Below are 461,373 nucleotides of genomic sequence, written 5' to 3' on the forward strand. Positions count from 1 at the left end.
CTCTGCTCATTTTGAGCAGAGTTTTTTTTGTTTCTGTTATTTGTTTCTTTTTCAATTAAAAAAGAGGAAAATCTTTTTTAATTAAGGACAAAAAAATTACCTTTGCAATCTGAAAAAAGAGGCTGAAATCTCTGAAATAAAATAATAACTTTAATTAGATACATAATGTCTACAATAACAGGTAAAGTTTCACAAATTATTGGGCCAGTAATTGATGTTGAATTCAATACTGAAAATGAACTTCCTAAAATTTACGATTCGTTAGAAATCAAAAAAGCTGACGGCTCTATTTTAGTATTAGAGGTACAACAGCATATTGGAGAAGATACAGTTAGAACTATCTCAATGGATGCTACTGATGGATTAAGTAGAGGAACTGAGGTTGTGGCTACAGGTAATCCTATTCAAATGCCTATCGGAAACGATATTTATGGCCGTTTGTTTAATGTAACTGGAGATGCTATTGATGGTTTAGGTAACTTGAAAAAAGAAGGTAAAGATGGTTTGCCAATTCACAGATCTGCACCTAAATTTGAAGATTTATCAGTATCTACTGAAGTTTTATTTACAGGTATAAAAGTAATCGATTTAATTGAGCCTTATGCAAAAGGAGGTAAAATTGGATTATTTGGAGGAGCAGGAGTAGGTAAGACAGTATTAATTCAAGAGTTAATTAACAACATTGCAAAAGGACATGGTGGTTTATCAGTCTTTGCAGGTGTTGGAGAAAGAACTCGTGAAGGAAACGATTTACTTCGTGAAATGTTAGAATCTGGAATTATAAAATACGGAGACGATTTTATGCATTCTATGGAAGCAGGAGGATGGGATTTATCTAAGGTAGATAAACCTGGAATGAAAGGTTCTAAAGCTACTTTCGTATTCGGTCAAATGAACGAGCCACCTGGAGCACGTGCACGTGTTGCGTTATCTGGTTTAACAATTGCAGAATACTTTAGAGATGGAGCTGGAGAAGCAGAAGGTAAAGATGTTCTTTTCTTTGTTGATAATATTTTCCGTTTTACACAAGCAGGTTCTGAGGTGTCAGCACTTTTAGGACGTATGCCATCAGCGGTAGGTTACCAACCAACATTAGCAACAGAAATGGGTGCAATGCAAGAGCGTATTACATCAACTAAAAAAGGTTCTATTACATCTGTACAAGCAGTATATGTACCTGCAGATGATTTAACAGATCCAGCACCAGCAACAACGTTTGCGCATTTAGATGCAACAACAGTATTGTCTCGTAAGATTGCAGAATTAGGTATTTACCCAGCGGTAGATCCTTTAGATTCAACTTCAAGAATTTTATCTGCAGAAATTTTAGGTGATGAGCATTATAATACTGCAACAGCTGTAAAAGAAATTTTACAACGTTATAAAGAATTACAAGATATTATTGCAATTTTAGGTATGGAAGAATTATCTGAAGAAGATAAATTAGTAGTTCATAGAGCTAGACGTGTACAACGTTTCTTATCTCAACCTTTCCACGTAGCTGAACAATTTACAGGTATACCAGGAGTTTTAGTTGATATTAAAGACACTATTAAAGGTTTTAATATGATTATGGATGGTGAGTTAGATAAATACCCTGAAGCAGCATTTAACTTAAGAGGATCAATTCAAGATGCAATTGATGCTGGAGAGAAAATGTTAGCAGAAGCATAAAATTAGTCAGCGGTTTGCAGTTTTCAATCTTAAAAAAGAAAGTAAACTGCAAATTGAAGACTGTAAACTATAAGAGATATGTTTTTAGAAATTGTAACACCAGAAGCTATATTATTTTCAGCAAGAATTGATTCATTATCAGTTCCTGGAGAAAATGGTGAGTTTCAAATGTTAAATAATCACGCACCAATTGTTGCTAACTTAAAGGAAGGAATAGTTAAAATTCATGTTCATAGTAAAGAACATTTAGAATTTGATCAATTTAAAGGACATTATGAAATTCATATAGATGATGATAATATTCTAACAATTGCTATTAAATCTGGAACTTTAGAATTAAAAGATAATAAAGCAATTATTTTAGCAGATTAAATTTCTAAAATAATTATAAAAATTAAAAGTCTCAAAACAACAGTTTTGAGACTTTTTTAATTTAAACACTTTCTATAAAGTATCAAGTGTATTTTTTGCAATTTCCCCTTTTACTTTTCTTTTTATTTCATACTTCAAAATTGGTAAATAATTAGGAATAAACGGTTAGTGTAAATCATTGAATTTATACAGGAAAAACCCCTTTTTAAGCAAGTTTGATATAAGTAGTGTTTCGATTAAGTATTTGATATATAGTGCTTAATGTTGTTTTTTACTTTTACTCTTCTTAGATTATAATTTAATTTGTATTTTCAAGCGTATTAATCCAACTACTATATTATGAAAACAGTTTTTAAATTTTATCAAATATTTTTTTTAGCATTATTTATAATTAGTTGTAAGTCTGAAACAATATCTCAGGTTACTGAAGTTGATAGTTCTAGGCCTTCTAATACGATCACTTATAAAGAAATGGCTAGTATGTTTCATCAATATGATGTAGGACAGAAACCTGTTTTAGACAAGTATAGGAAAGAACTTACAGGTGATGCTAATGAAATTGAGAGTATTTCTCATTTTTACGATATTAATCAATTAAAGCAATATATTGCTTATGTAGAAAGGTTATCAAAAGAAAAAGATATTGAGCTTACTGGTGTTAGAATTTTTACTGCTGCATATCCTAAAGATTATCCAGAAGAGATTTTAAGAGGTAGACAGACTTTAATTTTTATGCCAACTGCAGATATTAAAGAAAAGAAAAATGTTGCTTATGAACCTTTGTATTCTAATAAAGGAGAAGCAATCCCTTTTACAAAATTTTTAGATCAATTTAGTAGTAAAGAAACCAAGCAGGTAGTTAGAGCTTCTTTTTTACCTTTTATTGGTGCTCAAGAAGATCTTAAAAGTTCTGGGGCTAATAGATTGAAACCAACACCACCAATGTAATATTTTGGATAAATTAATTTACATATTATATTTTGTAGCCATAGTAGTCTATGCTATTTTCTATTTTAAAAAATCTTTTGATGTTGATTTAAAATACTTTTTGGGGTACTTGATTGCTATGTTTGCTTGTGAGATGATTGCAAGCTATGTAAAATATAGTTTAGAGCTAGACAATTTATGGGTATACAATACCCTTACTTTTGTCGAATTTAATTTCTTATTTTTATTTGCAAAACAAATATTATTTTTAGCAAAAACTCGAAAAACAGTTACGGGTCTTATAATTCTTTTTAATGTAGTTTATTTCTTAACTACGCTCTATTATATGTATCAAGGAACTTATTTTGAAGTTTACAATAGTATTGCCTCCATTTCTGGTAGTTTATTAATAGCTATTGTTTTATTTTTATTTTATAAGGATTTTTTATCTTCTAATGAAATTCTTAATTATAAGCGATCTCTTACTTTTTGGATTGCTTTTGGACTATTGTGCTATTATTTAGGTACCATACCAATCACTTCTATTTTAAATAATATGAAAGGTACTTCTAGGGCTGTAATAGACTATTTGTATAATATTCAGTTAGTGTTAGTGATATTTATGTATAGTTGTTTTATATTGGGAGCACTATGGAGTCAGAAGCGAGTCAAATAATATTAATTGTAACCACTATAATAATCATCACATTTGTTATTTTTATTATTTTATTGTTTACTGTTTTTCAAAAAAGAAAGAATAGCCTTCTAGAACTGCAAGCGGAAAATAAAAAAAGGTTTGAAAGAGAAATTGCCGAAACACAAATAGAAATTAGAGAAGAAACTTTAAGGAATATTAGTTGGGAATTGCACGATAATATTGGGCAGTTATTAACTTTAGCTAAAATTCAATTGCAGAATGCTTCTCCAGAAAATATTCACGAAGTTTCAGAAACGATTACTAAAGGTTTAACAGAGGTAAGAGCATTATCAAAATTAATTAACCCTGAAGCGATAAAGAATATAAAATTAAGAGAAGCCGTACAATTAGAAATAGATCGTTTTAATAGATTAAACTTTATAAATGCTAGCTTGATAATTTTAGGGAATGAACATATAATTAATGAAAAATCTAGCATCATTATTTTTCGAATTTTGCAGGAGTTCTTTTCTAATACCATAAAACATTCTAAGGCATCCAAATTAACCGTTGAATTAAAGTTTGGTGCCATTAATTTAGAAATTACTGCAAAAGATAACGGAGTTGGTTTTTCATCATTAGAAAATAAACGAAACGGTATAGGACTTGAAAATATTAAAAATAGAGCAAAATTAATTGGAGCTACAGCAGTTTTTACTTCTGAAGTAAATAAAGGTACTTCCTTAAATATAGTATATAGGTTATGATGAAATATTCAGTTGTTATTGTAGATGATCACACATTGCTTTCACAAGCAATTGCTGCTATGGTAAATACTTTTAATAAATTTAAAGTTTTATATACGTGCAAAAATGGACAAGAATTAGTTGATAAATTCTCTTCTTCACCAGAATTTATTCCAGATGTTGTTTTAATGGATATCAATATGCCTATAATGAATGGAATTGAAACAACTGAATGGATCTCTAAAAACCATAATGAAGTACATGTAATGGCACTTTCTGTGGAAGATGAAGACGCTACTATTTTAAAAATGTTAAAAGTTGGTGCTATTGGTTACTTATTAAAAGATACCGAAAAAGTAGTTTTAGAAAAAGCTTTGGTGGAAATAGCAGAAAATGGATTTTATCATACCAAAAATGTAACCAATTTATTAATGAAATCTCTTTCTGGAAATGGAGAGGCAGAAATAAAATTTAAAGAAAGAGAAATTACTTTTATGAAACATGCTTGTTCTGAATTAACCTATAAGGAAATTGCAGAAATTATGTGTTTAAGTCCAAAAACAATTGATGGGTATAGAGATGTTTTGTTTACTAAATTACATGTAAAGAATAGAGTTGGTTTGGTTATGTATGCAATCAAAAATAAAATTTACACTCCATAAAAAAAGTGTAAATTTGCAGCATGGAAGAAACGAACAGACAACGTAAAATTGCAGGAGTATTGCAAAAGGATTTGGTAGATGTTTTACAGAAAGCAGCGCAAGATGGAATGAAAGGAATAATTATTTCTGTTTCTAAGGTTCATGTAACATCAGATTTAGGAGTCGCTAAAGTTTATTTAAGTGTATTTCCTTCTAGCAATAGAGAAGAAATTATTAAAGGTGTACAATCTAATACGGTTTTAATTCGCCATGAAATGGCAAAAAGAACAAAACACCAATTACGTAGAATGCCAGAATTATTATTTTTTGGAGATGATACGTTAGATTATATTGAGGAAATTGATAAATCTTTAAAAGGTGAAGATGACAATCCTATTAAAGATCCTAGCGTTTTGCCAAGACGTAAAAGAAGTTAAATTCATTCTCGCATTTGAACTTTCCCTTATACATAGCCAAAAGATATTTATTTACAAAAACAAGTAATAATGCCATCAATATTATTACAATTATTGCTTCTTTTGGTGTAATTGTAGGCTCTTTAGCCTTGTTTATTATCCTTTCTGGTTTTTCTGGCTTGCGTACATTTAGTTACAGCTTGTTAGATGTATCTGATCCTGATATTAAAATTACTTCTAATAAAGGGAAAACTTTTTTCTATTCGGATGATGTCCATCAAGCATTAATAAATAATACTTCTATTAAAGCAACATCTAAAATTATAGAAGAACGCGTTTTTTTAGAGTACAATGATAAGAATGAAATTGCTTATATAAAGGGTGTTGAAGAGAGTTATACTTCTATTACAGACATAGATTCTGTAATCAGTTTAGGAGGTTGGTTAGATTTAGATCAGCCAAATACTGCAGTTGTTGGTAATGGAATTTCAAGAAAGTTATCATTAGGAGTTTTAAATTATGGATCTCCTTTAACAATTATGGTTCCTAAACCAGGAGTAGGTTTTATCAACCCTAATAATGCTTTTTATAAAAAAGATGTACAAATTGTTGGTTTGTATTCTGGTACGGAAGAGTTTGAAAGTAAATTTGTTTTTGTTTCTATAAATGAAGCAAAGAATTTATTGAATTTTGATGATAACCAAATAACAGGTGTTGAAATTAAATTAAAAGACAATTTAGACGCCGATTTGTTTTCGGAAGAACTACAACAGCAATTAGGAAATCAATTTAAAGTACAGACTAAACAACAATTAAATGAGGTTTTCTATAAGGTAATTAATACAGAGAATTTTGTGTCGTATCTTATTTTTACATTAATTGTAATTATAGCATTATTTAATGTTATTGGTGCAATTATAATGATGATTATTGATAAAAAATCGAACTTAAAAACTCTTTTTAGTTTAGGTGCATCTATTAAAGAAATTAAAAAAGTTTTTATTTTACAAGGTTTCCTATTAACCTTTTTAGGAATGATTATCGGGTTAACTCTGGGTATTATAATTGTTTTTATTCAGAAAGAATTTGGCATATTTATGATTACCCAAAACTTTGCTTATCCGGTAGAATTTAGATTCTCGAATCTTTTTATTGTAATAGCTACCATTACAATTTTGGGCTTTATAGCCTCTAAAATTGCTAGTAGTAGAATTTCTAAAGAGTTTGTAGAAAAGTAATTTTCATGAAAAATTCGTTTAATTTATTAATACTATTTCTTTTGCTTGCATTCGTTTCTTGTGCTTCACTAAATCAGAAAAGGAAATGTAAAACGCAACCTTTTCAAGAGTTAGACAGTCTTCAAAGAGCTGAAAAGGTTTTAAACTATACAATTGACTTACCTGATAATTGGGAGAAATCTAAATATAGTAGCGGAGATTGGTATTATATTAAAGGAGAGTTTGTTGATTCTTTAAATTATAATCGAAGACTTGCTGATGTATACATAAGTAGTGATAAAATTGATAATGAATGTAAATTAGAGTATACCTTAGAAGATTATTTAGATCTTTTTTTAAGCAGAAAGAAACGAATGTGGGGTAAGGGTTTTAGTTATCAATTAGTTGAGTCTAAACATAAAAAATATGAAAGGATGTATCTTTTAAAATTTAAAGAGAAGTTTCCTCATGCAATTTATGAAAGTGTTGTCTTTATAATTTATTATAAACAAAATGGTTATACTGTTGAATATAAAAATGAAGAAAAAAACTTTAAGAACTATATAAAAGATATAGATAAAATAATTAACTCTTTCTCAATCGTAGAATAACGGTCTAATATTGAGGGATAATCGTGTTCCCAAACTTAGCTTCCACTTCATCAAACGTCGCAAAAACATCTTTTGCATCATCAGAAGTTACCATTTTCATTCTGTATTCTTTAAAATGCGGAATCCCTTTAAAGTAATTGGTATAATGTCTTCTAGTTTCAAAAACACCTAATACAGGTCCTTTCCAATCAATGGCCATTTGTAAGTGCCTTCTTGCCATTTCTACACGTTGTGCAATTGTTGGTTTTGTTAAATGTTCGCCAGTTTTAAAGAAGTGTTTTATTTCATTAAAAAACCAAGGATAGCCAATAGCAGCTCTACCAATCATACAACCATCTAAACCATAAGAATCTCTCATTTCCATGGCTTTTTCAGGAGAAGTTACATCACCATTTCCAAAAACAGGTATGTGCATTCTTTGGTTGTTTTTTACGTCTGCAATCGGTTTCCAATCTGCCTCACCTTTATACATTTGGGCACGCGTTCTGCCGTGAATTGAAATTGCTTTACAACCTACATCTTGCAAGCGTTCTGCAACTTCTACAATTCTAATAGAATCATGATCCCAACCTAAACGCGTTTTAACTGTAATAGGTAAATTAGTGTGTTTTACCATCGCTTCTGTTAATGAAACCATTAAATCTATGTCTTTTAAAATTCCTGCTCCTGCACCTTTAGAAACGACTTTCTTTACGGGGCAACCAAAGTTGATATCAATAATATCTGGCTTTGATTTTTCAACAATCTCCACTGTTCTTAACATCGATTCTAAGTTGGCTCCAAAAATCTGAATTCCTACCGGACGTTCTTTTTCATAGATGTCTAGTTTCATAATGCTTTTTGCTGCATCACGAATCAAGCCTTCAGAAGAAATAAACTCTGTATATACCACATCTGCTCCTTGTTCTTTACATAAAGCTCTAAATGGTGGATCAGAGACATCTTCCATTGGTGCTAATAAAAGAGGAAAGTCTGGTAATTCTATGTTGCCGATTTTAATCAAAACGATATAATTTTTTGCAAATTTAGTGTTTTTTTAAACCTTTAAGGTGAAAAATATTTTTTGCTGTTTTTTCAGTTGGAATATTTCTAAATTCATTTTTTAAATCATCTCTTAGAAATATGAAAAGCTTTGTATTTTAAAAATAAAATTATATCTTACAGTATAAAAGAATCAAATTATATTATGGGAGCAAAAGAAGATATTTTAAAAAAAATCAATTTTTTAATCACTAGTAAATTTCAAAGTCCGGCAGAAGCTTTTCTTTTTTTTGATAAAGATAAAGACGGTAAATTAAATAAAGATGAAGTAAAAGACCTATTAAAAGATGCAGATATCAGTGGCTTTTTTAGAGGAATTGTAGCTGGTGAATTGATAAAAGGATATGATAAATCGGGTGATGAATGTATCAATTTAGAAGAATTTAAAGTAGCAATTGCAGAATTAGAAAGAGATTTGTAAATCTCTTTCTAATTTAAAATTTATATCACCAAAAAGCACACTTAGCAAGGTTTTAAAAATGCTTTTCTTCTAGACTGCAAAAAATAGCTGTCAACTGCAAAAATTAAGATACTTTTAGTTATTTAATTCACAAACTTATTTACCTATCTTTGTCAGTTGAACGCAGTTAGAAAACGAAGTATGAAAAACATTAGAAACTTTTGCATTATCGCACATATAGATCATGGTAAAAGTACGTTAGCAGATAGGTTATTAGAGTACACAGGTGCTGTAACAGATCGTGAAAAGAAGGATCAATTATTAGATAATATGGATTTAGAGCGAGAACGTGGTATTACCATAAAATCGCATGCTATCCAAATGGATTTCGAGCACAAAGGAGAACACTATATCCTTAATTTAATAGACACTCCTGGTCACGTAGATTTCTCATACGAAGTTTCTCGTTCAATTGCCGCTTGTGAAGGCGCATTGCTAATTGTAGATGCCGCACAAAGTATACAGGCACAAACAATTTCTAACCTATATCTAGCTTTAGAGAATGATTTAGAAATTATTCCTATTTTAAATAAAGTAGATTTACCTTCTGCAAATCCAGAAGAAGTAACAGATGATATTGTAGATTTATTAGGTTGTGACCCAGAAGATGTAATTCACGCAAGTGGAAAAACAGGTTTTGGAGTCGATAATATTTTAGCTGCCATTATTGATAGAGTTCCTGCTCCAAAAGGAGATCCAGATGCTCCGTTACAAGCCTTAATTTTCGATTCTGTTTACAATTCTTATCGTGGAATTGAAACGTATTTCCGTGTTTTAAACGGAGAAATAAAAAAAGGACAAGAGATTAAGTTTATGGCAACTGGTAAAAATTATTTTGCCGATGAAGTTGGTACTTTAAAGCTGACTCAAGTTGTAAGAAAATCTGTAAAAACAGGAGATGTTGGATATTTAATTACAGGAATTAAAACAGCAAAAGAAGTAAAGGTAGGAGATACTATTACAGATGCATACAAGCCAACTACAGAAATAATTGATGGTTTCGAAGATGTAAAACCAATGGTTTTTGCGGGTATTTATCCAGTGGATACAGAAGATTACGAAGAGTTGCGTTACTCTATGGAAAAGCTGCAATTAAATGATGCTTCTTTGGTGTTTCAACCAGAAAGTTCTGCCGCTTTAGGTTTTGGTTTCCGTTGTGGGTTTTTAGGAATGTTACACATGGAAATTATTCAAGAACGTTTAGAGCGTGAGTTTAATATGACTGTTATTACAACGGTTCCCAACGTTTCTTACCATGCGTACACAAAGAAAAATCCGAACGAAATATTACTTTTAAATAATCCTACAGATTTACCAGATCCATCTAGATTAGATAGAGTAGAAGAACCTTTTATCAAAGCAAGTATAATTACCAAGTCTGATTTTGTTGGGCAAGTAATGAGTTTGTGTATCGAAAAACGTGGAGAAATTACCAATCAAACATACTTAACTACAGAAAGAGTAGAGTTAACGTTTGATATGCCTTTGGCAGAAATTGTTTTCGATTTTTACGATCGTTTAAAAACGGTTTCTAAAGGGTATGCTTCTTTCGATTATTCTCCGATAGGAATGAGAGAATCTAAATTAGTAAGAGTAGATATTCTTTTAAACGCACAACCTGTAGATGCGCTTTCTGCCCTTTTACACGCTGATAATGCCTATACGATTGGTAAGAAAATTGTAGAGAAGTTAAAAGAATTAATTCCTCGTCAACAGTTCGATATTCCTATTCAGGCAGCAATTGGTGCAAAAATTATTGCCCGTGAAACTACCAAAGCATTGCGTAAAGATGTTACTGCAAAATGTTATGGTGGAGATATTTCTAGAAAACGTAAGTTATTAGAGAAGCAGAAAAAAGGGAAGAAAAGAATGCGTCAGGTTGGTAATGTAGAAATTCCTCAAGAAGCATTTATGGCGGTCTTAAAGTTGAATGACTAAGTAAATATTAAGATTTTTAGAACTAAGAATCAAGATGAAATAAATAGAATAGAAACCTTTTTGAGAAATCAAGAAGGTTTTTTTATACACGTCATTTCAGAGTTTACTTTTATGTAAGCTGTCGATCTGTTAATCTTTTTGAAGCTACCTCCAGCTTTCACTACTCGCTTTTTTTATCCTTAAAAAGGAATAAAAAAGAGCTCAAACAGACCGTTAAATCTGGGCTAAACTAGTTTGTCAGCTTAACTTTTATCCTGCGAAAGCAGTATTAATAAAACTATTTTTACATCAAGTTTCCAATCAATATAAATCAAAAAAACACTTTCGAAATAAATCAAAAGTGTTTAAATATAATTTATTACTTAAAAAGTAAATACAAAAAGCATCTGCGATGCTAATCTCTTCCTCCTAAAATTTGCATTCCCCAGTATAATAAGGTTGCTAATGAACCCAAGGCAGCAACTAAATACGTTCTTGCAGCCCATGTTAAAGCATCCGTTGCTCCTGCTAATTCTTCTTGAGAAACCATGTTTTTGTTTTTTAACCAAGCCAATGCTCTATTACTAGCATCATATTCTACAGGTAAAGTAACAAAACTAAAAAGGGTTGCAAAGCCCATAAAAACCAAACCTGCAACGGCAATGTAAAAACCAATTCCAGTAGCTCCAGAAGCTGCTCCCATAATTAACCCACCAATTACCAACCATTGAGAAAACTTAGAAGTTACACTAACAACGGGTACTAATTTAGATCGCATTGTTAAATAACTATATGCTTGTGCGTGTTGCACTGCGTGACCGCATTCATGCGCAGCAACAGCAGCTGCAGCTGCATTTCTTTGGTTGTAAACAGATTCACTTAAATTTACTGTTTTATCTGCAGGGTTGTAATGGTCTGTTAATCTACCAGGAGTAGAAATTACTTTTACATCAAAAATACCGTTATCAGCTAACATTTTTTCTGCAATTTCTGCACCACTCATCCCGTTTCTAAGCTGAATTTTAGAGTATTTTTTAAATTTATTCTTCAGCGTATTACTCACTAACCAACTAGCTAAAGCAATTGCACCAATTAAAATATAGAATCCTATCATAATTTATATTGTTTAAAAATTGTATTTCATTTTTGTTTGATAAATTTACAACATAAAGTATTCCAATTTATTGTTTGGAAGATAAAAATGACAAAATGACAAGAAAACCTAACATATTACTTATATATACAGGAGGAACGATTGGTATGATGAAAGACTATAAGACAAATGCCTTAAAAGCATTTGATTTTAGTCAGATTGTAGAAAAGATTCCAGAATTGCAACAGTTAAATTGTAAGATAGAAAGTGTTTCTTTTGAAGATGCAATAGATTCATCAAATATGAATACCAAATACTATATAAGTATTGTGGAAATTATTGAAGAAAATTATAAAAAATTTGATGGTTTTGTTGTGTTAACAGGTTCCGATACCATGGCGTACACTTCTTCTGCGATTAGTTTTATGTTAGAAAACTTGCAAAAACCAATCATTTTTACAGGATCTCAACTGCCAATTGGAGATTTAAGAACAGATGCTAAAGAGAATTTAATTACTTCTATAGAGGTAGCGTGTGCATATAAGAATGGAAAACCAATTGTGTCTGAAGTTTGTTTGTATTTTGAATATAAGTTATATAGAGCGAATAGAACCACTAAAATAAGTTCAGAGTTATTTGAGGCATTTACGTCTATGAATTTTCCGCCATTAGCAGAAAGTGGTGTGCATCTTAAATTTAATGAGCATTTAATTCATCAAGAAGAACAAAAGGAAGCATTAATTGTTAGAAAGCATTTGGTTGATGAAGTTGTTATTTTAAAATTATTTCCAGGGATATCAAATCGGGTAGTAGAAAGTATATTAAATATTCCTAATTTAAAAGGAGTTGTGCTAGAAACGTATGGATCTGGTAATGCACCCAATTCCGAAAGCTTTATTTGTTTGTTAAAAACGGCAATTGATAAAGGAATTAAAATTATAAACGTAACCCAATGTAAAAGTGGTAGAGTAATGATGGGGCATTATGATACAAGTTTGCTGCTTTTAGAAATAGGGGTGATTAATGGTAGAGATATTACTACCGAGTCTGCGATAGCTAAGTTAATGTACTTATTAGATAAAAACCTATCAGATGATGACTTTAAACATTTCTTTGAAAAATCTTTAAGAGGTGAATTAACTGATAATTATCATTTTTAAACATATTATTGAGTTAATTGAAGTTTTTAATATCAAATAGATTGATTTTTTTTTTAAATGCTCAATATTTTTTTGTTACTTGGCACTCTCAAAAGTAATAGAGGGATGATTTTTTAAATATTTTAGTTAAATTATCTTTCATATTATTTTTTTGAGATGAAAATTAATATCTTTAACCCGTTAACTATTAAAAATTAATTATAACAAAGATGAAAAAAGTAGTAAATGTCCTATCCGTAACAGGATTTATGTTTTTTGGAGCTATTCAATCAACTTTCGCACAAGAAGCAGCTGAAGAGTCAAAAACTTTCCACCAAGAATTAAAACAACGTTTTATTGAGGGTGGCCCAGAATTTATGGGAATTGTATTAGTAGCCTTAATTTTAGGTTTAGCAATTGCAATTGAAAGAATTATTTATTTAAACATGGCAACAACGAATACTAAGAAATTAGTAGCAAGTGTAGATGATGCTTTAAGTTCTGGTGGTATAGAAGCTGCTAAAGAAGTTTGTAGAAACTCTAAAGGACCAGTTGCATCTATCTTTTACCAAGGTTTAGATAGAGTAGATGAAGGAGTAGATGCTGCAGAAAAAGCTGTAGTTTCTTATGGAGGAGTTCAAATGGGACTTTTAGAGAAAAACATCTCTTGGTTATCTTTATTTATTGCTTTAGCACCGATGCTTGGGTTTATGGGTACAGTAATTGGTATGATTCAGGCTTTTGATATGATTGCAGTAGCAAATGATATTTCTCCTGGAGTTGTAGCTGTTGGTATTAAAGTAGCATTATTAACAACTGTATTTGGTTTAATAGTAGCAATTATTTTACAGATTTTTTATAATTACATCGTATCTAAAATCGATAGTATTGTAAACAACATGGAAGATGCATCTATTCAATTAATAGATTTATTAGTGAAATATAAAAAATAAGATATATTATGAAAAATAATTTATCAAAAATTTTAAACATATTTATAGCTGTAATAGCTGTAATTGGAGCCTTTCTCTTTATCAACATCTTTATGTCAGATGAGGGAGATACAGCAGCCTTAAGTGGTTCTGTTGGTAGTATAGTTACTTTTTCTACTATATTACTTTACTTTGCAGTAGGTGCAACATTGTTGCTTTCTTTATTTAGCCTTTTTACAAATCCAGAAAATTTGAAAAAGACTTTGTTAGGAGTTGCTGCTTTAGGTGTAGTATTAGTTTTTGCTTACTTTTTAGCAGATAGTAATGCTGTACTTGATACACAAGGAAAAGTACTTGTAGGTGGTGAAGCAGGATCTTCTAGTAACCAATGGGTAGGAACAGGTATATGGTATAGCGTTTGTCTAGGCCTAGTAGCTAGTTTATTCTTTGTATACGATTTAGTAAAAGGATTAATAAAATCATAATAATATGGCAAGAAGAGAGAATCCAGAAATTAATGCAGGTTCTATGGCAGATATTGCCTTCTTGCTGTTAATCTTTTTCTTAGTAACAACAACAATGAATGTGGATTCAGGAGTTTCTAAAAAACTATCTGAAAAACCACCAGCAGATTATGTGCCACCTGTTATTAAGGAAAAAAACATTTTTGAGGTAAGTATTAATAGAAATAATGAGCTTTTAGTTGAAGGCGAAAGAATGGATATTAAAGACCTAAAAGAAGCCGCTATCTCATTTGTAGATAATGGTGGAGGAGAAGGTAAAGTTGAAAATGGCGTTGCTACCGGACCATGTAGTTATTGTAAAGGTGATAGAAGTGATGAATCTTCAGATCACCCTAATAAAGCTATTATATCGGTACAAAGTGATAGGTTAACAGAATATGGAACTTATTTAACTGTTCAAGATGAATTGTTAAAAGCTTATAGTTTTTTAAGAAATAGACTAAGTGTTGAAAAATACAAGATTCCATTTGAAGAACTTGAAGAAAGTTATAAGGACGATAGAGCTAATGATAATTTGAAAAATAAAGTTGAGTTTATCAAAACAGCTTATCCTCAAATTATTTCAGATCAAGAACCTACAAATTAATTTTTAAAATTTAACAGTATGTCTAAATTTAGAAAAAAGAAGAAAGGAATGCCAGCAGTAAATACTGCAGCTTTACCAGATATTGTATTTATGTTGTTATTCTTTTTTATGGTTACTACTACCATGAGAGAAACTTCTTTACAAATTGATGCTCCAAGGTTACCTTCGGCAACAGAAGTAAAGAAATTAGAGCATAAAAGTTTGGTAACTACTATTTATGTAGGTAAAGCTAAAGATGCTAAGTATGGTACAAGTTATAATAGAATTCAATTGAATGATAAAATTGCTACTGCGGATGAAGTTCCTGCATTTATAATAAATGCAAGATCTAAAGTTTCTGAAGCAGAAGTTCCATTTATGACAACTTCTATTAAGGCAGATACTGAATCTAGTGTTGGTACAATTACAGATATTAGATTAAAATTAAGAGATGTAAATGCTCTTAAGATTAGTTATTCTGCTTCAAAAAAGACTGAGTAATCTAAATAATATAATTTTTAAAAAAAGGATAATTCATTGAATTATCCTTTTTTTTATGTTTTTTTTAGAAATTAAAATTCTAATAAAATATTCTCACTTTATAAAACGTTTAATTTGTATATGAAAACAGCCTTAACTCTCTTTATAATTTTGATTAATGTAATTGGGTCTTTTGCACAGAAAGATTCCTTAAACCTAGGAGATAGGTATGCGGAAGATCAAATTTATGTGGCAGTTTCTTATGCTCAGTTTGTAGATCAACCTCAAGAAATATTTAAAAGTAACTTTTCATATGGACTTTCAGTTGGTTTTTTAAAAGATGTAATTTTAAATAAACAAGGTAATTTCTCTATTGCAGCTGGTGTAGGATATGGATTTGATTTTTTTAATCATGAGCTTAAAGTCGAAGAAATAAACAATGCAACTGATTTTAGTAGTGATGCAACTATTAGTGCTAATCTATTTAAATCTCATAACTTAGAATTTCCATTAGAATTTAGATGGAGAACTTCAACAGCGAATAAATATAGTTTCTGGAGGATATATGGTGGTATTAAGTTTTCGTACAACCTCTCTAATAAATTTCAGTTTGATGATGAAAATGGGAACACCTTTAAGTATAAGGATGTTTCTAATTACAATAAATTGCAGTATGGCTTAACTTTATCTACGGGGTATGATGAGTTTAATATCAACCTTTATTACGGTTTAACACCTGTTTTTGAAAATAGTACTATAAACGGAGAAGTTATAAATACTAAAATCTTAAAATTTGGACTTATTTTCTATCTTTTATAAAAAGTAGAAAACAATACTTGGAGATACAAAGCCTAGTATAAAGCCTAAATATACTTCTTTATGTGTGTGTGCTTTTAAGTGCAACCTTGCGCTAGCTAAAATTCCGGAGAGAAGTAAACCACAGATAAGTACTGCCGTTAGGTTTTGCTGATACATAAAACTCAACACGTAAAAGAAGCCAATTGTAATCCCTATGGATATTAAATGGATGCTTGTTTTTATTTTAAAAGCAAACAATATGTATATAAATACCAATCCTAATGAGGTGGCGTAAAAAAGCATTCCTAAATCTCTTAAGTTAGCTATTCCATATAGTGTATTACCTAGTAAATAAAACAATACAATCATCATAGCAACAGGAACTTTTCTTTCCTTTATACTTTCTGCTTTAAATGATTTTATAAGCTTAAACCTCCTAAAAAGAATGAGTATGAGTAAAGGTACTAAGTAAGTTGTTACAAAAATCAGACCTAGTACGGCAAACTTTTGATTCTTGCTAAAACTATTTTGAATTAATATAAAATATAAGGTTATTCCAATTGTAGGTATTACAATTGGGTGCAGCATAACGGATATAAATTTATAAAACTTCATTAAATCTCTTTACGTAAACGTGCTACCGGTAAATCTAATTGTTCCCTATATTTTGCCACCGTTCTTCTAGCAATAGGATATCCTTTTTCCTTTAAGATTGCTGCCAGTTTTTCGTCAGTTAGAGGTTTCTTTTTATTCTCTTCTAAAATTACGGTCTCTAATATTTTCTTTATTTCTTTGGTAGATACATCTTCTCCTTGGTCGTTTTTCATAGATTCAGAAAAGAATTCCTTTATCAATTTTGTACCATAAGGAGTAGACACATACTTACTATTTGCAACCCTAGAAACCGTAGAAACATCCATATTAATTTTGTCTGCAATATCTTTTAAAATCATTGGTTTTAGCTTGCGCTCATCACCTGTTAAAAAATAATCATATTGATAGTGCATAATCGTATTCATTGTTACTAAAAGTGTTTGTTGACGCTGTTTAATTGCATCAATAAACCATTTTGCAGAATCTAATTTTTGCTTGATAAAGAATACAGCATCCTTTTGTGACTTACTTTTTACAGTAGCTTCTTGGTAGCCTTTAAGCATATTGTTATATTCTCTAGAAATATGTAATTCGGGAGCATTTCTTGAGTTTAAAACTAAATCTAATTCACCATCAACCAACTTAATAGAAAAGTCAGGAACAATTTGTTCTGCTATTTTATTATTACCAGCATAAGAACTTCCTGGTTTAGGGTTTAGTTTAGAAATTTCTTTATTTACTTCTTTTAATTCTTCTTCAGAAATGGTAAACTTTTCTTGTAATTTTTTATAATGTTTTTTTACAAAATGATCAAAAGCAGTTTCTAGAATTTCAATTGCTAAACTTCTAATTTTGTTGCTTTCTTTTCTCTTTAATTGAATAATTAAACATTCTTTTAAATCTCTTGCTCCAACACCAATGGGATCTAAAGTATGCACCACTTTTTTTAGAATAGAGATAACTTTTTCTTCAGTAGTAAAAACATTTTCTGTAAAAGCTAAATCGTCTACTACATCTATAATATCTCTTCTTATATAACCACTGTCATCTATACTACCCACTAAAAATTCAGCTATAGAAAGTTCTTCATCGGTAAAAGTATAGGTGCTTAATTGATTTTTTAAGGATTGATGAAAACTAGTACCACTAGCATAAGGTACGTTTTTCTCTTCATCATCAGCAGAGTAATTATTAGCTTGTGTTTTATAATTTGGTATTTCGTCATCACTTAGATAATCATCTATATTGATGTCTTCTGCTTCTATTTTCTCCGTTCCAGCATCATCATATTCATTCGATAAATCATCATCTATAGAATCTGCATCATCCTTTCCAGTATCTAATGCAGGATTTTCTTCAATTTCTTGTTTTAGACGTTCCTCAAAAGCTTGCGTAGGCAATTGAATTAACTTCATCAACTGTATCTGTTGAGGAGATAATTTCTGTAATAGCTTGTATTGTAAACTTTGTTTTAGCATATATACAAATATATGAAATAGGTTAAAATAAAAAACGTCATTCTGATAGGAATGACGTTTTAGTGCTTTAATTTTTTATTTACTTTTAAAAATCTGCATTTTGTGGCGTTCTTGGGAACGGAATTACGTCTCTAATATTACTCATTCCTGTGGTAAATTGTACGAGTCTTTCAAAACCTAACCCAAAACCAGAATGAACTGCTGTACCAAATTTTCTTAAATCTAAATACCACCAAAGTTCTTCTTCAATACCGAGTGTTTTCATTTTATCAGCTAAAACATCATAACGTTCTTCTCTTTGTGACCCTCCAACTATTTCTCCAATTCCAGGGAATAAAACATCCATAGCTCTAACTGTCTTTCCATCATCATTTAAACGCATGTAAAATGCTTTGATGTCTGCTGGATAATCAAATAAAATAACCGGACATTTAAAGTGTTTTTCAACTAAAAAGCGTTCGTGTTCAGATTGTAAATCTGCTCCCCATTCATTAATTGGGAATTGAAATTTTTTCTTTTTATTTGGTTTAGAATTACGTAAAATATCGATTGCTTCTGTATAAGAAACTCTCTTAAAGTTGTTATCTACAACAAACTTTAGTTTGTTTAACAAACTCATTTCACTTCTTTGTGCTTGTGGTTTGCTTTTTTCTTCTTGTGTTAAACGTTGGTCTAGAAAAGCTAAATCATCTGCACATTTATCTAAAACATAGTTTATCACATACTTAATAAAGTCTTCTGCTAAATCCATATTACCATCTAGATCCATAAAGGCAACCTCTGGTTCTATCATCCAAAACTCTGCTAAATGTCGCGTAGTATTAGAGTTTTCGGCTCTAAATGTTGGTCCAAAAGTATAGGCTTTTCCTAAAGCCATTGCAAAAGTTTCAGCTTCTAATTGGCCAGAAACAGTTAAATTGGTTTCCTTACCAAAGAAATCTTTAGAATGGTCAATTTTACCATCCTCGTTTACTGGAGCTTCGTTGTCTTTAAAGGTAGTTACTTTAAAGATTTCTCCTGCACCCTCTGCATCAGAACTAGTAACTATTGGTGTGTTCACATAATTAAAATCTCTTTCCTGAAAATACTGATGTACCGCAAAAGATAATTTAGAACGTACACGCATTACAGCACTAAAAGTATTTGTTCTTACACGTAAATGTGCATTTTCTCTTAAAAATTCGAAACTGTGTTTTTTTGGTTGAATAGGATATTCATCTGGATTAGAGTCTCCCAAAATTTCAATTTCTGAAACTTGAATTTCTACAGATTGTCCTTTTCCTTGGCTTGCAGCCAAAGTACCTTTTATGCAAATAGCTGCACCAGTTGTAATTCTTTTTAATGTGGTTTCATCTGTGTTTTCAAAATCGATAACACATTGTATGTTGTTAATAGTAGTACCATCATTTAAAGCAATAAAACGATTGCTTCTAAATGTTCTAACCCATCCTTTTAGGGTTACTTCTTGTAATAATAATCCTTCCGATTTTAAAAGTTCGGCTACGTTGCTGTTTATCATATTCTTATAATATTGATATAAATATATGTTATTAATAGGTTGTATTATTCTGATGTTTTTTTCTAGAAAACTCTTTTTTTAGGAAGAATTATATAGAAACCTAATTTTTTGATTGTCACAGATCTTTAAAAAAAAGAAATATTTTTTATCAAAAAAAGTTAAGTATAATATACAAAAAATGTTTTTTTATTAAGGAGTAAAGATACTTTTTTGTGAGAAGATGAGCAATGATATTTACAGTAGTTTTAGGTGATGTTTGCTTAAAATACTGTTAATTTCTATCGTTAAAACATTGTTCATTCTTCTATTAAAAAATCGGATGTTAAATAATAACATCTGATTTTTTTAGTAAATATTTATATATCAGCTAAATATTTATTCTTCTAATTTATCTTCTTCCGGAGGAATAATTCTTATAGAAGGTTCCTTAAATACTTTCTTGTTTGCTATTTTCTTTTCAAAAGTTAATAATAATGATGGTAATAATAGTAAGTTAGAAACCATTGCTAATAATAAAGTTACAGAGACTAAGCCTCCTAATGCAATGGTACCTCCAAAACTAGAAAGTGTAAAGGTTAAAAAGCCAAAAAAGAGTACAATAGAAGTATAGAACATACTTACTCCTGTTTCTCTAAGTGCTCCATAAACCGATGGTTTTACACGCCAATTATTAGCCATTAATTCTTGTCTGTATTTTGCTAAAAAGTGAATAGTATCGTCTACAGAAATACCGAACGCAATACTAAATACAAGTATTGTTGATGGTTTTATAGGAATACCAAAGTAGCCCATTAAACCAGCTGTAATTAGTAATGGCAATATGTTAGGCAGTAATGAAATAAAAATCATTGGTGGAGATCTAAACATCCAAGCCATAAAAATGGCAATTAAGAAAATTGCCAATGATAAAGAAATAACTAAATTCTTAATTAAATAATTGGTTCCTTTTATAAAAACTAATGCTTTTCCTGTAACTGAAACTGTATATTTATCTGATGGAAATTCTTTAGCAATTACCTCTCTTAAACGTTCTTGAATTACATTCATCTTTTCAGTACCAATGTCTTTCATAAAAGTAGTTATTCTTGCATAGCGTCCTGTAGAATCTACAAAGTTTTTAAGCATGCTAGCATCACTATTTGAGTTTTTGGTATATGCAAAAATGTAACTCTGTTCTTGACTTGTTGGTAATTGATAATATTTAGGATTCCCTTTGTAATAAGCCTGTTTAGAGTATTTTACTACATTGGTAATAGAGATTGGTTTAGAAAGTTCTGGAAAAGCTTCTATGGCTTCATTTATTTTTTCCATCTTTTTTAAAGTGGATAAACTCATGACTCCTTTTTCCTTTTTAGTATCAACTAAAATCTCTAAGGGCATTATACCACCAAACTCACTTTCAAAGAATTTTATATCTTGATAAAATTCTAAACTTTTAGGCATGTCTTCTATTAAACTACCCGAAACTTTTATTTTATATACCCCTATAATTGCCGCAACTATTACAATAACTGTGGTAAAATAGATAGTTATTCTCCTGTTTCGTACCATTTTTTCCATCCAATTCACAACATTTTCAATCCACTTTGTTTCTAAGTGGTTTAAATGCTTCTTTTTTGGAAGTGGCATAAAACTATATAAAATAGGTATAATTAATAAAGCTAGTATAAAAATACTAATGATGTTTACGGAGGCTAAAATACCAAACTCTCTTAGTAAACTACTTTTTACAAAGACAAATGTTGCGAAACCAGATGCAGTTGTAATGTTCGTCATTAAAGTAGCATTACCTACCTTAGAAATTACACGTTGTAAGGCTTTAGCTTGCTGACCATGTTTCTTTATTTCTTGCTGATATTTATTAATTAGAAAAACAGCATTGGGTACTCCAATAACAATAATTAAAGGAGGTATTAATGCCGATAAAACTGTTATCTCATAACCGAACCATCCTATAAAACCAAAGGCCCAAATAACACCAGTCATAACTACTAAAAGTGTAATAAAGGTTGCTCTAAAAGATCGAAAGAAAAAGAAGAAAATAACTGCTGTAATTCCTAATGCACCTGCTACAAAAAGTAATATTTCATCTTGAATATTTTGTGCATTTAACGTTCTAATATATGGCATCCCAGAAACCCGAATGTCTACATTATTTTCTTTTTCAAATTTAGTTATAGTTGGTATTAATGTATTAAAAATGAAATCTCTACGTTTTGGCGTATTTATAATTTCTTTTTTAATATAAATGGCTGTTTGTAATGTACCTGTTTCTTTATTGAATAGTAAATTATCGTAGAAAGGGAGTTTTTCAAATAACTGTTTTTTGATGTCTAGAACCTCTTGTGTTGTTGTTGGTTCTTTTTCATACAAAGGTTCTAGTACAAATTTTCGTTGTTTTCTATCTGCCTTTAATTTTTGCACATCTGCAATAGAAATTGTAAAATCTACTTCCTCTAAGCTATCAAATTTTTGTACTAAATTATTCCAAGCATTAAACTTTTTAGGTGTAAAAACTGTAGAATCTTTAATTCCTAAAATAACTAAGTTACCTTCTTCACCAAAAATTTCTAAAAATTGATTGTATTCTAGATTTGCTATGTGATCTTCAGGTAATAAATTGGCTTCTGTATATGAGAATTTCATATATTTCATTTGTGAAGCTAATAAACCTGTAATGATGGCAATACCTAATAAAACCAAATAACGGTTTCTTAAGATAAGACCAGCAACTTTTGTCCAGAAATTCATTAAGTTAAATTTTAGAAATTGTAATTAATTGTACATTGTTGTAAATAAAAAGAGAGTGTTAAGAAACACCCTCTTTTTTTTATTGTGTCGGTTTTTTTAAACCTTCATGATTTCAACTTCTTTTACAGCTAGTTTTTCTTCTATCTGCTTTATAAAAGTATCTGTTAATTTTTGCACATCAGCTTCTGATATTTTCTTAAGATCATCTGACACATCTGTTTTTTTGATATCATTATTTGCGTCCTTACGAGCATTTCTAATACCTACTTTTGCGTGTTCTGCTTCTGCTTTTGCTTGTTTTGCTAAACCGATTCTTCTTTCTTCTGTTAATGGCGGAACGTTTATCATAATAATATCGCCATTGTTCATTGGGTTAAAACCTAAGTTGGCAACCATTATAGCTTTTTCTATAGGTTGTAACATGTTTTTCTCCCAAGGTTGCACAGATATTGTTCTTGGGTCTGGTGTAGTAACATTTGCAATTTGGCCTAACGGAGTTTGAGACCCGTAATAATCTACCATTACATTTGCTAACATTGCAGGGGTTGCTTTACCAGCTCTAATAGTTCTTAGTTCTTTAATTAAATGCTCAATAGCATTATTCATCGCTTCTTTAGCGGAATCAAGAATAAATTCAATTTCTTCGTTCATCGTCAGTAAATATTTTTATAAAACCTAATTATTGAGTATTAACAATAGTACCAATTTTTTCACCAGAAACCAACTTCATTAAGTTTCCATTTGTATTCATGTCAAAAACAATAATTGGCAATTTGTTTTCTTCACTTAATGTAAATGCAGTCATATCCATCACTTTAAGACCTTTTTTAATTACGTCTTTAAAAGTTATGTTTTCAAATTTGATGGCACCTTTATTCTTTTCTGGATCTACATCATAGATTCCATCAACTCTAGTTCCTTTTAAAATAGCATCTGCATCTATTTCTATTGCTCTAAGAACTGCAGCTGTATCTGTTGTAAAATACGGATTTCCCGTACCTGCACCAAATATAACAACTCTTCCTTTTTCTAAGTGACGAATTGCTTTTCTTTTAATATATGGCTCTGCCACTTCTTTAATTTCTAAAGCTGTTTGCAAACGCGTATGCACATCTTCATCTTCTAAAGCACTTTGCAGTGCTAGACCGTTAATACAGGTTGCTAACATACCCATATGGTCTCCTTGTACACGATCCATACCATTTGCAGCACCAGCAACACCTCTAAAGATATTTCCACCACCAATTACAATGGCAACTTCTATTCCTTTTTGTACTACTTCTTTAATTTCTTTTGCGTATTCAGCTAAACGTTTAGGATCAATTCCGTATTGTCTTTCGCCCATTAAAGCTTCTCCACTTAATTTTAAAAGAATTCTCTTGTATTGCATAGTTTATTTTGAAAGTTGTGCAAAATTAAGCTTTTTTTTTGAGTTTCCTTTTTTTGGGATACAAAAAAACCTCGCAATTCTAAAATTATAGAATGCGAGGTTTTAAATATTTAAATTCTTGTATTTACAAGAATAGAAGATAAATGTTTATCCTAAAGTAACTCTTTTGAAACCACTTACAGAAACATCACCAAATGTACTTACATATTGTGCAACATTTTTCTTTTCATCTTTAATAAAAGCTTGGTCTAAAAGACATTGCTCTAAATCTAAAGTTGTGTTGTCTGCAATAAATCTTTCCATTTTTCCTGGTAAAATTCTATCCCAGATTTTTTCTGGTTTTCCTTCTGCAGCTAATTCAGCTTTTGCAGCTTCTTCAGCTTTTGCTAAAACTTCGTCAGATAATTGAGACATAGAGATAAATTGAGGTACGTTTTTCAACGTTTTCCCTAATCTTCCTAATTCAATATTATCTTTTTCAATTACAGCAATTCTTGCTTCAGTTTCAGCAGCAACAAATGCAGGATCAAAATCTTTGTAAGATAAAGAAGATGCACCCATAGAAGCTACTTGCATAGCTACGTCTTTAGCTAAAACGTCTGCATTGTCTACTACAGCAGTTAAACCTACTAAAGCAGCAATTTTACCAATGTGAGTATAAGCACCAACATAAGCAGCTTCGATTTTCTCAAAAGCAGTTATCTCTAACTTTTCTCCAATAACACCAGTTTGCTCAATTAATTTATCAGCAACAGTCATTCCTCCAAAATCAGCAGCTAAGAAAGATTCCTTATCAGCATGATTTAAAGCAATTTCTGCAAATTGACTTCCTAATTCAACGAAAGCATCGTTTTTACCAACAAAATCAGTCTCACAAGCTAATACGATTGCTACACCAGCAGTATTATCAGCATTGATTTTTGTTACTGCAACTCCTTCTGTAGATTCTCTATCAGCTCTTTTTGCAGCAATTTTTTGACCTTTTTTACGTAAAATATCAATTGCTTTATCAAAATCACCAACAGCCTCAACTAATGCCTTTTTACAGTCCATCATTCCAGCTCCAGTTGCTTCTCTTAATTTTTTAACATCAGCAGCACTAATCTTTACTGTTTCCATGTTATGTATGTTTTTTAGTTAGAATTATTTTTTTTCTTCAGCAGGTGCTTCAGTAACTTCTGTCTTAGGAGCTGCTGCTTCAGCTTTTGGAGCTGCAACTTCTTTAGTTTCTTTTACTTTTTCTTTGTCTGCTTTTCTATCAGATAAACCTTCTGCAATTGCATCAGTAACATAAGATAATACTTTGTCTATAGACTTAGAAGCATCATCATTTGCTGGAATGATAAAATCTACTAATCTAGGATCAGAGTTTGTATCAACCATTGCAAAAATAGGAATGCTTAATTTTTGAGCTTCTGCAACAGCAATGTGCTCTTTTTTAATATCTACTACAAATAATGCACCAGGTAAACGAGTCATATCTGAAATAGAACCTAAATTCTTTTCTAATTTTTCTCTCTGACGATTGATTTGTAATTTTTCTCTTTTAGATAATGCATCAAAAGAACCATCTTGCTTCATTCTATCAATATGAGCCATTTTCTTAACAGCTTTTCTAATAGTTACAAAGTTAGTTAACATACCACCTGGCCATCTTTCTGTAATGAAAGGCATGTTTACTGCTTTTGCTTTTTCTGCAACGATATCTTTTGCTTGCTTTTTAGTAGCTACAAATAAAATTTTACGTCCAGAGTTAGCGATCTTTTTTAAAGCTTCTGAAGTTTCTTCTATTTTTGCTGCTGTTTTATACAAATCGATGATGTGAACACCATTACGTTCTGTATAAATGTATGGAGCCATGTTTGGGTTCCATTTTCTAGTTAAGTGTCCAAAGTGTACACCACTATCTAATAATTCTTGAATGTTTACGTTTGCCATTTTCTTAAATGTGTTTACTTTCTGTTTTGAAATCAATAGTTAGGTAGTCTTTCGAGTCCTAACTATTTAGATGCTAAACTGTTTAATATTAAAATATAATAACAGTTCTCGATATAATAAATTGCAGAATAAATTCTGACAAATATTAACGTTTCGAGAATTGGAATTTTTTACGTGCTTTTTTCTGACCGAATTTCTTACGTTCAACCATTCTTGGGTCACGAGTTAATAAACCTTCTGGTTTTAACACCAATCTGTGCTCTTCGTTGATAGCAACTAAAGCTCTTGTAATAGCTAAACGGATCGCTTCTGCTTGTCCTGTTACACCACCACCGTAAACATTAACTTTAATATCGTAAGATTCTAAGTTTTCTGTTAACATTAAAGGTTGTTGTACTTTATACTGTAAAGTTCCAGTAGTAAAGTAGTTTTTGTAATCTTTTTTGTTTACTGTAATGTTTCCTGTTCCTTCAGAAAGATAAATACGAGCTACAGCTGTTTTTCTTCTACCGATTTTATGTACTATATCCATTATTTAAGATCGTTAAGGTTAATAGCTTTAGGTTCTTGACCTGCATGTTTGTGCTCTGTACCTGCATATACATACAAGTTTCTGTAAAGTGCCGCTCCTAAAATATTTTTAGGTAACATTCCTTTTACTGCTTTTTCGATTAATCTTGTAGGATCTTTCTCAAACATTTCTGTTGCAGTTAACGATCTTTGTCCTCCTGGATAACCTGTGTGACGGATGTAAGATTTCTCTTTCCATTTGTTACCAGTTAAAACAATTTTTTCTGCGTTGATGATAACCACGTTATCTCCACAATCTACGTGAGGAGTAAAATTAGGTTTGTTTTTACCTCTAATTAGCTTTGCTACTTTAGAAGCTAGACGACCCAACGTTTGCCCGTCTGCATCAACTAAAACCCACTCCTTGTTTACGGTAGCTTTGTTTGCTGATACTGTTTTGTAACTTAATGTGTTCATAATTACACTATTAGTTTTTGTTTATTAATGATTGAATTTTCCTTAAAAAAGGAGTGCAAATGTACTGTATTTTATTTGATTGACAAATAGTGTTTTGTATTTATTTTACGCTTAATCCATTAATTACTTATTCATTACCTTAATAAAATAGAAATTTATTTTTAAGGGATAAAATATTGGTTTAGCGTACTCTTTTTATAATAACAATTCACAATAGAGATAATTGGAACTTAATTAGAATTCTAGTTTGGCATAAAAAAGCTAAATTAAATTGAGGAGAGTAGCCTACTCAAGTGAAAAATGCCCTTAGATGGTTACATTTTTTAAAATGTAGATTAAAAATCTATTTTTTAGAACTTAAACTTAATTTTCCTGTTTTTAATCCTTTGCCGGTAACAGTTAATTCTATATCTCCTTCTTTTTTTGAAGCTTGGACAATGACTACTAATTTACCACTAAAAAGCTTCATTGTTGGTAGGTGAAATAATTCTAATGAAGTAGCATCTCCATTACAAGCTGCTCTATAGCTAGCATTTCCTTCTACTTTAAATTTAAGTTGATTAGTTGCTGTTGGACATTCAATTCCGTTTTTATCTACTACAGAAACTGTAACAAAAGATAAATCTTTCCTATCTGCTTTTATAATTTTTCTGTCTGGGCTAAGAATTATTTTTGCAGGTTTGCCAGCAGTATGAATTTCTTTTTCAGAAACAGGGTTTCCTTTTTCATCAAAAGCAACAACTTTTAAAGTTCCGGGTTCGTATTTTACATTCATCCACATTAAGCGATATCTATTTTGTGGACTAGAATGATCTTTCTTTTGAATCCCCATACTTTTTCCATTTACAAATAGTTCTGCGCTATTGTAATTTGTATACGCAAAAACGGGTGTTTTTTCACCTTCTCTTCCTTCCCAATTCCAATGTGGTAAAATATGTAAGGTTTCTTCTTTGGTATTCCATCTACTTCTGTATAAGTAATATCTGTCTTTTGGCAGACCTGCTAAATCATTAATTCCGAAATATGAACTTCTAGAAGGCCAGCTTTCATCATACGGAGTTGGTTCTCCTAAATAATCAAAACCAGTCCAAACAAACTCACCAATAACCCAAGGTTTATCATCTTGTAAGATAAAATCATCTTCTGGTAAGTTAGACCAACTACAATATTCTAAGTCATAAGAAGAACTTTGAAAATCATCATATTTTTTCATAGCTGCTTTTTCTACAGGAAATTTATAGATGCCTCTAGAGCTAACTGTTGATGCTGTTTCTGAACCTAATAAAAATCCTTGAGGAAATTTTTTATAAGCTTCATCATATAAATGTACTCTGTAATTTAATCCAGGGATGTCCATAATTGCTCCAAACCCAGAAGCCATAACTGCTTTTACTTGATCCATGCCAACTGTAACGGGTCTTGTAGGGTCTTCTCTATGAAAAATATCTTGCAACCATTTTGCGCGTTTTACACCTTCCGCTCCCCATTGATCTGGTACTTCATTTCCAGAACTCCACATTACAATTGAAGGATGATTTCTGGTAGCTCTAACTAAATTAACAATATCTTTTTCTGCATATTCATCAAAAAAACGGTTGTAGCCATTTTTTACTTTTGGTTTTGCCCATTCATCAAAACTTTCTGCTAAAAAAAGAAACCCCATTTCGTCACAAAGTTCAAGTTGCTCAAAAGAAGGCATATTGTGCGAACTTCTAATTGCATTAACTCCCATGTCTTTTAAAATTGTTAGTTGTCTTTTTAAAGCTGCGGTATTTACCGCTGTCCCTAAAGGACCTAAATCATGATGTAAACAAACTCCTTTAAATTTAGTTATTTTACCGTTTAAACTAAATCCTTTTTTAGGTTCATATTTTATTTCTCTTATCCCAAATTTTGTTGTGATTTCATCTTTTAATTGATTTTTTACATAAAGCTTTGTGACTGCTTTGTATAAATATGGATTTTCTGGACTCCATAAAATAGGTTTTTTTACTTTTATGTTTTGATCGAATTCATTGTTAAAATGAATATCAGATTTGAGTTGATTTACTACATTTCCATTTGCGTCAAAAATTGTAGTTGTTAATACACCAGACTCATTAGATATTTTTGTTTTTATATTAACTTTAGCTTCACTTTTACTAACAAAAGGAGTTGTAATAAAAGTTCCCCATTGATTAATGCTTTCTTTTTCTTTTATGATTAAACTTACTTTTCTATATAAACCTGCTCCTGGGTACCAACGTGAAGCATACTCTTTGTTGGTTAATTTTACAGCTAAAGTGTTTTCTCCTGAAATTAAATTTTTAGAAATATTAAAATAAAAGTAACTATAGCCGTAAGCCCATTCGCCAATTTTTTTTCCATTTAAAAATACTTGAGGCTCACTCATTGCGCCTTCAAATAATAAAATTATTTTTTTGTTGATATTGGTTTCAGAAATATTAAATTTATTTCTGTACCAAGCAGTTCCTGTGTGTGGTAAAGAACCAGTTCTACCTGTTTTTTCTGTAGCATCTTTTTCTCCGTTTTGAGTAATTGCGATAACTTGTTTGTCTATTTCTTTATCAAAGGGGCCATAAATTGCCCAATCATGAGGAACTGTTACTTTTTGCCAATTTTTATCATTAAAATTTATTTTTTCTGCATTTTTATTTTCACCTTTTTTAAAAGTCCAGTTTTCTGAAAGCTCTATAGTTTTTCTTGTTTGACTAATAATATTAGAGGAAATTAATAATATCAGTAAAAATATTTGAGACGTTTTTTTAAAGTTCATTTTATTGTTTTATAATTTTGAATAGCAAAACGGAAATCTAATTTTTCAATTTACTTTCGCTCTTTCATGGTAGTTGTGTTGGCGTGGTTAATATAAATAAAAAATACTTTATTTTTAATTGTGAACGTTTCGTTTTTGATAAGTCTATGGTTTGTTTTTTAAGAAGATGTGAAGTTTCTGTTATTACCTGTTTTACTTAATTCTGATTTAAGTACAAAAAAAAAGCATCAAAATTAATTGATGCTTTTATATAATATATTTTAACTGTAAATTGTTTACTTAATAATTACTCTCCATCCGTAAGGATCTTCAGCTTGGTTTGTTTGTATATCAGTAATTGCTTTCTTTAGAATTCCAGCAAAAGGAACTTCTAATTCGGGTAAATCATAATCAGAACCTTGGTATCCAAAACCTGCAATAGGAGAAATCACTGCAGCAGTTCCTGCTCCAAACATTTCTTTTAAACTACCGCTTTGCGCAGCAGCAATTACTTCAGAAACTGTAATTTTTCTAACTTCTACATCAATATTCATGTCCTCTGCAATCTGAATAACACTTTTACGTGTAATTCCGTCTAAGATTCTATCACTTGTAGGGCTTGTGATTAAAGTATCATTAATTCTAATGAAAATATTCATTGCTCCAGCTTCCTCAATATACTCGTGCGTATTATCATCCGTCCAAATAACTTGATTATAACCTTTGTCTATGGCTAATTGTGTAGGGTAAAACTGAGCAGCATAATTACCACCAGCTTTCGCAAAACCAACACCGCCATTTGCTGCACGAGCATATTTTTCTTCTATTAAAACTTTTACTTTACCAGAAAAATACGCACCAGAAGGAGCAGTACAAATAATAAATTTATATGCATTTGCAGGAGAAGCGTGAAAACCTATTCCAGAAGCAAACATAAAAGGTCTTATGTATAAAGAGCTTCCTTCATTTGTAGGAATCCATTTGTTATCAACTTCTAATAATTTTTTTAAACCTTCCATAAAAACATCTTCAGGAACAGCTGGAATAACCAAACGTTCTGCAGATTTATTTAAGCGCTTCCAGTTTTCTAAAGGTCTAAATAACATGGTGTTATCGTCTGCGTCTTTGTAGGCTTTCATACCTTCAAAAATAGATTGTCCGTAGTGGAAAATCTTTGCAGCTGGGTCTAATGAGATAGGTGCATAAGGTTTAATAACAGGTGTTTGCCACTCGCCATCTATAAAATCACACTCTAACATGTGGTCAGAATATACACTACCAAATGGTAGATTGTTAAAATCTACAGAATCTATCTTCGATTTTTCTATACGTTGAATTTCTATATCAGATTTCATTCTTTTTGATTGAATTATTAGACAAATGTACATAAAATATTCATCGGACGATATAACTAATCATTGCTTTTACTCATTAAAATATGTACTTTTGTTCGATACTCAATAAATTTAGAAAATATGAAATATGTAATATCCTTTTGTTTGGTTATTTTACTTGGTTTTACGGCATGTAAAGAGGGCAAGAAAGCAAACAATGAAACATCAGAACCAAAACAAGAAGTGGTTTATGAATCTTTCGGAGAGAAAATTGAATTAGATAATGCAATTACTTCAGAAGAGTTATTAGCTAAATTTATAACCATGAAAGCTGGTGATACTATTAATGTGAAATTTGCATCTAGTATTAAAGAAGTTTGTTCTAAAAAAGGATGTTGGATGAAGTTGCCTTTAAGCGAAGAAACAGAAACAATGGTTCGTTTTAAAGATTATGGTTTTTTTATGCCTTTAGATTCTCAAGGAAAAGAAGTCGTTTTAAATGGTAAAGCATTTGTACAAGAAACATCTGTAGAAGAATTGCAACATTACGCAGAAGATGCAGGGAAAACTAAAGAAGAAATAGCACAAATTACCGAGCCTAAAAAAGAATTTACTTTTGAGGCTGATGGTGTTTTAATGAAAAAATAAGAAATTAGTTTCAATAAGTAATAAGTCTACATATTTTGAAAAGAGAAATTCTAATAACTTCCGATGGTTCTACAACCATTAATCTACCTGATTTAAATGAACAATATCATTCTAAAAACGGTTCCATTAATGAGTCTTACCATGTTTTTATTAATAGCGGATTAAAGTTAGTTGCAGCAGAAGAAGTATCTATCTTAGAGATTGGTTTTGGTACAGGTTTAAACTGTTTTATTACTTATTTAGAAGCAAAAAGAAATATAAACTATGTTGGTGTAGAGGCATATCCTGTTACTGCAGAAGAGGTAGAGAATATGAATTTTATTTCTGTTTTAAAAGCAGAAAAAGAAAGTGCTTTGTTCGATAAAATGCACGCTGTTTCTTGGGAAGAAAAGCATCAGATTTCAGATCGTTTTTCGCTAACAAAAAGAAAACAATTTTTTGAAGATATCGAAGATAAAGATGCGTTTAATTTAATTTATTTTGATGCTTTTGGTGCTCGTGTTCAGCCTCAATTATGGACAGTAGAGATTTTTCGTAAAATGTTTGAAGCATTAAAAGAAAACGGAGTTTTAGTAACTTATTCGGCAAAAGGAAGCGTTAGAAGAGCTATGCAAGAAGTTGGTTTAACAGTAGAGCGTTTGCCTGGACCTCCAGGAAAAAGGGAAATGTTAAGAGCAACTAAAATAACTACAAAAAATAACGATTAAAAAAAATAAGATGGAATTCAAAAGAAAATTTGGAAGACAAAAGCAATCAAAACCTACAAAAGGACTTTTTTTAATTGCTGTTTTAGCTTTCGTTTTAATTCTTTGGTTCAAAGCCGAAGATATTATGAATGCATTATTTTAATTTTTTAGAAGCTATTTCCTGCTTTTCGCACTCGCTTTTTTTATCCTGAAAAAGGATAAAAAAGAGCTCAGACAATTGCTGCAATCAGGGCTAAACCTGTTTGCAGACTATATTCATTTACCTAAAGTAGAAATTATTTTTTAAAACGTCTTCCTTTCCAATTGTATTTAAAAAAGAGAGATTTAAAAATAACCAGAAGGCTAAAAAAAGGATATAAAAAACTCGCAAAAAGATACCATTTATAAAAATGTTTTTCCTGTTTAAAAAACTGAATTGTTGGTAAGAATAAAAACAAATCAATAATTAATTTTAAGACAAAAGGGATAAAAAGTATTTCTAAGCTTCCAAGCAATAAATAGTAAACTATAATAAAGTTGGTCAGTAAAACTAGCAAACCAATTAACTTTACTTTTAAAGAACTAAAATTACCCGTTTTTGCAGCCCATCGTGTTCTTTGGTTCACTAAACCACTCCATGTTTTTACAGGAAAAGTAGTAACAATTGCTTCTTTAGATTTTAAATAAAACACACTTTTTTTATCAGCAATTATAAATTTTTCAAACAGAAAAACATCATCTCCGCTGGCAATATTGTTGTTACCTTCAAAACCGTTTAGTTGCAGAAAAGTATCTTTTCTGTAAGCAAAGTTTGCTCCATTACACAAAAAAGGAAAATTCATTCCAAAACCACCCATAGTAGTTCCTTGCATACTCATAAAATCTAATAATTGAAACTGTTCTAAAAAGTTGTTTTTAGCTTTGTAGTTTACAGGAGCAACTATCATTTTTGCATTATTATTCTGAATAAAGCTATCTAAGCTTTTTAACCAATTTTTAGGTAAAATACAATCTGCGTCTGTGGTAACAATCCAATTGTTTTTTGAAAGAGAAATTGCGGTAGTAATAGCGTCTTTTTTTGGTGAGTTGGAAGTTCTATTGTTTTTTATGATGCGAATGTCAGTTCTAGTGATTTCACTTTTTTGCGAAATTGTATCGAGAACTTGTTGGTCTCCTGAGGTTTCTCCTTGTTCTTCGTTTGAAATGATAAATTGTTGAATTATTTTAACAGAGTTATCCGTAGAAGCATCGTCAACCAAAATAAACTCTACCAATTCTTTTGGGTAATTCAACTCTGCGATTGATTTTAATAAAATAGGTAGGTTTTCAGCTTCATTTCTAAAAGGAATAATTACTGAAAATAAGGCTTTATTTACTGATGCTGATTTTTTAAATTCTTTAACTTTTTTAAAGCCAATTGCCAACCAAAGAATTAGAATAACATAAAAAGTAAATATGAAAATTAGTAGCCAAATCATTTTGTAAAACTAGGTTTAAAAGTTAACACAAAATAACTACCAATAATTGCAGGTAAAACAAAATTTAAAATCCACATTAAAGTGGTTGTAGATAGAATGATAAGAGGTTCTATGTTGAAAAATGAAAATATCCAAATAGCTACAGATCCTTTTAAAACAACATCAAATAAAGATAACATTGGTATTGTAGAAGCAATTAAGTATACAGAGGTAATTGACGAAATTGCATCAACATAAGAAATATCAACATTAAAAATGAGTAATAAATAGTAAAACTGATGTGAGAAAACCAAGAATCTAAACATTGATAAAACAGCAACTTTTATATTTAGTGCTAAAGGTATGTTTTTTATAAAACTTCTTGCTTTTTCAAAAGTAAAACCCTTAAAATTAAGTCTTTTGAGTAGAAATAATAAGAAATATATTACAATAAATACTAAGAGTAAAACTTTTAAAATTTGATAAAGATCAACATCAATTTTATGGCTAAGAACAAAATAACAGAAACCTATACTTCCAAAAAATAAGGTCATAAGCATTTGATAAAAGTTACCTACTAAATTTAAACCTAATATTTGCTTTCTATGTTGCTTTTTAAAATACAGTGCTTTTGCTCCGTATTCCCCAATTCTGTTGGGTGTAATTAAAGAAGTTGTTAATGAAGCTAAGGATTGCTTTGTGGCTTCAATAAAAGAGATTTGTTTTACATGATCGACAAGTGATCTCCATTTCAAGATTTCTAAAAACCAATTCAATAATGGGAAAACAGATAGAAAAAATATGTTTTTGATGGAGAAAATATCATTTTCTATTAATTTTTTATAAAAAACAACAAATTTTAGCTGCTCGTTATCAATTAGTTTTGTGTAAATAAAATATCCGCAACCAATTACAATCGATAGTTTTATTATCAACCAAAAGAATTGTTTAGATTTGTATGAAAGCGAATTATACATGGTTTGCAAAGTAACAAATAATCATCAGTAAGTTTGGTGATAAAAACAAAAACAATCTACCACTTTGGCGATAGAAAAAATTATTTTAGGTATTGACCCTGGGACTACAATTATGGGGTTTGGTGTGATAAAAATTGTAGGTAAAAAGATGGAATTTATTCAAATGAATGAATTAATCTTAAAAAAATACGATGACCATTACCTGAAATTAAAGCTTATTTTTGAACGTACAATTGAACTGATCGACACATATCATCCAGATGAAATTGCAATTGAAGCACCTTTTTTTGGGAAGAATGTACAATCCATGTTAAAATTGGGTAGAGCACAAGGTGTTGCGATGGCTGCAGGTTTATCTCGTGAAATTCCGATTACAGAATATTTGCCGAAGAAAATAAAAATGGCAGTTACGGGAAGTGGAAGTGCTAGTAAAGAACAAGTTGCTTTGATGTTAAAATCACTTTTAAACTTAAAAACATTGCCAAAAAACTTAGATGCAACGGATGGTTTGGCAGCTGCAGTTTGCCATTTCTATAATTCAGGAAAGGTAGTTGGAGGAAAGAATTATACAGGTTGGGCTAGTTTTGTGAAACAGAATGAAAAGAGAGTTAAAAAATAATGTCCGGAATCTACATTCACATACCGTTCTGTAAACAAGCATGTTTTTATTGCGACTTTCATTTTTCTACTTCATTGAAGAAAAAAGAAGATATGATTTTGTCTTTAATTAAAGAGATTGAAATTAGAAAAGACGAGTTAAAAAATACCATTATAGAAAGCATTTATTTTGGAGGCGGAACTCCGTCTGTTTTAAATACAGATGAAATTCAAGTACTGATTGATGCGGTTTATAGAAATCATACAATAATTGAGAACCCAGAAATTACGTTAGAAGCAAATCCGGATGATTTATCCGAAGAAAAAATAATAGAACTTTCTAAAACACCAATAAATAGATTAAGTATTGGCGTGCAATCGTTTTTTGAAAAAGATTTAAAACTCATGAACCGTGCGCATAATTCTGACGAAGCTAAAAAATGTCTTGAAATTGCAACACAATATTTTAGTAATATTTCTGTCGATTTAATTTATGGAATTCCAGATTGTACAAATGATGAGTGGAGAGATAATATACGAACTGCATTGAGTTTCGGAATTCCACATATATCTAGTTACGCCTTAACGGTCGAGCCAAAAACGGCACTAGCAACATTAATTAAAAAGGGAGAAATTAAAAATGTGGATGATGAAAAAGCAGAGGAACAATTCCATATTTTAATTGAAGAATTAAAGAAAGTAGATTTTGTGCATTACGAGTTGTCTAACTTCGGAAAAGAAGGCTTTTTTAGTCAGAATAATTCTTCTTATTGGCTAGGGAAACCATATTTAGGTATTGGTCCTTCGGCACATTCGTTTAATGGAATCCAACGAAGTTGGAATGTAAGAAATAATGCAAAATATATAAAAGCTATTCAAGAAAATACACTTCCTATAGAAAGAGAAACACTTACAAAAACGGATGGTTATAATGAATATATTATGACAGGTTTAAGGACCATTTGGGGAGTTTCTATAGAGAAAATAGAAAAAGATTTTGGCGGTAAATATGTAAAGTATTTAGAAAAACAAGCCAAAAAACATTTAGAACAAGAATTATTGATTATTGAAAACCGAGTTTTAAGAACCACTCCAAAAGGGAAGTTTTTATCAGACGGAATTTCTTCAGATTTATTTATGGTCAATTAGTTTTTTATTAATGTTAAATGTTTAGATTATATCTAACATAAAGAAAGAAAACTTATATTTGAGTTTGAAGTAAAAACTAAAAATTACGCAAATAAGGTCGGCAAAATATGAAAGCGGTAATAGAGTACAATTCAAGAAAAATAGAAATAAACGTTTCGGAACCTTTAGATATTTCAATTCCTATTGATATGAATAAAGGAAAAGTAAATGCTTGGGGAATTGATGACCCTAAAATTGAAGTAGAAAAATTTGATGATTATGAAGTAAGTGTAGCAAATGGTGCTGTGGTTAACTTTAATAGCATCCAGTTTAATCCGCATTCTCACATAACTCATACAGAATGTGTTGGGCATATTACCAAAGAAGTACACTCTGTGAATCAACATTTAAAATATTTTATTTTTTTAGCAGAAGTAGTTACTATTGCTCCTCTGTTTCATAATGGAGATTTTTTAATTGGAGTGAAGCAATTAAAACATGCTTTACGAAATAAGAAAAGAGATGCTATTGTAATTCGTACTTTACCTAATTTAGATGAAAAAAAGAGTATGAAATACTTTAATACGAATCCAACTTATTTATCTGAAAAAGCTGCAATTTATTTAAAAGAAAAAGGAATAAAACACTTGTTAATTGATTTACCTTCTGTAGATAAGGAAAAAGATGATGGTAAGCTTTTATCGCACAATGCTTTTTGGAATACTAGTGGTAAATTAAGAATGGATGCAACCATTACAGAATTTATATATGTGCCAAATACTATAGAAGACGGTGAGTATTTATTAAACTTAATGATTGCACCATTCGAAAATGATGCAACGCCTAGTAAGCCTATTTTGTATAAAATTATAAAGTAGATTAAGAAAAAACCAAGATGTTATTAAATGAAAAAAGTTAATTTAAAACTTGTTAAGGTTTTAGGATTATCTGTGTTGTCTTTTGGTTTTTATTTTATGATATCGAATTCCGACAAGATAAATTCTATTATAAATACACTGCTAAAAAGTAATTCCAGCAAAGGATTTGGAGTTTATATAGTCATTTATTTAGTGAAATGGTTTTTGTTGATTTTCGGTGTAATATCTTTAATTGTAGTTGTTTCTAGATTTTTTATTAAAAAAGAGCATTAAAACCACTTTTTACGTTTAAAATACCAAACAGAAACTATGGTAACTATTGCCATAACACCCAATAAAATAAAATAACCATATTTAGTTTTTAATTCTGGAATGTTTTCAAAGTTCATTCCGTAAATTCCTGCTAAAAAAGTTAAAGGTATAAAGATTACAGACAAAATAGTAAGCGTTTTCATTACCTCATTTAAACGGTGTCCTTGAATACTAAAAATTAGGTTTATTTTACTTTCTAATTCTTGCAATTCAAAATCGATATTAGAAATTAGGTTATTGGTTTGTTCTTTTAACTCATTAAAGTATTTTACATTAAAATCTTTAATTTCTATTTTTTCTAATTTTATAATGGTATCTCTTAAACTTAAGGTTGCTTTTTTAAAATTGAATAATTCTTGCTTCCTTTTTTCTACTAAAGAAGTAAATTCTGGAGTTGGTTTTATGTGCGTAGAATTTAGTTTATCTGCGCTTAAATCTGCATTTGCTTCATAGGTGTCTTGGTAGTTATCAATTATAGACTCTAATATTAAATATAGTAAATAATCTGTTTTTTTCTTTCTAACAATACCTTTGTTACCTTCTAAACGCTCGCGGATCCAACCAAAATAATCTCCATGTTTTTCTTGAATAGACCATAAAAAGTCTGAAGAAACAATAAAAATCATTTGTTCTGAATCTAATTTCTGACTTTGGGTAATTAAAACTCTGGTGGTTATAAATAGCAAATTATCTAATAAAATTACCTTATTAGGGTGTTCTTCATCGCTTAATAATTTTATTAAAAAATCGTCTAATTTATTTTGATAAATTACTTTTTTATAGGCATCATGAAACTGTATTCCATACGTATTTAACCATTTAGTGGTAGCTGTATTTTCTGAAAAAACAATTTCTGAAATTCCATTATAAGTTGTTTTTTCGTAGTTCTTTGCAGAATAACTAATTATGGAGGTGTTGTCTAAAAAATCATTTTCAGTCATAAAAAAGTTGTAATTTTGGTTTATAAAGATACTTTTTAAATCTTAATAATAAAGGTTATTTTAATAATTGAGCGAATGCATATAGAGCAATTAAGAGATTTTTGCATTTCTAAAAAAGGAGTAACAGAACATTTTCCTTTTGATGAGGTAACGTTAGTTTTTAAAGTGATGGATAAAATGTTTTTATTAACAAGTTTAACTTCTTGGGAGAAAGTAGAAGCTAAAATCAATCTAAAATGCAATCCAGAAAAAGCAATAGAATTAAGAGAGGAGTTTGAAGGGGTTACTGCAGGGTATCATATGAGTAAAAAACACTGGAACACTGTTTTATTAAATTCTAGTGATGTTTCAGATGATTTGGCAAAAGAACTCATCAATCATTCTTACGATTTGGTGGTAAAAGGATTGACAAAAAAACTTCAAAAAGAATTAGAAGAATTATAGCTTTCTGAAATGATGGAAAACAATAAAAACGAAATTTTAGAAAAACATTGTTACACCGAATTGGTATATCAACGGATAAATAAAAAGTTAAAAATAGCTTTATCTAAGGATGAAACTGAGAATTTCATCAGAAAGGTTTTAGAAGAAACAGTTATAGAAAACTACCTTAAAAAAGGAAAGAATTTTTATATTTCTAATAAAGATTATAATGTTAGGATTACTGTAAATTCTAATACTTTTAGAATTATCACGGTAGATAGAATTTAAAATATAGAATTTTTCAATAATGAAAAAGCAAGAACTTAGAAAGATTTACAAACAGAAACGAAACGATTTAACTGAAAGTCAAATTCAAGAATTTCAAGAAAATATCTACGAACAAATTTACGATTTAGAAATTGTTGGTATTAGAAATGTACACATGTTTTTGTCTCTCACAAAGTTTAAAGAAATAGAAACACAACCAATTATTAATTACTTCAGAAGCATAAAAAAACGAATTGTGGTTAGTAAATCTAACTTAAAAAACAACACACTTTCTCATTTCTATTTAGAAGAAGATACGGTTTTAGAACAAAATAAATACGGAGTTCCAGAACCTGTAAATGCAGAACAAGTAGATGAAAAGGAACTAGATCTTATTTTTGTTCCGTTGTTAATTTCTGATGAATTAAATTACAGAGTTGGTTACGGAAAAGGATTTTACGATCGTTTTTTATCCAACTGTAAAGAGGATGCAAAATTTATTGGGCTCAATTATTTTAAGCCCATTTATCAAATTGAAGATTCTAACGATTTTGATATTCCGCTACATCAAGTAATCTATCCTAAATAAACTTTAAATCGCCTGTAATTCTTTGTAAATTTGTTTTAGAAACAGAAAGCAAATGATTGTACAAGGAAACATAGTTGATATACAGAACAAAAGAATTTACAAAGGAGAAATTGAACTTGTGAACGGAAAAATTTCGTTTGTAAAAGAAGTAAATCACAACCAAGAAAACTACATTTTACCCGGTTTTATAGATGCACATATTCACATAGAAAGTTCTATGTTGGTTCCTTCGGAATTTGCTAAAATTGCTGTAAAACACGGTACAGTTGCAACAGTTTCTGACCCGCATGAAATTGCCAATGTTTTAGGTGTAAAAGGTGTTGAGTTTATGATTGAAAACGGAAAGAAAGTTCCGTTAAAATTCAATTTTGGTGCGCCAAGTTGTGTGCCAGCAACGTCTTTTGAAAGTGCCGGAGCAATAATAGATGCTGATGATATTAAATTGATGATGGAAAACCCAGATATTAAATATCTGGCGGAAATGATGAATTATCCCGGTGTTTTATTTGATGATGCTGAGGTTTTAGCTAAGATTCAACATGCTAAAAATAACAACAAACCCATTGATGGTCATGCGCCAGGTTTAAGAGGTGATGATGCTACCAAATATATTGCAGCCGGAATTTCTACAGATCATGAGTGTTTTTCTTTTGATGAAGCTTTAGAGAAGTTACAGAAAGGAATGAAAGTAATTATTAGAGAAGGTTCTGCTGCCAAAAACTTCGAAGCTTTAATCGATTTATTACCAGAGCATTTCGAAAATATGATGTTTTGTTCAGATGATAAACACCCAGATGATTTATTGCTGGGGCATATCAATCAACTTTGTGAAAGAGCCGTTGCAAAAGGAATTGATGTTTTTAAAGTCTTGCAAGCAGCATGTGTAAATCCTGTAAAACATTATAAGTTAGATGTTGGACTTTTAGAAGAAGGAGACGATGCAGATTTTGTGGTGGTAGATAGTTTAGAAAAATTCAATGTTTTAGAAACCTATATAAACGGAGAATTAGTTGCTAAAAATGGTAAATCTTTTGTAAAACAGGTAGATTTTGAAGTATTGAATAACTTTAATACGGATAAAAAAGAAGTTACTGATTTTAGATTTGAATCTTCATCAGAAAAAATTAGAGTAATTGAAGCTTTAGATGGCGAATTGGTTACCAATCAAATTGAAGCAGATGCTTTAATTGTTGATGGGAATTTAGTTTCAAACACAGAAACTGATATTTTAAAAATGACAGTTGTTAATCGTTATCAGAATGATGCACCTGCAATCGCTTTTATTAAAAACTTCGGAATAAAAGAAGGTGCCATTGCAAGTTCTGTTGGGCACGATTCTCATAATATTATTGCAATCGGAGTTTCTGACGAAGCAATTTGCAAAGCGGTAAATTTAATTATCGAAAATAGCGGTGGAGTTTGTGCTGTAACTGATACGGAAGAAAAAATAGTTTCTTTGCCAGTCGCAGGAATAATGTCTGATAAGCCAGCTGAGGTTATCGGTAAAGCGTATGCAGAACTAGATACAATGGCAAAAGAAATGGGTAGTAAATTAAGAGCGCCTTATATGAGTTTGTCTTTTATGGCATTGTTGGTAATTCCTGCTTTAAAGTTGTCTGACAAAGGTTTGTTTGATGGAAGTACTTTTAAATTTACTTCTTTAGAGGTTTTTTAGGGGTTTCAAAATAACAAGTTTTAAAGTAATAAAGTTTTTAAGCCTAATATGTAATTTCGACTATAGGAGAAATCTCATAAGGTTGCTCAGTTTTGGGTTGTCAATGTTATGTCACTTCTCATTCTTAGAAGTGACAATTTGTTTGGTTATAGCAATACGTATGCAAACAAGTCTAGCCCTGATTGAAGCAATTGTTTAAGCTCTTTTTTATTCCTTTTTAGGATAAAAAAGCGAGTGCGAAAAGCAGGAAATAGCTTCACGTTAAAATTTTATCAAATTCTTAATTTAATGCTCACTTCTTTGGTTTTTAATTAGCTTTTTTCGTTAAAATATGTACATTTGTACAACAAAAATAAATTATGAGTTTACAAGAAGATTTAGAAAATAGAAGTGGAAATAAATGCGAATTATGTACATCAACAACCAATTTATCAATTTATGATGTAAAGCCAACAATTACTGGTGGAGGTGGAGTAGATGGTAGCGTATTGGCTTGTGAAACTTGTATTACTCAAATAGAGAATCCAGAAGAAACAGATGCAAATCACTGGCGTTGCTTAAACGATTCTATGTGGAGTGAATATAGAGGTGTAAAAGTGGTTGCGTGGAGAATGTTGTCTCGTTTAAGAGCAGAAGGTTGGCCACAAGACTTGTTAGACATGATGTATTTAGAAGATGATGATTTACGTTTTGCTAAAGAATCTGGAGATCATTTAGATGATAGTGAAAAGATTATTCACAGAGATGCAAACGGTGCAATCTTAGAGGCTGGAGATTCTGTAGTTTTAATTAAAGATTTAAAGGTAAAAGGATCTAGTATGGTTGCTAAACAAGGTACTGCAGTGCGTAGAATATCTTTAGATCATGAAAATGCTAAGTTTATAGAAGGTAAAGTAGGACCAACTCAAATTGTAATTATTACAGATTACGTTAAAAAGATGGCAGAAAAAGAGTAATCTTCTGTTATTTTTAGCGCAGTAGAGTAGTTGGGCGTTTCCTTTCAGGTCGCGCTTTTCACTGTATCTTTTTTCTAAAAAGAAAAAAGGATGCCGTTTCAATCGCTAACGCGCATATTTGCTAATAAATTGAGTTTAAATTTTCTTATTTACAATTTTTAAGAAATTAGACCTTTACATAAAAAAACCTCGATGTATCGAGGTTTTTTTATGTCTATATTATGCTAACTTTAGTTCTTTTTACTAATTATATATACAGCACCAGAACCCTCTTTATTCTTTTTTATTTTTACAAAAAAAGCGAGTGTGAAAAGCCTGACGCAATTATTTTTTCAAATAATTGGGGAATGCCTAAAAAAAATCCGCTCATTGCTGAACGGATTAATTATTTTATTTAGACATCTCTGTAAAATATTTATAGAAATAAGGAATCGTTTCAATCCCTTTTAGGTAATTCCACACTCCAAAATGTTCGTTAGGTGAGTGAATGGCATCAGAATCTAAACCGAAGCCCATTAAAATAGTCTTGCTTTTTAAATGTTGCTCAAATAGGGCAACAATAGGGATACTACCACCGCTTCTTTGAGGAATAGGTGTTTTTCCAAAGCTGGTTTCGTATGCCTTACTTGCAGCTTTATACGCAATATTGTCTATTGGAGTTACATATCCTTGTCCGCCATGATGGGGTTTTACAAGAACTGTTACCGATTTAGGAGCAATGCTTTCGAAATGTTTTTTGAAGAGTTCTGTAATTTCTTTCCAATCTTGATTTGGCACTAATCTCATAGATATTTTAGCAAATGCTTTGCTTGCAATTACTGTTTTTGCACCTTCGCCAGTATAACCACCCCAAATTCCGTTTACGTCTAAAGTTGGTCTAATTGCGTTGCGCTCGTTGGTAGAATAACCTGCTTCCCCATGAACATCGTCAATTTTTAAAGCATCCTTATATTTCTCTAAAGAAAAAGGAGCTTTTGCCATTTCTGCTCTTTCTTCGGTAGATAATTCTTCTACCTTATCGTAAAAACCAGGAATGGTAATGTGGTTGTTTTCATCATGTAAAGAGGCAATCATTTTGGTTAAAATATTGATAGGATTTGCAACTGCACCTCCGTATAAACCAGAATGTAAATCTCTGTTTGGTCCTGTAACTTCTACTTCTACATAACTTAAACCACGTAAACCTGTTGTAATTGAAGGAATGTCATTCGCAATCATTCCGGTATCTGAAATTAAGATTACATCATTGGCTAGTTTTTCTGTATTTCTTGGTACAAACCAAGCCAAACTTTCAGACCCCACTTCTTCTTCACCTTCAATCATAAACTTTACGTTACAAGGTAGGTTTCCGGTAGAGGTCATGTATTCTAATGCTTTTACATGCATATACATCTGTCCTTTATCGTCACAAGCACCTCTTGCAAAAATGGCTCCTTCTGGATGAATTTCTGTATTTTTAATCACTGGCTCAAATGGAGGAGAGGTCCAAAGTTCTATAGGATCTGCTGGTTGAACATCATAATGACCATAAACTAATACGGTTGGTAAGTTCTTATCGATGATTTTTTCTCCGTAAATAATAGGATATCCTGGAGTTTCGCACATTTCTACGTTGTCGCAACCTGCTTTTTTTAAACTATCTAAAACAAAGTCAGCTGTTAATAGAACATCTTTTTTATATGCCGAATCTGCACTTACAGAAGGGATTTTAAGCAGTTCTATGAGTTCGTTTAAGAAGCGTTGTTTGTTGTCTTTTATGTAAGATTGAATAGTATTCATAAAATATATTTTTATTTCTTCATCAAAAGTAGAAAAATTATTATGAACTGCTTTGCAGTTTGCAAGGAATGTTTATATTTGCAGCCCAATTAAATTGGAAAAGTTGCAGGCGTGGTGGAATTGGTAGACACGCTAGACTTAGGATCTAGTGCCGCGAGGTGTGAGAGTTCGAGTCTCTCCGCCTGTACAATTAACCCTCTAATCGTTTGATTTAGAGGGTTTTATTTTTTCAGGTGTCAATATAGGTGTTAATTGCATGTGTAATAAAGTGGTTTTGATTTACTGTATTTAAAACTAATTTCTTGAATTTTAAAAATGTTTTTACACTTATTTCTTCTTGTTTATATTCTTTAAAAGAATAATTTTAAGAATATAGTTCAGTCAAATTGATAATAAATTTTACTTATTCAATCGATTATAAACTTTTTTCAACATTTAACACGTCTCTAATTTGTGGTTTTTCCAAAAGTGTTATTGCATCAGATTCTAAATATGAAAATTTCAAATAAAGTAGAATCAAAATTTAATTAATCTTTCATTTCAAATAATTTTGTTCTTATTTCAAGAGTCTTTTTATCTTTTGGGTTTATAAAAACGATGTAGTTTGCAATTCCAAGTAAATGACTAACATAATTAGCTTTAGTACATTTTATTCTAGCCAAATGATTTTCTAAACCGAATTTCTCTATATAATACATTGCTTGTTTCAATTCATCACGCTTTTTTCTAGGTACTTGAATTTTTTGATTTACAATAATACCAGAAATTATTTGTTGTTGATTACGTTTTTTTTCTATTGTTTTGTCTTCATTTAGACTAAGGTCTAACTTTTGAAGCTCATTTGAAACTAACTCAACAAATTCTGCTTTATTAATTTCACCTGAAAAAGCTATATCATCTGCATATCTTGTATACTTTACTTGTACTTTCTTTCCTCCTATAAATTTAGGTTTACAATATTTCGCAATTTCATTATCAAAAGGAAGCATTAATATATTTGAAATTCTAGGACTAGTAGGCGCTCCTTGTGGTAGACTATTATTTAAAGTACATATTCTAGACAATAAATTAGAAACTAAAGGAGAATAACCTTTATCAATAAATAACCTTTCAACTTTATCTGATGTGATATTATTGAAAAAGTTTTCAATATCCATGGTAAGAACAACATTCTGATTTTCATGATACTTTACGTGGTCTTTAATGCTCCTATTGAATGTATATGCCTTTGCATAAGCACTAATTGGCATGTTATTAAGAATATTATCTAAAACCCACTTTTGAATCTCTTTTAAACTTGGTAAAGGTTCATTAATAACTCTTGAACTACCATTCTTTTTAGGAATAGAATATTTTCTGTAAAAAAATTCAGTACCATTAGTTTTTATAGCCCTTCTAATAAATTTAGTGCTATAACCAACATGAGCTGCAAAATGCGAAAGATTATATATAATAGGAAGCCTCTTATTAAAAAGAGGTTCTGCATAAACTAAACATTTATTTAATTCATCAGCAGAATAACCAGATTCTAGAGCTTTTTTAGTAAACTCTTTTTTGTAAATATTAAATGTATTCATAATATTATTTTCCTTATGAACAGGGGACTTTTAATAGCCCCCGTTCGGAATAAACAAGGATTTGCGAAGATTTATATCTTTGATTAAATCTTTGTGAAGCCTTGTTTAGCTTGAAAGAATGTTCTCTAATTGGGTAGGTAACTAACCATCCTTATTCTTTATCAAAAATGAAGTTCATTTCTATCAGGTAAATATACTTCATTTTCTTTTAATTTCTCTATTCTACTTTTATTTTCTGGAACAATCCATTTTTCTGAACCAACTAACTTATTTTCCTTAAAATTAGATTCTAACCATTCCTGTCCTTTCTCACTTACTTTTAAAGCATCTTCTTTTTCCTCAATAAAACCCATTTTTACCAAATCAGTTGTCATATTTGCTACTTGACCATACGTGTACCCATCTTTTATTAGTTCGGTTATACTGCCATTATTCTGAATAATAAGAAGCATCTTAATTATTGTTGTTACATCCATATCTTTAATTATCTAGGAAAAGGCGCTTTCCATTTGTTAGTTTTATCTAATTGAGCCTGAAACCAATATAATGGAAATGTATTATTTGGAGTTCTGGTCATCGTTACTAAACCTTCTGAAGATTTATAACCAAATTTATATTTAGCTTTAAATTTATGGTCTAATTCTAATATTTTCTCTATACTTTCCATTAATTTAATATTTCTATCCAATTCTTCTCCTTTATATTTATCTGAAATACCTCTTTTTCTGATAATATCAGCTAAAACTTTATAACCTCTATCGTTTATAACGTTAAGCCCCATTTCTTGGCAAACTAAAGACGCAACAAAAAGTGTTTCATTATCATATCCTTTTATATTTAAAACTTCATTTAACGCTTCTAAAGCTGTATCTCCAGAACCAATAAAGTCATCGATTAATAAAATAGGATTTTTACGACCCTTTAACTTATTTACATCGGGCAATCTCTCTAAGTCATCAATTATCCTAAAATTAGTATTTACAAACAAGTCAGAATATTTTAACAGTGGATTCTGACATGCATAAGCTACAGTTCCAGAACTTTTAGTTTTATTTGCATCTCTATCCGATTTTGCCAAAAGAGGAACTACATAAACAGTATCCAAATTTAAATATGAGTAATCCTCTAATTTTAATAGCGTTCTCTTTAGATGCTTGTAGTAGTCCGAACTTCGGAGCCATAAAAAATCAGCTGTCAAATCTCTTACTAGTTTATGTTGATGAGAGTCTAAACGTTCCATGAACAAACAATAATTTTCAAAGAAATTATTAAATTCATCCATTCCAGACCATCCTTTTTCAATAAACAACTTTTTTAAGTTAAGAGTATCAAGAAAACTATATTTTGATTCTATTTTTTTTCTCATTTATTCAATCGTTCGTAAACTTTTTTCAACATATAGTTTTTAACCAATCCACCAAAATCTTTATCATCCATCATTTTGGAAAATATATCTTGGTTCTGTTCCATTCTTCCAATTAACTTATCCATAAAGGCATCTTCAAAACCAAATTTAAAATTGGATAATGTATTATTCTTAGCTTGTTCAGATAATTTATCATCCAAAATTAATTCTTCTTCTATCTGGTCGAAAAACAATTTATCAGCATCATTAAACTCTGTTCCGAATCTATTATTTAATACGTTTATTATTTCAGATAAGGCTTCTTGTTCTTCCTTGCTCATTCGGATTCCAGCACCATCCAGACCTTCTAAACCATATTCTCCTTTATCTTCTAACGCTAAATTTTGTTCTGCTACTCGTTGTAATCTGTAATATTCTAAAGAAACCTCATCACCAAGTTGAAACCTATCTTGCTGGTTTTTTCTTGGTAATTTCTTCAATAAAAATCTAGAATACGTAAATAACTTTTCTAACTCAACATCACTAAATGGCATAATCTGAGTTAAAAAAGAATATAATCTGGTAAATGTTTGTAATGCATGTTTAAAATTATCTTGTGTAATTTCTGCTCCAATAACATCGTCTTTACCATTTTCTTCTGGTAATTGTTTAAATCTTTCTACCGCTGGGTCTATAAAAGCGTTTAGTTTACCTTGTTCTTTTACGTTTAAAGCTCTTGAAGATTTAAAAAATATATTACAAAAATTATCAATTTCAGATTCCCAGATAATTTGTCCTTTTTCAATTTCGGTTTTTAAATCGTATAACTGGTTTGGGTCTGTAGCTTCCTGTATAGTCGTTAACTCGTAATACGGTTGAAACGAATTTAGAACGTCTTCCGTATCGTTTGTGAAATCTAAAATGAAGGTGTCTTCTTTTCCAGCGTGCATACGGTTTAACCTAGATAACGTTTGTACGCATTTTACTCCAGATAATTTTTTATCTACATACATGGTATGCAATAACGGTTGGTCAAATCCAGTTTGGTATTTATCGGCTACCAATAATAACTGGTATTCGTCCGAACCAAACTTTTTTGGTAATTCCTTTTCTTTAAATCCGTTTAGTTCTACTTCGGTTACACCATCTGGATACGCATCATAAATAACTTTTCCAGAGAATGCTACAACCGTTTTAATATCTGTATATCCTTTTTCTTTTATGTATTTATCAAATTCTTCTTTATAACGTACCGCATGTAATCTAGAACCAGTTACCAGCATTGCTTTTGCTTTACCTCCAATTTTTTTAGAAACAACTTGTCTAAAATGCTCAATAATAACTTCCGTTTTTTGTGCTAAATTATGCGGATGTAAAGACATAAAACGTCCTATTGCTCTGGATGCTTGTTTTTTATTGACCTTTGGGTCGTCTTCAATTTCTTTTGATAATTTAAAATATGTTTTATACGTTGTATAATTTTTTAGTACATCTAAAATAAAACCCTCTTGTATTGCTTGTTTCATGCTATATAAATGAAACGGTTTTGGTATACCTTCTTTGTTTGGTGTACCAAATACTTCTATCGTTTTTGCTTTTGGCGTTGCTGTAAATGCAAAAAAGCTGAGGTTCTCTTGTTTTCCTCTGGCTTCCATAGATTTCCGAATCTGGTCTTCTGCATCTTCATCTAATCCAGAATAAACCTCCTCTAAAACTGCATCTTCTAACGATTTAGCAGATAATACTTCTTTTAGCTTCTTTGTTCCTTCTCCTCCTTGGCTAGAGTGTGCTTCATCTACAATAATTGCATATTTTTTAGCTTCCAGTTCTCCTATCTTTTCAATAATAAACGGAAACTTCTGTAATGTGGTAATTATAATATTAGAACCAGTGGTGATTGCATCGGCTAATTGTTGCGAATTTTTATCAATTTTCTGAACAACTCCTTGTTTGTGTTCAAATTGATAAATGGTATTTTGTAACTGGCTGTCTAGTATTTTTCGGTCTGTAATAACAATTACAGAATCAAAAACTCGTTCGTTATGTTTATTGTGTAAACTGGATAATCTATAAGATAACCATGCTATAGAATTAGATTTACCAGAACCAGCGGAATGCTGAACCAGATAATTTTGTCCAGCTCCTTTTGCCTTCGCATCTTTTGTTAATTTTCTGACTACTTCCATCTGGTGAAACCTTGGAAAAATCATCGTTTCCTTCTTCTTTTTTATGCCATTTAGCTCGTAAAATTCCACGTTTAAATGTAGAAATTTACCAATAACGTCCATAAAACTATCTTTAGCCAAAACATACTCCCATAAATATGCGGTTCTATAACCATTTGGGTTTACAGGATTTCCAGCTCCGTTATTAGCCCCTAAATTAAATGGTAGGTAACGTGTGTTTTTACCAGCTAATTTAGTAGTCATTTCGCATTCGTCTGCATCTACAGCAAAATGTACTAACGAACGTTTTTTAAATTGAAATATAGGTTCACTGGCTTCTCTATCAAATTTATATTGCTTTTTAGCATTGCTAACATCTTGACCAGAAAACTGATTTTTAAGCTCAATGGTTGAAATAGGTAAGCCATTTAAACTAATTACCATATCTAATGAGTTTTTGCCTTTACGCTGGTAGTATAATTGTCTGGTAATGGCTAAATGATTCTTACTATATAAAATCTCGGCTTCTGGATTTAACGTACTCTCTGGTCTGAAAAACGCCATATTGAACTTTACGCCATAATCTGTAAAACCATTACGCAATACATGTAGCGTACCATGACTATCTAAATCTTTAAGTAAGCGTTGAATGACTTTAGTATCAACTGCATCTTTATGAATGTTTAATAGTTTTTCCCATTGTTTGGGTTGCGAGTTTATAAGAAAGGTTATAACGTATTTGGGGAAAATTCCTAAGTCTGTATCAAAATCTGCGGAATGCCCTTTTACATAACCACCATCTTCTAACAATGAGATTTCTATTGCAGTTTCAAACGTTAATTCTGTATGTATTCCTTTTGCCATAAGTTTACTTTTTATTGTGCTAACACTTCTTCTCTCACATCTACTTTACCAGTAACCACTTCGCTAATTAATGTGGTTTTATATTCTTTTAGAAGTTCTATTTCTTTTTGAAATTTTTCAATTAGTTCATAAATTGAATTTTCTTCTTTAGCTATTTGTTTTATAATAATAACTTGTTCTTCAACTGGTGGCACGCCTAATTTAAGTTGATTATATTTATTAGCACCAATATTTTGTATTGTTGCTTGTTGAAATATCGAATCTTTCCAATTATCATAACCACTCGCATTTGTAAAAGAGTAAAGAAATTCTGGAAGCATAATGTTTTTATCACAAGTAGCTTTAATTAGATATCCAGCGAAACATGCTAATCCAGAATAATTGTTAAACATAAAAGTTTTTCCAACTGTAGCACCACTTCTCGCAAATAATATATCACCTTCATCTAGTAAGAAATTTTCAGCTTTTTCAATTGGCAAAGATTTAAAAGTATTCTCTTTAAGTTTACCATCAAAACCAAAATCTGTTATTCTAATGTATCTTGGGGCGTCTTTATTTTCTTGCTCAGCTGACTCATTTGCTCCGTATTTTAAAGGTGATTTTACAATATGTTTTAATCTTTTCACCTCCCAATGCTCTGGGATTTCTCCCAGCCACTCAATTCCAGAATCTTTCATTGGTGCATTTGGGTCTAGACCTTTGGTAACTGCTTGATTAATCATTGCAGTACGTTCTTCTTGTAATAAGTTGATTAACTGCTGTTTTTTCCCAATTAAGGTATCTAATTGTGCTGTTTTGTGGTTGAGATAATTTGCTATTTGGGTTTGTTCTTCTTTGCTTGGGACTGGAATTGGGATTCCTCCAATCATAACTAAATTTAATCCATCTCTTTTATCACCACCACCTAAGTTTCTAATGTTTTGATAGTTATTTTTAAGCCAATAATACAAAAATCTATTAATTATTTTCTCGTTAGGGACTATTACGCCGAGGGATTGATTACAAGTTGTTTCAAATTGAACTTGTCCAACCATTCCTTTAGTTTTTCCTTGACCAGCTAAAGCTATTATTAGTGATTGATTAGGAATCCATTTAGCACTAGAATTTTGAAATGCTTCTTCTGTTATATAGTTTGAAGCTTTAGTTATATCACCTTGATTAACAGTACCCGAATTTAACCAAGGAATAGTTCCGTTAATCCAATAATCTTCCTCAACTTTAGATGGTGTTCCACCAGAATAAATAGTAGAATACCATTTTAATGAAGATTTTTTCCAATGTTTTGGGATTTCACCAAGCCACTCTATTCCAGAATCTTTGTATGTTTTGTATTGTTTTAACTCCATAGCGGTTGATTTTGCCAATCTATTAATATATTCGCCTCATCTGTATTATCAGCATCATCAGTATCATTTGGAATGCTTGGTATCCCCATATATTCAATAGGTGTATCTGGATATTTAGACATTAAATCTTGCAGATGCTTTTTTAAGTTATGAGTTGGGTTTGCTGTTTTTAATAAATATTTTATTACACAAAAGACATAAAACGTACGGTTAGTTACACCTTCAAAATCATTACTTAACCATGGTTTACGTGGCTTTAATAGCCATTGTGGTTCAATAGCAATATCTCTATTCCAAAGTCTACCATGATGCCCACAAATATTACGAACGTAGGTAAGAGTATGTAGCCACGATTTAAATACGCTATAATGCACTCCAAAGGCGTTAGCAATAAGAGTTTTATCAGAATTTTCTTTAAGTCCATTATATAACTTAGAAAGTTGTCCTAGTGTTAATACTTCTAAACACATCCAAGACGGAGGGTTAACTGGTTTGCTATAATTATTTTTATAGTGTTTAATAAAAGTTTCTGGATGTTTTTCTCGTGCTGTTTTACTTATCATATCTTGTACTTCGCTAAATACATCAATAGTAAAATAATTACCCGTTTTTCTATTCTTTAAACGGTGAGGTGCTTTAAAAATCCTAGCATCATCTTGCCAATGTGAACCGTATTTATGTGCTAATTCATATATCATTTTGGCACGTATAGATACTTCTAACCTTTCTATAGCATTAAACGTCAATAGGCGTAGTTCTCTATCAAATAAATATAAGTTTAATACTTGTTCAAAATTAGTATCAGCATTAAAAAAATCTTTCTTAGTTTGAAATGGTAAAGCATAAGCACTTAATCTGTAGTAGCTAATATTAGATAGGTAACGAATAGCACGTTGCTCATCTTCAATCACTAAGCCTCTGCTTTTCCAAAGCTCAACTTGTCCTTGATAAGTTAATGGTAGCTTAGTATACTTCATGAGCCTACCTTATTACAAAGAAAAAACCTCCTAAGTGTGCTGCCATGTGGCAAGCCTAGAAGGTATATTATTGTATATTCTAATGAATGTCTCTTATAAAGATAAGCATTTACTGCTAATCGGGGTGCAAATATAGTATAATATATTGTCATTACGCAATAATTTGTTGTGTTAAACCTAAAGTTTCTTTTTCTAGTGCTAAAATATCTGCTTTAATATCAGTTAAAGACCTTAGCGGTTTGTATTGGTAGAAGTATTTGGTAAAGTTAATTTCGTAACCTATATTCGTTTTCTTTTCGTCTACCCAAGCATCTGGAACATGTGGTAATACTTCACGTTTCATGTAACTTTGAATGTCTTCTTTTAATGGGATATTTTCGGTGTCACGTAACTTAGCATCTGGTTTAGGGTTGCCTTTAGTATCGGTAACTACTTTACCGTTTTTCATCAAAGGACGTTCTACAGTTACTTTAGAGTATCCAAAATCTTTATTATCAAATATTTTACAATGTTCGTTTGCTTCGAAATCACCATATAATTTGGTAATATCTTGTAAATGCTGGTCGGATAATTCGTTACGTTTACTTCCTAAAGATTTACTCATTTTTTTGAAGTAATCTACAGCATTTATTAACTGTACTTTTCCTTTACGTTCCTTAGCTTTATTGTTGCTAATTATCCAGATATAAGTATTTATGCCAGTATTGTAAAACAATTGATTAGGCAAGGCTATAACGGCTTCTAGTAAGTCGTTTTCAATTATCCATTGGCGTATACTACTTTCGTTTTTCTTGCTACTTGGTGAACCAGAAAATAATGGTGAACCATTAAACACAATGGCTAAACGAGAACCACCTTGGTCTTTAGGTTTCATTTTAGACATTAAACTCATTAGGAATAAAAACGAACCATCACTTACAGATGGTAAACCAGCACCAAAACGACCACCATGACCAAGTGATTGGTGTTCTTCGGTAACTTCCTTTTGTACTTTTCCCCATTTTACTCCAAATGGCGGGTTGGTAATTAGGTAATCGAATTTATGATTTATAAACTGGTCGCCTTTTAGCTTTACATCGTCTTTACTTTTTAAACTGTTTCCTTTAGCAATGTTATCTGGTTTTTGACCTTTGATTAACATATCACTTTTACAGATAGCATACGACTCTGGATTTAATTCCTGTCCGAATACTTCTAATCTAGCATCGGGATTTAATTCGTTGAGGTATTCTTCTGCAACGGATAACATTCCCCCAGTACCAGCGCAACAATCAAAAATTGTTTTTACAATTCCTTTTTGAGTTAGAATTTCTCTATCATTCATAAACAATAGATTTACCATCAATCGGATTACCTCACGAGGTGTAAAGTGTTCTCCAGCGGTTTCGTTGGATATTTCGGCAAACTTTCTAATCAGTTCTTCAAACATATACCCCATTTCCATACTAGAAATTTGCTCTGGATGTAAGTCTATTTCTTGAAAACGTTTTAGCACCATAAATAACAAATTAGCTTCGTCTAACTTTGTAATTTGGTTATCAAATTCAAACTGTTCTATAATCTCTCTGGCTTCTTCTGAAAAACCATTGATATAGTTTCTTAAATTGGATGCTATGTTATTTGGGTCTGCAATTAATTTATCAAAATCAAATAAACTGGCGTTATGAAAATTATATCCAGCAACCTTATTTAAAATAGGGTCTAAATTCTGGATATTCATACTTTTAACTTGTTCGTGCTTTTTTAAAACCTCTGCTTTAGTAGCTTTTAAAACGCAATCTAAGCGTCTTAATACTGTAAAAGGTAATACTACTTTACCATAATCACTTTGCTTGTAATCGCCACGTAATAAGTCGGCTATTGACCATATAAAATTTGCAGATTCTTTAACGTTTGTCATGTAATTTTTTTTCTGAATTTTTAAAAAATAAATATAGGGTATAAATGTCGTTTAATAAACGAAAAATCAACAAGATTATAGGCTGCTTTAAGGGAGGGAATTAAAATGCAATTCTTTCCATCATCATACTTTTTTATATGTTAAAAAAGTATTGCTCATAATTATTTATATAACCATAGTTATGAGTGCTTATAAAATGTTGATTCTTGCAATTTATTTAAGTATTTTTATAAAACGTACTACGTCTATTTTACAAAAGTATTGATGTTGATAATTGGTGTGTTACAATAAGAATAGGCTGCTTTTGGTGTATTATATTGAAATCTTTTAGTAATAAAAATAATTGTAATACTTTTTAAAAACAATTGCTTTGTTATAATGTCGGGTGAAAATATAATTTTAGTTGTAACACATTGTTTATGCAGATCTCAATACATTAAATTACGCTAAAAAAAGATTGATGTTTGTGGTTGATTGTATTACAATAAGAATAGGCTCCTTTTTATTTGTTATATTGATGTTTTATGAAAAATAAAAATAATTGCAATACTTTTTAAAAACAATTGCTTTGTTATAATATCGGGTGAAAATGCAACTTTAGTTGTAACACATTGTTTTTTGTGTAGGTCTCAATACATTAATTGCCCTAAAAAAAACAATTGATGTTTGTTATTGATTGTATTACAATTAGAATAGGCTGCTCTCTATGTATTATATTGATGTTTTATGAAAATAAAAATAATTGCAATACTTTTTAAAAACAATTGCTTTGTTATAATATCGGGTGAAAATGCAACTTTAGTTGTAACACATTGTTTTTTGTATAGGTCTCAATACATTAATTGCCCTAAAAAAAACAATTGATGTTTGTGATTGGTTGTATTACAATAAGAATAGGTTTCTTTTTATGTATTTAATTGATGTTTTATGAAAATAAAAATAATTGCAATATTTTTTTAAAAACAATTGCTTTGTTATAATATCGGGTGAAAATGCAACTTTAGTTGTAACACATTGTTTTTTGTGTAGGTCTCAATACATTAATTGCTCTAAAAAAAAACAATTGCTCATTAGATGATATAACTATAGTTACCTATAATTTAATAACTTATTTTTTTGCAGTCTATTGTAAAGTATGCAGAGGTTTTTAATCTGTTCCTGTTATTGTGATTTATTATTTACAATAAAAAATGAAAACAAGTAATTTTCTGTTGCGAAGTTGATAATTACTCTAAAGCCTTTGGTTGAAAGAGGTAGAGAGGTAACAAAGATTCAACATACTGTCAACAATAAAAACTAGATTTATTTATGTTGACAGTCTGTTGAACTACTGTTGCAATCTTAATCCTTTTGTGTTGTTGAGTTTTTTGCTTGTTCATCAACAGTCAACGCAGATTCTATAAAATCACTTTTTATAAACTTGTAGTATCTTCCTTTTTTAGTTTCGTAATCAATTAAAGTTTTTCTATCTAGACTATATGAAGGATAGTATTTTTTATAACTTCCATTAATCGATTTTAAACCGTAGTCTAATTTTAAACTATGGCCAATCTTAATTATTGATGATCTAACACTTCTTTTTAACAGCTTTTCTAATAAATCCGTTGCTGAATATTTTAGTGTTGCTACATCAAAAGCTATAAAATCATCAATAATAATTTCTTTAATTTCTTGACTTAAATACGATTTGTTACCCTTTACAACTTTATCTAAAGCAGGTGTGTAAATTTGTTGTTTTGTAAACCACATTCTTGTTTTTCTTTCCGAAGTGATTTTTCTATTCTTTATAAAATAGATAAACATCGGAATTTCACTTTGTAGTTTTTTTAGCATATCTACATCTTCCATTTTAAAGGGGTTCACCTTAATTACCCAATAACGAATTTCTTTATCATCAATCTGAATAAAATTTTCTTCGTTATTAGAACATAAAATAAACTTTCCAAAAAAGTTAGATTCCACTTTGTCTTTTCCTTTAGATTCTGTTTTATAGGAATTGGCGGTAGAAAGGTTTTTAATTCGCTCACTGTCCTCTCTTCTATCTAGCAATACTTCATCAATTGCAATTATTAATTTAGAAGACCAATCGCTATTAAACCTACTTCTAAAATCTTCATTTTTATTGATAGTCATATTACCTTGAAACAATAATTTCATCCAATTTAAAAAAGAGGTTTTACCTGTGTTTCTTTGGTCACTAACTAAACATAAAATTGGTAAAATTTGAGTTGGATATTTCCAAAGAATAGATAAATAATCTAAACCCAATATATATTGCTCACCGAAAATATGTTTTAAAAATTCTTCGGTTTTGTTAAAACTGCCTTTTTGAAGTTTATGTTCAACCTTTTCGTACTCATTATAAAAAGAATTAATTTCTTGCTGATAATTATTGTGTTCTGGAATTGTTATAAAACCATCGTACTTTTTTATCGATTGTAAAAAATCTTTTCCATTGTCTGTAATAACTTCTCCTTTAGACCATTTTATTAAGGATTTTACAGTATCCCCACTTAAAAGTGGGATATTGCAAATTTTAAAATAATCTGTACCTATTCTTAAGTAGTCCATAATTATTTTCCTCTATGAATTTCTAATTTATAAAAAGCTCTATTTCCTCCCTGTTTCCAATCTAATTGAACAGTTATACCTGTAATACTTTTGTCTAAAGCGTAAAGTCTATCTATTTCTTCTTGAATTTGTACCCATATAAATCTTGGGTTGTTTTCAATAGCAATTTTTACTTTATCAAGTTCAGATAATACATAGTCTAAAAATTTTAGCAAAAATTTATCGGTAATTCTATCAATTTTAAACCTTGATATTTCAGTAGATAAACTTTGGATAATAACAAGTCCGTTCTGAACGAACTTGTTATTTAGTGCGTTATAATCTTTCATACTATCTTTTGTATTTTAAAGATTTAACTTCATTTAAAGATTTCTCTAAAGTCTCTAAATTAATGACAATTCTTCTACCAATTTTAGAGGCTGAAATTGTACCTTTCTTAATGTAGCTCTTAATTGTTTGCTCGGAAACATTAAGCATCTTTGCAGCTTCTTTAACTGTTACATTTTTCTTTTTAGGGTTTAACTTACTATTTATAAGTTCCTGTAAAGGATTGATTCTTTTATATATTGCAGAATCAATCATCATTGCCAATTCTTCGTGGCTTGTTATTATAATTTTACTCATTTGTTTTCTATTAAAAATTAATAATAGATAACGGCCATTATCTTTATGGTAAAATTAGTGTCATAGTGAAGAAAAAAAACAAAGTAAAAAAGAAGTATTTAATAATAAAAAACATTGCTGTAAAATTTAGTTAACTCGTATTCAGTGTTTTATATTTTTTTAAAAAGAGGGTTTAAGAAGTGAAAAAAAGTAAAAGATAACTTATTATGTTTTAATATAGCTTTTTTTAAGACTATCGTATAAATCATCCATTAGTTTAACCCTTATTAGGTTGGTTAAATCAACTTTAGAGTTACGGATGTAATCGGAATAGAATTTTTTTAATATTTTATTGTTATTAATTGTGATTTTTTTTGATAACCAATCAAAATAATTTAAAGAAATACTATTATTAAAAAATATTTGAATTTTAAAAAGGAGATATCCTGTTTCCGCTTTATTAAAGCTACCTTTTATTAGTCCTAAATTCATAACATCTTTACTCTCATTTGTCATAATGTAAGCGAAAAAACTCCAATTAAAACCTATACTATAATACTCAAACAAAAACTTGTATAATATTTTTAAGGCAGGGTAATTGTCGCCCCAAACTGTATTGTCAAATTGCATAACGTAAACTGGTTCTCTTTTTAAGTTATACTCTATAAGCTCTTTATTCTGTTTTTTTAAAAAATCTAAATCGAATTTATGGTTTGATAAAACATCTTTAAGTTCGCAAACTTCATCTTCTAATACATTTATTTCTTTTATATATTTTTTATTAGCATTATCTAATAATAATGTTATTCTTTTTGCTTCTGCTTTATAATGTTCTTCAATTATAGCTTCTCTTTTTGTGCATTTATTATTTAATTCTAGTAATTGTTTAAAGCTATCCAATTCAAAATTTTCTATTGGAGGCAGTTTAATAATGTTAGATGCATCTCTGTTAGCTGCCTCAATTAAATTTAAACCAAATTCATATTGTAATTCACATTTTTTATAAATGTAAATTTCTTCACATAAATTCTTTTGAAATTCTTCGAACGTATAGAATGTGTTTTCTTTAAAGACGGTAAAAAAAACAAGTGCTATTTTTGATAATCGTTCTTCTTCCGAAGTACTAAAGAACTTATTAAAGTATTTAGAAAATAAAAAATAGTCTGATGACTTAGCCTTTAAAAAATTAGTTTTCCATAATAGAATTCTCTTATTTATTAATGATATATCATTTTCTTCTTTTATTTTTTCTATTGCTAAGTAATTATCTTTCTCTGCATCTTCTTTTGCTTTGTCTGTAGCTTTATAAATAGATTCTTTAAGTGCAGTAACTTGGTAAGGGTCTAAATTATTGCTGATATTTTCAAATTGATTATATACTTTCATTTTTGGAGATGTTATTTAAAAGGTGGTTAAGTAATTAAGAAGGTATATTCAAATCAAAAGTATCATCAATAGCTTCTTTTACATCTTCATTTGTAACTTGGTAATAATGGTTTAATGTTTTCATGTCCCTATGTCCAGAGATTTCTGCAATTAATTTATCACTTTTCCCTTTTCTTTTCATCATAGTAATAAAGGTTCTTCTTGCAGTGTGGCTAGAGATCCTTTTGTAGAAGGGTTTGTCTTCTCTAATAACTTCTTTACCTCTTGTAGATGTTTTTTCTACCATATGGGTGTAGCCAGCATCTTGAAAAACAGTTTTTATGTATTCGTTGTGTTTTTGGTTGGCTATTAATGGTAGTTTGTAATTGTATTTTTCTAAAATATGTATTGCAATACCACTTAACGGAATTTCTCTACTTTTTTTACCAGAGCTTTTTTCTTCTTTTAGTAACAATGTTTTTCCATCAACATTTTTTTTTGAAACAAATTTTAGTTCTCCAAATCTCATACCTGTAACACAAGAAAAAATAAAAACATCTCTTACTTTTTCTAGTTTTTTAGATTTCATTTTTGTTTTTAGTAAAGTTTCTAAGTCTTCCTTTTTAAGTGCAATTTGACTTGTAATTACTTTGTTTTTTTTCTTGAAATTAATAAAATCTGCTTTGTAAGTGTAATTGTTTTTTAAAGCCCAAAATAGGAATGTTTTTAATAATCCTACATTTCTAGAAAAAGTATTGTTTATGTGACCTCTAGTGACCATACAAAAATCTGTAAATTCTGTATAAAATTTTTCATTTATAGTGTCAAACGTGATTTTATATTTTTTTGTTTTCTCAAAATCTTCTAACATTTTTTTTATGTTATCATATTTACTTATTGTTGAGCCAGTCCATTCTTGATTTTTCTTTTTAAACGTTGTAAATTCATCATAAGCATCGTAAAATTTATTTTTACCAACTGATACTCTTTTGAATTCTTTATCAAATTCTTGCCTTACTATTTCGGCTGTTAATTCTCTGTTTGTGTTTTTATAGAGTTCAGTTACCAAAGTGAAGTGGTTGGAGTATCGATCTAGCTGTCTTTTAATAGTTCTATGGCTTTCTGCTTTAGCGGTTCTACCGTTTAAATTATTAGGTTGTCTATTTGTGTAATCCCATTCATTTGGATGAATAGATTCACCTGTAGAATAAACAAACCTTTTTCCTTCTTTTTTGAAATAGGCTTTTAAATAGATTAAGGTTAATCCGTCTTTCTTTTTGTCTTTTAGATTAAAGGTTGTTGTCATAACAAAAATAGGTGTCAATTTAGGTGTCAGTAAAGGTACTATTTAATAGGTAAATGATAATATAACTAATGCTAATAAATATTAAAAACCCCTATTTATAGTAGTTGTAGTAGGGTTTAAGCTATGGTTGTGTTTGAAAGGTGCAAGACTCTCCGCCTGTACAATTAACCCTCTAATCGTTTGATTTAGAGGGTTTTCTTTTTTTAGGTGTCAAACAGATGAAGTTGAGGATTTGGAGATAAGTTTAAAACCTGATAATAATTTTAAAGATTTATCTTTTGAAAAAAAGATCTATGAAAAAAAGGTGAAAATTTTCCTTTTCAAAACCTTTGCGTATTTTTTTAAATGCAATACTCATTTGTGATTCCACTGTTTTTATAGAAATTCCCTTAATTTTTGCTATTTCTTGATATTTAATGCCTTTAATCTTATTCATTTCAAGAATTTGTCTGCATTTAGGGGGTAAGGACTCTATAATTAAATTCATCTTTTTTACCCGATCTTCAAGGGCTTCATTATCTTGATCAATCCGATCTCTTAAAGCATTTTCGTATACGAGATCTAATAAGTTATTCTGTTTTTTATCTTTATTAATACTATCAATAAATCGATTGTAAGCAATGCTATATAAATAGTTTCTTGGAGATTTGTTTATGTCTAATTTCTCTTTATTATTCCATAAATCTATAAAGGCTTGCTGTACAATGTCTTCAGAGTTCATTTTATCATGAGAATAAGTGCAGATGTATGCTACTAACCTGTCATAATATAGGTTAAATATATATTTAAAGGCGTTTTCGTCACCATCTTTTACCCTTTCTGTTGCTTCTAATTCATTCATACTATAAATCTTAGTAATATTGATGAAATCATGAATTATTTTAGGCTTTTTATTGAAAATATTAACAATAATATAAACAAAAGCTTTAATAAGCAATAAAAATTTATAAATATTCAATTTGTAATTTTAGTTTTCAATTCTAAAGTTGCAAGTATCTTACTGTAATAGATGTTGTTACTCTTTAAAAGACTAGGTGAAATAGTTTGAAAAAACGTTTTAATAAATATAAATTTTGTTATTTTTTTTGAATTAATCTCAATGAAATTAAAAAAACATTATTTTTTTTTAGGGGTTTTACTTAAATAGCAAGTAATAATGTATGTAAACCCGTAATTAGGTATTAAATCGTGAAAAAAATTATAACGAAATTTATTGCAAATACGATAACAAAAGATGAATTGAATCTTTTGTATAAGTGGTTAGAAAATGTAGATAATCAATCTAAGTTTGAAAAATACATTTTAGATTATCATGATTTAAATATGGCTACACTTAAGAATGATGTATACAGAGCTTATGAAAATGTAAAAAAGGGTATCGACAAAGAAAAAAATACTGTAAAGGTGCTTCCGTTATATAGAAGAAATTTTGTGAAATATGCAGCAGCAATCTTAGTGTTAATTTCTTTTAGTTTTTTCTATTTAACCAAAAATACTTTTAATAAAAGTAATGAAGTGTCTATAAGCCCTGGTACAGATAAAGCAACGTTAACGTTAGCAGATGGTTCTCAAATTATTTTAGATAGTGTAGTAAATTATCAAGATATAAAAATTAGTAGTACTGCTAAAGAAATTATATACAAAGCTGCTGAAACTAAAGCAAAAATAATTGAATATAATTATTTAACCATACCAAGTGGTGGGCAATACCATGTTGTACTTTCAGATGAAACAGAGGTTTGGTTAAATTCAGAATCTCAATTAAAATACCCTGTAAACTTTTTAAAAGACAAGCCTAGAGTTGTAGAGTTGGTTTATGGGGAAGCTTATTTTGAGGTATCACCAAGTACAAATCACCAAGGAACTAAATTTAATGTAGTTAATAGAAGTCAAACTATAGAGGTTTTAGGTACAAAGTTTAATATTAAAGCGTATAAAGATGAGGCTAATGTTTCTACTACATTAGTTGAGGGAAGTGTTTCTGTAACTACTAAATTTGATCGTAAATTATTAACTCCAAATCAAAAATCTATTTTTAGTAAAGAAGATAATCAATTAGTTATTCACCAAGTAGAAGCTAATAGTGAAATAGCTTGGATACATGGTGAATTTGTTTTTAAGAAAAAAACATTAAAAGAAATTTCAAAAGTATTATCTCGTTGGTATGATGTAGATTTTGAGTTTTCAAATGATGATATAGCTAACCAAAAATTTAATGGAGATTTAAATAAAAATCAAAACCTAGAATCTATTTTATTGTTAATACAAAATACAAATAAAATAAAGTCTTATGAAATTAAAAATAAATCAGTTTTACTGAAATAAAAAAGAGGGAAAAAATAGAAACATTGGACCGTGAATATTTTCCCCTCCTAAATTCAATTCAATCAATTAAATGTTTAACTAATCAAACTTATGCAAATTTATGAAAATTAATCCAACTAACAACCGTCCCATTTTTGGTAAGCGGCTATTAAAAATGATGATGAGAACACTAATCTTTACTTGTTGTTTTACAGTATTCAGTTTGTCTCCAGGAGATTTGTTGTCTCAGGATATCAAGATTACTATTAATACAGATAAAATTGTTTCTGTTGATGAAGTTTTTAAGTTGATAAGTGATCAAACTGATTACAATTTTATTTATTCTGAAGATTGCTTTGAGCAAATCTCAAAAGTATATCTGAAAAAAGGAAAAGTTAAGGTATCCAAACTTTTAGAAGATTGTATGACTTCAAACAATCTGAGTTTTATGATATCTGAGCAACACACTATTATAATTAAACAAGCCATTTCCGAAAAACAGCAAAACATTATTGTTTCTGGTTTTGTTACCGATGAGCAAGGTGTTCCTCTTGTTGGTGTCACTGTAAAGGTGAAAAATAAAAACCTTGGTACTTCTACCGATTTTGACGGGAACTATAGAATAGCTGTAAGTACAGGAAATATATTAGTTTTTACTTCTTTAGGATACATTAAACAAGAAATTACTGTTGGATCTAAAAACAAAATCAATGTAGCTTTAAAAGAAGCTACAAATGAATTAAATGAGGTAGTAATAAACGCAGGATACTATAAAACCTCTAGAAAATTAGCTACAGGTAATATTGGTACTGTAAAAGCTAAAGATATTGGTCAACAACCTACAACAGACCCTATAGAAGGTTTAAAAGGTAAAATTGCTGGTTTACAAATTACACAAAATGATGGTTTACCTGGAGCAGCTGCTACAGTAAGAATTAGAGGTATTAACAGTTTAAATTCAAGTGCTAACTTACCAATGTACATTTTAAACGGTGTACCTATTCCATCTTCAAATGTTGGTAGTTTAGGTGGTGTTGCAATAAGCCCTTTAGAATATTTAAATCCTGCTGATATAGAAAGTATTGATGTATTAAAAGATGCTGATGCTACGTCTATTTACGGATCTCGTGGAGCCAATGGTATTATTTTAATTACAACTAAACAAGGGCAAGCAGGTGAAACAAGAGTTGTTGCAGAATATTCTCATGGATTTTTAAAAATGCCAAATTTAAATCGCATAGATTTAATGAATACAGAAGAGTATTTAGCAATGCGTAGGCAAACTGCTGAGAACGAGGGTATTTGGCCTATAGAGGAATCTGATCTAAGTAATAATGTAGATTTAGTTAATTGGGATCCAACTAGAGATGTAAATTGGAGAGAAGAACTATTAGGAGATATAGGGATACAAAGAACAGCTCGTTTAGCTGTTTCAGGTGGGTCAGAAACGACTAGTTATTTATTCTCTTTCAATTTATCTGACCAAACTAATATTTATAATTATGATGATTCTTCGCATAAACAAGCCTCGTCTTCGCTTAGTTTAAATCACCGATCTATAAACGATAAGTTTAATGTTGCTTTTACTTCTAGATATTCAATTACGGCAAATAATCAAAATACAGCAGCTTCTTCTGAATATTTTAGATCTGCATTTACTTTAGCGCCTAACGCACCAGAGTTGTTAGATGCAAACGGAAATATTAATTACGAAGGTCAAGAAGATGATTTGTACTTTCAAAATCCTTTAGCTGCCTTAGAAAACTCTTTAGAAAGAGTTAGTCGTAATTATACAGGAAGTGCTATTGTGTCATATAAAAATTTGATTCCTAATCTTGAAGCAAAGGTGATATTGGGGTATTCAAACACCTTAGTTAATTATATTGAATTAAATCCATTATCTGGTTTAAACCCAAGAGATCAAGTTGCAAATGCCGCTGTTTATGGTAGAAATTCAGAAACCATGTCTACAACCAATAGTTGGAATGTTGAGCCTGAATTAGCGTATACTAAAAGTTTTGGAGATCATCATTTCATAATGCAAGTAGGTGCGGCTTTTCAAAGCGTTACCTCAAAAAGAATAGGCGTATTAGGTTATGGGTATACTTCTGATTTATTGCTAAGTGATATAAGAGCTGCTCCAGAACAACAAATAACAAGCAACAGTATTTCTCAATATAAATACAATGCCTTGTATACAAGACTTAATTATAATTACAAGTCTAAGTATTTACTAAATTTAACTGGACGTAGAGATGGTTCTTCTCGTTTTGGACCTAATAAAAAGTTTGGAAATTTTGGAGCAGTAGGTGCTTCATGGGTGTTTTCTAGTGAAGATTTTGTAAAAGATAATTTATCATTTTTAAGTCTTGGTAAATTTAGAGGAAGTTACGGTATTACTGGGAATGATCAAATAGGTGATTATCAATATCTTTCTACCTATTCAAAATCAAATCTTATTGGATATAATGATATTCTTGGTATCACCCCTTCAAGAGCCGAAAATCCTTTTTATTCATGGGAAGAAAACACCAAATTAGAATTGGCTTTGGATTTAGCACTGTTTAATAATCGCGTAAATTTAGAAACGGTTTGGTATAAAAATCACTCGTCTAATCAATTAATAGGACTTCCATTGTCTAGAGTTACTGGTTTTGTAACACAGCAATTTAATTTACCTGCTTTGGTAGAGAACAGAGGGGTAGAGCTTACTTTAAATACAACTAATATTAGCAACACTAATTTTACTTGGAATACGTCATTCAATATTTCTTTTGAAAAAAATGAATTAAAAAAATTCTTTGATATAGAAAGTTTTCCTGCTTTTGACAACCTTTATGTAGTAGGAGAATCTTTATATGGTCGTAAACAATATGATGGTACAGGAGTTGATCCTGAAACCGGAATCTACTTGATTACAGATGTGAATGAAGATGGAAGAGTTAATGTACTTGATAGACAGTTTTTTGTAGATTTAATGCCTGATTTTTACGGTGGATTTGGAAATAATTTCACCTATAAAAATTGGCAATTAGATATCTCTATGAGCTTTAAACAAACAAAAGGGTTTGATTTTTTAAGCAGTTTTAGGAGACCTGGAGCTTATGAGGGAGGACATGGGAATTTACCTGTCGACTTCTTAGATGCTTGGGCAAACCCAGGTGATATTGCTAAAATTCAGCAATTGAATAACAGTAGTACTACATATACTAGTCCATTAGCTCTAGATAGTAGTACAGGAAGACATGTTGTAGACAAGTCGTTTATAAAATTACAGAATGTATCATTAACTTATAATATTCCTAAAACAGTACTAGACCGTTTAAAATTTAAGGCTGCTAAACTTTATGTGCGCGGACAAAACTTAGGAACGCTTACTTCATATGAAGGAATAGACCCAGAAACAGGAGGTTTAGGATTACCAGCATTACTTACAATTATAACAGGAATTCAATTAACACTTTAAGAATATGAAACTTATAAACATAAAAATTAAAAAATTGAAGGTAGCTTCTGCAGTTTTAATTATTGCTTGTTTAAGCAGCTTATTTGTAAGCTGTGAAAAATTTGTAGAAATAGATGCTCCCCAAGGAGAACTGAGTTCAGATAATGTATTTTTATATGAAGAAACAACTGAATCAGCGATAATAGGCTTGTATCAGCTACTTGGATATAGTTATAATGGTACCTTTACTGAGGCAAGAATTGAGCAATATACCGGTATATCTGGAGATGAGATAACTACCAACCATAGAAATACTGATGTAGGTGCGATTGGAGATAACAATATTGAGATAGATAATCTGATTGTGTTCAATGATTTATGGACGGATTCTTACAATAAATTAATCTTGGTAAATCCAATTATAGAAGGATTAGGAGATAATAATGTGCTTTCTGAAGATTTCAGAAATCAAGTTTTAGGTGAAGCCTTATTTTTTAGAGCCTTTTTCCATTTTCATTTAGTAAATATATTTGGAGATATACCGTATGCTAATACTAGTGTTATAGCAACATTAAATACGTTAAGCAGAATGCCTACAACAGAGGTATACGAGCATATTATTGCAGACTTAAAAGAAGCACAGTCTTTAATGGCAGATAATTATGATCATGCAGATGGTAAAAGAAATCGCGCAAACAAAAGCGCAGCAACTGCATTGTTGGCCAGGGCTTATTTATATACAGAAGATTGGGCCAATGCAGAAATAGAAGCCACTAAGGTTATCGAAAACCCTACATATATATTAGAGCCTAATTTAGATGATGTATTTTTAAAACCTACAAGAGAATCTATTCTTCAAATATCAATTAATGAAACACGAAACCAGAACGGTTATGCTCAAACCTTTGTAATTGGTAGATTTGGTTCTCCGTTTGGTGGCGGTTCATGGAGCGCATATGAATTAACCGACCAGTTATTTAATTCTTTTGAAACTGGAGATGCACGATTCGATCATTGGGTTGGTATAGAAGATAACTCTAGAGGAATATTTCATTATGCCCATAAATACAAGAAAAATTCATTTTTTAATAGAGATGCACCTGTAGAAGAATTAGTATTTTTAAGATTTGCAGAACTGTTTTTAATTAGAGCTGAAGCAAGAGCTCAATTAGAAGATATTTCTGGCTCTCAAGAGGATGTTAATATGATTCGTAATCGAGCTGGTTTAGAAAATACTACAGCCAACACTAAAGCAACCCTACTTGATGCTATTGCTCATGAAAGACGCATAGAATTAATGGTTGAAGGAGGGCACCGTTGGTACGATTTAAAGCGCACGGGTAAAGTTGATGCTGTTGTTGCGCCTCTTAAGTCAATGTGGGAACCTACAGATGTTTTATTCCCTATACCTATTCAAGAAATATTAAACAACACTAATTTAACTCAAAACCCTGGATATTAAAAATTGTACTTCCAAAAGTAGGAGTAACTAAAACTTTACAGTTTATTTTAATTGTTGAGATCTCTTTCTAAATTTTATTTTTAATAAGTTAGAAAGAGGTAATAATGATACTTTAGAAATAACATATAGGAATACAGCTTTTGTATAGCTTAGTTTTCTTACATGTATGTTCTAGGTATAAAACCATTAATTACAATTATATTTTATTCAAACTAGATAAAAATAAAATTTTATATAAATAATAATGAATCTTATGAAAAAACAACTTTTTATTATCGGAATGGCTGTATTAGCCTTTTCTTGCAAGCAAGACCCTGCTATAGATTATGCTCTTATCTCTGGTAAATTATTAAATAAGACTGATAACCAAGTATTATTGTCAGGTGTTAATGATCGCTCATTTAGAAAAAAAATAGAAATATCTAGTGATGGTACATTTAAAGATACCATTAGAGGATTAAAAGGATTGTATCAAATAAATTACAATAAAAAGCGAACCCAAATATATCTAGAAAGTGGCTACGATTTAACTATTAATGCAGATTTAGAAGAATTGGGTAAAACCATTGAAATAAATGGCAAAGGTGCTGTAGAAAACAACTTTCTTAAAGCTAGAGCTAAAAAAGCTAAAGAACTAGAAGGTGCCGAAAATATCTACATTTTAGAACAAGATGTATTTACAGAAAAAATAGATACAATCACTTCTTCTCTAAATCAATTATTAGAAAACACAAAAGAGATTTCAGAAAGCTTTAAACTAGCACAACAAAAAGATATAAAATACACTTACCTTATTAAGCTAACAAACTATGAATTTTACCATGGACATTATGCTAAAAAAAGAGGCTTTAAAGTTACTCCAGATTTTTTAAATGATTTGCAAAATGTTGATTACAATAATGAAGAAGATTATGCTAATTCTACAGCTTATAAAACTTTATTAGGAATACATTATAAAAATAAAGCTAATGAATTGGGAAGATCTGAAAACATTAGTAAAGATATTGCTAATTTAAGAACGTTTTCAGCAATTAAAAGCGAAACGATAAAAAATGCATTATTAAACTCAACTATAGCTAATATTACTAGAACAAAAAACCTTGAAGAATATTACACGCTCTTTATGGCTACTTCTACAGATGAAAAACAAAAGAAAAAAGTAGAAAAACTATATGAAAGTTTAAAGAATGTTCAAGAAGGGAAAGTATCTCCTAAATTTGAAAACTATATTAATTATGCTGGAGGAACGACGTCTTTAGAAGATTTAAAAGGTAAATTTGTTTATATAGATGTTTGGGCAACATGGTGCGGACCTTGTACAAGAGAAATTCCTTTTTTAAAGGAAGTTGAAAAACAATATCATGGAAAAAATATAGAATTTGTAAGTATTTCAGTAGACAAACAAAAAGACTATGAGAAATGGAGAACGATGGTCAAAGAAAAAGAACTTGGAGGTATTCAATTATTTGCGGACAACGATTTTAAATCCAAGTTTATTAAGGATTATGCAATTAATGGTATTCCTAAATTTATTTTAATAGATCCTTCAGGAAACATCGTTGATGCTAATGCCCCAAGACCATCAAACGCAAGGTTAATCACATTGTTTGACAAACATGAGATTTAGTTTTTATTAACTATTTTGTATTCAAATAAAACATATTTAATCTCAATCCTTCTTAGTATTACTTTGAGTTAGTCGCAATAAAAATTTAGAAAGATTGCAAAAAGGGTTATTTGAAAAAGTAATCCTTTTTAATTTTGTTAAGAATTTTTAAACCTTTTCTTCCTCTTAACTATTTTTAAATAAAAACATAATTTAATTTTTAGTACAATATATATATGAAATATTTTCTTTCAGTATTAATAATGCTATCAACTGGTTTTTTAGCCATTAGCCAAACCATTGATTTAAATCAACCTTTAGCCGTCGATAACAGTATCAAAAAAGGTGTTTTACCAAATGGATTAACTTATTACATTAAGAGTACAGATGTTGTAAAAGATGCTGCGAGCTATTACATCATTCAAAATGTAGGTTCTGTTTTAGAGAACGATGATCAACAAGGATTAGCTCACTTTTTAGAGCATATGGCCTTTAATGGTACTCGTAATTTTCCAGGAAAAAGTATGTTAAATACACTGCAGGCACATGGAGCTGTTTTTGGAAAAGACATAAATGCATATACTTCATTTGATGAAACTGTGTATAATATGAATAACATTCCAACCAAAGATGGTTTGGTAGATACTTGTTTAACGGTGTTAAGCGATTGGTCTAATTTCTTATTATTAACCGATGAAGAAATAGATGCAGAACGTGGTGTAATAAAAGAAGAATGGAGAACTAGACAGAATGGGCAAATGCGTTTGTTTAGTAAATCTTTACCTATTACATTTAATCACTCCAAATATGCGGATAGACTTCCTATTGGCCTGATGTCTATTATTGAAGGTTTTGATTATAAAATGCTTCGCGATTTTTATCACGATTGGTACAGAACAGATTTACAAGCTATAGCTGTAATTGGTAATTTTGATGCTGAAACAATCGAACAAAAAATTATTGAAAAGTTTTCAAAAATTCCAGATGTTGAAAATCCTAGAGAACGCTTTGTGGTTGATATTCCAGAAAGTAAGGGCCTGATGTACAGTTTAGGTATGGATCCAGAAATTTCTACAGCAAAAATCTCATTTGGAATACGTCACAAAAAATCTTTAAAAACTGAAACTGTAGCGGATTTAAAACGTTCAATTTTAGAGTCTATGTCAGTGAGTATGCTAAATGCTAGAATTTATGAACAAGCACAAAAACCAGAAGTAACTTTCTTAGGCGCTGGGATGGGGTATGGTGGACTTTCTAGAACATTTAACAGCTTAAGTATAGGTGTGTCTCCAAAACCAAATAAGCAAAAAGAAGCGTTTTATGAAGTGTTAACAGAAGTTGAAAGAGCTGTTAAATTTGGTTTTACTCAATCTGAAATAAACAGAGGCATTGTTAAATACAAAACAGCATATGAAAACAGAATAGCAAAGAAGGAAAGTGTTAGTCACAAAAATATCATTAAAGCTATTCAGAACAACTATCTTAAAAATGAAACAATTTCAGATATAGAAAATGAGTATGAAGTTGTATTGCAGATTTTTAAGAATCTAACGAAGGAAGAGTTACATACTACAATTAAAAATCTGTATGCTAAAAATAACAGATATTTAAATGTTACAGGAGTAGAGGGGCAAGATAATTTAACTAAAGGCGAAGCTTTAAATATTCTTAATTCGGTTAAAAAAGATGAAACTATTGAACCATATCAGGAAGCAATGGGTGGTAAAACCTTAGTGTCAGGTATTAATTTTGAGTCTGGTGAAATTGTAGAAACAGTTGTAAATAAAGACCTGAATTCAACAACTTATATGTTGAATAATAACATTAAAGTACATTATAAATTTGTTGATAAAGAAAAAGATAAGGTTGCTTTAAAAGCTTTCAGTTATGGAGGAACATCTTTGTTGCCTATAGAAGATTTACCTTCAGGGAATTTCGTAAAGAGCTTAATTCAAAAGTCGGGATTAGGAGATTTTAGCGCAACCGATTTAAGAAAAGTGTTAGCCGGAAAAACAGCCAATGTAAGCATCGGTTTAGGCGCAATTAACGAAAGTGTTTCAGGGGAATCAAATACAAAAGATGTAGAAACCATGTTGCAAATGGTGTATTTATATTTTGTAAAACCCCGATTTGAAGAGCCAGCTTTTAAAGTGCTTAAAAATAGCTTAGATAACTACCTTATTAGAAAATCTAATAGTGTTGGAGATAAAATGAAGGATAGCTTGACAGTGGCTATTTATGGCGAAAATAATCCTAAAGCACGCCTTTTTGATAAAACATATATTTCTGAAATTAAATTTGATAAAATAAAATCAATTTATGAATCACGATTTCATGATGCTTCAGATTTTGAATTTTTTATTGTAGGCGATTTGAAAGCAGAACAATTAAAGCCATTATTAGAAAAATACGTTGCTGGTATTCCTACATATAATACCAAAGAAACTTATAAGGATAACAGGCCGGAATGGATTTCAAATAAAATTAATGATGATATTTATTTAGCTATGGAAGATCCAAAAGCGACAGTAAATATAATCTATAAAAAGGAAGTGCCATACGCTATTAATAGTGCTATTTATGCTAATGTCTTGGGCGATATTCTTCAGTTAAGAGTAACAGAAAGTATTAGAGAGTCCGAAGGAGGCGCATATAGTCCTAGAGCAAATGCATACTTATCAAGAGAGCCAAAATCTGAATTAAGTGTGTCTTTTAAATTTGATTGTAATCCTGAATTGGCCGACAAATTAGTCGATATCGTAAATGCTGAACTACAAAATATAGTAGCAGGAAATGTAAGGGAAGAGGATTTAAATAAAACAAGAACAAATTTTTTAAAGGAACGCTTGCAATCAAAAGATAAAAATGGTTACGATATGAGTTTATTAACCAATTTTTATCGTTTTAACTTAAACTTAAATGATCCCAAGAATTTTGAAGATATTGTAAACAAGATGTCAATTAAGGATATTCAAGATATCGCAAGTCAAGTTCTACAAGATGGAAAATCCTATCATGTCGTTTTTAAGCCAAAGGAATAATTAAAAGATTTTTTAATGAAAAATATATTATTAGCAATAGCCTTACTTACAATTAGTTTTGTAAAAGGCCAAGTCTTAGATCCCGTAAAATGGATTACTTCAGTAGAAAAAATTTCAGAAACGGAATATAATTTAATTTCCACAGCTACTATAGAAGAAGGTTGGCATTTATATTCTCAAACCGTTCCAGAAGATGGTCCAATACCAACAACTTTCGTTTATGACGATAGTGAGAGTGGGTTTAATATTATAGGAAATACCGAAGAGGAAGAAGGACATATTGTTGATGATCCCGTCTTCGGAATGGAAATTAAATTTTTTGAAAACAAAGCAACGTTTAAGCAAAAAGTTGAAGTGGAATCTGAAAAATCTAACATTTCTGGATTTGTTGAATTTATGGTTTGCGACGATGCCCGCTGTTTAGCTCCAATAGAAGTTGATTTGACGTTTCAATTAAACAGAGATTTAGTAAATAGAATTGAGGCCGTAAAAAATGATGTTATTGATAATAGCATGCGTCTTGAAGAAATTCAGGAAGAAAACAAAGGGCTATTTGCTATTTTTATTATAGCTTTTTTCTCTGGTTTTGCAGCATTGTTAACTCCCTGTGTGTTTCCAATGATTCCTATGACGGTGAGTTTTTTTACCAAGCAAAGTAAAAGTAAGGCTGCAGGTGTTAAAAATGCTCTAATTTATGGTGCATCCATCGTTATTATATATGTACTACTAGGTATTCTTGTTAGTGCTATTTTTGGTGCAGATGCCTTAAATGCCTTATCAACAAATGTGTGGTTTAATATTATTTTCTTCGTATTATTAATCGTTTTTGCTGTATCCTTTTTAGGTGCTTTCGAAATAGTATTACCAAGTAGTTGGGGAACAAAAGTTGATGCGCAAGCTGATAGAGGAGGTATAATAGGTATCTTTTTTATGGCACTTGCCTTAGCTATTGTTTCTTTTTCTTGTACAGGTCCTATTGTAGGTACTTTACTTGTAGAGGCTGCTGCAGGAGGTAGTCAAATAGGTCCTATTGTAGGAATGTTAGGTTTTTCATTAGCCTTAGCAATTCCGTTTGCCTTATTTGCCGCTTTTCCTGGTTGGTTAAATTCATTACCTAAATCTGGTGGATGGTTAAATACTGTTAAAGTTGTATTAGGGTTTTTAGAATTAGCATTGGCATTTAAATTTTTATCAAATGCAGATTTAGTATTGCAATTACATTGGTTAGAACGTGAAGTGTTTTTAGCTATTTGGATTGCTATTTTTGGAGTGTTAGCTTTCTACTTATTTGGTAAAATACAATTATCACATGATTCTCCTTTAACACATATTTCTGTAGGAAGACTTAGTTTAGGGATACTTTCTTTAACATTTACAATTTACATGATCCCTGGATTATGGGGTGCACCATTGAATTTGATTAGTGCATTTCCACCGTCACAAAGTTACAGTGAATCACCTTACGGAGTCGGGTTTTCTAAAACAGGAAGTTCACAAAGTAATACAAATCACTCAGGAATACCCGATGGCGCACATTTAATGGCTCCACATGATATTATGGCTTTTAAGGATTATGATAAAGGGTTGGCGTATGCTAAAAAAGTAGGAAAACCAGTACTCTTAGATTTTACAGGATATGCATGTGTAAATTGCCGTAAGATGGAACAAAATGTTTGGCCAAAAGATAGAATACTTTCAATTTTAAAAAATGAAGTGGTCTTGATTTCTTTATATGTAGATGATAAGAGACCTTTACCTGTAGGAGAAGAAATGGAATCAAAATTAAGACCAGGGAAAAAGTTAAAATATATTGGTCAGAAATGGAGTGAATTTCAAACGATCAAATACCGAGCAAATGCACAACCTTTTTATGTTTTAATGAATCATGAAGAAGAAAATTTAACAAACCCAACAGCTTACACACCAGATGTTGAAGAATATTATGTATGGCTTCAAAAAGGAATTAAAAGTTTTGAAAAATAATATTTTGAATATGAAATAGTTTTGATGTTGTAGTCAAAACTATTTTTTAGTATTATTAGAAATTTAATGCTATAAACCAATTTATTTATTCATGATAAAAAAGTGAAATTAATGCGGTAACACTTGTTAGTTGTTTATAAATTTAATTTTATTGAAAAAATAATATTTATAAACCTAAAACGGGTAAGAATTTTAAAGGCATAATTTTTATTTACTTAACCTAATATTTATATTAAGGTAATCTTAAAAGTATATTCTTGTGGGTTTAAATATACACTATGACAAGAGTAGTATTATTCATTTTTTTTATAACATTACAAACTTTTGGTCAACAAATTAAATTTGATAATTTTTCGATAAACGAGGGTTTATCTAATAATTCTGTAAAAGATATCGAAAATGATATTAATGGAGGTTTATGGATTGCAACTTGGGATGGTTTAAATTATTTTGATGGATATATATTTACTTCCTTTAAACATGACATTAACAACAGTAATTCCATCGCTGGTAACTACATCAGCAAAGTTAAACAAGATATAAAAGGTACAATTTGGATTATTACAGAAGATGCGAAAATAAGTAGATACTTAGGTAATAAAAAATTTAAAAATTACACTTTTAAGAACAAACCAAATGATATCTCTGTTACAAAAGATGGTAATATTTTAGTTCACACTCAAAATAGCTGTTACGAATTTGTTGCTGGTCAATTTAAAGAAACCAATAGACAAACATCAAAAATAAACAACAACGCTTTAAGTAGCATTCTTTTAACAAAATACCCAAACCTTATTATTAATGATGTTTTAAAAGATAAAACAGGTAATATTTGGTATGCCACTCGTAAAAATGGTTTATTCATCATTAAAAATATATTAGACAAAGCCAATAAATATCATATAGAAAATTACACAAAAGACCCTTATTCTAAAGAAAGTTTTAAAAGTAATGAAGTAGAAACTTTACACGAAGATTATTTTGGAAACATTTGGCTTGGCTTAAAAGATGGTGGAATTAGTATGGCGTATTCTAATTCTGACAAGATAGCATCTATTGCACCTCACCCAATAAAATCTCCTAACATTCCTAATGAAACTTTACGTGCAATAACCAAAGATCTACAAGGTAAACTTTGGTTAGGTTATTACACAAAAGGACTATATAATTACAATTCTACTTCTAAAAACTACAAAGAATTTATAATTAAAGAAGCTATCAATGAGCCAGATTGGAAACGTATAAGGTCTTTGTTTACCGCTTCTGATGGAACTATTTGGGCAGGAACTTATGCTGGAATTATTAGAATAGAAAAAAATGGAAATTATAATTTATATAATTCTAAGAACAATAAAAACATACCTAACAATAGAAATTATTCTATTTACGAAGATAGTGATAAACAATTATGGGTTGCTTGCTGGGGTGGAGTTGCTAAATTTAATCTAAACACAAATAATTTTGAGTCTTTTATTGGACAAGAATTAATTCGTAAATATCATATTAGAAATTTAAAATTGATAGATAACGAGCTTATTCTTGCTACAGAAAATAATGGACTACAATTATTAGATATTAGCAAAGGAAAATTAAAAACAATAGAAACCCAAAATAACCTTTCTGATTATCATAAAGAGCAAAAAAACACTTTAAAATCTAATAATTATAATAATAAAGGTTTAAAATTAATTGATATTAAAAATGGCGAATTACAATCTATAAATACTAATAAAGGTCTTTTAAGTAATAGTATTTATGCTGTTTATAAAGATGAAAAAACAAATTATTATTGGATTGCATCGCTTGGTGGATTAAGTGTTTTTAGTAAAGAAAAAGGTATTATTAAGAATATTACAGAAAAAGAAGGTTTACCTAGCCAATTAATTTACGGTATTTTAGATCATAAAGAGCAAGTTTGGTTAAGTACTACTAAAGGAATTGTTGTGATTGATAAAAAAAGTTTTGAAGTAAAAACTTTTCATCCAAAAGGAGGTTGGCAAGTTTCTGAATTTTCTGAAGGCGCTTATTATCAGGATGCTAAAGGTGATTTGTTTTTTGGTGGAATTAATGGTTTAAATTATTTTAATCCTAGTAATATTCAGTTTAATAACACTAAGTCAAAAATTAAATTACTGGTTGATGATAGTGAAAACTTCTCTCCAAATATTATAAAAAGTCATAATGAAAATCAGATTAGTATTGATTTAATTCCGATTAGATTCCCTAAAAAAACAGAGAAAAATATCTATTATAAATTAGAAGGCTTAGATAGTAATTGGACTTTATTAGATATCAATAACAACATAAAATATCAAAATTTAACTTCTGGAAGTTATAATTTTTTACTTAAAGAAGGAAAAGAAAATGAAGAAGAATTACTTTTCTCCTTACAAATAAAAAAGGCTTTTTATAAAACGAACTTATTTTATGTGCTCTTATCAGTATTAATATTAATTACAGCAATAATACTTATCTACCTTAAGAATTTAAGAACAAAATCACTTCAAAAAAACCTAGAAAAAAAGATTTTAATTCGTACAAATGTCATCGAAAATCAAAAAAAAGATTTAGAGGTTATTAACAATCAATTAGATGAAAAAAATAAAGAAATTTTACGTCAAAAAGAGACACTTTTAAAACTTCATAACAATCTTAAAAATGAAGATTTTGAAGTCGAAAAATTTAAAACATTTGTTTTATCAGAGTTTCAAGAACCTGTTTCTAAAATTTTAAAAACAGCAAATTGTTTGTCAGAAAATTCTGATGATAAAAAAACTATTTTAGAAGAGTCTAACAAAATGGTAAACCTAATTTCTGAATGGAATTATCTAAGCCACGTAAAAGAAATTGGAGCTATTAAGACTTCTGTAATTAATTTATTTCCGGTTTTAAAAAACAGTATTAATAAGTTAGAGGAATCTTTACAAACCAATAAAGTAGATTTTAATTTTAATATAGACACTTCTATTAATTGGGTAGAAATAGATGTTTTACGTTTTCGTTTAATGCTACAATACTTTTTTAATGACATTAATAAATACTCAGATAATAGCAGTAAGTTAAACTTAAAAATCAATTATAAGAATTCTTTTGTAATTATAGAAATTTCATCTAATAGTGATCTTTTAAAAAATAATTGGTACAGTGTTTTACATTACAGTCCTTATTTTAAAGCGTTACAAACTCTTTTGGTTGATTTAAAAGGAAAACTTATTAATTATAATTTAGACCAAGAATTTAAGGTAGCATTACAAATACCAATTACTAAAATAAACCCGAAGGATAAATCTATAGAAACTATTTCGTGGAAACATTTTAATCAACAAGAAAATTTATCTGCAGACAAAAAAAATGTATTAATCTTTAGTGATGAAGAAAATTTTGCAGCTGCAAATCAAATTTTAGAACATAATAATTATAATTTAATTTTTGAAAACTCTGCAAATAATTTAAACTCGATTACCAAACAAATTCAGATACATATTGTTGTAATCTATCAAGTTTCTTTCTCTAAAGATCTTTTATATTTTATCAATAATTCTGATGCAACAAAAAACAAGAAAATCGCTATAATTTATATATCAGAAGATATTAATTACGAACTAAGAGAACAATCGATTGAGTTTGGTGTAGACACTCTTATTCAGCTTCCGGTAAGTGAATCTTTTATTCAAAAAAAAATAGACTCTTTAATAAATAGAAAATACGTTTCTACTGAAGAAAATAAATTTCAAGAAAAAATATTCGATATTTTAACAGGTAAAGATCTTGTTTTAACGGCTAATGATAAATTATTAAAAAAGAGTTTAGAAGTTATAAAGAAAGAATTACATAACTCTTCTTTTAATGTAGAAATGTTGGTAGACTTATTAGATGTTTCTAGGGTAAAGTGTTATAGATTATTTAAAGAGCGGTTAAAACAATCTCCTTCAGATGTTATTATGTCTCTTAGACTACAAAAAGCAGAAGCTTTGTTAAAAACTAAAAAATTAAACATCTCTGAAATAAGTTTTGAGTGCGGTTATAACGATCCAAAATATTTTGGAAAAGCATTTAAAAAGCATTTTGGAAAAAGCCCTAAAGAGTTTAAAGATCAATTTAGTTAAATCGTTTGTTGCTGTAGGATTTTCTTAACGTTAGGGAATTGTTACTGTAACGAAAACACACCTAATCTGCTTCTTTTCTATGCTGATTTGAACGATTAATACTCTTTGATGAAACAAAAACACCCCAACCAACACTTTCTGTAAATTAGTTTTACCACAATTTAAAAATCAAACTAGATGAAAAAAATTTATTTAATTTTAATACTTGCATTAGGTTTTACTTCCTATTCTATTGCGCAAGTTAACGTGTCTGGAACCGTAGTTTCTGATGCAGATGGAATACGAATACCTAATGTTTCTGTTGTTTTAAAAGGACAGCTTAATACAGGAACTATAACAGATTTTGATGGAGTTTTCTCTATCAATTTAAATGATGAAAATGGCGTTTTAATATTTTCATATTTAGGTTATGAGACTAAAGAAGTTCTTTATGCTGGAAACCAAAAATTAAATATCATTTTAAAAGAAGAAGCAAATTCTTTGGATGAGGTGGTTATAGTAGGTTATGGATCTCAAAAAAGATCTGATGTAACTGGAGCAATTTCTTCTGTAAAAAGTGAAGATTTTAACCAAGGAGTTGTTGCAAACGCGGGTCAACTTTTACAAGGTAAAGTTGCTGGTGTAAACGTATCTTCTTCTAGTGGTGAGCCTGGTGCTACACAAGATATTGTTATTAGAGGTGTTGGTAGTTTACGTTCTGGTACTACTCCGCTGTATATTGTAGATGGTTTTGCATTAGATAATTCTGGTAATGGTATTGCTACTAATCCTTTAAACTTTATAAATCCACAAGATATAGAAAGTATAGAGGTTTTAAAAGATGCTTCTTCAACTGCAATTTACGGTTCTAGAGCAGCCAATGGTGTTATTGTAATTACTACTAAGAAAGGAAAAAAAGGAAGAAACAAAGTAAACATAAACGTATCTAGTGGTTTTTCTACGCTAGCAAATAAAGTAGATGTTTTTACTGCTGATGAATTTAGAGCTAATGTAACTGCCGTAAATGGTACTTTAATTGATGGAGGAGCATCTACAAATTGGCAAGATGAATTAACAAGAACTGCGGTGTCAAAAAACATTAACCTTTCTATGAGTGGAGGTACAGAAAATTCTTCTTATGCAGCTTCTGTAGGTGTCGATGATCAAGAGGGTATTTTAAGAAACAGTAACTTAAAACGTTACTCTGGTCGTTTAAACTTAACTCAAAAAGCAATTGACGATAAATTTAATGTTACTTTTAATTTAACAGCGACTAAATTAGACAATACAAGGCCTAATTCTGGTAGTGTTGTAAGTGACATGCTAAGCCTTAACCCAACAGACTCCCCTTATGAAAATGGTGAATTAAAAGGAAACTTAAGTAACGATATTTTAAATCCTTTTATTGGAGAAACAATTTATGGCGATTACACAAACAACAACCGTATTTTGGCTAATATTTCTCCTTCTTATAAAATTGCAAAAGGTTTAACTTATAAATTAAATCTTGGTGTAGATTATTCTATTACAGAAAGAGATGTGCAATACATGCCTTACGCTACAGAAACAAATACAACTTTAGGAAGCTTAAATACAGCGACTACTAAAAATAGCAATACTCTTATAGAGAATACTTTAACGTATAGTTTTCATAAGAAATTAAGTAGTTTTACTTTTCTATTGGGACATACCTACCAACAAACTGAAGTAAATCAAAAACAATTTTATTTAGAAGGTTTTCCAGATAATGGAGTAGAGCCAAGATATCAAATAGAAACGGCAAACCAGCAAACAACTCAGTCTGCTTATGCTACTAAAAATGAGTTGCAATCTTTCTTTGGTAGAGTAAATTATACTTTTAATGATAAATATTTAATGACTGCAACAATGCGTGCAGATGGTTCTTCTAAATTTGGTGAGAATAATAAATATGGATATTTTCCTTCTGTTGCCTTAGGATGGAACATCAATAAAGAAAATTTCTTGATGGATTCTGATAATATCAACAACTTAAAATTAAGAGCAAGTTGGGGGCAAACGGGTAGTCAAGAAATTCCTTCTAAAATAACACAAGCTAGTTATACAGAAAGTAATACGGACAACAACACATACCCATTAGATTCTAGCGCATCAGATTTAGGCGGATATCCTTATGGTTCTATCTTTACTCGTTTAGCAAACCCAAATATTCAATGGGAAGTTTCTACACAAGCAAATATTGGTTTAGACTTTGGTTTATTTGGTAACAAGTTAACAGGTACAATCGATTATTTTAGTAAAATTACAGACAACATTTTATTACAAGTTACTCCTACAGATCCTATTGTTCCGGTTTCTAGTTATTGGACTAACATTCCTAATATGGAAATTAGAAACAACGGGGTTGAAATTGCCTTAGATTACAACAATACTATTAATAAAGACTTCACTTATAATATTGGTGGTAACATTTCTATCACTAAAAACGAAGTTGTAAACTCTCCTTATCAAATATTAACAACTGGTGCCGCACAAGGTTCAGGGCAAACAGGAGCTACAATTAATGGTGTTTTAAACGGAGAAGCTATTGGTACTTTTTATGTTCAAGAATTTACCGGAATTGGAGAAGATGGTTTAAATCAATTTGCAGACATTAATAATGATGGTGAAATTTTAGATGATGACCGTATTGTAGCAGGTAATGCTTTACCAGATTATATTTATGCATTCTACTTAAATTTTAACTACAAAAAATTCGATTTAGGGTTAAATTTTAATGGAGCTGGTGGTAATAAAATTTACAACCACGTTGCTATGTCTTCTTTTAACAAAGGAAATTTAGCCAATTCTTTTAACACGACAGATAGAGCTGTAGAATATTTAGATGAATCTGCAACAAATTCTAACTTAGTTTCTACAAGATATTTAGAGGACGGAGATTTTTTAAGATTAAACAATGCAACTTTAGCTTACAATTTTACGCCAGAAGCATTAGGTCTTGGAAATAGCATCAAAAATCTTCGCTTATCAATTACAGGTCAAAACTTATTTGTGATAACAGATTACAGTGGTTTCGATCCAGAGATTAATACAGGAAGTCCTGTTGGAGGTATTCAAACTTTTGGTATCGACTATTACAGTTATCCAAAAAGTAGAACAATCCTTTTAAGTCTAAATGTAGAATTTTAATAAGACAAAAATGAAAAACATAATAAAAAATACAGTATTTGCAATTAGCATTCTATTAATGTCTAGCTGTAGTGATTTAAAAGAAGAAGTTTTAGATGAATCTTTAACTGGTGCAGGACAAGCAGAAGCAATTAGTGGAGCAATTGCACCTGCGTACGGTCAGGTTGCTTGGACTTGGAGACACACAAACTATTACGGTTTGCAATTAATACCAAGTGATGAGGCAATTTTACCTTACAGAGGAGGTACAGATTGGTATGATGGTGGTAAATTTTTAGCGGCTCATTCTCATTCTATAACTTCTACAAATGATTTGGTAAAAAGTGCTTGGACAGAACTTACAATAAATATTTCTAGAACATTAACTGCTATAGAAGTTCTTACGCCAATGGCTGAAGAAGGAAATACAGAAGCAGAAAGTGCTCTTTATGAAATGAAAGCGCTTAGAGCTTATTTAAATATGTTAACTTTAGATAGTTGGGGACTTGCATTTAAAAAAGAATCTTCTAATGAAAACTCAGAAATTCTTAGAGGGCAAGATGCAGTAGATTATATAGAAAGCGAATTGTTATCTGTTGTTGATGTGATAAATACTGATAAAGGTTCTGGTAGAATGACACAATCTGCCGTTTGGGGATTTTTAGCAAGATTAAATCTAAATGCTGCTGTTTATAGAAATCCTTACGGAACTCCTAATTTTACAACAGAAGACATGGATAAAGTTATTGAATATACAGATAATATTATCAATTCAGGTAAGTTTTCTTTATCTCCAGAATATTTCGATTTATTTAATGATAGTAATAGCAATAATGCAGAATTAATTTTCGCATTAGATCAACGTGGAGTTTTAAAGAATGAACATAGCCGTTGGGCATATTGGTCTTTACCAGGTTCTATGTTTCCTAGGCCAGAATTTACAAATGCAGATGGTACAGATGGTCCTGCAATTACATCAGACTTTTACCAAACTTGGGTAGATGCTTATGGTAGTGTAGATCCTGCAGACGCAGATCCTAGATTTCTTCAGAAAAATACCCAAGAAGTTACTTATGGTTTAGATGATCTTACAGGTCTTTCTCCTTTAAATGACGAAGATCATTATTACTGTGTAGGAGCAGAAGATTTTGAAATAGACAGAGGTATTTTAAGAGGAGTAACTTGGGCTGTTAGAAAAGATGAAAATGGTGCTTTTTATACTTGTGATGAAGGTTATAGAATTTATCCAGTAAAGCAAATTAAAGGAAACGGTACAGATAAAAATGTAGATTACGTAAACCTTACTCAACAAGCAGATTTTACAAACGAAGGTAGAGCACACCATACAGGTTATCGAGTTTCTAAATATCAATTTAGCCACACTTCTAATAATGGAAATAACTACAGTAGTGTAGACTTAGTGTTAATGCGTTATGCAGAAATTTACATGATGCGCGCAGAAGCTAAATTAAGAAAAGGAGATGTTGCTAGTGCTTTAGCAGATGTAAATACAGTAAAAACATCAAGAAATGCACGAGAACCAATAGCAACCGCTCTTTCATCAATAGATTTAGATGTATTATATAGAGAACTTGGTTTTGAGTTTTATTGGGAGGGTTTAAGAAGAACAAATCAAATCCGTTTTAGTCACTACGAAGATTCATGGACAGAAAAAACAGATACAGATGTAAATAATAGGTTATTTCCTATTCCACAAGTGGCTATAGATGGAGCTTCTAACACGCCAGGGTATTTAGAACAAAATAAAGGATATTAGTTGTTTATTGTTTTATTTTAAGGGAGCTCTTTTATAAAAATAGCTCCCTTTTTCTATTATAATATTAATAAAAATATACTTTCAAATTTTTTGAAAAATGAAGAAAATTATAATACTGAGTTTAATTTCTATGTTTTACATAGGATGTGAAAAAAAATCAGAAACAAGAACCCAAGAAGAACCGTTAAATATCATTTTTATGATTGGTGATGGTATGGGACTTACCCAAATTTCTACTGCTTTTTATTTTGGAAAAGAAACGCCTAATTTTGAGCAATTTAAAAATATTGGTTTTATAAAAACACCAAGTACAAGTCATACAATTACAGATTCTGCGGCAGGTGCTACTGCTTTTTCAACAGGAGAAAAAACATATAAAAGAGCCATTGGCATGTCTAAAGATAGTTTGCCTTTGCCTACAATTTTAGAAACTTTACAAAAAGAAGACTATCAGACTGGTTTTGTAACTTTAACACCAGTTACACATGCAACTCCTGCTTCTTTTTATGCACATGTAAAGGATAGAGACTTACATGAAGAAATCGCTTTAGATTTAGTAAAATCTAATGTAGATTTTTTTGTTGGTGGAGGTTTAAAATACTTAAAACGTAGAACTGATAAAAAAGATTTATATACAGCGTTAATTGCAAAAAACTACCAATTAGATTCTGTGAGTTTATCAAAGTTTGATGTAAACAAAAAGAACGGATATTTACTAGCCGAAGAAGGTTTGCCTTCTAAAACAGAGGGTAGAAAAAGTTTTTTACAAGATGCAACTCAATTAGGTTTAGATTATTTTACTAAGAAAGGAAAACCATTCTTTTTTATGATAGAAGGTTCTTATATAGATTGGGGAGGACATGCAATGGATGCAGAGTTATTAAAACAAGAAGTCTTAGATTTTGACAAAACAATTGGTGTGGTTTTAAGATACATAAAAGAACATCCAAATACACTTTTAGTGGTTACTGCAGATCATGAAACAGGAGGTGTTAGTATTGGTAAATCTTATATGATAGATGAAGAAACCGGAGAAAAATCTGAAGAAGTAGATAATGTTTCTATCAATTTTAACAACGATCAACATAGTGGAACTTTAATTCCGGTTTTTGCAGAAGGGGAAGGTTCAGAAAATTTTCAGGGTATTTATGAAAATAATGAAATTTACCATAAAATGTTTAAAGCAATCAATAATAAATAAGATTAAAATGAAACAAAAAACAAATATATTTTTAATAGTATTGGTTTTCTTTTTAGGATTAAACAATACAGTTATTGCACAAGAAGAAGTGATGGTTCATTCTCACAACGATTACAATCAATCAGTACCTTTTTGGAATGCTTTTGCAAACGGAGCAACTTCTTTTGAAGCTGACATTTTTCTAAAAGACAACAATTTGTTTGTTGCTCATAATTATGAAGATATTTCCCCATCAAAAACATTAGAAGCTTTATATCTAAAGCCATTAGAAACTGTTTTTAATATGGAGTACAAAAAGGAAGAACAATTAATCCTTTTGATTGATATTAAATCTGATGCTTTTAAAACCTTAGAAAAACTTATAGAAGTTCTAAAAAAACATACTTCTATAATTAACAATAAGCAGATTAAAATTGTTGTTTCTGGAAACAGACCAAAAGCTAAAGATTATGTCAATTATCCTGATTTTATCTTTTTTGATTATCAAGAATTAGAAACTTCGGTTTCATCAGAAATTTGGGGAAAAATTGCTATGGTTAGTTTAGATTTTAAACAATTTTCGGAATGGAATGGAAAAGGAAGGTTAACACATGATGATGAAAATCGAATTGTAGAGGTTTTAGAAAGAGCAAATAAAACGAATAAACCTTTTCGTTTTTGGGGAAGTCCAGATTCTAAAAGAGCATGGAGAACTTTATCTGAAATGGGAGTTGCAATCATAAATACAGATCATCCTTTTAAGTGTGTTAATTATTTTAAATCTTTACCAAGCAGACTGGTAACTTCAACTAATTTTTCTGAAGTTTACAAGCCAAGTTTTAACAACGATCAAAAAGACTTACCTGTTAAAAACATTATTTTATTAATTGGAGATGGAAATGGTTTGGCTCAAATTTCGTCTACAGCACTTGCAAATAATGGCGAATTAACTTTAACTCAATTAAAAAGTATTGGCTTTATAAAAACACAAGCTGCAGACGATTTTACAACAGATTCTGCTGCTGCAGGTACTGCTTTAGCAACCGGAGTTAAAACAAATAACAGAGCAATTGGTACAGGAGTAAATGGAGAGCCTTTAAAAAATATTACAGAAATTTTAAGCGAACAAGGTTTTTCTACAGCATGTATTACTACAGATAATATTTTAGGAGCAACACCCGCTTCATTTTACGCACATGCAAAAGATAGGTCTGATGATTCTATAATTTCTAAAGATTTAATTAATAGTAGACTTAATCTTTTTATTGGAGGGGGAGCTTCTACTTTTAAAAAGACAAACCTTACGGATAATTTTAAAATAGTTTCATCAATTAATGATTTAAAAAATACTACGGATGACAAAGTAGGTTTTTTTATGTCTGAACATGGTATGAAATGGATTACAGAAGGAAGAGGTAGTGTTTTAGCTGATGCAACCAAAACGGGGTTAGATTTTTTAAGGAAAAAACAAAAACCTTTCTTTTTGATGATTGAAGCTGCAAAGATAGATCACGCAGGTCATTCTAATGATACCGCAGGAATTTTAGCAGAATCGATAGATTTTGATAAAGCAATTACAGAAGCTTTAATATTTGCAGATAATAACCCAGAAACTTTGGTTATTATAACAGCAGATCATGAAACATCTGGTTTTAGCATTCCGCAAGGCGATGTAAAAACACACCAAATAGAAGGTTATTTTGCTTCTTATGATCATACTGCAATTATGGTTCCTATTTTTGCATATGGAGCTAAGTCAAACGAGTTTCAGGGAGTTTATGATAATAATGAAGTGTTTTCTAAAATACTTAAAGTTTTAAAATAGATAAAAATAATAGCAAATATTTTGTATAAGTTGCTTAATAATATTCTTTATACAAAATCGGTTGTATATAATTATGTAAAGCTATAGGTGCACAAAAAAAATACATTTATAGCTTTATACATGATCCATTTTTTTAATCAAAAAGTATATTTTTTCTTCCAATGAATCAGTCCTTTTGATAACCAACCTTTTTATCATAATCTTTATAGATATCAATCCAATTTTGAATGTTTAATTTTCTAAATTCCTTGATTAATGCGTAAAGTTTGTTATCTTAGGCAGAGCGAAAGATTATTTAAGGTTTGTCAGTTGTTATTTTAGAAAGACTATGAGAGTTTATTTATGAGATTGCTTCGTGCGATATAATTACAGTTTATAAATAATGGGTGTGTAACATATTAAAAATAAAAAATCATCTAAAAATTGCTTTTTAGATGATTTCCTTTATTTCTAAAAGTTTGTAATTCCTACAAACAATCTTTAATCATTTTTACTGCTTGTTCTGCAGTTATATCTCTTTGAGGAGTTCCAAACATTTCGTAACCAACCATAAATTTCTTTACAGAAGCACTTCTTAATAAAGGTGGATAAAAACTCATGTGGAAATGCCAATGTTTGTTGTCATTACCATCTGTTGGTGCTTGATGAATTCCGCTAGAATATGGAAAAGAAGTATTAAAAATCTTGTCGTATGCTTTTGTCAATACAGAAATTGCTTCTCCGTATTGTAACGTTTCAGCTTCTGTCATTTCTAAGATGTTAGCCAAAGGTCTTTTTGGAACAATCATTGCTTCGAAAGGCCAAATAGCCCAAAACGGAACTAAAACTACAAAACCATCATTTTCAAAAATAATACGTTCTTGCTTTTCTAATTCTTGTGCTAAATAATCACCCAATAAACTACTATTGTTGTTATTATAGTAGTTTAATTGTTGTGTGTTTTTTTTATCAACTTCGTTTGGTAAAGAAGATTGACTCCAAATTTGTCCGTGAGGATGCGGATTACTACAACCCATTACTGCACCTTTGTTCTCAAATATTTGAACGTAATTTATGTTTGGGTTTTCAGACAATTCTTTAAACTCTCTTTGCCATGCAAAAACAACTTTCTGAATTTCTGTAGCCGACATGTCTGCCAAACTTTTTGAGTGATCTGGGCTAAAGCAAATTACCTTACAAATACCAGTTTCACTCTGTGCTTTTAAAAGTCCGTCGTTTACGTTAAAAGTTGGCGAATCATTTTGTAAAGCAGCAAAATCATTTGTAAAAACAAAAACGTCTTTATAATCTGGGTTTACTTCTCCGTTAATTCTTGTGTTTCCTGCACATAAATAACAAGATTCATCATGTGTTGGTCTTTTTTCATTATTTACTTCTTCATTTTGTCCTTGCCAAGGTCTTTTTGCTCTATGAGGTGAAACTAACACCCATTCTCCCGTAAGAATATTAAATCGCTTGTGCGAATAGTCTTGTAAATTTGTATTGCTCATTTTCTTGTGTTGTAATTATTGTTTTACGATATGTGTACCTTCAGAAAGTTCAATAAAATACACTGAACATTCATTATTAAATTCATTTTTATAGGCTTCAGAAGCCGTTTCGGCAAAAGCTTTTGCTTCGCTTTTATCAATTAAATTAATGGTGCAACCACCAAAACCACCGCCCATCATTCTTGCGCCTAAAACGTGTTTGTTTTTCTTAGCTTGTGCTACTAAAAAGTCTAATTCATCGCAACTTACTTTGTATTGATTCGATAGACCTTCGTGAGATTGGTAAATTAAAGCACCTAACAATTCTAAATCATTGTCTTCAATTGCCTTTGCTGCTTCTATGGTTCTATTATTTTCTTGAATTACAAATAAGGCTTTTTGATAATTTGCAGGTGTCACTTTATCAGCAACAGTTTCTAAATCTGCTTCAGTAGCATCTCTTAATGCCTTTATGTTTAACAATTCAGATACACTTTCGCAAGCAGAACGTCTGTCATTATAAGCACTGTCTGATAAACTATGCTTAACGTTGGTGTTTATCAACATTAATTGATGATTTTCGAAATCAATTTTATAAGGATTCGATTCTACAGTTCTACAATCTAAATGCAATGCATGGTCTTTAATACCAAACATACTAGCATATTGATCCATAATACCGCAGTTTACACCCACATAATTATGCTCTGCTTTTTGAGATATTAAAATCATTTCGTGTTTGGTTAAACCTAAATCAAACAATTCATTTAAACCAAAAACAACACTATTTTCTAAAGCAGCAGAAGAAGACATACCTGCACCTCCAGGAATATTTCCTTTAAAGATGATGTTGAAATTGCCAATCACTTTGTTTTTATTCTGTATTTCTGCAACAACACCAAAAACGTAGTTTTCCCAACTTCCTTCTTTAGAAGGTTTTATTTTATCTAATTCAAATTTTATGGTACTGTCTAAATCTAAAGCGATTGCTGTAGAGTTATTAGCGTCAGTTTTTTGAATAGCAGCAGCAATACCTTTATTTACAGCTGCTGGAAATACAAAACCATCATTATAATCTGTATGTTCTCCAATAATATTAATTCTTCCAGGAGAAAAAATTAATAAAGGTTCCGTTTTAAATTCTTTGATAAATGTCTCTTTAACATCTTTAATTAGTGTTGCACTCATAATTTGCTTCGTTAATTGTTGATTATGTTTATTTTCCAAACAATGGAATATTTTTCATTAGGGTCTAGTGTTTGTAATCCTATTTTATTATTAAAACTATTAGAAACACCTGTGGTTGGCTCAATGGCTATGGTATTTAATCTAGGTGGCGTATATGCTTGTAAATAATTATTGGTACCTGAAGATTGAAAGTTTAATTGATATTTAGGAGTGTTAAACGCTACTTTGTCAGAATTTAAACCCCAACAATCATCCAATTGTTTTTCCTCGATATCTAAATGTATCATAGAATTTACAGTCTCAGAGCCAGTAGTAATATTACGGTCACCAATAATTAATTGTTGATCACAATCAAAATTTAGAGAACTTTTTGCTAAATTATCACTGATGAAATACGGGTGCCACCCTAAAGTAAACGGAAAAGGTTTAGCGTCGGTATTTCTTACACTAACAGATAAATCTAGCCCATCATTTGTAAAAATATAAGTAACTACAATTGTGTATGTATACGGAAAACCATCATTTCGTATGTTTTCATTATACTCTACAGTTATTTTAGCATTATCTGCAGATGCTTCTTTTGCAATTACTTTAAACGTTTTATTGTACACAAAACCATGCAATGCATTTTGCTCTTCTTCTTGATTTTTTTCTAATTGAAAATCTTCACCATTAAAAGAATATTTTCCATCTTTAATTCTATTTGCAAACGGAAATAAAATAGAAGAGGCAAATGTAGAATCGTATGTCAATGGAGCTAAATCTTGAATAATGGCATTTCCTCCCAAAGTTAGTTCTTGTAAACTAGCTCCTTCATTTAGATGAATTTTACCAAAAACCGTGTTTTCAGTATTTTTTACTTCTAAAATATTTGTTTCTGTGTTATGGTTTATGGTATACAATGTGTTGTTATATTGAGTTTCTAATAATTAATTTATTCGGATTTTCTACTTTGTCTTGTTCTTTGTTCAAAATCATTTTGGCTAACCTTTTTCCCATTTCGTTAAAATCTGTAGTAATGGTGGTAATGCCTCCTTCAACTATTTCCTTTAATAATGTATCGTTATAAGAAATAACGCCAATATCATTTACTAAAGTCATATTCTGACTTTTCATTTTCTTGATAATTCTTAGTAAACTTATATCATCTAGCAATACGTAAAGTTCACCTTTTATTAAAGGAGTTTCTTTTACAGTGCTTAAAATTTCAAAAGGCATTGTGCTTTGTTCGCAGAATTGTGTAAACCCTTTAAGAATGCCTTTAGGTTGTTTTTCTTCTGAGAAGATTAGATTAATTTTATTATATTTTGAAACAAATCCTGAAGCCTTAGTTAGGTTTTCATAGATGGATTTTTCAAAATTTTGATAGATGGATGGATATGCTACCAAATCTTCTGGCACCTGATCTAAAATATAGACTTTATCATCTGGTAATAATTGAATGCTCTTGCTGGTGTTTTCTAAATTAGCAGGCATAATTACATAATAATTATAACTACCAGCATTGTCTTTTATTAGTTTTTTAAAAATAGCTTCATTAAAATGATGAAAGAAAATATCTACCTGAATAGTGTCTTCTAAGTTTTCTAAAAAGGAATTATATAAATCTTCTTTAAATGAATTAAGTTCATCAAAAAGTAAAAATATCTTTTGATGCACATTAATATCTTCACTTATAACATAATACCCTTTTCCTACAATAGATTCTATGATACCTCGGTTCTTTAATTCATTAAAGGCCATTAAAACGGTATCTCTAGAAAGTTTATTGTTGTTTTTAATAGTATTAATAGAAGGCAATTGATCTCCTTTTTTTAACAAACCATTTTCTATAGCATTTTCTATAGCATTAATGATTTGCTTATATTTAGGAATGCCTATTTCTTTTTTAACTTCTATCATAATTAATTACAAATATATAATTTTTTCAACAAAAAACCTACCTGACCCTACTAGTTTGATAAAAATGTACTCAGAGGTACATTTCTTTGGGCTTACAGATACATTTTCTGAAATTATATACATATATTTGACTTGTATAAATAATTAACTAAAACAAAAATAATAATTATGAAAGCAGGTTTTGAAATGTGGGACTATATAGTCTTCATTGCGTATGCCATTTTAATTTTAGGTGTAGGTTTATGGGTTTCTCGAGATAAAAAAGGACACCAAAAAAATGCAGAAGATTACTTCTTGGCAAGTAAATCTTTGCCTTGGTGGGCAATTGGTACTTCTTTAATTGCTGCAAATATTTCTGCAGAACAATTTATAGGGATGTCTGGTTCTGGTTTTGCCTTGGGTATTGCAATTGCTTCTTATGAATGGATGGCAGCATTAACTTTAATAATTGTTGGTAAATATTTCTTACCTATTTTTATAGAAAAAGGATTGTATACAATTCCTGAATTTGTTGAAAAACGTTTTTCTACCAATCTTAAAACAATCTTAGCTGTATTTTGGTTAGGTTTATACATATTTGTTAATCTTGCTTCTGTTTTATATTTAGGAGGATTGGCTATTGAAACCATTATGGGAGTAGATATGATGTATGCAATTATTGGTTTGGCATTATTTGCAGCTGCATACTCTTTGTACGGAGGTTTATCTGCGGTAGCATGGACAGATGTTATACAAGTAGTATTTTTAGTGTTAGGTGGTTTGGTTACTACTTATTTAGCTTTAAATACGGTTTCTGGAGGAGAAGGAGTGTTAGCAGGTTTTTCTAAAGTATTAGATGCTGCTCCAGAAAAATTTCATATGATATTGGATGAATCTAATGATAACTATGTAAACTTACCTGGTATTTGGGTATTGGTTGGTGGTTTATGGGTTGCAAACTTATATTATTGGGGATTCAACCAATATATTATTCAAAGAACTTTAGCTGCTAAATCTTTAAAAGAATCTCAAAAAGGGATTTTATTAGCAGCATTTTTAAAATTGATTATTCCTTTAATTGTTGTAATTCCTGGTATTGCAGCGTATGTAATGGTAAACGACCCAGCTATTATGGCTAATTTAGGTGAAGTAGGTATGTTAAATGTGCCTTCTGCCGAACAAGCTGATAAAGCATATCCTTGGTTACTACAATTTTTACCTACAGGATTAAAAGGTGTTGCTTTTGCTGCTTTAGCTGCTGCTATTGTTTCTTCTTTAGCTTCGATGTTGAATTCTACATCTACCATTTTTACAATGGATATTTATAAGCAATACATCAACAAAAATGCAGATGATAAAACTACGGTAAATGTGGGGAGAATTTCTGCTGCAGTTGCTTTAATAATTGCTGTTATTGTAGCGCCACTTTTAGGGGGTATCGATCAAGCATTTCAATTTATTCAAGAGTACACAGGTATTGTAAGTCCAGGTATTTTAGCTGTATTTATTTTAGGTTTGTTTTATAAGAAAACAACTAATAATGCAGCGATTTGGGGAGCTATTTTATCTATTCCAATTGCATTAACATTGAAATTCATTCCAATAGCAGTATTTGAGCCTTGGATGCATCAAATGGGAATTACAGCTGTCTTAACGCTTATTATCATTATGGTTATGAGTAATATTCAAAACAAAGGGAAAGATGATCCTAAAGGGATTGATTTTGGCTCAGATTTATTTAAAACAACTCCGTTGTTTAACTTAGGTTCTATTGCCGTTTGTATTTTAGTAACTGTACTATATTGTTTATTCTGGTAGGAATTACCAAATAGTTTATATAAAAAATCGTCTAAAGAAATTTAGACGATTTTTTTTTACCAATTTTTAGGTTTTAGAATTGATAGCTTGTAAAGAAAATAAGACGCTGAAACATGTTTAGCGTGACAAGCTTGAATCCTTTTATTAAGTATTTTTATGTTCTTAACTTTTTTTAAGAGCTATCTCTTCAAAGTCGTCACTTTTTTCGGAAGCGTCAAACAAATGTTGGGCTTCTTTTGGTGGTACGGTTAGTTTTCGTTTAGTTAAATCTATCCAAGCTCCATATACTTTTATAATTGCTGATAATTGACCAGCTTCATTAAAAACTTGATGTGTGATTTTCCAACGTTCACCATTTTTAGATAAACCAGAAATCTTAAAGTCTACAGAGATATTTTCTCCCAAATGGATTTCTTTTCTAAAAGAAGTTTCTTCGGTAAATAAAATAGGACCAAGGTTGTGTTTTGTAAATTCTGCTATAGAGAAATTTTGATCTCTAAAATATCGTACTCTTACTTCTGCGGCATAATCATTATATGCTGTGTGACGCATGTGTCTGTTTGGGTCAAAGTCAGACCATTTTGTGTGAAATGTTACTTTAAAACTCATGTTAGCTCTTTTTTGAAACAAAAAACCTGATAACATTAGACAATATTATCAGGCTTGTTGTTATTTAATATTTGGTAATTATTGTTTTACTATTTCGTTTTTGGTATTCATTTTTAACTCACTTAAAACGTTTATAGCTTCAAAAACATAGACATCTTTCGATAAATTTTTATGCCATGCCAATCGTTTGTCAGCTAGTGCTGTATCCTTTTTAATTAATGAAAGTTCGTAAGTTGGAGAGTTAAACGTTAAATCTGATTTATAATCAAAAACAGATTTAAATTTTTCTGCATCTTTTTCATTGGCTACATTTACTTCTTCAAATTGTTTATAGTTTAAAGAGTAAGAATTATCGTCTTGCTTCTTTTTTAACCATTTAGCATATTCGTTTATCAACTTAAATTTAGAATCTGTAGCAATTCTTTGTTTACTGTTATTAACAACATCATTAAAATTTTGGTACGAATTTGTTTGCACATAATCTGCTTGTTTTACTTTGTCCCAAACCAATGCGCCATCCAAATCTCTTTCGCCAAATTTCATATAACTATATCTGTCTGGCATTGCAATGTCTGAATACACTCCTTCAATTTGAGTAGAACCACCATTAACTCTATAGAATTTTTGAATAGTCATTTTTAGAGCTCCTAAGTCTTTATCGTATTTTGTAAATTGATTAATAGGTAAAACACTTTGCACGGTTCCTTTACCATAGGTTTGGTTACCGCCCATAATTACTGCTCTTTTATAATCTTGCATTGCTGCAGCAAAAATTTCTGAAGCTGAGGCAGAAAACTCATTTACAAGAACAACTACTGCTCCTTCCCATTGAATTTTTGGATCAATATCTTTTTTAATAATTGGATCTTCACCTCTATATTTTACTTGTACAATTGGACCTTCATTAATAAACAATCCACTAATTTCAATGGCTGTTTTTAGAGAACCACCTCCATTATTTCTTAGATCTACAATTAAGCCAGTAACACCTTCACTTTTTAAGCGTTCTATTTCTTGCTCCATATCTTTTGCAGAATCTCTATAACTTTCCTCATTAAAATCGATATAAAACTTAGGTAAATCTATAATTCCGAATTTTTTACCATCTTTTTCTACAATACTAGATTTTACAAAAGTTTCTTCTAGTTCTACAACGTCTCTAGTAATAGAAATTACTTTGTTGGTACCGTCTAATTTTTTCTTAACGGTTAATTTAACTTCTGTACCTTTTTTTCCTTTGATAAATTTTATAGCATCATCTAAACGCATCCCAACAATATCTAATGGCTCTTCATCTCCTTGAGCAACTTCTAGAATAATATCACCAGGTTCTAAGCTACCTTCTTTCCATGCAGGACCTCCAGAAACCAATTCAAAAATTTCGGTATAAATTCCCTTTTTTACTAAACGCGCTCCAATTCCTTCTAGTTTACCAGACATGTCTTGGTCAAAACGTTCTTTTATACTTGGCGCCATATAGGTTGTGTGAGGGTCAAAAGCACCCACAACACTGTTTAGAAAAGTAGAAAACCAATCTTCATGTTCTAGCTCTTCAATTCTAACATATAAATCGTCCATATTTTTAAGAACTTCTGCACGTGCCTCTTTTTCAAGTTCATCAAAACTTTTTGTTTTGTGATTTTTGTTTTTTAGTACGTCCGCTTTTTGTTTGTCTAACTTATCTTGAATTCTAATAAGAGTACTTAATTTTAATTGCTTACGCCAGTAGTCTATCAGCTCGTTTTCATTTTTAGCGAAAGGAACTTTTTCATAATCTACATCAATGGTTTCCGTTTTGTTAAAGTTAAAAGGTTGTTTTAACAAATCACCATAATATGATTTTGCATTTTTAATTTTACTAGTAAATCGTTCATAAACCAAATTATAGAAAGAGACATCTTCTTTTAAAAGTTGATTGTCGATTTCATATTTGAATTTAGAAAAATCTTTCATATCCTTTTGAGTAAAATACCTTTTGCTTGGGTCTAAACCATCAATGAATTCGGTATACACATATTCAGAAAAATCATCATTCATGTCTTTTACAACAAAATGACTTCTGGTAAGTATATTTCTAAGAATGTAAACTAAAATTTTATCTTTTTCAGGGTCTGAATTGGTATCCGTATTAGCGGCTTGAGTTTGCAAGCTAGTTGCAAATAGAAGTATTGCTAATAAAAATGTGGTGATTTTATATTTTGTCTTCATATTTAGGTATGTCGTTTTTTTAATTCTAAAATTACTAGTTGTGCTTTGCTAAACTACTAAAATAATGCCAAAATTATTTAGGAACTACTAGTCTTATTCGTTTTTGTGAATGGATTAAACACTATTTCTTCTTTTAGTTCAATTTTTAAATATCAAAATAGCTTTCGTTTCTACAATATTACGTAAAAAAGAGAAATTGTATTCTTTACAAAATGTTAAAAAGGAATCGTATAAAATCAATTATATTTGCTTAAAATAATTTAGAATTTAAAGTTCAATTTTTTAATTGAAAACTACCTTTAATTCTAAATTTTGAACTTTAAACAATGATGATGCAAAACAAACCATTAATTTTAATTACGAATGATGATGGAATTACAGCTCCTGGTTTAAGAGCTTTAATTAGAATAATGAATAAAATTGGTGAAGTTGTTGTGGTGGCTCCTGATAGTCCGCAAAGCGGAATGGGGCATGCAATTACGGTTGATAATGTTTTAACTTGTAATGCCATAACGATAGATGATGGTCCGCAATTAGAATACACTTGTTCTGGTACGCCTGCAGATTGTGTAAAAATGGCAGTGAACGAAATTTTAAATAGAAAACCAGACTTATGTGTTTCAGGAATTAATCATGGTTCTAATGCATCTATTAGTGTTATTTATTCTGGTACTATGAGTGCAGCTATTGAAGCAGGTATAGAAGGAATCCCTGCTATTGGTTTTTCTTTATTAGATTTTAAATGGCATGCAGATTTTAAACAATCTGAAGAATATATAAAAAAGATTACTTTAAATGCGTTGCTAAACGGAATTCCAGAAGGCGTTGTCTTAAACGTAAATATTCCGAAGTTAAAAAAGGAAGAAATAAAAGGGATTAAAATTTGTAGACAAGCTAATGGAGTTTGGAAAGAGATTTTTGATAAACGAAAAAACCCTATGGGAAAAGAATATTACTGGCTTTCTGGTGAGTTTATTAATAAAGATAAAGGTCAAGATACAGATCTTTATGCATTAGAAAGTGGCTATATTTCTGTAGTACCTGTACAATTCGATATGACTGCACATCACATGATTCAAAAATTAAACGCTTGGGAACTGTAAAAAAACATATTTTAATAGGCGTATTGGTTTCCTTATTTGCCACTTTTGGAGGTATATTTTTATATTTAGAATATATTTCGAAATTTGGTTTTTACGAAACCATCGATTTAATTAAAGAAGGAGAATTGTATGGTAAAGTATTGTCTTTAGCTGCAATTCCTAATTTATTTGTGTTCTTTATTTTTATCAAAAAGAAACAAGACAACAAAGCAAAAGGAGTTTTATTGGCAACTATTTTAATTGCACTAACTACTTTAGTTTTAAAGTTTTTCTAACAGAAATAATGTCTCCTCGAGCGCAGTCGAGAGGTTTAATTAGGTCTCGACTGCGCTCGACCAAACAAGTAAAAACTTATGAAATATTACATAATTGCTGGTGAAGCTTCAGGAGATTTACATGGCTCTAACCTAATGAAAGCATTGTATAAAGAAGATGCAAATGCAGACATTCGGTTTTGGGGTGGAGATCTAATGCAAAATGTTGGCGGAACTTTGGTTAGTCATTATAAAGAAAGAGCTTTTATGGGCTTTTTTGAAGTTATAATGAATCTTTCTAAAGTATTGGGTTTTATTAAAATTTGCAAAAAAGATATTGCCCAATTTAAGCCAGATGTACTTATTTTAATCGATAACTCTGGGTTTAATTTACGTGTTGCTAAATGGGCAAAAGAGCAAGGTTTTAAAACCAATTATTATATTTCTCCACAAGTTTGGGCAAGTAGAGCAAGTAGAGTAAAAGATATTAAAAGAGATATCGATAAAATGTTTGTAATCCTTCCTTTCGAAAAAGAATTTTATGAAAAATACGACTATAATGTAACTTTTGTTGGGCATCCTTTAATTGACGGAATTGCAGGTAGAAAACAAGTAAAAGAAGCTGCTTTTAGAAAAGAATATAACTTAACAGACAAGCCTATTATTGCTTTGTTACCCGGAAGTAGAAAGCAAGAAATAACCAAAATGCTCTCTGTAATGTTGTCTTTAATTGATGATTTTTCTGAGTATCAGTTTGTAATTGGTGGGGCTCCAAGTCAAGATTTTAGTTTTTATCAAAGTATTATTGGTGATCGTAAAGTTTCTTTTATCAACAATAAAACGTACGATTTATTAAGTATTTCTTATGCAGCAATTGTTGGGTCTGGCACTGCAACTTTAGAAACCGCTTTGTTTAAAGTGCCGCAAGTGGTTTGTTATAAAGGCGGAACAATCTCTTATCAGATTGCAAAAAGAATAATCACTTTAAAATTTATTTCTTTGGTAAATTTAATTATGGATAGAGAAGTGGTAAAAGAATTAATTCAGAATGATTTTAATAAGCAGAATTTAAAAATTGAATTGACCAAGATTTTAGATGATACCTATCGAGAAAAATTGTTTTTAGAATACTTTGAATTAGAAAAGAAATTGGGAGGTAAAGGTGCTTCAGAAAAAGTAGCGAAACAAATTGTAAGTGATTTAAGAAAAGGAGATAACTAATTCTAAATTGTATGAACTATAATAATAAAAAGTTTAGAGTTGTTCAAAATGCTGATAATGGTGAAACTTCAAAAGAAACCATTTTTACATACAAGCAAAAAGGTACTATTTTAACGTCTGAATATAAAGGCGGACAAATAGTTAAAGGTCATTTAATCGGTCTTGTAGATGAGCATGGGAATATAGAAATGCGTTATCATCAAGTAAATCTTAAAGGGGAATTAATGACAGGTATTTGTTATTCTAAACCTGAAATAGAGGTTAACGGAAAAATTACTCTTTATGAAAATTGGACGTGGACTTCTGGTGATAAAACAAGTGGAATGTCCGTTTTAGAAGAAGTTTAATGAAGGTACAAATGATACGTAAAAGAATATTAATATGAAGAAATGGAGTTTTTTAATAGTTGTATTTTCTTTATTATTAAGTTCTTGTTCATCCACTAAAACGGTTGTTAAAAATACACCAAAACCAATTACTAAAGCAGATAAAATAGTAGCAAATGCCTTAGAATATACAGGTGTTCGTTACAAATTTGGAGGAACTACCAATAGAGGGATGGATTGCTCTGGAGTGGTATATGTTGCCTTTGGAAACGAAAACGTACAATTGCCAAGAATCTCTAGAGATATGGCAAAAAGAGGTGATAAAATTGCTTTAAGTAAAGTTAAAAAAGGTGATTTATTGTTCTTTAAAACAAGTAAAAACAGACGAGGAAATATCAATCATGTTGGCTTGGTGGTTTCCCATTTAAAAGGACAAATTAAGTTTGTACACGCCACTACTTCTAGAGGTGTAATTGTTTCTGCACTATCAGAAAAATATTGGAAAAATGCCTTCGTAAAAGCAATAACAATCTTGTAATTAATAGTTAACGTTTTTTTTAGTAACTTTAACTTGCTATGAAAAGGTTGTACAATTACATACCCTTGCACTTTGTTGTGCTTGTAATTATTGGAATTTGTTTCCAGTTTTTCACTCAATTTTGGACTTTTAGTTTTCTTAGGACCACTATTTTTTTGGTAGGTTTATCTGTTTTATTTTTTCTGATAAAACATAAGGTTTTAAGAACATGTACTGCTTTTATTTTATTCTTTTGTATCGGTGTTTCGACTGTTTATGTAAGTGATGACAAGAATTATGATTCATATTATCAGTATCATTTTAAAGACAATTCTAAGGTTGTTTTACAGATTCATAAAATATTAAAACCTGGTAATTATTACCAAAAATATGAGGCTACTATTATTAATGTTGATGATCTGAAAACTACAGGAACAATACTTCTAAATGTAAAGAATGATAGTAGTGTAAATTCGTTACAAATTGATGATCAGTTATTCTTAAAACCTACTTTAAAAGAGTTAATTCCGCCTTTAAATCCGCATCAATTTAACTATAAGTCTTATTTAGCAAAACAAGGTATTCATCATCAATTATTTGTGGATACAAATCAGTTTTTAAAGCTTCGTACTCAGTCAACCACTTTATTTGGTTTGTCGGCGAAATTTAGAAATCAAATTCAGGAAGCATTACAGAAATACCATTTTAAGAAAAATGAATTAGCGATTATTAATGCACTTTTGTTGGGGCAACGACAAGATATTTCTAAAGAATTGATTGTAGATTATCAAAGAGCAGGAGCAATCCATATTTTGGCAGTTTCTGGTTTACACATTGGTGTTATTCTATTGATTTTATCTTTCATTTTTAAACCTGTTGAAAGAATTAAGTACGGAAAGTTTATAAAAACACTTATTATTGTTTCTTTACTTTGGATGTTCGCATTTATCGCAGGTCTTTCTGCGTCAGTAGTTAGAGCGGTTACCATGTTTACTTTTTTAGCTATTGGGTTGTCTTTTCAAAGAAAAAAGGTAGTAGAGTTTTCCTTTATTTCTTCCATGCTTTTTTTACTATTAATAAAACCTATGTTTCTTTTTGATGTTGGTTTTCAACTCAGTTATTTAGCAGTTTTTGGTATTCTTTGGACACATCCTAAATTGTATGCAATATGGAAACCTAAGTTTAAATTTGTCGATTTTTTCTGGCAATTGTTTACCGTTTCAATAGCAGCCCAAATAGGAATATTGCCTTTAAGTATTTATTATTTTCAACAATTTCCAGGGTTATTTTTGGCCTCAAACTTAGTTGTAATTCCTTTTTTAGGGGCAATTTTAATCGGAGGGATTTTAGTCATTATTACATCACTTTTAAATATTCTACCTCAGGTTTTGGCAAATATCTATGGAATGATTATTTCTTGGATGAATGGTTTTGTAAGTTGGGTTTCTCTTCAAGAAGAATTCTTATTTAAAGAAATTTTAATTTCATTTGTTACGATGTTGTTTTGGTATGTATTCTTGTTTTTAGGAGTTTCATTCTTAATCAAAAAATCATCTAAAAATTTGATTTACTTTTTAGTTTCAATAGTACTTTTACAAACTGTTTTTCTATTTGAAACGAAAGAAAATAAATCGAAAGAAGAATTGATTGTGTTTCATAAAAGTAGATTTTCTGTGATTGGAAAGAGAGTAGGAAAACAACTCTTTTTGCAACACGACATAGATAGTGTGAGGTTTAAAAATGAAAATAGTATTAAAACGTACCGAGTTTCAGAAGGTATTGATAAGGTTAAGGAATTCAATTTTAAGAACTTTCTTCAATTTTCTAAAAAGGATATTTTACTGATTGATAGTTTGGGGATTTATACGATTTCTGGAATGAGGGAACCAATTGTAGTTTTGCAATATTCGCCAAAAATAAATTTATCAAGATTGATAAAAACAATAAAACCATCACAAATTATTGCTGATGGTTCTAATTATAAGAGTAGTGTAAATCGTTGGGAAGAGACTTGTTTAAAACATCAAATCCCATTTCATTATACAGGTCAAAATGGAGCGTTTATCATTGATTAAAATAAACGTGTAGGTGTTTATGTCTATAATAGTATTATTTTAAACTGCTTTTAAAATCGGTATTAAAGTCTTCCCATTTTTTAGTTTTGTATACTTCTTCAGAAAAATAGACTAATATTTTTTCCATAATTTCTTTGTCTAAATAACCAGGGATTTTATCTAATAACTGTACATCTTCCGACAAAAAGAGGGTAGTTGGATACGATAATTTTCCATCCATTAAAGAAGCTGCTAATTGGTGATAGCCACGTCTACCTTCTTTTTGAAATTTAAATGTATGATCATTAAAAACAATGTCTTTTTTACCTTCTCCGTCTAGTTTAACAGCGTAAAAGTTTTTATTTATATAATCACCAATGGTTTTGTTAGAGTAAGTGTTTAAATCCATTTTTTTACAATAGCCACACCAATCTGTATATATATCAACTAAAATAGGTTTAGGATTTGCTTTGTTTAATTCGATAGCTTCTTCAAAATCAAGCCATTTAATATTTTCTTGTCCATTTGTATTTATACAAAATAGGCAAACAGCAATAAGTAATATCAGTTTTTTCATAATTATTGAGTCGTAATATTTATGTCTAATTTACAAAAAAAAAGAGCCTTTAAAAAAGCTCTTTTTTTCATTTATTTTGATGAAGTTTATTTTACTCCGTGCATTAGTTTTTTTAATAAAGGCGTTAAGCTCATAATTAAAAGACCTGCAATGATAGGTACAAAAGTGAAAATTAAAAAGAAGGTACTCATAGAGTATTTCGTTGTTATTTCATCAATCATTCCTCCCATCAAACCAGCTAATTTATTTCCCATACCAACAGCTATATACCATAGACCAAACATCATAGCAATCATTTTTCCTGGTACTAGTTTAGAAACGTAAGACAAGCCTACAGGAGATAAACTTAATTCACCTAAAGTGTGAAGTAAATAGGCTAAAATAAGCCAAATAACACTTACTGATGCTGTTTGTGCACCTTGAGGTATACTTGCAGAACCATAGGCCAAAACTAAGAACCCTAGTCCTAATAATATTAATCCGACACCAAATTTTACGGTTGCAGGTGGATTGAATTTACTTTCCCATATTTTAGAAAATAATGGCGCAAATGTTATAATAAAGAATGAATTTAAGATACCAAACCAAGAAGCAGGTATTTCCGTAGAAACTTCACTAAACTGGTTTTTTAACATGATGATTACTATGATCCAAATTATTGCAAAACTGATTCCTAAGAAAAGATTAGATAATGCATATTTTTTAAAAGTAATTTTAAATAAACTAATTAAAACATAGGTAATAATCATTAAAGGAACAACAGTAAGTAGTGTATTTGCGATTCTAAAAATATTTGCAGCGCTACCTTCTAATACTCTATTGGTATAATCTTTAGCAAAAATAGTCATAGAACCACCGGCTTGCTCAAATGCAGCCCAAAAGAAAATAGTAAAGAATGCTAAAATACCAACAACAATATATCTGTCTCTCTGTACATTGCTTGGTACATCGTCATAACTCTTTTCATCTTTACTAGCAACTGCATCAGATAAATCAACAATTTTACTTGGCTTTGTACCAACATTACCAAAAATGCTTTGAGCGAAATAGAATTGTAACATTCCGAAAAACATAAAAATACCAGCTAAACCAAAACCAAAATGCCAACCATAAGTTTCACCTACATAACCACAAAGCATAATACCTAAAAAAGCACCAGCATTTACACCCATATAAAAAATAGTAAATGCACCATCCTTTTTTTCTTGAGCGTTTTTATAAACACCATTAATAATTGAAGTAATATTAGGTTTAAAGAAACCATTTCCTGCAATTAGTAAACCAATACCTACATATAATGCCCAAGGAGTATCGAATGCCATCGCTGCGTGTCCAAGTGTCATTAATAAAGCACCTATAACAACTGCATTTCTGTATCCTAAAAATCTATCGGCTAAAATACCTCCAATAATAGGAGTAAAGTAAACTAACATTGTGTATGTACCGTATAAACTTAAAGCATCTTCACGACTCCAAGCCCAACCGCCATCAGTTAATGATGATATTAAAAAAATAACTAATAATGCACGCATTCCATAATATGAAAAACGCTCCCACATTTCTGTGAAAAATAAAATAAATAAACCTGCTGGGTGTCCTAGCAATAATTTATTGTTCATTTCTGAACCTTCAAATCTGTATTTGGCTGTATTCATGTAAAATAAAATTATATAAGTATAACAAACCTCATTAAGATATCATTTATGAGGTTTATTATTTTGTTTCATTAATTATCAGCTAGTTCGAAACCTTCTGTTTCTTCATTTTTAATTGCTTGCCTATCTTCAGCTCCATGTGTTAGCCTCTTTAGAGGTTTTAGAATTGCAATTAATAATAAACCAAAAATAGTACATGTTATTGCGATTCCTGTAAATACTTCAAAATCTCCAGCATCTTCAGAAAGTCCACCAATAAAACCTGCGACTTTATTACCTAAACCAGTTGCAGCAAAATATGCTCCCATCATTAGAGAAGCGTATTTTAACGGTGCTAACTTAGTGATAAAAGACAATGCAACCGGAGAAGCACAAAGCTCACCAATAGTATGAAAAAGGTATGCTAATATTAACCAAATCATTGCAGATTTTTCTGCTACTTCATCTCCATTCATAACTACTTCAGAAGCAGCTTTACTCATAAAGAAAAAACCAAAAGCCATAATAATTACACCTATCGCCATCTTAAATAAAGAAGAAGATTCTCTTCCTTTCTTTTTCCAATTATACCAAAACCCACCAACTGCAGTACCTAAAACAATAATAAAAAAGGCATTAACAGATTGAAAAACAGCTGCAGGAATTTCATTTCCAATTAAAGGTAAAGAGAAAGATAAAATTCTATTTGTTTTTTGTTCTGTATATAAACTCATTAACCCACCGGCTTGTTCAAAAGCACCCCAAAAAACAATAATAATTAAGAAAGATAAGAACATTACTAACATTCTATCTTTTTCAATTTTTGTTAAAGGTTTTTTTAGTAATTCTTTATCAGGTGAATCTGCATTACCGATAAAATTTCCAACACTACCTAAATATTTTAAGCCATACATATATACAATTTGTCCTAGTGCCATACCGATACCTGCTAAACCAAAACCATAATGCCAGCCATATTTAGCGGCTACTGCACCAACTAAAATAGCTCCTAAGAAAGCTCCTAAGTTAATTCCTATATAGAAAACATAAAAACCTTTATCTCTTCTTTCATCTCCTTGTTTGTACAAACCACCAACCATTGTAGAGATGTTTGGTTTTAAAAAACCTACACCAATAACAATAAAAAGAAGTCCTGTAAAGAATGCCCATTGTGCTTCTACTGCTAAAATTCCATGACCAATACATAGTAAAATTCCTCCCAGCATTACTGCTTTTTTCTGTCCTATAAATTTATCTGCAATCCAGCCTCCAGGAATGGAAGTTAAATACACAAACATGGTATATGTTCCGTAAAAAGATAAAGTTTCTCCATTAGACCAACCAAAACCAGATTGAGGATCTCCTATAATAATTGGAGCAGCAAGATATAAGGTTAAAATTGCACGCATTCCATAATATGAAAAACGTTCCCACATTTCAACAAAAAATAATACGTACAATCCTACAGGATGCTCAAATAATTCTTTTTCGTGTGGTTCTTTTATTAAATTACTCATAGTTTATCCTTTTATTTAGTTGATTCTGTATTTAAATTTTCGTCGATAAAGTTAGTCATTTTTGTGAACAAATTTAAACGAGTATTTCTTCCTTTATAAATTCCGTGTGCTCGGTCTGGTACAATAAACATATCAAATTGTTTATTAGCTTCAATTAAAGAATTTATCATTCTGTAAGAGTTTTGTACATGTACATTATCATCACCAGTTCCGTGAACTAATAAGTAGTTTCCTTTTAATTTATTTGCATAATTAAATGGCGAATTATCATCATAACCACTTGCGTTTTCTTGCGGAGTTTGCATATAACGTTCTGTATAAACAGAATCGTAAAAACGCCAAGAAGTAACCGGAGCTACTGCTATTGCTGTGGTAAAAATATCATTTCCTTTTAAAATACAATTGGTGCTCATAAAACCACCATAAGACCATCCCCAAATACCAACATTATTATTGTCTATATAAGAACGTTCTACTAATTTTTTTGCTGCTGCTATTTGATCTTCAACTTCATATTTACCCAATTCTTTTTGAGTTACTTTTTTAAAATTGGCACCTTTAAAACCAGTACCACGTCCATCAACACAAACTACAATCATTCCCTTTTGGGCTAACATATTGTGCCAATAATCATTGCTACCGTTCCAAGTATTTCCAACTTGTTGAGAACCTGGTCCAGAATATTGAAACATTAAAAGTGGATATTTCTTGTTTTCATCAAAATCTAAAGGCTTAATCATCCACATGTTTAAGTCGTTTCCGTTAATGTTGATTGTAGAAAACTCTTTAGGACTCATTTTATATGCCGATAATCTTTCTTTTAAAGCATCATTATTTTTGATCACCTTTAACATTTGTCCTTTAGCAGTGTATAAAGAATAAATAGGTGGTGTTTCTGCTGATGAATATGTGTTGATAAAGAAGTTTAAGTTTTTACTGAATGACGCAGTATTTTGTCCGCTTTCATTACTTAATAACTGTTTCTTTTTTCCTTTTATGTTGATAGAATACACACCTCTATTGATAGATCCGTTTTCTACAGATTGATAATAGATGGTTTTCTTTTTTTCGTTAAAACCGTAGTAGTTGGTTACTTCCCAATCTCCTTTTGTAATTTGATTGATTAATTTACCATTAAAATCATAATGATAAATATGGTTGTAACCATCCTTTTCGCTTGTCCAAATAAAACTGTTATCAGCTAAAAAAGTAAGATTGTCTGTAATATCTACATACGCTTTATCAGTTTCATTTAATAATAAAGAAGCAGTAGCATTTTGAGAATTAACTTTGTGTAGGTTTAAGTTATTTTGATGACGGTTTAAAGTCGTTGCAACTAAAATATCTGAATCATTAGACCATTTAATTCTAGGAATATATTCATAATCTCCTAAAGAAATTGTTTCTGTATTTTTAGATGAAAGCGTATACATGTGTAAAGTAACATCTGCATTTTTTTCACCTGCTTTAGGATACTTAAAAACTTGTTGTGTTGGGTATAATTCTGTACCAACAACATCCATAGAAAAAGTAGGAACGTTGGTTTCATCAAAACGTAAAAAAGCTAAATGAGTTCCTGTTTTATTCCATTCAAAAGCTCTTACAAAAGCAAATTCTTCTTCATAGACCCAGTCTGTAATTCCGTTGATGATTTCATTTATTTTACCATCCATTGTTACCTGAGTAATTTGGTTTGAAGCTACATTTTTAATAAAAATGTTATTGTCCTTAGCATACGCTACATTTTTATTGTCCGGAGAAAAAACGGGTTCTTGAATTGCCTCACCAATCAACGTCAATTCTTTAGAAGCAATATCATAGGCATAATAGGTTCCTTTTTTAGAATGACGATAAATTTGTTGGAAGTTGGTTCCTAAAATCAGTTTGGTTTCATCATTATTAAAACTATAAGAAGAGAAACTATTTAAACCTTTTAAATCGGCACTATTTACAATTGTTTCAACTTTTTCTAAAGTTTTGTAACTGTATTTATCCACAGTAACCGATCTAGATGATCTATTAAAATCTAAAACAGCATAATAATCGCCATTCATAGAATTTAAAGAATTCATTCTATCTGCAGAAAATGTTCCGTTCCAGATTTCTTCTAATGTTATGTTTTTTTTGTTTGATGTTTTACTTGCATTTACTTGTGCAAATGTTATACAGTTAATTAATAGTAAAATAACTGTAAGGGAGACTCCTTTTCTCATTGTAGACCTTGTATTTGATAAAAGTTTGCCAAGTTTACGCAAAAATCCATAAAAAATATCTTAAAAATCCATAAATGTTGATTATCTATTAATGTTTTAACAGTTTGACTTATCTTTGTTGTTGATAGTTTTATACCCAAATTAATGAGCAAACTTATTTCTGGTTTTTCTAAGTTAACGAAAGATGAAAAAATTACGTGGTTAACAGAGAATTATTTCCACAATCATTCCCATACAAAAGATATAATTAAACAATATTGGAATGATGATGCTGAATTGCAACAACTTCATGATGACTTTATTGAGAATACAATTTCTAACTTTTACATGCCTTTTGGTATTGCACCAAATTTTGTAATTAATGATAGAACTTATGTAATTCCTATGGTGGTAGAAGAAAGTTCTGTAGTAGCAGCTGCTTCTTTAGTTGGTAAATTTTGGAGTACAAGAGGAGGTTTTAAAACCAAGGTAATTGGTACAACAAAAATTGGGCAAGTCCATTTTATGTATGCTGGAGATAAAACCAATCTTGAAGACTATTTTAATAAAAATAAAACAGAATTATTTGCTGCAACGGCTTCCATCACTAAAAATATGGAAAAACGTGGTGGTGGAATTTTAGATATAAAATTAGTTGATAAAACTGATAAATTAGAAAACTATTATCAACTGCACGCAACCTTTGAAACGAAAGATTCAATGGGTGCAAATTTTATAAACTCATGTTTAGAAGCAATTGCTAAAAAGTTTGAAAAAGACGATATAGAAATTGTAATGAGCATACTTTCTAACTACGTTCCAGAATGTTTGGTTAGGGCAGAAGTGAGTTGTAAGATAGAAGAATTAGGAGGTGAGAATCCTCAGAGATTTGCAGAGAAATTTTACCAAGCAGTAAAAATTGCAGAAATAGAACCTTATAGAGCGGTAACGCATAATAAAGGAATTATGAATGGAATTGATGCTGTTGTTTTAGCTACTGGTAACGATTTTAGAGCAGTAGAAGCTGGTGCGCACGCGTACGCTTCTAAATCCGGACAATACTCTAGCTTGTCTCATTGTACTATTGATGATGGAATTTTTAAATTCTGGATTGATATTCCGTTGGCTTTAGGAACCGTTGGTGGCTTAACAGGTTTACATCCTCTAGCAAAGTTATCTTTAGAAATGTTGCAAAAACCATCTGCAAGAACTTTAATGCAAATTATGGCAGCAGCAGGTTTGGCTCAAAATTTTGCAGCTTTAAGAGCTTTAACGACTATGGGAATTCAGCATGGACACATGAAAATGCATTTACAGAATATCTTAAATCAGTTTAATGCTACCGAAGAAGAAAAAGAAATAGTTACAGCTTTTTTTGATAAAAAGACAGTGACACATTCTGCAGTTGTAGAAAAAATAGATGCTTTAAGAAAACCTTCTATCAATTGGATTGATTTTTTTAATAAGAACTTGGTAAGTTATAAACTGGCTAAGATTGATGAAAAGACAAAGCCGCTTTTTGGGAAGATGAATGGGCAACAAATGATAGAACATTTAAGTTTTTTATTACAAATTTCTAATGGAAAAATAGCTGCTGATTATTATGTTTCTGATGAAAAATCAGCAAGAAGAAAACCTTTTTTAAATACAGAAGGGGAGTTGCAAGTTGGGTTTAAAGCAAGTATGTTGTCTGAAGAACCAAATGCCTTAAAATTTAATTCTGTAGGTGAAGCAATTCATGATTTATTCATTCAAATTGATGCTTTTAAAGTTCATTTTGAAATAGCCAAAGCTGAAAATCATCCGTTTTTTGGAGAGTTAGATTATGAGTATTGGCAGAAATTTCATGTAAAACATTTTACACATCATTTTAAACAATTTGGATTGGTATAATGAATTTTTATTCTAACGGAAAACTTTTATTAACAGGAGAATATCTTGTTTTAGATGGCGCAAAATCTTTGGCAATTCCAACTAAATTTGGACAAAATTTAAGTGTTGAGAAAATAAAAGAACCTCAAATTATTTGGGGAAGTTTTACACACACCGGAGAATGTTGGTTTGAGGCTGTTTTCGATTTAAAAAAACTACGTTTGATAAATTGTACTTTCAATTCCGATAAAGAAGGAAGTGGAGAGGTTATTGCAGAAACGTTGTTAGATATTTTAAAAGAAGCTAAAAACTTAAATCCAGATTTTTTAGCATCAGAAAACGGATTTGTTGTAAAAACAAACCTTACATTTCCAAGAAATTGGGGATTAGGAACTTCATCTACATTAATAAATTCTGTAGCATCTTGGGCAAAAGTAGATGCTTTTCAATTGCTTTGGAATTCCTTTAAAGGAAGTGGTTATGATATTGCTTGTGCACAAAACGATACGCCAGTTTTTTATCAAATAGAAAATAAAGAACCTGTTGTTGAGCAAGTAACATTCAACCCGAATTTTAAAGAGAATTTGTTTTTTGTTCATTTAAATCAGAAGCAAGATTCTAAAGAAGGAATTGCAAAGTTCAGGGAGAGTAACATCAATTTTGATAAAGAAATAAAGAGAATTTCAGAAATTTCTGAGGAATTTTTAACTACAAAATCATTACAAGAATTTGAGGAATTAATAGTTGAACATGAACAAATTATCAGTTCAATTATAAAACTAAAAACAGTTAAAGAGAAGTTGTTTTCAGACTATTTTGGATCGGTAAAAAGTTTAGGTGCTTGGGGAGGAGATTTTGTTTTAGTTACAGGAGACGCATCAACACCAAGCTATTTTAAAAATAAAGGATTTGAAACCATATTGACTTACAGTCATATGGTTTTATAATAAAATATTAGGTCTCGACTGCGCTCGACCTGACAATTAATATTCTAAATGTCTCCTCGAGCGCAGTCGAGAGGTTTTATATAAGATAAACAAATGAGTAAAGTAATAATTATTGGAGGAGGAGCAGCAGGATATTTTACAGCGATAAACGCTAAAGAAAATAACCCTGAATTAGATATTACAATTCTCGAAAAAGGAAAAGACGTTTTACAAAAGGTGAAAATTTCTGGAGGTGGAAGATGTAATGTTACACACGCATGTTTTATTCCAAAGGACTTAACAGAATTCTATCCAAGAGGAAAAAAAGAATTGTTAGGGCCTTTTCACCAGTTTATGACAGGCGATACTTTTGAATGGTTCGAAAACAGAGGAGTTCCTTTAAAAATAGAAGACGATAATCGTGTTTTTCCAGAAGCAAATACAAGTCAGGCAATTATAGATTGTTTTCAAAATGCTGTTGATAACTTAGGAATTAAAGTGTTAACAAACTGTGGTGTAAATTCGGTTTCTCAACAAGATAATAAATGGATTATCAACACAAAAGAACAAGTTTTTGAAGCTGATAAATTAGTGATTGCTGCAGGAAGTTCTAAAAAAGTATGGGAATTATGCCAAACATTAGATCATAGCGTTGTAGAACCAGTTCCGTCTTTATTTACCTTTAATATTAACGATAAAAGATTGGTAGATTTATTAGGAACTTCTGTGCCAAATGCTACAGTTACCATTTCTGGAACAAAATTAGAAGCATCCGGACCTTTGTTAATTACACATTGGGGAATGAGTGGTCCCGCGGTTTTAAAATTATCCGCCTTTGGCGCAAGAATTTTGGCTGATAAAAATTATCAATATAACGTAGAGGTAAACTGGTTGTCTAGACCAACCGATAAAGTTTTAAATGTTCTTTTAAATTTAAAAAAGAAAGAACCTAGAAAAACGGCTATTTTAAAATCTCCTTTTGCTGAGGTTTCTAAAAGATTGTGGGAGCGTTTTGTGCTTGCAGCAGGAATTAGTGCAACTCAGAATTGGGCAGATTTAAATAATAATCAATTAGAAGGTTTAGCAAACCAATTGACAAAAGGTGTTTTTAATGCCAACGGAAGAACTACTTTTAAAGATGAATTTGTAACTGCTGGAGGAATCGATTTAAAAGAAATTAACTTTAAACGCTTTGAAAGTAAGAAACACCAAAATCTATTTTTTGTTGGTGAAGTTTTAAATATTGATGCTGTTACTGGAGGTTTCAATTTCCAAAATGCGTGGACAAGTGGTTTTATTTGTGCAAATGCTTTGGCAGAAGATTAAAATATTAAAAATATCATTGCGAGGAACGAAGTAATCTGTTTTTTAACGGAGAGGTTGCTTCGTTCCTTGCAATGACGAGTGGTGAAAAAATAATAAAAGAGAATATAATTATGGCAAGAGCAGAATCGAACGAGTTTAAAAACGGAACAATAGCACCTGATTTTACTTTATTAAATACAGTTGATAACTCTTTTGTTTCTTTAAACGAAGCAAAAGGAGAAAAAGGAACAGTAATTATGTTTATTTGTAATCATTGTCCGTTTGTAATTCATGTAAATAGTGAGTTGGTAAAAATGGCAAACAAGTATCAACAAAAAGGAATTAACTTTATTGCGATAAGTGCTAATGATGTTGAGAATTATCCACAAGATTCGCCTGAATTGATGAAGCAACTTGCTAACGATGAAAACTATCCTTTTCCGTATTTATACGATGAAACGCAGGAGGTAGCAAAAGCGTATGATGCTGCATGTACCCCCGATTTTTATGTTTTTGATAAAGATTTAAAAGCTGTTTATCACGGACAATTAGACAATTCTAGACCAGGAAACGGAAAACCGGTAACAGGAATTGATTTACGTAATTCTCTGGATAATTTATTAGAAAATAAACCCGCTTTAGAAAACCAAAAACCAAGTATGGGATGTGGTATTAAATGGAAATAGTATCTATTAGACATCATTATTTACTTCAATCCAATATCCGTTTGGGTCTTGAAAATACACTTGTAGAATACCGTCATTTCTAACATAATCTTTGTTTGGTGTACCGATCCAATCGGAATACTCAATTTTTAATTCTTTTAAATGGAGTATAAATGTTGCAATATCCTTGGTTGATAAAGCAAAGTGCACAGCTTTATTCGTTTTAATGATCGCATCAGGACGAGGAATTATATGAAGTTGTTTTCCTTCACCAAGAGATAACCATCTTGTTTTTGAATTAGAGGCAGTATTTTTAATCTCTTTTAGTTGTAGTACTTTTTGATAAAACGCTATAGATGTATCTACATCTTTTACAGAAAGGGCAATATGATTAAATATAAAAGGTTGCATTTATAAAGTTTTGTTAGGAGTTTACTTTTCCTAACAACAAAACTAATAAAGAATATCTAACTTCAAATGACGTACCTCTTTTATTTTAATCAAATTCAATATAGTTTTTTATATCAATTTTAGGAAAACATCAATGACCTATTTGGTGTTGAGTGCTATATAAATAATAACGAATCTTATTTTGTGTATATAAATTAGTAAGATTCGTTATTATTTTAAGGGTATTATGCAGCTTTATTTTGTTGCTGATTTTGAAGTAATGAATTAATTATTTTGTTCCATTTTTCTATAGAATCAAACTCATTGCCAGGTTGAAAATTAATATCTGAATTATAAAATTCAAGAACAATACTAGGTTTGTTTTTACCGATAACGTTCAGTTTTAAGTTTAACTTGTCTAGTGTTGTTTCGTTCTTACCTATAGATTTACTTATGTTATTTATCTCGCTGTTTTTAATAGTGTTAAGATCTATAAACTGAAGATTAACTTGCTCTTTTGTTTTTTGTAAAAATGAAATTGCATGTTTATTTTCATCTAAACCAATTGCATAACATTCACTAATTTCGTGCTCTGTAATTTCAGAATTATGCTGTTTTGCAAACTCTTTCAATGAGTTTAATACTTTTTTTTCTTTATTTTTTTTGTTTTTATTTGTTAATACAAAAGGTAGTGCACATAATGCAATACATATTACTCCTATTATTATTGTACCTAAATCCATTTTATGTTTTTTAATTTTTTTTGATATACTGATTTTTATATGAAACGGGTATCCGCAACATATCAATGTTTTATTTTAACTACGTAAAAGGTAGTTGTTAGTAAATAAAATAAAGGGTTACCAAAAATTATGGAAAGGAAAAATAAGATCAGACTTTCGTTGTCTAATTAGGGTGTTTTCTAAGTAGTTTTTATACTGTTTAAACTTAGAATTGAACTCTAGTTTAGTTGTATAAGAAATTGCTAATAAATCGTCTGAAGACAATTTAAAATTGGGTAATGAAAAATCTATTGTTTCAGAAACTAAGTTTTCTGATTGTTGTGTATGCGCATGAAATACTTTAGAAGCTGTAACTAAATAGGTAAGCTGTTCTGTATCTTGGTTCGCATTTTGTGCGTTAAAATAAGAAGTTGTATTTGCAGAAAGATACATACCAGAACAATAAATTGAAATGAGTAATAGTACTTTTAGTATTTGGTGTTTCTGCTTCATTATTTTTTGCCATACAAGTTATGACATTGCAAAATTAGTTAATTTTATATTAGGAAAAATAAAAAAGTGTATTTGTTGTATAATAATTAACAATCTTATCCAACTTCACCTCGATGAGGTTTTAATGCATCTCTATAAACTTTCATATCTTTTTCATCTACTGTAATGAAGGCAGAAAATAACATTGGATTTTTTTCTTCAATATTAATTTCATGAAAAGTTAAGTTTTCCATTTCTGCAAATTCTTTTAAATGAATGGTATGATGTTTTGCTGTTTCTTGTGCATCAGGACCTCTAAAATCCCACAATAATTTTATTTTTCTACTCAATGTATTCGTTTTTAATGGTTGATGAAAATGAATAATTCTCCGCTTTCAAAAGTAATTTTTATATCGTTTGTAATTGCTTTATTTCTTGTGCCAATTCTTTCTCCGAAAACTAAATCTTCCTTATCTAAAGGATATTGCAATCCTAAAGTGCAAATGTTTTTTGCTTTTGGGAAAGGAACTAATGAAATTGTTTTATCAACAGAATTTAAGATTTCAGTATTTTTATCCGCTAAAAAATAACGACTATGATTATCGAAAAAAGTAAGGTTTAATTTGTTTTTCCACTGAATGGCGGTGTGCAAATTTCCTAAAAAATGGTCTTGTTCTTTTCCGCTGGCACCAAAAACATCAACGTTTTTAAAACTTTTATCAAATAGAATCTGAAGGATTTTATCAAAATCTGTAAAATCTTGATTCGGAGTATGAATTACTTCAATATCTTTTGGTAGGTTTTTTATTGAATCAAAATCGCCGCTAATAAAATCGGGTTTTATTTTATTTTTTTCTAAAAATTGATAAGCGCCATCTGTAGCACAAATAATTTCGTATTCCTCCAAATTAGGAATTGCTATTGGAGGTTCTCCGTTTAGAAGTAGAAAAACTTTTTTTGTATGCATAGAATGCAAAAATACCCATTTCAGAATTAATGAAATGGGTATTTTTATCAAGTAATTTTTTACTTATTCTTTTTTAATCCACGTAAGTGCAATTACACCTAATCTACCAATAAGAAAAATGATAAAACCAAATAAAGTTGCTGTAATTGCACATTTTAACCCCACAGCTAAAACACCGTGAGATACACTGTTTGCTATTGCAATCACAGTAAACATTTGGTATAATCCGAGAAAAAGACCAAAAAAACCAAAAACAAGCGCAAATAAACTTACAGATTTAATAAGTTCTCTGTTTTTATCTGAATTTACTTTAAAACTTTTTGCAATTAAAAAAAGTGTTAAAAAGAATAGAATTAATAAAGGGATCATAAATTGAGTACCTCCTTCGGTTATGTAAGTCATAATATAAGTTTTTAAATTCGTTTCAAAAATATTGGTAATGTTTGTTCTTAAAATATATTTGAGATGAATGAATCCTTTTTACTTGGTTTCTACAAAAAACAGGTAGTTTTAGTATAAAAAGTGTCAAATTTGTTTTTTAGAGATTAAAATAAGTAATCCGTCGCTAATTATCCTAAAAATTAAATCTTTATTTTTATTTTGTAACATATGCAAAAAGAACTGATATTAGTCTTAAAAAAAATACCAATACATTTTTTATGTTGGATGATTGTTTGGTTTTTCTTCAAAAGTTTTTTTAGTGTAGGTTCATCAAACAAAGCTTTTTTATTTTGGTTTTCTTCTCTTTTAAGTATTGTAACATTAATTATTGCGTATGTTTTTGTATATGATTTAATTCCTAAATATTTATTAAAAAAACAATATAAGAAATTTGTTCTTTATACTATTTATTCAGGTGTTTTTGTCGCTACAACTATTTTAATGATAGAAGTAGTGGGGTTTGTGTTTTATTTTTATTTAACTCTTTAAACACAATTTATGGTTTTGCAATCGCTAAAGCGGATGAAGCACCAGAAATGATTTTAAAATTATCTAATTTATTAGATTATATTCTATATCAAGTAGAAAAGCCAAAAGTGCCGTTAGTAGAAGAGATACATCATTTGGAAGATTATATTTCATTAGAGAAAATGCGTTTTCATGATACTTTAAAAGTGAATTTCAGTAAAGATAAACTGAACGATTCTCTTCAAATTCCGCCAATGTTATTAATTCCTTTTGTAGAAAATAGTTTTAAGCATGGTGTAATTATTGACGGAGTTTTAAATGTTGATATTCGTCTAAAAACAGCAAATAATTGTTTGTTTTTTGAGATTGAAAATTCATCCAAAAGAAAAGAAGAAACGAATACTGGAATTGGACTTCCGAACATTAGAAAACGTTTAGAAATGTTGTATCCAGGCAAATATCAATTAGAAATAATTGAAAATAATGATACTTTTAAAGTACATTTAAAAATTGAGTTTTAATTAAAATTGTCATTTCGACAGAAAGAGGTACGAATGACGAGAAATCTCAAGGTACTTACAATATGAAAACAAATTGCTGAAAAATGAATACCATTAATTGTGTTATTGTTGATGACGAGCCAGTTGCTAGAAATATTTTAGAAACTTTTGTGGCTAAAATTCCGAATTTAAATTTGGTAAAAAGTTGCAAAAATGCCATGGAAGCTTTCGAAATAGCAAATTCTAATAATATAGATTTATTCTTTTTAGATATTAATATGCCAGACATTTCTGGTTTGTCTTTGGCAAAATCAATAAACAAGAAGTCTAAAATTATTTTTACAACAGCTTACAGAGAATATGCTGTTGATGGTTTCGATTTGCAAGCCGTAGATTATTTGTTAAAACCTATAGCTTTTGATCGTTTTTTACAAGCCGTTAATAAGTTTTTTGAAACGCAAACTGTTATTGTGAGTCAGGTTGATGTTGAAGAACCCTCTGTTAAAAGCGATTATATTTTTGTGCGTTCAGAACGTAAAATGGTAAAGATTAATTTTGATGATATTCTATATGTTGAGAGTTTATCTGATTATATCAAAATTCATACAAAAGACACCGTTTTAGTAACTAGAGAAACGATTAGTAATTTGGAAATGAAATTGCCTTCTCAACAATTTTTAAGAATTCATAGGTCTTATATTATCAATTTAAATAAGACAGATTCTTATACGAATGAATTTATTGAAATTGAAAAAAATGCAATTCCTATAAGTAGAACGTACAAAGAAAATGTACTTAAAAAGTTAACTGAAAATTCTTTGAAATAGTTTTATCTTTGGTGCAAAATCAAGACGTTTGGATACAGCACAATTTATTTCGAAATCAAATAACAATTCGGTAGAAAAAGCAAGCTTTACTTGGCAAACACCAAGTAATATTGCGTTGGTAAAATATTGGGGAAAGAGCAATCCGCAAATACCAAAAAACGCTTCTATTAGTTTTACATTAAACAATTGTCATACAATTACTACGATTGATTTTGAGAAAAAAGTAAAGTCGGAAATAGTAGATTTCGATTTGTTTTTCGAAGGAAAACAAAAAGATGCATTCAAACCAAAAATTGCAGAATTTTTCACAAGAATACAAGAATATTGTCCTTATATTTTTGATTATAAAATGATAATTAATTCGGAAAATTCTTTTCCACACTCTAGCGGAATCGCATCATCTGCAAGCGGATTAAGTGCCATTGCTATGTGTTTAATGAGTTTAGAGGCTGAATTAAATCCTGATTTATCAGTAGAAGAAATTAATAAAAAAGCTTCTTTTTTAGCACGTTTAGGATCTGGAAGTGCCAGTAGAAGTATAGAAGGGCCAATGGTTGTTTGGGGAAATCACCCAGAAATAGAAGGAAGTTCAGATTTGTATGGCGTACAATTTCCATACAAATTACATACTGTTTTTCATAATTATCAAGATGCTATTTTGTTAGTAGACAAAGGCGAAAAACAAGTTTCTAGTACAGTTGGTCATAATTTAATGCATGAGCATCCGTATGCAGAAAGTCGTTTTACACAAGCAAATGATAACTTGAGTAAGATATCAGAAATTTTACAAAACGGAGATATAAAAGCATTCGTCAGTTTGGTAGAAAGTGAAGCATTAACGTTGCATGCAATGATGATGACAAGCAATCCGTATTTTATTTTGATGAAACCAAATACCTTAGAAATTATCAATAAAATTTGGGAATATAGAACCGAAAATGATAGCAATATCTGTTTTACCTTAGATGCTGGTGCAAATGTGCATGTGTTGTATCCTGAGGTAGAAAAAGAAAAAGTGAATCAATTTATAGATAAAGAACTTTCTAAATACTGCCAAAAAAATCAGTATATTTATGACTCTGTGGGGTTTGGAGCTAATAAGAAATAGAATGTCTGAATAAAAAATAATTTAAATGAAAGCTTTTATAAAGTTACTATCAATTTTAATTTTCTTTTTAACAATAACCATTTCTGCTCAAAAAACTACGTGGTTAGATGCAGACTTAAAGGAAACAAATAAAGTTAAATCATATTATTACAAAGTAGTTCCTACTGATGGTAACGAAGTAAAGTATTACTACAAAAGCGGTAATATTTTTAGAAAAATAGGCTATTCTGAAGGGAAGTATGATGGCGTTTTTTCTGAGTTTTATGAATCTGGCGAATTAAGAACTTCTGGAACCTATGTGGATGGTTTAGAGGAAGGTGTTTGGAAAACGTATTATAAAAACGGAAAGAATAAGGAAAAAGGAAAATATACAAAAGGAGAAAAAGTTGGTGTCTGGAAAACTTTTTACAAGAATTTTTAATAAGGTTTTGTTAATTTATTAATTCGTATTTTTGCAACACTATAAAAAAGAAAAATGAAAGGACCATTGTTTTATGCTAAAATTCTTCTCTTCGGAGAATATGGAATCATCAAAGATTCTAAAGGGTTGGCTATTCCGTTTAATGCTTATAGAGGAGCGTTAAAAACGTCATCAGATTTATCTGGAAAACCTAAAGTTTCCAACCAAAATTTAGAACGTTTTTATAAATATTTATCTTCTCTAGAAACAGAGTTAGTTTCGTTTAATTTATCTAGTCTTAAAACAGATATTGAAAACGGAATGTATTTCGATTCTTCAATTCCACAAGGTTATGGAGTTGGTAGTTCTGGCGCTTTAGTGGCGTCTATTTATGATAAATATGCGGATAATAAAATAACAGTTTTAGAAAATTTAACAAGAGAAAAATTGTTAAGATTAAAAGGAGTTTTTTCTTTAATGGAATCTTTTTTTCATGGTAAAAGTTCTGGTTTAGATCCTTTAAATAGTTACTTAAGTTTGCCAATTTTAATCAACTCTAAAGACAATGTAGAGCCAGCGGGTATTCCTTCTCAAAAACAAGGAAAAGGTGCTGTTTTCTTGTTAGATTCTGAGCAAATAGGAGAAACGGAGCCTATGGTTAACATCTTTATGAATAAGATGAAAAACGAAGGTTTTAGAAAAATGATCAGCGAAGAATTTGCAACTACTACAGACGCTTGTATCGAGGATTTCTTAGGAGGAAACGTGAAATCTTTATTTGGAAATGTAAAATCATTATCCAAGATAGTTTTAAAGAACTTTAAACCGATGATTCCTGATGCTTTTCATAAAGTTTGGGAAAATGGAATTAAAACAAATGATTATTACCTGAAACTTTGTGGTTCTGGTGGTGGTGGTTATATTTTAGGTTTTACTGAAGATTATGAAAAAGCTCAAAAAAGTCTTAAAGATTATAAGTTAGAGTTGGTTTATAGATTCTAAATATATGCCTAGTTTTAAAGTCAAAAGAATTATTTTTAAACTTTTAAGCTTAGTTTCTGTAATCAGGGGGTATAATATTCTTGTTTTAGTTTTAGCGCAATACTTAGCGGCTATTTTTGTTTTTTCGCCTACAAAATCTCTCAGAACAATTGTTTTTGATGCAGACTTGTTATACATTGTTTTAGCAAGTATATGTGTGGTGGCGTCTGGTTATATTATTAATAATTTTTATGATGCAAAGGTAGATCGCATAAATAGACCATTAAAAACGGGCTTAGATAATTATGTAAAACAGTCTACGAAGTTAAAGCTTTATTTTGCTTTAAATTTTTTAGGTTTTATTTTTGGTTACCTAATATCTGTTAGAGCAGCTTTGTTTTTTGCTATTTATATATTTGCTATTTGGTTTTACTCTCACAAGCTTAAGAAGTATCCTTTTACAGGTTTAGTTTCTGCTACTATACTTACCATTTTGCCTTTTTTTGCTGTATTTGTGTATTTTCAGAACTTTTCTAAAATCATTTTTGTTCATGCAATTTTCTTGTTTCTAGTAATAATGGTTAGAGAGTTGTTGAAAGATTTGCAGAGTATGAAGGGAGCAATTGTGAATGATTACGATACTTTTCCTGTTTTTTATGGAGAGGTAAGAACAAAGAAATTATCAATATTCTTATTGTTTTTAACGTTGTTTCCTATTGTAGTTTTGTTTAGTTATCCAGCTTTAAGCTACATGAGATATTATTTTTACTTTGCTTTATTTGTTCTTGTTTTTTTAGGCTTTTATTTATGGAATTCTTCCGAAACGAAACATTATAGATTAATGCATAACGTTTTGAAAGTGTTGCTTTTAATAGGAGTTTTCTCTTTAATTTTTATAAAGCCTGAACTAATTGTAGAAAAAGTAATAGACCGATTGAATTAAGGTTTTTTTGCGTATTTTTGCAAAAATTTTTAAGTAATGAATTCAAATAAAAACTCGTCGAGAGGACGACAAGAAGGTAAAAAAAGTACTCCTTTAAGTAGAAAAAGCAAACCTGTAGCTAGAAAAACTCCAAAGAAAACTTTTACCAAAATTAAAGAAACTCCAAAGGCAAGTAATGACGCCTCAGGGATCCGTTTAAACAAATATATTGCAAATTCTGGAGTATGTTCTCGTAGAGAAGCAGATACGTATATAGAGCACGGTAGTGTAGAGGTAAATGGAAAGTTGGTGACAGAAATGGGATATAAAGTTCAGCCAGACGATATTGTTCGTTTTGATGGAACTTCTATTACACCAGAACAAAAAAGATATATTTTACTGAATAAGCCTAAGAACTACATTACCACAATGGATGATGATAGAGGTAGAAAAACAGTAATGGAATTGATTGCAAATGCATCTAAAGAAAGAATTTACCCTGTAGGTAGGTTAGATAGAAACACAACTGGTTTGTTGCTGTTTACAAATGATGGTGATTTAGCAAAGAAATTAACACACCCAAAACATAATGTTCGTAAACTATATCATGCATCTCTAGATAGAAAATTAGAGTTAAGAGATTTAGAGAAATTACGAGGGGAGGTTATTATTGAAGGTAGAAAAGTGTTTATCGATGCTGTTTCTTATGTAGATGGTCAACCGAAATCTGAAATTGGTATCGAAATCCATTCTGGTAGAAATAGAATTGTTCGTAAGATATTTGAACATGTTGGTTATAAAGTAAGCAAGCTAGATAGAGTTGTTTTTGCTGAATTAACTAAGAAAAACTTACCGAGAGGTAGGTGGAGAGAGTTAACTAATTTAGAGGTTACTAATCTTCAGATAATGAAATAGAATAATTAAGAATCCAGCTTTTAGCTGGATTTTTTTTTACATATAATCTTATGTTTATAGATAGTTGATCTGAGTGCTTTAATTCAGTTTAGGTTCATAAGGTGTTTGTTTACAATATATACTTTTACGAAACAATATTCAGGTATAATAATCAAAGGGTGTAATTAGCTGTGAGTTGGGCGGAAAGTTTATAAAAGCAAAAAAAACCGTTGAAAATCTAAAAGATTAACAACGGTTATTGTACTGAAGGCGGGACTTGAACCCGCACGGCCATTACTGACCACTGGATTTTAAGTCCAGCGTGTCTACCAATTCCACCACTTCAGCATGGTATTTTATTTATAAAGTAAAGATGGTAATTAAATCAAATTTTACTTTTTTATTTTTAATGAACTTTTTTATAGTTGTCCTTATTTCTAAGGAGTGCAAATATATTATCTTTATTAGTAGTACGCAATGTTTAAATGGAGAAATAATTAATTATTTTTATATTTTTACATAAAGTGTTAATAGTCTATTGTTTAATGTTTTTTTTATTTGATATAGAGCTGTTATTATTGATGATTGTTTAAGTATGAAATTAAATAAACTTAATAAAAAGTGAGGAGTAGGCGAGTGCCTAAGTTTGTAAAAGCAAAAAACCGTTGAAAATCTAAAAGATTAACAACGGTTATTGTACTGAAGGCGGGACTTGAACCCGCACGGCCATTACTGACCACTGGATTTTAAGTCCAGCGTGTCTACCAATTCCACCACTTCAGCATGGTAATTGAATAGAGCGAAAGACGGGATTTGAACCCGCGACCCCCACCTTGGCAAGGTGATGCTCTACCCCTGAGCTACTTTCGCAGTCATAATTTCAAAAGAACTTTTCTTTTTAATTACCCTTATTCCTAAGAGCGGTGCAAATATAATATCTTTTATTATTCTGACAAGTTTTTTATTTATTTTTTTCACTTTTTTATTGATAGCGATTTTTACATGATTAATTGGTTCTTGATACTGTAATTACATGATGTAGGAGTTCAGTAATTTAGCTTTTATAAATTATGCGTAGATTTACGTGATAACAATTAATGTGTTTAAATATGAAATTAATAAAATATGTAGCTTTTACTTTTTTAGTGCTTCTTGCAATATCATCTTGTAAAAAAACATCAGAAAAAGTGGTTATAAATGATGTTAAGAGTCAGCAACCTAATATTATTTGGTTAATGGCAGAAGATATGAGTACCGATTTGGAAATCTATGGAATGCCAAACGTAAAAACGCCATATTTAAATAAAATGGCATCAGAAGGTATTCGTTTTGATAATGCTTTTGTAACCAATCCAATATGTTCGCCAAGTAGATCTGCAATGATGATTGGTACACATCAAGTTAAAACAAACTCACAACATCATAGAAGTAATAGAAGGGTGCCTCTAGATTCTATATATAAACCGTTTACAAAATTGTTAAGAGATGTAGGTTATACTACAATATTAGGTCATCATGGAGTGATGAAAAAAGGAAGGAAGACAGATGTTAATTTTAAAAGTAAGCCTATTGGGAAATGGGATGGAAAAACGGAGTTTGGTTTGTTTGATAAATATGATACGTTTACAAAAGAAGATCAACCTTTTTTTGCTCAGATACAATTAGATGTTACACATAGGGGAGATTGGTGGGATGACGTTAGAGAGAAGTCTAAACATCCTGTAGATGCTAAAACAGTAACGTTACCTCCATATATGGCAGATGATCCTGCAATACGATTGGATTGGGCTAAGTATTTAGACCAAATCGAATATATGGATAATGAAGTTGGAATGATTTTTAATGAATTAGAAGACAAGGGAATGGCGAACAACACAATTGTAATCTTTATTGGAGATAATGGTCGTTGTAATATCCGGGGAAAGGGGTATTTACAAGATACTGGGTTAAGAATTCCTTTTATACTGTATTATCCGAAGCATTTTAAAGGTGGTCAAGTTAGAAAAGACGTGGTTTCATCAACAGATATTACTGCTACAATTGTAGATTTTGCAGGGATTGAAGTTCCTGATTATATGACCGGAAAACCAATTTTTAAGAAAGACTTTGAGAGGGAATTTGTTTATGGTACAAGAGATTTATGGGACGAAATTGAAGAAAAGTCTAAAGCTGTAATTTCTGAAGATTGGTCTTATATTAAAAATGAGAAACCAGAGATTCCTTATGATGCACAACAAGCTTATTTAGAGTTTTACAGACCTGCTGTACATGTGATGAGAAAACTGTATAAAGAAGGTAAATTAAATGACGCTCAAAAACCATTTTTTGAAGCAACAAAACCTAAAGAGGAGTTGTATAATTTAAAAGAAGATCCACATCAGTTAAATAACTTAGCTTCTAATAAAAAATACAAAGAGATATTAGAAAAGCTACGTGTAAAAACATTAGAATTTGAGAAAGCTATGACTCCGGATAATATTGTTTATAATCCGGCTCCTGTTCCAGGTTTAGCTTTTGTTAAATGGTTTGAAAAAGAACATCCAAAAGTACATCAGCAAATGAAAGAAGGTGTTGAGGTTGGTTATAAAAAATATAGTAAAGCTTATAAAGAATATTTAAAAAAGAGCAACAGTAAGTAAAATAAAAAAGCATCCTAAATTTAGGATGCTTTTTTTATGAAAATTAGTAATCTTACTCTTCAGTTAATTCACTTTATGAGTGCGATATCTAAAAGCAACTGTGTTGCTTATTTTGCTGCTGCGTAACGTTTTTCAACTTCGTTCCAGTTAATTACATCAAAAAATGCATTGATATAATCTGGTCTTCTGTTTTGGTAGTTTAAGTAGTAAGCATGTTCCCAAACGTCTAATCCTAAGATTGGAGTTCCTCCACAAGTTACACCTGGCATTAATGGATTGTCTTGGTTTGGTGTAGAACAAACTTCTACTTTACCTCCTGGTAAAACACATAACCAAGCCCAACCAGAACCAAACTGAGTAGCTGCTGCTTTAGAAAAAGCGGCAATAAAATCATCTTTAGTACCAAAAGCAGCTTCAATAGCATCTTTTAATTCACCAGATAAATATCCTCTATCATTTGGGTTTAAAACTGACCAGAATAATGAATGATTGTAAAAACCACCACCATTATTTCTAACAGCTCCATTGCTCATATCTAAATTAGTAAGAATATCTTCAATAGATTTTCCTTCTAAGTCCGTATCTGCAATTGCATTGTTTAAGTTATTTGTATATCCTTGGTGATGTTTACTATGGTGAATCTCCATAGTTCTTGCATCAATATTTGGTTCTAACGCATCATAAGCGTATCCTAATTCCGGTAATTGAAAAGCCATTTTTTTATGTTTTTTTAAAGTTAGTATACTATTTACGCTTGTAAAATTAACCATAAATGGATGGTTTTACAAGTATTTTATGTTTTGATAATTGATTACAGTATAAATAAGATTTATTCTCCGTGTATTTGCATAAATTCCTCTAACTGATTTACCATATTTTTACTTCCACAAATAAAAGGAACTCTTTGGTGTAGCTCAGTAGGCTCCACATCCATAGTCCTTATATAACCATCAGAAGATTTTCCGTTAGCTTGTTCTGCAATAAAAGCCATTGGGTTACATTCATAGAGTAAACGTAGTTTTCCGTTTGGGTTTCTAGAACCTTTTGGATACATATAAATACCTCCTTTTATCATGTTTCTATGAAAGTCAGAAACCAAAGAACCAATATATCTACTGGTATAAGGTCTGTTTCCTTCTTCTTCCTGGCAGTATTTAATATATTTTTTTACACCTAAAGGAAAGTCTAAATAATTTCCTTCGTTTACAGAATACATGGTTCCGTCTTCTGGGAACTCCATATTTGGGTGAGATAAGTAAAAAGAACCAATTGCAGGGTTTAATGTAAAGCCATTAACACCATCTCCAGTGGTGTAAACAATCATCGTAGAAGTTCCGTACACTACATAACCAGCAGCAACTTGTGCACTTCCTTTTTGTAAAAAATCTTTTAATTCTACAGGAGTACCTGTAGGAGTAATACGTCTATAAATAGAGAAGATCGTTCCTACCGAGACATTTACATCAATATTAGACGAGCCATCTAAAGGATCAATTAAAACAACATATTTATTTTGATGATTCTCATCGTTACTATTAATAGAAATAAAACTATCTTCTTCTTCACTAGCAATACCACAAACAATATTCCTTCTTGTTAAAGTCTGTATAAACTTATCATTAGCATACACGTCTAATTTTTGTTGATCTTCACCTTGAATATTTGTGTCTCCAGCTGCACCAATAATATCTACCAAACCAGCTTTGTTAACTTCGTGATTTACTACTTTTGCTGCTAATCTTATAGAATTTAAAAGACTAGAAAGTTCTCCAGAACTATATTTAAAAGCATGTTGATGTTCAATAATAAATTCACCTAAAGTTTGTTTTTTTCCTGTCATTTTGCGTGTTGTGTTGTTAATTTTAACAAATATCTATATTTTTTAAAGTTACTACAACGTTTTAGTTATTTAATTTTCCTTCAGAAATTTAAACAATTCAAAAATAATTGTCTAAAATCTTCAAATATTTTTGGTAGATATGTAAATAACTATCTTTGATTAAAATTTATAAAAAGATGGACTTTACTGTAAGATTAGGAGAAGAAAAAGACATGCAATCTGTGCTGAATTTAATCACAGAATTAGCAGTTTTTGAGAAAGAACCAGATGCTGTAGAAGTAACAGTAGATGATTTAATAAAAGATGGTTTTTCTAAGAATCCTAAGTTTAAAGTTTTTGTAGCAGAGCAAGAAAATAATATTATTGGTATTGCTTTGTTTTACGAACGTTATTCTACCTGGAAAGGAAGAACTATTCATTTAGAAGACTTAATAGTAACCCAAAGTAAACAGAAAGTAGGTGCCGGAAAAGCATTGTATACAGCTGTTTTAAAATATGCTCATGACAATAATTTTAAGAGAGTTGCGTGGGAAGTAATAGATTGGAATACCAATGCAGTAGAATTTTATAAAAGTACAGGAGCCACGTATTTAAATGATTGGTCTGTGGTACAAATGGACAAAGAAAACTTATCAAAATTTATTCAAAATAATTAAAATGAAGATTTTTAAATTTGGAGGAGCGTCTGTAAAAGATGCAGCAAGTGTAAAAAATGTAACACAGATTTTACAAAGCGAAGGAACAGAAAATACAGTAGTTGTTATTTCTGCAATGGGTAAAATAACCAATGCTTTTGAAGAGGTTATAGACGCATATTATAATAAGACAGATAAGTTGTCTGAAAACTTAGGTATTATAGAAGACTTCCATAAAAATTTAATGAATGATTTGTTTGATAAGGATGATGAAATTTATAAAGAAATTGATATCCTTTTAGGAGAATTAAGCTGGTTTTTAGCTAGAAATACTTCGCAGAGATATAATTATGTATATGATCAAATTATCTGTTTTGGAGAGCTTTTATCAACAAAAATAGTAAGTGCATATTTAACTAAAATTGGTGTAGAAAATAACTGGTTCGATGTTAGAAATTACATAAAAACAGATAGTAATTATAGAGATGCAAAAGTAGATTGGGATTTAACCCAAGAACTAATTAATAAAAAATTAGATGCTTCTAAATTAAATATTACTCAAGGTTTTATTGCAGCAAATGATACAGAAAACACCACTACTTTAGGTAGAGAAGGTTCGGATTATACGGCAGGTATTTTTGCGTATTGTCTAGATGCAGAGAGTGTTACAATCTGGAAAGATGTTCCTGGGGTTTTAAATGCAGACCCAAGAGTCTTTGAAGATACTACTTTATTAGAGCAAATTTCTTATGAAGAAGCTATAGAAATGGCATTTTACGGAGCTTCTGTAATTCACCCAAAAACATTACAGCCCCTAGAAAGAAAAGATATTCCGTTATTGGTGCGTTCTTTTGTAAATCCAAAGGAAACAGGAACAAGAGTTTCTAAAGGAAAAATGTTAGAACCTTTTATACCTTGTTTTATTGTTAAAAAAGATCAGATTTTGGTTTCTATTTCTGCATTAGATTTTTCTTTTATGGTAGAAAATAATATCAGTTATATCTTTCAAAAATTACATGATTATCAATTAAAAGTAAACTTAATTCAGAATTCTGCCATTAGCTTTTCTGTTTGTATTGATAATAAATTTAACAAGTTCGATGAATTTTATAATGAGTTAAAAACGCAGTTTAAAATTGATGTTCAGAAAGGTGTAGACTTGTTTACTGTACGTCATTTTGATGATAAGGCTGTAGCGAGTATAGAAGCTAAGGGAACTCCTTTATTAACACAAGTAAATAAAGAAACAATTCAAATTGTTTTAGTAACAAAATAACTTCACAATATAAAAAAGTCACTAATTTTACACGTTTTCATGGAAGTAAAAGCTTTAAGTTTTAATAGCTAGTAAATCTTTGATGCATGTAAAACTGGTGTCTTTATTCTGTTTTAGTAACTAAATAGTAATTCAATATTTATTTTTAGTAAGTTTGCAGTTCCGTCTAATTATAATATATGGCATTAGTAACAGCTAAAGAGATTGCGCAAGTAATTGGTTTACATAAGTTTGGTTTTTTAGGAACTTTTATTGGGTGGATTCTATTAAGGATACTTCGTATTTCTGCAATCAATAGAATCTACGCTAAGAATAAAAATAAAAAAGATTTAAATTTTTTAAACAGTATTTTAGATGATTGCGATATCAAATTTGAAATTCCGGAAGAAGATTTAAAGAGAATTCCAAAAGAGGGCCCTTTTATTACGGTATCTAACCATCCTTTAGGCGGTATAGATGGTGTTTTATTACTAAAACTACTCATCGAGAAAAGAGCAGATTATAAAATTATAGCCAATTTTTTACTACACAGAGTTGAGCCTTTAAAGCCTTTTGTAATGCCTGTAAATCCTTTTGAATCAAGAAAGGATGCTAAATCTAGTGTAGCTGGTATTAAAAATGCATTATTACATTTAAGAGAAGGAAATCCTTTAGGTATTTTTCCTGCAGGAGAAGTGTCTACTTATAAAGATGGAAAGCTAAATGTAGATAAACCTTGGGAAGAAGGTGCGGTTAGGTTTATTAAAAAGGCAAATGTGCCTGTAATTCCTATTTATTTTCATGCAAAAAACAGTCGTCTATTTTATTTTTTATCAAAAATATCAGACACTTTAAGAACTGCAAAATTACCATCTGAAGTAATATCTCAAGGAGGTAAAGTCATAAAAGTAAGAATAGGGAAGCCAATTTCTGTAAAAGACCAAGAAGAATATAAAGAGATTTCTGCTTATTCCGAATTTATCAGAAAGAAAACATATATGTTGGCTAATCCTTTTGAAAAAGCACATAAGTTAATATCTGCCCAAGCTTTAAAGATTCCTAAAAAGGCTGCTAAAAAAATAACACCTCAAAGAAATACAGATTTATTTATTAAAGAAGTAGATGCTTTAAGAAAAGGAGATGGTAGGTTGTTAGAAAGTAAGAACTACGAAGTGTTTTTTGCCAGTGCAAAAGAGATTCCTAATTTATTACATGAAATTGGTAGATTACGAGAAGTTACTTTTAGGGCTGTAGGTGAAGGAACCAATAAAGAAATAGATTTAGATAAATTCGACAAATATTATCACCATTTGTTACTGTGGGACAGAGAAGCGAACTGTTTGGCAGGAGCTTACAGAATGGGACTTGGAAAAGATATTTATAAAAAATATGGTATTAATGGTTTCTATATTCAAACTTTGTTTAGAATTGAGCCAGAATTATTTCAAATGATGGACAATACCATAGAAATGGGTAGAGCTTTCATTATTGGTGAATATCAACAAAAGCCAATGCCACTATTTTTATTATGGAAGGGAATTGTACATGTTACTTTACGTTATCCAGAATATAAATACTTAATGGGCGGAGTTTCTATTAGCAATCAGTTTTCAGACTTCTCAAAATCGTTAATGATAGAGTTTATGAAATCTCATTATTACGACCCATATATTGCGCAATACATTCATCCGAAGAAAGAATACAAAGTAAAATTAAAAGACGGTGACAAAGATTTTGTGTTTGATGCTACAAAAGCAGATATGCAAAAATTCGATAAAATTATCGATGAAATTGAACCAGGAGCACTAAGAATTCCTGTATTGATTAAAAAATACGTAAAACAAAACGCACGTTTGGTTGCGTTTAATGTAGATCCTAAATTTAATAATGCCGTAGATGGCTTAATGTACATCAAAGTATCAGACATACCAGATAGCACTGTAAAACCAGTTATGGAAGAATTTCAGGCAGAGTTAGAGCGTAAGGCTACAGAGTTACAGGATAAATAAAAAAAAAATATTTTTATTAGGGCGTTACCCAAAAGGGTCGGGCTTTACGTTTCAAGTCCTCGGTCGTTCCTCCCTGTGGGCTTTTCACTGCAATCCCTAACGCGGGCTTGTTTGTAGAAATATGTCTTCTAATTTTATATTTTACTTCTTTAAAATGAATTTCTGTCGCTAGTTTCTAGAGAATGATATATATAAATTTAGTATTTAAAAAACTTTTGGTTTTCCTGCTTTAGAACAAGAAAACCAAAAGTTAATATAGTTTGTGAAATAGGTTATGCACGCACATTTCCATCTCCAATAATATAATACTTATTGGTGACTAATTTCTTTAATCCTAACGGACCTCTGTGGTGTAATTTGTCTGTACTTATCGCTAATTCTGCACCAACACCTAACTGACCACCATCTGTAAACCTCGTTGAAGAGTTTTTGTAAACAGCAGCACAATCTACTTGTTGCATAAAATTATCAGCATTTTCATCATCAGTTGTCATTATTGCGGCAGAATGACCTCCAGAATATTTGTTAATCATTTCTGTAGCTTCATCTAAATTTTCTACGGCACCAATACAACATTTTAAAGCTAAAAATTCTTCCTTCCAAACACTTTCTTCAGGTATTAGAGCTTCGTCTGTTAATACTTCTTTTACGCTTTTATCAACTAAAATAGTAACCTTCTTTTCTTTTAAAACAGTTTGTAAATCTTTTAATTTAGACTCGTAACCTTCTATGTTTTTATTGATAAGGATTTTATCTAATGCATTACATGCAGAAATTTTAGCAGTTTTTGCATTGATGATTACCGCTAATGTTTTGTTCCAGTCGGCACTTTCATCAATATAGATAAAGTTATTACCTCGTCCGCTAATTAAAACGGCACAAGTTGCATGTTCTTTTACAAAACTAATTAAGCGTTCTCCTCCTCTTGGTACAATTAAATCTAATTGTTCTGTTGGGTTTCTTAAAAACTCTTGTGTTTCTGTTCTATCCATTTGCAAGAACTTAATATAATCTTCACTTAGATTATTTTCTGTTAATGCTTTGTGCCAGAAATCTACTAATATTTTATTACTGTATAAGGCTTCTTTACCACCTTTTAATAAAATTCTATTGTTAGATTTAAAGGCTAAAACGGCCGCTTCTACAGTAACATCTGGTCTCGATTCATAAATAATCATGATGGTACCAAATGGTGCTGTTTTGTTGGTTACTTTTAATCCATTTTCTAAAGTAATATCACTTATAATTTGATTTACGGGATCTTCTTGTGCTTTAACTTCATTGATGGCTTTTATCATTCCATCAATTTTTTGATCGTTTAAAATCAAACGGTCAAACATTGCCTGATCTTCTTTATTAAAAGTATCTAAATCTCTTTTGTTTGCTTTTAATAAGGCTTCTCGATTTTCATCAAGAATCTTGGTCATGCTTGTTAGTACGTTATTTTTAATGGTTGTTTCTAATAATTTCATCTTATAGATTTTAAAGTGCCACTTTTGTACCGACGGACTTTCCGTCAATAATATCAATAATGGTGTTATCTCTTTTTCCGTTTGCAATAAAAGTAGGGATGTTGTTAGATGCTGCTTCTTGGGCATAATCTAACTTAGAACCCATTCCGCCTCTACCTTCCCCAGGTTTTTTATTACTATCTTTTATATATTTATCTAAATCGTCATCTGGATTTACATTGGTAATTAAATTACTGCTTTCAGCTTCCGGATGTCCTGTGTACAATCCGTCTATATCTGTTAGAATAATTAATTTATCAGCATTTATTAATTGTGCAATTAAACTAGCCAGCTCATCATTGTCAGAAAACATAGACATGGTTACAGAAACAGCATCATCTTCATTGGCAATAGGAATTACGCCTTCTGCTAACAGACCTTCGCAACAATTAATCATGTTTTGTCTGTGTACGCCAGGAGAAAAATCTCTTTTTGTAGGTAAAACCTGTGCACATTTCATACCGTAATCATTAAAAAGGTTGTAATAATGACGCATCATTCTTGGTTGCCCAATAGCAGAATACACTTGCCTTCTTTGCGTATTATTTTCAATACTAGATTCTCCTAGAATTTCTTTACCTGCAATTACAGATCCAGAAGAAACTAGAATACAAATAATACCACGTTCGTATAATTCTGCAACTTGTTTTACCAAGCGTCTTAAAACAGGTCTAACAATTCTGTTATCTCTGTTTGTCATTACATTGGTACCTACTTTAATTACTATTCTTTCTTTATACATTTTAATGTTCTTTACCCATTTCTACAGCTCTATTAAAAGCGGCAAAAGCGGCGTCTTTAATTAATTCATTTACATTATTATCTTCCATAGAATCTAAAGCGGCACGAGTTGTACCTCCTTTAGAAGCTACTCTTTCCATCCAAGAATTTGGCGATAAATTAGATTGATTAAATAATTCGATAGCTCCAGTAAAAGTCTGACTTACTAAAACAGAAGAATCGTTTTTAGAGAAGCCCATTTTTAAGGCAGCCTCCATCATACTTTGCATGAAGTAGAATACGTAAGCAGGTCCACTTCCTGAAATTCCTGTAGAAGCGTCAATCAGTTTTTCGCTGCTTACTTCCATAGATTTACCAGTGGTGTCTAATAAGCTTTCTACGGTTAATTTTTCTAATCTAGATACTTCTTCTGAAGTTACATAAGATGTTAAACCTTTACCAATTTGAGCTGGTAAATTAGGCATTGCTCTTACTATTTTGTTTAATCCAGAATATTTTTTAATGTTATCTATATTAACACCAGCCATAATAGATACAATAACCTGACCCGGTTTTGTAAAGGGTTTTAATGCTTTAAAAAGTTTTTCTGCGTGGTATGGTTTTACAGCAATAAAGATGATGTCTGCTTTTGGTACGCAGTCTTCTAGTTCTTTAAAGGCATCAAAATGAGAAATTTCATTTAACTCTTCTAACTTTTCTGCAGAATTATCTAAAACCATAATGTTTTTTTTCTTTAACAATTTAGATTTAGACATTCCTTGAGCATACGTTAGCCCCATATTTCCTGCGCCAATTACTAGTATTTTCATTTTTTTATTTTAAGTTACTATTATTCTTTTTGAATTTTATTCTGAGTGTTATTTATGTAATGTCATTTGAATTTTTTGTGATACAAATCCGTTTTTCTTGAATAACTCGATAGCATTATTATTTTTATTAATGTTTAGAGATAGGTTTCCGTTGCAGTATTTGGTAGCTTCTTTTATTAGTTTTGTAGCAATTTTTTGTTCTCTATATTCTTTATGAACTGCCAGGTAGGTAATTAGGTTTTCAGATTGATATTCACTCATCCCCGTTTTATTAACTACAATTGCTCCAATTATTTTGTCTTTTTCTTCTATAACAAATGCATAGCCACCTAGATTAGATGTTTCTTTGGCAGCATATAAAAGTGATTTACGAATGGCACTTTTGTCCTCTTTACAGTCGTCTTCTAAGTGCTTGTGTAAAAATTTTGAAATTTTATTAATATTTATGTAGGACATCCTCGTAAAGGCGTCAAAAGTTTTAATCATCATCATTATTTCTATTGATTTGATTTATCTAAAACGATAAAAAATGAAAAGCTAAAAAGCTTAAAAAAGAAGTTAAACGCTAGGAGCGTTTATTTAAAAAAAGAGTGAGGAGGTATGAATTTTTTAGGTTGGTTTTTAAACACTAAAAAATTAAAGTTGAATATTCTAAAGTTACGCTGTTTGTGTATCCTTATTTTCATAATGCAAAGGTACAAAAAGCATATGCTACTATCAAATTATATAGGTTTAATACCAAAATATCTTGTTTTATAGATTTATAAAGGTAAAAAAATGTAGTTGTCTAAATATTATGTGTCAATATTGTTAGCGGGACGTAAAATTGTTTTTTTTAAAGTGATATATACATCCGAAGAAAATGCTCCCAAACAAATGATTGTGGTGTTTTTTGTTAAATCCGATATCCATAACATTTTGTAAGTGACACTGGTTTCTTTAGGGGGATGATCTCTTGTTTTATTTTCGATAAATTTAAAGATTTGATTCTTTAAAGGATTGTTGGTTTTAGTTTTCACCTATTAATGTATGATACATATTGATTGGCTTGAATTCTGTTTAGCATAGTTATTCGTTTTTATGCTTAAATACAAGCTAGCTCAAATTCAAAGCATGACAAAAAAGCAGACTTTTTCATTTGGTACAGTTTTGGCAATTATCTCTAAAAATAAACAGTATGAAAACCTTTTTAAAAATTTTATTAACGGCTTTAGCAGTAATTGTTTTAGCTAATATTTTACCAGGTATTTCTGTAGCAGGTTATGTTGCGGCAATTATTGTTGCTGTGGTTATATCGTTACTAAATATGTTTGTAAGACCACTTTTAATCTTTTTTACATTACCTGCAACTATTGTCACTTTTGGCTTATTTATTTTTGTAATTAATGCGTGCATTATATTATTGGCAGATAAGTTAGTAGATGGTTTTGCTGTTTCCGGATTTTTTGCTGCCCTATTATTCAGTGTTTTACTGTCTATTTTTAGATCGGCATTATTTTCATTATTAAAAGAGGATACCAAAACAATTCAAAACTAAATAACAATACTGAATTAGAAGTATTTAACATTTGTGCAATCAATTAAAATTATTAATTTTGCACTCGATTTTTCAAGATAAAAGAACAAGAAATGAATATTACAAAAGAAAGCATTGATGCGTTAAACGCAGTTGTAAAAGTAGATATCGTAGCAGAAGATTATCAAGCAAAAGTATCAAGTTTATTAACAGATTACCGTAAAAAGGCAGATGTTCCTGGTTTTAGAAAAGGACATGTACCAATGGGGATGATTAAAAAGCAGTATGGTAAATCTATTATGATAGATGAGGTTAACAAGCTTTTACAAGAGTCTTTAAATAAATTTATAGCAGAAGAAAAATTAGAAATGTTAGGTAATCCTTTACCTAGAATGACTGAAGATTTTAACTGGGATGCAGAAGAGTTTTCTTTTGAATTTGAATTAGGTTTAGCACCTGTTTTTGAGGTAGATTTAAAAGCTAAAGATAAAGTTACACAATACAATATTATTGCAACAGAAGAATTACTTGACGAAGAAGTTAAGAACATTCAAACACGTTACGGTAAAGTAAGTGCTATAGAATTAGCTACTGAAGAATCTAATATTACAGGTACTTTTGTAAATGAAGAAAATGAAATCAACAAAAAATCTACTTTTATCGTAAAAGACTTAAATGGTGATGAGAACATCTCTAAATTAGTTGGAGCTAAAGTTGGTGACGTAGTAGAGTTGGGTACAAAAGATTTATTTGAAGATGCTCATAGATTAGAACATGTTTTAGGTGTTTCTCATGATGTAATTCACGATTTAGATATTACTGTTTCTTTTACTGTAGAGGAAGTTACAAAAACAGAGCCAGCAGATTTAGACAAAGAATTGTTTGATAAATTATTTCCTGATGGAAGTGTAACTTCTGTAACTGAATTAAGAGAAAAAATTAAAGAAGACGCAGAAAAGCAATTTCAACAACAAGGAGATCAACAATTATTAAATGCTATTACAGAGTATTTAGTAGAAAGTACAAAGTTTGATTTACCAGCAGATTTCTTAAAGAAATGGTTAAGAACTGCAGGAGAAAAGCCTTTAACAGAAGAAGAAGCTACTGCAGAATTTGAAAAATCAGAAAAAGGTTTACGTTATCAATTAATCGAAGGAAAGGTGATGAAAGATAATGATATTAAAATAGATTATACAGAATTGGTAGACTATGCAAAAGGATTTATCCGTACGCAAATGGCTCAATTTGGTAATACAAATCCAGAAGAAAAAGAATTGGATGATATTGCTGGTAGAATTTTACAAAACCAAGAAGAAGCTCAGAAATTACAATCTCAGTTAATTAGTAACAAGTTATTAACTTTTTACAAAGAGAACATGAGTTTTAAATCTAAAGAGCTTTCTTACGAAGACTTTATTAAAGAAGTATATAAATAACAGTAAGTTATTTATAGGTCACCTCGAGCACAGTCGAGAGGTTTTAAAATTATAAATAATTAAAAACCTGAATTGTTATATTCAGGTTTTTTTAGCGACAAACTGAAACAAAATAGTAAGAAATAGTTCTTATATTTACAATATTAAACTTAAAAAAGCATCATAATAATGGATTACGGAAAAGAGTTCGAGAAATACGCAACAAAACATCACGGAATTAACAGCAACTATTATGGCAAGATTACAAGTAGTGTAACGCCATATATTATGGAAGAGCGTCAAATGAACATTACTCAAATGGATGTTTTTTCTCGTTTAATGATGGATAGAATTATCTTTTTAGGAACAGGAATTAATGACCAGGTAGCAAATATTATTCAAGCTCAGTTATTATTTTTAGAAAGTGTAGATGCTAATAAAGATATTTCAATTTATATCAATTCTCCAGGTGGAGGAGTGTATGCAGGTTTAGGTATTTATGATACTATGCAGTTCATAAAACCAGATGTAGCAACAATTTGTACAGGTATGGCAGCTTCTATGGGAGCCGTTTTAATGTGTGCAGGAGCAGCAGGTAAACGTTCTGCATTACCACATTCTAGAGTTATGATTCACCAACCTTTAGGTGGTGCACAAGGTCAGGCTTCAGATATAGAAATTACTGCAAGAGAAATTATAAAGTTAAAAGGAGAGTTGTATGATATTATTGCAAACCACTCTGGTCAAACTGTAGAAAAAGTACACAATGATTCTGATAGAGATTATTGGATGAAAGCAGATGAAGCAAAAGCGTACGGAATGATTGACGAAGTTTTAGCAAGAAAAAAGTAAATAGTTTGCTTTAAGCAATAAGTTCTATGCAGTTAGTCTGTCTAGAGCTTAAAGCCTAGAGCCTAAAGCGAGGAAAAATGTCGAAAGAAGAAAATTTAGAATGTTCGTTTTGCGGACGAAAAAAAGCAGAAACAGACTTGTTAATTGCAGGTATGGATGCTCATATTTGCGATAAATGTATAGAGCAAGCGCACGGAATTGTAGAAGAAGAAATTACTGAAGCAAAATCTAGCGACTTATCTAAAGATTTAACGCTTAGAAAGCCTTTGCAAATTAAAGAGTTTTTAGATCAATATATTATTGGTCAATTAGAAACTAAAAGAGCAATGGCAGTAGCAGTTTATAATCATTATAAAAGATTATTACAAACCAAAGACGATAAAGACGATGTAGAAATAGAAAAATCTAACATTGTTTTAGTTGGAGAAACCGGAACCGGAAAAACCTTAGTAGCAAAAACAATTGCAAGAATGTTAAACGTTCCTTTTGCTATTGTAGATGCCACTGTTTTAACGCAAGCTGGTTATGTTGGTGAAGATGTAGAAAGTATTTTAAGTAAATTATTACAAGCTGCAGATTACGACGTAGAAAAAGCGCAAAGAGGTATTATTTTTATTGATGAAATTGATAAAATTGCTCGTAAAGGAGACAATCCTTCTATTACAAGAGATGTTTCTGGAGAAGGAGTACAGCAAGCTTTATTAAAATTATTAGAAGGTACAGTTGTAAATGTAGCGCCTAAAGGAGGTAGAAAACATCCGGAGCAAAAATTTATAGAAGTAGACACTAAAGAGATTTTATTTATTGCAGGTGGTGCTTTTTCTGGAATCGAAAGATATATAAGCAAGCGTTTAAATATGCAAGCTGTTGGTTTTGGAGCTTCTTTAGATGATGATAAAGTAGATGAAGACAACTTGTTACAATACATTATTCCTTCAGATTTAAAAGCTTTTGGTTTAATTCCAGAAATTATTGGGCGTTTACCAGTATTAAGCTACATGAATCCATTAGATGCGACCACGTTAAGAGCAATCTTAACAGAACCTAAAAACGCTATTATTAAGCAATATTCTAAGTTGTTTACAATGGATGATGTGGAGTTTACGATAGAAGAAGAAGCTTTAAATTATATCGTAGAAAAAGCGGTAGAATATAAATTAGGAGCAAGAGGATTACGTTCTTTATGTGAGGCAATTTTTACAGATGCCATGTTCGATTTACCAAGTTCTGATGAAAAAGAACTAAATGTAACTAAGGAGTATGCAGAAGCAAAATTATCTAATTCAACTTTAAAGAAATTAAAGGCAGCTTCTTAATTTTCTTTGGGCGTTACCACAAGGGTCAGGCTTTTGCACTCGCTTTTTTTGTAGAAAAACAAAAAAGAGCTCAAACAATTGCGCAATCCTTAACGCGTATCGCAAACTAAAAAAGGAAGTTTGTAAAAACAATTTTTTAAAATTTATACAAACCTCAAAGGTTTTTAAAACCTTTGAGGTTTTATTTTGTTAGAACTTTTTATAATAGAAAAAATAACGTTCTAATTATTATCTTTGTCATCACTTTCCAATAAAACCAATAAATGATATTAAGAAGTACCATAGACCGCATTTTCGAAACAGCTAGAGTAGAAGAGGTTATTGGAGAATTTGTTGTGCTTAAAAAAGCAGGAAGTAACTTTAAAGGTTTGAGTCCGTTTACAGACGAAAAATCACCTTCTTTTATGGTCTCTCCAGTAAAACAAATCTGGAAAGATTTTTCTACAGGAAAAGGTGGGAACTCTGTTTCCTTTTTAATGGAGCATGAACATTACACCTACCCAGAAGCATTAAGGTGGTTAGCCAAAAAGTACAATATAGAAATTGAAGAAGCAGAGCAATCATCTGAAGAAAAAGCTCAGATGAATGAACGAGAAAGCATGTATTTGGTTTCAACCTTTGCCAAAGATTATTTTCATGAGTTAATGCTTACTTCTAATAAAGGAAAAGCCATAGGATTGTCTTATTTTAAAGAACGTGGTTTTACAGATGAAACTATTAAAAGGTTCGAGTTAGGATATTGTATGGACGAGTGGGATAATTTTACAAATGCTGCTTTAAAAAGAGGCTACGATTTAAAGTTTTTAGCATCCACAGGACTTACAATTGTAAAAGAGAACAAACAATTCGACCGTTTTAAAGGACGTGTAATGTTCCCGATACATTCTATGTCTGGACGTATTTTAGGTTTTGGAGGACGTATTTTAACAGCCGATAAGAAAGCTGCTAAATATTTAAATTCACCAGAAAGTGATATTTACCATAAAAGTAAAATTCTATACGGATTATACCAAGCTAAGAAAGAAATAGCCAAACAAGACAATTGCTTTTTGGTAGAAGGCTATACGGATGTAATTTCTTTTAATCAATCTGGAGTAGAGAATGTAGTAGCGTCTTCTGGTACTGCTTTAACACCAGATCAAATTAGGTTAATAAATAGATTAACAAAAAATATTACTGTACTTTTTGATGGAGATGCAGCCGGAATTAGAGCTTCCATTCGTGGTATCGATTTAATTCTAGAGCAAGGAATGAACGTAAAAGTAGTTCAGTTTCCTGATGGCGAAGATCCAGATAGTTTTGCAAAAGCCAATTCAAATGCAGAATTAGCAGCTTATTTAGAGGATTCTGCACAAGATTTTATCAATTTTAAAGTATCCCTTTTACTAAAAGATTCTAATAACGACCCTATAAAAAAAGCGGGTGTAATTAGAGATATTGTAACAAGTATAGCTAAAATTCCAGATGGTATTCAGCGAGAAGTTTACGTACAAGAATGTTCTAGAATCATGGATATTTCAGAACGCGTATTGTTTAGTGAGTTAGCGCAGTTGTTAAAAAAGGGATTACAAGAAAAAAGTAAATCTAACAGACAGCTAAACACCCCACAACAAAACCCAAACGAGCCTCCACCAGATTATGCTAGTGGACAAGAACAAACTAAAATGGGCCTGGTTAAAGGTGGTGTAGTTGCTAACCAGAAAATAGATCAACTTTCTATTTTAGAAAATGAGATTATTAAAATTTTACTTTTATATGGAAATGAAGAAGTAGAGTTTACGGAAGAAGTTATAAATGTAGATGATGCAGGTAGAGAGAAAATAGATACAAGGAAATATGAAAATACGGTTTCAGCAGAAATTTATGTGCATTTACATGAAGATGAAATAGAATTTTCTAACGTACTTTTTCAAGAAATTTATACCGAAATTATTCATCAGTTAAATCAGTTAGAAAAATTAGATATTGATGGTTTAATTAATCATAAGAATTCAGAAATATCTACCATTGTAACTTCTATTTTAATGGAAAAAGAAAATCCTAATAGACAGCTAAGTAATTGGGAAGGGCAAAACATAGAGGTAAAGTCTGCTTTAGAAGTTTTGGCCAAAGATGTGAATGATGTGGTGTATAATTTAAGACGCGTTTTAATAGGAGAAAAGATAGATGAATTGATGAGTGAGGCTGTAGCAAACCAAGGTTCACCAATAGATTTAGAGGTTATTAGGAATTATACAAACCTGAAAATGAGGCTCTTTGAAAAGCTGAATAGAGTTGTTTAATATTATTAAATTGTAAAATCGGGTGTTTATCCCTATAGCATTAATTTATAATCAAATAGATTTTTTGTATATTGCACTCGCAAAAAGAAAACCCTCAGTATTATGAAAAGATCATTACAATTTTTAAAAATTATTCAATTATTCCTATTGTTACCATTTGAAATTTCATCAGGTTCTAAGAAAAAAGCATATTTAAAGATTAAAAAGATGATGGTTGCAGCAAATTTGTTGTAATAATAAAATTATAAATAGAAAAGCCTTAATTTAATAGAATTAAGGCTTTTTTTATGTTTCTATTTTATTTCATTTGGAATTTCACAAATAGGAATTGGTAACATTTTATGTTGGTTAATTCTATTTAATCTTGTGTAAATTTTAAAAACTTCTAGATCTCTTCCAGAAAAATCATTTTCAGATTTTCCTTTTTCTTGCATCACCATGGCCCATTCTAATTCATCATAAGAAGCACCTATTTGATCTTCATCAGTTCTGCTATCCCCAAATAACCCATCTGTTGGTTGTGCTTTTTGTATGGAGTTTGGTACTTCTAAAAACTCAGATAATGCATATACTTCAGATTTCATTAAATCTGCAATAGGACTTAAGTCAACACCACCATCACCATATTTGGTGTAAAATCCAACGCCAAAATCTTCTACTTTATTACCTGTTCCAGCTACTAAATAGCTATGTAGACCTGCTAAATAGTATAAAGTTGTCATTCTAAGTCTAGCTCTTGTATTTGCTAAAGACAAATCTACTTTTGCAGAAGGTTCTACATTGGGCACTACATTTTTAAAATCATCAAAAGTAGAAGTTAAATCTACGCAAACATCAGAAACATTATCAAAATTATTTTTTAATTGTGTAATATGCTCTTGTGCTCTACTAACCTGAATTGGAGATTGATGAATTGGCATTTCTACACATAAAGTAGGTAAACCAGTTTTAGCACATAAAGTAGAGGTAAGGGCAGAGTCTATACCGCCAGAAACTCCAACTACAAAACCTTTTACTTTTGCATTCTCAGCATAATCTTTTAGCCATTTTATAATGTATTCGGCAACCTTTTCAGTCTTCATTGATAAACTATTTTAGTATTTTTAGCGTTCTTAAATTTAATGACTAAGGTACAAAGAATATGAGATTTTATTTTATGATTTTAATGGTTTTATGTGTGTTTTTTTCGTGTTCTGATAAAAAAAACACTCAAATTGATGTTTCTACAGTAAATATTGATTTTACCACAAAAAGATACGAAGTTGATTTTTATAATTCAACAGTAAATACATTACCTGCGCTTAAAAATAAATATCCTTATTTATTTCCAAAATCATTTTCAGATAGTTTGGCTATTTTAAAAATAGCCGATAAAGATGAGCAAGAATTATTTTTAGAGACTCAAAAGTTATATGCAGATATTTCTCCCTTAGAATCTCAATTAACCTCTCTTTTTAAGCATGTTAAATATTATAATACCAAATTTAAAGCTCCCGATGTGGTTACTATGATTTCTAATATAGATTATAATAGTAGAGTGATTTATGCAGATAGTTTATTGTTTATTTCTTTGGATGTGTACTTAGGGAAAACACACAGATTTTATGCAGATTATCCAAAATACATCAAAGAAAACAATACCAAAGAAAATATAGTCGTTGATGTAGCAAATTCTATGATAGAAAAGCAATTTGTAGCATTACCTAATAGAAGTTTTTTATCAAAAATGATTCATGAAGGAAAGAAATTGTATGCGTTAGATTTATATTTGCCTACCATTTCAGATCAATTTAAAGTTGGGTATTCAAGTGAAAAGTTAGACTGGGCTATTGCCAATGAAGAAAATATTTGGAAATATTTTGTAGAAAGAAAGTTGCTATTTAGCACAGAAACAGCCTTAAATAAGAGGTTTTTAGACAATGCTCCCTTTTCTAAATTTTATTTACAGAATGATAATGATTCTCCAGGAAGAATTGGTGCGTGGTTAGGGTGGCAGATTGTGAAGTCTTTTATGCAAAATAATGATGTATCTTTGCAAGAATTATTAATTATTGATTTTGAGGAATTATTCCAAAAATCAAATTACAAGCCTAAAAAATAATGTCAATAAAACATAATTCACAAATTAATTTTGAAATTGGTTTAGATGAAAACAAAGTCCCAGAAGAAATTTACTGGACAGCAAAAGATGGTGGTATAGATAATGAAGAATCCAAAGCGATTATGATTTCTGTTTGGGATCATAAGAAAAAAGATACTTTGCGTATGGACTTATGGACAAAAGAGATGCCTGTAGATGAAATGAAACAGTTTTATCATCAGACATTAGTGTCTATGGCAGATTCATTTGAACGTGCAACTGATGATCAGAAAATGAGTGCTACTATGCGTGACTTTTGTGATTATTTTGCAGAGAAATTAGAGCTGAAATAAAAGCACATTTATTTTTATAAAAAAGGTTGTCCAATTATTTTGGATAACCTTTTTCTGTTTATTACAATTAGTAAGAACTTTAATTTGTGTTTTAAGTAAATATAGAATATTGTCTAAATGTTTTGTGAGATTCTGAACAAAGTAAAATTAATTATGTATTTCATTTTTTATTACTTTAAAAAAGACAGTTATATTTTTAATAAAAGCCATTACTCTTTTTAGGAGTAATGGCTTTTTGTGTTAATAATAAAATTCGGTTTTGTGAAATTCCATTCAATATTGTTTGATACTGCAAAAAAAAAGAGGCTACATCAGTAGCCTCTTTTTTATAAAATAATGTGGTAATTATTCTTGAAGTACTTCTACTGGTACTTTCGCATTTATTGGTTTAATTTCAACCCTTCTGTTTAATTGTCTACCTCCAGCATTCTCGTTAGAGAATTTAGGTCTAGATTCACCATAACCTTTAGGTTCTAATCTTTCGTTAGCAATACCTTGTTTGATCATGTATTTTCTTACACTTTCTGCTCTTCTTTGAGATAAATATAAGTTGTATCTATCACTATTTCTATCATCTGTATGACCTTCAATAACAAATCTTACATCTGGTACTTGTTTCATTAGTCCTACGATTTCATCAATAGTACTATAAGACACTAACTTAATTACATCTTTATTGGTGTCAAAGTAAATACTAGTTGCTAATAATCCAATTTGTTGTGTAATGTTAACAGGAGCTACTGCTTCTTGTTTAGGACAACCTCTATTTTCTACTGGACCTGGAGTATTAGGACATAAATCTTTTGCATCCATTACACCGTCTCCGTCTGTATCTATATTTAAAGGACAACCTTCATTTGATAGTGGTCCATATTCTAAAGGACATTTATCTTTGTAATCTGGTAAACCATCTCCGTCTGTGTCTACAGCCTGACCGTTACCATATACCATTGCACCTTTTGGAGTGTTTGGCTCTACATCTAATTCATCCATTACACCATCGTTATCTGTATCAACAATTTTAAATTGTGCTCCAGGAGCTTCTTCAGCAGCCCATATAATGTATTCTTTTTTCTTTCCTAATTTAAAAACAACTCCTAAACTAGTCACAAAAAAGCTTTCCCAAGTTTGTTTATCAGAAACAGCTGCGTCTAAATGATCTTCATTATTAAAGTACATACCTGTTCTAAATTCTAGATCTAATCTTCTACTTATTTTTCTTTTTACCCCTAGTTGTGCAGATAAAAAGATAGAACTTGCTTCATTTACACTATTTCTATCACGGTTGTAACCAAAGTCAACTAAAAGTTCATCTGGTGTTGCTCCTGTTGGATCCGTTTTATAAAGAGCAGAATCATATTGATGATATCCAACTCCAAAATATCCTGCAGCATGCCATTTAGTAGATTCTCTTTTAAACATATTTGTAAAACTTACGATTAAATTTAACTCAGCACCGTAAGATCTACCTTCAAAGCGAAAATCAGCATCACTAATAACATTATTTGGTACATATCTAAGAGAATATCCATTTGAGAATGATTGTACTCCTCCAGACATTTTAGTATATGTAGCTTTAAGTTCTAAACCTAAGATTGGGTTGAACATTTTATCTACATATATATAACCACCGAAATTCCAATAATTAGAATCATCAGCAACGCTTATAGAACGTAAATCTCCATGCATGATAAAATTACTAAAACCACCACCAATTGCCCAGGTGTTATTGTCTTTAATAATGTCCTTACCTTTTACTTCGGTACTGTCTGTGTTTATGATGTTTTTTTCGGTAGATTGACCGAATGATTGAGCTATAATAGTACTGCTCAATAAAATAAATAGTATAATTCTCCTCATTTTAATTTGATTTTTTGTTTTAAATAATATAGGGGAATGATTCCCGCAAAAATATATATTTTTTTTTAGAATTGCTTTATTTTGTTAACAATGTTCTTGTAATCATCCTGATTGTTAAGAAAATCCATATCTGAAACGTCTATTACTTGTAAATTTAAACTTTTTTCAGTCTTAATAAAATTTTTATATCCATTATGAATCCTTTTTAGGTATTCTGGTTCTATGTTTTGTTCATAAGATCTTCCTCGGTTTTTAATGTTTTCTAAAAGACGTTCTGTATTTTGAAATAGATAAATGTACAAGTCTGGTTTTGTTATTTCTTTGTACATTAAATCAAACATTTTTCTATATAATAGATATTCTTCTTTTTGTAATGTTACTTGGGCAAAAATTAAAGATTTAAAAATATAGTAATCTGATATAATGAAGCTCTTAAATAAGTCGAACTGCGCTAAATCATCGGTTAATTGTTGATATCTATCTGCCAAAAAACTCATTTCTAAAGGAAATGCATATCGTTCTTTATCTTCGTAAAATTTAGGAAGAAAAGGGTTGTCTGCAAAACGTTCTAGTACCATTTTAGCATTAAAATCATTTGAGAGTAAGTTGGCTAAAGTTGTTTTACCAGCTCCAATGTTCCCCTCAATAGCAATATAATTATACTTTTCAGAAATAGGAATAGGTCTTTCTAAAACTTCATTTAATTTCTCAATTTCTGATGGGTCATCGCAACCCTGTAAACATACTGCAATGTCTTTTTTTTCTAAGGGATGAATCGTTGATGCAGCTATTTCTGCTAGAGGCAGCATTACAAATTTTCGTTGTAACATTTTAGGATGAGGTACTATCAATGCTTGAGATAAAATTATTTCGGCATCATATAGTAAAATATCGATATCTATCTTTCTGTTTTGGTACCCTTCTAGTGAAGAGCGTTGCCTGCCTAATTCTTCCTCTATTTCTAAAAGGAAATTTATTAAGGTTTCTGGTTCTAAATTAGTGGCTACTTTTATACAAATGTTTAAAAAATCGTCTCCATCAAATCCCCAGGCTGGAGTTTTGTAGATAGAGGATATTTTTTGAATACCACCAATGCGATCATCAATAGAGTGAATAGCATTTTGCAGGTTTTCAAGTTTGTTACCTTGGTTTGTTCCTAAAGATAAATATGTAATATGTTGTAATTTCATTATTGGCTGCAAAGAAAATAAAAGCAATCTACAAATACCCTATAAACTAAAAAAATCGCCAAAATTAATTGGCGATTTTTAATATCAATTAAAAAAAGAAATTATTCTTCTTTTCTTGGTGCTCTAGGTTTTCTGTCATCACGTCCGCGATTATCTCTACTTCTGTTATCACGTCCTCCAGAACGTTTATCATCTCTAGGTGGTCTTTCTACAAAACCTTCTGGTTTTGGTAAAATAGCTTTTCTAGAAACTTTTTCTTTACGTGTTCTTGGGTCTAAACCAAAGTATTTTACATCTAAAATATCTCCCATTTTAACAACATCAGATACATTATCTGTACGTTCCCAAGCTAATTCGCTTACGTGTAATAAAACTTCGTTACCAGGAGCTTCAGTATATTCTACAACAGCACCAAAATCTAACATTTTGATAACTTTTACTTCGTATACAGAACCTTTTTCTGGTTTAAATAACATAGACTCAATCTTAGCAATAACTGCTTCGATTCCTTCTGGTTTAGTACCTAAAATTTCAATGATACCTTCTTCTGTTACAGGATCTTCAGTAATTACAATTGTAGTTTCTGTTTCTTTCTGTAATTCTTGAATGTTTTTACCTCCTGGTCCAATAAATGCACCAATTAATTCATTAGGTATTCTTCTGTTAACCATTTTAGGAGCGTGCGCTTTTACATCTTCATTTGCAGCTGCAATAGTATCTGTAATTTTACCTAAAATATGAAAACGACCATCTCTTGCTTGTTTTAGGGCATTCACTAAAATTTCATAAGAAAGACCTTTTACTTTAATATCCATTTGACATGCAGTAATTCCTTCTGAAGTACCAGTAACTTTAAAGTCCATATCTCCTAAGTGATCTTCATCACCTAAAATATCAGATAAAACTGCGTAACGATCTCCATCAGAAATTAATCCCATAGCAATACCAGAAACTGGTCTTATCATTTTAACACCTGCATCCATTAATGCCATTGTACCAGCACAAACAGTTGCCATAGAAGAAGAACCGTTAGATTCTAATACTTCAGAAACAACTCTTACTGTATAAGGGCAATCTGCTGGAATCATTCCTTTTAAACCACGTTGTGCTAAGTTACCATGACCAACTTCTCTACGAGATGTTCCTCTTAATGGTCTAGCTTCACCTGTACAAAAAGGAGGAAAGTTATAGTGTAAATAGAAATTTTCTTCACCTTCATAAGATGGCATATCTATTTTCATTGCATCTCTAGAAGTTCCTAAAGTTACCGTTGCTAATGCTTGAGTTTCTCCACGCGTAAAGATAGAAGAACCATGTACAGATGGTAAGTAATCTACTTCACACCAAATTGGTCTAATATCTGTAGTTTTACGTCCATCTAAACGTAAACCTTCTGCTAAAGTTAATTCTCTAACTGCTGCTTTTTGAGATTTGTTGAAATATTTACCTACTAAATCTCCATAATCTGCTAACTCTTCTTCTGTAAAAGATGCTTTAACTTCTTCTTTAATTTCAGCAAAAGCATTTGTACGCTCTACTTTAGAAGTTCCTTTTTTAGCTATAGCATAACACTTATCGTAAGTAAGTTCGTTAATTTTTGCAGCTAACTCTTCATCTTCTCTTTCTCCTTCGTAAATTCTAGTTTCTTTCTTACCGAAAGCTTCAGCTAATGCAACTTGAGCAGCACACTGAACTTTAATAGCTTCATGTGCAAATTTAATTGCATCTGCCATTTCTTCTTCAGAAATTTCATCCATTTCACCTTCAACCATCATTACAGAATCTGCAGATGCTCCAATCATCATATCGATGTCTGATTCTGCTAATTGTGCTCTTGTTGGGTTTATTACAAATTCTCCGTTTACTCTACCTACTCTTGCTTCAGAGATTGGGCATTCGAAAGGGAAATCTGATAACTGAATAGCTGCTGATGCTGCTAAACCTGCTAATGCATCTGGCATAACGTCATCATCATGAGACATTAATTGGATCATTACCTGTACTTCTGCGTGATAATCTTTTGGGAATAAAGGACGTAAAACACGGTCTACAAGACGCATTGTTAATACTTCTCCATCACTTGGTCTTGCTTCTCTTTTAAAGAAACCACCTGGATATCTACCTGCAGCTGCAAATTTTTCTCTATAATCTACTGTAAGTGGTAAAAAATCAACGTCAGATTGTTTGTAGTTAGAAACTACCGTACATAATAACATTGCTTTACCCATTTGAACAACAACAGAACCGTGTGCTTGTTTTGCTAATTTACCGGTTTCTAATGAGATAGTTCTTCCATCTCCAAGGTCTATAACCTCTCTAAATACTTTTGGAATCATAAATTTTAATTCTAAATTTTTAATTTGTTTGTTGTTGTGTTGTTGTACGTTGTTGCAATGGAAATTCAAAAATGCTGTTACTATTTTTGATTTTTTTTCCTGCCTTTGCAGGAATGAGGTTAACTAATTTAACCTTTTTTATATAGATTCTGTTTGTTAGTCAGAATTTAATACCTTTTTCTATCTCGGTTTAGTGAGAATAATTTTTACTATTCTAAAGGAATGCTTTAAAATTTAAAAACAAAAAAGAGGAACGTTTATAGCCCCTCTTTTCTATAAGAATTATTTTCTAATTCCTAATTCTGCAATAATTGCACGATATCTTAAAATATCAGATTTCTTTAGATAATCTAATAAACTTCTACGCTTACCAACTAACATTACTAATGAACGCTCTGTGTTATAATCTTTACGATTATTTTTTAAGTGCCCAGTTAAATGGTTAATTCTGTGTGTAAACAATGCAATTTGACCTTCTGAAGAACCAGTATCGTTTTTTCCTTTACCGTGTTTCTCGAAGATGCTTTCTTTTACTTCTTTAGTTAAATACATTCCAATATTATTTAAATGATTATTATGTATATCAATGATATTTTCATTGAAGCTGCAAAGGTATGATTATTTTTTTAATTTGAGATAGTAAAATATATAGATTATTTAGCTCTTTGTAATATGTTTAATAATCTGTTTAAAGGTTTAAAACTAAGAGGTTACTTGGTTTTAAACCTTTAATAAAGAAGTTTTAAATTATGCTCTAACAGGTATGTTTTGTATTAAATCGATATACAGATTAATCTGTTTTTTTAAGTTCTTACGTTCGTAGATAGCATCTAAGAAACCATGTTCTAAAACAAATTCTGATCTTTGGAAACCTTCTGGTAAATCTTTACCTGTAGTATCTTTTACAACTCTTGGTCCTGCAAATGCAATTAATGCATTTGGTTCTGCAATGTTAATATCTCCTAACATTGCATAAGAAGCTGTGGTACCACCTGTTGTTGGATCTGTACATAAAGAAATATATGGGATATTTACTTCTGCTAATTGTGCTAATTTTGCTGATGTTTTTACCAATTGCATTAATGAAAGAGAAGCTTCCATCATTCTTGCTCCTCCAGATTTAGAAATCATTAAAAAAGGAATCTTGTTTTTAATAGAGTAATCGATAGCTCTTGCTATTTTTTCTCCAACTACAGATCCCATAGATCCACCAATAAAAGCAAAATCCATGGCTGCAATTACAATCTCTTTTCCTAAAGACAAACCTACGGCTGTTCTAACAGCATCGTTCAATTTTGTTTTCTCTTGAGCAGCTTTTAATCTATCTGGATATTTTTTTGTGTCTTCAAATTTTAAAGGATCTTTAGAGGTAAGGTTAGCGTCTAATTCTTTAAATTTATTTTCATCAAAAAATAATTCGAAATATTCCTTACTACCTATTCTTACATGGTACCCATCTTCTGGACTTACATATAAGTTTCTTTTTAATTCTTCTGTATCTATTATTTTTCCACTAGGTGTTTTGTACCATAACCCTTTTGGAGTGTCTTTTTTATCTTCTGTAGAAGTTTGTATTCCTTTATCCGTTCTTTTAAACCAAGCCATACTAGTTGTTGTGTTTTAGGTTATTTCTAAATTTATGTAAACAAAATTAGAACCGCAAATGTAAAAGTTTTTTCTTAAAAGTATCCTTTTTGATGTCTAAACTCATAAAAAAAGCACTTTGATTTTAATCAAAGTGCTTTTTAAAAGTATTTTATAGATTGCTTTTATAAAGTATCTACGTTGTTTAAGTCAGAAAATGCTTGTTTTAAACGTGTAATGAAAGTTGCTTCACCTTCACGTAACCATTTTCTTGGATCGTAATATTTTTTGTTTGGAGATTCAGGTCCATCAGGGCTTCCAATTTGAGATTTTAAATAATCTGCTTTTTCTCCCATATAGTCTCTAATTCCGCTCATAAAAGCATATTGCATATCTGTATCAATGTTCATTTTAATAACACCGTAACCAATAGCTTCTCTAATTTCTTCTAATGTAGAACCAGATCCTCCGTGAAATACAAAATCGATATGATTTTCTTCAACACCATATTTCTTAGTAATAAATTCTTGAGAATTTTTTAAGATTTTTGGAGTTAATTTAACGTTTCCTGGTTTGTAAACACCATGAACGTTACCAAAAGCTGCAGCAATTGTAAATTTATCACTTACTTTAGAAAGCTCTTCATAAGCATAAGCAACTTCTTCTGGTTGTGTGTATAATTTAGACTCATCAACATCACTGTTGTCAACACCGTCTTCTTCACCACCTGTAATACCTAATTCAATTTCTAAAGTCATACCCATTTTACTCATACGAGCTAAATATGTTTTACAAATCTCAATGTTTTCTTCTAAAGGCTCTTCAGATAAATCGATCATGTGAGAGCTATAAAGAGGTTTACCAGTTTCTTCGAAATGTTTTTCTGAAGCATCTAATAATCCGTCTATCCAAGGTAATAATTTTTTAGCACAGTGGTCTGTATGTAAAATAACAGGTACTCCGTAAGCAACTGCTAATTCATGTACATGTTTTGCACCAGCTATACCACCAGCAATGGCAGCTTTTTCACCTTCGTTAGATAAACCTTTTCCTGCATTAAATTGTGCACCACCATTAGAAAACTGAATAATTACAGGAGCATTTAAATCTCTTGCTGTTTCTAAAACACCGTTAATAGTGTTAGATCCAATAACGTTTACTGCCGGTAAAGCAAAACCTTTTTCTTTTGCAAAATTAAAAATAGCTTGAACTTCTGATCCAGTTGCAACACCTGGCTTTATATTATGACTCATGTTTGTATATTTTAATCATTAATTACTTATCAAAAGTACTAAAAATACAGTTGAATGTAAGCATAAAATAACGAAAACGTTATAGGTTTTATTTCTAATTTAGAAGGGATAGTTAATACCTATATTATAAACAGCATTAGAAAAGTTGTAGTTTTTAAGCCATTTATTACCAGTTAAATAAGGTTCATAAGTTTTAAAGCCAACATCTAAACGTAAAATTAAAAAACTAAAATCTAATCTAGCTCCAAATCCAGTACCTACGGCAATATCTTTTAGAGATGATACATTATTGAATTTAGATTCTTCATCAACAAATTCAGAACCGGTAATGTCCCAAATATTACCTGCATCAATAAATAAAGCTCCTTTTAATTTGCTAACCACATCAAACCTGTATTCTGCACTGGTTAAAAATTTAAGGCTTCCTACATTAAATTCTAGTCCTGTATTTCTACTTCCAGGACCCAATTCATAAGTTTGCCAAGCTCTAATATCATTAGAACCTCCTGCAAAATAACTTTTTGTAAAAGGGATATCTGAATTGTCATAAGGTATAATTGCACCTAAAAAAGTTCTAATTCCAAATACTGAGTTACCACCAACATCCCAAAATTTCTTATATTCTAAATCAGTTTTAAAGTATTGTGCTAGTGGTATGTTTGCAAGTGTTTTTTTGTTATTTACATTTGTTTTGTTTGATAGTAACCCTAAGGCATTTCCAGAATTTGCAAGTCTTACTTTAAAGAATGAGAAATTGTTATCATTAAAATTTGTTTGACTATTATACGTAAATGAATAGGCTAGCACAGGGATTAAGAAATCGGATGTTATAATATTATATCTATTTAAAATATTTAAAGCATCGTTGTATTCGTCAGAATTTGTTGTTTTAAAACCAGTATCATTGGCAACCTTTCTCATAAAAGCTAATGCTTCTGGTACCTGATCATTTATATCCGTAGAAAGCGGATAGTTAGTATTGGTAGTAATATTATTAGCGGTATCATAAGCTTCAGCAACATCATCTAGATTCGAAAATTCCGAACTATAAATATCAAAATAACTACTAATGTTTAAGTTTTGAATATATTGTGTGTTTAAGATTTCTAATTGAATTGTTTTTTTTGCATTATACTGCCACTTATAATCAGATAAAAAGGTAAATGTTTGTCTGTCTAAGCCTATATTTTTCTGAAAACTAGTTCCAATAGAAAACAAGGTTCTTGGTGACATTTCTTTAGGAACTAATTTATTTAATCCAAAAGGAGCAATAAGTCTTGGTATTTCTAAAGAAGCATCGGCACCAAATTCCCAACCAGGACCACTGTTTGAGTTAAAATAAGATCCTAAAAAAGATAACTTTAGTAACTCTGCACCTCTAAATGCATTTCTATTTGTAATTGAAAACTTTGCAGAAGAACCAATTTCTCTAATGTTAGAATGTGTTATTTCTGTTTCTAGGCCTAAAGTAAATTTTTCTATAGGTGCTAAAAAGATATCCATTTTTAATTCATTATCAGTTCCTGAAATTGGAGTGAATTTTATATTGGTAGATTTAAAGTTTTTAAGTGATTTTAAATGATTTCTTGTTAAGTTTCTTAAGGTGTCTTTGTAAATACTTCCTGGTTTTAAGAATATTGATTGAGATAAGTATTTTGGATTGTATTTAATTTTTCTGTGAGCTAAAAAGTTAATTCCATCGTACTTTAATGAGTCTATTAGAGGTTCCCCTTTTTTTGTAAATGAATAATCTGTAGTAACGTTTACCTCTGTTACTTTTTGTACTTTGTAAGGGGTGTTAATATAGGCGCCGTCTGTTTCTTGCAGTCTGTTTCCAGAAATTAAGAAATCTACATTTGTTTTGTTATCCGTTCTTGTAGAATCTACATAAAACCCTAAAGCAGATTCCGTAAAATTATAAATTCCATTATTTCTAAATAGCTTTAAAACTCTACTTGCTTCATTTCTAAATACTTTGTCGTTATATTGGTTTCCCTTTTTTAACAGAGATGGTGTACTTGTATTTCTGTAAATGGAATCTAACACTAAAGACTCTATTTTAAAATTTATAGTATCTAAAAGCGTAGGTTTTCCTTTGCTTACTCTATATGCTACTGTAGCTTTTTTACTGATTGAATCCCTAGTAATGTCTGATGTTACTTTCGATTTAAAATAACCTTGGTTTTTGTAATAGGTTAATAAGTTATTTTCGGTATTTTTTACTTTTCTCTCACTAACAATAACGGGCCCCTGATAATTTAAAAACCATCTATTTAACCCGATAAAAGTTTTTGCGTATGCAATACTTTGTTTTTCAGAAAAAACATTTTTAATAAAATTATAAGAACGTAGGTTTTTTTCTCCCCATGTAGCAGGCGTTTTAGGTTTGTTTGGATCTCCTATATTATAAAAATACAAACCAACAGGTAAGTTTAAAAACTTTGGATTGGGTTTTTGTAGAATGTATTTTTGAATATCACTACTATTATTTTTTACACTATCTACATATATATAATTTTGAGTAAGCATGTGTTTTCCTTCCGCAACATTCTTTGTAGAATTACATGAAACAAAAAGGAGTAATAATAAAAGGGATAAAGAAAGTTTTTTCATTAATTTAGCAGTGCTATCAAATTCAAAAATAGTATTTTTCGGCGGTTTATTTCCAATTACAATCAATTAATGAGTATCTCAAAAAATCAATTTAAATTAATAACAAGTTTATCTCAAAAAAAGTATAGACAAAAGCATAAATTATTTATAGCGGAAGGTATAAAGGTTGTGCAAGAAATCTTAAACTCTACATTTGAACTTGAAACACTTTTTTGTACGGATGATTTTTCTTCAGATGTTTTAGAAGAAAAAATAGTTCGTGTTTCTGAAGTTGATTTGAAGAAAATTAGCAATTTAAAAACACCAAATAAGGCTTTAGGTATATTTAAAATACCTGACGAAAAACTTGATTCAGATAGAGGTTTAACGGTAGCTTTAGATGCTATAAATGATCCAGGGAATTTAGGTACTATTATTCGCTTATGCGATTGGTTTGGTGTGGCTGAATTAATTTGCTCTAAAGACACTGTAGACTGTTATAATCAAAAAGTAGTGCAAGCAAGTATGGGGTCTTTAACTAGAATATCTATTCGTTATGTAGATTTAACTGAATATTTGTCTGAAACCCAAAAACCAACTTTTATAGCAGATATGGATGGTGAAAATGTATACAAAACAAGTTTGCCAAAAGAAGGGGTTTTAATAATGGGAAATGAAGCAAATGGTGTTTCAGATACCATTAAAAAACTAATTACTCATAAGATTTCTATTCCAAGATTTGGAGATATTCAAGAAACGGAAAGTTTAAATGTAGCCACTGCAACAGCTATTCTGTTGAGTGAATTTAAAAGAAGTTATTAATTGTAGGTTTTTTAGCAAAGGAGCTAAGTTTGCTCCTTTCTTTTTAATTTACAACTAAATACTTACTTATTCAAAAGCTAAGGTAAGAAAGACGCCACGTGTTCCCATATAGTTTATTGGAGCTGTCCAAGCACTATTAGGGTCATTGTCATATTTAACTTCACTAGGTAGCGCAAAAACACCACGTATAGAAGGAGAAAATTTAAAATAATATAAGTAAATATCTATACCAACTCCAACCTCGTACATAAAGTTACTAGTTTTTGTTCTAAATTGTCCTCCAGAATTATCTTCACCTTCCTCATTACTAGAAAAATTATAGTCGTAAGAAACTCCCGCTAATACATAAGGTCTAATGTTTTTATATCGATCGGTACTAAATTTGAAGATTAATGGAACATGTAGGTATGTAGAACTTACCTCTCTAACACTATCTTGTGGGGTAGGTAAGTGGTTAAAGTATATTTTCTTTGAGTTGGTCATTAAACCTGGTTCTAAGCGTAAGTTTATATTTTTATGCAAACGTAAATCTGCAATTAAACCTACGTTAAACCCAACTGAAGGTTCTACTGTAATGTCTGCATCTGGTACGCCAGAATTGTTATTGTAACTAAATTTAAAATCATTCTGATTTAAACCAAGGTAAAAACCATAATGTATTTTTCTTTGATCAAAAGTAGGTAGGTATTCCACTTTTTCTCTCTGCGCAAAAAAAGCGATAGAAGTTAAAAGGAAAAAACTGAATATTATAAATTTCTTACTCATCATTATTTACTTGCAGTATAAATTGTAGCAACTCCAAAAGTTACTGGTGTATCTTCTGTATGTCTAAACCCATTTTTTTGTAAAATATTGTTGAAAGCTTCTCCAAAAGGAAAAGAATTTGCAGATTCTGATAAATATGAATAGGCAACTTTATCTTTAGAAAATAATTTACCAACAACAGGTAAAAATAAATTAGTATATAATTTGTAGCCTTGTTTAAAAGGGAATTTTGTTGGGTTAGAAGTTTCTAGAATAACCAAAACACCGGTTGGTTTTAAAACCCTAACAATCTCTTTAATTCCTTTATCTAAATTAGCAAAATTACGAACGCCAAAAGAAACTGTAATCGCATCAAAAGTATTGTCTGCAAATGGCATTTCTTCAGAATCACCAACAACCATTTCTATTTTATCAGAAAGGTTCGCTTTTGCAATTTTTTGTTTTCCTACTTCTAACATTCCTTCAGAAATATCTAAACCTACAATTCTATCTGGGTTTAAAGCAGCCATCATTATAGCTAAATCTCCTGTACCTGTAGCAATGTCTAAAATTTGTTTCGGATTGTTTTGTCCAACAATTTTTACTACTTTTTTACGCCATTTAACATCAATTCCTAAAGAAATTACTCTGTTTAAGCCATCGTAGTTTTCAGAAATATTATCAAACATTTGAGCAACTTGCTCTTTTTTGCCAAGTTTAGAATCTTTGTAAGGGTTTATTTTTTCTGCTGACATTATTTTTTCTTTAAGCTTTTGGCACTATACTTTAAGAGTTTTTAAAGCATAGTGCGTATTGCAAGTTTATCCGTTAATTGCTACTACTTCGTTAATCTGATTTGGTAACATTTCTTTTAATAAGCTTTCTATTCCGTTTTTTAAAGTAGCGGTAGAAGAAGGGCAACCACTACAGGCTCCTTGTAAAACTACACGTACTATTTTGTTTTCTTCATCATAAGAACGGAAAGCAATATTACCACCATCACTTGCAACTGCAGGCTTAATATATTCATCTAAAATATCTGAAATTTGTGCAGGAATTCCTTCTAATGCTACTTGTGGTTCAGGTATTTTGTTTTCTGATGTTGATTTTTCTTCGGTAGGTAGTTCTTTAATAATCGTTTTTCCAGAAACTAAATATTCACGAATAAAAGTTCTTACTTCTGCATAAACATCATTCCATTCTACCATATCGTATTTGGTAACAGAAACATAATTGTCAGAAATAAATACTTCCTTTACAAATGGGAAATTAAAAATTGCTTGTGCTAGGGGAGATGATTTGCTAGCTTCATCTATATTTTTATACTCAACATCTGTTTGTGTTAAAGATTTACTACTTCCAAATTTCATTACAGATGGGTTTGGAGTTGCTTCTGCATAAACCTCTATAGCTTCTTTTTTAGAAGTTGGAGATTCGTTTACAACAACGCCATTGTCATTTAAATACGCTTCAATTTGTTCTTTAACTTCTTCTTGTACGTCTATCCATTCTAAAATGTCATAGCGTTGTACAGCAATAAAATTTGCGGTAATAAAAATCTTTTTTACAAAAGGTAAGTAGAATAACTCTTGCGCTAAAGGTGAGTTTTTAGCTTCATCTATATTATTATACTCATAACTTCCTCCATTGATTAAAATTTGATTAGTGTTAAATTTTATAATGGTATTATTTGTCGTTTCTTGAACTGTTATTTTTACGTCTTGCATGGTGCTAAATATTGATTTGCAAAATTAAGGGAAAAAAGGGAGATAGAATTGTTTTTGATATGTTAAATAAAAATCCGCTTGCGGATACTAGTTGTATCTACAAGCGGATTTTTTATAAGATGTTGTTATCGTTTACAAATTAAAACTAATCGATGCTGTAATCGTTTTATTGTCTATTTTTAATTCTGATGGATTTACTGCAGTATTAAGGTTTGAGTATAAATTATAAACACCAGTTCTATTATTATCGCTAAAAGAAAAGTCTAATTTCATATTCCCAAAGTTGTAACCTGCACCTAAAGAATATCCTTTTAAATTATCTGAGGCTATAGATGATTTGCTAGGATCTTGCTCAAATTTATAACCACCTCTTAAACTAAATCTATCCATACGCCATTCTGTACCAATATTAAGAGAATGTGTGTTTCTTAAGTCGTTTTCAAAAAACTCATTTTCAACATTAAAATCACCGTTGGATAATTTTATGTTTTTATAATTTTTGTTGATGTAGTCTAAACTAATTAAACCATCTTTCCCAAAAATAAAAGCGGCACTTGCGGTTATTTTACTCGGTGTTTTTAATTTATAAGATATAAATTGACGAGGATTGTTCTCAGAAAAGGAGTAAACTTCATCCGGGAAAAAAGCTGTTTCTCCAATATCAATATTACTGTCTTGGTTGTAATTTGTGTCTTGTAAGATTTCGGTATACCAAGTTGGTGTTTGGTAAGCTAAACCAAATCTGAAGTTTTGATTGGCTTTATAAATAAATCCTGCGTTTGCAGAGAAACCTGTTCCTGTTGTAAGGTTTTCTTGATATAATTCTACGTCAAGGATATTGCCGTCTTCATCACTATTTAACTCTGTTAAAACAGATTGTTGTGTGAAGTTTAAATCATAAAAATTAAGTCCTAAACCTACATGTAGTTTGTTTCGATGAACTGATGAGAAAGCGATGTTTAACTCTGTTGTTTCTCCGTTGTAATTTGTGTCGTAAAGTTGACCATCTGTGAAATTGTATATGGTACCTGGATTACGAGGGTTTGTGTCAAATCTAGTAACAGCTTCATTTCCTTGTGCAGAAAAACTGTCTTCAAAATCGTTAGTAATTCTATAGTTAAAACCAATTGCAAATTTATTCCAGTCAGATTTGTAAGCACTGTCAAAAACTAATACAGCACCGGCGTGAGAAAGGTTGAAATATTTATTATCAGTTGTTGTTTTTCTTCTATCGTTAAAGTTAGCGTCTCCAAATTTTGCAGAAATATCTGTATTTCTAGAATTTATAGTTCCTGTAAAATAGCTATTTGTAAATACAGAAATACCGGCAGGGTTAACACTCATTGCAGAAACATCTCCTCCTAATGCGCCAAAAGCGCCGCTCATTGCTGTAAATCGGGCTGAGCCATTATCATCATTCTTAGAAAATAAAACTCCCAAATCTTGGTATCTTAAAGATTGAGAATAAGACGTAACTGTTGCTGCGAATAAGATAGCTATCGTTATAATTTTTTTCATACTAGTATTTGTTTGTTACCTTTTAAAGATTGTAAAACTTTTCTTATCCTCTTCTTCTAGATGAGGATGAAGAAGATCTACTAGAGCTACTACTTCTGGTAGAAGAACTTCTAGTTGGTGTGCTTCTTGTTGATGAAGATCTAGATGGAGTACTTCTTGTAGATGATGATCTAGTTGAAGACGAACTTCTTGTAGATGGTGTATATGTATTGTTACTTCTACTAGAAGTATTGGTTCTACTTCTAGTTGATGTATTTCTTGTAGAATTTGAGCTTCTAGTTGTTGCAGCTCTGCTAGTATTTCTATTTGTTGATGAATTAGAACTTCTAGTAGTAGAAGGTGATGATGCTCTTCTTACAACTACAACTTGCCTATTGTTTCTATTATTTGTATTGTTATTTACGCTTGCGCTATTATTTCTTCTTGTTGTTGTAGATCGACTTCTAGTCCCGCTGCTTCTTGTGCTACTACTTCTTGTTCCGCTGCTTCGTGTAGAAGTACTACTTCTAGTACTTCTTGTAGGAGTTGTGCTTCTTTTTGTTGTTGTACTAGTTCTTCTACTTGTAGTGTTTGTAGGTCGTCTACTTACGGTGCTACTTCTTCTACTTGTTGTATTTCTGTTTCTAGAATTAATGGTACTACTTCTCCTATATGTACTATTGTTAGTTGCTCTTCTTCTGTAAGTATTGTTTCTGTAGGTATTATTAGTATACCTATTATTGTAATTTCTGTATCTGTTAGTATACCCATAATGATAAGGTTGGTAATAATAAGGAGAATAAAAACCTATATTCCAAGCATAATAATTATGGTAAGGATGCCAATAAGGATTATGATTCCAAGCATATCCTCTATAATTCCAGTTTCTATAACCCCAAGTATCGTAGTAATTATAACCGTAATAATTATTCCAATATGGACTTTCAATTACATTTATATTTACAGCTACATCGTTGTTGCTGTTTTGCCCCCAAGGTTGGTTAGATTTATAGTTTAATGTTTCATCTATATCGGCTTCATCAATATAAATGGTATCTGCAGAATTGTAGTTGTCAACATCTGTAAAAACATCGTTATTATCTACATTTTCTAAACTATTTAATTTGTTTAAAAAATAATTATCATTGTAATCATCATATTCATCTTGGTCAACATAGATTACATTTCTATTTTCATTATTTGCTGTATCGCTACCATAAATACCATCATTATTATACGCACTTTGGTAAGTACCGCAAGAAACCAATACTAAACTAGTTGTTAGTATAGTTAATAGTTGGCTTAGGTTAAGATTTGTATATTTTAGTTTCATAATGAATATATTTAGATGAATACTTATTTTATTAATTAAATGTAGTTAAAACTCTTTAATTTATAGTAGTTTTGTGTTGTTTTCGTATATTATAACTAATTTTTAACAAACATTTACACAATAAAGGTTACAATATTTGTGCCAAACTTTTGATTATGAGTAAACATTTAACAAAAAGAGCCGACGATTATTCTAAGTGGTATAACGAGTTAGTAGTGAAAGCGGATTTAGCTGAAAACTCTGCCGTTAGAGGTTGTATGGTTATTAAACCTTATGGTTATGCCATCTGGGAAAAAATGCAAGCAGAACTAGATAGAATGTTTAAAGAAACTGGGCATGAAAATGCTTATTTTCCTTTACTTGTGCCTAAAAGTCTATTTGAAGCAGAAGAAAAAAATGCAGAAGGTTTTGCTAAAGAGTGTGCTGTTGTTACACATTATCGTTTACAAAACGACCCTGAAAATCCAGGTAAATTAAGAGTAGACCCAGAAGCTAAATTAGAAGAAGAATTAGTGGTAAGACCAACTTCTGAAGCAATTATATGGAATACTTATAAAGGGTGGATTGAATCTTATAGAGATTTACCTTTACTTATAAATCAATGGGCAAATGTAGTTCGTTGGGAAATGCGTACACGTTTGTTTTTACGTACAGCAGAATTTTTATGGCAAGAAGGGCATACTGCTCATGCAACAGAAGCAGAAGCTATAACAGAATCTAAGCAGATGCAAGATGTTTATGCTGAGTTTGCAGAAAACTTTATGGCTATGCCAGTGGTAAAAGGTGTAAAATCTGATAGCGAACGTTTTGCTGGAGCAGTAGATACATATACTATTGAGGCTTTAATGCAAGACGGAAAAGCTTTACAAGCAGGAACAAGTCATTTCTTAGGTCAGAATTTTGCAAAGGCATTTGATGTGAAGTTTACTTCTAAAGAAGGAAAACAAGAACATGTTTGGGCTACTTCTTGGGGAGTTTCTACACGTTTAATTGGTGGGTTAATTATGACACATTCCGATGATTTAGGTTTGGTATTACCTCCTAAATTAGCGCCTATTCAAGTTGTAATTGTTCCAATTTACAAAGGAGATGATCAATTAGAGGCTATTTCCGAAAAAATGAATGTAATTGTAAAAGAATTACGTTCAAAAGGAATTTCTGTAAAGTTTGATACTAGAGACACATATAGACCAGGAGCTAAGTTTGCTGAATACGAATTAAAAGGAGTGCCTGTAAGAATTGCAATAGGAAATAGAGATTTAGAAAATGGTACTTTAGAGATTGCTAGAAGAGATACTTTAGAAAAACAAATCGTAGCACAAGATGATGCTGTTTCTTTTATTGAGAACCTTTTAGAAGAGATACAAGAGAACTTGTTTAATAAGGCAATCGACTTTAGAAAAGAACATACAACTGTAGTAGACGATTTTAAAGAGTTTAAAAAAGCGATTAAAAATACTGGTGGTTTTGTATCTGCCCATTGGGATGGTACAGAGGAAACAGAAGATAGAATAAAAGAATATACCAAGGCTACAATTAGATGTATACCTAATGATGCTAAGGAAGAGGCTGGTGTTTGTGTTTTAACAGGAAAACCGTCTTCTAAACGAGTTCTTTTTGCAAAAGCATATTAATTTAGAAAAAAAATCATTTTTTTTTCTAAAACTATTGTGAGAATTAAAAAACATTGTATATTTGCAGCCGCAATTAGGATATACTTAATTGTTCTGGTCCGTTCGTCTAGGGGTTAGGACGCATGGTTTTCATCCATGTAACACGGGTTCGATTCCCGTACGGACTACAATGTTTTATTAAAAAAAACAAATTAAAGTATTATGGCAAATCACAAGTCAGCATTAAAGAGAATTAGAAGTAACGAAGCTAAAAGGTTACGTAATAAATATCAGCATAAAACTACTCGTAATGCTGTAAGAGATTTACGTGTTGTAGAAGATAAAAAAGATGCTGAAGAGAAATTAGTTAAAGTTATTTCTATGTTAGATAAATTAGCGAAAACTAATATTATCCATAAAAATAAAGCGGCTAACTTAAAATCTAAATTAACAAAGCACGTAGCTGCATTGTAAGATTTACGCCTAAAAACATTTAAAACTCTGAATATTATTATTCAGAGTTTTTTTTTGCCCTTATTTTAAGTTTTAATACTTATCTATCTAATTTTTTCGGAAAATGCTGTGTAGGTTTTCTTTAATATCTACTACTCGTATGATATTTATTTAAAATTCATAATTTTCTTATTTTCTGAAAAAGCAGAAATGTAATTTAGTTGATTGATAATAAGGGAGTTATTTCGTGTTTGATTTGTGTTAGTTCGATGTTGATCAGTTATTTTATAAAAAAAATGTATATTTTATAAAATTTACTTGCAGGAATTAAAAAACATTGTATATTTGCAGCCGCAATTAATGCATTGTTAATTGTTATGGTCCGTTCGTCTAGGGGTTAGGACGCATGGTTTTCATCCATGTAACACGGGTTCGATTCCCGTACGGACTACAAGTTTTAATATAAAAAACTAATAAATTAAGTATTATGGCAAATCATCAGTCAGCATTAAAGAGAATTAGAAGTAACGAAGCTAAAAGGTTACGTAACAAATATCAGCATAAAACTACACGTAATGCTGTAAGAGATTTACGTGCTGCAGAAGATAAAACAGATGCAGAAACAAAATTAGGTAAAGTTATTTCTATGTTAGATAAGTTAGCTAAGAATAACATTATCCATAAAAATAAAGCTGCTAATTTAAAATCTAAATTAACAAAGCAGGTTGCTGCATTGTAAGGTTTTAAAAGCATATAAAATTTAAAAGCTCTGAATGAAAATTCAGAGCTTTTTTTTGTTCTAAATTTAAATAATTATTTTGATCTAGCTTAAAGGTGGTTTTTAACTTTAGTGTTAGGAGAGATCTGTAAGCTTAAGGTGTATAATTTATCTTCTAAGGGCTTTTTATTCTTTCATGAGAAACACTCAACAAAAAAAGAGGAATCATTTCTGATTCCTCTTTTTTATGCACTAACTTTATATGATGTAGAATTATTTTATATCTAAGAATATTCCTCCAGAAAAAGAAGGGTTTGCTGCTATTATTTTACCAGAAAAAGCAGAGTCGAAGCCTAGTGAAATACCTAGTTTCTTAGTAATATAGTAAGCCGTTTCAAAACCAAAACTACTGTATTCAATATCGTTTGCAAAAATACTTCCATTACTATTGGTAGCATTTAATGATCCATTTTTTAAAGATTTTACAACATTTAACCTTGTAATTAACCAAAGCTTATTGTTTATTAAGTTGATTCCTGCTTCTAAGCCAGTCCTAAATTCATCAGAAAAACCTTCACTTCTATTGTTGTAACCTAAATAAGATTTTAAATAAACAGGTTTGTCTTTATAAGATGTGGAGTAACCTAGAGATGATGATAGAATTTGATTAAATTCTCCATCTCCGTTTTGAAAACTACCATCGCTACCACCATTATTATCACCTGTTGGTAATCCTAATGTAAGTTTTATATCTGCAGCCCAATTTCCCCTTTTGTATAAACCATACCTAAAACCTAAATCTACATCTCCAAAAGAATTTACTGTTTCTCCTTGGCTAATAGTTCCTCCTGTAGTGCCTGAAATTTGATTATTTTGAGAAGAGCTAGCAAAGAATGGTACGTATGCAATAACATCAAATTTATTACTTAGCCCATATTCGGCATAGATACTAGTGTTAAACAAAGTTCTAGTTCTATTAGGGTCTTTTGCTCCAGTATCTGTATAATGCTCATCATACTGTAATTGCCAACCTGCAAGTTTGTAATACCCTTTTCCTTTTCCTTTAGTCCATTGTGCAAAACTAATGTTACTTGCTAATACTATTAAAACGAATGTAATTATATGTTTTTTCATGTTTCTTTTATTTAGTTTCTCCATTTCCTACGTCTACACCAAATGGTTTACACCAATATAATAAATGTGTAAAATCATTAATACCTGTGTTTTTTATAATATATGTGTGGGCTCCTTCAAACACAGTAATTTTTTGTATTTCTTTAGCATTTGCAACTGTATTTATATTATTTGTAAAGTATAAGTATAAACCAGGTAGTCTGTCTGATGCTTTGTAGTTTTCGTCAATTGTTAACTCTAAATCATTTGTGTTTGGTATTTCTTTTAAAGTAAAATCACCTCTAAGTTCATAACTGCTTGATGTTTTTAAAGTTCCTGTTTTTTCTTGAGTGGTGTTGCCAATAACAATTACTGTATCTTGGGTTGTTAGCGTGTTATTAGAAGAGTTTACTGTTGCTGTAACTACAGCTTCTCCCGGTGCAATTGCGGTTATTAAGCCCGTATTAGAAACTGTTAATACGTTTGTGTTAGAACTTTGCCAAGTAATAGCAGTGTTCTCTGTTTCTCCACTACTGTTTGTGTATGTTGTGGTATATTGGTGGGTATTGTTAATGTTTAAGTCTTCTATTGGGTTGTTAATACTTATACGTTCATCAATAGTTACTACCGTTACTGTATCTTCCGTGTTAATTATATTTCCGTCTGCTGTTGTGGTACTTGCTGTAATGGTTGCTAAACCTTCACTAATAGCTGTAATTAAGCCTTCGCTAGAAACCGTAATAATAGAGGAGTTAGAGCTATTCCAAGATACTTTTAAATTGTCTATCTCTCCCAGTTCATTTGTAAAAGTTGTAGTGTATTGGTGTGTTTTAGAGATGATTATATCTTCAATAACATTATCTATTGTTAGTTTTTTATCAACAGCTATAACTTCTATATTGTTTTCGTTTGTAATAATACTTCCACTTTCAGTTGTTACAGAAGCTTTAATTACAGATGTTCCTATAGATAGTGCTTTAAGTAAGCCTGTATTAGAAACAGATATAATGTCCGCATTGCTGCTGTTCCAATTAATTTTAGGAGTTGTTATTTCTCCTATATTATTAGTGTATTTTGTGTTGTATAGATGCGTGTTTTTTATACCAAGTTCTGTAATGGTGTTGTTAAAACTTAATATTTCTGGTTGATTATCTGCGATAATATCATCTTCAATACAGCTATTAAAAATGAGTGAAAGGAATAGAATAAATTGTAAAGATCTCATTGGTGTTATTTTAAAAATTCTAAAAATTTTGTCGTAGAAAAAAGCAATTGTTTACAATATTTATTATAATAGTTAACTTTTTTTTAAGAAAATCCTTAAAATTAAGGAAACACGTATTAAAACTATAAAATGAAAAATTTAATTTGATATTAAATTAGTGAGGAACTTAAAAGGAACTTTTCATTTTAAAAGATAAAAAATGTTTCAAAAAGTTTTAATCCTAGAAGATTTAGATGTAATTAATAGAGGAATTAAAATCAGGAGAAGAGTTAATAAATAAAATCAGAAAAGAGTTTTTAGATTTAAAGATTATAGTTTTTTCTGTTGAAGATAAATCTTATAAAATTCAGCACTTGTATAAGAAACTAAAGATAGATGGATATGTTTGGAAGAATAGAAAAGAACTAAGGAACGCTATGCACGCAATTTTTATTACAAATCAGTTTTATATTTCGCCAGAATTAAATACTACGGTTCATCCAAAGAAAGTTCTAGAGATTACCGATTTTGATGTTTTTTTAATAGCTTCACTTTCTATGGGATCTCTGCAAGAAGAAATAAGTTAAAGCCTGAAAAAAAAAGCTGTTTTTCCCTCAAGTATAAGTGCTATGTAAAAAAAGATTAAAATTTTTAAAGGAACATTTTAATGCAAGTAATCCAACGCATTTGGTTGCTATTGCTAAAGATTTTGGGTTAGTGTATTCAGTGTGAATTAATACTCCTTTTATATCATAAATTTCCACTTTAGTATTTTCTGAAAAAGTAGATTTTTCGCTATATTTTGTTGCCTGGTTTAGTAGGTAAATTACCAAATGAAAACCGAATAGAAATAACTTAGATAATAGGCTAAAACTAGCAATAAATTAGATACAGTTTAAATCTGTTTCTTAATTTTTAATAACATTATTTTTATGAATATTAAACTTGTAAAAATGGATAATGAAATAAAACACATTGGTATGCCTGTAGAAGTCTTTGGGCATTGTGTAATTTCTAATAGTTGTGTTGTTGTGCCATATAAAGCAATAGAAAAAGCAAGTCCTGTTCCTATAAAATAGATATACTTATTCCATTTTAAAAGGTGTGCGAATAAAGGTATTATAAAGCAACCCATTATAATATAACAAGCCGGTATGTTAAATATTTTAGGGCAAATAGATTCGTTTATATATTCATTGTAAACTAAACTACTTGCACCTAAAATACTTAAAACAAAAATCAGTATTAAAATAATATGTAATACTTTTTTAAGTTTCATTACTCTTGAGTTAAATCAGTTACTGTAACCGTTTCTGAAATTTTAGGAATTGTTAATAGTGAATTTATTTTAGGGTTTTGGAAGGTATATTCTTTTCCGCTAATATATTTTACACTAACACTTTTTATAGCATCTTTTCCTAAACCAAAATGTAAAGTGGCAGATTGATCACTAGTTAACCCTTCTCCAACTATAAAATCTTCGGTTATTTTTTTACCGCTTGATGTTATTACTTCAACTTTTGCTCCTAAATTTTCAGCATTATCATCTAATTTTACTTTAATAAAATTATTATCACCTCCATCGTTAATGTATGCTAAAACGGGTGTTCCTATGTTTACCCAAATCATGTCTAAATACCCATCTTTATTAAAGTCACTTACCAAAGGAGTAATTGCATAATTAGGGTTTACAACACCACTTTTTTCTTCTGTAGCAACAAAAGTGTGGTCTTCTTTTTGGGTTAAAAATCTACTTGGTAATTTAAATATTTTATGTGGTGGAAAATCAATGTAGTTTTCTGCCACAATAAGTTCTTGTAAGCCATCGTTGTTCATATCTGCAAATACGGCTCCCCATGAAAATTCAAAATCTTTAGTTTGCGTTTTTTCGGCTACATCTTCAAATACGAAATTTCCTTTGTTTTCGAAAAATATCCAATTAGGATTAAAAAGACTTTTGTCTTCAATATTTCCACTAGCAACAAAACTAGGAACTGTAGATCCTGTATTTGAAAACATAAAATCTACTAAGCCATCATTATTATAATCTCCCACAGCTATTCCCATTGGATATCCATATTTATTGGTAGATGGGTTTTCTTTCATTTCAAAAGTTCCATCGCCTTTGTTTTTATAAGTTCTAATTTCGCCTGTATCATAAGCAATCACAAGATCCAGCCAAGTATCGTTATCAATATCAATCAAAATCCCCATAAAAGTATTATGAATGTATTCTAAACCAGCTTCAATAGTTGTGTTTTTAAAGGTATTGTCTCCATTATTGATTAGTAAAAGACTTTGAGGACCATAATTTTTGCTAAAATTATTCTGCCCAACCATTTGTTTTTTTCTAATGTAATTAGCAACAAAAATATCGGTAAAACCATCTTTATTTACATCACCTAAAGTTAAACCTAATGGTGTTGCGTTGTCAGCCAAATTATATTCTAACTTCTTTGGTGTAAATTTTCCGTTGTTATTATAATAAATGACAATGCCATCTTCCCTAGAAAGAATTAAGTCAGTAAAACCATTGTTGTCAAAATCGGTGGAAGCTCCACTTAAAGTTGTCTTATTTTCTTTCTTAGGAAGCCCTGCTTTTTCTGATATAGAAATAAATTTCCCTTCCTTATAACTAAAAATTTCATCTTGCTGATTGTATCCTCCTCCTAAAAATAATTCATCAACACCATCATTATCAATATCAATTAATACAGATGCGGTAACAGGTAAAGATTCAGTTCCGTTAAATTGATGTGTAAAATCGATGGAAATTTCCTTGAATGTAGGAATTAAATTGTCTGCTATTGCATTGTTGTATGGGTTATTTCTATCAGTGCTAAATTTAACAGCTACAATAATTACTAATAATACTATTAGTGTTAATATAATCCCTGCAATTCTTTTTATTATTTTCATATTGATAATTGGTTGATTTTTTTGAGTTGATATAATGATAAACTAAATAGAATAAAATGAACAACATTCATTGCTATTGGTGCTATGTATTTTCCTATTTGTGGAGAAATAAAGTACAATGTAAATACAGAAATTAATAAAACGATAGGGTTAAAAATAGCCATCCATTTCCTATAATAGGTTCCTCCTTTTAGTATTGTAATACTAAAAAATACAGAAAGTAAAAGAATGATTACTCTTAATACCTGAACAAGAGATTCACTAATTAAGGTGTAATTGTCTAATATTTCTTGATAAATATTAGTATCAATATCATTTTGAAGATGAACAATTGTTCCTAAAAAAGCTCTAGAAGTAATCCAAAAACCGCCAATTGTAAAAGCTAAAATACCTAATCCAAAAACGATAGAAGCTAGTTTTTTATTCCCTTTTTCTAGCATTTTATAAATATGATAATAGCCTAAAAAATAAAAAGGAACACCAAGTACAGCTAAAAAATGCCCTGTTATCAAACTATTTTTTGGTACAAATTGGAAAAACTGATAGTTGTCTGCATTACCAATAATATGTGGACTAAAATGAAGAAGAAACTCTCCAATACCAACAAGAACACTTCCTAATATTCCAAGAATTCCTGTTATAAATATTTTATTTTTATCTAATAGCATTTATTTTACGTAATTTTTAATTCTATAACTTACCTCGTTAGGATAGTAATTTAAGGTTTTTTCCTTTAATACATATTGAATATCAATTGTATCCGTACAATTTTGCTATTTTATTCGAATATTTCTTTGATATAGTCATCTGTCGATCAAGTTGACAATAACTAACAAAATAATCTTAACATTATTTTAAGAAGGTGGTGAAGCAGACTGTTTTTGTGTTATAAAGTGCAACTTACTGTAATGTTTAATTTTTTACATTGATAAGAATGGTAGTCTTCAATACCTATTCAACCACCATTTTAAAGTACTTTTAGTTTGAAAACTTCCTTTATCTAATTCTTTCAGCATGGTAGTCATTTTTTTTTGGTCTTGTAACCATTTTCCGAATGCTTCTTTTCCCTCTTTACGTTTACAATATCCACAGCCCCATTGCTCGTTATGGGTTACAATTTGTATAAAATGATTTCCTATAGAAGGGCAATTTGCAACCCAACTATTTTTATTAAAACCAGAAGGGATTGGGTTTAATTGGTGTTGTTTTAATAATGAAATTAATGGTGTAATTTTTTGAGAGGTTTTTCTTTTTCAGTTGATTTTGATTTTTTTATATCAACAATAATTTGCTGAAGCTCTTGTTGAGTAAAAATAACACTGTCTCTTCACGTAGGGAATCCATCGTAGAGGTAGTTCGCCTCAATTAATTGATGAACAGTGAATATATAAGTAACCCTTTATTTGAAAATGATGGAACTCCGCAAGAATTAAAATCAGGAGAAGAGTTTTCAGATTTAAAGATTATAATTTTTTCTGTTGAAGATAAACCTTATAAAATTCAGCATTTATATAAGAATATAAAGGTAGATGGCTATGTTTGGAAGAATAGAGACGGATTAAAAGAAATAATGAATGCTATGCATGCAGTTTCTACAACAAATCAGTTTTATATTTCGCCAGAATTAAATACTACGGTTCATCCAAAGAAAGTTCTAGAGATTACCGATTTTGATGTTTTTTTAATAGCATCACTTTCTACGGAATCACTGCAAGAAGAAATAAGTAAAAGCCTGAAAAAAAAAGGGTGTTTTACCTCTAGTGTAAATGCTATAGAAAAAAGATTAAAATTTTTGAAGGAACATTTTAATGCAAGTAATCCTACGCATTTGGTTGCTATTGCTAAAGATTTTGGGTTAGTGTAATTTTTTTTAAAATAAAAAGGTGCTAATTATGGGAACCCGTAAAATTTATATGTTTTATTGGAATATCTTTGAATAGAAATTAGAAAAAGAAACTATTGAAAAGGAAAGAGTGCTCATTACAAGCCTTACGGAAACCCGTGAGGCTTTTTTAAGTCTTTGTTTTAACTCTAGTTTATTAAAAAATAATGCTATTTAGAAATATGTCATTATATAAATAAATTTGTTACAACTTCATTTATTATAATTTTTGTGTATTTTAATATTGTTGGGGGACAGTGTTTTCAGTCATTAAGTTATTTTATTTGAAGTTGTTTTTTTCTATACAATCTTTATAAAGCTTTTTAATTTTAAAACTAATGATCTTTATCATAGTTTATTTTTAAGTATTTTATTTTTTAAAGCACATATTCTACCTTTCAAATTAGTCATTTTTTTTACTTCAATAAAGTAGTATTATTGCTGCTTTTTATTCAAATTATTTGTGCTTTTTTTAGGTTTTAAGGAATAGTGAGGTTGTTTAGAAATAAACAATAAAAGCGTGTTGTTTATTCCTGAAAAGTAGATAAATTTGTACTTTATTTTTTAACTAAGAATGGTTATCAAGTTTAAAAACTTGATATTAAAATGGGAATCTAGTTTAATTCTAGAACTGTCCCGCAGCTGTAAGCTCTAAAGTTGAAATCCGAATAGTCACTTTTCGAAAGAATGGGAAGACCGGGTGGAAGGAGTAAGTCAGAAGACCTGCCATTTTTTTATTAATTCATTAAGCTTTCGAGGATTGAAGCTAGAATTAGGAATCTGCCTATCTAAAATTTTAGATATGTAGCACTTCTCTTATTCTATCCTCGTACGCAAAATTTAAGTATGAGGAATTCTTTTTTACATTCTTTTTGGGGCATATTTTTGATTATAGGGTGCTGTAATTCGAGTTTTTTACATGCCCAAAAATTAGATTCTACAAAGGCAGTTCAGCTTAAAGAAATCTTTTTAGTAACCAATAAAGAGAAGCTTAAAAAACACTTTTCACCAGTTACTGTTCAGACTTTAAGTGGGAAAACTTTAAGTCGTTTAAGTAATTCGAGTGTTGCAGATGCTATTCGTTTTTTTAGTGGAGTTCAATTAAAAGATTATGGCGGAATTGGTGGTATAAAAACCATAAATGTAAGAGGAATGGGCTCGCAACATACCGGTATTTTTTATGATGGTGTTCAGCTTGGAAATGCACAAAACGGACAAATAGATTTAGGGAAATATTCTGTACAAAACATGGAGGCTGTTTCCTTGTATCAAGGGCAGCGTTCAGATTTAGATCAATCTGCAAAATCGTACGCTTCTTCCAATAGTATTTATCTAAAGTCTAAAACACCTCAATTTTCAGAAGGAAAAAATAGCAATACTAATGTCAGTTTAAAAACAGGTTCTTTTGGACTGGTGAATCCTTCTGTAAATTTAGACTTCAAAATTAATGAACACTTAAGTGCACGTCTTAGTACCGAATATCTAAATGCAAATGGTAAGTATAAGTTTAGATATACCAATGGAAGTTACGATACGATAGCAACACGTAATAATGCAGATATTGAATCTTTTAGGGCAGAAGCGTCTTTGCATGGTTCGAACGGAATTAAGAATAATTGGAATGTAAAACTATATCATTATGATTCTGAACGAGGATTGCCAGGAGCTATCGTTGCCAATCGTTTTAAGCGTCCGCAACGTTTATGGGATCGAAATAATTTTCTGCAAGGTGCATTTACAAACCATGTAAACGACTTCTATTTTTTTGTATTAAGAGGTAAATATGCGCATAATTATTCTCGTTATGTAGATCCTGAAATTATAAAAGTGGATGGTGAGTTAGATAACCGATATACACAAGAAGAATATTATCTATCAATGGTAAATACGTTTCAAGTTTTACCGTTTTGGAAATTATCCTTGGCAACAGATTTACAAAAAAACACGATGGATGCAAATTTGTATCGATTTTCATATCCTAAAAGAATCACGCTTTTATCAGCTTTAGCTGCCGATTTTAACTTTGATAAAATTCACATTCAAGCAAGTTTATTAAGTACAACAGTAGATGAAACGGTACTATATTATGAAGCTGCAGAAGATTTACAAAAGTATTCGCCTACAATTATGATGAATTGGCAACCTTTTAATTCTAATAAATTTAGAATAAGGAGTTTTTATAAAGAAATTTTTAGACAACCCACTTTTAATGATTTGTACTATACGTTTATCGGAAATACTTTTTTAGATCCGGAAGATGCTACTCAGGTAAATCTTGGGTTTTCTTATCAAACTGACTTTAAAAAAACAGCATTTGATGTACAAGCTGATGTGTATAAAATTTGGATAGATAACAAAATCGTTGCGGTACCAGGAGCTAATTTATTCCGTTGGTCTATGTTTAATTTAGGTAAAGTAGAAACAACCGGAATAGAAACAAATGTAAAAGCGAGTGGAAGTATAGGTAAAAAATTTAAGTACAATACCAACCTAAGTTATACGTACCAAGAATCTATAGATGTTACTGATGGCGCTAGTAATTACGGAGATCAAATTCCGTATATACCAGTGCATAGCGGTAGTATAAGTGCTATGATAGATTACAAAAAAATAGAATTTAATTACAGTTTTATTTATACAGGAGAAAGATATAGCCAAAAGGCAAACATCAGTTCTAATTATTTAGATCCGTGGTTTACACACGATTTAAGTTTGGGAAAAATGCTCTTATTTAATCAAAAGAAATTAAAAGTTTTAGTAGCAGTAAACAATGTCTTTAATCAACAATATGCGGTAGTAAAAAACTTCCCGATGCCTGGGAGATCCTATCGTTTTACTTTAAATTTTTTATTATGAACAAAAGAAAATTAAGTGTACAGATTGCATCAGCTTTAGCTGTTGTATTTTTTTTCAATGCATGTAGCAGCAATGAGAATTTTGATGACTCAGTAAATCCAGAAGTTCCCACAGAACCTATTGTAGAATTAAAGGGGTTTTATTTACTGAATGAGGGTAATATGTCTATGAATAAAGCGGCTTTAGATTATATGGATTTTGAGACCGGACTTTATGAAAAAGAAGTTTTTAGAACAGCAAATCCAGAAGAAGTTGGTGGCTTGGGAGATGTTGGTAACGATATGGGGATTTATGGTTCTAAATTATATGTGGTTGTAAATGCATCTAATAAAGTAGAGGTTTTAGATGTAAATACTCGTAAAAAAATTAAGCAAATAAATGTTGATAATTGCAGGTACATTAAGTTTTACAACGGAAAAGCATATTTAACAACTTACTTAGGTAGTATTGGAGATCCGAATGCTGTAAACGGAAAAATCATGGAAATTGATACTACAAGTCTTAGCGTTACGCGTTCTGTGGATGTAGGTAGACAACCCGAAGAATTGGTGATACATAACGATAAAATCTACGTGGCAAATTCAGGAGGATATAGTCCGCCAGAGTATGAGTCTACAGTTTCTGTAGTTGATATTGCTAGTTTTGAAGAAACAAAACGTATAGAAGTAGACATCAATCTTCATCGTATGCAAATTGATAGTGAAGGGGATATTTATGTTTCTTCTAGAGGAGATTATTATCAAACACCTTCTAAACTTTTTGTAATTGATACAGAGTTAGATGAAGTAAAACAAACGTTTGATTTGGCCGTAAGTAACATGACTATTTTTGATGATATTATGTATATCTATAGCACAGAATTTAGTTATCTAACAGGAGAAAATACAATTTCTTATAACAGGTTAGATACAAAAACAGAAACCATTCTTACTGATTCTTTTATTGCAGATGAAGATAAAGAGCTTATAAAGATTCCTTATGGCATTACGATAAATCCAGAAACTAAAGACATTTTAATTACCGATGCTAAAGATTATGTAACTCCAGGAACATTGTATTGTTTTTCATCTGAAGGTGCTTTTAAGTGGTCTGTAGAAACAGGAGATATTCCTAACAAAGTAGTATTTAAATATTAATAATTATCATTCAATAACCAACTTTTTAAATTAAAATTATGAACAAATTTAGTCAACTTTTAAAACCACATGTAGTTTTCTTAACCTCTTGCTTTTTAGTAATAATGGCATCGTCTTGTACTTCAGAAATAGAACTTTTTGGTGTTCCTCCTGTAATTGAATTATCAGAAAAAAATAATGATATAGAAATATTAATGGGTGAAACCATTAATTTTTCGGCAACAAAAATGAATGATGCAGAATATACAGAAGAATGGTCTTTAGAAGGTAACGTTACATCTTCTACAGCTACTTATGATTTTATTCCAGAAAAAACTGGAACTTATACCGTAACGTATAAATCATCTAATAATGCAGGTGTATTTAGAAATGAGTATACTATTGTGGTAAATGCAGTAATCCGTCCTATAACAGAGGAAAGTAATTTGTATGTAACAACTTTACTAGATTATTTACCAGCTCCAGGTCAAAGAATTAATAGTTCAATTGGTACTTTAGAAGGAGCTAAAACTCTTGAAGGCAAAAAAGGAATGGTTACTTTAGGAGCATGGGGAGGTACTGTTTCTTATACTTTTGATCATACAGTTATAAATACAGAAGATGCAGCTGATATAATGATGTATGGAAATGCATTTTCTGGTTTTGCAGAACCTGGTGTTGTTTGGGTAATGCAAGATGAAAATGCAAATGGAATTGCAGATGATACTTGGTATGAAATTAAAGGAAGTGCAGATGCTTTAGAAGGAACCATAAAAAACTATAGTGTAACTTACTCTAGACCTAATGAAGCTTCAGAAGTTGTAACTTGGACAGATAGTGAAGGAGAAAGTGGTGTTATATCAACAAAATTTTACCCAGAATTTATTACAGAAGATTCTTATACAATTACAGGGACTCTTTTGACAGATAATAATATTGACATGAGCAACCCTAGCTGGATTAAAAGTAACGCTTTTGAATATGGATATGCTGATAATACTCCAGGAGGTGATAAATTAGATATTTCAGACGCTGTTGATAACGAAGGAAATACGGTAAACTTAACAGGAATTGACTTTATTAAAGTTCAAACAGGAATCTTAGCAAATATGGGGTGGTTAGGAGAACTTTCTACAGAGGTAACAGGAATAGCAGATTTAAATATGTTAGACAATTAAATAATTTGTTTTAGTATAGGGTGAATGTTAGTATTCATTTCTATTTTTAATTGAAACCTAAAAACCTCTTCTTAATCATTAAGAAGAGGTTTTTTTTAATTATTATCTTTATTGTGTAATGTATATGAGTGAAAAAATAGAGATAAATATCCACAAGCTTAATGCAAGTATAATAGGTTTTATTCCTGTTGATTTTAAGTCTTTTATAGAGATTGTAGTTCCTACAAGAAACAAGGTTACTACCAAGGTTCTTTTAGAATAAAAAACAATTTCAGAAGTAATTGCTGTAGGAATTAAATGATAACTATTTATAAAAATAGCTACCACAAAAAGTAAAATAAAATAAGGAATTGAAATTTTTTCTCCTTTTGTTTTAAAAATAAACATAGATAAAATAGCCAAAGGTATTATCCAAAGTGTTCTTGATAGTTTTACTGTTGTAGCAATTTTTAGTGCTTCATCTCCATAACTTAAGGCAGCACCCACAACAGAACTAGTGTCATGTATAGCAATAGCACACCACAATCCAAATTGTTCTTGAGATAAATGTAAAAAATGTCCTATAGCAGGGAAAACAAACAAGGCTATAGAATTTAATAAAAAAACAAGACCTAAAGCAATACTTATCGTTTTGCTATTTGCTTTAATTACTGGTGAAATAGCTGCAATTGCACTTCCGCCACAAATAGAAGTTCCTGAGGTAACTAAATGCCCTAGTTTTTTATCTAATTTTAATAACTTGGTAAGTATTAAACCCAAGCTTACAGTTAAAAAGATAGAGAAGAAGGTAAGACTAAAAGCTTGTTTACTTGTTGCTAATGTTTCTTTAAGTAGCATTCCAAAACCCAAACCTACTACCGCTACTTTTAAAAGGATATGAATTGCTTTATAGCTTTTAGATTTAAATGGGCTTTTAAAGATAATAGCAAATACAAAACCAAGTAATAAAGCCGTTGGACTATTCATTGGACTAAATAGTGCAAAAATTATAATTAAGAAAAAGATAATTTTAGGGAATGTAGTTTTCATATCGAGATTTATTTATCGATACAAAACTAAGGACTAAGAATAACTATTAAGCAAACTAATTTATTGTTTAATATAACTAAAAGTTATAGTTGTTTAGTGTGTATTTTTCAAAGTAGCTCATTAGGTTAGATTGATACCCTGTTCTAGAAACAAAATAAAACCATCTATCAATAGAAAAGTCTTTTACATCTATTATTTTAAGCTTGTTATTTGTGAGTTCTTCAGAAATAGCATGAATAGAAATAAAGGCAAAATTATCAGAATTTAAAAGATAATTTTTAATTGCCTCTGTACTGTTTAGTGTTACCACTGTATTTAGTTTTTTAATGTGGTATTTATTTAAATGTTCTATAACTATTTCTTTAGTACCAGAACCTAGTTCACGCATAATAAACGGAATTTTTTGTAAAACTTCTAAACTAATAACTCCTTTCTTAAAAGTGTTGTTTTTAGCATTTGTAACTAACACAATTTCATCTTTCATAAACTTACTAAACTGTAATTTACGATTGGTGTTTTTACCTTCTATAATTCCGAAGTTTAATGTTTGGTTTAGTATGAGTTCTTCAATATCGTCTGAGTTTCCAGCAGTTATTTCAAATTTAGTATTGGGAAATTGTACTCTAAATTTTGCAATTACTTTAGGCATAATATAATTTGCCAAAGTGGTACTCACACCAAAGTTGATTAAATCTGGATGATTTTCATTTTTTTGCAAGAATTGATTTTCCATTTCTGCATAAATTTCTAAAATTTTATTGGTGTAAATTAAAAACGCCTTCCCTTCATTTGTTAATTCTATGGAGTTTCTTTTTCTTAAAAATAAAGTAGTTTTATAAGATTCTTCTAAATTTCTAATAGACTTAGAAATAGCAGGCTGAGAAATAAATAATTGTTCAGCAGCTTTTGTAAAACTTAAATATGTTGCAACGGTTTTAAAAATAAGAAGTTTTGTTTTCATCAGCAGTTTAGTCTAAAATAGAATTATCAGTAAAATGAATCTATTATTTCTTTGATAGCCTAAAGGTACGTGTAATCTTATTATTCTATAGTTTGTAAACTGATAATTTTATAACACTGTTTGTAGAATTTATAATAATAAAAAACTCGATACTATATTAGTATCGAGTTTTTAAAAAATTATTAAAATCCGTTTCCAAGATTCTCTGGAGCTGATGAAGCTTGAGCTTTTTGAGGGCTTAAGATCATATAGGTACCTAAGGCTGTTAAAGCAGCATATTTACCATATTTACCTATTTCTTTTAAAGCTTCTTTTCTATCTATTTTTTTGTTGTCTTTAATATTCATGTGTTCGTTATTAAGAGGTTAGTCTATAATTATTTTTTTAGAAACCGATTTTCCTTGAGATGTAACTTTTACAAGGTAAACTCCCTTAGAAAAGCTATTTAAATCTACAGGGCTAAAGGTGTCTGTTGTTTGTGTTTGATTAAAAATACTTTTACCATTAATATCAAATAAATCAATTTTTAAACTTCCGGTTACTCCGTTGATTTGTAAGAAATTATTCTGATTATAAATATGAACTTTAGTTGCATCTATTTCAGAAACACTTAATGTAGATTCTGTAGAAAAATGAACATAAAAACGACCGAAACCATTAGCATCGCTACTTAATGTTACTGTATAGTTTTCTGTGTCACTTAATTCTGTATACTTAGCAGTTTCTTTATCTTCTAAAAAGACTTTTATCCCTTCTGGTAAATTATTAGCTAAAGCAGAAAACGTTATTTGTTCACTTGCTTTTCCTTTAAGGTTTAAAGAAACTATTTGATTTTTGTAATCATCATTTGGTATTGACTGGATGGTATAATCTTTATCACTAGAGTTGTCTAATAATTTAGTTGTTAAGTCAAATGCCGATGAATTAAAATTGATAATATCTTTTCCAGCATCAAAGCCTGTAGTTGCATCTTCAGAAAAGATAATATCTGTATTTACTTTTATAGCTCCTTTTGCAACATATAGTTTTACAAAAGGTGTTGTTTTAGTAATTTTACTAAAAGTATGATTACCTGTTAATGATGTTTTAGTACCTAAATAAGCATTGTTAAAAGTAACTATTTCATCAGTTCCAGATGGTTTCATTTTTATAAAGAATCCTTGCCCTGGAGCCAATACTTTTAAATCTGCAGAAGCATCATTTGTAAAAGCAACATATTTTTCTTGGCTATTTTCCCAAACATATACTGCTGGCGCATCAACTGCAAGTTTTGTTGTGTTTTCTAAAATAAAGTTTCCTGTAGCTTCTTTATTTGCTGGGTAATATGCTGTAAAAGGATTACCAACTGCAACCCATTTGTTATGCGTGGCATCTATATTTAAAGAACTTGTTTGTATAGTACCTGTAAAAGTAACTTCACCATCTGTTCCTTTAGACATAGAATATCCAATACCTTTTTCGAACTCTACATCTGCATCAATGTTTACATCAAAATATTCCCATTTTTCATTGGTTGCATTTGCATCATTATATTTAGCAATTGCATATCTGTTTGGATCTGTGCCAGTATCTGTATTCTTTCTGATATCATTATTTGCATCTAAAGCAAAATCTTTTACTTTTTGTCCTGTAACGGGTGGTGTAACAAGACTCCATTTAGAAGCTAATAAACCACCTCTAACATAGGTTACTTTACCTGTGCTATTTCCTTTTGCAATTAATACACCACTATTATCTGTATCAGAATATATGTATATACCGCTATTTGTAGAATGAGAATCAACATCATTTTCAACTGTTAAGTCAGCATTTTTTTCAATATTTAAATAACCACCATCTGCAATTTCTAAAGATTTTGCAATGGCACCATTAGAATCTAAAGTTACCTCTTCGGATGTTTTTATAAAAACATCATCTGCAGTTGTTGGTAAAGTTTTACCTTCCCAACTAGAAGTGTCTGACCAATATACGTTTGCAGGAGTTGTATTATCAAAATATTTTTGGTCATTATATACCCACATACCTCTACCAAATGTACCAACATAAATGTTTCCGTTATTCGGACTTATCTTAATATCACTAATTCTTACATTTGGTAAATCGGTACCTAATTTAGACCAGTTGTTAGTAGAATTGTCGGTAAAATAAACACCTATTTCTGTAGCTAAATAAATAGTTTCATTATTTTTATTTGGATCTAAAATAACTTTAAACATGATGATATTAGGTAGGTCACCACTAATATTTGTCCAAGTATCTCCGTTATTTATACTTTTATACACTTTATTTCCTGCACTGTAACTTTTTACTGTTGCATATACTGTGTTTGTATTAGGTACAGCGTATACGCTATTAATCTTAACACCACTTGGGCTTGCTATGGTAGACCAAGTTGCACCGTCATCTACACTTCTTTTAAGTGTTGAAATTTCTGCAATTTCTCCAATTGCGAATATTCTAACAACAGCATTATTAAGAGAAACGTCTAAAAATTCTGTTTTTGTTAACCCTGAGCCAAGTGCTGTAAAAGTATCCGAAGCTCCATCATTATAATCAAGGTCCACATCACCACCTTTATCTGTAGTTCTTTTTACATCTCCATGACCTACATAAATGATGTTGGCATCTGTTGGATGCGTAGCTATAGGAGAAATAAATGCCGCATTTGCTGCATCTGACTTAAGAATTTTGATAGCTGAAGCGTAACCATTTGCATAGCCATCATCAGTTCTACTTAATTGGCCATTAGTACCCCCTAAATATCTAATATTAGGTTCAGCTATATCAATAGCAGTTCCTGTTCCGTCTCCTGCAACAGCTGCAACCCATTTTTGTTCTCCGCCTTGTAAAACTTTAGAAAAACCATCGTTATCTTGGTTTGCCATCATATAATCATCACCATTTAAACCATGAGTAATTGCAATATTATAAGATTGTGTTATAATTAATCCGCTAGAAATATCAGGGAATTGTGCATCTGAAGTTGGTGAAAAAGACCCCATTCTAAGTCCTGCATCATTTCCATTGATAATATGAGAATTATCTGTAAATAATAAAAAGTGATGATCTGCATGTACATGAATTTGACCTGTTGGTACAGGATTAGAATATGCATTTAAAACAGGAGTAAAAGTATCTCCATTATCTGTAGATTTCCATCCTTGTACACCACCCACCATTAAATTATTTGGGTCTGTTGGAGAAACGGCAATACATTGTATATAACCACTTTGAGAATCAAATGGGGTAGCTTCTTCATTAATAAGAGCTGTAACGTTAGTAGCTTTTTTTAAATCTGCCGCAGTATCATCAAAGTCAAAATAATATTTTCTAAAAACTCCGTCTTGATTAATACCATAAAAATATTCGGTATCTCCAGGAGAAGCAGCGAGTCTTAATATTTTTGAGCTATCACCACCTGGAAAAGCAGGATGTACTTTAAAGTTATTTCCACCATCTATAGAATAATAAATTGCATCCCAATAATCTGATACCACAATTTTGTTTGCATCATTTGGGTCAAAAACCATTGATTGGAATTTGGCTTCGTAAGCAATTGGGGTAGAACCATTACTTGTAACAGTCATGTTAGTCCAAGTTGCCCCACTATCTGTAGATTTTTTTATCTCAGAGTTTGTTAATGCAAATATTGTGGAGGTGGAACCAGGTGCAAAGGCTATATCTCTTATATATTCATTTTCAGATAAAGAAAAAGTAAGTCCGGTTGGTAGCCAAGTTTCTCCTGCATCTGTAGACTTAAATAAACCTATAGAACTAACATGTTGGCTATCTCTATCTCCGGTTGCCATATAGAGAATATTTGTATTATTTGGATCTATTAAAATATCTGTAACCCCCATACCAGCAAGATTATCCGTTTTTGGAGACCAAGTAGCACCACCATCTGTAGTTTTCCATAACCCACCAGAAGGAGTACCTACATACATAATCATAGGATTATTAGGGTCTAAAGCGTTTGGGTCTACAGCTACAACATCAACTCTACCAGGACCAGGGTAATCGAAATTACCATTTTTTTCTACAATTGCTGTTGGACCAATTTGTGTCCAAGGTTTTATAGTAGAAGAAGATCTTGCTAGTGTGTTAGCCTTGTTTTCTAATAAATTTAAATAGTCTTGTTTGTTTACTGCTTCTTTAGGAAAAGTACCGTCTGCATTTACTCTATCTTTCCAAATCCAAACCCAACGTTCAAATTGTTTTTTTTCTTTTTTCTCTAATCGAGTTTCGGCTTTTTTAGCGTATTTACTTTTTTCTATAAACTGCTTTCTTGTTTTATTTACAATTTCAAAGAAATTACTATTTTCTTTTAAAGCTTCTTTTTTATAATTTATTGTTTGTGCTTTTACCTGAAAGCAACCAATAAAAAATAAAGTAAAATAAACGATGTGTAATGTATTTTTCATGTTTTATTTAATGTTAAAAGTATGTTAATACAAATATCATATTTTTTTAATTTAAAAACATTCAGGGTCAATAAATAAAACTACGCACAAGCTACGCACTTTGGTATCATGCCCTTTAGTTGTTATTAATTAGAGGGTATTTAAGTTGGGGGTTCCTTTTTTTCTTGAAGTGTGTTGTGCTAGTTAGTATTAATAATTGGGATATTTTTTATATCGTTAATTGTAACAATAGCACTATATTTTATTTAAAAGCACTTAAATTAGATAAAACCAGTAGTAGTAATTGTTAATGTGTTTCCCTCGATCAAAAGGAACACATTAGCCAAACATAGTCCCCCAACTAATTTCAGCTACAATAATTGTAAAATTACTTACTACTGGTAAAATTTTATTAGATAGAGTTAATTTTGCTTTATTAGAAATTTGTATTACCTAACTCATCAATATTTATTTACATCATACATTTCTGTACTTGTTAAAATAATGTCTTCATGAATTCAGTTTTGATGTGCTCTACGTTTTGGTAGATGTATATCGAATCAACTATTTTTAGATAAACTATTGGGTAAAAAAGTTAAACGTTTATTTGCGATCACAAATTATTCTCTAAAAGTATTTTTGTCTCATTAAAGAATCAATCATGTTTTTAAAATAGAGAATTAATTAAAAGTACAAATATGGGTAAGTTTAAAAGAAGAGTTCTTATTTTATACTACTCACTAACTACGCACATTAATAATAAAATTAACGTTGGTTTTATAGCATTTTTATAAAATATTGCCATAGAACTTCTTATCTTTCTTTTTTAGGTTAAAGTTATTAATTGCTATGGTTGTTAATGAAACTTTACTATTTTTGTTTATTATCCTAACAAATTTTAAAGTCTCCGCTTATTTTGATTAAAAATAATAATAACAGCATTTTTAAGCTGATAATCTTTTTTCTAAGCATAAATTTTTATGCACAGGAATCTGGGGACATTTATTTAAAATATATAGATTCTGCGAGTAATAGAATCGATAATTACCCAAGAATAGCTGAGCAATTTTTAGATTCTATCCCTAATCCTTTAGAAAAAAATATTAAGGGTAAACTTGCAGATTATTATCATCTTAAAGCAGTTTTAAGTAGTTACTTAAATAGGAGTGCCGAAGTTTATCATTATAATATTCTTGGACTAAAATATGCAGAATTAGAGAAGAATTATAAGTTAGCAGGTACAGCTAGTATAGAGTTGTTCTATAATTTGTATATCGTAAAAAAAGATACTACAGCTCTAAACTATCTTAAAAAAGCAGAAAAATTCTATACAATTGTTAAGGATAAATATGGTTTGATAGATGTGATGCAAATGAAAGCATATACTGAACTGTATAATAACAATTATAAAAAAAGTAACGATTTAATTCTTGCCAAGTTAGATTATTATAAGTCGATAAAAGAGGATTCTTTTTATCAATTATATGCTTTATTTATGCTTATAACTAATTTTGTAGATTTAAATGATGACGCAAATATTAAAAAATATTATACAGATTTTAAAACTTTAGAGAACGATACTACCCTTACAAAATATCTTTATAACATACATGATGTTACCTTAAATATAAGTTTTTCTGATCTATTTTTGAGAAGAAAACAGTTAGATTCTGCTGCTATTTATTTAAAAAAGGTGGATGGTATGCGATCTTATATGAATAATTTTGATAAAGAAAATCAGTTTAAAAACTATATAGCCTATTACGATGAATTAGAGGATACACAAAATAAAAACAATTATATAGATTCCCTTAAAAATCATAATCAGAATTTAATAAGTGAAAATATCGACGCCAGTTTTAATATCAATGAATCTTTTTTAGAAAATTCTAGAATTTTAGAAGTAGAAACCAAGAAAAACTTTTTAAATAGAAATTGGATTGCATTTTTAGTTACTCTTTTAGTAGTAGGTGTTGTTTTTGTTTTTGTAAAATATAAGAGTCTAAAAAGAGTTTTAAAAGATTTTTCTAAACGGAGAAGAGAATATTCTCTAATTGAGAATAATCATGATAAATTAAAGTTGAAAGTTAAAGGCTTAGAAAACTATATCGTAGATTTAAAGAAGGAAATTAAAAGCATTTCTTCAATTACAAATATAGATGACCAAAGAAATAAAATAAAAAGCCTTCATAAAGATATTCATCATAGTTCTTCTGTTCTTTTAGTAAAAGGCGAAGATCATTTAGATTTAATAAATAACCTTAATGCAGAGTTTTTTAATCAAATGTCTATAAAACACCCAGAGTTAAACCCTTCTGAAGTGATTATATGTTACTATCTATTTATGGGCTTTAAAACGAAAGAGATTAGTGTTTTCTTAAACACTTCTGTTAGATCTGTAGAGAGTAAAAGATATCGAATTACAAATAAGTTAGGTGTTAAAAAAGAAGATTTTAAATTAGTAGATTATTTAAAAGAAACCTTTAAGGACACTACTTCTTTTTCCTCATAAAAATAAGAGTATTAACATCTAATTAGAGTTGGTTTTTCTATTGATATAAGCTAACTGTATGGAAATAGCTATTATATACTTATCTTTTTAATTAAATTCTTTAAATTATAATAATATATTGTCAGATTACATCTCTATATCGTATAACTTTGTAGATAATTTATAATAGTAGAGGTTGGGTTACATTCTAAAAAAAATAGCCTAGAATTTTATAATGTGTAGGATTACGATTCAGAAAGAACTTTTATAGTTGGGGTTAATAGAAACTTATATTACCATTAAAAACTTCCTCATAATAAAAAACTCTAAAGATTATTATCTTTAGAGTTTTTTATTAAATCTATACCTCATTTTTTAACTAGAGGCATGGGGTGTTTATTATTCAATTACTACTTTCTTATTGACTGCTCCTTTATCTGTGTTCATTTTAACAATGTAAATACCAGTTGGTATTTGTTTTTTGATGTCTAATTGGTAAGTAGGTTTTTGTTCGTTAATATTCCATGTACTTACTTTTTTACCAAGAATATCAAATAACTCTACTTTTTGAATATTCACTTCTTGATTTTTAGAGATTACAATTTTGTTATTGTCGTTATCTGCATAAATACTGGTTTGTCCAGCAAGTAGATCTTCTTCTACACCAAGTACACTGTCTTCTGCCGCTTCAAAAGCCAAAACAAACCTGTCTGTGTATGTACCTGCTTCTAATTGATATGCTGCACTAACATCATTTATTAGCTGTGTTTTACCTGTTAATTTGTCTTTGATGTATACATTTTGATTGATGTTGTTTATTTCATCAATACCAATTGTAATAATACTGTTTTCGCTTACAATAACTTCTAGTGGTACTTCTAGTGCATTCGATATTTCTTGTACTCCAGAAATTACATAACTATTTGTATCATTTGGAAACTTCCAATAGAAATCTGTAGGGTTCACATCATACATTTCAGAGTCATACCCTTTTTCATATTCAAAAGAATTTGCTTGATTAAAAGAAATTCCAATTTGACGATGTAAATTGCTTCCTTCATCATTAGAATAGCTCATTCCTAATTTTAATATAGATAGGTTGTTATTAACTGCTTTTAAAGTTGTTTTCTGATCGCTTTTTAAGAATATAGATTCACCAGTTCCTTCTGTTTTATATTCTCTTTGACTATTATTAAATTTAATTTGTCCGGTACCAATACCTTCTACAAAGAATCCTTGACCTATTGCAACATAAGGTTCTGGAGATTTGTATAAATTTTCATATTCATTGCCACCAGAGTTCGCAACACAAGATATAAGGCCGTCATCATCTTTAAAGTTTAAACTATTCATATGTAAAGTACCGGTGTCGTTGGTTCCTGTAAAAATAATATCGCTACCAGCAGGTATGCATAATTCAAATGTTATATTTCTGTAAAATAGACCAGTAGAAGGGAAAGTAAACTCTCCTTTATCTACGTTATTAATTTTTATGTTAAAAGTTTTAGTAAAGGATGATGCGTAATTTATTTTTAATGATTCTACTCCTCTAGGAATGTTAGAGAATTTGATATAATCATGATCATTTAAAGAAACGACTGTACCTATAATATCTAGAAGTGATAATTTAAAACCATCTGTATCTGCATCAGGCACATGTTCAGCTTCTAACGTGTAGTCAACAGGACCTACTTCACCTGTTTTTACTGCTGTTGCCATACTTACGTTTTGAGCAGCATAACCACCTATATATCCTCCAAAATTATGACCAGCAGTTCCTGAAGCATTCGTTTCTGCTACATGTTGCCAAAAATAAAGTGTTGATATTAAATCGTTATTGTCATCTAAAAATTTTCTTGCATTTAAAGCAGAAGGGAAGGGGTTTCCAATTAAATAAGATTGTCCTTCAGTTATCTGTTTTGTTTTAAACTCACCATCATTAGGGGTACCCACAAATGTATAGTTTTGTTCTCTTCCAGGTCCTTTAAAAGTATAACCATCACCTCTATCTATTGTTCCGCTTTTATATTTATGAGACCAATTTGCTCTTCCGTTACTAGCTGGAGCATACGTGTATACCCAGTAATCTGCTAAGGAAATACCAGATTCAGTAAAAGAACCATCATATCCACCAACAAAAGTAATTTCTTTAGGTGTATTTGCTGTTGTACCGTCTCTAAGAACAGATTCTAAAGAATAGGTTGCCTTATTTAAAGTAGTAACCGGAGAACTCATATAATTATAACGGTATTTACTTGGTACTTCTGAGTTTTGATCTACAAACAATCTTCCATCACCAGAAACAGTACTAGCATTTTCATGCGTCTGTATCAATTGAGCAGAAGAACCAGATAAACGAATGTCTCCGTCTAACTCTATATCATTTGTAACTACTAATAATTGATCTGTTACTTTTAACTCATTTGTGTTAAGAACCTTTAATTTTCTAGCACTTAATCGATTATTTTGATGGTTGTAAGACTCATCAACTATCACATAACGAGATCTGTCTGGATAACCGTTGTCCCAAGTACCATCCGTATTCGTAGTGGTTTCTTCAATTCTATGTAAACCTAACAAAGTGTTAGCTTCAGAATTAGAATTCTCTATTTCTGAGATTAATGGATCTAAAGAGTGTCTTTTTGTACTATTGTCTCCAGTTTCATAACCAGATTGATATGAGTTTATTGCATCATCTATAAAAACTACCCATTCACTAGAATCATAATTTTTATTAGGTGCTGTTACTTCATCTATTCGAACAAATGAAGTTTTGTCGGTAATATCAGAAATTATATCATATCTATTTGCCCATGCATAATTTCCTGTAGCAGAAGAAAGTGTTATAATATCATTTGCTCCGCTGATATCAGTTAATGCGCTGTTTTCTATAATTGTTGCATCACCTAAATTTGTTATTTCAGAAGTTGTATTGTTTTTAAATAGGACAGATTTACCTACTTTTAACTCAGAATCAACCACAACTTCTTCAGTTGGTGTTGCTATTGCTAGTGCATCAACCTGAGCTATTGTTTGATTCTTATACAATTGAATTTTAATTGTATTCGCAGGAATATCTTCTGAACCGATATTTGTTATTTCAATCCATCTTTCAGTGCCAAATTGATATACTTGCGTAATCATAACGTCTGCAGCTTCTGGTATGTCCCTATAATCTAGGTTACCACTAGTTGGGTTATTTGGATCGAAATTACCATCTGTATCTCCAAAAGAGTTTTCTAAAATAGCTAATGTTGTTACTATGTTATTAGGTGCTATTCCTCCATCATTTACTGTAAATCCGTTATTTAGAATGTCTAGGTTATCATCAAATGCATCATTTAAACCATCACCATCTGTATCTAATAATTTACCGCTTGCATCTGTTGCTAGCTCATTTTGTAAATCTCCATTTTCAGCAATATCAAGTACACCATCATTATCTGAATCTGCATCTAAGTAATCTGGAGTATCCGTTCCATCAGTATTTTCTGGAATAAAGCCAATATTAGCGCTAAATTCATATTGGTCATCTACACCATTATTGTTGTTGTCTATTATTCCGTTGCCTACTCCAGAAGGTTTTTTATAACCACTTGTAGATTGTCCTTCAATATTATCCGGAATACCATCATCATCAGCATCAATATCTATAAAGTTTGGTTTACCATCTGTATCTGCATCTCCTTTTAGGTAAGAGTTTGGTTTCCCATCTGCTGTTGTATTTGTTGCATCTGTATCTGGTCCGGTAATTATTAACGGATCGGTTTGAACATTATCATCAAAACCATCGTTATTAGTATCAGTTGTTAATTTACCGTTGTTGTTAATGTTATCTACTTTACCATCTCTGTTAGCATCTGTACCACCAGCTTCAATAATATCTACAATACCATCGTTGTCTGAATCTAGGTCTATATGATTTGGGATACCATCCTTATCAGAATCTCCTGTAATATAAGAGTCTGGTTTACCATCGTTATTATTATCTGCTACTGTAACTACTAAGGCATTGTTGCTATTATTGATAGTACCAACTTTTCCATCTACAGCATCATCAAAACCATCGTTATCAGTATCGTTAATTAATGTTCCATTACTGTTGATGTTGTCTACTAAACCGTTTCCGTCTTCATCTACTCCGCCAGCTTCTATTAAATCTGGAATTCCATCATTATCGGCATCTAAGTCTAACATGTCTAATATACCATCTTGGTCTGTATCTCCGTTAGGGTAACTATTAGGTTTACCATTGTTATTTGAATCTGCTCCGGTAACTATTAATGCTTTTGCAACATTATTAGTTCCGTTAACATTTCCTTCTACAGCATCATCAAAACCATCGTTATCAACGTCATTTCTTAAAGAACCATCAGAGTTAATAGTATCTACTAATCCATTACCATCAGTATCTATTCCGCCTGCTTCTACTAAATCTGAAATTCCGTCGTTATCAGAATCTAAATCTAAGTAGTTAGGAATACCATCGTTATCTGTATCACCAGTATCATATGTATCTGGCTTACCATCGTTGTTTGCGTCTGTGCTAGCTGTAAGTATTAAAGCGTTATTACTGTTGATAGCACCGTTTACATCACCATCTACATAGTCATTAAAACCATCATTGTCTGTATCGTTAAAGTTGTCTGCAATACCATCTCCATTGGCATCTGTACCACCAGCTTCTACAACATCTGGAATACCATCGTTATCTGAATCTAAATCTTGTGTGTCTTTAATACCATCACCATCTGTATCTGGGTTTGTAATAGCATTACCATCTGTACCACCTGTTACATTAGCGTCGTAACGATCATCTAAACCATCACTATCTGCATCGTTTATTAAAGTTCCGTTTGCATTAATATCATCTACTTTTCCGTTTCCGTCACCATCAATACCACCAGCTTCTACAATATCTGCGATACCATCGTTGTCTGAGTCTAAGTCTAGAAAATCTAATACACCGTCTTTGTCTGTATCTCCATTAGGGTAACTATTAGGTTTACCATTACCATCTGTGTCTACTCCTGTAACAATTAATGCATTATTTTTATTATCTGTACCATTTACATTACCATCTACAGCATCGTCAAAACCATCGTTATCTACATCATTTATTAGCGTACCATTACTTCTTATGTTATCTATTTTTCCATCTCCGTCGGCATCAATACCTCCAGCTTCTGTAATATCAGTAATTCCGTCGTTGTCTGAATCTAAATCTATGTGATTAGGGATACCATCTCCGTCTGTATCTCCTGTTGTATAAGAATCAGGTTTTCCATCATTATTAGTATCACTTCCGGTAATAACTAGAGCATTGTCTTTGTTGTTAGGTGTACCAAGTTGGCCAACATCACCATCAACTAGATCATCAAAACCGTCTTCATCTACATCATTTTTTAGCGTACCATCAGAATTTATATTGTCTACTTTACCGTCTCCACTAATGTCTGTACCACCAGCTTCTACTATATCTGGAATACCATCGTTGTCTGAGTCTAAATCTCGTGTATCAGGAATACCATCTCCGTCTGAATCTGGGTTTGAAATATTATTTCCATTAGCTCCACCTGTAACATTAGCGTCATAACGATCATCTAAACCGTCTTTGTCTATATCCTTTACAAGAGTTCCATCAGTATTAATATCATCTACTTTTCCATTTCCATCTGTGTCAATACCACCAGCTTCTACGATATCTGGAATACCATCGTTGTCTGAATCTAAATCGAAGTGATTAGGAATACCATCTCCGTCGTTATCATATACATCAGGTATACCGTCATTGTTAGAGTCTGTGTAATCTGTAGTACTTCCGTCTCCTCCATTACCGTCATCATGGTTGTCTAAATAATTAGGAATACCATCTCCATCTTCATCACCTTCGGCTAAGTTTCCTCCATTTTCAATAGTATCTGGTATACCGTCGTTATCATCATCTAAATCGATGCTGTCTGGAATACCATCATTATCATTATCCTTAATATCTCTATAATCTAAATTACCTGTATTTGGGTTATTAGGGTTGAAGTCATTATCTTCATCTCCAAAAGAGTTTTCTAGGGTAGTTAAGTTTGTTACTTTGTTGTTTGGGCTTACACCATCATTTACTGTAAATCCAGTATTAGGGTTGTCTGTGTTGTCATCAAAAGCATCATCTAAACCATCACCATCAGTATCTTTTCCTGTAAGAACATTTTGTGAGTCTCCATTTTCTGCAATATCAAGAATACCATCATTGTCTGAATCTGGGTCTAAGTAATCTGGTATTTTATCGTCATCAGTATCTACTGGGATAAAAACGTTACCACCAACTTCATAATTATCATCAATACCATTGTTATTACTATCTGCCATACTAGTACCAACTCCACTTGGAGCGATATAATCTGCAGTAGTTTGTACTTCTATATTATCTGGAATACCATCATTGTCTGCATCTATGTCTAGATAATCTGGTATGCCATCTCCGTCTGTAGATGTTGGTGTATTACCTGTACCTGCACTTTGTGGAATTCCTTTAGTTGATGGTGTTGTACCAACTACACCATCTGCCATTCCATCATTGTTGTCGTCTTTACCACCAGCTTCTATAACATCTGGAATACCATCGTTATCTGAGTCTAAATCTAAACGATTAGGGATCCCATCTCCATCTGAATCTGTATTACATAATTGTCTTACTAGAATATCATCAATAGCTAAATCGTTTCCATATTCTGCTTTCGTGTTGTTTCTAATAACAACGGTTATATTGCTGCTATTTAATGTAGTTAAAGGTGCTTTTGTACCATAATATTTCCATGCATCTTTACTGCCTGCTTCTTCTCTAACAATGTTTCCTGTATTTACAGGAGGACCTAAAAGTACTCCGTTTTGCCAAAGTTCTATTTGTATGTTAGGTAAAACTCTAAGAGGATCATTATTAATAGTATTATCAACATCTAAATTTAAGACCCAAAAAGATACATCTAAAAGTGCACCAGCTGTAATACCTGAAATTGTTTTCTGATAAATAACATCAAGTGTTTTACCTGCATTTACCATTAACATATTGTCGTTTGTAGGTGTTAAGCTACCACTTGTGTGATCACCTACAGTTTGCCATTTATCATCTGCCCAACTTGCAGAGTTAGGGATGTTATTAAATACTGCGTAAAGGTCATCCTGTAAATCACGACTAGTATTATTATCACGTGGATTTTTTAAATCTAAATAGTTATAATTTGTAGACGCTCCTCCAGATAAAGGAGTACTTATATTGTTTCCTATTCCAAAATCTTCATTAAGTAAAGGAGTTCCATAGATATCACAAGTATCTTCATCAACATCTAAAATACCATCGTTATCATCATCTAAATCACAAATATCACTAATGCCATCTCCGTCTGTATCTAAGTTCCCAGAAGAAGCTGCATCACAACGATTCCCTACGGTTATATCATCATTTGTAGAGTCTCCAGAATCATAATTTGTAATAACTGTATCATTTGGACTTGTAACAGTAGCAGTTACTCCGTTTTGATAGGTTTCTAAATTTTGGTTTTCAGGTACTGCTATATCAAAGATAATGGTTACACTTCCTTTACCATCAATATCAAAAGTACCCCAATTTAGTGTAGTATCTCCTACTTGTGGTTTTGTTGTAGCAGTTTGTCTAGCATTGTTTAACACAACATTGGCTCCAGATACATAGGTAAAACCTGTGGGTAGAATATCTTTAGCTTTTATGCCTTTTAAATCTACATTAGTTGCATTTGTTAAAGTTATTTCGTAGGTACCGTTTTCACCAATATTAACATTAGGTGTGGTGGTTTTTTTGGTTACAACTAAACCTCCTGTTGGTATTTTTAATACAATTAAGTCTAACATAATAAGATCTTGCCATGACCCTGCGTATAGATTTAAGTTGGTTGAACCTGCTGTAAAATTACTGTTTACAACATCTATATCCCAAGCTCCATAAGGGCTACCTGTATAAGCATTATTACCTGGAGCTGGGTCTGAAACCCCTCCTGAATTTGCAAAATCATTAGGGAAGTCTGCAAAGGCATTGTCTGAAACTTTAATACTTTCTCCGTCTATAGCTGCATCTCCTTGTAAAGAAGCTACAGATATACTACCTGCTACATCACCAGAATACACTTTGTAACCTGTTACAGGAACAGTAATATCACCATATACAAAACCTTTTAAACCATCATATACATATACTTGATTGATACCTGGTTCAGCTGTTCTAGATTTATATACTACAAGCATTTGCCATGCTCTTACGTTTTCTTGAGAAAATGCACAAGCAGCATTAAAGTTATTCAATACACTACTATTTGTAGATGTTGAGATCACATCTGCAGTATACGTTCCAGAAGGGTTGGGTTGTGCTAATACTTCTGCAGTAATATCTGCTAAATAACCTTCGTATTGAGGACTTAAGGTGTTAAACGGTACAGTTTCCCTATAACTTTTATCTCGTGTTATGGTTTTTGTGGTTCCGTTAGGAAATGTAATAGGAATAGTTGTAGATAAAGGGTTATAGGATGTTAAACCAGATCTACCATGTTTTACAAGAGCAAACCATTGTACGTATACTGCTTGTATTACTGCATCTGCAGGTATAGATAAATTAGCACTAGTAGCTCTTCCATTATTTTTTATACAAGTGTAAGTTGTTCCCGTTGTTTCGTAAGAAACCTCACTATTACCAATTTGTTTGTAGGTAAGATTGGCTCCAGAAAACTTCTTGTAAAATTCAATATTATCATTGGTGTCTCGGCCGGGGCCTTGCGCACTTACAGAAAAGGAAGTGTAAAATAATAATAGCGTTAGTACTGTTAAGCTGTTCTTTAATAGGTATTGAATTTCCCCAAACTCACATACCTGAAAAGTAGTTTTTTTCATGGTGTTTTTGATTTAATTGTTCTTTGGGGGAGTTGTTAAAATCTTAAAATACGTTGGGGGAATACTATAAAATCTGCTTAGGGGCGCAGTTAAGGGGAGAGCAAAATTAATACTAAGTTCACATATGTACAAATAAATCGAAAGAATTATTTAAAATGTACAACACTAATTCTCTCTTTTTATATTTTAGAATTACATGAACGTAATATGTAGAGAAGAGCTATTATATGTCTACAAATAAGGTTTTAGCTACTTTAGATATTCATATAATAATCGTTGTTACAATGTGGAATAAATAACTAGACAACAATTCGGTTTTATTAGTAAGTATCTAAAAATTGTTGAGAAAATAGTGAAGAATGGTTTTAAAGAGTATATGAATGAGCTAGGTAGGAGTTTTTTTGTCCAAAAAGAGAAGCTTCAATTGAAATACATAGTAGAAGAATAGCTTAACATTTAGAATACTGTTTATAATCTCTTTTTAGTTGAAGAAATTCATAATGATTGCTTTATATTTTATGTAATTTTTAATGATTAATCATTTTTTTTATAAAAAATGCTATTTAGTTTGTTTGTTTCAAATTTATCTTTAGATTTGTCAGTATAAACAAAGAGAATACAAATGTTAAATAATTATTTTACTCGTTTCTATTTTTACTTTTACTTTTTTAGTAAGAGAGGAGACTTTGTATCATGTTTTTAAGTAACATTCATATCATATAAAGTCTCGAATTCCATTCGAGGCTTTTTTTTTGACATTATTTGTAATAAAATGAATAAAATTATTGCCATACAAGGAGCTGAAGGCTCAAACCATCATAAAGTTGCACGCAACTTTTATGGAACCACTATACAATTAAAAGAATGCATGTCTTTTGATGAGTTGGTAGCCAGTTTGCTAGACAATACCGCAGATTTGGGTATTATGGCTTTAGAGAACACCATTGCGGGGTCTATAATTCCTAATTATGCATTAATTGATAATAATAATTTACATATAATAGATGAAGAATATTTGAATATTCATCATCATTTAATGGCTCTAAAAGGTCAGGGAATAGAAGATATTAAAGAAGTTTGGTCGCATCCAATGGCATTGTTACAATGTAAGGAGTTTTTTAAAAAATATCCACATATAAAGCTAGTGGAAGATGTTGACACTGCTGAGGTTGCCAAAAGAATTTCGAAAGAAAATTTAGTAGGTATTGCTGCAATTGCTCCAAAAATTGCTGCAGAAATATTTAGTTTAGAAATTCTTGAAGATGAACTTCAAACCATAAAAGATAATTCTACACGTTTTGTAATTGTAAAAACTACTAAACCAGAAGTTAATAAAGAAGTTAATAAAGCTTCTTTAAAATTTCAGCTAAACCATAAAAGAGGAAGTCTTGCAGCAATTTTAAATGTATTGAGTGATTGCAAAATGAACTTAACCAAAATACAGTCTTTACCAGTAATAGAAACTCCATGGAAATATTCATTTTTTGTAGATGTTACTTTTGAAGAATATAGTGAGTATGAAAAAGCAAAAGCGATTATAGAAATAATGGCAGAAGAATTCAAAATTTTAGGAGTTTATAAAAACGGTAGAAAATAGTATAGTTATGATACAACCAGCTAAAAGATTAGATACAGTGCAAGAATACTACTTCTCTAAAAAATTAAGAGAAGTTAGAGGTTTAGCAGCTGCAGGAAAACCAATTATCAATATGGGAATTGGATCTCCAGATTTGCAACCACCAACAGAAGTTTTAGAAGCAATTCAAAATAGTCTAGGTGATGCAAGTGCACATAAGTATCAATCCTATCAGGGCTTACCGGAATTAAGAAATGCAATTTCAACTTTTTATAAAAACAAGTTTTCGGTAGATTTAAATCCAGAAAACGAGATTTTACCATTGATGGGAAGTAAAGAAGGAATTATGCATATTTCTATGGCTTTTTTAAACGAAGGCGATAAAGTATTAATTCCGAATCCTGGATATCCAACTTATACTTCTGTAACGAAGTTAGTAGGAGCAGAACCTTTGTTTTATAATTTAAGTGATGCTACTAATTGGCAACCAGATTTTGAAGCTTTAGAAGCACAAGATTTAAGTGATGTAAAAATTATGTGGGTTAATTATCCGCACATGCCAACAGGAACAAATGCAACATTAGAAACGTTTGAAAAACTAGTAGCTTTTGGTAAAAAGCACCGTATTTTAATCATTAATGACAATCCATATAGTTTTATTTTAAACGATAATCCTATCAGTATTTTACAAGTAGAAGGCGCAAAAGACATTGCTTTAGAGTTAAACTCTTTAAGTAAGACTTTTAACATGGCAGGTTGGCGCGTTGGTATGTTATTAGGAAACGCAACGTACATCAACGAAGTTTTAAAAGTGAAATCGAATATGGATTCTGGTATGTTTTACGGAATTCAAAAAGGAGCTATAGAAGCCTTACAATTATCTGATGATTGGTTTTTAGCACAAAATAAAATTTACGAAGAACGTAGAAGTTTAATTTGGCAATTAGCAGATAAGTTAGATGCAGTTTATAGTAAAAATTCAACAGGATTGTTTGTTTGGGCAAAAATACCTGAAGGAAAAAAATCTGAAGAAGTTACGGATGCAGTTTTATATGATCATGATATTTTTATTACTCCAGGAACCATTTTTGGCTCTCAAGGAGAAGGATATATTCGTTTTTCATTATGTGTAACAACAGATATAATTAAAGAAGCAATTAGCAGGTTTGATAAATAAGTTTGTAGTTTTTTAGTAGCAGTTTGCAGTTAGTTTGTTTACTAAAAAGAGACTTTATCGAATTAAAAATTAAAGTGTGTCATTCCGAATGAGGAACAAAGACGAATCTCACTTAAAGAGAAAACAAAATGAAAAATATATACATGATTGGTATTGGTTTAATAGGCGGTAGTTTTGCTATCGATATTAAAAATAACAATCCGGATGTTGTAATTCACGGAATCGATACGAATGAAAGCCATTTAGATGAAGCGCTAAAATTAGGTGTAATTCAAAAGAAAGCAACTTTAGACGATATAGAAAATGCAGACTTGGTAATTATATCAATTCCAGTAGATGCAACTGCAAAATTATTGCCGACAATATTAGATAAAATTTCTGATGATGGTTTGGTTGTAGATGCAGGGTCTACAAAAGAAGCAATTTGTAAAGTGGTTGAACATCATCCTAAAAGAAGAAATTATTTAGCAGCGCATCCAATTGCAGGAACAGAAAATTCTGGGCCAAAAGCAGCTGTATCCGGCTTATACGTTGGAAAAACAAATATTATCTGCGAAGTAGAAAAGACAACTTTTAAGCTTCAAGAAAAAGCTTTAAAGCTTTTTATAGACATTGGAATGCGTATTCGGTACATGGACCCAGTTTCTCATGACAAGCATATTGCGTATGTTTCGCACTTATCTCACATAAGCGCATTTATGTTAGGTAAAACGGTCATTGATAAAGAAAGAAATGAACGCGATATTTTTGATATGGCAGGTTCAGGATTTAGATCTACAGTACGTTTGGCAAAAAGTTCGCCAGCAATGTGGACTCCAATTTTTGAACAAAATAAAGAAAACGTAATAGAAACATTAGAAGAGTACATCAATAATTTACAACATTTTAAAGAGTTGATGCAAAAAGATAGGTTCTCTGAAATTTTTAACGAAATGGAGAATACAAATCACATAAAACAAATTTTAAACGGCATAAAATAATAAGCCAAAACAAGTAGAAAAATGGAGAATACAAAAGAATTGAGAACATGGTTGGACGATATGAAATTAAATCATCCACTAGTAATAGCAGGGCCTTGTAGTGCAGAAACCGAAGAACAGGTTTTAAAGATTGCACACGAACTAAAAGATTCTGATGTAAGCTATTTTAGAGCAGGAATATGGAAACCAAGAACAAGACCAGGAATGTTTGAAGGTGTTGGAGAAATTGGTTTACACTGGTTAAAAAAAGTAAAAGAAGAAACAGGTATGAAAACCTGTACAGAAGTTGCAAATGCAGCCCACGTAAAGTTAGCTTTAGAACACGATGTAGATTTATTATGGATTGGTGCACGTTCTACTGTATCACCTTTTATCATGCAAGAAATTGCAGATGCATTAGCAGGTACAGATAAAATTGTATTGGTTAAAAATCCAGTAAATCCAGATTTAGCTTTATGGTTAGGTGGTATCGAAAGATTATATACTGCAGGAATCAAAAATTTAGGAGCAATTCACAGAGGTTTTTCAACGTATGAAAAATCTAAATATAGAAATAATCCAGAATGGCAATTAGCTATCGAGTTTCAAAATAAGTTTCCAGATTTACCACTAATCAACGATCCATCTCATATTACAGGTAAGAGAGACATGATTTTTGATGTTTGTCAGACTGCTTTAGATTTAAACTTTGATGGTTTAATGGTTGAGACTCATTACGACCCAGAAAATGCTTGGTCTGATGCTGCACAACAAGTTACGCCGGATACTTTAAAGCAAATAATGGTAGACTTAAAAGTGAAGAAAGAAACTGAGACTGCAGTTAGTTACAGAGAACCTTTAGAAAATTTAAGAGCTCAAATTAACGTGGTAGATGATCAATTAATTGATTTATTAGGTAAAAGAATGCAAGTTGCCGATAAAATTGGTCAATTAAAGAAAGATCAAAACGTAGCTGTATTACAATCACGTCGTTGGAACGAGATTTTAGGAAACATGGTTATGGAAGGTAGTAGCAAAGGTTTAAGTGAAGAATTTGTTTTAAAAATGTTTAAGGCAATTCACCAAGAATCTATCGTTCACCAAGAAAAAATTATCAACGGATAATCTTTAAGCATAAATATTTATTTAAATACCTTCAAGTTTTATAATTTGAAGGTATTTTTTTTGGGCGTTACCAAGCAAAAAAGCTTGGTCAGGCTTTCGCACTCGCTTTTTTTGTAGAAAAACAAAAAAGAGCTCAAACAATTGCTCAATCCTTAACGCATGGTGAATCCCAAAGAAGGACAAAAAACATCTCAAAACAATAAGAAGTCCAATAATTATATTACAGAAAACTTGTCATCAAAAATTTGTCATTTCGACGATAGGAGAAATCCTATAACATTGATAAGTCAAACTCAACCAAACTTTTTGTGATTTCTCCCAAAAGGTCGAAATAGCAAACAACTTACTTTAGTTAGGTAAAACAGCATGTGTTTAACAAAAAAAAAACCGCCAATTGGCGGTCTTTCATATAAATAATGATATTCAATTATTTTGTATACGGAATTCTTCTAGATACTTTTCTCATTAAAATATTAATTAGATCTTGAGCATCAGAACCAAGAGATCCTTTAATTTTTTTATGATAATTAACTACTAATTCATCATCAATAGTGCTTGTGAAATCCATATTCATAGTTGCGGTATTGGTTGCAAACATTCCACCTGTTAAAACAGCGAGTCCAATTGCAGCTCCATTAGACATTGGTTTAGAAGTTTCGTAAGTTCCAGAAATAACTGCTTCTACACCTAAGATTTCGCCTAATTCACTAGGTAAATATTCATCATAAGAATGAATATCTATTCCTTTCTTTTTCAATAAAGCATTCGTTCTTGTTGGGTTCTGAACAGAAACCAATAAAGTTCCTCTTTTTTTTCTAGTTAAAAACCAAGAATACATCGCTTTTTGTATGTCTAAAGCTTCACTTTTTCCCATTTCAATTATTTGTTCAGAAGTAAAATCTTTTAATTGTTTTGGTCTTAACTTAACCTGAACATGTAGAGGTAGAATAGCTATTGTTTTTGTGTTTTCTACATAAGTTTCAGCATCATCATGTACATATAATTTTGTTTGAGCATTTGTTGTTGTTATGCAAATTACAAGTGCAAATAGTGAGATAATTTTTTTCATAAATAAGTTTTGGTTAAAAAAAAACGAATATAGAGGTAACTTTAACAATTATTTTAAGATTTAATTTATTTTTTAACTTGATTAATGAAATAACTATTGAATTTGTTACTATTTTTCTTAATTCAATATTAATTCAGCATCTTTGTAGTAATGAAAGGAATCGTATATAAATCTACTGGAAGTTGGTATCATGTGAAAGCTGATAACGGAGAATTTTACAAATGTAGAATTAAAGGAAAATTTAGAATAAAAGACATCAAAAGCACCAATCCAATTGCGGTTGGTGATAAAGTTGTGTTCGATTTAGAGAAAAAGAATGATGAAGAAACAGGTGTCATCAAAAAGATTTTAGATAGAGATAATTTTATTGTTAGAAAATCTGTAAATCTTTCTAAACAGACCCACATTATTGCTTCTAATATAGACCAAGTTTTCTTATTGATTACTATTAATAATCCGCCTACATTTGCCACATTTATAGATCGATTTTTAGTAGCAACCAGAGCTTATAGAATAGATACTATTTTGGTTTTTAATAAAATAGACTCTTATCAACTAGAGGAACGAGCAGAAATTTTATACTTAAAGGATATTTACGAAGCTATTGGTTATCGTTGTGTAGAAGTTTCATCTACGCAAAATAAAAATGTAGATACCATTAAAGAAATAATGACAGGTAAAACATCTATGTTTGTTGGTCATTCTGGTGTTGGTAAATCTACTTTGGTAAATGCTATTGAACCTTCTTTAAACCTAAAAACAAAAGAAATTTCAGATCAACATAATCAAGGGAAACACACTACTACTTTTGCAGAAATGTTCGATTTAAGTTTCGATGCAAGAATTATAGATACACCCGGTATTAAAGGATTTGGAGTTGTAGATATTGATAAATACGAATTAGGAGATTATTTTCCTGAGTTTTTTGCTTTAAAACAAGATTGTAAATTCAATAATTGTATTCACACTAAAGAACCACAATGTGCAGTAAAAGAAGCGTTAGAAGAAGAGCGTGTTTCTTGGTCTCGTTATAAGAGTTACCTTCAAATTTTAAGTGGAGATGAAGAGAAAGAACATTTTAGAACAGATGTTTGGAACGAAGAAGATAATGAGGAATAAACTTTATGAAAATTGTAATTCAAAGAGTATCGGAAGCTAGTGTAACGATCGATAATGCTAAAGTTGCAGAAATTAAAATGGGACTTTTAGTATTATTAGGTATTGTTGATGATGATACACAAGAAGATATTAATTTCTTGGTTAGAAAAATAGTTAATCTTCGTGTTTTTAATGATGAAAATCAGGTGATGAACAAATCACTCATACACATTGATGGTGAAGTAATTGTTGTAAGTCAGTTTACTCTACAGGCATCCACTAAAAAAGGAAATAGACCCAGTTATATTAAAGCAGCAAGACCAGAAATAGCCATTCCGTTGTATGAGAATTTTGTAGCAACCTTAGAAAACGAACTCGGTAAAAAAGTACAAACAGGTCAGTTTGGTGCAGATATGAAAGTAGCTTTGATAAACGATGGTCCGGTTACAATTATTATAGATTCTAAAAATAAAGAGTAGTTTTTTAAAATGTTAAATGTTAATTTATCATAAAAACTATAATAATATTTTCCAAGGGAAATAAATAGTATATATTTGCAATAGAATTCATATTAACAAAAAAATAAAAAAATGAAAAGAATAATTTTATCATTAGTATTAGTAGCATCAGTTTTAACTGCATGTAAAGGAGAAAAAAAAGAAAAAGTAGAAGCTAAAGAAGCTGTAAAAGTTGAGGTTAATGTTGCTGAACTAAATAATGTTGATACCTCTGTTTCAGTTTTAAATTGGAAAGGAACAAAACCAGGAGGAGCCCATAATGGAACTGTAGCTTTAAAAAGTGGAGGTTTATTAGTAGAAGATGGTAAACTTATTAATGGTGAGTTTGTAATTGACATGACTACTATTGTAAATTTAGATATTCCTGCAGATAAAGAAGGAAATGCAAAATTAGTAGGGCATTTAAGTAATGAAGACTTTTTTGAAGTAGATGCTTATCCTATTTCAAAATTTGTTATTACCAATGTAGAAGAGGTGGAAGGAAAATTAGCAGTTACAGGAAATTTACAAATTAAAGATGTAACAAAAAGTATAACAATACCTGCAACTATCTCTACAGAAAATGGAGTTACAGTATTTACAAGTGAATCTTTTAATGTAGATAGATCAGATTTTAATGTAAAATATGGGTCTAAAAAATTCTTTGAGGGATTAAAAGATAAATTTATAGATGATATTATGACTTTCTCTTTTGTTGTAAAAACGAAAGCGTAAATTAGATTAATTCAAATTCAATTTTAGAGGCTAAAAACGTATGTTTTTAGCCTCTTTTCTTTTTAATTTTTTTAACTTTGGACTGCTATCCCTATAATTGTATGAAAAAGTTTATTTCCCTGTGCCTATTTATTTCCTTGTTTTCAATAACTTCTACTTTTAGTCAAAAAGAAAATTACGCTTTCTTGTTAATTCCCAGTTCGTTAACAGAAGATGCAAATGCAGTTATTAGAGACAATTCTATAGAAATTACTATTGAGGAAGTAGATGAAATGACGGTGTTTAAAAAAGAAGTAATTACAGTTTTAAATAAATTAGGAGACAACTATGTTAGCATGTCTGCTAATTATGATGATGATACAAAAATAACGGAACTTTCCGCTACTATTTATGATGCTTTTGGTCGTGAGATTAAAAAGTATAAAGAAAGAGATTTTTTAGACGTAAGTGCAGTAAGTGGAGGAACTTTGTACTCCGATTCTAGAGTAAAATATATAGATCATACGCCAGTTTCTTATCCGTACACCGTAGTTTTTGAATCTGAATATAAAACATCATCCACAGGTTTTATTCCCAGTTGGTTTCCCGTAGAAAGTTATTTTTTATCCATAGAAAAAAGCAGCTACAAACTTTTAAACCCAAAGAAATTTACGGTTAGAACAAAAGAAAAAAACTTTAATTCTTATTCTATAGAAAATACCTCTACTGAGTTTAATCTAAACTATGCAATAAGCAATCAAAAAGTGGTTAAGTATGAAAATAATGCGCCTCTGTCTATAGATATTATGCCTTATTTAATGGTTGGGATAAATCAATTTTCCTTAAAAAAAATAGTAGGAGAAGCTACTAATTGGAGTGAGTTTGGTAAGTGGCGTTATGACTATTTAAAAAATGGAAAAGACGAACTGTCTGAGGATATAAAAGCAAAGGTTAGAATATTGGTAGAAGATGTAACAGACCCAATAGAAAAAGCTAAAATTGTCTATGCTTTTATGCAAAATAAAACACGCTATATAAGTGTGCAAGAAGGAGTAGGAGGTTGGATGCCAATACCTGCTAATGAGGTGGATAAAGTGGGGTATGGAGATTGTAAAGGATTAACCAATTATACCAAAACACTATTAGACGCTGTTGGCGTAAAATCTCATTATGCAGTAATTTGGGCAGGAGCAGAACAGCGAGATGTAGAAAAAGATTTTTTTGGAATGCAAGGAAATCATGTTATTTTAAATATTCCAAATAATGGTAATGACATTTGGTTAGAATGTACAAGTCAGACAATTCCGTTTGGGTTTTTAGGAGATTTTACAGATGACAGAAATGTGTTGGTAATGACGCCAGAGGGTGGTATTGTTAAACGTACACCGGCTTATAAAGACGAAACAAACCTTCAGGAAATAAAAGCAACTATTCAGCTAGAAAAAAACGGAAATTTATCTGCTAGTTTAAAAAGAGTTTCTAATGGAATTCAATATGATGATAAATCATATTATGAAAAACTTACAGAAGAAGAACTTGTTAAGAATTACAAATCTAACGTTTGGGAGTATAATAATAACTTAGAAATTACAGCAGTAGATTTATTAAATGATAAAGAAGAAGTCGTTTTTAAAGAAGATTTAAAAATGACTATTAAAAGCTATGCTTCCGTAAATGAACAAGAATATTTATTTAGGGTAAATGTTTTTAACAAAAATGGTTTTGTACCTAAAAGATATAGAAGTAGAAAATTGCCTTTAAAAATTTCTAGAGGTTATAAAGATGATACAACATATAAATTTAAACTTCCGGAAGGATATGTTTTGAGTACTTTACCATCAGAAAAAGTAATCTCTACAAAATTTGGAACCTACAAAATTACTTTTACTAAAATAGATGATACCACTTTTAACTATCATAAAACAATGGTAATTAAGGCTGGAGTTTATGCTAAAGAAGACTATAATAATTATCGAAACTTTAGAAGAAGTATTGTGAAATATGAAAATTTAAGAATTGCTATAACCCCAAAATAAATAAAATGAAGAGAATTACAATTGTATTGCTATTATTAAGTCAAATTTCTTTGGTTGCTCAAGATTATAAGTTTGGTAAAGTGTCTAAAGAAGAATTAAAAGAGGAGTTTTACCCTTCTGATGCTTCTGCAGATGCTGCTTATTTATATAAAAGTAGAAGAACTTATTTTACCTATGTTCAAGATAAAGGTTTTCAAGTAATCACTGAAATTCATGAACGTATTAAAATTTATAATAAGTCAGGTTTTGATAAAGCTACAAAATCTATCACTTATTACAAACCAGAAAAAGGAGATAATGAAAAGGTAACCTCTATTAAAGGGTATAGTTTTGCATTAGAATCTGGTAAAGTAAAAAAGGAAAAGCTTTCTAAATCTTCAATTTTTGATGAGAAATTATCTAGATATAGAAGTATTAAAAAAATTACGTTTCCTAATGTTAAAGTTGGTTCAGTGTTAGATTTAGAATATAAAATAATTTCTCCATACCGTTCTATTGACGACGTAGATTACCAATTTGATATTCCTGTAAAATTATTAAATTATAAAATTGAAATACCAGAGTATTATAGTTTTACTAAAAAAACGAAAGGATATTATTTTATAGATATTAAAGAAGGTATAAAAAACGGAAGTATTACAATGTCTCAAAGAGTAAGGACGTCAGAAAAAAGTATGGGGGAAACTTTAACATCTCAAGTGGTTACCTCTAAAGTTAATCTTAAAACCAATATCGATATTTATGAATCGGAAAACATACCAGCTTTAAAAAATAACGAACCTTATGTAACAGATGTTAAAAATTATAGAGGAGGAGTTAAATATGAATTAGCTTCTACAAAGTTTCCAAATTCTATCTTAAAATTCTATTCAAATAATTGGGAAGATGTAAGTGAGCAAATTTATAAATCGGAAAGTTTTGGTGCAGAATTAGAAAAAACTAGTTATTACAAAGACGATTTAGAAGAAATTTTAAAAACGACAAAAACAGAATCAGAAAAGATTGATGCTATTTTTCAATTTGTAAAAAATCAAGTAAAATGGAATAACTATAATGGTATTTACACAGATTATGGTGTTAGAAAGGCGTTTAAAGAAAGGGTTGGTAATATTGCAGATATCAATTTAATGTTAACTTCTATGTTGCGATTTGCAGGTTTAGATGCAAACCCTGTATTATTAAGTACAAGGGTAAATGGTGTCCCTTTTTTTCCTACAATAGAGGGTTTTAATTATGTAATTGCTACCGTAGCGCTTCAAAATGGAGAGACTGTTTTATTGGATGCTTCAGAAGAATTTAGTGTACCAAATATTTTACCAACGAGAGTGTTAAATTGGAAAGGTAGAAAGGTTGCTAAGGATGGAACTTCTTCTTGGATTCAGTTAACATCTTCTAAACATGCATTAGAAGATCATAATGTTATGGTTAAAATTTCTGAAGACATGCTTGTAAAAGGATTAATTAGAACAAATTATGATAACCTAAATGCCTTAAATTACAGAAAGAATAATAATCATATAAAAGAAGAAGAGTTAAAAGAAAGTTTAGAAGAAAAATATGGATTTGAAATAGATGGATATAGGGTTGTAAATAAAGAAGACTTAGACAAACCTATTGTTAGAACTCTTCAGTTTAGTAGCGATAATTTAGTAGAAAATGTAAACGGAAAACTGTATGTAGAGCCTTTATTATTTTTATCAGAACATCAAAATCCGTTTAAATTAGAAGATAGAAAATTCCCTGTAGATTTTGCAACTCCATGGAAAGAAAGTAATACTGTTTCTATTCAGGTTCCAGAAGGGTATAAAGTAGAAACGCTTCCAGAACCATTGGCTATTGGGTTGCCAGATAGTTTGGGTGTATTTAAATTTCAAGTAACACAACAAGGAAATAAAATAAGAACCTTATCTGTTTTACAATTTAACAATGCTGTTATTGCTCCTCAATATTATGCAGCATTAAAAGGTTTTTATAGTCAATTAGTAGAAAAGCAATCAGAGAAAATTGTTTTAATTAAAATTTAATTTTAAAAAATTCTTCTAGACTTGTTTTAGAGAAATTTCTTTATTTTACAAACCCAAAACACATGTTTTGGGTTTTTCTTTTTAGATGTTATAAGAGTCTATAAAGTTATCTTGTATAGCTTTGGTGGAAGTTTGGTAGCATCTTTTTTTTAGAATTTCATAAAAATACAGATTATCGTTTTTTACCATTCTTATAATATATTTTCTTAAAAAAACAGACTAAAAAAAATAGAGTTCACAAATCTATAAGGGTAAATGTAAGTTACTGAATTCAATTTGCGTAAAACTTAGTAAAATCGTAACATTACCAAACGAAATTTTTACCATATGGAGAGCCAAAATATTAGACCAACAAACCTGGAAGACGAAAATATTATAGAAAATCAAGAGCTTAATATTTGGGAGGCTCTAATACCGGTTTTTGTATTGGTTGCTATGTTGTTTTACAATGTTTTCTTTGTTTATGGTGATGATGCTTTAAGTGGTAGTAATCAATTTATTTTGTTAATGGGAGCAGCAGTAGCTGCCATTGTAGGTTTTAAGAATAAGGTTTCTTACAAACAAATGATGGAAGAAGTCTCTGAAAATATAAAATCTACTTCTAGCGCTCTTTTAATCTTATTAATGGTTGGTGCTTTGGCAGGAACTTGGTTAATAAGTGGTATCATTCCTTCTATGATTTATTATGGATTACAAATCTTAAACCCAACAATATTTTTAGCCGCTTCGGTAATAATTTGTGCCATTATTTCTATTGCAACCGGTAGTTCTTGGACTACTTCTGCAACCGTTGGTATTGCTTTGGTGGGTATTGGAAACACATTAGGTATTCCTGCAGGTATGACGGCAGGAGCAGTATTGTCTGGTGCTTATTTTGGAGATAAAATGTCACCTTTATCAGATACTACAAATCTTGCACCTACAATGGCAGGTGGAGATTTGTTTACACATATTAAATATATGGCGTTAACCACAGTGCCAACAATTATAATTACATTATTGGTTTTTGTAATTATTGGTTTTTCTATAGAAACAACAGGTACACCAGATGTTTCAGATAAATTAGCGGCTATAGATGCTGCTTTTAATATTTCTCCTTGGTTATTTATTGTACCAATAACGGTGATATTTTTAATCATAAAAAAAACAGAACCTTTAGTAGCTTTATTAGTGGGTATTTTATTTGCAGGTATTGTTGCTGTAATTGCACAACCAGATATTGTTGTGAGTGTTGCCGGCGCAGATTCTTTAACTTTTAATTCAGCATATAAAGGAGTCATGAATGCAATTACAGTAGATTCTGCTGTAGAAACTACAAGTGTGGAATTAAATGATTTATTTTCTGCCGGAGGAATGAATGGAATGTTGGGGACTATTTGGTTGATAATTTGTGCAATGGTTTTTGGTGGAATTATGGATGCAATTGGAGCTTTGGCAAGAATTAGTAAAGCTTTATTAAGTATGGCATCTTCAGTTTTTGGTTTGTTTGCAAGTACTGTTGCGAGTTGTTTGGCATTAAACGTAACGGCTTCAGACCAGTATTTGGCCATTGTTGTACCAGGGAAAATGTTTAAAAAAGCGTATGAAGATAAAGGCTTAGCACCAGAAAATTTAAGTAGAACATTAGAAGATTCTGGTACGGTAACTTCTGTTTTAATTCCATGGAATACCTGTGGAGCATATCAATCTGGAGTTTTAGGAGTAGGTGTTTCAGAATATTTTTTCTTTGCTATTTTTAACTGGTTAAGTCCTATTATGACTTTAATTTTTGCTGCTTTTAATATTAAAATTAAGCAATTAATTAAAAAATAACATGATTGTTCCCGCTGATTTTTTAGAAGCAGAACAGCTCACCCAAATTGCTTTAAAATCGAAAGCTTTTTGGGGGTATTCTAACGATTTGATAGAAGGTTGGAGAGCAGACCTAACCGTAACTACTAAAACCATACAAACCTGCCAAGTGTATAAATTTATGGTTGATGACGTTACTGTTGGTTTCTATGTTTTAAACAATCCGAAGGAAGAGCTTGTTAAATTAGAAATGTTATTTGTTTTACCTAAATTTATAGGAAAAGGTATCGGTAAAAAACTACTAATACATGCCTTAGAAAAAGCAATCGTTTCTAACGCAAAAACAATAGAGTTAGTTGCAGATCCTAATGCTATTCCTTTTTATAAATCTCAAGGTTTTGTAGAAAAGGAGCAAATAGGGAGTGCTATTTTGGGACGTTTTTTGTCTTTAATGCAAAAAGATTTAAAGCAATAGAAATTATTAATAATAACCACGGACTTCCGTGGAGCAAAACATCAAACCAATCTTTAGCTTGCATTGCATGTGTTCCAGAAAATGCACTTCCACCTAAAAGCCATTCAATTTTACCTAAAATATGTGGCGGATTAAAAGGGGCAAGTCCTAATGTTAAACTTGCTAGTAAAAAGAGTTTCCAGTTATCTTTAAGTTGTTTGATCATTTTTTTTATCAGTATATAATAAGATAAAATACTTTATCCGTCATATTGTGACTATATAAACCAGTTCCAAACCAATCCAAAACGAATCACAAAATCTCTATAAGGGTAGTTAGGCGCAGAGTAATAATTTTTTTCTGTAAAGCTAGAAGTTACATTTTCTATTTTTAAAAACAAACGGGTTCTTCGTACTTGTGCATTAAAGAAAACATCTACAGAAGGGAAACCTATCTCTTGGTCATTTTGTAAGGTAAACTCTGCTAATAACGGATTATAAGCATTCATTTTATACTTTGTAAAGTAGTTAAAAGTTGCACCAATATTTACCAACATTGGTTTTCCCTTAAACCAATAATCTTGATAATATAATGTGTTTCTAGTAACCAATTCTGGAACTCTAAAAACAGAACTTCCGCTACTTACATTCTGATACATTATTGTATTATCTAAAGCAAACTTTTTTAATCTAAACTCTTTACTTGCTTTCACCTTTAAATATGAAATTTGGCCATCAAACTGTTGTGGTTTGTTGTTTTCATTAAAATACGTGTAGTTGTCAATATTGGTGAAATTTAGAGAAGCATTTAACCATTTAGAACTTAAATCAAACCCTAAATCTCTTGTGTTAACAGAGCTAAAATCATTATACCAATTGTAATCATCATATTTACTTTGATGTAATAAAGTGTTAAAGTTTGGCGATTTAGAACTAATTAATAAACTACCTTTTACAGCAAAAAGACTATCTTTTTTGTACAATGCCTCACCTTGTAGGAAACTGCCAGACAACCTACCACTCCCTGGGGCTAAATTACCAGTAGCGTTTAAATGAAAGTTTTTAATTCTAGCATTCCAATCTGCACCCACAGAAATAGCATTTCCTTCTAATTTTACTTTAGAAATGTTACTATTAGAATTTAGAATTGAATCATATCCGTAAGAATAACTAGAAAGATTTACTTTGGCTTTAAATTTACCAAGGACATATTTAGAATTAAACTCTAAGTTCATTTCATTATTTGTAATGGTATTTTTAGCTTGGTTATTACTAGCTCCAGAAGCATTAGATTCTCCAAAAAAATCTGTTGTTATTGTAGGTTGTGTAAAACTATATTCTTTAGTTTCTGTAGTAAATACGTGTCCTATTTTTAAGTTGCTAAAATCTGTTTTATTGATGGTGTCTTTATTTGCTAATAATTTATAACTATGTTCTAAATAAACTCTCCTACCTTCAAAATCATTTTCCGCATCATCTAAATTTACATCTAAATAAGATCGGGTACTATAGTCGGAATCGTTGCTTTCAAACTTATCAATTTCAGCTTGTGGTAAGCCTCCACTTTCTTCATTAAAGAAGTCTTGAGACGTTAAATGTCCTCGAATTTCATATTGATTATCTTCTGTTCTGTAGTGAAATGCACCTCTAAAATTTCCATGACTCGCTAAAGATCTTCTGTAAGCTCCCAAAGAACGAATTCCTTTATATGAAAGAGAAACATTAAGTCTTCGAGAAAAATTTACAGTAAAAATAGCATCTAAAACTTGTCCCTGTTGTAAACCAGTTCTGTAAGTTATCTCTGTAGTTGGTGTAGGTACTTCGTAATATTTTATTTCGTCGATATCTAAATAACTAAACTGTTTTGCAGTAAAACCAATATCTGGCATTAATTTTAGATTGCTAAAATCATATCCTAAATTAGTAAAAGTTTGCCCTTGATTATGAAAACCCAATAACTCAAAATTATCAGTACGCAAATAATTGAACTTATAATCCTTCTGAATTGATAAAGTGGTGTCTATATAAGTAGTATCTCTTTGGTGAGAAAATATTTTATAATCCGTATATTTTGTCTTTCCAGATAAAGTTACAGAGATTTCACCAGAATTTTTAATAGAATCATTCTGAGAATTAGGATTCCTTCCTAAACCATTTCCTCCACTTCCTAATTGAAAATCTGTTTGAGAGTATAGCGTGTTTGTTATAAATAAAACAAGTATTGATAAGAAAAATAACGATTTGTTCATAGGTTGTTTCTGCAATGGCAAATGTAAAATAATTTAACGAAAAGATTCGTTAATAATTATTATGAAATCTGTTAATTAAACTATATTTTTTACCTTTTATTTTAAGTTTCCTTAAAAAAGAGCCATTCCTATAGAAACAAGAACCTAAAAGAAAAAGTTTTCTTTTCTTTGCAAAATGTTAGCATCAAATTATAGTGGTTTTATTTTAGAAGCAGGTACAGATGAGGCGGGAAGAGGTTGTTTATGCGGGCCAGTTGTAGCAGCAGCAGTAATTTTACCAAAAGATTTTACGCACCCTTTTTTAAATGATTCTAAGCAGTTATCGGAAGCAAAGAGAGATGAATTACGTCCGTTTATAGAAAAAAATGCCATTGCTTATGGCGTTTCCTTTGTTTGGCAAGAAGAAGTAGATCTTATAAATGTTTTGCAAGCCTCTATTACGGGCATGCATCGTTCTATAGAGATGCTTAAAATACAGCCAGAATACATTATTGTAGACGGAAATAAGTTTAGAGACTACAACGATATTCCGCATGAAACCATTGTAAAAGGCGATGCAAAATATTTAAGTATTGCAGCAGCTTCTGTATTGGCAAAAACCTATAGAGATGAGTATATGGCAAAGATTCATAAAGAATTTCCTATGTATAATTGGGCTAAAAATAAAGGGTATCCAACAAAAGAACATAGAAACGGAATTCGTGAATTTGGAGCAACAAAATACCATAGAAAAACGTTTAAGTTGCTACCAGAACAGATTAAGTTAAAGTTGTAGATTGTTTATTATAAGCTATTTCCTGCTTTCAATTATATCTTTTTTCTAAAAAAGAAGAAAGGATACTATTTCAAATGCATAGCATTCAACGATTCAAAAAAATATAAGAACAGAGTTAATCAGGGCTAGACTTGTTTGTCAGCTTTTAGAAAATCTCATACAATTATTTCCTCTTTATTAAAAAACTTCAACTATTTTTACGCTCCAAAATTTTAAGTAATGATTAGAAAAACCAAAGCAGAAATTACCAAATGTATTTTACATAAAGTAGCCAATAAATTTAATAGCGGACAAAATGTTTTTTCTGAAGACTTAATTCGTTTCGATCAAGAAAGTTACGATTTAATGAAAGGTTTTTTACTAAAACCGTTCGGAAATTTAACGCAGAGTTATCGTTTTACCAAGCATGAAGATGTACGTTTAAACGAGGTAAATAAATTTGCTTCCGAAGTTTTTAATGACGAAGAAAGTTTTGTAGAATACTCTAAAAGTATTGTAAATCATTTATTTGAGCAATCTAATTCAGCACAAATAAAAACCGGAGATGTCTTGGTTGTTTATATAGAAGGTATCGAATATAAAGATGTCTTAACAGAAGCAATCGGAGTTTTTAAAATTGAAAATAAAGTAGATTTCTTTCAAACGTATTTAGACGATAATGAAAGTTTTGATATTGTTGTACAAAAAGGAATCTCTACAAAAAGAATAGATAAAGGGTGTTTGGTTTTAAATACTTCTGATGAAGAAGGTACCGTTGTTTTTTCTGTAGATAATAACAATTACGATGCACAATATTGGGTTAAAAACTTCTTATCTGTAAAATTAGCAGACGATTACAATTCTCATACACAGAATTATTTAGAAATGTGTAAAGAGTTTTCTGAAGAGGTAATTCAACCAGAATTAGGAATGCACGAAAAAGGAAACTTTTTAGCAAATACTGTAGATTACTTTAAAGAAAATGAAGCTGTAGATTACGCTACTTTTAAAGATGAAGTTTTTGAAGATGAGAAGCACAAAGAAAAATTTGACGAATATAAGAACCACTTCGAAAAGTTAAATGATGTGTTAATCAGAAATAACTTTGATGTTTCTGGAGTTGTTTTAAAGAAAGAGAAAAACAAGTTAAAAACAGAAATTAAGTTAGATACTAACATCAATATAAAACTAGATGTAGATGCACCAGAAGCGGCATCAGAATATTTAGAAAGAGGATATGATGAAGAAAAGAAAATGAAATACTATAAAGTGTATTTTAACGAAGAGAAGTAATTATCTCTTTCAATTTTAAAAAAAATCCCGCTTATGTTTATCAAAAACCTAAGCGGGATTTTTTTTAAGCTTCAATAAACTCTTCAACTTCAAAAAGTACTTTAAAGTGTTTTAAAATTTTAGCTTTTACTTCCTCTATATCTACTTTTCGGTTCAATTCAGCTTCCATAGAGGTTACTGCCTTTCCTTTAATTCCACACGGAATAATATTATCAAAATAACCCAGATTAGCATTGGCATTTAGAGCAAATCCATGCATGGTAACCCAGCGAGAAGAACGGATTCCCATAGCACAAATTTTACGTGCAAATGGTGTTCCTACATCTAGCCAAACTCCAGTTTCTCCAGGACTTCTTTCTGATTTTATACCATATTCTGCGATGGTTAAAATAATTGCTTCTTCTAAAAAGCGTAAATATTTATGTATGTCTGTAAAAAAATTTTCTAAATCTAGAATTGGATAGCCAACAATTTGCCCGGGACCATGGTAGGTAATATCTCCACCACGATTTATTTTATAAAAAGTAGCTCCTTTTTCTGCTAACTGACTTTCATTCAGTAACAAGTTACTTAGGTCTCCACTTTTACCTAAAGTGTAAACATGTGGATGCTCTACAAATAAAAAGTAATTTTTTGTTGGGTTTGTATTCTCGTTTCTACGGTTATCAATCTTAATGGCTACAATTTCTTGTAATAATTCAGTTTGATAATCCCAAGTCTCCTTGTAATCTTTGACAGATAAGTCTTTTAATAGTATGTTTCTGTTCATCATTGCGACTACAAAGATAATTATTTCATTATATTTGATAACGATTTTATATAAATACTGTTTATGAAAACAAGATTATTGCTGTTATTTATTTTTGTTGGCTTCTTTTCTTCTATCGAGGTGATAAATGCTCAGACTTTTTTGAAGAAGATTGATAAAGACAATTATTCAATTCAAGAAGATCAAATTTATTCTAAGAAAAATTTTCCAAAAGCATACAATCTAGTTTCTATAGATGTAAATAACTTTAATACTGTATTAAAATCAAAATCTAGTTCTAAATCGGAACAGAAAATTATACAATTACCGAATACTGATGGAGGTTTTTCTAATTTTATTATCAATGAGACTTCAAATTTTGAAACCAAATTATCAGAAAAATACTCCATGATAAAGTCGTATTCTGCTCAAGGAGTAGATGATCCTACCGCAGTAGCAAAAATTAGTATTGGTACAGACGGTTTTCATGCAGTTGTGTATTCTGGTGTAGAAAAAACATTATATATAGACCCTTATTCTAAGGATAAAAAATCTTTAATCGTTTACAAAAGAAGTGATTTAGATACAGATAACGATAGTTTTAACTGTCATGTAGAAGAGGCTGCACGTAGAGGTGTTGCTGAAACTACTAGTTTAAAAAATGCGCAAGATGGAAAACTAAGAACTTTTCGTTTGGCCTTAGTTTGTAGTGGAGAATATGCGCAATTTCATTTAACAAATCAGAATATATCTGCAGCTGCTTCAGATGAAGTTAAAAAAGCTGCCGTACTTTCTGCAATGAATACGACCATGACAAGGGTTAATGGTATTTTTGAGAGAGACTTATCTGTAAGAATGACTATTGTTGGAGATAATGATAAAGTTATCTTTTTAGATGCAGCCACAGATAATATTACAGATGGAGATCCTGATAAAATGATTAATGAGGTACAGACTATTTGTGATACTGAAATAGGATCTGCTAATTATGATATTGGACATGTTTTTAGTATTGGGGGAGATGGATTAGCCGGTGGAGGCGTAGTTTGTATTACAGGCCAGAAAGCCAAGGGAGTTACAGGAAGAAGTCAACCAATTGGTGATGCGTATGATATTGATTTTGTGGCACATGAAATGGGACATCAATTTGGAGCAAATCACACACAAAGTAATAGCAGTTGTAATAGATTTAGTAGCACAGCAGTAGAACCTGGAAGTGCTTCTACAATAATGGGGTATGCAGGTATTTGTGCGCCAAACATACAGTCTAAAAGCGATGATTATTTTCATGCAGTTAGTATTGCAGAAATGTGGAATATTATCAGTTCTTCTGCTAATTGTGCTGTGTTGACAGATACAAATAATAGTGCACCAACAGCAAATGCAGGTTTAGATTATAACATTCCAAAATCGACCCCCTTTTTATTAAAAGGAGTTGGAGCAGATGCAGACGGAACTGCTAGTTTAACTTATAATTGGGAGCAAACAGATAATGAATCTGCAACAATGCCTCCGGTTGCAACCAATTCTGGAGGACCAATGTTTAGATCGTTACCATCTGCAACCAATTCAGAAAGGTATATGCCTGAATTGGAAACGGTGGTATCCGGTAGTACGGCATCAACTTGGGAAGTTGTGCCATCTGTAGCAAGAGATTTAAATTTTTCTTTTCTAGTGAGAGATAATCATTCTGGGGGAGGAAGCACTGCAAGAGATAATATGACAGTAACGGTAGAAGATGCAGAAGCTTTTACGGTTTCAGCTCCAAGTACAGCTGTCTCTTGGTATGCAGACACGACACAAAATATAACATGGAATAAAGGTACAACAGATATTGCCCCAATAAATTGCCAAAATGTAACGATTAAATTATCTGTAGATGGTGGAATTACGTTTCCTATTATTTTAAAAGAAAATACGCCTAATGATGGTTCTGAAAATATTGTAATACCAGAAAACCCAACTACATCTGCTAGAATTATGGTAGAAGCGGCAGATAATATTTTTTACAATGTAAATGCAACAAATTTTACAATAAATTCATCAACTCCAACATTTGTAATGACAAATACAAGTGGAGATCAGTCTGTTTGTAATACCGGAAATCAGTCTGTAAATTATATTTTAAATTTCGACTTTATAAACGGATTTTCAGAAAATGTAGCTCTTTCGGCTACAGGTCAACCAGAGGGATCAATAGTTAGTTTTAGTCCATCAACCATAGGTGTAGATAGAAATGTGAATATGACTGTAACTGGTTTAAATGCTGTTACTGAACAACCTTACACGATTAATGTAGTAGGGAGTTCTACAAGTATTTCTAATAATATAGATGTTCAATTAAATATAACGACTTCTAGCTTTGATGCTTTAACGCTAATTTCTCCTGCTAATGATGCTGTTGAAGTAGATTTGAGTACAACCTTAAGTTGGGATGCAGATACCAATGCAAGTAATTACAATGTACAAGTAGCAACAGATACTGGTTTTACACACTTGGTTGTAAATGAAAATGTAACTTTAAATGAATATTCCTTATCAGAACTTTCTGTAAACACCACTTATTTTTGGAGAGTAAAAGCTGAAAATAGTTGTGCAGAAGGTAGTTATTCAAATGTATTTGAATTTAAAACATTAACTCCTGTTTATTGTACTTCTAATTTTACAGATGATGTTATAGGGAAAGAATTTATAACTAATGTAACATTTAATACCATTAATAATAATTCTGGCAATGCTGCTGTAAATGGATATGAAGATTTTACAGCTATAGAAACGAAAGTGAAAAACGGAGAGGATCATCAAGTTTCTGTAACGCTAGATACGGGAGGGTTTCAAGATCATGTATATGTATTTATAGATTGGAATCAAGATTTTATTTTTGATAAAACAACGGAAAGGTATGATTTAGGAACAGAGTCTGCAGATATAGGAACTAAAACATTTATGATTACAGTGCCAGGTGATGCTAAATTTGGAAGCACAACAATGAGAGTTGTTATAGAATATGATGATTCTACAGGAGGTTATGGAGATGGTCCTTGTAATGCAGATCATTTAACAGAATGGGGAGAAACCGAAGATTATACAATTGTTGTTATAGATGTAAATAATGTTTCTGTGCAAACAACATCAGAAACTTGTGTAAATGAAAATGATGGTATTATTACGGTAGACGTATCGCAGACTTCTTTATATTATAATGTAATATTATCAAGTTCTGAAGGTATTTCTACTTCTCCGATAGTTGGTTCTAGTAAAATATTTTCAGATTTAAGTCCGGGTATTTATGAGGTTTGTGTAGAAACAGTTCAACAAGACTTTACACAATGTTATGAAGTTGAAATTGTAGAGTCTCAACCAATATCATTAAAAGCGAGTGCAAGTAAAACATCAAAAATATATTCTTTTGCTATTGATGAGGGGACAGCTCCTTTTAGTGTATTTTTAAATAATAAGCTATTAAGAACTTCAAGCGAAAAGAGTTTTGATATTGAGTTAAATGAAGGAGGCTTGTTAGAGGTAAAAACAGCTAAAGACTGTGAGGGTGTGTTTAAAACAACAATAGATGCTGTTATACTACTTCAAAATCCAGTAGCAAATTCTATTGAATTATTACTTCCCTTAGGAGTTGAAAGTGATCGTATAGAAACACTAATTTATGATATAAATGGTAAATTAGTCTTTAAACAAATGGTAAATGTTCAAGGTAATTCAATGTCCATTCCGTTTCAACAATTTGCAAACGGTATTTATATTTTAAAATTACCAATTGCTGTCAAACCTATTAAAATATTAAAGAAATGAGAAAGGCGATAATTATTTTAAATTTATATAGTATTTGCTTTTTAGCTCTAAGCTGTTCTTCTAAGGATGATGAAAATAAAGCTCCGAGTATTGTTCAATTAGAGTTTCCTACACAAGATCTGTTGTGTATAGATAATACAATTTCCTTTAATTGGAGTGATGCAACAGATTTAGAAAATGATGTTATCGAGTATACTATTATCATAGCCAAAGACAGGCAGTTAACAGATGTTGTAGAAAACAGAACTGTTAGCGAAAGTGAGTTAACTGTAATTTTAGAGAAGTCTACAGCGCATTATTGGCAAGTAAATGCAATAGATGTAGATAATAACCAAGAAAGTAATTCTGAAGTGTTTTCTTTTTATACAAAAGGAGATGGAGTTACAAATTATGCACCTTTTATGGCTGATTTACAAACGCCAGAAAACAATGGAAACGTTACTGAAGGAACTGTAGATTTAGTTTGGGAAGCATCAGATATAAATACAGCAGATACACTAACATATGAATTGTTTTTTGGTGAAGATGCTACTTTAACTTCTGTGGATAATACTCTTATTGTAAAGTCATATTCGGTTTCTGTGTTATCAGGAAAAACATATTCTTGGCAAGTAAATGTAACCGATAATGTTGGTGCAAAATCTATTGGGCAAGTTTTTACATTTACGGTAGATTAATAAAGTATTCTTATTATCTAAAAAAGAAGGTGTGTAAATATCTACCAGGAGTAAATGTAAAACCTCCAGCAATAACAATAGCACCAACATAGAGAAAGATCATTTTCAGTTTATGTTTTTTAATTTGTCCTTTTTTTACGGCAATTATAGCAGTAGGAACGCTGTATAATGTTAGAATGCTAAATAAATGAATAAATCCAAAATGATTTAAAAACTGTGGGCCAACATAAGCAGGCATAAAAAAGGTAATAACTGCTGTAATCATCATTAACAGCATGTAGGTTTTGCCTAAGTTTCTATGAAAAGAAGTTCCTTTTTTTACAGCTAAAAGATAGGCGCCAATAAAGACACACGGAACAACCGTTATTAAATGTGCATACATTAAATATTTATATTCCATAGTTTTTTTACTAAAATAGGGAAATAAAAAAACCGTATCAAATTTGATACGGTTTTTCACTAAATATTATTTTTTCTTATCCTAAGAAAGGGTATTTATAATCTGTAGGAGAAACCAATGTTTCTTTTATCAACCTAACAGAAGTCCAACGTAATAAGTTTTGTGCAGAACCAGCTTTATCATTTGTTCCAGAAGCTCTTGCTCCTCCAAATGGTTGCTGACCAACAACAGCTCCAGATGGCTTGTCGTTAATATAAAAGTTTCCTGCAGCATTTTCTAATGCTTTAGAAGCTTTTTCTACAATATATCTATCAGTAGAAAAGATAGCACCTGTTAATCCGTATTCTGTAGATTCATCTACTAATTTTAAAGAAGCTTCCCAATCTGCATCTTCATATACATAAACCGTCATTACTGGGCCAAATAACTCAGTTGTCATAGTTGCGTATTTTGGAGATTGACTAACAATTACAGTAGGCTCAATAAAGTAACCAACAGATTTATCATGGTTTCCACCAATAATTATTTCAGCATCTTTATCTTTTTTAGCAGCTTCGATATAACTTGTAATTTTATCAAAAGAACCTTCGTGAATCACTGCGTTTATAAAGTTTGAAGTATCTTCTGGAGATCCCATTTTTAACTCACTTACTTGTGCAATTAAATGTTTCTTAACCTCTGGCCAAAGTGACGCAGGAATGTAAGAACGAGAAGCAGCAGAACATTTTTGACCTTGGTATTCAAAAGCACCTCTTGTCATTGCAGTTGCAACTTGTAAAGGATTAGATGAGTTGTGAACCCAGATAAAATCTTTTCCACCAGTTTCTCCAACAATTCTTGGATACGTTTTATATGTATGGATATTAGTACCAATTTGCTTCCATAATTCTTTAAAAACATGTGTAGAACCTGTAAAGTGTAATCCAGAGAAATCTGGAGAACTTAATACAGTATCAGAGATCATAACTGGATCTCCGTAAACAACGTTTATTACACCATCTGGCAAACCAGCTTCTTTAAATAAATCTACAATTACTTGTGCAGAATATGCTTGATGATCAGAAGGTTTCCAAACAACAACATTACCCATTAATGCAGCTGATGCAGGTAAATTTGCGGCAATAGATGTAAAGTTAAAAGGAGAAATAGCGTAGATAAATCCTTCTAAAGGTCTGTACTCAACTCTGTTCCATACTCCAGGAGAAGATGTTGGTTGATCTTTAAAAATATCCGTCATATATTCTACGTTAAAACGGAAGAAGTCAATCATTTCACAAGCAGCATCAATTTCTGCTTGATACACGTTTTTAGATTGCGCAATCATAGTTGCTGCATTCATTCTTGCTCTATAAGGTCCTGCTAGTAATTCTGCAGCCTTTAAGAAAATTGCAGCACGCTCCATCCAACTTACGCTAGACCAAGCCTCTCTAGCAGCTAAAGCTGTAGAAATAGCAGTATCTACATGCGTTTTATCTGCTGTGTGATATTGCCCAACCACATGTTTATGATCATGAGGAGGAGTAATATTTTTAGTATTTCCTGTTCTAACTTCTTCACCATTAATGTGCATTGGCACATCAATATTGCTGTTATACATAGCTTTATAAGTAGCTAATAATTCTTCCTTTTCAGGAGAGCCCGGAGCGTACCCTTTTACAGGTTCGTTTACTGCTTTCGGAACATTATAAAATCCTCTTGACATTTGTGTGTATTTTAAGTTTTAATCGACTAATTTTGAGTTTCAAAGTTACAATTTTTGTTTCAATAATTTTAACTGAATTTTTATGTCCTTTGTTAAGGAATGTATAAAGATATCGTCTAAACGTAAAGTTTATCATAATTAATTATAAAATGTATGTGTACAGTAAGTTATTTGCCTTTAGGGAATAATGATTTTATCTTAACTTCTAATAGAGACGAGACTCCATTAAGAAATACAATTCCACCTCAAAATTATATAGAGAATGGTGTTCAGTTAACGTATCCAAAAGACGAATTAGCCGGCGGAACTTGGATTGGTTTGAGTGATAAAAGTCGATTGGTTTGCCTTTTAAATGGAGGTTTTAAAATACATACAAGAAAGAGCTCTTATAAAATAAGTAGAGGTATTATTGTAAAAAATATTTTATCTGCTGATGATGGAGTGGCTTATATAAATAATTTTGACTTTACAGAAATAGAACCTTTTACTTTAATTTTAGTGGATTGGAAAAATCAATTAGATACCTACGAATTGGTTTGGGATGGAAATATAAAACATTTTAATAAATTAACACAAGAACCTAAAATTTGGTCTTCTTCTACTTTGTACACAGAAAAAATGAAAGAAATGAGGCAAGTTTGGTTTTCTAATTGGTTGTTAGAAAATGATGAATTTCATCAAGAAAAAATATTAGGTTTTCATCAGAATGAAAATTTAGGAAATACTGAGACTTCTCCTAAAATGAAAAGAAATACTGTAGAAACTGTAAGTGTTACTTCTGTAAAAAAAGAAAAAAGTAAGGTTGATATTACTTATTTGGATGTTTTAAATCCTCTGAAAAGCAAAATATTATAATTTATAAAATAAAACAGCTATCTAACTTAGATAGCTGTTCTGTTCATTAAAATATTGCTTTTAATTATTTTGAAATTAGTATTTTCTTAACTGCTTTTTGTTTTCCGTTATTTACTTCAACAAAATACAAACCTGCATTTAAAAAAGATACATCTACCTTGCCTATAGCATTATTGTTTTCTAATTTAGTTTCTAAAATTTTAGTTCCTAAAATAGAGTATACTTTAACTGTGTTAAATTCTGTTGAAGTTCTGTTGATGTATAACATATTATTAGTAATAGGGTTTGGATAAAACTCTAAACCTAACTCTTCTGCTGAAGAAAATTCATCTACTCCTAAATTAGAAGAACCATAAAACTCTATTTCCGTAATGGCTGTCCAAGCACTTTCTCTTTTATCTGCAGTACTATTAAATCGTCCAAAACCTAATAATTTAACATAACGCGCTTCTGTATTTACTTGATATTGATTAAATTCTGTAGTGCTTATAGCTGTTAATAGTAAATCACCAGAAGTAGGTAATATCATAGAGAAATTATCATCTTCTGTTCCTGTGTTAGAGACGTAGATTTGAAATCCGAATGCGTCTGATTTATTAGTGGTGTTAAACTGAATTAAATTTAAAGTTTGTGAACTTCCTAAATCGTAAATAACGTATTCACCATCACCTTTGTAATCTCCAGAGATAATACTACCGTCGTCTGCGGTCCATTCTGTATCTAAATCTTTGTCTAAGGAATTAGTAGCAAACTCACTTTTAGAGCTGTTTTCTTTAGAGAAAGAATGAACGGTTACTTTATCTGTAGCTAATCCGGTTCCTGTATTAATTAACGTATATAAATCGGTTAAATCTGCACCTTCTTGCGTAATATTTAAAGTTCTTACAATATTATCTCCTCCAGCATCTTGTGTAAAAGTTATCGTACCGGTTCTGTTTGTAGTTTCTGTGTTTTTTGTCACTGTAACAGAGATAGTTGCATTACCAGTTCCAGAATTAATATCAATAGAAATCCAATCATTATTAGAAACTGCTGTCCAGCTAACGTTCGCATTTACAGAAACATCATTGCTTCCTGCGGCTGCAGTAAATGAAGGCATGCTGCTTACTGTTAAAGATTCAATTACTTCAATTGTACAATCACCATCAAGAATGCTATTTCCTAAATTATCAGCAAAACAAGCTCCAATTCCATGTCCAACCATATCATCTGTTGCTGGTCTATAAGTTCCCATATCAGCTCCTTTACCAATAGATCCTGTTCCTGAAAACGTTAAAATCTCTCCATCTGCTGTAGCTATAATTGCTGTTTCTTCAGAAAAACCTTCATTGGTTTCGCCTAAACTTGTACCTGTATATACGTTTCCTGTATAAGTTAATTTTGTACCTAAATTTGTGTAAGAAGTTTCAGTATCGCCAGAAATAAGATTTGTTATATTTGGATTATTAACCGTGAAATAAATTAAGTTATTTGAAACTGTTCCTGTAGGGTCTGTTGATCCTTTATCTGTGTTATAAAATAAAGGAGCATTTGTGTTTACAATTGAATTATTAGAAACAATAATATTTTCAGTTTTTTGATATCCATTAGATACACTTGTAGAAGTACAATCAACAGAGTTATTATCAGATCCTCCTATAAATGTGATACCATTATTCCATTTGGCTTGGTCAAGAACTGTAACGCAATCTTGAATATAGTTGTTGGTAATTGTATGGTCGCTATCTGTTATTCTAATTCCACCTGTACCATCAACTCCTTCTCCTAAAAAGTAATTACCATCTACAGTTGCATTAGAGCCATGTCTAAGTACTAACGAGCCTCTAGACCTTCTAAATGTATTGTTTGTGTACGTATTGTTTTTACTTTTATTTGTAATAATTTCATTTTCACCATCGGCTTGTACAAAATAGTTATTACTAACAACGGCTCCACTATTTATATTTTGATATTCACTTGTACCGATACGTATGGTTTCACTATCTCCAGCATTACTTTTGCTGGCATCCATTTTTTCAAAATTATAGAAATAATTATTCATAATCGTATGTCCTACTAAATCACAACGAGTATTTACGGTTTCAAATCCATTATCAGGTTCACCATCTTCTGGTTCATCATAAGGAGGTGCCCAAGCATTATAGGCGTACTCTGCCAATACAATTGCACCTGCACTAGATTTATTTAAAAAAGAACAATTAATTACGGTATTATAAGTTCCAAATAAAACGATCCATCTATGTTTTGTAATCGATCCATCTTCTAAATCATCGGCAAGATCATCTGGTTCTATTTTTAAACCATCAATTACACAGTTCTGAATTGTACTATGGTGCGCAAGGTCGTAACCGTTTCTAAATTCTATAAAGTTACTGGCACCATAACCGCCTTTCCAATGAAAACCATCTACTACTAGATATTCACCAGTAGCAACTTTTACACCGTCTTCTGTTTCACCACCGATAGTTAATCTAGGTCCTCCGGTAAAAATGACACCACCAGGAGTTTCTGCTCTTAAAGTAACAGGGTTTTCTGCAGTACCAGATCCCAGAAACCTTATTCTTTCGTCTGTATCATAAGTTCCATTTTTTAAGATAATGACATCTCCAGGTTCGTAGAGTACATTTCTTACGTCTTCCGGATCGTCAATATTATACGTTGTCTGGGAGGTAGAAATTTGTGTGATTAATAAAAGTAATGCTGCTAAAAAATACTTTTTGTTCATGTTAATTGTTGTTTAATATTAATAATATTTGGTAAACCAGTTTGGTAAACCAAATATAGGGAATTAAACGACTGAAAACAAGATGTTTATTTTCTATGAAGGTATTAATGATTAAATGTTAAGAAGAAAGGAGATTTTGCTAAAACACTTTGTAAAAAAGTATAAAGCTTAAAGGATTTTTATAGAAAATGTAACATTTAGATCTAAAACAATGCAAAAGCAATAAAGGAAATAAAAACAACACCTAATGAAGTGAAAATCATAAATAAAACATTTGCAAATAGGTATTTAAATAATGTTTTAATAAAGCTTTGTTCGTAGAAGTTTTTCATTGCTAGAAATAAATATAATAAAAAAAGCAATAAAAATAAACCTGCATAACTGTCTGTTTTTATAAAGATGTTTAGAATATAAAAAATTGAAAGCAGCAAGAAAAAGAGGGTTTGCGTATGGAAAACAAATATTAAATGTTCTACATAGGTAAACTTACTTCGGATGTAAATAAATTTTAAAAAGAGTGTAAATAAGGGTAGTAGTATAAATAACGCAATTGAAGAGTAGGAAAGAAATTGCTTTTTTAACTTTTTGGAAACTGTGCTATCTGTATAAAAAGTATTGATTAACTGAGACCTAGAATACCAAAATTTATTAGAAAAACTTTTATGTATTTTTAGACTATCTAGAGCGTCATCTACATAAAGGTTAGGGTGCTGTTTTTGAAACTTCAACATTTTAACTATTTTTATTTCTTTGCCACCAACTTTAAGGAATGGCATTTTAGAAATAGTATCTTTAATAGCAGTTAATGTGGAATCTGTTTCTTTTAAATTTAAGATAGAATCCTTTTTTTGATCTTCTTTTAAATTGAGATTTATAGCATTAAAAATATCCGTATTGTTCGGATTTTTCCCATTTCTAAAATTATTAAAATCGTTATAGCTATCTGTAATACCAATAATTAAAAAGAAGATAACAGAAACAGTTAAGTAGAATTTAAATGGGTTAGAATAACGCTGTCTTTTCCCTGCAATGTAATTTTTAGAAACCTCTCCGGGTCTTATTAAAAGTGGAATTAATGTTTTCCAAAATTTAGCATCAAAATTAAACAACCCATTAAATAAATGATGAATAAAGCTGTAAAAAGTAATTCTATTTCCTTTATTCTCTTGGCCACAATCTGGACAAAATTTTTCATGTCCACTAAAAGGATGCCCACAATTTAAACATGCAGGATCTTTTATGATAATTGTTTTCTTTTTAGATTTGGTTAGTTTAATGTTGATTGTGTGGTTAGTTGAAAGGTTGGTATAATTACTTTAAATTGTTCAAAAGTTTCTAGGTTTATCATGGTGTAAAACCCTTTCATGGCGCCAATGTTAGATTCTAAAAAACAACCAGAACCATACTTATATATGTCGTTTGGTTTTAAAATTGGTGTTTGTCCTACAACACCTTCTCCACTTACAATTTCTGTGTTATTAAGTGTATCAAAAATTGTCCAAAATCGATCTGTTAGTTTTACAGTTTCGGTAGATTTATTTTCAATAGTAATTATATACCCAAAAATGTGGTGCAGTCTGTTGTTTCTATAATTTGTGCCTTTGTATTTAGTATCAACAGAAATTTTTATGCCTTTTGTAATTTGGTTTATCATTGATAGTAAATGTAGCTTTTTTGATTTTAAATTACAAATGATTTTTAATCTGATTTATGTTTTTTTTAAATTATAGTACATATATGATTGGTTTTCTCATAAACAACTTTTACAAGATCTAAATATTCATAGATAGGGGCTACTCTGTTATTCTTTTTAGTTTTTTGTGTAATACATTTTCTTATTATGGACGCTCTTCTATCTTAGATTGTGTAAAGTTTACTCATTTACACAATTAATTACACATGTTTTACACGGGTTAATTAAAGTGGTATAAAAGCGACGGAGTTCTAAGTTCTTGTTTTTAAGGTATTTACTGATGATTGTTGCGAAGTAATTCTACATGGCATATTTATTTCTATATACTAATCAGAAATAATAACAACCTTAAAAACTTATATCATGAAAAAATTAATTTTTACAGTAGCAGTAGCAATTTTATCAAGTGGAGTTTCAATCTCAGCAGCAAACATCAACAATAGTAATCATTCTGATGAAGTAATTGTGATGACAGTAAATGAAGAATTTAAAGAAGTTGCTTTAGAAGATTTGCCAGAAGCAGTAAGTAATGCAATTTTAAAAGATTATGCAACGGCTATTATTGGTAAAGCATACGTAAACGAAAGTGAGCAATATAAAATTGAACTTACTATTGATGAAACTGAAAGTGTAGTTTACGCAGACAAAGAAGGTAATTGGTTGAAAGAAGAAGATGTTATTGCTAAATAAGGAGCGTAATTTTTAAACCAATAACTTTTAACTCAATTCTGAATACCAATTAAGTACTTAATTATGAGAAAAATAATTTCAACTATAACTGTAGCAATCTTAACAAGTGGAATTTCAAGTTCTGCTTTAGCAAACAAGAATATTAATTCTAACGAATATGTTGAGGTAATGCGTAAAGATTTTAAAGAAATTACTTTAAAAGAAGTTCCGGTAGCTGTTAAAACTGCAATTGTAAAAGACTTTATAGCTGCCTTTGTTACTAAAGTTTATGTGAATGAGAGTAAGCAATACAAGATTGCACTTACTATAGATGATGAAACAAAATTTGTTGTTTTTGCAGATAAAAAAGGGCATTGGTTAAAAGATAAAGAGGTAAGAGCATAAAAGTATTGTAGTTATAGGCTAGGGATCTATAATTATAAATTTCAAAATACCTAATCACAAAAAATAATTAATAATTAAAAACATACAATCATGAGAAAATTAATTTTAACAGTAACCGTAGCACTTTTAACAAGTGGAGTATCAGTATTTGCAGCAAACAATATCAATACAAACAATGCAGATGAAATAGTTGTTGTAGTAACTAATGATGATTTTAAAGAAATTTCAGCAAAGGAATTACCAGAAGCAGTTTCTAATGCAATTATAAAAAACTTTCCATCAGCTACAGTTAACAAACTATATGTAAATGGTAGTGAACAATATAAAATTGATCTTACTATTGATGAAACTGATGCTGTAGTTTATGCAGACAAAGAAGGGAATTGGATAGAAGAAGGTGATGTTGTAGTAAAAGAGTAAAGTTATAATAGTCTATATAGTAAAGTAGTTGTAGGTCTTAGGATCTTCAGTTTATAAATATTCAATCTTAAAGTAATTAATAATTTAAAAAATACAAAACCATGAGAAAATTAGTTTTAACAGTAACCGTAGCACTTTTAACAAGTGGAGTATCAGTATTTGCAGCGAACAATATCAATACAAACAATGCAGATGAAATTGTTGTTGTAGTAACCAATGACGATTTTAAAGAAATTAGCGTAAAAGAATTACCAGCAGCGGTTTCTAGTGCAATTGTAAAAGATTTTGGAACAGCAACAGCTATTAAAGCATATGTAAACGGAAGTGAGCAATATAAATTTGAACTTACTTTAGATGGAGAAGAAAAGGTAGTTTATGCAGATAAAGAAGGGAATTGGTTAGAAGAAGCCGATGTTGTAACAGCTGAATAATAGGTATGTATCAGTCAAGAAAAATAAAGTAATTATAGATCTAAAAGTCTTTAATTTAAAAGTATTCAATCATAAAATAATATAAAAATATAAAATCATGAGAAAATTAGTTTTAACATTAACCGTAGCAGTCTTAACAAGTGGAGCAACAGTATTTGCAGCAAACGATATCAATACAAATAATGTAGATGAAATTGTAGTTGTAGTAAGTAATGACGATTTTAAAGAAATCACATTAGAAGAATTACCAGAAGCAGTTTCTAACGCAGTTTTAAAAGATTTTCCAACAGCTACTGTTGTAAAAGCTTATGTAAATGGCAGTGAGCAGTATAAAATAGAATTGACTACTGATGGAACTGAAAGTGTGGTTTATGCTGATAAAGATGGAAATTGGTTAGAAGAATCTGATGTTGTAGTAATAGAGTAAAGTCCGGTTCATAAAAAATAAGTAACACAATTATAGGTCTAAGGAACCTTTAATTATCACATATTCAATCATAAAATAATTTAATAATATAAAAATATAAAATCATGAGAAAATTAGTTTTAACATTAACCGTAGCAGTCTTAACAAGTGGAGCAACAGTATTTGCAGCAAACGATATCAATACGAACAATGTAGACGAAATTGTAGTTGTAGTAAGTAATGACGATTTTAAAGAAATTACATTAGAAGAATTACCAGAAGCAGTTTCTAACGCAGTTTTAAAAGATTTTCCAACAGCTACTGTTGTAAAAGCTTATGTAAATGGCAGTGAGCAGTATAAAATAGAATTGACTACTGATGGAACTGAAAGTGTAGTTTACGCTGATAAAGATGGAAATTGGTTAGAAGAATCTGATGTTGTAGTAATAGAGTAAAGTCTGGTTCATAAAAACAAGTAACACAATTATAGGTTTAAGGGATCTTTAATTATCACACATTCAATTATAAAATAATCAAAAATATAAAATCATGAGAAAATTAGTTTTAACATTAACTGTAGCAGTTTTAACAAGTGGAGCAACAGTATTTGCAGCGAACGATATTAATACCAATAATGTAGACGAAATTGTGATGGTAGCAACCAATGACGATTTTAAAGAAATTGAAATAAAGGAATTACCAGAAGCGGTTTCTACCTCAATTTCAAGAGATTTTTCTACAGCCACTGTTGTTAAAGCATATCTAAATGATAGTGAGCAATACAAGATTGAACTTACTGCAGATGGAACAAAAGGTGTAGTTTATTTAGATAAAGAAGGTAACTGGTTAAAAGGTACAGACATTATAACAGCAAAAGAAGAAGGGGATTTTAGTGAAGAAAAAACTGAGTAGTAAAAAGTTTAAAAAATTTTTTAAACTCAATTTTTCAGAAGAGAAAGACATTTTTTAATTAAAATGTCTTTTTTTTGATTACAATCAATTTATCTTAATATTTTTGTAACAAATGTATAAGCTTTATGAAGGAGATTTTATTAGTTGAAGATGATGTAGCATTTTCAGAAATGTTGAAGCAGTTTCTTAAACGACATAAATATGTTGTGGAGGTGAGTTATAATATAAAAAATGCTTTACAACAGTTAGAAAAGAAGAATTACGATTTAGTTTTTACAGATTTACGTCTTCCAGATGGTGATGGAATTGCCTTGTTAAAGCAAATAAAACTTAGTAAAAAGGCTACTCCAGTAGTTTTAATGACTAGTTACGCAGAAGTTTCTACAGCTGTACAAGCAATGAAACAAGGGGCTTTTGATTATATTTCGAAACCTTTTAACCCAACTGAAGTCTTAGAAGTTATTAGCAATGCTTTAGAGGAAAAGGCAGATGATGTTGCCGAACATCAACAAAAACAACAAAAAGAGGCACAGCAAGAAAAAGAAAGAAGTAAAGCAGATACTGGTTTTGTAAAAGGTATTAGCAGTTCTTCTAAAGTTCTTGATGAATATATTGCTCTTGTAGCTCCTATTAATATGTCTGTGCTGGTTACGGGTGAAAGTGGTACTGGGAAAGAGGTTGTTGCAAAAACAATTCACTTACAAAGTCCTAGGCATAACAAACCATTTATAGCGGTAGATTGCGGTGCAATACCTAGAGAAATAGCTTCAAGTGAATTTTTTGGACATAAAAAAGGATCTTTTACAGGCGCTAATGAGGATAAGATTGGGCATTTTGAGTCTGCAAATGGAGGAACTCTTTTTTTAGATGAAGTTGGTAATTTGTCTTATGAAAATCAAATACAACTGTTACGTGCTTTGCAAGAAAGAAGAATTAAACCGGTTGGAAGTAGTAAAGAAATTAATGTTGATATTCGTTTAATCACCGCAACAAATGAAGATTTGCTTTTGGCAGTTGAAAAAGGTGATTTTAGAGAAGATTTGTACCATCGTTTAAATGAATTCTCTATAAAAGTCCCTAATTTAAAAGACAGAAAAGACGATTTAATCTTATATGCAGATTTCTTTTTAAACAAGGCAAACCAACAGTTGAATAAATCTGTAATTGGTTTTTCTAAAAAAGTATTAACTATTTTTCAGAATTATCAGTGGCCTGGTAACTTAAGGGAATTATCTAATGTGATTAAAAGAGCTACTTTGTTAACAAAAACAGAAGTTATTGACGTAGATGTTTTACCAAGTGAATTAACTAAAGTAAAAGAAAACACTGTTTCATCAAACAAATTTTCTACAAAAGAAAACGAAAAAGTACTCATTATTAGTGCGCTAGAAGAAGCAGGAAATAATAAGACTCAAGCAGCAAAATTATTAAATGTTACTAGAAAAACACTTTATAATAAAATGAAAGAGTATGACCTTAATTAAGGTACTCTTCTAAAGTTGTTATAAAAATATTTAACTGTTTCTCAAAATCAATAAATTCGGATTTATTAATAGTTGTCGTAGTTTCAAATACTTCTAAATAAGGAATTACGGCTTTTACCTCCAGCTGCTTAAACATACTAAGCATCTTGTGGCTTATTTCATTTAGCTTCTTAATATCAGTTTCTTCTTTGGCTTTTATTAGTGTTAAGCTATTCTTTTTAGTGTCTTCTAAAAAAATATGTAAGGTGTTTTTTATGGAAGTAATATCATTACCTAAAAAAGATTGTAAAGATTTTATACTAAAACCTACAGTTGCTTTTTCAGCACCTTCTACTACTTTGGTTTTAAGTGGTATGCTACTCGACTTAAAAAAGCGATGTAAAACATCTTGAAGTTGGTTAGAGTTAAAAGGTTTTATCAATACTTCTGCAAAGCCAATTTTTAAATACTCTTCTCTAGAAATATTTGCACGTCCGGTCATTGCGATAATCGGTTGATTTTTATAAAGTTTATGATTTTTAAGGATTTCCATAAAATGGATTCCATTCATTTTTGGAAGTTGAATATCTGTAATTACAAAATCATATGAAATTTCATCTATAGCATTAATAGCATTTTGTGCATTCTCAAATGTGTATACTTTAATATTAAATTGTTTTAAAAAATCATTTAAAAGTAGGCGAACAGAAGCATCGTCTTCTACAACAACAGCGGTTAAGTTAAAAGCAGTAGTTGTCTTTTTAGTTTCTTCAGTTTTTATAATTGGTTTGTCAGATAATTTTACTGGTATTTTTAAGGTAAAAGTACTTCCTACATTTAGTTTGCTATCTAGAGTTAGTTTTCCGCCTAAAAGTTCTACTAATTTTTTAGAGATGGTTAAGCCCAAACCAAAACCTTTTAAATTGTTGTCGCTTGCATTTTCTGCTTGATTAAAAGCATTAAAAATAGTTGCCTTTTTGTCTTTACTAATCCCGATTCCAGTATCTATAATTAAAATTTCTAAGGTACTTTTGTGGTCTTGTTGCTTTATAGAACTTTGAATAGTAATAGTGCCCTCGTTTGTAAATTTACACGCATTTACAATTAAATTATATAGAATCTGTTTAATTCGAAAAGGATCACTAATAATAAGACTGTTAATGGAATCGTCCTGTTTAACAACAAAGCGTACAGGTTTGTCTTGAATGATATTTTTCGAATTTAGAATAATCTCATTAATATAATTCTCTAGGTTAAAAGGAATAGATTCTATAGCAATATGACCATTTTCTAGTTTAGAGAATTCTAAAAGATCATTTACCAACTGCCCCATATATGTCGATGCGCTTCGTATATGGTCTAAATAATTTTTGTCTTTTGTGTTTTCTGTCGATTTTTGGAGTAGTTCACTAAAACCAGAAATAGTACTTAGCGGAGTTCTTAAATCATGGCTTACCATAGAAATTAACTGTTCCCTACTTTTTAAAAGTGACTGTGTTGTGCTATTCGCCTTTTCTAATTGTAAACGATAGCGCTGGGTTTTCCAGAAATCACTTAAAATTATTATAGAAAAAATAATAATGATGATAAAACTAATTCCGGCTGCAAATAAGATAATTTTTCTACTCTGGTTTAATGTTGCTTCTCGTTGCTTGTCCATATTACTAGTGTAGAAAAGGATGTCTTTTTCAAGATTTTCTAATAATTCTTGTAGTTTTCTAGAAATGGTTAAATCATTATTTATAAGTTCATTTTGTTTTTTCCTAAGGTAAAAGCGCTGGCTGTTGTTTTTATTTTGAGCCTCTTTTAGCATTTTTCTAGAAATAGAAACTAACGAGTCTATTTGCTTTTGTTCAATATTATTGATAGAATCTTTGGGTACGTATTGGTTTAGAGCTAGTGCAAAATTTTCTAACTTAGAACTCGTTCCGTTATCAAAATATAAAGGATTTTTAATAAAATCATTTATTGTAATTTTTAAAAGTAAAGAATCTATAGAGCCTAATTTATTTATAGCTTCAGTTATAGGCTTGTTAGAATCATAATTGGTATTTAGATCTTTTAAATCTATAATGTTTTTCAGTTTTTTATCAATAATTAATTTTATACTATCTAAAATAAACTCTTGAGAATTGTTAGTAACAATAAGGCTCAGTGAGTCTATTTTTGATACTAATTTTTTGTTTTCTTCTAGGTATTCATTAAATTTTGTTGGAGAATTTAACTGTAGTGCAGCTCTAGCGATGCTTTCATTTTTGTATATGTGGGCTATTAAAGTTCCGGTTCTAACAATCACATTTCTATCGGAGATATCTTGTTTTTGTAATTGTGTAAATGTTTTTAGTTCAGAAAGCACTAAAAAACCAGCAATAGTTGCTAAAAGACCAAGTATGATGTAGCCTATTATAACTTTAAAAGTAATATTCTTTTTTAATGATTTCATAAAGTAGTATGTGTGTAATATTTTTTAAAGCATGCTAATTTTATAATAAAAAAGCAATATTTTGTTTACCTATTCTGATTGAAATAACCTGTTCCAATACCGATTACACGTTCATAAAAACTACCAAAAGGTTTGTAATATACAATTACAGTGTATTCGTTTTCGGTTTCATAAAATGTACCAAGTATATCATTTGTATTTACATTTCCATTAGCATCTAAAGTAACAAAAGTGTAATTATAAAAACCTTGTTTTAAAAGCATATTTGCAGCATAGTATTTTTCCTTAGAATTATACTCCATTCTGTTTTCTTCCGTAATCTTAAAATCATTAAAAGCACCGTAAACATAAAGATCTTTATTAGTAATAGGTTCATCAGCCAAAACAGAAAAGTGCATCATTGCATAATCTGCTTCCGTTCTAGAATCATCTGCTTCTATAGTTCTAACCACAAATTGTCCGTTAATATCTGGGTTGTATTTGTATTCGTTAAATTGATTAAACGTATAAGGATATAAATAATGATGAAAAACATCTTCCTTAATTACTTTTACTACGTTTAAACTATTATTTCTAATAATCTTATTATCGAAATACAAGTACTCGTTTCCTCCCCAAAAATTAGTTTTGTTGGTGTACGTATATAATAATTGATTGGGTTTAAAAAAGGTAGGTTGTAGGTCTGTTATTTTTTCGTTCCAATTATTATTTTTTAAGATAACAACATTTATTTCTTGACTAGGGTTGTTTATCTGTATGTTTGGATGCGTTATAGAAAACTGAACCGTTTGTTGTGTGTTTAATGTTTTTGTATTTCTACTTCTTTCTACGGATACACCAACGGTAGTCGCATTTTCGTACAAAACAAAACGCCTTGTAAACATAAGCTCATCATAACTATTTAAAACAGATAAAAGGTAGTTTCCACTTTTGGTAATTACGGTATTTACATTCGGTATTTGAACAGAATAATGGGAGTAACTTTGTAATGTGTTAAAAGAATTGGTTACTTCTATAATGGTATTTTGATCAAAACCATTAATGTATTGGCTAGATGACAATCTGCTAGGTTCCCAATCATGCGTCATGTGTGCTATTTTGTATTGATAATCTTTACTATCTGCATCTAAATCATCAAAAGATAATTCTAATACAGTGCCTAAAGGAACAATGGCAGAAAAGTTGTTTTCTTGCAGTGGTCTTAACTGAATAGATTTTATGTTTTGCGAAAAAGAGTTTAGGCAAAATAGGATTGAAACAGTGATTAGAAGCTTTTTATACATGTTACAAAAATAGTGTTCATTTGTTTTAATTATCAATATTTAAGCCAAAATTTATAACTTAAACGTTTTCATTTATTCGTATTATTTAGATTAATTATAAATAAGAATATTTAACTAAGATAAAAGTTAAAATGTTTCACTCATACATAGCAAAAAGCCTAAATTTGCTTGATTTTTTAAGATAACTAACAATTCCAATTTACTATGTCAAAAGACATTCGTATTAAAAAAGGCTTAGATATTAAGCTTATTGGCGCTGCAGAAAAAACGACTAAAGAGGTTTCTTTAAGTAGTATTTATGCGGTTAAGCCAGAAGACTTTCACGGAATTACACCTAAACTTGTAGCCAAAGAAGGAGCAGAAGTAAAAGCAGGAGAAGTACTTTTTTATTCAAAAAGTGACGAACGCATTTTATTTCCTAGTCCTGTTTCTGGTAAAGTAGTAGAGGTTATACGTGGAGCAAGAAGAAAAGTATTAGCAGTTAAAATTTCTGCAGACACAACACAAGAATATAAAGATTTCGGGGCTAAAGATGCAGCTAAAATGTCTGCAGAAGAAGTTAAGAATCATTTATTTGCTTCTGGTTGTTGGCCATTTGTAAAACAACGTCCTTTTGATGTTGTTGCAAATCCAAACCAAGCACCTAAAGCTATTTTTGTTTCTGGGTATGCAAGTGCACCTTTAGCAGCAGACTTAGATTTTACTTTAGCAGGTAAAGAAGCCGAATTGCAAGCAGCAATTACAGCAGTTTCTAAACTAACTGAAGGTAAAGTGCATGTTTCTGTAGGAGCCAATTCTAACTCACCTTTAGCTAACATAAAAGGAATAGAATTGCACAAGGTTTCTGGTCCGCATCCTTCTGGGAATGTGAGTACTTTAATTGCAAATATAGATCCTATTAACAAAGGAGAAGTTGTTTGGGTAGTTACACCACAAGACTTAATTGTTATTGGAGAATTACTTTTAACAGGTAAGTATAATGCAACTAGAACAGTAGCTTTAACAGGTTCTAAATTTAGTAATCCACAATATGTTACTGCTATTGCAGGAGCAACTATTGCAGATGTTACTGCTGGAAATTTAGTAAATGATAATACAAGAATCATTAGTGGAAACGTACTTTCTGGAAAGCAAGTAAAAGAAGCGGATTCTTTAGGGTATTATGACAATCAGATTACTGCAATTCCAGAAGGAGATGATTATGAATTATTTGGTTGGAACAAACCAGTTTTTAATAAAGTATCTACATCTAGAGCATTAACTTTTTCTTGGTTAACGCCAAAGAAAAAATACGATTTAAATACAAACACAAACGGAGAGCATAGAGCATTTGTTGTAACAGGTTCTTACGAAAATGTTTTTCCTTTAGATATTTATCCAATGCAATTGTTAAAAGCATGTATGTATAAAGATTTAGATGAAATGGAAGCTTTAGGAGGTTACGAAGTAGCTCCGGAAGATTTTGCACTAACAGAATTTATTTGTGTATCTAAACAACCTCACCAGAAAATAATACGTGAAGGTTTAGATTTAATGAGAGAAGAATTAGGATAAGATTATGGGCTTAAAACAAAATTTACATAATTTAAAAGAGAAATATAAAGGAACCAAAATGGCACCTGCATTTAATGCAATCCATACCTTTTTATATTTACCAAATGATGTTACTCACGGAGGAACTCATATAAAAGCAGCAGACGATTTAAAGCGTACCATGAATACGGTAATTATGGCTTTAGTTCCTTGTTTGCTTTTTGGAATGTTTAATGCAGGTTATCAACACTATGCAGCAATAGATGGTTCTTTAAGAGCAGATGTATTAGCTAACTTTTTTACGTTAGATAATCTTTGGATTGGAATCTTAAAAGTATTACCACTAGTAATTGTTTCTTACGGAGTTGGTCTTGGAGTAGAATTTATTTTTGCGATCATTAAAGGTCATGAAGTAGAAGAAGGATACTTAGTAACAGGTATGTTAGTGCCATTAATTGTACCAGTTGATACACCGTTATGGATGTTGGCTGTTGCCGTTGTTTTTGGTGTAGTAATCGGTAAAGAAGTTTTTGGTGGTACAGGAATGAATATCTTAAACCCTGCTTTAACCATTAGAGCTTTCTTATTTTTCGCATATCCAACATGGATGTCTGGAGATAAAGTTTGGGTACATGATGCTGTAAATAGAGCAGGAACTGCAGATGCAATTTCTGGTGAAACTATTTTAGGTAGTTATGCTCAAAACAGTGAGGTGATTTATTCTAATTTTGATAAGTTCATGGGATTCATTCCTGGTTCTGTTGGAGAAACATCTACATTATTAATCCTTTTAGGAGCTGCTTTCTTAATCTTTACTAAGATTGGAAGTTGGAGAATTATTGTTTCTACATTTTTAGGGGCAGCCGTTATGGGATTAATCTTTAATCAAATTGTAGCAGCAGATATTATTACAGAATCTAGTTCGTTTTACGGATTAATGAATACTGTTTGGTGGGAACACTTAATGATTGGTGGTTTAGCATTTGGAGCTGTTTTTATGGCTACAGATCCTGTAACAGCATCACAAACAAATAAAGGGAAATGGATTTACGGTTTCTTAATTGGTTTTATGTCAATTATGATTCGTGTATTTAACCCTGCGTACCCAGAAGGAGTATTTTTAGCAATCTTATTAATGAATGTTTTTGCTCCAACAATAGATCATTATGTGGTACAAGGAAATGTAAAGAAAAGATTAAAACGTACTAAAGTTAAAACTGCCTAATTATGAGTAAGAGAACAGATAGTAATTCATATACAATGATTTTTGCCGTAGCAATGGTATTAGTTGTTGGTACTATGTTGGCTTTTACGGCTTCGTCTTTAAGACCAACCATAACAGCTAATCAACGTATAGAAAAACAGCAAAATATCTTGTACGCTATGGGCGTAAATGATAATGACGAAACAAGTGCAAACTTTGTTTCTACAGATATTGCTCAAGAGGAATTTAAAAAATACATTAAAAAACAATTAGTTATTCAAGGTGATAAAGTTACTGAGGATGATAAAGCGTTTTTAATTGATATTAAAAAAGAACAAACAAGCGCAAAAGAAGGAAACGAACGTCGCTTACCTTTGTTTATAGGTGAGAAAGATGGTGTTACTTTTTATATTGCACCAATTAGAGGAAAAGGACTTTGGGATGCAATTTGGGCTTATATTTCTATAGATAAGGACATGGTTATACAAGGTGCTTACTTTGATCATAAAGGAGAAACTGCTGGTTTAGGTGCAAACATAAAACAACGTTTTTTTATGGATGATTTTATTGGAGAACACTTATTATCTAGCAATGGAAACTTTAAAGGAGTTGATGTAGCAAAAGGTAATAACGACCCTATGAACGTAGACAAAACGGATAATGAGGTAGATGCCATCGCTGGAGCAACAATTACAGGTAACGGAGTGTCTGCAATGATTAAAGATGAGTTAAAGCTTTACATTCCTTATTTTAAAACTTTAAAAAAATAATTTATGGGACTTTTATCAAAAAAAGACGCAGCATTAATTACAGATCCTTTATTAGATGACAACCCTATTACTATACAAGTATTAGGTATTTGTTCTGCTTTAGCTATTACAGCAGAATTAAAAGCATCTATTATTATGGCGTTTTCAGTAATGGCAGTATTAGCTGTAGGAAACGTGGTTATTTCATTAATGCGTAACATTATACCATCTAAAATTAGAATTATTGTACAACTAGTTGTAGTTGCTGCTTTAGTAATTGTGGTAGATTTAGTTTTAAAAGCTTTTGCTTACGAACTGAGTAAAACACTTTCTGTTTTTGTTGGGTTAATTATTACAAACTGTATTATTATGGGACGTTTTGAAGCTTTTGCTTTAGCAAACGGACCTTGGAAATCTTTCTTAGATGGAATTGGTAATGCCGCAGGTTATGGTTTAATTTTAGTTATTGTAGGTTTCTTTAGAGAATTGTTAGGTTCTGGTACTTTATTAGGATTTAAAGTTTTAGGAGATCCTATTACTAAAACAGGTTTGTATGCATTTGGTTACGAGAATAATGGATTTATGATTATGCCTCCAATGGCATTAATTGTAGTTGGTATTATTATTTGGATACAGCGTAGTAAAAATACATCATTAATAGAAGAAAATTAAAATGAGTTTGTAGTAAGCAGTTATAGTTTGCAGTAAAATGCTCACTAAATACTGATACTAAAAACTGAAAACTAAAAATATGGAACATATAGAATTATTTTTCAAATCGATATTTATAGATAACATGGTATTTTCAGTATTCTTAGGAATGTGTTCTTACCTTGCCGTATCTAAAAAAGTAACTACTGCCGTTGGTTTAGGAGCTGCTGTAATTTTTGTATTAGCAGTAACGGTACCATTAAACTGGTTATTAGATCAATATATCTTGCAACCAGGCGCATTAAAATGGTTGGGTGCAGAGTATGCAGAATACGACTTAAGTTTCTTATCATTCATCATGTTTATTGCAACGATTGCAACCATGGTACAATTGGTAGAGATTATTGTTGAAAAATTCTCACCTTCATTATACAATTCATTAGGTATTTTCTTACCGTTAATTGCAGTAAACTGTGCTATTTTAGGTGGAAGTTTATTTATGCAATCTCGTGAGATTCCTACCTTAGGTTTAGCTTTAACTTACGGAGTTGGTTCTGGAATTGGATGGTTTTTAGCTATTGTAGCAATTGCTGCAATTCGTGAAAAAATTAGATACTCTAACGTTCCACCTGCTTTAAGAGGTTTAGGAATTACGTTTATCATTACAGGATTAATGGCTATTGGATTTATGAGCTTTGGAGGAATGTTAACTGGTGGTGGTGATGAAGAAGAAGAAAAGCCAGCTACAGAAGCTAGCATTAAGAAAGAAGAAGTAAAAACAGCTACGAAAGAAATTGTAGCTGTAAACACAAATACAAACCAAGAGTAGATATGATATTAGCAGCAGGTACAACAGGAACCATAATTGCAACAGTAGCAGCTTTTTTAGTATTAACACTGGTATTGGTAGCATTATTATTATTTGTAAAACAAAAACTATCGCCATCTGGTCCAGTAACAATTACTATTAATGGTGAGCGTAAAATAGAAGTTGGTTCAGGAAGTTCTCTTCTATCAACTTTAGGAAACGAAAAGATATTTTTACCATCTGCATGTGGAGGTGGTGGAACTTGTATTCAATGTGAGTGTCACGTAAATTCTGGTGGAGGTGAAGCTTTGCCAACAGAAATACCTAACTTTACTCGTAAAGAATTAAAAGAAGGAATTCGTTTAGCTTGTCAAGTAAAAGTAAAACAAGATATGGATATTTCTATTCCAGAAGAAATTTTTGGAATTAAGAAATTTGATGCCGTTGTTGTTAGAAATTACAACGTAGCGACTTTTATTAAGGAGTTTGTTGTTGAAATTCCGGAAGATATGGGGTATAAAGCAGGTGGATATATTCAAATTGAAATTCCAGCTTGTGAGGTAAAATATTCTGATATGGATATTACCGCACACCCAGAAGAGCACGATACACCAGATAAGTTTGAAGGTGAGTGGGATAAGTTTAACTTACGTCCATTAGTAATGAAAAATACAGAAACTATAGAAAGAGCATATTCTATGGCTTCTTACCCAGCAGAGGGAAGAGAAATTATGTTAAATGTACGTATTGCAACACCTCCTTTTGATAGAGTAAAAGGTGGCTGGATGGATGTTAATCCTGGTATTGCATCTTCATATATTTTCAACCTTAAAAAAGGAGATAAATGTGTTATTTCTGGACCTTATGGAGAGTTCTTTATTAATGAGTCTGAAGCAGAAATGTTATATGTAGGTGGTGGAGCAGGTATGGCACCAATGCGTTCTCACTTATATCATTTATTCAGAACCTTAAAAACGGGTAGAAAAGTAACATATTGGTATGGAGGTCGTTCTAAAGCAGAATTATTTTATATCGAACACTTTAGAGCATTGGAAAAAGATTTTCCAAACTTTAAATTCTATATTGCTTTATCTGACCCAACTGAGGCAGATAACTGGACAAAGAAAACAGATATTCATGATGAAGCTGGAGATGGTTTTGTTGGGTTTATTCACAATTGTGTAATTGATAATTATTTATCTAAACATGACTCACCAGAAGATTTAGAATTGTATTTCTGTGGACCTCCATTAATGAACAATGCAGTTCAGAAAATGGGTGAAGATTTTGGTCTTGCAGACGAAAATATTCGTTTTGATGATTTTGGAGGATAGACTTCAATCAATTATAATATTACAAACCGATTCAGAAATGAATCGGTTTTTTTGTGGGGTTAACTTTCTAAAATATACAGATACCCTTCTATATAACCTCATCATTACCATTTATAGATTGAAAACGTCAGTTTATATAATCACTCTATAAAAGATTGAAATTTAATAGAATATTTGTTCTGTATTAATCAGATAAGAAGCAATAAAGAAGAAATGCTTTTTTGTAAAACAAACTCTATTATGAAAAATTTATTAAAAGTAATATTAATGCTATTTGTATTTGCAAATGCATTTTTATCAATGGGGCAACAACAGTCTCTAGACAAAAATTATTTACAATTAAGTCCCAGAGTTGGATACGATTTTCCGACCTATAATAACAATACACCCTATATCGATTATAAAGGTGGTTTAGATTTAGGAATTTCCTTAGATTATTACTGGACATGGTTTGGGCTAGGTGTAGATTTTGATTACATCAAAAACAAGCCAGAAAGTACGTATCCAATTATTGCAAGTACTTTACCTACAACCTTATCCGAAGCTAAAATTACACGTATGTTTTATGGAATTGGCCCAAATGTGCAAATAAGAAGTAATTCTGGTAAATTTAAAACTGAATTTAATACACGTTTTGGATTAGCATCCATAAAAGGTGGTAGAACACTTTTAGCAGGTCCAACAGCAGCAAACATATTAAATTTTCATGCTGGTTATAATGCATCAAGTGTATTTACATTTAAAGGTCAGGTTCGTTTTACTTATTTCTTATCCGAAAATTTTGGAATTAATGCAGGAGCCTATTATATGCGACACTTCGGTGTTACAGAGTTAAATGAAGGTGGACTTTCTGCAAGTTACCAACCCTTTACGGAGGATGCTGGAGAATTTTATATTGATCAAGGAAATCCGATGGTAAGAAGTGAACCGTGCGATTGCGATATTTCATCAGTTGGTTTATTTGCAGGGGTTACTTTCAAGTTCAGTAAAAAGGAAAAATCTTGTCCAGTTTGTGGTGAAAATCACACACCTTATTGTTGTGCAACTTGTGGTTGTAATGTAACGGTAACAGCCAAAGATAAATTTACAGGAGAAACGTTGCCTAATACAGATGTTGTATTAACTGATCTAAATGGTAATATTGTACAAACTGCTACTACAAATTCTTATGGAGTTGTTGTTTTTACAGAAGTGCCAGAAGATAATTACGTAATTAGAGGAAAACTATACAATGTTACATTAGAAGAAGGAAGCATTACAAAAGAAGATTTTAAAAACTGTAAAAAGGAAAGTGCAGGTATACAAAAAGTGATTGTATATGCTGATGAAAATTTCATCTTAAAAGGAAATGTGGTAGAATGTAATTCTCCTAACGGAATACAAGGCGTAGATATTATCTTAAAAAATAAGCTTAGAGCAGGGCAAAAAAACACACTATCTGATGCAGAAGGAGATTTTATCTTTCATTTAAAACAAGCTTCAAGGTATGGCTTAAATGGTAAAAAAGATGGTTATTTCTCTAATGAAGTAGAAGTGGTTACCAATTCTTACAATAGAGAAAGCACTTTATTTATTGATTTTGAAATGTGTATAGATCCATGTGGAGTTGCCATTAAATTAGACAATATAAACTTCGATTTAGACAAAGCAATTATTTTACCAGCTGCAAAACCAGATTTAGATTATGTGGTGAAGTTAATGCAAGACAACCCAAGTATTACTGTAGAAATGTCTTCTCACACAGATAGCCAAGGAGGTGATGATTATAATCTAAGTTTATCTCAAAGAAGAGCAGATGCTACGGTAAATTATATTGTTGGTAAAGGCATTTCAAGAAGTAGGCTAGTTGGCCGTGGAGCAGGAGAGAGTGAATTAAAGAATACCAAATGTGCTAATAACGTACCATGTACAGATGACGAACATAGAATAAACCGAAGAACTGAGTTTAAAGTAGTTTGCTTTTAATAAGAATTTGTTTGAGTTAATTAATAATTAGTAAACCAAGTCAAGGCAGTAAAATGCTGTCTTGACTTACATTTAAAAACCTAGAAAATATGAAAACGAGATATAAAAATAGAAGAATTTTAAAATATGTAAGTATACTCTTTAGCTTGTTCGTGTTGATGAATTTTGTGAGTTGTAGTAATGATGAAAGTTGTGATTATGATTTGGAAGATGACGGATTTCCTTTTGCGTGTAGTGAAGGTATGGATGTAGCTTTTTTAATTGATTATACTGGAAGTATGGGAGGAGCAATAGATGGTATTAAAAGTTCTGTTGCTGCAATTGCAAATACAATCGTTACTGAGTCTGGGGGAGATTATAGACTCTCTTTATCAATTTTTGATGAACAACCAGAAGGTAATTTACCAGCTTATGCTGCCCAAACGGATTATGTAAGTTTGCCTGCAGGGCAAAAAGTAGTAAATTCTACATTTGCAACAAGGGATCAGTATTTAACTATGATGGAAAAATTTGGAACAAATAATAAAACTTCATTTAGTAATCAATTAGCAAAACTAAATGGAGCATTAAGTTTAGGTTCTGGAGTTGGGTCACCAGAACCTGGAGGCTTATTATTTAATGAACTGATAAATAATAGTTTTGCAGGAAATTGGAGAACAACTAATATTACTAAACTAGCTATAATTATAACTGATGCTGTTGCAGGTGGAGATGATGATATTGCTAATGGAATCGATGACACGTATTTGGCATCTCTTGCAGCAAAAGCAAACCTAGATGGTATTCAGGTCATTTTAGTTTCATCATTGGCTACATCAAATTATGAAATAAGTTTAGTAGATATCAATAACGGAGGTTTAAAACTTATGAATGCAAACTTGAACAATGTAGGTACAGATATTATTAAGCTAATTGAAGATATTTGTGTTAATAATGAAAAATAATTATACTAATATTACTAATAATCATTCATGAAAAGGCAATGGAGATTGTATCAAAGTTGCTTTTTTAAACATTATCTTCAAAACGAATACAGAGGTTATTTTTTTTGATATCAAACATTTTTTTTAACATTTCATTAATTAACATTAACTTTCAAGAAAAAAATATGAAAAATTTAAAAATCAAACACCTTTTTTACGCAACTATTACTGCTTTCATGTTTTATTCTTGTGCAAGCCCAATTGAAATATATGAAAAATCAGGGCACGCTATTACAATGAAACAAAGCCACATTTTATATGAAAATTACAATGAAAACCTAAAACCTATTATTGAAAAAACTCAAAATTCTATTCTGCAAAGAGAAGGATATGAAGGGACTGAATATGTATTGGTTAGCATACAACAATTAGAAAATTACATTCGATTTTTAAAGGAAGTAGAAAAAACGAATAAAGGTAATGAGAACAACAAAGTAACTGGAATTGCAATATTTTTAGGAGCTCATGATAAAACGAAAACACTTAGTTCTATGCCTAAATTTAATCATAATATTAAGAGTTTTGAAGAGATGAATGAAAAAAATGATAGGTTAGTTGGAGACATGAGACATAGAGAAACAGTTTTTTTAGCTCCAACCTTTAGAGAAAACCATAAAGATTCAATATTTACAAATGAGTTTCAAAGACATATTCCTTTTTTTATTGAATATACAGACCAAAATAATAAATATAAAGGAACTTATAAATATTTATTGCCTTACCTAAGAAATAAGAAAACTGAAAGTGCTACAAGATCTTTAGAAAGAAACTCAAGTTTAAATGCAGATGAGTTTAATATTATGCCACCAAGGCAATAACTTCTATAAAATAGCAACTAAAAAATAAATAATTTTGTTAGAAGTAATATATGATTCTGTAGTTTACTATCATTTATATTTGCAGATTATTCCTGCAATTATTGGTTTATTTTATATTAAGAAACTAGATGTTAAATATCGATATTTTGTACTATTGCTTTGGTATGGGGTGTTTAATGAAATTTTTGCTTTATACTATGGTAGATATATTGTAATACAAAAAAATGCAGTTTTTTATAATATATATAATGTCATTTACTTTAGTTATCTATTTTGGTTATTCTTTTCTAAATTCAATAGTAAAATATTTAAGAAAATAATTATATTTTTTGGAGTTCTATATTTTACAGTTGTTGCGTATGAATTACTGATTAAACAAATAGATTACACTAGTCAGAGTTTTTTAGAGTCTTACATAATTGGTGGATTTAGTATTTTAATTTTTGTAGCTTATTATTTAATGATGTTATTAACATCTAGTAAGCAAGAAAATGTATATTCAAATTTATTACTATGGATAGCTATTGCACATTTTATCTACTATTTAGGCTTTATACCTTTTAAAGTAGGTCAAAATTATTTTGCAAATTTTAAACAGTTTCATCATTTGTTTAGTTTATTAATTACAATTACAAGTTTAAAAAGTATCATTTTAAGTATCGGTTTTATATGCACTCACCAGAAGGTTCAATCATAGGTTATTCAATATTAATACTCGTTTTTTTAGGGGTATTACTAGTATTGCTTTTTTTTGTGTTTATAAATCGGAAAAACAAATTAGTGCGTGATAATTTTGAAACAACCATACAAAACCAAAAACGCCAACACGATTTAGAATTAAAGGCTTTGCGAAGTCAAATGAATCCACACTTTGTACATAATTCTTTAAATGCTATTCAATATTATATTCAACAGAATGATGTTGAAACATCAGAAAATTATTTAGCAAAATTCTCGAAATTGATGCGTCAGTTTTTTGATTATTCAAGACGGAAAAGTGTTAGTTTAAGTGAAGAAATTAGCTTGCTAGAGAACTACCTTCAAATAGAAAAATTACGTTTCGAAGAAAAAATAGAATATGAAATAAAAGTAGATCCAGAATTAGATATTGAAGAAGAACAGATACCTTCTATGCTTATACAACCGTTGGTGGAAAATGCTATAAACCATGGTTTATTTCACAAAAAAGGGAACGGAAAAGTAACTGTAATATTCAATTTTATAAATGCAAATTGCTTTAAAGTTAGTGTAATAGATAATGGTGTTGGTTTAAAAAAAACGAAAGAACTAAATACTTCTATAAAAAGTCAAAATGCTTCACATTCGTCAGAAGTATTAACTGAGCGAATTCATTTTTTAAATGAAAGTGGTTCTTGGAATGTGTGCCATAAAATGATAGATCGTTCTATAGAAATTGGTAAAACAGGTACAGAAATTGTTTTAGAATTTAATCAAAATTATTATGACAAAAATTAAAACGATACTTATTGATGATGAGCGGAAAGCATTATCTATTTTAAAAAATAAAATTGAAAGATACTGTCCAGACTTAGATATTATTGCAGAAACTCAGAGTCCAGAAAAAGGTTTAGAACTTATAGATAAATTGCAACCTCAACTGGTATTTATAGATATTGCAATGCCTGTAATGAATGGGTTTGATGTTTTAGCAAATGTAAAGAAGCCTAATTTTGAAATTATTTTTGTAACCGCTTTTGACCAATATGCAATAGATGCTATTAATTATAGTGCTATTGGTTACTTATTGAAGCCAGTGGATAATGAAACTTTAATAGCAACCGTAATAAAGGCTTCTAAAAATATTGCTGATAAATCTGCCTTAGAAAAAAACAAATTACTGATAGAAAACTTAGGCATACAAAATTTTCAGAAGAAAAAAATAGTCATTCCATCTGCAGATGGATTAGAGTTTGTAAAAATAGATGCAATTATACATTGCGAAGGTGTAGATGGATATACTAAGATTCATTTTAGTAATCAAAAACCCATTTTAAGCTCACAAAGCATAGGTCATTTTAATAAATTATTACAGCAGCAAGATTTTTACTTAGTCCATAAATCTCATTTGATAAATCTAGAGCATATAAAAAAATATTTAAATGAAGGTTATGTATTATTAAGTGAGAATCATAAAGTGCCTGTCTCTAGAAATAGACGACAAGATTTTTTAAATAATCTAAAAGGTTAGTTTTTAAGTGTTTTTAAAAGGTAGTTAGTTCATTTAATGTTTCGTCAAAGAAGCTTTTATAGAGTAAAACGGCTCTTTATTTTCTTTCTCAATAATTTTAGAGAAATCCATTACATTTGTTATGTAGTCTAATGGCATAATAACTCAATGACTTTGTATGACAAGTACTGTTTTGCTGAACTTGTTTCTGTATTTGTCATCAACATAAAATTTAGTATTGAAACCGATTCATTTCTGAATCGGTTTTTTATACAGATAAATTTTGCTCTCTTAATAAAAAGGAAAATTTATGTTAAGTTTTATTCTTTAATTTCAATATCAACATTTCCGTCTCCATCAGTTTTTACACTTCCTTGTGGAGTTTCAATATTTACATTATTTTCAGTTTTAACTTCCGTCTTTTTTTCTGATTTTTTATCTTCTCTACAAGCGGTAAATGATATTGATAAACATACAAGTACAAATAATAATTTCTTCATTTTTTTATGTTTTTAATTCATAGTAAAATAAAGATAATTTTTTTCATTATTGAAAAAAAAGGACGAATTATTTTTTAAGTGCTCTTTTTTAGCTTTAGCTATTTTAAAGTGTTGTGGCTAATTTGTTTACTTTATTTAAGTAAGTTCAACAACTACAAACCCCTATTTTTTAGCATTATAATTTGTATTTAAAATCTTTAAAAATGATTAATTTCGTTGTTCAAATTTTTAAATGATTTACTTAGTATATTCTTTACTACTAATAATAGGGATTGTTTTTATTGGACTTTATTTATTTCAAGAGGAATTTATTTTTTTGAATGGTGATAAAGTAGATAAAAATTATCAATATAACTTTACAAACAAGTTTGAAGAAGTCTTTGTAAAAACTGATGGAGATAATGTAGTTAATGCACTTCACTTTCAATTACCAAATCCAAAAGGAGTTGTTTTATTTTGTCATGGAAATAAAGGGAATTTAACTAAGTGGGGAGATAGAGTTGCTTACTTTTTAGACTATAATTATGAAGTCTTTGTTTTCGATTATAGGAATTACGGAAAAAGTACGGGTATATATAATGAAGTAGCCATGTACAATGATGGTTTGGTTGTTTATAATCACCTAAAAAATAATTTCAAAGAAGAGAATATTGTGGTTTATGGGTTTTCTTTAGGCGGAACTTTTGCCATCAAAATAGCTTCTCTTAATAGCCCAAAAGAATTAATTATAGAAGCTCCTTTTTACAAATTTAAAAAAGCAGCGATTTATAAGTTTAAGTTTGTTCCAACCTTTTTGTTAAAATACCAATTTAGATCTGATAAAGACATTTCTAAAGTAAGATGTCCTATTACATTGTTTCATGGTAATAAAGACACTACCACTTCTTATAAGCAATCTAAAAGGTTGTTAGCACTAAATTCATCAACTAAAAATAAGTATATAGAGATTGATGGAGGAACACATCATAATATTAGAGAATTTGCCATTTATAAAGAGAATTTAAAAGAAATCTTAGAGCGATAGTACTTCTTAAAATTTATAAATCGTATTTTTGATCACTTCAAAGAATAATAAAATGAGTAGTATTAAGAAAATTTTAAAGAAGAAGAAGTTCGTCAAAATAAAGCTAAAGAAAATTGCGACCAATCACTTGGAGTTAAAAGCAACAATCAATGGTGTAAAAGGGCGATTTATTCTAGATACAGGTGCTTCTAACTCTTGTGTAGGATTAGATATGATTACTCATTTTAATTTGGAAACTCAAGAAAGTGAAACCAAAGCAGCTGGGGCAGGAGCAACCGATATGGAAACGTTGCAATCTGATAATAATTCTTTAAAAATAGGAAGCTGGAAAACAAATAAATGTCATTTAGTGTTGTTTAATTTATCTCATGTTAATACAGCTTTAACGCAGCACAAAGCAAAAGAAGTACATGGAATTATTGGTGCAGATGTGTTACAAAAGGGTAAAGCATTTATAGATTATCATAAAAAAGTTTTATACTTAAAGAAAACAAAAAAATAATTAATTTAAAATAAAATACAATGAGTTTGCAAAAACAAGTAATGGATAAAATGAAAGAAGCAATGAAAGCAAAAGATACGGTTGCTTTACAAGCTTTAAGAGCGGTTAAATCTGCCTTTTTATTAGCGAAAACGGAAACAGGTGTTCAAGCAGAAATTACAGAAGAGCAAGAAATTAAAATTATTCAGAAGCAAGTTAAACAAAGAAGAGACAGTGCAGCTATCTTTATAGAACAAGGTAGACAAGATTTAGCTGATCCAGAATTAGCTGAATTAGCTGTTTTAGAACAGTTTTTGCCAGAAGCCTTATCCGAAGAAGAAATTAAAAGTGTGGTTGTTGCTACGATTAGCAAAGTAGGAGCATCCGGAATGAAAGATATGGGGAAAGTTATGGGAATTGTTTCTGCTGAATTAGCAGGTAAAGCAGATGGTAAAACCATTTCTACTTTAGTAAAAAAGAATTTAATGTAAAAAATATTTTTGTTCTCTTTATAGAAAACAAAATGGCTGCGTAGTTCAACTGGATAGAATATCAGATTTCGGCTCTGAGGGTTGGGGGTTCGAATCCCTTCGCAGTCACAAAAAAAAGGCTAAGAATTACATTTTGTAATTCTTAGCCTTTTTTAGTTAATTTAGATTAATCTAATTATTCAATAACTACTTTTTTGCTTATTGTACCTTTGTTGCTATACATTTTTACAATGTATAGTCCGGTTGGTATTTGATTTTTTATGGCTAACTTATAGCTGTTTTTCTGTTCTGTAATGTTCCATAAGCTTGTTTTTTTACCGAGTATATTAAAAAGTTCTATTTTCTGTATTGTTATTTCTTCATTTTTAGAAATTACAATATTTTTATTTTGATTATCAGCATAAATACTAGTTTCTGTAATTAGTGTATTGTTTTCTAGTTTAAGTGTGTTTGAGGTAGATTCTTTAAAAGCTAAAACAAAACGATTAGAACAGACACCTTTATCTAAGGTTAAATTGATTTTTCCATCTTTTATGTTGTATGAATCTCCTGTAAGTTTATCCTTTATGTAAATTTCTCTAGAAATATTTTGAATTTTATCTACCATTAAATCTACTTGTCCAGAATACCCCATTGTAATTTCTAAAGGAACTTCTAAATCATCAGATATTTCTTGCACACCAGTAATTACATATTTTCTATGATCATCCTTAAATTTCCAATAGATGTCAGTTTCATTGTCGATAAATGACTCAGAATCGTAACCTTTTTCATAGTCAAATGAATTTGTTGCCTGAAAAGAGATTGCTATTTGATGATGTAACCTTAAGTTTTCTGTATTTGTATATTCAAACCCTAATTTAATGATTGGTAATAATTCAGTTTTGTTACTTCTTTGATCTTCAAAAGTTTTATTATAAGAAGCTTCTTTAGGTATTGGGTTTTTACATAATTCTGATGATGACCCTCTATTTGGAATTATATTGGCAAAAGTTTTAATATTTAAGAAAACGGATAGAAATACTATTAAATAGATAATTCCTTTAGTATAAGTTTTCTTTTCTTTAAGGTGTTGGTTTTTAGAAAAATTGAAGTTTTTTAAAAATAATTTCTGAGTGTTTTTTGTGTTATTCATTTTTTGGGGGATTATATTAAATAAACATTGTGTTAAATAGAATTACTGGGTATAGGCAAAAGTTTTAGTGTTAAAGAAATGGATAGAAGTAAACACTATAAAAAAAGACAAGTTCTTTTTAATGGTGTTTTTTAGAAAAGTAGAATATTTAAAAAAATATTTTCTTGGTATTTTAGTGTTATTCATTTTTTGGGGGATTATATTAAATAAATACTGTTTTAAAAGTAACTAAATAATATTGGGTTTGCTAATTTTTTTCATATAAATGATTAAATAATTGTTAATTACTGTATTATTATCTAATAAAACAAGGTTTTTGTTGAGGATTCAGTTGTTTTTTAGGTGGTTGTCACGATACTTCTTAATTATTATACTTATAAAAAAAGAATAAAAAAAAAGCTGAATAATGATTTCATTATTCAGCTTTAATTGATATAGTTATTTTTAGTGTTTATTCAATAATAACCTTTTTGTTTGTTTCACCTTTACTAGTATTCATTTTTACAATGTAAATACCCGTTGGTATTTGTTTTTTGATATCTAATTGATACGTATCTTTTTGTTCTTTAATGTTCCAAACACTCACTTTCTTACCAAGAATATCAAACAACTCAACTTTATTAATTTCGACTTCATTACTAATAGAAATAGCAATTTGCTTGTTTTCATTGTCTGCATAAATATTAGTGTTTGAAGCTAAAATTTCATCTTCTACATTTAAAGCAGTATTCGGAGAAAATGCAAGTACAAAACGATCTGTATAAACTCCTTTTTCTAAAGTTAAAGTTATTTTTTCGTTTTTAACATCATAAGAAGTTCCTGTAAGTTTATCTGTAATATAGATGTCTCTAGAAACATTTTGAATTTCATCTACCATTAAGTTTACTTGACCAGAATAATCCATTACTAATTCTAAAGGTACTTCTAATTCATTAGATATTCCTTGTACACCTGCAATTACATAGTTACTATCATCATTAGGGAATTTCCAGTAGATGTCTGTATTACCAACTTGATATACATGAGAATCATAACCTTTATCAAAATCAAATGAGTTTGTTCCTTGAAAAGAAACTGCTATTTGATGGTGCAGTAATGTTTCATCTGTGTTCTTATATTCAAAACCTAGTTTAATAATTGGTAACAAGTTAGTTGTGCTTGCTGTTTTGCTGCTTTTTTTGCTTGTTTTAAAGAATACAGATTGGTCTCCTTCTGTAACATAGGCTCTTTGGCTATTATTAAAGTTTACTGCTTGTGGTGTTGCTATTACCGCATCTCCTTCAATAAAGAATCCTTGACCCATTGCTATATAAGCTTTCGGCTCTTTGTATGTTTGATCACCTAAACCAGAAGTTCCGTTGTCATCATTAATACTAAGATCTTCTATTTTATCTGCTGCTACTCCTGTAACGAAGTTTATTGTTGCATATCCACCAATGTAACCACCAAATACATGCCCAGCAATTCCATCTCCTTCTCCTAGAACGCTTTCATGATGTTCCCAGAAATATAGTGTTCCAGTAGTATTAGCTAAATTATCTTTTATAAATTTCTTAGTATTTATAGCTGAAGGGTAAGGGTTACCAATTAAATAACTTTCTCCTCCAGCTATTTTAGAATCTGTGTTAAAATCACCGTCATTAGGTGTACCTGAAAAAGTATAATTTTGTTCTCTTCCTGGTCCTTTAAAAATATAACCTTCACCTCTGTTTATGGTACCACTTTTATATTTATGTACCCAATTAGATCTACCATCAGATCCAGGAGCATAGGTGTATATCCAATAATCTGCTAATGAAATACCAGTAGTTGTAAAAGAACCATCATACCCAGAAACAAAATTAATATCTTTTGGGTTCGTTAGGTCTGTACCATCTTTTAATACATCTTCTACTTTATAAGTAGTACCTGATGAATTTACAGGAGAACTCATATAACCATATCTGTATAAACTTGGTATTTCTGAGTTTTGATCTACTAATAGATTTCCTATAACACCAGTAACAGTACTTGTAATTGTGCTATTACCAGTATGCGTTTGTACTAATTGTGCTAACGTACCTGCTAAACGAATATCACCATCTAAAGTAATGTCATTAGTAACTACTAATAGTTGATCTGTTACGGTTAACTTTACAGTCGGGTTTACTTTCAACTTTCTAGCACTTAATCTATTCTCGGTATGTTCGAAATTTTGATCAATTACTACAGAACGAGATCTATCTGGATAACCATTTGTATACACATTATTATCAGCTGTTGAAGTAGTAATGTCCACTCTATGTAAACCTAATAAAGTATTCGCTTCTTTGTCTGATGTTATTATTTCAGAGATTAAAGGATCTTGAGGATGTCTTTTAGTTCCTGTAACGTCTTTTTCTCCTACTATTTCGTATATAGAAATTGCATCGTCTATAAATACAACCCATTCTTCTGTATTATAATCTTTGTTTGTTGTTAAACTTTCGTCTATTCTAACAACAGAAGTATTGTTGGTAACATTAGAAACAACATCATATCTATGATCCCATGCATAAACTCCATTAGATGCAGATAATATAATGATATCGTTAAAAGTATCATCTAAATCAGTTAATGCATCATTATCTACAATTGTTCTACCTGTTACCGATTCAGGTTCTGGAGTAAATGTATTATTCGAGTTTCTAAATAATACTGATTTCCCAGCAAGTAAAGGTGTTGTTAAAATGTAAGATGCATCAGGATCAATATTTGTTTGATCTCCCGTTTTATCTTTAAATAAATGAATTTTCACACTATTTGGAAGTATAGTAGAAGTACCTATGTTGGTAATTTCTATCCATTTTTCAGATCCAAGATGATATACTTGAGTTATCATAACATTAGCAGCTTCTGGAATATCTCTATAATCTAAATTTCCACCAGTATTAACATCATTGTCTTCATCACCAAATGCATCTTCTAAAGAAGTGTCTGAGGTACCTGTGTTGGTTACTTTATTACCATCACCTAACCCATCATTTACTGTAGATCCTGCAATAGCAGAGTCATCATTATCGTCAAATGCATTATCTAAACCATCATTATCATCATCATTACCTGAAGCAACATCCAATGGGTGTCCGTTTTCTGCAATATCAGGAATATTATCGTTGTCTGAATCTAAATCTAAATAGTCAGGATTATCTGTACCATCTGTATTTTCAGGAACAAAACCAACTCCACTTATTTCATAAGAATCATCTACACCATTATTGTTTGCATCTGTAATACCTGTAGCAACACCACTTGGGGCAATATAACCACTTGTAGTTTGTGCTTCAATATTATCTGGAATACCATCATTGTCTGCATCTATATCTAAAAAGTTAGGTATGCTGTCATTATCTTCATCACCTTTTGTGTATGTATTTGGTTTTCCATTTCCGTCTGTATCTTCACCTGTTATTACTAAAGGAGTATTTACATCTATAGATCCATCAACAGCATCATCAAAACCATTATTGTTTGTATCTGTTGTAAGTGTCCCATCAGCATTAATAGTATCTACTTTACCATCTCTATTAGCATCAGTTCCTCCCGCTTCAATAATATCTACAATACCATCGTTGTCAGAGTCTAAATCTATGCTATTTGGTATGCCATCTCCATCTGTATCTAAGTTTTCTAAATTATTACCTCCAGTAATATCAGTATCATAACGATCATCTAAACCATTATTGTTCGCATCGTTTATAAGAGTATTATCAGCATTAATATCATCTACTAGTCCGTTTCCATCAGTATCTTCTCCGCCAGCTTCAATTAAGTCTGGTATACCGTCATTATCTGAATCTAAATCTAAAGAATTAGGTATTCCGTCATTATCTGTGTCTTCGCAATTATTTGAGAAAATGCTTACTAAATCTAGAGCAGCTCCAATTCCTATAGAACCTGGTACAGGAGGAGATGCTTGAAACTCTAATGATGTTTCTGTTGTAGTAGCTACAAATACTGTAGTAAAACGATACCATTTTTTAGGCCCCACAACTCCGTTTACAGCACCTTCAGCTATTGCAGTTAATGTTTTATCTAGAATATTAGAACTAGAGGCGTCTTTTACTTTTACATTTAAAGTAACATCTTGACCGGTTTCATGACCAATATCTTCTCCCCAATAAAAAGAAAGTGTATATGTATTACCTGGTACTGTAGAAATAGTTTGTGAAAGAATATTACTTACACCTCCATCACTTTTATCGTTATTACCAAGAACATCTACATATTGGTTTCCGCTATAAGCTGCTGCAAAATTACTAGTTATCCAACTTGGAGATTGTCCTCCAACCCATCCGTCTAGGTTCTGGCTATAATTCCAACCTGTTAACGTGTTTGTATTTAAAGTTTTTCCTATAAATGTACCGTAGGGTCCTGTTCCTCCATTAGGAAATTCAGTTGTACTTGAAAAATCTTGAAGTTCAAAATCTCCGTTTATAATTAAGTTACCACAACCTTCATCAGTATCTAAAATACCATCGTTATCATCATCTAAATCATAAAAATCAGGAACACCGTCATTATCAGTATCTTTAATGTCTCTATAGTCTAGATCTCCATTTCCAGGGAAGTCATTATCTTCATCTCCAAAAGCAGTATCTAAATCACTTGAAGTAGTTACTTCTTTAAGTGTACTAGAACCATCATTTACAATAGTCCTTGAGTTTTCAGCATCATTATTGTCATCAAAAATATCATTTAATCCATCACCATCTTCATCTGCATTGATGTCTATAATTACATTATTTGCAGTGTCTCCGTTTTCTGAAATATCAGGAATACCATCATTGTCTGAATCTAAATCTAAATAATCTTGATTATCTTTATTGTCTGTGTTTACTGGGATAAGACCAATACCACTAACTTCGTAATTATCATCTACACCATTTTTATTAGCGTCTAACATTGCTCCGTTAGGGTTGCTAGGTGCTATATAACCACTAGTTGTTTGTGCTTCTATATTATCTGGTATACCATCATTATCTGCATCGATATCTATATGATTTAATTTACCATCACCATCGTAATCTTTACTTGGATACGAGTTTGGTTTACCATCTGCATTTGTGTCTATACCTGTAATAATTAAGACATTATTTATATTTTCTGATGTACCATCTTGACCAACATCTCCATCAATTAGGTCGTTAAAACCATCGTTATCTGTGTCTACAAAACTATCAGCAATACCGTCTCTATTAGTATCTAAACCACCAGCTTCTATAACATCTGTTATTCCATCGTTGTCTGAATCTAAATCTTTTGTATCTGGAATGCCATCATTGTCTGAATCTGGGTATGTAATTACATTGGTATTTGTACCGCTATTAACATCATAAAGATCATCTAAACCATCTCTGTCTAAGTCATTTAAAAGTTGGCTTGTTGTTGGATCTATATCATCTACTTTACCGTCACCATTAGTATCTACACCACCAGCTTCTACAATATCAGGAATACCATCATTATCTGAGTCTAAATCTAAATGATCAGGAATTCCGTCGCTATCTGTGTCAATAGATTCTCCGTTTCTACCTATAGTATTACCATCTAAACCTGTTTTAATAAGAGCAATACCGTCTGTACCGTCTGTACCTGGTCCGTCTGAAGCATTTTCATCATAAATATCTGCTAAACCATCTTTGTCTGTATCTAAATTTGTGTCTACATGTCCGTCTCCATTTGCGTCAATACCACCAGCTTCTATGATATCTGGAATACCGTCGTTGTCTGCATCTAAGTCTAAATGATCAGGAATTCCGTCGCTATCTGTATCAATAGAATTACCATCTCCACCTATCATTTTACCTGTTTCATTTGTTTCAACAAGTGCTTTACCATTTGTACCATCTAATCTTGGTCCATCAGAAGTATTTTCATCATAAATATCTGCAAGACCATCTTTGTCTGCATCTAAATTATTGTCTATACGTCCGTCTCCATTAGTATCTGTACCGCCAGCTTCCATTAAATCTGTAATACCATCGTTATCTGCATCTAAGTCTAAATAATCAGGGATTCCGTCACTATCAGTATCAATAGATTCTCCATCACCACCTATCATGTTACCTGCTGCATCGGTTTTAACAAGAGCAGTACCATCTGTACCAGAATCACCAGGTCCGTTAGAAGCATTTTCATCGTAAATATCTGCTAAACCATCTTGATCTATATCAGTTGCATCATCTACACGACCATCACCGTTAGTATCTATACCACCTGCTTCTACAAGGTCTGGGATACCATCATTATCTGAATCTAAATCTAAGTAATCTTTAATACCATCTCCATCTGAATCTGGATTGGCAATAGGTGTACCTGCAACCCAATTTGGAGTACCTCCAGCAGTGTCTGTATCATCATACATATCTGCTAAACCGTCTCCGTCTAAATCTACCATACTTGTAGGGTCTCCTGCAGTTGGGTAGTCTATTAATCCATCACCGTTAGTATCTATACCACCTGCTTCTACGATATCTGGAATACCATCATTATCTGAATCTAAGTCTAAGTAATCTGGAATACCATCTCCATCCGTATCTGTAAGTGGACAAAAATTCATTGAGGTTATTGCAGAAGTTACATTACTATTTTGACTATTTTGATAAGTTTGATCTTTACCTGTTCTTATTGTAATCGTATCTACTAAACCATCTACTGAAAAAGTGAAAGTATTTTCTGTAACTGCTGTTCCTCCACCAGTTTGACGACCTACAATTTGGTTTGATTTTACAAATTGCCAACCATTACTATTGTTAAAATTGGTTGGATTAAAATTACTGAAATTAGAATTATCTACAGTTATAGGTGAACCATTATAAGAAGCATTCATCTCATAATAATCATGATTATTTAAGCCTGCTACATCAAAAGATAACCCAGAAACTGGTTTAGGAAACGTTATTGTTATCGTTGCATAATTTCCGGTTGATATACTTGCTGTTTGAATAGGTTGAAAATATATGTGTTCACCAATAGCGTTATTTGTGTTTATTTGAATACCGTTATTACTAAATTCTGCTTGACCATTAAAATCAACATCTACATCAAAAGCTCCGTTTGAAAGACCTAGTAATGGAAGTTGTGATTCTAAATTTGTGCCTGTAGCATAAGGAGTTAATGCAATTTCATTTATACCAGATACAGAACCTTCAAAACAATTTGCAGAATCGCTGTATTCTACTGAATTAGGAATACCATCATTATCTGAATCTAAATCTAAGTAATCTGGAACACCATCTCCATCTGTATCTAAACAAGTAGCGCTATCAGAACTATCTGTTACAGCAGAAGTTGTACCTGTATAACCATCGCTATCAAGAACTGTACCTGAGGTAGAAATACCTGTACCATCTATTTCACCATCATTATCTGCGTCTGTAAAACCAGCTTCTTTAACATCAGAACATCCATCTCCGTCTGAATCTTTATTTATATAATCTGGTGTACCAGGAGTTGTTTCTATTGGTGTTAAAGCAGTGCCAGAACAATCTGTAGAACTAGAGCTATATTCTGCTCCATAAATAAGAACACCAAGATTATATGCATTTATTAAAATATAATTGGTTGAAGCATTTGTAGTATAAGTATAAGTTGCAGAAGTAGTTCCTACTACAGAAATGTTTACATAGTTACTTAACCCTGTACCATTTGCATTATCTGCTTGTCTTAAGCCAATGACCTGGTCGTAACTATTTATCGCTGCATGTATTGTTATTATTGTATTCGCAGGTAAAGTTTTTCCAAAATTTAAAACTAAGAAAGCGTTTTGTGTTGATTCTGCATATGAATTACTTGGTACTCCAATTGCATTTGCTTCATTGTTAAAGTATGGATTTGAAGTGCCTATACTAACTGCATTTAAAGCGTATGATGATATAGATGTACAGTTACCATCATAAATATCTACTAAACCATCATTATCTGAGTCACTTAAATCATCTGCAATTCCGTTGTTATCTGCATCCGTTTCACCTGCTTCTACAAGATCATAAATACCATCATTATCAGAATCTAAGTCTAAGAAATTTGGAAGATCATCTGAATCTGAATTAATAGGACTTAACCCTGATCCTGCTGAACTTGGTATTCCTTCTTCATTTACATCTCCATCTGCTTTACCATCTTTGTTGTTATCCGTTCCACCAGCTTCTATAACATCAGTTATACCATCGTTATCAGAATCTAAGTCTAAATGGTTAGGAATTCCGTCTTCGTCAAAATCATAAACATCAGGTATACCGTCATTATTTGTGTCTGTATAGTCTGTAGTACCACCTGGTCCACCATTTCCATTGTCTTCATTATCTTGGTAATTAAATATACCATCGTTGTCTTTATCTCCATAAGGATCATTTCCACCACTTTCTACAGTATCTAAAATACCATCATTATCAGCATCTAAATCTAAATAATCTGGTACTCCATCACCATCAGAATCACGTCTAACAGTAATTGTTACTGTTGCGGTGTCACAAGTTGTAGTATTTGGTGCAGGTAAACATACTTGGTATTCAAAAGTGTCTACTCCAACAAAATTTTCATTTGGTGTATATTTATAAGTACCGTCTGCATTAAATTCTAAAGTACCATTACTTGGGCCTGAACCAATATTACTGTAAGTTGAACCATCTGGTACTTGATTGTTAGTTGTAACGTCACCGTTTAAAAAAGCTTGGTTCCAAATAATTTCTTCTTGAGAGTCGGTAGCATAAGATTGTACGATAAAAAATTTACCATCACCATGATCACTAGAAGCTGCAGTCATTTGAACTCTAGTAATTTTAGAACCAGTAGGCGCTATTTCATTTAAATAAAACAATGCAATACCTAAGGTTCCGTTATTATCTAAAACACGATCTGTTAACCAATAATCAGAATTACTGCCTGGAGCAGTAATAGCACCTGAGGTACCTAAATTTGTACTACCACTACCTGTACCACCATATCCCCATTTAGCTCCATTATTTGTAACAACAAAAGTTTCTCCTAAAGATTGTTCTGTACCGCCAGATGCAGGTGTACCAAAAACCTCTATATGAAAACAGTTATTACCATTTCTTTCTGTAATAGCTACAATTGCTCCTTGATTTGAAGGGATTGCAGGGCTATATAATAATGATTGTCTTTGTGCTCCGGTAGTTTCTTCAGCGTTAAAATTATTACAAATTGCTGCCCCATTGCCGTATGCGGTAAAATAATGGTTTAAGTTTTTATCTTGAAAAGCAGCCAATGCTTTTATGTTCCAAGCTGAACTTCCATAATCACCATTGAAAGGATTTGGAGTTGCTCCACTACCTGTTATAGTTACATTACCATTTTCTCTAATGGAATTTTGGTTCTGACCAGCTGTACCTAATTTAGTTAATTGATAACCAGAAGGAACTGCGAATAGATTGTACTCTGCACCATCTATAGAAATACTTTCTAAATTTATTGGATCTGTTGTTGAAGTTTGATCACTTGCCCATTTAAAAGTTGCACCTGTTTTAATACTCGATGCATTTGAAGGTGCTATTTGTGCTTGAATATTAGTGGTAAAAAAGAAAAGGAAATTACATATAATTAATCCTTTTACAAATAAGTATTTGTTTTTCATATATTTTACTTTGATAAGTATGAATTTTAAATTTGCAGCACATTTTATTGCAGACTGCTATATTTAGCCACACAAGAAATTTAAAAGTGGGAACAATTACTCTTTACAAGAACCCACAATAGGTTTTGTTTAAAGGTAAAAGTCACTTTTATCTCTAAAGGTTAAAAATGAATTAATGTTTTATACAGAGGATATGTTTTTTATAGCGAATTCTTGTCCAATTGCTATCTCATGCTCTATAGCATGGATTGGTCTATTTAAAAGATTGAAAATAGAAAAGATTGGAAATAAAAAGAAAGAAATCTTTTTATACTTTAAAAGCAGTACTTTTTTTGAAGGGTTGTCTAATCTAAAACGAGCTATTTCCCCAAATAGTTTCGTTTCTTTTAGATATTTAATCATTAAGAAAATTTTTTAAAAGCGCTAAAGTAGTCATTATTAACCAAACACCTATTATTTGACACTATTATTTTAAACAAGTCACATTTATTTTTTTTAAAAAAATAATTACTGTTTTTAGGTGATTATGATGATTCAATTTTCGCGAATTTTAATGCTGAAATAAGTTCAGAATGTTAAGTTTTACTATTTCTTTGAATTTGTAGAACAAAAAACCAGTGAAATATTTTTCACTGGTTTAAATTTAAGATTTGCTCTTTTATGTTAGAAAGACTTATTTTTTTTACCAAGAATATGAAACAAGGCTAATTTACCAGAATAGCCCATTTTTATTTCTAAAGGAACTTCTAGTTTACCAGATATAGTTTGTATTCTAGTAATTACATATTTTCTATCATTATTAGAGAATTTTTAATACATATCTGTTACTCCAATTTTCTGCTAGGTAATTATTTGTATTTTAATTTTTTAATATTTAGGATGCTAAAAACAGCATACAATATAGCTGTGATTCCTAGTATTAAAATTCCATTATCAATCTCTAGACCTGGTGGAGGAGGTGGTGGGTTTACTGGAGGTACTTGAGTTAGTAGCATCATTTTTTTTAGTTTATATAGTTGTATTTTATATCATAATCTTTTTGTTAATAATACCTTTATCTGTATTCATTTTTACAATGTAAATACCCGTTGGTATTTGTTTTTTGATTTCTAATTGATACGTATCTTTTTGTTCTTTAATTTTCCAGGTATTTACTTTTTTACCAAGAATATCAAACAACTCTACCTTATTAATTTCTATTTCATTATTTTTAGAAATTACAATTTTATGGTTTTCATTGTCTGCATAAATATTTGTAAAGGCAGATAAAACATCATCATCTAAACCTAATACGTTACTCTCTGAAAAAGCAAGTACAAAACGATCTGTATAAATTCCTTTATTTAAAGTTAAAGTGATTTTGTTATCTGTAACATTATAAGAAGTTCCGGTAAGTTTATCTGTAATGTAAATATCTCTAGTTACATTTTCAGTTTCATCTACCATTATATTCACTTGTCCAGAATAATCAACAATTACTTCTAAAGGAACTTCTAACTCGTTAGAGATTTCTTGAACACCAGCAATTACATAGTTTTTATCATCATTAGGGAATTTCCAATACATATCTGTTTTACCAGTTTCATATACTTCCGAGTCATATCCTTTGTTAAAAGCAAAAGAATTTGTTTCTTGAAAAGTAACTGTAATTTGATGGTGGATATTTAGTTCATCAGTATTTTTATATTCAAACCCTAATTTTATTAATGGTAATAAATCTGTAGTAGTTGTATTTGTTTTTTTGTTTGCTTTAAAAAATACAGATTCTGGCCCTTCGGTAACATAGGCTCTTTGGCTATTGTTAAAGTTAACGATTCCGCCTGTAGTTTCGTCTCCTTCTATAAAGAAACCTTGCCCTATTGCTATATATGGTAGGGGAGAAGTATAAGAATAAGAAGCATCACCAGTGCCAGAAGTACCATTATCATTATTATCTGGAACATTACTGCTTGCAGCCGCTGTACCACCAAGGTTTATAGTTGCGTATCCTCCTACATATCCTCCAAATACATGTCCGTCAATTCCGTTTCCTTCTCCGTTAGCACTTTCTTTATGTTCCCATAAATAAAGTGTTCCGGTGGTTGTGGCTAAATTATCTTCTATAAATTTTCTGGCATTCATTGCAGAAGGGAAAGGGTTACCAACTAAGTAATCATCTCCTGCGCCTATAGGAAGTGCCGTGTCAAAACCACCATCATTTGGTGTACCTATAAAAGTGTAGTTTTGAGCTCTTCCTGGACCTTTAAAAATATAACCGTCAGCTCTATTAATAACACCATTTTTAAATTGTTGTACCCAATTAGCTCTACCGTTAGAAGCAGGAGCGTAGGTATATATCCAATAATCAGCTAATGAAATACCTGTTGAAGTAAAAGAACCATCAAAACCAGAAACAAACGTAATGTCTTTTGGGGTTGTAGGGTCTGTACCATCTTTTAATACATCTTCTACTGTATAAGTAGTACCAGATGAGTTTACCGGAGAGCTCATATAACCATATCTGTATAAACTTGGTATTTCTGAGTTTAGATCTACTAAAAGGTTTCCATTACCAGATATTTTAGTGCCTGTTGTATGTGTTTGTACTAATTGTGATGTACCTGCTAGACGAATGTTTCCGTCTAAAGTAATATCATTAGTAACTACTAATAATTGATCTGTTACTGTTAGTTTTTTAGTTGCATCTACTTTTAGTTTTCTTGCACTTAATCTATTACCAGTATGTTCAAAATCTTGATCAATTACTACAGAACGAGATCTATCTGGATAACCATTAGTCCAAGTATTACTAGCAGAATTAGATGTGGTAATATCTATGTTATGTAAACCCAATAAAGTGTTTGCTGCTGTATTAGATGTTGTTATTTCTGATATTAAAGGATCTTGAGGATGTCTTTTAACTCCCGTAATTGCAGTGTTACCAACCGTTTGATAAGGTAAAATAGCATCATCTATAAATACTACCCATTCCGCAGCGTCGTAGTCTTTATTATAGGTTAATGTTTCATCTATTCTTACATGCGATGTCTTATCTGCAAATGCTTCTATAACATCATATCTATTTTGGTAAGAAGAATCATCGTTAGCTGATGATAAAGTAATCATATCATTAGCACCAACAAAGTTGGTTATTACATCGTTAGTAATAACCCTTGCTGGGTCTGAGTTATCAAAATTAGTAATTGTATTATTTGTGCTTTTTAATAATATAGATTTACCAGCAGCTAATATATTTGGAAATGTATAAAAAGCATTTGGTGCAGTTGATTGAGTACCTGTTCTATCTACATATAGTTGAATTTGAATAAGGTTAGCAGCAATACTTTTGGTTTTGTTAATGTTTGTTACTTCGATCCATCTTTCATCATCAAATTGATATACTTGTGTTATCATGGCAATTCCATCATCAGAAATATCTCTGTAATCTACATCTCCAAAAGTGAATACATCTTCATCAATATCTGTAAAATTATCCGTTTGTGTGTTGTCAAAAACACCATTTACATCGGTATAACCTAAATCTGTATTACCCGTTTCTGCAAGGTCATTTAAACCATTAATACCAAAAGTACCTGTAGATACTCCGTTACCATCATTTGGTAAACCTGTACCAGATTCTATAACATCAAATATTCCATCACCATCAGCGTCTAAATCTAAATAATCTGGTATAGTATCTGTGTCTGTGTTTGTTGGGTTTAGACCAATAATAGCTCCAGATTCATAAAGATCATCTACACCGTTGTTATTTAGATCTGCTATTCCTGCACCAGAACCACTTGGTGTTACGTAGTCTTTAGTTGTTTGCGCTTCTATATTGTCTGGTATACCATCATTATCTGCGTCTAAATCTAAGTAATCTGCAGCAGTATCTCCATCTGTGTTTGTTGGTGTATTACCTGTACCGGCAGAACTTGGAATTCCATTACTGGCATTAGGGGTACCATCTGCTTTTCCATCTCTATTTACATCTGTACCTCCAGACTCTATAACATCTGGAATACCATCATTATCTGAATCTAAATCTAATGAGTTAGGAAAGCCATCTCCATCTGGATCAACAAAGCTAGCAGGGCATTTTAAAGTAGCAAAAACAATATTATCTACACCAACATCATTACCTGCAGAACCATTAGGTTGGTCGTTAAAAATTACGATATCTAAATTGGTTTTTGTTGCAGTAAAGCTTAAAGAGACTCTTCTCCAAATATCGTCATTAGGTTCTCCTGCAGCTGGTGATGATATAGTTTGTGTTGTTGCTCCTGAAGTATCTTGTACTTCCAATCTAAAAATTGGCTTGTCACTACATCCGTTACATAAACCCGCTAAATCTAGTCTAAACCTATAGTCTGTTCCAATAATTAAATTGGTTAAAGACTGACGATAAAACTCGGTATTACCTTGATTAATCATATTTATAGCTAAATACCTTCCGTTTGTAGAGCCACCAGCAGGTCCCGTAAACTGATCTATATTTGCGTCTATATTTCCGTTAGCATCTGTACGATTGTAGGTTTGAAGACCTGTAGTAAGTGATGAAACTACTGCGTAAGAGCCATCTGGTATAGCACCAGTACTACTGTAAGAATGGTTTTTTACATTATTATTTGTTGTTCTTGTAGAGCTTGTTCCAAAATCTTCACTAGAAATTACAATTACTTCTTCTTTTTCAGAAATGTCACAATTTCCATCTTCGATACTATCTAAAATACCGTCATTGTCGCTATCTGCGTCTATAGAATCTGGTATTCCATCATTGTCTATATCTGTATTTACGGTTATATCTCTATAATCTACATCACCTATAGAAGAGTTAACATCTCCGTCTGTATCTGTAAAGTTATCAGTTTGTGTATCATCATATCCTCCGTTTACATCTGTGTATAAATTATCTGTATTTCCTGTTTCAATGGTATCTACAAGTCCATTTGCACCAACGGTTTCTGTAACTTTACCTGCACTATCGTTGGGTAAATTACTGCCAGATTCTACTACGTCAAATAAACCATCTCCATCAGAGTCTAAGTCTAAAAAATCTGGGTCTAGATCTGCACCAGAAGTAGCATTTTTATCTGTGTTAATAGCAGTTAATCCTAAAGAACCTGATCCGTCTGAATTACCGTTAGGGGTTGCATCATAAGCATTATCTAAACCATCATTGTCTGAATCGATTCCTGAAGGTGCTATATAACCTGTAGTTGTTTGGGCTTCAATATTATCTGGAATACCATCGTTATCTGAATCTAAATCTAGCGAATTAGGAACAGTATCTCCATCTAAGTCATTGTTACAAATAGGAGCTGAAGATAGTTTAGAAAAAGGGATGCTAGCCTTAGGTATTGTGTTGGTTGAGTATTGAACGGTAAGAGATTCTCCACCACCATCTTCGTAAAAGAGTACAGTGATACTATGTAAGCCTGGTAATAAAGAAATGTTACCATTTCTTTCTCTGGAACCATGATCTCCGTCATTATTTACAATTTCGGTATCATCTATAAATAATTTAGAACCATCATCTGAGTTTGTATAGAAAGTGTATGTTTCTGAGGTTTCAATATTTATAAAACCAGTATATCGTACACTAAATGTATTTCCATCTCCAGGAGTAACTATTGCAAATAAGGCATCTACATTAAATTCTGTAACGGTGCCTGTTCCTGCTGCTCCTGTTGTTGGAATGTTGTCTACAGTAGAATTAGATGGAACGCTATCGTAAAATTCATAATTTAAACGACCATCAATAGCGGTTACACAAGAAGTATCAACTTCATTAACATCTAAAATACCATCGTTATCATCATCAATATCTGTAACATCATCTACACCATCATTGTCTGTATCTACCATAGCGATATTAGTAATTCTATATTTTGATGTTTTTTCAGAATTGATACTTTTTGCTAAATAAGGTAAACCTGTTTCGTTTAATCTATTTGATACATTAGGTTGATCAATAAAAGGAACATTGTTCTTTTTATTATTAGAAATAATTTCTGTTAAATTTTGATCACTCCAAATTGAATTATTCGTGTTAGGAGTTGTAAATGCAATGTTAGTAGTATTGTCTTCAAAACTACTATTTAAAAACTGTGAGAAACTATTTATTGATATTAGAAAAAGAACCCATAAGACGTGTGTTTTGTTTAAACGAAACAATTTCTTTTTGGTTAGGAGGTTAATCATGAGGGGATATTTTTTATTACAAAAGTAGTAGATTATTTATGAAGAAAGGTGTTATTTAGTGTGGACTAATAATTTAAAGACTATTTAAGTTATAATAAATACGCATTAAATACCTATTTGGTTTTTATATTTCTTTATTATTTTTAGATGACTATTTTTTTGTGGTTTTTTTTGTTGATTAGTTAATTATTAACCTATTTTTTATAGAATTAATATTAATGTACTTTCATTATTTTTTTTATTTAATTAGGTCAAAATTGTTAGATATAGTGTTTGTATTATCTCTAGTTTATGTACTTTTTTATTTTGATGATATATTTTTACTAATATTTTTGTTGAAACTGTTATAAAAAAAATGAGTAACAGAAATTTAATTCTGTTACTCATTTTAATATTTAATTATTCTTTAATAAAAAAGAGGAGGAGCTTTTTACTCAATAACCACTTTTTTGTTAACAGTACCTTTGTTGGTATTCATTTTTACAATGTAAATACCCGTTGGTATTTGTTTTTTAATTTCTAATTGATACGTATCTTTTTGTTCTTTAATATTCCAAAGACTTACTTTTTTACCTATAATGTCAAACAACTCTACCTTATTAATTTCTACTTCATTATTTTTAGAAATTACAATTTGGTGGTTTTCATTGTCTGCATAAATATTGGTGTATGCATCTAATATTTCATCTTCTAGGTTTAAAGTACTACTTGGAGTAAAAGCAAGTACAAAACGATCTGTATAAATTCCTTTATCTAAAGTTAAAGTGATTTCATCATTTGTAACATCATAAGAGGTTCCAGTAAGTTTATCTGTAATATAAATATCTCTAGTTACATTTTCAGTTTCATCTACCATTATATTCACTTGTCCAGAATAATCAACAATTACTTCTAAAGGAACTTCTAACTCGTTAGAGATTTCTTGAACACCAGCAATCACATAATTTTTATCATCATTAGGGAATTTCCAATACATGTCTGTTTTACCAGTTTCATATGCTTCCGAGTCGTATCCTTTATTAAAAGCAAAAGAATTTGTTGCTTGGAAAGAGATTCCTATTTGATGGTGTAAGAATAAATTATCTTCATTGTTATATTCAAAACCTAATTTAATAAAAGGTAATGCATCAGAAGTAGTTTTAGATTTACTAGCTTGTTCACTTGTTTTAAAGAAAACAGATTCATTACCTTCTGTAACATAAGCTCTTTGGCTGTTATTAAACTCTATTGTTCCACCAACATCTCCTTCAATAAAGAATCCTTGCCCGATTGCAATGTATGGAAGAGGTGTTGTATAATCAGTTTCACTTTCTGTGCCAGAAGTTCCATTGTTATCATTACTAGTATTTGCAGGTACATCTGCCGCAACACCACCACTTAGGTTTAATGTTGCATACCCTCCAATATACCCACCAAATATATGTCCGTCAATACCTTGTCCTTCACCAATAGCACTTTCTTTATGTTCCCAGAAGTAAAGTGTTCCTGTTGTCTGATCTAAGTTGTCTTGTATAAACTTCTTAGCATTCATAGCAGAAGGGAAAGGGTTACCTATTAAGTAATCTTCTCCTGCACCTAAAGTGTTATGGGTATTGAATTCACCATCATTAGGAGTACCAACAAATGTATAATTTTGTCCTAGTAATTTTCCAGGTCCTTTAAAAATAAATCCATCTCCACTATTTATTTCTCCATCTTCATATTGGTGTGCCCAATTAGCTCTACCATTAGATTCTGGTGAATAGGTGTATATCCAGTAAGGTGCAAGTGAAATGGCAAGTGTATTTGTTTCATCAAAAGATCCATCATATCCAGAAACAAATTTGATATCCTTTGGATTACTAGGGTCTGTACCATCTTTTAATACATCTTCTATTGTGTAGATGTTGGTTCCTGAATTTACAGGAGAACTCATATAACCATATCTGTATAAACTTGGTATTGTAGAATTTTGGTCTACTAAAAGATTCCCCATTACACCTGTACTTGTAATTGTACTAGTACCAGTATGCGTTTGTACTAATTGTGCTAACGTACCTGATAAACGAATATCTCCATCTAAAGTAATATCATTAGTAACAACTAATAGTTGATCTGTTACTGTTAATGTATTACCTGATTCAACTTTTAGTTTTCTTGCACTTAATCTATTACCAATATGTTCAAAATCTTGATCAATTACTACAGAACGAGATCTATCTGGAAAACCATTAGTATATACATTACTACTTGTAGTTGAAGTAGTAATGTTAATTCTATGTAAGCCTAACAACGTATTCGCTTCTGTATCTGAATTTAATATTTCAGAAATTAATGGATCTTGAGGATGTCTTTTAGTTCCTGAAACTTCAGTATCACCAATTGGTTGATAAGGAGTTATTGCATCATCAATAAATACTACCCATTCATCTGCGTCATAATCTTTGTTAGTTGTTAACCTTTCATCGATTCTTACAGCAGAAGTTTGGTTTGTTATATTAGAAGCTACATCATATCTATTTGCCCATGAATTTAATCCGCTAGCAGTTGATAAGGTGATAATATCATTAGTAGCATCATCCAAATCTGTTAAATTAGTGTTTGTTTGAATAGTGGTCGTTCCTAGATTTGTAATAGAAGTAGTTGCACTGTTGTTAAATAAAACAGATTTACCAATTTCTAATACAGATGTAACAATAGCATTAACATCTGGTTCTACACCAGTTTGATCTCCTGATTTATCCTTATATAATTGTACTAGAATAGTATTTGCAGGAATATCTGTTGTACCTATGTTGGTAATTTCTATCCATTTTTCTGCACCTACTTGATATACTTGCGTAATCATTGCGTTTGCTTCAAGAACTTTAGGAATTGAAGTCAAATACAAAGTAGCTTGGTCACACGCTTCTGGTGTTGCACCATCACATATACTGTAAGTTACAGGGACTGTTCCAATAAAATTAGCATCAGGAACAAAGGTATAAGTTCCATTTGCGTTTAAAGTTAAAGTACCTACTCCTGTAATTGTTGTTGGTGTATCAATAGTAACCGGAGTTGTAGCTGTTCCTACTAAAGCGGAAGCGGTAGTAACAGTTTGTGTATTTCCTTCAGGATCGAAGTCATTTGTAACAACATTACCGTCCATATCTGTTCCTTGCGGAGCAGAATTAGCATCATCATTAGCAAATGTATTGTTTCCAAAATTATCAATTACATCTATGTTTAGAATAGCAGTATCAGTACCGCCATTGCCATCAGAAATGGTGTATGTAATAGGTTCTACAGTACCAACAAAACTAGTAGAACCAATAATAGGAGAATACGTATAATCACCATTAGGCATTATTGTAATATTACCAGCAGGAACTGAATTACCGCTTTCATTAATTCCAAAAACTGCAATAGCAGAGCCCATAGCTATATCTACAGGATTACCAGATACTATTCTTGTTGCAGAAGTTACAGTAATAATATCACCATCTGTGTCACTGTCATTATTAAGTAAGTTTGAATTTACTGGTGTATTTACTTCTGTAGTATTTACATCATTTTGCGCCGTTGGCGGATTACTATTCGGTTGAACGTTTGGTATTACTTCAATAGATAAAGTAGCTGTGTCTGTAGCTCCATCATCACTAGTTCCTGTGTAAGTAACAGGATCAATAGTTCCTGTAAACCCTGCAGCAGGTACAAAAGTGTACGTTCCGTTTCCGTTAATAGTTAAAGAACCAGCATTAGTAACCGTGTTTCCGTTGTTATCAATACCCGAAACTGTTTTAGCAGTTCCTAAAGTAAATCCAGTAGCGGTAACGCTTGTTATTCCTTGGTCGTTTGTAATTAAAGAACCATCAACAGAAGTGTCCTGCGGTGTTTGATTGATATCATTTTCTGCAGTAACATCAGCAGGAATAGACGTTAAATATAAAGTAGCTTGGTCACTAGCACTTGTTGTTCCGTCATCATTAATTATGTAAGTAACAGGTACTGTTCCCACAAAACTAGATAATGGTTCAAAAGTATAAGATCCATCAGCGTTTAATGTTAAATCTCCAACATTTGGAATCGTTGTTTTTGTTCCAATTGTAATAGGCGTTCCATTTGCAGTTGCATCCGTAACCGTTTGGTTATCATTTTCTGGATCAAAGTCATTTGCAACAATATCACCATTCATTGTAGTTCCTTGCGGAGCAGAATTAGCATCATCATTGGCAAATGTATTGTTTCCAAAATCAGGAATTACATTTAAACTAAGCACCGCAGTATCTGTACCACCATTTCCATCAGAAACAGTGTAGATAATATCGTTTATAGTTCCTGTAAAATTAGTAGAAGGAATATATTCATATGTTCCGTCGCTATTTAATTCCACTGTACCTGCATCTGCAACCGCAACTCCATTTTCATCAATACCCGCAACTGTTGTTGCTGTTCCAATAGTTACATCAGCAGAAGATACCGTTAAAGCATCACCGTCAGGATCACTATCATTAGAAATTACATTAGAATTTATAGTTGTGTTAATTTCTGTAGTATTTACATCATTCTGTGCCGTTGGTGGATTGTTACCAGCAGGCTGAATGTTTGGTATTACTTCAATAGATAAAGTGGCTGTGTCTGTAGCTCCATCATCACCAGTTCCTGTGTAAGTAAAAGGATCAATAGTTCCTGTAAACCCTGCAGCAGGTACAAAAGTGTACGTTCCGTTTACGTTAATAGTTAAAGAACCAGCATTAGCAACCGTGTTTCCGTTGTTATCAACACCCGAAACTGTTTTAGCAGTTCCTAAAGTAAATCCAGTAGCGGTAACGCTTGTTATTCCTTGGTCGTTTGTAATTAAAGAACCATCAATAGAAGTGTCTTGCGGTGTTTGATTGATATCATTTTCTGCAGTAACGTCAGCAGGAATAGAAGTCAAATACAAAGTTGCTTCATCACTAGCAACTGTTGTTCCGTCATCATTAATTATGTAGGTAACAGGAACTGTTCCTACAAAACTAGATAATGGTTCAAAAGTATAAGATCCATCAGCGTTTAATGTTAAATCTCCAACATTTGGAATCGTTGTTTTTGTTCCAATTGTAATAGGCGTTCCATTTGCAGTTGCACCTGTAACTGTTTGGTTATCATTTTCTGGATCAAAGTCATTTGCAACAATATCACCATTCATTGTAGTTCCTTGCGGAGCAGAATTAGCATCATCATTGGCAAATGTATTGTTTCCAAAATCAGGAATTACATTTAAACTAAGCACCGCAGTATCTGTACCACCATTTCCATCAGAAACAGTGTAGATAATATCGTTTATAGTTCCTGTAAAATTAGTAGAAGGAATATATTCATATGTTCCGTCGCTATTTAATTCCACTGTACCTGCATCTGCAACCGCAACTCCATTTTCATCAATACCCGCAACTGTTGTTGCTGTTCCAATAGTTACATCAGCAGAAGATACCGTTAAAGCATCACCGTCAGGATCACTATCATTAGAAATTACATTAGAATTTATAGTTGTGTTAATTTCTGTAGTATTTACATCATTCTGTGCCGTTGGTGGATTGTTACCAGCAGGCTGAATGTTTGGTATTACTTCAATAGATAAAGTGGCTGTGTCTTTAGCTCCATCATCACCAGTTCCTGTGTAAGTAACAGGATCAATAGTTCCTGTAAACCCTGCAGCAGGTACAAAAGTGTACGTTCCGTTTCCGTTAATAGTTAAAGAACCAGCATTTGTAACAGTAACTCCGTTTTTATCAACACCCGAAACTATTTTAGCAGTTCCTAAAGTAAATCCAGTAGCGGTAACGCTTGTTATTCCTTGGTCGTTTGTAATTAAAGAACCATCAACAGAAGTGTCCTGCGGTGTTTGATTGATATCATTTTCTGCAGTAACATCAGCAGGAATAGACGTTAAATATAAAGTAGCTTCATCACATGCTTGTGGAGTTCCATTATCACACTCGCTGTATGTTACAGGAATTGTTCCCACAAAATCAGCATCAGGCACAAATGTATAAGTTCCAATTGCGTTTAAAGTTAAAGTACCTACTCCTGTAATCGTTGTTGGTGTTCCAACAGTAATTGCTGTTGTTGTACCGTTAAAAGTAGCAGAAGCAGTAGTAACTGTTTTTGTATTTCCTTCTGGATCAAAGTCATTTGCAACAACATCACCATTCATTGTAGTTCCTTGCGGAGCAGAATTAGCGTCATCATTGGCAAACGTATTGTTTCCAAAATCAGGAATTACATTTAAACTAAGTATAGCTGTATCTGTACCACCATTACCATCAGAAATGGTGTATGTAACATCTTGTACAGTACCTGTAAAACCAGTTGTAGGCTCAAAAGTATAGGTGCCGTCATCATTAATTGTTAAAGAACCAGCATCACTAATAACTTCTCCGTTTCCATTAATACCTGAAACAGTTTTTTGGGTGCCTAATATAAATAGACCAGGGTTACCTGGTGCATCAGGTATTGTTGCTCCTGTAATTTCTAATGCATCTCCATCTGAATCAGAATCATTAGAAAGTAATGTTGATGTTATATTTGTATCTTGTTCAGTAGTATTTACATCATTCTGTGCCGTTGGCGGATTGTTACCAGCAGGCTGAATGTTTGGCAATACTTCAATAGATAAAGAGGCTGTGTCTGTTGCTCCATCATCACCAGTTCCTGTGTAAGTTACTGGATCAATAGTTCCTGTAAACCCTGCAGCAGGTACAAAAGTGTACGTTCCGTTTCCGTTAATAGTTAAAGAACCAGCATTTGTAACAGTAACTCCGTTTTTATCAACACCAGCAACTGTTTTAGGGGTTCCTAAAGTAAATCCAGTAGCTGTAACGCTTGTTATTCCTTGGTCGTTTGTAATTAAAGAACCATCAACAGGAGTATCTTGCGGTGTTTGATTGATATCATTTTCTGCTGTAACATCAGCAGGAATAGACGTTAAATATAAAGTAGCTTCATCACATGCTTGTGGAGTTCCATTATCACACTCGCTGTATGTTACAGGAATTGTTCCCACAAAATCAGCATCAGGCACAAATGTATAAGTTCCAATTGCGTTTAAAGTTAAAGTACCTACTCCCGTAATCGTTGTTGGTGTTCCAACAGTAATTGCTGTTGTTGTACCGTTAAAAGTAGCAGAAGCAGTAGTAACTGTTTTTGTATTTCCTTCTGGATCAAAGTCATTTGCAACAACATCACCATTCATTGTAGTTCCTTGCGGAGCAGAATTAGCATCATCATTAGCAAACGTATTGTTTCCAAAGTTGTCAACAACATTTAAGTTTAAAACTGCAGTATCTGTACCACCATTTCCATCAGAAACAGTGTAGGTAATATCGTTTATAGTTCCTGTAAAATTAGTAGCAGGAATAAATTCATATGTTCCGTCGCTATTTAATTCCACTGTACCTGCATTTGCAACCGCAACTCCATTTTCATCAATACCCGCAACTGTTGTAGCAGTACCAATTGTTACATCAGTAGAAGATACTGTTAAAGCATCACCATCAGGATCAGAATCATTAGAGAGTATTGTAGAGTTTACCGTTGTATTTATTTCTGTAGTATTTACATCATTTTGCGCCGTTGGCAGATTGTTACCAGCAGGCTGAATATTTGGTAATACTTCAATAGATAGCGTAGCGGTATCTGTTCCAATACCTGCTCCAGTTCCTAAGTAAGTTACAGGGTCAATAGTTCCAGTAAAACCTGTAGTAGGAGTAAAGCTGTATGTTCCGTTTCCATTAAGAGTTAATGAACCAGCGTTTGCAACTACAGTTCCGTTTTCATCTACACCAGCAACTGTTGTAGGTGTTCCTAAAACAAATCCGGTAGCTTTTATACTTGTAATACCTTCATCATTAGTTAATAAATCTCCATCAACAGTGGTGTCTTTCGGGGTTTGATTGATGTCATTCTCTGCTGTAACATCTGTAGGAATAGACGTTAAATATAAAGTAGCTTCATCACACTTTTGAGGTGATCCGGTATCGCATATCTCATATTTTACAGGTATTGTTCCTGTAAAAGTATCTAATGGCACAAATGTATAAGTTCCATTTAAATTTAAAGTTAATGTACCAACATTTGGAATTACAGTAGCCGTACCAATATTTATTGTTGTTCCGTTTACTGAAGCTGAACTTACTGTTTGTGTATCATTTAAATCAGGATCAAAATCATTGGTTAATACATTTCCTGTCATATCTGTTCCTTGCGGAGCAGAATTAGCATCATCATTAGCAAACGTATTGTTTCCAAAATTAGTAATTACATTTAAGTTTAAAATAGCAGTATCTGTACCACCGTTTCCATCAGAAACTGTGTATGTAATATCGTTTATTGTACCTGTAAAATTAGTAGCAGGAATAAATTCATATGTTCCGTCGCTATTTAATTCCACTGTACCTGCATTTGCAACCGCAACTCCATTTTCATCAATACCCGCAACTGTTGTAGCAGTACCAATTGTTACATCAGTAGAAGATACTGTTAAAGCATCACCATCAGGATCAGAATCATTAGAGAGTATTGTAGAGTTTACCGTTGTATTTATTTCTGTTGTATTTACATCATTCTGTGCTGTTGGCGGATTGTTACCAGCAGGCTGAATATTTGGTAATACTTCAATAGATAAAGTAGCTGTGTCTGTTCCAATACCTGCTCCAGTTCCTAAGTAAGTTACAGGGTCAATAGTTCCAGTAAAACCTGTAGTAGGAGTAAAGCTGTATGTTCCGTTTCCATTAAGAGTTAATGAACCAGCGTTTGCAACTACAGTTCCGTTTTCATCTACACCAGCAACTGTTGTAGGTGTTCCTAAAACAAATCCGGTAGCTTTTATACTTGTAATACCTTCATCATTAGTTAATAAATCTCCATCAACAGTGGTGTCTTTCGGGGTTTGATTGATGTCATTCTCTGCTGTAACATCTGTAGGAATAGACGTTAAATATAAAGTAGCTTCATCACACTTTTGAGGTGATCCGGTATCGCATATCTCATATTTTACAGGTATTGTTCCTGTAAAAGTATCTAATGGCACAAATGTATAAGTTCCATTTAAATTTAAAGTTAATGTACCAACATTTGGAATTACAGTAGCCGTACCAATATTTATTGTTGTTCCGTTTACTGAAGCTGAACTTACCGTTTGTGTATCATTTAAATCAGGATCAAAATCATTGGTTAATACATTTCCTGTCATATCTGTTCCTTGCGGAGCAGAATTAGCATCATCATTAGCAAACGTATTGTTTCCAAAATTAGTAATTACATTTAAGTTTAAAATAGCAGTATCTGTACCACCGTTTCCATCAGAAACTGTGTATGTAATATCGTTTATTGTACCTGTAAAATTAGTAGCAGGAATAAACTCATAAGTTCCGTCTGAGTTTAATTGAACAGTACCGGCATTTGTAACTACGGCTCCGTCTTCATCAATACCAGAAACTGTTGTAGCAGTACCAATTGTTACATCATTAGACGTAACTGTTAAAGTATCTCCATCAGGATCAGAATCATTAGAAAGTATTGTAGAGTTTACCGTTGTATTTAATTCTGTCGTAGCTACATCATCTTGTGCTGTTGGTGGATTATTACCGTTAGACAAAATGTTTGGTACTACTTCAATATTTAAAGTAGCTGTATCTGTTATATTATTAGCTCCTTCTCCGGTATACGTAATTGTATCAATAGTACCTGTAAAACCTGCGGTAGGAGTAAAGGTATATGTACCATCTTCTTTTATAATTATAGAACCAGCATTTACAACAGCAACACCATTTTCATCTACACCAGGTACGTTTGTAATTGTAACACCTGTGTTTCCTGTAGGAACAGGAGTTGTAGTACCATTTATAATAACAGAAGTTACGCTTGTAACATTTTCATCATTAGTTAATAATGCACCATCACCAGGAGTGTCTTTTGGTGTTTGATTAATATCATTTTCTGTATTTACAGCAGTATTACATTCTGGACTTTGAATATCTTTGTCTGTTGAAGTACCATTTCCTTGGCCTACAGATGTATCGTTTACAACTGCATTAGGAACTCCTTGTGCATTTACGCCACCTTGGTTAGCGTAATCTATTACACCAGTACTTGTTAATTGATTTGCTGTAATGTTTCCTGTTCCTTCTAATGCATCAAAACAGCCGTCTCCATCTGAATCTAAATCTAAATAATTTGGTATACCATCACCATCTGTGTCTGCAGCTAGGCAGTATTTTAATTCAAATAACTGCATTGTTACATTAGAAGCAGTATTAGTTGAATTATTTTTACCAGCAACGAAAACAATTTCTGTTACTGGACCCGTTAGAGAAACAATAACACTGTTGTCTGGTGCATTAGAGCCGCCATTAGTACTAATAACAGATTGACCTATAATTGTATAATTATTACTTGGTAATGTGTTGTTAGTAATTGTTAAAGGCACATTTGTTCCATTTAAATTTGCTGTAAAGTCTACTCTGTCATCATTATCTAATCCTCCCCATTTAAATTCTAAGTTGTGAACAGGTTTTGTAAATGTTAATTTATAAACAGCTACATCTATGTTTGCTGCATCTGCTGGATAGTAAGAACCTAAAGGAAATTTAGTGTTATTTGGTTGTACGTTGATGTAGTTTCCGTCTACACCGCCTGTTGGACCTGCACTAGCAACTCCACCTGCCCAAGTTACAGAGTTTGTTGTTTCAAAACTAAAGGTACTTTCTACTCCTTCAAATGTGTAAAGGTTAGATGTAGTACCGGAAGAATTCCCTCCATTTGTACCTGTAGTTGTATTTGTAAATGTTGCGCCTAAATCTATATAATCTGTAGATGGACAGTTAAGATTTATTTCTACAGTATCTAAAATACCATCATTATCATCATCTAAGTCTGCTCCGTCTGGTACACCGTCATTATCATTATCATTACAAGTATTTACACTTGCATCTAAGTAATATGCGTTTGGTGTTGTATAAGGTGCGCTTACTCTACCATTTCCATCTACGGATGGTGTTCCCGAACCATAATATCCGTTATCATCTGCATCTGCATCTGGATTTGTAAGACCTGTATAATATGCTTCATCTGCATCACTACAACCATCGTTGTCTGAGTCTGAATCTAAAGTGTTTGGTATGCCGTCATTATCAAAATCACATGGATCACTATCAAGCGGAACAAGTTCACTTTCTAAAACACCAGTAGCACCTAGCCAGAATTCTGCTCTAATATCTATATAATCTAAAGATGATATCACGGCATCAAACTCAGCTTGTGTTACACCAAATTTAGCAGCTGTTAAAGGAACAGAAACTGTAAAGTCAGAACCTACAGGTTGTGTTGGTCCAAAAGGAGCTTCCGTTAAGTTTATAGTGTACTGTGTACCACCACTACCAATACGAATATCGTTTGATACCGCTGTAGTTGTCCAAAAAGTTTCACCAGGGTCCTCTACAAAAATTCTAAAAACTAAATCATTACCATCAATGTATGAATAGTCTTCTCCTTGTGTATTTAGTCTGTAGTAAGTTGGGTTTCCGGCTTGGTCAATATACCTTAAACCTACCTCATTGTTATTAGGTCCTGCATCTGTAACTAAAGGGCTGCCAGCAGCACCACCTTCTACTACTGTCAGGTTACCCGCGTTTGCATTAGATATTATTAAATCTTTACTAAAACTAAAGTTAGGACATTCTACAATATCTAAAATACCATCGTTGTCGTCATCATCGTCGTTTACATCTGCAATACCGTCACCATCTGTATCTTGTAAAATTGTAATTTTTACACTACCATTTGCTCCATTTGCTTGCAAAGCATTGTTATTTATTCCATCTACACCAGCAGTAATAGAACTAGAAATGTAACCAGAAAAACTAGTGTTTACAAAAGAACCACCACCACCGGCAGCACCATTAGTACCAGCACCACCACCACCGGAAGCACCACCACCAGCACCAGCAGAATTAGTTATACCAGCACCACCACCAGAAAGTCCTCTTCCTCCTGCACCACTGGTAGTAATTGAGGTACCACCAGCAGCTAAAGAAAAATCTGTATTCCTACCACTACCACCATTAGCGCCATTAGCAGTACCGTTTTGTCCAGGACCACTGAATCCACCACCAGCAGCACCACGACCACCAGTACCACCATTACCACCAATACCACCAGTACCTGGAAGGGTACCTGTTCCGCTCCCGCCGGCTATAGAGCTTTCTGCTCCTAATCCGGAAATACCAAAAAAACCATTAGTATTAGTACCAGCACTAGCACCACCACCACCACCAGCTATAAGTACTATAGTGTTGTTAATGTAAATACCAGTACTACCACCACCACCACCAGTATTATTACCACCACGGCCTCCTTCTGCAACTAAATATCTAATAATATCTCCATTATTTACATTAAATTGTGCAATTGCAGTAGCTCCTTGACCTCCAAAAGCTAGGGTTCCGTTTCCTCCATTACCTCCGGAGATAGCAATAGAAATTTGTTTTGATCCGCCAGTAACGGTGTATGAACTAGATTGTACAGTAGAAGTATTTACTACTTCTGTTTGAGCAAATGTTTTAGAGTTAGAAAGAAGTATAACACTTGCAAATAGAAGTATTTTTAAAGCAGTTGCTTTTATTGTTGGGGGAACTAAATTGAAACGAGCTATTTCCCCAAGCAGGCTCGATCTTTTTAGATTTTTAATCATGTTAATTTTTTTATAAGTTACAAAAATACAATTTTAATATATATTTAACAATACTTATTAGACACCTGGTAATCAGTAAAGTCACTTTATTGTATAAAAAGTGTTAAATTTTATGGAATTAAGTAATACAAGATTAGGTGCCCCTTTGTCGTTTTTTTTTTAACTTCTTTTAATATATAATGATTTCTTAACTTTAGGTGAAATCTTTAAAGTTTTCTTATTTTTTTTCAAAACTGATAAAAATCATCTTTTAAACTTGGTTTTATTCAGAAATTTGTGGGTATAATTAAAAGATTAAATTATGAGAAGAGATGAGCCTATATCTACAATAATGGCAACAAATTTAGTTACCTTATGTGTTACTGATGATTTAGTTACTGCAGAAAAGTTATTTATAGAACACAAAATAAAACATATTCCGGTAGTTCGTGATAAAGAAATTATAGGGATGTTAAGTTATTATGATATTCAAACAGTAAGTTCTGCTGTTTTAAATGAAGACCAAACATCTGTAGATAGTTATATAAATAACAATTTTTCTATAGCACAAGTTATGGACAAAAGTATTACTGCAATTCCGCCATATACATCTATAAAGGATGCAGCAGAATTGTTAACAACAAAAGGATTTCATGCTTTACCAGTAGTTGAAGATTCTGAACTAGTAGGTATTGTAACTACTAGAGATTTAGTAAAATATTTGGTAGCAAAATTATAGTGGTTTTTTATATTGGTTAGTTAGTAAGAAAGAGGCTTTTATAAGGCCTCTTTTTTTGTTATAAAACTAATAAGTATGTGTTGTTTTTAAGGTTTTTTATAAAAAAAAGAGGTTATATTGTTAATTATTCATATTTAATCTAAATAAATTTTGAAGATGTTAGTTTGAGTTTTATATTTGCGTTTTTCTTAAAAAGAACTCATTTTGCTCCATAATTTTTACTGATGAAAAAAACAACTTCTTATTCTTTTAGAAAGCTAATAAACGATATTCATTTATGGTTGGGTTTGGCTAGTGGAATTATTTTATTTTTAGTGTGTTTAAGCGGAACAATTTTAACCTTTGAGCATGAGATAAAAGATTTTTTTGCTGATGATTTTATCGTTGAAAAAACAGAAAATAAAGAATTGGTAAGTACTTTGGTAACAAACTTAAAAGTTGCTGAAATGGGTTTTGTAACAGGAGTAACTATTGCAGCAGATGAAGAAGAACCGTATGTTTTTAACGTAAAAAAAGACTTAAAGGAGCGTCGTGGTTCTAAAGTGTTAGTTAATCCTTTTTCTAGTGAAATAAAAACGGTACAAAAAACAAGTGCAGATGCTTTTTTAATGTCGATGTTTAAATTACACAGATGGTTATTATTAGATATAAAAATAGGAAGGCCAATTGTGGGAATTGCTACCATTATCTTTTTAATAATCTCTATTTCTGGTATTTATTTATGGTTTCCTAAAAAGCTAAAATGGCGAAATATAAAACAAGGTTTTAAGATTAAAACTAAAGCAAATTGGAAACGCATCAATCACGATTTGCATAATACATTGGGTTTTTACGCATGTGTTTTTCTTATAATTATGGGAATTACAGGTTTGTGTTGGTCTTTTGAAGGTTATAAAGACGGTTTAGGAGATTTAATAGGAGCTAAAATTTTTAACCGTTCTAGCCCAAAATTTGATTTGGAAAAGAACCCCGGAAATAAAGTGATTTCAGTTGATGAAGCAATTTTAATAGCTAATAGAACTCTTGATTATAAAGGAGAGTTATCTGTAACTTTTCCTAGTAAAAAGAGTAACTACTATAGCTTTAGAAAAACCAATGAAGCTAATTTTTCTCCAGTAACATCAGATAGATTGTATGTTGCGTCTTCAGGAGAAGTTTTAGCAGTAGATTATTTTAAAGACAAACCTTTAAACGTACAATTTGCATCCTTAATAAAACCGATTCATACCGGAGATATTTATGGGTTGTTTTCTAAAATAATTTATTTTTTAGTGTGTTTAATTGCCACAAGTTTACCCGTTACGGGAACTATTATTTGGATCAATAAATTAAAGAAAACTAAAAAGGTTAAGTAATAACTTGTCTTTTAAAATTGAAAGAAATACTGTTAATATGAATGGAACCTATAAAGTAGCTTCATTATTATTAGTGTTTTGTTTTTTTAAATAAGCAGCAATAATACGCTGAATATCTCTATTATCTTTTTTAGGTTCTACAAAAAACTGGTAATCTTCTGGGTTTTCTAATTGTTCAGTCTGATGGATATCTACATAACCAAAACCTTTGTAAATTCCGTCTAAAATTAAAGCAAAACCTACTTCGTTTTCCGTTCTACCTGTTTCTTTTATCACTAAGTTTTCTGCGCCAATACCTACCGATTTAATTGCTTCTTTTACACGTTTATTATAATCTTCTACCGATTCTTTGTCACAACAAACACCTTTACATTCTTTTAGTTGATAATGAAAACAACTGGCAACATTGGTTTGTAAGTGACAATATTTAGGGCACAATTCAAATTCTTTGCAAAGTGTTTCTAAATGATTTCTACATTCTGCAACAGTATAATATTTCATTATAGGGTTTGGAGCCAATTTTAACCGATTATAGGCTAAATGGATGATTCCTTTTTGGTCTTCATAAGAAAATAAACCAATAGCTTCACCAGCTCTTCTTTGTGCTCTGTTAAATTTTGGGTATCGGTGTTTTATTTCTGCAGATTCATGCAACAGTGCTAATAATTCACTTCCTGTTTTTGTAAAAGAAATGTCGGCAGTTTCCATACACATGGTTTGCTCTTTTTTCTTTTTATCATAAAAATGACTGATCACACGTTGCTTTATATTATTTGCTTTGCCAACATAAATAATTTCTTTCTCTATGTTTTTAAAGTAATAAACGCCAAAAGTTTCGGGTAAATTATCGACAACTTTTTTGTCTAAAAGCGGAGGTAAGGTTGCTTGTCTAGATTTTGGATTTAAAAAAGAATTGATAGTAAAATTATCGTCTCTTTCTATCAATCTTCTAAACAATTCGGTAGTAGCTTTCGCATCTCCTTTTGCGCGGTGTCTGCCAATTATAGGAATGTTTTCATGAGTACAAATATTCCCTAAACTGTAAGAACTTAAACCAGGCATTATTTTTCTAGTTAACCGAACGGTACAGAGTTTTTTTCGTTTAAAATCAAAGCCTAAATTTTTAAATTCCTCCTGAATAATATTATAATCGAAGTTGACATTATGAGCCACAAAAATAGTGTCTTGCGTAATTTCTGTAACTTTTTTTGCAATTTCGTAAAACTTAGGTGCATTTCTAACCATAGCATTTGTAATACCTGTTAGATTGGTAATAAATGCGGGAATATTTTGCTCTGGGTTTACCAAAGAAGTAAACTCGTCTATGACTTTTTTACCGTCAAAAACAAAAATGGATATTTCAGTTATTTTAGAACCTTTGTATCCATTTCCTGTTGTTTCTATGTCAACGACTGTGTATAACAATTATTCGATTGTCTTTTTTAAGTCGGCAATAGTTTGTGTTGGATTTTCAGATCCAAAAACAAAACTACCAGCTACTAAAATATTTGCTCCAGCTTCTATTAATGCATTTGCGTTATAAGAAGTAACGCCTCCGTCTATTTCTATTTGACATTCAGATTCTGTAAAATCGATTAAGTGTTTTAATTGACTTACTTTTTTATACGTATTTTCTATAAATGATTGTCCGCCAAATCCAGGATTTACACTCATTATACAAACTACATCTAAATCTTCTATAATGTCTTCTAAAACAGCAATTGGTGTGTGCGGATTTAAAGCAACTCCGGCTTTCATTCCTGCAGCTTTTATAGCTTGTACTGTTCTGTGTAAATGTGTACAAGCTTCGTAATGTACAGTTAAAATGTCTGCGCCTAAATCTGCAAATGTTTGTATGTACTGATCTGGATTTACAATCATTAAATGTACATCTATTGTTTTGGTAGCGTGTTTTGCAATTGCTTTTAAAACTGGCATTCCAAAAGAAATGTTTGGTACAAAAACTCCGTCCATAATATCAATATGAAACCAATCTGCTTCACTATTGTTTACCATTTCTACGTCTCTTTGTAAGTTAGCAAAATCTGCTGCTAAAATTGAAGGTGCAATTAAATTACTCATTGTTTTGTTGTTGTGTTGTGATTTTATTTTGCAAAGGTACTTAATTGATTAGTTGATGAAAGAATAAGAAAGTAATTTTTTAATAGGTGATTTGCAGGTGTTAGTTAGAGGGCTGCATAATCTGTATGTTTGTTTTATCTCTTTTTCTTTTCCATTGATGAATACTGAATGAAGTTCAGTACAATCTTCAACAAAAATCTAGATTGATTTTAATTTTATAGTATTCTACTTTGTATTCATCTATCGCATCCAGACCACTGCGTTCTTTGGATGCTTGCCGTTCCTTACAATTTGAATTTCTAGAAAAAAAATAAAAGTAGGTCGATAACATGAAGTTATATGTTGATGATTTGTAGGTGTTAATCGGAGTAATAAAATATCCGCTAGCGCGAGCGTCTCGCTCGTGCCAAAACCACCGATCATATTATTTTATCTTTTACAACTAATTTAAACGGTACGAGCGAGGCGCTCTCACCTGCATTGCAAATACTATGCTTTCTATGTGTCTATGTGGTTAATTTTTTAAGTTCGGTAGAAGTTCCCGAAAATGTAAAATGTCTAATTAAAGTGTTTATCCGCTAGGGCGAGCGTGTCGCTAGTGCACTGCCACCAATTGTTGCCTTTTATAACTGATTTATGAGGTACGAGCGAGACGCTCGCACCAGCATTGGGTAATCTTTGGATGCTTGCCGTTTCTTGTAATTTGAACTTCTACAATAAAAAATAAAAGTAGGTAAGTAGTATGAAGTTATATGTTTTTTTAATAGATGATTTGTAGGTGTTAATCGGAGTAATAAAATATCCGCTAGCGCGAGCGTCTCGCTCGTGCCAAAACCACCGATCATATTATTTTATCTTTTACAACTAATTTAAACGGTACGAGTGAGAGGCTCTTACCTGCATTGCAAATACTATGCTTTCTATGTGTCTATGTGGTTAATTTTTTAAGTTCGGTAGAAGTTCCCGAAAATGTAAAATGTCTAATTAAAGTGTTTATCCGCTAGGGAGAGCGTGCCGCTAGTGCACTGCCACCAATTGTTGCCTTTTATAACTGATTTATGAGGTACGAGCGAGACGCTCTCACCAGCATTGGGCCTCTAGACCACTACGTTCTTTGGATGCTTGCCGTTCCTTACAATTTGTAATTTCTAGAAAAAAAATAAAAGTAGGTCGATAACATGAAGTTATATATTTTTTTAATAGATGATTTGTAGGTGTTAATTGGAGTAATAAAATATCCGCTAGCGCGAGCGTCTCGCTCGTGCCAAAACCACCGATCATATTATTTTATCTTTTACAACTAATTTAAACGGTACGAGTGAGACGCTCTCACCTGCATTGCAAATACTATGCTTTCTATGTGTCTATGTGGTTAATTTTTTAAGTTTGGTAGAAGTTCCCGAAAATGTAAAATGTCTAATTAAAGTGTTTGTCCGCTAGGGCGAGCGTGTCGCTAGTGCACTGACACCAATTGTTGCCTTTTATAACTGATTTATGAGGTACGAGCGAGACGCTCGCACCAGCATTGGGTAATCTTTGGATGCTTGCGGTTTCTTGCAATTTGAATTTCTACAAAAAAAATAAAAGTAGGTCATTAGTATGAAGTTAGATGTTTATTTATGATAATAGTTTAAACAAGTTTAACCCCGATTGAAGTGGCATCCTTTTTTCTGTCAGTTCGAGTGAATTTTGAAGTATGAAAAATTTGTATGGAGAACAGAAGAAAAAAGATATAACGGAAAGTGGGAAATAGCTTCAAAAAAAATATAGCTTTATGTGATTCCTCCTTCTTCGAAAAGACAAGGTTGTGTCTTGCAGTGAGGTGTGTAAAAAAAAACTCTCGAAAATAAATTCGAGAGTTTTTAAGTTTTATAAAGATTAATGATTAACCTAAGTAAGTCATTAAAATTTTAGATCTAGAAGTGTGTTTTAATCTTCTAATTGCTTTTTCTTTAATTTGACGAACACGCTCACGAGTTAAATCGAAAGTTTCACCAATTTCTTCTAAAGTCATTGGTTGGTGCTCACCTAAACCGAAGTATAATTTTACAACATCTGCCTCACGTGGAGTTAATGTTTCTAAGGCTCTGTTAATTTCTATTCTTAAAGATTCGTGTAATAAAACTCTATCTGGGTTTGGAGACTCACCAGAGTTTAAAACGTCGTATAAGTTAGAATCTTCACCTTCAATTAATGGTGCATCCATAGATACGTGACGTCCAGAATTTTTCATAGATTCTTTTACGTCATTCACCGTCATGTCTAGTTTCTTAGCAATTTCTTCCGGACTTGGAGGTCTTTCATTTTCTTGCTCTAAGAAAGCATACATTTTGTTAATTTTATTGATAGAACCAATTTTATTTAACGGTAAACGTACAATTCTAGATTGCTCTGCTAATGCTTGTAAGATAGATTGACGAATCCACCAAACGGCATACGATATAAATTTAAAACCACGCGTTTCATCGAAACGTTTAGCAGCTTTAATTAAACCTAAGTTTCCTTCGTTAATTAAATCGGGTAAAGTTAATCCTTGATTTTGATATTGTTTTGCAACAGATACCACAAATCTTAAATTGGCTTTCGTTAATTTCTCTAAAGCTCTTTGGTCTCCTGCCTTAATAAGCTGTGCCAATTCTACTTCTTCATCTGCAGTAATTAAGTCTACTTTTCCTATTTCTTGTAAATATTTATCTAACGATGCGGTTTCTCTATTAGTAACCTGCTTGGTAATTTTAAGTTGTCTCATCTAATTCTCTATGACTTTTTAAAGGATTAATGTATTGCTACAATCTATTATACGTTGGTATTTAAGAAAATGTTACAAAAAGTTTCATTATTTTTTTTAAAGTATGTTTTTTACCATTCAACGACATAAAATTACCTGTTAACTTTTTTTTTTATTTAATAGTGACTTCTTTGATTTCTTTGTGTCAAAATAATAACTGAATTGAAAACAATAGACGTTAAAGCTTTAAGCGACGAGGAATTAATCTTTAAAATAGTAGCAACAAACAACACGCAATTGTTTGCTGTTTTGTATGATCGATTTTCTAAAGTTGTTTATAACAAATGTTATGGTTTTTCTAAAAATAAGGAAGAAGCAGAAGATTTAACACATGATGTTTTTATCAGGTTATTTGTAAAATTAAAAACCTTTAAAGGTAACTCTAAGTTTTCTACTTGGTTATATTCTTTTACGTATAATTTCTGTGTAAATTATGTACAAAGGAATGATTTTAAGAAGAAAGAAAAAGTTACGGTTGTTACAGATAATATACAAGACGATGATCTTTCGCAAGAAATTGATGATTTAACTTTATTTGAGTTAAAATCAGAAAAATTAGCAAAAGCATTGTCTTTAATTGATCCAACAGAAAAGATGATTCTTTTAATGAAATATCAAGATGATATGTCAATTAAAGAAATTAAAGATTTTTTAAACATTGGTGAAAGCGCTGTTAAGATGAGAATTAAAAGAGCGAAACAAAAAGTTGTAAGAACGTATGAAGAGTTATAGTTATGAGCAATCCTTTTAAGAAAATTATACACCACCATAGTGTGCCTAAGGTTCTCAAAGAAAAAGTACTAAGCGATATTGGGATGATTAAATTTACTTTAGATATTGCTGATTTATTTTTAGTGAAATATCCAAATACAATTGGCGATTTTTTGAGTAATGATAGTAAGGCTAATCGAAAAAATTGAAAATAATGACCAACAAAATACTAGCAATAAATGCTAATATAGATTTTAGTTTTCTACAAAAACTTTGGGATAACTTTACGGACTTTTTGCCGCAGTTATTAAAAGGAATTATGTTTTTAATAATTGGATGGCTTTTAATAAAGTTATTGCTTTACATTATAAAAAAAGCATTGGGTTTTACCAAATTAGATAGCTTACCAGAAAAACTTCATGTAGATGAAATTTTTGGAGAATCATCTTTAAAAATTCAACCAACTAAAATAATTATTACAGCTATTAAATGGGTTTTAATTTTAGTTTTTATAATTGTTGGAGCAGAGCTTTTAGGCTTAAGAATGGTTTCTAAACAATTAAGTAATTTAATTGGGTATTTACCGAGGTTAATTAGCGCCTTAGTTATTTTTGCAATAGGTATTTATATTGCAAACATACTAAAGAAAACGTTGTTTGCGATGTTTAAGTCTTTAGAATTAACTGGAGGTAATTTAGTAGGTAATATTGCTTTTTATTTATTAGCAATAATAGTTACTGTTACTGCGTTAAACCAAGCGGGAGTTAATACAGATTTAATAACAAGTAACTTATCTATAATTCTCGGAGCAATTTTAGCTTCCTTTACCATTGCTTTTGGATTAGGTTCTAGAGATGTAATAAAAAGATTGTTATTTGGTTATTATACCAGAAAAAACATACAAGAAGGAGATAAAATAAGTGTTAATGGCATAGAAGGTGTTGTTGGTATGATAGATAATATTTGTGTGGTGTTAATTACTGAAAAAGGAAAAGTAATTATTCCAATAAAAGAAATAGTAGATAATCAAATAGAAATATTTAATTGATTACTTTTAAATAATTGGTAGGATGTTGGGGGACAAACTACCAAATTTGTGAAATATCACAAAAAGAAAGAGACCGTTTTCACGGTCTCTTTTACTTTTATAAAAATCTCACAAGACTTTGCCTTGTAGGTTCTCGAATTGTAATTTCGGTAAAAAGGAAATTTAATATCTTGTTCTAAAAAAGCCCATTTATTTGAGCGTCTATTCTGTCTATTATATAGCCTAAGTCTTCTTGGTTGTCTACAAAATCTAAGTTATCTACATCAATTATTAGTAATTTCCCTTTTGTATAGGTAGATATCCAAGCTTCATAACGCTCGTTTAACCTACTTAAATAATCGATACTAATAGTGTTTTCATAATCTCTACCACGTTTATGAATTTGTCCTACTAAAGTAGAAATGTCTGCACGTAAATAAATTAATAAATCTGGAGGTGTAACCAAATTTTCCATCAACTCAAACAAAGAACTATAATTATTATAGTCTCTATTAGTCATTAGACCCATTGCATGTAAATTAGGTGCAAAAATATGTGCGTCTTCATAAATAGTTCTATCCTGAATGATATTTTCACCAGATTCTCTTAATTCTAAAATCTGACGAAAACGACTATTTAAAAAATAAACTTGTAAATTAAAAGACCAACGCTCCATTTCTGTATAAAAATCGTCTAAATACGGATTTTCATCAACAGACTCAAAATGAGGTTTCCATTTGTAATGTTTGGCTAATAATTTGGTTAGCGTGGTTTTACCTGCGCCTATATTTCCTGCAATTGCAACGTGCATAAATTAAATTCTAATAAGATTAAACAGAGTCGCAAAAATAGGTAAAATAATAAACAGAAAAGGCGAACAGGTTAATTTATAACTAAAATTTATAGTGCTTATCATTTAAAAAATCATCAAACTTTAAGAAATAAAGCTATTTTAAATTTTTCAATTAAACTTTCAGGTTTCTTTTGAGTCTTAATAAATGTAATTCTATTTATTTTATAGATCATTAAACTCAAACACATGAAATCATTATTTACATTCATTTTTACACTTGTATCAATTATTACTTTTGGGCAACAAGATTTTCAAGGGAAAGCTACCTATATGTCTAAAACTTCGGTAGACTTAGACAATTTTGCTCGTGGTGGAGAACAGCTTTCTGAAGCAAGAAAAAAACAGATTCAAGAAAGAATGAAATCTCAATTAGAAAAAACATTTATTTTAAACTTTGATAAAAGTTCATCTCTATATAAAGAAGATGAAAAATTGGCAGCACCAACAACAGGTGGAAGTGGAAGAGGACCAAGATTTGGAGGTTTTTCTAGTGGGGGAACTAAATATAAAAATACCAAAGATAAAGTGTCATTAGAAGCTACAGAATTTTTTGGAAAAAAGTTTTTAGTTTCTGATGAAATGGAGCAACCTCAATGGGAATTAGGGGCAGAAACCAAGCAGATTGGTAATTATCTTTGTTATAAAGCAACATTACTTAAAGATGCAAATCCTTTAGATTTTTCTAATTTTAGAAGACCAAGAGGAGGAGAGGAAACAGAAAAAAAAGAAGAAGCAAAAGAAGTAAAACAAGTATTGGTAACTGCATGGTATACGCCACAAGTGCCAGTTAGTAATGGTCCTGGAGAATACTGGGGTTTACCTGGTTTGATCTTAGAAATAAATGAAGGAACAACTACTATTTTATGTACAGAGATTGTTTTGAATCCTTCAGAAAAAGAAGCTATTGAAGCACCATCAAAAGGAAAAAAAATAACTAGAGAAAAATACACAGAAACTGTAACTAAAAAGATGGAAGAATTAAGACAAAACTTTCAAAATAGAGGTAGAGGTGGTAATCGTGGGGGCGGACGTTCTTAAAAAAAAACTAAAATAATTAGAACTCAATTTTAAGTAATGAAAAAAATAATATTCTTAGCCATTTTTATGGTTACACTTTTTACAAACGCCCAAGTAAAACTAACAGGTGTTGTTAAAGATAGTATTGGTGAGCCTCTAGAGATGGCAAATGTTTTGGCTATAGATAAGGTAACTAATAAAATAGCATCTTACGGTTTTACAGATGAAAAAGGTTTCTATAAATTAAACGTAGAAAAAAATACTACTGTTTTATTAAAGATAAGTTATGTAGGTATGAAGTCTGCAGACTTTACAATAGAAACAAAGTCCGATGCTATTGTTACCAATGTAATGTTGGCTTTTGACAATGCTTTAGATGGAATAAATATTGTTTCTAAAATGCCTGTTACGGTAAAAGGAGATACGATTGTTTACAATGCAGATTCTTTTCAAAATGGTACCGAAAGAAAACTAGAAGATGTACTGAAAAAATTACCTGGTGTAGAAATTAATGATAATGGAGAAATTGAAGTAGAAGGGAAAACGGTAGAAAAAATAATGATTGATGGTAAGGATTTCTTTGATGGAGATACAAAGCTAGCTACCAAAAATATTCCTTCTAATGCCTTAGATAAAATAGAGGTTTTAAGAAATTACGCAGATGTAAGTCAGCTTAGTGGGGTACAAAATAATGAAGATAGAGTTGCTATAAACATTAAACTTAAAGAAGGAAAAAAGAATTTCTGGTTTGGAGATATAACTGCAGGAGCAGGAAATGCACCAGATGAAACTTTGTATTTATTACAACCAAAATTATTTTATTACTCGCCAAAATATACTATTAATGTTATTGGTGATGTTAATAATATGGGAGAAGTTGTTTTAGATAGAGGAGATATTAGAAGTTTTAGTGGTGGTTTTAGGAGCCAAAGTCCATCTAACGGAACAAATTTAAGTTTAGCAAGTGCTGGTATTGGTTTTCTAACTGCAAATGCTAGAAATGCGAATAGAATTGAAACAAAATTAACGGCTATGAATTTTAGTTATTCTCCAACTACAAAACTAGATTTAAGCGGATTCTTAATATTTTCTAGTAATAGCAACGGACAACAAAATAATGTAGATACAGATTATATAGATGCTGAGACTCCAGATGAATATACTGAGAGCAGAACAGATCAAACAAGTAATACAGGGTTGATTAAATTGAGCGCTGGGTATAAGCAAAATGCAAGAAAGCAATTTAATTATGATTTAATTGGTCGTTTTACAAACGAATTTAGAAAAGATGATGTTGAGTCTAATGTTTTAGGTGATATTACAGAAGATGAAAAAGCAACACCTTATACAATTAACCAGAACTTTAGTTATTTTTACACAGCAAACGAAAAAAATATCTTTGCATTAGAAGCAAAGCATTTACTACAAGATGAAGATCCTTTTTATGTGGCTTCTTTAGATAAAGATAACTTTGTTGATGAAGCAGATAAGTTAGGTTTAAATGAAGAAACAGGTTCAAGTAATTTAATGTATACTTTAGAACAAGACAGACGTGTAAAATCGAATCAATTAGATGTAAAGTTAGATTACTATAATATTTTAAATGATAAGAGTAATTTAAACTTTGTAGTTGGTACCATACAAAGTAAGCAAAATTTTGATTCTAAGTTTTTTCAAATTTTAGATGATGGAAGCGAGTTTACTCCAACAGGAACTATTCCGGAAGATGATGCTAGATCATTTACAAATGATACAGAATATGGTTTTTCTGATATTTATGCAGGGTTAAGATATCGTTTAAAAGCAGGTATTTTTACCTTTACTCCGGGTTTTACAGTACACGCTTATAATGTTAAAAATACACAATACGAAACAGATATTTTTGAAGATCAATTTCAAAAATTCTTTCCAGAATTGTCAATAATAGCACAGTTTAAACAAAGTGAGTCTTTGCAATTTTCTTATAAACAAGAAGTTAATTTTACAGATGTTAATCAACTTGCAAGAGGTATTGTTGCCAATAGCTATAATTCTTTTTATTATGGTAATCACGAGTTAGACAATGCACATTTACATAATGTGAACTTAAATTATTCTAGCTTTAATTTATTTAATTACACAAACGTATTTGCTAGGCTTAATTATAAGAAAACAATAGATCAAATTAACTCAAATACAATTTTTGAACCAGGTTCTGTTGTTTCAAGGAGTACATCATTAAATTCACCTTTCGATAATGAGAGCTTTACGGGGTCTGCAAGATTAGGTAAAACTTTTAACAAGATTAAAACATCTTTAGGAGCTAATTATGGTTACAGTAAAACATTTCAGTCTTTAAATGATGAGTTTAATACTAATAAACTATTTTCTCAAAGCTATTCTGCAAGTGTAAGTACCAATTTTAACAAGGCTCCAAATGTATCGTTAGGGTATAGATTAAGTTTGTCTGACCAAGATAACAGTTCTAGAGATGCAATTATAAAAGGAGTTACTAATGCACCTTCTATTAGTTTTGACGCTTATGTTTGGAAATCGTTAACGATTCGTTCAGATTTTTCTTATAATGAAGTAAAACAAGATGGAGTGGTTGCAAATACTTTTCAGAGTTTGGATGCTTCTTTTTCCTACAGAAAAGATAAAGATGCAAAATGGGAGTATGAGTTAGTAGGAAGCAATCTTTTAGCTTCTGGTTCTAGAGCTTCTGTAAATACAAGTAATATCGCTTTTACAATAAATGAAACCTTTGTTTTACCAAGATTTATTAGTCTTAGAGTAAAATATCAATTGTAATTTAAGTAGAATTTTAAATAAAAAAGGCTCAATTTATTGAGTCTTTTTTTATGTTATAAATTTTAAATAAGAAACAATATATTTGTAAAAAATAACATTCTATGATTTTTGACGTAGCTATAATAGGTTCGGGGCCAGCAGGGGCTTCTGCAGCTTTTAAATTAGCAGAAAAAGGAATATCAACCGTTATAATAGAAAAAGAAACTTTACCAAGGTATAAAACTTGTGGAGGTGCTTTTGGTTTGGCCGGAAGAAAAATAATGCCTTTTGATATTACTGAAGTTGTAGAAAAAGAATGTTTTCATATTGATGTCTTTTTTGATAAAATTGATAAAAAGTTTTCTATTCAAAAAGATGAGCCCATCATTACTATGGTGATGCGTGCAGATTTCGATAATTTTATTGTTAAAAAAGCACAAGAATTAGGTGTTACTTTACTTGAAGATCATAAACTTACAGATATTACTTTTAAGGAAGATATCACTTTACATACTTCTAAAGGAGAGATAAAAACCAAGTTTGTAATTGCTGCTGATGGAGCGTTAGGTAAGACTGCTAAATTTGCAGGATGGGAAGAAACACGTTTATTAATACCTGCATTAGAATATGAGGTTGAGGTAAATGATGAAGATTTTAAAAGATTATCAAAAACCGTTCGTTTAGATTTTGATGCCATTCCTATGGGATATGGTTGGTGTTTTCCAAAGAAAAATCACTTATCTATTGGTGTTGGAGCTTTACGAAAAGTAAAAGTAGATTTTAAACAGTGTTACAGAGATTATTTAGAGAATACATTAAAAGTTACGGAAATCATTAGTGAGGAAATGCATGGTTTTCAAGTACCAGTTTCTTTAAGAAAAGATGGTTTTGTAAGAAAGAATGTTTTTTTGGTAGGTGATGCTGCAGGTTTTGCAGATCCGTTATCTGCTGAAGGAATTACAAATGCTATTCTTTCAGGTAATATGGCTGCAGAATCAATTATTGAAAGTAAATTGAATGGCGAATTAGCAGAAAAATTATACAACGAAAAGTTAGAAGAACACCTTTTACCTGCACTAAGATCTGCTTTTAAATTGTCTAAGTTGTTTTATGAAAACGAAACAATGAGAAATCTTTTGATTAAAAAATATGGAGAAAGAATCTGTGAAAAGATGATTCAGATTATGATGGGAGAAAGTACCTACCCAACAGATATTATGAAAACGATAAAAAGAAAACTCAAAAAAGCTATTTTTTCATAACGGTATGAGCGTATCAACAAGTAAAACCTTTTTTCCTGCCTTTATAAAAACATTAGGCATCCTTTTTTTCTACATACTTATTGGTCTTTTTATAGACAGTGTTTATGTAACCGAAAATTACGGAGAGTCTCAATGGATTGCAAACATAGTTATGGTAATTGTTTTTACAGTAACCTGTTTTAAAGTTTCATCAAGAATTAGAGAGCAGCTGTTTTATGCTGTTTTATTAGGCTTTTTTGGAGAATATTTGTTTTCTGTAGCAATGGGTATGTATACGTATAGATTAGAAAATGTACCTCATTACATCCCTATGGGACATGCCTTAGTATATGCAGGGGTTTTGTTTTTTTTGAAAACAGCTTTTACTAAAAATAATCATCAAAAATTAGAGAAAATACTAGCAGTCATCATTATACTATATGCTACCTTATTTCTTATTTTTAGGAACGATGTTTTTGGTTTTGTAATGACTGCAGGAACGCTTTTGATTTTGATAAAGAAACCCCGAGAAAGGCTTTTTTATCTGACCATGTATTTAGCCGTTGCTTTTTTAGAAATAGTGGGTACAACATACGAATGTTGGTGGTGGCCAACTACGGCTTGGGGAATCTTTGATTTTTTACCAAGTCATAATCCACCAACAGGAATTAGTTTTTTTTACTTTTTACTAGATTTAGGAACTTTATGGTTTTATAAAAAACGACATAAAGCTGCTTGGTTAAGAATGAAGAATATTAGAAAAATTAGATTAAACCTTTCTAAAGCCACAAACTAAAAGTATTTTTATATCGTTAATTTAAATGATCACTAATTTTCTTACTAAATGTCTATAAAAGTAACATCGGTTTCAAAAGTTTATAAAACTCAAAAAGCATTAAATAATGTTTCTTTTTCTGCGGATAAAGGCCAAATAATTGGCTTTCTAGGGCCAAATGGTGCAGGGAAATCTACAATGATGAAAATCTTAACAGGTTTTATAAAACCGAATGAAGGCGAAGTTTTTGTTGATGAAATTGATGTGTTACAAAATCCATTAGATGCACAAAAATCTATTGGGTATTTGCCAGAGCACAATCCTTTGTATACTGATATGTATGTGCGTGAATACTTACAGTTTCAAGCAACTATTTTTAAGGTTGATAAAAGCCAAATAGAAATTTGCATTGAAAAAGTTGGTTTAACTGCAGAAGCACATAAAAAAATACATCAATTATCTAAAGGATATCAGCAAAGAGTTGGTTTGGCGGCAGCAATTTTACACAACCCAAAAGTGTTAATTTTAGATGAGCCAACAACTGGTTTAGATCCTAATCAACTGGTAGAAATTAGAGCATTGATTAAAGAATTAGGAGAAGATAAAACGGTACTTTTTTCTACCCATATTATGCAAGAAGTAGAAGCGGTTTGCGATCGTGTGATCATCATTAAAAAAGGAGAACTTTTAATTGATAAAAAACTAGCAGAGCTCAAAGAGAATAATCAGCAAGTAATAGAAGTTACGTTTGATTATAAGATAGAAGAGCAATTCATAAACAGATTACCAAACGTGGTTTCTTATAAAAATAATTACGACAATACTTGGTTTATCACTTTTGAAAGTGAAGAAGATATGCGACCTGTTATTTTTGATTTTGCACAAGAAAACGGTTTAAAGATTCTTAGCTTAAATACCCAAAATAAGAATTTAGAAACGCTTTTTAGAGAGGTTACCGCTTAAGTTTTTAAGCGATAAATTATAAAGTTTGTCACTTCGAAGTTATGAGAAGTCGCATAACATTGAGAACACAAAACTTTGTGTTTTATGATATTTATCTCTCTAATCGAAATGATAAACTGTACGTAAAACCTTCAAACTTGTTACTTGTTGAGAAAGTTACTTAATTCGAAATATTATTTAGTCAAATACTCATAAGCTTCCAATAAAGTTGGAAAAACTAAAACACTTCCAGCTTCTTTTAACTCTTCTTCAGAATATTGCGTTGTAATTCCAATAGCAACCATTCCTGCTGCTTTAGCCGCTTTTGTTCCTGTTAAACTATCTTCAAAAACCCAAATATCTTTAAAATCAATATCTTTAAAGCCTAGCGTTTCTGCCAATAAAATATAGGCTTCTGGTGCAGGTTTTGGTTTTACATAATCTTGTACCCCAAAAACGGTAGTAAAGTTTAGGTTTAAATGATGGATGCTGTTTTTTAAAAACAGTTTTGTGGCGTTACTTGCAATTCCGTAAGGTATTTTTTCTTCGGACAAAAGGCTTGTAAACTCTCTAACTCCAGGTAATAACTTAGGTACTTTAAAGTGTGTTTTTATATGTTCGTCCTTTAAAAGGAATAATTCTTTGGTACGTTTTTCCTCACCAATAACAGAGCAGAAATATTCAGCAATAATCATTGGGGATTTTCCTGCATGAGTTTTAGGAAACGGAGTAATATCTTTATCAAATAACTCTTTAAAAGCGGAAGTCCATGCAGAATAATGGCTTTCAAAACTATCTACAATTACGCCATCAAAATCAAATAAAAATCCTTTAGGTAATATCATTAGTTACTTGTTTTTTCGTTGAATATTTCCGTTAAATACGGATTTAAAAATTTGTTAGTTGGATCTAATTCTCTTCTTAAAAGTTTAAAATCTTCCCATTTTGTATACACTTTAGAAAGTTCTGCATCTTTAGCGGAAAAACGTTTTGCCCAATGTGGTTTTCCTCCGTGTTTTAAAAATATTTTTTCAATACTTTTAAAAGCTTCATAGGTATCTGCAGTTGCTGCATTTCTAGAAACACACCCCATAGTAACAGTGTCTTTTTCGTAAGCATAGCTTAACCAAGATTTGTCTTTGTACACAAAACGAACATCCATAGGAATATGAATAAACGATTTGTTACTCCATTTATTTATTTCTGTTTTTAATTCTTCAAAAACTTTAGGAAAAACGTCTAAACCAATGGTCCATTCTGCTAATTCTAAAGTAGATCCTCTAGATTTTGTAACGGTAGCTTGGTATAGCGAGCCTTTGTGTTCTTTTGTAGAGCTAAAAAAACCTCTATATAAAAGTTTGTTTGCAACGGCTGTAATCCAAGGAAAAACGTGTGAATATTTATACAATATTTTAGATGCTGTTCTTCTATGTTTTAAATATTTAGGACCTAAATCTTCGGTTACTTCTGTATTTGGGTCTATTTTATCACCTGTAATAACATATCCTTTATCAGTATGGGGAAGCCATAAGATTCTTAGAAAATCATGTTTTTTTAAACGTTCATTAATTTTAGGCAACCAAACACTATCATCTTCCGGACCTTCTTTTACGTGTAAAGTGTAAATAGGTTCGCACTTAAAAGTAATTTCAGAAAACACACCAAAAACACCCAAAGAAACTCTTATAGCATCAATTAAATCATCTTTGTCTGTAATAATTTTAATAGAACCATCTGCAAGAACAATACTACATTTGGTCATGTACTCAGAAAGAAGTTTACCACTTGTACCATGAGTTCCTGTTGCTAAAGCGCCACCAATTGTAATGGTATTAATATCTGGCAAGCAAGGAATACACCAACCTTTTGCTTCTACAGCTTCTAGTAAATCTCCTAAAATTACACCAGATTGCACTGTAATTGTAAGTTCAGCATCATTAGAAGAAATAATTTTGTTATAAGTTCTAATGTCAATTAAGGTTGCGGCTCCAGAAGCAATATCAGCAGAAGATTGTTTATTACCAAAAACACGAATTTTTTCTGAATTTTTGACAACTTCTTGCAACTCTTCTTCTGAAGTAATTTTATAAAGAGATTCGTAATTGTAGGTTAGATTCTCGTTCCAACTTGTCCAAACTCCGTTTTTATTTTGTTTCATCTATTTTGTAAAATATTAAACAAAAGTAAGCATTAATATGTTTTTATCATGCTTATTTTTGTTTTATTCAATCATTAAGAATGAATTAAAAGTTTATGTAATGAAAAACAATCCATGACTTCCTGCAACTGCTCCTAGAATTGTAATTAAACTAATAATTAATAATATCCAATGTGCTTTGTGAAGTATGTTAAAGGTTTTTTCAGGGTTTTCATTTGCATATTTTTTGAAAAGTTTGTGTAAAACCAAGGGTTCTAAAATATATAAAACTAATGTAAAAATGATCCAAACAATTGTCATTGCATGGATCCACCAAAAACGATAATCTAAATAACGTTCCCAGGCATTTAATTCATACATCATATAAAAACCAGAAATTGCAGTAATTAAAGTTGTAATTTTTGCTTGTATTGCAAATCTACCTTCAATATTTTCAAAAGTAGTTAGTTTGTCTTTTTTAGACTTCATTTTTTTTACAGCAGGAATTATTACAGTTGTAACCATTGCTACTCCTCCAATCCATAAAACAACCGCCAGTACATGAATAACTCTTGCAAGGGTTATAGAATTCATTTTAGTTTAATTTATAGGTAATTTGTTGTTGGTCTAAATTGGCTAACAACTCATTGGTTATGTGAACCTTCGTATTTCTACTAGGTAAACTAATTTCTAATTTTTCTTTCTCATCCCAAATAGTGAAATTTAAATTTTGTTTACCCGGTGTCTTTTTTAAGATGGATTCTAAATTTAAAATAGAATCTTCTTTAATTTCACTTAAAGGAAGTTGAATGGTTACTTTTTTACAGAGTTCATCCATAATATCATGTAACAATTTCATTTCTAAAAACTTTAATCTAGGTTCACCAACAACTCCTGTTTCTTTATTGGTCCATCCAGGTTGCACGGTAGTGCGTATAAATAAGAACTGATTAGGCACTAAAAAGTGTTGCATCCTTAGGTAATCTTCTCCAAAAATTCTAAACTCATTACTATCACCATAATCTTCTACGGTAAACATAGCCCAACCTTTACCTGCTTTAGAAACTCGGTGTTGTACATCGGTAACAATACCAGCAAAAGCTAAATTCATATTTACAAACTTTGCAAGATCTGCTTTAAAATATTTCAAAGAAGCGTTGCAGAATTTTATTTCGTTTTTAAAATCATCTAAAGGATGCGCAGAAATATATATACCAATAACTTCTTTTTCTTGTTGTAATAATTCCATAGTTCCCCAAGTTTCACATTCTGGAATATCTGGTTCTGGAAACTGAACTGTAGAAGCTTCTCCAAACATAGAAACCTGAGCTGAGTTTTCGTTTTCTTGATATTTATGTCCAAATTTCATGGCGCGTTCTAAAAAGGTCATTCCTTTTTCGTCAGTAGCAAAATATTGTGCTCTGTGAGTATCTGTAAAAGAATCGAAAGCACCAGCTTTTATCAAACTATCAAAAGATTTTTTATTGGCAGCTCTTAAATCTACTCGTTTAGATAAATCAAAAATTGAATTGTAGTTTCCGTTTTCTTCTCTTTCTTTAATGATGGCTCTAACTGCTCCGGCTCCAACACCTTTTACGGCTGCCATTCCAAAACGAACAGCACCTTCTTGGTTAACAGAGAATTTTAAAAATGATTCATTTAAATCTGGACCAAAAACTTGCAATTCCATTCGTTTACATTCTTCCATAAAGAAAGAAACAGCTTTAATGTCTTTCATATTATTAGAAAGTACAGAAGCCATATATTCTGCAGGATAATGTGCTTTTAAATACGCAGTTTGATAGGCGATCCACGCATAACACGTAGAGTGAGATTTGTTAAAGGCATAACTTGCAAAGGCTTCCCAATCCTTCCATATTTTCTCTAATTTTACAGGATCATGCCCTTTTGCAGCAGCTTGTTCTACAAACTTTGGTTTCATTTTGTCTAGTACCGCAATTTGTTTTTTACCCATTGCCTTACGCAAAACATCGGCTTCACCTTTGGTAAAGTCTGCCAGTTTTTGTGATAAAAGCATTACTTGCTCTTGGTAAACTGTAATTCCGTATGTTTCTGCCAAATACTCTTCCATGGCAGGTAAATCGTATTCTATATCTTCAGTACCATGTTTTCTATTAATAAAAGACGGAATATATTCCATTGGACCAGGTCTGTACAAGGCATTCATGGCAATTAAATCGGCAAAAACAGTTGGTTTTAAAGAACGCATGTGTTTCTGCATTCCTGGAGATTCATATTGAAAAATACCTACGGTTTCTCCTCTTTGGAACAATTCGTATGTTTTTACATCATCTAAAGGAAACGTTTCTGGGTCTAATAGAATATTATGTCTTGCTTTTACAATTTTAACGGTGTCTTTAATTAAAGTCAGCGTTTTTAATCCCAAGAAATCCATTTTTAACAAACCTGCGTCTTCCACTACAGAGTTGTCAAATTGTGTAACATACATATCGGAATCCTTTGCCAAAGCAACCGGAACATAATTGGTAATATCCCCAGGCGTAATAATTACACCACAGGCATGAATACCTGTATTTCTAACAGAGCCTTCTAAAATAGTGGCTTTGTTTATTGTTTCGGAAACTAAGTCGTTTCCGTAAGACATTTGTTTTAATTCTTCTATTAGAACTTTTTCTTCGGCACGTAAACCATCAACTTTACCTTTACTTTTAGCATCATCACCAAAAATATTTTTAAGTTTAATACCCGGAATTAATTTTGCAATTCTATCGGCTTCAAAAAGCGGTAAATCTAAAACTCTGGCAGTATCTCTAATAGAAGATTTTGCAGCCATGGTTCCGTAGGTAATAATCTGAGCAACTTGGTTTGCACCATATTTATCAATTACATAATCCATTACACGTCCACGACCTTCGTCATCAAAATCAATATCAATATCGGGCATCGATACACGTTCTGGATTTAAGAAACGCTCAAAAAGTAAATCGTATTTAATAGGATCTATATTTGTAATCCAAAGGCAATAAGCAACTACAGAACCGGCAGCAGAACCCCTACCAGGACCTACGGCAACATCCATTCTTCTTGCTGCTCTAATAAAATCTTCTACAATTAAGAAATAACCAGGATATCCTGTTTTTTCAATAACCTCTAATTCGAAATCTAACCGTTCTTTAATAAGTTCTGTAATTTCTCCATAACGTTTTTTAGCACCTTCAAAAGTTAAATGTTTTAAGAAGTTATTTTCTCCACGTTTTCCTCCATCTACTTCATCCGCCGGATCTTTAAATTCATTACCAATATTAAAGGCTGGTAATAAAACATCTCTTGCAAGTGTAAATATTTCAATTTTATCTACAATTTCTTGTATGTTACTAATTGCTTCAGGAATATCTGCAAACAACGTTTTCATTTCGTCCGTAGACTTAAAATAATACTGGTCATTAGGCAATCCGTATCTATAACCACGCCCTTTACCAATAGGTGTAGATTGTTTTTCGCCATCTTTTACACATAATAAAATATCATGTGCATTGGCATCTTTTTGTTCTAAGTAAAACGTATTGTTGGTGGCAATAATTTTAACGTCGTGCTTTTTAGAAAACTTTAATAAAGTTTCATTTACAATCTTTTCATCTTGCTGATCATGACGCATCAACTCAATATATAAATCGTCGTTAAATTGTTCTTTCCACCAAATTAAGGCATCTTCAGCTTGTTTTTCTCCAAGATTCAGAATTTTACTAGGTACTTCTCCATATAAGTTTCCTGTTAAAACAATAATGTCTTCTTTGTATTGTTCTACAAGTGCTTTATCAATTCTAGGAACATAGTAAAATCCATCTACAAAGGCTGCAGAAGATAATTTTGCTAAATTGTGATACCCTTTTTTATTTTTAGCAAGCAAAACAACCTGATAACCGTTGTCTTTTTGCGATTTGTTTTTATGATCTTCACAGATGTTAAACTCACAACCAATAATTGGTTTCATTGGAGTATCTGCAGATTTATTATGGTTTAAAACAGCATTTACAAAATGGAAAGCACCCATCATGTTTGCCGTATCCGTCATGGCAACTGCAGGCATATTGTCTTTTGCTGCAGCTTTTACAATATTACCCAATTGCATGGTAGATTGTAAAACAGAGTATTGTGTATGGTTGTGTAAATGAGAAAATTGTACGTTTTCTAACTCAGCTAAACCATCTGATGTAGATTTAGTTGTTGCAGTACCTTTTAATTTCTCTAAACGTTGGCGAATTATATCGCTTTCCTTTTTTAGGTTGATGTGTTTTAAACCAATTACCTGAATCGGTTTTGGGTTCGCTTCCGAGAAATTTTTAAAATAATCATCATCTACATCTAACTGCTCTTTGGTATATTCTCTTAAACGAATTAACTCTAAAAAACAACGAGTTGTAGCTTCAACATCGGCAGTTGCGTTGTGCGCCTCACCAAAACCAACACCAAATAAATGGTTGTGTAATTCTGTTAAAGTTGGTAGTTTAAATTTACCACCACGCCCCCCAGGAATCTGACACATTGTTGCCGTTTTCTCTGTACAAGTATCGAGAATCGGTAATGAGTTTAAATTATTTTCTACACCCAATCTATGGAATTCACACCCCATAATATTAAGGTCGAACTGTAAATTCTGACCAACAATAAACTTCGTTTTAGCTAACGCTTCATTAAATAAAACCAAACCTTCACTTAAAGGAATACCTTGTTCTGCCGCCAATTCAGTCGAAATTCCATGAATTCTTTCAGCATCGTACGGAATATTAAAGTTGTCTGGTTGTATTAGAAAATCGTTGTGTTCTAACACATTTCCCATCTCATCATGGAGCTGCCATGCAATTTGAATACACCTAGGCCAGTTGTCCGTATCTGTAATAGGAGCATTCCAGCTTTTAGGTAAACCGGTAGTTTCTGTATCAAAAATTAAGTACATAAATCTGTGTAAATGTTGAAGCGTTTAACTGTTTAAAAGAACATGTAAAAATAGAAATTTGTTCTTACAAATGACGGATGAGTTGATTTTGTTTATCAACAAATTTCTTTCAAGCTAGTGCTCGTTTGTAAAGAGTACCGTACCGCAAATTAGAATTTGATTACACCAATTATAAAACGAACGTTAGTATGTGTCTGTTTTCTGGGCGTGCCCATTTTTTAATACACCAAGTTAGTAGCATATACTTTTTTGTCTTAAAAATGGTCAGGCTATCCGCTGCAAGTCCTCGTTCGTGCCTCACTGTGGGCTTTTCGCTGCTATCCTTCACGCGGAATTAGTTTGCTTGTAACCAATATTGTTAGAGAAATAGGTTTTTGGTTTCACTCGTTACAAATGTTAGCGTGTGTTTTATTTTTACAACTATTTTTTTTAATATTAAGTTTGTCAGATTAATTTTCTATTGTAAAAAAAAGTAAGAAGGCAGATGAAATTATTTACTAATGCTTGCAAGTAACAAGTCTAAGCACAAAAAAGCCAATCCATTTAAGGATTGGCTTTTTAAACTGTTTCATAAAAATATGAATAATAGATTTATAACCTATTTATATTTTTTGATTAGGCTAACTCTTCTTTCACCATTAGCAAATTAATAGCTGCTTGAATTTTTTGTTGCTGTTCTTCTAGCATTTTTTTTGTGGAAGGAGCAAAAACATCATCTAGTAATATTTCTTTATACTCTTCTAAATTTGCTTTTTCACCTCTAATAGCTTCTTCTAAAATTGCCTCTTCATCATTTGAGCTAAATAGCGATTTTAGAGTCATCCAATTTCGATGCATTGTTCCTTTAAAAGAACCATCATCTTCTGGTATTTGTCCGTGTACAAGAATCTCTGTTCTAAGTTCTTTTGCAAACTGACTTCTTTCTGAGGCTCTATTTTTAAAGAAAATCTTTAGTTTAGGACTTTCTACATTTTCTGCAGCGTTTAGATATCCTTTTTCGGCATCATAATTTTTCTCTAATAACTCGTTTAATTTGTTCGAAATTTTTTCTGTGTACTTCATGTTGTCATTTTCATTTTAAAATTCCAATAGCTTGTTTTAAGATGTGTATTGTTTAGCATCTGATACAAAACTATAAAATATTAGAGAGGGCTATGAGTTCATAAGATTTTGATTTTAACTCATATACTATTTATATAAGTAGTAAAAAATATTTTCATTTCTAATATTTAATAAAGACTTGTTGTTTTATGTAGGTTTGATAGGTGTCTTAGGTTAAAATCGGACGACGATAATCACTTTTTTCAATATTAAGAAACGTTTAAATTAATATTAAATCTAAATCAATGTTAATACTTAACATTAATGATTGTCTTGCCAAGTATAGTTTTGATGCTTATTAAAACTAATTTAACTTATGAAATTATCAGTAGTAAAAAATCGTTTAACCATTAGTATGATGATTACTTTTGGGGTATTGTTTTTTAACATTCATCATTCTTTTGGGCAAGCAACAAATGCTTCCGTAAAAGGAGTTATTACAGACAAAAGTGGAGAGCCTTTAATGGGAGCTACCGTAATTGTTAAAAATACTTCTACAGGATTTAGTTCTGGTGCTACAACAAGTGAAACTGGAAGTTACAAAATTCAGCAATTACCTTTAGGAGGTCCTTATTCTGTAACTGCAAAATATTTAGGTTTTACAGATGTAGTTCATAAAGGTTTTTTATTAAACTTAAATGATGCCTTAACGGTTGATTTTGTTTTACAAGAATCTGCTACCTCTTTAGATGAAATTGTTATTTCTTCTAATGGTTTGGCAAAACGTATTCAGCAAATGGGAGCTTCAACAAAAATTGGAGAAGTTCAAATTAAAAACTTACCATCCGAAGGAAGAAATTTTACAAGACTAACTAGTTTGTCTCCTTTGCAAGGAGCTGGAAGTCTAAATTTAGGAGGTCAAAGAAGAACGTCTACAAATGTAACTATTGATGGTGTTAATTTTAGAAATACACTTACAGCAGGTGAGGTTGGTAAAGGTCCTTATACGATTTCTCAAGAAGCTATTAGAGAATTTGAGGTTTCTACAAATGATTATGATGTAAGTCAAGGCCGCCAAGGTGGTGGTTCTATTACTTCTGTAACAAAATCTGGTACGAATGAGTTTGAAGGGAGTGCTTTCTTTTATCACAGAGCAGACAATCTTCAAAGTCAATATACAATACAAGGACAAGATAGAGAAGCAGATTTTTATAACTCTCAATCTGGTTTTAGTTTAGGAGGTCCAATAATTAAAGATAAGTTGCATTTTTTCTTAGTTTATGAAAGACAAGATGCAGGAGACCCTCAATTTATTGCAAACATACAAAGTGATAACGATGCAAATAATTTAAGAATTTCAGAAGAAAGTTTAAATCGTTTTTTACAAATAGGTAGAGATAAATATGGTTTAAGTGATTCTCAGCAAGTAGGGCAGTTTGATAGAGTAACAGAAGCTAATAATTTATTTTTTAGATTAGATTGGCAAATTAACGATAAGCATAGATTAACTTTTAGAAACTTATATAATAAGTGGGACAATCCTTTAAGTGTAAGTGATAATTCTAATATAGAAGTTGCCGAGTCTTATTCTGATTTTGAATCAAAAGAAAATAGCATGTTTCTGTCATTGCGTTCTGCTTTTTCATCGAGTGTAACGAATGAGTTTAAAGTTCAATACCAACATGCAGAACGTATTTTTGCACCTAATTCAGAATTGCCGTCACAAAATATACCAAGAGCAATTGTGCAAGTAGAATCTGTTTTACCAAATGGCAATAGCAGTAATAGAACTGTACAATTAGGAGGACAACGTTTTTCACCAGAAACTAATTTAGAAAATCAGCTTCAAATTTCAAACACAACATATCTTAGTGCAGGTAAATTTAACTTTACGTTTGGTACAGATAACTTAATTACCTACTTAGAAACGCAATTATCTAATGAGCAAAATGGTCGTTTTTTCTTTGATTCTTTAGATGATTTCGAAAACTTAAACGCTTCTAGATATGCAAGAGAAGTGCCTTTACAAGGCTCTTCTTTAGTGAAACAAACTGTTTTAGATTTATCACTTTTTGCTCAGGTAGAATTTGATGTAAATCCTAATTTAAATCTTGCGGCAGGTATCCGTTATGATGCAACAGCTTTTTTAGATGATGCAGAATATAATCCTTTAGTGGATCAAGAATTAGGAATTCGTACCGATGTAAAACCAGAGGATTTTGATAATATTCAACCAAGAGTTCAATTAACTTGGAATATTGAAGGAAATGATACTGATATTTTAAAAATTGGTGGAGGTGTCTTTACTTCTCAACCGCATTATTATGCACAAGTTAATAATATTCAGAATAGTGGAACTTTACTAGGAGCTATTGATGTTACAGGTGCAAATGTACCAACACCAGATTTTGAAGGGTATAGAAATGACCCAAGTACTGTGCCTGGTGTTCCGGCAGGAGTAACTCCATTTTCTACCATAAATGCGGTAAGTCCAGATTTTGAAGTACCAACCATTTATAAGGCAAACGTAAATTATACGCACTTTTTTGGAGATAGATATAGTTTAGGGGTGAACGCTGTTTTTAGTCATACTAAAAATAACTATGTATACCAAGAAGCAAATTTAGTAGCAGAACCTTATTTTGTAACGCCACAAGGTAGAGAGGTTTTTGTGCCTGCAAATACAATTTCTACAAATGGAAGTACAGATTGGACAGAGTCTAGAGAATCGGATTTAGTAGGTAGAACTTTAGTATTAACATCTGATGGTATCTTAGATAATCTTGCTTTAGTAGTCGATGGTTCTGCAAGAATAGGAAAAGATGGTTATGTAAATGCAAGTTTTACTGTAAATCGTTCTAAAGACAATTCTTCATACAACTGTTGTGTTGCTAATACGTCTACTTTTCTTCCTGTTAAAGGAGATCCTAGAGATTTAAATTATGGTTATTCTGATAATCATTTTGACACTAAAATTGTCGTAAACGGAGCAACACCAACTTGGAAAGGATTTACTTTAGGAGCAACAATTGTGGGTACAGGAGGTACAAGATATTCTTTAGAGGCAGGTGGAAATAGAAGTGCAAATGGAGACTTTAATTTAAGTAATGAAATTGCATATATTTTTAATCCAGATGATGCAAGTACGCCTCAATATATTAAAGATAGTTATAATGAAGTATTAAACGATCCAGAAACTTCTCAAGGATTTAAAGATTATTTAAAAGAAAGTTATGGAAGTTTTGCAGAAAGAAACGGCGGAAAAAATCCTTTTAGTGCAACAGTAGATCTTCGTCTTGTAAAAAAGTTTAGTTTTTTAAACCCAAAGCATGCTTTAGAAATATCTGCAGACGTTTTTAACTTTATGAACTTATTAAATAAAGAGTGGGGACGCAGTCATAATTTTGGAAACAGAAGTTTTATGAATATTAACGGATTTGATCAATCAACAAATAGCTACGAATACAATATACAAACAGGTGCTGGTACAGAACCAATAAACGGAACTCCTTGGAGATTGCAGTTTGGTGTAAGATATTCGTTTAATTAAAAAATAGTTTGTTTAGTTTTTATTTTAGGGTTTGATATTTCTCTGTCAAACCCTTTTTTTTAATAGTATAATTTATGAAAAATAGTATATACATTTTAGTCTTCTTAATTTTAATAAGTTGTGGAGGTTCTAAGAATTTAATAGAAAAGGATGCTTCTTTTTCTGAGAAAAGTTATGTAGCAAAAGAAAGCGGAGAAGTAATTCCTTCTGATTACATTTTCCCCAAAAAAGAAAGTTTTAAAGTCCTTTCTTGGAACGTAGAGCATTTTGTAGACTCTTTTGATGATCCTTATATCGATTCTAAAAGAGAAAATAGCCCCGATTCTTTAATGAATAATAAAGTAGCTAATTTAGTAACTGCTTTAAAAAAAATAGATGCAGATGTAGTTGTATTGCAAGAATTTGAAAGTGCAAAATTTTTAAGAAGTATTGCTGATGAAAATTTGCAAAATATGGGGTATGTATATTTTGCAGACGTTCCTAGCCATGGTTGGTATATGAATGTAGTTGTTATGAGTAAATTTCCGTTAGGTATTATTTATGGTTATGGAAATGTAACCACACCTCTTTTAGAGTATAAAAATGAAGAAGGACAATTAGAAACACAAAACACTTTAAATACTAGAATGTGGTCTATAGAAGTATATCCTAGTTCAGATTATAATTTTTTACTTACCGGGGTTCATTTAAAAGCAGGTAGAGGAGAACGAAATATAGCCATGAGAAAAGGTCAGATTAATTTTCTGAAACAGCAGTATAAGCGATTCTTAAAAGAAGACAAAAACAAAAATATTTTAGTAGTAGGAGATTTTAATAGTGTACAAGGTAGCGAAGAAATTAATCTTTTTTTAAATGAAAAAGTAAAGAGAGAGAAGTTTATAGACCCATTACCCGAAACAGTAATGACACATACTTCTGATGATCCTAAACGAAGATTAGACTATATATTGATGAATACCAATATGTATAAAGAATATAAAGAAAATTCAGCGGAAGTCCCCCAACTTTTTGTACCTAAAAAAATGAGAGAAATTAGTGATCATTTACCAGTAACCACAACATTTATAATTAAATAAAAAAGTTTAAAAAATGAAAAAAATTATTATAGTACTTGCTTTTTTTACAGTTTTATCCTGTAAAACAACTTCTAAATCAAGTGAAGATAAAGCTTATTTTAATCAGTCAACAAAAGAAAAAACAGCAGATTTTGTACTTACTTTTGGCTCTTGTAATAAACCAGATCAAACGAATCTGTTGTGGGATGATATTGCTGAATTAAATCCAGATGTATGGTTGTGGGGAGGAGATATTATTTATGCAGACACAGAGAATATGGATAAAATGGAAGCAGATTATAATCTTCAAAAAAAGCAAAAAGGATATGTAAACCTTTTAAAAGAAACTAAGGTTTTGGGAACTTGGGATGATCATGATTTTGGAGCTAATGATGCGGGTTTAGAATATCCTAAAAAAGAAAAAAGTCAGGAACTATTATTGGATTTTTTAGAAGTTGATAAAAATTCTCCTAGAAGAAAAAGAGAAGGAGTGTATCATTCTGAAGTTATAGAAACAGCTAAAGGGTCTGTAAAAGTTATTTTATTAGATACTCGTTATTTTAGAACAAGTATTAGCGAAAAAAGTGTAAACGGTGATCAAGAGAATCGTACTATTTTAGGTGAGCAGCAATGGGCTTGGTTAGAAAGTGAGTTGGTTAATTCATCTGCAGAATTTAATATTATTTTAAGTAGTGTACAGGTAATTGCAGAAAAACATCCTTATGAAAAGTGGGCAAACTTTCCATTAGAACGTAAAAAACTACTGGATGTAATCGTATCTTCAAAAGCTAATAACGTTATTTTATTGTCTGGAGATCGTCATATATCTGAGTTTTCTAAAGAAGAAGTTAGCGGATTAACTTACCCTTTAATTGATTTTACATCTAGTGGAATGACACATGCAAGTGAGAATTTTACAAAAGAATACAATCCGGCAAGAGTAGGTAAAGTTATTTCTACAAAAAGTTTTGGGGTGTTAAAAATTAATTTTGATGAAAAAAAGGTTCAGATGGAAATGCGTGGAGATGCCACGTTACAACAAAAAATAGAACAAATTTATCCTCTATAATAATTTATAAAGGTCTTATAAGTAATATGTTCTTTACATATAATTCTTATAATTAGCCTTTTTTTGTAGAACACGAAATCTATGATGTTACTTTGTTTCTAGGAATTTTAAAAAATTAATTGCTTTTCTTTCTGTATAATAGAAGCAACAGTTTGACGGGTGACCCCGATAAGGTCACCCATATCCTGTTTTGTTAATAGGTTAAATAAAATATAAGATTTACCATTTGCATCCTCTATAGTAACATTATAATGATTTTGAAGAGAAGCTATTTTTTCTTTAACATGTTTTTCTTTAATGTTTTTTAATTTTACTTCTGCAGAACACCATCGTTTTACTAGGTAAGAAATAAACCAGTTAGAAAGAAAAGGGTTTGTTAATACAGTTGCTTTAAAAAAATCTAAATTGTATACTCTAATTTTACAATCTACGATTGCTTTAGCATATTCTTGAAACTGACCATTTAGGTATTTAAAGTTGCCAAAAAACTCTGTATGAGGTAAAACTTCATAAACAAAACTTTCTCCATTGTCTGAGTATCCACCAAGTTTTACTGCACCTTGGATAACTTCGTATATGTAATTTTCTTTATTTGGTGGCAAATATATATATCCATTTTTTTTTACGTTTATTTCAAGTATATGTTCTTTATGGAATTGAATGTTTGAATTATTTATTTCAGAAAATAGGTCGAAATTTTCATAACCGTTATTATTTGGTCTATTAATGGTAAGCATATAAAAGGGTTTAATAAATAAAAATACATGTTTAATTAAATAGGAATGTTAAGCAATCATTATTTAACATGTTAAGTTTTTTCTGGAAATATAAATTTTAATAAATGATATAGAGTACTGCTTTAAGGATAGAGCCTTTCGACTACGCTCAAGACAGGCTCTATGTTTGAGCTCTCTCACATTTTTTTATGGGAAGCGAGTAGTGAAAGCCCATCCCTTGTAGTAACGGCCTAAAAAATATTGATATTTAGCGTTTTAGTTTAAAAAAGGTTTTGTACTTTTGCGCCCACTTACTACGAGATAGTGAGATTTTTAATAATAAAGGTCGAGAACCTTAACAAATTAACAAATTATGTCTGTAAAGATTAGATTACAAAGACACGGTAAAAAAGGGAAACCATTCTATTGGATCGTTGCCGCTGATGCTCGTGCAAAAAGAGATGGTAAATACTTAGAAAAAATAGGTACTTACAATCCTAACGCTAACCCTGCAATTATTGATTTAGATGTAGATTTAGCTGTAACTTGGTTACAAAATGGTGCACAACCAACTGATACTGCAAAAAACATTTTATCTTACAAAGGTGCTATGTTAAAGAATCATTTAGCTGGTGGTGTAAGAAAAGGTGCTTTAACTCAAGAGCAAGCAGATGCAAAATTTGCAGCGTGGGTAGAAGCAAAAGCTACTAAGATTTCTGATAAAGAAGCTGGTTTATCTAAAGCACAATCTGAGGCGAAAGCAGCAGCATTGGCAGCAGAAAAAGCAGTAAATGAAGCAAGAATTGAAGCAGCTAAACCAGTTGTTGAAGAAGTAGCAGAAGAGGTTGTTGCTGAGGCTGAAGAGGCTCCAGAAACTATTGATGATGCAGCAGCAAAAGCAGCAGAATAAATTATAAATTATTACGAAGATGCGTAAAGAAGATTGTTTTTATTTAGGCAAAATCGTTACAAAATATAGTTTTAAAGGTGAAGTTGTTATCAAATTAGATACCGACGAGCCTGAGTTGTATACAGAAATGGAATCAGTTTATGTCGAATTCGGCACAAACTTGGTTCCATTTTTTATTGATAAAAGTTCATTACACAAAGGAAATCAGTTACGTGTTCAGTTTGAAGATGTTTATTCTGATGAAGAAGCAGATTCTATCTTAAAATGTGGTGTTTATTTACCAAATACAATGTTGCCAGAATTAACGGGTGACAAATTTTACTATCATGAAGTAATTGGTTTTACAGTTGTTGATGCTAATTTTGGAGAAGTTGGGCAAATTGTTCATATAAACGACAAAGCAGCGCAACCGCTTTTTGAAATTGACAGGAATGGAACAGAGATTTTTATTCCGATGGTAGATGATTTTATCAAAAAAGTAGATAGAGAGAACAAAACAATTCAAGTAGATACTCCAGAGGGGTTGATTGATTTGTATTTGTCTTAAAATAAAGAGAGGTGTCTGAGTGGTCGAAAGAGCTACCTTGGAAAGGTAGTGTACTGGTAACGGTACCGAGGGTTCGAATCCCTTCCTCTCTACTGAAAAGTATTTATAGCTTACGTTTTAAAGGTTCTATGTTTAAGTACATGGAACTTTTTTTTGTTTTTATAAAGAGATAATATACCTACTTATAATTTAGGCGGAATAAAAAAATGAGTTTCAATTTGATAATTTATATATGTATTTTTTAATGAAATGGTATTTTTGTTTAATTATTTTCTTTATATCATCTTTTTTGATATTTATATGATAATTTGGTCTATGAAAGATAAATAGTTTGCTTAATATATTGTGTTGTTGTTACAATAACTTTAATAAAGTAAAAAAATAAAGTAAAATTTATGCAAGAATATGGAGAATTAGCATTGGCTTTGGTAGCAAAAAACAATCTTAATACATCTGCGATAAATCAAGTAATAGAAACAAGTGAAAGTAATATTTTTCCTGTAGAAAAAACGGATGCATTAATTTGGAAGGAATTAAAGAGTGGTAAAAAAACAGCTTTAGAAGAGCTTTATAATAGATACGTAAATATATTATTTTCTTATGGTATGTATCATTCAAAAGATAGAGGTTATGTTATGGACTGTATCCACGATTTATTTGTAGACTTATATAAATACAAAAACAAGCTTTCTAAAACAGATAATGTTAAGTATTATCTTTTTAAATCTTTAAAAAGGAAAATTAATAAAAAGTATCATAAAAAAAACACTTCTGTTTCTTTAGATGATTTTGATTATGAAATTGATGCTATGAATAAAAAGCATTCAGATTCTTGTGAGAAACACATTATAACCGAAGAAGGTATTTCCGAAAGAAACTCAAGGTTAAGAAGTGCAATGAAAACTTTAAGTGATAGTCAAAGAAAAGTTTTGAGTTTAAAATTTGAGCAAGAAAAATCTTACGAAGAAATTTCTATGATTATGGAGGTTTCTATTGAATCTGCCAGAACGTCTGTTTATAGAGCAATTAAAGTATTAAGAAAATTAAATTTCAGTGTTTTATTACTACAGTTATCTTTTTATTTTTTATAAAAAACACATTTTAACGTCTATAAAAAACTGAAAATATGCTATTAATAATATAGCAGTCAAATAAAGTTTTTAAACTAATAATAAAGAATATAAAAAGATCATGAAAGTTAATGAATCTAATAAAGTTAAGATTTTACCAATTACAGAATTGGAAAAAATGGCTTTAAAGAATAAAATTTTTAATTCTATTGATAATCTTAGCTATGGAAAAAGAAATAGAAGAAATAAAGGTTTAGTAATGAGTCTTGCTTTTTCTTTAGTTTTTTTGATAGGTATTGTTTTGTGTTATCAAAATGAACCTAATAGCTCAATTACAGATTTTGTAAATACATCAAAATTGGTAGATTTTAATAAAACTGATGAAGTTGTATTGGTTTTAGGAAATGGAGAAAATTTAAAAATAGAAAAAAAGGATAGTAATATAAATTATTCTAAATCAGGAAAAAAATTAACAATAGGAGAAGATACCGAAATAGAACAAGAAACCTCTAAAAATAGTAAAGTAGCATACAATACACTTATTATACCTTATGGTAAACGATCTAAAATAAATCTTTCAGACGGAACGATTGTTTGGTTAAATTCTGGTTCTAAATTAATATATCCGGTAGTTTTTAATGGAGATAGAAGAAAGTTGTATTTAGAAGGAGAGGCTATTTTTGATGTTGCTCATGATAAAAAACATCCTTTTATTGTAATGTCTAAAGAGCAGGAGGTTAAAGTTTTAGGAACTGTTTTTGGAGTAACAAGTTATCCGGAAGAAGGAGAAATTAATACGGTTTTAAAAAGCGGAAGTGTGCAAATTAGTTATCATAATGATCCAAAATTAAATCATTATTCAGATAAAATTAAAATTACACCTGGTACAAAAGCAACGTATAATAAAGAAACTAAGGGTATTGTATCAGAAAAAGTAAACGTAAATAATTATTTCTCATGGAGAGATGGCGTTTTAATCTTTAAAAACAATGATTTGAGTTATGTTATGAATAGAATTTCTAGATACTATAATTTAAAAGTAGATATTAAAAATAAAAATTTAGCTAAAGAAAAGTTTTCTGGATATTTAGATTTAAACGAAAGCATAGATAAAGTGGTTAAAAATATTAGTGCAAGTACAAATATGAAATATACCTTAGAAGAAGGTAAAATAATAATTAATTAAACAAAAAAAAATATGAAGTAAACTACTATTATTTGAATTAGTAAAAGGCCAGAAGATGCGCCAACATCTTCTGGCTTATTTTAATCACATTGCTGTAGAGAACAGCAAAATTTAATAATCAAAACAAAAATATGAAAAAAAACTCACGCAAAGGAATTTTAATACTTATGAGATTATTTCTATTATTAATTAGTTTGGGAATCACAGCAGGTAATATGAATCCGCTGATGGGACAAACGAAAATAAATATTGATGTAAAAGGAATATCAATAGAAGAATTTTTTGAAGAAATTCAAGGGTCAAGTGATTACATGTTCTTTTATAAGGATGATGTTTTAAACACAAATAAAAAAGTATCAATAAAACTTAATGAAGCGAATATTATTAAGATTTTAGATAAAGCTTTTTCAAAAACCAATTTAAGTTATAAGGTTGATGGAAAGCAAGTTATTGTCAAAAAAACAAAACAAAAACCAACTATTTCTTTAGCTAATAATCAAGTAAAACAAGAAAGGGTGGTTAATGGTTTAGTTGTAGAATCTGAAGGTTTTGCTTTGCCTGGTGTAAGTGTTCATGTAAAAGGAACCTCTACAGGAACTGAAACAGATTTTGATGGTAAATATTCTATTAAAGTACCAGCTGGTGCTGTTTTAGAGTTTTCTTATATAGGTATGATAAAACAAACTGTAACAGTTGGAGATAAAACGGTTATAGATGTTCAAATGGAAGAAAGTACTGCTTCTTTAGAAGAAGTGGTTATTGTTGGTTATGGTTCTTTAAAAAAAGAAGAATTAACGGGTTCTGTTGCAGTAATGAAAGGAACAGAATTAGAACAGGCGCCAACATCTTCTTTTGAGCAATCTCTAAGAGGTGGAGTAGCAGGTATACAAGCAAGTGCTCTTGATGGAGCACCAGGATCAAATACAGAAATTAGAATTAGAGGTATTGGATCTATTAATGCATCTAGTGAGCCTTTATATGTTATAGATGGTATTCCTATTCAAGCAGGTAGCCAGTCTACAAATGATAATGATGGAGCCAGTTCTAATGTAATGGCGTCTATCAATCCAAACGATATTGAGAGTATTAGTATCTTAAAAGATGCTGCTTCTACAGCAATTTATGGATCTAGAGGTGCAAATGGTGTTATTTTAATTACTACAAAACAAGGAAAAACAGGTAAAGCAACTATAGAATTAAAAACATTAACAGGGTTTAATTCTCAAGCATCAAAAAATATTTTAAAACCTTTAAATGCAGCTCAGTATAAAGAATTATATATTGAAGGTTATGTAAATTTAGGACTTACAGAGGCAGAAGCTCAAACACAATTAGATAATTATTATACACAACAAATCGATCCTTCAACAGGTGAAGCTACAGATACAAACTGGTTAGACGCTATAACAAGAACTGGAGTTACACAAAGTTATGATTTAAGTATAAGAGGAGCTACCGATAAAGTTAAATACTTTATGTCTGGTGGTTTTATGGAGCAAGGAAGTTATATTATAGGATATGATTTTTCTAGATTTAGTGGTAGAACTAATTTAGAATATAAAGCAAGTAAATATTTAACAATATCGAATAACATATCAATTGCAAATATTACATCTACAACTGCACCAGATGCAGGTTCTTGGAACAACCCCTTTAAGAGTACTTTAGAGCTATCTCCGTTAATTCCTATTTATGACGAGGAAGGTTTATACAATGCAGATCATTTAGCATATTTTCCAATAGGAAGTAATCCTGTAGGAAGTTTGAGTGGAGACGATTTATGGGAAACAAAAACAAGTAGAATTATTGATAATTTAGTACTTACAGTCACTCCTATAAAGAATTTAATATTTAGATCTCAATGGAATTTTGATATTTTAAGCGTTAACGAATCTACTTATTATAACAGACGTTATGGAACCGGATATGATACAAATGGTTATGCTTATGAAGCAAATACTACCAACAAAACATGGGTAGGTACACAAACGTTAGATTATAGTTTAACATTAAATGATAGTCATAATTTTAACTTTTTAGCAGGTTATGAAGCGCAACAAACCATACGTGAATCATTTTCTGCTTCAGGTTCAGATTTTCCTAACGATGTAGTTAAAACACTAAGTACTGCAGCAGCAGAATATGCGGTTTCTGGTACAAAAACAGAGTATACTTTTAACTCTATGTTTTTAAGAGGTAACTATAATTTTGATCATAAATATTATCTTTCAGGTAGTGTAAGGCGTGATGGATCTTCAAGATTTGGTGCAGATAATAGATACGGAACATTTTATTCTGTAGGTGCAAGTTGGAATATGTTTAAAGAAAAATTTATTAATAATATTTCTTTTATCGATGTTCTTAAATTAAGAACATCTTATGGTTTAACAGGTAATGCAGCTATTGGTAATTTTGCTTCCTTAGGATTATATGGTTATGGTGATGATTATGACGGCTCTCCCGGAGGTACTCCTCAACAACTTGCAAATCCAGAACTTACATGGGAAACTCAAGAGAATTTTAATATTGGGTTAGATTTTGGTCTTTTTGGTAAAATTAGTGGTACTGTAGAGTATTTTGATAGACAATCTTCAGATCTTATTTTAGATGTTCCTATTTCTCCAACAACAGGGTTTACAGAATTAACACAAAACTTTGGATCTATGTCTAATAAAGGTTTAGAAATTACTTTAAATGCAGACATTATTAATAATAAAGATTTTAGATGGAGTGTTGGTTTTAATACAACTTTTATTAAAAATGAAATTACAGATTTAGATGAAGATTATACAAGCGGAGCTTTTAGAAGACAAGTAGGACAAGATTTTCAGTCTTTTTATATGTATGGTTGGGCAGGTGTAGATCAAACAAACGGAGATGTACAATATTTTACAGATGCTAGTGAAACTACCATAACAAATGATATTGGAGATGCAGAGCGTTATTTATCAGGTAAGTCTGCAACACCAGATTTTTACGGTGGTTTTAATACTTCTTTTTCTTACAAAGGCTTTAGCTTAAATGCTGGTTTTATGTATTCTTCTGGTAATTATTTGTTTGATAGTAGAGCAAAAGGATCTTTAGGAGATGGTAGATTAACACCAAGAAGTACTGCTACATATGTTTACGAAAATAGGTGGGTAGAAGGTAAAACAGATGCTTTATTCCCTAAGTTTCAATGGGGAGGACAATCTGGTAGTAATCAAGGTAATGTTACAAGATGGTTGTACGATGGTAGTTTTATCCGTTTAAAAGATTTAACACTAGCATATGATGTTCCTGAAAAAGTAGCTTCATTATTACACCTTAGTTCTGCAAGAATATACGCAAGAGGTACAAACTTATTAACGTTTACTAAAGATAAAGATTTATACATAGATCCAGAACAATCTATAAGCGGGAGCTATAATGGATTAACGCCAGCGATGAAAACTATTTCTGTAGGGCTAGATATTAAACTGTAATTTAAAAAGAAACTCATGAAAAAATATAATAAAATATTACTATTGATTATGGTAGGGTTCTTCTTATCATGTTCAGAATCATTTTTAGAACTTACACCTCAATCTTCAGTTGCAAACGAAGATGCTATTACAAATTTAGAGGATTTAGAAACTTCTATTACAGGTGTGTATGACGAAATTCAAGGAGCATATTATTACGGTAGATACATGTTTATGGTTCCAGATGTTTTGTCTGACGATGTAAAGCAAAATTTATCAGCAAATAGAATTGTAGACTATGCAGAACACGTTCAAAACGTATCTGATGGTCAGGCAAATGCCTTATGGACTGGAATGTATTTTGCAAATAATGCCTTAAATAATATTATTAATTCTGATGTAGAAGTTACAGCATCATCTCAAGCTAGTAAAGAACATATTTTAGGAGAAGCACACGCTTTAAGAGGTTTAATCTATTTTGATTTGGTAAAGTTGTTTGCGCAACATTATACATTTACATCAGATGCAAGTCATGCGGGAGTACCTTTAATCCTAGAGTTTGACCCAACATTAGAACCATCAAGAAATACTGTAGAAGAGGTTTATAATCAGGTGATTTTAGATATGACAACGGCTTTATCTTTAATGAGTGATACTTCTAGAAGCTCAAATTCTAGTACATTATCAGCGATATCAGTCAAAGCTTTATTGTCTAGAGTTTATTTGTATAAAGAAGATTGGGCAAATGCAGAAGCAATGGCTACCGATGTAATTAATGCAGGTTATAGTTTGGTTGATAATGACAATTACGCAACATTATGGGATAACGATAATACTTCTGAATCGATTTTTGAAATTTCTATGACAGAATCAGACAACGTAGGAGGTAACGGTATTGCTGGTTTATACATTTCTGCAGCAGCAGGTGGTTACGGAGATTATTTACCATCTAACGACGTTGTTTCTTTATATGACGCAGACGATGTAAGAATGGAGAATTTTGTAATAGATGAAAATTTAGCAGGAGATTATGCGCCTTATAGAGTAGACAAATACTCACATGTTTTGGGGTATGATAATGTAAAAGTTGTACGTCTTGCAGAAATTTATTTAATAAGAGCAGAAGCAAGAGCACAAATAGGTACAGATATTACTGGAGCTCAAGAAGATTTAGATGTAATTCGTAAGAGAGCGCTACCTACAGCAATAAGTACAACGAGTACAGGAGATGATTTAATAGACGCTATTTTTCTAGAAAGAAGATTAGAACTTTGTTTTGAAGGACAAAGATTATGGGATTTAATGCGAAGAAAAAAAGATATTGTAAGAACAAATTGTACATCTAGTGCTTGTTTTATTTCTTATGCAGATGATACCAATATATTGCCAATACCACAGGATGAAACAGATGTAAATCCTAATATAGAGCAAAACCCAGGATACTAATTATATGATTGTCCCCCAAAATATTAAAGACACATATTGGTAAAAGTAAAAGTTGTTTTCAATGTGTGTCTTTAACTTATGACAGTCAAGAATTCTATATACTTAGCGTTTTGGGATGTCTTTCTGTTCATGTAAATTCAATTATAAAAAATAAAATATTTTGGAAAAAAATCGTAGAAATTTAATAAAACTATTATCAATTGGTACAATTTTTCCTACTCAGATAGCAAGTACTTTTGCATCAATATTAGAATCTGTTGATATTAATCCGAATCAAAAAATATCTAATAATTTGATAAAAAACCTTCAAGACACTAAAATTGAAGAGTTGTATAAAAAAGCAATGGTTATTGATGGACTTATTATTCCGAAAGGTTGGAATAAAGATTCTTTTGATGCTTTAGCAAAAACGGGATACTCTGGTTTTGGTACCTCTTTACTTTCTGGAAATTTAAAATCAGCTTTAAAAAATATAACAGAATGGGATAATCGTATTAAAAATAATTCGGATGTATTAATAAAAGCAACAAGTGCAGCAGATTTTATCAGAGCTAAAAAAGAAAATAAAACAGCTGTTTTATACGGATTTCAAAATGCCACAATGATGGAGAAATCTATAAAAAACCTCGATACTTTATATGATGCTGGTACACGCTGGATTCAATTAACCTATAATCAAAGAAATTTGTTAGGTGATGGAAGTACAGAGCGTACAGATTGTGGTTTATCAGATTTTGGAATTGAAGCCATAGAACGTATGAACGAACTTGGTATTATGATTGATTTATCGCATTGCGGAAAAGAGACAACCAACGACGGAATTAAATTTAGTAAAACCGGAGCATGTTTTAATCACACGATGTGTGAGTCTTTGTATAAAAATCATCCAAGATCTAAAACCGATGCGCAAATAAAAGCCATGGCAGATAAAGGTGGTATTATGGGAGTAATTTGTTTGGGGTATATGATTGGACCAGAATTAGGTACAAAAACAACCTTAGAAACTTATGTAGATCATATAGATCATGTTGTTAAAATTGCAGGAATAGATCATGTTGGTGTTGCTGCAGATTTTGCAATACAAGGTTTACAAGCAACAGGAGCAACAAAAGAAAACTGGTATGTACCAAGGTTAACAAAATTTAAACCTTCGTATAAAGTACAATGGCCACCTTGGATCCCGGAATTAGATAAGCCAGATCGTTATTTACAAGTAGCTAAAATTTTAGATAAAAGAGGTTACAGTACAGGAGATATCGAAAAAATATTAGGACTTAATTGGTTAAGGTACTTTAAAGACACTTTAAAATCGTAATTAACAAATATTGTGTCTATATAAATAGAGATAGTTGCTTATTTATAGTAATAGATTCTAATTAATTATAACTAAAATTATGAAATATATTTTATTTGCAGCGTTTTCTAGTTGCGTACTTTCTATCCATGCTCAGAAATCAAATTTCTTAAATAATAGTAGAACCATTTTAGGAATTGATAAAGAACGAACAGCTTCTATGGGAATTGGTGATATTGATAGTGATGGCGATTTAGATGTTGTTATTGCTAATGGTAGGCATTGGCCAGGACAGAATAAAATCTTTATAAATAATGGTCGCGGAATTTTTACAGTTTCTAAAAACTTAGGTACAGAACAAGAAACGAGTTATTCTACAGAGCTTGCAGATTTTGATGGAGATGGAGATTTAGATATTGCTGTTGGTAACGATATGGCTCCTAATTTTATTTTTATAAATGATGGAAAGGGAAATTTTATCAAAGGAGCATCTTTTGGAGGTAAATACAGACCTACTAGAAATATTGTTGTTGCAGATTTAGATAACGATGGCGATAAAGATATATTGATTACTAATAGAGGTAGAGAAAACGAAATTTGTTTAAATAACGGAAAAGGTGTTTTTACAGAAGTTATTGGTTTCGGAAACAAAAAAGATTCTACCATAGATGTTGAGGTTGCTGATATGAATGGTGATGGATATTTAGATTTGATTTTAGCAAATAGAGATGATCAACCAAATTACGTCTACCTAAACGATGGTAATTTAAAGTTTAGTAAAAAAATAGCTTACGGTACAGGTAATGATGTTACAAGATCTGTAGCTGTTTTAGATATTGATAAAGATGGTTACAAAGATATTATTACTGTAAATATTGGTGAGCCTAACGTTATTTATTTTGGAAGTAAAGCAGGGATTTATAATCGTAAAATTGTTTTTGACGCAAGTTCAGATAAATCATATTCTTTATCTATTGGCGATTTAAATGGTGATGGAGAAACAGATATTATTATAGGAAATACAGGGTCACCAAATAATGTTTTTATCAATTCTAATAACGGCACAAGTTGGACTAAAATTCAGTTAAATGACGAGAAATTTAGTACATATGATATTCTAACGTTTGATTTAAATGGTGATAAAAAACTAGATATTATAGAAAGTAATTCAGGCGAATTAAATCAATTTTACTTTAATAAATTCACTCCAAAATTTCCTTGATTTTAATCAAGATTGATATTTATAACTCTTAAAAAATATAAAATGATATATAAAAATAAATCAAAGCATAAAATGAAACAGGCAGGTTACTTATTAAAATTAGGTGTGCTGCTTTTAGTTACAGGATGTTCTACAAGTACTCCATCAAAATGGGAAAACATAAACGAAAAAGGCGCTTTCTTGGTATATAGAAGACAATCTTTAATTGGTAAAGAAACCTATTCTATTACATCAACGAAAGATTCAATTATTGTAAAATCACTTCAAGGAGAAAACGAAAGAGGTAGAATTACAGGAGTAGAAGCAGAGTTACATTTAGATATAAATTTAAATCCTTCTTCTTACAGAAATAGACGTATTACAAAAAATGATACAATTGTTAATTTAGAAGTTAAAAAAACTGCTGATGGAATTTCTGTTTGGGAAAAAAATAGAGATTTTGTAAAAAAGGAAAATAGAGATTTTTTTCCAGTTCATAGTAATATTCCTGCAGGTGTAGAAATGATGTTATATCAATATTATTTTAAACAAGGCGGTACAGGAAGTATTCCTACTTTACCAAGAGGAGAAATTACCATGAATTTTATTCAAAAAGATACCGTACAAATTAAAGGTGAAAAAGTACCTTTAAAAAGATATGTTGTAGAAGGTATCAATTGGGGAGGAAGAACTATTTGGGTAGATGAAGTAAATAATTTAGTGGCACTTGTTAAGGCAAATACACAAATTAGAGAATATATTAAAGAAGGTTACGAAGAAGCAAAACTATTTTTTGTACAAGGAAATGTAGAAGAAGAAATGGCTGCATTATCAAAATTCACTAAAGATTTAAAAGGTACTCAAGCAAAAGTAAAAGCATTTGTTGGTGGAAATATTGTAGATGGACTTAGCAACACTGCTAAAGAGGATATGACTTTAATTATTACAGACGGAACGATTTCTAAAATAGGAAAACGTTCTGAAGTGGAAATTCCTGAAGGAGCAGAAGTTATTGATGTAAAAGGAAAAATATTAATTCCTGGTTTGTGGGATATGCATGCGCATTCTAATCAAGTAGATTGGGCACCAGCATATTTAGCAGGTGGTGTTACGACAATTCGTGATAACGGAAATGAGCTAGAATTTGCAACATCATTTAGAGATGCCATTGCAAAAGAAGGCGCAATTGGACCAGATATTTTATTAGCAGGTATGACAGATGGAGCCGGAATACAAGGTAACGGAGTTATAAGAGCAAGAACTGTTGAAGAAGCAAAAAAAGTAGCAGATTTATATTTTTCTAACGGATACAAACAAATAAAAATTTACTCTTCAGTAAGTTCAGAATTAACAAAAGTATTGGCAGAAGAAGGACATAAAAGAGGTATGTCTATTACAGGTCATGTGCCAAAAGAAATTGGTAACGCACGTGGTGCTATTGATGCAGGAATGGATATGTTAAGTCATAGGTCTAGAATTTTAACGGTATTATTTCCTGGTAAAACAGTTAAGGAATTAGGTAGTTATTATATCAATGAAAATGATATTTCGCAGAAACAAATAGACGAAGCTATTGCTTATCTATTAAAGCATAAAACAGTTTTAGATCCAACAATTGCTCTAGATGTAGCAAGAGCAATGATTAAAGGATCTGTTTTAGAAGCCATAGAACCATTTTCTGATAGGATAGCGTATGAATTATTTGAAGGGAAAAGATTTAGAACAGGTTTATCTGCAAAAAGAGCAGAAACTGCAAAAGCAGATTATATAAAAGCAATGGGAATTCTTGGTCAATTTTATAAGGCAGGAGTGCCAATTGTTGCAGGGACAGATAATATTGTACCCGTTTTTGGTTTGTATTTAGAGTTAGAAACATATCAGAAATACGGAGGAATGACACCGTTAGAGGCTATAAAAACAGCTACAATTGTACCGGCAACAGCAATGGGATTAGGGGATAAAACAGGAACTTTAGAAATAGGAAAAGAAGGTGATATTGCTATTTTAGACAAAAACCCTTTGTTAGATATTTCTAACATAAGAACTGTTTCTGCAGTAGTTACTAATGGAAATTATTATAAAAGTAATCCGTTATGGAAAGCAGCCGATTTTAAACCGGCTGAATAATTTTAGGATTTAAAATTTTATAAAATAAAAAAGAAATTAAATATTAAAATTATGAGTAAAATTATAAAGTTACTTTTTGTTACTCTTTTAATGATTGGTTGTGCTAAGCAAGAGCTAAAAGAAATGCCAGATAAAGATTACAATCCAGAGGCAAAATTAAAAGAATTGAATATTGTGTTGCCAAGTCCGCCACAACCTGTTGCAAATTATGTAAACGGAGTTAGAACTGGGAATCTTATTTTCTTGGCAGGAAAAGGTCCAAAACATGTAGACGGAACAGAAGTTACAGGTAAATTAGGACAAGATATTACAATTGACCAAGGTTATGCTGCAGCAAGATTAACAGCAATAAATCAACTAGCAGTTTTAAAACATATGTTGGGTGATTTAAATAAGGTAAAACGAATTGTAAAGGTTTTAGGTTTGGTAAATTCAGATCCTAATTTTGTAGAACAACCAAAAGTAATTAATGGTTTTTCTGATTTAATGGTAGATGTTTTTGGAGAAAAAGGAAAACACGCAAGAGCTGCCGTTGGTATGGCATCATTACCACGTGCACAAGCGGTAGAAATTGAGTTGATTGTAGAAGTTTATGATTAATTATAAAAAACAACATATGAAAATAAGTTACAGAAAATTAAAACAAAAATCAATAGTAAAGTTACTTTTCTTATTGATATTTATCTTAAGTTTTACTCAAAATAGTAAAGCCCAAGAATTAAAATTAAAATATTTTGGAGGAGCAGGTTGGGAAATGATAGAGGGCAATTTAAATATTTTAGTCGATCCATATATTTCTAGATTAAAGTTAGGTGATAGCCCATCGAATAGTAAAGATGATACTCGTAAAAATTATTATCCAACAGATATTTATGTATCAGATACGGCAACTATCAACAAAGTACTTACAAATAAAGTAGATTATATTTTAGTACATCATTCACATTTAGATCATTTGGCAGACGTTCCTTACATCGCAAAAAAAACAGGAGCAACAGTAATTGCAACAGAAACAAGTTGTATGATTTTAAAAGCAGCTGGTGTTCCAGAAAAACAATTACTTAGAGTAAAAGGAGGAGAAGACTATCAGTTTGATGAGTTTTCTGTAAGGGTAATTCCGTCTATTCATTCGGCTTTAGGTGATAAGCATTATTACGATTCTAGAATACATAAAGAGGAATTAGCCTTGCCGTTAAAATTAGAAGATTTTATAGAAGGAAAATCGTTAATGTTTTTAATTCGTTTTAAAAATCATAAAGTATTAACAGCGGGTTCTATGAACTTTTTAGAAAGAGAAGTGGCAGGTTTAAAACCAGATATTATTTTACCAGGAGTTAATTTTTCTAGGTTAGAAATTTATAAATATACAGAGCGTTTAATGCAGTTAACAAACTTTCCTAAAATAGTAATTCCAACACATTGGGATAATTTTAGAGTGCCTTATGGATTTTCTCAAGAAGATGCTATAGAAAAAAAAATCAATCCATTTCTAGAAGAAGTAAAATTCGCATCACCAAAATCTAAAGTGATTGTTCCTGTACATTTAGAAACAATAATTATAAAATAAAGAGAATATTAAAGATAGCTTTTCCATCATTCGTTTTTTAATATTAAGTGATAGAAAAGTTATTTATTCTAAACATTAAATTGAAATAGCTCTTTTCCTTCTGATAAAAAAAGTACTTTTACCGCCATTTTAATTTCACTCATGAAACCATTCAAATTTAAAGAGTTTACAATTCAGCAAGATAAAACGGCTATGAAAGTTGGTACAGATGGTGTTTTATTAGGTGCATGGTGTTCTGTAGCTGATTATCCGGATACTATTTTAGATATTGGGGCAGGAACAGGTGTAATAGCGTTGATGATTGCACAACGTTCAGACGCTATGACCATTGACGCGGTTGAGGTAGATGAAAATGCCTACGAGCAAACCGTATCTAATTTTGAAGAATCCGATTGGGGAGATCGTTTGTATTGTTACAACGCTACTTTTGCGGAATTTGCAGATGAAATTGCAGAAGAGGAGGAAACCTATGATTTAATTGTTTCTAATCCGCCCTTTTATACGGATGATTTTGAAACTGAAGATGCTGCTAGAAATAAAGCGCGTTTTACGTCTTCTCTTTCTTTTGAAGAATTGATTATTGGAGTGGCTAAAATATTATCTGAAAATGGGAAATTTTGTGTGGTGATTCCTTTTAAGGAGGAAGAAAATTTCATCAATCTTGCAAGGGGAAATCAATTGTTTTTGAATAGAACCTGTAAGGTTAAAGGAAATGAAACTTCTGAAGTTAAAAGGTGTTTATTAGAGTTTTCTTTTAATGAGTCTGAGTTACAAGAAGAAAACTTGGTTATAGAAATTGCACGTCATCAATATACCGAAGATTATATTAATTTAACGAAGGACTTTTATTTGAAGATGTAGTGTTTTAACCGCTGCTAAGGTCGCAAAAGTTGGGCGTTTTTACTCTGTGAACCTCTGTGCAACTCCGTGTAACAATCTTATCCAACCACATAATTAGGATTATACCCTAAATAAGGAACTTCTTTTTCTATAAACTTTATTCCGTAATTTTCTAATTCTTTTAAAATCGGTTCGTACACTTCTTTGGTAATTGGTAGTTGTACTCCGGGAGTTTTAATCTCTCCTTTTAGAATTTTTAAAGCAGCAATTGCAACTGGTAAACCTACAGTTTTTGACATAGCTGTGTACGTTTGGTTTTCTCCAATTACGGTTAAACTACTTTCTATTTGATGTTTTTCTCCATTCAATTCATAACCGAAAAGATGTTGCATTACAATCATATCTTTATCGGCTTCTTGTAAAGTCCAAGAATCTTCTAATACCTTTTGAAGCATTTGAGCCGGAGTCGCATTTTTAAGTCCAATTTTTTTATTCGGATTAAAAATATCAAGTTCAATTAGCTTTTCCCACATTACATCATCTTGATCTATTTTTAAGTAAGAACGTAATTTTAACTCTACAGAATCTGAAGGTGAATAGGCTAAAAATAAGTTGACAAAATCTCTGTAACTCATGTTTTCAGAATCTTCTATGGTGTAAGAATCGTCTGTCATACCTAACTGTACAAATATATTCCAAGCTCTAGAAAAACCTACTTTTCTAATAGTTCCTCGGTACATGGTTGGTATATCATCTAAGCCATAAACACTTCTGTATTTTAGTGAATCTCTATTGGCGTATGCCTCAAAATTACTGTCATTGATTTTTAAAAACTCGGTTCTTCTAAATAATTTGTGATACGGAATGTATTTATAAGTACTTTCTTGAATAAACATTGCAGCACCTCCTTGTCCTGCTAATACCACATTTCTTGGGTTCCATGTAAATTTGTAGTTCCATAAGTTATTGTCGCTTTCTGGTGCTACTAATCCTCCGCAAAAAGATTCGAATAACAACATCTTAGCACCTTTATTTCTAATTTTATCAAGTATTTGCATGGCACTCATGTGATCGATTCCTGGGTCTAACCCAATTTCATTCATCAGGATTAAACCTTTTTCTTTAGCTTGTTTATCTAATACTTTCATTTCATCAGAAACATAAGAAGCTGTTACCATGTGTTTGCTAAAAAGAATACAATCTTTAGCTACTTCAATATGAAACCTTGCGGGTAACATGGAGATTACAATGTCTATTTTTTTAATGATTCTTTGACGCTGCTCGGTATTGAAAACATTTAGAATGACGCTTTTTGCGTTTTTATGATTGTTGATAAGCTTGTCTGCGTTTATAGTAGAAATATCACCAATTGTTATTTTTAAGTTTTCTTCATCAGATTTTTCTAACAAATACTTTATTAGAAAAGAACTTGATTTTCCTGCACCAATAATTAGAATATTTTTCATCAATATATCTTATTTTTGTAGTCTTACGAAGATAGTAATTTTGTTTAAAATTTAACAAAAACCATTAAAAATGTTTAAAAATTTAATTATTACATGTGTTCTAGGAATGTTGGCTATTGTTTTAGGAGCTTTTGGAGCACATGCTTTAAAAGAAGTTTTAACTGCTAGAGAGTTGTTGAGTTTTGAAACTGCGGTCCGTTATCAAATGTATCACGTAATTGTATTGTTATTTATCAATATTTATGACGGATTTACTACTTTACAAAAAAACAGGATTAGCTATCTTTTTTTCTTAGGGATTTTACTTTTTTCTGGTTCTATTTATGCGATTCATCTAACATCAATTACAGCAAAATCTATTTGGTTTGTTACGCCTTTAGGAGGATTAACATTGATAATTGGTTGGTTTTTAATGATTATGATATTCTTAAAGAAATACCGTAATAGTAAATAAATTGATGATTTTAATGTAAGATATGTTACTGTTTGGAATTAAAGTGTAATTTTGTCAGTAATTAATCTATAAATAATTAAATATATTGATATGGTAGATACAGGTACGAAATCGATTTCGTTAAATAGTCTAGGAATCAAAAACGCAACAGTTCGTTATCAGTTAACTTCAGACGAGCTACATAGTGAAACTTTAAAAAAAGGACAAGGAAAAGTGTCTTCTTTAGGTGCTATTTCGGTTAATACAGGAGAATTTACAGGTCGTTCACCAAAAGATCGCTTTATTGTAAAAGATGAAGTAACTAAAGATGAGGTTTGGTGGAGTGATGTGAATATTCCTTTTGAGTCGGGTAAATTTGATGCACTATATACTAAAGTTGTTGATTATTTATCAGGTAAGGAAATTTTTGTAAGAGATAGTTATGCTTGTGCCGATGAAAAATATAAATTAAATATTAGAGTCGTAAATGAACAACCTTGGAGCAATATGTTTGCTTACAATATGTTTTTGCGTCCAACAGAAAAGGAACTAGAAACTTTTTCTCCAGAATGGACTATTATAAATGCGCCTGGTTTTATGGCAGACGCAGATGTAGATGGAACGAGACAACACAATTTTGCTATTTTAAACTTCAGTAAAAAAATAGCTTTAATAGGAGGAACCGGTTATACAGGTGAAATTAAAAAAGGAATCTTTTCTGCTTTAAATTTTATTCTGCCGGTTTTTAAAAATACGTTACCAATGCATTGTTCTGCAAATGTTGGTAAAGAAGGTGATACTGCTATTTTCTTCGGATTATCAGGAACCGGGAAAACAACCTTATCTACAGATCCAGATAGAAGTCTAATTGGTGATGATGAACATGGTTGGACGGCAGAAAATACGGTGTTTAATTTTGAAGGTGGTTGTTACGCAAAAGTGATTAATTTATCAGCAGAACAAGAACCAGAAATTTTTTCAGCTATTAAAAAAGGTGCAATTTTAGAAAACGTAGTTATGGATGATAAAGGAGTTGTCGATTTTGGAGATACTTCTATTACCCAAAATACAAGAGTTAGTTATCCAATTCACCACATAGAGAATATACAAGTGCCATCCATAGGAAAAAATCCGAAGAACATTTTCTTTTTAACTGCGGATGCATTTGGTGTTTTACCTCCAATTTCTAAATTAACACCTAATCAGGCTGCGTATCATTTTATTTCTGGTTATACAGCAAAAGTAGCAGGTACAGAAGCAGGAGTTACGGAGCCAACACCAAGTTTTTCTGCTTGTTTTGGTGCGCCTTTTATGCCATTACATCCAACTAGATACGCAGAAATGCTAAGTAAGAAAATGAAAGATGCTGGTGTAAATGTTTGGTTGATTAATACAGGTTGGTCTGGTGGACAGTATGGAGTAGGTAGAAGGATGCCATTGAAATATACAAGAGCAATGATTACGGCTGTCTTAAATGGCGATTTAGGAAGTTATAAATATGAAGATTATCATATACATTCTGTTTTTGGTGTTGCACAACCAAGATCATGTCCTGGAGTGCCAACAGAATTATTAAGTCCGAGGTCTACTTGGAATAATGATGAAGCTTATTATAAGACGGCATTTAAACTCTCTAATGCATTCAGAAATAATTTTACGCAGTTTGAAGAAGTTGCAAGTGAAGATATACGTAGAGGTGGACCTCAGCGATATGCTTTTTAGTAGTTTTGTTTTTTTTTTTAGTAAAGCACCTCAATTTGAGGTGCTTTTTTGTTTGAGCTAAGATTTAAATTTATAGAGTTAATAACGAGGTTGTTAATACTGTATCTTTGTGTAAGTGAAACACACTAAATTATATATTAATCAAAAAAATAAAATTATGAGCAATAGTAGCAATACAGTAGTAGGATTATTAGCAGGAACAGTAATAGGAGCAACCTTAGGTATTTTATTTGCACCAGATAAAGGAGCAAAAACTAGACAAAGAATTTCTGATGAAGCGTTAGCAGCAAAAGATAAGATAGTAGATACGGCAAGTGATTTAACGGAAAAAGTATCATCTTCAGTAGCGGGTCAAAAAGAAAGTTTAGACACGCAATTAGAAAATGTAGTATCTAACGTTAGTCATAAAGCAGAAGATGTAATTTCAACTTTAGAGAAAAAATTGAAAGAGTTGAAAGAACAAAATAAAAAATTACAAAAATCTGCCTAATCGATGAGTATATTCGACAATATAAAAAATTCCGCAGATAAAGGAACTGAAGCAAGTAAAGAATATGTATCCAAAACTATAGAGTATTCAAAGTTAAAGGCATTTCAAGTAACAGCTTTAACCCTAAGTATGATTGTTAAACTTTTTGTAATAGGAAGTTTATCTGTCTTAGGGTTTATATTTTTGGCAATTTCTAGTGCCATTGCTTTGGGAGAACTTCTCGAAAACGCGGCTTTAGGATATTTATTTGTGGGATTATTTTTCTTTGTTATTTCTATAATTATTTATCTTTCGAGAAAATCTTTTGAGAAAAAAGTAATATCTAAAGTATCTAGAATATTTTATGACTAATCATTAATGCCTAAAAAAACGAAAATGAAAATATATCAAAGTTTCGAAGAAATAAATACTGATTTAAGGCAGTTATCATTAGAAAAACAAATTGCTTTAGAAGAACTTAAATTGGTGAAAAGTGATTTTGAAGAAAGTATAAAACCTATGACCTTAATAAGTAACGTTGTTACTGCATTGGGTAAGTTCGGGACCTTAATGTTTATAAAGAAAATATTTAAATAGTAGTTGATTTATAAAGGAGTTACACAACGGATAATAATTTTTTCTTAAATCCGTTTGGAGTAATTCCATACTTTTCTCTAAAAATTTTAGAAAAGTAACTTCTACTACTAAATCCAATACTATAAACAATTTGAGATATATTTAAATCTGTATTCTTTAAAAGGTCTCTTGATGATTCTAGGCGAATATGTCTTATATATTCTGTAACAGTTCTGTTGTATAAAAACTTAAAACCATCTTGAAGTTTTGCTTGTGTTAAACCAGAAGTTAAAGAAAGATCTTCTAATGTATAGTTTTTAGCAGGATTTTTTACAATTGTTTTACCTAGTTTACGAACAATTTTTAACTCATCCTTGGCAATGGACTTAGGTAAAGGGACACCTTCTAGAAGTCTATTGTGTTGTTGTATGTGTAAAGATAATATTTCATAAACTCTGGCTTCAATTTTAAGAATACGCAACATTCCTTTCCCTTTTACATTTTTTATTTGGGCAATTATATCTGCCATTTTTAAATTAAGCGTACCGTAATTTATAAATCTATGATCATGATCTGTGTCTACGAAAACTTCATATAATTTTTCATTTAATGTAGAAACGTTTGTAGTTCTTTTTTTTAGAAATTTCTTTCTGACAATTTCTATAAGATTAATTTCTACTTTTTCATTCTTAGGTAAATGGATATAATTATAACCATCTGTTTTATTTGTAAAAATTAAGGATTGAAATTGTTCTATTTTGCTTTCTTTATTATCAATACCAAATCGATGTTTAAAAGAACCAAATGAAGGGTACATAAATCGAAGAGGATTAAACTCTGGAACTGCTTGAATTTTAAAAATAAACTCTTTGTGCAGTTTTATATCAAAATCTAACAAGTTTACACCCCAATCAAAAGGTATAAATTTAATTGTTCCAATAGCGTTCTCATTATTAATTGTGAGTATATTTTCGCTCCAGTTACTTGTAACAGAACCTCCTATTTTTATGGCAATTTGCTCTAGTAAATCTTTGTCACTATCAGCAATTATTTCAATCTCAATCATTGTAGCAAAGTATTTTAAAGGAACAATTATTTAATGTTCAGTACAAAAAATAAAAATAGTTTAAATTTTAATAACAAAGTTGACTTTTTTATCAATATTTCAAGTTTTTTTATTCTCGTTAAATTCTCAATGGTAATTTTAAGTAAAGAAGAAAAAATTAAATGAGTTAAGATTTAGAGTATATGCAATCACAATCAAAGTTTAATTGGAATATATTTGTATAACAGTTAGTTAGTTAGTTAGTTAGTTAGTTAGTTAGTTAGTTAGTTAGTTAGTTAGTTAGTTAGTTGGAAAAAATTAGATAGATGTACATCGTTTGGCATCATTAAAGTAAACAAACGTTCATTTAAAATATTAAAATTATGTTACGTTGGACAATCACTTTTATAATAATCGCATTAATAGCAGGAGTTTTAGGATTTGGAGGAATTGCTGGAACTGCAGCAGGAATCGCTAAAATTATTTTTGTAATCTTCATTATTCTTTTCTTAATATCTTTAATTACAGGAAGAAAAAAAGTATAATTATTATTTTTAATCCCAATTAAATATGGGCATATAATACTTGTTAAAAGTAAAAAGCATCCATTTTCGAAAATTTCGAATGGATGCTTTTTTTTTGATTTGATGTGTAAATTCTCAATTATTATTGAATCGTAACCTCTTTTTCGTTTTTTTCAATATTTACAGATGCTACTTTTCCTGCCTCTTTAGCTTTCTTTTCAATTTTAGCTTCTTCTTTTATAATTTCTTGAGTATTCGTTTCATCAATAGTTATAGAAGTTATTGTGCTAGATAAATCTGTAGAAGTTTGAGTAGTTTCTATTTTTACTTCTTTTATACTCTTATTATAATCAGAAAGATCTGTACTATTTAAAGCAATACTAGGAGCAATAACTAAAGCTACAACAGACATTAGTTTTAATAGTATGTTTAAAGAAGGTCCAGAAGTATCTTTAAAAGGATCTCCAACAGTATCTCCTACAACCGCTGCTTTGTGAGCATCTGTTCCTTTTTTACCTTGTTCTTCAATTGTTTTTTTAGCGTTATCCCAAGCACCACCAGCATTAGATTGAAATATTGCCATTAAAACACCACAGGTTGTAACGCCTGCTAATAAACCACCTAGCATTTCTGCACCACCAATAAAACCAACTGCTACAGGAACAACTATTGCTAATAAGCCCGGTAATACCATTTCTCTAATGGATGCTTTTGTAGATATATCAATACATTTCCCATAATCTGCTACACCGTCTGCAGCATCAAAAATAGCTCTATCTTCTTTAGATGCTTTTGTCATATCAGAATCGTATTTACGCATCACTTCTAAAGCTGCTTTTAATTTTGGAATATCTCTAAACTGACGACGAACCTCTTCAATCATAGCCATTGCTGCTCTACCCACTGCATTCATAGATAAAGCCGAAAATACAAAAGGTAACATTCCTCCAACAAGTAAACCTGCCATAATTTGAGGCTGAGAAACATCAATAGCAATAACATTAGCTGTTTTCATAAAGGCAGCAAATAAAGCCAAAGCAGTTAAGGCTGCAGAAGCAATTGCAAACCCTTTACCAACCGCAGCAGTTGTATTACCAACCGCATCTAATTTATCTGTGCGCTCTCTTACTTCATGTGGTAATTCTGCCATTTCAGCAATACCACCTGCATTATCACAAATTGGTCCGTATGCATCTACAGCTAATTGAATTCCTGTATTGGCTAACATACCTACTGCTGCAATAGCAATACCATATAAACCTGCATAATAGTGAGATACTATAATTGCAGCAGCAATTAAAAGAATGGGGATCATGGTAGACATCATTCCCACACCTAAACCAGCAATAATGTTTGTTGCTGCTCCAGTTTCCGATTGTGCTACAATAGACATTACAGGTTTTTTACCTGTAGCAGTATAATATTCTGTTATTTTACCCACACCTAAACCAGCTACTAAACCAGCTATTGTTGCTTTAAAAACACCCATTGCTCCAAATGGTAAACCTTCTATAGATTCAGGAATTAAAGCTGTTATTATAAAGTAAGAAGCCACAACCATTAAACCTGCAGAACCAAATTCTCCAATATTTAAAGCTGTTTGTGGATTTCCACCATCTCTTACTTTTACAAAAAATGTACCTAAAATAGACATCAAAATACCTACAGCCCCAAGAACTAATGGTAAATAAACTGCTCCTAGACCATCAAAATTAGGTGTTAAAATAAAAGCTCCTAAAACCATTGTACCAATAATAGAACCAACATAAGATTCAAATAAATCGGCTCCCATACCAGCAACATCACCTACATTATCACCTACATTATCTGCAATAGTTGCAGGGTTTAAAGGATGATCTTCTGGAATACCAGCTTCTACCTTACCAACTAAATCTGCACCAACATCTGCTGCTTTTGTATATATACCACCACCAACACGTGCAAATAATGCAATTGAAGATGCACCTAATGAAAAACCAGATAATACGTTTAATACTAATGTTAAGTTCTCTGCTCCAGGCCACATTGTTTGGTAAAACATAAATAAGCTACTAAGTCCTAAGATACCTAAACCTACAACTCCTAAGCCCATTACTGCACCTCCCGCAAAAGCTACTTCTAATGCTCTACCTAATGAAGTTTTTGCTGCTTGTGTTGTTCTAACATTTGCTTTTGTTGCTACTTTCATTCCAATAAAACCTGCCAAAGCAGAACAAATTGCTCCAATAATAAAAGAGACAGCAACCATTCCGTTAGAACCTACTTCTGTATTTCCTTTAAAGAAAAGTAAGATGGCTACAGCAATTACAAAAATTGCTAAGACTTTATATTCAGCTTTTAAGAATGCCATTGCTCCATCTGCAATGTTTTTTGCTATTCGAGACATTTTTTCGTCACCAACTGCTTGTTTGGATACCCAACCACTTTTTAGAAAAACGAAGATTAATGCTACCACACCAAATAGTGGTAAAAAATTTACTATTATTTCCATGTTATTTAGTTAATTTAATTCATATTTTTTTTAATTATGTTAAAAATAGTTAAATTAAATTAATAAAAAAAGTATACATAAATTAAAGATTCTATATTTAATTACTGTTTATTTTATATTATTTATACTATGACATATGTCAGATTTATGAATAATTCCAATTGAATTTTAATATTATTATGTTTGTTTTGATAATTATAATCGATATAAGAGGTTTAAATTGAAAACAAAAAAAACACCTTAAAATTTAAGGTGTTTTATACTTCTGTAATTTGTTATCTACTTATATAGTAAATGTTCTTTTTTTCTTGTGTTCGCTATCATCATAACGTTTAACACATTCATCATAAATTTTAATTGCAGCTGCTGCGTCTCCCCATCCACCTGTATCAACTTTTTTCTTTTCTAAGTCTTTATAAACTTGAAAGAAGTGTTCAATTTCTTTTAATCTGTGAGGATTTAAATCTGCGATATCTTCTTTATTACTCCAAATAGGATCAGAAACAGGAACACAAATTATTTTTTCATCAGGACCTTTTTCGTCAGTCATGTAGAAAACTCCAATTGGTCTAACTTCCATAACAACCATTGGGTAGGTTGGTTGGTGTCCTAAAACTAATACATCTAATGGATCTGCATCTAATGCTAAAGTTTCTGGAATAAAACCGTAATCACCAGGGTACATCATAGATGAAAAAAGCATTCTATCGAATCTGATTTTGTGTAATGTAAAATCATATTCGTATTTATTTCTACTTCCTTTAGGTATTTCTATAAGTACGTCAAAAGTTACTTGTCTTTTTGGTTCTTTACTCATTGCTTTCGGTTCTTTCATTTTTTGGTTTTACACAAAAATAGTTATAAATTAAATTTTATTTTAGTTTTGAGGGCATAAATTTACGCAAAGGATTTCGATTTGGTTCTTAAAATGCTTCAATTTCTTGTTTTAAAAATTAAATATCAATCCTGCTGTCACTCCAAATTTTCTTGCTTCTGAATTATCAAAGTAGTTTCCTCTAAAGTTAAAATCTACTCGTAATACCTTAAAAATATTAGCAACACCAACACTGTATTCATAATACGGATCTTGAGAAGGAGCAGTTAAGGGGATCTCAAAACTATTGCCGGTTGTGTTCAGTGCAACATTTTTGTCAGAGATATCTCCTAAAAAGGTTTTAAAACCTATTACAGTTCTTAATTTTGTCTTTTTTAACAACGGAATTCTAGAAAAAATTCTACCATTAAAATTATGCTCTAAATGAAAAGAAGCATATTTATCTGTTACAAATTCGTAGAAATTTAATAGGTTAAAGGTATTGTTAAACATAAAATAGGTTTGATTTCCTGGAGCAACACTTAATAAGCCTAAAGGGACTTCTCCGAAAGTTTGTCCCATTTCTAAGGAAGTTTTTAACCTTCCTAGACCGCCAATTTCCCATAATTTAAATACAGAAAGCTGTACTTTAGTATAATCAAAATCACTACCAAAAATATCTTTAGTTCCTCTTGTTATTTGGGTAAAGTATTTTGTGTAGTTTGTATTTGCAGGCTCTCGCTGTACTCCAAAACCAGACATTTTTCGTTTAGGATAATAGCCCATAGAAAATACGGTTTCTAATTGCCTTATATTAGAAGATATGCCACCTGAAGCGTTAACATCATTATAATCTAAACTAAAACTATCTGAAGCTGAACTTAATGTTTTATAATTTGCAGAAAGCTTTAATATTAAATTTGGTGCTGGTTCTATTTCTCCTGTTAGCGTAGTAATATTAACGTTTGTTAGTTTATCATTTGTGCCAGTGCTTATTAATGATGAAGAACCATCGCTTCTACCTAAAACATCTGTATTTGCAGTTAAAGTAGCTCCAATTTGTTCTATATCATTTTTCTTTCCACCCGTAATTATAAATCTATTTTTTTTGTTTAGAAGCCATTTTGCTTGAAATCCATATTTTAAATTTTCATCTTTTAAGCCATAAGCAGTATAGGCTTCTAGTCTAAATAAGTCATTAGAAGATTTATAAGTTCTTGCCCCAACTCTTACTCGTAATCCTTCTACATCATTATAACCAAAAGTAGAAAAAATAGGGCCATAGTCTATGTTTAAGGATTCAATTTCAAAGTATCCAGAATACGAAGTCTGAACAGCTTTGTTTATATTCTTAAACTTTTTAACCGTTTTTAAGGTATCTATTAATTTGTAAATACCTTTTTCATTTTTGTTGAGTTCTTCTAATCTATTATTGTCCCAAAACTCTCTAGATTTACTATATATGGAATCGGTGTTTGGCGTAAAAACTTTTTTATCATAAAAGTGTTCATCCTTTAGTGGTTTATTGAAAACATAATCTTTATATATGGTTGTTTTTTTACCATAGATCCCTCTTGATTTATCTTTTTTACTAAGTGCAAAATCAGATAATAAATAGTCTCTTTTTAAAACAAAAATAGAATCGTTTAACAATTCAAACTCTTGCTCTATATACACATCTTTAACCCAGTTTATATTCGCATTTTTTACTACTTGTAAATTAATTTCTTTAACAGCAAATGTGGAATCATTTACCCAAAAATTACCTTTAAAAGTAAGTTCGTTTTGTCTTCTAGGATAGTAAATAATATTATAACACCATTTTTTACCTATAAAAGAACTGTCTGCTAAAACATAATTATAGTTGTTGATTCCTGTTCTAGACAATGGACTTACAAAGCTTTTATCGAAGATTTTTAAATAATTATCATAAATATCATATTCAGCATATAGGTCATCTACATAATCGATAAGTTGTTGGTCTTTGCTAAAACCAGAGTTTTGGTTTGCAATTAAAACTTCTTTTTCTTTATTTAAAGTATTGTCTCCATATACGTGCGTAAGGTTTTCATTTAAAAAAACAGGTAAAAAAGTTTTTCCGGTTATGCTAGAGGTGTCTACATCTTTAAAAACAAATTCTAATCCTTTAAATATTTTTTTCTCTTTTAATTTTTCATCAATAGTATTTAAATCAAATTCTACCTTTTGGTATTTTTTATAGGTATATTGATTAAAGTGACTTAAACCATTTTTACGTTTTTGAGCCCAAATTTTTCTAAGAATGTCTATTGCAGGATTGTTCTTTTTGGGTTGTTTTCCTGTTGCTATTATAATTTCATCTAAAGCATCTGTTTCTTCTTCAAGTATAATTTTTAAGTTATAGCTAATTCGGTTTTCTAAAGGTACTATTAGTGTTTTATAGCCAATGAAAGATATTTCTATTTCTTTCCAAGTTTCCTTAGATTCAAAATAAAAACCACCATTTTCATCACTCGTAGTTCCTTCTATAGAGCCCTTAAATTGTACACTACAATAAGGAAGAGGTGTGTTGTCTGCGTCTGTTATAATTCCCTTTACTTTTGTTTGTGCTAATAAAGAGATAGAAAATAATAGAGTATAAATTAAAGCGAGTTTTATTTTCATTAGTAAGAATAATTCTTGTTGTTTTTTGTGAATTAGATAACGTAATCGTCAATTAATTATTTCCTAGTCGGTGTGTTATTTACGTCCTTACTAAAAAAAAGATATTTTGATTGAGGTAGTATTTAAAAGTAGAAAATACGTGAGTTTTAGTTAGTATAGAAGTGTTGTTTTTTGAATTAATCCAAATAAAAAAAAGACTAATAAAATATATATTTATTAGCCTTTTTTAAGAATTTATTGAAGTTCTTTTTATTTTTTATACATCACTTCTTTTACCGCTTTTATAACATCGTTATAATTTGGTATCCATTTCTCAAATAAAACAGGAGAATAAGGAGCAGGAGTATCTGCAGTAGTAATTCTTTTAATAGGAGCATCTAAATAATCAAACGCTTCATCTTGTATTCTATAAGTTATTTCTGTAGAAATACTAGCAAATGGCCAAGATTCTTCTAAAATAACTAATCTATTTGTCTTTTTTACTGATGTTAAAATAGCAGCATGATCCATTGGACGTACTGTTCTTAAATCAATAATTTCACAAGAAATATTTTCTTTTGCTAATTCGTCAGCAGCTTTATAAGCTTCTTTAATAATTTTTCCAAAAGAAACGATTGTTACATCTGTTCCTGCTCTTTTAATGTCTGCAACTCCAATAGGGATAATGTATTCTCCTTCTGGGATTTCCATTTTATCACCATACATTTGTTCAGACTCCATAAAAATAACCGGATCGTCATCTCTAATCGCTGCTTTTAATAAACCCTTTGCATCATAAGGATTAGAAGGTACTATAACCTTTAAACCAGGTGTATTTGCAAACCAGTTTTCAAATGCTTGTGAGTGTGTTGCTCCTAATTGACCAGCAGAACCTGTTGGACCTCTAAAAACAATTGGACAATTGAATTGTCCACCAGACATTTGTCTAATTTTGGCAGCGTTATTTATAATTTGATCAATTCCAACTAAAGAGAAGTTAAAAGTCATATATTCTACAATTGGTCTAAGACCATTCATTGCAGAACCAACAGCAACACCGGCAAAACCAAGTTCTGCAATAGGTGTATCTATAACACGTTTAGCACCAAACTCATCTAACATACCTTTAGATGCTTTGTATGCACCATTATATTCGGCTACTTCTTCACCCATTAAGTAAATGCTTTCATCTCTGCGCATTTCTTCACTCATGGCTTCACATATAGCCTCTCTGAATTGAACTGTTTTCATCTAGTATTAATTGTAATTAGTAATTTCTATTGCAAAAGTAATCATTTATGAGAATAAAATTAGTCAAAAATAAATAAATAATAATATGAATTAATTTCATTTATCAATATTTATTTTTTAATAAAAAATACTAAGACTTTTTGTGTAATCAAAACCTTTTATATTAGATAAATCTAAAAGGGTATGAGGATACATTAATAATAGTTTAAAAGGGACTAAGATTATTTTTTCTAGTTCGGTAAAATTAAAAACACGAGGTCCTATAGTTAAAAAGAGTACTAGTTTTATAAAAGTCAAAGATCTTACTTGCATTGCTAAAATTGGTATGGTGTTTTTTCCGAAAAAGGATTAGAATTTAAAAATGGGTAAAACTTTATAAAAGTTACACCAAAAGAGAACTCCTACAAGTGCATTTATAATAAATAAAAACTCATTTCCATATTTAAATCTATACATGTCTACTTCTTGCAGAAGGAATAAAGAAAAAATTAAATGAAGTATACCTAAAATAAAAAGAGATATTTTCTCTCCTTTCCAATTATTAAAAAACAAATAGTTTTTAGTGTAGTAACCAAAGGTGTAAAAAATTAAAGAAACGTCTAAACTCCAAAAGAGCTTTATGTTTGTGAATCTAGGAATTAAAAAACCCATAAATACACTAATAATTATGATTAGGAATTTAACTTTTTTGTTTTGGATGATTTTTTTTATCAACCAAAAAATAAGAAAAGTTAAAAAAATGGAGGGTAAAAACCACATTGGAATTCCCCAATTCATATATTCTACGTCTCCTTGAGCATAAAAAACACTCATAAAATTTTTAACTGGAGAAAGTTCTAAAGCTGCTGATTCTCCATATTTTCTGCCTAAAAATAACCAAAGAGAAAAAACATAAAACTCCATAGAAAATATGGGATTAAAAGTTGTTGAACCCTTTTTTTAACGATCTCGAAATAAGATTTCTTAGGATGAAAAACGCTCGCAATTAAAAAAAAAATAAAGGCATATGAAAACTATAAATATAATTCTCGATTAAAGGGAAATTATGTCCGATAACAACTAGAATGATACCAAAACCTTTAATTTGGTCAATCCAATTTATTCTTTTTTGATTTGAAACTAGAGCGCTGATATTTTTTTTGAAATTTTATTTTACTATTAATTTTGTTTTAACTGTAAAGAGCATACTTTTTTTACATTTTATTAAATAAATGTATCTTCTTAATGAGAAAAAGTTAAATAATTTAAAAAAATACTATGCATGCATAGTATTTTTTTAAAAAATTACGTATTTTCGTTGCAGATAAAAAGTATAAAAATAGAATTTTATGAAAATATTGGTTTGTATTAGTCATGTTCCAGATACCACATCTAAGATTAATTTTACAGAAAACGATACAAAATTTGATACAAATGGTGTACAGTTTGTTATTAACCCTTACGATGAATTTTGTTTAACAAGAGCCATGTGGTTTAAAGAAAAACAAGGTGCTTCTGTTACAATTGTAAATGTTGGTGGTCCAGAAACAGAACCTACATTACGTAAAGCTTTAGCAATTGGAGCCGATAATGCAATACGTGTAAATGTAAACCCAACAGACGGATTTCAAGTAGCAAAAGAATTAGCCGCAGTAGTTAAAAATGGCGAATATGATTTAGTATTGGCAGGAAAAGAATCTGCAGACTATAATGGTCAAATGGTTCCTGGAATGTTAGCTACTTTAACCGATTTTAACTTTATAAATGGTTGTGTTGGTATAGAAGTAGACGGTACTTCTGTTACTGCAACTAGAGAAATAGATGGAGGAAATGAAACCTTATCAACAAGCTTGCCTTTAGTAATTGGTGGACAAAAAGGAGTGGTTGAAGAAAAAGATTTACGCATACCAAACATGCGTGGAATTATGATGGCACGTAAAAAACCATTAGAAGTGGTAGAGCCAGTTAGTAATGAAGCATCAACAAGTATTCAATCTTTTGAAAAACTACCAGCAAAAGGAGCTGTAAAATTAGTAGATGCAGATAATGTAGATGAGTTAATTAGCTTATTGCATAACGAAGCAAAAGTAATATAAAGAGGTGTAATTGGTGAATTGTTGAATCGTGTAATTGTTATAACGATTACCCAACAATTACACAGTTAAATAATTACACATTTACACAATTTAAAAAAATAAATATATGTCTGTTTTAGTTTTTGCCGATTCATCGGAAGGAAAATTTAAGAAAACTGCTTTAGAAGTAGTTTCATATGGAAAAAAAGTTGCAGAACAATTAGGTACTAATGTTGTTGCAATCACAATAAATGCAAGCGATTCATCAGAATTATATACGTACGGAGCAGAGAAAGTAGTTTCAGTTTCTAATGATGCTTTACAAACTTTTAATGCAAAACAATATGCAGCTGTAATTACAGAAGTTGCAAAAGCACAAAGTGCAACTGTTGTAGTTGTAGATTCTAGTACAGATGGTTTGTATCTAGCGCCAATTGTTGCAGTAAACTTAGAAGCAGGTTGCGTTTCTAACGTAGTAGATGTACCATCAAGTACGAGTCCGTTTACGGTAAAAAGAAAAACATTTTCTAACAAAGCATTTTCAAATACTGTAATTTCTACAGAGCATAAAGTTATAGGAGTTGCCAAAAATTCTTATGGCGTTCATGAAAATGAAGTTGCAGGAAGCACAGAAACTTTTGAAGCTACAATAGTAGAATCAGGAGTTAAATCAGAAAAAATAGAAAGAGTTACTGGTAAAGTAACTATTGCAGATGCAGAAATTGTTGTCTCTGCAGGTAGAGGATTAAAAGGACCAGAAAACTGGGGCATGGTAGAAGAGTTGGCAGAAGTTTTAGGAGCTGCAACCGCATGTTCTAAACCAGTTTCAGATTTAGGATGGCGTCCACATGCAGAACATGTAGGGCAAACAGGTAAGCCAGTTGCATCTAATTTATATATTGCCATTGGTATTTCTGGAGCAATCCAACATTTAGCAGGTATCAATGCATCAAAAGTAAAAGTAGTTATAAACACAGACCCAGAAGCGCCGTTTTTTAAAGCAGCAGATTATGGTATTGTTGGTGATGCTTTTGAAGTTGTACCAAAATTAATCGAAAAATTAAAAGCTTTTAAAGCATCTTAATTATTAAAAAGTTAATGAAAGCATTGCTTGGGAGTTTCTTTTAAAATAGGAATCTAATTAAAGAATTTATTCTTTTTGGGCGTGCCAAAATTATTTAAAATGTATTATTAGAAACTTATCAGAAGTAAAATTTTGATAAGTTTTTTTTATAAACATTTACCAGAACCAAATAATTTTGTCAGGCTTTCCGCACTCGCTTTTTTATTTTTAAAAGAAAAATAAAAAGAGCTCAAACAACTGCTACAATCCTTCACGCAATAGTAAATATCACTTTTTTAAGAAATATCAGCTTTAAGCTATTATTTTTATTAAATTGTGCCCTCTAAAAAGTTTGTGAAAATGACCTCAAAAAAAATTACAAATATTTTTAGTTTTACGTAAATAAATTTATGAGTTTAATACAATTAACTATAAAGGGTATTTCTTACAGTCAAACTCAGAGTGGTGCTTATGCATTGGTTTTGAGTGAGATGGAAGGAACGAGAACTTTACCTATTATTATTGGAGCCTTCGAAGCACAATCTATTGCCATAGCTTTAGAGACAGAAATTAAACCTCCAAGACCACTTACACATGATCTCTTTAAAACATTTTCAGACCGCTTTTCTGTCACGGTAAAAGAGGTAATTATCCATAAATTAGTAGATGGTGTATTTTTTTCTAGCTTAGTTTGCGAAAAAGACGGTGTAGAAGAAATAATAGACGCAAGAACTTCAGACGCAATTGCCATAGCAGTTCGTTTTCAAGCACCAATATATACTTATGAAAATATTTTAGAAAAAGCAGGTATTTTTCTAAAAATAGAAGAAGAATTTGGTATCGAAGATACTTCAGAATCAGACGAAATTTCGTTAGAATTAGAAGACTTAGTTGTTCAAAAAGAAGAACCTTTTTCAGATGTATCTTTAAAAGATCTTCACGATCAATTAAATAATGCAGTTTCCGATGAAAACTATGAGTTGGCTGCAAAAATTAGAGACGAAATAAGTAAACGCTCTTAATATTATACGTACACATTATGAAAAAAATATTTATTGCTGTTTTCTGTTTGTTGTCAATTTCTGTTTTCTCTCAAGGTACAGAAACTGTTTCTGCTATTACAGAAATTGTACCTAGTCAAGGTTTTTCCTTTCAGAGTTTATGGAGAGGTGTTTTAGGTATGTGTTCTTTAATTATAATAGCTTTCTTGTTTAGTGCAAACAAAAAAGCAATTGATTGGAAAAAAGTAGGTATTGGTTTATTCTTACAATTAATAATTGCTATTGGAGTTTTAAAAGTAGAATTTATTCAATCTATTTTCGAATTTGTTGGAGGGATTTTTATAGAAATATTAGCTTATACAAAAGCAGGAAGTGAGTTTTTATTTGCTGGTATTGTAGGCGATATGAATAAGTTTGGTTACATATTTGCTTTTCAGGTATTGCCAACAATTATATTCTTTTCTGCCTTAACATCTCTATTATTCTATTTAGGAATCATTCAAAAAGTAGTAAAAGTTTTAGCTATTGTTTTATCTAAGTTTTTAGGTATTTCTGGTATGGAAAGTCTTTCTGTAGCGGGTAATATCTTCTTAGGACAAACAGAAGCACCACTTTTAATAAAAGCTTATTTAGAGAAAATGAATAAGTCGGAAATGCTATTGGTAATGATTGGTGGTATGGCAACTGTTGCAGGTGCTGTGTTGGCTGCTTACATTGGTTTTTTAGGTGGTGGAGATAAAGAGTTAGAATTGGTGTTTGCTAAACATTTATTAGCAGCTTCTGTAATGGCGGCTCCGGGTGCTATTGTAATCTCAAAAATATTATATCCACAAACAGAAGAAGTAAATTCTGACGTTTCTGTTTCTCAAGAAAAAATAGGTGCTAATATATTAGACGCTATTGCTAATGGAACCACAGAAGGGCTTCGTTTAGCAGTAAATGTAGGAGCAATGCTTCTAGTTTTTGTAGCTATCATTGCGATGTTAAATGGTATTTTAGGAGCTGTTGCATCTTTTGATGGTTTTACAATTGAATATCTAAGTCTAGAATGGAGAATTACTTCTCTAAACGATATTATTGCACAAAACACTCTTTATGATGGTCTTTCTTTAGAGTTTATTTTAGGATATATATTTGCTCCTTTAATGTGGCTTATTGGTGTTGCTCAGGAAGATATGGCGTTAATGGGGCAGTTATTAGGTATTAAATTAGCCGCAAGTGAGTTTGTTGGTTATATACAATTGGCAGATTTAAAAAATGCAACAAGCGCTACACATTTAACTTTTAACAAGTCTATAATTATGGCGACTTATATGTTATGTGGTTTTGCTAACTTTGCTTCTATAGGAATACAAATAGGAGGTATTGGTTCTTTAGCTCCTGGGCAACGTAAAGTATTGTCAGAGTTTGGAATGAAAGCTTTAATAGGAGGTACTATTGCATCTTTAATGTCTGCAACAATTGCAGGTATGATTATAGGATAGTGGCGAATCGCCACAGATAATCATAAAATGTTATCTTCAATCCGTTAATAACTTTTATAGAATATTTAAAAAGCATCAAGAAAAATTATTGATGCTTTTTCTATTTTTACAGAAGTTTATTATTGACGTTTACACAAATAAACAATTAAACGCTTACACATTATAATGAAACAATATCACGACTTAGTAAAACACGTTTTAGAAAACGGAAACGAAAAAGGAGATAGAACAGGTACTGGAACAAAAAGTGTTTTTGGGTACCAAATGCGTTTTGATTTAAGTGAAGGTTTTCCAATGGTTACTACCAAGAAACTACATTTAAAATCTATTATTTATGAATTACTTTGGTTTATAAAAGGCGATACAAATATTAAATATTTACAAGAAAACGGCGTAAGAATCTGGAATGATTGGGCTGATGAAAATGGAGATTTAGGTCCTGTTTACGGACATCAATGGCGTAATTGGAATAGTGATGAAGTAGATCAATTAAAAGATGTAATAACGTCTATAAAGACCAATCCAAACTCAAGAAGAATGTTGGTTTCTGCTTGGAATCCTTCTGTATTACCAGACACTTCTGTGTCTTTTTCAGAAAATGTTGCCAATGGAAAAGCAGCGTTACCTCCTTGTCATGCTTTTTTTCAATTTTATGTAGCAGATGGTAAGTTATCTTGTCAGCTATATCAAAGAAGTGCAGACATCTTTTTAGGAGTGCCTTTTAATATTGCATCTTATGCCTTATTTACAATGATGATTGCACAAGTTTGTGGTTATGAGTCAGGCGAGTTTATTCATACTTTTGGAGATGCTCATATCTATAATAACCATAAAGAACAATTTGAAGTTCAGTTGGCTAGAGAAATTAGACCTTTACCAAAAATGAAAATAAACCCAGCAATAAAAAATATCGAAGATTTTACTTTCGAAGATTTTGAGCTGTTAGATTATAATCCTCATCCACATATTAAAGGAAAAGTTGCAGTTTAGAAATTAAACTTACTTGATTATAAAACAGAAAAGAGCTTTCAAAATTAATTGGAAGCTCTTTTTTTTTATATCAATAACGTTGTTATTATAAATTTAATACGCTGTTTTCTGTTCCTGCAAAGTCGTTCCAAGCAAGTCCATCTGCTTCTTGTTCGTTTGTATATGTACCATCTATTAAGTATTTAAACTCATAAGATTTTCCCGATTCTAAATCTAAAGTACCTTTAAAAGAACCATTTTTCAATTTCTTTAAAGGAGCCGATTTTTCATTCCACTCATTAAAGCATCCTACTACCACTACTTTTTTAGCTTCTTCAGCAGGCACAGTAAAAGTTACTTTACAAACTGGTTTGCTTTTCAAAAATTGTTTTTTAATTGCCATAATTATTCTATTCAAAAATTTTAAGTAAAAATATGTAACTACTTGGTTATAAACATCATTATTTAGTAAGAAAATAAAAGAATTATCAGTTATGTAAAATGGCTATATAAATTATTAATAATTCAAAATTAAAGGGAATTAAAATTATTGTTTATATAAAATAAAGCATGCTTGTTTCTGCTTGATTTTCAGTGTTTTCAGTTCGAAAACGTATTCGTAAGTATGCTATATTGATTTAAAGTGCCCTTAAAACGTCAAATCTTGGTAGAAATATTCTAATTTTGTTAAAATTTTAGGATTCTATGATTACAATTATAGCAGCAATTGCAAAAAATAATGCTTTAGGAAAGGATAATGATTTAATTTGGCATTTACCGGCAGATTTAAAACGGTTTAAAAAGGTTACATCCGGACATCACATTTTAATGGGGAGAAATACTTTTGAGTCTATAGGTAAACCTTTACCTAATAGAACAACTATTATAATTACCCGAAATAAAAATTATTTTAAAGAAGGGTGTTTAATAGCCAATAGTATTGAAGAAGCCATAGAAATGGTAGAAAATAAAGATGATATTTTTATAATTGGTGGTGCACAAATTTATAAAGAATGCATAGAGAAAGACTTGGTAGATAGGTTAGATATTACTCAGGTGCATCATGAATTTGAAGCAGATGTTTTTTTTCCGGAGATAGATTTAAAAATTTGGAAAGAAACAGCAAGAGAAGATTTTTTAGCAGACGAAAAAAATAAATTTGATTTTAGTTTTGTAAGATACTCAAAGAAAACTATCTAATTCTACTAGAAAAACCTCCCCCTAAATTCATTTTATACTTTTGTTGAGCAAATAAAAAGTAATTAAATAATTTGTAGTTTACATCGTAACCGTAATCTGTAGTAGATTGGTAGTCAACGATATTTTCATAGATATTAGCGTTGAACTGTATAGGGTTTCTAGCTCTATTATTCCATTCTAAAACCCAAGTTCTATTTCTAGCCTCTAGGTAGTTTTGAGAATAATAACCTTCTGGTTTCGCTACGGAAGCTAAAAATGCATTAAAACCAGGGTCTATAATAATTACTTCATACTCTAAACTATCATTGGCAATAATAACAGGTTTTTCTTCTGTAGTTGTATTTTTTTTTATTGGTGATGAACCACAAGCGTACACAAATAATCCAAAAGAAAAAAGGATAAGAAGTTGTTTTAATAGTTTCATAATCAATTGTTTTATTTATAGTAAAGTTCCGAAAAATATTCTAAAATAGATTGGTTTTTAATTGATTTAACATTAATTTTCAACCTTAATAAAAAGGAATGAGACAAAGATGCTTTTGGGTAACAGACAGTGACTTGTATAAAAAATATCATGATGAAGAGTGGGGAACACCCGTCTATGATGATCGTATTTTATTTGAATTTCTAATCTTAGAAACTTTTCAAGCGGGTTTAAGTTGGATTACAATTTTAAATAAAAGAGAAAATTTTAGACTTGCTTTTGATCAATTCGATTATAAAAAAATAGCAACCTACTCTGAAAGTAAATATGAATCTTTGCTAAAAGATTCAGGTATTATTAGAAATAAACTAAAAATTAAAAGTGCCATTACAAATGCGCAATTATTTATAGAAATTCAACAAGAATTTGGTTCTTTTTCTAAATTTATTTGGTCTTACGTTAATAACAAGTCAATTATTAATAAGTTCGATAAAAGAGAGGAAGTTCCGGCAACAACAGCACTATCAGATAAAATTTCTAAAGACTTAAAAAAGAGAGGTTTTAAATTTGTAGGATCTACTGTAGTGTATGCGTATATGCAAGCTATTGGTATGGTAAATGACCACACCACAGATTGTTTTAAATATTTAAAAGAATGAATGTATTTGAAATACCTAAAGATGATTTAAAAAAAATCATTTCTACTTTTAACAGAGAAATTGGTCGCTTTATTTTTTTTGTTTTCGTCTTGTTTTTTGATAGTATTTATTTTGCAGAAAACGTAACAAGCTCGCAGCTATTAATTAATATTTTAATGCTAGCTGGTTTTTTTAAAATGTACTTTAGATCTACTCCAAGAGTAAAAGAACTAATGATTTATGCTGTAATTTTAGGTTTTGCAGGAGAATATCTTTTTTCTAGAGCATTAAGTATGTATACTTATAGGTTAGAGAATGTACCGTTTTATGTACCCATTGGTCATGCCGCTTTGTATGGTAGAATTTTAATGTTTAGTAAGGCATCAGTTGTAAAAAAATACAATAAAGCTATAGAGCAATTGTTTGCAATTGTAATTGCCATTTTTGCAACCACATACCTTGTTTTCTTTTCAGATGTTTTTGGTTTTGTAATGACAATAGGTGTTTTTCTATTACTTTGGAAAAGGCCTAAGGATAGGTTGTTTTTCTATGCGATGTATATTTTAGTAGCAATTCTAGAAATTGGTGGTACTGCGTTTGGATGTTGGAGATGGCCAAGTATTGGGTTTGAGGTTTTTGAGTTTTTACCAAGTAATAATCCGCCAAGTGGTATTAGTTTATTTTACTTTTTATTAGATATTGGTTGCTTTGTAATTTATACTCAAAGACATAATATAACTTGGAGTAGACTTAAAAATATACGAAGTATACGCGCTTAAAATTTGTACCTTTATACATCAATTATAAATTTAATAAAATGAATATAAAACAGATGATTTTTGGTTGTTCAGTTGCCTTATTATTGGCTTCTTGTACTTCGGAACCAAAAAAAGAAACCGAAAAAGAAAGTGAAAAAGTAGCCACTGAATTTAACCATTTTGTAGAGCAATTTGGAGATATTAAAGTATTGCGTTATAAAATTCCAGGATTTGAAGAACTTACTTTAAAAGAAAAAGAACTTGTTTACTACTTAACCCAAGCAGGTTTGTCTGGTAGAGATATTATGTGGGATCAAAACTATCGCTATAATTTAAGTATTAGAAAAGCGTTAGAAAATATCAACCAAAATTATACGGGAGATAGAGAAAATGATAATTTTAAATCGTTTAAAACCTTCTTAAAAAGAGTTTGGTTTTCTAATGGAATTCATCATCATTATTCTAATGATAAATTAAAACCAGCATTTACAAAAGAATATTTTACAGAGGATTTATTAAAAAACTCAAACACAGAATTGTCATCAGAAATAATTGAAATTTTGTTTAATGATGCTGATAATAAAAAAGTAAATAAGAAATCTGGAGTTGACAATATCTTGTCATCAGCAATTAATTTTTATGGACCAGATATTACAGACAAAGATGTTGCTGAATTCTATAAAACAGCTTATAAAGGATCTAAAGAGCAACCAATTGAGGCGGGGTTAAATTCTAAACTAGTAAGAGAAAATGGTAAGTTAGTAGAAAAAGTTTGGAAATCTGGAGGCATGTATGGTGCTGCATTAGACAATGTTATTGGTTGGTTAGAAAAAGCAAAAGGAGTTGCAGAAAACGATAAACAAGCGCATACGTTAGAGTTATTAATAGAATATTACAAAACAGGAAGTTTAGATGTTTGGGATCAGTATTGTGTTGCTTGGTCAACTTCCACAGAAGGAAATATCGATTGGATAAATGGTTTTATCGAAGTCTATAACGATCCAAAAGGATATAGAGGTTCTTATGAAACTATTGTTCAGATTAAGGATTTTGACATGTCTCGTAAAATGAAAGTTTTATCTGATAATGCGCAGTGGTTTGAAGATAATGCTCCTTTAGCTCCTTCTCATAAAAAAGAAAATGTAGTTGGGGTTTCTTATAAAACGGTAAATGTTGCTGGTGAGGCTGGAGATGCATCTCCAAGTACGCCAATTGGTGTAAACTTACCGAATAACAACTGGATTCGTGAACAACATGGTTCTAAATCTGTTTCTTTAGGAAACATTATTGGAGCGTATAACAATGTAGGCGGAACTGATCGTTTAAAAGAATTTGCCAATGATGAAGAGGAAGTTCGTTTGGAAGAAAAATACGGTCAGATTGCAGATAAACTACATACTTCTTTACATGAAGTTGTTGGGCATGCCTCTGGTGTTATTAATGAAGGAATAGGGCAACCAAAAGAAACACTTCAAAATTATGCTTCTACAATGGAAGAAGGACGTGCAGATTTAGTTGGTTTGTATTACTTAATGGATGTTAAATTGCAAGAATTAGGGGTGACAGATAATTACAAGGAGTTAGGGATGGCTGCTTATGATGGATATATTAGAAATGGATTAATGACACAATTGGTGAGAATTAATTTAGGAGATGATATTGAAGAAGACCACATGGTAAACAGACAATGGGTTTCAGCTTGGGCTTTTGAGCAAGGTAAAAAAGACAATGTAATAGAGAAAGTTGTAAGAGATGGTAAAACGTACTTCAATATAAATGATTACGATAAGTTAAGAGAAATATTTGGAAGTTTATTAAAAGAGGCACAACGTATAAAATCTGAAGGTGATTTTGAAGCTGCTAAAGCTTTGGTAGAAGGCTATGGTGTTAAAGTGGATCAACAATTACATGCAGAAGTTTTAAAAAGAAACGAGCAATTTAAATCTGCACCTTATAATGGTTTTGTAAACCCTGTTTTGGTTCTGGATGTAGATGAAAGTGGAAAGGTTGTAGATGTACAAGTTACAGACCCTAAGGATTTTGAAGAGCAAATGTTATTTTACTCTAAAAATTACAACTTCTTAGAAACGGAAAATTAAAATTAATTATTCCTGATAAGGAATATCTTTAAAATTAATTTATGTAAAAACCGACTCTGTTTAGAGTCGGTTTTTTTATGATTATCAAATTGTGAACTGATTTTATTATTTCTAGGTAAATAATAAACAGACTAAAATTAAAAGGAATATTTTAAAAGTAGCAACGGTTATGAAATAACCAGCGTGTATTTCTTTTTAAATCTAAATCAAAACTAATTATAATTTCATGAGAGCTTAGATTTTCTCCATAATTAGCAAGTCTATTATCATAAGAGTACCCAACTCTATACTTTTTATTGATAACTATAGCAAACAGAGCACTCATAGATTCTTTATAACGGTAAGATAAACCTGCTTCAATTATTTCTTTATAAATAAAATTAGCATTTAGATCTATAGAAACAGGTAGACTAGGCGTGTATTTTATAATCATTGAAGGTTTAAATTTTAATTCTTCAGACATTTCATAGATATATCCTGATGCTAAAAAGAAATTGTGATTGCTTATTCCAAAGCTTTCATCAAGGTTTTCTAAGGTTTTAAATTGTCTAGATTTTAAAATATTTGGAATGGATAATCCTATAAAAAAATCTTCAGTATAATACAATCCACCAAAACCAATATTGGGGTAACTTCCATCTGTAGAAGCATATATTTCATTATCTGGTGTTACACCTCCTGCATAGTTATTATTAAAAAAAGTAACGCCACCTTTTAAACCAAAAGAGAGTCTTTCGTAGCGAGATATAGGCAATGTATAAGAGACATCTAAATTTATATTAGTACTATTTGCTAAACCTAATTTATCGTTTATAACCGTTGCACCAAAACCTAAACCAGCTGCTGTTCTTCCGTTTATGGAAAACGTTTTGGTTTCTGGTGCTCCTTCTACACCAACCCATTGTTGACGAGATAATAACGAGATGCTTAAATCTGCTCTAGAACCAACAAACGCAGGATTTATTACCTGCATATTATACATGTATTGTGTATAATGTGGTGTCTGTTGTGCGTAATTAAATGTGCTAAAGAAAAGAAAAATTAAGACACACGTAAAAAGCGTTTTATTTGTGATCTTTAAATTGTTTTGGGGGCTTTTTTGTATCATCTTATTAATTGGATAAAGCTTTTCTTAGGTTTTGTAACACCATCGTTATAATCTAAAGAGTAATAATAAATGCCTTCTGTAACAGGTTTTCCGTTGTTGGTACCGTCCCACCAAAGTGGATTTGCATTACCGTTATTTTTATAATCAAATACTTGACCTCCCCAACGGTCAAGTATCGTTATTCTAAAGTTTGGATACTCTTCAATTCCAGAGATTTCAAATACATCACTTTTTCCATCATCATTTGGCGAAAAAAGGTTTGGGTAATCATTGTCCTTTATGGTTCCAATACCATAAATTGTTGAAGAGTAGTTAGAAACACCTGTAGTTGTAATTTCTACCTCTAATAGCATTGTTTCTGTATCTTCGTTTATAGTATCATCTATGGTTTTTACATCTTGAGTAATAGATGTTTCAAATGCAGGTATATAAGCGATGGTAAATTCCGGATTATAGTCTTCTAAATCACTTGCTGTTTCATTAACCGTTTCTAAATTGAAGTTGATCGGTAAATAATTCTGCATTGGTTCATCCGTATCTGGATTTACCAATGAGACTGTAAAAGTTAAAGTACGCCCTTCAATAACAGTAACATTATCTATTATAACTTTAGGATCTGGGTTTATGTCTAAAATAGTACCTGTTTTAGTTAAATCTTGAGCGCCAATATGAGCAGAAGCTACAACACCAAAAACGTTTATAAATTCATCTGATTCGTTTATATTGTCTATAAAAGTAGGAATGTTAAAAGAACTTTCTGTATTTGCATTATTAGGGTCTGTGGTTCCATTAATGGTTAAAGATTTATAAAAACTTTGGTAATCTTCTGGGCTAATTGCAGTGTCGTCTGTTGTATGAATGTCTATGTAAATTGGTCGTGAAGATGGACGGCTTAAAATAACTTTATGTTCTAAATCATCTCCTTCATTACTTATAGAGTTATTCATGGTAATAGACGGTGCATCTTCATCATCTAAAAGAGTACCAATCCCATTTATTTCTGTATTAATGGTGTTGTTAGAAGTTATGTTACCTTTTAAAGTAAATAATTCATCTAGCTCATCAATATTGTCATCAAAAGAATTTACGGTAAACGTATTTGTATCTGTAAAAGGATCTATTGTTAAAGTTTTAGAGTTTACTTGTTTATAATCATAAGGAGCAATTGCTATATTGTATGTGTCTGTAGTTTCGGTACCATCTATTGTTGAAAAGCTAATGTTAATCGGTGATGCACTTTGAATTAATTTTGAGTGATCCGTCTTTTTAACTAACAAGATTGTGAATTCTAAATCTTCTCCTTCTATTACAGATACATTATCAATAAGTACAACAATGGCTATAATCTCTCTCCAGTCTCTTTCTGATGTGTCAGGGTCATCGTTGTTTGGGAAATCGGTAGGAACTTGACTATTTGTTGGGTTTACCAATGCAGTATTATTGTCATAAGCATCATCTAAACCATCATTATCACTGTCTATATTTAGTAGAGTAGTTTCTGCAATTCCATCATTATCTAAATCCCAAGCTTCAATAGCATCATCACGAATGTCATTATCAGAATTTAAATCAATATAATCAGGTTTACCATCACGATCTGTGTCTGTTGGAGTAATTCCGTTTGGATATGCAGTATCTATACCTAAAGCATTAATAACACCATTTGGTGCTTTGTAATTAGCAGTAGTTTGTCCTTCAATATTATCTACAATACCATCTCCATCAGCATCAATATCTATAAAGTCTTGATTGCCGTTGGTGTCTGTATTCGGAATAGTGTAATTAGTTGAGGCATTGCTATTATCATTATTTTCTTTAGTGTTATCAAGTCCATTTTTACCGACCGGTTTATTGGTACGACCATTACGGTTTGTATCTACAGACTTATTTCCTGCTTCTACAATATCTAAAATTCCATCATTATCACTATCTAAATCTAAGTGATTAGGAGCTCCATCATTATCAAAATCAAAAAGATCGACAATACCATCGTTATTCGCATCAGCACCAAAATCGGTATCTCTGTAATTAGGTATAAAATCTTTGTCATGGTCATCTAAAGGATTTAATCCATTGTATTCATCAACATCTAGGATGGTGTCGTTATCATCATCAATATCAACAGCGTTAGAAATACCATCATTATCAGAATCTGTCGTGGCATTAACAGCTACAAAATCAGATGAGCTTATAATTTTATTTAATGGATCTGTTGCGGTAAATTTAGAAGTGTTATTGCCAATACAGTCTTCATAAAAAACAACTGTAAATTGAACAGTAATTGTTTCTCCTCGCATTAATATACCAGAAGTACCATCAAAAAAATTGATATCTGAAGTACCGTTGTAATTAGGGTTTAAAATTGGGTCTTTTGTTGCTGTTGAGTTCTCTATAAAAGGAGTTGTCACAGAAACAATGTTACCAGAACAAATTTTATTTAAGTCGTCTTGTAGATTTAAGTTTTCTAACTGTACAATGTTACTATTGTTTTTGATGGTAAGTTGAAAGGTAACCTCATCATGTTCTAAAATACCATTAGGAATTTTATTAACTTCTGAAATTTCTTTCTCATTATTATTGGCAGAGCTAAATAATAATACCATATTAGAAGAAGCGCAACTGCATTGCATTGCAGATGTTACAGGTGCTGTAGATGAATTTGTTGGGTAATATCTATCTAAATGATTTCCTAAACCATCAGACCAATTAACAAAAGAGAATTTTTTGTTGTTAGATGAAGTAGACTCATCTAGTCCGTCTAAATCTCCTTGGGTTTGTGAAAGGTTTAATTGATAAAAATTGTTAATTCCAGTGGAAGAGAAAGGTTCTGTTAAATAATAAACTTCTAAAATTACAGTTTCTCCAGGTTCAAGAGAATTATTTGGCATTAGTAATTTTGTGTTTGTTCCTCCGTTATAAGAATTGTTAACAGTTACATTAGGCCCTGAAACTTGAGTAACTTTAAGCTCTCTAAAAGCAATACCATTGCTTAAGAAATCGCCTAAACCCATGTTATAGTTAATATTATTAGCTGTAGCGGTACCTTCATTTGTTAAGATAACTCTGTTATTATAATCAAAAGTTCCGTCTGGATTTACATTTGGTCTTGAATCTGGTACATATAATCCTCCAGCCACAATAGCTTCTGTAGTATGAAAATCTTCAAGTAAAATACTGTTAGCGTCGTTTCCTATTGTAGAAGTTACCTCTGCTACATGATTAAAATCGATTCCAGAACCAGAAGGAGTAGGGTTAGGTCTACCACCACAAAAAGGATTTACCGTTACGCAAAATTCAATATTTATAGATTGCCTTGGGTATAAAATAAAATTATCTATAGCATCTTTGTTAAAAAGAGAGTTTGATGTAGCGTTTAAAAAATCATTATTTACAGCATCTGTATTAAATTCGGTAGGGTACGGGTTGTCTACAAAATCCTGAACAGCAGTAGTATTAACCGTAACACCTTCTATTTGTTCTACACATCCATTGCCATAAATAGAGTTTAAGTCATTTGTTAAATCTATGTTTTTTATAAGGTTTTCTGCATGGTAATCTCTTGCAGTACTTTTATTTTTAAGCGTTAAACTATATTTTATCTTATATACTCCATCTACGGTGTAGCCTTGGTTACAGCTAGATATAGAGCTTATTTCTAATAAGTCGGTTATGTGTTCTACTGTTAAATATAAATTAGCTGAATCTGTAAAAGTTCCGTCAGAAATAATATATTTAATTACAGGAATATTCCCTGTATAGTTTTTAGTGGGGATAAAAGTATAGCTACCATCTGGTTTAAAAGAGATACTACCACCTGCAAAAATAGCTTTTTGATCTGTGGTGTAAGTTGTTCCGTTTATGATAAAATTGATAATCGATAATGAGTTGTTATCTTGATCACTGTCATTTATGAGTACACCAGGAGTATCTACATTTAAAGTAGTGTTTATGTTTGCTGTATCATAATCATCATTAGCATCTGGCGGATATAAGTTAATAATTTTTACAGTTAAGTTAGCGGTACTTGTAAAACCTCCGTCTGAAACGGTATAGCTAATTGTAGGAATTTTGTTGTTATAATTAGCGGCAGGTATAAAAGAAAAACTACCATCTTCATTTATGGTAATAGATCCTTCAGTAAAATTTGCTTTTTCACCTGCATTATAACTTATAGTATCTATTTTAAATTCTGTAATGGATAAAAAACTGTCGTCTTTATCTGTGTCATTACTTAATATACCAGGCGCATCAACATTAAGAGTTGCGTTTGTTTCTGTTGAGTAATTGTCATTTTTAGGATCTGGCGCATATAGGTTGTTTACTTTGATGCTCAGGTTAGCAGAAGCAGTATACGTGCCATCAGAAATTACATAGTTAATAGCAAGAGTAATATCATTATAATTAGTAGTAGGTGTAAAAAGAAAACTACCATTTGCATTTATAGTAATTGCTCCATCGGTTAAGTTAGCTGTGTCTCCTGCAGCATATGTGATACTATCTAATGTAAACGACGTAACCTCTAGATCATCGTCATCTATATCAGTGTCGTTACTTAATAAACCGGGAGTATCAATCCTTAATTCTGTATTAGATGTAGTGGTATAACTATCATCTTTTGCTACAGGTGCTGTTTGTGCAGAAGTAAATTGATAGAAAAATAAAAAGAATATAAGTATTTTATACGTATTGTATTTAGGGGGTATCATTTTTTGGGGGATTAAATGATTTTAATAAAAAAGTTTAAATATTGTTAGATAATTATGCGGTTTTGAGTGAGGAATAATTTATACCTAAATCTGTTATATTAACATATAAGCTCAAAGATTTTATCTTTAAGGTAGTATTATTTTGGGCAGAAGCATTATCCTTATTTGATTCAGGGCCTGCTAGAGCAAACTGATTGAATAAGAAATAAAATAATATAAATAGTAGTAAAAGGGATACTACATATAATATAAATGTACTGTATTTGTTTTTTTTAGTAGATATCATTTTTGGGGGAATTAAATGATTATAATATTTCTATTAATTATTAGTATAAATGTTTGTTGGATTATGACAAATAGGGTAACTCGAATAAAAACTAGTAACCAATTGAGGATTTTCATTTGGACCTATGTGATTAATAAGGATGTCTAGCTTGTTAATTTTTAATGTAGAGATTGTTTTAATGACGTAATTAAATGCTGTACCTACAGAAGTTGCAGTAGCAAACTGATAAGGAAACATGAGGAATACAAGTAGCTTGTATTTGTTTGTATTTAAGGGTATCATTTTTTTGGGGGATTAAATGATTATGTATTTCTAATAATATGTTGATAAATGTAGCTAAAAATATTTTAAACACAAGCTACTTTTAATTTTTAATTTTGCAAAATTATAAAATTATTATGAAAAACAACCTTTAATTTTGATTTAAAAGCTAGTTAAGTATTTGTAAATTAGCCTATTGACCCCAAAGTATTCTGATGGCTACAAAAACAGCAATAACAATTGCGCCGTAAATAAGTACTTTTTTACCCGTTCCTTTATAATAACGTTCGTGGTTTTTTATGTCTTTTCTATAACTGTAAATCATTAGAGCTACAAAAGAAATGAAAAATAAAGTCATAAAAATAATTCTTCCTGTTGTAAAATAAGCACTTAAAAACATAATTTGTATTCTTTAAAAGTTGTGGATTAATGGTAAACAAGAAGCTTTTATTTTATCAGAAAGTTTATATATATTGTCTAACTAAAATTAATAAAATTCTATTCTGCAAAATTACAAATTAAATGAAGAATGTCCTCGTTTTTGGTATAACTTCTAAAATTGAATCTTATTAACTAAATAAAAAAACAATAATTTAAATAAAACAGAATATATAATGAAAAATAAAATAGCAGCAGTAACTGAATTCCACACCGCTTTTAAATTAAATATGAATCAAAAGCCAATTGCAAATATTGGTAAAGATAGAAACACACTTCGTTTTAATTTAATGAAAGAAGAAAATGAAGAATATTTAGAGGCAGCAGAAAATAATGATTTGGTTGAGGTTGCAGATGCTTTAGGTGATATGCTGTATATTTTATGTGGCACAATTATAGAACACGGAATGCAAGATAAAATTGAAGAGGTTTTTAATGAAATTCAGCGTAGTAATATGAGTAAATTAGGAGCAGACGGTAAACCTATTTACAGAGAAGATGGTAAAGTTTTAAAAGGACCTAATTACTTTAAACCAAATATTGGCGATATTTTAGATAAATAGGCAATTATAATAAGTGAAATTTGTATCGAGAACCAATGGTAGTTTCTTAATTTGTTCTCGATACAAGTTTTTAATAAAAAGAACTTGTATCGCATTATAAGAGTGATTTAAACTTTATAATGTAAACAAGATAAATTGCTATAAATATCTATTGTACCAGCTTTCTTCAAGAGGAATTTCCCAATTGTTATCAAAGTCCACTTTTGTAGTTATTAAATTATCAAAAATGATGCTTTTTGCTGTTACAGCTTTATTTTTAAGTAGTTTTTTAAAGTCTTTTAAATCTTTATATTGTACATACTCTCCTTGTTTAAAACAAGCATTCATTTTGTCTAACAACTCTACTTCATATTCTTGTTGTAGTCCTAAGATAAAAGAAACAGAAGCATCTATGTCTGAGTTTGTTAACGTTGAATTTTCATCATCTGCAAATAGCACAATAAAACGATTGTATAAAAATTGGTAGGAAGCTTTAAAGTTTTCATCGTCAGATTTCCAGTTTTCTAGAAAGTCTTTTACTTTACTTTCAATTCCTTCAATTTCATTCGGGTAAAATTTTCTACTAGAAGGGTATACCCAAACTTTTGCTTCTTCGGTAATTGTGGAATAATCTACAAACATTTATATATAATTTTCGGTGCAAATATACAGAAAAGAAAAACCGTAAATCAATTTATTAATTTACGGTTTTAAATTTATTTTTTATTTTATTTATACTTCTTTTGCAAGTGTATTTGTAAAAAGTTGTATAAAATCGTCTTGTATGTTTTGTCCCTTGTTTTTGTTATACCAAACCTGTAAATTTTCTTTAAATTGTGCATCTATTACACCATGTTTGGCTTTATAATCTGCAACCATTTTTGTAGCTTCACTAGGTCTAGGTCCCCAAGTGTTAATTACATTATTGTCTTTATCTAGAGCAACTAATTTAGGGATTGATTTTCCTCCATTTGTTAAAAATAGGTTCATTAAATCTTCATGCTCATCTCTTAAAACTAATTTAAGATTAATAAGACTATTTGTTGCTGCAATTTTATTTATAACAGGTAAGTTTTGAGCAGCATCTCCACACCAACCTTCTGTAATAAGCAGCCAAGTTTGAGGTTCAGTAATTTCTTGCATTTTGGTAATAGTTGCTTCAGAAATTTTTATGGTTTTATCTAAACGCTTCATTCTTCTGTCGTTTAACATACTGTAATTTGTTAAATCTTCAGATTGTTGAGTTCCTGTCGCTTTTCCTTCAGCTAATAAACTACTTACTAAATCTCTATATTCTTTATAAGATAATGTGTCTTGTAAACTTTTTTCAATAATTTTTTTCATCTCCTAATATTTTATACAAAGGTATTTTTAATGATTAAAAAAAAATGTAACCTTTGTTACAAACTTCTTGTTTTTTATTAATGGTGTAGACGAAATAAAATGGATAGCTTACATTTTAATTTTATGGTTAAAAAAAAAGACTTTTGTTACAATTTCCTTAAATAAATAAGAGATGTTTTTAAAATGCTTATTTTTACCACTTATTATAAAAAATCGTGAAACAAATTATTTACTTATTGCTGTCTGTTATTTTATTTTCTTGTGGTAATAATAAGAAAGAAACTGTTAGTGCGCTTCAAGAAACACCAAAATTAAGTACTCCCGTAAAGCATATTTCTCTAGAAGGTGTTAAAGCTATTTATGAGCCAGAAATAGAAAATTGGCAAGAACTAAAAACGGTAAATTCTTTTCTAAAGAAATTTGAAAAAGTATCGCCAAACGAAGCTTTAAGTAATGCGTTAGAATTAAGAGATTTGGTTATCAGTTTAAAAGACAGTGTAAAGCCAGAAATTTTCGACACTCCTCCTTTTGAAACAAGAATTAACGTTTTGCACAATGAGGTGTTACGTTTGGCAGATCTTACTTTTATACCCGCAATTACCTCCGAAGAAGTTAATTTGCAGGTAGATAAAACAATAGCCGCTTTTTCTACTGTAAACTCTAAGATAAATAGCATACTTGCTAAAAAGCGTTTTGAAGAAGAAATAAATATCGACTTCGATTTCATAGGTATAGATTCTACGCAAATGGATAGTATTTCTAAGAAATCTATTAATTTAAAAAAATTGGAACAAGATTCAATAAGTAAAGAAAGGAATGCAGTACAAAGAAAAGAATTTAACGAGATTTCTCCAGAAAATCAAGTTTTTTTAAAGAAAGAATAGGCAATGAAAAACGGTTTTTTTATCTTAGTGGTAGTTGTTTCATTTTTTAATTGTAACGTTAAAAAAGATATTGAAAATACTCCTACAATTGTATCGATAAAAACCAATGCGAATACTTTGCTAGATGAGTGGCACCAAGCGGCTTCAGAAGCAAATTATGAAGGTTATTTTGCTAAGATGGACAGTCTTTCGGTTTTTATTGGCACAGATGCAACTGAAAACTGGAGTAAAACACAATTTCAAAAATTTAGCAAACCTTTTTTTGATAAAGGCAAAGCGTGGTCTTTTAAACCTTTAGAAAGAAATGTTTATGTAAACGAAGCTAAAGATTTTGTTTGGTTCGATGAGTTATTAACTACTTGGATGGGAACTTGTAGAGGTTCTGGAGTCTTAGAGAAGAAGCAAAACGTTTGGAAAATTAAGCACTATGTACTGTCTGTGGAAATACCAAATAACGATATACAAGCCGTTATTTTAGCAAAGAAAAAAAGTGATTCTATCTTTTTAAGTACAATTAACAGGTAGTATTAGAAGCTATTTCCTGCTTTACTCTATATCTTTTTGCCGAAAAAGCAAAAAGGATGCCGTTTCAATCAGGGCTAAAATTGTTTGTAAGCAGTTCGTTATTAATAGGTTTTGCAGTGCTGTTTTATTCTTTACAATGCTATTCTATCTGTAGCGCATATAAAGCTCTAAGCAACTACTTCGGCAACAACTTTATAAATCAACTCGCTTTCAAAACCTTTTCGCATTAAAAAACCAATTAATTTTTGTTTTCGTTTATAAATATCAGATTCAGAAATTACTTCATTTCTGTTTTCTGTAATTCTATAAATAGTTTGTACGTACTCTTTTTCATCAATTTCTTTTAAAGCTGTTTTAATGTTGTAAGCAGAAATATCTCTAAATTTTAATTCTCTAACAATACGTTGTTTTCCCCAAGATTTAATTTTGAATTTTCCGCGTGCAAAACTTTTAGCAAAACGTTCTTCATTTAAAAAGTTATCTTTCATCAAACTTAATAAGATCATTTCTCTAGCTTCAGGAATCAGCTTGTATTCATGCATTTTCTGCTCTACTTCTTTGTGGCATCTATCTTGGTAAACGCAGTAGTTTTCTAGCTTACGTTTTAATTCATCAACCGTAAAGGACTTCTTTTTTATCATTAGTTCGAAAATACAAAAAGAGATGAAATTATATGAATTTCATCTCTTTTTTATAAAAAAATATGTTTAAAATTTAGATTTGATTTTTTTCATCAATTCTTTTATTTTCAATAATCACTTCTTGAGGAACCATTTCGTTTGAGGTTGTTTTGGTTCTAATCCACATTTTAAATAAGGTTACTAAGTAGAATAAAACAGGCACCACAATTAGTGTTAAAAAGGTTGCTATTAATAAACCATAAATAACGGTCCAAGCTAAAGGTCCCCAGAAAACAACGTTATCTCCACCCATATAGATGTGTGGGTTGTATTCTGTAAACAAACTAAAGAAGTTTATATTTAATCCAATTGCTAAAGGAATTAATCCTAAAATGGTTGTAATTGCTGTTAGTAAAACAGGTCTTAAACGCGCTCTACCAGCATTTACAATTGCTTCGAATAACATTTGTTTGTCTAAATAATCTTCGTGGTCTATTTCTAATTCACCTTTCTTTCTATCAATTAACAATTGTGCATAATCTAATAGTACAACTCCATTGTTTACTACAATACCGGCTAATGAGATAATTCCCATCATGGTCATCATAATAACAAAAGAACTACCAGAAATAACGATTCCTCCAAAAACTCCAATAAAGCTTAAGAAAATTGCCAACATGATAATTCCTGGTTTAGAAACCGAGTTGAATTGGAAAATTAAAATGAAGAAAATTAAAGCCAATCCAGTAAAGAAAGCACCCACTAAGAATAACATTTGTTTGTTTTGTTCTTCTAACTGACCTGTATAATCAATCTTTATTCCTTTAGGTAAATCTTTAAAGTTTTTCATTTCTTCTCTAATTTTACCAACGACGGCTCCAGCATCAGTTTCTCCAGGAGACAATGCAGAATAAACGGTAACAAGCCTTTTTATATCTTTATGCTTAATAGCACTAAAACCAGAATTGTTAGATTGTGTTGCTACAGTAGAAACCGGAATTTCCTTTATTTTACCAGAAGCCATATCTCTAAAGATAATATTCTGATTAAAAATAGCACTCTTATTATATCTGTCTTCTTTGTTAAAACGAACGTAGATATCATAATCGTCTCCATCTTCTTTGTAAACACCTGCTTTGTTTCCAAAAATAGAAGCTCTTAATTGTTGCCCAACCTGTCCTGTAGAAACGCCTAATTCACCAGCTTTTTTACGGTCTACGATAACCTCCATTCCTGGTTTGTCTCGGTTTACATCAATCTTTAATTCATCTATACCAGAAATACTTTTTGTGTTGATAAAATCTCGCATTCTTTGTGCTACATGAATTAATTCTGCATAATCATCACCTTCAATTTCAATATTAATTGGAGATCCTGCAGGTGGTCCGTTAGCATCTTTTTCAACAGAAATTAAAACTCCAGGATAAATACCAACCAATGCTGTTTGTACTTTCTGACGCATTAACTCACTATCTAAGCCTCTTCTATATTTGTATTCTCTCATAGAAGCGGTTACTTTTCCTTTGTGAGGCATTTCTGCAGCAGAACCACCATCTGTCTGTGGGTTTCCTGCACCTTCACCAACTTGAGAAATTAAACTTTCTACCATAAAATTGTAGTCGCCATCCATATATTCATCAGCATATAAAACGCCTTCTACCTTCTCTTCAATTTGTTTTGTAATGGCATTTGTTTTTTGAATATCTGTTCCTTCAGGGTATTCTATATAAACAATTATTTGATTTGGCTTATTGTCAGGGAAAAATTCAACCTTAGTTCTTTGAGTACCTAAAGACCAACCAAAAGCAATAAATGAAGCAAATAAAAGAATAGTGGTACCAATTACTAAAAAGTAAGGAGTTTTACCTCTTAAAGAAAAACGCAAACTACTTTCGTACCATCTTTCTAAAACTGGCAATACTTTGGTTTGAAAACTATTAGCCCATCCTCTTAAGAATAAACGATAAACCCAAAGCATTACTGCTACAAAAATCATTAATGCACCAATGGCACTGTAAGTTCCGCCTGCAATTAAGATTAAGATCCCTATTACTGCCATAACACCTGTTACAATTGCAATCTTTTTAATAGGCATGTCTACATCTTCTACACTCATAAATTGAGAAACCAATACAGAGTTAAAGAATATTGCTACTAATAAAGATGAACCTAAAACGGTAGATAATGTAATTGGTAATAAAACCATAAAATCTCCCATTACACCAGGCCAAAGACCTAAGGGTATAAATGCGGCAACGGTTGTTGCAGTAGAAATGATAATAGGAAATGCAATTTCGCTAATTCCTTTTTTAGCCGCATCAATTCTATTCATGCCTTCTTCGTCCATTAAACGATATACGTTTTCGACGACGACAATTCCGTTATCGACCAGCATTCCCAGTCCCATAATTAATCCGAAAAGAATCATGGTGTTCATGGTGTAACCTAACAAGTTTAAAATCATTAAAGACATAAACATAGACATTGGTATGGCAAAACCAACAAATACTGCATTTTTAAATCCTAAGAAAAACATTAAAACAGTTACCACTAAAATAACCCCGAAAATAATGTTGTTTACTAAATCGTCTACCTGACCGATGGTTTTATTAGATTGATCGTTGGTAATGGTAACACTTAAATCACGAGGGAAATAATTATCAATAGCATCGCTTACAATTACTTGTATTTGCTCTGAAGCTGCAACCATATTTTCTCCAGCACGTTTTTTAACATCTAACATTACAACCTCTTGTCCTCTTTCTCTGGCAAATGTTGTTTTGTCTTTGTCTTTAAAAGAAACGGTTGCTACGTCTTTTAAATATATAGGATTGTCGAATTCAGATTTTATTACAAAATTCTCTAAATCATTTGGTTTGTCAATTTCACCAATAATTCTTACCGTTCTTCTTTGTCCAGAGGTAATAAAATTACCAGCAGACATGGTTACGTTTCCGTTGCTAATTGCAGAAGTTATGTCGTTAAAACTAACTTTTGCAGCCATCATTTTATATATATCTACAGCAACTTCTACTTCTTTTTCTTGAGCACCTCTAATATCAGCTTTTTTAATTTCAGCTAAATCCTCAATATCATCTTGTAAATATTCTGCAAATTCTTTTAATTTATGAACAGGGTAGTCTCCAGAAATATTAATATTTAAGATGGCTATTTCTTCAGACATACTTAAATTGAATACATTAGGCTCTACTTTAGCATCATTAAAAGTAGGCCAATCTTCACTAGATGTTTCTGTAGAAAGCTCGTCTTTAACCTTTTGTTTAGCTAGTTCTACGGTAATGTTTTCATCAAACTCAACAATTACCATAGAGTAATCTTCTTGAGAGGTTGAGGTAACTTCTACCACATTACTAATGGTTTTTACTTTATCTTCTATCGGGTCTGTAATTAGTTTCTCTATATCTTCTGCAGTGTTACCAGGGTAAGCAGTACTAATATATATCTTGGTTTCTTTAACTTCAGGGAAATTCTCTCGGGCCATACTTAAGTAAGCAGAAATACCGTAGAAAAATAAAACTCCCATTAGCACGTAAACAGTAGTTTTATTGTGAATTGCCCAAGCGGATAACTTAAACTCTTTATCGACTTGTTTTTTTTGTTTTGTCATCGTTATTTTTTTTATTTATTGATAACTTTAACTACTTGTCCATTATTTACACTTCTCGCACCTTCGTCAATAATTTCTGTGCCTGCAGGTAAGTTTTCTAAAACTTCGATGAAATTTCCTTGTGTTTTACCTGTTTTTATAATAACTCTTTCTGCAGTAGCTTCGTTGTTGGATTTTTTATTTTTAATGGTATATATAAATTGTTCTCCATTTGCGTTTTCAGAAATAATACTTTGCGGAATTAAAATAGCATTTTCATCTGTATAATCATTAACTTGAAGTTTTGCTGTTAAATTCGGTTTTACATTTCCGCTTTTATTTTCAACAGGAACTTCAATTCTAAAAGACCTATTGTTTGGGTTGATAAAACTACCAACTTGTCTTACTTTGCTGTCTACACTTGCACCAAGTACAGGGAATTCTATTTTTACTTCTTTATTTTTTTGAATACTTGTTATGTATCTTTCTGGCACTTCTGCTTCTACATACATATTATCTAAATTTACAATTCTAAAAATTTCTGAACCTTGCCCAGGAGCAATTACGGTTCCAGCTTCTTTCATAACATCATCTATAACTCCAGAAAATGGCGCTCTAATAGATGCTTTGTTTTGTTGACTTTTTAGCTGCTTTAAAGAGTTTCTTTGAGACTCATAATTCGTTTTAGTTTGTAAAAACTGAATTTCCGACCCTATTTTTTGTTCCCATAAACGTTTTTGACGTTCAAATGTAGTTTTTGCTAATTGTGTAGTTGCTTCTAATTGTGCAACCTGATTGCCTATACCACCATCATCTATAGTTGCTAATAATTGTCCTTTAGAAACTTTCTGACCTTCTTTAACATAAACTTTTTGTAGAATTCCAGGCATCTCTGGGTAAATTAAAATGTTTTGTTTGGTCTTTACACTTCCTTGTATTTCTAAATAATGTTTAAAAACGGCCTCTTTTGCTGTAAAAGTGGTAATTAAAGGAAGTTTCTTAAGCGTGTCTTTTTTAGCAATTGCATTATTTATAGCTTCTAAATCTGCATTTATAGTTTCTAAATTTGCTGTAATTTCTTTCTTTTTATCGGTTAATTCTTTTAAATCTCCAACAGAAATGATTGCTGCAACTGATGTTGGTTTTTTTTCTCCACAAGATATTAAAACAAGTGTAAATGCTAATAATGTATATATTTTTCTCATGCCTATTTATTGTTTAATTGGGGTGTTTAGTGCGTTTTCTAATGCTGCTTTACTAGCAATTACATCTAACATAGATTGTATGTACGATTGTTGTTGTGAGTATAGTTGGTTTTGTGCTTGTAGTAAATCGAAACTAGTAGAAATTCCTTCAAAAAACTTAATTCTTTGTTTCTTTTCTATTCTTTCTGCTAAACCAACATTCTTTTTAGCAGTATTATAGTTTTCAATACTTAGTTGATACTCGCTTTTTGCTTTTTCAGCTAATAATTCTAAACGTTGTTTGGTTTCTTCTAGCTTAATATCTGCTGTTTCTAAAGCAATTTTTGCTTGCTTTGTTTTAGAACTTCTTCCTAAACTACTAAAAATAGGTATGTTTAAGCTGACTCCTAAAAGAGAAGATTCAAACCATTTCTGATCATTATCAAAGAAAGTAAAATTGTTTGAATAACCAGAATATCCGTAGTTTACAAAAGCTGATAAGCTAGGTAGTGCTTTACTTTGCTCTAAGCGAACTAATAAACGTTTAGATTCTCTATCGTTCTCTGCTATTTTAAAATCGATATGATTAGAGAAGCTAAAATCTTCTGAAACTAAACTTAAGTTAATGTTGCTTTCGGTTAATGAATCTAAAGAATCTGTTAGCGTAAGTTCTGTTTCAATTGCAGCTCCTAAAGAAAGGTTTAGCATTTTATAAGCTATAACTTTCATTCGCTTTACACTGTTTAGTTGACTTTTTAAGTTTCCTAAAGTAATTTCTAGTTGTTCGACGTCTTCTTCTTCATTAAATCCGTTTTCATAGATTTGTTTTGCATCACTTAAATTTTTCTCAAGAATTTTAATGTTTCCTTCTAAAATTGTAATACTATTTTCTGCGACTAATACGTTTCCGTATGCATTTATAACAGTTTCTCTAGTTAAAAGTTCTGTTTTTTCGTTTGCTTGTTTAGAAATTTTTAAATAGGTCTTAGAGGCCTGTAACCCTACTAAATAAGAACCATCGAAAATTAATTGATTTAGAGTTACAAAACCGGTTAAGCTTTGTTTTGTTCCAAAAACCAATTCATCCTCAGTTCCGTCTCCATCAATATCAATTAAACTTACTTGTTGTTTTATCCAATTTTGATAATCTACAGCGGCGCTTATTTGGGGTAAACCCGTTGCGGTTGTTTCCCATACTTTTTCATTTGCAGATTTAATATCATTTTTAGAAGCCTTTGTATTGTAACTATTGTCAATAGCAAAATCTATAGCTTCTTTTAATGATAAGGTCATTGTTTTTTCTTGTGCATTGGCAATAAAGAAAAAACAGGTACTTATGCATACCAGAATTATTTTTTTCATGTGGTTTTTATTTCTGTTTTAATTGGTTTTCTAATTGATGTATTCCTTTAATTGTACAAATTCCTCGTAAATGGTATTCTAAAAAATAATTCATTAAAGTGTTCATAGAATAATCTGTTAATGGAAATAAATCTTTATCCTTTAAGCCTATTATTCCGTTAAAATATATTCTAGATACAAACTCTAAGTTTATAGATTCTCTATATAAGCCAATTTCTATACCTTTTTTTAAATTGGCAATAACGCAATCTTGCATTACATGAAATTGCTTTTGCTTTAAAGAAGCATAAATTTTAGGGTAGTATTTTTGAAGTTGATATATAGGTGAAGATTTTTCATCTTTTAAATTGTTTAAAACTACTCTTTTTATCGAGAAAAGTTCATCAATCGGGTTTAGATTTAATTCACATATACCATTTATTCCAGAACAGATAACGTTAAACATATGGTGTGTAACAGCGTTTATAAGTTCTGTTTTGTTTTTAAAATACTTATAGATCGTCTTTTTAGAGACGCCTAAAGCACTGGCAATTTCGTCCATAGTAACACTCTTAAAGCCTAGGTTTAAGAAGAGTTCATTTGATTTTTCTAATATTTTATCTCTCATAATTCGTGTGCAAATGTACGAATGGAAACTATAGAAACAAAAGAAGTTTCCAAAGTTTTGTTTATTTTTTAACATTGGAATTGTGAAGTGAAATTACTTTACGTTATTTTTACAAAAAAATAACAGATTTGGAGATTTTACATTATCAAAAAGATTTTATCAATTATTTAGAATCTAAAAAGTGGGTTAGTGAACCTAGAAATTTATATGAGCCTATAGATTATATCCTAAAATTAGGAGGTAAAAGAATGCGCCCAATTTTAACATTAATGGCTGCAGATATTTTTTCAGGAGGATATGAAAAGGCTATGCCAGCAGCATTGGCTGTTGAAGTTTTTCATAATTTCACTTTAATTCATGATGATATAATGGATGATGCTCCTCTTAGAAGAGGGAAAGCTACGGTTCATGAAAAGTGGGATTTGAATACAGGTATTCTTTCTGGAGATGCTATGCTGATATTAGCCTATCAGTATTTTGAGAATTATGAGCCTGTTGTTTTTCAGAAATTAGCAAAATTATTTAGTAAAACAGCTTTAGAAGTTTGTGATGGACAGCAATTAGATGTCGATTTTGAAACTAGAAATGATGTAACTATTGATGAATATATAAATATGATTCGGTTAAAAACATCTGTTTTGGTAGCAGCCGCATTAAAGATGGGGGCAATTGTTGTTGAAACAAATGAAGAAAATGCAGACTTAATATATGACTTTGGTTTAAATTTAGGTTTGGCCTTTCAGTTACAAGATGATTACTTAGATACTTTTGGAGATCCTAAAACATTTGGGAAACAAATAGGAGGGGACATTATAGAAAATAAGAAGACTTTCTTATATTTAAAATCATTAGAGATTGCATCTCAGGAAGATAAAAATAAATTAAGTGTTTTTTACAATCAAAATTTAACAGAGAATTCTTTAAAAATTAAAGAAGTAACTCAAATTTTTGATAAAAATGATATCCCTGCTTTAGTAAAAGAACAGATTAAGAATTATACAGAGAAGGCGTTTGATACTTTAAACACTATGGATGTGTCAGAAAAAAACAAGAAAAGTTTAAAGAATTTTGGACTTTGGCTAATGAATAGAACGGTTTAGAAAAAAAACTAATATTTTATTTAATAATGTAATAAAAAGTATTACATTTGCAGCCAATTATTTGGTCCCATAGCTCAGCTGGTTAGAGCATCTGACTCATAATCAGAGGGTCCTTGGTTCGAGCCCAAGTGGGACCACTTTAAAGCACTCTTCTAGAGTGCTTTTTTTATCTAAAACACATACATTCAGTGTTTTACCTATATTTCAGCATTTTATTTACCCCATAATTTTTTATATTTTTGATACTATATTGATACCCTTGTAAATTTGGGTATCAAAATAACAGGTAGTAGTTTAATGCTCTCATTATAAACTCACTATAATCCACTTTTATTCCCTGTTTTTCTTGCAGTTTTCTATATCTCTTGCTTAATATTTTAAGCCCCGTTAGTTTAGCTTAAAATTTATAATATTATGAGCCAGATACATTTTACAACAGTGTTTAATAGAAAGAAAAAACTGAATAAAAGAGGGGAAGCTTTGATTCAGATTTGTGCCTATCATTTAGGTAGAAGAAAATATTTTTCTACAGGAATTTACATAAAGCCAAATCAATGGGATTCAAAAAGGTTAAAAATTAATGACAATCATTATGACCATGATTTTTTAAACGATGATATAGATAGTGTCATTAAGCGAATTAAAGCTATTATCAGGCAAAAAAAAGAAGAAGGAGAACATGTTTCTCTTTCTAAGCTTAATGAGATAAAAGATTCTAAATTATATGATTCATTCTATGATTTTATGAAAGAAGAGATTGAAAAATCTATCCTAAAAGAATCTACCAAGAAAACACAAAGAAGAACACTTTCTGTTATGAAGGACTTTAAAAAAGAATTAGATATTGATGGTGTAAATGTTGCTTTTCTGATGGGTTTTGAGCGTCATTTGAATAAATTGAATTTAGGAGTAAATACGATTTACAAATACTTTAAAAACATTAGGACCTATGTTAATAGAGGTATCGTTTTAGATTTAATAGAGGTCAATGATTATCCTTTTAAAAAATTCAAATTACAACAAGTAGAAGGTAAAAGAGATTTTTTAACCCCTGATGAATTAGGACGGTTAGAAAAATTAAATTTCGATAATGATTTAGAAAAAGTAAAAGACTTTTTTTTAATGAGCTGTTATTGTGGTATTAGGTTTTGCGATTTGGTTTGCTTAACCGAAGATAATTTCTATGAGGATGATGGGATTAAATGGTTAAAATTTACAATGATAAAATCAGAAATCAAAAGTGATATTTCTACAAGGAAGGTCGTAAAAACACCTATTTCAAAAATGTTTTCTTCAAAAGCAGTAGCAATATTTGAAAAATATAAGGGTATAAAAAAATATTTGTTTGATGATTTCACTAATTCTGAAATTAATAAAGCTTTAAAAGATATTGAAACGAAGTTAAAGTCCGGAAAAAAAATAACATACCATGTTGCAAGGCATACCTGTGCTACAAACTTAATATTCCATAAGGTGCCTATTACTACTGTTCAGAAAATTTTAGGACATGATAAAATAGAAACTACGCTATTGTATGCAAAAGTATTAGGTATCACCATTGTAAATGATTTAAAAGATATTAATTTTGGTGATTAGTAAATATATTATATTGCGTGTATGAAAATTTTAAAGCCAAAACATTATCTGAATAAAAGATTGAAACCAAAAATGGTTGGTTCGGTTAAAACTTATCCAGTATATATTCGTTTTACAATTGGTACTAGCAATCATCGGATAAAAAGTGTTATACTTGAGAATCTTGAAGATGAAAAACAGCTCTTAGAACATAAAAAAGAAATAGATTTAGAAAAAAATGTAATTAATTATTTATATACTAGATTTCATAACTATTCTTTTTCTCATTTTAATTCTGATGCGTTTTATTTATGTAGTCCAATTCAAGTTATTATTAGTTTGTACATATACACATACGCTGATGAATTTGAGGATGTAGCTTTAACAGTGTATGAAAAAGAGTTGTTTGCACACCTTTTATCTAAAACGAATTTCCCTAAGCCTTTTCTCAGTAAAATGATTGAAAATATTGACTTTAATACACGAGTTCCTTCTGATTTTATAAAGGATAAAAAATTGAAACTTATTGTAGATTCTTTTAATTCTAGCATAATTTTTAATGAGAATGAATCTGATATTTTTTGTATTTATAATTGGAAGCATACTGACATTAAAGATAAGTTCAGAAACCAATTTGGTTCTTCTAGCTTTAATTTTATTGAAAAAGTTATTGAGCTTTATTCTTCAAGTCTAAATGATTTTTTAGATTAAACACTTATAATTTCTATATCAAAGCTTTAATTGAAACTTAAATAATAATTAAAACAAACCAAATTAGGGAATAAAATATTTGTTTAACACTTATTATTTATGTTAATTTGTTACAAATAAACAATTAATGATAAAGTTTGTTTAAAATAGGGAATAAAAATAAAAAATAACACTTATGAAAGAGGTTCAAATCAAAACAATCATGGTTCCTAAAGAAGAATGGGACAAAGTAGTTACCACTTTAGAGAAAATGAATAACAATATCTCAGGTCTAATGAGTAAAAATGTTAAAGAGTATTTAACCAAAAAAGAGGTTATGAGTATTCTTAAAATAGGTCGTACCACTTTAGATAGGTATATAGAAGAAGGTTTTTTACACGAGGTAAAATTAGGCAAAGGAACAAGAGGGTATATTAAACAATCTGAACTAGACGATATAATGGGAAATGTATAAAAGCGTTAATTACAATGATTAACACTTTTGTTTAGCTTATCTTAATAATATAGATATGCATAATATTCTAAAAAAAATAAAGCGTTCAAAACTCAACTTTTAAACGCTTAAAATAATCTTTTATCTAACCAAAAGAGTATGTGCAAATATAGGCATTATACTCATTCAATTATTATTTATGGAAGAAATAAGCGTATATGATGTTTCGTCACGCAAGGATTCTGTGTATGACAAAATTCACGAGGAATTAAGTAAATATTTCAAGATCAAGTTTAATGAAATTGCACTTGAATACGAAATATTCGATATCAATACCAATGAACGACTCGAATTTAACGAATCTTCAATATTAATACATCTACATAGAGAGAAAATAAGCGTAAGTCAACAAGTATTTAAAACATACTTAAAAGCTCATTTTGTTGAACGGATTAATCCTATAACAGAATACTTTGAAAGTCTACCAACTTGGAATGGCGAAAATCATATTAAGAAATATGCAAGCTATATAAATACAGACGACAATGAGTTGTTTTATAAACATCTTTTAAAATGGGCTGTAAGAGCGGTAAAAACAGTTTATAACAAAGAATCTATAAACAAAAACGTGCTAGTTTTAGAGGGGGGTCAAAATTATGGAAAATCTTTCTATTTGAATTTTTTATGTCCACCAGAACTATTAAAATATTTGTACACAAATATAGGTGTAGGAAAGGACGACAGGATTAAGTTGGCTAAAGCTTTTATTATAAACATCGAAGAATTAGATGTAATGGGGAAATATGATATTAATGCGATTAAAGCTCATATTAGTGCGCCTTCTGTAAATGAACGGTTGCCTTTTGGTGATAAATCAACATTACTTTTTAGAATTTGTTCGTTTTTGGCTTCTACAAATCGTGCAGAATTTTTATGTGATGATACTGGGTCTGTTAGATGGATAATATTTAGTGTGCTTCAAAAATTAGATTTTTCTTATAGTAAAGAATTTAATATAGATGATTTTTGGGCACAGGCGTATCATATTTTTAAGAATGATAAAGAGTTTAAGTCAGATTTAACTACCGAAGAGACTCGAGTTAATGAAGTTAGAAATGAACGTTTTACAATACAAACAGTAGAAAATGAATATGTTTTAAAATACTATGCGATTAGTGAGGATATTGAGGATTTTAAAACAGCCACCGATATTGTGACTGAATTACAAGTTATGGGGCAGAAATTAAATGTTCAGAAAATAGGTTCGGCACTAAAGAAATATCGTTTTAGCAGAGTCAAGCATGCAAAACGTCAAGTTTATGGCTATTTAGCAAAAACTAAATTTAAAACTTCTCCTTGGGGTTTTACTGATAAAGAATAAAATGTAAATATACTTACCTAGTTACCTAAAGTGTTTTAGTTAGTTGATATTTAGCTATTTATATAGGTAGGTAACTTAATTAAATTAATATTATACTTACCTAAAAAGGTAACCTAGGTAGATTGAAAAATGATGCTACCTTGTTTACAACTAACTATTAATCAGTATATTAAGACTCGTAGGTAACTAGGTAGACAGAAAATCAATTTATAGTGAGAGATATAGACAAATTAAGAAATATTCCAATGATTCATATTTTGAAAAAATTAAATATTGAAGCCATTGAAAAGAAAAAAGAACAATATTGGTTTAAAGCCAAATGGAGAAACGAACGCACAGCTTCCGTTAAATGTGAAGGCAATCTGTTTTATGATTTTGGAGATTATAGTGGCGGCAACACAATAGATTTTATTATGAAGCATTTCTCTATTGATTTTGTAAAAGCTGTTAAATGGTTAAGAAAAGAGAGCACTTCTTTTTCTTTTGACCCGCCAAAACAAAACTCATTTTCAGAACTGAAAAAGAAAAAATCGTATTGTATTGATAATGTTCAACAATTACAAAACCATATTTTAATAGATTACTTAAATACTAGGAAATTGAATATCGAAGTATGTAAACGGTATTTAGTTGAAGTGTATTATACAGTAAATGAAAAAAAATATTTCGGAGTAGGATTTAAGACAAATAAAGGCTCATATGAAATTCGAAATAAGTATGCGAAACTAGCATTAGGTCAGAAATGGTTTACTTGGATTAATAATACTAACAAATCAATAATTGTTTTGGAGTCATGGTCAGATTTTATTTCACTTTTAACATTATATCCAAAGTGTGAAGAGTCGAAAGATTTTTTGGTTTTAAATTCCTTGTCGATGCTTTCAAAAGCGGATCAAGTATTAAATGTTTATCCAGGGCTTTTATTTTTACTAGATGGAGATAATGCTGGGGCTAATGCTACTGAAAAATGTTTAAAGAAATGGAGTGTAATTAAATCCTCTGTTAAGGATATTAGATACCTGTTTGATGGTTATAAAGACTTAAATGAATATCTTATGTATAAAAGTACAAAAATATAACTATATAAAAATATGAAGATATAAATGTACAAGTATACAAATGTATCTAATTATAAAAGTATAAAGCTGTAAATGCACAAGTATAAATGTATCTTTTCGAAAAATAATAAAGCAAGTTGTGTTTTTATACGTAATGGATTATTTTTAGAAAATAACCCTATTATATATCTAGTTGGTTTGCATCGTTGTTTATATCAAAATTTCCAGTGCAAGATGTGTCATTATACGTACAAATTTTTCAAATTTGCGGATAATAACAAACCTTGCTTACTTCGTAAGAGTGCTTTTTTCGGAACTCAAAAACCTAAAATATGGAAAAATGAGATAGACATATTGAAAATTTATTTAACAAATTTCAAGAAATATGAATATTTCAAAAGGAGCTACTGAAAAACAAATGTTTCAATTTTTAGAAATATTAGGAGATTATAAAACAATAGTTAATGAGCAAAATAAAAGGATAATTAAAGTTAGATGAAACTAAAAAATGAAATATAACAACTCAAAGTTTTAGCATTTTAAAAGTTTGCTTAAATTTGAATTAAATAGGATAATATAAGAAAAAAAGACAAGTATAAAATATACATATAAAGCGTTTAGCTTTTGAGTTAGTACTATAAAATCGCCAAAATTAATAGCACACTAATATCAAAACTAAGACGCCCACGTTCTGCGTGGGCTGTTCTTATTTGGTGTGCGGGTGTTTGGCGATACCTATAGTGCTAATAAGATTCAGTTCCACGCTTTTTTTGTGCCTAAAAATTAAAAAACACCTAATTTCAATTAATAATAAGCTTATGAAAATCACAACAACAATCCTAATAATTTCACTTTTTACAATATTAACATCTTGTAGCTCAGATGAACTAACCAAAAACAAAGCGGAATCTATGGCTATTGAATGTATAAAAGGTGAAAACCACGTAAAAACAACTACTTCATATTATGGCGTTTTAGAACAATGGGATAGATTTAAAAAGAAAAATACCGTTTTTTTAGAATCGTATAAAAAACTAGAAGAGAAGGGTCTTTACAATATGGGTGAACTACAACATGTAAAAGGTGTTTTAGGGATGAAAGAACGATATGAAATTAGCTTAACACCTAAAGCTGAAAAACTTCTAATTAGTTCAAAAAAAGATGCTAAAGGCAAAATAACAGGAAAGTTTAAAATATGTGAATACACATTTGAGAGTGTAGAAGAAATTCACGAAATACCAGCAGAAAATATTGCTAATGTAAAATTGAAGTTTATCCGAATTAATGAAACTCCTTTTTTTAAAGAGACACACGAGAAGGCGAATCCTAAAGAAGTATTTAAACAAGTTAAATATAAAAAAACCAATGATGGTTGGAAACTTTGTGATAAACAATAGTTTTTAATAACTCTAAAGAGCTTAAATATGTATTCAAAAAACGATAATATTATTGTTGGACTTCTAAAAAATATGATAAGAAAAAACATTACTTATCAGTCAGAAGGATTTAAAGTATTTGATGATTTTTTCTTTGAAGTAGAATTAGACGTGTCTGGCTTTGAAGAAGATTTAATAGAAAAAGGAATCGAAGACTTATGTTCAAACTCTAAATGGCATAAATTAAATGGAGCAAATGTTTTATCTGCAGACATTACATGTCCAAGACTTGATTATACAGCTCAAAAATTGAAATTTCATATATTAAAGCAAAAGTTAATAGAATTTAGAGATTTAGTTTTGAACGAAAAATAATTTTATAGCTTTATATTTTTGTACACTTATACTTTTATATAAAAAGATAAACAGTACGTGACGCCTGCCGCTAAGGCACATTTCAAAAATCAGTTGATTTTTAAAACGGAACAATTACGAGGGTAATTTTTATTCATATTTACCCTCGTTAATATAACAAGAGTAAATATTACCCTTGTAAAGAGTAGAAAAAACAATAAGACTTTTATTGAAAACCACTTACATTATATAAGAACTAGACGCCTAAATACTAATTGATTTTATTACTTTAGAGGCTTCATAATACTCTAAACTAGTCTATGGCATTATTTCAAACCTCAGTATTAAAACAGCACATATCTTTACAAGACAAAGACCTCGTAAATAAAGCTTATAAAAAATACGCTAAGTATTTCTTAAACCCAACCATACAAGACAATATACGCAGTTCTAAAGAAGAAGAATATCAAGGCATATTTCTTACCGAACTATTTGCAAACATATTAGGCTACACCTTAAAACCAAATGCCAATTTTAATTTAGTTGCTGAATATAAAAATCAAAATAACGCACGTAAAGCCGATGGTGCTATATTAAATAACGATGTTGCTATTGGTGTTATAGAATTAAAAGGCACAAACACCAAAGACCTAGAAAGCATACGTAAACAAGCGTTTGATTATAAAGCCAATCAAAAAGGCTGTATATATGTTATCACATCAAATTTTGAAAAACTACGTTTCTACATTAACGATGCTACAGAATTTGAAGAATTTAATTTATTCGAACTTTCACAAGAACGTTTTGAATTATTATATCTATGCTTACAAAAGGATAATATATTAAATAACGTACCCTTAAACATTAAAGAAGCATCCGTAGTTGAAGAAGAACAAATTACAAAACAATTCTATAAAGACTATTCCCTTTTTAAACGTGAATTATATCGAGATTTAGTAAAACGCAATGCAAAACCTTTAAAAGCAAAAGCATCTAATGTCACCTCGAGCGCAGTCGAGAGGTCTCAAGAAGAACAACTAGAACTACAACGTTTAGAAAAAAACGTTAAACTCACACTCTTTAAAAAGTCTCAAAAATTAATAGACCGTTATTTGTTTATTTTCTTTGCCGAAGATAGAGGTTTACTTCCTGCAAACAGCACGCAACAAATATTAGACAAATGGAAAGACGATGTAGACTTTGGCGACGATAGACCGCTATACACACTATTTAAACAATACTTTAACTTCTTAGACCAAGGTAGAGCAGTAACAACCAAAAGAGCCGAAATATACGCTTATAACGGTGGTTTATTTAAAGAAGATAAAACCCTCGATAGTTTAGAAATTGATAGTGAACTATTATACAAACACACCAGTAAATTAGCAGCTTACGATTTTGAAAGCCAAGTTGATGTAAACATACTAGGACATATTTTTGAAAACTCACTAAACGAAATTGAAAGCGTTAATGCAGAAATTGAAGGTGGCGACTTCGATAAACAAAAATCTAAACGTAAAAAAGACGGTGTTTTCTACACCCCTAAATACATTACCAAATACATAGTAGAAAATACTATTGGTAAACTTTGCGATGAAAAGAAAACCGAACTAGGCTTTAAAGAAGAAGAATATTTTAAAGGTAGAAAGAACAGACAAAAAGCAACCATTACAAAACTAGTAAACATACTAGACACGTATAGAGATTGGCTATTGCAACTCACTATTTGCGACCCCGCTTGTGGCTCTGGTGCGTTCCTTAACCAAGCCTTAGATTTTTTAATAAAAGAACATACTTACATAGATGAGTTAAAAACCAAAGTTTTAGGTGGTGGCTTACAGTTTCCCGATATTGAAAACACCATTTTAGAAAACAATATTTACGGTGTAGATTTAAACGAAGAATCTGTAGAAATTGCAAAACTATCGCTTTGGCTACGCACCGCACAACCTAGACGAAAATTAAACGATTTAAGCTCTAATATTAAATGTGGCAACTCTTTAATTGATAGTAAAGCCGTTGCAGGAGATAAAGCCTTTAATTGGGAAACACAATTTCCTAAAGTTTTTGACCTTTCGTCAGGCTCAGGAGGTGGTTTTGATGTTATTATTGGAAACCCTCCTTATGGTGCTAAACTATCAAAAATTGAATTAGAATATATAGTAAAAAAACATGTAGATAAGGGAGTGAGTAAAGCTTTATCAGATACTTATATTGTTTTTTATATTAAATGTTTAGAAGATATTTTAAGAAAGAAAGGATTATTAGGTTTTATAACTCCAAACACTTGGCGCTTAATAATAAGCGGGAAAGATTTTCGATATTTTATTACTGATACTGACTATATTTTTGAGGAAATAGTAGAACATCAAGAAAAAGTATTTATAGATGCAACTGTAGACTGTGATACTTTAATAATTCGAAAAGAAAAGAAAGAAAAACATTTAATAAACATAAGTATTCAAAAGTATTCAAATACCGTTTTGTCACATTTAATTGAACAAAAAGAGCTTGCTAAAAAAAGCTTTTTCAACCTCTATTTAACAGAAAAAGCCTATAATTTAAAAGAAAAGATAGAACAACAATCTGTTTTCGTTAAAGATGTATTGATTATAAAAAATGGAGTTAAGCCATATGAAAAAGGTAAAGGTAAACCTGCACAAACAGCATTTACAATGAAGGAAAAACCTTTTACTTCAGAAATTCAAATTAATGATGAATTTTTACCTTTGATTGGAGGAAGCTCATTTCATAGATATAAGATTTTATGGGATGAAGATTTTTGGATAAAATATGGCGTATGGTTAGCAGCTCCAAGAGACAAGGAGATTTTTTCAGCTCCTGAGAAACTAATTTTTAGACAAACTGGAGATAGCTTAATAGGTACATATGTTGATGATAAATTTATAATGCGTGACAATACCCATATTATATTACCAAAGAATAAATACTATAATCTTAAATATGTATTAGCTGTTTTATCTTCTAAGTTATCTAATTTTATTTATTGGACAAATAATCCTGAAAAAGGAGAAGCTATGGCTCAGATAAAATTATTTCATTTAGGTTTATTATGTATTAAAGATATTGATTTAATTAAACAAAAATATTTTATTGAAAAAGCAGAAATAATATTAAGACTAAATGTTGAAAATTCAAAAATATCTAAAAAGTTCATTAAATATCTAAACTCTCAATTCAGTTTACAAAAACTATCCAAAAAACTACAAAACTGGCACGAGTTAGACTTTGGAGAATTCATAAAAGAATTAAACAAAGCCATAAAAGCAAACAACAAACTACGTATTAAAGACGGTTTAGCAGAAGTACCAACCTTAACCAAAAAAGATGAGTTTGAATGGTTAGACCTCTTTGAAGAAAACAAACAAAAAGCACAAGCCTTACAAACCCAAATTAACCAAACCGATAAAGAAATTGATGCTATGGTTTACGAGTTATATGGCTTAACGGAGGAGGAGATTAAGATTGTGGAGAATTCTTAAATCTAAACTAAATTTATCTTTTAAAAAATTGTTGTTTATGGCAAAAAATACAGGAAAAGAATTTGAAGAGTTAACTAAGGTTTTTTTTACAGATTTATTCCAAAAAATTGGCTTCACGATTAATAAGCAAAGACTTCAAAAAAGTGGTACTCAAGATGGTTTTGACGTATTGTTTGTAATAAGTAAAGATTATATTGAAAGAAAAATCTTTATTGAATGTAAAGATTATTCAAATGATTTAAGTTTTGGTAATATATATGCAAAAGCACATGACTTAGAAGTTAATTATCAATTATCAGAAAATGATACCGCTATATTTATTTCTCCTAGAGCTAATTTTGGGAATAGTAAAAATTCTGAAAAAAATGAACCAATATTTAATTCAGGTAAATTTCCATTTAATATTCGACTATTGGAAAAAAATAATGGGGTTGAAAATCTGTTTGCTACTAACAAGAAAATTTATAAAAAAATTTATAAACAAGATTGTTTAATTAACGTTGATATTGAAAAAGAATATGAAAAATTTCAAAGTATTTTATTTTCACAAGGTGTTTTACGACAAATACAAATAAATGAGACAGATAAACAGAAATATATTATCAATATTGCTAAAACTGATCATTATATAACAAGAAATCTTATTTACCAACAGTTATCATCTAAAAGAGAGAATAATTCAACTAGTGAATATGTTAATGAATTAAACCTGTTTGAAGCAACACAAAATATACTTTATGATAACGATACAGATGGTATCATATTGCTAGGGAATCCTGGTAGTGGAAAATCTATAGAACTCCAAAATTTAGCCATTAATTTATGGGAGCAGAGAAATGACTACAAATGGATACCTTTTTACAGACCAATAAATACTTTTATAAATTCAAGTGAAATTGTAGACTACCTTCCAAAAGACTGGAAAAATATTCCATACCTATTAATAATACTTGATGGTTTAGATGAAATAGCTCATAGTATCGAATTTAAAACTAAACTAGATAGATTTCTTACTGAAAATACTAAGACAAATATTAAATTTATCATAAGTTGTAGAACTAATATCTATGAGAATACTATAAAAAACATTAGGGAATTTGATTGTTTTGTTTTGAAAGAAATCCCTTATTATGGTGCTATTGAATTTTTAAATAAAAAATACCAATTAGATTCAGAAGATTTTTTTGAATTATATCAAAATAGTAATCAGCAAGAATTTTTAAAAACACCTTACTATTTAAACTTGTTTGGTAGATATTACCAACAAACAAAAAAACTACCAACAAATAAAGTTCAACTTATTGAAAGATATATTGAAAATAGACTTGAAGATGATAGAAAAATTAAATATAAAAATAAAGAATTTGATAAATCTACAATTAAGTTAGTTTGTAAAAAAGTAGCACTAGCAATGGAGGCTATGCAGGTAAGTAAAATTTCGAACTCACATATAAATGCCCTTCTGAAAAATGAAAAACAACAATTTACAAACTGTTGTTTTGTGGAGCTAGTTTTTGATGAAGATGAATGGAAGTTTGAACATAAAAATGTTCAAGAATATTTTGTAGCTAGTGCATTAAAAGACTTAGAATTTGAACAAATAATACAATTCATCAAAATAGATGATAAACAGAATAAAACTCATCCCTCATGGCTAAATTCAATTTCTCACCTAATAAATTTATTTGAAAAAGAAGAATCTAAGTTTGAGAAACTTTTAAAATGGCTAGTTGAAAATGATTCAGAAGTTTTATTTAAAGCAGATAGAAACAGGGTTTCAGATGAACTTAAAGAGATTGTATTCCAAAATTACTTTAATAAAAGATGTGTTCAAGACACTTTGTGGGTTAGAAAGTATGATGCAGACGTTAAAGATATTTCAAGATTCGCAAATTGTAAAGAAAATGTAAGTTATTTATTTAAAGTATTTAAAAATGCTAATTATCATAGGCGAACAAGAATTTCAGCGTTAGACTTAATTTCTTTGATGGATTTTGAATTTCTAAAAAATGAAATCAAATCCTGTTTAATAGGATTGATTAAACAACCAATACTAAATGATGATTTTTCATATGCTGCTTTTTTAATTGATTCTTTCAGAGAGTTTCAATTTCATTTGAATAATGAAAATATAGTCAGGTCAATTGTATTGTTTTATGAACAAATTGATCATATAGAAATTACAAACTCTATCTTTAAATTGATTAATGAAGTAGATTGTAATTCATATTTAAAATACATTATTGAAACAGCACCTAAAACTTTAGACAATTCAAAAAGAAAATACCAAAGAGAACATAATTTAAGTACCCTTGAAAATCGTACTCTTAAGGAAATTTTAAAAAAACTAAGTACCCCAAAAGGATGCTTGTTTGAGCTCGAATACTATTTGAAGAATAAACATCATTTTGATATAAAAAAAGAAGATATAGAAGAATCTATAAAAAAAATAACAAATCTTCAAAAAGTAGAAAAGGTTTTATTTAGCGAACTGGTTAAATTTTGTTTAGATAATGAAGATTTGTTGTTTGATTTTGAAGAAATAATATTTTCATTTTTCTATAATACTTCAAATAGAAAGAAGGCATTTTTTGATATTTATAATTCAAACAATGAATTTGATAAGGTTAGAAGACTATTAACTTATCTAGTTTCTGAGAAAGAGTTTAGCTTTATTCTTCAACAGCATAAAACAGGGGTTATTGAAATAAAAGAAATTTTTTATTTTAGAAATAATCTTAGTCACATAAATTTTGAATTAAGTTTAAAATTTCAAGATTTAATAATCAAAGAAACTGGTTTTAATTTTAATGATGAACTACTTAAAATTGAAACTAAAAATAGGTGGAAAGATTTTCATGAAAACAAATTGCAAAATGAATTTGATATTTTATTTGATAAAGAAAAACTTTTATTATTAACAGATGAATATTTTGATAGATTTGATAATGAAACTTTAACTAGAGATAACCAGCTTGATGATAGAAAGGAATATTATAAAAGCTTTAAATTACAAGAAAAATTTCCTCAAAATTTTATTCATTTAATATATTCAAGTTTTCAAAGCAAACAAAAGATTGTTACAGCAAATGATGTAAAACAAAAAATTAGTAATGTTTTATTTCTAATCAAGAATATTAAATCTCAATTGCAAAACGATAAAGGAAATAAGATAAAAATAGATGAAGTTCAACTTAATTTTATAAAAGATTGGTGTTTTGAAGAGGTTAAGAATGTAGATTTTACAGAATATTCCAACTATAATAAAAGAACAAATCACTTAAAATGCGAAATACTCTTATTTTTTAGAGATAAGTTTAAATTAAAATATCCTAAAGAGGTTGTTTTAGATTTTACTGAAGTTTATGATGAAACTTATTTTAATAGATATAAAGATGAATCTATGTTTATAACTGTTACAAATGAAGTTGAAAAAGTAATAGTTGTAAAAAGAGTTATTGAGAATTTTGAGAAAGAGCTATCTAGTAGTTTAGTGATTTGGAATAATTGCTTATTCGCTTTAGAAAATAACATTTCTAGTGTATATCATAAAATAGAGAGCTTAATATCTAATATAGATATTAGTGAATCTATTAGATCTAATGTTCTCGAAAAATACTTTGAGAAAACAAATGATATTAATTTATTAAAGAAAATGATTAGTTTCAAATTTGAAAATGATTATGAAGATTTATTATCATGGACTTGCTTAAAACTACTAATTGAGGCAAATGAATTTGATTTTGTAATTAAAAAAGTTCTTGAGAATCTTTCTTTAGACCTTTCAAGTAAGAATAGAATTGAAAATATAAAGTATTTAATGAGATGTAATTATGTAAATGTCTTTAAACTTTTTAATTTATGGTTAAAATCAAATATTAGTGAATTCAAACAAGAAATTAATTACGGAATCACTAATAAAGATTGGGGTAGTTTTACTAATAAAAATTCGGTTAATGATGTTATTGAATTAATTCAAATTAGTTGTGATCCAAGTTTAAGCTTTAATACTTTTTCTAATCCTATAAGAATAGCGGTTGAAGTTTTGAAAAATATTTCTCAAAATAACAAACCAGAAACATGTTTGGAAGTAATAAATTTAGTAGAAAAATATAAACTATCAATAAAGCAAAAAGACTTTGATTTTTTTTATTTTAATGATATTATAGAAAATACATGGGATAATTATTTAAGTTTAAAATCCAAACCTATATTATTCAAAAACATTTCTCAAAAAATAGATGAATTACAATATGACATTTTGTAATGTGGTTAACAAATTTAATTTTTTAAAATTAAAGAAAAATAACAAAGTATGAAATTGTTTCATTGTCACAAGCCAGAGTTATATTGAGACATTAAATAGAAGTAAGTAACTGATATTAGTTATATCGCTAAGTACAACACTAACAATACAATAAATGGTATAATAGTTGCTTTAAATAAAGTAATTACATACTTTTGTATAGTAATTAAAAATTATTTTTAAATACTATAAACCATTGGCTAAAACAATAAACATATCTAATACTTTTCCAAAACAAGCATTTTGGGATATGGATACTAATAAATTATCTATTCAAAAGGATAAGGCTATTATTATCCCTAGAGTATTAATGACTACAAATGAGGATACTTTTTCTAAAGATATTGAGCTTGTAGAGAGTGTTTATAATACCAATGAAATTTATACTACTTTAAAAAACACAAAAGAACGTATTAGTAATAGCGTTTGTATATTAGTTTCTAAACGTTATAACAAGCCTGCTTTTTCACGCTATGACTTTAGTTAAATGAGTGCGGTTTCAGAAGTACTCTTACAAACTATAAAAGAATTACAATCCTTACCTAGTTTATCTCAATTTGCATTAGCAGGAGGTACAAATTTAGCATTCCGTTTTAATCATAGAGAATCTCAAGACATAGATTTGTTTTGCCCAGAAATAGTTGGTGTAAAACAATTAGAAGCTATAGAAAATGAAATTATACATTTTTATAGTAAAAAGAATGTCACAGGGATAGATTATCCTGCTGATAAAGTAAGTGAACAGCATAGCTTTTTTAGATGCTATATTACAAAACCTTGTGGAGCTAGAATAAAAGTAGAAATCATTCAAAATATGAAAATGATGGATGCTTTAGAGATCATTGATGATGTAAGGTTAGTAACTACAAAAGATTTAGGTTTATTTAAATTAGTTAGTGGTTCAACTAGAGCTGCTAAAAAAGATATTTACGATTTAGATTTCATCACAGAAAAAATATCAATTGTAGAACTATTTGAAGCGTTAAAGGTTAAAAATGAAGTATTCAATAAAAAGGAACATAAGAATATTTTTAATTACAACAATAATGATTGTCCAACACTAAATCCTTATTTATTACTCAAATTTGATGGAGGAGTAAAACAAGTTGGTGTAAAGCCAATGCACTCTAACGATAATATTTTAATTGTTGATGGAGGTAAAAGTTGGATAATGACTAGAACAAGCTGGCGAATGAAAGTCCGTCGCTTATTTAATCATTTAGAAATAGAGTTCAAGTAAATTAATTCCCATAACCAAAAGTTTAGAGTTTTAAAATTCTTTAGGTAATTGCATTCTAAAGATTATTTTTTCTCAAGTTCAAAAATAACTACAACAAGGAATCATATTCTTTTTATTGAAAAACACAACTCCCCAAAGCTAAGTTGCGTAATAGAAGCTCTAATGCCTTTTAGTAAACTACAGGTGACTATATTACTATTATAGAAAACAGCCGCTTATTCAAGGTGTAATTAGTATATTAGTAATGACATTGTAGTACTTAAAATCATACTTTTAACCAATTATCACTTTGAAAGTAGAAAAAAATCTACAACAAACTAATCTTAATAGGAAACGGTTTTGATTTAGCTTTAGGTTTAAAAACGTCTTATAATGATTTTTTGTTTTGGTTACTAAAACCTGAAGTTGAAAATAGTTAGTCTTATAAATGAAAAAAATTTTATATATCGTGATGAATTTAGGACAAGTCATTTAGATGTTAGTGTTTTATAAGTATAAATTAGTGTTAAAAAAAAGTAAACGCTTTTGTTTACTTTTTTAATTATGTATATATTTGTTGCAGAATACAAAAACTATGTTGCCTAAAATCTCTAAAATAAAAGGAATACATCCTGGGCTTATATTACAACGCGAAATAAAGCGTAGTAATATTAAAAGCTCGCAATTAGCTATGGCTATAGGTGAGCATAAACAAACTATTAGTGCTATCATAAATCAAAAACGAGGTATTAATCCCGAGTTATCTATTAAACTGGCAGATTACTTTCATGCAGAAGAAGATTACTTTATGATGCTACAAGCAGGTTATGAGGTTAAAAGTGCATTAACTAAAAATAGTGAAAGAAAACCCAATCTAAACAATATTAGAAAAGTACTATTTTGGGATACCACCTTTGATAAAATCGATTGGAATAAAAACAAACGTGCTATTATAAAGAGAGTTTTAGAAAGAGGTAATGATAAGGAAATTAATGAAATTATAGCGTTTTATGGTAAATCTACAGTATCTACAATAGCAAAGTCTATTAAAAACTCTCGCTTATCTACATTTAAAACAAATGCAGAAATGCATGAGCTTGTTTAAAATTTAATGGCTTTGCATCTAAATACAGTTTCCGACCTTCTTTGGGAATCTTTAAACACACTAATGTCTATTGAGGAGTTTAATGATTTTCGTTTAGTTGGTGGTACATCTTTAAGTTTACAACAAGGACATAGAGAATCTACAGACATAGATTTATTTACTGATGCAGAATATGGTAATATAGATTTTAATCGTTTAGAGGAAATTTTAAATGAGACATTTCCATATACATCTACATCTTCTGTAGGTGATGTTGTATTTGGTAGGTCTTACTTTATTGGTGAAAATGCTGACAATGCTCTTAAATTAGATATTTATTATAGTAGTGAACCTTTTATATTTCCAATATTAGTTAATGGCAATGTGCGTCTAGCACCAAATGAAGAAATAGCAGCAATGAAATTTGAAGTAATTGCAAATGGTGGTCGTAAAAAAGACTTTTGGGATATACATGAGTTGCTAGATGTATTCACTTTAGAAGAAATGATAAGTTTCTATTTACTACGCAACCCTTATGGTTCAACAAGAGAAGAGGTGCTAGAAGCTTGTTTAGATTTTTCAGGTGCAGAAGACGATTTATTACCTAATTGTTATCGTAACAAAGCTTGGGAACTTATAAAATTAGATATAGAAGAAGAAGTGCAAAATATTTTAAATTAAGACAATTAAAGTCACCACAACCTAGTTTTTTGCTTAGGTAAAACAAATTACAAAACCTTACCTAAGCATGTTTTTGATACTATTTTGATACCAAATTTTAGCTAAAACAAATAAAACACTGATAATTAACACCTTAGAAAAACTTCGCACATACCAAGTGGGACCACCATTAATAGCAAGCCTTTACAGAAATGTAGAGGCTTTTTTTTGTTTAATTTTTCATATCGTCTGCACATTGATTATAATATTCCTTTGTATTACAAATTTAAAACTAATGTAAGTTATCAAGTTGTTTTCAGAAGATTCTATAAAGAATATTTAGTATATAGAAATAAATGATATAACCCAATAGAGGACGTTTTATGTTTTAGAATAAAAGATTCTTTCTTATTCTAAAACATATTAAAGTGGCATGCTGAAGACAGTATAGGTCTATTACTGTTTCTGATTTATTTCAAATATCTAAGAAATATAGAAAAGAGAAGCTTATTAGTTTAGATTGATAACACTATTCCCTTTCATTTTTTTGAATTGATAAACGTTACAACTTTCGAACTTAAAAATAAAATGCGAGTACAATTTACGTAAGAGTGTAGAGTGTGCAGACTAATTGCTATTTAGTGTTTCTGTAAACAAACACGAATTTAGTTATTTATTCGATAGTAAAATTAAGAATACAATAAATGCTGTTAGAAGTGCTAGACAATGGTAGGTATTCAAGTCTGCTAATTATTGTCATGATTAATGTGGTATATGTAAGATGGAATTGTGGGTATAATTGTGTTACTTTATTCTTTGATAAGGTTGAGGATAGAGGAATCAAATTATATTTAAAACTTAATAGAAAAATTGTGATTAATTAAGAAAAGTATATATATTTGCACCATAAAACAATTAGATACTATTCTGATACTCAAAATAGTTTATTGTTTTTATAAGAGTTGAAAAAAAGTGTTTTTTTTTTGATGTAATATCAAGTGAGATTGCTTTTTTCTTCTTATTAATAAAGAAATATACATTTGTTCTAACAAGTGGTATAGTTTGTATAAAGTTTAATTAATATTAATTTTAATCTGGGGGGATAAAAATGATAAAAAAAAAACATTTCGCATTTATAATAATGCTAGCATTTACTTATGTAATTAGTGCACAAAACGTGCCGCCACCTGCAGGACCACCACCACCACCTGGTTTAGCGATAGATGGTGGTCTAATTTTCTTAATAGTTTCAGGAATTATTTACGGAGTTAAGAAGGTTAAGGATTAGTAAGTCTACTAACATATTTTCCAATAACATCAAATTCTAAATTTACACAATCATTTAGTTTTAAAAACTTAAAGGTTGTGTTTTCTGCTGTATAAGGTATTATAGCAACACTAAATTCATTCTTTTTAGAGTTTACCACTGTTAAACTTACCCCATTTACTGTAATTGATCCTTTTTCTATTGTTATGTTTTTATTAGAAGCATCATAATTAAAAGTATAAACGGTACTCCCATTTTCATTTTTAATATTTATACAAGTTGCTGTTTGGTCTACATGGCCTTGTACTAGATGACCGTCTAATCTGTCTCCTAATTTCATTCCTCTTTCTAAATTTACAGAATCAGTTTTAGATAAACTACCAATATTTGTTTTGTTTAAAGTTTCTTTGATAGCTGTAACGGTATATTCATCATTTTTAATATTTACTACAGTTAAGCACACGCCATTATGAGCAACGCTTTGATCTATCTTTAATTCATTTGTAAAATTACTTTTTACAGTTAAATGAATGTTGTCTTGTTCTTTAGTGATATTTGTGACTGTACCAAGGGTTTCTATAATTCCGGTAAACATATTTGTAAAATTTAGTTACTTTTGTGATATTCAAAAATAGGAATAATAGAAGAGTTACTATGGATAAATCTGATAAAATTATAGTTGGTATTTCAATAGGAGATTTAAATGGAATAGGTTTAGAAGTTATTCTAAAAACCTTTCAAGATAAAAGAATGTTAGATTTTTGTACGCCAGTTATTTTTGGAAGTACAAAGGTAGTTACTTATCATAAAAAAGCATTACGTGCAGAGACTCCTGTTCATGGAATTACCTCTATAGAGCAGGTTAATCACAATAAGGTTAATGTATTAAATATTTGGAAAGAAGAAGTTGCTGTAGCATTAGGTGAGGCGACTAAAGAATCTGGAGAATATGCGGCGAAATCATTAGAGATAGCTACTACTCATTTAAAAGAACAGAAGATAGATGTTTTAGTTACTGCACCAATTAATAAAGAAACAATACAATCTGATACTTTTAATTTTCCGGGGCATACAGAGTATTTAGAAGATAAGTTAGAAGGAAAGAGCTTAATGATTTTAATGACGGATGCATTAAGAATAGGATTGATAACCGGTCATATTCCTATATCTAAAGTTGCAGAATCCATAACTCCAGCATTAATTAAAGAGAAAGTAGGTACTATGTATACTTCTTTGGTGCAAGATTTTGGTATTAATAAACCAAAAATAGCAGTTTTATCTTTAAATCCACATTGTGGAGATAAGGGGGTTATTGGTGTAGAAGATGATGAAATTATAAAGCCAACTATAGATGAAATAAAAGAATCTGGTAAGCTAGTTTTTGGACCTTATGCAGCAGATGGTTTCTTTGGTTCGGAAACATATAAGCAATTTGATGGTGTTTTAGCAACGTATCACGATCAAGGGTTGGCGCCATTTAAAGCATTGTCTTTTGGTAGTGGAGTAAATTATACGGCAGGTTTAAGTGAGATTAGAACGTCTCCAGACCATGGTACAGGCTTTGATATAGCTGGAAAAAACATAGCAAACCCATCTTCTTTTAAAGAAGCATTATTTACTGCTATCGAAATTTATAAGACAAGAAAAGAATATAAAGAGCTCACAAAAAGTCCTCTTTTAGTAAAATAAAAAACTTTTAATAGAAAAGAGTGTAGAATAATAAAATTTTATATCTTTGCACGCTTAATTGATATTTGGAAATGAAAGACTTAAAGGAGTTCGACATACAATTTGTAGGATTAAAGGAAGGAATTCATTTGTTTGAATATGAAATTAACAATACGTTCTTTAATGTTTTTAATTTTGATGAATTTGAAAGTTCATCAATTAAAATATCATTAAATTTTATAAAGAAGAGTACGTTACTAGAATTAACTTTTACCGCCAATGGTTATGTAGAAGTACCTTGTGATGTTTCTAACGAACTTTATAAACAAGATGTTCAAGCAGTTTTACCTTTAGTGGTAAACTTTGGACCAGAATTTAATGATGAAAATGAGGAGATTTTAATATTACCTCATGAGGCGTATGAGTTTAATGTAGCTCAGTTTATTTATGAAATGATTGTATTATCAGTTCCTAATAAAAGAGTTCATCCAAAAGTTTTAGATGGAACAATGGACTCTGAAGCATTAAATAAGTTAAGAGAATTAGAAATAAAAGAAGTAAAGACTGTTGAAGAGACAGACCCAAGGTGGGATAAATTAAAGAATTTAATAACAGAAAAAAAGACATAAAATGGCACATCCTAAGAGAAAAATATCCAAAACTAGAAGAGACAAAAGGAGAACTCATTATAAGGCATCTTATCAGCAGATTGCTACAGACCCTACAACAGGAGAATCTCACTTATATCATAGAGCTCACTGGCATGAAGGTAAATTATACTATAGAGGACAGATCGTATTAGAATCGGCATCTGCAATAGAAGCATAAAAGAATCAAAAGTTTTTTTTAAAACCCTCATTAATTGAGGGTTTTTTTGCGTTTTTAAAGTTGAAATTAATTCTTTTGATAATTTTTACTTTAAAAAGTGAAATAAATTTCACTACTTTTGATTTTCCTAACCACATGGAAAACAACTAAAATTATGACAAAAATCACTGCAGCAATTACAGCAGTAGGGAAGTATGTTCCTGAATATGTTCTAACTAATAAAGAGTTAGAGACCATGGTAGACACTAATGATGAATGGATTACCAGTAGAACAGGGATTAAAGAAAGAAGGATTTTAAAAGGAGAAGGTTTAGGTACTTCATACATGGCAATAAAAGCTGCGGAAGAATTATTACAAAAGTCAAACGTAGATCCTGCAGAAATAGATTTAATTATTATTGGTACTGCAACTCCAGATTTACCTATAGCATCTACAGCGGCTTATGTGGCATCAGAAATAGGAGCAGTAAATGCTTTTGGTTATGATTTGCAAGCAGCATGTTCTAGTTTTTTATATGGTATGTCTACAGCAGCTAGTTATATAGAGTCTGGTAGATATAAAAAAGTATTGTTAATAGGAGCAGATAAAATGTCTTCTATAATAGACTATAAAGATAGAGCTACTTGTATTATTTTTGGTGATGGAGCGGGAGCTGCTTTGTTTGAACCAAATTATGAAGGCTTAGGTCTGCAAGACGAGTACTTAAGAAGTGATGGTATAGGACGAGACTTCTTGAGAATAGAGGCAGGTGGTTCTTTAATGCCAACAACTCAAGAAACTGTTGCGTCAGATAAACACTTTGTATATCAAGAAGGAAAAACTGTTTTTAAATATGCAGTTTCTAATATGGCAGATGTTGCCGGAAAAGTATTAGAAAGAAATAATCTTACAGAAAAAAATATTCAATGGTTAGTAGCACACCAAGCTAATAAACGAATTATTGAAGCAATAGCTAAAAGAGTAGGGGTTCCATCAGAAAAAGTTATGATGAACATTCAAAAATACGGAAATACTACATCTGCAACTTTACCACTTTTACTAGCAGATTATGAAAGTCAATTAAAAAAAGGAGATAATTTAATTTTTGCGGCATTTGGTGGCGGTTTCACATGGGGAGCAGCTTACGTAAAATGGGCGTATAATTCATAAACACAACAATTAAACAATTATGAGTATGGATATTAAAGAGATTCAAAATCTTATAAAATTTGTAGCTAAATCTGGCGCTAGCGAGGTAAAGTTAGAAATGGAAGATGTAAAGATTACAATTAGAACTGGTTCTGGTAAAACAGAAACAACAATTTTACAAGCAGCTCCGATGGCTGGTATGCCTCAAGTTGCACAACCTGTTGCAGCAGCTCCTGTTACAGCAGATACAGTAGTAGCGGAAAGTGGTGATTCTAAATATATTACTGTAAAGTCTCCTATTATTGGAACTTTTTATAGAAAACCATCACCAGATAAGCCTAATTTTGTGGAGGTAGGAACAGATATTTCTGTAGGAGATACTGTTTGTGTTATTGAAGCAATGAAATTATTTAATGAAATAGAATCTGAAGTTTCAGGTAAGATCGTTAAAATATTAGTGGATGATTCTTCTCCTGTAGAATTTGATCAGCCATTATTCTTAGTAGACCCATCGTAATAGAAAGAGTTTAGATTTTTGATTATAGAATAGATGTTCTAACTCAAAATCTTATAACTTATAACTTATAACTCTTAAATTATGTTTAAAAAAATATTAATTGCCAATAGAGGGGAGATAGCACTTCGTGTTATTAGAACCTGTAAAGAAATGGGCATTAAAACTGTAGCAGTATATTCTACTGCGGATGCAGAAAGTTTGCACGTAAGATTTGCAGATGAAGCAGTTTGTATTGGTCCAGCACCAAGTTCTGAGTCTTACTTAAAAATGTCTAATATTATAGCAGCTGCAGAAATTACAAATGCAGATGCTATTCACCCTGGTTACGGATTTTTATCTGAAAATGCTAAGTTTGCTAGATTATGTGAAGAGCATAATATAAAATTTATTGGAGCAACTGGTGATATGATTGATCAAATGGGAGATAAAGCGAATGCTAAATCTACCATGATTGCTGCAGGTGTACCTTGTGTACCAGGAAGTGAAGGTGTTATTGAAGACTTTGAAAGTTGTGAAAAAACAGCTATAGAAACTGGTTATCCAGTAATGTTAAAAGCTTCTGCAGGAGGTGGGGGGAAAGGAATGCGTGCTGTTTGGAAGCCAGAAGATTTAAAAGATGCTTGGGATTCTGCAAGACATGAAAGTAAAGCAGCTTTTGGTAATGATGATATGTATATGGAGAAGCTTATTGAAGAGCCTAGGCATATAGAGATTCAAATTGTTGGAGATTCTTACGGGAAAGCTTGTCATTTATCAGAAAGAGACTGTTCTGTGCAACGTCGTCATCAAAAGTTAACAGAGGAAACTCCTTCTCCTTTTATGACAGATGCTTTAAGAAAGAAAATGGGTACTGCAGCTGTAAAAGCAGCAGAGTTTATAAAGTATGAAGGTGCTGGAACTGTAGAGTTTTTAGTAGATAAGCATAGAAACTTCTTCTTTATGGAGATGAATACTCGTATACAAGTAGAGCACCCTATTACGGAAGAAGTAGTAAATTACGATTTAATTAGAGAGCAAATTTTGGTAGCTGCAGGTGTACCAATTTCTGGAAAAAATTATTTTCCTCAAATGCACTCTATAGAATGTAGAATTAACGCAGAAGATCCGTATAACAACTTTAGGCCAGCTCCAGGAAAGATTGCAACTTTTCACTCTCCAGGAGGGCATGGAGTAAGAGTAGATACTCATGTGTATGCAGGGTATATGATTCCACCAAATTACGACTCTATGATTGCGAAATTAATAACTACTGCTCAAACAAGAGAAGAAGCTATTAATAAAATGAAACGCGCATTAGATGAGTTTGTAATAGAAGGTGTTAAAACAACAATTCCTTTCCATAGACAATTAATGGATCATCCAGATTATGTTGCAGGAAACTATACAACTAAATTTATGGAAGATTTCGAAATGAAATAATACATAAGATTTAAGTTTAAATTGATATTAAAATAGAGAACACAATTTGTGTTCTCTATTTTTTTTACCTTTATAGTCTAAGATATAAAGATGAAGATAGACGGTATTGATAAAAAAATTATAAGAAGTTTAGTAAAAGATGCAAGAGTACCTATTTTAAGTATTGCAAGAGATATTGGTATATCTGGAGCAGCAATTCATCAAAGGTTAAGAAAATTAGAGAAATCTAAATTAATCGATGGTTACCAAATGAAGATAAATCCAGAAGCTTTGGGGTATACTACAATTGCTTTTGTAGGTGTTTATTTAGAAAATACCGCAGTGTTATCATCAATTATAAAGAGGCTTAAAGAAGTTAGAGAAGTTGTAGAATGCCATTATACAACGGGTAATTTTACAATTTTTATAAAAGTATTATGTAAAGATAATGAAGACTTAATGTGTTTGTTAGAGACTAAAATAAAAGTGATGAATGGTGTTACTAAGTTTGAAACATTCATTTCTCTCAATCATAAAATTGATAGACAGGTTTATGTATAGCATTATATTAAACATTAAATCTTTACCACTTAACGAGTTTTTACTTCAAATAAGCTAACAAATATTTTTTTTTAATTTTATTAGTTCATTTTTACATCATCTTAAAATAAAATGTAAGAAAATATGAACTTCCTCTCCATATTACTTGTTGATGATGATGAAATAGAAAGAATGAAGTTTAAAAAGGTGTGTAATGATAATAATTGCCGCTCTAAAGTAGTAGAAGCAAAAGATGGTAAACAAGCATTACGTATTTTAAATAAAGCAGAACATTCTTTTAATATTATTATTATGGATTTGCATATGCCGGAAATGAATGGGTTAGATTTTTTAAGTAATTTAAAATCTAATGTTAAATTTAGAAATATCCCTATAATAGTTATGTCTAATTCTGAAGATGATACAGAATTAAAAATATGTTATGATTTTGGAGTTTCGGGCTTTTTTACAAAGCCGTTACAATTTTCTGATTATTCTAAAAAAGTAGTATCACTATTAAATTATTGGAAAGAGAATAAACTTATTAAAGAATAAATAATATGAACAAAGATGGAAGAACCTAATTTAAGTTATATAAAAGATCTTTCTGGAGGAGATAAAGAATTTGAAGAGAGTATTTTAATTGTTTTAAAAAATGAATTTCCAGAAGAATGTTTACTTTTTAATAAACATTATAATAATAAAGAGTACTCAGAAGCTGCAGACAAAGTACATAAGATAAAACATAAAATTAGTATTTTAGGATTAAAAAAAGGTACTGAATTAGCTTCTAAATTTGAAAAAGATTTAAAAAATAATGATACCAAATTATATACCGATTTTATAAATGTTTTAAACAAAATTCATGTATATTTAAAAGTCAAATAATTTTTAAAAATAGTATGAATTGTATAGTAATTGATGATGATGCAACAGCAAGACTGATTATTAAAAAGCTATGTGCCGATTTTAAGGAGGTTGCTGTTTTAGAGGAGTTTGGTTCTGCTATAGAGGCTATAAAATACCTTAACTCAAATGAAGTAGATTTAATATTTTTAGATATTCACATGCCTACATTTTCTGGTTTCGACTTTATTCAAACTTTAAAATCTCCACCAAAAATAATTTTAACAACATCAGATAAAAATTTCGCGCTTCAGGCATTTGAATATGACTGTGTAGTAGATTATCTTGTAAAGCCTATTGCTAAAACAAGGTTTAATAAGTCTTTGCAAAAATTAGCTAGTTTAGAAAAAGCAGGCAGTTCCAAGAGCGTAACTAATTCTTCAAAGGAAGGTTCTGATTTTATTTATGTAAGTGTAGAGAGAAGGCTTGTTAAAATTAATATTCCTAGTATTTGTTTTGTAGAAGCAAAAGGAGATTATATTAGCATTAGGACAGATAGTAAGAGCTATATAGTACATTCAACATTAAAAAAAATAGAAGATAAACTACCTTCTTCTTTATTTCTTAGAATACATAGGTCTTTTATTATTAATATTTCTGAGATTGTAGATATTGAGGATAACAGCGTACTTATTCAAAAAAGTGTAATACCAATTAGTAGATCTAATAAAAGTGAATTGATGAGAAGGTTGAATTTACTTTAACATTCTTTTAAATATTAAATTTCGTTTTAATTAAATAATCTAGGATTTACTATGGTTTGTTTATAGTATTGAGGTGTTTCTAAATTTTAGATAACACCTTTTTATTTAGTATCCTAAAAAGTAAAAACCCTATAAACATATTGTTTATAGGGTTTTAAGTGGTACCTCCAGGAATCGAACCAGGGACACAAGGATTTTCAGTCCTTTGCTCTACCAACTGAGCTAAGGTACCATTACTTTAGAAGTTAGATTAATATCTTTCCCTTAGCGGTGGCAAATATACAACCTTTTTTAAGATGTGCAAGCATCTTTTTAAAAAAATGTATTGTATTTTTGATTTTTATAAATATAGTAATGATGAATTTAATAATTGATGCAGGTAATACAAGAGTTAAGGCTGCTGTGTTTGAGGGTGATACCATTTTAGAAGTGGTTTTTATTGACCAGAAAAAAATTTTATCAGAAATAAAAAAAATTTTAAAAAAATATAAAATTAGTCAAGGAATCTTGTCTTCGGTTAGTTTTATATCAGAAAAAACGTTGAATAAGCTTCAAGATTTAATGCAATTGACGATTTTGTCCTCTTCGACGAATGTTCCTTTTGTTAATTTGTATAAAACACCAACAACTTTAGGAGTAGATAGAATTGCATTGGTTGTGGGGGGCGTAAATGAGTTTCCTGAAAAAAACACATTAATTATAGATGCTGGTACTTGTATTACTTTCGATTTTGTGAATAGTAAGTCAGAATACTTAGGTGGTGCAATTTCTCCGGGAATAAAAATGAGGTTTGATTCTTTAAATCATTTTACCGCAAATTTACCATTGCTGCAAAAAGATGAAGTGAATAGTTTTATTGGTCGTGACACCAAAGAAAGTATGAATTCTGGTGTTGTAAATGGAGTGGTTCAAGAAATTGATGGTGTAATTAATCAATATAAAAAGAAATATATGGATTTAACAGTCGTTTTAACAGGAGGAGACACAAAATTCTTGTCAAAGCAATTAAAAAGTAGCATATTTGCCAAGAAAAATTTTCTTCTTCAAGGATTAAATAGAATATTGATATTTAATATAGACAAATGATTAGAAACATATTATTAGTTTTTATACTAATAACCTCTTCAGCTTTAACAGCTCAAAGAACAAGTTCATCACCATACTCTTTTTTTGGTATAGGAGATGAATTTAACCCTGTTACAGTAGAACAAAGTGCAATGGGTGGTATTGGAGTTGCTTTTAACCACTACAAATATTTAAACTTTACAAATCCTGCAGCGTATGCTAACTTAAGATATACAACATATTCTTTTGGTTTGTTAAATAATAAATTATCAGTAGAGAATGACGGTGTTAAACAGTCTTCAAACTCTACTAGTTTAAGTTATTTTGCTTTGGCTTTTCCTATCGGTAAGAAAGCAGGTATGTCTTTTGGATTACAACCTGTATCTTCTGTGGGTTATTCTTTATCTAATTCTATTTTAGATGACGAAGAAAATATTTTAGAGAGAACTCGTTTTACTGGTGATGGCGGTGTAAGTAGAATTTACACTAGTTTTGGTATAAAAGTTTATAAAGAATTATCTTTAGGGGTAGAATTAGATTATAAATTTGGAAGTATAGATAATAGTATTCTTAATGAAAGGTTAGGAGTTGCTTTAGCTACAAAATATAAGGAGGCTACTATTGTTAGAGGTGGATCGGTTACACTAGGAGCACAATATAAAAAAGCACTTAAAAATAAACTGATAATAAGCGGTGGAGCTACTCTTAAAATGGGTAATGATTTAGAAGTTACCGGAGATGATTATTTATACTCTCTTACTATAACTAATACTGGAGGAGAATTTGGAAGAGATACCATTTCGCAATCAGAAATTAGTGGAAATTATAAATTACCATTAAAAGCAACTTTAGGTGCAGGAGTAGGAAAAGATGATCAATGGTACGTTGGTTTAGAGTACGAACAACAAGATGCTATAGAAACTACAGGCTTTTTAGCTACTTCTAACAATGCTTACATGTATGGTGAGTCAAATAGAATTTCTTTAGGTGGATTTTATATTCCTAAAATTAATTCAATCTCAAATTACTGGGAAAGAGTTACTTATAGAGCAGGTGTTCGTTTAGAAAAGACAGGGTTATTAGTAGATGGAACAACTCCATTTACAAATTTTACCGCTGTAGACGACTTTGGCATATCTTTTGGTTTAGGTTTACCACTGAAACAATTATCCTCAGTAAATATGGGATTTGAATTTGGTCAAAGAGGTACAACTTCTAATAATTTAATTAAAGAAAATTATTTTAATTTTAGATTAAGTTTATCTTTGACAGATACTAATTGGTTTCAGAAAAGAAAAATAGATTAACAAAAAACTAACAAAATGAAGAAAATTACGTTTTTACTAGCTGCAATGTTGTTATTGGCATCAGCAAAAACAAATGCGCAAGACGATGCAAAAAGAGAATGTACTATTAAGTATAATCTTTTTAAGGGAGATTTCCAATCTAAAAAGTATGAAGAAGCTTATACAAACTGGATTTATTTAATGGATAATTGTAAAGATTTATCTGTAAATATTTACAAGTTAGGTTCTACTTTGGCTGAAGACGTTAGAAAAGACCCTGTTTTAGCAAAAAGAGTTTATGAGCAAAGATTACAGTATTTTCCTAAAGACAATCCAGCAAAATTACATAGTGATTATGCAACTTATTTGTTAGATAACAAATTAGCATCTGATGATGAAGTATTTGCTATTTTAGAAAAAGGATATAATATCGATCCTGCTAAAATGGGAGTAAAAAACTTGTATATCTATTTTCAAGGAGTTACAGATAGAAATAAAGACACAGATCCTCAAAAAGTATTTGATACTTATGATGATGTTTTAGAATCTGTAGGTACAAAATTGGAAGGATATGCGGCTAGACTAAAAGAACTTTCTAAAGATTCTGTAGCTAACAAAAAATTAATACATGCATATTCGACAAACTCAAGAGCATTGGGTACTGTAGAAGGGGGTTTAGATAATATTATTTCAGAAATAGCAACTTGCGAAAGATTAATACCTATTTACAAAAGAGATTTTGAAGAAAATAAATCTAATGCTGTTTGGTTAAAAAGATCAGTTTCTAGAATGTTTAACAAAGACTGTCAAGAAGATCCTTTGTACCAAGAATTAGTTAGAGCTTATGCCGAAGCATCTCCTTCTCCTGAAGCATATTCATTTTTGGCTAGTGTTTTAGAAGATAATGGAGATACAGCTGGGGCTAATGAAATGAGAGAAAAATCTTTCGATTTAGAAACAGATCCTTTAAAGAAAGCAAAGTATAAATTAAAATTCGCTCAATCAGCTAAATCTAGAGGTCAGTTAAGTAAAGCTAGAGGTTTAGCAAGAGAAGCTTTACGTTTTAACCCTAACTATGGTAAAGCATATTTATTTATTGCAAGATTATACCAGTCTAGTGTAAATAATTGTGGTGATAATGAATTTGAAAAAAGAATGGTATATGTTGCTGCTTTAAATCAAGCACAAAGAGCTGCATCTGTAGATCCTAGTATTTCGTCTACTGCAGGTTCATATATTAGAAGTTATAGAGCTAATGTACCAAGTTCTAAAGTTGTTTTTACTGCAGGTGTTACTCCTGGTAGTAGCTATACTCTAAAATGTTGGATTGGTGAAACAGTAAGAGTACCTTCAAATTAATTTTTTGAAAAACACAGAAAAAATATTATATAAAAGCATTACTGTACTATTTGTTACAGTAATGCTTTTTTCTTGCTCTAACAATACGAAGGAAGTGAGGGATTTTTTGGTGTCTAAGAATTTGCCTATCGGAATTGCTAAAGATGCACTTCATGTATATAAAGATTCTGGTAGAATTACATCAAAACTAATTACGCCGTTATTGTATGATTTTAGTAATAGAAAACAACATCCTTATAACGAATTTCCAGAAGGTATTGAAATTATAAATTTTGATGGAATGGACTCTGTTACTATTTCAGGAAATTATGCATTATCATATACAAACACTCAGATTTCTGAAATAAAAGGAAATGTGGTAGTTGTAAATCCTAAAGAAAATTCTAAATTAGAAACAGAACAATTATTTTGGGATCAAAATACTAAGTACTTTTTTTCAGAAAAAGCATTTACTTTAACCACTTTAAAAGATACTATATATGGTGTTGGGTTTGAGTGTAAAGAAGATTTAAGTAAGCATTTAGCAAAGAAAACAACAGGAAGATTACTAACATCAGAAGGAGAATAATATGAATACAGTTTGGAAATTTTTTCAATATGGCTATTTAGTAGTCGCTTTAATATGTTTGGTAGAAGGTTTTCTTAGTTGGGGAGCAGATAGGCAGAAATCTTATATGTTTTTTGGTGCTTCTATTTTTATTATCTTAGTTTTTTTCTTTAAAAGACATTTTAGAAAAAAAGTAGAAACTAGAAATAACCAAAAATAGATTATAAATTTCTTAATGGAAATTGAAATTATCATAATATTGACCTCTATTATTCTTTCCGCTTTCTTTTCGGGAATGGAAATAGCATTTGTTTCTGCTAATAAGCTGCATATAGAATTAGAGAAAAAAAGAGAAGGCTTTATACCTAGTGTTCTTAATAAAATTACTCAAAAATCATCAAAATTTATTACTACCATGTTAGTTGGTAATAATATTTCTTTGGTAATTTACAGTTATTATATGGGCGGATTCTTAATTAGAATTCTTCCCTTAAATACCTACAATGAGTTTACTACGCTTCTTTTACAAACAATTATATCTACCATAATAATACTAATTACTGCAGAGTTTTTACCAAAAGCTATTTTTAGAATCTATGCAAATGAGGTTTTAAAATTATTTGCTGTACCTGCCTATTTTTTTTACGTTTTATTTCATTTTTTTTCTGAAATTATTTCTTTTATTTCAGATTTTTTTCTGCGTGTATTCTTTAAAACAGATGCAGAAGAGCAACAGACGGAATTTAGTAAAGAAGAGTTAGGTTACTATATTACAGAGCAATTAGAAACAGGTAATAATGATGAAGAAGTAGATTCTGAAATACAAATTTTTCAAAATGCACTGGACTTTCATAATGTAAAAGCAAGAGAGGTTATGGTTCCTAGAACCGAAATTGTTGCAGTTGAATTACATGAAAAAGTAGCGAACTTAAAAAATATATTTATAGATTCGGGTTTGTCTAAAGTGTTAGTTTATAAATCATCTTTAGATGACGTGATAGGGTATGTAAATGCTTTTGAATTATTTAAGAAACCAAAAACTATTAAATCTATTTTATTGCCAGTAGAGATTGTACCCGAGTCTATGATGATAAACAACATTTTAAACAGTTTAATGAAAAAACGTAAAAGTGTTGCTGTTGTTGTTGATGAATATGGGGGGACTTCTGGTATGATAACCGTAGAGGATATTGTAGAAGAATTGTTTGGTGAAATTGAAGATGAGCACGATACTCAAGAATTTTTAGAAAAAAAAATATCTGAAACAGAATTTAATTTTTCAGCAAGATTAGAGGTAGATTATTTGAATGAAGAGTATAGTTTAAATATACCAAAATCTGAAGCTTATGAAACTTTAGGAGGCTTTATTATAGAGCAAACAGAAAGTATTCCTATAGAAAATGAAGTGGTTGATATTGAAGATTTTGAAATTAAAATCTTAAAAATGAGTAGTGCTAAAATAGAAGAAGTACGCTTAAAAATAGTAGATGAAGATGCTTAATAAATCTCTTTGTTTTTAGAACTAATTATAAGTCAATTTAATTACTACTAATAAGTATAAATTCGATTGCAATATTAAATCCCAAATCGTATATTCGCAAACTGAAAATTAAATAAATTCGTATGGCAATTTTATCAAAAATTAGAGAACGTTCAATGTTCTTAATCATTATAATTGGTTTAGCACTTTTTGCTTTTGTATTGGACCCATCTACTTTAGGTGATTTTTTCGATTCAAGTAAAGTAAATCAAGTAGGTGAAATAAATGGAGAGAGTATCTCTTTACAAGAGTTTACTGGAGAATTAGAAGCCTATAAGCAACAAGTAGGTAACGGTGTTACTGAAATGCAAGCCTCTAAAAATGTTTGGGATAATATTGTTAGAAAAAAAATCTACCAAAATCAATTATCAGAAGCAGGAATTACTGTTGGTGAAGCTGATGTTTGGAATGAAGTAATTAATGCTCCTTCAGTAAAAGATAATCCTCAATTTCAAAATGAAGTAGGCTTTTTTGATGAAGTTAAATTCAAACAATTTTTAGCCGATACAAAATTAAACAATCCAGAAATGTGGGAAGCTTGGTCTAACTACATGACTCAAATTAGAGATAATGGATCGAGAAATACATATAATAATCTAGTTACTGCAGGTCTTGGTGCTTCTTTAAAAGAGGGAGAGTCTCAATATTTTGCAGATAATACTAAATTAACTTCTCAATTTGTATTTGTACCTTATACTTCAATTGCAGATAGTTTAGTTTCTGTTTCTAAAGGAGAAATAGAATCTTATATCAAAGCAAACTCTAACGATTTTAAAGTAGAAGAGTCTAGAGATATTTCTTATGTACAGTTTAATATTGCTGCTACAACAGAAGATGAAAATGCTATTAAAGCTAGTGTTTCTGAATTAATTGAAGATTTTAAAAATACTTCTAATGAAAGTGTATTTTTAAGCGAAAATGATTCTGATACTAGTATTGATGATAGTTTTAAATTTCAAAAAGAGATTAATGCAACAGTAGCTTCGGAAATTTTTAAAGGTGCTAAAGGCGATGTTTTTGGTCCTTATAAAGAACAAGGATATTTTAAAATATCTAAAATTACTGATGTAACTAGTATGCCAGACTCTGCTAGAGCAAGTCATATTTTAATTCCTTTTTTAGGAGCTCAAAGAGTTGCTGCAGATGTAACAAGAACACAAGATGAAGCTAAGGTTTTAGCTGATAGTATATTAAATGTTGTAAAAAGAAACAAAAATAAATTTGAAGACTTAGCTAAAACAATGTCTTCGGATCTTGGTTCTGGTGCAAAAGGAGGAGATTTAGATTGGTTTACTTATAACAGAATGACACCTGAATTTAGAGACTTCGTTTTTGAAGGAAGTACTGGTGATATCGATGTTGTTGAAACTCCATTTGGTTTTCATATTATTAAGATTGATGGACAAAAGAACAGTCAGACAGCTTTAAAATTAGCTACTTATAGTAGACAAATAATAGCTTCTGAAGCTACTGAAAATGCTATTTTTCAAAAGTCAGAACAATTTGCTTTAGCATCATCAAAAGAAAATAAGTTTTTTGAAGTAGCAAAAGAAAATAACTATGTTACAAAGCCTGCTATTGGTTTAAAAGTTTTAGATGAAAATGTACCTGGTTTAGGAAACCAAAGACAAATTATTTCTTGGGCTTTTAGTAATGATACTAAACCTGGAGATTTTAAACGTTTCGATTTAGAAGGTAGTCATGTGGTTGCTTTTGTAACGGCTAAAACTGAAAAAGGATTAATGTCTGCTGCTAAAGCAACAAATACTGTAAAGCCTATTTTAGTAAACCAAAAGAAAGCTAAATTAATTGCAGATAAATTTAATGGAAGTACGTTAGCAGATATCGCTAAAGAGAACAATACCAATGTTAGAAATGCAAGTGGTATTAATTTAAAAAGTCCTACGTTGTCTGGTGCTGGTTCAGAACCTAAGGTTGTAGGAGCTATGTATAACGCAGAAATTAATAAAGTTTATAAAAACATAGAAGGTAATAGAGGTGTGTATGCTTTTGCTGTAACAAACAAAGAGTTGCCAACTGCTTTACCAAACTATGAAACTACTAGAAAGAGTATTGCTGAGTCTAGAAAAACAAAAACTTTTGCAATTTATGAGGCGATTAAAAATGCTGCTGATGTAGAAGATTACAGATCAGATTTATACAGAAGTAACTAGTATAAGTTTTATTAAAAATATAAAAATCCGTTCAAGTTTTTGAACGGATTTTTTATGCTTTAAATTTAACTCAATTGAGCTTTTAAATCTATATAGATGTGAACTTTGTTACTTTGTTTATGTAGTGACAAAGGCAAGTAGGTTTAGCCCTGATTGAAGCATTTGTTTGAGCTCTTTATTATTCTTTTTGGAATATTAAAAGCGAGTGCTTTTCGACTGCTCTCAAGATAAACTCCAAGCAAGACATAGCTTCTAATAAAAAAAAAACCTTCTTGATTGCTCAAAAAGGTTTTCTATAAAGTTTATTTTTTATCTAAAGGTTATTTCTAACCGTTCATAGAGATTAAAAACTCATCATTATTTTTAGAGAATTTAATTTTATCATTGATAAATTCCATTGCTTCAATAGGGTTCATATCTGCAAGGTATTTACGTAAAACCCACATTCTTTGTACAGTTTTAGCGTCTAATAATAAATCATCACGTCTTGTAGAAGATTTAATTAAATCGATAGCAGGATAAATACGTCTGTTAGATATATTTCTATCTAATTGAAGCTCCATGTTACCTGTTCCTTTAAATTCTTCGAAAATTACTTCGTCCATTTTAGAACCAGTTTCTGTAAGTGCTGTAGCAATAATGGTTAAAGAACCACCATTTTCTATGTTTCTAGCAGCTCCAAAGAAACGTTTTGGTTTGTGTAATGCATTTGCATCGATACCACCAGAAAGTATTTTACCAGATGCTGGTGCAACGGTATTGTAAGCTCTTGCCAAACGCGTAATTGAATCTAAAAGAATAACAACATCATGCCCACATTCTACCAAACGTTTTGCTTTTTCTAAAACAATATTGGCCACTTTTACGTGTTTGTCTGCAGGTTCATCAAAAGTAGAAGCAACAACTTCTCCACGTACATTACGTTTCATGTCTGTAACCTCTTCCGGACGCTCATCAATCAATAATACTATCTGATAAACTTCCGGGTGATTTGCTGCAATTGCGTTTGCCACATCCTTTAATAACATGGTTTTACCAGTTTTAGGTTGTGCTACAATCATACCTCTTTGCCCTTTTCCTAAAGGAGAAAATAAATCGATAATTCTTGTTGATAAAGAACTTCCTTTTTCTGCTAAATTGAATTTTTCTTGAGGAAATAACGGAGTTAAGTGCTCAAAAGATACTCTGTCTCTAACTAAATTAGGATTTAATCCGTTTATTTTTGATACTCTAATTAAAGGAAAATATTTTTCGCCTTCTTTTGGTGGACGAACATTACCTCTAACGGTGTCTCCTGTTTTTAATCCAAATAATTTAATTTGAGATTGAGAAACATAAATATCATCTGGAGATGATAGGTAGTTATAGTCAGAAGAACGTAAGAAACCATAGCCATCTGGCATCATTTCTAAGACACCTTCACTTTCAATAATTCCATCAAATTCAAAATCGGGATCTTTATAACGGTTTCCAGATTTATTACCATTACTTCTGTTAGAGTTGTTTTTGTCTCTAGTTTGGTTAGGGTTTTTCTTTGGAACGTTCGTTTTTGGTTGAGGCTTGTTTGGTTGTGTCTTGTTTTGAGTATTTGCAGGTTTTGGCTCCTGTTTATCTACTTTTTTAACAACTCTTTCTTTGGTAGCCTTTGGTTTAATTTCTGTTTCTGCTTCAACATCTTTTTGTACAGTTTCTTTCTGTACTGGTTTCCTAGGGTTAGGTTTACGTTGAATTGTTTTTTCTTGTTTTACCTTTGTTTCTGGTGTATCTAAAGTAGGTTGTTCAGTTTCTGCTTCGCTTGGTGCTTTTACAGAATCAGTAGCTTTAGAAACTCTTTTTCTTTTAGGTTTTTCTGTTTTTTGTTTTACTTCAGTTACAGGAGTTGAAGAAGTATCTACAGGGTTTGCAGCTTGTGTATCTAATATTTGATACACTAAATCTAATTTTTTAAGTTGACTCGTCTTAGATAGACCAATAGATTTTGCAATTACTTGTAAATCAGCAAGTGTTTTTGCTTTTAGTTCTGAGATTTCGAACATTCGTTATATGTTAAGTTAAATTGTAAACCTTATTTAGATAAGATTAATTATAATTTTTTTAGAGTTTATGTATTGTATATAGTACTATACAATATTTAATGGGTGGTTACTATATTACAAATATATGCAAATTTTTTAAGTTTTAGGTTTTCTTTTTAAAAAAGAAAGTTCTACTTTTGTATTTCTATTTTTTAATATGATTCAACGAATACAGAGTATCTATTTATTGTTAGCAACCGCCGTTTCTGGAGGCTTGATATTTGTATTTGATATTTGGAGTACTATTAAAGAAGAAATTTTTGCTTTGGATTTATTTTTTAGAGATTCTATGCTTTTAAAAGTAATTCCTTTATTATATTTGCTTTCTGCAATCGTATCTTTTGGAACTATTTTTTTGTTTAAAAATAGGAAGTTACAATTTGTTGTAGGGCGTTTAGTAATTTTGATCAATCTTTTTTTATTAGGATTATTGATTTATGTATCTCTAACTTTACCTGGAGAAGTTTCGATTTCGGAGAAGGGTATTGGGATGTTCTTACCAATTTTAGTTATTTTGCTTATTGTTTTGGCAAATAAAGCTATTAAAAAGGATGAAGATCTTGTGAAATCTGTAGATAGATTGCGATAAACCTATCATATTAGTATATTTAGTGCGAAAAAAAACCGAGAATTTATTTCTCGGTTTTTTGTTTTCTAGATCTTTCTAGAGTTTAAATCTAATTTGAATATTTAATTTGTATTTTTATTAACTTAAATAACATTATCCTATGAGGGGTTAATGTGTTGTAAGTTAGATATGTAGGGTAGTAGTCTCACTGTTTTCAGTGAGAGGGTTCACTGAAAACAGTGAGATTGAAATTTCACCAAAAATGGGTATTGTAAGTTTATAAACTGTACTCTAAATTTGTAATATAATAATGAAAGAAAAGATATACGTTCACGTAGCAGATGATCACAAAATTTTAATTGAGGGCATCATCGCTGTAATAAATACTGATAAAGAGATTGAAATTAAAGGATATTCTTTAACAGGACAAGAAGTAATTGATTGGTTTGATCAAAAAGAAAACTCGGCAGATGTTTTAATATTAGATATTACAATGCCAGTTCTAGATGGTTTTGAAGTTTTAAAGCACTTTAGAAAAAGAAAAATAGACCAAAAAGTTATTATTTTATCTAGTTATGATGATCTTAAAATTGTTCAAGAAGTTTTATCTCTTGGTTCTAATGGGTATATCTCTAAAAATAATGCTGGAGAACATATTGTAAATGCTATAAAAGCAGTTGCAAAAGGCGAGCAATATTTTAGTGATGATATTCAGAAAATGTTATTACAATCTTTATCCGGTCAAATGGTTCCCAAAGGAGAAGTGCCAGACAAATATTTGTTAGAAAGTCTAACGGAGAGAGAATTAGATGTTTTAAAATTAATCACAAAAGAGTATAGTACTATTGAGATGGCAGATTTAATGCACCTTAGTAGGAACACCATTGAAACATATAGAAAAAGTTTATTAAAAAAATTAAAAGTAAAAAATGCAGTAGGCTTGGCAATGTATGCAGTTAAAAACAATATAGTATAGTTCTTATGCCCCTAAAATAAATAACTATTAGACTTTGATTTATTTATAAATCGTTCCCCTAAAAAGTTTAATAGCTAATTCAAAGAACACTAATTGTTGCATACATTCTAGCTTACAAAAAATATGAATAGTTAACCCTAATTAAATATAATATTAATTATCTCCCTTATGAAAAACTTTAACTTATTTGCAGTATTAGTTTTGCTAACATTAGTTTTTACTTCTTGCTCATTCAATGAAACAGTATTGCCGGAAGAACAATCTACAGATTTATTAAAAACACATACAATTAAAAGAGATGTTGATGGAACATATTCTTTAGATTATAGTTTAAATGCAAATGTAGCAACTGAAAATGTTATAGATGAGTCTACGAATACAAATTATATTTATTTATATCCATCAGAGAATAAACTTAGCAGTAAGGTTACTCAAGATTTTACCATTGATGGTAACCAGCTTAAGATAGGTTTTGTAGATACTAATTCTAGTAAGAAATCTCAAATTACTATTAAAGATGAAGATGCTAAGTTTTTTAAAACTGAAAGCGAAGACATGTTATCTGAGTATAGCATTTCTGGAAACGAAAATGGAACATATACTTTAAATTTTAGTGTAAAGAATAAGGTAAAAGTAGATTTTGTTTTTAATGAAGAATTAAATATTTATGAAGTTCATTTAGAAGAAGGAAAGTCTGATGAATCAGTTTTTTCTAAGGTTTTCGAAAAAATAGAAGGTGAAGCTTTAAAGATTGATTTTGTAAATCATATTCGTGAAGATAATACTTCGGCTAAATCATCAAGTGAAGCTGGGTATACCTATTTTAAAGAAAGAAGACCAGAAGTAATTATAGATTAAATATATAATAATTGAAAGGTTTAAATAAAGTATTTTTATTTTTGTTTTTTGGAGTTGTTTTTAAAGCATTACCCATAGAAAAAGAAGCTGTACTACTTACAGCTTCTTTTTCTATGCAGTTAAATGATAGTACTTTAATCAAAAGTTTTAAAAATATTGATAAGTTATATAAAGATAAAAAATTTGATTTAGCTTTAAAAAATGCATTTATCTTATTAGATAGCTCTAAGTATAGGAATAACAGTATATTTTACAAAACAAACTTTATAATAGGTAATATTTTTTATGAAACACTAAGTTTTAAAGATGGTATTAAGTATTTTAGAATTAATGTAGATAGTATGTTAAAAGACTCTCTATTATTAGATAATAAAGATAAAGTTTTTGAGCCAAAATTATTATTAATTCAAAATTATCTTCGTTTAGGTAGTTCTTATCACAAACTTAAAGAAAGAGATTATTTAGAAGGTACAGATAAGTTAAATAAGTATAGGGATAGCACCTTATTTTATTATTATAAAGTTTTAGATTTTAATGATCTGAATAAAACATATTTAGATACTAAAGCCAAAGCATATAGTAATTTATCCGCTTTCTATATAAATGATTCTTTGTATGATTTAGCTACTAAATATGCGAATAAATCTATAGAAATTCATAAATTGAATAATAATAAAATAAATCAAGCTGCTGCTTTAGGTAACCTAGCAAGTATTTATTTAATTAAAGAAGATTTTAACTTAGCTAAAAAAATTTATTTAGAGGGTTTAGAGTTAATTAAGAATGATAATAGTGCGAAAGCCGTAAGGTTTAAAGCTAGTTTGTATGCTAATTTATCTTGGGCTATGTATAAGTTAAAAGATTACAAAGCGTATGAATTTCAAGAAATATCTTACGGTATAAAAGATGAACTAAGGGATACTGAAATTAGAGGAATTGTAAAAACAATTAAGGCAGAATACGACGTTGATACAGTTAAAAAATTAGTTTTAAAAGAAGAAGAAAATAAACGCCTAAAAAATCAAAGAACATTTTGGATGCTTGGTATAGGTGGCTTAATAATAATAATAACATTATTATATGTATTAAATTTCTATAAACTTCGCCAGAAAAATTTACGCTTAGAGTTAACACAAACACAGTTAGTTCAGTATCAAAATTTAGAAAAGATAAAATCAGATGCTCAAGTAAGAATTCTAAATGCGACTATAGATGGTAAAGAATCTGAGCGAAAACAAATAGCAGAAACTTTACACGATAGTGTAAGTGCTCTTTTATCATCTGCAAACCTTCATTTACAAGCTGCAAGAGGTTTGTTTAAAGGAGATATTCCTATAGAAATAGATAAGAGCCAACACATTATTAAGGAGGCATCTCAAACTATAAGAGATTTATCTCATACCCTAGTTTCTTCTGTATTGTTAAAATTTGGTTTAAAATATGCCTTAAAAGATATGGCAGATAAATATTCTAATTCTCAAATTAAGATTGATACAAGAGTAGGTGAAACAAGGAGATATGAACAAAATTTTGAAATAAAAGTATATAATATTATTCAAGAATTTATTAATAATATTTTAAAGCATAGTAAGGCTGAAAAGGCAATGATTAAGTTAGATGAATCGGATGGTAAATTGTATTTAAGAATTTCTGATGACGGTGTTGGATTTGATAAAAAGAAGATAATAAAAAAAGAAGGACTCGGGTTAAATCAAATTGATGCTAGAATACAAATGATGCAAGGAGAATTCCATATAGATACTGCGCCTAAGAATGGTACTGTAATTAAAGTTATTCTGCCAATTTTAGAAAAAAAGAAAATTAACCTCGTTTAGCTAATTCTATAATTTCTAGATCTTGTACGTTTCCTTTTTCTAAGGTAAAACGCAACATGGTTCTTACTTTATGAAAACCATGATTTCCTGCAGCACCTGGATTTAAATGCAATAAATTCAGTTTTTTATCATATTGTACTTTTAAAATATGAGAATGTCCTGAGATAAAAATTTTTGGAGGATTTACTTTTATTTCTTCACGAATTCTCTGGTCATATCTATTAGGATACCCTCCAATATGTGTAATCCAAACAGAAACATTTTCAACTTCAAACTTTGTGTCTAAAGGAAATTCAGATCTAGCATCAGCTCCATCAATATTACCAAAAACAGCTCGTAAAGGTTTTAATTTTTTTATAGTATCGGTAACTTCCAAATTTCCGATATCTCCAGCATGCCAAACTTCATCTGCCTGTTTTACAAACTTTAATATTTGTGCATCAATAAAACTATGAGTATCAGATAATAATAAGATTTTCTTCATAAAAAGAAATAGTTAGAAAAGTTTAACGTCTCTATTGGCTTCAAATGTAATCATAACAAAATAAATTCCGTAATTTTGATGGCTACAAAAACGGACTTTCTTGAGGTATTTTATAGAACTTTCTTATAACGGAAAAAATTATCATGGTTGGCAAATTCAGCCAGATGTAATCTCTGTACAAGAAAAATTAAACAAAGCAGTTAGTATTATATTTCAAGAAAAGATTGAAGTAGTAGGGGCAGGTAGAACAGATACCGGAGTGCATGCCTCGCAAATGTTTGCTCATTTTGATATAGAAAAAACACTAAAAGGAGATATTCCACACAAGTTAAACTCATTACTTCCTATGGATATTGTAGTTTATAATGTGTTTGCCGTTGATGATGAAAAACATGCGCGCTTTGGAGCACTTAGCAGAAGTTATGAATATAAAATATGGATGGGTAGAAATCCTTTTTTATTAGATTTTTCGTGGCAAATACATTCACAAGATTTAAATTTAGATTTGATGAATGATGCCGCAAAACTATTGTTAGAATATACAGATTTTCAGACTTTTTCTAAAGTGAAAACAGATGTCTATACCTATAATTGTGATGTTACAGAAGCTGTTTGGAAACAAAACGGAAAAGAATTGGTGTTTTATATAACAGCAAATCGTTTTTTAAGAAATATGGTGAGAGCCATTGTAGGTACTTTGGTTGATGTTGGTCTCGAAAAAATATCAAAAGAAGATTTTAGAAAAATCATTGAAAGTAAAAATAGAAGCAACGCAGGTTTATCAGTTCCTGCAAAAGGATTGTTTTTAACAAATATAAAATACTAAGTTTTGGCAGGTAAAACAGGAAATGCATTTGATTTACAAATCTTTTTAAGGCTAATGTCTTTTGCAAAACGCTATAAATTAAACTTTTTTATAGCTGTTTTTTCTACAATTTTATTATCGTTTGTTGCGTTGTTAAATCCTTATTTAATAAAAGAAACGGTAGACAAGTACATCACAGAAAAAGACGCACAAGGCCTTATAAATAATATCATATTAATGTTTGTAGTTGTGCTTGTAGAAGTATTGCTGCGTTTTACCTTTATTTATTTTGCAAATTGGGTTGGTCAGCATATAATTAGAGATATTAGAGCAAAAACTTTTAGACACATCTTACAGTTTAAAATGTCTTATTTCGATAAAAATTCTGTGGGTAAATTGGTTACAAGAGTCGTTTCTGATATAGAGACTATTGCTGCTTTTTTTAGTAGTGGTGTTTTTACTATAGTTAGTGATGTGTTACAAATGTTTGCTGTAGCAGCGTTAATGTTTTATTTTAATTGGAAACTAGCTTTAATAGCTTTAGCTGTTTTACCAATTTTAATTTATGCTACTAGTGTTTTTCAGAAAGCCATAAAAGCTACTTTTCAAGAGGTAAGAAATCAGGTAGCAAATTTAAATGGATTTGTGCAAGAGCGAGTTACCGGAATGAAGATTGTGCAGCTCTTTAATAGAGAAAAAATTGAGTATAAGAATTTTAATGATATCAATAATAAACATAAAGAAGCGTACGTAAAAACCATTTGGTACTTTTCAATTTTCTTTCCTATTGCAGAAATTTTATCATCTATTGGTATTGGTTTAATTGTTTGGTTTGGAAGTAAACAAATTATTGGAGGTGCTGTGCCAGGTCCTGGTACTGTGATGGCCTTTGTGCAAATGGCGCAAATGTTATTTAGGCCTTTACGTCAAATTGCAGATAAATTTAACCAGTTACAAATGGGAATTGTTTCTGGAGAACGTGTCTTTAAGGTTTTAGACACCCATAGTAGTATTGTTAAAAACGGAACAATTACAGCTGGAAACTTGAAAGGAAATATCAATTTAAAAGATGTTAGATTCAGTTATATAAAAGGAGAGGAAGTTTTAAAAGGAATTTCTTTGGATGTGAAAAGTGGACAGACAGTAGCTATTGTTGGAGCAACAGGAGCAGGGAAATCTACTATCATCAACTTAATAAACCGTTTTTATGAAATAGATAGTGGTACTATTTGTGTTGATGATGTTTCTATAGATCAATATACATTAGACAGTTTAAGAAACCAAGTTGCTATCGTTTTGCAAGATGTATTCTTGTTTTCAGACTCAATTATGAATAATATAACTCTAAAAAATAAAAATATAACTTTAGAAGAAGTAGAAAAAGCGGCTAAACAAATTGGAATTCATGATTTTATTATGACACTTCCAGGAGGTTATCAATACAATGTAAAAGAACGTGGTGCTATGTTATCTTCAGGTCAGCGACAATTAATTGCTTTTTTACGTGCTTATGTAAGTAAGCCTAGTATTTTAATTTTAGATGAAGCTACTTCTTCTGTTGATTCTCATGCAGAGCAAATGATTCAATATGCAACTGAAACCATCACAAAAGGTAGGACTTCAATTGTAATTGCACATCGATTAGCAACCATAAAGCAAGCGGATAAAATCATTGTTATGGATAATGGGTTAATTGTGGAAGAAGGAACTCATAATGAGCTGTTAGAGAAGGAGAAAGGATATTATAAAAACCTATACGACAAGCAATTTAGCATACAGAAAGCTTCTTAAAATCATTTTTTTTGATTTACATTTGTAATACTAATAATACAAATCAAAAAAAAATGAAAAAAATCGTTGTATCAATTTTCGTAATAGGAGCATTAGTATTCTCTTCTTGTAAATCTGAAAAGAAAGATGTAAAAGAAGTAGTTGTAGAAACCGAAGCGGTTGTTAATGAAGAGTTAGAGTTAGTTGAGGAAGAAGAAATTGAGGAAGAAGTTAGTAAAGAGTTAACTTCTGCAGTAGAAGGAGTTACAATTCCTAGTTTTTCTAATGAAGCTGTAACTCAGAATTTATTAGGATATGCTCAATATGCTAAAAATTATATAGAAGCTAATGGTGATTTTGTTAAAATTACAGGTATGGCTTCTAAAGGAGTTTCTTTATTAAAAGAAGGAAAAGAATTAACTTCTGGATTAGACAAAAGTGAAGTAGAAAAATACAAAAGTGTATTAGCAGCTATTCAATCAAAAATGGCAGCAGCTAACTAGAAAATACTTATTATAAATGGAAAAAGGTTCTCAATTTTGAGAACCTTTTTTTATATATTTTTCTAATGTTTAATGAGTTTACATTAAATCTTTTTTTAGTTTTTCATCCAGTTCGTTAAAATCAGAATACAACTCGAACCCACCGTCTTTAATGTAAGAAATTTCCCCAGTTTCTTCTGATACTAATAAACAAACTGCATCTGTTTTTTCTGAAACACCAATTGCTGCTCTATGTCTTAATCCAAATCTAGAAGGGATTTTAGTACTGTCGGAAACAGGTAAAATAACTCTTGTTGCCACAATATAATTGTCTCTAATAATTAAAGCACCATCATGTAACGGGCTATTTTTATAGAATACACTTTCTAAAATAGCCACATTTACCAAAGCATTCATACTATCTCCTGTATTTATTAAAAAATCTAAAGCATTGGTACGTTCAATAACAATTAGAGCACCAGTTTTAGTTTTAGCCATGTTTTTACATGCATCTAAAATTATTTCTGTATCAATCTCAGTACCTATTTCTGTATGTAAAAATTTTAGCTGTTTTAAAAAACTTCGTTTATTGGTGAAATTTGTAGTACCAATCATTAATAAGAATTTTCTTATTTCTTGTTGAAAAACAATGATTAATGCAATAACACCGCCAGAAAGTAGATAGCCCAAAATACCACTCAGCATTTCCATTTTTAGAGCTTGTGTTATTTTCCAAATTAAGAAAATAAAAGCAATTCCAATTACAATATTAATAGCAACTGTACCTTTTAATAGCTTGTAAATGTAATAGAGTAGTGTGGCAACTAATACAATGTCTAAAGCATCTAATAAAGAAAATTCAATAAAATCGAACATGAAAATTGACTGATTTTAGGCTAAATTACTAATAAATTTGCTGACAGCAATATCAATTATCAAATTCTATGTCTGATACTAATAATGGGTATTTTTCTCGGATTAATTTTATTTTTTCTTGAATGTTTTTATCGCTATTATTAGAATTTTTATAGGCATCTAACAAACTCACATAATTCTGATTGTATAATTTTACAGACAGTTTGTTTCGTAAATGTGTATAGGCAGAATTTAAAATATCTAACGTAGAAATATAGGTTTCATAAGTAGTTAATCGATCTGTTTTTATAGCTATAATTGCTTTTGTGGGATGGTCTGAAGAGGATGGATTTTTGCTTCCATTACACCAATTACAACTATTTTTGCTGATGTCTAAACCACCACCATTGTCTATAAAGTTGATCGCAATCTGTTTCAGTTCCTTTAATTCAATCGTTTTTCCATCTACAAATAGTTCATTGTTTTTGTTGATGTTTACCTCAAGGATATTTCTTTCATTAATGTCAATATCTGTGGGGTTTTCTTGTTTTTGTGGGATTTTTTTGGAAATTCCGGCATCAACACTCATTGTTGTGGTTACCAAAAAAAAGATTAATAATAAAAACGCAATGTCTGCCATCGAACCAGCATTAATTTCTGGAGACTCTTTTCTACTCATAATTCCTAGTTTTTAAAGTTTATAAAATGATTTCTTCTCGATTAAAATAATCGGAAGCTATTTTAAAGTTTGACTAGGTAGTTATTTGAAGTTAACATTTCTTTAACAAAAAGAATGCCAAATATTTTAGTATTGTCATTGCGAGGAAGTATGACGAAGTAATCAGTTTGTTAAATGATGAGATTTCTCAATCGCTGAAAAAGCTCATTTCGAAATGACAAGGTTATTAAATTTCTGTTATTAGCTGGCAAACAAGTTTAGCCCTGATTGAACGGTTTGTTTAAGCTCTTTTTTACTGTTAGTTCGAGTGAATTTTGAAGAATGAAAAATTTGTATCGAGAACTAACAGTAAAAAAAGCGAGTAGTGAAAGCAGGAAATAGCTTCTAAAAAGAGATTTGATTTACAATTTTTACAGCTTCTACAGCTTCTTTAACATCGTGAACACGTAAAATATTTGCACCATTTAAAAGGGCAATTGTGTTGGCAGAAGTAGTAGCATTTAAAGCTTCTTGAGCAGAAATATCTAAGGTTTTATACAGCATGGATTTACGGGAAATTCCGGCTAAAATTGGTGTGTCTAAACTTTTAAAAAGTGATAAATTCTTTAAGATTTCAAAATTATGAACATTGGTTTTTCCAAAACCAAAACCAACGTCAATAATAATATCGTTTAACTTTAGTTGATGTAATTTGTGTATTTGTGCAGCGAAAAAAGAAATAATTTCTTGAGTTACATCCGTATAAACAGGATTTTTCTGCATGTTTTGTGGAGTACCTAACATATGCATTAAAATATAAGGAACTTGTAAGTTGGCAACGGTTGTAAACATATTATTGTCCATTTGTCCGCCAGAAATATCGTTTATAATTGCAGCGCCAGCATTGATAGTTTCTTGCGCAACTTTACTTCTAAAAGTATCTACAGAAATAATAATTTCAGGGAAATTTTGCACCAATAAATTGATAACAGGCACAATTCTTTGCAACTCTTCTTCTTCTGAAATATGTTTTGCACCAGGTCTAGAAGAATAAGCACCAACATCTATAAATGTAGCACCATCTAAAAGCATTTTTTCTACTTGAGAAAGAATGTCTGATTTATTTTTATATTTACCGCCGTCAAAAAAAGAATCTGGTGTAATGTTTAATATTCCCATCACTTTTGGTGATGCTAAATCGACTAAAGTACCTTTGCAATTTATGGTCATTCTAACTTACTACTTTATTAATTACACCTGTAATGTTAGGAACTTTATAGGCATTCATTTTTTGCATTAAATCTTCTACAGAAGTGCCAACAATTAGCATATCTCTATTGGTTTGTTTTAAGAAACCTTCTTCAATCATTTTGTCTAATTGCAATAATACAGCATCAAAAAAGCCGTTAATATTTAAAAGTCCTACCGGTTTTTGCTCAATAAAAAGTTGACCTAGAGTAAGTGCTTCAAACAATTCATCTAAGGTTCCAAAACCTCCAGGAAGCGTAATATAACCATCTACTAATTGGCTCATAATTACTTTACGCTCGCTCATTGTTTTACACACAATCATTTCTTCTACACCGGCATGTACAACTTCTTCTTTTTCTAATAATTGAGGAATTACACCAATAACTTCGCCATTATGTGCTAGAATTGTATCGGAAAGAGTGCCCATCATCCCTATTTTACCACCACCATAAACTAAACCAATTTTGTGAGTTACAAAATGATTTCCTAATGCTACAGCAGCTTCTTTATAAATAGGATTAAAACCTAAGCTTGAGCCACAAAAAACAACAACTTTTTTCAATTTTATGAGTTTTAAAATTCTTTCGTAAAAATAAATGAAAAGCATCTAGTATTTAGTATTTTTGAACAAATACTTTTTAACAAGATAGAATGCAAGATACATCTAAACAATATGATGCTGTAATTGAAGAATGCAGAAGTTTATTTATAAAAAAAATGAGTGATTATGGTTCTGCATGGCGAATTTTACGTTTACCATCGTTAACCGATCAAATATTTATTAAGGCACAAAGAATTCGTCAATTACAAGAGAATGACGTTAGAAAAGTTGATGAAGGAGAAAAGTCTGAGTTTATTGGAATCATCAATTATTCTATAATGGCGTTAATTCAGTTAGAAAATGGCGTGGTAGCAAACCCAGATTTGAATACTGAACAAGCAACTGTTTTGTATGACAAACATGCCAAAATTACCAAAGAATTAATGATGAATAAAAATCATGATTACGGTGAAGCTTGGAGAGATATGCGTGTTTCTAGTTTAACAGATTTAATTTTACAAAAATTATTACGCGTTAAGCAAATAGAAGATAATAAGGGGGAAACATTGGTTTCTGAAGGAATTGATGCCAATTACCAAGATATGATTAATTATGCCATTTTTGCAATGATTCATTTGGCGGAATAAGTTTTAATTTCAAATTTTAGAAGTTACAAAGACAGAAAGTAACAGCGTTTCCATCATTGCGAGGAACGAAGCAATCTGTTTGTAAGAACAAGAAATTAAAAATAAAATAATTTTTATAGAAAAGTTAAAATAGAATAAATGAAAATATTAGTACAATTAGCAAGAATTATAGTAGGAGCCTTATTTATATTTTCTGGCTTTGTAAAATTGGTAGACCCAATAGGTTCTCAATATAAATTTGAAGAGTATTTTTCGGAAAGTGTATTAAATATGGAGTTTTTAATTCCGTATGCATTGCCTTTTTCAATTGTATTAATTGTAGCAGAAATATTACTGGGAGTCATGGTTTTGATTGGTTACAAATCTAAATTAACTGTTTGGAGTTTGTTTTTACTAACACTTGTTTTCTTGTTTTTAACTTGGTATTCTGCATATTATGATAAAGTAACCGATTGCGGTTGTTTTGGAGATGCTGTAAAATTATCTACTTGGGGAACTTTCTATAAAAACGTTATTTTAATAGCACTAGTGTTAGTTTTAGTATTAGGTGTAAAACATGTGAAGCCTATTTTTGGAGGTAGAATTCCGAAGGTAATTACGTTTTTATCATTGGCAGCATTTTTATTTATTGTGCAACATGTGTTAACACATTTACCTATTATAGATTTTAGAGCGTATGCAATTGGTAAGAATATTCCGGAAGGAATGGTGTATCCTAAAGATGGTAGTATTCCGCCAGTACATGATTTTATGTTAGAGGATGAACAAGCAGATTTAGCTCCAGAATTATTAAAGAAGGAAAAAGTAATGTTAGTAATTGTTTATAACTTAGACAAAGCTGATGAAAACGGTTTTCCGGCAATTAAAGACATTGCAACAAAAGCGAAAGCAAAAGGATATACAGTTTATGGAGTTTCGGCTTCTTTTTCTGATGATTTAATTCTTGCAAAAGAAAAGTATGACTTGCCTTTCGACTTTTTATTCTGTGATGAAACAACCCTTAAAACTATTATTAGAGGAAATCCGGGTGTTGTTATTTTAGATAAAGGAACTGTTGTAGAAAAGAAAAATTGGGTAGATGTTGATGAAATAGAATTATAGAATAACTAAATATTCAAAGGATTAACTTTTACTGTGTTGATTATCAATTTCAGTAAGTGTTAATCCTTTTTCAATTTTAGAAAATAAGTGTTTTGGACTTCCAATAACCTGAGCAGTATAAATACCAGTATGCCCAGAAAATAAATAAGAAGTAATACAAGCCAAGGCAATAAAAACACCAGATTCAATACCAAATAATTCAATTCCCATAATGGTACAAGCAATTGGAGTATTTGTAGCTCCTGCAAAAACAGCCACAAATCCCATACCTGCTAATAAGCCCATGGGCAAAGGAATAAACCACACCAAGGCGTTACCCAAAGTTGCACCAATGTAAAATAAAGGTGTTACTTCTCCTCCTTTAAATCCTGCTCCCAAAGTAAAAGAAGTGAATAAGATTTTTAAGATAAAATCATAAGAATTTAAATCGATATTAAAAGCATCTACAATAGTGGGTACACCAAGTCCTATGTATTTTGTCGTTCCCATAAGATAAACAATTACGGCTATAACGATACCACCAATTACAGGACGAAGTGGTGCATATTTAACTTGTTTTTTAAAGAGTACACCCCAAAAGTGTGTAGATTTAGAAAATAGCATACTTGCCAATCCAAAAATAATACCTGCTAGCAAAGCCCATAAAATACTCGTTGGCGTTAATGCTGTAATGGTAGAAATGGTGTAATGTGTGTGATGAGAAATTTGCCAAACATCGCAAAAGTAGGTTGCAAAAACAGCCGCAAGAAAACTCGGAATGATTGCATCAAATTTAATTCTACCAATTACCATTACTTCAAGAGCAAAAATTGCACCAGCTAAAGGTGTTCCAAAAACAGAAGCAAAACCTGCGCTAATACCTGCAATTAATATAATTTTTCTGTCTAAGTTATTTAATTTAAAAAGTTTTGTAAACTGATCTGCAATAGCACCACCAACTTGCACAGCAGTTCCCTCACGTCCTGCAGAACCTCCAAACAAATGCGTAAGAATAGTGCCTAAAAAGACTAAAGGAGCCATTTTAAAAGGAATTACTTTTTTAGGATTGTGGAACTCTTCTAATAATAAATTGTTTCCTTTTACAACACTCTCTCCATAATAATGATAGGATAAACCAATTACAAAACCCGCAACTGGTAACAACCAAATAATCCATTGGTTTGCTTCTCTATAATTTGTAGCCCATTCTAAAGTCCATAAAAAAACAGCAGAAGTGCTACCCGTTAATGCACCAATAAGTAAGCAAATAAAAGTCCATTTTAATAGAAAAATGAAAGAGAAACTTTGTTGAAATTGAAGAAAAAACTTTTTAATTTTATCCATGTGTTTTTAAACCTCTGTATATAAAAGGAGTTTTAAATTCTTTCCTTTTGGGCAAAAATAAACAAATAATAACTAATAAATCTTCAATTATAAATTGTTAGCAAGTAGGTTGCGTTAGGGGTTGCAGTAGAAATCCTTTTTTTGAGGTACGAATAAAAAGATTGTAGCGTAAAACCCGACCTTTAGGTAACGCCCAAATAAAATGAATATGGAAGGACGAATTGTTGATGTTGTAATTTTAAATTATATTGTAACTTGTTTTAAAATATAAAAATAATGAACAAATTTGTTACCTATCAATCAAAAGAAAATTACGCTTTAATTACGATTAATAACGGAAAAGCAAATGCGATATCTCATGAAGTAATAGAAGGTTTGAATGCTGGTTTAGACAAAGCAGCAGCAGAAAATAAGGTAGTTGTTCTTACAGGACAAAACGGAATTTTCTCTGGAGGATTCGATTTAAAAGTGATGACAAAATCGGCTGAAGCAGCTAAGGAATTGGTGACAAAAGGTTCTAAATTGTCTTTAAAAATGTTGTCTTTTCCGCAACCAATTATTATTGCTTGTTCTGGTCACGCTATTGCAAAAGGAGCTTTTTTATTGCTTTCTGCAGATTATCGAATTGGAATAGAAGGCGATTTTAAAATCGGATTAAATGAAGTAATGATTGGTATGACCATGCATAATGCAGGTATTGCAATTGCCAAATCTAGATTGTCTGAGGTGTATTTAAATAGAAGTGTAAATAATTCTGAAATTTACAATCCAAAAGATGCTGTAAAAGCTGGTTTTTTAGATCTAATTGTTTCTGCAGACCATTTGTTACCAACAACAATAAAAGTTGCAGGCATGTTTTCTAAATTGAATAAAAAAGCACATGCAGCAACAAAGTTAAAAGTTAGAAAACAGCATTTAGAAGATTTAGAAAATGCAATTGAATTGGATTTAAATAGCGATATCTCTATCAATTCTTAATAAAAGCACACAATTTTTACATTTATTTAAAGCAAAGAAACTTTGGTAAAAGCCTTTTGAGTGGTAACTTTGGCACTTTGTTAATAAAACCAATTTATAGAACTTACAGAGATGGATATATTATTAAATGTTGTAGATAATAAAAAGATTAATGAGAAAATAACAATCTCTGGTTCTAAAAGTGAATCGAATAGATTGCTGATTCTTCAAAATTTATTTCCAGAACTTTCTATAGAAAATTTATCAGATTCAGACGATTCGGTACACATGCAACATGCACTTTCTACAAAAGATGGAGTTGTAAATATTGGTCATGCAGGTACAGCAATGCGTTTTTTAACATCTTATTTTGCAGTTAAAGAAGGTAGAGAGGTTGTTCTTACAGGTTCTGAGAGAATGCAAAACAGACCAATCGAAATCTTGGTAAATGCTTTAAAAGACTTAGGGGCAACGATTTCTTATGAAGATAAAGTTGGCTATCCACCAATTAGAATTAAAGGGTCTAAAATTACAACAGATAAAGTCCAAATAAATGGAAATGTAAGTAGTCAATATATTTCTTCTATGTTGCTAATTGCATCCAAATTAGAAAACGGATTAGAAATAGAGTTGCTAGGTAAAATTACCTCTGTTCCTTATATTAATATGACCTTAAGTTTGTTAAATCAATTAGGTATTGAAACTAATTTTGAAGGAAACTTTATTAAAGTTTTGCCTAAGAAATCTGTGGAAAAACAAACAGTTGTGGTAGAATCAGATTGGTCTTCTGCAAGTTATTTTTATTCAATTGCTGCTTTGGCAGAAATAGGTTCAGAAATTTCTTTATCAGCTTATAAAAAAGAAAGCTTACAAGGAGATTCTTGTTTGGCAGAAATCTATCAGCATTTTGGAGTAGAAACTATTTTCGGTGATAATTTTATCACCCTAAAAAAGGTAAAAGAAACAAAGAAATCAACTTTAGAAATCGACTTAAAAAATGCGCCAGATATTGCACAAACAATTGTTGTAACTTGTTTTGCAGAAAATATTGCGTGTAATTTAACTGGTTTACATACCTTAAAAATTAAAGAAACAGATAGGTTAGTCGCTTTAAATGACGAGTTAACCAATTTAGGAGCTACAATTTCTGTAACCGATAAAAGTTTGCATTTAGAAATTTCTGCGACAATAAATCCTAATATTGCAATAAAAACATATAACGATCATAGAATGGCAATGGCATTTGCACCTTTGGCGCTAAGAGTTCCTATTAAAATTTTAAATGCTGAAGTGGTTACAAAATCGTACCAAAAGTTTTGGGATGACATGCAACAAATTGGCATTAAAATAGATAAAGTGTAAATAATTAGGCAAACACTTGACAACGCCTATCCCGATATCGTATCTTTGCGCTCGTTATAAGCAAATATATATATATGAAATTATCGCATTTTGAATTTGATTTACCAGAAGAATTGTTAGCAACGTATCCTGCTGAACATAGAGATGAGTCTCGCTTAATGGTATTAAACAGGAAAGAACAAACCATAGAACATAAGGTTTTTAAAGATGTAATAGATTACTTTGATGAAGGTGATGTTATGATGTTGAATAATACCAAAGTTTTTCCTGCAAGAATGTATGGTAATAAAGAAAAAACAGGTGCTAGAATAGAGGTTTTCTTATTAAGAGAACTAAATTCAGAAAATAGATTGTGGGATGTTTTAGTAGATCCAGCAAGAAAAATTAGAATTGGAAACAAATTATTTTTTGGAGACGATGATAGTTTAGTAGCAGAGGTAATAGACAACACAACATCAAGAGGAAGAACTTTACGTTTTTTGTTTGACGGTTCTTACGAAGAATTTAGAGCAAAATTATTAGAATTAGGTCAAACTCCATTACCTAAAGCTATAGGTAGAGAAGTAGAACCTTTAGATGATGAGCGTTACCAAACTATTTACGCAAAACATGAAGGAGCAGTTGCAGCACCAACAGCTGGTTTACACTTCTCTAAACATTTAATGAAACGTTTAGAAATTAAAGGAGTTGAGTTTGCAGAAACTACATTACACGTTGGTTTAGGTACATTTAGCCCAGTAGAAGTAGAAGATTTATCGAAGCATAAAATGGATTCTGAGCAAATTGATATTTCAGATGCTACGGCAACTAAAATTAACAAAGCTAAAAAAGAAAAAAGAAGAGTTTGTGCTGTTGGTACCACAGTAATGAGAGCTATAGAATCTTCAGTTTCTTCTAAAGGTGAGTTAAACGGATATACAGGTTGGACAAATAAATTTATTTTTCCTCCCCACGATTTTAGTATTGCAACCGCAATGATTACTAATTTTCATACACCAAAATCTACCTTATTAATGCAGGCAGCTGCATTTGGAGGTTACGATTTTGTAATGGAAGCTTACAAAGAAGCTATAAAAGAAGGATATAAATTCTCTACGTACGGAGATGCTATGTTAATCATATAATTCTGTTAAGAATTTAAAACTAAAAACTGACAGTTATTTTAATTGTCAGTTTTTCTGTTTTTGGGCGTTCCCTAAAAAGGTCGCGCTTTCCGTTATATCTTTTTTGTTAAAAAAAAACAAAAAAGGATGCCACTTCAATCGCTAACGCAGCCAATTAGCAAACTATAGTAATAAGCTAAAATTATATGCGTATTTTTGCAACTCTATTTTTAAAAACTAGAAAACTTGACTAAAAAGAAAGACATAAGAGCCTTAACTAAAGAACAATTACGCGATTTTTTTGTAGAAAATGGCGACAAAGCCTTTAGAGGAAATCAAGTATATGAATGGCTTTGGAGTAAGTCTTTACATACTTTTGATGCTATGACAAACATCTCTAAAGAAACTAGAGAAATGTTAGAAGCAAACTTTGTTATTAATCATATCAAAGTAGATTCTATGCAGAAAAGTAAAGACGGAACTATAAAAAACGGAATTAAATTACACGATGGCTTAATTGTAGAGTCTGTTTTAATTCCTACAGAAAAAAGAACAACAGCCTGTGTTTCTAGTCAGGTTGGGTGTAGTTTAGATTGTTTATTCTGTGCAACATCACGTTTAAAAAGAATGCGTAATCTAAACCCAGATGAAATTTACGATCAAGTTGTAGTAATCGACAAACAAAGTAGGTTGTATTATGATAAGAAACTAACAAATATTGTTTTTATGGGAATGGGAGAACCTCTTATGAACTATAAAAACGTAATGAAATCTATAGAAATGATTACATCTCCAGAAGGTTTAGGGATGTCATCTAAAAGAATTACTGTTTCTACATCTGGAGTACCAAAAATGATAAAAATGATGGCAGATGAAGAAGCTAAATTTAATTTAGCCGTTTCTTTACACTCTGCAATCGATGAGGTAAGAACTAAGGTAATGCCATTTAATGCTACTTTTCCATTAAAAGATTTAAGAGAGTCTTTAGAATATTGGTACGAAAAAACAGGAAGAGCAATTACGTATGAGTATATTGTTTGGGGAGGTATCAACGATAGAAAAGAAGATATAAAGGCTTTGGTTGCCTTTTGTAAAGCAGTGCCTTGTAAAATCAATTTAATTGAATACAACCCTATTGACGATGGAGAGTTTCAACAAGCAAGTCCATCTGTAATTAATAATTATATTTCTAACTTAGAAATGAATGATATTACTGTAAATGTTAGAAGAAGTAGAGGTAAGGATATTGATGCTGCTTGTGGGCAATTAGCAAATAAATCTTAAAGAAAATAGCGGTACAGAACTTGTTTCAGTATCTTATTAATTTCCCTATTTTTGACTTTCAAAAACTCATCTAGTACAAATGAAGCCAGTAGAACTTATTAAACTTCCCATTAAAAATGAAATGGAACTCTTTGAAGAAAAGTTCAAGGATTCTATGTTGTCTAAAGTTCCGCTTTTAAACAGAATTACCTATTATATTGTTCGTAGAAAAGGAAAACAAATGCGACCAATGTTTGTCTTTTTAGTGGCAAAAATGGTTTCTAATGGAGGTTTCGATGAAAGAACCTATAGAGGTGCTTCTGTAGTAGAATTGATTCATACCGCTACTTTGGTTCATGATGATGTGGTAGATGAAAGTAATAGAAGACGTGGTTTTTTCTCTGTAAATGCACTTTGGAAAAATAAAATTGCCGTTTTGGTTGGAGATTTTTTATTATCAAAAGGATTATTGTTATCCATAGATAATGAAGATTTCGATTTGCTAAAACTAATTTCTATTGCCGTTCGTGAAATGAGCGAAGGTGAACTACTTCAGATAGAAAAAGCTAGAAAATTAGATATTACAGAAGAAGTATATTTTGATATCATCAGAAAAAAGACAGCAACATTAATTGCTGCTTGTTGTGGTATTGGAGCTGCTTCTGTCGGTGCAAATCAAGATTGCGTTAGAAAAATGCGAAAATTTGGTGAGTATATTGGTATCGCGTTTCAAATTAAAGATGATTTGTTTGATTATACAGAAGCAAATATTGGGAAGCCAACAGGTATCGATATTAAAGAACAAAAGATGACCTTGCCTTTAATCTATACCTTAAATAACTGTTCTAAAAAGGAGAAAGCTTGGTTGATTAATTCTGTAAAAAAACACAACAAAAATAAAAAACGAGTTAAAGAGGTAATTGCTTTTGTAAAAGAAAAAGGTGGTATAGAATATACAACCACCAAGATGAATGATTACAAAAACAAAGCTTTAGCTATATTAGAAGATTTCCCTACATCTCCATATAAAGACTCTTTATTAACCATGATAGATTACGTTGTAGAACGTAAAATATAGGTTAACAGACTTTAAAATTATTTTAAATATTCGCTTTTAAAGAAATTACAAAGTTTCTACCTGGAGAAACAATTCCAGAACTATACGGTCTATAACGTTTGTCTGTAATGTTTTCTAATCCTGTAGAAATTAATAAATTATCTGTAAATCTATACGATGTTTTTAAGTTTAACGTAATGTAAGATGGCGAATATGGATTTCCATTTGCATCAATTGCATACATATAATCTTTTGCTTTTTCACTGTCAGGTAAATCTTCATAAGCCACAGAACCACTATAATCTGCATATAGTTGCGCTTTTAATTTACTCGCATTATAAGTAAGGCGTGTAGAACCAAACCAAGGAGCAGCGTGTCTAGAAGGGCTTTTATCTCCATTATCTAATTCTTCTTCTCCTTTTTGATAACTAACTGTTGATGAAAATCCAATTCCACTACCAAGTTCTGCTTCAAAACCTGTCTGAAAACCATACACATGTGCATTGGCAGCATTTTGAATTGCTTGTATGGTACTTAACTCACCATCATATAGCATTTCAGTTTCACCATTTAAAGTATAGTCTCTTTTTACCATGGCGTCTTTTAAATGGGTGTAAAATCCAGTAACTTCTAGCTTTAAATAATCACCAAAGGTTTTTGCTACAGAAACATCTGTATTGTAAGCATATTCAGCTTTTAAATCTGGGTTAGGAACTACGACAGATCCAGGTTCAGAATCGAAAATTTTACCAACATCATCTACATTAGGAGATCGAAAAGCGGTAGAGAAATTTGTACTTAATAACCAATCTTCTTTTGGTCTAAAAACCAAACCTAAGCTACCGGTTAAAGCACCGTCATTTATATTGGCTTCTGTAAAAGGTAAAGGGTAAAAAGTAGTATCGAAAGTAGCGTTTAAGCTGTAAAAATTATAACGCAAACCAGATTGTAAAACCCATTTTTTAGAATGGTTATATTGGTTAGAAACATAAACCCCTAAAGAAGACCAATTAGAATCTGGATATCTACTAGGTCCTGCTTGAGAAATATTGGTATCAATATCTGTGTTTACTCCTGTAGAATTTACATCATTATAAACATATTCTGTTCCGTAAAACAATTTACTTTTTGCACTTAAACTTTTAGAAAAATCTAAGTTGGTAGAGTAGGCATCTACTCGTTCTGTTCTTGTTTCTCTTTCATTATCATTAAAATCTCTACTAATTCTGCTTTCATCAAATTTTTGATAGGTCAATCTTAAAGTTACATCATCATAAAATGAATTGCTTCCTTTCTTGTTGATTTCAAAATTATTCATCATCCATTTTTGTGGACCGTAGCTCCATTCTCCATAACGAGGATTTCCGTCTTTTGTTCTTAAATGTCTATCGTATCTGGAGTAACTAGAGGTTTCTGATAAGTGAAAACCATACTCAAAATTCCATTTTTCATTTGGTTTAAACCTCACTTTTTGCATCAAGTTGGTTTGTGTGTAACCCGAAGGAGTCTGAATTTTTGGGTCTTTATTAGTAATTACAATATCTTCATTGTTCTGTCTTTCAACATATACATTTCTTAAATATTCTTCCGGACCATCGCTTCCCATTCTTAAGTCGCCATAATCATTATAACTTAAACTAGTAACAAATGCCCATTTTTTATAGCCTAGATTAAAATCTGCATGATAGGTTTTTTCTTCATTTGCAGAAGAGAATCGTGTTAAAGCATTTCCTGTAATTAGTGTTTCATCATCTAAAGACAAACTTGGCGATAAGGTTTTAAAGCTCATTACAGCACCAATAGCATCACTTCCGTAAATAACAGAACCAGGGCCAAAAATGATTTCGGTTTCTTCTATGGCAAAAGGATCTAAAGAAATTACATTCTGAATATTACCAGCTCTAAAAATGGCATTATTCATTCTAATACCATCAATAGTATATAACAATCTGTTGGTAGCAAAACCTCTAATTAAAGGACTTCCGCCTCCTTGTTGGCTTTTCTGCATAAATACTTTACCAGAAACGGTAAGCAGGTCTGCAGCCGTTTGTGTGTTCATTAAGGCGATTGCTTTTGGGGATATAACAGTAACTTTAGTAGCTAAATCAGATGTTTTTTGTTTCCATTTTGTAGCAGAAATTACAATTTCATCTATTCTTAATATTGTAGGAGTTAGGTGTACTAGAAAGCTATTTTGTTTAAAAGCTTCGTAACTTGTAATTTTAGTTTTAAAACCAAGAAACCGAACTTCTAATGTTTCCGCATTTATAAAATCACTAATATCTGCTTGTCCTTCTCCGTTTGTAGTAACATAATTATTGGTTTGTTTGTTAAATATAGTTACTTGCTCTAAAGTTTCTTTAGTCTCTTTATTTATTACAGTAAGAATTTGAGCACTTGTAGTATAGTTTAAGAGTAAAAGGAAAAAAATAAAAGTAATTTTTTTAATCATTTCTAGGTTTTTGGTGTTGATAAATCTCAAGGTTATTTATCAATAATCATGCCTAATGAAGTTGGTATTACAATAATTTTAAGATTTCATTAACACTATTAATTCATCTACAAAATCTCTAGAATTAGATAATCTTGGTACTTTATGTTGGCCTCCTAATTTGTTCTTTTGTTTTAGCCATTTGTAGAATAAACCTTCTTCTGCTTGGTGTACTTTTGGCGCCATTAAAGTGATGTTTAAATAGCGTTTAGCTTCATAATCTGAGTTGATAGATTTTAATGCATTGTCTAAAATTTCAGAAAAATAACCCATAGAATCTGGTTTTTTAGTAAACTCTATTACCCATTCATGACCACCTTTTTCTTTACCTTCCATAAAAATAGGGCCCACAGTATAATCTGCAATGGTAGCAGTTGTTTTTTCGCAGGCTAATTTTAAAGCATCTTCTACGTTTTCTATATTTAATTCTTCACCAAAAACGTTTATATAATGTTTTGTTCTACCTGTAATTTTAATTCTATATGGTTCTATAGAAGTAAAACGAATGGTGTCTCCAATCAAATAACGCCAAAGACCTCCGTTTGTAGTAATAATTAAAGCGTAATCGATGTCTTTTTTTACATCAGCAAGTGTAATCGTTTTAGAATTTTCTCCTTTATAATCACTCATCGGAATAAACTCATAGAAAATTCCGTAATCTAGCATTAACAACAATTCTTTGGAATTATTTCTATCTTGAATCGCAAAAAAACCTTCTGAAGCATTGTAAATTTCGTAGTACTTAAAACTATCTTTTGGTATAATTTTTTTATACTGTTCTCTATAAGGATTAAAGTTTACGCCTCCGTGAAAGTAGACTTCTAGGTTTGGCCAAACTTGTAGAATATTCTCTTTTCCAGAACGTTCTAAAACTCGGTTTAGCAAAACCAACATCCAACTTGGTACACCTGCTAAACTTGTAATATCTTCATCGATGGTTTCATCAATAATAGCATCCATTTTTGTTTCCCAATCGCTCATTAAAGCAACTTCTTGACTAGGAGCAGAGCTAAAATCTGCCCAAAAAGGCATGTTTTCTATAATAATTGCAGACAAATCTCCAAAATAAGAATTGTTGTCTTGGTATACATCAGAACTTCCGCCCAAGCGTAATCCTTTTCCAGTAAAAAGCTGAGTATCTTCATTATTATTAATGTACAAACACAACATGTCTTTACCAGCTTTCATGTGGCAATATTCTAAAGCTTCATCAGAAACAGGAATAAATTTACTTTTAGCGTTAGTGGTTCCGCTACTTTTTGCAAACCATTTAATGTCTGTTGGCCAAAATAAATTTTGTTCCCCTTTTCTACACCTTTCTATTAAAGGTTCAAAAGTTTCATATTTCTGAATAGGAACATTTCTTGTAAAATCTGTATGATTTTTTATCTGAGCAAAGTTCTTTTCTTTTCCAAATTTTGTGTTTTTAGCAGTATGAACAAGTTTTAAAAGTAATTCATCTTGTACATCAATGGGGTATTTTAAAAACAGTTCTATTTGATGTTTACGTTTCTTTAAAAACCAAGAAATTATAGAATTGATAATTTGAAAAGCCATAGAAATTCGTAAGTTTGTTTAGAATGATTTTAGAACAAATATTGTTTTAAAACCGAAGTTTAAAAATACAAAATTTGTGCGATGATTTACCAAGGAGTTTTAAAAAAAATGATGACCGAAAATGCAGCTGAAATTCTGTATTATTTAGACATGAAAACTGATTTTATAAACATGAATCAGTTAATAAATAAAGAGATAACTATCCGTTTTGTAACATACGAATGTTTAAATTGTCATTTAGAAAAGAAAATTTATAGACAAGGTTTTTGTAAGTCTTGTTTTTTCGAAATCCCGAGTGCGGCAGATTGGATTATGAAACCAGAATTAAGTAAAGCACATTTAGGTATCGAAGATAGAGATTTGGCTTACGAGCAAGCGGTGCAATTAAAACCACATATTGTGTACTTGGCAAATTCTAGCAACGTAAAAGTTGGAGTTACAAGAAAACAACAAGTTCCAACCCGTTGGATCGATCAAGGAGCACATGAAGCAATTGAAATACTAGAAGCCCCAAATCGTTATTTAGCAGGAATTACCGAGGTTGCTTTAAAAGAGTATGTTGCAGATAAGACCAATTGGCGTAAAATGCTAAAAAATGATATTGAAGATGTAGATTTGGTAGCTTGGCGAGATAAATTAAAAGAGTTTATCCCAGAAGAAGCAAAGGCATATTTTATTGAAAATAATTCTGAAACACATATCAATTTTCCGGTGATAAAATACCCTGTAAAACCAAAAAGTTTAAACCTGATTAAAACACCAACTTATACAGGGACTTTAGTGGGAATAAAAGGGCAGTATTTAATTTTTGAAGATGAAACCGTTTTTAATGTAAGAAGTAATGAAGGTTTGGTGGTTTCAATAGAAGTATAACTTCCGTTTTCTCCGAGAAATTAGATGTAATCCAACGTTATAATACTAAAAAGTACAATTTAAATTTATAAATTATGGCAATTATAAAAGCAGTAAGAGGAAATCATCCGCAAATACCAGAAGATTGTTACGTAGCAGAAAATGCGACAATTGTTGGTGAAGTTTCTCTAGGAAAGGAATGTAGTATTTGGTTTAACGCAGTGCTAAGAGGCGATGTACATTTCATAAAAATTGGTAACAAAGTAAATATTCAAGATGGTGCGGTAATCCATGCAACGTATCAAAAATCACCTACAACAATTGGCAATAATGTGTCTATTGGGCATAATGCAATTGTGCACGGTTGCACAATTCACGATAATGTTTTGGTAGGTATGGGGGCTATTATTATGGACGATTGTGTGGTGGAATCTAATTCAATTATTGCTGCAGGTGCAGTAGTTACTAAGAATACCCGAGTAGAAAGCGGAAGTATTTATGCAGGAGTTCCGGCTAAAAAAGTAAAAGATATTTCGCAAGAATTAATTTCTGGTGAAATTGATAGAATAGCTAATAATTATTTAAAATATTCTAGTTGGTTTAAAGAATAAGATTTGGGCGTTACACAAGGTCGGGCTTTCTCTACTCGCTTTTTTTGAAAACACAAAAAAGAGCTCAAACAAACCGTTCTATCCCTAACGCAAAACCAATTCGTTATAAAAACAAAAACCCGATTTCAATTAAGAAATCGGGTTTTTTCAATCAACTAATCAACCAAAACTAGTTTACTTTTATTTTTTAAGATCTATCACCTCTTTGATCTCTCTTGTTACTTTTAGATCCTTTTTTTCCTTTTGTTTTATGCATTGCCATTTTACTTCTGTTTTTATGCATTTTTTCAAACTTGTCAAATTGCTCTTTGCTTAAGATGTCTTTCATACGGTTTTTCATTGCAATCTTGTCATCTAATCGTTTGTTTTGCATTGCAAACATTTCATCTGCCGTTGGTTTTTTTCTATCTTTTCTGTCAGCTTTTCTTTCTGCCATTGCAGCTTGCCTTTCTGCCATTTTAGCCATTAAAATAGGCTTAATTTGGTTTTGTTGTTTTTCAGATAAATCTAGAGTCAATGTCATTTTTTTAACTGCTAAAGTAGCGTGTTGTTCTGCTGTTAATTTAGAGTCTCTTTCTCCATTTCCTCCTCTTTTTTTCTGTGCTTGTGTAGTAAATGTTACTGCAAATACTAATACTAAGATGCTTGCTAATTTTTTCATATTTTTATAATTTTAATGTTTTTATGTATACTTCTTTGACCCATAAAAACTAGAAAGGTTTAATGTAAATTTTTGTTTAACAAGTCTTTAACATTAGTTTAGTGTTGTAAAAGTAAAAACTCGGCTCCATAAAGAAACCGAGTTTTTTAATAACCTAATCAACCAAAATTAGTTATTCTTAATTTTTTTTCTTTTTACCTTTCTTTTCAGTATTTCCTTTTTTCTCATTAGCCATTGCTTCAAATTTAGCAAATTGCTCTTTGTCTAAAATACTTTCCATTTTAGTGTTAAAAGCAGCAGCTTTTTCTTTTCTTTCAGCATTTAATTGTTGGCGTTCTTCTTTACTAGGTTTTTCTCCAGAATCTTGTAGAGCTTTCCTTTTTTCCATAGAGGCTTGTCTATCTGCCATCTGTTCTTCTAATAAAGGTTTAATCTCATTTTGCTGATCTGCAGTTAAATTCAAATCTGTTGTCATTTTTTTCAACATCTTTTCAGTAGAAGGTTTTCCTCCTTTTTTTTGCGCTTGCGCAGTAAATGTAAAAGCAATTACAAGTACTAAAATAGTTACTATGTTTTTCATTGTTTTTTTGTTTTGTTATTTTTAATTACGCTTCTTGGACTCATAAAAAATGAAAAGGTTTAAATTTGCATTTCTGTTTAATGTGTTTTTAAGAAATAAATATGAAAAAATTATTGTGGCTATTTTTATTACTACCAATTCTTACAACTGCTCAAGATAGTATACGTGTAGATATGAGTACTCCTCATGCTACTGTTTATACACATTTATACTTTTTGCAATCTGATTCTTATGAACCTAAAAAAGCAGCAAAAACTATTTTAGGTCTTTCCGAAGAGAAGGCTATTGAAAAAGCTATTAAAATAAAGCAAGTTTTAGACGGTAAGGGTTTGTATGTAGATATGAACAGAGTACCTACCAATGCTAATTATAAAGATACAATTGGGTATTCTTCTTATTTTAGATATGTATTGTTTCCTGAAAGAATGCCACAAATTTATGTAGAAAAGATAGGTGATAATTGGTATTATTCAACAGAAACAATTAACAAAATTGAAAGTTTATACAAATCGGTATATCCGTGGTATATTCAAAAATTACAGAATATAATTCCTCTTTCTGGTCATAAAAAGATACTGAATATAGAATTGTGGAAAATTATAGGATTGTTAATACTATTTATTTTAGCCTATATTATTTTCCTAATTGTAAAAAGGATAGCATTTTTTATTTTATTAAAGTTACAACAGCAAATTACAAAGAATACCAATTTAGAAGTTAATAAGGTAATTAAGAAATTGGCACATCCAATAAGTTTATTGGTTGCATTAAGTTTTATAGATAAAGCTTTTCCATCATTACAATTTGGTTTAACCACAAATACTTGGGTGTTTTTGGCTTTAAATATAGCAGAAACAATTTTCTGGATTTATGTGTTTTTAAAATTAGTAAAAGTTGTAATGCGTATATATGGTGAGTTTACAGAAAGAACTCATGGAAGGTTAGATGATCAACTAGTACCTATTTTACATAGTTTTTTAACAGGTGTGGTTATTGTAGTTGGTATTTTAAGATTATTAGTTCTTTTTGGTGTAGATACTACAACAATGATAGCGGGTGCTACTATTGGTGGTTTGGCATTTGCGTTAGCTTCTCAAGACACTGTAAAAAACTTGATTGGTACTATTATGATATTTCTTGATAAACCATTTCATATAGATGATTGGATTGAGGCAGGAGAAGTTGTGGGTACGGTAGAAAGAGTAGGATTTAGGTCTACACAAGTACGTGCTGCAGATACTTCTATTTATCAAATTCCGAATAGTAGATTGTCTGAGTTGGTTATTAATAATAAAGGATTGCGTTTATTTAGAAGATACAATACAAATTTAGGCTTGCGTTATGATACGCCGCCAGAATTAATTGAGGCTTTTGTTAAAGGCCTTAGAGAAATTATTATTGCACATCCAGAAACACGTTCTGATTCTTATAATGTAGAGTTTACAGGTTTTGGAGACTCTGCTTTGTTGGTGATGGTAAATGTGTATTTTAAGAGTTTAGCTTGGGGTGTAGAGCAATCTTCTAAACACAGATTGCATATTGCTATTGTAAAATTAGCGAAAGAGTTAGGTGTAGATTTTGCTTTTCCTTCTACAACGGTTACTATTGAGAATTTTCCTGAGAAAAAAGGATTAAATCCTAAATACGATATTAATCAAGAAAGAATAGATACTGTGATTGCAACAGTTGTGAACGATTTTAACAAAGAGAATCAGTCAGAAACAGCAAATTAATTCAACAATATTTTAGTACTATAAATTCAAAAGGCAACCTTACTTTTACAGTAAGGTTGCCTTTTTTTTATGATAAAATATTAAAAGGTAGGAATATTATTAGCTACCTAACCGTTTTTAGCCTCTTTAAAAATTTCTCTAACAGCAATTTCGTAGTTTCTTACATTACCTGCCTTTTTAATTTTTTTATAGGTTTTCTGAGGGTTTGAAAAACTTTGAGAAAAATATTCCCAGAAACCAAGCATCTTCATTTTAATAGGAGTAGGACCGGAAAGCGCTGCATCATATTCAGTAAAAATACGATCGTGAAATTCGTTAAAAATATCGAACCTATTTTTCGGGTATTCTGTAGTTTCGGCTTTTATCATACTTGGTAAAAAAGGATCTGCAATTAGTCCTCTACCAATCATCCAATGATCTATAGATGGAAAACGTTCTTGAAGTTTTTTATAAGCAGCAACAGAGGTAACGTCTCCATTGTAATACAATTTATGCTTTGTATTGTCTACACATTTTTGAAACGAATCTAAATCTGTTCCGCCTTTGTACAATTGTTTTCCTATTCTTGCATGAATAGCAATGTTTTTTAAAGGATAATTGTCTAAAACTGGTAAAACCTCTAAAATTTCTTCAGGAGTATCATAGCCCATTCTCATTTTCATAGAAACTAAAATATCAGATTCATTATGAATTTTATGGAGAATGCTATTTATCTTTTCAGGATCTGCAATTAGTCCAGAGCCCATTCCGCGTTTGGTAACCATCGGGTAGGGGCAACCTAAATTCCAGTTTAATTCTTTGTAGCCTAATTCTCTAACGTATTTAGCTACAAAAAGAAATTCTTCTACATCATTGGTAATAATTTGAGGAATTACTTCTAACTCGGTATTATTCTTGAGTTCAATGTCTTTTTTGTAAGAATTTTTAATCACTAGTTTTCCGTTTAAACGGATGTATGGTGAATAAAAAGTATCAATTCCACCAAAAAAATGATTGAATGCATTTCTAAATTTGTAATCTGTAAAGCCTTGTAAAGGAGAAGATAAAAGTGTCTGACTCATAAAAAATATTGTGCTGCAAATATAGAATACTTTTTAATGCGTTTGATAGAAAATAAAAAATGGATTGAACTTTTCTTAGTTTTTAGAAGACTTTAAAGGAGTATTTAACCAATAGTTGTGTTCTAATTCTAAAGGTGTTATTAATGACTTTGATAAAGGTGAATTTTTATCAATAAAACTTTGCTGAATAGGGAGTTCTTTCTGTTCGAAAGTTTCTTGTACAAAAAATTCTCTGTATTGATTTATTTTTAAACTAGGTCTTTTGTTAATCTCAAAACCATTTAGGTCTTTTAAATTTGTAATATCGAACTTAAAGAAAGGGGAATAAATTAGGTTAACATTTTCCTTTTTTAAGATTACTTCATTAAAAGACTTTTCGTCAATAACAACATTAAATACTCTCGAACTTCCTTCAATAGGAATAATATATAGAACTTTTAATCTTTTATTTTTATAATAAATTTTAAAATTTCTTTTATGGATACTGTTAAGTGCAACCAATCTATTAAAATACATTTTAAAACTCTTTTGTTTAGGATTGTAATGGGTTTTTATGAGTTTAAAATATTCTCCGCTGTAAGCTTCAAAGAAGTTATTAAAAGTGATGTAATTTAAATACATTTTATCCTTTTTAGGGATGTATTCTATAGTAACTGAGTATTGTGGGTTTTTCTTGTTGTTATAATAGAGGTTGTAATTGAGTTTATGAATTGCAAAATCTTGTTTAGAAATGTAAATGGTTCCAAATGCAGCATAATCATAATTTGTTGTTTCCATAATAGAGGTAAATGAAATTTCATAGATTGGAGTATTATCCGAAAAAATTACTTGTTTTACTTTGAATTTATGGTTTTTAACAAAATCTTTTTCAAAAACATTACTAAAAGAAAATGACATTTTATCATGGTTTCTAATTGTGTTTGTAAGATTTAAAATATTTAACTCATTGCCTCCTAAAGGAGTTATGTATACGCTTTCTGAATATTTTTTCTTTTCATTATCATAGGGAACCGTAAGTGAAGGATCTTGTATAAATTGTTTATTTGTTTTGTAGTTATATAATAAAGATTGATTTTTTTTACTATCTAATTTATCACTATCAAAACCATCGTCAAAAGACTCTATTATTGCCTCATGTACATTTAAGTATTTTATTTCTTCTTTAGATTGTCTGTTTTTTTGGTAAGAATCACCAACAGGTTGTTGGTAATCTCTATAATAACCAATATAAGAATGTGGTTCTGTTGGGTAATTTTCTGTAATATTTTGAACAGCTTGTTTAACAATTTGAATGCCTAATAATTGTCTTTTTTTCTTTTTTGAAGATTTAATAACGATTTCATTGAGTTGATTATTCGCTATTGATAAGTAGATAACATTAATACTGTTTGTTTTTAATTGAGAGAGCTTTACTTCTTTGGTTTTATATCCGATAGAAGATATTCTAATTATTCCTTTATTTTTTTGTTCTATTGGTATTTCAAAATTTCCGTTGAGGTCTGCATGTGTACCTCTATTTATATTTTTTAGCATAACTGTAGCATAAACAATAGGTGCTCCGGAAGTAGCGTCTACTATTTTACAAGAAATTTTTTCTTGAGAAAAAGTTGTGCTTATAGTTATTATGATAAGAACTAAAAAAGAGATTTTTTTTCGATTCAAAATAGAAACTTTATGTTTTTTTAAGTCAAAAACCACGCCAATTAGAGGCGTGGTTTTAGTATTATATAATTCTAAATTAATTATTTAGGATCTAAAATAGTATCAATTCTATCTACAACATCCTGTAAGTGGTAACGAGTTAAAGTGTTTCCTCTGTTAGAAGCAGATTTTGCATCACGTTGTAAACGTTTTAATTCACCTCTTGCTACAGATTTTACATCAGAAATATTTGCAGAAGAAGATTCTAATAAAGATTTTAAAATATCAATATGCAATTTTTGTAAATTTCTTCTGTACGTGTCAATACTTCTACCATTATAAAGTTCTGTCCAGATACCTTTTCTTAAATCAGAAAACATTGAAACTAAAGTATACGCATCAGAGCCGTTTAAAGTTTCGTTCTCAATCATACGTGCCATTCTAGATGTGCTTAAAACTCCGCTTAAAGTTCTTCCTTGTAAAGATTTAATTTTATCTACAGCACCGGTATACTGTACTTTAGAAAAAAGATCTTTATCTATCATCCAAGTTGGTGTTTCAAATAATTGATCTATTACAAATGCTAAAGATTCTTTTTGGCGTGCTTTATCTACATGAGTATAAACTGCTCCTTCTTGGTCTGTTGTTTTATAGTTTTCATAAATACCACCAACGTTAGAAGAAACGTGTCCCATATACCTAGAGAATTGTGTAAGTAATTCACCGTACATAGCATTCATATCATCATAGTTTTCACCTTCTTCGCTAGTCCACTCTTCTAATTTAAGTAGAGTTCTCTTTAAATTTTTAATTCCGTAGTTACTTGCTTTTACAGCATCGTCACCTAAGTCTTCTGTTTGAGAACTAGGGTCTATAACACCACGTTGTTGGCGACCAAAACGGTACATAGGGTCTCCAGCATGTTTTAAAATCCAAGAATCAAGAATAGGTTTTTCATCTTTAGCATCTGTATCTAAAATAGGTCTGTATCCCCAAGAGATAGAATATTTGTCATAAATACCAATATTTGGCATTAAAGCAACGCCTTTGTCTTCTGGTTGTGCAACATAGTTAAAACGAGCATAATCCATAATAGAAGGTGCTGTTCCGTATTTTTTTGTGAATGAAGCAGAACGTAAAGAATCTACAGGATATGCAGCAGAACTCCCCATGTTATGAGGTAAACCTAAAGTGTGACCTAACTCATGAGAAGATACAAACTTGATTAATTCTCCCATAGTTTTTGTCTTGAAATTGTTACCTCTTGCTTCTGGGTTAATTGCAGAAGTTTGCACAAAGAACCAATTGTGTAATAAAGTCATTACATTATGATACCAGTTGATATCAGATTCTAAGATTTCTCCAGATCTTGGGTCACTTACGTGAGGTCCGTTCGCATTAGGAATTGGTGATGCTAAATATCTAATTACAGAATAACGAACATCTTCTGGACTATATTCTGGGTCTTCTTCTTTGGTTGGTGCTCTTTTACCAACAATAGCGTTTTTAAAACCTGCTGCTTCAAAAGCAACTTGCCAATCATTTACACCTTGTATAATATAAGGAACCCATTCTTCTGGAGTTGCGCTATCTACATAATAAACAATTTGTTTTTTAGGCTCTACTAATTCTCCCCTTTTAAATTTTTCGATATCTTCATCTTTTACTTCTAAACGATATCTATCTAAATATTTAACTGTTTTACTTTTTTGAGCATCTAAACCATAATCTACTTGACCTCTAGCAAACCATCCTACACGTTCATCAAAATAACGACGTTTCATTGGTACTTTAGGTAGTAAAACCATTGAGTTACTCATTTCTAAAGTAATAGACCCCAAAGAGCTATTAGAAGGTGCTTTACTTGCAAAATATGTTTTTACATGTCTTGTTTCTATGTTTTTAGGGTAACTACTAACTCTTTCTATATATGAACGGTCATTATCCATTCTTGTTACACCGTACGCTTTTCTATAAAAACCAGGAAAACCTAAAGGTTTTATATCTGAAGTAAATAAAGGAGTAGCATCTATAACAGTTGCTGTAGAGTCTTTACTAATTGCTTTTATAGGAAAAGAAAATAGAATAGGCTCTAAGTTAGAGTTTACAACGGCTTTATGAACCGGTAAAATAGTATCTGCAACAATGTCATGAGAAACAATTCTTAATAGAATTTGTTTGTTCTTTCTTTCCCAACGTAATACTTGTGTGTTTGTTTTTCCACCACCAAAACCAATTCCGGTTGCAGTTTTTGCAATTCTTGTTACCATTAACATTTCTCTTGTTAAAAGAGAATCTGGTATTTCGAAAAGATAAGAATTACCTTTTGTGTGAACTTTAAATAATCCTTCGTCTGTTTTATGGTCTTTGGTAACCACTTTTCCGTAAGGCTGAATGTCTCCTTTTTCGGGTTTCTTTTTTGGAGTTTCTTTAGGAGTTTCGTCCTTTTTTTTCTTCCAAAATTGGGCTTCTGTTTGAGTTGTAAAACCAAAAACAAAAGCAACTAAAAGTAATTTAGTAAGTAATCTTTTTGTCATCATTAAAGTGTTATTTGAATTGGTTTCGAAATTAAGAAAACGCTGAAGGATTGAGTCTTAAATATATGTTAAAGGGAAAGGTTGGGGGCAATAAAGAAAGCTTCTTAATAAGTAGGTGGGGTAAAAATCATAGAGTAGAAACACCTTTGGTTGTTTAATCTCAATATTTTTTAAAATAAGTTCTATTGAAGTAATGTCTTTAATAGTTAACGTTTCTTTTTTATTGTAAAAAAAAACTCATCTACAATTTATTTTGTAGATGAGTAATGTAAGCTTTTGTTATAGATATTAGCTATAAAAATTATTTTTGGTAATACTTAATACGCTCTTTTATCGTTTCCTTCGTAAAAATTAATAAAAGCTTGGTTTACAACTCTACGTCCTCCAGGAGTAGGGTAGTTTCCTGTAAAGTACCAATCTCCAAGATTATCAGGACACGCTTTGTGCAAGCCTTCTATAGATTGATAAATTACTTCTACTTCTGCCTTAATATCTACTGTTTTTAACATTTCAGCAATTTTAGCAGAAATTTCTTCAGCTTTAAAAGGACTGTAAATTTCTTTTACGTGATTTACAATTTCAGTATCTGCTTTACCTTGCTGCTCTTTACATTTTTTGTAAACAGCGTCTACAATATTATATTGATTTGTATCTTTTAACAATTCTAAAGCTGCTTTAAAAGCAATAAAATCATCAATTTTGGCCATATCAATACCATAGCAATCTGGGTATCTAATTTGTGGAGCAGAAGAAACTACTACTATTTTTTTAGGTTTTAATCGATCTAAAATTCTAATAATACTTTTCTTTAATGTAGTGCCCCTTACAATACTATCATCAATAATAACAAGGTTATCAGTAGGTTTTACAACACCATATGTAATATCATAAACATGCTCTACCAAATCATCTCTACTGCTATCATCTGCAATAAAAGTTCTTAATTTTGCATCCTTAATGGCTATTTTTTCAAAACGAGGTCTTTCAGATAAAATCTCTGTAACCTTTTGTGCTGATAATTTTGTTCCACCAGCTAAAATTTTTGCTGTTTTTTGTTGGTTTAATAAATCTTCAGCAGCTTCTACCATTCCGTAGAAAGAAGTTTCTGCAGTGTTTGGTATAAAAGAAAATACGGTGTTAGAAATATCGCTATTAATAGACTCTAAAATCTTTGGAAATACTATTTTTCCTAGGTCTTTTCGTTCTTTATAAATAGAAGCATCACTTCCTCTAGAAAAATAGATACGCTCAAAAGAACAAGCTTTGTTTTCTCTAGGCTCTATAATTTTCTTAATTGAAGTTACACCACTTTTCTTAATAATTAAAGCATGTCCTCTTTCTAATTCTTGAACGTCTTCTATCTTAACATTAAAAACAGTTTGAATAACTGGTCTTTCTGAAGCGACAACTACAACTTCTTCATCTTCATAAAAATAAGTAGGTCTAATACCGTTTGGATCTCTTAAAACAAAAGCATCTCCATGACCAACTAAACCTGCCATAGCATAACCACCATCCCAGTTTCTAGAAGATCTTTTTAATACTTTTTTTAGTTTTAAATTTTCTTCGATATAAGGTGAGGCATCTCTTTTATTAAATCCTTTTTTCTTTGCTTCTTGGTATAATTTGCCAACTTCATCTTCTAAGAAATGACCAATTTTTTCCATTACAGTTACTGTATCTGTAAATTCTTTAGGGTGCTGACCTAACTCAATTAATTCTTCAAGTATTTGATTAGAATTAGTCATGTTAAAGTTACCAGCAACTATTAAGTTTTTATGTTTCCAGTTACTTTGGCGTAAAAAAGGGTGTACACTTTCTATACTATTTTTACCAAATGTACCATAACGTACGTGTCCTAAAAATAAGTTTCCAACATAAGGCATGTTTTCTTCTTGCCAAGCAACGTCGTCTTTTTTATCAGGATTTTGTTCTAAAACATTATTTAAACGTTGGTTAATTTGAGCAAAAACATCTTGTATGGGTTGCGGTTGGTTAGAACGCACCCTACTAATATATCTTGTACCTGGTTCTACATTAAATTTTACGCTGGCAAAACCTGCACCATCTTGTCCGCGATTGTGCTGTTTTTCCATTAATAAATACATTTTATTAATTCCGTAAAAAGCAGATCCGTATTTGTCTTTATAAAATTGTAACGGTTTCTTTAATCTAACAAGTGCAATTCCACATTCATGTTTAATAGCATCACTCATTGGTATATATAGTTTTTTTGTTGTGTTGTTGTAAAAAAAAAATCCGCAGCAAAAACCGCGGATTAAAATTAAGATATTTTAATATCAAATTGTGTTAAATCTTTAAAAGCTTGTAATCGCTTTTTAACTTCTTCTGCAGTAAGTACTTCCATGCGCTCTGTACCAAATTTTTCTACACAGAAAGATGCTAGGTTAGAACCGTAGATAATTGCATTTTTCATGTTGTTAAAAGAAATGTCTTCTGTTTTTGCTAAATAACCACAAAAACCACCAGCAAATGTATCTCCAGCTCCTGTAGGATCAAAAACTTCTGCTAAAGGTAATGCAGGTGCATAAAACATATTTCCTTCATTAAATAATAAAGCACCATGTTCTCCTTTTTTGATCACCACATATTTAGGTCCCATTTCATGAATCTTTTTAGCTGCATTTACTAAAGAATATTCTCCAGATAATTGACGCGCTTCTTCATCATTAATAGTTACTACATCTACACGTTTTAAAACAGTATGTAAATCATCTAAAGCAATGTCCATCCAAAAATTCATAGTATCTAAAACTACTAATTTTGGTCTTTCTGTCATTTGATCTAATACAGATGCTTGTGTTAACGGGTGTAAATTCCCTAACATTACAATACCTGCATCTTTAAAATTTTCTGGTACAACAGGTGTAAAAGTCTCTAATACATTTAATTCTGTAATTAAAGTATCCCTAGAGTTCATATCATTGTGATATTTACCACTCCAGAAAAAAGTTTTACCTTTTTTATCTACCTCAATTCCATCGGTATTAATTCCTTTATCATTCATCATTTCTAAGTAGGATGCAGGGAAATCTCCTCCAACTACAGAAACAACGCCTGTTTTTACTCCAAATTGACTTGCAGCTAGACCTACATAGGTTCCAGATCCACCTAATATTTTGTCAGTTTTCCCAAAAGGGGTTTCAATTGCATCAAAAGCTACTGTACCAACTGCTAATAATTTACTCATTTCTTAGATTTTATACGTAATTTTGCATTTTATAAAATGCTTTTTAAAAAGTGCAAAAATAAGTTTTAAAAATGACTATCAAAGAAATACAAGAAGAAATTATTGATGAGTTTTCTATGTTTGATGATTGGATGGAGCGCTATGAGTACATTATAGAGTTAGGTAAATCGTTACCAATTATTGAGGATACGAATAAATTAGATGAAAATTTAATAAAAGGTTGCCAGTCTAAAGTTTGGTTATATTCTGAATTAGAGGGAGATATTATTAAGTTTTCTGCGGATAGTGATGCTATATTAACCAAGGGTATTGTGGCATTGTTATTGAGGGTATATTCAAACCAAAAACCGGTAGATATTTTAGGGGCTTCTACAGATTTTATTGATGAAATCGGTTTAAAAGAACATTTATCACCAACAAGAGCAAATGGTTTAGTTTCTATGGTTAAGTACATAAAAATGTATGCCATTGCACAACAAACTAAATTAGGAAATTAAAAATACAATTGGTGAAAATTAATTGTTAAATGAAATATAATGACAGATAAAGAGTTAGAAGTAATAGGTGACAAAATTGTAAATGTTTTAAAAACAATTTACGATCCAGAAATTCCAGTAGATATTTACGAATTAGGTTTAATTTATGACGTTTTTGTATCTGAAGATAATAATGCAAAAATATTAATGACATTAACCTCACCTAATTGTCCGGTAGCAGAAAGTTTGCCTGTTGAGATTGAAGATAAAGTGAAAACTTTAGAGGAAATTAAAAGCTGTGAAGTAGAAATTACTTTCGATCCTACTTGGACACAAGATATGATGAGTGAAGAAGCAAAACTAGAACTGGGAATGCTATAAAATAGTCTCAGTAACAGTTTTCAGAATAAAACAACCAATGTCATTTCTAAATGAGCTTTTTTAAGCGATTGAGAAATTTCAACTTTGAAACTTTAATAATGCAAGAAGAAATTATAAATAGGGTTACAAATAGTAAACTTAAAACCTTTGATTTAGAAGAAATCTATCCAGAAGGAAAAAGAGTGGTATTTGATGTAAAAGATTGGTTGTTTCAAGAGTTAATTTTAAAAGAAAAAGACTTCAGAGAATCGGTACAAAACCACGATTGGTCTCAATACAAAAATAGTTTTGTAGCTATTTCTTGTTCTGTAGATGCAATAATTCCTTCTTGGGCTTTTATGTTAGTTGCGTCAGAATTAATTCCGTTTGCAAATAAAGTAGTGATTGGAGATTTAGAATTGCTAGAAACAGTTCTTTATCAAGAATTAATTAGTTTTTTAGACCTTAAGGAATTCATAAATGCACCAGTTATTATAAAAGGGTGTGCAAATAAACCAATTCCAGATTCTGCATATGTCTTTTTAATAGAAAAATTACAACCTGTAGCAAGGTCTATTATGTTTGGAGAAGCTTGCTCAACAGTACCTTTATATAAAATTAAAAAATAATTTACAATGAGAAGATTATTACTTCTTTTATTAGTTCTTTTTTCCACTTCTTTTTATGCACAAAAAAAGAAGAAAGATACTTTACCAATTCCTAAATGGAAAATTAATGGAAAGTTTGGTTTTGTTTTTAATCAATCTTCCTTTTCTAATTGGGTTTCAGGGGGAGAGAATATGATTGCAGGTGATATAAATGTAAATTATGATTTTAATTACAAGAAAAACAATGTTAACTGGGATACGAGAATTTTAACTGCGTATGGATTAAGCCATTTAAATACCAAAGGGTATCGTAAAACAAATGATCGATTTGAATTAAACTCTTTATTAGGTATAAAATCGGGTAATAATTGGTTTTTATCGCAATTTGTTAATTTTAAAACTCAATATTCTAGAGGTTATAATTATAAAGTAGAACCTGCGGTACCTGTTTCAGATTTTTTCTCACCGGCTTATTTGAGTTTAGGTCCTGGTATGTTATGGAAAAAGTCTGATAATTCAAATATAAACATAGCTCCGGCTACTGCTAGGTTAACAATGGTTAGCGATTTGTTTTCTGGTCAATTTGGGGTAGAAGAAGGAGATAATACCAATTTTAGTTTAGGTTTTAACCTCTCTGGATATTTTAAGTTTACGATAATGGAGAATGTAGAAATGGAAAACATTGTTGCACTCTACTCAGATTACTTAGATCAACCAGACAATTTAGACTTAGAAAACCAAACAAATATTCGTTTTAAAGTAAATAATAACATTAAAATGCACATGACTTTTCATGCTATCGTAGATGATAATGCGTCTAGTAAAGTGCAATTTAGACAATTATTTGGTTTGGGATTAAATTATAAATTTCATCAAAAAGTGACTTATTAATATTTTTATTGTCTAAATAAGAAAAAGTGTATTTTTGCACACTCAAATTTTAAAAAAACAAAAAAAAATGAAGAAGTTATCAATTTTATTTTTATTGGTATTAACTAGTTTATCCATTAATGGACAAACAGCTGAAGAATTAAAAAAAGAACAAGCTCCTAAAAAAGCTGAAATTGCTAAATTACAAGGAGAAGTAAAAGCTTTACAATCAAAAATCGATGCACTTCCAGGATGGAGAAAAGGTGCTTTTGGTACAATTGGAGGTAGTTTTTCTGGTTTTAATAACTGGTATTCTAAATCTACACCTACAGCAACTGCTGGTAATATAGGTATTACAGTAAATGGTTTTGCTAATTTAATTAAAGAAGATTTTTTCTGGAGAAACTCTGCTGCTGTTAATTTAGGTTGGGTAAAACTAGATGAAGAAGGAGTTGCTGGAGATGAAGATTTTGAAGCTACTACAGATGTATTTACAATTAGCTCTTTATATGGTAAGAGATTAAATAAAAAATGGGCACTTTCTGGTTTAGCAGAATATAGAACAACTATTATAGATAACTTTAACGACCCAGGATATTTAGATTTAGGTATTGGTGCTACATGGACACCTACAAATAATTTAGTGGTTGTTATACATCCAGGAAACTACAATTTTGTTTTTAGTAGTGGAGATACCGTTTTCGAATCTTCTTTAGGTGCTAAAATTGTAGCAGACTACACACAGAAATATGGAAAACTAAGTGTAAAGTCTAATTTATCTATGTTTCAAAGCTATGATACATCAGACTTATCTAACTGGACATTTACGAACTCTTTTGGGTATACAATATGGAAAGGAATTGGAGTTGGTTTTGAGTTAGGTTTACGTCAAAATAAACAAGAAGCTTTAAACAATGCTTTAGATAATGCTGTTGTGCCTACAGCTACTTTTGACAATATAGATAACAAATTACAATCTTACTATTTACTTGGTCTTAGTTATGCTTTTTAAGTAGTATCAAATAATATTTTATTTAAACCTCAAGAAGAAATTCTTGAGGTTTTTTATTTTCCTTACTTTTACATTCTAAACCTTTGTTGATGACATTATTAATAATTTTCGCTACCGTTTCTATTTTCTTTTCATTTTTGTGTTCTATTCTAGAGGCAGTTTTACTTAGTATTACTCCAACTTTTATCAATCTAAAAAAGAAAGAAGGACTTGAATATGCACTACAGTTAGAAGCGTTAAAGAAAGATGTAGACAAGCCTTTAATAGCAATCTTAACAATTAATACAGTTGCACATACTGTAGGAGCTATTTTAGTTGGTGTACAAGCAAAAGTAGCCTATGCAGAAATGTATGGTACTTCTGCTAAAACTATTTTGGGTATTAGATTAACAGAAGATGTTATGGTGGGGGTTGTGTCTACAATAATGACTATTTTAATTTTAGTTGCATCAGAAATTATACCTAAAACAATTGGAGCGACTTATTGGAGACAGTTAGCTAATTTTACTACCAAGGCTTTAAATATTATGATTTTCCCATTAAAATGGACAGGTTTTATCTGGGTTTTACAATTAACTACAAAATTAATTGGAGGCAAAGGACATGGCAGTGTTTTAAGTAGAGAAGGCTTTTTGGTAATGACAGAAATAGCAGAAAAAGATGGTGTTTTTCAAGAAAACGAAGGTAAGGTTATTAGAAATTTATTAGGTTTTAAAGGAATTAAAGTAAATGATGTAATGACGCCAAGATCTGTTTTAGAAATAGCAGATGAAAGTCAAACGATAGAAGCTTTTTATAATGAGCATAAAAAATTACGTTATTCTAGAATTCCTGTTTTTGCTGAAAATCCAGATGAAATTACAGGATATGTTCTAAAAGATAATTTATTTGAAGCAATAATTAGTGGAAAAGGAGCGGAGACCTTATCTTCTATAAAAAGAAATATTATAATTACAGATAGAGATTTATCGATTGCAGATTTATTTGACAAACTGATTCGCCAGAAAGAACATATTGCGTTGGTTGTAGATGAATATGGTTCTGTAAGCGGACTTGTTTCTCAAGAAGATGTAATAGAAACTTTATTAGGTTTAGAGATAATGGATGAGAGTGACTCTGTTGCAGACTTACAAGCTCATGCTAAAAATTCTTGGAAAAATCGAGTAAAAAAAATGGGAATAAATGATGATAAAAAGAAGGAATAGCTTGTGCTTACAAAGTATATAATACGATTACTTTTAGATATTTACATTAAATAAGTAGCCAACTAAGGCTGTTAATCCCATAGCAGCTGTACCCCAAAAAGTGATTCTTAAAACTGCTTTTTTAATATTAGAACCGCCTGCTTTGGCAGCTAATGCTCCTAGAGTCATTAGAAAAAGTATGGAAGAAGCGTAAATATAGTATTCCAGATTTTCTAAAGGTAGAAAAAGAGTTACCAAAAAAGGAAGTAGGCCGCCAATTGTAAAAGCAGCTCCAGATGCTACTGCAGCCTGAATAGGATTTGCCTGACTAATTTCATTAATCCCTAATTCATCTCTAATATGTGCTGCTAACGCATCATTTTCAGTTAATTCTTCAGCAACAATTAAAGCTGTTTCTTTTTTAAGACCTCTCTTTTCGTAGATTCTTGCCAACATTTGTAACTCAAGTTCTGGCATTTCTTCTAATTCTATTTTTTCCCTTTCAATATCTGCAGATTCAATATCTGTTTGAGAACTTACAGAAACATATTCTCCTGCTGCCATAGATAAAGCTCCTGCAACCAAACCTGCTAAAGTAGCTAGAATTACAGGTTCTCTTAATTCGCTTGCAGCAGCAACTCCAATAGCTAAACTTGCGGTAGATAAAATTCCATCATTTGCTCCTAAAACAGCTGCCCTTAGCCAATTACTTCTATGTATGTAGTGTTTTTCTAAATGGTCTACTAATTCGGTGGAGCTTTTGTTCATCTCTTTGAAGTTTATTTTATCAAATCATAATAATTTACTCTTCTTCTTTATATTCATAATATAAAAAGTCGTTATAAGGAAAACGTTGGATATGGATTTTCTTTACTTCTTCGTATGTTTTCTCTTTAAAGTCTTCTAAATTATCTTTGTTTAGGGCGGATATGAAAATAGAATCTACATCATAATCATTCATCCAAGTTTTTTTCCAATCTTGTAATGTATAATGTTCTTTCCCTTTTTCTGTTACAATGTCATCTTCATCAATAGTTTCATGAGAATAGGCATCAATTTTATTAAAGACCATAACAGAAGGTTTGTCTGCACATTTTATATCTGCCAAAACAGAATTTACTGAAGCTATATGATCTTCGAAATTTGGATGAGAAATATCTACTACATGTAATAATAAATCTGCTTCTCTAACTTCATCTAACGTAGATTTAAAAGATTCTACCAATTGTGTAGGTAGTTTTCTAATAAAACCAACAGTGTCTGTTAATAAAAACGGAATGTTCTTAATAACCACTTTTCTAACAGTAGTATCTAGAGTTGCAAATAATTTGTTTTCAGCAAAAACATCACTTTTACTAATCACATTCATTAATGTAGATTTACCAACATTGGTGTAACCAACCAAAGCAACTCGAACCATTTTTCCACGGTTTTTACGTTGCACAGCCATTTGTCTGTCTATGGTTAACAATTTCTTTTGTAACACAGAAATTTTATCACGAATAATACGCCTATCTGTTTCAATTTCAGTTTCACCAGGTCCACGCATTCCAATTCCCCCTTTTTGTTTGTCAAGGTGTGTCCAAAGTCTTGTTAAACGAGGTAATAAATATTGACATTGTGCCAATTCTACTTGTGTTTTTGCAGAGCTTGTTTGCGCTCTTTGTGCAAAAATATCTAATATAAGGTTTGTTCTGTCTAAGATTTTACAATCTAAAACTTTCTCAATATTACGTATTTGAGCTGGAGATAATTCATCATCAAAAATGGCAGTACCAATATGATTTGAAACAATATAGTCTCTAACTTCTTCTAATTTACCAACACCTAAAAATGTTTTAGGATTGGGTTTTTCCATTTTTTGTACAAAACGTTTTACGGCAACACCACCTGCAGTCAGGGTTAGAAACTCTAATTCATCTAAATATTCTGTAGATTGAATTTCATTTTGTTGTTGAGAGATAATACCGATTAAAACGGCTTTTTCAGAAATAACTTCGCGTTCGTCTATCATAGATTACAAAAATACAAAGATTTGGTTTGTAAATGCATAAAAAAAACCTCAAGATACTTGAAGTTTTAATTAAATAATTCAAATTCAAATTCAACACTTTCTCTTCTTATAGCAATGGTTTTTATTAGTTTATAATTAATTCAGATTTTAATCAATACAAAATTACAAGAGAAAAAGGTAAGTAAGTATAGTTTTGTGTTAAGAAAACATATAGTTTAAGTTAAGAGTTACCCTGCTTTATTTTTATATTTTTACCAATCATCAAAACAATTATAAATGGGGTTATTTTTTTCATCATCAAAAAGGAGTAAAGAGATATTTACTGTCGGGTTTTACAACGTAGAAAATTTATTTGATACGGTAGATGATCCAAAAACCTTTGACGATGATTTTACTGCCAATGGTAAAAATCACTGGAATAATAAACGTTACAGGGATAAAATTAAAAAATTAGGTTCTGTAATTTCTCAACTAGGTAAAGAAAGATCATATGATGTGCCTGCACTTGTTGGTTTGGTAGAGGTAGAAAATGCCAAAGTTGTAAGAGATTTAGTAAATTCTAAAGATTTAAAAAAGCACCATTATGGTTTTGTACATTATGATTCTCCGGATGATAGAGGGATTGATGTAGCGCTTTTATACAATAAAGAAGTATTCGAATTAATAGACTCAGAACATTTTCCGTTGTATTTAGAAGGAGATGAAGGGAAGAGAGATTATACTAGAGATATTTTAGTGGTTTCTGGTAATTTAAAGGGAGAGTTAGTCCATGTTTTAGTAAATCATTGGCCTTCTAGAAGAGAAGGAATAGAAGAGTCTGAACCAAAAAGAATTGATGCCGCAAAATTAGCAAGAGCAATTATAGCAGGAATACAAGCTAAAAATTATAATGCAAAAATTTTGATTATGGGTGATTTTAACGATGATCCAACCAACAAATCTATTAAAGAATATTTAGTGACTGATGATTTTTACAATCCTATGGAAAAGATCTTGGATAGAAATGCTATTGGTTCTTTAACCTATGAAGGTAAATGGAATTTGTTTGATCAGATAATTATCTCCAAAAACTTTTTAGAAAAAAAAGAAGGACAAGTCTACTTTAAGCATGCTGAAGTATTTAATAAGAAATGGTTGAAAATTTTTAAAGGAAAATTAAAAGGAAGTCCGTTTAGAACTTATATAGGTCCTTGGTATCAAGGTGGTTTCTCCGACCATTTTCCTGTGTATGTGTATTTTAAAAAGGAAGATTAATTAAAACATGATGGATGATAATTATAATCTTCCACTCTTGTAAACTCTGATATTATTTTGTTTATTTTTTTTGAATTTACTTGTTGTGGTGCGAGCGAGACGCTCGCACTAATGTTTGTGTCTCACTCATGTGAAAACTGATGCTGTCTTGTTTTTTTACGCATTTATTATGGTATAGCGGTAAAATTATTAAAAAGAGAACTAATTAATCTTTTCCAAAATCTTTAAAAGCGGCCTTTAATTTCTCATCATTTAAAATATACTTCTTATATTTTCCGTCTCTGTACCTGTAGTAAATAAAGAAAGGCATAAATAGAAAAGAAAAGTAAAAGACACCTAAACCCATTACAATTTGTGCTTTTTCGTGACCTGTATTTACAAGATACATTCCAATTGCCATCCAAATTAAAAAGATGACAAACATTATTTTTAACGTTAACTTCATATCGCAAAATTACAAAAGTTATATCTTTAATTGATAAATTTTACAGAAATGAACTCAATTTCATTATTTTTGATTGGTTTGCTACTTTTTTCTTGCAATCCATCTAAAAAAGACACGAATATGAATACTAAAATAGTGATTGCCCACAGAGGTGCTTCTGGTTATTTGCCAGAACATACCATGGAAGCTAAAGCGATGGCATACGCTATGAATCCTCATTTTATTGAGCAAGATTTGGTGTTGAGTAAAGACAATGTACCAATTGTAATTCATGATATTTATTTAGATGATGTAACTGATGTTGCTCTAAAATTTGCTGATAGAAAAAGAAAAGACAATCGATTCTATGTGATAGATTTTACTTTTGATGAATTGCAAATGCTCAAAGTAACGGAGCGTTTTAATCATGAAACAGGCGGACAGTTTTACCCAAACCGTTATCCGAAGGGAAAAGGAAATTTTAAACTACATTCTTTTGAACAAGAAATAGAATTGATACAAGGTTTAAATAAAGCTACCGGAAAGAATATCGGAATTTATCCAGAAATTAAAGATCCTGCATTTCATCAAAAAGAAGGAAAAAAGATAACTGAAATTGTTTTAGAAATTCTTACTGATTACGGTTACAAAACAAAAAAGGACAATTGTATTTTACAATGTTTTGATGCAACAGAGTTAGAGAGAATTCGTGTAGTATTAAAATCTGACTTATTTTTGGTTCAGTTAATGGAATTTGAAGAAGAAACAAAACAATTAACACATTTTGCAACGTATGCAGACGGAATTGGTCCTTGGTATAAGCAAATATTAGATAAAAAAGTAGGAGAGAAGTGGCAGTTTACCACGTTGGTTTCTGATGCGCATAAATTAGGTTTAAAAGTGCATCCTTATACTTTTAGAGCCGATTCTTTAGATGAGTTCACTACCTTTGACAAGATGATGGAAACACTCTTAATAAAAGCAGATATTGATGGTGCTTTTACAGATTTCCCAGATTTGGTAGTCAATTTTTTAAAAGAAAAGTAATTCAATGAACACTCATTTATATAAAATAAAACACTTTAATAATACTTTAGATGTTTTTTCATCCGAAGAAAAATTATACACATCTAAGTGGTTTATGGATTTTGGGAAGTTTGGTTCTGAGGTTTTTAATTCAGACGATAAAATAATTTATAAGATTACCAAGCAATTTCAATTTTGGAAATGGAAAATGGTGTTTACCATAAAGAATAGTCAAGATGTTTTAACCGAACTAGTTTCTCAGAATAATAGAAAAACCATCTTTTCTATAGATGTTGATGAGGTTACTTATGAAACGAATATTCATTTTAAAAAGAAAATATCTATTCTAAAAAACGGAGAAAAAATTGCAGAAATTGATGAATCTTTTTCTGATAATGATTTTAAAGACAGTATTAAGTTACAGCTTTTAGATAAAAATGATTTAGCGATTTGTTTCTTATTATTTTCTTGTTTAAAAATAGGCGAAACCGAACAAGACTCTAAAAGAATTATGCCAAGTCAGAAGCAATTAGAGCCTAATGAAGAACCTTGGAATTAGTGTTTTAAAGTTTTTTTAGCGCGAATTTTCTTGATAACAAACCCAAGTATTCTCCGCTATTTTTCATAGAATCTTCTAAATCTTTTGCGTAATTCAGAACAGCATCGGTATAATTAATTCCGAAATCTTCTGGTTGTTTTTCGTCTAAATCTATAGCGCCACAAAAAGCAGCAACTTTTATTTTTTTAGCTATTGCGGAAGTCAACACGCCTTGAATTGTTTTGCCAGACATGGTTTGTGTGTCTAGTTTTCCTTCACCAGTAATAATCCAATCTGCACCTTCAATTTGAGTATCAAAATTAGCAATTTCTTTTATCAATTGAATGCCAGGTTCTAAAGTTCCGTTTAAGAATAATTGAGTTGCAATTCCCATTCCTCCTGCAGCGCCAGCACCTTTTACAGACTGAACATCGATTGTGAAAACAATATTTAGAATTTTAGAAAAATCTTGTAAGCCTTTATCTAACATTACAATTTCATCTTTCGATGCTCCTTTTTGAGTACCATAAACATAGGCTGCACCATTTTTTCCGTATAAAGGATTGGTAACATCACAAGCTATTTTAAAATCTACAGCGCTTAATTTAGGATGAACATTAGTAACATCTATCGATTTTATATTAGATAAATTTGCGCCAATAGGTTTTACTTTTTTATTATTTTCATCTAAAAATTGATAATCTAAAGCCGTTGCCATTCCTATTCCACAATCGTTGGTTGCACTGCCTCCAATACCTATAATAATAGTTTTAGCCCCTTTATTAATGGCATCAACAATCATTTCTCCTGTACCTAAGGAGGTCGCATTCTTACAATCAAATTGTGTTGGTTTTAGTAGCTTAACACCAGATGCTTCTGCCATTTCAATAAAAGCAGTATTGTTCTCTTTAGAATATATATAGGTTGCATTGATTATTTCAAAAAAAGGATTGTTTACTTGTACGTTTATAGTACGTCCTTTTAGATAGTACTCTACAACTTCAATAGTACCATCACCACCATCTGCTAGTGGTAATTTAAGAATATCTGTATTTGGGAATTCTTCTAAAATTACTTTTTCAATAATATTGCAAAATTCTAATCCTGTTAAGGTGTTTTTAAATTTATCTGGTGCTAATATTATTTTCATTCTTCTTTGAATTTAATTTAGCGGAGGTTAAGTTATTGTTCTAAATTTTGAGTTAAAAAAAGCAGGAAAATAAGAGCAAATACAATTAGCATCGAAATACCTAATATTTTCCATATTTGTTTGTTTTGGTGTACTAAATATTTTCCTAAATGGGTATTCCAAAAATATTCTGTTAACACAGCGTAGCCTATAACATTCAAAATTAAAGTTGTGAAAATAGATTTCGGTAGATAATTTAAAAGTATCGTAGAGCAAAGAGTATATACCAAACCAAAAATAAGAACTTGATTCCTTACTTTAGGTTTGTTCATCTGTTTTAAGTTTTGCATTAATAAAACAGCACCAAATATGGTAGAAAAGAAAATGGTAAAACCGAGTATTGCATTTTTAGAATATAGAACAGGCACTTCTAATTCTTTAAAAGGACTTTTATTAGTTTCTGTGTTTTCTTTAGAAATAGGTGTTTCAGGTACAGTGTTTTCTTTAGGCGTATCCTCTATAACAATGGTCGGTTTTTCTAATATGTTTCTATCCTCTAGTTCCCATGTAACAGCTTGTAAAGCTTCTTCTGTATATTTATCTTTTTCAGTGAGAATGGTTTCTAACTCCTTGTTAGATTTTGTTCTCATATTTGTTGAAAAACTATTTTGCCTCATTTTCTTCTATAGTTTTATGACGTAACTTCTATTAGTTTATTTCTGTAAGCCGTTAATAATTTTGATTTAGAGATAAAACCAATATATTTTCCTTCTTTAACAACCGGTAAATTCCAAGCACCACTTTCTTTAAATTTCCTCATAATATCTGTCATTTTATCAAGACCTATGATAATTATTTCTGGAGGATGTTGCATAATATCTCTAGCGAATATTGTTTTATATAAGGTTTGATCAAACATAATTGGTCTTAAATCGTCTAGTAAAATAATACCTGTTAGTTTATTATTCTTCTTATTAATTACAGGAAAAATATTTCTGTTAGATTTTACAACTGCTTGTTTAACCATACTTTCTAAATCCATATCTGAATAAACAGGAACAAAATTATTTTCAATAACTCTATTAATATCCATTAAAGTTAAGACAGCATGGTCTTTGTTATGTGTAATTAATTCTCCTTTTCTACCTAACTGCATTGCGTAGACAGAATATGGATGTACATATTTAGCGATTAGGTAAGAAATTGTAGCGGTTAGCATCAACGGAATAAAAAGATCATAGCCACCAGTTAATTCTGCAATTAAAAAGATAGCAGTTAAAGGAGCATGTAGTACTCCGGCCATTAAACCAGCCATTCCTACCAAAGTAAAATTACTTTCAGAAACATTAGATAAACCAGTAGTATTAATTATTTTAGAAACACAATTTCCTAAAAGACTACCCATAAATAGAGTAGGTGCAAAAATACCACCAACTCCACCAGCTCCAAAAGTTAAGGCACTTGCAATCACTTTAAATAAAACTAAGCCAAATAATAAGATAATAACAACCCAAACATTAGATAAATCTAAGTTCATAAAGTTATTTTTTAAAGCTTCTTGTGGGTTTCCTGCAATTAAATTATTAATAACTTCAAAACCCTCACCATATAAAGGCGGAATAAAAAATATTAAAATTCCTAAACCTATTCCACCAACTAATAAACGTTTTATTGGAGAGTCTATTTTGTCAAAAAGTTTCTGAATTCTATCATAAACCTCTGTAAAATAGATAGAAGCTAAACCAGTTGCAGTAGCTAAAATAAGGTAAAAAGGAATGTTGTTTATGGTAAAAATATCTTCTGTTTCAAACGGAAGTAAAACATCAGACCCAAAAAAGAAACGAGAGGTTATAATTGCAGATAATGACGCTAAAAGTAAAGGCATCATAGAGGCAATTGTTAAGTCTAAACTAAACACTTCTATGGCAAAAATAATAGCGGCAATTGGTGCTTTAAATATGGCTGAAAGCGCACCAGCAGATGCACAACCAATTAATAAGGTTCTTGAAGTTTGGTTTAAATGAAACAACCTGGCAACATTAGAGCTAATTGCCGCACCTGTTGCAACAGTTGGTCCCTCTAGTCCAACAGAACCACCAAAACCAACGGTAATTGGCGCAGTTAAAATAGAACCAAACATTTGGTAACGCTTCATAATTCCTTTTCTTTTGGATATAGCATATAGTGTAGAAGGAATACCGTGACTTACTTTGTTTCTAATAACATATTTTATGATAAAATATACAATTGTTAAACCAATAATCGGAAAAAGAAAGTAAAAAGCATGGTGATAATCTCTCACCAAATTTCCTTCTAAAAGATGCTGAAAAAAATGTGTTAAATTTTTTAAAATAACAGCTCCAAAACCTGCTAAAAAACCAACAAGGATGCTAAGTATGTATATGAATTGCTTTTCAGAGATGTATTTATATCTCCAAATTAATATTTTTCTGTAAATGTTTTTTGTTGTTGGCACTTGTTTTATCGATAAGAAATTATTTATAAATTAGTTTTTTTCTTGATGCTTTACATCTTTTAATAAGTCTAACGCAAAGTAGGTTATTAAAACGCCTACAAAAATAATACAAACCCACATAAAAACAGCTGTTTCCCAAAAAGGTTTCTCTTTTATAATTACAGGTGTTGCTCTCGTTTTAATAAAATTATTTACGGATACTTCTTCTTCTATGATTGATGTTTTTTCTGATATAAAATTACCTAAGTCATAAGAAGGTTTAGAGAAGGTAGTATCTATTATTAGTTGATATTGTTCCTTCTTTTTTAAGTCAGATATAATATAAACAGGCTTTTGTAATAAGGTAATGTTTGTAATTTCTAAACTAGGATTGTCTTTGTTTTCGATTTCTATAATAAATTCTTTTTCATTTAAATTATTTAAGAAAAAGGTGTTTTCTGTTTTAGAATTTAACTGAAAGTTAGAAACTATTTGCTGATAAGTTTCTATTCTCTTCTTTATTTTACGTTCTTTATTTATAATTAGTTTTGCATTACGTTGATAAAAATCGGTGTTAATATCAAATGAAATACTATTAATTTCATGAGAGTTGTTAGATGTAAATTTAATCTGAGTTACTTTTCTGTCTTTTAAAAGCGTAATTTTCTGACTAAAATCTGTAAGTGTAATTGGTGTTTCAGAAAAATAGTTGTTGATGTATTTACCAATACCCAAAATGTTTATTGGTAAAGAATTTTTGTCGTTAAAGGCTATTTTTAAGAATTGATAAGTTGTTGTAGGAAAATTTATTCTTTTTTCTAAAGATGATTTGTTGGTACCATTGTTAAGGTATAGCGTATTGTTAGAGGTAATTCCGAACCATGTTTTTGCATCATTACTTCCAAAGAGGTTATATTTTTTAGAAATATCTGTATTCGCAATTTTTAAAGTAAGATTCGTTAATTTTTCCTTCGTTATATTTTCTATTAAAACCGTAGTAACAGAATCTTTAATTCTTTTGTTTGATACAATTTTGATAGGTGAAAATGTAGAGAATAATTGATCTGAATGATATTTTAAAACATAAGGTACTTCCTTGTTCTCATTATCTTTTATTCTGATAAAATTAAAATTATTTTTACTTGCAGATCTTACTTCTGGTGTTAGCATTATTTTATGCAAACCGTCTTTCTCAACACTGTTTAAAGAGCCTTTATAATTCTGACTAAAACAAGTTAATCCGATAAAAAAAACGATTAAAAAGCTATATTTCTTCATCTTCTTGAGTTTTGTCATTTACTAATTTTTTTATTTTTTGATACACAAACGAAATAATCAAGATTAAAACACCTAATAATATAAAGGCGACTATTTTTCCTGTTTCAGAAGCGTTTTGAATATCGTATGCAAATAGTTTTATAATGGTTATTCCTAATAAGGAAAGAGCAATAATTCTTAAGTTTTTCCATTGTTTCTTAATTCCGATAATTAAGAATATAAAGGAGAAAATTCCCCATAAAATAGGATACCCAATTTTAATTATTTGGTCTTGTACTGCATCTATTTTGTCATCTATAATATCGTATTTTGAGTAATCATTTGTTTGTGCATTTAACTCAGAAATAATTGAAGAATTATCAGAAAAATGAACTCCATGTACCATAACTTCGTTACTTAATGTGTAAACAATTGCAAAAACAAAAAGCCATGGCAACCATTTACTTCGCGTTGGTTTTATATTGAATACCGTACTTGTCTTTTTAAATAATTGAACTCCAAAATAAATAAGAGATGCTAAAACTATATAATGTAAGTAAAAAGCATAATTACTATGTATAGAAAGTGCAAGGTTTTCTGTAACTTCATCTGTTGGCAGCTTGTAGAAGTTACCTATATAAACGAAAATTGAAATGCAACTGATTAATAAGACTGCTTTTTCTATGTTTTTCTGCTTAAACTTTTCTGTAAAAAATAATAAGAGAGCTACAAACACAAAATGATATGCAACGGGAAAAGATAGGGCAGAAGCTGTATTTTCTAAAAATTGATGAGCTTGATAATCAATTTCTAAAGCACCTGTAAAATACGCAACTAAAACAAAGGTGATTAAAACAATGGTTTTGTAAAAATTTATTTTTAAAGTGAAATATTTAGTTACCATATTTCCTTCTTTTTTTAGTAGCCAATAGGTTAAAATAAGAGAAATACTAACTACAAAACCAGCTATAAATAATGGATTAAAAACTACCGATAATTCTTCTGAATACGTGTACAATTCCCAATCTAGTAGCAAACTAATAATGGATAAAACTTGCACTATTATGGCACCTAGTTTAAATGATTCTATTTTAGATTTTTTAGACAACCAAAACAATAAAACTACTTCTGCTGCCCAGAAAAGAGTAATTTGGTTTCCGTTAAATTGAATAGGAATGGTTAACGTAACAAATGTTAATGCCAAACCAATTAAAATATAAATGGCATTTTTATCGAGTCCGAATTTTTTGTATAAAATAGTAGCATAAGCTACATTGTAAACAGCCAATAATAAAGTAAACAATCCCGTAAACTTAGAATCTAAATCTTTTAGAATTACCATTCCAATTCCAAAGAAAATAAAGGTATTTGCTATTAAAATAAAGTATTCAATTTTAGAAAATACTCCTTTGTTTTTTAAGTTATTTAGAACAATAGTAAGACTAAAAATAAAGTAAAAAATGGTAGCAAAAGTTAAAGCGCCATTATGCTCAAAACTGTCTTTATGGATGTTTAAGAAACACCAAGAACCAAATAAAATAAAGGTAAAAGCAAAATCTACAATCGTTGCTATTTTCCACTTTTTAAAATAAGAGATCGCAAGAATACCTAAGTTTAAGATAACGATATAACTAAATAGTACCACATAATTTCCTTCTCCAGTACTTAACATAAAAGGAGCTGCAAAACCACCAATTAAAGATAAAACAGCCAATTCTTGTCTGTTATAAGAAACGGAAACTAAGGCACTAAAAGCCGTAATTACTGCCATAATACAAAAAGCAACGGTCTGACTAAATAATTGGTATTCATGGAAGGCAATATAAATAGTAAGGTAAAGAACACTAATTGCTCCTGCTACTAAAACAGAACTAAAGGAAGCATAATTTTTCTTTAATTTATGTGCGATCATCATAATTAGAGAACCACATAAAACGCCAATTCCTACTCTTGCAGGTTCGTTAATCCAATCTTTATCAATAGCGAATTTTACAAAGAAACTAATTCCTAAAACAAGAATTAAGACTCCTATTTTATTAATTAAATTCTCGCCTATAAATTTCTCTAAATCCGGATTTTTCTCTTTAAAAGATGCTATCCAAGATTTTTTAGGAATCGCTTTTTCTTTCTTTTTCTCTTCTCTAGTATTTGCTTTTTTATCAGTAACTATTGGTGCAGCCTTAGCATCAGTATTTAAAATAGGTTTTACTACTTCTGGTACTTCAGAAACAAAAATAATGGGTTCCTCTTTTGCTACAACAATTGGTGTTGTTTTTTCTAAAGGCTCCGTTTCTTTTAGAGTAACAGGTTCGCTTTTATTTTTTAATACTTCTTCTTTAGAAGTTGATTTTTGCTGTAAGTCTCGTAATTTATCATCTAATTGAAAAACAGAAGTCTGTAAATCTTTCAATTTAGAACTAATATTTTTGTTTGTAATTAGTAGATAAATAATGATAAAAATGAGTAATACTATTTCCATACTTAACAACATGTTTTTTCTATGATTAGAATAAAGTAAAGGATTTCATTTATTTTTGTGAAGATAAGATATCGGTTCCTAAGTAGCCATTATCTTTATTGTAATACCATGCTCTGGTTTTAGGCATTTTCACACCATTTATTGTTTTTAAATCAGAAAGTAAAATGTATTCTCCGCTATCTTTTGTTTCTTTAAAAAACTGATAGACTTCCATTGCATATGTAGTCGGATCAAAATAAAAGTACCAAGTATCTTTACCAACTTCTTTAGAATAGGTAGCTTTTAAAACTAAATATTTTTTTCCTTTAAAGGTTTTAGTTTCTACTTTTTGATGGATAATAGTTCCTTTGTCCTTAAGCTTCATAGGCAAACCAAATAAAAATGTATAGTAATTCTTATACATTTTTGCCCGTTCAGGATTTAGATTAAATTTCTTTTTAATTTCTTCTGACGGATTTTTATTACCATTAAAGCTAAAACTAGAAATGCCCTTATCTATAGTGTATTCAGTAGTAATTGTATCTCTAACTGCTTTTACAGAAAAGTATTCTTGGGGTAAGTTAATATCAATTTTACTTTTTCTACTCGATTTTTCAGGAATTTCCATGGTTACAAAAAGTGTTCCTTTAAAGGTAGGCCAATTTCCATTTGGATCATGAAATTGAATCGCTTTATCTAACAATTCATCACTAGTAATTTTTTGCGAAAAAGAAGTGATTGAAATAAAAAGGAGTAAAAGTATGGTTAGTTTTTTCATAACTTAAAAGTAATAAAAAATCCCGCAGAAGCGGGATTTAAAAATTTTATGCTTGAATATTAAGTTTTAAGCTTAATTCTTTTAATTGGTCATCATCAATAAATGCAGGTGCATCAATCATAACATCTCTACCAGAATTGTTTTTTGGAAATGCAATAAAGTCTCTAATAGTTTCTTGTCCGCCTAAAATAGCTACCAATCTATCCAATCCAAAAGCCAATCCACCGTGAGGAGGTGCTCCGTATTCAAAAGCATCCATTAAGAAACCAAATTGAGCTCTGGCATCTTCTTCAGAAAAACCTAAATGCTTCAACATAGTTGCTTGCATTTGTTTATCGTGAATACGAATAGAACCACCACCAATTTCGTTACCATTTAAAACCAAATCGTACGCATTTGCTTTTACAGCTCCAGGATCTGTGTCTAACAATTCCATTTGCCCAGGTTTAGGAGAAGTAAATGGGTGATGCATTGCATGGTAATGCCCTGTTTCTTCATCTAACTCTAATAAAGGAAAGTCAATTACCCAAAGCGGAGCAAATACTTTAGGATCTCTTAAACCTAAGCGTTCTGCTAATTCCATACGTAAAGCAGATAATTGTGCTCTTACTTTATTAGTTTCTCCAGATAAAACACAGATTAAATCACCAGGTTTTGCACCGGTAATTTCTGCCCATTTTGCTAAATCTTCTTGATCGTAGAATTTATCTACAGAAGATTTAAAAGTTCCATCTTCGTTTACACGTGCGTAAATCATTCCTAAAGCACCAACTTGCGGACGCTTAACCCACTTAATAATATTGTCTATTTCTTTTCTTGTGTATGCGTTTCCTCCAGGTACAGCAATACCAACTACCAATTCAGCGCTATTAAAAACACCAAAATCTTTATGTTGTGTAACTGCGTTTAACTCGCCAAACTCCATTCCAAAACGGATATCTGGTTTGTCATTTCCATACAATTTCATTGCATCGTCATATAACATTCTAGGGAATTTCTCCACTTCAACATTATTTACTTCTTTCAGTAAGTGACGCGTTAATCCTTCAAAAATATTTAAAATATCCTCTTGCTCTACAAACGCCATTTCACAGTCAATTTGTGTGAATTCTGGTTGTCTGTCTGCACGTAAATCCTCATCTCTAAAGCACTTTACAATCTGAAAATATTTATCCATTCCACCAACCATCAACAATTGTTTAAAGGTTTGTGGAGATTGGGGTAACGCATAAAATTGACCTTCATTCATTCTACTTGGCACCACAAAATCTCTTGCGCCTTCAGGTGTAGATTTAATTAAATAAGGCGTTTCTACTTCAATAAAGTCTTCATCAGAAAGATATTTTCTAACTTCCATTGCCACTTTATGACGGAAAATTAAACTGTCTTTAACAGGATTTCTTCTAATGTCTAAATATCTGTATTTCATACGGATATCTTCTCCACCATCCGTTTTATCTTCAATAGTAAAAGGAGGCGTAATAGATGCGTTTAAGATTTCTAATTTAGAAACCAACAATTCTACAGCACCAGTAGCCATTTTGTCATTTTTAGACTCACGCTCAATAACGGTTCCTGTAACCTGAATCACAAATTCTCTACCAAGAGATTTTGCTTTCTCCATCATTTCCTTTGGCGTACGCTCTTCATCAAACATTAATTGCGTAACTCCGTATCTATCACGTAAATCTACCCAAATCATAAACCCTTTATCACGGCTTTTTTGTACCCAACCCGCTAAGGTAACTTCTGTATTTATATGCGATGCGTTTAACTCGCCACAAGAATGACTTCTATACATTTCTTTATTTTTATATTGGTGTCTACCATTTTCTCAATGGCAGAAGTATCATTAATTGAAGCTGCAAAAATAATCATTTTCTATTGAATATTAGTTTTTTGGGCGTTCATTTCTAAACAGAAATGCCCCGCTTTCCGCACTCGCTTTTTTTATTCAGAAAAAGAATAAAAAAGAGCTCAAACAATTGCTGCAATCGGTAACGCAAAATCCGTACAATTCTTTGTAAATTTGTAGTATAGAAGAATTAGAAACTTCTCAATACAATTTTATTAAAACAACTATCAGTTATCTTTTTTTGATTACTGATAATTGATATCTGATAACTAAAATAAGATGAGTAAATTATATTTAGTACCAACACCAATAGGTAATTTAGAAGACATGACTTTTAGAGCAGTACGAATTCTAAAAGAAGTAGATTTTATTTTGGCAGAAGACACACGTACAAGTGGTAAACTTTTAAAACACTTTGAGATTGCTACACAAATGCACAGTCACCACATGCATAACGAACACAAATCTGTAAAAGGAATTGTGCAAAGAATACAAAACGGAGAAACTTGCGCTTTAATTTCAGATGCCGGAACACCTGCAATTTCAGATCCTGGTTTCTTACTAACCAGAGCTTGTGTAGAAAATAATATAGAGGTAGATTGTTTACCTGGAGCAACAGCTTTTGTACCTGCTTTGGTAAATTCTGGGTTGCCAAATGATAAGTTTGTGTTCGAAGGTTTTTTACCTGTAAAAAAAGGAAGACTAACTCGATTTTTATTATTAGCGGAAGAAACAAGAACTATGATTTTTTACGAATCTCCACATAAATTAGTAAAAACACTTGGGCATTTTGTAGAATATTTTGGAGCTGATAGACAAGTTTCTGTAAGTAGAGAATTAACAAAAATGTTCGAAGAAACCATTAGAGGAACTGCAACCGAAGTTTTGGCTCATTATACAGCAAAACCACCAAAAGGAGAAATTGTTGTGATTGTGGAAGGGAAGTCTTCTAAATAAATTATTAATTACATAAAATCCCAATAATTAGAAATTCTATTTATTGGGGTTTTACATAAAACAACTGATTGATTACATTTTTTTAGTAGTAATTATAATGACACCATTTGGTGAGTTGTATTTTTCTATTGCTTTTTCTCCTTTTAAAACTTCCATCTTTTTAATAGTATTAGGACTTATAGTATCTAACGTTTTTCTATCTGTAACTTTACCGTCAACAATTACCATTGGTGCGTTTTTATCAGTAATAGTATTCTTGTTTTTCTCTATTTTAAGGTTCGAAATTCCAGTTGCTTCTAACTCTTTTGTTTTTATTAAAATAACACCATTCGGTGCATTGTATTTTTTTAGAGCTTGTTCTCCCTTTACAACAAATACAGACGCTATTTTATTTTGATCAATTAAATCCATAGGAAAATCGAATACTTTACCGTCAATATAAATAGTAGGCTTAGCACCTTCTTTTAACTTTACATAAATATTTTCTTTCCCTTCTTTTTTCTCTTCTTGAGCTGTAATTATTTTTGATGATAACAACATTATAATAGCGATAAATAGTACTTTTTTCATTTTTTATAATTTAATATTAATAATTATTTTTAGTGGGTTTACTCTATTTTAGTGTATACAATTATCAAGTCACTTTCAATAAGTACGCTAATTGGTTGTACTTCTTGTTCTGTAAACATATTTTTAGCCTCGTTTAGTAAAGCTTCTTTTTCTCCGTAACTCAAACCGTTATCACTTATATTATTTATATAAAGTGTGCTGATTAATAAGATTGATGCTGCAGCTGAAATTAGTCCAATTTTAAATCTATTTTTTTGAGTTGTTTTTTTATCAAAAGATTTCCATAAATCATTATTAAAATTATCAGGAGCAACTTTTTTGTTCTTTTTTACAAAAGTAGCCACTGCTTTAATGGCGGTTTCTGAATCATCTACGTTATCAAATAAAAGCGCTTCCTCTTTTAAAGAACTTGTACCTAATTTATATTTTGTAATTAAGTTTTTAATATTTTCCTCTTTCATAACTATATGTTTTTTCTAATTCAACACCTATTTGTTTTCTTGCTCTAGAAAGTAAAACTCTAACATGTTCAACTTTAATTTCTAATGCAGCAGCTATTTCTGTAAACTCGTAAGCATCTAAATCTCGCATCATAAAAACTTCTGTTTGTTGCTTTGGTAATTTTTTAAGAATTTCTAAAATAATTGTATTTAACTCTTTCCATTCTATATTGGTGTAATCTTTTTTAGATTCCAAAATCTTAAAATAATCTGTAGCATCGTCTAATACAAAAGGTTTTTTCCTTAAAATAT

General features: G+C 30.5%; 373 protein-coding genes, 10 tRNA genes, 1 pseudogene and 1 riboswitch (1 of these 385 cut by a window edge). Of the genes and pseudogenes, 228 read left to right on the plus strand and 156 right to left on the minus strand.

What is annotated here, in order from left to right:
* Positions 1-165: 165 nt before the first annotated feature.
* From atpD to H0I29_RS08470, 9 genes are all read left to right on the plus strand, one after another.
* Entirely contained in the window at positions 166-1,674 is a 1,509-nt protein-coding gene (gene atpD, locus H0I29_RS08430) for a F0F1 ATP synthase subunit beta (protein ID WP_165734304.1), read from the plus strand.
* A 78-nt stretch (positions 1,675-1,752) separates the two neighbouring features.
* Positions 1,753-2,046 (plus strand): F0F1 ATP synthase subunit epsilon, encoded by a 294-nt coding sequence (locus H0I29_RS08435; protein ID WP_165734305.1) that lies wholly within the window; start codon positions 1,753-1,755, stop codon positions 2,044-2,046.
* A gap of 339 nt (positions 2,047-2,385) precedes the next feature.
* On the plus strand, positions 2,386-2,994 hold the full coding sequence (locus H0I29_RS08440; RefSeq protein WP_218755082.1) for a hypothetical protein: 609 nt from the start codon (positions 2,386-2,388) through the stop codon (positions 2,992-2,994).
* A gap of 4 nt (positions 2,995-2,998) precedes the next feature.
* The gene (locus tag H0I29_RS08445; protein ID WP_218755083.1) at positions 2,999-3,649 is read left to right on the plus strand and encodes a hypothetical protein; all 651 of its coding nucleotides are present in this window, start codon (positions 2,999-3,001) and stop codon (positions 3,647-3,649) included.
* A complete protein-coding gene (locus tag H0I29_RS08450; RefSeq protein ID WP_218755084.1) occupies positions 3,625-4,377 on the plus strand; it encodes a sensor histidine kinase in 753 nt (250 codons plus the stop codon). Before H0I29_RS08445 ends, H0I29_RS08450 begins: the two co-directional genes overlap by 25 nt.
* Entirely contained in the window at positions 4,374-5,018 is a 645-nt protein-coding gene (locus H0I29_RS08455) for a response regulator transcription factor (RefSeq protein ID WP_218755085.1), read from the plus strand. The genes H0I29_RS08450 and H0I29_RS08455 overlap by 4 nt, the downstream gene beginning before the upstream one ends.
* Positions 5,019-5,038: 20 nt before the next feature.
* Positions 5,039-5,434 (plus strand): 30S ribosome-binding factor RbfA, encoded by a 396-nt coding sequence (gene rbfA, locus H0I29_RS08460; protein ID WP_165734310.1) that lies wholly within the window; start codon positions 5,039-5,041, stop codon positions 5,432-5,434.
* Between the two features lie 14 nt (positions 5,435-5,448).
* Positions 5,449-6,651 carry an ABC transporter permease gene (locus H0I29_RS08465; protein WP_218755086.1) on the plus strand — a complete coding sequence of 401 codons (1,203 nt, stop codon included), beginning with the start codon at positions 5,449-5,451 and terminating at the stop codon, positions 6,649-6,651.
* A 5-nt stretch (positions 6,652-6,656) separates the two neighbouring features.
* Complete coding sequence (locus H0I29_RS08470; RefSeq protein ID WP_218732370.1) at positions 6,657-7,241, plus strand: hypothetical protein; 585 nt, start codon at positions 6,657-6,659, stop codon at positions 7,239-7,241.
* Between the two features lie 4 nt (positions 7,242-7,245).
* Here the strand turns inward: H0I29_RS08470 and dusB are convergent, their stop codons facing one another.
* Complete coding sequence (gene dusB, locus H0I29_RS08475; RefSeq protein ID WP_218732371.1) at positions 7,246-8,244, minus strand: tRNA dihydrouridine synthase DusB; 999 nt, start codon at positions 8,242-8,244, stop codon at positions 7,246-7,248.
* A gap of 183 nt (positions 8,245-8,427) precedes the next feature.
* Between dusB and H0I29_RS08480 the strand changes: the two genes are divergently transcribed.
* Both H0I29_RS08480 and lepA read left to right on the plus strand, forming a co-directional pair.
* Positions 8,428-8,703, plus strand: coding sequence for an EF-hand domain-containing protein (locus H0I29_RS08480; protein WP_218755087.1), 276 nt, complete (start codon positions 8,428-8,430; stop codon positions 8,701-8,703).
* 180 nt (positions 8,704-8,883) lie between these two features.
* Complete coding sequence (lepA, locus tag H0I29_RS08485; RefSeq protein ID WP_218755088.1) at positions 8,884-10,680, plus strand: translation elongation factor 4; 1,797 nt, start codon at positions 8,884-8,886, stop codon at positions 10,678-10,680.
* A gap of 394 nt (positions 10,681-11,074) precedes the next feature.
* Here lepA and H0I29_RS08490 read toward each other — a convergent pair whose 3' ends face one another.
* The gene (locus H0I29_RS08490; protein ID WP_218755089.1) at positions 11,075-11,773 is read right to left on the minus strand and encodes a zinc metallopeptidase; all 699 of its coding nucleotides are present in this window, start codon (positions 11,771-11,773) and stop codon (positions 11,075-11,077) included.
* Between the two features lie 95 nt (positions 11,774-11,868).
* Here H0I29_RS08490 and H0I29_RS08495 point away from each other — a divergent pair, with 95 nt between their 5' ends.
* From H0I29_RS08495 to H0I29_RS08520, 6 genes are all read left to right on the plus strand, one after another.
* Positions 11,869-12,912: an asparaginase gene (locus H0I29_RS08495; protein ID WP_218732375.1), complete on the plus strand. Its 1,044-nt coding sequence runs from the start codon at positions 11,869-11,871 to the stop codon at positions 12,910-12,912.
* Between the two features lie 209 nt (positions 12,913-13,121).
* Positions 13,122-13,844, plus strand: coding sequence for a MotA/TolQ/ExbB proton channel family protein (locus H0I29_RS08500; protein WP_165734317.1), 723 nt, complete (start codon positions 13,122-13,124; stop codon positions 13,842-13,844).
* A gap of 8 nt (positions 13,845-13,852) precedes the next feature.
* A complete protein-coding gene (locus H0I29_RS08505; protein ID WP_218755090.1) occupies positions 13,853-14,308 on the plus strand; it encodes a hypothetical protein in 456 nt (151 codons plus the stop codon).
* Positions 14,309-14,312: 4 nt separating this feature from the next.
* Positions 14,313-14,933 carry a biopolymer transporter ExbD gene (locus H0I29_RS08510; RefSeq protein WP_218755091.1) on the plus strand — a complete coding sequence of 207 codons (621 nt, stop codon included), beginning with the start codon at positions 14,313-14,315 and terminating at the stop codon, positions 14,931-14,933.
* A gap of 18 nt (positions 14,934-14,951) precedes the next feature.
* A complete protein-coding gene (locus tag H0I29_RS08515) occupies positions 14,952-15,413 on the plus strand; it encodes a biopolymer transporter ExbD (RefSeq protein ID WP_165734320.1) in 462 nt (153 codons plus the stop codon).
* A 120-nt stretch (positions 15,414-15,533) separates the two neighbouring features.
* A complete protein-coding gene (locus H0I29_RS08520) occupies positions 15,534-16,211 on the plus strand; it encodes a porin family protein (RefSeq protein ID WP_218755092.1) in 678 nt (225 codons plus the stop codon).
* Here H0I29_RS08520 and H0I29_RS08525 read toward each other — a convergent pair.
* The 12 genes from H0I29_RS08525 to H0I29_RS08580 all read right to left on the minus strand — a co-directional run bounded on the left by H0I29_RS08525 (position 16,206) and on the right by H0I29_RS08580 (position 30,957).
* A complete protein-coding gene (locus tag H0I29_RS08525; RefSeq protein WP_218732379.1) occupies positions 16,206-16,805 on the minus strand; it encodes a hypothetical protein in 600 nt (199 codons plus the stop codon). The two genes, H0I29_RS08520 and H0I29_RS08525, sit on opposite strands and share 6 nt — an antisense overlap.
* A complete protein-coding gene (gene rpoN / locus H0I29_RS08530; protein WP_218732380.1) occupies positions 16,805-18,262 on the minus strand; it encodes an RNA polymerase factor sigma-54 in 1,458 nt (485 codons plus the stop codon). Before rpoN ends, H0I29_RS08525 begins: the two co-directional genes overlap by 1 nt.
* 85 nt (positions 18,263-18,347) lie before the next feature.
* Positions 18,348-19,781 carry an asparagine--tRNA ligase gene (gene asnS / locus H0I29_RS08535; RefSeq protein WP_218755093.1) on the minus strand — a complete coding sequence of 478 codons (1,434 nt, stop codon included), beginning with the start codon at positions 19,779-19,781 and terminating at the stop codon, positions 18,348-18,350.
* 375 nt (positions 19,782-20,156) lie between these two features.
* On the minus strand, positions 20,157-22,532 hold the full coding sequence (locus tag H0I29_RS08540; RefSeq protein ID WP_218755094.1) for an RND family transporter: 2,376 nt from the start codon (positions 22,530-22,532) through the stop codon (positions 20,157-20,159).
* A 96-nt stretch (positions 22,533-22,628) separates the two neighbouring features.
* Positions 22,629-23,183, minus strand: a complete 555-nt coding sequence (gene frr, locus H0I29_RS08545) for a ribosome recycling factor (protein WP_218732383.1) — start codon at positions 23,181-23,183, stop codon at positions 22,629-22,631.
* A gap of 28 nt (positions 23,184-23,211) precedes the next feature.
* Positions 23,212-23,922: a UMP kinase gene (pyrH, locus tag H0I29_RS08550; protein ID WP_218732384.1), complete on the minus strand. Its 711-nt coding sequence runs from the start codon at positions 23,920-23,922 to the stop codon at positions 23,212-23,214.
* A 147-nt stretch (positions 23,923-24,069) separates the two neighbouring features.
* The gene (gene tsf / locus H0I29_RS08555) at positions 24,070-25,041 is read right to left on the minus strand and encodes a translation elongation factor Ts (protein WP_218755095.1); all 972 of its coding nucleotides are present in this window, start codon (positions 25,039-25,041) and stop codon (positions 24,070-24,072) included.
* 24 nt (positions 25,042-25,065) lie between these two features.
* Positions 25,066-25,860: a 30S ribosomal protein S2 gene (gene rpsB, locus H0I29_RS08560; RefSeq protein ID WP_218755096.1), complete on the minus strand. Its 795-nt coding sequence runs from the start codon at positions 25,858-25,860 to the stop codon at positions 25,066-25,068.
* Positions 25,861-26,005: 145 nt separating this feature from the next.
* A complete protein-coding gene (rpsI, locus tag H0I29_RS08565) occupies positions 26,006-26,392 on the minus strand; it encodes a 30S ribosomal protein S9 (protein WP_218732387.1) in 387 nt (128 codons plus the stop codon).
* Positions 26,392-26,847, minus strand: coding sequence for a 50S ribosomal protein L13 (gene rplM / locus H0I29_RS08570; RefSeq protein WP_208890954.1), 456 nt, complete (start codon positions 26,845-26,847; stop codon positions 26,392-26,394). The genes rpsI and rplM overlap by 1 nt, the downstream gene beginning before the upstream one ends.
* Before the next feature lie 343 nt (positions 26,848-27,190).
* On the minus strand, positions 27,191-29,623 hold the full coding sequence (locus H0I29_RS08575; RefSeq protein ID WP_218755097.1) for a glycoside hydrolase family 2 TIM barrel-domain containing protein: 2,433 nt from the start codon (positions 29,621-29,623) through the stop codon (positions 27,191-27,193).
* 275 nt (positions 29,624-29,898) lie between these two features.
* The gene (locus H0I29_RS08580; RefSeq protein ID WP_218732389.1) at positions 29,899-30,957 is read right to left on the minus strand and encodes a branched-chain amino acid aminotransferase; all 1,059 of its coding nucleotides are present in this window, start codon (positions 30,955-30,957) and stop codon (positions 29,899-29,901) included.
* A gap of 120 nt (positions 30,958-31,077) precedes the next feature.
* On the opposite strand from H0I29_RS08580, the gene H0I29_RS08585 reads away from it, so the two are divergent.
* The 3 genes from H0I29_RS08585 to H0I29_RS18430 are packed head-to-tail and all read left to right on the plus strand — an operon-like array spanning position 31,078 to position 32,433.
* Positions 31,078-31,584: a DUF4920 domain-containing protein gene (locus tag H0I29_RS08585; protein ID WP_218732390.1), complete on the plus strand. Its 507-nt coding sequence runs from the start codon at positions 31,078-31,080 to the stop codon at positions 31,582-31,584.
* 35 nt (positions 31,585-31,619) lie between these two features.
* Positions 31,620-32,291, plus strand: a complete 672-nt coding sequence (mnmD, locus tag H0I29_RS08590) for a tRNA (5-methylaminomethyl-2-thiouridine)(34)-methyltransferase MnmD (RefSeq protein WP_218755098.1) — start codon at positions 31,620-31,622, stop codon at positions 32,289-32,291.
* A gap of 10 nt (positions 32,292-32,301) precedes the next feature.
* Complete coding sequence (locus tag H0I29_RS18430) at positions 32,302-32,433, plus strand: hypothetical protein (RefSeq protein WP_262887957.1); 132 nt, start codon at positions 32,302-32,304, stop codon at positions 32,431-32,433.
* A 133-nt stretch (positions 32,434-32,566) separates the two neighbouring features.
* Here the strand turns inward: H0I29_RS18430 and H0I29_RS08595 are convergent, their stop codons facing one another.
* Positions 32,567-33,748 (minus strand): glycosyltransferase, encoded by a 1,182-nt coding sequence (locus H0I29_RS08595; RefSeq protein ID WP_218755099.1) that lies wholly within the window; start codon positions 33,746-33,748, stop codon positions 32,567-32,569.
* Positions 33,745-34,662 (minus strand): flippase-like domain-containing protein, encoded by a 918-nt coding sequence (locus tag H0I29_RS08600; protein ID WP_254712731.1) that lies wholly within the window; start codon positions 34,660-34,662, stop codon positions 33,745-33,747. Before H0I29_RS08600 ends, H0I29_RS08595 begins: the two co-directional genes overlap by 4 nt.
* A gap of 106 nt (positions 34,663-34,768) precedes the next feature.
* Between H0I29_RS08600 and ruvC the strand changes: the two genes are divergently transcribed.
* The 3 genes from ruvC to H0I29_RS08615 all read left to right on the plus strand — a co-directional run bounded on the left by ruvC (position 34,769) and on the right by H0I29_RS08615 (position 37,307).
* Positions 34,769-35,323, plus strand: coding sequence for a crossover junction endodeoxyribonuclease RuvC (ruvC, locus tag H0I29_RS08605; RefSeq protein ID WP_218732394.1), 555 nt, complete (start codon positions 34,769-34,771; stop codon positions 35,321-35,323).
* Entirely contained in the window at positions 35,323-36,450 is a 1,128-nt protein-coding gene (hemW, locus tag H0I29_RS08610) for a radical SAM family heme chaperone HemW (RefSeq protein WP_218755101.1), read from the plus strand. Before ruvC ends, hemW begins: the two co-directional genes overlap by 1 nt.
* A gap of 107 nt (positions 36,451-36,557) precedes the next feature.
* Positions 36,558-37,307 (plus strand): cyclase family protein, encoded by a 750-nt coding sequence (locus tag H0I29_RS08615; RefSeq protein ID WP_218732396.1) that lies wholly within the window; start codon positions 36,558-36,560, stop codon positions 37,305-37,307.
* A gap of 269 nt (positions 37,308-37,576) precedes the next feature.
* Here the strand turns inward: H0I29_RS08615 and H0I29_RS08620 are convergent, their stop codons facing one another.
* Positions 37,577-38,560, minus strand: coding sequence for a magnesium and cobalt transport protein CorA (locus H0I29_RS08620; protein WP_218732397.1), 984 nt, complete (start codon positions 38,558-38,560; stop codon positions 37,577-37,579).
* Positions 38,561-38,635: 75 nt separating this feature from the next.
* Here H0I29_RS08620 and H0I29_RS08625 point away from each other — a divergent pair, with 75 nt between their 5' ends.
* The 5 genes from H0I29_RS08625 (at position 38,636) to H0I29_RS08645 (ending at position 42,470) form a co-directional block, all read left to right on the plus strand.
* Positions 38,636-39,004 (plus strand): MmcQ/YjbR family DNA-binding protein, encoded by a 369-nt coding sequence (locus H0I29_RS08625; protein WP_218755102.1) that lies wholly within the window; start codon positions 38,636-38,638, stop codon positions 39,002-39,004.
* Between the two features lie 12 nt (positions 39,005-39,016).
* On the plus strand, positions 39,017-39,271 hold the full coding sequence (locus H0I29_RS08630) for a DUF3781 domain-containing protein (protein WP_218732399.1): 255 nt from the start codon (positions 39,017-39,019) through the stop codon (positions 39,269-39,271).
* A gap of 19 nt (positions 39,272-39,290) precedes the next feature.
* Positions 39,291-39,839, plus strand: coding sequence for a 5-formyltetrahydrofolate cyclo-ligase (locus tag H0I29_RS08635; protein ID WP_218755103.1), 549 nt, complete (start codon positions 39,291-39,293; stop codon positions 39,837-39,839).
* A gap of 52 nt (positions 39,840-39,891) precedes the next feature.
* Positions 39,892-41,514, plus strand: a complete 1,623-nt coding sequence (gene ade, locus H0I29_RS08640) for an adenine deaminase (RefSeq protein ID WP_218755104.1) — start codon at positions 39,892-39,894, stop codon at positions 41,512-41,514.
* Between the two features lie 359 nt (positions 41,515-41,873).
* On the plus strand, positions 41,874-42,470 hold the full coding sequence (locus H0I29_RS08645) for an alkylphosphonate utilization protein (RefSeq protein WP_218732402.1): 597 nt from the start codon (positions 41,874-41,876) through the stop codon (positions 42,468-42,470).
* Positions 42,471-42,860: 390 nt separating this feature from the next.
* Here the strand turns inward: H0I29_RS08645 and H0I29_RS08650 are convergent, their stop codons facing one another.
* Positions 42,861-44,249, minus strand: coding sequence for a dipeptidase (locus H0I29_RS08650; RefSeq protein ID WP_218755105.1), 1,389 nt, complete (start codon positions 44,247-44,249; stop codon positions 42,861-42,863).
* A 105-nt stretch (positions 44,250-44,354) separates the two neighbouring features.
* On the opposite strand from H0I29_RS08650, the gene H0I29_RS08655 reads away from it, so the two are divergent.
* Positions 44,355-44,436: transfer RNA gene (locus H0I29_RS08655), tRNA-Leu, on the plus strand.
* A 340-nt stretch (positions 44,437-44,776) separates the two neighbouring features.
* Here H0I29_RS08655 and H0I29_RS08660 read toward each other — a convergent pair.
* From H0I29_RS08660 to H0I29_RS08720, 13 genes are all read right to left on the minus strand, one after another.
* Positions 44,777-45,826 carry a reverse transcriptase domain-containing protein gene (locus H0I29_RS08660; protein ID WP_218755106.1) on the minus strand — a complete coding sequence of 350 codons (1,050 nt, stop codon included), beginning with the start codon at positions 45,824-45,826 and terminating at the stop codon, positions 44,777-44,779.
* Between the two features lie 161 nt (positions 45,827-45,987).
* Positions 45,988-46,302, minus strand: coding sequence for a hypothetical protein (locus H0I29_RS08665; RefSeq protein WP_218755107.1), 315 nt, complete (start codon positions 46,300-46,302; stop codon positions 45,988-45,990).
* An 8-nt stretch (positions 46,303-46,310) separates the two neighbouring features.
* The gene (locus tag H0I29_RS08670; protein ID WP_218755108.1) at positions 46,311-47,192 is read right to left on the minus strand and encodes a hypothetical protein; all 882 of its coding nucleotides are present in this window, start codon (positions 47,190-47,192) and stop codon (positions 46,311-46,313) included.
* Positions 47,189-50,200 (minus strand): type I restriction endonuclease subunit R, encoded by a 3,012-nt coding sequence (locus H0I29_RS08675; protein WP_218755109.1) that lies wholly within the window; start codon positions 50,198-50,200, stop codon positions 47,189-47,191. The genes H0I29_RS08670 and H0I29_RS08675 overlap by 4 nt, the downstream gene beginning before the upstream one ends.
* A gap of 11 nt (positions 50,201-50,211) precedes the next feature.
* On the minus strand, positions 50,212-51,546 hold the full coding sequence (locus H0I29_RS08680; protein ID WP_218755110.1) for a restriction endonuclease subunit S: 1,335 nt from the start codon (positions 51,544-51,546) through the stop codon (positions 50,212-50,214).
* A complete protein-coding gene (locus H0I29_RS08685) occupies positions 51,537-52,523 on the minus strand; it encodes an Abi family protein (RefSeq protein ID WP_218755111.1) in 987 nt (328 codons plus the stop codon). The genes H0I29_RS08680 and H0I29_RS08685 overlap by 10 nt, the downstream gene beginning before the upstream one ends.
* 151 nt (positions 52,524-52,674) lie before the next feature.
* On the minus strand, positions 52,675-54,423 hold the full coding sequence (locus H0I29_RS08690) for a class I SAM-dependent DNA methyltransferase (RefSeq protein ID WP_218755112.1): 1,749 nt from the start codon (positions 54,421-54,423) through the stop codon (positions 52,675-52,677).
* A 1,341-nt stretch (positions 54,424-55,764) separates the two neighbouring features.
* Positions 55,765-56,994: a primase-helicase family protein gene (locus tag H0I29_RS08695; RefSeq protein ID WP_218755113.1), complete on the minus strand. Its 1,230-nt coding sequence runs from the start codon at positions 56,992-56,994 to the stop codon at positions 55,765-55,767.
* 2 nt (positions 56,995-56,996) lie between these two features.
* A complete protein-coding gene (locus H0I29_RS08700; RefSeq protein ID WP_218755114.1) occupies positions 56,997-57,323 on the minus strand; it encodes a hypothetical protein in 327 nt (108 codons plus the stop codon).
* A gap of 1 nt (position 57,324) precedes the next feature.
* Positions 57,325-57,618, minus strand: a complete 294-nt coding sequence (locus H0I29_RS08705) for a helix-turn-helix domain-containing protein (protein ID WP_218755115.1) — start codon at positions 57,616-57,618, stop codon at positions 57,325-57,327.
* Positions 57,619-57,822: 204 nt separating this feature from the next.
* Positions 57,823-58,983, minus strand: coding sequence for a hypothetical protein (locus tag H0I29_RS08710; RefSeq protein WP_218755116.1), 1,161 nt, complete (start codon positions 58,981-58,983; stop codon positions 57,823-57,825).
* 34 nt (positions 58,984-59,017) lie between these two features.
* Positions 59,018-60,268, minus strand: a complete 1,251-nt coding sequence (locus H0I29_RS08715; RefSeq protein WP_218755117.1) for a tyrosine-type recombinase/integrase — start codon at positions 60,266-60,268, stop codon at positions 59,018-59,020.
* Positions 60,269-60,539: 271 nt separating this feature from the next.
* Entirely contained in the window at positions 60,540-61,226 is a 687-nt protein-coding gene (locus H0I29_RS08720; protein ID WP_254712732.1) for an RNA polymerase sigma factor, read from the minus strand.
* A gap of 230 nt (positions 61,227-61,456) precedes the next feature.
* Here H0I29_RS08720 and H0I29_RS08725 point away from each other — a divergent pair, with 230 nt between their 5' ends.
* The 11 genes from H0I29_RS08725 to H0I29_RS08775 all read left to right on the plus strand — a co-directional run bounded on the left by H0I29_RS08725 (position 61,457) and on the right by H0I29_RS08775 (position 86,123).
* Positions 61,457-62,593: a FecR family protein gene (locus H0I29_RS08725; protein ID WP_218755118.1), complete on the plus strand. Its 1,137-nt coding sequence runs from the start codon at positions 61,457-61,459 to the stop codon at positions 62,591-62,593.
* A 157-nt stretch (positions 62,594-62,750) separates the two neighbouring features.
* Positions 62,751-66,038, plus strand: a complete 3,288-nt coding sequence (locus H0I29_RS08730) for a SusC/RagA family TonB-linked outer membrane protein (RefSeq protein ID WP_218755119.1) — start codon at positions 62,751-62,753, stop codon at positions 66,036-66,038.
* A gap of 4 nt (positions 66,039-66,042) precedes the next feature.
* The gene (locus tag H0I29_RS08735) at positions 66,043-67,479 is read left to right on the plus strand and encodes a RagB/SusD family nutrient uptake outer membrane protein (RefSeq protein ID WP_218732407.1); all 1,437 of its coding nucleotides are present in this window, start codon (positions 66,043-66,045) and stop codon (positions 67,477-67,479) included.
* 253 nt (positions 67,480-67,732) lie between these two features.
* Positions 67,733-69,106 (plus strand): TlpA disulfide reductase family protein, encoded by a 1,374-nt coding sequence (locus H0I29_RS08740; RefSeq protein WP_218732408.1) that lies wholly within the window; start codon positions 67,733-67,735, stop codon positions 69,104-69,106.
* 215 nt (positions 69,107-69,321) lie between these two features.
* Positions 69,322-72,126 (plus strand): pitrilysin family protein, encoded by a 2,805-nt coding sequence (locus H0I29_RS08745; protein ID WP_218755120.1) that lies wholly within the window; start codon positions 69,322-69,324, stop codon positions 72,124-72,126.
* Positions 72,127-72,141: 15 nt separating this feature from the next.
* The gene (locus H0I29_RS08750; protein WP_218755121.1) at positions 72,142-74,109 is read left to right on the plus strand and encodes a protein-disulfide reductase DsbD; all 1,968 of its coding nucleotides are present in this window, start codon (positions 72,142-72,144) and stop codon (positions 74,107-74,109) included.
* A 278-nt stretch (positions 74,110-74,387) separates the two neighbouring features.
* On the plus strand, positions 74,388-78,215 hold the full coding sequence (locus tag H0I29_RS08755; protein WP_218755122.1) for a two-component regulator propeller domain-containing protein: 3,828 nt from the start codon (positions 74,388-74,390) through the stop codon (positions 78,213-78,215).
* 177 nt (positions 78,216-78,392) lie between these two features.
* Positions 78,393-81,362, plus strand: coding sequence for a TonB-dependent receptor (locus H0I29_RS08760; RefSeq protein ID WP_218755123.1), 2,970 nt, complete (start codon positions 78,393-78,395; stop codon positions 81,360-81,362).
* Between the two features lie 10 nt (positions 81,363-81,372).
* Positions 81,373-83,118, plus strand: a complete 1,746-nt coding sequence (locus tag H0I29_RS08765; RefSeq protein ID WP_218755124.1) for a RagB/SusD family nutrient uptake outer membrane protein — start codon at positions 81,373-81,375, stop codon at positions 83,116-83,118.
* Positions 83,119-83,215: 97 nt separating this feature from the next.
* The gene (locus H0I29_RS08770) at positions 83,216-84,319 is read left to right on the plus strand and encodes an alkaline phosphatase (RefSeq protein WP_218755125.1); all 1,104 of its coding nucleotides are present in this window, start codon (positions 83,216-83,218) and stop codon (positions 84,317-84,319) included.
* A gap of 7 nt (positions 84,320-84,326) precedes the next feature.
* A complete protein-coding gene (locus H0I29_RS08775) occupies positions 84,327-86,123 on the plus strand; it encodes an alkaline phosphatase (protein ID WP_254712733.1) in 1,797 nt (598 codons plus the stop codon).
* A 467-nt stretch (positions 86,124-86,590) separates the two neighbouring features.
* Here the strand turns inward: H0I29_RS08775 and H0I29_RS08780 are convergent, their stop codons facing one another.
* The 4 genes from H0I29_RS08780 to H0I29_RS08795 are packed head-to-tail and all read right to left on the minus strand — an operon-like array spanning position 86,591 to position 90,682.
* Complete coding sequence (locus H0I29_RS08780) at positions 86,591-87,613, minus strand: UDP-glucose--hexose-1-phosphate uridylyltransferase (RefSeq protein WP_218755126.1); 1,023 nt, start codon at positions 87,611-87,613, stop codon at positions 86,591-86,593.
* A gap of 15 nt (positions 87,614-87,628) precedes the next feature.
* Positions 87,629-88,780 (minus strand): galactokinase, encoded by a 1,152-nt coding sequence (gene galK, locus H0I29_RS08785; protein WP_218755127.1) that lies wholly within the window; start codon positions 88,778-88,780, stop codon positions 87,629-87,631.
* An 11-nt stretch (positions 88,781-88,791) separates the two neighbouring features.
* Positions 88,792-89,682, minus strand: a complete 891-nt coding sequence (locus tag H0I29_RS08790; RefSeq protein ID WP_218755128.1) for an aldose 1-epimerase — start codon at positions 89,680-89,682, stop codon at positions 88,792-88,794.
* Between the two features lie 7 nt (positions 89,683-89,689).
* On the minus strand, positions 89,690-90,682 hold the full coding sequence (locus tag H0I29_RS08795) for a GntR family transcriptional regulator (protein WP_218732418.1): 993 nt from the start codon (positions 90,680-90,682) through the stop codon (positions 89,690-89,692).
* 168 nt (positions 90,683-90,850) lie between these two features.
* On the opposite strand from H0I29_RS08795, the gene H0I29_RS08800 reads away from it, so the two are divergent.
* A complete protein-coding gene (locus H0I29_RS08800) occupies positions 90,851-92,479 on the plus strand; it encodes a sodium/sugar symporter (RefSeq protein WP_218755129.1) in 1,629 nt (542 codons plus the stop codon).
* 162 nt (positions 92,480-92,641) lie between these two features.
* Here H0I29_RS08800 and H0I29_RS08805 read toward each other — a convergent pair whose 3' ends face one another.
* A complete protein-coding gene (locus tag H0I29_RS08805) occupies positions 92,642-93,088 on the minus strand; it encodes a thioesterase family protein (RefSeq protein ID WP_218732420.1) in 447 nt (148 codons plus the stop codon).
* Between the two features lie 78 nt (positions 93,089-93,166).
* Positions 93,167-95,296, minus strand: coding sequence for a carboxy terminal-processing peptidase (locus H0I29_RS08810; protein ID WP_218732421.1), 2,130 nt, complete (start codon positions 95,294-95,296; stop codon positions 93,167-93,169).
* Between the two features lie 332 nt (positions 95,297-95,628).
* Between H0I29_RS08810 and surE the strand changes: the two genes are divergently transcribed.
* The 6 genes from surE to H0I29_RS08840 all read left to right on the plus strand — a co-directional run bounded on the left by surE (position 95,629) and on the right by H0I29_RS08840 (position 100,792).
* Complete coding sequence (gene surE / locus H0I29_RS08815; RefSeq protein WP_218733759.1) at positions 95,629-96,399, plus strand: 5'/3'-nucleotidase SurE; 771 nt, start codon at positions 95,629-95,631, stop codon at positions 96,397-96,399.
* Complete coding sequence (locus H0I29_RS08820; protein ID WP_165733801.1) at positions 96,387-96,674, plus strand: hypothetical protein; 288 nt, start codon at positions 96,387-96,389, stop codon at positions 96,672-96,674. Before surE ends, H0I29_RS08820 begins: the two co-directional genes overlap by 13 nt.
* Positions 96,675-96,752: 78 nt before the next feature.
* A complete protein-coding gene (lpxB, locus tag H0I29_RS08825; RefSeq protein ID WP_218755130.1) occupies positions 96,753-97,874 on the plus strand; it encodes a lipid-A-disaccharide synthase in 1,122 nt (373 codons plus the stop codon).
* Positions 97,875-97,885: 11 nt separating this feature from the next.
* Complete coding sequence (locus tag H0I29_RS08830; RefSeq protein WP_218732424.1) at positions 97,886-98,221, plus strand: n-acetylglutamate synthase; 336 nt, start codon at positions 97,886-97,888, stop codon at positions 98,219-98,221.
* Positions 98,222-98,255: 34 nt separating this feature from the next.
* Positions 98,256-98,738, plus strand: coding sequence for a C40 family peptidase (locus tag H0I29_RS08835; protein WP_218755131.1), 483 nt, complete (start codon positions 98,256-98,258; stop codon positions 98,736-98,738).
* 155 nt (positions 98,739-98,893) lie between these two features.
* Positions 98,894-100,792, plus strand: coding sequence for a ComEC/Rec2 family competence protein (locus H0I29_RS08840; RefSeq protein ID WP_254712734.1), 1,899 nt, complete (start codon positions 98,894-98,896; stop codon positions 100,790-100,792).
* 34 nt (positions 100,793-100,826) lie between these two features.
* On the opposite strand, the gene H0I29_RS08845 is transcribed toward H0I29_RS08840, so the two are convergent.
* From H0I29_RS08845 to H0I29_RS08860, 4 genes are all read right to left on the minus strand, one after another.
* Positions 100,827-101,348, minus strand: coding sequence for a DUF255 domain-containing protein (locus tag H0I29_RS08845; RefSeq protein ID WP_218755133.1), 522 nt, complete (start codon positions 101,346-101,348; stop codon positions 100,827-100,829).
* Between the two features lie 86 nt (positions 101,349-101,434).
* On the minus strand, positions 101,435-103,003 hold the full coding sequence (locus H0I29_RS08850; RefSeq protein ID WP_218732428.1) for a peptide MFS transporter: 1,569 nt from the start codon (positions 103,001-103,003) through the stop codon (positions 101,435-101,437).
* A 71-nt stretch (positions 103,004-103,074) separates the two neighbouring features.
* Positions 103,075-104,499, minus strand: a complete 1,425-nt coding sequence (locus H0I29_RS08855; protein WP_218755134.1) for a peptide MFS transporter — start codon at positions 104,497-104,499, stop codon at positions 103,075-103,077.
* A gap of 11 nt (positions 104,500-104,510) precedes the next feature.
* Positions 104,511-106,712 (minus strand): S9 family peptidase, encoded by a 2,202-nt coding sequence (locus H0I29_RS08860; protein ID WP_218755135.1) that lies wholly within the window; start codon positions 106,710-106,712, stop codon positions 104,511-104,513.
* A gap of 144 nt (positions 106,713-106,856) precedes the next feature.
* On the opposite strand from H0I29_RS08860, the pseudogene H0I29_RS08865 reads away from it, so the two are divergent.
* The 5 genes and pseudogenes from H0I29_RS08865 to H0I29_RS08880 form a co-directional block, all read left to right on the plus strand.
* Positions 106,857-108,125: pseudogene (locus tag H0I29_RS08865) on the plus strand (hydroxymethylglutaryl-CoA reductase, degradative); the annotation flags it as partial.
* 249 nt (positions 108,126-108,374) lie between these two features.
* The gene (locus tag H0I29_RS18350; protein ID WP_254712748.1) at positions 108,375-108,584 is read left to right on the plus strand and encodes a DUF1569 domain-containing protein; all 210 of its coding nucleotides are present in this window, start codon (positions 108,375-108,377) and stop codon (positions 108,582-108,584) included.
* Positions 108,584-109,510 carry a GYDIA family GHMP kinase gene (locus H0I29_RS08870; RefSeq protein ID WP_218755136.1) on the plus strand — a complete coding sequence of 309 codons (927 nt, stop codon included), beginning with the start codon at positions 108,584-108,586 and terminating at the stop codon, positions 109,508-109,510. The genes H0I29_RS18350 and H0I29_RS08870 overlap by 1 nt, the downstream gene beginning before the upstream one ends.
* A gap of 93 nt (positions 109,511-109,603) precedes the next feature.
* Positions 109,604-110,815 carry an NAD(P)/FAD-dependent oxidoreductase gene (locus tag H0I29_RS08875; RefSeq protein ID WP_218732433.1) on the plus strand — a complete coding sequence of 404 codons (1,212 nt, stop codon included), beginning with the start codon at positions 109,604-109,606 and terminating at the stop codon, positions 110,813-110,815.
* Between the two features lie 110 nt (positions 110,816-110,925).
* On the plus strand, positions 110,926-111,480 hold the full coding sequence (locus tag H0I29_RS08880) for a thioredoxin family protein (protein ID WP_218755137.1): 555 nt from the start codon (positions 110,926-110,928) through the stop codon (positions 111,478-111,480).
* 6 nt (positions 111,481-111,486) lie between these two features.
* Here H0I29_RS08880 and H0I29_RS08885 read toward each other — a convergent pair whose 3' ends face one another.
* The 6 genes from H0I29_RS08885 to H0I29_RS08910 all read right to left on the minus strand — a co-directional run bounded on the left by H0I29_RS08885 (position 111,487) and on the right by H0I29_RS08910 (position 114,432).
* The gene (locus H0I29_RS08885) at positions 111,487-111,870 is read right to left on the minus strand and encodes a VOC family protein (RefSeq protein WP_218755138.1); all 384 of its coding nucleotides are present in this window, start codon (positions 111,868-111,870) and stop codon (positions 111,487-111,489) included.
* Between the two features lie 224 nt (positions 111,871-112,094).
* The gene (locus tag H0I29_RS08890; protein ID WP_218732436.1) at positions 112,095-112,592 is read right to left on the minus strand and encodes a hypothetical protein; all 498 of its coding nucleotides are present in this window, start codon (positions 112,590-112,592) and stop codon (positions 112,095-112,097) included.
* 117 nt (positions 112,593-112,709) lie between these two features.
* Entirely contained in the window at positions 112,710-113,084 is a 375-nt protein-coding gene (locus tag H0I29_RS08895) for a hypothetical protein (RefSeq protein WP_218732437.1), read from the minus strand.
* Positions 113,085-113,179: 95 nt separating this feature from the next.
* Positions 113,180-113,413 carry a hypothetical protein gene (locus H0I29_RS08900; RefSeq protein ID WP_218732438.1) on the minus strand — a complete coding sequence of 78 codons (234 nt, stop codon included), beginning with the start codon at positions 113,411-113,413 and terminating at the stop codon, positions 113,180-113,182.
* A gap of 11 nt (positions 113,414-113,424) precedes the next feature.
* A complete protein-coding gene (locus tag H0I29_RS08905; RefSeq protein ID WP_218732439.1) occupies positions 113,425-114,030 on the minus strand; it encodes a thiamine diphosphokinase in 606 nt (201 codons plus the stop codon).
* Between the two features lie 63 nt (positions 114,031-114,093).
* Positions 114,094-114,432, minus strand: a complete 339-nt coding sequence (locus H0I29_RS08910) for a MotA/TolQ/ExbB proton channel family protein (RefSeq protein ID WP_218732440.1) — start codon at positions 114,430-114,432, stop codon at positions 114,094-114,096.
* A gap of 548 nt (positions 114,433-114,980) precedes the next feature.
* On the opposite strand from H0I29_RS08910, the gene H0I29_RS18355 reads away from it, so the two are divergent.
* From H0I29_RS18355 to H0I29_RS08945, 7 genes are all read left to right on the plus strand, one after another.
* Entirely contained in the window at positions 114,981-115,460 is a 480-nt protein-coding gene (locus H0I29_RS18355) for a sensor histidine kinase (protein WP_254712749.1), read from the plus strand.
* A gap of 83 nt (positions 115,461-115,543) precedes the next feature.
* Positions 115,544-116,266, plus strand: a complete 723-nt coding sequence (locus H0I29_RS08920) for a LytTR family DNA-binding domain-containing protein (RefSeq protein WP_218755139.1) — start codon at positions 115,544-115,546, stop codon at positions 116,264-116,266.
* Between the two features lie 28 nt (positions 116,267-116,294).
* Positions 116,295-117,374 (plus strand): diphosphomevalonate/mevalonate 3,5-bisphosphate decarboxylase family protein, encoded by a 1,080-nt coding sequence (locus H0I29_RS08925; protein ID WP_218732442.1) that lies wholly within the window; start codon positions 116,295-116,297, stop codon positions 117,372-117,374.
* A 25-nt stretch (positions 117,375-117,399) separates the two neighbouring features.
* A complete protein-coding gene (locus H0I29_RS08930) occupies positions 117,400-117,795 on the plus strand; it encodes a toxin-antitoxin system YwqK family antitoxin (RefSeq protein WP_218755140.1) in 396 nt (131 codons plus the stop codon).
* Between the two features lie 54 nt (positions 117,796-117,849).
* Positions 117,850-118,776: a mevalonate kinase gene (locus tag H0I29_RS08935; protein ID WP_218732444.1), complete on the plus strand. Its 927-nt coding sequence runs from the start codon at positions 117,850-117,852 to the stop codon at positions 118,774-118,776.
* Positions 118,777-118,780: 4 nt separating this feature from the next.
* Positions 118,781-119,698, plus strand: a complete 918-nt coding sequence (locus tag H0I29_RS08940; protein ID WP_218755141.1) for a geranylgeranylglycerol-phosphate geranylgeranyltransferase — start codon at positions 118,781-118,783, stop codon at positions 119,696-119,698.
* A 36-nt stretch (positions 119,699-119,734) separates the two neighbouring features.
* A complete protein-coding gene (locus H0I29_RS08945) occupies positions 119,735-120,592 on the plus strand; it encodes a pseudouridine synthase (protein WP_208891008.1) in 858 nt (285 codons plus the stop codon).
* Between the two features lie 241 nt (positions 120,593-120,833).
* Here the strand turns inward: H0I29_RS08945 and H0I29_RS08950 are convergent.
* From H0I29_RS08950 to H0I29_RS08960, 3 genes are all read right to left on the minus strand, one after another.
* Positions 120,834-120,919: transfer RNA gene (locus H0I29_RS08950), tRNA-Leu, on the minus strand.
* Positions 120,920-121,268: 349 nt separating this feature from the next.
* Positions 121,269-121,354, minus strand: a tRNA-Leu gene (locus H0I29_RS08955).
* Between the two features lie 15 nt (positions 121,355-121,369).
* Positions 121,370-121,441 (minus strand) — tRNA-Gly (locus H0I29_RS08960).
* A gap of 239 nt (positions 121,442-121,680) precedes the next feature.
* On the opposite strand from H0I29_RS08960, the gene H0I29_RS08965 reads away from it, so the two are divergent.
* Positions 121,681-123,210 (plus strand): sulfatase, encoded by a 1,530-nt coding sequence (locus H0I29_RS08965; protein WP_218755142.1) that lies wholly within the window; start codon positions 121,681-121,683, stop codon positions 123,208-123,210.
* A gap of 107 nt (positions 123,211-123,317) precedes the next feature.
* Here the strand turns inward: H0I29_RS08965 and H0I29_RS08970 are convergent, their stop codons facing one another.
* Positions 123,318-123,926, minus strand: coding sequence for a superoxide dismutase (locus H0I29_RS08970; protein ID WP_218755143.1), 609 nt, complete (start codon positions 123,924-123,926; stop codon positions 123,318-123,320).
* A 113-nt stretch (positions 123,927-124,039) separates the two neighbouring features.
* Positions 124,040-125,050: a class 1 fructose-bisphosphatase gene (fbp, locus tag H0I29_RS08975; protein WP_218755144.1), complete on the minus strand. Its 1,011-nt coding sequence runs from the start codon at positions 125,048-125,050 to the stop codon at positions 124,040-124,042.
* Between the two features lie 176 nt (positions 125,051-125,226).
* On the opposite strand from fbp, the gene H0I29_RS08980 reads away from it, so the two are divergent.
* The 3 genes from H0I29_RS08980 (at position 125,227) to H0I29_RS08990 (ending at position 128,949) form a co-directional block, all read left to right on the plus strand.
* Positions 125,227-125,706, plus strand: a complete 480-nt coding sequence (locus H0I29_RS08980) for a GNAT family N-acetyltransferase (protein WP_218755145.1) — start codon at positions 125,227-125,229, stop codon at positions 125,704-125,706.
* A 1-nt stretch (position 125,707) separates the two neighbouring features.
* Positions 125,708-126,961 (plus strand): aspartate kinase, encoded by a 1,254-nt coding sequence (locus tag H0I29_RS08985; protein WP_218755146.1) that lies wholly within the window; start codon positions 125,708-125,710, stop codon positions 126,959-126,961.
* A gap of 179 nt (positions 126,962-127,140) precedes the next feature.
* Positions 127,141-128,949, plus strand: a complete 1,809-nt coding sequence (locus H0I29_RS08990) for a lysophospholipid acyltransferase family protein (protein ID WP_218755147.1) — start codon at positions 127,141-127,143, stop codon at positions 128,947-128,949.
* Between the two features lie 272 nt (positions 128,950-129,221).
* Here the strand turns inward: H0I29_RS08990 and H0I29_RS08995 are convergent, their stop codons facing one another.
* From H0I29_RS08995 to H0I29_RS09010, 4 genes are read right to left on the minus strand one after another with little or no spacing between them, the layout of a single operon-like run.
* Entirely contained in the window at positions 129,222-130,421 is a 1,200-nt protein-coding gene (locus tag H0I29_RS08995) for a glutamate-5-semialdehyde dehydrogenase (RefSeq protein ID WP_218755148.1), read from the minus strand.
* 10 nt (positions 130,422-130,431) lie between these two features.
* Positions 130,432-131,202: a glutamate 5-kinase gene (proB, locus tag H0I29_RS09000; protein ID WP_218732454.1), complete on the minus strand. Its 771-nt coding sequence runs from the start codon at positions 131,200-131,202 to the stop codon at positions 130,432-130,434.
* A 1-nt stretch (position 131,203) separates the two neighbouring features.
* Positions 131,204-132,010 carry a pyrroline-5-carboxylate reductase gene (gene proC, locus H0I29_RS09005; protein WP_218755149.1) on the minus strand — a complete coding sequence of 269 codons (807 nt, stop codon included), beginning with the start codon at positions 132,008-132,010 and terminating at the stop codon, positions 131,204-131,206.
* 48 nt (positions 132,011-132,058) lie between these two features.
* Positions 132,059-132,496: a GNAT family N-acetyltransferase gene (locus tag H0I29_RS09010; RefSeq protein ID WP_218755150.1), complete on the minus strand. Its 438-nt coding sequence runs from the start codon at positions 132,494-132,496 to the stop codon at positions 132,059-132,061.
* A 691-nt stretch (positions 132,497-133,187) separates the two neighbouring features.
* Between H0I29_RS09010 and H0I29_RS09015 the strand changes: the two genes are divergently transcribed.
* The 6 genes from H0I29_RS09015 to H0I29_RS18435 all read left to right on the plus strand — a co-directional run bounded on the left by H0I29_RS09015 (position 133,188) and on the right by H0I29_RS18435 (position 139,625).
* Entirely contained in the window at positions 133,188-133,547 is a 360-nt protein-coding gene (locus H0I29_RS09015) for a phage holin family protein (protein ID WP_218732457.1), read from the plus strand.
* Between the two features lie 92 nt (positions 133,548-133,639).
* Positions 133,640-134,962, plus strand: coding sequence for a trigger factor (gene tig, locus H0I29_RS09020; RefSeq protein WP_218755151.1), 1,323 nt, complete (start codon positions 133,640-133,642; stop codon positions 134,960-134,962).
* A 168-nt stretch (positions 134,963-135,130) separates the two neighbouring features.
* A complete protein-coding gene (gene clpP / locus H0I29_RS09025; RefSeq protein ID WP_165733763.1) occupies positions 135,131-135,793 on the plus strand; it encodes an ATP-dependent Clp endopeptidase proteolytic subunit ClpP in 663 nt (220 codons plus the stop codon).
* A gap of 77 nt (positions 135,794-135,870) precedes the next feature.
* The gene (gene clpX, locus H0I29_RS09030; RefSeq protein ID WP_218732459.1) at positions 135,871-137,109 is read left to right on the plus strand and encodes an ATP-dependent Clp protease ATP-binding subunit ClpX; all 1,239 of its coding nucleotides are present in this window, start codon (positions 135,871-135,873) and stop codon (positions 137,107-137,109) included.
* Between the two features lie 263 nt (positions 137,110-137,372).
* Entirely contained in the window at positions 137,373-139,391 is a 2,019-nt protein-coding gene (gene dnaG / locus H0I29_RS09035; RefSeq protein WP_218732460.1) for a DNA primase, read from the plus strand.
* 102 nt (positions 139,392-139,493) lie between these two features.
* Positions 139,494-139,625 carry a hypothetical protein gene (locus H0I29_RS18435; protein WP_302849953.1) on the plus strand — a complete coding sequence of 44 codons (132 nt, stop codon included), beginning with the start codon at positions 139,494-139,496 and terminating at the stop codon, positions 139,623-139,625.
* Between the two features lie 59 nt (positions 139,626-139,684).
* On the opposite strand, the gene nadE is transcribed toward H0I29_RS18435, so the two are convergent.
* A complete protein-coding gene (gene nadE, locus H0I29_RS09040; protein ID WP_218755152.1) occupies positions 139,685-140,473 on the minus strand; it encodes an NAD(+) synthase in 789 nt (262 codons plus the stop codon).
* 59 nt (positions 140,474-140,532) lie between these two features.
* Between nadE and gldB the strand changes: the two genes are divergently transcribed.
* Positions 140,533-141,492: a gliding motility lipoprotein GldB gene (gene gldB / locus H0I29_RS09045; protein ID WP_218755153.1), complete on the plus strand. Its 960-nt coding sequence runs from the start codon at positions 140,533-140,535 to the stop codon at positions 141,490-141,492.
* A complete protein-coding gene (gene gldC / locus H0I29_RS09050) occupies positions 141,492-141,824 on the plus strand; it encodes a gliding motility protein GldC (protein WP_165733758.1) in 333 nt (110 codons plus the stop codon). The genes gldB and gldC overlap by 1 nt, the downstream gene beginning before the upstream one ends.
* A gap of 345 nt (positions 141,825-142,169) precedes the next feature.
* Here gldC and H0I29_RS09055 read toward each other — a convergent pair whose 3' ends face one another.
* From H0I29_RS09055 to H0I29_RS09085, 7 genes are all read right to left on the minus strand, one after another.
* Complete coding sequence (locus tag H0I29_RS09055; protein WP_218732463.1) at positions 142,170-143,684, minus strand: OmpA family protein; 1,515 nt, start codon at positions 143,682-143,684, stop codon at positions 142,170-142,172.
* Between the two features lie 65 nt (positions 143,685-143,749).
* Entirely contained in the window at positions 143,750-144,874 is a 1,125-nt protein-coding gene (folK, locus tag H0I29_RS09060; RefSeq protein WP_218755154.1) for a 2-amino-4-hydroxy-6-hydroxymethyldihydropteridine diphosphokinase, read from the minus strand.
* A gap of 101 nt (positions 144,875-144,975) precedes the next feature.
* Entirely contained in the window at positions 144,976-147,210 is a 2,235-nt protein-coding gene (locus tag H0I29_RS09065) for a polyribonucleotide nucleotidyltransferase (protein WP_218732465.1), read from the minus strand.
* Positions 147,211-147,492: 282 nt separating this feature from the next.
* The gene (gene rpsO, locus H0I29_RS09070; protein ID WP_068449458.1) at positions 147,493-147,762 is read right to left on the minus strand and encodes a 30S ribosomal protein S15; all 270 of its coding nucleotides are present in this window, start codon (positions 147,760-147,762) and stop codon (positions 147,493-147,495) included.
* A 195-nt stretch (positions 147,763-147,957) separates the two neighbouring features.
* Positions 147,958-148,815: an acetyl-CoA carboxylase, carboxyltransferase subunit beta gene (gene accD, locus H0I29_RS09075; protein ID WP_165733754.1), complete on the minus strand. Its 858-nt coding sequence runs from the start codon at positions 148,813-148,815 to the stop codon at positions 147,958-147,960.
* 164 nt (positions 148,816-148,979) lie between these two features.
* Positions 148,980-150,047 (minus strand): class II fructose-bisphosphate aldolase, encoded by a 1,068-nt coding sequence (fbaA, locus tag H0I29_RS09080; protein WP_208891027.1) that lies wholly within the window; start codon positions 150,045-150,047, stop codon positions 148,980-148,982.
* 99 nt (positions 150,048-150,146) lie between these two features.
* Positions 150,147-152,660: a BamA/TamA family outer membrane protein gene (locus H0I29_RS09085; RefSeq protein WP_218752034.1), complete on the minus strand. Its 2,514-nt coding sequence runs from the start codon at positions 152,658-152,660 to the stop codon at positions 150,147-150,149.
* Between the two features lie 69 nt (positions 152,661-152,729).
* Here H0I29_RS09085 and H0I29_RS09090 point away from each other — a divergent pair, with 69 nt between their 5' ends.
* Positions 152,730-153,461 (plus strand): RNA methyltransferase, encoded by a 732-nt coding sequence (locus H0I29_RS09090; RefSeq protein ID WP_218752036.1) that lies wholly within the window; start codon positions 152,730-152,732, stop codon positions 153,459-153,461.
* Positions 153,462-153,527: 66 nt separating this feature from the next.
* Here the strand turns inward: H0I29_RS09090 and H0I29_RS09095 are convergent, their stop codons facing one another.
* The 5 genes from H0I29_RS09095 to H0I29_RS09115 all read right to left on the minus strand — a co-directional run bounded on the left by H0I29_RS09095 (position 153,528) and on the right by H0I29_RS09115 (position 158,762).
* Positions 153,528-154,229: a porin family protein gene (locus H0I29_RS09095; protein ID WP_254712601.1), complete on the minus strand. Its 702-nt coding sequence runs from the start codon at positions 154,227-154,229 to the stop codon at positions 153,528-153,530.
* Positions 154,229-154,960: a bifunctional demethylmenaquinone methyltransferase/2-methoxy-6-polyprenyl-1,4-benzoquinol methylase UbiE gene (gene ubiE / locus H0I29_RS09100; RefSeq protein ID WP_218732468.1), complete on the minus strand. Its 732-nt coding sequence runs from the start codon at positions 154,958-154,960 to the stop codon at positions 154,229-154,231. Before ubiE ends, H0I29_RS09095 begins: the two co-directional genes overlap by 1 nt.
* 66 nt (positions 154,961-155,026) lie before the next feature.
* Entirely contained in the window at positions 155,027-155,932 is a 906-nt protein-coding gene (locus tag H0I29_RS09105) for a NifU family protein (protein ID WP_218752038.1), read from the minus strand.
* A 132-nt stretch (positions 155,933-156,064) separates the two neighbouring features.
* Positions 156,065-157,450: an OmpP1/FadL family transporter gene (locus tag H0I29_RS09110; protein WP_218752039.1), complete on the minus strand. Its 1,386-nt coding sequence runs from the start codon at positions 157,448-157,450 to the stop codon at positions 156,065-156,067.
* 43 nt (positions 157,451-157,493) lie between these two features.
* Positions 157,494-158,762 carry a hypothetical protein gene (locus H0I29_RS09115; RefSeq protein WP_218752040.1) on the minus strand — a complete coding sequence of 423 codons (1,269 nt, stop codon included), beginning with the start codon at positions 158,760-158,762 and terminating at the stop codon, positions 157,494-157,496.
* A 155-nt stretch (positions 158,763-158,917) separates the two neighbouring features.
* On the opposite strand from H0I29_RS09115, the gene proS reads away from it, so the two are divergent.
* From proS to rpsT (H0I29_RS09140), 5 genes are all read left to right on the plus strand, one after another.
* Positions 158,918-160,396: a proline--tRNA ligase gene (proS, locus tag H0I29_RS09120; protein ID WP_165733746.1), complete on the plus strand. Its 1,479-nt coding sequence runs from the start codon at positions 158,918-158,920 to the stop codon at positions 160,394-160,396.
* A 95-nt stretch (positions 160,397-160,491) separates the two neighbouring features.
* Positions 160,492-160,563, plus strand: a tRNA-Glu gene (locus H0I29_RS09125).
* A 34-nt stretch (positions 160,564-160,597) separates the two neighbouring features.
* Entirely contained in the window at positions 160,598-160,849 is a 252-nt protein-coding gene (gene rpsT / locus H0I29_RS09130; RefSeq protein ID WP_165733745.1) for a 30S ribosomal protein S20, read from the plus strand.
* A 358-nt stretch (positions 160,850-161,207) separates the two neighbouring features.
* A tRNA-Glu gene (locus H0I29_RS09135) sits at positions 161,208-161,279 on the plus strand.
* A 36-nt stretch (positions 161,280-161,315) separates the two neighbouring features.
* The gene (gene rpsT / locus H0I29_RS09140) at positions 161,316-161,567 is read left to right on the plus strand and encodes a 30S ribosomal protein S20 (RefSeq protein WP_068449447.1); all 252 of its coding nucleotides are present in this window, start codon (positions 161,316-161,318) and stop codon (positions 161,565-161,567) included.
* 252 nt (positions 161,568-161,819) lie between these two features.
* On the opposite strand, the gene H0I29_RS09145 is transcribed toward rpsT (H0I29_RS09140), so the two are convergent.
* Positions 161,820-162,680 (minus strand): hypothetical protein, encoded by an 861-nt coding sequence (locus H0I29_RS09145; protein ID WP_218752041.1) that lies wholly within the window; start codon positions 162,678-162,680, stop codon positions 161,820-161,822.
* Positions 162,681-162,687: 7 nt separating this feature from the next.
* Positions 162,688-163,884 carry an Ig-like domain-containing protein gene (locus H0I29_RS09150; protein WP_218752042.1) on the minus strand — a complete coding sequence of 399 codons (1,197 nt, stop codon included), beginning with the start codon at positions 163,882-163,884 and terminating at the stop codon, positions 162,688-162,690.
* Between the two features lie 353 nt (positions 163,885-164,237).
* On the opposite strand from H0I29_RS09150, the gene H0I29_RS09155 reads away from it, so the two are divergent.
* Together H0I29_RS09155 and H0I29_RS09160 are read left to right on the plus strand one after the other, a co-directional pair.
* Positions 164,238-164,450, plus strand: a complete 213-nt coding sequence (locus tag H0I29_RS09155; RefSeq protein WP_218752043.1) for a hypothetical protein — start codon at positions 164,238-164,240, stop codon at positions 164,448-164,450.
* 345 nt (positions 164,451-164,795) lie between these two features.
* On the plus strand, positions 164,796-164,942 hold the full coding sequence (locus tag H0I29_RS09160) for a hypothetical protein (RefSeq protein ID WP_218752044.1): 147 nt from the start codon (positions 164,796-164,798) through the stop codon (positions 164,940-164,942).
* A gap of 199 nt (positions 164,943-165,141) precedes the next feature.
* Here H0I29_RS09160 and H0I29_RS09165 read toward each other — a convergent pair whose 3' ends face one another.
* Both H0I29_RS09165 and H0I29_RS09170 read right to left on the minus strand, forming a co-directional pair.
* Positions 165,142-166,782, minus strand: a complete 1,641-nt coding sequence (locus tag H0I29_RS09165) for a CRTAC1 family protein (protein ID WP_218752045.1) — start codon at positions 166,780-166,782, stop codon at positions 165,142-165,144.
* Positions 166,779-167,450 (minus strand): DUF6796 family protein, encoded by a 672-nt coding sequence (locus H0I29_RS09170; protein ID WP_218752047.1) that lies wholly within the window; start codon positions 167,448-167,450, stop codon positions 166,779-166,781. Before H0I29_RS09170 ends, H0I29_RS09165 begins: the two co-directional genes overlap by 4 nt.
* Before the next feature lie 704 nt (positions 167,451-168,154).
* Between H0I29_RS09170 and H0I29_RS09175 the strand changes: the two genes are divergently transcribed.
* The 4 genes from H0I29_RS09175 to H0I29_RS09190 all read left to right on the plus strand — a co-directional run bounded on the left by H0I29_RS09175 (position 168,155) and on the right by H0I29_RS09190 (position 173,813).
* A complete protein-coding gene (locus tag H0I29_RS09175) occupies positions 168,155-168,646 on the plus strand; it encodes a response regulator (RefSeq protein WP_218752049.1) in 492 nt (163 codons plus the stop codon).
* Positions 168,647-169,222: 576 nt separating this feature from the next.
* Positions 169,223-169,410, plus strand: a riboswitch (cobalamin riboswitch).
* Positions 169,411-169,510: 100 nt separating this feature from the next.
* Positions 169,511-171,520, plus strand: a complete 2,010-nt coding sequence (locus H0I29_RS09180) for a TonB-dependent receptor (RefSeq protein ID WP_218752051.1) — start codon at positions 169,511-169,513, stop codon at positions 171,518-171,520.
* A complete protein-coding gene (locus H0I29_RS09185) occupies positions 171,517-172,656 on the plus strand; it encodes a YncE family protein (RefSeq protein ID WP_254712602.1) in 1,140 nt (379 codons plus the stop codon). The genes H0I29_RS09180 and H0I29_RS09185 overlap by 4 nt, the downstream gene beginning before the upstream one ends.
* A gap of 38 nt (positions 172,657-172,694) precedes the next feature.
* Positions 172,695-173,813, plus strand: coding sequence for a PKD-like domain-containing protein (locus H0I29_RS09190; protein ID WP_218752053.1), 1,119 nt, complete (start codon positions 172,695-172,697; stop codon positions 173,811-173,813).
* A gap of 108 nt (positions 173,814-173,921) precedes the next feature.
* Here the strand turns inward: H0I29_RS09190 and H0I29_RS09195 are convergent, their stop codons facing one another.
* From H0I29_RS09195 to H0I29_RS09210, 4 genes are all read right to left on the minus strand, one after another.
* Positions 173,922-174,842 carry a YeiH family protein gene (locus H0I29_RS09195; RefSeq protein ID WP_218752054.1) on the minus strand — a complete coding sequence of 307 codons (921 nt, stop codon included), beginning with the start codon at positions 174,840-174,842 and terminating at the stop codon, positions 173,922-173,924.
* A gap of 76 nt (positions 174,843-174,918) precedes the next feature.
* A complete protein-coding gene (locus tag H0I29_RS09200) occupies positions 174,919-175,803 on the minus strand; it encodes a LysR family transcriptional regulator (protein WP_218752055.1) in 885 nt (294 codons plus the stop codon).
* Between the two features lie 182 nt (positions 175,804-175,985).
* Entirely contained in the window at positions 175,986-176,150 is a 165-nt protein-coding gene (locus tag H0I29_RS09205; protein ID WP_218752056.1) for a hypothetical protein, read from the minus strand.
* A gap of 18 nt (positions 176,151-176,168) precedes the next feature.
* Positions 176,169-180,227, minus strand: coding sequence for a T9SS type A sorting domain-containing protein (locus tag H0I29_RS09210; protein WP_218752057.1), 4,059 nt, complete (start codon positions 180,225-180,227; stop codon positions 176,169-176,171).
* A gap of 895 nt (positions 180,228-181,122) precedes the next feature.
* On the opposite strand from H0I29_RS09210, the gene H0I29_RS09215 reads away from it, so the two are divergent.
* Positions 181,123-182,718 carry a hypothetical protein gene (locus H0I29_RS09215; protein WP_218752058.1) on the plus strand — a complete coding sequence of 532 codons (1,596 nt, stop codon included), beginning with the start codon at positions 181,123-181,125 and terminating at the stop codon, positions 182,716-182,718.
* Positions 182,719-183,096: 378 nt separating this feature from the next.
* Here the strand turns inward: H0I29_RS09215 and H0I29_RS09220 are convergent, their stop codons facing one another.
* Entirely contained in the window at positions 183,097-191,604 is an 8,508-nt protein-coding gene (locus H0I29_RS09220; RefSeq protein ID WP_218752059.1) for a T9SS type A sorting domain-containing protein, read from the minus strand.
* Between the two features lie 772 nt (positions 191,605-192,376).
* Here H0I29_RS09220 and H0I29_RS09225 point away from each other — a divergent pair.
* From H0I29_RS09225 to H0I29_RS09240, 4 genes are all read left to right on the plus strand, one after another.
* Positions 192,377-193,201, plus strand: coding sequence for a prephenate dehydratase (locus tag H0I29_RS09225; RefSeq protein WP_218732487.1), 825 nt, complete (start codon positions 192,377-192,379; stop codon positions 193,199-193,201).
* Positions 193,202-193,208: 7 nt separating this feature from the next.
* Positions 193,209-194,357, plus strand: coding sequence for a pyridoxal phosphate-dependent aminotransferase (locus H0I29_RS09230; RefSeq protein ID WP_218732488.1), 1,149 nt, complete (start codon positions 193,209-193,211; stop codon positions 194,355-194,357).
* Between the two features lie 128 nt (positions 194,358-194,485).
* On the plus strand, positions 194,486-195,337 hold the full coding sequence (locus H0I29_RS09235) for a prephenate dehydrogenase (RefSeq protein ID WP_218732489.1): 852 nt from the start codon (positions 194,486-194,488) through the stop codon (positions 195,335-195,337).
* Between the two features lie 21 nt (positions 195,338-195,358).
* A complete protein-coding gene (locus H0I29_RS09240; RefSeq protein ID WP_218752060.1) occupies positions 195,359-196,441 on the plus strand; it encodes a bifunctional 3-deoxy-7-phosphoheptulonate synthase/chorismate mutase type II in 1,083 nt (360 codons plus the stop codon).
* 427 nt (positions 196,442-196,868) lie between these two features.
* Here the strand turns inward: H0I29_RS09240 and H0I29_RS09245 are convergent, their stop codons facing one another.
* Entirely contained in the window at positions 196,869-197,510 is a 642-nt protein-coding gene (locus H0I29_RS09245; protein ID WP_218752061.1) for a hypothetical protein, read from the minus strand.
* 150 nt (positions 197,511-197,660) lie between these two features.
* Here H0I29_RS09245 and rsgA point away from each other — a divergent pair, with 150 nt between their 5' ends.
* The 7 genes from rsgA to H0I29_RS09280 all read left to right on the plus strand — a co-directional run bounded on the left by rsgA (position 197,661) and on the right by H0I29_RS09280 (position 206,145).
* Positions 197,661-198,629, plus strand: coding sequence for a ribosome small subunit-dependent GTPase A (gene rsgA, locus H0I29_RS09250; RefSeq protein WP_218732492.1), 969 nt, complete (start codon positions 197,661-197,663; stop codon positions 198,627-198,629).
* Positions 198,630-198,634: 5 nt separating this feature from the next.
* Positions 198,635-199,087 (plus strand): D-aminoacyl-tRNA deacylase, encoded by a 453-nt coding sequence (gene dtd, locus H0I29_RS09255; protein ID WP_218752062.1) that lies wholly within the window; start codon positions 198,635-198,637, stop codon positions 199,085-199,087.
* Between the two features lie 111 nt (positions 199,088-199,198).
* A complete protein-coding gene (locus tag H0I29_RS09260) occupies positions 199,199-199,840 on the plus strand; it encodes a YceI family protein (protein WP_218732494.1) in 642 nt (213 codons plus the stop codon).
* 185 nt (positions 199,841-200,025) lie between these two features.
* A complete protein-coding gene (locus tag H0I29_RS09265) occupies positions 200,026-201,855 on the plus strand; it encodes a DUF3857 domain-containing protein (protein WP_254712603.1) in 1,830 nt (609 codons plus the stop codon).
* Positions 201,856-201,860: 5 nt separating this feature from the next.
* Positions 201,861-203,879, plus strand: a complete 2,019-nt coding sequence (locus tag H0I29_RS09270) for a transglutaminase domain-containing protein (protein WP_218752064.1) — start codon at positions 201,861-201,863, stop codon at positions 203,877-203,879.
* A gap of 327 nt (positions 203,880-204,206) precedes the next feature.
* Positions 204,207-205,691 carry a Na+/H+ antiporter NhaC gene (nhaC, locus tag H0I29_RS09275; RefSeq protein WP_068448874.1) on the plus strand — a complete coding sequence of 495 codons (1,485 nt, stop codon included), beginning with the start codon at positions 204,207-204,209 and terminating at the stop codon, positions 205,689-205,691.
* A 1-nt stretch (position 205,692) separates the two neighbouring features.
* A complete protein-coding gene (locus tag H0I29_RS09280; RefSeq protein ID WP_218752065.1) occupies positions 205,693-206,145 on the plus strand; it encodes a GNAT family N-acetyltransferase in 453 nt (150 codons plus the stop codon).
* On the opposite strand, the gene H0I29_RS09285 is transcribed toward H0I29_RS09280, so the two are convergent.
* Positions 206,096-206,350, minus strand: coding sequence for a hypothetical protein (locus H0I29_RS09285; protein ID WP_218752066.1), 255 nt, complete (start codon positions 206,348-206,350; stop codon positions 206,096-206,098). The two genes, H0I29_RS09280 and H0I29_RS09285, sit on opposite strands and share 50 nt — an antisense overlap.
* Before the next feature lie 51 nt (positions 206,351-206,401).
* On the minus strand, positions 206,402-208,372 hold the full coding sequence (locus tag H0I29_RS09290) for a putative porin (protein ID WP_218752067.1): 1,971 nt from the start codon (positions 208,370-208,372) through the stop codon (positions 206,402-206,404).
* Positions 208,373-208,547: 175 nt separating this feature from the next.
* On the opposite strand from H0I29_RS09290, the gene H0I29_RS09295 reads away from it, so the two are divergent.
* Entirely contained in the window at positions 208,548-209,147 is a 600-nt protein-coding gene (locus H0I29_RS09295; RefSeq protein WP_218732501.1) for a ribonuclease HII, read from the plus strand.
* Between the two features lie 219 nt (positions 209,148-209,366).
* Complete coding sequence (locus H0I29_RS09300; RefSeq protein ID WP_218732502.1) at positions 209,367-210,419, plus strand: nucleoid-associated protein; 1,053 nt, start codon at positions 209,367-209,369, stop codon at positions 210,417-210,419.
* A gap of 64 nt (positions 210,420-210,483) precedes the next feature.
* Here H0I29_RS09300 and lipB read toward each other — a convergent pair whose 3' ends face one another.
* Positions 210,484-211,188, minus strand: a complete 705-nt coding sequence (lipB, locus tag H0I29_RS09305; RefSeq protein ID WP_218755222.1) for a lipoyl(octanoyl) transferase LipB — start codon at positions 211,186-211,188, stop codon at positions 210,484-210,486.
* Between the two features lie 63 nt (positions 211,189-211,251).
* Here lipB and H0I29_RS09310 point away from each other — a divergent pair, with 63 nt between their 5' ends.
* Together H0I29_RS09310 and H0I29_RS09315 are read left to right on the plus strand one after the other, a co-directional pair.
* Positions 211,252-214,974, plus strand: coding sequence for a zinc-dependent metalloprotease family protein (locus tag H0I29_RS09310; RefSeq protein ID WP_218752068.1), 3,723 nt, complete (start codon positions 211,252-211,254; stop codon positions 214,972-214,974).
* On the plus strand, positions 214,971-215,651 hold the full coding sequence (locus H0I29_RS09315) for a hypothetical protein (protein WP_218752069.1): 681 nt from the start codon (positions 214,971-214,973) through the stop codon (positions 215,649-215,651). Before H0I29_RS09310 ends, H0I29_RS09315 begins: the two co-directional genes overlap by 4 nt.
* Before the next feature lie 13 nt (positions 215,652-215,664).
* Here H0I29_RS09315 and H0I29_RS09320 read toward each other — a convergent pair whose 3' ends face one another.
* On the minus strand, positions 215,665-216,051 hold the full coding sequence (locus tag H0I29_RS09320) for a DUF2306 domain-containing protein (protein ID WP_218752070.1): 387 nt from the start codon (positions 216,049-216,051) through the stop codon (positions 215,665-215,667).
* 76 nt (positions 216,052-216,127) lie between these two features.
* Positions 216,128-217,753 carry an L-glutamate gamma-semialdehyde dehydrogenase gene (gene pruA, locus H0I29_RS09325; RefSeq protein WP_218732506.1) on the minus strand — a complete coding sequence of 542 codons (1,626 nt, stop codon included), beginning with the start codon at positions 217,751-217,753 and terminating at the stop codon, positions 216,128-216,130.
* A 153-nt stretch (positions 217,754-217,906) separates the two neighbouring features.
* Here pruA and H0I29_RS09330 point away from each other — a divergent pair, with 153 nt between their 5' ends.
* A complete protein-coding gene (locus H0I29_RS09330) occupies positions 217,907-218,608 on the plus strand; it encodes an NRDE family protein (RefSeq protein ID WP_218752071.1) in 702 nt (233 codons plus the stop codon).
* 64 nt (positions 218,609-218,672) lie between these two features.
* On the opposite strand, the gene H0I29_RS09335 is transcribed toward H0I29_RS09330, so the two are convergent.
* From H0I29_RS09335 to apaG, 3 genes are all read right to left on the minus strand, one after another.
* Positions 218,673-221,333 carry a chondroitinase-B domain-containing protein gene (locus tag H0I29_RS09335; RefSeq protein ID WP_218752072.1) on the minus strand — a complete coding sequence of 887 codons (2,661 nt, stop codon included), beginning with the start codon at positions 221,331-221,333 and terminating at the stop codon, positions 218,673-218,675.
* A gap of 203 nt (positions 221,334-221,536) precedes the next feature.
* Positions 221,537-222,442 carry a DUF3667 domain-containing protein gene (locus H0I29_RS09340; RefSeq protein ID WP_218752073.1) on the minus strand — a complete coding sequence of 302 codons (906 nt, stop codon included), beginning with the start codon at positions 222,440-222,442 and terminating at the stop codon, positions 221,537-221,539.
* Between the two features lie 158 nt (positions 222,443-222,600).
* The gene (gene apaG / locus H0I29_RS09345) at positions 222,601-222,987 is read right to left on the minus strand and encodes a Co2+/Mg2+ efflux protein ApaG (protein WP_218752074.1); all 387 of its coding nucleotides are present in this window, start codon (positions 222,985-222,987) and stop codon (positions 222,601-222,603) included.
* Positions 222,988-223,389: 402 nt separating this feature from the next.
* On the opposite strand from apaG, the gene H0I29_RS09350 reads away from it, so the two are divergent.
* From H0I29_RS09350 to H0I29_RS09385, 8 genes are all read left to right on the plus strand, one after another.
* Entirely contained in the window at positions 223,390-223,716 is a 327-nt protein-coding gene (locus H0I29_RS09350; RefSeq protein ID WP_218752075.1) for a hypothetical protein, read from the plus strand.
* A 63-nt stretch (positions 223,717-223,779) separates the two neighbouring features.
* Positions 223,780-224,100 (plus strand): hypothetical protein, encoded by a 321-nt coding sequence (locus H0I29_RS09355; protein ID WP_218752076.1) that lies wholly within the window; start codon positions 223,780-223,782, stop codon positions 224,098-224,100.
* A gap of 90 nt (positions 224,101-224,190) precedes the next feature.
* Positions 224,191-224,520: a hypothetical protein gene (locus H0I29_RS09360; RefSeq protein ID WP_218732513.1), complete on the plus strand. Its 330-nt coding sequence runs from the start codon at positions 224,191-224,193 to the stop codon at positions 224,518-224,520.
* 101 nt (positions 224,521-224,621) lie between these two features.
* Positions 224,622-224,951, plus strand: coding sequence for a hypothetical protein (locus tag H0I29_RS09365; RefSeq protein ID WP_218752077.1), 330 nt, complete (start codon positions 224,622-224,624; stop codon positions 224,949-224,951).
* A 97-nt stretch (positions 224,952-225,048) separates the two neighbouring features.
* Complete coding sequence (locus H0I29_RS09370; RefSeq protein ID WP_218732516.1) at positions 225,049-225,378, plus strand: hypothetical protein; 330 nt, start codon at positions 225,049-225,051, stop codon at positions 225,376-225,378.
* 104 nt (positions 225,379-225,482) lie between these two features.
* The gene (locus H0I29_RS09375; protein ID WP_218732516.1) at positions 225,483-225,812 is read left to right on the plus strand and encodes a hypothetical protein; all 330 of its coding nucleotides are present in this window, start codon (positions 225,483-225,485) and stop codon (positions 225,810-225,812) included.
* A 94-nt stretch (positions 225,813-225,906) separates the two neighbouring features.
* Complete coding sequence (locus H0I29_RS09380) at positions 225,907-226,269, plus strand: hypothetical protein (protein WP_165731914.1); 363 nt, start codon at positions 225,907-225,909, stop codon at positions 226,267-226,269.
* Between the two features lie 125 nt (positions 226,270-226,394).
* On the plus strand, positions 226,395-227,753 hold the full coding sequence (locus H0I29_RS09385; RefSeq protein WP_218732517.1) for a sigma-54 dependent transcriptional regulator: 1,359 nt from the start codon (positions 226,395-226,397) through the stop codon (positions 227,751-227,753).
* Here H0I29_RS09385 and H0I29_RS09390 read toward each other — a convergent pair.
* Positions 227,746-230,175 (minus strand): ATP-binding protein, encoded by a 2,430-nt coding sequence (locus H0I29_RS09390; RefSeq protein WP_218752078.1) that lies wholly within the window; start codon positions 230,173-230,175, stop codon positions 227,746-227,748. The genes H0I29_RS09385 and H0I29_RS09390 overlap by 8 nt on opposite strands.
* 65 nt (positions 230,176-230,240) lie before the next feature.
* Entirely contained in the window at positions 230,241-231,458 is a 1,218-nt protein-coding gene (locus tag H0I29_RS09395; RefSeq protein WP_218752079.1) for a DUF5103 domain-containing protein, read from the minus strand.
* Between the two features lie 204 nt (positions 231,459-231,662).
* Between H0I29_RS09395 and H0I29_RS09400 the strand changes: the two genes are divergently transcribed.
* The 12 genes from H0I29_RS09400 to H0I29_RS09455 all read left to right on the plus strand — a co-directional run bounded on the left by H0I29_RS09400 (position 231,663) and on the right by H0I29_RS09455 (position 243,712).
* A complete protein-coding gene (locus H0I29_RS09400; protein ID WP_218752080.1) occupies positions 231,663-233,012 on the plus strand; it encodes a Na(+)-translocating NADH-quinone reductase subunit A in 1,350 nt (449 codons plus the stop codon).
* A 4-nt stretch (positions 233,013-233,016) separates the two neighbouring features.
* The gene (locus tag H0I29_RS09405) at positions 233,017-234,216 is read left to right on the plus strand and encodes an NADH:ubiquinone reductase (Na(+)-transporting) subunit B (protein ID WP_218732521.1); all 1,200 of its coding nucleotides are present in this window, start codon (positions 233,017-233,019) and stop codon (positions 234,214-234,216) included.
* A 2-nt stretch (positions 234,217-234,218) separates the two neighbouring features.
* The gene (locus H0I29_RS09410; protein WP_218732522.1) at positions 234,219-234,965 is read left to right on the plus strand and encodes a Na(+)-translocating NADH-quinone reductase subunit C; all 747 of its coding nucleotides are present in this window, start codon (positions 234,219-234,221) and stop codon (positions 234,963-234,965) included.
* A gap of 3 nt (positions 234,966-234,968) precedes the next feature.
* Entirely contained in the window at positions 234,969-235,616 is a 648-nt protein-coding gene (locus tag H0I29_RS09415) for an NADH:ubiquinone reductase (Na(+)-transporting) subunit D (RefSeq protein WP_218732523.1), read from the plus strand.
* A 79-nt stretch (positions 235,617-235,695) separates the two neighbouring features.
* Positions 235,696-236,424 carry an NADH:ubiquinone reductase (Na(+)-transporting) subunit E gene (gene nqrE, locus H0I29_RS09420; protein ID WP_218752081.1) on the plus strand — a complete coding sequence of 243 codons (729 nt, stop codon included), beginning with the start codon at positions 235,696-235,698 and terminating at the stop codon, positions 236,422-236,424.
* Between the two features lie 2 nt (positions 236,425-236,426).
* Positions 236,427-237,737, plus strand: a complete 1,311-nt coding sequence (gene nqrF / locus H0I29_RS09425) for an NADH:ubiquinone reductase (Na(+)-transporting) subunit F (protein ID WP_218732525.1) — start codon at positions 236,427-236,429, stop codon at positions 237,735-237,737.
* A 240-nt stretch (positions 237,738-237,977) separates the two neighbouring features.
* On the plus strand, positions 237,978-239,702 hold the full coding sequence (locus H0I29_RS09430) for an OmpA family protein (protein ID WP_218752082.1): 1,725 nt from the start codon (positions 237,978-237,980) through the stop codon (positions 239,700-239,702).
* Positions 239,703-239,791: 89 nt separating this feature from the next.
* Positions 239,792-240,646 (plus strand): hypothetical protein, encoded by an 855-nt coding sequence (locus tag H0I29_RS09435; RefSeq protein WP_218752083.1) that lies wholly within the window; start codon positions 239,792-239,794, stop codon positions 240,644-240,646.
* Positions 240,647-240,810: 164 nt separating this feature from the next.
* Entirely contained in the window at positions 240,811-241,503 is a 693-nt protein-coding gene (locus H0I29_RS09440) for a hypothetical protein (RefSeq protein WP_218752084.1), read from the plus strand.
* Positions 241,504-241,537: 34 nt separating this feature from the next.
* Positions 241,538-242,200: a hypothetical protein gene (locus tag H0I29_RS09445; protein ID WP_218732529.1), complete on the plus strand. Its 663-nt coding sequence runs from the start codon at positions 241,538-241,540 to the stop codon at positions 242,198-242,200.
* 83 nt (positions 242,201-242,283) lie between these two features.
* Positions 242,284-242,979, plus strand: a complete 696-nt coding sequence (locus tag H0I29_RS09450) for a sensor histidine kinase (protein ID WP_254712604.1) — start codon at positions 242,284-242,286, stop codon at positions 242,977-242,979.
* Complete coding sequence (locus tag H0I29_RS09455; protein ID WP_218752086.1) at positions 242,966-243,712, plus strand: LytTR family DNA-binding domain-containing protein; 747 nt, start codon at positions 242,966-242,968, stop codon at positions 243,710-243,712. Before H0I29_RS09450 ends, H0I29_RS09455 begins: the two co-directional genes overlap by 14 nt.
* Before the next feature lie 299 nt (positions 243,713-244,011).
* On the opposite strand, the gene H0I29_RS09460 is transcribed toward H0I29_RS09455, so the two are convergent.
* Entirely contained in the window at positions 244,012-244,191 is a 180-nt protein-coding gene (locus H0I29_RS09460) for a hypothetical protein (protein ID WP_218752087.1), read from the minus strand.
* A gap of 232 nt (positions 244,192-244,423) precedes the next feature.
* Here H0I29_RS09460 and H0I29_RS09465 point away from each other — a divergent pair, with 232 nt between their 5' ends.
* The 4 genes from H0I29_RS09465 (at position 244,424) to H0I29_RS09480 (ending at position 246,295) form a co-directional block, all read left to right on the plus strand.
* Entirely contained in the window at positions 244,424-245,215 is a 792-nt protein-coding gene (locus H0I29_RS09465; RefSeq protein ID WP_218752088.1) for an alpha/beta hydrolase, read from the plus strand.
* A 52-nt stretch (positions 245,216-245,267) separates the two neighbouring features.
* On the plus strand, positions 245,268-245,717 hold the full coding sequence (locus H0I29_RS09470; RefSeq protein ID WP_218752089.1) for a retropepsin-like aspartic protease: 450 nt from the start codon (positions 245,268-245,270) through the stop codon (positions 245,715-245,717).
* 20 nt (positions 245,718-245,737) lie between these two features.
* On the plus strand, positions 245,738-246,187 hold the full coding sequence (locus tag H0I29_RS09475) for a GatB/YqeY domain-containing protein (protein WP_218752090.1): 450 nt from the start codon (positions 245,738-245,740) through the stop codon (positions 246,185-246,187).
* Between the two features lie 34 nt (positions 246,188-246,221).
* A tRNA-Arg gene (locus H0I29_RS09480) sits at positions 246,222-246,295 on the plus strand.
* 67 nt (positions 246,296-246,362) lie between these two features.
* Here the strand turns inward: H0I29_RS09480 and H0I29_RS09485 are convergent.
* The 5 genes from H0I29_RS09485 to H0I29_RS09505 form a co-directional block, all read right to left on the minus strand.
* On the minus strand, positions 246,363-247,322 hold the full coding sequence (locus H0I29_RS09485) for a T9SS type A sorting domain-containing protein (protein WP_218752091.1): 960 nt from the start codon (positions 247,320-247,322) through the stop codon (positions 246,363-246,365).
* Between the two features lie 451 nt (positions 247,323-247,773).
* A complete protein-coding gene (locus H0I29_RS09490; RefSeq protein ID WP_218752092.1) occupies positions 247,774-256,938 on the minus strand; it encodes a T9SS type A sorting domain-containing protein in 9,165 nt (3,054 codons plus the stop codon).
* 180 nt (positions 256,939-257,118) lie between these two features.
* A complete protein-coding gene (locus tag H0I29_RS09495; RefSeq protein ID WP_218752093.1) occupies positions 257,119-257,340 on the minus strand; it encodes a hypothetical protein in 222 nt (73 codons plus the stop codon).
* A gap of 621 nt (positions 257,341-257,961) precedes the next feature.
* Positions 257,962-263,121, minus strand: coding sequence for a PA14 domain-containing protein (locus H0I29_RS09500; protein WP_218752094.1), 5,160 nt, complete (start codon positions 263,119-263,121; stop codon positions 257,962-257,964).
* A gap of 430 nt (positions 263,122-263,551) precedes the next feature.
* On the minus strand, positions 263,552-275,812 hold the full coding sequence (locus tag H0I29_RS09505; RefSeq protein ID WP_218752095.1) for an Ig-like domain-containing protein: 12,261 nt from the start codon (positions 275,810-275,812) through the stop codon (positions 263,552-263,554).
* 301 nt (positions 275,813-276,113) lie between these two features.
* Here H0I29_RS09505 and H0I29_RS09510 point away from each other — a divergent pair, with 301 nt between their 5' ends.
* Both H0I29_RS09510 and H0I29_RS09515 read left to right on the plus strand, forming a co-directional pair.
* Positions 276,114-276,530 carry a CBS domain-containing protein gene (locus tag H0I29_RS09510; RefSeq protein WP_025562381.1) on the plus strand — a complete coding sequence of 139 codons (417 nt, stop codon included), beginning with the start codon at positions 276,114-276,116 and terminating at the stop codon, positions 276,528-276,530.
* Between the two features lie 224 nt (positions 276,531-276,754).
* Positions 276,755-277,885 carry a PepSY domain-containing protein gene (locus H0I29_RS09515; protein WP_218752096.1) on the plus strand — a complete coding sequence of 377 codons (1,131 nt, stop codon included), beginning with the start codon at positions 276,755-276,757 and terminating at the stop codon, positions 277,883-277,885.
* A gap of 48 nt (positions 277,886-277,933) precedes the next feature.
* On the opposite strand, the gene H0I29_RS09520 is transcribed toward H0I29_RS09515, so the two are convergent.
* The 3 genes from H0I29_RS09520 to H0I29_RS09530 all read right to left on the minus strand — a co-directional run bounded on the left by H0I29_RS09520 (position 277,934) and on the right by H0I29_RS09530 (position 282,716).
* Positions 277,934-279,310 (minus strand): exonuclease domain-containing protein, encoded by a 1,377-nt coding sequence (locus H0I29_RS09520; protein WP_218752097.1) that lies wholly within the window; start codon positions 279,308-279,310, stop codon positions 277,934-277,936.
* On the minus strand, positions 279,311-279,967 hold the full coding sequence (rpe, locus tag H0I29_RS09525) for a ribulose-phosphate 3-epimerase (protein ID WP_218752098.1): 657 nt from the start codon (positions 279,965-279,967) through the stop codon (positions 279,311-279,313). It abuts the gene before it with no gap.
* Positions 279,968-281,852: 1,885 nt separating this feature from the next.
* Complete coding sequence (locus tag H0I29_RS09530) at positions 281,853-282,716, minus strand: RNA polymerase sigma factor RpoD/SigA (RefSeq protein ID WP_015482077.1); 864 nt, start codon at positions 282,714-282,716, stop codon at positions 281,853-281,855.
* A gap of 201 nt (positions 282,717-282,917) precedes the next feature.
* Between H0I29_RS09530 and H0I29_RS09535 the strand changes: the two genes are divergently transcribed.
* A complete protein-coding gene (locus H0I29_RS09535) occupies positions 282,918-283,487 on the plus strand; it encodes an RNA polymerase sigma factor (protein ID WP_165732051.1) in 570 nt (189 codons plus the stop codon).
* A 193-nt stretch (positions 283,488-283,680) separates the two neighbouring features.
* A complete protein-coding gene (locus H0I29_RS09540) occupies positions 283,681-284,514 on the plus strand; it encodes a small-conductance mechanosensitive channel (protein WP_218752099.1) in 834 nt (277 codons plus the stop codon).
* 175 nt (positions 284,515-284,689) lie between these two features.
* Here the strand turns inward: H0I29_RS09540 and H0I29_RS09545 are convergent, their stop codons facing one another.
* Positions 284,690-285,304 (minus strand): deoxynucleoside kinase, encoded by a 615-nt coding sequence (locus H0I29_RS09545; RefSeq protein WP_165732055.1) that lies wholly within the window; start codon positions 285,302-285,304, stop codon positions 284,690-284,692.
* 228 nt (positions 285,305-285,532) lie between these two features.
* Between H0I29_RS09545 and H0I29_RS09550 the strand changes: the two genes are divergently transcribed.
* From H0I29_RS09550 to gldA, 5 genes are all read left to right on the plus strand, one after another.
* Entirely contained in the window at positions 285,533-286,384 is an 852-nt protein-coding gene (locus H0I29_RS09550; protein WP_218732545.1) for a GLPGLI family protein, read from the plus strand.
* 36 nt (positions 286,385-286,420) lie between these two features.
* Positions 286,421-289,153: a carboxypeptidase-like regulatory domain-containing protein gene (locus tag H0I29_RS09555; protein WP_218752100.1), complete on the plus strand. Its 2,733-nt coding sequence runs from the start codon at positions 286,421-286,423 to the stop codon at positions 289,151-289,153.
* Between the two features lie 101 nt (positions 289,154-289,254).
* Positions 289,255-290,394: an NAD(P)/FAD-dependent oxidoreductase gene (locus tag H0I29_RS09560; RefSeq protein ID WP_218752102.1), complete on the plus strand. Its 1,140-nt coding sequence runs from the start codon at positions 289,255-289,257 to the stop codon at positions 290,392-290,394.
* Positions 290,395-290,398: 4 nt separating this feature from the next.
* The gene (locus H0I29_RS09565; protein WP_218752104.1) at positions 290,399-291,169 is read left to right on the plus strand and encodes a hypothetical protein; all 771 of its coding nucleotides are present in this window, start codon (positions 290,399-290,401) and stop codon (positions 291,167-291,169) included.
* A gap of 48 nt (positions 291,170-291,217) precedes the next feature.
* A complete protein-coding gene (gldA, locus tag H0I29_RS09570; RefSeq protein ID WP_218752105.1) occupies positions 291,218-292,111 on the plus strand; it encodes a gliding motility-associated ABC transporter ATP-binding subunit GldA in 894 nt (297 codons plus the stop codon).
* 173 nt (positions 292,112-292,284) lie between these two features.
* On the opposite strand, the gene H0I29_RS09575 is transcribed toward gldA, so the two are convergent.
* The 5 genes from H0I29_RS09575 to H0I29_RS09595 form a co-directional block, all read right to left on the minus strand.
* Positions 292,285-292,935 carry an HAD family phosphatase gene (locus H0I29_RS09575; protein WP_254712605.1) on the minus strand — a complete coding sequence of 217 codons (651 nt, stop codon included), beginning with the start codon at positions 292,933-292,935 and terminating at the stop codon, positions 292,285-292,287.
* A complete protein-coding gene (locus tag H0I29_RS09580; protein WP_218752106.1) occupies positions 292,935-294,248 on the minus strand; it encodes a D-arabinono-1,4-lactone oxidase in 1,314 nt (437 codons plus the stop codon). Before H0I29_RS09580 ends, H0I29_RS09575 begins: the two co-directional genes overlap by 1 nt.
* Positions 294,249-294,341: 93 nt before the next feature.
* Complete coding sequence (locus tag H0I29_RS09585; RefSeq protein WP_218732551.1) at positions 294,342-294,821, minus strand: hypothetical protein; 480 nt, start codon at positions 294,819-294,821, stop codon at positions 294,342-294,344.
* Position 294,822: 1 nt separating this feature from the next.
* Positions 294,823-299,163: a DNA polymerase III subunit alpha gene (dnaE, locus tag H0I29_RS09590; protein WP_218752107.1), complete on the minus strand. Its 4,341-nt coding sequence runs from the start codon at positions 299,161-299,163 to the stop codon at positions 294,823-294,825.
* 615 nt (positions 299,164-299,778) lie between these two features.
* On the minus strand, positions 299,779-300,225 hold the full coding sequence (locus tag H0I29_RS09595) for a PA2169 family four-helix-bundle protein (RefSeq protein WP_218752108.1): 447 nt from the start codon (positions 300,223-300,225) through the stop codon (positions 299,779-299,781).
* Positions 300,226-300,580: 355 nt separating this feature from the next.
* On the opposite strand from H0I29_RS09595, the gene H0I29_RS09600 reads away from it, so the two are divergent.
* The 3 genes from H0I29_RS09600 to H0I29_RS09610 all read left to right on the plus strand — a co-directional run bounded on the left by H0I29_RS09600 (position 300,581) and on the right by H0I29_RS09610 (position 305,878).
* Complete coding sequence (locus H0I29_RS09600; protein WP_218752109.1) at positions 300,581-303,754, plus strand: carboxypeptidase regulatory-like domain-containing protein; 3,174 nt, start codon at positions 300,581-300,583, stop codon at positions 303,752-303,754.
* Between the two features lie 74 nt (positions 303,755-303,828).
* Positions 303,829-304,830, plus strand: a complete 1,002-nt coding sequence (locus tag H0I29_RS09605) for an endonuclease/exonuclease/phosphatase family protein (protein ID WP_254712606.1) — start codon at positions 303,829-303,831, stop codon at positions 304,828-304,830.
* A 13-nt stretch (positions 304,831-304,843) separates the two neighbouring features.
* Positions 304,844-305,878: an alkaline phosphatase D family protein gene (locus H0I29_RS09610; RefSeq protein ID WP_218752110.1), complete on the plus strand. Its 1,035-nt coding sequence runs from the start codon at positions 304,844-304,846 to the stop codon at positions 305,876-305,878.
* A 107-nt stretch (positions 305,879-305,985) separates the two neighbouring features.
* Here the strand turns inward: H0I29_RS09610 and H0I29_RS09615 are convergent, their stop codons facing one another.
* Positions 305,986-306,615 (minus strand): Crp/Fnr family transcriptional regulator, encoded by a 630-nt coding sequence (locus tag H0I29_RS09615; protein WP_218752111.1) that lies wholly within the window; start codon positions 306,613-306,615, stop codon positions 305,986-305,988.
* A 352-nt stretch (positions 306,616-306,967) separates the two neighbouring features.
* Here H0I29_RS09615 and H0I29_RS09620 point away from each other — a divergent pair, with 352 nt between their 5' ends.
* The 13 genes from H0I29_RS09620 (at position 306,968) to H0I29_RS09680 (ending at position 322,246) form a co-directional block, all read left to right on the plus strand.
* The gene (locus H0I29_RS09620; protein WP_218732557.1) at positions 306,968-307,504 is read left to right on the plus strand and encodes a 30S ribosomal protein S16; all 537 of its coding nucleotides are present in this window, start codon (positions 306,968-306,970) and stop codon (positions 307,502-307,504) included.
* A gap of 19 nt (positions 307,505-307,523) precedes the next feature.
* Positions 307,524-308,051, plus strand: a complete 528-nt coding sequence (rimM, locus tag H0I29_RS09625) for a ribosome maturation factor RimM (RefSeq protein ID WP_218732558.1) — start codon at positions 307,524-307,526, stop codon at positions 308,049-308,051.
* A gap of 5 nt (positions 308,052-308,056) precedes the next feature.
* A tRNA-Ser gene (locus H0I29_RS09630) sits at positions 308,057-308,143 on the plus strand.
* Between the two features lie 303 nt (positions 308,144-308,446).
* On the plus strand, positions 308,447-309,142 hold the full coding sequence (locus H0I29_RS09635; RefSeq protein ID WP_218732559.1) for an RNA polymerase sigma factor: 696 nt from the start codon (positions 308,447-308,449) through the stop codon (positions 309,140-309,142).
* Positions 309,143-309,242: 100 nt separating this feature from the next.
* A complete protein-coding gene (locus H0I29_RS09640; protein ID WP_218752112.1) occupies positions 309,243-310,307 on the plus strand; it encodes a FecR family protein in 1,065 nt (354 codons plus the stop codon).
* A 167-nt stretch (positions 310,308-310,474) separates the two neighbouring features.
* Complete coding sequence (locus tag H0I29_RS09645; protein WP_218752113.1) at positions 310,475-313,771, plus strand: TonB-dependent receptor; 3,297 nt, start codon at positions 310,475-310,477, stop codon at positions 313,769-313,771.
* 15 nt (positions 313,772-313,786) lie between these two features.
* Complete coding sequence (locus H0I29_RS09650) at positions 313,787-315,196, plus strand: RagB/SusD family nutrient uptake outer membrane protein (RefSeq protein WP_218752114.1); 1,410 nt, start codon at positions 313,787-313,789, stop codon at positions 315,194-315,196.
* 160 nt (positions 315,197-315,356) lie between these two features.
* The gene (locus H0I29_RS09655; RefSeq protein WP_218732563.1) at positions 315,357-316,511 is read left to right on the plus strand and encodes a dipeptidase; all 1,155 of its coding nucleotides are present in this window, start codon (positions 315,357-315,359) and stop codon (positions 316,509-316,511) included.
* Positions 316,512-316,590: 79 nt separating this feature from the next.
* Positions 316,591-317,712 (plus strand): VCBS repeat-containing protein, encoded by a 1,122-nt coding sequence (locus tag H0I29_RS09660; RefSeq protein ID WP_218732564.1) that lies wholly within the window; start codon positions 316,591-316,593, stop codon positions 317,710-317,712.
* A gap of 42 nt (positions 317,713-317,754) precedes the next feature.
* On the plus strand, positions 317,755-319,818 hold the full coding sequence (locus tag H0I29_RS09665; RefSeq protein WP_218752115.1) for an amidohydrolase family protein: 2,064 nt from the start codon (positions 317,755-317,757) through the stop codon (positions 319,816-319,818).
* A 51-nt stretch (positions 319,819-319,869) separates the two neighbouring features.
* On the plus strand, positions 319,870-320,418 hold the full coding sequence (locus tag H0I29_RS09670) for a RidA family protein (protein ID WP_218732566.1): 549 nt from the start codon (positions 319,870-319,872) through the stop codon (positions 320,416-320,418).
* Between the two features lie 16 nt (positions 320,419-320,434).
* Positions 320,435-321,385, plus strand: coding sequence for an MBL fold metallo-hydrolase (locus tag H0I29_RS09675; RefSeq protein ID WP_218752116.1), 951 nt, complete (start codon positions 320,435-320,437; stop codon positions 321,383-321,385).
* Positions 321,386-321,526: 141 nt separating this feature from the next.
* Positions 321,527-322,246 (plus strand): tRNA1(Val) (adenine(37)-N6)-methyltransferase, encoded by a 720-nt coding sequence (locus tag H0I29_RS09680; protein WP_218752117.1) that lies wholly within the window; start codon positions 321,527-321,529, stop codon positions 322,244-322,246.
* 77 nt (positions 322,247-322,323) lie between these two features.
* Here H0I29_RS09680 and H0I29_RS09685 read toward each other — a convergent pair whose 3' ends face one another.
* Complete coding sequence (locus H0I29_RS09685) at positions 322,324-323,691, minus strand: saccharopine dehydrogenase family protein (protein WP_218752118.1); 1,368 nt, start codon at positions 323,689-323,691, stop codon at positions 322,324-322,326.
* Between the two features lie 70 nt (positions 323,692-323,761).
* Here H0I29_RS09685 and H0I29_RS09690 point away from each other — a divergent pair, with 70 nt between their 5' ends.
* The 5 genes from H0I29_RS09690 to H0I29_RS09710 all read left to right on the plus strand — a co-directional run bounded on the left by H0I29_RS09690 (position 323,762) and on the right by H0I29_RS09710 (position 326,912).
* The gene (locus H0I29_RS09690; RefSeq protein ID WP_218752119.1) at positions 323,762-324,145 is read left to right on the plus strand and encodes a DUF423 domain-containing protein; all 384 of its coding nucleotides are present in this window, start codon (positions 323,762-323,764) and stop codon (positions 324,143-324,145) included.
* Between the two features lie 90 nt (positions 324,146-324,235).
* The gene (gene pckA, locus H0I29_RS09695) at positions 324,236-325,846 is read left to right on the plus strand and encodes a phosphoenolpyruvate carboxykinase (ATP) (RefSeq protein ID WP_218752120.1); all 1,611 of its coding nucleotides are present in this window, start codon (positions 324,236-324,238) and stop codon (positions 325,844-325,846) included.
* A 157-nt stretch (positions 325,847-326,003) separates the two neighbouring features.
* Positions 326,004-326,336, plus strand: coding sequence for a YtxH domain-containing protein (locus H0I29_RS09700; protein ID WP_218732572.1), 333 nt, complete (start codon positions 326,004-326,006; stop codon positions 326,334-326,336).
* A 3-nt stretch (positions 326,337-326,339) separates the two neighbouring features.
* Positions 326,340-326,687 (plus strand): hypothetical protein, encoded by a 348-nt coding sequence (locus H0I29_RS09705; RefSeq protein ID WP_218732573.1) that lies wholly within the window; start codon positions 326,340-326,342, stop codon positions 326,685-326,687.
* A 24-nt stretch (positions 326,688-326,711) separates the two neighbouring features.
* Complete coding sequence (locus tag H0I29_RS09710; protein ID WP_218732574.1) at positions 326,712-326,912, plus strand: DUF6327 family protein; 201 nt, start codon at positions 326,712-326,714, stop codon at positions 326,910-326,912.
* Between the two features lie 19 nt (positions 326,913-326,931).
* Here H0I29_RS09710 and H0I29_RS09715 read toward each other — a convergent pair whose 3' ends face one another.
* Positions 326,932-327,957 carry an AraC family transcriptional regulator gene (locus tag H0I29_RS09715; RefSeq protein WP_218752121.1) on the minus strand — a complete coding sequence of 342 codons (1,026 nt, stop codon included), beginning with the start codon at positions 327,955-327,957 and terminating at the stop codon, positions 326,932-326,934.
* 362 nt (positions 327,958-328,319) lie between these two features.
* On the opposite strand from H0I29_RS09715, the gene H0I29_RS09720 reads away from it, so the two are divergent.
* Positions 328,320-328,481 (plus strand): DUF1328 domain-containing protein, encoded by a 162-nt coding sequence (locus tag H0I29_RS09720; RefSeq protein ID WP_165732137.1) that lies wholly within the window; start codon positions 328,320-328,322, stop codon positions 328,479-328,481.
* A gap of 121 nt (positions 328,482-328,602) precedes the next feature.
* Here the strand turns inward: H0I29_RS09720 and H0I29_RS09725 are convergent, their stop codons facing one another.
* The 5 genes from H0I29_RS09725 to H0I29_RS18500 form a co-directional block, all read right to left on the minus strand.
* Entirely contained in the window at positions 328,603-330,951 is a 2,349-nt protein-coding gene (locus H0I29_RS09725) for a sodium-translocating pyrophosphatase (RefSeq protein ID WP_218752122.1), read from the minus strand.
* 283 nt (positions 330,952-331,234) lie between these two features.
* Positions 331,235-331,768, minus strand: coding sequence for an inorganic diphosphatase (locus H0I29_RS09730; protein WP_068448985.1), 534 nt, complete (start codon positions 331,766-331,768; stop codon positions 331,235-331,237).
* 129 nt (positions 331,769-331,897) lie between these two features.
* Positions 331,898-334,408: a DUF5686 family protein gene (locus tag H0I29_RS09735; RefSeq protein ID WP_218752123.1), complete on the minus strand. Its 2,511-nt coding sequence runs from the start codon at positions 334,406-334,408 to the stop codon at positions 331,898-331,900.
* Positions 334,409-334,657: 249 nt separating this feature from the next.
* Complete coding sequence (locus H0I29_RS09740) at positions 334,658-335,638, minus strand: pyruvate dehydrogenase complex E1 component subunit beta (protein WP_218732578.1); 981 nt, start codon at positions 335,636-335,638, stop codon at positions 334,658-334,660.
* A gap of 985 nt (positions 335,639-336,623) precedes the next feature.
* A complete protein-coding gene (locus H0I29_RS18500; protein WP_368384475.1) occupies positions 336,624-336,770 on the minus strand; it encodes an acyltransferase family protein in 147 nt (48 codons plus the stop codon).
* A 196-nt stretch (positions 336,771-336,966) separates the two neighbouring features.
* Here H0I29_RS18500 and H0I29_RS09745 point away from each other — a divergent pair, with 196 nt between their 5' ends.
* The 5 genes from H0I29_RS09745 to H0I29_RS09765 all read left to right on the plus strand — a co-directional run bounded on the left by H0I29_RS09745 (position 336,967) and on the right by H0I29_RS09765 (position 342,230).
* Complete coding sequence (locus H0I29_RS09745; RefSeq protein WP_218732579.1) at positions 336,967-337,713, plus strand: electron transfer flavoprotein subunit beta/FixA family protein; 747 nt, start codon at positions 336,967-336,969, stop codon at positions 337,711-337,713.
* A 106-nt stretch (positions 337,714-337,819) separates the two neighbouring features.
* Positions 337,820-338,776: an electron transfer flavoprotein subunit alpha/FixB family protein gene (locus H0I29_RS09750; protein ID WP_218752124.1), complete on the plus strand. Its 957-nt coding sequence runs from the start codon at positions 337,820-337,822 to the stop codon at positions 338,774-338,776.
* 389 nt (positions 338,777-339,165) lie between these two features.
* Positions 339,166-339,777, plus strand: a complete 612-nt coding sequence (locus H0I29_RS09755) for a bifunctional nuclease family protein (RefSeq protein WP_218732581.1) — start codon at positions 339,166-339,168, stop codon at positions 339,775-339,777.
* 17 nt (positions 339,778-339,794) lie between these two features.
* Positions 339,795-341,240 carry a NupC/NupG family nucleoside CNT transporter gene (locus H0I29_RS09760; RefSeq protein WP_218752125.1) on the plus strand — a complete coding sequence of 482 codons (1,446 nt, stop codon included), beginning with the start codon at positions 339,795-339,797 and terminating at the stop codon, positions 341,238-341,240.
* 165 nt (positions 341,241-341,405) lie between these two features.
* Positions 341,406-342,230, plus strand: a complete 825-nt coding sequence (locus H0I29_RS09765; RefSeq protein ID WP_218752126.1) for a thymidylate synthase — start codon at positions 341,406-341,408, stop codon at positions 342,228-342,230.
* A gap of 85 nt (positions 342,231-342,315) precedes the next feature.
* Here H0I29_RS09765 and H0I29_RS09770 read toward each other — a convergent pair whose 3' ends face one another.
* The gene (locus H0I29_RS09770; RefSeq protein WP_218733771.1) at positions 342,316-342,612 is read right to left on the minus strand and encodes an isoamylase early set domain-containing protein; all 297 of its coding nucleotides are present in this window, start codon (positions 342,610-342,612) and stop codon (positions 342,316-342,318) included.
* Positions 342,613-342,914: 302 nt separating this feature from the next.
* Between H0I29_RS09770 and H0I29_RS09775 the strand changes: the two genes are divergently transcribed.
* Positions 342,915-343,409, plus strand: a complete 495-nt coding sequence (locus H0I29_RS09775; RefSeq protein ID WP_218752127.1) for a dihydrofolate reductase — start codon at positions 342,915-342,917, stop codon at positions 343,407-343,409.
* Here the strand turns inward: H0I29_RS09775 and H0I29_RS09780 are convergent.
* Positions 343,402-343,833 carry a DUF6146 family protein gene (locus H0I29_RS09780; protein ID WP_218752128.1) on the minus strand — a complete coding sequence of 144 codons (432 nt, stop codon included), beginning with the start codon at positions 343,831-343,833 and terminating at the stop codon, positions 343,402-343,404. The two genes, H0I29_RS09775 and H0I29_RS09780, sit on opposite strands and share 8 nt — an antisense overlap.
* A 98-nt stretch (positions 343,834-343,931) precedes the next feature.
* Here H0I29_RS09780 and H0I29_RS09785 point away from each other — a divergent pair, with 98 nt between their 5' ends.
* The 3 genes from H0I29_RS09785 to H0I29_RS09795 are packed head-to-tail and all read left to right on the plus strand — an operon-like array spanning position 343,932 to position 347,328.
* Positions 343,932-344,492, plus strand: a complete 561-nt coding sequence (locus tag H0I29_RS09785; protein ID WP_218732586.1) for a DNA-3-methyladenine glycosylase I — start codon at positions 343,932-343,934, stop codon at positions 344,490-344,492.
* Positions 344,489-345,250 (plus strand): hypothetical protein, encoded by a 762-nt coding sequence (locus H0I29_RS09790; RefSeq protein ID WP_218752129.1) that lies wholly within the window; start codon positions 344,489-344,491, stop codon positions 345,248-345,250. Before H0I29_RS09785 ends, H0I29_RS09790 begins: the two co-directional genes overlap by 4 nt.
* Before the next feature lie 38 nt (positions 345,251-345,288).
* Positions 345,289-347,328, plus strand: coding sequence for a dipeptidyl peptidase 3 (locus H0I29_RS09795; protein WP_218752130.1), 2,040 nt, complete (start codon positions 345,289-345,291; stop codon positions 347,326-347,328).
* Positions 347,329-347,479: 151 nt separating this feature from the next.
* Here H0I29_RS09795 and H0I29_RS09800 read toward each other — a convergent pair whose 3' ends face one another.
* The 4 genes from H0I29_RS09800 to H0I29_RS09815 all read right to left on the minus strand — a co-directional run bounded on the left by H0I29_RS09800 (position 347,480) and on the right by H0I29_RS09815 (position 354,089).
* Positions 347,480-348,436 carry a type IX secretion system membrane protein PorP/SprF gene (locus tag H0I29_RS09800; protein ID WP_218752131.1) on the minus strand — a complete coding sequence of 319 codons (957 nt, stop codon included), beginning with the start codon at positions 348,434-348,436 and terminating at the stop codon, positions 347,480-347,482.
* On the minus strand, positions 348,433-353,142 hold the full coding sequence (locus H0I29_RS09805) for a cadherin-like domain-containing protein (RefSeq protein ID WP_218752133.1): 4,710 nt from the start codon (positions 353,140-353,142) through the stop codon (positions 348,433-348,435). Before H0I29_RS09805 ends, H0I29_RS09800 begins: the two co-directional genes overlap by 4 nt.
* 319 nt (positions 353,143-353,461) lie before the next feature.
* Positions 353,462-353,710 carry a hypothetical protein gene (locus tag H0I29_RS09810; protein WP_218752135.1) on the minus strand — a complete coding sequence of 83 codons (249 nt, stop codon included), beginning with the start codon at positions 353,708-353,710 and terminating at the stop codon, positions 353,462-353,464.
* Between the two features lie 172 nt (positions 353,711-353,882).
* Positions 353,883-354,089, minus strand: a complete 207-nt coding sequence (locus H0I29_RS09815; protein ID WP_218732591.1) for a hypothetical protein — start codon at positions 354,087-354,089, stop codon at positions 353,883-353,885.
* A 214-nt stretch (positions 354,090-354,303) separates the two neighbouring features.
* Between H0I29_RS09815 and H0I29_RS09820 the strand changes: the two genes are divergently transcribed.
* Positions 354,304-354,690 carry a nucleoside triphosphate pyrophosphohydrolase family protein gene (locus H0I29_RS09820; RefSeq protein ID WP_208890263.1) on the plus strand — a complete coding sequence of 129 codons (387 nt, stop codon included), beginning with the start codon at positions 354,304-354,306 and terminating at the stop codon, positions 354,688-354,690.
* Between the two features lie 138 nt (positions 354,691-354,828).
* Here H0I29_RS09820 and H0I29_RS09825 read toward each other — a convergent pair whose 3' ends face one another.
* Together H0I29_RS09825 and H0I29_RS09830 are read right to left on the minus strand one after the other, a co-directional pair.
* Positions 354,829-355,311, minus strand: coding sequence for an ABC transporter ATPase (locus H0I29_RS09825; RefSeq protein ID WP_218752137.1), 483 nt, complete (start codon positions 355,309-355,311; stop codon positions 354,829-354,831).
* A gap of 90 nt (positions 355,312-355,401) precedes the next feature.
* Positions 355,402-356,013, minus strand: a complete 612-nt coding sequence (locus tag H0I29_RS09830) for a thioredoxin family protein (protein ID WP_218732594.1) — start codon at positions 356,011-356,013, stop codon at positions 355,402-355,404.
* A 215-nt stretch (positions 356,014-356,228) separates the two neighbouring features.
* On the opposite strand from H0I29_RS09830, the gene H0I29_RS09835 reads away from it, so the two are divergent.
* A complete protein-coding gene (locus H0I29_RS09835) occupies positions 356,229-356,897 on the plus strand; it encodes a hypothetical protein (RefSeq protein ID WP_218752139.1) in 669 nt (222 codons plus the stop codon).
* 3 nt (positions 356,898-356,900) lie between these two features.
* The gene (locus tag H0I29_RS09840) at positions 356,901-357,422 is read left to right on the plus strand and encodes a nuclear transport factor 2 family protein (protein WP_218752141.1); all 522 of its coding nucleotides are present in this window, start codon (positions 356,901-356,903) and stop codon (positions 357,420-357,422) included.
* A 167-nt stretch (positions 357,423-357,589) separates the two neighbouring features.
* On the opposite strand, the gene H0I29_RS09845 is transcribed toward H0I29_RS09840, so the two are convergent.
* From H0I29_RS09845 to H0I29_RS09865, 5 genes are all read right to left on the minus strand, one after another.
* Positions 357,590-358,063, minus strand: a complete 474-nt coding sequence (locus tag H0I29_RS09845) for a regulatory protein RecX (RefSeq protein ID WP_254712607.1) — start codon at positions 358,061-358,063, stop codon at positions 357,590-357,592.
* A gap of 73 nt (positions 358,064-358,136) precedes the next feature.
* Positions 358,137-361,670 carry an efflux RND transporter permease subunit gene (locus H0I29_RS09850; protein WP_218752142.1) on the minus strand — a complete coding sequence of 1,178 codons (3,534 nt, stop codon included), beginning with the start codon at positions 361,668-361,670 and terminating at the stop codon, positions 358,137-358,139.
* 11 nt (positions 361,671-361,681) lie between these two features.
* Positions 361,682-362,854: an efflux RND transporter periplasmic adaptor subunit gene (locus tag H0I29_RS09855; RefSeq protein WP_218752143.1), complete on the minus strand. Its 1,173-nt coding sequence runs from the start codon at positions 362,852-362,854 to the stop codon at positions 361,682-361,684.
* A 6-nt stretch (positions 362,855-362,860) separates the two neighbouring features.
* Positions 362,861-364,195, minus strand: a complete 1,335-nt coding sequence (locus tag H0I29_RS09860) for a TolC family protein (protein WP_218752144.1) — start codon at positions 364,193-364,195, stop codon at positions 362,861-362,863.
* 7 nt (positions 364,196-364,202) lie between these two features.
* Positions 364,203-364,802 (minus strand): TetR/AcrR family transcriptional regulator, encoded by a 600-nt coding sequence (locus tag H0I29_RS09865; protein ID WP_218732600.1) that lies wholly within the window; start codon positions 364,800-364,802, stop codon positions 364,203-364,205.
* A 128-nt stretch (positions 364,803-364,930) separates the two neighbouring features.
* Between H0I29_RS09865 and H0I29_RS09870 the strand changes: the two genes are divergently transcribed.
* The 17 genes from H0I29_RS09870 (at position 364,931) to H0I29_RS09950 (ending at position 384,850) form a co-directional block, all read left to right on the plus strand.
* On the plus strand, positions 364,931-365,902 hold the full coding sequence (locus H0I29_RS09870; protein ID WP_218732601.1) for a polyprenyl synthetase family protein: 972 nt from the start codon (positions 364,931-364,933) through the stop codon (positions 365,900-365,902).
* A 63-nt stretch (positions 365,903-365,965) separates the two neighbouring features.
* Positions 365,966-366,039: transfer RNA gene (locus tag H0I29_RS09875), tRNA-Ile, on the plus strand.
* A gap of 277 nt (positions 366,040-366,316) precedes the next feature.
* A complete protein-coding gene (locus H0I29_RS09880) occupies positions 366,317-367,498 on the plus strand; it encodes a site-specific integrase (protein WP_218752145.1) in 1,182 nt (393 codons plus the stop codon).
* Between the two features lie 21 nt (positions 367,499-367,519).
* Positions 367,520-368,188 carry a hypothetical protein gene (locus H0I29_RS09885; protein WP_218752146.1) on the plus strand — a complete coding sequence of 223 codons (669 nt, stop codon included), beginning with the start codon at positions 367,520-367,522 and terminating at the stop codon, positions 368,186-368,188.
* 175 nt (positions 368,189-368,363) lie between these two features.
* A complete protein-coding gene (locus H0I29_RS09890; protein ID WP_218752147.1) occupies positions 368,364-368,642 on the plus strand; it encodes an AlpA family transcriptional regulator in 279 nt (92 codons plus the stop codon).
* A gap of 178 nt (positions 368,643-368,820) precedes the next feature.
* Entirely contained in the window at positions 368,821-370,002 is a 1,182-nt protein-coding gene (locus tag H0I29_RS09895) for a virulence-associated E family protein (RefSeq protein ID WP_218752148.1), read from the plus strand.
* A 212-nt stretch (positions 370,003-370,214) separates the two neighbouring features.
* Positions 370,215-371,081 carry a toprim domain-containing protein gene (locus H0I29_RS09900; protein ID WP_218752150.1) on the plus strand — a complete coding sequence of 289 codons (867 nt, stop codon included), beginning with the start codon at positions 370,215-370,217 and terminating at the stop codon, positions 371,079-371,081.
* 797 nt (positions 371,082-371,878) lie between these two features.
* On the plus strand, positions 371,879-372,457 hold the full coding sequence (locus H0I29_RS09905; RefSeq protein WP_218752151.1) for a hypothetical protein: 579 nt from the start codon (positions 371,879-371,881) through the stop codon (positions 372,455-372,457).
* Positions 372,458-372,484: 27 nt separating this feature from the next.
* On the plus strand, positions 372,485-372,811 hold the full coding sequence (locus H0I29_RS09910; protein WP_218752152.1) for a hypothetical protein: 327 nt from the start codon (positions 372,485-372,487) through the stop codon (positions 372,809-372,811).
* Between the two features lie 299 nt (positions 372,812-373,110).
* On the plus strand, positions 373,111-376,293 hold the full coding sequence (locus H0I29_RS09915; RefSeq protein WP_218752153.1) for an N-6 DNA methylase: 3,183 nt from the start codon (positions 373,111-373,113) through the stop codon (positions 376,291-376,293).
* A 37-nt stretch (positions 376,294-376,330) separates the two neighbouring features.
* A complete protein-coding gene (locus H0I29_RS09920) occupies positions 376,331-380,560 on the plus strand; it encodes an NACHT domain-containing protein (protein ID WP_218752154.1) in 4,230 nt (1,409 codons plus the stop codon).
* Between the two features lie 235 nt (positions 380,561-380,795).
* On the plus strand, positions 380,796-381,086 hold the full coding sequence (locus tag H0I29_RS09925; protein ID WP_218752155.1) for a hypothetical protein: 291 nt from the start codon (positions 380,796-380,798) through the stop codon (positions 381,084-381,086).
* Positions 381,087-381,839: a nucleotidyl transferase AbiEii/AbiGii toxin family protein gene (locus H0I29_RS09930; RefSeq protein WP_218752156.1), complete on the plus strand. Its 753-nt coding sequence runs from the start codon at positions 381,087-381,089 to the stop codon at positions 381,837-381,839.
* Positions 381,840-382,165: 326 nt separating this feature from the next.
* Positions 382,166-382,258 (plus strand): AbiH family protein, encoded by a 93-nt coding sequence (locus H0I29_RS09935; protein WP_254712750.1) that lies wholly within the window; start codon positions 382,166-382,168, stop codon positions 382,256-382,258.
* A gap of 155 nt (positions 382,259-382,413) precedes the next feature.
* Positions 382,414-382,923 carry a HigA family addiction module antitoxin gene (locus H0I29_RS09940; protein ID WP_218752157.1) on the plus strand — a complete coding sequence of 170 codons (510 nt, stop codon included), beginning with the start codon at positions 382,414-382,416 and terminating at the stop codon, positions 382,921-382,923.
* A 6-nt stretch (positions 382,924-382,929) separates the two neighbouring features.
* The gene (locus tag H0I29_RS09945; RefSeq protein ID WP_218752158.1) at positions 382,930-383,583 is read left to right on the plus strand and encodes a nucleotidyl transferase AbiEii/AbiGii toxin family protein; all 654 of its coding nucleotides are present in this window, start codon (positions 382,930-382,932) and stop codon (positions 383,581-383,583) included.
* Positions 383,584-384,670: 1,087 nt separating this feature from the next.
* A complete protein-coding gene (locus tag H0I29_RS09950) occupies positions 384,671-384,850 on the plus strand; it encodes a PID-CTERM protein-sorting domain-containing protein (RefSeq protein ID WP_218732616.1) in 180 nt (59 codons plus the stop codon).
* Here the strand turns inward: H0I29_RS09950 and H0I29_RS09955 are convergent.
* On the minus strand, positions 384,840-385,424 hold the full coding sequence (locus tag H0I29_RS09955) for a riboflavin synthase (RefSeq protein WP_218752159.1): 585 nt from the start codon (positions 385,422-385,424) through the stop codon (positions 384,840-384,842). The genes H0I29_RS09950 and H0I29_RS09955 overlap by 11 nt on opposite strands.
* A 59-nt stretch (positions 385,425-385,483) precedes the next feature.
* Here H0I29_RS09955 and pdxA point away from each other — a divergent pair, with 59 nt between their 5' ends.
* The 10 genes from pdxA (at position 385,484) to H0I29_RS10005 (ending at position 392,519) form a co-directional block, all read left to right on the plus strand.
* Positions 385,484-386,518, plus strand: a complete 1,035-nt coding sequence (pdxA, locus tag H0I29_RS09960) for a 4-hydroxythreonine-4-phosphate dehydrogenase PdxA (RefSeq protein WP_218732618.1) — start codon at positions 385,484-385,486, stop codon at positions 386,516-386,518.
* Positions 386,519-386,589: 71 nt separating this feature from the next.
* Entirely contained in the window at positions 386,590-387,126 is a 537-nt protein-coding gene (locus H0I29_RS09965; protein ID WP_218752161.1) for a DUF177 domain-containing protein, read from the plus strand.
* Position 387,127: 1 nt separating this feature from the next.
* A complete protein-coding gene (gene rpmF, locus H0I29_RS09970; protein ID WP_165733114.1) occupies positions 387,128-387,325 on the plus strand; it encodes a 50S ribosomal protein L32 in 198 nt (65 codons plus the stop codon).
* 154 nt (positions 387,326-387,479) lie between these two features.
* The gene (locus H0I29_RS09975) at positions 387,480-388,475 is read left to right on the plus strand and encodes a beta-ketoacyl-ACP synthase III (protein WP_218752162.1); all 996 of its coding nucleotides are present in this window, start codon (positions 387,480-387,482) and stop codon (positions 388,473-388,475) included.
* A 25-nt stretch (positions 388,476-388,500) separates the two neighbouring features.
* Positions 388,501-388,971 (plus strand): acetyl-CoA carboxylase biotin carboxyl carrier protein, encoded by a 471-nt coding sequence (accB, locus tag H0I29_RS09980; RefSeq protein ID WP_208890249.1) that lies wholly within the window; start codon positions 388,501-388,503, stop codon positions 388,969-388,971.
* 81 nt (positions 388,972-389,052) lie between these two features.
* Positions 389,053-390,390, plus strand: a complete 1,338-nt coding sequence (gene accC, locus H0I29_RS09985; protein WP_218732621.1) for an acetyl-CoA carboxylase biotin carboxylase subunit — start codon at positions 389,053-389,055, stop codon at positions 390,388-390,390.
* A gap of 90 nt (positions 390,391-390,480) precedes the next feature.
* Positions 390,481-390,930, plus strand: coding sequence for an Lrp/AsnC family transcriptional regulator (locus H0I29_RS09990; RefSeq protein WP_218752163.1), 450 nt, complete (start codon positions 390,481-390,483; stop codon positions 390,928-390,930).
* A 123-nt stretch (positions 390,931-391,053) separates the two neighbouring features.
* Positions 391,054-391,464, plus strand: a complete 411-nt coding sequence (locus H0I29_RS09995) for a response regulator (RefSeq protein ID WP_218752164.1) — start codon at positions 391,054-391,056, stop codon at positions 391,462-391,464.
* Between the two features lie 15 nt (positions 391,465-391,479).
* Positions 391,480-391,797 (plus strand): Hpt domain-containing protein, encoded by a 318-nt coding sequence (locus H0I29_RS10000; RefSeq protein ID WP_218752165.1) that lies wholly within the window; start codon positions 391,480-391,482, stop codon positions 391,795-391,797.
* Between the two features lie 14 nt (positions 391,798-391,811).
* Complete coding sequence (locus H0I29_RS10005) at positions 391,812-392,519, plus strand: LytTR family DNA-binding domain-containing protein (RefSeq protein WP_218732625.1); 708 nt, start codon at positions 391,812-391,814, stop codon at positions 392,517-392,519.
* Positions 392,520-392,678: 159 nt separating this feature from the next.
* Here H0I29_RS10005 and H0I29_RS10010 read toward each other — a convergent pair.
* Positions 392,679-392,751 (minus strand) — tRNA-Phe (locus tag H0I29_RS10010).
* A gap of 125 nt (positions 392,752-392,876) precedes the next feature.
* Here H0I29_RS10010 and H0I29_RS10015 point away from each other — a divergent pair.
* From H0I29_RS10015 to H0I29_RS10045, 7 genes are all read left to right on the plus strand, one after another.
* Positions 392,877-393,605 (plus strand): type III pantothenate kinase, encoded by a 729-nt coding sequence (locus H0I29_RS10015; RefSeq protein ID WP_218755227.1) that lies wholly within the window; start codon positions 392,877-392,879, stop codon positions 393,603-393,605.
* Positions 393,602-394,891, plus strand: a complete 1,290-nt coding sequence (locus tag H0I29_RS10020) for a hypothetical protein (RefSeq protein WP_218752166.1) — start codon at positions 393,602-393,604, stop codon at positions 394,889-394,891. Before H0I29_RS10015 ends, H0I29_RS10020 begins: the two co-directional genes overlap by 4 nt.
* A 15-nt stretch (positions 394,892-394,906) precedes the next feature.
* Positions 394,907-396,229 carry a lipopolysaccharide assembly protein LapB gene (locus H0I29_RS10025; protein ID WP_218732627.1) on the plus strand — a complete coding sequence of 441 codons (1,323 nt, stop codon included), beginning with the start codon at positions 394,907-394,909 and terminating at the stop codon, positions 396,227-396,229.
* A 4-nt stretch (positions 396,230-396,233) separates the two neighbouring features.
* Complete coding sequence (gene lptC, locus H0I29_RS10030) at positions 396,234-396,797, plus strand: LPS export ABC transporter periplasmic protein LptC (protein WP_218732628.1); 564 nt, start codon at positions 396,234-396,236, stop codon at positions 396,795-396,797.
* Between the two features lies 1 nt (position 396,798).
* Entirely contained in the window at positions 396,799-396,996 is a 198-nt protein-coding gene (locus H0I29_RS10035; protein WP_218732629.1) for a hypothetical protein, read from the plus strand.
* A gap of 15 nt (positions 396,997-397,011) precedes the next feature.
* The gene (locus H0I29_RS10040) at positions 397,012-398,277 is read left to right on the plus strand and encodes a hemolysin family protein (RefSeq protein ID WP_218732630.1); all 1,266 of its coding nucleotides are present in this window, start codon (positions 397,012-397,014) and stop codon (positions 398,275-398,277) included.
* Between the two features lie 122 nt (positions 398,278-398,399).
* Entirely contained in the window at positions 398,400-400,490 is a 2,091-nt protein-coding gene (locus H0I29_RS10045; protein ID WP_218752167.1) for a peptidylprolyl isomerase, read from the plus strand.
* A gap of 326 nt (positions 400,491-400,816) precedes the next feature.
* On the opposite strand, the gene rho is transcribed toward H0I29_RS10045, so the two are convergent.
* Positions 400,817-402,526 (minus strand): transcription termination factor Rho, encoded by a 1,710-nt coding sequence (gene rho / locus H0I29_RS10050; RefSeq protein ID WP_218752168.1) that lies wholly within the window; start codon positions 402,524-402,526, stop codon positions 400,817-400,819.
* Between the two features lie 196 nt (positions 402,527-402,722).
* Here rho and H0I29_RS10055 point away from each other — a divergent pair, with 196 nt between their 5' ends.
* The 4 genes from H0I29_RS10055 to H0I29_RS10070 all read left to right on the plus strand — a co-directional run bounded on the left by H0I29_RS10055 (position 402,723) and on the right by H0I29_RS10070 (position 406,802).
* A complete protein-coding gene (locus H0I29_RS10055) occupies positions 402,723-403,154 on the plus strand; it encodes a DUF4293 domain-containing protein (RefSeq protein WP_218732633.1) in 432 nt (143 codons plus the stop codon).
* Between the two features lie 289 nt (positions 403,155-403,443).
* Complete coding sequence (locus H0I29_RS10060) at positions 403,444-404,109, plus strand: response regulator transcription factor (RefSeq protein ID WP_165733098.1); 666 nt, start codon at positions 403,444-403,446, stop codon at positions 404,107-404,109.
* Between the two features lie 168 nt (positions 404,110-404,277).
* Positions 404,278-404,967, plus strand: coding sequence for a hypothetical protein (locus H0I29_RS10065; RefSeq protein ID WP_218752169.1), 690 nt, complete (start codon positions 404,278-404,280; stop codon positions 404,965-404,967).
* 11 nt (positions 404,968-404,978) lie between these two features.
* Positions 404,979-406,802, plus strand: a complete 1,824-nt coding sequence (locus tag H0I29_RS10070) for a tetratricopeptide repeat-containing sensor histidine kinase (protein WP_218752171.1) — start codon at positions 404,979-404,981, stop codon at positions 406,800-406,802.
* Here the strand turns inward: H0I29_RS10070 and H0I29_RS10075 are convergent.
* Positions 406,789-407,286 (minus strand): metallophosphoesterase, encoded by a 498-nt coding sequence (locus H0I29_RS10075; RefSeq protein ID WP_218732636.1) that lies wholly within the window; start codon positions 407,284-407,286, stop codon positions 406,789-406,791. The two genes, H0I29_RS10070 and H0I29_RS10075, sit on opposite strands and share 14 nt — an antisense overlap.
* A gap of 100 nt (positions 407,287-407,386) precedes the next feature.
* Between H0I29_RS10075 and truA the strand changes: the two genes are divergently transcribed.
* From truA to H0I29_RS10090, 3 genes are read left to right on the plus strand one after another with little or no spacing between them, the layout of a single operon-like run.
* On the plus strand, positions 407,387-408,112 hold the full coding sequence (truA, locus tag H0I29_RS10080; RefSeq protein WP_218752173.1) for a tRNA pseudouridine(38-40) synthase TruA: 726 nt from the start codon (positions 407,387-407,389) through the stop codon (positions 408,110-408,112).
* 3 nt (positions 408,113-408,115) lie between these two features.
* Complete coding sequence (locus H0I29_RS10085; RefSeq protein ID WP_218752175.1) at positions 408,116-409,882, plus strand: ABC transporter ATP-binding protein; 1,767 nt, start codon at positions 408,116-408,118, stop codon at positions 409,880-409,882.
* Positions 409,883-409,935: 53 nt separating this feature from the next.
* Positions 409,936-410,364, plus strand: coding sequence for a hypothetical protein (locus tag H0I29_RS10090; RefSeq protein WP_218752177.1), 429 nt, complete (start codon positions 409,936-409,938; stop codon positions 410,362-410,364).
* A 78-nt stretch (positions 410,365-410,442) separates the two neighbouring features.
* Here the strand turns inward: H0I29_RS10090 and cdaA are convergent, their stop codons facing one another.
* The 4 genes from cdaA to H0I29_RS10110 form a co-directional block, all read right to left on the minus strand.
* Positions 410,443-411,219: a diadenylate cyclase CdaA gene (gene cdaA / locus H0I29_RS10095; RefSeq protein ID WP_218732640.1), complete on the minus strand. Its 777-nt coding sequence runs from the start codon at positions 411,217-411,219 to the stop codon at positions 410,443-410,445.
* A gap of 52 nt (positions 411,220-411,271) precedes the next feature.
* Positions 411,272-411,877, minus strand: a complete 606-nt coding sequence (locus H0I29_RS10100) for a biopolymer transporter ExbD (protein ID WP_218752179.1) — start codon at positions 411,875-411,877, stop codon at positions 411,272-411,274.
* A 384-nt stretch (positions 411,878-412,261) separates the two neighbouring features.
* On the minus strand, positions 412,262-413,086 hold the full coding sequence (folP, locus tag H0I29_RS10105) for a dihydropteroate synthase (RefSeq protein WP_218752181.1): 825 nt from the start codon (positions 413,084-413,086) through the stop codon (positions 412,262-412,264).
* 1 nt (position 413,087) lies between these two features.
* Complete coding sequence (locus H0I29_RS10110; protein WP_218752183.1) at positions 413,088-413,669, minus strand: TIGR00730 family Rossman fold protein; 582 nt, start codon at positions 413,667-413,669, stop codon at positions 413,088-413,090.
* A gap of 89 nt (positions 413,670-413,758) precedes the next feature.
* Here H0I29_RS10110 and H0I29_RS10115 point away from each other — a divergent pair, with 89 nt between their 5' ends.
* Complete coding sequence (locus tag H0I29_RS10115; RefSeq protein ID WP_218732644.1) at positions 413,759-414,295, plus strand: DUF1599 domain-containing protein; 537 nt, start codon at positions 413,759-413,761, stop codon at positions 414,293-414,295.
* Between the two features lie 138 nt (positions 414,296-414,433).
* The gene (locus tag H0I29_RS10120; protein WP_218752185.1) at positions 414,434-415,396 is read left to right on the plus strand and encodes a DoxX family protein; all 963 of its coding nucleotides are present in this window, start codon (positions 414,434-414,436) and stop codon (positions 415,394-415,396) included.
* Between the two features lie 21 nt (positions 415,397-415,417).
* On the opposite strand, the gene H0I29_RS10125 is transcribed toward H0I29_RS10120, so the two are convergent.
* On the minus strand, positions 415,418-416,719 hold the full coding sequence (locus H0I29_RS10125; protein ID WP_218752186.1) for a voltage-gated chloride channel family protein: 1,302 nt from the start codon (positions 416,717-416,719) through the stop codon (positions 415,418-415,420).
* A gap of 276 nt (positions 416,720-416,995) precedes the next feature.
* Here H0I29_RS10125 and H0I29_RS10130 point away from each other — a divergent pair, with 276 nt between their 5' ends.
* From H0I29_RS10130 to H0I29_RS10150, 5 genes are all read left to right on the plus strand, one after another.
* Positions 416,996-417,697 (plus strand): crotonase/enoyl-CoA hydratase family protein, encoded by a 702-nt coding sequence (locus H0I29_RS10130; RefSeq protein WP_218752187.1) that lies wholly within the window; start codon positions 416,996-416,998, stop codon positions 417,695-417,697.
* 111 nt (positions 417,698-417,808) lie between these two features.
* Positions 417,809-419,038: a 3-phosphoshikimate 1-carboxyvinyltransferase gene (locus H0I29_RS10135; RefSeq protein WP_218752188.1), complete on the plus strand. Its 1,230-nt coding sequence runs from the start codon at positions 417,809-417,811 to the stop codon at positions 419,036-419,038.
* 74 nt (positions 419,039-419,112) lie between these two features.
* A complete protein-coding gene (gene queA, locus H0I29_RS10140) occupies positions 419,113-420,162 on the plus strand; it encodes a tRNA preQ1(34) S-adenosylmethionine ribosyltransferase-isomerase QueA (RefSeq protein WP_218752189.1) in 1,050 nt (349 codons plus the stop codon).
* Between the two features lie 225 nt (positions 420,163-420,387).
* Complete coding sequence (rlmN, locus tag H0I29_RS10145; RefSeq protein ID WP_218752190.1) at positions 420,388-421,425, plus strand: 23S rRNA (adenine(2503)-C(2))-methyltransferase RlmN; 1,038 nt, start codon at positions 420,388-420,390, stop codon at positions 421,423-421,425.
* 79 nt (positions 421,426-421,504) lie between these two features.
* Positions 421,505-422,482 (plus strand): polyprenyl synthetase family protein, encoded by a 978-nt coding sequence (locus H0I29_RS10150; protein WP_218752192.1) that lies wholly within the window; start codon positions 421,505-421,507, stop codon positions 422,480-422,482.
* 22 nt (positions 422,483-422,504) lie between these two features.
* On the opposite strand, the gene H0I29_RS10155 is transcribed toward H0I29_RS10150, so the two are convergent.
* Positions 422,505-424,913, minus strand: a complete 2,409-nt coding sequence (locus tag H0I29_RS10155) for a TonB-dependent receptor (protein ID WP_218752194.1) — start codon at positions 424,911-424,913, stop codon at positions 422,505-422,507.
* Between the two features lie 78 nt (positions 424,914-424,991).
* Positions 424,992-426,509, minus strand: a complete 1,518-nt coding sequence (locus H0I29_RS10160; RefSeq protein ID WP_218752196.1) for a GH3 auxin-responsive promoter family protein — start codon at positions 426,507-426,509, stop codon at positions 424,992-424,994.
* 81 nt (positions 426,510-426,590) lie between these two features.
* Here H0I29_RS10160 and H0I29_RS10165 point away from each other — a divergent pair, with 81 nt between their 5' ends.
* Positions 426,591-427,382, plus strand: a complete 792-nt coding sequence (locus tag H0I29_RS10165) for a DUF2797 domain-containing protein (protein WP_218752197.1) — start codon at positions 426,591-426,593, stop codon at positions 427,380-427,382.
* A gap of 74 nt (positions 427,383-427,456) precedes the next feature.
* Positions 427,457-427,972, plus strand: coding sequence for a gamma carbonic anhydrase family protein (locus tag H0I29_RS10170; protein ID WP_218732655.1), 516 nt, complete (start codon positions 427,457-427,459; stop codon positions 427,970-427,972).
* Positions 427,973-428,159: 187 nt separating this feature from the next.
* Here H0I29_RS10170 and H0I29_RS10175 read toward each other — a convergent pair whose 3' ends face one another.
* On the minus strand, positions 428,160-428,633 hold the full coding sequence (locus H0I29_RS10175; RefSeq protein WP_218752198.1) for a hypothetical protein: 474 nt from the start codon (positions 428,631-428,633) through the stop codon (positions 428,160-428,162).
* Positions 428,634-428,811: 178 nt separating this feature from the next.
* Positions 428,812-429,213, minus strand: coding sequence for a Spy/CpxP family protein refolding chaperone (locus tag H0I29_RS10180; RefSeq protein ID WP_218752199.1), 402 nt, complete (start codon positions 429,211-429,213; stop codon positions 428,812-428,814).
* A 101-nt stretch (positions 429,214-429,314) separates the two neighbouring features.
* Between H0I29_RS10180 and H0I29_RS10185 the strand changes: the two genes are divergently transcribed.
* Positions 429,315-430,946, plus strand: a complete 1,632-nt coding sequence (locus tag H0I29_RS10185; RefSeq protein ID WP_218732658.1) for a mechanosensitive ion channel family protein — start codon at positions 429,315-429,317, stop codon at positions 430,944-430,946.
* A 107-nt stretch (positions 430,947-431,053) separates the two neighbouring features.
* Here the strand turns inward: H0I29_RS10185 and H0I29_RS10190 are convergent, their stop codons facing one another.
* The 5 genes from H0I29_RS10190 to H0I29_RS10210 form a co-directional block, all read right to left on the minus strand.
* Positions 431,054-432,007: a tRNA-dihydrouridine synthase gene (locus H0I29_RS10190; protein ID WP_218752200.1), complete on the minus strand. Its 954-nt coding sequence runs from the start codon at positions 432,005-432,007 to the stop codon at positions 431,054-431,056.
* 75 nt (positions 432,008-432,082) lie between these two features.
* Positions 432,083-433,669, minus strand: a complete 1,587-nt coding sequence (locus H0I29_RS10195; RefSeq protein ID WP_218752201.1) for a carboxypeptidase-like regulatory domain-containing protein — start codon at positions 433,667-433,669, stop codon at positions 432,083-432,085.
* A gap of 80 nt (positions 433,670-433,749) precedes the next feature.
* Entirely contained in the window at positions 433,750-436,185 is a 2,436-nt protein-coding gene (locus tag H0I29_RS10200; protein WP_218755228.1) for a zinc-dependent metalloprotease, read from the minus strand.
* Positions 436,186-436,502: 317 nt separating this feature from the next.
* Positions 436,503-438,401, minus strand: a complete 1,899-nt coding sequence (locus H0I29_RS10205; protein WP_218752202.1) for an amidophosphoribosyltransferase — start codon at positions 438,399-438,401, stop codon at positions 436,503-436,505.
* A 68-nt stretch (positions 438,402-438,469) separates the two neighbouring features.
* Positions 438,470-439,396, minus strand: a complete 927-nt coding sequence (locus H0I29_RS10210) for a PfkB family carbohydrate kinase (protein WP_218752203.1) — start codon at positions 439,394-439,396, stop codon at positions 438,470-438,472.
* 71 nt (positions 439,397-439,467) lie between these two features.
* Here H0I29_RS10210 and H0I29_RS10215 point away from each other — a divergent pair, with 71 nt between their 5' ends.
* The 6 genes from H0I29_RS10215 to H0I29_RS10240 all read left to right on the plus strand — a co-directional run bounded on the left by H0I29_RS10215 (position 439,468) and on the right by H0I29_RS10240 (position 443,927).
* On the plus strand, positions 439,468-439,893 hold the full coding sequence (locus H0I29_RS10215; protein ID WP_218732663.1) for a SufE family protein: 426 nt from the start codon (positions 439,468-439,470) through the stop codon (positions 439,891-439,893).
* A gap of 39 nt (positions 439,894-439,932) precedes the next feature.
* Complete coding sequence (locus H0I29_RS10220) at positions 439,933-440,253, plus strand: DUF59 domain-containing protein (RefSeq protein ID WP_165733066.1); 321 nt, start codon at positions 439,933-439,935, stop codon at positions 440,251-440,253.
* Positions 440,254-440,351: 98 nt separating this feature from the next.
* Positions 440,352-440,861 (plus strand): DUF2480 family protein, encoded by a 510-nt coding sequence (locus H0I29_RS10225; RefSeq protein WP_218732664.1) that lies wholly within the window; start codon positions 440,352-440,354, stop codon positions 440,859-440,861.
* 6 nt (positions 440,862-440,867) lie between these two features.
* Entirely contained in the window at positions 440,868-441,731 is an 864-nt protein-coding gene (locus H0I29_RS10230; protein WP_218732665.1) for a DUF3078 domain-containing protein, read from the plus strand.
* 67 nt (positions 441,732-441,798) lie between these two features.
* Positions 441,799-442,722, plus strand: coding sequence for a DUF3078 domain-containing protein (locus H0I29_RS10235; protein ID WP_218732666.1), 924 nt, complete (start codon positions 441,799-441,801; stop codon positions 442,720-442,722).
* Positions 442,723-442,811: 89 nt separating this feature from the next.
* Complete coding sequence (locus H0I29_RS10240) at positions 442,812-443,927, plus strand: CNNM domain-containing protein (protein ID WP_218752204.1); 1,116 nt, start codon at positions 442,812-442,814, stop codon at positions 443,925-443,927.
* A 33-nt stretch (positions 443,928-443,960) separates the two neighbouring features.
* On the opposite strand, the gene H0I29_RS10245 is transcribed toward H0I29_RS10240, so the two are convergent.
* Positions 443,961-444,674, minus strand: coding sequence for a VIT family protein (locus H0I29_RS10245; protein ID WP_218732668.1), 714 nt, complete (start codon positions 444,672-444,674; stop codon positions 443,961-443,963).
* A gap of 34 nt (positions 444,675-444,708) precedes the next feature.
* On the minus strand, positions 444,709-445,920 hold the full coding sequence (gene hflX, locus H0I29_RS10250; protein ID WP_218752205.1) for a GTPase HflX: 1,212 nt from the start codon (positions 445,918-445,920) through the stop codon (positions 444,709-444,711).
* Positions 445,921-446,196: 276 nt separating this feature from the next.
* Here hflX and H0I29_RS10255 point away from each other — a divergent pair, with 276 nt between their 5' ends.
* Complete coding sequence (locus H0I29_RS10255) at positions 446,197-447,174, plus strand: endonuclease (protein WP_218752206.1); 978 nt, start codon at positions 446,197-446,199, stop codon at positions 447,172-447,174.
* Between the two features lie 205 nt (positions 447,175-447,379).
* Here the strand turns inward: H0I29_RS10255 and H0I29_RS10260 are convergent, their stop codons facing one another.
* Complete coding sequence (locus H0I29_RS10260) at positions 447,380-447,619, minus strand: hypothetical protein (RefSeq protein WP_218752207.1); 240 nt, start codon at positions 447,617-447,619, stop codon at positions 447,380-447,382.
* A gap of 120 nt (positions 447,620-447,739) precedes the next feature.
* On the opposite strand from H0I29_RS10260, the gene glpQ reads away from it, so the two are divergent.
* Both glpQ and H0I29_RS10270 read left to right on the plus strand, forming a co-directional pair.
* Positions 447,740-448,645: a glycerophosphodiester phosphodiesterase gene (gene glpQ, locus H0I29_RS10265; RefSeq protein ID WP_254712608.1), complete on the plus strand. Its 906-nt coding sequence runs from the start codon at positions 447,740-447,742 to the stop codon at positions 448,643-448,645.
* Positions 448,646-448,649: 4 nt separating this feature from the next.
* Positions 448,650-449,183: a hypothetical protein gene (locus H0I29_RS10270; RefSeq protein WP_218752209.1), complete on the plus strand. Its 534-nt coding sequence runs from the start codon at positions 448,650-448,652 to the stop codon at positions 449,181-449,183.
* 4 nt (positions 449,184-449,187) lie between these two features.
* On the opposite strand, the gene H0I29_RS10275 is transcribed toward H0I29_RS10270, so the two are convergent.
* Genes H0I29_RS10275 through aspS form a run of 7 tightly spaced genes read right to left on the minus strand, consistent with a single transcriptional unit; the run spans position 449,188 to position 459,040 of the window.
* A complete protein-coding gene (locus H0I29_RS10275; protein ID WP_218752210.1) occupies positions 449,188-450,312 on the minus strand; it encodes a glycerate kinase in 1,125 nt (374 codons plus the stop codon).
* Positions 450,313-450,344: 32 nt separating this feature from the next.
* Positions 450,345-450,941: a hypothetical protein gene (locus H0I29_RS10280; protein ID WP_254712609.1), complete on the minus strand. Its 597-nt coding sequence runs from the start codon at positions 450,939-450,941 to the stop codon at positions 450,345-450,347.
* 41 nt (positions 450,942-450,982) lie between these two features.
* Positions 450,983-452,767, minus strand: a complete 1,785-nt coding sequence (locus H0I29_RS10285) for a chloride channel protein (RefSeq protein WP_218732676.1) — start codon at positions 452,765-452,767, stop codon at positions 450,983-450,985.
* A gap of 30 nt (positions 452,768-452,797) precedes the next feature.
* Complete coding sequence (locus H0I29_RS10290; protein WP_218752212.1) at positions 452,798-454,024, minus strand: hypothetical protein; 1,227 nt, start codon at positions 454,022-454,024, stop codon at positions 452,798-452,800.
* Positions 454,011-456,482: a DUF2339 domain-containing protein gene (locus H0I29_RS10295; protein WP_218752213.1), complete on the minus strand. Its 2,472-nt coding sequence runs from the start codon at positions 456,480-456,482 to the stop codon at positions 454,011-454,013. The genes H0I29_RS10290 and H0I29_RS10295 overlap by 14 nt, the downstream gene beginning before the upstream one ends.
* Before the next feature lie 49 nt (positions 456,483-456,531).
* Complete coding sequence (locus tag H0I29_RS10300) at positions 456,532-457,239, minus strand: DUF6503 family protein (protein ID WP_218752215.1); 708 nt, start codon at positions 457,237-457,239, stop codon at positions 456,532-456,534.
* Positions 457,240-457,285: 46 nt separating this feature from the next.
* On the minus strand, positions 457,286-459,040 hold the full coding sequence (gene aspS / locus H0I29_RS10305; protein WP_218752216.1) for an aspartate--tRNA ligase: 1,755 nt from the start codon (positions 459,038-459,040) through the stop codon (positions 457,286-457,288).
* Positions 459,041-459,373: 333 nt separating this feature from the next.
* Between aspS and rsmI the strand changes: the two genes are divergently transcribed.
* On the plus strand, positions 459,374-460,051 hold the full coding sequence (gene rsmI / locus H0I29_RS10310) for a 16S rRNA (cytidine(1402)-2'-O)-methyltransferase (protein ID WP_218732681.1): 678 nt from the start codon (positions 459,374-459,376) through the stop codon (positions 460,049-460,051).
* 72 nt (positions 460,052-460,123) lie between these two features.
* Here the strand turns inward: rsmI and H0I29_RS10315 are convergent, their stop codons facing one another.
* The 3 genes in view from H0I29_RS10315 to H0I29_RS10325 are tightly spaced (at most 38 nt apart) and all read right to left on the minus strand, a layout consistent with a single transcriptional unit that may run on beyond the window.
* Positions 460,124-460,621, minus strand: coding sequence for a hypothetical protein (locus H0I29_RS10315; RefSeq protein WP_218752217.1), 498 nt, complete (start codon positions 460,619-460,621; stop codon positions 460,124-460,126).
* Positions 460,622-460,659: 38 nt separating this feature from the next.
* Positions 460,660-461,082, minus strand: coding sequence for a hypothetical protein (locus H0I29_RS10320; RefSeq protein WP_218752218.1), 423 nt, complete (start codon positions 461,080-461,082; stop codon positions 460,660-460,662).
* Positions 461,063-461,373: the 3' portion of an RNA polymerase sigma factor gene (locus tag H0I29_RS10325; RefSeq protein ID WP_218752219.1), read on the minus strand. The gene runs 202 nt beyond the window's last position; 311 of the gene's 513 nt are visible here — the last part of the coding sequence; the start codon falls outside the window, past its right edge; its stop codon occupies positions 461,063-461,065. The genes H0I29_RS10320 and H0I29_RS10325 overlap by 20 nt, the downstream gene beginning before the upstream one ends.

The organism is Polaribacter sp. R2A056_3_33 (assembly GCF_019278485.1).
Taxonomy (GTDB): Bacteria; Bacteroidota; Bacteroidia; order Flavobacteriales; family Flavobacteriaceae; genus Polaribacter.

What these genes read in the sequence shown, in the direction of transcription:
- H0I29_RS10150 (WP_218752192.1), top strand. Translation starts at nt 421,505, where the DNA reads ATGAAGCCAGTAGAACTTATTAAACTTCCCATTAAAAATGAAATGGAA.
- H0I29_RS08685 (WP_218755111.1), bottom strand. Translation starts at nt 52,523, where the DNA reads ATGAAGTATACTAAGCTACCATTAACTTATCAAGGACAAGTTGAGCTT.
- ubiE (WP_218732468.1), bottom strand. Translation starts at nt 154,960, where the DNA reads ATGTCAGCAGAAAAAATAAACCCTTACAAAGATTCTAAACTTGGCAAA.
- H0I29_RS09290 (WP_218752067.1), bottom strand. Translation starts at nt 208,372, where the DNA reads ATGAACAAATCGTTATTTTTCTTATCAATACTTGTTTTATTTATAACA.
- H0I29_RS08580 (WP_218732389.1), bottom strand. Translation starts at nt 30,957, where the DNA reads ATGAAATCTGATATAGAAATTCAACGTATAGAAAAATCGAAGATAGAT.
- H0I29_RS09245 (WP_218752061.1), bottom strand. Translation starts at nt 197,510, where the DNA reads ATGAAAAAAATTATCTCACTATTTGCACTTGTAATTTGCATAACAACA.
- H0I29_RS10270 (WP_218752209.1), top strand. Translation starts at nt 448,650, where the DNA reads ATGAACACTCATTTATATAAAATAAAACACTTTAATAATACTTTAGAT.
- H0I29_RS09665 (WP_218752115.1), top strand. Translation starts at nt 317,755, where the DNA reads ATGATATATAAAAATAAATCAAAGCATAAAATGAAACAGGCAGGTTAC.
- H0I29_RS08645 (WP_218732402.1), top strand. Translation starts at nt 41,874, where the DNA reads ATGAGTTTACAAGAAGATTTAGAAAATAGAAGTGGAAATAAATGCGAA.
- H0I29_RS08990 (WP_218755147.1), top strand. Translation starts at nt 127,141, where the DNA reads ATGGCATTAGTAACAGCTAAAGAGATTGCGCAAGTAATTGGTTTACAT.
- H0I29_RS10040 (WP_218732630.1), top strand. Translation starts at nt 397,012, where the DNA reads ATGGAAATTGAAATTATCATAATATTGACCTCTATTATTCTTTCCGCT.
- H0I29_RS09995 (WP_218752164.1), top strand. Translation starts at nt 391,054, where the DNA reads ATGAACTTCCTCTCCATATTACTTGTTGATGATGATGAAATAGAAAGA.
- H0I29_RS09965 (WP_218752161.1), top strand. Translation starts at nt 386,590, where the DNA reads ATGAAAGACTTAAAGGAGTTCGACATACAATTTGTAGGATTAAAGGAA.
- H0I29_RS10295 (WP_218752213.1), bottom strand. Translation starts at nt 456,482, where the DNA reads ATGGAAATAGTATTACTCATTTTTATCATTATTTATCTACTAATTACA.
- H0I29_RS09505 (WP_218752095.1), bottom strand. Translation starts at nt 275,812, where the DNA reads ATGATTAAAAATCTAAAAAGATCGAGCCTGCTTGGGGAAATAGCTCGT.
- H0I29_RS08760 (WP_218755123.1), top strand. Translation starts at nt 78,393, where the DNA reads ATGAAAAAAATTTATTTAATTTTAATACTTGCATTAGGTTTTACTTCC.
- rpsB (WP_218755096.1), bottom strand. Translation starts at nt 25,860, where the DNA reads ATGGCAAACGTAAACATTCAAGAATTATTAGATAGTGGTGTACACTTT.
- H0I29_RS09470 (WP_218752089.1), top strand. Translation starts at nt 245,268, where the DNA reads ATGAGTAGTATTAAGAAAATTTTAAAGAAGAAGAAGTTCGTCAAAATA.
- H0I29_RS08940 (WP_218755141.1), top strand. Translation starts at nt 118,781, where the DNA reads ATGCCTAGTTTTAAAGTCAAAAGAATTATTTTTAAACTTTTAAGCTTA.
- H0I29_RS09915 (WP_218752153.1), top strand. Translation starts at nt 373,111, where the DNA reads ATGGCATTATTTCAAACCTCAGTATTAAAACAGCACATATCTTTACAA.
- H0I29_RS10045 (WP_218752167.1), top strand. Translation starts at nt 398,400, where the DNA reads ATGGCAATTTTATCAAAAATTAGAGAACGTTCAATGTTCTTAATCATT.
- nadE (WP_218755152.1), bottom strand. Translation starts at nt 140,473, where the DNA reads ATGAAGACTGAAAAGGTTGCCGAATACATTATAAAATGGCTAAAAGAT.
- H0I29_RS10220 (WP_165733066.1), top strand. Translation starts at nt 439,933, where the DNA reads ATGACAGATAAAGAGTTAGAAGTAATAGGTGACAAAATTGTAAATGTT.
- H0I29_RS09815 (WP_218732591.1), bottom strand. Translation starts at nt 354,089, where the DNA reads ATGTTTTTAAGTGCTTATTTTACAACAGGAAGAATTATTTTTATGACT.
- H0I29_RS09765 (WP_218752126.1), top strand. Translation starts at nt 341,406, where the DNA reads ATGAAACAATATCACGACTTAGTAAAACACGTTTTAGAAAACGGAAAC.
- H0I29_RS08855 (WP_218755134.1), bottom strand. Translation starts at nt 104,499, where the DNA reads ATGAGTAATTTAATAAAAGAACCACACGAAAAAGAATTATTTGAGCAT.
- H0I29_RS09725 (WP_218752122.1), bottom strand. Translation starts at nt 330,951, where the DNA reads ATGGAAATAATAGTAAATTTTTTACCACTATTTGGTGTGGTAGCATTA.
- H0I29_RS09395 (WP_218752079.1), bottom strand. Translation starts at nt 231,458, where the DNA reads ATGTATAAAAAGCTTCTAATCACTGTTTCAATCCTATTTTGCCTAAAC.
- H0I29_RS09230 (WP_218732488.1), top strand. Translation starts at nt 193,209, where the DNA reads ATGATACAACCAGCTAAAAGATTAGATACAGTGCAAGAATACTACTTC.
- H0I29_RS08620 (WP_218732397.1), bottom strand. Translation starts at nt 38,560, where the DNA reads ATGACTGAAAATGATTTTTTAGACAACACCTCCATAATTAGTTATTCT.
- H0I29_RS10065 (WP_218752169.1), top strand. Translation starts at nt 404,278, where the DNA reads ATGAAAAACTTTAACTTATTTGCAGTATTAGTTTTGCTAACATTAGTT.
- H0I29_RS09240 (WP_218752060.1), top strand. Translation starts at nt 195,359, where the DNA reads ATGGAGAATACAAAAGAATTGAGAACATGGTTGGACGATATGAAATTA.
- H0I29_RS09810 (WP_218752135.1), bottom strand. Translation starts at nt 353,710, where the DNA reads ATGATACCCTTAAATACAAACAAATACAAGCTACTTGTATTCCTCATG.
- H0I29_RS09950 (WP_218732616.1), top strand. Translation starts at nt 384,671, where the DNA reads ATGATAAAAAAAAAACATTTCGCATTTATAATAATGCTAGCATTTACT.
- ade (WP_218755104.1), top strand. Translation starts at nt 39,892, where the DNA reads ATGATTGTACAAGGAAACATAGTTGATATACAGAACAAAAGAATTTAC.
- H0I29_RS09845 (WP_254712607.1), bottom strand. Translation starts at nt 358,063, where the DNA reads ATGATAAAAAAGAAGTCCTTTACGGTTGATGAATTAAAACGTAAGCTA.
- H0I29_RS09795 (WP_218752130.1), top strand. Translation starts at nt 345,289, where the DNA reads ATGAATATAAAACAGATGATTTTTGGTTGTTCAGTTGCCTTATTATTG.
- accC (WP_218732621.1), top strand. Translation starts at nt 389,053, where the DNA reads ATGTTTAAAAAAATATTAATTGCCAATAGAGGGGAGATAGCACTTCGT.
- H0I29_RS09180 (WP_218752051.1), top strand. Translation starts at nt 169,511, where the DNA reads ATGAGGAATTCTTTTTTACATTCTTTTTGGGGCATATTTTTGATTATA.
- H0I29_RS09500 (WP_218752094.1), bottom strand. Translation starts at nt 263,121, where the DNA reads ATGATTAACCTCCTAACCAAAAAGAAATTGTTTCGTTTAAACAAAACA.
- H0I29_RS08945 (WP_208891008.1), top strand. Translation starts at nt 119,735, where the DNA reads ATGAATTCAAATAAAAACTCGTCGAGAGGACGACAAGAAGGTAAAAAA.
- H0I29_RS09170 (WP_218752047.1), bottom strand. Translation starts at nt 167,450, where the DNA reads ATGCTATTAGATAAAAATAAAATATTTATAACAGGAATTCTTGGAATA.
- H0I29_RS08740 (WP_218732408.1), top strand. Translation starts at nt 67,733, where the DNA reads ATGAAAAAACAACTTTTTATTATCGGAATGGCTGTATTAGCCTTTTCT.
- H0I29_RS08965 (WP_218755142.1), top strand. Translation starts at nt 121,681, where the DNA reads ATGAAATTAATAAAATATGTAGCTTTTACTTTTTTAGTGCTTCTTGCA.
- H0I29_RS09595 (WP_218752108.1), bottom strand. Translation starts at nt 300,225, where the DNA reads ATGAAGTACACAGAAAAAATTTCGAACAAATTAAACGAGTTATTAGAG.
- H0I29_RS09690 (WP_218752119.1), top strand. Translation starts at nt 323,762, where the DNA reads ATGTTTAAAAATTTAATTATTACATGTGTTCTAGGAATGTTGGCTATT.
- H0I29_RS08835 (WP_218755131.1), top strand. Translation starts at nt 98,256, where the DNA reads ATGAAGAAATGGAGTTTTTTAATAGTTGTATTTTCTTTATTATTAAGT.
- H0I29_RS08690 (WP_218755112.1), bottom strand. Translation starts at nt 54,423, where the DNA reads ATGACAAACGTTAAAGAATCTGCAAATTTTATATGGTCAATAGCCGAC.
- H0I29_RS08920 (WP_218755139.1), top strand. Translation starts at nt 115,544, where the DNA reads ATGAATACCATTAATTGTGTTATTGTTGATGACGAGCCAGTTGCTAGA.
- hflX (WP_218752205.1), bottom strand. Translation starts at nt 445,920, where the DNA reads ATGATAGACGAACGCGAAGTTATTTCTGAAAAAGCCGTTTTAATCGGT.
- H0I29_RS09430 (WP_218752082.1), top strand. Translation starts at nt 237,978, where the DNA reads ATGAAAAATTTATTAAAAGTAATATTAATGCTATTTGTATTTGCAAAT.
- H0I29_RS08480 (WP_218755087.1), top strand. Translation starts at nt 8,428, where the DNA reads ATGGGAGCAAAAGAAGATATTTTAAAAAAAATCAATTTTTTAATCACT.
- frr (WP_218732383.1), bottom strand. Translation starts at nt 23,183, where the DNA reads ATGAACGAAGAAATTGAATTTATTCTTGATTCCGCTAAAGAAGCGATG.
- atpD (WP_165734304.1), top strand. Translation starts at nt 166, where the DNA reads ATGTCTACAATAACAGGTAAAGTTTCACAAATTATTGGGCCAGTAATT.
- H0I29_RS10020 (WP_218752166.1), top strand. Translation starts at nt 393,602, where the DNA reads ATGATTAGAAACATATTATTAGTTTTTATACTAATAACCTCTTCAGCT.
- pckA (WP_218752120.1), top strand. Translation starts at nt 324,236, where the DNA reads ATGGTAGATACAGGTACGAAATCGATTTCGTTAAATAGTCTAGGAATC.
- H0I29_RS08895 (WP_218732437.1), bottom strand. Translation starts at nt 113,084, where the DNA reads ATGAAGCAGAAACACCAAATACTAAAAGTACTATTACTCATTTCAATT.
- H0I29_RS09580 (WP_218752106.1), bottom strand. Translation starts at nt 294,248, where the DNA reads ATGAAACAAAATAAAAACGGAGTTTGGACAAGTTGGAACGAGAATCTA.
- H0I29_RS09605 (WP_254712606.1), top strand. Translation starts at nt 303,829, where the DNA reads ATGAAAAATAGTATATACATTTTAGTCTTCTTAATTTTAATAAGTTGT.
- clpP (WP_165733763.1), top strand. Translation starts at nt 135,131, where the DNA reads ATGGATTACGGAAAAGAGTTCGAGAAATACGCAACAAAACATCACGGA.
- H0I29_RS09750 (WP_218752124.1), top strand. Translation starts at nt 337,820, where the DNA reads ATGTCTGTTTTAGTTTTTGCCGATTCATCGGAAGGAAAATTTAAGAAA.
- asnS (WP_218755093.1), bottom strand. Translation starts at nt 19,781, where the DNA reads ATGATAAACAGCAACGTAGCCGAACTTTTAAAATCGGAAGGATTATTA.
- H0I29_RS09675 (WP_218752116.1), top strand. Translation starts at nt 320,435, where the DNA reads ATGAAAATAAGTTACAGAAAATTAAAACAAAAATCAATAGTAAAGTTA.
- accB (WP_208890249.1), top strand. Translation starts at nt 388,501, where the DNA reads ATGGATATTAAAGAGATTCAAAATCTTATAAAATTTGTAGCTAAATCT.
- rpe (WP_218752098.1), bottom strand. Translation starts at nt 279,967, where the DNA reads ATGAGTAATTTAATTGCACCTTCAATTTTAGCAGCAGATTTTGCTAAC.
- H0I29_RS10035 (WP_218732629.1), top strand. Translation starts at nt 396,799, where the DNA reads ATGAATACAGTTTGGAAATTTTTTCAATATGGCTATTTAGTAGTCGCT.
- H0I29_RS09365 (WP_218752077.1), top strand. Translation starts at nt 224,622, where the DNA reads ATGAGAAAATTAGTTTTAACAGTAACCGTAGCACTTTTAACAAGTGGA.
- H0I29_RS08630 (WP_218732399.1), top strand. Translation starts at nt 39,017, where the DNA reads ATGGAAAACAATAAAAACGAAATTTTAGAAAAACATTGTTACACCGAA.
- H0I29_RS10060 (WP_165733098.1), top strand. Translation starts at nt 403,444, where the DNA reads ATGAAAGAAAAGATATACGTTCACGTAGCAGATGATCACAAAATTTTA.
- H0I29_RS08715 (WP_218755117.1), bottom strand. Translation starts at nt 60,268, where the DNA reads ATGACAACAACCTTTAATCTAAAAGACAAAAAGAAAGACGGATTAACC.
- H0I29_RS08440 (WP_218755082.1), top strand. Translation starts at nt 2,386, where the DNA reads ATGAAAACAGTTTTTAAATTTTATCAAATATTTTTTTTAGCATTATTT.
- H0I29_RS08635 (WP_218755103.1), top strand. Translation starts at nt 39,291, where the DNA reads ATGAAAAAGCAAGAACTTAGAAAGATTTACAAACAGAAACGAAACGAT.
- H0I29_RS08765 (WP_218755124.1), top strand. Translation starts at nt 81,373, where the DNA reads ATGAAAAACATAATAAAAAATACAGTATTTGCAATTAGCATTCTATTA.
- H0I29_RS08540 (WP_218755094.1), bottom strand. Translation starts at nt 22,532, where the DNA reads ATGAATTTCTGGACAAAAGTTGCTGGTCTTATCTTAAGAAACCGTTAT.
- H0I29_RS08845 (WP_218755133.1), bottom strand. Translation starts at nt 101,348, where the DNA reads ATGAAAAAACTGATATTACTTATTGCTGTTTGCCTATTTTGTATAAAT.
- H0I29_RS08735 (WP_218732407.1), top strand. Translation starts at nt 66,043, where the DNA reads ATGAAACTTATAAACATAAAAATTAAAAAATTGAAGGTAGCTTCTGCA.
- H0I29_RS09270 (WP_218752064.1), top strand. Translation starts at nt 201,861, where the DNA reads ATGAAGAGAATTACAATTGTATTGCTATTATTAAGTCAAATTTCTTTG.
- queA (WP_218752189.1), top strand. Translation starts at nt 419,113, where the DNA reads ATGAAATTATCGCATTTTGAATTTGATTTACCAGAAGAATTGTTAGCA.
- H0I29_RS08860 (WP_218755135.1), bottom strand. Translation starts at nt 106,712, where the DNA reads ATGAGAAAAGGAGTCTCCCTTACAGTTATTTTACTATTAATTAACTGT.
- H0I29_RS10260 (WP_218752207.1), bottom strand. Translation starts at nt 447,619, where the DNA reads ATGAAGTTAACGTTAAAAATAATGTTTGTCATCTTTTTAATTTGGATG.
- dnaE (WP_218752107.1), bottom strand. Translation starts at nt 299,163, where the DNA reads ATGTACTTAATTTTTGATACAGAAACTACCGGTTTACCTAAAAGCTGG.
- H0I29_RS09475 (WP_218752090.1), top strand. Translation starts at nt 245,738, where the DNA reads ATGAGTTTGCAAAAACAAGTAATGGATAAAATGAAAGAAGCAATGAAA.
- H0I29_RS09295 (WP_218732501.1), top strand. Translation starts at nt 208,548, where the DNA reads ATGTTAGCATCAAATTATAGTGGTTTTATTTTAGAAGCAGGTACAGAT.
- H0I29_RS09455 (WP_218752086.1), top strand. Translation starts at nt 242,966, where the DNA reads ATGACAAAAATTAAAACGATACTTATTGATGATGAGCGGAAAGCATTA.
- H0I29_RS09740 (WP_218732578.1), bottom strand. Translation starts at nt 335,638, where the DNA reads ATGAAAACAGTTCAATTCAGAGAGGCTATATGTGAAGCCATGAGTGAA.
- galK (WP_218755127.1), bottom strand. Translation starts at nt 88,780, where the DNA reads ATGAGTGCAACACTAATTAAAGATGTTAAAGAGACATTTATCAAAGAA.
- pyrH (WP_218732384.1), bottom strand. Translation starts at nt 23,922, where the DNA reads ATGCAATACAAGAGAATTCTTTTAAAATTAAGTGGAGAAGCTTTAATG.
- H0I29_RS09190 (WP_218752053.1), top strand. Translation starts at nt 172,695, where the DNA reads ATGAACAAATTTAGTCAACTTTTAAAACCACATGTAGTTTTCTTAACC.
- H0I29_RS08450 (WP_218755084.1), top strand. Translation starts at nt 3,625, where the DNA reads ATGGAGTCAGAAGCGAGTCAAATAATATTAATTGTAACCACTATAATA.
- H0I29_RS10005 (WP_218732625.1), top strand. Translation starts at nt 391,812, where the DNA reads ATGAATTGTATAGTAATTGATGATGATGCAACAGCAAGACTGATTATT.
- H0I29_RS08800 (WP_218755129.1), top strand. Translation starts at nt 90,851, where the DNA reads ATGAAAGCAGGTTTTGAAATGTGGGACTATATAGTCTTCATTGCGTAT.
- H0I29_RS09310 (WP_218752068.1), top strand. Translation starts at nt 211,252, where the DNA reads ATGAAAACAAGATTATTGCTGTTATTTATTTTTGTTGGCTTCTTTTCT.
- hemW (WP_218755101.1), top strand. Translation starts at nt 35,323, where the DNA reads ATGTCCGGAATCTACATTCACATACCGTTCTGTAAACAAGCATGTTTT.
- H0I29_RS09545 (WP_165732055.1), bottom strand. Translation starts at nt 285,304, where the DNA reads ATGCACGTTGCAATTGCAGGAAATATAGGCGCAGGTAAAACCACGCTA.
- H0I29_RS09150 (WP_218752042.1), bottom strand. Translation starts at nt 163,884, where the DNA reads ATGAGATCTTTACAATTTATTCTATTCCTTTCACTCATTTTTAATAGC.
- H0I29_RS08455 (WP_218755085.1), top strand. Translation starts at nt 4,374, where the DNA reads ATGATGAAATATTCAGTTGTTATTGTAGATGATCACACATTGCTTTCA.
- H0I29_RS10245 (WP_218732668.1), bottom strand. Translation starts at nt 444,674, where the DNA reads ATGAACAAAAGCTCCACCGAATTAGTAGACCATTTAGAAAAACACTAC.
- H0I29_RS08770 (WP_218755125.1), top strand. Translation starts at nt 83,216, where the DNA reads ATGAAGAAAATTATAATACTGAGTTTAATTTCTATGTTTTACATAGGA.
- rho (WP_218752168.1), bottom strand. Translation starts at nt 402,526, where the DNA reads ATGTTCGAAATCTCAGAACTAAAAGCAAAAACACTTGCTGATTTACAA.
- H0I29_RS10200 (WP_218755228.1), bottom strand. Translation starts at nt 436,185, where the DNA reads ATGACAAAAAGATTACTTACTAAATTACTTTTAGTTGCTTTTGTTTTT.
- H0I29_RS10100 (WP_218752179.1), bottom strand. Translation starts at nt 411,877, where the DNA reads ATGAGTAGAAAAGAGTCTCCAGAAATTAATGCTGGTTCGATGGCAGAC.
- H0I29_RS10025 (WP_218732627.1), top strand. Translation starts at nt 394,907, where the DNA reads ATGAAGAAAATTACGTTTTTACTAGCTGCAATGTTGTTATTGGCATCA.
- H0I29_RS10210 (WP_218752203.1), bottom strand. Translation starts at nt 439,396, where the DNA reads ATGAGTAAATTATTAGCAGTTGGTACAGTAGCTTTTGATGCAATTGAA.
- H0I29_RS08595 (WP_218755099.1), bottom strand. Translation starts at nt 33,748, where the DNA reads ATGATTTGGCTACTAATTTTCATATTTACTTTTTATGTTATTCTAATT.
- H0I29_RS10235 (WP_218732666.1), top strand. Translation starts at nt 441,799, where the DNA reads ATGAAGAAGTTATCAATTTTATTTTTATTGGTATTAACTAGTTTATCC.
- H0I29_RS09350 (WP_218752075.1), top strand. Translation starts at nt 223,390, where the DNA reads ATGAAAAAATTAATTTTTACAGTAGCAGTAGCAATTTTATCAAGTGGA.
- proC (WP_218755149.1), bottom strand. Translation starts at nt 132,010, where the DNA reads ATGAAAATACTAGTAATTGGCGCAGGAAATATGGGGCTAACGTATGCT.
- H0I29_RS10130 (WP_218752187.1), top strand. Translation starts at nt 416,996, where the DNA reads ATGAACAAATTTGTTACCTATCAATCAAAAGAAAATTACGCTTTAATT.
- gldC (WP_165733758.1), top strand. Translation starts at nt 141,492, where the DNA reads ATGTCAATAAAACATAATTCACAAATTAATTTTGAAATTGGTTTAGAT.
- rimM (WP_218732558.1), top strand. Translation starts at nt 307,524, where the DNA reads ATGCGTAAAGAAGATTGTTTTTATTTAGGCAAAATCGTTACAAAATAT.
- H0I29_RS09375 (WP_218732516.1), top strand. Translation starts at nt 225,483, where the DNA reads ATGAGAAAATTAGTTTTAACATTAACCGTAGCAGTCTTAACAAGTGGA.
- H0I29_RS09145 (WP_218752041.1), bottom strand. Translation starts at nt 162,680, where the DNA reads ATGAAAAAACATATAATTACATTCGTTTTAATAGTATTAGCAAGTAAC.
- gldA (WP_218752105.1), top strand. Translation starts at nt 291,218, where the DNA reads ATGTCTATAAAAGTAACATCGGTTTCAAAAGTTTATAAAACTCAAAAA.
- H0I29_RS09110 (WP_218752039.1), bottom strand. Translation starts at nt 157,450, where the DNA reads ATGAAAAAAATTATAACGATAGCTATCTTATTCGCAGCAACAGTTACG.
- H0I29_RS10055 (WP_218732633.1), top strand. Translation starts at nt 402,723, where the DNA reads ATGATTCAACGAATACAGAGTATCTATTTATTGTTAGCAACCGCCGTT.
- H0I29_RS09890 (WP_218752147.1), top strand. Translation starts at nt 368,364, where the DNA reads ATGAAAGAGGTTCAAATCAAAACAATCATGGTTCCTAAAGAAGAATGG.
- H0I29_RS10000 (WP_218752165.1), top strand. Translation starts at nt 391,480, where the DNA reads ATGGAAGAACCTAATTTAAGTTATATAAAAGATCTTTCTGGAGGAGAT.
- H0I29_RS10175 (WP_218752198.1), bottom strand. Translation starts at nt 428,633, where the DNA reads ATGAAAAAATTAGCAAGCATCTTAGTATTAGTATTTGCAGTAACATTT.
- H0I29_RS08665 (WP_218755107.1), bottom strand. Translation starts at nt 46,302, where the DNA reads ATGGATGTAACAACAATAATTAAGATGCTTCTTATTATTCAGAATAAT.
- H0I29_RS08805 (WP_218732420.1), bottom strand. Translation starts at nt 93,088, where the DNA reads ATGAGTTTTAAAGTAACATTTCACACAAAATGGTCTGACTTTGACCCA.
- H0I29_RS10135 (WP_218752188.1), top strand. Translation starts at nt 417,809, where the DNA reads ATGGATATATTATTAAATGTTGTAGATAATAAAAAGATTAATGAGAAA.
- H0I29_RS08510 (WP_218755091.1), top strand. Translation starts at nt 14,313, where the DNA reads ATGGCAAGAAGAGAGAATCCAGAAATTAATGCAGGTTCTATGGCAGAT.
- H0I29_RS09550 (WP_218732545.1), top strand. Translation starts at nt 285,533, where the DNA reads ATGAAATCATTATTTACATTCATTTTTACACTTGTATCAATTATTACT.
- H0I29_RS09235 (WP_218732489.1), top strand. Translation starts at nt 194,486, where the DNA reads ATGAAAAATATATACATGATTGGTATTGGTTTAATAGGCGGTAGTTTT.
- H0I29_RS09575 (WP_254712605.1), bottom strand. Translation starts at nt 292,935, where the DNA reads ATGATATTACCTAAAGGATTTTTATTTGATTTTGATGGCGTAATTGTA.
- H0I29_RS09530 (WP_015482077.1), bottom strand. Translation starts at nt 282,716, where the DNA reads ATGAGACAACTTAAAATTACCAAGCAGGTTACTAATAGAGAAACCGCA.
- H0I29_RS09175 (WP_218752049.1), top strand. Translation starts at nt 168,155, where the DNA reads ATGAACAGTGAATATATAAGTAACCCTTTATTTGAAAATGATGGAACT.
- H0I29_RS08675 (WP_218755109.1), bottom strand. Translation starts at nt 50,200, where the DNA reads ATGGCAAAAGGAATACATACAGAATTAACGTTTGAAACTGCAATAGAA.
- rpoN (WP_218732380.1), bottom strand. Translation starts at nt 18,262, where the DNA reads ATGCTAAAACAAAGTTTACAATACAAGCTATTACAGAAATTATCTCCT.
- H0I29_RS09855 (WP_218752143.1), bottom strand. Translation starts at nt 362,854, where the DNA reads ATGAGAAAAATATATACATTATTAGCATTTACACTTGTTTTAATATCT.
- H0I29_RS09095 (WP_254712601.1), bottom strand. Translation starts at nt 154,229, where the DNA reads ATGATGAGTAAGAAATTTATAATATTCAGTTTTTTCCTTTTAACTTCT.
- H0I29_RS08850 (WP_218732428.1), bottom strand. Translation starts at nt 103,003, where the DNA reads ATGAATACAGCCAAATACAGATTTGAAGGTTCAGAAATGAACAATAAA.
- H0I29_RS09730 (WP_068448985.1), bottom strand. Translation starts at nt 331,768, where the DNA reads ATGAGTAAAGAACCAAAAAGACAAGTAACTTTTGACGTACTTATAGAA.
- H0I29_RS09485 (WP_218752091.1), bottom strand. Translation starts at nt 247,322, where the DNA reads ATGAATAACACAAAAAACACTCAGAAATTATTTTTAAAAAACTTCAAT.
- H0I29_RS08670 (WP_218755108.1), bottom strand. Translation starts at nt 47,192, where the DNA reads ATGAGAAAAAAAATAGAATCAAAATATAGTTTTCTTGATACTCTTAAC.
- H0I29_RS09540 (WP_218752099.1), top strand. Translation starts at nt 283,681, where the DNA reads ATGACCAACAAAATACTAGCAATAAATGCTAATATAGATTTTAGTTTT.
- H0I29_RS09510 (WP_025562381.1), top strand. Translation starts at nt 276,114, where the DNA reads ATGAGAAGAGATGAGCCTATATCTACAATAATGGCAACAAATTTAGTT.
- H0I29_RS09495 (WP_218752093.1), bottom strand. Translation starts at nt 257,340, where the DNA reads ATGATTAAATATCTAAAAGAAACGAAACTATTTGGGGAAATAGCTCGT.
- H0I29_RS09105 (WP_218752038.1), bottom strand. Translation starts at nt 155,932, where the DNA reads ATGCAAGACGTAAAAATAACAGTTCAAGAAACGACAAATAATACCATT.
- dnaG (WP_218732460.1), top strand. Translation starts at nt 137,373, where the DNA reads ATGATATTAAGAAGTACCATAGACCGCATTTTCGAAACAGCTAGAGTA.
- H0I29_RS08745 (WP_218755120.1), top strand. Translation starts at nt 69,322, where the DNA reads ATGAAATATTTTCTTTCAGTATTAATAATGCTATCAACTGGTTTTTTA.
- H0I29_RS10165 (WP_218752197.1), top strand. Translation starts at nt 426,591, where the DNA reads ATGATTTACCAAGGAGTTTTAAAAAAAATGATGACCGAAAATGCAGCT.
- H0I29_RS09940 (WP_218752157.1), top strand. Translation starts at nt 382,414, where the DNA reads ATGTTGCCTAAAATCTCTAAAATAAAAGGAATACATCCTGGGCTTATA.
- pdxA (WP_218732618.1), top strand. Translation starts at nt 385,484, where the DNA reads ATGGATAAATCTGATAAAATTATAGTTGGTATTTCAATAGGAGATTTA.
- H0I29_RS08810 (WP_218732421.1), bottom strand. Translation starts at nt 95,296, where the DNA reads ATGAAGACAAAATATAAAATCACCACATTTTTATTAGCAATACTTCTA.
- H0I29_RS09920 (WP_218752154.1), top strand. Translation starts at nt 376,331, where the DNA reads ATGGCAAAAAATACAGGAAAAGAATTTGAAGAGTTAACTAAGGTTTTT.
- H0I29_RS09370 (WP_218732516.1), top strand. Translation starts at nt 225,049, where the DNA reads ATGAGAAAATTAGTTTTAACATTAACCGTAGCAGTCTTAACAAGTGGA.
- H0I29_RS09440 (WP_218752084.1), top strand. Translation starts at nt 240,811, where the DNA reads ATGAAAAATTTAAAAATCAAACACCTTTTTTACGCAACTATTACTGCT.
- H0I29_RS09195 (WP_218752054.1), bottom strand. Translation starts at nt 174,842, where the DNA reads ATGAAAACTACATTCCCTAAAATTATCTTTTTCTTAATTATAATTTTT.
- H0I29_RS09850 (WP_218752142.1), bottom strand. Translation starts at nt 361,670, where the DNA reads ATGACAAAACAAAAAAAACAAGTCGATAAAGAGTTTAAGTTATCCGCT.
- H0I29_RS09015 (WP_218732457.1), top strand. Translation starts at nt 133,188, where the DNA reads ATGAAAACCTTTTTAAAAATTTTATTAACGGCTTTAGCAGTAATTGTT.
- fbaA (WP_208891027.1), bottom strand. Translation starts at nt 150,047, where the DNA reads ATGAGTCATAATATAAAGCCAGGTGTTGCAACTGGATCAGAAGTTCAA.
- H0I29_RS09410 (WP_218732522.1), top strand. Translation starts at nt 234,219, where the DNA reads ATGAGTAAGAGAACAGATAGTAATTCATATACAATGATTTTTGCCGTA.
- H0I29_RS10275 (WP_218752210.1), bottom strand. Translation starts at nt 450,312, where the DNA reads ATGAAAATAATATTAGCACCAGATAAATTTAAAAACACCTTAACAGGA.
- H0I29_RS08970 (WP_218755143.1), bottom strand. Translation starts at nt 123,926, where the DNA reads ATGGCTTTTCAATTACCGGAATTAGGATACGCTTATGATGCGTTAGAA.
- H0I29_RS09610 (WP_218752110.1), top strand. Translation starts at nt 304,844, where the DNA reads ATGAAAAAAATTATTATAGTACTTGCTTTTTTTACAGTTTTATCCTGT.
- H0I29_RS10155 (WP_218752194.1), bottom strand. Translation starts at nt 424,913, where the DNA reads ATGATTAAAAAAATTACTTTTATTTTTTTCCTTTTACTCTTAAACTAT.
- H0I29_RS10320 (WP_218752218.1), bottom strand. Translation starts at nt 461,082, where the DNA reads ATGAAAGAGGAAAATATTAAAAACTTAATTACAAAATATAAATTAGGT.
- H0I29_RS08750 (WP_218755121.1), top strand. Translation starts at nt 72,142, where the DNA reads ATGAAAAATATATTATTAGCAATAGCCTTACTTACAATTAGTTTTGTA.
- H0I29_RS09390 (WP_218752078.1), bottom strand. Translation starts at nt 230,175, where the DNA reads ATGAAATCATTAAAAAAGAATATTACTTTTAAAGTTATAATAGGCTAC.
- H0I29_RS09320 (WP_218752070.1), bottom strand. Translation starts at nt 216,051, where the DNA reads ATGGAATATAAATATTTAATGTATGCACATTTAATAACGGTTGTTCCG.
- H0I29_RS08780 (WP_218755126.1), bottom strand. Translation starts at nt 87,613, where the DNA reads ATGAGCAATACAAATTTACAAGACTATTCGCACAAGCGATTTAATATT.
- H0I29_RS09905 (WP_218752151.1), top strand. Translation starts at nt 371,879, where the DNA reads ATGAAAATCACAACAACAATCCTAATAATTTCACTTTTTACAATATTA.
- H0I29_RS09660 (WP_218732564.1), top strand. Translation starts at nt 316,591, where the DNA reads ATGAAATATATTTTATTTGCAGCGTTTTCTAGTTGCGTACTTTCTATC.
- rpsT (WP_165733745.1), top strand. Translation starts at nt 160,598, where the DNA reads ATGGCAAATCACAAGTCAGCATTAAAGAGAATTAGAAGTAACGAAGCT.
- H0I29_RS08730 (WP_218755119.1), top strand. Translation starts at nt 62,751, where the DNA reads ATGATGAGAACACTAATCTTTACTTGTTGTTTTACAGTATTCAGTTTG.
- H0I29_RS08625 (WP_218755102.1), top strand. Translation starts at nt 38,636, where the DNA reads ATGCATATAGAGCAATTAAGAGATTTTTGCATTTCTAAAAAAGGAGTA.
- H0I29_RS09780 (WP_218752128.1), bottom strand. Translation starts at nt 343,833, where the DNA reads ATGAAACTATTAAAACAACTTCTTATCCTTTTTTCTTTTGGATTATTT.
- lepA (WP_218755088.1), top strand. Translation starts at nt 8,884, where the DNA reads ATGAAAAACATTAGAAACTTTTGCATTATCGCACATATAGATCATGGT.
- clpX (WP_218732459.1), top strand. Translation starts at nt 135,871, where the DNA reads ATGTCGAAAGAAGAAAATTTAGAATGTTCGTTTTGCGGACGAAAAAAA.
- H0I29_RS09880 (WP_218752145.1), top strand. Translation starts at nt 366,317, where the DNA reads ATGAGCCAGATACATTTTACAACAGTGTTTAATAGAAAGAAAAAACTG.
- H0I29_RS10170 (WP_218732655.1), top strand. Translation starts at nt 427,457, where the DNA reads ATGGCAATTATAAAAGCAGTAAGAGGAAATCATCCGCAAATACCAGAA.
- H0I29_RS08500 (WP_165734317.1), top strand. Translation starts at nt 13,122, where the DNA reads ATGAAAAAAGTAGTAAATGTCCTATCCGTAACAGGATTTATGTTTTTT.
- H0I29_RS08705 (WP_218755115.1), bottom strand. Translation starts at nt 57,618, where the DNA reads ATGAGTAAAATTATAATAACAAGCCACGAAGAATTGGCAATGATGATT.
- H0I29_RS09910 (WP_218752152.1), top strand. Translation starts at nt 372,485, where the DNA reads ATGTATTCAAAAAACGATAATATTATTGTTGGACTTCTAAAAAATATG.
- H0I29_RS09990 (WP_218752163.1), top strand. Translation starts at nt 390,481, where the DNA reads ATGAAGATAGACGGTATTGATAAAAAAATTATAAGAAGTTTAGTAAAA.
- rsmI (WP_218732681.1), top strand. Translation starts at nt 459,374, where the DNA reads ATGAGTAAATTATATTTAGTACCAACACCAATAGGTAATTTAGAAGAC.
- H0I29_RS10225 (WP_218732664.1), top strand. Translation starts at nt 440,352, where the DNA reads ATGCAAGAAGAAATTATAAATAGGGTTACAAATAGTAAACTTAAAACC.
- gldB (WP_218755153.1), top strand. Translation starts at nt 140,533, where the DNA reads ATGAGATTTTATTTTATGATTTTAATGGTTTTATGTGTGTTTTTTTCG.
- H0I29_RS09225 (WP_218732487.1), top strand. Translation starts at nt 192,377, where the DNA reads ATGAATAAAATTATTGCCATACAAGGAGCTGAAGGCTCAAACCATCAT.
- H0I29_RS09300 (WP_218732502.1), top strand. Translation starts at nt 209,367, where the DNA reads ATGATTAGAAAAACCAAAGCAGAAATTACCAAATGTATTTTACATAAA.
- H0I29_RS09820 (WP_208890263.1), top strand. Translation starts at nt 354,304, where the DNA reads ATGAAAAATAAAATAGCAGCAGTAACTGAATTCCACACCGCTTTTAAA.
- rpsI (WP_218732387.1), bottom strand. Translation starts at nt 26,392, where the DNA reads ATGGATATAGTACATAAAATCGGTAGAAGAAAAACAGCTGTAGCTCGT.
- H0I29_RS09930 (WP_218752156.1), top strand. Translation starts at nt 381,087, where the DNA reads ATGAGTGCGGTTTCAGAAGTACTCTTACAAACTATAAAAGAATTACAA.
- H0I29_RS08995 (WP_218755148.1), bottom strand. Translation starts at nt 130,421, where the DNA reads ATGAAATTATTAGAAACAACCATTAAAAATAACGTACTAACAAGCATG.
- H0I29_RS09600 (WP_218752109.1), top strand. Translation starts at nt 300,581, where the DNA reads ATGAAATTATCAGTAGTAAAAAATCGTTTAACCATTAGTATGATGATT.
- H0I29_RS08435 (WP_165734305.1), top strand. Translation starts at nt 1,753, where the DNA reads ATGTTTTTAGAAATTGTAACACCAGAAGCTATATTATTTTCAGCAAGA.
- H0I29_RS09685 (WP_218752118.1), bottom strand. Translation starts at nt 323,691, where the DNA reads ATGAAAAATATTCTAATTATTGGTGCAGGAAAATCAAGTTCTTTTCTA.
- H0I29_RS09840 (WP_218752141.1), top strand. Translation starts at nt 356,901, where the DNA reads ATGAAAAACGGTTTTTTTATCTTAGTGGTAGTTGTTTCATTTTTTAAT.
- lipB (WP_218755222.1), bottom strand. Translation starts at nt 211,188, where the DNA reads ATGAACAGAAACATACTATTAAAAGACTTATCTGTCAAAGATTACAAG.
- H0I29_RS09885 (WP_218752146.1), top strand. Translation starts at nt 367,520, where the DNA reads ATGAAAATTTTAAAGCCAAAACATTATCTGAATAAAAGATTGAAACCA.
- H0I29_RS10300 (WP_218752215.1), bottom strand. Translation starts at nt 457,239, where the DNA reads ATGAAAAAACTAACCATACTTTTACTCCTTTTTATTTCAATCACTTCT.
- H0I29_RS10160 (WP_218752196.1), bottom strand. Translation starts at nt 426,509, where the DNA reads ATGGCTTTTCAAATTATCAATTCTATAATTTCTTGGTTTTTAAAGAAA.
- H0I29_RS09620 (WP_218732557.1), top strand. Translation starts at nt 306,968, where the DNA reads ATGTCTGTAAAGATTAGATTACAAAGACACGGTAAAAAAGGGAAACCA.
- H0I29_RS09770 (WP_218733771.1), bottom strand. Translation starts at nt 342,612, where the DNA reads ATGGCAATTAAAAAACAATTTTTGAAAAGCAAACCAGTTTGTAAAGTA.
- H0I29_RS10290 (WP_218752212.1), bottom strand. Translation starts at nt 454,024, where the DNA reads ATGAAGAAATATAGCTTTTTAATCGTTTTTTTTATCGGATTAACTTGT.
- H0I29_RS09415 (WP_218732523.1), top strand. Translation starts at nt 234,969, where the DNA reads ATGGGACTTTTATCAAAAAAAGACGCAGCATTAATTACAGATCCTTTA.
- H0I29_RS09975 (WP_218752162.1), top strand. Translation starts at nt 387,480, where the DNA reads ATGACAAAAATCACTGCAGCAATTACAGCAGTAGGGAAGTATGTTCCT.
- H0I29_RS09220 (WP_218752059.1), bottom strand. Translation starts at nt 191,604, where the DNA reads ATGAAAAAAACTACTTTTCAGGTATGTGAGTTTGGGGAAATTCAATAC.
- H0I29_RS09650 (WP_218752114.1), top strand. Translation starts at nt 313,787, where the DNA reads ATGAAAAAATATAATAAAATATTACTATTGATTATGGTAGGGTTCTTC.
- H0I29_RS09400 (WP_218752080.1), top strand. Translation starts at nt 231,663, where the DNA reads ATGTCAAAAGACATTCGTATTAAAAAAGGCTTAGATATTAAGCTTATT.
- H0I29_RS08585 (WP_218732390.1), top strand. Translation starts at nt 31,078, where the DNA reads ATGAAATATGTAATATCCTTTTGTTTGGTTATTTTACTTGGTTTTACG.
- H0I29_RS09585 (WP_218732551.1), bottom strand. Translation starts at nt 294,821, where the DNA reads ATGAATTCTATAACCCTTGCAAGAGTTATTCATGTACTGGCGGTTGTT.
- proS (WP_165733746.1), top strand. Translation starts at nt 158,918, where the DNA reads ATGAGTAAACATTTAACAAAAAGAGCCGACGATTATTCTAAGTGGTAT.
- H0I29_RS10125 (WP_218752186.1), bottom strand. Translation starts at nt 416,719, where the DNA reads ATGGATAAAATTAAAAAGTTTTTTCTTCAATTTCAACAAAGTTTCTCT.
- H0I29_RS08515 (WP_165734320.1), top strand. Translation starts at nt 14,952, where the DNA reads ATGTCTAAATTTAGAAAAAAGAAGAAAGGAATGCCAGCAGTAAATACT.
- fbp (WP_218755144.1), bottom strand. Translation starts at nt 125,050, where the DNA reads ATGACAGGAAAAAAACAAACTTTAGGTGAATTTATTATTGAACATCAA.
- rpsT (WP_068449447.1), top strand. Translation starts at nt 161,316, where the DNA reads ATGGCAAATCATCAGTCAGCATTAAAGAGAATTAGAAGTAACGAAGCT.
- tsf (WP_218755095.1), bottom strand. Translation starts at nt 25,041, where the DNA reads ATGGAAACAGTAAAGATTAGTGCTGCTGATGTTAAAAAATTAAGAGAA.
- proB (WP_218732454.1), bottom strand. Translation starts at nt 131,202, where the DNA reads ATGTATAAAGAAAGAATAGTAATTAAAGTAGGTACCAATGTAATGACA.
- surE (WP_218733759.1), top strand. Translation starts at nt 95,629, where the DNA reads ATGCAAAACAAACCATTAATTTTAATTACGAATGATGATGGAATTACA.
- H0I29_RS08680 (WP_218755110.1), bottom strand. Translation starts at nt 51,546, where the DNA reads ATGGAGTTAAAACAATACAAAACATACAAAGATTCTGGAATAGAGTGG.
- H0I29_RS18435 (WP_302849953.1), top strand. Translation starts at nt 139,494, where the DNA reads ATGAAAAGATCATTACAATTTTTAAAAATTATTCAATTATTCCTATTG.
- H0I29_RS08875 (WP_218732433.1), top strand. Translation starts at nt 109,604, where the DNA reads ATGAGTAAAGTAATAATTATTGGAGGAGGAGCAGCAGGATATTTTACA.
- H0I29_RS09165 (WP_218752045.1), bottom strand. Translation starts at nt 166,782, where the DNA reads ATGAAAATAATAAAAAGAATTGCAGGGATTATATTAACACTAATAGTA.
- rbfA (WP_165734310.1), top strand. Translation starts at nt 5,039, where the DNA reads ATGGAAGAAACGAACAGACAACGTAAAATTGCAGGAGTATTGCAAAAG.
- H0I29_RS09825 (WP_218752137.1), bottom strand. Translation starts at nt 355,311, where the DNA reads ATGTTTGTAGATTATTCCACAATTACCGAAGAAGCAAAAGTTTGGGTA.
- H0I29_RS09635 (WP_218732559.1), top strand. Translation starts at nt 308,447, where the DNA reads ATGCAAGAATATGGAGAATTAGCATTGGCTTTGGTAGCAAAAAACAAT.
- H0I29_RS09515 (WP_218752096.1), top strand. Translation starts at nt 276,755, where the DNA reads ATGAAAAAAACAACTTCTTATTCTTTTAGAAAGCTAATAAACGATATT.
- H0I29_RS08985 (WP_218755146.1), top strand. Translation starts at nt 125,708, where the DNA reads ATGAAGATTTTTAAATTTGGAGGAGCGTCTGTAAAAGATGCAGCAAGT.
- tig (WP_218755151.1), top strand. Translation starts at nt 133,640, where the DNA reads ATGAATATTACAAAAGAAAGCATTGATGCGTTAAACGCAGTTGTAAAA.
- H0I29_RS10075 (WP_218732636.1), bottom strand. Translation starts at nt 407,286, where the DNA reads ATGAAGAAAATCTTATTATTATCTGATACTCATAGTTTTATTGATGCA.
- H0I29_RS09565 (WP_218752104.1), top strand. Translation starts at nt 290,399, where the DNA reads ATGAGCGTATCAACAAGTAAAACCTTTTTTCCTGCCTTTATAAAAACA.
- H0I29_RS09720 (WP_165732137.1), top strand. Translation starts at nt 328,320, where the DNA reads ATGTTACGTTGGACAATCACTTTTATAATAATCGCATTAATAGCAGGA.
- glpQ (WP_254712608.1), top strand. Translation starts at nt 447,740, where the DNA reads ATGAATACTAAAATAGTGATTGCCCACAGAGGTGCTTCTGGTTATTTG.
- H0I29_RS10115 (WP_218732644.1), top strand. Translation starts at nt 413,759, where the DNA reads ATGCAAGATACATCTAAACAATATGATGCTGTAATTGAAGAATGCAGA.
- H0I29_RS08660 (WP_218755106.1), bottom strand. Translation starts at nt 45,826, where the DNA reads ATGAATACATTTAATATTTACAAAAAAGAGTTTACTAAAAAAGCTCTA.
- H0I29_RS09115 (WP_218752040.1), bottom strand. Translation starts at nt 158,762, where the DNA reads ATGAAACTAAAATATACAAATCTTAACCTAAGCCAACTATTAACTATA.
- rpsO (WP_068449458.1), bottom strand. Translation starts at nt 147,762, where the DNA reads ATGTATTTAACTAAAGAAGTAAAAGAAAGCATCTTCGAGAAACACGGT.
- apaG (WP_218752074.1), bottom strand. Translation starts at nt 222,987, where the DNA reads ATGATAAACCAAATTACAAAAGGCATAAAAATTTCTGTTGATACTAAA.
- H0I29_RS08695 (WP_218755113.1), bottom strand. Translation starts at nt 56,994, where the DNA reads ATGGACTACTTAAGAATAGGTACAGATTATTTTAAAATTTGCAATATC.
- H0I29_RS08710 (WP_218755116.1), bottom strand. Translation starts at nt 58,983, where the DNA reads ATGAAAGTATATAATCAATTTGAAAATATCAGCAATAATTTAGACCCT.
- H0I29_RS09710 (WP_218732574.1), top strand. Translation starts at nt 326,712, where the DNA reads ATGAAAATATATCAAAGTTTCGAAGAAATAAATACTGATTTAAGGCAG.
- H0I29_RS08880 (WP_218755137.1), top strand. Translation starts at nt 110,926, where the DNA reads ATGGCAAGAGCAGAATCGAACGAGTTTAAAAACGGAACAATAGCACCT.
- H0I29_RS09330 (WP_218752071.1), top strand. Translation starts at nt 217,907, where the DNA reads ATGTGTACAGTAAGTTATTTGCCTTTAGGGAATAATGATTTTATCTTA.
- H0I29_RS10185 (WP_218732658.1), top strand. Translation starts at nt 429,315, where the DNA reads ATGAAAAAATTATTGTGGCTATTTTTATTACTACCAATTCTTACAACT.
- H0I29_RS08910 (WP_218732440.1), bottom strand. Translation starts at nt 114,432, where the DNA reads ATGACTTACATAACCGAAGGAGGTACTCAATTTATGATCCCTTTATTA.
- H0I29_RS08755 (WP_218755122.1), top strand. Translation starts at nt 74,388, where the DNA reads ATGACAAGAGTAGTATTATTCATTTTTTTTATAACATTACAAACTTTT.
- H0I29_RS08775 (WP_254712733.1), top strand. Translation starts at nt 84,327, where the DNA reads ATGAAACAAAAAACAAATATATTTTTAATAGTATTGGTTTTCTTTTTA.
- H0I29_RS08930 (WP_218755140.1), top strand. Translation starts at nt 117,400, where the DNA reads ATGAAAGCTTTTATAAAGTTACTATCAATTTTAATTTTCTTTTTAACA.
- H0I29_RS08520 (WP_218755092.1), top strand. Translation starts at nt 15,534, where the DNA reads ATGAAAACAGCCTTAACTCTCTTTATAATTTTGATTAATGTAATTGGG.
- H0I29_RS09200 (WP_218752055.1), bottom strand. Translation starts at nt 175,803, where the DNA reads ATGAAAACAAAACTTCTTATTTTTAAAACCGTTGCAACATATTTAAGT.
- H0I29_RS10280 (WP_254712609.1), bottom strand. Translation starts at nt 450,941, where the DNA reads ATGAGAACAAAATCTAACAAGGAGTTAGAAACCATTCTCACTGAAAAA.
- H0I29_RS09615 (WP_218752111.1), bottom strand. Translation starts at nt 306,615, where the DNA reads ATGCTTACCATTAATAGACCAAATAATAACGGTTATGAAAATTTCGAC.
- H0I29_RS08495 (WP_218732375.1), top strand. Translation starts at nt 11,869, where the DNA reads ATGACAAGAAAACCTAACATATTACTTATATATACAGGAGGAACGATT.
- H0I29_RS08795 (WP_218732418.1), bottom strand. Translation starts at nt 90,682, where the DNA reads ATGATAGAAGTTAAAAAAGAAATAGGCATTCCTAAATATAAGCAAATC.
- H0I29_RS09460 (WP_218752087.1), bottom strand. Translation starts at nt 244,191, where the DNA reads ATGAAGAAATTATTATTTGTACTTGTATGTTTATCAATATCATTTACC.
- H0I29_RS10180 (WP_218752199.1), bottom strand. Translation starts at nt 429,213, where the DNA reads ATGAAAAACATAGTAACTATTTTAGTACTTGTAATTGCTTTTACATTT.
- rplM (WP_208890954.1), bottom strand. Translation starts at nt 26,847, where the DNA reads ATGAACACATTAAGTTACAAAACAGTATCAGCAAACAAAGCTACCGTA.
- H0I29_RS10315 (WP_218752217.1), bottom strand. Translation starts at nt 460,621, where the DNA reads ATGAAAAAAGTACTATTTATCGCTATTATAATGTTGTTATCATCAAAA.
- H0I29_RS08525 (WP_218732379.1), bottom strand. Translation starts at nt 16,805, where the DNA reads ATGAAGTTTTATAAATTTATATCCGTTATGCTGCACCCAATTGTAATA.
- H0I29_RS09065 (WP_218732465.1), bottom strand. Translation starts at nt 147,210, where the DNA reads ATGATTCCAAAAGTATTTAGAGAGGTTATAGACCTTGGAGATGGAAGA.
- H0I29_RS09645 (WP_218752113.1), top strand. Translation starts at nt 310,475, where the DNA reads ATGAGATTATTTCTATTATTAATTAGTTTGGGAATCACAGCAGGTAAT.
- rsgA (WP_218732492.1), top strand. Translation starts at nt 197,661, where the DNA reads ATGAAAGGAATCGTATATAAATCTACTGGAAGTTGGTATCATGTGAAA.
- H0I29_RS08470 (WP_218732370.1), top strand. Translation starts at nt 6,657, where the DNA reads ATGAAAAATTCGTTTAATTTATTAATACTATTTCTTTTGCTTGCATTC.
- H0I29_RS08490 (WP_218755089.1), bottom strand. Translation starts at nt 11,773, where the DNA reads ATGATAGGATTCTATATTTTAATTGGTGCAATTGCTTTAGCTAGTTGG.
- aspS (WP_218752216.1), bottom strand. Translation starts at nt 459,040, where the DNA reads ATGTATAGAAGTCATTCTTGTGGCGAGTTAAACGCATCGCATATAAAT.
- H0I29_RS09260 (WP_218732494.1), top strand. Translation starts at nt 199,199, where the DNA reads ATGAAAAGAATAATTTTATCATTAGTATTAGTAGCATCAGTTTTAACT.
- H0I29_RS10120 (WP_218752185.1), top strand. Translation starts at nt 414,434, where the DNA reads ATGAAAATATTAGTACAATTAGCAAGAATTATAGTAGGAGCCTTATTT.
- H0I29_RS09790 (WP_218752129.1), top strand. Translation starts at nt 344,489, where the DNA reads ATGAATGTATTTGAAATACCTAAAGATGATTTAAAAAAAATCATTTCT.
- H0I29_RS09090 (WP_218752036.1), top strand. Translation starts at nt 152,730, where the DNA reads ATGAGTATCTCAAAAAATCAATTTAAATTAATAACAAGTTTATCTCAA.
- folK (WP_218755154.1), bottom strand. Translation starts at nt 144,874, where the DNA reads ATGAAATTACAACATATTACATATTTATCTTTAGGAACAAACCAAGGT.
- H0I29_RS08575 (WP_218755097.1), bottom strand. Translation starts at nt 29,623, where the DNA reads ATGAACTTTAAAAAAACGTCTCAAATATTTTTACTGATATTATTAATT.
- H0I29_RS08505 (WP_218755090.1), top strand. Translation starts at nt 13,853, where the DNA reads ATGAAAAATAATTTATCAAAAATTTTAAACATATTTATAGCTGTAATA.
- nqrF (WP_218732525.1), top strand. Translation starts at nt 236,427, where the DNA reads ATGATATTAGCAGCAGGTACAACAGGAACCATAATTGCAACAGTAGCA.
- H0I29_RS09185 (WP_254712602.1), top strand. Translation starts at nt 171,517, where the DNA reads ATGAACAAAAGAAAATTAAGTGTACAGATTGCATCAGCTTTAGCTGTT.
- H0I29_RS09335 (WP_218752072.1), bottom strand. Translation starts at nt 221,333, where the DNA reads ATGAACAAAAAGTATTTTTTAGCAGCATTACTTTTATTAATCACACAA.
- H0I29_RS10255 (WP_218752206.1), top strand. Translation starts at nt 446,197, where the DNA reads ATGGGGTTATTTTTTTCATCATCAAAAAGGAGTAAAGAGATATTTACT.
- H0I29_RS09640 (WP_218752112.1), top strand. Translation starts at nt 309,243, where the DNA reads ATGAAAGTTAATGAATCTAATAAAGTTAAGATTTTACCAATTACAGAA.
- H0I29_RS08830 (WP_218732424.1), top strand. Translation starts at nt 97,886, where the DNA reads ATGAACTATAATAATAAAAAGTTTAGAGTTGTTCAAAATGCTGATAAT.
- H0I29_RS09865 (WP_218732600.1), bottom strand. Translation starts at nt 364,802, where the DNA reads ATGAGAGATAAAATATTAGAAAAATCAAATGAACTCTTCTTAAACCTA.
- H0I29_RS09160 (WP_218752044.1), top strand. Translation starts at nt 164,796, where the DNA reads ATGAATATTAAACTTGTAAAAATGGATAATGAAATAAAACACATTGGT.
- H0I29_RS09705 (WP_218732573.1), top strand. Translation starts at nt 326,340, where the DNA reads ATGAGTATATTCGACAATATAAAAAATTCCGCAGATAAAGGAACTGAA.
- H0I29_RS09385 (WP_218732517.1), top strand. Translation starts at nt 226,395, where the DNA reads ATGAAGGAGATTTTATTAGTTGAAGATGATGTAGCATTTTCAGAAATG.
- H0I29_RS09285 (WP_218752066.1), bottom strand. Translation starts at nt 206,350, where the DNA reads ATGATCAAACAACTTAAAGATAACTGGAAACTCTTTTTACTAGCAAGT.
- H0I29_RS10090 (WP_218752177.1), top strand. Translation starts at nt 409,936, where the DNA reads ATGAAAAAAATCGTTGTATCAATTTTCGTAATAGGAGCATTAGTATTC.
- H0I29_RS09775 (WP_218752127.1), top strand. Translation starts at nt 342,915, where the DNA reads ATGATTACAATTATAGCAGCAATTGCAAAAAATAATGCTTTAGGAAAG.
- H0I29_RS09785 (WP_218732586.1), top strand. Translation starts at nt 343,932, where the DNA reads ATGAGACAAAGATGCTTTTGGGTAACAGACAGTGACTTGTATAAAAAA.
- H0I29_RS09735 (WP_218752123.1), bottom strand. Translation starts at nt 334,408, where the DNA reads ATGAAAATAAAACTCGCTTTAATTTATACTCTATTATTTTCTATCTCT.
- dtd (WP_218752062.1), top strand. Translation starts at nt 198,635, where the DNA reads ATGAAAATTGTAATTCAAAGAGTATCGGAAGCTAGTGTAACGATCGAT.
- accD (WP_165733754.1), bottom strand. Translation starts at nt 148,815, where the DNA reads ATGGCTTGGTTTAAAAGAACGGATAAAGGAATACAAACTTCTACAGAA.
- H0I29_RS08870 (WP_218755136.1), top strand. Translation starts at nt 108,584, where the DNA reads ATGAATTTTTATTCTAACGGAAAACTTTTATTAACAGGAGAATATCTT.
- H0I29_RS08615 (WP_218732396.1), top strand. Translation starts at nt 36,558, where the DNA reads ATGAAAGCGGTAATAGAGTACAATTCAAGAAAAATAGAAATAAACGTT.
- cdaA (WP_218732640.1), bottom strand. Translation starts at nt 411,219, where the DNA reads ATGTTCGATTTTATTGAATTTTCTTTATTAGATGCTTTAGACATTGTA.
- H0I29_RS08700 (WP_218755114.1), bottom strand. Translation starts at nt 57,323, where the DNA reads ATGAAAGATTATAACGCACTAAATAACAAGTTCGTTCAGAACGGACTT.
- H0I29_RS09680 (WP_218752117.1), top strand. Translation starts at nt 321,527, where the DNA reads ATGAAACCATTCAAATTTAAAGAGTTTACAATTCAGCAAGATAAAACG.
- H0I29_RS09360 (WP_218732513.1), top strand. Translation starts at nt 224,191, where the DNA reads ATGAGAAAATTAATTTTAACAGTAACCGTAGCACTTTTAACAAGTGGA.
- H0I29_RS09205 (WP_218752056.1), bottom strand. Translation starts at nt 176,150, where the DNA reads ATGAATATTAAAGACAACAAAAAAATAGATAGAAAAGAAGCTTTAAAA.
- H0I29_RS18350 (WP_254712748.1), top strand. Translation starts at nt 108,375, where the DNA reads ATGTTGTCTGAAGAACCAAATGCCTTAAAATTTAATTCTGTAGGTGAA.
- H0I29_RS09715 (WP_218752121.1), bottom strand. Translation starts at nt 327,957, where the DNA reads ATGATTGAGATTGAAATAATTGCTGATAGTGACAAAGATTTACTAGAG.
- H0I29_RS10190 (WP_218752200.1), bottom strand. Translation starts at nt 432,007, where the DNA reads ATGAGTCAGACACTTTTATCTTCTCCTTTACAAGGCTTTACAGATTAC.
- H0I29_RS09955 (WP_218752159.1), bottom strand. Translation starts at nt 385,424, where the DNA reads ATGTTTACCGGAATTATAGAAACCCTTGGTACAGTCACAAATATCACT.
- H0I29_RS09755 (WP_218732581.1), top strand. Translation starts at nt 339,166, where the DNA reads ATGAGTTTAATACAATTAACTATAAAGGGTATTTCTTACAGTCAAACT.
- H0I29_RS09315 (WP_218752069.1), top strand. Translation starts at nt 214,971, where the DNA reads ATGAGAAAGGCGATAATTATTTTAAATTTATATAGTATTTGCTTTTTA.
- H0I29_RS09085 (WP_218752034.1), bottom strand. Translation starts at nt 152,660, where the DNA reads ATGAAAAAACTTTCTTTATCCCTTTTATTATTACTCCTTTTTGTTTCA.
- lpxB (WP_218755130.1), top strand. Translation starts at nt 96,753, where the DNA reads ATGAAATATTACATAATTGCTGGTGAAGCTTCAGGAGATTTACATGGC.
- H0I29_RS09945 (WP_218752158.1), top strand. Translation starts at nt 382,930, where the DNA reads ATGGCTTTGCATCTAAATACAGTTTCCGACCTTCTTTGGGAATCTTTA.
- H0I29_RS10215 (WP_218732663.1), top strand. Translation starts at nt 439,468, where the DNA reads ATGACTATCAAAGAAATACAAGAAGAAATTATTGATGAGTTTTCTATG.
- H0I29_RS10015 (WP_218755227.1), top strand. Translation starts at nt 392,877, where the DNA reads ATGAATTTAATAATTGATGCAGGTAATACAAGAGTTAAGGCTGCTGTG.
- H0I29_RS18430 (WP_262887957.1), top strand. Translation starts at nt 32,302, where the DNA reads ATGGAATTCAAAAGAAAATTTGGAAGACAAAAGCAATCAAAACCTACA.
- H0I29_RS09210 (WP_218752057.1), bottom strand. Translation starts at nt 180,227, where the DNA reads ATGAAAAATACATTACACATCGTTTATTTTACTTTATTTTTTATTGGT.
- pruA (WP_218732506.1), bottom strand. Translation starts at nt 217,753, where the DNA reads ATGTCAAGAGGATTTTATAATGTTCCGAAAGCAGTAAACGAACCTGTA.
- H0I29_RS09055 (WP_218732463.1), bottom strand. Translation starts at nt 143,684, where the DNA reads ATGAGGAGAATTATACTATTTATTTTATTGAGCAGTACTATTATAGCT.
- H0I29_RS09895 (WP_218752148.1), top strand. Translation starts at nt 368,821, where the DNA reads ATGGAAGAAATAAGCGTATATGATGTTTCGTCACGCAAGGATTCTGTG.
- H0I29_RS08905 (WP_218732439.1), bottom strand. Translation starts at nt 114,030, where the DNA reads ATGCATACAAAAAAAGTTTTTCTACTTCTAAACGGAGAACCTCCAATA.
- H0I29_RS09860 (WP_218752144.1), bottom strand. Translation starts at nt 364,195, where the DNA reads ATGAAAAAAATAATTCTGGTATGCATAAGTACCTGTTTTTTCTTTATT.
- H0I29_RS08935 (WP_218732444.1), top strand. Translation starts at nt 117,850, where the DNA reads ATGAAAGGACCATTGTTTTATGCTAAAATTCTTCTCTTCGGAGAATAT.
- H0I29_RS09830 (WP_218732594.1), bottom strand. Translation starts at nt 356,013, where the DNA reads ATGAAAAAAATTATTGAAAAAAGTTTACAAGACACATTATCTTATAAA.
- folP (WP_218752181.1), bottom strand. Translation starts at nt 413,086, where the DNA reads ATGACCATAAATTGCAAAGGTACTTTAGTCGATTTAGCATCACCAAAA.
- H0I29_RS09405 (WP_218732521.1), top strand. Translation starts at nt 233,017, where the DNA reads ATGGGCTTAAAACAAAATTTACATAATTTAAAAGAGAAATATAAAGGA.
- H0I29_RS09555 (WP_218752100.1), top strand. Translation starts at nt 286,421, where the DNA reads ATGAAAAAAATAATATTCTTAGCCATTTTTATGGTTACACTTTTTACA.
- H0I29_RS09805 (WP_218752133.1), bottom strand. Translation starts at nt 353,142, where the DNA reads ATGATACCCCCTAAATACAATACGTATAAAATACTTATATTCTTTTTA.
- nqrE (WP_218752081.1), top strand. Translation starts at nt 235,696, where the DNA reads ATGGAACATATAGAATTATTTTTCAAATCGATATTTATAGATAACATG.
- H0I29_RS09435 (WP_218752083.1), top strand. Translation starts at nt 239,792, where the DNA reads ATGAAAACGAGATATAAAAATAGAAGAATTTTAAAATATGTAAGTATA.
- H0I29_RS09670 (WP_218732566.1), top strand. Translation starts at nt 319,870, where the DNA reads ATGAGTAAAATTATAAAGTTACTTTTTGTTACTCTTTTAATGATTGGT.
- H0I29_RS08650 (WP_218755105.1), bottom strand. Translation starts at nt 44,249, where the DNA reads ATGAATACTATTCAATCTTACATAAAAGACAACAAACAACGCTTCTTA.
- H0I29_RS09355 (WP_218752076.1), top strand. Translation starts at nt 223,780, where the DNA reads ATGAGAAAAATAATTTCAACTATAACTGTAGCAATCTTAACAAGTGGA.
- H0I29_RS10240 (WP_218752204.1), top strand. Translation starts at nt 442,812, where the DNA reads ATGACATTATTAATAATTTTCGCTACCGTTTCTATTTTCTTTTCATTT.
- H0I29_RS09560 (WP_218752102.1), top strand. Translation starts at nt 289,255, where the DNA reads ATGATTTTTGACGTAGCTATAATAGGTTCGGGGCCAGCAGGGGCTTCT.
- H0I29_RS09490 (WP_218752092.1), bottom strand. Translation starts at nt 256,938, where the DNA reads ATGAAAAACAAATACTTATTTGTAAAAGGATTAATTATATGTAATTTC.
- H0I29_RS09745 (WP_218732579.1), top strand. Translation starts at nt 336,967, where the DNA reads ATGAAAATATTGGTTTGTATTAGTCATGTTCCAGATACCACATCTAAG.
- H0I29_RS09760 (WP_218752125.1), top strand. Translation starts at nt 339,795, where the DNA reads ATGAAAAAAATATTTATTGCTGTTTTCTGTTTGTTGTCAATTTCTGTT.
- H0I29_RS10230 (WP_218732665.1), top strand. Translation starts at nt 440,868, where the DNA reads ATGAGAAGATTATTACTTCTTTTATTAGTTCTTTTTTCCACTTCTTTT.
- nhaC (WP_068448874.1), top strand. Translation starts at nt 204,207, where the DNA reads ATGGAGAGCCAAAATATTAGACCAACAAACCTGGAAGACGAAAATATT.
- H0I29_RS09380 (WP_165731914.1), top strand. Translation starts at nt 225,907, where the DNA reads ATGAGAAAATTAGTTTTAACATTAACTGTAGCAGTTTTAACAAGTGGA.
- rpmF (WP_165733114.1), top strand. Translation starts at nt 387,128, where the DNA reads ATGGCACATCCTAAGAGAAAAATATCCAAAACTAGAAGAGACAAAAGG.
- H0I29_RS10205 (WP_218752202.1), bottom strand. Translation starts at nt 438,401, where the DNA reads ATGAGTGATGCTATTAAACATGAATGTGGAATTGCACTTGTTAGATTA.
- H0I29_RS08980 (WP_218755145.1), top strand. Translation starts at nt 125,227, where the DNA reads ATGGACTTTACTGTAAGATTAGGAGAAGAAAAAGACATGCAATCTGTG.
- H0I29_RS08885 (WP_218755138.1), bottom strand. Translation starts at nt 111,870, where the DNA reads ATGCAACCTTTTATATTTAATCATATTGCCCTTTCTGTAAAAGATGTA.
- H0I29_RS08890 (WP_218732436.1), bottom strand. Translation starts at nt 112,592, where the DNA reads ATGGATTTAGGTACAATAATAATAGGAGTAATATGTATTGCATTATGT.
- H0I29_RS09800 (WP_218752131.1), bottom strand. Translation starts at nt 348,436, where the DNA reads ATGATACAAAAAAGCCCCCAAAACAATTTAAAGATCACAAATAAAACG.
- H0I29_RS09010 (WP_218755150.1), bottom strand. Translation starts at nt 132,496, where the DNA reads ATGATTAAAACTTTTGACGCCTTTACGAGGATGTCCTACATAAATATT.
- H0I29_RS09280 (WP_218752065.1), top strand. Translation starts at nt 205,693, where the DNA reads ATGATTGTTCCCGCTGATTTTTTAGAAGCAGAACAGCTCACCCAAATT.
- H0I29_RS09465 (WP_218752088.1), top strand. Translation starts at nt 244,424, where the DNA reads ATGATTTACTTAGTATATTCTTTACTACTAATAATAGGGATTGTTTTT.
- H0I29_RS09700 (WP_218732572.1), top strand. Translation starts at nt 326,004, where the DNA reads ATGAGCAATAGTAGCAATACAGTAGTAGGATTATTAGCAGGAACAGTA.